This window comes from Ferruginibacter sp. SUN106 (genome assembly GCF_050611765.1).
Classification (GTDB): domain Bacteria; phylum Bacteroidota; class Bacteroidia; order Chitinophagales; family Chitinophagaceae; genus Ferruginibacter.
The window spans coordinates 230,687-692,059 of record NZ_JBODJC010000003.1; the positions used below are offsets into that span (position 1 = coordinate 230,687).

Here is a 461,373-nt window from a genome sequence, read left to right on the forward strand (position 1 = left end):
ATTTGCAACCTGCAAACCTGCAATCCCTGAATGCTGTTTTTCCCAGCGCTGCCATACCTAGGTTGGAGCCGGTAAATGTGCAATCACTAAAATTCTGTCCGCTTAAATTAATGCCGGAAAAATCACAGTTAATAAAGCTACAGTTTTCATAATCACCTTTGGCAAGAGCAGTAACTGAAAAATTAATTCCTTCAAATTTTTTGTCTTCAATAAAAACTTTTTCCATCTTTGAACTGTGCATTTTTTTAATTTACCGGTAGCAATTTAGCTGAAATAATAATAGCATTAACCGGTATTGTAATAATAAATGAGATGGGCTTTACACTTAAAATACCAATTCTGTATTGTCAAGCAATAAAGTGTTGCCTAAAAAATATCGTTTGCCGGTTGCTCCATAACTGTATCCGCCATAGCTTACAATTTTTACCTGCTTAATTCTTCTCCTTGTAAACTTATTAAAAGCATAGCATTGCCCTGCATTCAGAATATCTCCTACCAGATAGTTGTATCGCTCCATTAGCCCGGCTTCAATAAATATATCACTGACTCTGGTAGTAAGTGAGTCTGCATGCATCCTTTTTAGCTGGACAGTATAGAGTAAAGCAAAAGAAGTATCTTGTTTAATACGGGATTTTATTTTGTGCAATAAATAAGCGGAGGTTGTTAAAACTGTAATGCTGTCTGTGTCAATCAGAATTACCAGCTTTTGCCGTTGTATTGCAGAAGAGTCAAGCAGATTTTTTCTGACGACATTCGTTATATTCTGAGCATTGCCTTGTAAGCAGCAATATAATAATATACAATTGAAAAACAATTTCATTTGGTCAGCCAGGTTAGTTGTAATTAAGATGCATTACACATGGTATTTCACAATAGCGCAATAACATCATTACACCCGGGCTAATTATAATCCTTCACCTCCATAAAAATATAGGGGTTGATAGAAAATTCATTTTCACTTGGTGCTTCGCCGTCCCAGAAATCCAGGTCGATAAAAGCTACAGTATCTGTAACTTCCCAAAGTGCCAATTCATTGTCGGTGCTGTTGTTAAAACATTCCGGCAACATTTGTGGTGCCAGGCCATTCCAGCAGGCATCAATTAATTTTTCTTTTTGGGTAAAACGTTTATCTGCTTCAGATTCATTTCTTTTTACCCAATGTTGGGAGAAAAAACCGGCATTGGTTACCAGTAAAATTTCCTTTTGATGAGTAGAGGTGTTCATATAATTTGCTTTGTAAGTTAGACGGTGGGTGAGAAGGGAATTCATATCTCATCCTTGTAAAGTAAAGTTAAATGTAGCCCCCTGGCAGACTTGTAGTAGGCAGATTTTAAACCTTGTAGGAATATTACGATTTTTACTATTTAGCATATGGAATTGTAAGCTACAGGGCCCTTTGTAATTAAAAGTTATCTTCGCCGGATAATTGTGCATTATGTTATTTACCGATTTAAATTTAAATACGCCGCTACAGAACGTTTTAAACGACCTGGGATTCACTATTCCCACTACAATACAACACCGTGTGTTTCCTGTTGTTATGTCGGGCAGAGATGTATGCGGCATTGCGCAAACCGGAACCGGTAAAACATTTGCTTACCTGTTGCCTTTATTGCGATTATGGAAATTCAGTAAAGAAAAAGTACCTACTATTTTAGTGCTGGTACCCACAAGAGAATTAGTGGCACAGGTAGTGCAGGCGGTAAAAGACCTTACGCCTTATATGAGTGTGGATGCAGTGGGTGTGTACGGCGGTGTAAACATTAAAACACAAATTGCAGAATTAGCCAATGGAGCAGATGTAGTAGTGGCAACTCCCGGCAGGTTATACGACCTGATGCTGAATGGCGCTTTTAAAACAAGAGCAGTAAAAAAATTAGTGATTGATGAAGTAGATGAAATGCTGAACCTTGGCTTTAGAACACAATTAAAAAATATATTGGACCTGCTGCCACCAAAAAGGCAAAACCTTTTATTTTCTGCCACCATTACAGAAGAAGTGGAAACATTGATCGATACTTATTTTAATGATCCCGTAAGAGTAGAAGCTGCACCCACCGGAACCCCATTGGAAAATATTGTACAAACGGGATATGAAGTGCCTAATTTTTATACCAAGGTAAACCTGCTGCATTTATTATTAACAGAAGATGAAAGCATGACCAAAGTGTTGGTATTTGCGGCCACTAAAAAATTAGCGGATGATCTGTATGAACAATTAGAAGCAAAATTTCCTGGCACTGCGGGGGTGATACATAGCAATAAAGAACAGAACCATCGCTTTAATACTGTTGAGCAATTTAAAAATGGTACATACCGCTTTATTATTGCTACTGATATTGTTGCCCGTGGTATTGATATTGCCGAAGTAACACACGTAATAAATTTTGATACACCCGAAGTGCCGGAAAATTATATACACCGCATTGGCCGTACCGGCAGGGCCGATAAAAAAGGTATTGCTATTACTTTTATTACCGAAAAAGAAAAACCACTTTTAGCAGCAATAGAAACTTTAATGAATTACAAGGTGTCTGTTACGGTACTGCCCGGCAATTTAGAAATCTCTGATGTATTAACTGAAGACGAGAAACCTAAAGTGTACATGAAAACGATCCAGTTGAAAGTTCCATCACGTGAAGGAAGGGGTGCTGCGTTTCACGAAAAATCTGCCAAGAACAGCAAGGTGAATTTTATTGTAAGAAAAAAAGACCGGATGATGGCAAAGTATGGTAAGCCAAAAACGAGAGGGCAGAAGAAGAAATAATGTTTCCGGCAATAATTAAAAACTATTCTTTTTTCAAAAACAACTTTGCTTTTTCAAGCTCTGGTCTTTTTGCTGTTGCTGAATTTGAAACTACTGTTAATTGCTGGTAATAGTATTTTGCTTTCTCCGCATTATTTATTTTCTCGCTGGCCAATCCTGCTCCATATAAACCATTAAACCGGTTAGGGTGTATTTTTAAATTGTCTTCATAAGCAGCTAACGCTTCTGCAGGTTTATTTAGTTCCATCAGCATATCAGCTAACAATTCTTTTGCCGGAATTACTTCACCCGGTGTTACAGGGCTTTTTTCTGTTTTATCTTCCATAGCTGCAGCCTGCTGCATCAGCTGTAAAGCTTCACTTGTTTTTCGTTCTGCAAGAGATATCCATGCTTCACCGGTCCTGATTTGTATCAGCACCTGGTTGGCTTTATACATATCTTTTTGTGCAGTTAAAGTATCATAACTGTTGTTCAGATTTTTTAATTCGGCCTTTGCCAGGTTAATATTGCCGGTATGTGCAGCCCCTAATAATTTTGCAAAATGCAGTATAGCTTTTTGCCAGGGAAATTTTTGCCAATCAAAATTAGCGGACGACATTTCAAGATTGGCTGCTGCTGCCCACATTTTATTTTCTAAATAATATCTTGCGGGAATAGCCGCAAATGCATACGCCACTTTAAAATTTGCCGGTTGAACAACTGTAATGGTTTTAAGATAATCATATTGTTTTTTTGCAAGATCATTTTCCCCTTTTTGCAGGTAAGCATATACAAGATAATCCATGCCATGCAGTTCCTCATCCCAATGCCCTTTAATGCCGGCATTTTCTGCATAACATTTTGCAGAAGCTGTGGAAACAAGGTTAGACTGAATACATTCATCCCATAATCCCAGCCTTGTAAAAATATGCGAAGGCATGTGTTGTGCATGCGCCGAGGCCGGAGCTATTGAAGCATATTTTCTTGCCGCAGGCAGTGCCAATGCAGCAAGCTCCGGATAATCGTAGCTGTGAATAATATAATGTACAATGCCGGGATGGTCAGGCTCCCCGGGATATAAGCTGGTTAAAATAGCACCAGCTTTTTTTTGATTGCGGTAAGATTTGTCGGCAGGGTCTGCAGTACCATCAAGCGTTAATGCATAAAATATTGCCGCTTCTTTATCATCAGGATATTGCTGGTAAAGTTTTTCCATAGCGCTTTCAAATTTAAGCGAACGGGTGCGGTGGTCGATTGTTTTCCAGTCCTTATAAAAAGCAGCAATTGCATTGATATAGTCAGTTTCCCTTTGCGATTTTTGTTTAATGGATTGTGCTATGGCAATAGCTTTATTTCCTTTGTCCAGATCGGATGGAGAAGGCGGCGAGGGCCATACCTGGTGGTAGTTGCACATGGCCACGCCCCAGTAAGCCATTGCGCATGCAGGATAACTATCAATAACTTTTGCAAAAACCTTCTCAGCTTCGTCGTATTCAAATGAATGTAGTAAAGCTATAGCAAGGTCAAAATCTTTTTTTGCATTTTCTCCACAGGACGTTTCAAATGCCACTGTGCCAAATTGTTTACCCGGCGGCTGCACAATACCACCTGGCCCCGTTTTAAATTCATGGCATTGATAAGATCAATTTGAGGTGCCGCATTTTTTCTTTTGCAGGTAATAAAAACCACCACCAGTAAAATGCCTGAAATAAAAACAATCGCAGCTATTATTTTTTTCATTGTACCGGTATGAATTTTACAAGAAATAGTATTGTTGCAGTTACAGCAAATTGCAGTTAAGAAAGATAAAAAAAAATAATGACAGCGCAAAGTACCAAACCCTGAATACTTATGCACCTTATCCACGACACGGTTTATATGCTGAAAAAAATATTATAAAGTTTACTAAGTAAATTGTATTTTTTACTTACAAAACCTTCAACTATGCTGCGTAATTTAATCCTGATAGCCATTTTAGCATTTGCTACTGCGTTTATTGCTTCTAAAATAATAAAAGCAGGAAGCAATGATAATGGTGCAACTATTCTTCTACACAACAAAACAAAAAAACTTACCGCCATATCATGTGGCCCCGATTGGGCAGCGATCAATACTCTTACAGAAGAAGCCGAAATACCCATTATTCCAGGCACAGGAAAATACAGCTGGAAAATTTCTACACAAAATGACAGCGCCCAGGTTTATTTTAACCAGGGTATCAATATGTATTACAGCTTTCATATTATTGAAGCTATGGCTTCATTTAAAAAAGCGGCAAAATTTGATTCGGGTTGTGCCATATTATATTGGGCGCAGGCATTAACTTATGGGCCCAACATCAACGATCTTGGTTATGTTGCTTCGCCTGCGGCTTTGCAAGCTACAGCAATGGCCGAAAAATTATCAGGCAAAGGAAGTGCACTGGAAAAGGCGTTGATCAATGCGATGTCAGTAAGATATACAGCCGATTCTGCTGATGCCACCCGTGCAAAATTAAATGTGCAATACACTGCTATGATGAAAAAAGTGTATGATGATTTTTCACGTAATGCGGATGCACAGGCTTTATATGCCGATGCGATGATGCTGGAACATCCCTGGGACCTGTGGAATATTGATGGCACGCCAAAACCTTGGACACCATTAATTGAAACCGTACTGGAAAAATTACTGGCAACAACTCCTGATCATCCGGGTGCCAATCATTATTATATTCATGTAATGGAGCCATCGCCTTTTGCCGCAAAAGCCTTGCCCAGCGCAAACCGTATGGGACGGCTTACACCCGGGCTATCGCATACGGTGCATATGCCTTCGCATATTTACCTGCGTACGGGCCAGTATAACACAGGTGCCACAGTAAATGAAAATGCATTGAAGGATTATAAAAAAGTGTTTGCGTTATACAATCCTGTTGCAGCCAGCGATTTTTTATACGTGATACATAATATTCACATGCAGACTACCGTGGGCATGCTGGCAGGGCGCAGAACCTACAGTATGCAATCTGCACAGGAAACTGCTGCCAGTGTTCCCGAAACCTATTCGCTTGCACCGGCTCCTTTTGGCTCAGGCGCCCAATATGTGCTGATGATACCAACGTTAGTGAATATACGCTTTGGTAACTGGAATGAATTACTTACGGGTAAACAACCCAACCCTAAAATGATCTATGCCACAATACTGTATCATTTTGGCCGGGGTATGGCACTGGCGCATGAATCAAAAATTGCTGATGCCAATAATGAGTTACTGCAAATGCGGATCGCTATGAAAGATTCCGGATTGTATTTGCCATTTGGTGTTTTTTCTCCGGCTATTGATGGAGCAACTGTTGCTGAAAATATTTTGTTGGGTAGTATTGCCATGGAAGAAAAAAACTATGCAGCTGCTATTACAGCATTTGAAACAGCCGCCACTACTGAAGAGCATATGGTATACCAAGAACCAAGAGACTGGTTATTGAATCCCAAGCATTACCTGGGTAATGCTTACCTAAAAGCTGGCCGCCCTGCAGATGCAGAAAAAGTTTTTAGAAAAGACCTGTTGAATAATAATGAAAATGGCTGGGCTTTATTTGGTGTTTACCAGGCCTTGCAGGCACAACATAAAAATGCGGCAGCAGCGGTGATGCTGGTAAGGTATAAAAAAGCTTTTGCCATGGCAGATGTAAAATTGGATGCAGCTGTATTTTGATGATTGCAAATGCTGGCAGCAAAACTAATTGCTGTCTTTTTCTTTTACTTCATTTCTTATGTCATTGTCATAAGGTTCATGAGGTTTATATCTCCTGATGTTTACAATGTATTTGTAAGGCTTTTCTTTTGGGCCCATCACCATTAAGGAGTAGCTGTATATTTTATTTTCTAAAAATATCTGGCGGATAGAGCCATCGCTTTTATCAAGTAATATTTTGTTACCGGCACTTTTTTTAATGGCCTCAAATAATGTATTAAAATGTGTTGCATTGCTGAATTGGTAATTTACCAATGTATCATACGACGAACTTGTTCTTGAGACTACTTCAAATACTTCAGCGGTTTCTTTTTTCCAGGTGATATTTCCGCCCGGCTCAATACTTTCTTTATTAAAATCCGTCAGCATTTTTTTTACTTTGACCGGATTTGCCGTAACTATTTTTTCCAGCACTTTTAATGATACCTGGCTAAATAAGGTATTTGAAAAAATAAAACCTGCAAATAAAAAAATAACTCGTTTCATGATACATTATAATAAAGTAAAACGAATATAGATAAATTTTTACAGACGATTCCGCAATTTCCTGAAACTCACGGAAGATGAGTAGCTGTAGTGTTTTTATTATTCCGGCAATTATTTTTATTGTAATTGTTAAAGCCGCAAGTAGAATTTCTACTACTAAAAAAACCTGATTTCATTTTGTATTTTCCTTAACGAATTATGGCTTGGTATATGCAAATGTGAATCCAATTATGAAAAACCGTTACGTTGAACATTGCTTCTTAACAATATAAAAACTTTACAGTTTTTAATCCGGGAAATACATATTTCCATCGCAATAATCTTCCAGCCGGTAACACCATTTCAATACACTCCAACTGTAATAATTCTTTTTTCGGGAAACTGATCTTAGGAATCTATTATTTATTAATTAAAAAACAAACACACACCTATGAAAAGTGTAACATTAAAAAAAAGAGTGGCTATTTTTGCCCTTGCAGTTACCAGTTTTACTGCATGTAAAAAAGGCGACGTGATTCAGCCTGATGCAGCAGCAGCTACTGATTCTGCTATTACCGATCGCAGGATCAGAACAGGCGGAACAGGAACCGGCGCAGCCAATACTTTTTACATCAGTACTTCCGGTAATGATGCAACTGGTACCGGTGCTATTGGTGCCCCATGGAAAACCTTATACAAAGCCACTTCTACCGTATCCGCAAGTGGTGCTATCATTCATGTGAATGCAGGTACTTATGTAGAAACACAACAATCTGCTTTAAAACCCGGTGTAAGTATTGAAGGGGATGGAGTTACTTCAATATTAAAATCTACACTTACTGCAGATTGGACAGAACTTTTATCATTGCGTTCTCCCGAAGGTACAAATGGTAATCAGCATGTATCAAATTTAAAATTCGACGGACAGAATTTATCCACCTTCTGGGGAATTTATGTAGGAGGCAGAAGCAATGTAAGTATTCATGATATTACATTGGTGGATTTTAAAGACCGTGGTGTTTTATTTGGTGGCAGAAACGATGGCAATGGTGCACCACCATCTGTTTATGCAACAGGAAATACTTTTTATAACAACACTGTAAGCAACTCCGCTGCGTATAATTTGTCTACGGGTACTTATGGCCGTGGTTGTTTAAATATTGGCGGCCAGGATGGTATGCTGATCTACAACAATACCATTTCTCAAACCAGCAGGCCGGAGGGATACAATGGCTGGCCCATTAAAGGCTGGAACGAAGGGTATCTTAAAGGTTGTAAAATTTATAACAACACCCTTAATAAAATTCCAATGGGTAACTCTACCGGAAATACAGGATGGAATTTTGCTATTGAATTGTTTAACGAATCAGGATTGGAAATTTATGGTAACACCATCATTGGTGGTTCTATCGACCTGAATTATCAGACAAAGGGTTCCTATACGTATAGCGTGTATATACATGATAACGTGATAAAACAAACTAATTTAAACAGCTGGATAGAAAGCGGTATTGTTTTGGAGTACAATACTGATGGTGCTATTATTGAAAACAATACGATTGATAAAAAGGCACACGGTATTGAGTTTAACCCCCGTTCAGGTAATGCAGTGCAAAATATAACCATTCAAAAAAACCTGATCACCAATATTACAATGGCACAGAATACCGGTGGCTTGATTGGCATCTTTAATAATGATGCAAATTTTAGTGTCAATAATTTTAATGTTTTTAACAACACACTGGTAGCTTCAGCTACTGATGCACCATGGTGGGGTATTAATTTAGGAGGATTGAATACAGGCTTTGCTAAAAACATCAATATTAAAAACAACATCATCGGTAATATTAAAAGCGGCTGGCTGGTGCAGGGCGGTACAGTTGGTATGGATATGTTGTCTATTCAAAACAACGATATTTATAACAATGGTAATGGTAACAATCCAAAGTATAACGGGTTAACACCAACCAACTACAGCTATACCGGTAATTTAAATGTACTACCCACTTTTGGTACCAACTATGCTTTAACAAGCGGTAGTCCGCTTATTGATGCAGGTATTAATGTAGGCTTGCCTTTCTTAGGTACTAAACCGGATATTGGGTATAAAGAATTTTAATTTAGTAAACGGATCGTAACAGTGTAGTTTGATAAAACAATTGTCACATCAATTGCTATTGCAAAGAGCCCCTCACCGGGTCTCTTTGTTTTTCATCACCAGGTTTACCAATGATCTTAATCATGCCGGTGGCTGCGAATGATTAGTGAATTCCGGAGTACAGGCTGTTTAAAAAATCGTATCTTGAAAATAAAAATTATGCCTCAATCTAAAAACCGACATCCGCACAAGCATATACAGCATCACGACACTCCTGCAACTGCTCATCCAAAGCATAAAAAAACAAATCAATCTATAATAATCGGTGTTTTATTTTTCGCATTGATTGGTTTGGGTATTAGTTATTTTACAGGAGCCTCCAGTGTAACCGGATTATTGACAGGATTATTGATAGGTGGTATTGTGGGATATATTTTTGCCTGGCAGGTGAATAAGAGTTTGACGAAGAAGTAATTTTAATAAAATGGCCGGTAACAGACCGGCCATAAAATATTTAAGCATTTCTATTTAAGCTACTCAGTTAATTCTTTAATGAAATTGGATAAACATCCATGGTTATCTGGTGTTAATTTACGTTCGTAATAACCGTATACAATTGGATCAGGATTACCATCAGCTTTAAAATACCAAAACATATATCCCTGGTGCATCATAAAAACAATATCATCTTCAGCTAAAAAAATATCAACGTTATCCTCGGTTAAAAGTTCATAAGCAAATTTATTTAAATCAGGATTTGTATTCAGAAGGTCTGTACCGATTAATTTCTGCGGAATAGAAGATGAACAATTCTCAAAGAATCTTTTATAAATTACTGGGAACTTAATTCCTTTTTGTATTTCAATTACTGATAAACTGGTTTTCATTATTTGCCTTCTTATCCAATTTAATAAAATGTTCTCACTGCAATAAAGACGCCTCACAACATCTAAATAATAATTTAGATGTATTACTTCACATATTTTCCTCCATGCTTCACATATTTCTCCAGCCACTGGTGTTGTTCCCACAACATGTGTAAAATATTTTCTTTAGCGGCATAGCCATGGGCTTCAAATGGCAGTTGTACAAAACGTACGGTACCGCCGTGGCCTTTAATAGCATTGTACAGGCGTTCGCTTTGTATAGGGAAAGTGCCAGGGTTATTATCGGCTTCGCCATGTATCATCAGCAAAGGCGTTTTAATTTTATCTGCAAAAGCAAATGGGCTCATGTTAAAATATACTTCAGGTGCCTGCCAGTAAGTGCGTTCTTCATTTTGAAAACCGAAAGGAGTGAGGGTGCGGTTGTAAGCACCACTGCGTGCAATGCCTGCCTTAAACAGGTTCGTGTGTGCAAGCAAGTTAGCCGTCATAAATGCGCCGTAACTGTGGCCGCCTACTGCAACACGGCTGCTGTCGCCAACACCCATTTCTGCAATTTTGTTGATAGCGGCTTCTGCACTCCAGGTAAGCTGGTCTACAAAATTGTCATTGGGTTGTTTATCGCCTTCACCTACAATGGGGAATTCTGTATTGTCCATAATGGCATAACCCTGTGTTGCCCAAAAAACAATGGAGCCATAACCAACACGTGTGAAAGTATATTTGCTGCCACGCAATTGTGCCGCATCTGCAGCGCTTTTAAATTCACGGGGATAAGCCCACATCATCACCGGCAAAGGGCCGTCTTTTGCTTTATCATAACCTTTAGGTAAATACAGGTCTGCTGCAAGATCGACACCATCTTTACGTTTGTAAGTAATTTTTTGTTTAGTAATACCACGTAATCCCGGCTGCGGATCGGCAAATGCAGTGATAGCTTTAGCTGTACCGGTACTTAAATTACGTACATAATAATTAGGCGGCTCGGTTTGACTTTGCTTATTGGTAATAATGATAAGTTTATCAAAATCCAATACATCAGTGAGGGTTTCGTAATAAGGTTCTTCACAACGCCATAGTTGTTTGGTTTCTTTGGTATTGATGTTGAAGCTATTTAAAAAAGGCAAATCACCTTTTGATGATGCACCAATGCCTCTCATAAATAATTGGGTGCCGTTTACCAGTTTTATTGTATTTCTACCGTATTTATTTTTTTCTGTCAGTGGAGTTCCGGGATCGTTGTACGCATCGTCTGTACTGCGGTCTATCAGTACTTCCATTTTACCATCAGCAGTAAGCTTGCTCATTTTCTGGCGGTGCTTTGCTCTTGAACCTTCAGTTACAAAAAACAGATCAGTGGTAACATCGGTAACATTGTACATACGCTGTGCCGTTTTTACCAGTTCTTTTGGTGTACCGGTAAATGGCGCCGCCAATATATAAGCAGCATCATGAAAATCCATTTTCTTTTTAATGAGGCCGCTGTCCAATGGTTCAATCCATTGCACAGTGGCAGGGGAGTTGTCTAACCAATTATAGCCACGTGGTGCATTCAATACATTATCATTTCCTGTTGGTGCCAGTTCGCTGCTGGGTAATTTAGCTAATTGTTTTAGAGTGTTTCCATTCATATCAGTGATCAGCATGGTAGAATTGAAACCACCGGCAGTTACCAGGTAAGAAAATGGTTTATCAATTCTTTCCACCAGTAAATACTTTTTATCAGGAGAAGTGTTCACGCTGCTGTAAATAGCAGGTATGCCAATTTTTGTTTCGGTACCATTGTTATTTTTTATTAATTGTGTGGTAGCATAAAATTCAAACTGGCTTTCATCAAAAGGATTTTTTATCAAGTCCTGGTAAGTTACACTGGCAGCAACCTTGCCAAGATTTTCCTGTACCGTAGGGCCTTTAGGAGCCAAAGGTTTTTTAGGTGCCATGGATAAAGGTTTGTTTACCGCAGTGTACAATAAACTGTTGTTATCTATCCAGTCGAACGCAGCGCCTAAAACCAGGTTTACAGCAGCTTTATTTACTTTGGTGGCTTTATGTGTTTTAATATCGATCACATAAATATCAACTGTAGTGTTGGTAGTATTGGTAAAGGCGGCTTTATCTTCATTGGGGCTCCATTGCAGATTGCCGGCTTTTAAATTGGCGGGTAAACCTGTAACGGCAAATTCTTTTCCGCTGTTTACTTCTTTAATTGTTATGCTGGTAAAATAGGCAGTTCTGCTGGGTGAAAAATTATTGGGGTTGATGCGTAACCCTGCAATGCGTAGTTCAGGCTGCGCCAGATCTTCTACAGACGGCATACTGCTGCGATCGAGTACCAGCATGTATTGTCCCTTACTGTTGAAATTTACACCCGGTGTGGGTTTCGCCATAACAAGATCATAAATTTCTTTAGGTGGGGTTTGGTATTCAATGGCATCCTGTGCAGATAATTTGCAGGTTGCAAAAAACAGTGCAACAAAGAAGATCTTTTTCATAACAGTTTAATTAGTGATGTAAATTAAGAAAACTCCGTTGTTTTGGGAATTAAAAATATAGGTCCGTGGTAACCCTGCCGTTTGAGTTTTATGATTTAAGGCATATAAGACATTTAAGTTTGACCCAGCGGCTTTACCTTTTCTCATATACTTTAAATGGTGAGATAATATAACGTGTTTGTTAATGAAGTTTTTAACCGCCCCTTTTAGTAGTATCTTTTTTACCGGTTTTTATTTTATAATCATCATCGTTAATACCTTTTACCCCTTTGGGTTTGTTTATTGGCGGAAGGGTAAGGGAATCCAGGGAAGGAGGTGCTATTTTATTTTTTAATAACGGTTGTGATGAATCAGGTTGTGCCTGGGGAATTGCCTGGTGTGCAAGTGAATCGAAAATAATTCTATTGCCGGGATTAAATGGATTTGCCGTAGTATCTTTTATGTTACTGCTTTGAGGTATAGCGGTACTGTTTTTTTGAACAGGATCTTTTATAGACTGACTGCTATCTGCTACCGGAACTACTGTTTCAGTTTTGGGGATTACCGGTAATATGTTGTTCTTATTTTTTGTTTTTTTATTTTCTTTATAAATAATGACCAATGCAATAATGATGGCAGAAAGAATAGAAAAATAAAATCCTTTACCCATACCAGGTTTTACAGAACCTGGATTATCTGACGGTTTGTTATCATCAATATCCAGGTCGGCATCTAACTGCATTTCAATATTGGCCCAGATGCTGTCGGCCATGTCAGGCACAGGAATCTGATCCAGCTTTGCTGCAATTAAATTTTCGTATGGTGTGGGTGTGTTCACTAAGTTTTTATCGATGTTAATTTTTGTTGTAAAATTTTTCTTGCTTCACTCAAATGCCATTTGCTGGTGCCCTCACTGATATTTAATTGCGCTGCAATTTCTTTGTGGGCAAATCCATCAATGGCAAACAAAACAAAAACGGCATGAGTGGCTGGTGGCAATTGTTTGATGAGCTGCATAATTTCGGCTGCATCTGTTTTTTCAATCACGGCATTATTGATCGCAGGTTCGTCGGTGGTATCTATTTCCTGTGTGGTGAAGCGGCTGCGTTGTTTGATGTGGTCTAATGATTCGTTGATGACAATTCTTTTGAGCCAGCCATGAAAGTTGCCTTTGGTTTCATCGAAAGTGCTGATACTGCGGAACATTTTTACAAAAGCATGACTCATAATATCTGCTGCTTCTTGTTCATCAATGGCATAGCGCATAGCAATGGCCATGGCGAAGCCATACAGCTGCCGGTACAATTGTTCCTGCGCTTTCCTGTTGCCATTGCGGCATTCATTGATGATATTATGTAGGTGCTGTTCCAGTAAAATTAAAGTCTGCTGTGTAGCAACTAACCTCGTCAGCGGTTAGTTGTTACCATTTAGTATCATTCACTTTTCTTGCAAAGATGGCTGTTGAAATTCCGGCTACCAGTAATTTATCAGCATCACTCAACTCGTTGTAAAACCAGATATTTCTGTCAATAGCATCTATTACTGCAATCACACCATCTCTTGTACTCAGTTCGTAACCGGATAACATTTTTACCAGCAATCTTCCCTGTTTGCCATTGGCAGATTCTGTGTTTTTTAAACTGATAGGTTTTATGAAAATGCTATCCTTGCCATTCGTGGCCATGCCATCATCGTCGGGCCTTATTACAGTGAATAAACTTTTTGAAGTATCTTTTTTTCTGTCGTACACATTACTCATGATCAGTTCCCAGGTTTTTTCATTTTGTGCCGCATCCGTTTGTATCACTGCAGAAAAAATGTACTGATGATCCTGCACCCGTTCGAAACTGTTTAATATGCCCGGAGCACCTAAAAGCTTATACTCCAGGCTTCTCGTCAATTCTCTTTCCTTGCCAAAAATATCCACGTTATTTTTTCCATCGCTTAATGAATAACGGAATTGCGCTTTTTCTTTTTGTACATGCTCCGATTTTTGCAGGCCGATATTATTGAGCAACAAATTCTCCAGGAAAAAACCGCGGCCCCAACCGGGATAGGTTAAATGCATGCCTCTTTTTATTTTGGAACTTTTATAATTTCCAAAAGACATTTTATTACCTCTTGCACCACTTACATGCAACATGGTAGCCTGCTCTTTAAAAACGGTGGGCACCGCTAACTTAATAGAATTACCGCAGGATGCCAGTAGTATTATACACAATAAGATGAAGGTATTTTTCATGGCTATACTTTTATACTTACGCATTGCAATTTATTTATTTTCCTTTGTATGAAGAATCGTATTGTACTACTGTTACCCTCACTGGTCGCAGCAGGCTGTCATTTACGGATGTGGCAATAATATTGGCAAATTTGTAGCCGCCTGTATTATTATCCTTTGCAGCAAACACTATTAATGAATCATTATTGGTGCCCGCCATTTTATTTACCGTCATCCAATCGGGTGCCGGAGCTTCTATACTCAGCTTCCAGCCGGTATTGGATTGCACCTGCACTGCACCTCTTGCACCTTTTGTGTTCTTTAGTGCTAAAGTGGCATTGCTGAATTTTAAATAATTTCCGTTGCTGCCTGCAACAGGATCTTTAAAGCAACTGGTGGTAACTATTGTAGTTGCTGCCAGTAAAATTGCAATTGTTTTTTTACTTGTCATGGTTATACTGTTTTAATTGTTGATAATATGGTTTGAAAGCTGCTGATTGCTGTATCAGCTGTCGTTCTTTAGCAATACCCCTGCTTTTTGGTAAAGGTTGGGTAAAAGAAAAAAAAATATTTTTTTGCCTGTACCCAACCTCCGGTAAACTTTTAAGGTATTACCATCAAACAAAAAGTATAACCATTAAAAACAAAAATGTATGAACACAGTAAAAATGAAATGGGCTTTAACAGCCATTGTATGTAGCACCCTGTTTTTCTCTTGCAAAAAAGATCCTGTTACGCCACCGGTACCGGACTGCAGTATTAACATGACAAATCTTTCCGGTGCTTACAAACTAACCGCATTACAGTACAAGCGTGATGCCGCTGCACCAGTTGTAAATTACCTGGATTTTATGGACGCTTGTGAAAAGGATGATATTGTTACTTTAAAAAGTAATGGCACCTATCATTACAATGATGCAGGTACGGTGTGTACTCCAAACGGAAGCAATGACGGCACTTGGTCTGTAAACGGCAATACTATCAACAGCGATGGTACCGTTAATGGTACCATAAGCAGCTATGATTGCAAAACATTAGTGTATTATGCAGAAAATGTTAACCTGCCGGGAGATAAGTTCACTTTTACAATGGTGAAACAATAATTACCGGCAGTAAAAAAACAGGGCGCAGTGTCTGCCTGCGCCCTGTTTTTTATTTAAACCAATCAATTTGAAATACCTACTCTCTTTTTTACATATTCATTCTTCTCCAACTCGTTTAGCATGAACAGAGCCAGATCGCCTGAGTTGATAATGTTATTGTTAGGCTCGGGTAAATAATCAGCATTGGTAGTAAATGCACCGGTTGCTTCATGATCTTTAATAGCAGGCGGACAAACAAATGTAAAATCCACACCACTTTCTTTTAAATATTGATAAGCCTGCTGGTGTTCTTTACCAACAGGGATCATTTCTTTAGGATAATTTTCTGTATCCAGAATTAAAGTGTCTTCATCGGCATTTAACACACCCATACCGCCGATAGCCACAATTCTTTGCACACCATTTTTTTTCATTTGCGCAATGATATTTTTAATACCCAATGTCCTGGTTTTATCATTGCCATCAAAGCCACCGCCTAAAGCAGATAAAACTGCATCACAACCTTTGATAGCGTCCTGCACTTCGCCCTCATCAAACAAGGCCCCTTTAATTAGTTCCAGGTTTTTGGTGTCAGTATCAAATTCGCTGAATACATTTCTGCCAAATGCTTTTACGCTATACCCCTTAAATAAAGCCTGTTGTACCAATTGTTTGCCCACCATTCCGGTTGCACCAAATACAATAATAGTCATGGTTGAATTTTTATTTAAAGGTACGTGGTAAAAAAATTTGCCCAATTAAAATTTTGCCCTCATATTTGCACTGTAAATGAAAAATATCAACACAAATAACAATAGCTGGTGGTGGAGCATAGTCAACTGATTGTGCCTTTTTTGCTATTGATATCTGTATAAAATAGTTTAAGCCCGGCACAAGTGCCGGGCTTTTTAATTGCATATTATGAAGAAGATCGAGATCAGAACGGAATTCAAAAAACTCCTGGCCGATGTATACACACCGGTGGGTATTTACCTGCGTTTGCGTGACAGGTTCCGGGATACCATTTTACTGGAAAGTACCGACTTTCATGCAGGAGAAAACAGTTACTCATTTATTGGTATCAATGCCATTGCCGGAATTGAAATCAGCAACACGGCATTTATTGAGTATAAATTGCCGGGGCATAAAGCAGAAAAGATTGCCATTGCAAAACCTACTGATGTTCCCGGGCATTTGTGGGATTTTATGAACCGTTTTGATATTCAACCTACAGCACAAAAGCAGGTGAATATAGCGCAAGGTTTATTTGGTTACACTACTTATGATGCTGTACAATTCTTTGATTCTGTTAAACTCACGTCTCATAACTCACCCATCACGCCTGGCATTCCGCTGATGCGTTATCGCCTGTATCAATACATTATCGTCATCAATCATTTTAAAGATGAATTGTTCATCTGCGAAAATGTAATTAAAGGAATGGATAGCGAAGTAGCTGTGGTGGAAAGTTTAATCAAGAGTAAAGACGTTCCTACATTTCCTTTTAAAACCGCTAGTGAAGAAACTTCTAATCTTACCAATGAAGCATATATTGACATTGTAAAAAAAGGAATTGCCAGTTGCCACAGGGGCGATGTGTTCCAGATAGTATTGAGCAGAAAATTTGAACAACAGTTTACCGGCGATGAATTTAATGTGTACAGGGCATTACGCAGTATCAACCCTTCTCCGTACTTATTTTATTTTGATTACGGCGATTATAAACTGATTGGCTCATCACCCGAAAGCCAGTTGATCGTTCAGAATGGAAAAGCAATTGTACATCCCATTGCAGGAACTTTTAAAAGAACCGGTGATGATGAAACAGATAAGGCATTAGCCGTTGCATTGGAAGCTGATGAAAAAGAAAATGCAGAACACGTAATGCTGGTTGACCTTGCAAGAAATGATCTCAGCCGCATGTGCAATAAAGTAGAAGTTACGCAATACAAAAAGATCAATTACTATAGTCATGTGATTCACTTGGTAAGTGAAGTAATGGGGGCTGTTGGCCCGGAAGCCAATCCGTTTAAATTGATCGCCACCACTTTTCCTGCAGGTACATTGAGTGGCGCTCCTAAGTTTAAAGCGATGCAACTCATCAATGAATTTGAACCCACACCAAGAAGTTATTATGGTGGTGCCATTGGTATCGTTGGTTTTAACGGAACGATCAATCATGCTATAATGATCAGGACATTTTTAAGCCGTAATAACACACTGGTGTACCAGGCTGGTGCAGGTGTGGTAGCTGCAAGTAAACCAGAAAGTGAATTGCAGGAAGTAAATAATAAATTAAACGCATTGAAACAAGCTATCGTTTTAGCACAAAATATTTAAGATGAAAATTCTGGTGTTTGACAATTACGATTCTTTTACTTACAACCTTGTTCATTTGGTGGAAAAGATCACTAATGAAAAAGTAGATGTATATCGTAATGATGAAATTAGTCTGGAAGAAGTGAATGCTTATGATAAAATTATTTTATCACCCGGCCCCGGCATTCCATCCGAAGCAGGATTGTTATTGCCGTTGATAAAACAATATGCAGCAACAAAATCTATTTTAGGTGTTTGTCTGGGGCACCAGGCAATAGGCGAAGCATTTGGCGGAACACTTACAAACCTTAGTAAAGTGTATCATGGAGTAGCTACACCGATAAAAATTCTAAATACAAAATCTGAAATTCTAAAAGGATTAGGAGATTCAATTGAAGTGGGGAGATACCACAGCTGGATCATCAGTAACGAAAACTTTCCAAAAGAATTAGAAGTAACAGCAATAGATGACAACGGTTATATTATGGCATTGCAGCATAAAACTTATGATGTGCAAGGCGTACAGTTTCACCCGGAGAGTGTGTTAACGCCTGATGGGGAAAAAATACTCAAAAATTGGCTGGCGCTATAAAACAATTAGTGTAATTAGTAATAATTCGTGAAATAAAAATGAAAAAGATTCTTAATTATTTATTCGAACATAAAACGCTTTCCCGGGAACAAGCTAAAGAAGTGTTGCTCAACATTTCTAAAAACATGTACAACGAAAGTGAGATCGCCTCATTCATTACCGTGTTTTTAATGCGGAGTATTACCATTGATGAATTGCAGGGTTTTAGAGATGCGTTGCTGGAACTTTGTGTAAGAGTAGATCTGAATGGCCATGATGTAATTGATATTGTGGGTACAGGTGGTGATGGAAAAAATACCTTCAATATTTCAACACTCAGTTGTTTTATTGTGGCGGGTACAGGAAATAAAGTAGCCAAGCATGGTAACTATGGTGCAACATCAATAAGTGGCAGTAGTAATGTAATGGAGCAGTTAGGGTATATATTTAAAAATGACGCAGGTGCTTTGCAAAAAGAAATTGAAACAGCGAATATTTGTTTCCTGCATGCACCTATGTTTCACCCGGCATTAAAAGCTGTTGGACCAATAAGAAAAAATTTAGGCGTCCGCACATTTTTTAATATGCTGGGCCCAATGGTAAATCCTGCATTTCCAAAGTATCAGTTAGTGGGTGTTTACAATTTAGAAATGGCCAGGATCTACAATTATTTATTACAACAGGGTGGAGGCAAGTTTACGATCATACATTCATTAGATGGCTACGATGAAATTTCTTTAACAGGAGATACGAAAGTGATCACCAATGAAGGAGAAAAAATTGTAACAGCCGAAGTATTAGGCAAACGAATGGTGAACCCCGAAGATATTTATGGCGGTAATACCGTAGAAGAAGCAGCAAAAATATTTTTGAAAATTTTAAAAGGCGAAGGCACCTGGGCACAAAATGCAGTGGTGTTTGCTAATTCAGCAATGGCATTGCAAAGCACCGGCCAGTATGCTACCTATGAAGATGCTTATCATGCCGCAGTGGAAAGTTTGGAAAGCGGGAAGGCTTACGAATCTTTACAAAAAATAATCAGTTTGCAATAATGAATATTTTAGACACAATAATAGCACATAAAGAGATTGAGGTAGCAGCAGCTAAAGAAAAGGCAAGTATTGCTGACTTGCAACAAAATGAATTGTATTCAAGAAAAACTTTTTCTTTAAAACAATTCTTATTGGATGAAAACAAAACCGGCATCATCGCAGAATTCAAAAGAAAATCTCCTTCAAAAGGAATTATCAATGATACCGCAGATGTGGTAGAAGTAACTAAGGCTTATGCTACTAATGGTGCCAGCTGTTTATCGGTATTAACGGATGAACATTTTTTTGGCGGTACAGCTGCTGACCTGCAAAAAGCAAGGGTGCATGATATTCCTATTTTGAGAAAAGATTTTATTATTGATGAATACCAGGTTGTGGAAGCCAGGGCAATGGGGGCAGATGTGATCTTATTGATTGCCGCCTGCTTATCTCCTGCAAGAGTAAAGGAACTGGCTGAATTTGCAAACCGCCTGCAACTGGAAGTGCTGCTGGAAATACATACCGAAGAAGAACTGCAGCACATCTGCGATGCCACGGCCATTATAGGCATCAACAACCGTGACTTAAAAACATTTACCGTAGATATTAACAGATCTATAGAATTGGGGAAAAAAATACCTGCAGATAAGATAAAAATCGCTGAAAGTGGCATCAACAATATTGAGACAATTTGTACCTTCAAAGATGCAGGTTTCAAAGGCTTTTTAATTGGTGAAAACTTTATGAAGCAGCCTGATCCAACGATTGCTTTTGCTGAATTTGTACAACAACTAAAAGCAAAAGATAAATGAGAGTAAAAGTTTGTGGTATTACACAGGAAGAGCAGTTGTTGCAATTGCCCGATGCCGGTGTATCCTTTGCTGGTTTTATTTTTTATCCTAAATCGCCAAGGTATGTGTTAAGGCACATGACCACCAGCCAGATAAAGAAAGAAAATAAACTGAACAAAGTGGGTGTTTTTGTAAATGCATCAGTGGATGAAGTATTACAGATGGTGGATGAATGCCGCTTACACATGGTACAATTGCATGGCGATGAAACACCGAAGTTCTGTGAAAAAATTGCGGATTATATTTCTGTGGTAAAAGCATTCCGCTTTAGCGAAACAGATAATATTGGTTACCGGGTACAGGAATACATGGACTATTGCGATATGTTTATGATTGATACCGAAGGTGTGGGTTATGGTGGTACTGGCAAAAAAATCAATCTTGAAAAATTACATGGTGTACAAGTAGGCAAACCTTATTTTTTAAGTGGTATGATTGAGCCCGGTGATGCAAAACAATTAAATGAATTTGCACAATTACCTGAAGCAAAAGCATTATTTGCCATTGACATCAGCACTAAATTTGAAGTATTGCCGGGGATAAAAGATATTAACCTCATTAAAAACTTTACGCAACAGTTAAAGTAGCCACGGATTACACAGATTTACACGGATAAATACAATTTGTCTTTTTCCTAATCCGTGTTAATTCGTGTAATCCGTGGCAGAAAATTTTTTACGCAGTAAAAAGAAAAAACAATATATAGATTATGAACATTAAAGTTTGTGGCATTACACAGTTAAAACAATTGCAGCAGTTAGACGGGTTAAACATTGAATTTGCCGGGTTAATTTTTGTAAAAGATTCTCCAAGATACGTGGGAGATAAATTGGATAAGGAAGCAGTAAAAAATGCAGACTTTGATCTGAAAAAAGTAGGCGTATTTAAAAACCCGGAAATGATCGATGTGCTGGATGCTATTGATGAATACGGTTTGGATGTGGTACAGCTGCATGGAGAAGAGAGTCCGGAAATGTGCGAAGACCTGAGCGATGAAGTGGAAGTGATAAAAGTATTTAACATTGACGAGACCACAACAGACATTGATGCCCTGGTGGCAGATTATGATGCGGTTTGCGATTATTATTTGTTTGACACCAAAGCTGATGGCGAGACCGGTGGTACAGGAAAACAATTTGACTGGAAGATATTATCTAAAGCCAAAATTGAAAAACCATTTTTCTTAAGCGGGGGTATTAGTGTGGATGATATCGCTAAAATAAAAAAGTTTAAACATCCTGATTACTTTGGTGTTGATATTAACAGCCGTTTTGAAAAAGAACCAGGTGTGAAAGATATGGGACAGGTTTTATTGTTTAAGAAAAGTCTTTAATTGTACGGTTATGTATTTCGATAAAGATGATTACGTGCTGATCACTTTTAAAAGGATGATAGAAGCCAAAGGCTTTGTGGTAGATGATATTGACGAAGCGGAACTGATCTATCTCTCCAAAGGCGATTATGAAGTAAGAGTGAGCCTGGATAATTTAAGAAAGGATTACGAACAAACACCGGAGGATATCATTATTGAAGAATTTGTAGAAGCAGTGGCCAGTGCTGAGGAAGAAATGCCCGATTGGGAAACTGCTAAAACAGGTATCTATCCTTCGCTTTGCCCTTCTGATTTTGAATTTGGAGAATATATCAATTACCCGATCACTGACGATTTTAATATGGTGATCGTATACGACAGTGGTAATAAAAAAGTGTGGATCAATGAAGACCAGTTAGACGTTTGGAAAATAGATAATCAAACCATTTTACAAACAGCTTATAAAAACCTGGATATTGTTTTAGATAATGCAGTGCTGGAAGTGGAAGATTTTGAAGGAAAGAAACTGGCTTACTTTACACTCGATGATGAAACCATGAAATCGGTATTGGTATTATCTAAGAATTTAAGAAAGAAAGTAGAACCGCAATTGGGCTGGCCGATAGTAACTGTAATTCCGGTAAGGGATTTCAGTTATTTATTTGCCGAAAAAGAGTTTGAATTTTTTGCAGAGAAACTGGCAGATCTCATAATGGATGAATATAAAAATTCAGGTTATCCTATTACGACAGAAATATTGCTGGTGGATGAAGCGGTGAAAGCAATTGCGAAATATGAGGCCGATGAGTAATCCCCTCCCCACTGAAGGGAGAAATGGAGAAGATTGTTTGGTAGAACGACAAGGAGGTTATGATTTATAATAGCTCCGGAGGAGCGCAAGGTGGGTAGAAAAAATAAGACAAATGTTTTTAAGTCCCGTAGGGATAGCAGGTGCTTTTGCAAAACATAAGTGACAGGTGAAATAATATATAATATTGAAAAAGAATTTTTTCATATCAATGCTTCTTTTTGTTTGTTGCAATTTATTTGCACAACTAAAAGTAGAAACAATAAAGACAGATAAAGATGCCCTGGCTTTTTTAAATCAATATTATTTTAAGGTAAATCAACTGAAGCTTTCAGTTGATTATTACAGCAATACGGATATTCGTAATAAGTTCTCAGATGAGATGACCTCAAAATATTTTGATAAGCATAATGTATATCATTGGGTAAAGGCAGACCTTAATAATGATGGCAAATCAGATTTAATATGGAATGGTTGTATTAATAAAACTGCAGCGTTACTGGCATTTATTTCTGATAAAAAAAAAAGATATCTGGTTACGATTTTGTCTGACTCGGCAGAAGACCAGACTTTACATCTGATAAAACCTTATAAGGAAGATGCTTTTATATTAATCAGAATAGATCCTGAAAAAAATTATGGAGATACGTCTTATCATTTTGAAAATAGATTTATGTATGATACCATTGCCTATTGTAAAAATGTTTTTGTTGAGTTCAATTCATTGAATAAACATTATCAAATTGACACAATAAGGTTTTGGAACCGGGGTGTTTTTAGTTCCATTAATGAAGAAACAATAACAATCTGCAGGAATGGCAAAGTTTTAAATTCAGTTGACTTATACCTTGATACAATAACAAGAAGGCTAGTGATGTCAAAGGAGCTTTCAAAAGATTCTATTGAATATCTTTTTTCAATTGCGGAGAACTTGCCATTTTATTGTATAAAAGAATATTATCGATATGTGTTAAATAATTCTCGAGATTTAAGCACTCGCCATTTAGAATTTATGTTTAGCAACGGCACTAAAAAAAAATTATCAGCTTATCATAATTCTGCTCCTTTTGGAGTTAAATTTTTAATTGATTGGCTAAGAAAATTAAATAAGAATGATAATTGGATTTTGGAATCAGATGTTATTGCCAGTCAACAGGTGCAAAACAAAATAAAAGTTCAGTAAAGAAATCCAGTTAAAGAGTGCGACGCCAATGCAGCTGAACAAAGAAATTCAGCTCGTCTCAAAAACAAAATTCCGCAAGGCGGGATAAAAAAATAAACATGAACTACACAGTAAATGAACACGGTTATTACGGCAATTTCGGCGGGGCCTTTATTCCCGAAATGCTTTTTCCTAATGTGCAGACCTTGCAGGAAAATTATTTAAAAATAATTTATGCCGAACAATTTCAAAAAGATTTCTGGGATCTGCTGAGAGATTATGTCGGCAGGCCAACGCCATTATTTTTAGCAGAACGATTGAGTGCAAAGTATGGTGCAACAATTTATTTAAAGCGTGAAGACCTGTGCCATACCGGTGCCCATAAAATTAATAATACTATCGGGCAGATTTTACTAGCCGAACGTTTAGGTAAAAAAAGAATCATTGCAGAAACAGGTGCCGGTCAGCATGGTGTGGCAACAGCAACCGTGTGTGCATTGAAAGGTTTGGAATGTATTGTGTACATGGGCGAAGTGGATATAGCACGCCAGGCACCGAATGTGGCCCGTATGAAAATGTTAGGCGCAACAGTTGTGCCTGCAACAAGCGGCAGCAAAACTTTAAAAGATGCTACTAACGAAGCGATACGTGACTGGATCAATAATCCTGTAGATACACATTATATCATTGGTAGTGTGGTGGGGCCGCATCCTTACCCCGATATGGTGGCAAGATTTCAAAGTGTGATCAGTGAAGAAATAAAAAAACAATTATTGGAAAAAACGGGCAACGCAAATCCTGGTTATGTAGTGGCCTGTGTAGGAGGTGGCAGTAATGCTGCAGGAGCGTTCTATCATTTTTTAGATGATGCCGAAGTAAAATTAATTGCGGTGGAAGCAGCAGGTTGTGGTATTGATAGCGGTATGAGTGCTGCAACAACCCAACTGGGTAAGCCGGGTATTTTGCACGGCAGTAAAAGTTTGCTGATGCAAACTGCAGATGGCCAGGTGGTAGAGCCACACAGCATTTCAGCAGGATTGGATTACCCGGGCATTGGCCCCTTACATGCACATTTGTATGAGAGCGGTCGTGGTACTTTTATAAGTGCAACAGATGAAGAAGCGTTATCATCCGCTTTTGAATTGAGCAAACTGGAAGGTATTATTCCGGCGCTGGAAAGTGCTCATGCATTGTTTGCATTGAATAAGATGACATTTAAAAAAGATGATGTGGTGGTGGTATGTTTAAGTGGAAGAGGGGATAAGGACTTGGATACTTATATGAAGCATTTGTGACCTCACCCCCAACCCCTCTCCTTGAGGAGAGGGGAGCCTGACTCTGATACTTTGAAGAATTTTTGTTTTTGTAATTGTTACGATTTTTATTTTTAAAACTCTTTTATACTTTTAAGTATGACTGATTATAACGATAAGCTTCATGGAAACTCAAGGCCAGCAACTTATGAAAATGCAAGAGATTTGCGTAAGGTACAAACAAGAGCAGAAGAAAGACTTTGGCAGGCATTAAGAAATGAAAAAGTTTGTAATTTAAAATTCAGGAGGCAACATGCATTTGACGATTATATTTTAGATTTCTATTGCCATAAAATGAAACTTGCGGTAGAAGTAGATGGGGAAGTGCATAATGAACCGGAAGTTGCAGCTTATGATAAAATAAGAACAAACAACCTGAATGAAAATGGTATTACTGTTTTAAGATTTACCAATGAAGAAGTTTTAAAAAATATAAATAAAGTAATTAAAACAATTGAGGAGTGGTATAAAAAAAATAATGTGCAAAATACATAAGCCCATTCTTCAATAAACAAAAACATGAAATACTTTCTAATTTTAAGTACCATCCTCCTTTCTTCCTGTGGCCCCGATACCTTTATCAACCACGAAATGAAAGCAGAAAAAATCGGCGCTTGCACCAGTGACGCCGTGCCTGTAAAAATGACCGGCAACATTAATGGCGAACGTTACGAATTTCAGTATTGTCTTGATGAAGGCTTTGATGGAAAAAATTATACTATTGAAAGAAGCGGCGATAGTTTGCTGGTGAAATTTCCGGCTGGTACAAAAAAGACAGTGCTATATAAATTGACATTAGATGTGGATGCAAAACCAGCATACCACCATATTAAACTAGGCGAACAAACATTGGAGATTGCACCTACAGATAAATTTTAAATTGCTGTTTACAAATGGGAACCTGGAACACTTCTATAATGGGCAATGACACTTCTGCAGAAGTGAGCAAATATTTTAGCCGTATGTACAATTACCAGGAAGGCGGCGAATTTAAATGGTCGCTGGAGCAAATTGCTGATTCTTTGTACACCTATTACTACAACACAATGGAGGACCTGCCTTCTGAAAAATGTAATGTTCTTTTTGCTTTGGCTCAATGCATGTGGCAAAAAGATAAGTTATCGGGACAGTTGAAAAAAGCAGTAACACAATTAGTGCATCAAAAAATTGATTACAATGCCTGGAAAGAATTGGAGGCTGATGAAAAAACATTGAAGAGCAGGTGGCTGGCCACAACAAAATTTATTGAACAGCTGGATACTAAGTATGATAAGGTAAAAACAAGATCATTGCAACCTAAAAAAATTTCTGCATATACAGTGGGTGATTGTTTGGCTTTTAAATACAATGAATATTTTTATGGTATTATAGTGCTCAATGATGGCAGAAATGTAGATGATGGCAGTAATGAATTGGCATTTGTAGATATTAAAAGTAAATCCTTGCCCAAACTAAAAGATTTCAGGCAAAGTAATATTATACTCAATGAGGATCTGATCAATCATTTTTCTGGTAATACAACTACCATTGATCCGTCAAATGTTCTGTATGTAATTAAGCTTGGAAAGGGCGCATTTAAAGGTTTTCATAAATATTCGGAATTAATCGGCAGGCTTCCGCTTACGAGAACGTTCTTTGATTCTTCCGGGATACGCTTTGATAGTTATGCTGTATCTCATAAGTCGGCAGACCTGGTGATAGTTGATGCTTTATCCTTCTGGGGACAACGAACATGGAAAGTTGCAGATTATAAACCGGAATATGATTGTACAATACCACACAATGCTACAATTATAAAAAATGGCGTGTTGCAATTCGGTGACCATAAATACAAATTAAAAGATTTGGAAGTAAAGGTCATTAACAGCCTCTGGCATGTCAATATTTATTTCCGTATTGCAAATAAAACAGCTGCCGACATAAAAAAACACTGGACATATTTTGCTGCATTATTTGAACAGCTTACCAAAAGGGAAATAAACCTGTTTTCCTATGCCAGCGAAGCTACAGAAGGCTTACAACCATTTTCAACAATAGATTTTACAACATTTAAATTGAAGCATGTCAACGATTCAGCAATTATTTGAACATAAGAAAAAGGATGTTTTGAATGTGTATTGTACTGCAGGATATCCCTACTTGCATTCTACTACAGAAGTAATGAAAGCATTGCAGGATAATGGCGCCGATATCATTGAACTCGGCATGCCTTACAGCGATCCCTTAGCAGATGGCGAAGTGATTCAGGCCAGCAGCAGCATCGCTTTACAGAATGGCATGACCATCGAAACTTTATTTGAACAACTAAAAGATATTCGTACAACGATTCATATACCCATAATATTAATGGGTTACATGAACCCTGTATTACAATTCGGTATGGAAAAATTTTGTACCGCAGCCCATGCAGTTGGTGTAGATGGCATTATCTTACCCGATCTGCCGATGTACGAATATGAAACGATGTACAAACCTTTGTTTGATAAAAACGATCTGAAATTTATTTTTCTTGTTACACCCGAAACCAGTGAAGAACGCATTAAAAAGATTGATGCGTTGTGCAGCGGATTTATTTACGCCGTTTCTTCATCATCCACTACCGGAAAAAATAAAGCTATAGAAGGGCAGGAGGAGTATTTTAAAAAATTGCAGCAACTGAATTTAAACAATCCTATTTTGGTGGGTTTTGGTATTAAAGACAAAGCCACATTTACTTCTGCCTGCAAATATACCAATGGCGCCATCATTGGCACCGCTTATATTAAAGCATTGGAAAACAGCGCTAATATCAGCCAAACCACTAAAGAATTCCTAAATACAATTTTGGGGTAATCCAATCTGCAAAAAACCAAGTAAATTACGGGTTCAAATAACAATTATGAAGCGGATCTTTCTTTTAATAGTAATGTTACCAGTGCTGGCTTTTGCACAAACAACACAAAAGGCAAAAGCAAAACCTAAGCCTGTTGGCAAAACAAAAGTTGCTGTAAGGCCAACTATGGATAATACCACTGATGGTTTTACTATCAATGGCGAAATGAAGGGCCTTGAAGATGGTACCCCTGTATCTTTATGCAACGGGCAAACCGGCGCTATAGAATCGGAGACCACAGTAAAAAAAGAAAAATTTACTTTAAAAGGAAAACTGGCGGCGCCCGATTTTAAACTGTTATTATTTTACAAACAACCCAGTGTCACCAATCCTTACACTACTATCTTTTTAGACAACAGCGTGGTTAAAGTTACCGGTAACAAACAAGCGTTGGATAAGATATACATAACCGGTTCAGCATCTCACCAGGATTTTTTGGAGTTCAATAATTTAATGGCGCCTTACCAGGCTGTATTTGCCGAGAATGCCCCGTATGATTCTGCAGCATCTGCAAAAGCCGCTGCTTTATGTTATGATTTTGCAAGCAAACATGCTACATCCTATATTAATCCGCTGGCTATTTTCAGGTATAACCAGGTATCAGAAGATATTGTAAAGACTGAAGCTTTATACAACCAGTTATCAGAACCTATTAAAACAACACAAATGGGTAAGGCTTTGGCAGGATTTATTAATGATGCCAAACTCAACGCCATCGGTACTCTGCTGCCTGATTTTACACAAACAGATACAGCTGGTAAACCAATCAGCCTTTCATCTTTGCGTGGCAAATTTGTATTGATAGATTTCTGGGCCAGCTGGTGCAGGCCATGCCGCCAGGAAAATCCTAATGTAGTGGCTGCATATAATAAATACAAGGATAAAAATTTTACAGTGCTGGGTGTATCATTAGACCAGGCCAAACCATCATGGCTTGATGCTATTGCAATGGACGGCTTAACCTGGACACATGTAAGCGATCTTAAAGGATGGCAGAACGAAGTGGCTAAACAAAACCAGATCTTCAGTATACCACAGAATTATTTAATTGACCCCGAAGGAAAAATTGTAGGTAAGAATTTAAGGGGTGCTGCGTTGGAGAGAAAGCTGGAGAAGATATTGAGGTAGGCTGGTGTCAAGACGGTTATAACCGTCAGACACCTTTACCAAAAAGCTGCAATAATTTTACTGCCTGTTTAATCAATAATATATTTTGAAGGTCATGAATTGATTTCCGCCAACAATCTCGGCAGACATTAAATAGCTACCTTCAAGTTTTTCAAGTATCTGGTACCGGTATTTATCACCGGGGTTACTAAGTTTTTGTCTCATACTGTTGTTGCTGCTTATAAATTCAATTTCAAATTCACAGTTATTCAACTGGCGGAATTTCAATGTAGAAAATGTACTGTCTTTAAAGTGATCGGTCCATAAACCATTTTCTATTGATAGGTTAACCGTGTCGCCATTGGCTTCCAGGTAAAAATATTTTTTAATTTTCAGAAATTCAATACAGTTTTTTTTCTCCATTCTGGATACTGGTTTCTTATCTACCATTTGCCAGTCACTTTGCTTAGGAGTTAACCGAAAAATCAGGTCCGCAAAATCCTTGCATTGCCTTTGGGCTCTTATAAAAATGGCATCTGAAATTTCCTCGGCTTTAGTATTGTCAAACTGTTGTAAATACGGATTTAAATGTTGTGTTACTACTAATTTTATTTTTTCAGTATCAACCGTCGCTTTATTTGCAGCTAAGGTTTTACACATTACAGCTATCAGCGAATCATTTGCTGCTGTTGACTGCCCAAAAACTTTTAAGCTCAGTAACGAAAAAAAGAAAAGCATTTTTATTGACATAGGTAACAGTTTTATTAGCAGTTATATTTTTTGCAAACACCTCTTATACAACTGCACCGTATTTTCCAATCCCAAATAAATTGCATCACATATCAATGCGTGCCCAATAGAAACTTCCAGTAAACCAGGAATGTGATCAGAAAAATATTTTAAGTTGTTGAGGTCTAAATCATGCCCGGCATTTATACCCAAACCTAATTCCTGCGCTTTGTGTGCAGCAGTAATATAAGGTGCAATGGCTTTTTCTTTATTGCCGCTGGCATATGCGCTGGCATACCCTTCGGTGTACAATTCAATACGGTTGGTGCCCGTGGCTTTAGCGCCTTCTACCATTTCTACTACAGGGTCAACAAAAATAGAAACCCGTATACCTGCCAGTTGAAAAGTAGTGATCATATCAGCCAGGTAATCTTTATGCTCAATGGTATTCCAGCCATGATTGCTTGTTAATTGATTGTGGCTATCAGGTACCAGCGTAACCTGCGCAGGTCTGTTGGCTAAAACAAGGTCAACAAAACTCTGTTCAGTACAATTGCCTTCAATATTAAATTCTGTAGTCACTATTTTTTTAAGGTCATACACATCAGCATAGCGGATATGTCTTTCATCTGGCCTCGGGTGTACGGTAATGCCATCCGCACCAAAGCGTTCAATATCTTTTGCAGATTGAATCAGGTCAGGATTATTGCCACCACGTGAATTGCGTAGTGTGGCTAATTTATTAATGTTTACTGATAATTTCGTCATGCTAGTTCGCTGTAATTTTTATCAAAGTTACGCCGTGTGCCGGAACCCTTGTTGAAAACATACCATCAAAATTACCAAGGTCTTTTTGCCGCCACAGGTCCCTCACTTTTTGTTTGGGTAATAAGTACAGTTCATTCCAGTGAAACCTTACCACTTCACTTTTATCAGAAGTATTAAAAATGCCAATGGCCTGGCTGCCACCTTCCAGTTCTTTTACCCATACCTGGTAATCTCCTTCGCTTGGATTGCTTCTGATAAGAATTTGTTTGGCTTGTCTGCCCAATACATCCTGGTTTACAGCAATCACTTCATCATTGGTTAATAAATTCAAAGTAAAATTATCCAGCTTGCTTAAATCGCAACCAATTAATAACGGAGCGCTTAATAAACTCCACAAGCTCACATGCGTATATTGTTCATCAGGTGTAAGCCTAGTATTGTGCAGGTGATCGCCCCAGCCAACCTGCCCAACGATCATCATATCCGGATCATTCCATCTGCCAGGTTTTGCATATGGGTATTGTTTGGTTTGGCTAAACCCAATACTGCTAAGGCTTTGCCAGGTATCTGTTATATCACCTGTTGTTCTCCAGCAATTTCCATTCACGCTTTCACCCCATTGCCACACATCTTTCATCCCATACTGGCAAAGACTGTATACAATATCACGGTTTTGTTTTTGTAAAGCGGTCTGCATTACTTCGTAGGGTTTTTTATACGACTCCAGGGAATTATCATTCTTATCATGAATGTCTCCGTAACTGCACCAGTCGTATTTTAAATAGTCGATACCCCAGCTGGCATAGGTAGCAGCATCCTGCATTTCGTGTTGGTAGCTGCCTAAATAATCGCCGCAGGTAGTAGTGCCGGGAGAGGAGTAGATACCAAATTTTAATCCGTTGCCATGCAGCCAGTCACCCAGCTTTTTCATATCCGGGAATTTTTTATTGGCCACAATTTCTCCATTGGTATTTCTTGTTGCAGCTTCCCAGCCATCATCAATATTCATATAAGCCCAGCCATGGTCTATCAAACCCTTATCCATCATGGCTTTGGCTGAAGCTTTCAATTTTTCGTCACTAACACTCAATCCCCAGCAGTTCCAGCTGTTCCAGCCCATCGGAGGTGTCAATGCCAACACATCGCCACATTTTATGGTAAACTCTTTTTTTGCAATGCCTGTTTTGTTTTTTACAATTAAATTAATTTTATAATCACCGCTGCGGCTTAGCTTTCCCGTTATTACGCCGTTAAGCTGATTTACTGTAAAGCCTTCCGGCAAATTGTCCACGCTGTATTGCAAAGGCTTTTTACCTGTTGCCGGAATTTTAAAAATGAATGGAGAGTTAGGACGAACGCCATACACTTTAGGGCCATTGATCTGTGGAGCGTCGCCTGTTTTTGGGGTGAGAATATAAGGAAGGTATTGTTTTTCAGCTACTGACTTTTTTGTGGTGTTTTCAATAAATGTAAAAGCATAACTGCCATGGCTGTTATTTTTTACAGCAGGGATATCGAATTGCTTAACCTGGCCTTTTGCTAACGATACTTCAGTAGTGCTGGTACTGATCACTGATTGATCTTCTTCATCAATACTTTCAATAATGCACTTGCCATTGATAGTAGTGGCAAATGTATTACTGAATACCACTTTTCTTTTATTGGCTCCAATGGGATCGGGGCTGATCTTGATGCCATCAATAAGATCCATTACATTAATATAGGGCATGGGGCCAAACAATCCGCCGAGGCCATTACCATCATACACTCTTACGCTGATCACATTATCGGCATCCCATTTAATTAAAGGGTTGGTGGATTCCAGGTGAAATTCCAGGGGCTTATCCCATGTAGTTACGTATCCTCCTTTATCAGTAGGAAAGGCGCCGGACTTACCGATCAATGTTCCGTTAAAGTATACTTCGCAGGCATCATCAGCCCTGCCTAAATAAAGGCGGACAGGATTGCCGGTATTAAAAAAATGCGGCATCACTACATGAAAGCGGTACCAGCCATAACCATCGTAAGTGCCAAAGCCCTGGCTGTCCCAATTGGTATTGGTTTTTAATTCCACCCATTTGCTGTCATCAAATGAAGGTGTGCTGTAGGCACTGTTGTCATTATTAATAAATTTCGCAGTGGGTAATTCAACTTTTTGCGCTGTTGCAACTAATACAAAACAACAGCAAATGCTGGTTAGTAAATATTTCATAAGCTTAGTTTGAACAAATTTAATGATTTGTACAGTAAATTATTTCTTGTAAATGTATCGTTCTAAAGTTCCTGCCACAATACTTTTTGAAATGCGGTCGGTAAAAAACATGGCAATAAAAATAATAGGGTAGATAATCCATGATTTAAAATTTGTCCAATCTTTTTGTGTTAACCAAACTGTTACCATGCCAGCGATAGAAAGAATAGCGATAAGAAGAAAAAGGAGATTAGGTTTTGTGATAGCAACTATTTTTGTATTTTGTCCTTCAGTTGTTAATGTGGTTTTTACCTCCGTTCTGAAAGGTTTTATTTGTGGTACATTGGTAAAGAAAGCAGCAGGGACATAAAATTCAAATGCTGCTGGTACATCAGATAACTGCCTGCCACAAATAGAAGAACGTTCTTTAAAATCTCTTGCTGTGATACTGGCAAACCTCTGTACTATCTCCTCAAGTGGATGTTTTAGTAAATATATTTTTGTAGAGGTTAAAAAAGGCGTCATCTCGTAAAATTAATATGAAAAGGCATTATTCAGGTTATAGGTTTTAACTAAAAGCAAGGCGTATCCCTGTATGGCGAAAAATTATCTCCCGCCATTGATTCAATAATGGTGAATGAAGTTTTTTTACGGGTCTTATTATCGGTGTAAGTTAACTGTAATTCGTAGGCTCCGGCATTGGTAAAGGTATAAGTGCCGGTAATTTTTTTACCTGTTTTTACAACGTAGGTTTCTGTCCAGAAAAATGATGGAGAACCGCCACCTTCGCCGGTTTGTTGTGTGGTGGAATAAATTAACGGAATAGCTTTTTTAAGCCCTTTGTATTTTACAAAAACCGCTTTCTTCTTTTTAAAATAAACAGACAGTTGTATTTTTTTATTGGCTTCGCTTTTAAAACAAGCGTATTTATCCTGTGCAAATAGCCGGGGCATTACTACCAATAAAAGTATACAAATTAAGAGGGTTGATTTTTTCATTTCCGGATTTTAGGTAAATGGTTTTGTAAATGTAACTACTATTGCTTTAACTCAAATTCTTTTAAAACCTTTCATCGCTTATTTTAATTACTGATTGTAATTATCTTTTTCCACCAGTATCCAGTTCTTTCCTAATCTTTTTCCTTTTGAAAATTTATCTACCCATTTAAATAAGGCTGTGTCTTTAATAGTTAAGTCATCAGGCAGGTAGTATAAAATATTTTCGTTACTGGTATTATAAAAAGCAAAGCGTATAAAATTACCTTTAGCAGGTGTGTAATTGCAATACCCAAAACTGAATTTGCTTTCATTTTGATTAACAGATTTTAATATAGTAAATGGATTGGCCTTGGGAAAAACAGCGCTGATTAAAACAGGTGTATCCAATAAATTTTTACTACCGCTAATACGTCCATTAGGGTAAATGCTGGTAACAGTATTCATGTAAGCAGAAATCCTGTAAAACCTTACAGCAGGCATATGCCTGGCGGCTGCAGTGTCAGATCCGGCATATACTGTATCGAACCTGGTATATGAAGTATCAATATTAAAGTTTACCTGGTAATCACGTAAGAAATTTCTGATATCATAAATTTCAATATTCACCGTATCTCCAATGGGTTCATATAAAACAGAATATTCAAGGCTATCCACCGCATTTACTTTTGTCCAGGTAACATAATGAGGCGGCCTGATGGTATAATTCCATTCTTTCAGAAAATTGAGTGTAGCGCTATCGGTGTTCTTTATTAATTGTATGGCTTTGCTTTCTACATCGTCAGCAGTTGATTTTTTAATGGCACAACCAGGTAAAACAACAATGCCAAAAAGTATTATGAGTATATTTTTATTCATAGAAAAAGTTGTTTTAAAGATAGTGCTTAAGTTTTAAAACAGATGGATTACCTCAGCTGCCGGGTAATGTGTAATTTCCCAAATTTCATTGAAAAAGGATCATCTGACCATATGCCGCTACTGCTGGACTGCTTTAATATTTTACCGTTGTGTGCAGCAATCACAAAGTCCTTATTAATATACGTGTGATCTTTGTTGTAAAGTGATTTGGAAAAACTCCAGGTAAAGCCATCACTTTCCCTGTCATATTCAAATTCAATAGTAGTATGTTCATCATAATAATCGTTGGCTTTAGCTACCTCAATAGCTTTTTGCATAGATAGCAAATTACCTTTCGTGCTGTCTGCTGCAATATCAGGTAATTCAATATCTTCAATGATGTTGCCGTTGCTATCCAATACCATTTGCAAAGTGTAGCGTGCAATACCAAGTGTGGTATCAGAAAAAGAAAAGCATAGGTAATAAGTTTGTGGAGTCCATTGATACTCTCTTTTATAATGTTCAATTTTCTGCAGCCGGTTAAGATTAACGATCTGCCCGCCTGATAAACGAAGCCTTGAATAAAATGCTGTGCCTGCTTTATTGATGAGGTGTGCGCTAACGATTTGCTGAATAGGAACGGGCAGGTCATTCAAACTTGCTGGTTCTTTAGGTTCATATTCTCCAAAAGATATTGTTGAGCAACCTTTGTAGATCATATCTTTTATTTCAGGATAATAATTTTTACTTTTTGTGAGTAAGATAATGCAGGTATCTTCCTGTTTAACACCTGCTGTTACAGTAACGGGATTGTATTCATCATAATCTATTAAAACCTGGTAGGTCGATTTTCTTTTAAATTCTTTCTTTTCTATTTTACCCACAAAATTTCCGGCGCTGTCCGATTTACTGATATCAATCCATTTGTCATGATCCTTAAGAATGTAAAAATATATTTCAGGCAACGGTTGATGGGTAATACTGTCGAGTATTTTTCCTTTTATGTAGTGTTGCCCAAAAGCAAAAGGCATAGTAAAAACAGCAGTAATAAATAGTAAGGCTTTCATTGAACCAGGTATTAAGCAGCAGCAATACTGCCGTGATACAATTTAATTTACAATAAAAAAGGAGTAGAGTTAGTGTAAATACCTGTTTGTTTTTTGTAAGGTTTTATAAAAATAATCTTTACCTGCTGAATGGTAAAACTAATTTAATAATTGTTCCAGTTTTATAATTGTTGCTATATTTTTTTGTTCTATGGTAGTTAAACAATCACCTACCTCTTTTTTAAAGGGCTTGTACCATTCTTTCTTTCTGAAATATTTTTCCATTTCACCGCCGGCCTGGAATAGCAATCCGTATTTGGCAAGAATGGTATTACGCATGATCTTTAATTGTTGTTTTGTTTTGCCGGCAAAATAAGTGTCGGGCTGTACGGCTAACGATAGCTGGTAATATTCTTTATTATCAAAAAAAGTAGCGGCAGGGGAAGAATAGAAACCAAGTTCGGCACTATCTTTTCCATATGTTCTTTCACCAATAGGATCGCAGAAAAGTAATACTGTGTTAGCAGATGTTTTTTCCTCTTTATATTCGGCAAACTGCCCGCTGTATTTGCCAAAGGAAAATTTGTTGCCATTAACAGTTACCGTATTAAAAGTAGTGCAGGAATGTAACCAGGCTTCTTTTTTAGTATAATGGTCTTTGCCCCAGCTGCCACTCCATAATTGTATAATTAAACTATCATTATTGGAAAGCACCACTAAATCCCATTCGCCTTCTGATTCACCAAAATGATATACGCCTGATCTCTGTTTAAGAGTTTTTGTTGTACTGGTAAAATTTTTGAAAGAAAATTCTTCTCCGCTATTTTCATTGAATATATGTTTTGGTATTTGTGCAAAAGCAAGGGAAGTGCAGTTGATCAAAACAACTGTTATAAGATATCGAAGGACAAACATGACTCCATGATTTTAGTTGCGATTATAAATAGTAGTTTTTATTTTCTGAAAAATTTAAGCTGTTCAAGCCTGATCAATGCCTGTTCATAAGTGTGGTCATTTTTCTGTAGAAATTCTTCCGGCTGATAATTGATAAACTGTGAATTTTTAATACCAGGACCATAGGATATGAGATTAAATTCACGACAATTGCCGCATCTGCCAATGGCCCAACTTTGTGTTGAATTAACTGCATCTTTTTTAAGTATCCGCAATTCAAAAGCTGCCTTGCAACCAGTACAATTATATTTAAAAGTTTCCAATACCCGTTCAGGCTTAATGAATCGTATAATGTTAAGCATAATCATTAATGGAGTTCCATAAAGCCAGTTGTTCAGGCTTCTTTTGAAATCTACTTCTGTAATTATGGCCAATTCATGAAAGAGATCGCAAATAAATTCCTTTTCTTCGGTATCGTAATGCCATTTGTTAAAAGTTGCTAATCTCTGTTTTAACACCGACTTTAACTTTGACACTGGAGCACCTGCTTCCACTGATTCTATAAGATTGTTGGCAGTATAATAAAAAAGAGTCTTTAGCTTTTTGCAAATATCTTCGTCTGATGGATTCAACCCTCTGTTGTTCCATGCCTCCGTGGAGAATTTATCTCTATCCCGGAATGCAATCAGCTGATCTATTTTTTCCTGAACTGTTGACATTGATTTCTTATTTGAAACTGGAAAAGCAAATAAAAATAATATTTATTGGACAAATCTAAAAACCCCTTTTGCAATAGCTATTATCCATTATCTCCTGTAGTAATACTCAAAAGCCAGCGTGTCTTTCGCCCAATCTGCCGGCAAAATACTAAGGGCATAACTATATTCTCTTTTATCTGTTTTAAGATGTATTATTATTTCCTTGTCTTTATAATTTATAAGGGTATCTATTTTGTACGGGAAGCTTACCGTTTTATTCCATTCAAATAAAGTAAATCTATCCATCGGGCCTCCGTTAATTATTTTAATGGTATCATATTTTATTTCAACTGCTAAAGCTGTGATAACAGTAAAGTTGCCATCATTACAAACTTTTATGATTTCCTTTGTTCCGGGCATAAAGAAAATGCATTTGGCTTTTTTATTTCTGTCTAAATAACCATTCGGCATAAAGCAGGATGGGCCAATCAATAACAACGCAAAAGCAAAATAAAATAACTTTACCGGATTATATTTAAAACTGCCCATCTGTGAATTTACGCCACAACAAGTAAATAATAAAAAATTATGCCTGCAGCACTCTTGTAAATAGTAAAATTTACTTGCTTTAATTTTAAGTATTTGATCTACTCTTATTATCTTTCAAGTATTATGACTGTAAGCGCCGGCAAAATATTACTGAGTACACCAGCATTAGATGATCCTGATTTTGATAAAGTGGTGATCTTTATAGCGGAGTATAATGCCAATGGTGCTTTGGGCTTTGTGATCAACAAAATATTCCCCCGTGCTTTTAATGAATTAATTGAATTTAAACAATCGATGCCCATGCCATTGTATGAAGGCGGGCCTGTGGAACAGGAGCATCTTTTTTTTCTGCACCGCCGGCCCGATCTCATTGAAGATGGCATTCGTGTCATCGATTCTATTTACCTGGGGGGTGATTTTAAAAAGGCTGTGCAATGCATTAATGATAAATTGATTGCTGCAAATGACATTAAATTATTCATTGGCTATAGTGGCTGGGAAGATAACCAGTTGGAAGATGAAATAGCGGAAGGAAGCTGGTTGGTAACTGATACAAATGTGTCAACTATTTTCTCCGACAGTATAGCATCACTTTGGGAAGAATTTTATACAGCAAGAGGATAAAGTAAGAGTATATAGGCTCCTGCCTTAATGAAAATAAAAGACAGGAGCCGATACCATTTTTTTAGTGAAGGGAATAAATTTTATGCAATGACAGGAAAGAAAAAAAGATGCCGATCAAAAGCACCAAAGAGCGTACCCAATTCATCATCTGCCATTCCGATATTGTTCTTTTCAATAACTCAATATCGGTGAGTTGGGCTGTCCGGAACATAATGTCATTTCTTGGATAGAAAAACCCAAAGGTTAATGCTTCTGCAACAAGGTACATCACTAAAGCGGCGCCTAAGTATAATCTTACGGAAGGAGCATATTTCCAGAATACTATCAGCGCCAGTAAACCCAATACCTGGTTTATTGGAGAAAATATCCTGAAAAAATTTCCGGGATTTACCACTTTAAAATATTCCCTTGCAGTGGCAATAGAATTCGGAACATCGCTTCCCCACGATCTGGCATCAATTAAAGAAGTGTACACATTTACCAACAGTACGCCGCTGGCAATACTGATGGAAAGAAATAAAATAATTGTCTTCATGATTTTTTTCTGCAAAGATGATCACAGCATCATGCGCAAAATTGTATTTAACGGACATCTTTATAGAGATGACCTTTTACACTACTTTTATTTCGTTTGTATTCTCCTGGTGTTATTTTACTATAAGTTTTAAAAGATCTTATAAAATGTGATTGATCAGAGAACTGGCTTTGGTATGCAATTGCAGTCATTGATAAATTGGTGTGATGAATAAGATGTACTGCATGCAGGTATTTTTTATACAATAAAATTTCTTCGGTGTTCATTCCTGTGGCTTCAACTATTTTTCTTGCTAAATGACGGGGCGAATAACACATGGCGTTGGCTAATTGTTGTACCGATAATTCATGTTGGTTATCTGCGTATAAGAATTTATTGATCAGTTGTTCCTGCGGCAACCAGTCAATACATTTATCATTGATCCAGTTAAGAAAAACAACAACTCTTTTATCAAAATTATCCTGCGCTGCTAATTGATGCCAGAGAGATTGTAAAGAAGCATCGATGAGGGTGAGGTCAACAGTTGTATCAGCAAACTCACCGGCATGGCAACCAAATATTTTTTTTATAGCCAGTGGCTGAAAGACCACACCAAAAAATACCTGTTGCCCGGGTAATTGTATCTCTATAGGTGTTGTATTGAACCCATTGATAAAACAATGTGGTAAATGGTGTACCGTATTTTGTAATTGCGCCACTATTGGTGCACCATCGCTAAAGTTGAAAATAATTTCCACTACACCCTTGGGTAAGATATATTCTTTGTTAAAATTGCTGCGATGATCTATCTGCCACATAGAATGTATCACAGTTTTAAAACAGTCTTCTTTTGGTGTATAAAAATTGCTGTTCAAATTGCAGGTTATTTACAGTTACCCGGCAAAATAGAAAATCATTTATTTGAAAATAGGATGGTAAAGAATGAATTGTGAAAAATCAGCAATGAAATGTAGTTCTTAAATTAATAGTTATGTGTTGAAAGAATGAAGCAAAGCCCAGGCAGTTATTTATTTTGCGATAATAGCCATTTGGTCAATTCTACCGGGTCGGCAATGCTCCACGAGTGCGGATGTTTTCGATTGTCCGGTTTTCTATAACCTTTATCAGTTGTTGTAATTAAAACAGCTTTTTTATTGCCCAGTCTTTGCAATTCATTGATCATTGCTGCCTGGTCGGTAGCATTCAGGTAGGAATAATCATAACCTCTCATGCCTAACCACCATTGAATATCCGGTTCTGTGATCAGCATCAGGGGAGTGGTGAGTAAATTTTTTATAGCTTTTTGTGTGGTATCAGAATAAGAGTAGGGCGAAGTGGCATAATAATTTTCTATTGCAGTTTGTGGTGTGCCATTCATTTCTTTTTCAATTCTGTTGATCATGTAAGTTACTTCGCTGTTCACTTGTTTTGGATCAGATAATCGTACCACCCGTTTGGCTGCGTTATAAAAACGTTCCCAGTCAAGCGGAGGATCAACTGCAAACACGGCTGCAGGTTTTACAGCATAATTATTTTGCACCGCCAGTTCGGCATATTTTACTACGCAGCTACCACCAATAGAAAATCCACCCATGTAAAAATCTTTGCCTTGTAAATGATATTTTGCCACAACACTTTCTACCTGGTCTTTCAATGATTGCTGTGAGGCACCGTCAACACCAAAATATAAGGAGCCGGTTTTTAATACCGGAACAATGGTTAAGATTCCCTGTGCAGCTGCGTAATCAGGAAGTGTGGTTTGTACTAATACATCTCTGGGCGATGCACCAAATCCGTCTAATAAAAACAGGAAAGCTTTTATAGGTTTATTTTCGGGTACAACAGCAATATACATATTGATGGTGCTGTCTTTTGAATCGAGATAAACAGTTTCCTGTTTTTGTGCAAATGAAATTATTGAAACAAGACTGCTTATTATAAGAAAAATTATTTTTTGCATATATTTTCAGATTTACAAAGGATCGTATTTATTAAACCGTTTCTGCTACAATTTTTAAAGATTGTTCACGGCTCTGCTTTTTTTAATACTCTTCTCACACCCCATGCAGTATGCCACACATTTACAATGCTGCCGCTTTTATCAGTTTCAAACTCAATCTGCTGATCGGTTCCATTGGCAAAAAAGAATTTGCTTGCGGTCTCAGTTTTCAACCTGATGTCGGGCCCGAACGGGGATTGAATGTATAAAGTATCATTTTTATTAACAAAAGTTACGGGAAATACGGCCATATAGGGTGGCCTTGTTAGTGGCATCATATATTTGCCGGTATATTTTTCTATATCAACACTTTGTTTTGTTTCCTGGTGTAAATAAGGCGATACTATTTCCTTGTTTAAAGTAATGGCTGATAAACCATCCGCAATAAATTCAGACTGAGATTCATTATTAGATAAAACAATTACGGTAATATCGTCATCAGTATAGCGAAGGTGCATGCATTTATAACCAGGGTAGTAACCATTGTGAAAAATAAAATTACCCAACTCATTTTTTCCCACTCTCATGCCATAACCAAAAGCAACTTTCGGGAAAACTTTTTCAGCTTGTTTTGTAAGCATTTGCTGTTGCGTTGTTGCTGTAAGCAGGTTGTTGTTTTTGATTGCACGGTCCCATAATAACAGGTCGCCTGTTGTGGTAATGATCATGCCTTCGCCGGTAATACCTGCTAAAAAAGTTGTCCAGCCAGAGAGCTGACTATCAGCACGGATAAATTTTTTCAAACTATCTGAATATATAAATCCATAAGCAAAACCCGGAATTTGCTCAATTGACCTGGGTCCATTAGCCACCTGGGTATGAGTCATGCCTAACGGTTTAAAAACTTTTTCCATCATATAAGTTTTATACGATTGCCCTGAAATTTTTTCTATAATGGATGCCAGCAAATTAAAACCGGTTCCCGAATACATGAGGTTTTCGCCGGGCTTGAATAAAAGAGCTGGCTTTTCTGTTGCCAGTAAATGTATAAGATCATCGTTGGTGGCTATTTTACTATGGTCAAAGTATTTTTCTACTAAGTCAAATCCATCTGCCATGCCGGATGTATGCGTAAGTAATTGCTGTACCGTAATATTTGTGTAGGGAAGTTCGGGGAAGAATTTCCGCAACGTATCTGAATAACTGATAAGGCCTTTGTCTTTAAGTAATAATATGCCCATGGCAGTAAATTCCTTTGCAATGGAGCCACAATCAAAAATGCTGTTATCGCTTAGTGATTTTTTTGTTTCGTAATCGCTATAGCCAAATGACTGCTTATAGATTACTTTACCTTTTTTTGCAACCAGTACATTACCATTAAAGGCATACAACTTTGCCTGGGCTTTCATGTAAGCATCTATAGCTGTTGTATTAATTTGTGTCCATGCAACAGAGGGTAAAAAAAACAGCAGCCATATTATTTTCATACATGAAATTTAGTTGTGTTAGTGATAAGGTATATTTAATGTTCCCAATGTTAAAATAATGAACCAGAAAGATTTCTAAATGGAATAGCTATTGCATGCTGTATGCTTTATATCCAATAAAAATACTCTTTAACCGGCAGATTTGACAAAGAATTATCAGCCTCTGTTGATAAGGCTTCAGACGTATAATACAATGGCGGAGTAATTAAGGTAAGCGAATACAAGTAGCAGAGATAGTTGTAAAATAGCGATATTAATTAATCCAGGGGAATGAGGGGCTTTGCATTTTTCTGAATAAACCAAAAATCACCGATGCCCCAGATTTCATTATTGTACTCATCTTTGTGATAGTATTTATTGATCGTATTGATTGAGTCGCATGGATTATTAACCACCATCACAGGAGTTTTTGCATTCCAGTTGGTACTGAAAATATATAAAGGCTTAATGGGATTTATACAACCGGCGTAAATGTAAACAGATGAAATATCCAGTTTTGACAATTGTAAAGAAATAACATGAGGAAAATCAGAAGCTTTTACGCCGCCGCTCTTGGATGACTTGTACAATGAATCTATAGCAGGGTTATTGTTCAGTTCATACACCAGTTGTTCAAATTTTTTCCTGTTAGCAATGAATTTAACGGTAATTTCTTCACCTGTATTTAAATTGCTTTTACAACCTGTAAAAAGTAACAGCAGTAAATAAACTAACTGATTTTTCATTATAATAAATATTCTCTTGTTCTTACAACAGCAAATTTTTTAGAACAGTTGTAATAGGGCTAAATAAAAATACTCCTTTCATCACAAAAAAAAATAGAAAAAACCGGCTTTAATTTTTATTTTGTAATTCTAAAACAGAAACTATATGAATCCAAACAAAGCATTGTGGGAAAAAGGTGACTTTACGAGAATTGCCGTTAATATGAGGGAAAGTGGTGCGGCATTGGTGGCTAAATTAGGTATTGCCAAAGGGCTAAATGTTCTCGATCTTGGGTGTGGCGATGGTACCACAGCAATACCTGCAGCAAAACTAGGTGCCACTGTTTTAGGTGTTGATATTGCAAGTAACCTGGTGAAAGCCGGTAATAGCCGTGCAAAAGCAGAAGGGCTTACCAATTGTACTTTTCAGGAAGGAGATGCAACTGATCTGCATGATTTAAAAGACCAGTCATTCGATCTGTTAATTACTTTTTTCGGTGCCATGTTTGCCCCAAAGCCAATGGATGTGGCTAAAGAAATGGTTCGTGTTACAAAACCAGGTGGTAGAATAGTGATGGGCAACTGGATACCGGGAGATCCGACATTGGTTGCGCAGGTATTAAAGGTCAGCTCAGCTTATACTCCGCCGCCACCGGAAGGTTTTGTAAGCCCGATGTTGTGGGGAATAGAACAACATGTTACCGAACGTTTTGTAAATGCCGGTGTAGCGGCAGAAAATATTTCTTTTGCTAAAGAAACTTTTACATTCAACGCTCCTTATTCTCCGACGGAATTGGTGAGTATTTTTAGAAATTATTATGGCCCCACAATGAATGCTTTTGATGTCGCTGAAAAAAATGGCAAAGCAATGGAGCTACAACAGGAACTTGAAGTTTTGTTCAATAGCCAGAATAAAAGCATTACTGCTGATACCAGTTCAATACCAGCTACTTTTTTATGGGTTACGGTTAAGCGCTGAAGATTGTAAAGGGGCTGCCATTGACAATTAATTTTTCTTTCATTTATAAACAGGTATTCCTGATGCATGCAAATGAATGATAAGCCATCTGTTGTTTTTTTTCTGTAGTACAATTGTTCTTCTGCCAAACATATCCGGGTCTTTCAGGTGAAATGTAACAATGGCAATATTTCCTGTTAATTGTAGTTTCAGGTCCTCAGGCACAATATCAAGATAAGGAGGTGTTATTTTTTGCCCTTTTGCATTTTCAAATACTTTTTTAAAAATAATGCCGATTGCTGTTTTATTATCGGCACGTGCAGGCGTTTTTGCTGAAGGTGGGAAAAAAGCAGTAGCATCATCATCAAAGAAAGTCATGAATTTTTCCCATTCTAAATAATTGAAAACATGCACAAATTCACTCATGGTTTTTGTAACCGCTGAGGAATCTGCTGTAAACTTTGCTGTTTGCGCTATTGTTGAATGTACATGGCAAAACAAAAAGCAAAATACTAATGACAGGCAGGAAATTTTTTTAGCTACATAGCTGAATGGTTTTGTAAGCGTCATAATTTATTTTTTCTGAGATTTATTTAAAACATAAATATTTTCCAGGTGGCAGAATTATATTTTCAACTTTGTTTATATCGTTTAATGTAAAATAATCCACCTGCCATTGCCTCCGGTGCAAAAATAAAAATGGCTGGCAATGGCTTCCTGTGATTACCAGTTACTTTATTCAATTAAAAATACGAACAATAACCTGATTAAAGAAAGGTAGTAAAATAGAATGCTATCCATAATCAAATAAAAATCTCCCCAGATAAATGGAGAGATCTTTATCGTTTTAGTTTATAAAAATTATTGAACCAAGAGCCGCGACAGCCCTAATCGCTTGCCATCTTTATCAGTCAGTTCAACCCAATAAAGCCCTTTGCCATGGCTTCTTACATCAATATCTAGTCTTTCGTATGAAATGGTTTGGGTGAAAGATCTTGTGATTGTTCTTTGGCCGGTATTATCATATACAGTCAATGTTCTTGGTGATGCTGTATTGGGTGTATTGTAATATCTTACCTGGAACCGTCCACTGCTGGGGTTAGGGAAAACAAACATTTTACCTAGTGCCGAATCCCTGATGCTCATCGTATCAGAAACATTCGTACATCCATTAATATCGATTACCCGTAACTGGTATAACCCGATATTATTGAAATCCACTAGCAGCGTATCTGCTGTGGCACCGGGCACCACTAAACCATCGTGAAACCAGGTATACGCAGCAGCTGCATTTGGTGTTACTATAGATGCCAAAGTTGTAGTTAATCCCGGCAATAGTTTGTGATAGGGATGTGTATAGATTACAATAACAGGTAGCGGGTTAACGGTAAGCGTTGCTGCATTTGATACAACTGTGGCGCATGCCACACTGCCGTTAATGATAACCCTGTACCGGTAACCGCTCATGCTTATTGGCGGTGCAGTAATAGTTAGTGTTGCTGTAGTGGCACCACTATAAACTCCTCCGTCAGTAATATTTAAAAAAGTGACGCCACCATTAGTTGTTACCTGCCATTGATAGGTTAACCCGGTACCGCCTGCAACCACAGTAAAGCTGGCAACTTTGTCGGTACATACGCTTTGGTTCACCGGTTGTGTAACGATCGTAGTAGGTAAACCAACGGTAACAACAACTGATCTTGGAAGAGAAGTACAAGGAGGTGATCCTAAATCGAAATTAATGGTATAACCACCGGCAATGGTTCCCTGGTCTGCAGTGCCGTCATCATCCAATACAAACAATTTCCAGGTGCCGTTCAAATTGCCTGTAAAAGTATTTATTGCGGGTGCTGTTTGAGTAATAGATCCCGGCCCGGGTGCAGGAAAATTATCAGGCGTACCATTATTAGTGGGTTTATAAGTGCCTGTTGCGTTAGGTGCAGTGATGCTCATGGCAGGACCGGAATCCATAAAAGTATAAGTAGCGTTCGCAGTAGCGCCGCTGCCAACGTCCGACATTAATATCATATTCTGCCCCGTTGGGGATTGCAAAACAATATCAACATCTTCTGATTTGGTATGGTTAAAATTGTTAAGTACAATTGATCTGATACTTACACCTGTTGCCGGCAAGCCGCTTACTGGCAAACTGGCCGGATATGCTGTTGCAGCACCTCCCACAGGAATGGAAATTGCTGTTGGGTTTGTAAATGCAACGGAAGGTGTGGGTAAAGCCTGGGTTACTACCTGGTAAGTATACACGCCGGAAGGCGAAGGCCATGTCCAGACAGAGTCTATAGCTAATCCTGTATATGGTAAGGTAGCTGCGTAATCATAAAATAATCCCGCCATTGGTGACCATACAGCTTGTGTGGTAGCTACGCCTGTACCACAGCTGTAGGTAAAACTTATGCACCATGAAGTTAGTGTTCCTGTCTCCCCGGTAGCAGCATCGTAAAAACCTAAAGTCCAGTTCCCGTTTGGAACACTAAGTAACTGAGCGAAGTTTGTAGCAGATGGCACCATACCTGCTGGACCGGGCAGGCCTAATCCGCCTGCAGCTGCTGTCTGGGCATCAGGCCGGAAAACACCTGTATAAGGACTGGTACCCGTGCTTAGAGCTACAATTCCGTTTGAACTAAAGGTAGTGTTAGTAAAACCAGAACTGGCAGCAGTATTTCCTGTAGCGCTAAGGCGATAATCGAGACTAAGTACCTGGCTATTAGGCGCCTTTAGTACAAATATCATGTCCCCGATTCGTGTATGCGACATATTTATATTTACTGAAACCCCTGTTATAAAACATGAGGGATTAGTAGTAACAGCAATACTACTTGAAGCACCTGCCACAGTATTATCTGGTACCGGAATATTAACCGGCCCTGAACAGAACTGATTTGTTCCTGTTGGTGGTACTACTTTAATTTTTACCGGTGCGCCGCCCTGGCACATAAAAACGGCAGCAGGCGATACCACAGGAGCAGGAGGAGTGTAGTTTACAAATGCAGTAGCTGTATTTGTACAGCCTGTAGCTGCCGTAATTCCTGTAACCGAATAAGTGGTATACGCAGCTGGTGCTGCATAAACAGTAGCTACATTTCCTCCGGTATAAGGAATGGTAAAAGCACAATTGGTATATAACCCCGTAACTGGTGACCAGGTATAACTATCGGCACCACTTGCTGTGATAGGGTTACAAGGCCCGGGGCCACCCGCCACAGTGCCGCAACTTGCAATTGGGGTAACTGCAACTACCGGCGAGGGATTAACAGTGATAGTAAAACTGATTGGCGTGCCGGTACAGGCTCCGGTAACCGGCGTTACAGTAATGGTGGCTACTACTGGAGTTGCAGTAGCATTTAACGCTGTGAAAGCAACAATATCACCCGTTCCGCTGGCACCAAGGCCGATAGAAGTGGTGGTATTAACCCAGTTATAACTGGTAGCTGTACCCGTAAAAATAATGGCTGTAGTTAATGCCTTATTACAAGCAGCCTGGTTGGTAACAGCATTTACAGTAGGGGCTGGTATACACTGAGCTGCGGCACGTGTACCCGAATGCAGTAGTAAAAAGAGTAATAAACCGAAGCTTAAAAATTGCTTTTTAAAATTGTTGTTTGCATTATGTAGGTGTAGGTAGAGTTTATCCATGCAGTATGGGGTTGGTGATGAGATAGTTTGTTAGTAACAATGTACAAATTATTTGTCAAAAAATGACAAATAATCATAATAAGGTTTTTGCACATTGGGTTTATAACAAAGACAGGTTTACAAAAACTGTGATGAAGTCAACAAGCTTATTCTTTCACCAGGTGTTTATCAAATCCTAATTGTACCAAACGTTCAAAAGCATCCCATACAGCAACAGGTATATCCTGGTATACCTGGAAACCTTTTGCAGGATATAGTTTAATGCGTTGCAGATCCCCGGTCATGATATTGATCACTCTTTCTAATGGAATATCAGCAGTGGGGTATTGATCAAAGGGAATTTGCGGAGATGTGACCAACAGGTTTTTATCGGGCCAGTGTCTTTTAAAAGTGGCAAAAGACCTTCTTTCCATATATGGTTTCTGTACCACAATAAAGTTTTTCGGGTCAAGTTGCCGTTGTTGTAGTAACTGTTGTGTAAATAAAATATTCTCGCCGGTATTGGCCGATTTATTTTCTACAAGAATAGCATTGGCGGGTACGCCTTTTTGTCTTGCGATCGCAGCAAATTTATCGGCCTCAGTTTCTGTCCACATATCCTGCGTAAAGTTTCCTAACCCTCCCGACATAATAAGCAATGGAGCCCACCCTTCAAGGTATAATTCAGCAGCCCTTTCAGCCACTCTCAAATCATGGCTACCCAATGCTAATATGCAATCTGATTTTGCCGGAACATGATTCATGTGATGATAGTCCCACAATCGTTGTGCCAGTGATATTACTTCAGGAGTAATCATATAGTCCCTTTGTTTTAAATAAGTGCGTAATACAATTAATAAACAAAGATAGCAACAGGTGCATGACAACGATTCAAAAAAGTCGTCAACGAAATACGTTTTCTATAAGAAATATGGGCAGGCCAATTGCAAAATTCATATGGTATTGCAATTGTACAAAGCAACTTATGAAAGTTAGAAAAACAAATATGGCTGTTACAATGCCCATGTTTACAAATAATCTGTTTAAATACGTAAGCTTTTGCACAGTGATAGATTTTAAATATGAAATAATGGGTTGAAATTGAAGGAATGAAAATCTATGCAGCTTTCGGGCTTAGTTATCCAGTTCGCCCAGCAATAGTTCAGCATTCCTGGCGTTGCACTGGTACCAGCGGTATCCCCATACAGAAAGTACAACGAAGATCAATACTATAGCCGGAACGATCCAAAACCAGTTCGGGTTATTCATTTCAAAAATATCTTTATTATCGATAAGCTTTATTGCAACAGGTACCACTGCCAGCATTAAAAAAAAGTTGAGGAAGACAGACAGCCGCTGAACAAACAAAAGCCATTGTTTAGCTTTTGCAAAAGCCAGTAAAGTTTCTTTATAATTTTTATTACTGATGCTGATATTTTTTATCCTGTTAAGAGATGACAGCACCAGTGGCGGTAATAGTAAAAGATGTGCTGCCGTAAAAATGCCACAGGCCAGCAGGTACCAGGTATTTAGCCTGCCCAGGTTAATCAGCACCAGGATAGCCATTATTGCTGCTACAAAGCTGGCAATAATTTCGTAATGCTTTATTTTTTGAAACCTGTTTTTATATCGTTCTTTTGTCATGGTTACAATAAGTTGATCAGTTAAAGTATTTTGTTTGTCCACTTTGGCCGATAATTCGTTCCACAGTGTTTGCATTTCTTCCAGTTCCATAATAGTTATTGTTTTATTTGTGATCTTAATTTTTCTTTGATCCTTCCCAGGCGTGTACCAATATTAGTTTTGGTAAATCCCGTTATTGCAGCTATTTCTTCGTGGCTGTTGCCATCCAGGAAAAGCAGTACGATACCTTTTTCCACTACGCTGAGTTTTTTTATAGCAGCGTATAAAATAGTCAGCCGTTCTTCGGTTTCCTTATCCGCTTCACCGGCGGTATTTAACAATTCAAAACCGATGGGGACTTTATTACCCAGTTTTTTTTCTTTGTTGATATGTGCAATAGATGTGTTTAAAGCAATGCGATAGATCCAGGTGCTGATTTTTGCATCTCCTCTGTAGGAATCCTGCGCTTTCCAAAGCTGGTATACAATTTCCTGGTACAGGTCTTTCTGATCTTCTGCATTGTTGGAATAAACAGCCGTGATCTTATAAATGATACCTTCATTCGCTTTTATGAGCTGTACAAAATCGTCTTTTTTATCCATCAAAAATTTATTACCCTTTATTAGTGTGTGAATTACAAAATAAATCACAAAAAAAGGAAGATATTTTTTGAACAAGGGAAATGCATGACAATAAGCGACACCAGTAAGGAAATATTGCTCCTTATTAAAACCTTGTAGTTGGGGATACTTTATTGCTGCATTTATTTAAAACGCTACTATTATCTTACACTTCAACCTAATACAAGTTTGTCTTAATCAACCCTGCACAAAGTCTATTTTACACCCGGTTATTACAAATTAAACGATGTAATTTTAATATGAAATTTATAAGAACAAAAAACATAAACAATGAACACCGACCAGATTATTATTAAAATGTTATCAGACAGATGGCATGGGGCAATAAAAAATTTTGATACTGCCATGGACGCTATTACAGATGAACAGTTGCAAAAAGAAATTGCACCGGGCAAGAACAGGGGCATATACCTGTTAGGACACCTTATAGCAGTACATGATGATATGCTGATACTACTGGGCCTGGGCGATAAAATGTACCCGGAGTTAAATGAACCTTTTATTAAGTCGCCGGATAAAGCTATTGATGAAATTCCTTCAGCACAGGTATTGAGAAACTGCTGGAATAAACAGAAAGAATTCTTAACGCAACAATTTAATAGTTTACAACCCGTGGATTGGTTTCAAAAGCATACCGCTGTTACTGCTGAAGATTTTATAAAGGAACCACACCGTAACAAATTAAACATATTACTTACAAGAACCACCCATCTTACATACCATACCGGCCAATTAGTATTGCTTAAGTAATGAAATTATAATACTCAAAAAAAGAAAATGATAATACCAGATTTTACTACTGCAATCGTGGTAAGCCAAAACCCCGAACAAGTATTTGAGGCCATCAATAATGTAAGGGGATGGTGGTCGGAAGAAATTGAAGGCAGTACCCATAAACTCAATGATGTATTTAATTATCATTATGAAGATGTGCATCGTTGCAAAATGAAATTGATAGAAATGGTTCCTGGTAAAAAAGTTGTATGGTTAGTGGAAGAAAACTATTTTAAGTTTACTGCAGACAAAACAGAGTGGACCGGGACAACAATAATTTTTGAAATAACAGAAAACGATAACAAAACTGCACTTCGTTTTACACACCAGGGCCTGGTACCCGAATACGAATGCTACGAAATTTGTAAAGGGGCGTGGACAACCTACATACAAAAAAGTTTGTACAACCTTATCACAACCGGTAAAGGCCAGCCGAATGGCAAAGGCAAACCACAAACTGAGGATGAAAAAAAGATGGGTGCAGGGGATAAGTAATAGCCTTTAAATTATTTTTAAAAAATACACCAGCAGGAAAAGGAATATAAGAATATCTGTTACCAACGCAAATTGTTCATTCGCTCCTGCTGGTTTTTTAATGACATGCTGCAGCCCTGCAATGCCATAATATAAGCCGCTTGCAAAGGCACTCACTATTCTCCACTGAGGCATAAAGAGAGAAATAATGCCGGTTAATCCAAAACAAAGGTTCGCAAAACCTAATTCCCGAACAATGGGAGAACTTTCAGGTGTATCAATATGAAAAATTTCTTTTGCTGTAAATGCAGGATCAGTAGTTTGTTTGATACCTGCTACAAAAAGCCGGAGCCCTACAGCTGAAAAAATAAACCATTTGCCCAATATATCAAATGAAAAAGCGGAATCTTTTTTGGTAAATACTTCTGTAACGGTACAAATGAACGGCAATAAAAATGTAAATACAGTTACTACAATAATGTATTTTTTGTTTACAGAAGAGGGGTTGTTATTTGCCATCAGAGTGATTTAATAAATGACAATGAAAGTAATATTTTGCGTACAAAATAAAAAATATCCAGGTGTTTTTATATTATTTCACAACCTGGCGGCAGTTGCTTTTTTAAAGTATCAACATCATATTTCTTTTTATCAATTATTAATTTCCTTAGTTTTTTTAAGGGCGACAGGTCAGGCAGTTGCATAATGTTATTGTCGTTAAAAATCAATACCTCTAATTCCTGCAATTTTAAAATGCCCGTGGGAAAATCAGTTAATTTACAAAAAGAGAAATCCAGGGTTTTTAAATGTTGTAACTGCTGTATCTTGTTTGATATTTTTGTTATAGCGCACCCTTTCAGCAATAACAGTTCCAGGTTATAAAGTTTGTAAACATTTTCGGGTAACACCTTTAATTTGCTATATCCCACATTCAATACTTTAAGCGATTGTAAATTATCTATTTCAGCTGGAAGTTTTTCTAAAGCACCTGCCGCAACTTCCAGGTTGGTCAGGCTTTTTAATTGTGTTATTGATGCTGGCAGGTATTTTATTTTAGTGCCTGATAAAATTATTTTCCTCAATTTTTTCAGTTCTCCTATTGAGGCAGGAATTTCTTCCAGTTCTTTTGAAATAATACTAAGTAATTCGAGGTTTTTAAATTCTTTAATAGAATCAGTCAGTTTATGAGTTGTTATGTCATAGCCCTGTTCCCATAACTTAAAGTCAAAAACATGTAAGCGGTTGGCTAATTGTTTTTCAATGTCCTTATTCAGGCTGGTTACATCTTTTAGTGGTGATACCCCCAGGTCATTTTGAGCAATGGTTTTAAAGCTCATTGTAATCAACGCTGTAAACAAAACTGCTGTTTGATATTTTCTCATTAGATTAAATGCTATAATTGTTTACAACCGCTTCATAAAATAAAAATTCATTGGGCGGCAAATGGTAAATCCCAGCCTTTTATAAAGTGCTATAGCCCTGTCATTATCTTCCCTTACATGTAAAAACGGGTGCTGGCCTTGTTGCAGGATAAGTTGCAGCTGATGTTGTAATAGCGTATAGGCATAACCTTTACCTAAGTGATCGGGGTGTGTACATACTGCACTGATCTCCGTATAATTTTGTACATGCAACCGCTGCCCGGTCATGGCTACCAGTTTATCATTATTAAATATGCCATGGTAGCTGCCAAATTTAATAGTGCCTGTTCCAAATGGGCCGGGTTTGGTAAGTGCTGCCAGTTGAACCATCTCCGGGATATGTTTTTCTTTTAAAGGCTGTACATCAGCGAATTCGTTTTTGATATCTTTTACGCCTTCATAAACAAATTGCAATCCTTTTATATCATGCTGCACCTGCCAGCCTGGTGGTGGTGGAACAGGAGATGGAATAGCGTATAAAATTTTACGGCCAGCAGGCAGTAAGTCATGTAAGTCGTCAAAACCATTGGTATAGTTTTCATCAAAGCCAACAAAAGGAGATACAGCCTCATCAAAATATTTTACATTATCAGTACCAAAGCAGAGCGCCTCATCGCCTGAGCGTAACGCATTATAAACAGGATTATGTAGCAGATAACTCACTTAAATGATTCTTTACCCGGTTCAGGGGCACCAATGTATGCCCAGTTTACATTTTTTGCGTACATATTAAAAACACGCCGCAGTTCTTCGGCATCTACAGTTGTCATTCTGGTGGCAAGATTTTCTGCAAGCTTCCAGTCACCCATTATTTCCGCCTTACCTAACTGGTCTGCGATCTCCGACATTATTTCCTGTCGTTTTGCATAAGAATGCAAATGAGATTTTCGTACATTCTCTATTATTTTTTCAGAATAATTTCTGCCTTTCATATACGATAATATCAAACGCATAGCTTTTACTGTTTCTTCGGGTTGTGCGGTGCTGGCATACAATGTAACATACGAAATCCTGCCTTCTGATATGGATGCTGAAGGAGCATATGAAAGCTGTTTGTTTAAGCGGATATAATCGAACATAGCGCTATTTAAAAGTGTAACCGCCAAACGAAAAGCCGGATAGTTGGGGTCGTTTAAACAAGGCGCATTAATGATACCTGCAATATAATTGGTGGCAAGGCTCCGGCTTTCTATCTTATAAAGTTCTTGTGTAAAAGCTGCATTTTCGATGCTTGCAGGTGTATATGTTTTGGCAGGAATTGTGGTAAAAGCTTCCAGTATTTTCTTCTCCAGGTCTTCCCTGGAAATATTACCGGCAACTACCAGGAACATGCGGTTTTTATTGAGTAATGTATTGTAGTAATAATCTTTTACCGCATCCCTGTTTAGCAATTGCAAACCTGCCACAGTACCCGATGGATTTATGGCATAGGAGGTACCAAAAAATGCAAACTCCTGTGCAAAAGATTTTAAACGGGCATCAGGATTTGATTGCTCACCCTTCAGGTCATTAATTTTTTGTTCTTTTAAAAGATTGAATTTTTGTGTTTCAAACGCCGGCGATGAAATAGCGGAAGAAAATAATTTCCAGGCTTCATCAGTATATTTCGAAATGCAACTCAATTTCACCACACCATAGTCATTATCGGCAATGCCAGCCAGGTGCAGGCCATATTCGTCTGTTTGATCATTAAAATCATTGGCAGGATATTTAGTAGTGCCACATTCTACCAAACCAGATAAAGCCAACGATTCAATGCCTGCATTCGCAGGTGAATAATTTGATGTACCTCCCCTGAAATACATATTCATTACAAGTGTTTCCTTTTGGGTTTGCCGTAATATAACTTTAAGCCCGCCGGCTGTAAATTCAACGGTATTGTTTTGTGCATAACCCGTTGTCGTAATTAATAGCAGTAGTATGCTGCAGTATTTTAGAATAATAGTTTTCATTATAAATTATTTAGAGAAATAAAAATTGGGATCGGTTGGCAGGTTTGACCCTTTTGGTATAATAAGGCCGGTACAGGAAAACCTGCCCTTTATATACTTTCTTACATAATTTTTTATGTCGGCAGGAGTTACTTTGCTCATGTTTTCACGGTAAAAAGTATAATAGTCTGTAGATGCACAGGCCCACCAGAATGAGATCAGGTGTACATACCGTTCCACTTCTTCCCGTTCTTCTACCTGGGTGATGTACAGTATTCTTTTAGCCCTTTCTAATTGTTTATCAGAAATATAATTATCATCATCCCATTGTGCTATTTCCTTCTGCATGGCCTGGTAACATTCTTTAATTTTAGCTGGATTGGGAGAAACAGAAAATGTAATGGGGCCAACATATTTTTGAGAATAGTAGTTGATCTGGATGTCGTTTGCCAAACCGGTTTCCTGCAATGCCTGTGTTAACCTGGACATACGCTGGTTAAGGATATAAGAAAAAACATCTGCAGTATAGGTTCCCTGTATATCGTTCCGCATATCAGGACCGTGCCAACGCATGATGAGCAAGGGTGATTCGGTAAGTGGTGATTCTATTACCACATAGCTGTTCTTTTTTAAAGGCTCTATCTCCGGTACGGGGTATTCTTTTGCAGGATCAAATGTTGAACTTTTCCATGAACCATAAATATTGTCAACTTTAGAAAAAATTTCGGAATGTTCCACATCACCTGCAACGATGAGCAGGCAGTTATTGGGATAGTAGAATTTGTTTTTAATGATTTCCATTTTTTCAGGCGTGGCTGAAAGGATGACATCATGATTGCCGATGATGTTTTTACGGCTATAGTTATTGCCCCATAGCAGGTGATTCAGGGTATCTATCAAAACAAAATAAGGGCTTGATTCCTGCCGTTGAAATTCTGCATTTACTATCGGGTTTTCCTCCAGCATATCAGATTTCTTAAACTTCGGATAACGGATAGCAGCGTTCATAAACTCAAGGCCTTTTACGGTATTCTCTTTAGGAAGTGTGAAGTAATAGGTAACACTCTCTTCCAGTGTTTGCCCGTTGTAAGCCATATCCAGCTTATCTGTTGCTTTTAAAAAATCTTCCTGGCTTTTATATTCTTTGTTGGCTTTAAAAAACATGTGTTCGTACAAATGACTTAGCCCGTTATATTCATTGTCCTCTGTAAAGGAACCGTTTTTACAGGCTATTTCAATAGTAGAAAAAGGAATAGTATGATCTTCCAGCACCATTACTTCTAATCCATTATCCAGTTTCTGGTAAAAAACATGCTCCGGAACTTTGGGTTGTGCAAAAGAGCTAAAAAAAAATAAGCAGGCAAATAAGGGCAGCAGTATTAGTTTGTAGTACATAAGGATTAATAAAGATTATCAGTGTAATAAAATTAAATATAGTTAAATAAATTAAATATCAAAACCTATTTTAAGATGTTAATACTAAAGATTATTAAATGAGATGGGAGTATACACTAGTCATTAAGTAAGAGGTCTGTAACCTGGCCCGCCTGGAAATGATTATCAGGAAATCCAGCTAAATTTAAAGGCCTGAAAGTGTATATGCCGGCATCTACTTCAATGTCTGTGTAATGATATACTGGAATACCTCCAAAGATGGAACCTTCTTTAACTATAATACATTGCGTGGTATCATTATGGCGTGCAAAAATAAACTGGCCACGATTGTGATGCTTAACAATTTTTATAATTTCAAACTTTTGAACCATAGGTTAAATACTATGGTAAATATAAAATTTCGTTTTGGTTTAGCAGCGTCAGCAAGTGGAAACAATTATCACTTGCCATTTTCAAACGCCCCCAGGTCCGGCGCTTTACCCTTAAAGGGAAAACCAATAACTTTTCCTTTATCAATAAACTGGCTGCCAGGTTGCAATTGCATAAAACCGTTATCGGGTAAGCTGCCATCAGCTTTGCGTGGTGCAATCAATAAACTTTCATCAAGGCTTACAAAATCTGTTTCAGTTGCCTGGAGGTTCAAATCAAAATAATTATCAGCGAGTGTGCATTTAGCTACATCAATCTGTTGTATTTCTTTTCCGCCTTTATAGCCAAGGTTGTTGTACATGATATGGTCAAATCCCGGAACGTCCTGTGCAGTATCTGTAAGTCGGTTGAGCATATTAAAATTACTGCCATTCCGGTAGGCCGAATTATTATACCAGTTGCTGCCGCCGGTATGATGATTAGAATAAAAACCATTGGCCTTATTGCGAACAGCAAGGCAAAACTGAATGGTGTTACGGGGAACAGGATTCGGTATTTCTGTACCTGTTTTTTTTAATCCGTAACCGCCGCTTTTAAAACCATTACCATCACCTTCGCTTACAAAATCTTTATTAAAGCCATTATAAAAAGCCCAGCAATGATCAAACGTGGTGGCTTCAGAAGCATTGATGAGGTCGAAGCCATCATCGCTATTGAACCAGGCCCGGCAACCCCTGAAAATATTATTTACACTGCCCGCCCTGGGGTGGCAACCAAAGCCATCGGTATTGCCACCTCTGCCATTCTCCGAAAAATAATCCCAGTTGCGGTAGGCATCACAGTTCAGGACCAGGTTATCAGAGCCTGCCAGCAAATAAAAACCAATGGCCATGCCATCGTGTAGGCGCAACTGTTCGTAAATATTATTGCTGCCGTGGTTTTCAAAACACTCCGACTGGGTATGGGTTTTAATAGTTACCTGCACACCGGTTACCTCAAAACCTTTTAAATGAATAAAAGAACCTGTTACATAAAAGGCCGCCACACGCAGGCCTTCAGGTTTTACAGCAGTATAATCAAACACCGGTGTTTCGCCGGGGTAATTGATATAGCTGATATACTTGCCTGCAGCACCACTTTTATCCAGGTAGGTTACACAGGCATAACCTCTTTCTTTTTTAGCTATCTGTGCTTCGGTAAGGTTGTAAGTGCCGCCGCGTAAATACACCGTATCTCCAGGTTGCACAACGGCCTGCGCTTTCTGAATAGTGGCAAAAGGCAGGCTTTTTGTGCCGGAATTGTTGTCGTTGCCATCCACAGCAACATAATAAATGTTTGCAAATGATAATTGTGTAATAAATACCAGCAGGAGGAATAATATTTTTTTCATACAGCTACAATAAGAATAGACTGCTAAAATAGCTGATAGTTAAAATGCACCATCCTGTTGTATGGGGTAGGGCAACACAGTTCCTCATTTTAATGAACCCCTAATTCCTTCAGCATTTTAATATGTGATGAAAATGCACTGCCAAAGCTGGGCTTTAAATTATAGGGAAACCCATATTCCAACGCTGTTTTTTGTACAATGGGCGCAATCTTATTATAATGAATATGGCAGATGTTGGGAAACAAATGATGCTCTATCTGAAAGTTGAGGCCACCTACATACCAACCCAGTAATTTATTGTGCCTGGCAAAGTCTGATGTGGTTCTGAGTTGATGAACATGCCAGTTAGAATAGTTTTCGCTTTCTTCAAAAGGTTGTTCTGCACCTTCTACAACATGGGCTAACTGGAATACAAAACTAAGTATCATACTGGCCACCCAATGCATCACAATAAATCCAACCAGTACCTGGTACCACTTAAAATCGGTGAGCCACAGCGGCAGGCCGAATATAACGGCAAGGTATACCAGTTTTCTAAGCGCCATTTTAATAAATTCCGACCTCAGGTCTCCATGCTGTTCCCTTACCAGGCCTTTCTTATTATATTTAAACAAATTCAGAAAATCATTGATCAGTTTTGCAATGGTCATCATGCCATAAAAAACAAAGGCAAATATAAATTGAAACTTATGGTGCTTTTTAACCGGGGTTTCCATAGCTAACCTGATGGGGCCTTTTGCAGCAATATCTTCATCCAGCCCGGCAATATTGGTATAGGTATGGTGCAGTACATTGTGCTGTATCTTCCAGTTTAAAACATTACTGCCCAGCAGGTATAAACTGCCGCCCAATATATCGTTCACCCAGTGCTTCCTGGAGTAGGCGCCATGACAGGCATCATGCATTACACTCATGCCCACACCTGCAATACCAATACCCATCACTATACACAGCCCTAGTGCTGCCAGTGCTGGCATTGGTACAGTTAGCAACAGTACAAATGGTAAAATGTATACCAACACCATTACAACAGTTTTAAAAACCATGGCGGCATTGGCCTTTGTGGAGATATGATTGGTTTTAAAATAGTCACTTACATTTTTTCGTAACGTGTTTACAAATTCTCTTTCCGTTTTCTGCTCCGATTTAAATTGTACTTTGCTCATTGTTGATTTTATATTTTAAAAATCGGAAAGTATCTTAAAATTACGGGGCCCTTACTGACGAATATCATAAAAAGCAATGATGATGGTTATTATGATGCAATGGCTGTGCTTCTGGCTAACAGCAGTGGCAGAAAATACATGAGTAATCAGGGTAGTGGTATTATTCAAACCCATCTTTCACCATATCCCAAAACGCATCCAGTGCTATGATACGGGGCTTTAAAAAACTAATGATAGCCGGCCAGTCGGCTTGGTTCAATATGTTTACATTATCCAGTTGCTGCGTTATGCTGCTGATGGTTTTATGACCGGTGTGCACTGTTTCATTCCACTGCCAATGGAATGATGTTGCCAGTAATTTTTTCAGTGCAACAAATTGATGGTAGTACTGCAACCTTTCTGCCGGGTTGGAATGAGAAATCTCAATAGCAATGATAGCTTTGGTATTACTCACCTCCATTTTAAAATAAATATAGCGAATGCCTGTTTTATAATTGATCCAGTTAACAGGCTCACCAGAAGCACCGGCTACCGGTTTCATGTATTGCCCCAGGCTGGTCCAGAATTGACTGGTTAATTTTGCTGTTTGTTCTTTGGAATACATTGCTGCAAGATAAAAGAATATCAGCCTGCAGGAATTACAATATTTATTTCAGTACCTTTTTTTCCTGATGTGATGGAGAGTTTTCCGTTTATTTGTTGTGCCCTGCCCGCTATGGACTGCAACCCCACGCCTTTTTTTATAAGGGCGGTATCAAATCCTTTTCCGTTATCAGTAATATCTAAAACAACGCCGGAAATATCTTCGTAAATAACTATTTCAATCAATGTGGCGTTAGCATGTTTAAGAATATTAGATAATGCTTCCCGTATAATGTACAGGATTTCTATTTTTGTGTCAAGCGACAGCAGTTGTAATGCGTGATCGTCTATAGAAATATTTTTTTTATACTTATCATCCGGAAGTCCGTTGTCAATTAATAATTCAATCCTTTTCTTAACCGAAGAGTCAGACTCTTCAATCCGGGCATTATACCAGGTATGGCTTTTATGCCTTACTTTTTCGTAAATATCACCTGTATAGGCGCTGATCTCCTGTAAACTGTCGGTAGCTTCCTTATCTTTCCGGTTCATGATTTCCAACTCAATCTTCGATTTCAAAAAAACAATATCCCCGGCCAGCTCATCATGCAATTCCCTGCCCAGCCTCTTCTGTTCTTCCTGTTTGGCAATGCTGTTTTTATCTTCCAGTTCAGAAATCTGTAATTGACTGGTAATATTCAACCGGTCTATTTTATTCTGCGCCTCCTGTGCTGCTATTTTCTTGGTTAGTGTTACATTTTTATAGCGGTTATACAATACCGTACCAATGGTAATAAAAGAAAGGAGGGAGATGATGGTTATAAATAAAGCCAGGTTTTTTTCTTTTATTTTAACGGCATTATCTTTTTCCAGCTCATTAACTGTAACTTCTTTTTTTGCAAAATTGTATTTCTGGTTGGCTTCAAATATTTTACCCTGGTTAGATATAAAATCCAGTGTATCCCTTACCAATTTGTAGATGGACAGGTAATAATAGGCTTTTTCCCAGTTGTGGTTGGTTTTATAAAAATCCTGTAACAGCCCCGAAGTTTTGTATAAAAAAGGGAGTCTTAACCTGGTAACCCCTTCATCTTTTCCGGGGTTATCCATTATTTCCTGTAAAGGTTTTTCCAGCAGCAGAACGCCTTCTTTCAGGTGGCCCATTTCATACAGGCTGAGTGCTTTGTATTTTGTTACTACCAGTGCAATGTAATCGTTGATAGATAATTTTGTCTGGTTGCTTTTAATAAGAAAGGTATCGCAACGTGCTATTGCGGTGTCAAATTCTTTCCTGCTAAACGCCTCAATTACCGGGTATACTACAAAAAAAGGCCGGTTGATATTTTTACTTTTTCCAAATGCTATAATATCCCGTAACTTTTGCAGGTAAGCCGTATCGTTAGTTTCTTCAAAAAGATTAAAGGTTTGCAAAAACTTCATCGCTACAGATTCAGCGTAGGCTTTTGTTAACTCCGAAGATTTTGTTTTAACAAGGTCGTAATAGTAAAAACTGCTGTCAATATATTGTACGGCAGTTGCCGACAGGTTTATGGAGGAATAGGTGTTAGCTTCTGCATATAAAAGCAACCCTATGCCAAAAGTATCTTTCCGGGCCCTGGCTTCGTCAAGGCATGTATTAATAAAATTAATGGCCTCCTCCTGTCTCCTCAGTTTTGATAAAAGTGCCCCTTTCAATCGCTGGTGCCCCACTTTTATTATTTTAATTTTAGCGGTGTCGTATTTATCAGCCAGTTCCAGCACCTGGTCGGTGTATAAAAGGCTTTTTTCATAATCACCAATAAGATTATAAAAAGAAGTGAGGCGATATCCGATCTCTATCTTTTCATAAGGATTTTTTTCTTCCTTAAAATCAAGGCAAAGGGAAGTAGTGATAGAATCATATACGGGAATAAATTCTTTGGGTATAGTAAAACTGGTACGAAAATTACCGATCACCGATATTTTTTCTTTTACCGTTAATGTTTTTTTGCCGGCGAGCGGCAGCCCAGTTTTTTCAGGCAATGATGCTATAAACTTATTACTTAACTGGGCGGTAACTTTTGTACAGCAGGCCATTACAAACAAGATTGCGATCAGCTTGTTCATGATATCGGGTGTAAGTGTAGTGATAAAATAAGTAAAAATTCCAAGAAATCAAAATTTTCAAACAGCGGCATCACTTTTTATTGATACTGTTGTTTTTAAAAAAATCAGCATTGCTTTGTTGCAAATGCAATTTCATTTTCCGGGCAGTATTTTTTAAAAACGGTGTTGAATGCCTGGTAAAATTATATCGTTCTCTCCCCGGTTTTATGCTCCTGTCTTTCTTGCAGATAACAAAATAGCTAATGCAATCAGCACCGAAGCCGTCATCACTACTGCCATAGCAGTTATTGCATCCAGCGGCAACATACCTGCGCCTGCAGAGATCAATCCGCCCAGGCCAATTTGTATAAAACCCAGCAATGCTGATGCCGTGCCTGCATTTTTGGCAAAGGGTGCCATGCATAATGCTGCTGCATTTGGATAGCTGATGCCACAGCAGCAAAGTAATACAAACAATAATACAAGTACTCCCGTTAACCCATACCAGCCGTTTACAGCGCCCGCTAAAAATATAAACGCCACCAGGGCCTGCACCAGCAATGCCGATTGTAAGATCTGCCGGTTGCTGAATCTTTTTGTAAGGATATGGTTAAGCTGGCTGCCACCAATAAAGCCTACTGACAGTAACGCAAAAACGCCGCCGTATAACTTTTCGGTTAACCCGAAATGCCCCATAAAGATGGCAGGGGAGTGGGCCACATATACAAACAAACCGGCAAAAGAAAAAGAACCTGCCAGCGCAAATACATAAAACTTAGGATCTGTCAGCACCACTTTAAAACCATGGATGATAGGCAGCGGTTTTAACGACATTGTTTTATCTGGCACATGCCCTTCGGGCAAAAAGAAAAATACCAGTAGTACGATCAAAGAAGTAATAGCAGCCAGCACAATAAACACGGCATGCCAACCCCAGTTGACAATGATAAAACTGCCTGCTGTTGGTGCCAGCAGGGGCGAAACACCCAATATGAGTACCAGCAATGAAATGATGCCGGCACTTTTTTCCGGTGGAAAAAAATCCCTTACCATTGCCATGGCCGCAACAGAAGCTACACAGCCACCAATGGCCTGTATAAACCTGATCACCCACAAGGCTTCAATGGTTGTTGTGGTAAAACAGCCAATGGTTGCCAGGATGTATAATGCAAGGCCGGCATACAAAGGTGGCTTTCTTCCAAACCTGTCCAGCAAGGGGCCGTAAAGAATCTGCCCTAATGCATACCCTAAAAAATAAGTAGATACAGATAATGCCACTTTATCAATCTGGGTATTAAAATCCCTGGCGATCTGCGGAAAGCCCGGCAGGTACATATCAATAGAGAATGGGGTAATGGTATTGAGCGCTCCCAGTATAAGAATCAATATAAAATTTTGCTGTTTGCCACCAACCGTTGCACTCATAAATTTTCTGTCATTATTTGAGGGGCAAATGTAAAACAATGCAGGCCAAAGCGACGAAGATTGTTATACTAATTTGCACAAAAAGGCCAACGCAAAAAAAAGAAAAGGAGTGAAGACAGTTGCGAAAGAACAACAAAGGCAGGGAATTTATAAAAGATTTTTTTTAATCAGCATCAATTAATCCAGTTTGCGGTAACCGTCAGATTTTTTATTGGCTAGCATAGACCTGGGAATATCGTTGTAGGCTTTATTGGCTTTTTTATTGTCGCCCAGCGCACGGTAACAAACATAGGCGCTGTAATAATAATGTGCTTTTTCAATATTGGGGTAATAACCGTAACAATATTTGCCATACAATTCATACACCTGTGCAAGCTCACTGATAAGTGCTGTGTTGTTGCTGTTTAAAATATCCCGGAGGCCTTTTCTAACGCTATACCCATCTCCGCTTTCGTAGCCTGCATCCAGCATTTGGTAAAGCAGGGGCACATGCCAGAAACTATGGTTATCGATCTTAATGGATCTCATCTCGGCCAGGTAATCGTCCAATGCGATCCGGAGCAGGTCAAATTTTTGAGCAAATGTAAAGCCGCTGTCCTTCGACAGATAATTATAGAGATAATCGTAGCGAAGGGAGGTCTTTCCAAAATCATCCATATTTTTTATGGGTTCCATATTGGTTCTTGCAACCAAAACGGGATTAATAAGTACATCCAGCGCCTTTGCAAAGGTCATGTTACCAAAATCACTGCTAATACTCGCCAGGGAGAAACTGTTATTGTTGGTGCAGATGAATTTATAGGCCGCCAGGTAGCTGGTGTCATCTGCCAGTCCCTTATTTAACCGGCGTATCAGTATATCGGCAGCAGTGCTGTGCAGCAGGCTACCGGTAGTTAGTAAACCTTTAAAACCTGCTTTACTAAAAATGGCTACGGCCACATCATCTCTCTTAAAATGGGCAATGATGTTGCAGCTGATGCCGATAAATTCTGTGCAAAGATCTTTGTAAGCGCTTTCGTAAATAATAAGCCTTTTTTGCTCTCCCGATAAATCGCAGCTTATAAAATTGTCTTTCCGGTTTAGCTTTTGATAATTGATATTGCTGTACAAATTGTCGTAGATGTATTTCATCTCCTTCCAGGCCATATCAAATTTGCTTTGCTTGCCGGCAGCGGCTAAATAATGATTGGCGGTTTGCAGGGCAAATACCTGCAGCAGTAATTTAATATCGTAATCAGTTTCTGTAGCAGCAGCTTTAATAGCATAATCCCTGAACTTATTATAGGCTGTGGTAAACTGGTCAAAATCCTTTTGCGTGGGGCTGACGATAGCTTCATATACACTGAGGGATTGTAAAAGTTCGCCATTCCTGTCCCTTAGGTCGGCACAGCTTACCTGCGCTTTTGCCGGGGAGAATAATGCCATCATTAAGAAGGGAAAAAAATAGTTTTTCAATGCTGCCATATTTTAAGCATAAAAATATCGGTTATTGTATGGAAAAAACTACGTGGTGGCGGGTATTCTATAATCCCCGGCATTATAAGTACGGCAGCGCTATCGATTATTATACTAATGAACATGGATTGCTAATAGTTGAGCATTGGTAATCCTGATTCCCCGATACAATCGGGGCAGAATAGATAGACACCCTTGCCCGCTGCGCAAGAAGACTGGTGCCGGAAATAGTAAAATAATTATAGTATGCCTCATTTAAGGCTGGGTAACGAATTAATTGATTTGTTCTCTACGCCGTTGTTGGTATGCAGCAAAGGAAAGAAGCGTTGGCGTACCAACAACATTGTGCAAACATGAAGCGTAACAATTAGAAAAGATTACTGTTGCATTAATCTGCACGAACTAGCATTTTAAAATCATCTACGCTGGTGCAATAAAAATTGGCGGATGAATAATAATACTCCTCTGCCAAAATACATAACCCGGCCTTAACCGGATTCTGATGAATATACACCAGTTTTTGATCGAATACTTTAGACGAACGTAATTCAACTGACAAAGCGTTGCGTTCCCAAAATTGATACAGCCTGTCTTTTGCATTTACTTTAAACTGCGATAAAAAATCTGCATTATTATGTTGCAAATACCATTTCATTTCCTGTGCGGTATGTTTTAAAAAACTGTGCTGAATGCTTTGTAATGTTTGTGGTGGTAAAGGTTGCCATATCAGGTGTAAATGATTATTCATTATTACAAATGCATGCAGCTGTATTCTTTTTTGATGTACTAAATATTGAAGGCTTTTAACAATGATGTTTTTAATTTCATTTTGTTGCAGCAATGTTTTCCATTCTAAAATGGTGGCAGTAAAAAATTGCGGCCAGTATTCGGGGTAAAGTGCAGGCATGGCAGTAGTATATCTACTTACAGATGGAATTATAAGAGCATTGGTTGTATGGGAAAGTGTAATTGATATTGGCGACGGTGGGCTTCGTGCTGTGTTGTTGGTACGCTTGGCATATGGGCTGGCGCTGCATACCAACAACGGAGGTGCTTCAAGCTACCAATAGCGGCTAAATGGTGTAACACCGGGAATATAGAAATCAACGGCGGCGCTTCAAGCTACCCACAGCGGCTAAAAGATATTTTGAGTGAAGTACGATTAGATAGCACTTCGGCTTTGCTCAGTGCTGTGGAGTTGGTATGCAGCAAAGGAACGAGGTGTTGGCGAGGGTGGGCTTCATGCTAGGGGATCTTACATTTTAAACTCGATTCGCAAAGTGTAAATAAAGTCATAAGGATTATCTTCAGGGCGTTCTATGGCATTAGCCCAGCCTTTCGCATTATCATTTCTTACAATAAATTTAATTTTATTTTCCTCAAGATTTAGTAAGTCCCCGATATTGATCGCTATTGGATTCGGTAAGTTAATGCCAGAATTTTCGTCACCAGCATCTTTATCATTTACCTTTATTTTTATAAAATCATCAACAAGGCAATACAGGTTTGCAGAAACTATCTCTTTAATTCCTCTCAAATTAAAAATTCGTTCAAATGAATAAATACCACCATAAATAGCTTCATCCATACTAACCTCTTGTGCATGGGATATCCAATAAGAGTTTTCAAATACTTTATGATTGGCTGAGGCTTCAATTTTCTCTTTTTGATATCTAATAACCCCATATGATCGAGGTAATTGAGAATAAGAATCAGACCCTTCAAAGGTTGTTTGCTCATCGCTATTAATTTCAAGCGTTCCAGGAATGTATACCGTTGGTAGGTAATTATTTTTCTTATACTTTTTTAAAAAATATTGCAAAACCAACACATCTATTGAACTTTCTTGCATTGAAAGACGCCGCTCGAATTCGTCCATTGACCAATATTCTTTTACAAGCAAATCGAGGTTAAATAATTCTGCAGAACCTGAAGAGAAAAAAGGCTTGATAAGCCAGGGTTTAAAAAAAGTTGATTGATTATTGAGGCTATAACCTTGAATTTGAGAATTAGCATCAGCGATTTCAATACTGAATACTTCAGGATTCAATTTAATTATGTAATTATAAATCTTATGGGATTTTTCGCTAAAAAAGTTGCTATTTTTTTTGATATAGTCTTTTAAATTAGACACTAAAATATTAGCGCATATTTTTTTTAAATAATCAAATGCACTCACATCTTTCACGTTACTATCATTGTTAAGTTCAATAATCTGTGCCAATGCTTCACATTCCGCAAAAGGACTTTGATAGTCACCATTGAATAATTGTTGAAACACACTTAGAAAATCATTTCTTAATTTGTCTTGTAAATTCTCATAATTTTCAATAAAACTTTTAATTACAAATGGGATATAATTGGATTTATTTTTCAGATTACATATATACAACAACCCTTTATTCAGATTGAAGAATTCGGTAGGGTTTGTAAACCCATTAACCCTCAAGATTTTGTTAGCAATTTCATCAACATTACCCCTTTCGAATTGAGTATCAATCAAATCCTTAAAAATATTAAAAGATAATTCTTTGTATTTTTCAAAATCACTAATGGGTATTTCCCCATATAGGTCATCAGAAAAATATCTTATTGAATTACCAGTAATTCTTATAGATTTAACTGGATCGAAGTTTTCTTTTCTGTTAAATAAATGCTCCATTACTTCAATTGAGTTACTATTAAAAGGGGAAGCCTCATTTCCTTCGACAATTAGAGAATAAGTACCAATATCGAATTTGATGCAACTTTCGTTATCAAAAGCAAGGTTTGGAATTTTCAAATATTCATTTTTGGTGTACGCAATTAAAGACAATCTAACTTCTTCATAAATCGATCTAAATTTTAGTTTTAGAATCTCAAGAAGCATAAAATCAATATAGTCGATTTCATTTTCTTTTTTCTGATAAATATGGTTGAAAGAATTTGTAAACCGTATAGCATCTCTTAAATTAATTATGTTTTGTTTAATAATACTGGTTTTATTTATATATTGAAATGCTTGTTTAATTATTTCTTTTTGTACTTCGGTCTTTTCATCACATAACATATCTCTTAATTCATTCTGAACAATAAACAATGGAAAGCCAGGCAAATCAATGTCAAGTTGAAATATTTTTTCAAGAAATTTATTTGGATTTTCAATTGAGTCCTTCAGAGTATCAATAATATATTTTTCGTCATATGCAATTAAGAAATAGGTATTCGGGAAATTAAAACTATTTCTAATCAGTTTAAGTACAGCTAATATCTCCTCTGAATTTAATCTATCCAAGTCATCAATAAAAACAACTATTTTAATATTAGTCTCGTTTAACTTTTCGACAATATCGTTTTGCTGCTCTTCAAGACTTAAAGCTTCACTTCTTTTAAAAAATCCAAGGGAAGTCAACATTTTACCCCCGTAATTTTCATCAATATCCTTTAAGCTGGTATAATATCTTTTAAGCAATTTTGACAATCCACTGTCAAGTTGTGCAGTCTCATTAATTAGTACTTTGAAAAAATCTGATACTATTTTATCACTACTTTCACATAACCAAGGGTTAAACTTTATCTTAATCCCAGCAGTTATTTTGCATTCTATTTGAGATAGAAAAACTGATTTCCCTGAACCCCAACTTCCTTTTATACCAATAGCAAAAGATTTTGACTTTGAATTTTGATTAAGGATTAGAGTTGCGATATATTCCGCATATCCATTTCTTTTAAAAACATCTTTATTACTCCTAGAAGCTAAATTATCTTCAATTAATTGAGGTACAATAATGTGAGATTTATTGGATTCTACTTTCGATGTTGGTACAAAAGAATAACGGAGCAGTAAAAGAAAAATAGGATCAAAGTATCTTAATAAGTGAATGCTTTTAAATGGAGTAAACGAAATTTCTGTATTTCCAATTAACCCTGACCGGTGTAAACAATATAATACACATAAGATTAAAGGAGGGAAAAAATCAAGAAGTTTAAGGTTGTATAAACTCCATTTTTGAAGTAATATAATATATAGGAATAACGGATAGATTGAAATAATAAAGAATATTATATCCGCAGTATTGGAACTTTGTATTGTAAAATAAGTTGCTGTCTTTTGGATAATTGTGTTTTCAATAAGCGAAGGGTATAATTGGCTATAAAGAAATAATCCAAAAAAAATAAGTATATACTTTTGGTATTTACTCTGAATGTTACCCAGCTTCACATTTAAATCCCGTAAAATATTTTTTTTGTTGCGTGTAGATTCAGTCATCCGAAAATTGTAGCCATTTTTACTATGACAATTATTGAATTTATGATTAATATTTAGTTCTGTCAACAAGTTTTTTTTCTTTGAAAGGTTCATTAGCCCAAATAAACTAAATAAAGCTGAATAAAGATTTGCTATACAAGTATGCCCCGATTGCTTTTGGAGTAAACTCTGCCAATGCAAGTCTAATAGAATTCCAAATGCCCGTCTCAAAATGATTAAAAAAAGTGGAACACTTGTACGCCTTTGACAGGCTCCCCGAAATAATAGGGAGAGGCAGGGTGCCAACGCTCCGGTGGTTGGTGAGGACACACAACCACGGTGAACTGACAAATAAACGCAGAGAAAAAGAGAAAATGAGTTTACGCAGAGACTCAGCGTTTTCTCTGCTTCTCTTTTTCTTTGCGCTGAAAATGTGCAGGGCTGGTGATAGCAGTGGGGCGGCGATAGAAAGGTTTATACCGGAAGCAGCTTTTTTATGCAGGGTTCAGGCCGCTGCAGCGCCCCGACCCGGCATAAAAAAGCCCCGGTCAAGAATGAGCCAGGGCTATGTATTTATTCACCTTTAAAAAGAGATTATTAATATCTGTACGCTTCAGGCTTAAATGGTCCTTCCTTAGGTATGCCTAAGTATGCAGACTGTGCCGGTGTAAGCTCGTCCAAAACTACACCAATTTTTGCTAAATGCAAACGGGCAACTTTTTCATCTAAAACTTTTGGTAATACGTACACTTCATTTTTATACTGCTCGCCTTTGGTCCACAATTCAATTTGTGCCAAAGTCTGGTTGCTGAAACTGTTGCTCATTACAAAACTCGGGTGGCCTGTAGCACAACCTAAGTTTACCAAACGGCCTTCTGCCAATACGATAACATCTTTACCGTCGATGGTGTACATATCAACCTGTGGTTTGATAGTGTTTTTAGTAGAACCATAGTTAGCGTTTAACCATGCCATATCAATTTCAATATCAAAGTGGCCGATATTACAAACGATGGCTTTATCTTTCATTACACGGAAGTGAGCTTCAGTGATCAGGTCACGGCAACCTGAAGCAGTAACGATGATATCAGCTTCTTTAACTGCATCGATCATGCGTTTAACTTCAAAACCGTCCATTGCTGCCTGTAAAGCACAGATAGGGTCAATTTCGGTAACGATCACACGACAACCTGCACCTTTTAAAGAAGCAGCAGAACCTTTACCTACATCACCATAAGAACCTACTACAGCAACTTTACCAGCCATCATTACATCAGTAGCACGACGGATCGCATCTACCAATGATTCTTTACAACCGTACTTGTTATCAAATTTACTTTTGGTAACGCTATCATTTACATTGAAAGCAGGAACAGGTAAGGTACCTTTTTCCATTCTTTCGTATAAGCGGTGAACACCGGTTGTAGTTTCTTCTGATAAACCTTTCACATGCTGAATCAATTCAGGGTAAGTATCAAAAACCATATTGGTTAAGTCACCACCATCATCAAGGATCATATTTAAAGGACGATCTGCACCACCAAACCATAAAGTTTGTTCGATACACCAGTCCGCTTCAGCTTGTGATTGACCTTTCCATGCAAATACACCAATACCTGCAGCGGCAATAGCAGCAGCAGCCTGGTCTTGTGTAGAGAAGATATTACAAGAGCTCCATTTTACTTCTGCACCTAATGCTACTAAAGTTTCAATCAACACTGCAGTTTGAATGGTCATGTGCAGGCAACCTGCAATCCTTGCGCCTTTCAATGGCTGGCTTGGTCCGTATTCTTCACGGATAGCCATTAAGCCCGGCATTTCTGCTTCGGCTAATTTAATTTCTTTACGGCCCCATTCAGCGAGGCTCATATCTGCAACCTTATTTTTAAGGCTGAAGTCGATGGAGGTTTTTGTTATTGTAGACATGTTTTATTTTTTAGAACACAAAAGTACCATTTCAGCATAATATTCTACAGATTTGTGTAAATTTGGTGGATTATTATTTTATTACCTTTTAAAAAGGACAAAACCCTTTTTACCTATGGCAAAAGTGAATCAAACAGAAAAAACAGCTACAGCGCATATTACGCTGGATCAAAAAGACCTCACCATACTAAGCCTGCTGCAGCAAAATGCCCGGATGACGGTGAAGGAAATTGCGGATAAAATTCACCTGAGCACCACACCTGTGCATGAGCGTATCAAGCGTATGGAAGCCAGCGGCGTGATAAAACAATATGCTACTTTGGTTGATCATACCAAGGTGAAAAAAAGCCTGATCGCTATTTGTTATGTCTCTTTAAAAGAGCATAGTAAAACAGCGGGTACCAAATTTGTAAAATCCATTATGCAAATGCCGGATGTGGTAGAATGCTACACCATCAGTGGTGAATTTGATTTTATGCTTAAAGTGATGACGGAGGATATGAATGCCTATCATGATTTTCATGTAAACAAATTAAGCAATATTGAAAATATGGGGCATGTGCAGAGTGTGTTTGTGATGGGGGTTATAAAGGATACGCATCAGCTGGTTTATGGGTGATATTCAATTTTTGTGTTTGTAGGTTCATTTGTTACTTTCAACTGCTTTTAGATTTATTACCTTTTTCTTTTTTTCTTGATAAAAAAAGAAACAAAAAAATCAAGGATAAAAGAATGCCTCCGGCCTTTTATCCGGCCAGCCCTGCGTGAACACCCTGCATAAAATTTGATCAGCCCCCAATTTGTAACTTAGTTTGAAACCTCGTTCTGATTTTTTGTGCAATCTTTAATTGTAAGGTTGGCAGTCTGCCCTGATGGGAAAACCCAAAAAATAATTTGTTACGAGGATAGGAGAGTATTTGATTATTCGAAAAGTGGCATGTGTTTTATACGGCCTCTTTTACCTACTCAGCAGAATGCTTTGAAGTATGGGCCTCGGAAAAAATTGCGTTAAGAAAATTGGGCGGCGAGATGTAAAAATGAAATTAATGTTACCGAGGCCAGGATTTATTCTTAGCTCGTAAGTCGCACATAGTTGGGTATTGCACAGAAGTTTGAGCTAATTTCATTTTACACTCGACGAACAATTTTTAGCTTTTTTTTCCGCAGCCCTTGATTTTTGCTTCTTTTTATCAAGAAAAAGAAGAAGTGCTACTGATTAAAGTATATAAAAGAAAGAAGAAGAGCATTAAACAGAAAGCTCCATAATATAATCCTTCATAAAATAGCCATTACCAATATCAAAATCAGCAGTAGCAATAATAGTAAAACCAAGTTTGCTATAAAAATCTTGCGCAGGATTATCACGCTTTACCTGTAACTGCAAAGCTTTGGCATGTTGTAGTTTTATCTCCTCCACAATATAATGAATGATGAATTTGCCCGTGCCTTTGCCCTGTTGCGAAGCCAGCACATAAATTTTATGCAGCTTCCATACCTGTGGTTTTACTTCGCTGTAAGAAGCGAATGCTACAGGTTCATCGTTGTCGTAAATAATAATGAAAGTACAATTGTCAGTTTCTATTTGTTTTTGTAATGCAGCCGGGCTGTAAATCAGCTCCAGCATATAATCGATCTGGTCCTGTGTTAAAAGGCTGCTGTAGGTTTGTGGCCAGATGGCAAAAGTGAGTTGCCTGATGAGTGGAATATCTTTGACGCTTGCTTTTTTAACTACCGGCATTATTTCACCATTAACTTAAGATTAGGGGCAAACATTAATTTGCCTTGTGCATCTTTTACCACCACATCAAAGAAAAATATTTCTTCGCCGGTTTTTAATTGTTCGGAAATAGTTTTTTTCCATATCTCAGAAAGGGGAGTGGTTTTAAATGTACTTGCCACCACGCTGTTGATAGGAGTTACTTTGCCACTTTCTTCATCTTCTGTAACGGCTTTTCTTCTGTACAGGCATTGATAAGTAACGATGGTATAAGTATTTTTTTTGTCGTCAGTAATGGTGAGCGGAAGGGTAATGAGGTTTAAGGCTTCATCTACAGAAACACCTACAGAATCGGACCTGCTGCCTAAAGCAGTTTTTAATTTGGGCAACTTAGTTTTTACAGTGGTAGTTACAGGTTTACCAGGCTTTGGTTTTTGCGCCATGGCTGCAGTAGTAACTGTTAACAGGCAACATAAAACAATTATATTTTTAAATACCGGCATTGTAGTTTTTTTGTAACAACGAATTTACGTTGTAAAAAGTATTTGTATGGGTAATTTAACAAACTCTTTGAGGGCGTGAGACGTGAATGGTGAATCGTCAATTGTCAATAGTGAATGGTCAATTGTGAATAATTCGCCATTTTGACGATTCACTATTGACCATTCACTATTCTCGTTATAACGCTGCCAGACTTTCCTCAATCGCTTTTATCCTGCTTAGTGCATCGGCTTTTTTCTTTTGTTCTAATGCTAATACTTCTGGTTTGGCATTGGCAACAAATTTTTCGTTGCTTAATTTTTTATCTACCGAAAGTAAAAAGCCTTTCTGGTGTTCCAGGTCTTTTAGTAAATCATCTTTCTGGTTGCCGATATTCATCGGTTGTTCTGATTCCACATAAAATTTGTCGTTACCAATTACCGCGGAAATAGCATTGCTTACTTTATCATCAACAAACAAAATTGCTTTTGCATTCAATTGCTTTGCAAGAATAGTTTCAATTGATTGGTAAGTTGCGGCAATGGATGTTTGAATATGTAACTGAATCTGTTCTTTCGGTTTGATCTGGTTTTTATTTCTTACATCACGAATACCTGTGATCACATCTTTCAACAGGTTTCCCTGTGTAAGAATTTGCTTATCAACATTTGCAAACGCAGTTAATTGTTTTACACACAGGTCATCATTTCTTTCTTCCAGCAAATGATAAATCTCTTCGGTTACAAAAGGCATGTAAGGATGTAACAACTGCATCAGTTCACTAAAAAAATAAATTGTTTTTTCATAAATGGCTTTTTCAACCGGTTGTTCAAAACCAGGCTTTACCCATTCTAAATACCAACTACAAAAGTCATCCCATATTAAACTGTAAATCGTTTTCAGTGCTTCACTTAAACGGAATTGTTTGATCAGGCTGTCTACTTCGGCTTTTACTTCGTTCAAACGGCTTTCGAACCACTGCAACGCAAAGTCGTGAGTGGTGAGTAGTGAGTCGTGAGTGCTCACGCTTTGACGTGCCTCCCACATCTTTACCAGTTTCAGTGCATTCCACAATTTGTTATTAAAATTTCTTCCCTGCTCTAAAGACGATTCATCAAATAACAGGTCATTACCTGCAGGAGAAGCGATCATGATTCCAAAACGTGTGGCATCGGCGCCATACTGATCTATCAATCCCAACAGGTCAGGAGAGTTGCCCAATTGCTTACTCATTTTTCTACCTTGTTTATCTCTTACCATTCCGGTAAAATAAACGTCTTTAAAAGGTATTTCCTGTTTGTATTCATAACCCGCCATGATCATTCGTGCTACCCAAAAGAAAATGATATCCTGTCCTGTAACTAACGTTGTTGTGGGATAATAATAATCAATTTCGTTATTGCCCGGATTGCTGATGCCTTTAAAAACTTCCATCGGCCACAGCCAGGAGGAGAACCAGGTATCTAATACATCTTCATCCTGAGAAAGCTTCAAGCTGCAAGCTTCAAGCTGAGCAATAGTCGGCTGGCTAATTCCTGCCCCTTGAAGCTTAAGGCTTGCAGCTTCTAAAGCTGTTGCTGCAACAAAAACATTTCCCTCTTCATCATACCATGCAGGAATTTGTTGTCCCCACCAAAGCTGACGGCTGATACACCAATCTTTTATATTGCCCAACCAATGGCTATATGTATTTTTTAATTTAGCAGGATGAAACTGAATGGTATCATTCAGTACTGAACTTAATGCTTCAGGATTTTTATCCATGAATTTTTTCATGTCGATAAACCATTGCATAGACAACCTGCTTTCAATAACAGCGCCGGTTCTTTCGCTTGTGCCAACCTGGCCTTTATAATCTTCTATCTTTTCAATTTGTCCTAATCCGGTAATGTCTTCTACTATTTTTTTACGCAATGCAAAACGGTCAACACCATTGTACGATAACACCAGTTCAGATGGATTATCTTCCATTAATTCTACCGCAGTAAATTTTCCTGTTGCATCTAATGTGTCAATCGCTTTAAGGTTATGCTTTAAGCCCAGCATATTATCATTCTTATCATGTGCCGGTGTAATTTTTAGTGCACCGGTACCAAAGTCTGCCGTTACATATTCATCTGCAATTACAGGAATTTTCCTGTTGATGATGGGCACGATTACTTCTTTACCAATTAAACTGGTATATCTTTCATCAGTAGGATTTACACAAATGGCCACATCGCCTAAAATAGTTTCGGGCCTTGTGGTGGCAACAGTAATGCTGCCGCTACCGTCAACTAATTTATAACTAACGTAAAACAATTTTGAATCTACATCTTTAAAAATTACTTCTTCATCACTTAATGCAGTCTGGCTAACGGGATCCCAGTTTACCATTCTTTTGCCACGATAAATTAATCCCTTGCCATACAGATCGATAAAAACTTTTATTACTGCCTTATAATATGCTTCATCCATAGTGAATGAAGTTCTGCTCCAATCTAAACTGCAACCTAATTTTTTCAATTGCTGTAAAATGATACCGCCATACTTTTCTTTCCACTCCCAGGCATAGCTTAAAAATTCTTCTCTTGTTAAAGAAGATTTGGTAATGCCTCTTTCACGTAGCATGGCCACAACCTTCGCTTCGGTAGCAATAGAAGCATGGTCGGTGCCGGGCACCCAGCAGGCGTTCTTGCCTTGCATACGGGCACGGCGCACTAAAATATCCTGTATGGTATTATTTAAACAATGGCCCATGTGTAATACGCCGGTTACATTGGGCGGAGGAATTACCACGGTATACGCTTCCCTTGCATCGGGGGTGCTGTTAAAATAACCTTTATCCAAACAATGCTGGTACCATTTTGCATCAATAGCTGTAGGTTCAAAATTTTTAGTCAGTTCCATTTTCGTCATTCAATTTTTTCAGGACTGCAAAAGTACGAAAAAGGAGGGTAGGGGAAAAGGGGTTTGTTTATTAAGTAATTGGCACGCAGGGAGGCAGAGGGCGCTGAGTAATTTAGCTTATTATTCTTTTTAATTATTGTCAATCAAAAACCCAGGCTCCAAAGCCAGGAAAAACATATTTAAAAACAAGAAAACCGGTTACCCCAATTGCAAATAAAACAAGGGCTGTTTTATTGAATACAAAACTGTTTTTATAAAAACTGAGAAGAATTATTGTTACTGTTATCCAACCGAAGAAAGCAATAATCGACATCATAAATAAAATACTATGCAACAATTCAAGCCCACCGATATGTAAGGTATCAGGGTCAACAGGATTGCCATATTGAGGAATGTAGCCAAGTTTAAAAGTGCCAATTGCAAGTATGCTGAGAAAAGATAAAAACCATACTAATGGAATTATACCTAAGAAGCTGTGAATATGTATTGCTTTTAAAGTTCTCATTGTAAAGCTTTAAGTAACTATTTATAATTCTGGTCAATATCACCCAATCCATAACGGGTGCCGATTTTTAAAAATGCAAAAGCTGCTTTTTTGTCTTCGCCATCGGCTTTGTAACTTACTATTAAAACATGCCAGGTGCCTTCTGATTCTTTTTCAGTAATGTATTTGGTGATACGGTAATTATCGTCCTGGCCGGCGGTTCTGTTTACCCGTTTGCCAATAGCATCTGTCTCTGTTTTTTCATCTGCATTGCTGTAGTTCACAAAATCTTTCCAGGCTCTTTTTTTATCGGCGCCACGATAAACAATATAAGCTGCCGCTTTATAAAACCTGCCCTGTATTTTTATTTGCGGATCGGCAGTATTATTTTCTTTACAGGCAGCAAGTACTGATTTAAATACAGCAACTATAGCAGAGGAATCTGCTTTTTTATTTTGTGCTTCAACAAAAGTTAACAAAACAAATGAAGCGATAAACAGTATCCAACGTTTTGAGCACATAACTTACATTTTCTCAAATCTACAAAAAATGAAAATAGAACGGTATACCTTTGTATTCTAAACGATTAGTTTTTATGAAGGAAGTATATATCATCTCTGCAGTCCGTACGCCAATGGGCAGTTTCGGAGGAAGTTTAAAAGATTTTTCTGCCACCAGATTAGGCGCTGTTGCCATAAAAGGCGCTATTGAAAAAGCAGGCGTAAAACCCGAATTAGTAAATGATGTGCTGATGGGCTCTGTAATACAAGCCAATCTGGGACAGGCACCCGCAAGACAAGCTGCAAAATTTGCCGGTTTACCCAACGAAGTAAATTGCACCACTGTTAATAAAGTTTGTGCCAGTGGTATGAAAGCCATTGCACAGGCGGCACAAAGTATTTTATTAGGTGATGCGGATATTGTAGTTGCCGGTGGTATGGAAAGCATGAGCAATGTGCCTTTCTATTCAGAAAATTTACGCTGGGGAAATAAATATGGCAATGTGGCTTTTATTGATGGCCTTGCTAAAGATGGTTTAACTGATGTGTATGATGGCAAAGCCATGGGCAATGCAGCGGAACTTTGTGCCACTACCTGTGGTGTTAGCCGTGAGGAGCAGGATGCTTTTGCAATTGAAAGTTACCAACGCAGCCAGGCTGCAGTTAATGCCGGCAAATTTGAAAATGAAATTGTGCCGGTGGCTATTCCGCAGCGTAAAGGCGATCCCATTTTATTCAGTAAAGATGAAGAACCGTTTAATGTAAAATTTGATAAGATACCTGAATTGAAAGGAGCTTTTGTAAAGGATGGTACTGTTACTGCAGCAAATGCTTCTACCATGAATGATGGCGCTGCTGCTTTGGTTTTAATGAGCAAAGCAAAAGCGGATGAACTGGGGTTAAAACCTATTGCAAAAATTTTATCTTATGCAGATGCGGAGCAGGCACCGGAATGGTTTACCACCACACCTTCCATTGCAGTACCAAAAGCGGTTGCTAAAGCAGGTTTAAAAATGGAAGATATCAGTTACTGGGAATTGAATGAAGCATTTGCAGTAGTAGGTATTGAAAACAGCAAGCGCATGAAATTAGATCCTGCAACAGTAAATGTAAATGGTGGTGCGGTTAGTTTAGGCCACCCGTTAGGTTGCAGCGGTGCAAGAATAATTGTTACACTCATCAATGTATTAAAACAGAATAATGCTAAATACGGTGCTGCCGGTATATGCAACGGCGGTGGTGGTGCCAGCGCAATGGTGATTGAAAATGTATAGTTTTATTACACTGATTTTTACGAATTACACGAATTGTTTCATTTAATGTGCTTGTATTTAATTCGTGTAATCCGTAAAAATTAGCGTAATGCTTTTATAAACTCAATGGTGGGCCAACCACTTTCAAATCACAGTCTGCGTGAATTTTATTGATCTCTGCTGTAGTTGGCGGATGCGTTAAATTATTCATGGTCCTGAAAAATTCTTCCATCTTTCCCGCCGGCTGCACAAAATAGATGAGCTTTCCTTTATCACTTAGTTGTATCCAGGTGTGCGGTACATTGCGGGGCAAAAAAATAGTATCGCCTGCAGTGAGTATTTGCGTTTCATCACCTGCTACAAAGCGATATTCACCTTCTGAAACATAAAAAATCTCATCCTGCTTCAGATGAATATGTAGTGCCGGACCAATTTTTTCGTAACCAATATATTCAAATACTGCCAGCTGATTATTCGTATCTTTTTTTGAGATCTTAATATCATTCGGGTTTTTTCCTTTGAATAAAAAAGATTCGTTAAACCTGCCTTTGCCGGCTTTTACAGTAAAAGTTTTTTTAGGATTTTCACCAGTAAAAATGGTTTTTGAAAAACCCAAAACAGGAATAGCGGCTAATGTAGTGGCGAGAAATTGTTTGCGTTGCATAAATTTATTTTTAGAACACAAACCTACTTGTTGCTTAACTGCATGAAGTGGTACAAAACAGACTTTTATTAATTAGGTTTCTGCAATGCCTAACAAACGCTCCGGAGCCATGGTATCTATTTTAAAAAATTCCGGCGGCGTGTGCCCGGTAAATAGCTGGTAGGCTTTGGAGAGATGAGCATAGTCGTAGTAGCCGCAATGTAAGGCAATACTCAGCCAGTCTTTTTCGGGAAAGCGGTTTTTCATTCTGTAAGCTTTATCAAAGCGAATGATCTTTAAAAAGTCTTTAGGATTTACACCCGTGCTGTCATAAAATTTTCTGTCAAACTGCCGGTGGCTTAAATAAGCCTGTTTTACAAACCAGTCTAAAGACCTGTCTTCTTCTTTAAGCATCAATTTACAGATGGCATTGACGGGATGATTGTCTTTTTTTATTTTACTAAATTCTTCCAGCAAAAATGATCCGATGAGCTGAATCATTTCGTCATAGGTTTTTGCGTAACATAATTTTTCGTTTATCAAAGCAATTTTATTTCCTAAAATATCTTCTGCATCTACCAGCATATTGGTGAGTTGTACAGATGGTATACCCAGCCAGCGATGTAATGCGCCTGGTTGAAAAATAACCTGAACCGACAAAAAATTGTTCTCCATTTGCCGGTTATTAATTACGTTGTGCTGGCCGGAAAAGATGGCATTTTTTGTAGTGATGATTTTATCTGAACCGGTATAAGTAATCCTGTTTTTACCGGCGGGAAAAAATTGCAGGCAATGCTCCGGCCTGGGCGTGTAAGCCTTGGCGGGTATATTGGTAGTTTCGGGAAATACAAAATGAATGACCCTGAATAACCTTACATATTCAGCTATTGATGGATGTGGTATGATCTCGTTCAGTAGCATGTTGTCAGCATCAAATATGCAGGCTTTTTTTTATTTTAAGTAGTATGAAACAGACATTTTAAAATACGTGTAAGCACTTAATGAGTACCTGTGAATAAGCTGCTTCTTTTACTATTTAATAAATTTACATAATCGGTTCTGTTTAATCTTATAATAACATTAATTTTAGGGCTTAAACTTATTCAATGAGAAAAATATTATTCGCAGGTTTTGTTTTAGTAAGTGGGGCAGCAGCAGCGCAAACTGATTCTGCCTTTACCATTAACGGAAAATTCAGTACAGTAAAAACAGGTACCATCTACCTTACTGTTTACGGCGCATCAGCCGCAAAAAAAGACAGCACTTCTATTGAGGATGGAAAATTCAGTTTTAAAGGATTTGCAGCCAGGCCTTCTACTGCCGTATTAACTATTAAAGGCCGAAAAGAAGATTACCTGCGGTTTTATGCAGAAGCCAGCCAGATGAAAATCAGTGGTACCGGCGAAAAGCTACAAGAACTAACCATCAGCGGCAGCAAGCTGAATGAAGAGGATAAAAAATATACTGCCGCAATGAAACCGGCCAATGATGCCGAAAAGAATTTTTACGACCTGTATGATAAAGCTGCAAAAGATAAAAACACCGCAGTTACCGATAGCCTGGATGAAGCGGAAGAATCCATCACGGTTTTAAAAAGAAAGTATGCCAGTGATTTTATAAAGGCTAACAGATCTTCTATAAGAAGTGCTATGGCCATCAGCGAAAATTTTGGCTATTATGCCGAAGCAAGTGATGTAGCACCTTTATACAATGTGTTAGATGAAAAAGTGAAAAAATCGGAAAGTGGTGTAGCGGTGAAGAAAATGCTGGATGCTTACCAGAGTGTTGCTGTCGGGCAGCTGATTCCGGATATTAAGCAAAAAGATACTTTGGATAATGAACTGAGTTTATCTTCCCTGAAAGGAAAATATGTGCTGGTAGATTTTTGGGCCAGCTGGTGCGGCCCCTGCCGTAAGGAAAACCCGAATATTGTAAAAGCTTATACTGCTTACAAGGATAAGGGTTTTGAAATATTCGGCGTATCCTACGACAGCGAAAAAGGAAAAGAAAAATGGAAAGCTGCTATTGTAAAAGATGGCCTGGTATGGAAACAGGTGAGTGAACTGAAAAGCTGGCAGAATACTACTTCAGATCAATTTTATATCAAGGCTATCCCTGCCAATATGTTGCTGGATAAAGAAGGCCGTATCATTGCTAAAAACCTGTTTGGTAAAAAGCTGCAGGATAAACTGGCGGAGATAATGCCGTAAGTGCTTACCATTAATGATATAAATTAATCCTGATCGTTTCAATTGAATTGTAAGATCATTTATATACTCAGCATCTGTTGCACAAATATATGCTATGCTCAAAGCAGCAGGGCATGGGTTAGTTTGTATGATGCGGAGAAAGAGCTAACAGGTTATAAAGATCTTAAAGGAAATATTAAGATACCAGCAAAATTTAATAGCCCTACACAGGCTGATACATTTTATAATATTATAGCGGTTAATGAATTGCTGGCTGACAGTAGTTTTGATCTCTATTATCTTTTAAAAGACGGACGTAAGGTAGGCAGGGACAGTATGTACATGTTTGATTTTACTTTTGATTGCGAACAGGAAGGAAAAATATTATTCCAGGATAAAAAGAAAAACAGGGTAGGCTTTTTTGATAAGAATGGCAATGTGGCCATTCCGGCGATGTATAATTATGCATTGCCATTTCATAACGGATTAACTATTGCACGCCGCAATGCAAAGCGTAAGTGCCTGGAAGGAAAAGATACCTTGCACTGCGAACATGTTGGCTGGGATGGGGGAGAAACGATACTGATAAATGAAAGCAATGAAGTACTGGCGGATAGCGTTGATACCGACCTTAATTCAATAAACTGGTATTCATTTAAAATAAATGATACTAATATTGATACCAGCACCAGTGTTATCATTAAAGGCAATAATGGCAATACTTATTCTTTTACCGATTATGAAAAAGAATTTACACAATGGTTTTATTCCGGTTTTTTGCCCGCTATCAATTCCTCCGACAACAACAAATTAAAACAATTGCTTTTTCAAAAGGTCACCTACATGGAGAGAGGTAAGAGCAGGACAAGCATAAGCAGGAATATGTTCCTCCAGTCTTTTCCTGCGGTTATCACTAGAGAAAGATTCCGGCTGAATGAAACAAAGGAATTATATATCAGCCGTGATGACCTCAGCGGATTAATAGTTGAGCAAAAGGAATACAGGCAATTTTTTAATAGCTGCGGAGGCCATAATGCAGCAGTATATCCTGTGTTTTCGGTATTGCTGGAGTATTATAAAAAGAGGGCAAAACCTTTGGCGCCTGAATCACCTGTAAGTGCCGGCGCTGTGGATATCAGCAAATATGAAACCGATCACCAGGAAAGTTTTGATTTTATCAGAACAGAACAAGGCTATAAACTTTTGAGTATATCCTTATAACATATAGCCTGCTAGTTTCATAATAATACTATTTGTTCATCTGCTTCCGATGAAATAAATTTGCAAACTTTAAGAGAACAGGCAACTATTAAACAAATTAACCAAATAACCAATTTAACATGCGTCAAATAGCATTAAGAGAAGCCCTGAGAGAAGCCATGCAGGAAGAAATGAGAAGGGATGAAAGAGTGTTTTTAATGGGAGAGGAAGTAGCAGAATACAATGGTGCGTATAAAGTAAGCCAGGGTATGCTGGAAGAATTTGGTGAAAAAAGAGTTATTGATACACCGATCGCTGAACTTGGTTTTTCTGCAATTGCAGTGGGTGCGGCTCAAAATGGCCTTCGTCCGATTGTGGAATTTATGACCTGGAACTTTGCTGTTTTACCTTTAGATCAAATATTAAATACCGCTTCTAAAATGCTGGCAATGAGCGGCGGACAAGTTGGTTGCCCTATCGTTTTCAGGGGTGCTAATGGTAGTGCCGGGCAGTTAGGCGCACAGCACTCTACAGCTTTTGAAGCGATGTATGCCAACATACCGGGTTTAAAAGTGATCAGTACTTCTACACCGTATGAAGCTAAAGGACTTTTAAAAGCTGCGATCCGTGATGATGATCCGGTTATGTTTATGGAAAGTGAAGTGGCATATGGAGATAAAGGAGAAGTACCCGAAGAAGAATACATTTTACCAATCGGTAAAGCATTTATAAAAAGAACTGGTAAAGATGTGACCATCGTTTCTTTTAATAAGATGATGAAAGTGGCGATGGCTGCGGCTGAAGAATTGGCTAAAGAAGGTATTGAAGCTGAAGTAATAGACCTGGCTACCATTCGTCCTTTAGACTGGTTCACTATTTTGGAAAGCGTTAAAAAAACCAATCGTTTGGTAATTGTAGAAGAACAATGGCCATTTGCCTCTGTATCTTCTGAGATCAGTTACCGTATACAAAAGGAAGGATTTGATTATTTAGATGCACCTATCCGCAGGATCACTTCTGCAGATGCACCAATGCACTACGCACCCAACCTGGTGGCTGCTTATTTACCGGATGTACCCCGTACAGTGAAGCTGGTAAAGGAAGTAATGTATCTGAAAAAATAAACACCACATTTTTTTGGTATGATATTAGCAGGGTAAACAAAAAACGTTTACCCTCATTTTTTTATATGCAGAAAAGGATCTTATTTATAGTGCTGTTATTTGCGGCCATTAATGCAGAGGCGCAAAAAATACATCTTACATTGTTTGGTGGGTTTAGTAATTACCAGGGCGACCTCCAGGATAAAAGGTTTACACTCGACCAGGCACATCCTGCATTTGGTGCAGGAGGCTTGTATGAGATATCGGACAGGTTTGCAGCAAGGGCAAATGTTACTTTTGGAAAAGTGAGCGGTGATGATAAAAACAACTCTAAAAACTCTCTGCGTAACCTGAGTTTTTCTTCTCCCATTACAGATATTCACCTGGGGCTGGAATATAATTTACTCAACCCTTACGAACATTCATTATCGCCTTATCTTTTTGCCGGTATCAGCTATTTTAGTTTTAAACCATCTACAAAAGATTCCACCGGCAATAAAACGTATTTACAACCATTAAGCACCGAAGGACAAGGTTTTTATCAAGGTAGAAAAGTATATAAACTACACCAGTTCTCCATTCCTTTTGGTGGTGGTGTAAAACTTTCTATCAGCGACAATATACGTGTGGGCTTTGAAATTGGCTTGCGTAAAACCAATACCGATTATATTGATGATGTGAGTACCACTTATGTTGACCAGAATATATTATTGGCTAACCGTGGCCAGAAAGCAGTAGACCTGGCTTATCGTGGAGATGAATTAAAAACAGGCCTGGGCTACCCGGCTGATGGTACACAACGTGGCGGTTCAAAAAATAAAGACTGGTATTATTTTTCAGGCTTCAATGTAAGTTTCAGGTTGCACGGTAACAGCGCCGGTGGCAGCAGCAGATCTGGGGGCAGATCAAAAACAGGCTGTCCGACTAATATTTACTGATCCTGTTTCTCTACTACATTTTAAGTATATGCAGCCATGTATCGAAATGATACATTTGGTACATGCCTTACACTTCCCTGATCAAAACCTGCATGTACAGTTTTGTTGCATGTCTTTTGTTATCCTGTATTGGTTTAAAAACTTCGCAGTTAACTGCTGTTGAAAAATACACCATTGTTACTAAAGGTATTTCTGTTGTTCCGCCAGATGTTTACAACAGGGTGTACCAGTTGCGTTCGCAAACGCAAACGCTGCAATTAAGCGGCGTGGTGGCCACCAACGAATCTGCCAAAGAAAGTATTGATGCGCTGCAGGCAGACCTTAGTGATAAACTGAAGTTTTTAGACATGGTGGATTCCTTTGCTTACGCCTATCGCATTGTAGGTAAATATGCCGACCTGGTGCATTGCCTCATCAGCGAATCTTACCTGAAAGATTTTACAAAAAATAAAAAACAATGGCAATCTTCGTTTGATGGGTTGGTGACCACTTACAATGCAGCTTGTGCAAAACGTATTCCCCAGTCTACTAGAATACCGCCATCAGTAGGTAGCATTGCAGCCAATATTATTAATGAGCTGGGTTCTGCAAAAATAAAATCGCTGCAAAAGAAATATTTAAAAAATGCAGTGAGTACTGCACGCAAACCATTTGAAGGTATCTGCGATGATTTTTTAAATACCGATATTCCAAAAATTCAAAAAGAGCTGGAAGCATTACCCCAGTTTGTAAATGAAAATTATAAAGACTTTCTGAATAACGTAAAGGCATACGAGACCAAACAAGGCAATAATCCTTACAATTATTACAAATGGTATTTGCCCATTTATTTAAACTGGCAGGTACAGTTACGGGAACTGAGTACCCTGGTGAATCAATTACATATTTGTATTTTGAGTTTACGCAATTCCTACGGTGTGCTGGATAATTATATCAGTGCTGATAAACCCGGCAAGGAGGTGCCTGCAGAAATAATACAATTAGAAGCTGATTACCTGGCTTTGCTGGATACTGTTGCCAAATTTTCAGAAGCAAGAGAACGTTTGTTTAAAATAACCTACTAAAATAAAATCAACTACCATGATGCAGGATTTTTTTAAACGTTTATACAGGCCGGTTCAAATATTTGCTGTATCTGTTTTGGTACTTCAGTCCTGTAATAATAACAGTGGGGAACAAACAGCAAAGAATGCAGATGACAGCATCACTTATACCGATAATAACAATCATCTGAAACCGGAAGATGTTGGTTCGTTTAATAATCTGCCCAAATCGAATGAGGAAACAGAAAAAGCCGAACGGCAGAAAATGATCCTGATGCAAATTGATTCTACTTACACCGCTATTGCATTACTGGATGATGCAAAAAATGAAATGACGGCCACATCGCCTGCGGAATTAACCGTAGCAGAGCGCAACAAAAAATCAAAAGCCATTTTCAATATTAATATCCTGCAAAATGAATTGACAAGAGCATTGGATGCATCCATTCTTGCCAACCTGCGCCTTAAGACAGATGAGCTTGCAGGCATTACTGCAGAACTGGCAAAGAATGTTGGCCACCTGCAAACCGTTACCGAAAAATTAAATAAAGCCACCTTATGCATTGGCAGGCTTACCAATTTATTAGCATTAGGGCTCAGCAAAGGATTCATCAAACCTCTTACTCCCAGGGGTGCTTCTGCAGATGCAATAAAAGCAGCGGCAACTAACTAATGCCCTTTTGATTTTAGCTCGTTAAGCCGTTTTATCATGGCTGAAATTCCGGGGTGTGTTTCTAATCTTTTATCAATAGCATCCAGTACATATTTCGAAATCACCCAGTTCATCGCATAGCTCATGGGATCATTTTTTATGTAGAGTGAGATCCGGTTGTAATGCAGGTTATCATTATATAAATTTGTGAGGTAGTTTTTTAACCGCAGATCATTTACTGATGTCTGCATGTCATAGGCTCCCAATAAAGTTTTAAATGGTGCTGCCAGGTCATTCATTAATGGGTTAACTGCTTTAAGTGGAACATCGTCGAAATTTTCGTTGGTCACATGTATGATCTCAAACTCCAGTTTATTTTTATTCTTAATAGTAGTATCAGCTGCAATGATCTTTTGCAGGTTGACGATCATTTCAAAAACAACACCGGCACCGGAATTATCGAAATAACCACCATCCACAAAGTAGTTGGGTTCGGTGGCGCAGGTATCACATTTTTTATAATCAATTCTGCCAGCCGGGCTTAAATAGGGGAAGCTGGCACCCAATACAACACCGGTACTCAGTTTCATATCCTCATCTTTTTTCAACATGCCCAATACATCTATGCGGCCGCCAAAAACAGAATCTGAAATTTTAATATTGCTGATCACTGCCGGGTTACCGTCCTGCATCCTGGTAGTGTTGATGCAGATGATGGGCAGATCATAAGTAATATTTTTTTGAGTGATAATGGCAGACATTGGAACTGCCAGGCTATCGTATAAAAAATTCTTTTCTCCGGCAGCTTTTTCTATCGAAAGCGAAAGTGCAGAGGCCCGGTCATTAACATTGTAGAGCGTTACCAGGTTCCTGAACACATCGGGGCCCAAAGTACGTGCAAGCGTATACGTTAAAAAATCTGATTTTAAATAACCTGAAGAAGCCTGCCAGCAGGCATTGGCTGCAGGATTTAATTTTTGTAAACTTTCTTTACTGCGCAATACCGAAAAAAAAGTGGCATTGCCCACACTGCCGCCCGATGCACCACTCATGCAAAATAAATGTTTAGAAAATTCCCCTTTTGTTTCATCTTCCATTTTAGATAATGCAGATGCCGTCCAGTAACCCGAACGTGAAGCACCGCCATTGGCCATTACAAAAAATATGGGGATCTTTTTTACGCTGCTGTCGTTAAGCATTTGCTGCCTGGTGGGATTATTTACCCATTGATAAAAATATTCTTTTAAGTTTTGCCTGTTGTTGAATGTGATACCGGTTTCATTTTTTACCAATCGTGTATAATGCGGCTCTACAAAATAACCAATGATAAATGATAAGGTTAACAACACCAGGTGAAAATTAAAACGGATGATGATGGATATAATGGTGATAATATTGCCAATACCCAGCAATACACCAAAAGCAAGAAAAATAAAAGGAAAACTTCCCATCCAGGTAGAGAACTGTACAGATAACACGGTAGTAATATATACAGCTGTGGCTACAATGCCGATAGTTGCAAATGCCTGGAAATATCGTTTATCTTCATTATCAGTAACCAGCCGCCACAATTTTTTCCATACACTCACTTCTTTATTGGTGAATTGGTATTTGTCTTTATCGCCGGAAGAATAATGCCCTTTGGCATCAATGATATTTCTTCTTATTAAAACAAATACAATAAAACCTACCTGGTAAAATAATAAGAGAATGATAAGGCCCCAGACCCATCGGTTTAAAATAACCAACAACGTAAATACAGCTAACAAACCGTAGTTAATAAATCTTACCCTGTGCCAATAACGCAACTGATCTTTTTTTGCCAGGTTGGGTTTTGCCAATGCTCTGTTCCAGAATTGGTATATTAAAAAATACCAACTGAAACTTAAGAACAGCAGCAGGTAGCAAACTTTGCGGGAAAGCTGCGGTGTATCCGGATAGGGAAGTTGAAAAAAAGCCAGTATGATGATGGAGATACAACTGAAAGCCAATATTCTTGGCCCTTGTATGCGCAAGAGTTGCCACATGGGATGTTCATCGCTATCCTGCAACTCTTTTGCCTTTGCCACCAGCCGGGAGGAATACCATGTGGTAACCACCCAGAAAATAAGTGCCAGTAAAAACAGTCCGAATACTTTCCTGTTTTCCAGTGTAATGATCATCAGGTCTTTTCCCTGGTTCAGCATCCAGAAGGCCATGTAAGTAAAGACAATGAAAATTATAGCCGGAAAAAAAAGCCATGCTGCCCTTACAAAATACCGCCAGAAATCACCAACAAAAAGATCCTTGTACCGTAGTACTTTTTTACTTTTATCACGGGTAATCATAATTTCAGGTTTAAAATTTTTACTGGTTACTCATGAGAGGAATCTATATTATTGGTTGATTTTACAGGTTCTTTTGCGGCTGTATTTATTACAACAGCATCGTTTATATGTTTAGTTTCGGGATACTTAATTTTTTTAGGATCAGCATTCTTTACAAAAATAGTATTCAGGTTGCCACGGTTTTTAAAGAAAAGGAATATACCGCCGGCGGCTACCAGAAAACCAAGGTATTTAATAATATTACCCATGCCACCACCGCTTACGGGTGCGGTGTAAGTTAATATGGCTTTGCCAAAAGCATCGGTTTCTATTTTAGCTCCTGTTGCAGATGTTGGTAAAATAATTTTTGATGTTTGTGCACTGCCTTCATCCACCAATAAAAACTGGTTGTCGCTTATTTTAGTGATGTTAGGATTTTTAGAATCCAGTTCTGCCATCCATTTGCCGTTAGCATCTGCTTTTAATGAACCGAGAATTTTAAATTTTATCTTACTGGTAGTTTCCATTTCATCATTGGAAATATCAAACTCGGTGAGTTTATATTTTGGAAACTGCCTGATGATCCTGTTTCTTAAAACAGATTTATCTGTGGCATGTCTTTGTTTGGCAATATCCCAGGTTTGTGCATTGTATTTAATGGAAGATGTAACAGTGATATCTCCTTTTTCATCAGCCGTCATTTCTAAAGTTTCTTTATAACCTTTGTCTTGTGCTATTGCATTCGCCGACAGGCAAATGGCAGTAAATACAATTATGTAGCGTTTTATACTTAAAAATGTCATGATAGTAAGTTTAATGATGGTTCTTAAAAAACGGTTACTGAATAGTATTAAGAATTTTGAGTAATGTTTGCTGGTGTGTAGTGCCGGTATTAGCATTAGCACCTGCTGCAATTCCTGATACGCCATTTCCATTTGCTTTAAATGCGGCTACCCAGTTAAGTGTAACCTGGTTATTGGTGCCTGTTTGTCCGCTGAAAAAAGTATAGCCCTTTGCCTGCCCGGTTACCTGGTATTGCAAACCATAACCGTATTGCGCCATCGATTGATTGATGGCCTGTAACGCCTGCTCGGGCCTGTTATACCCGGGAAAGCTATACACCTGCACGTTGGCAGTTTGCGATCCGTTAGAAATAATGTATTTGCATTGCGGCATATACCCTTTGGTAGAGATCATTTTCCAGGAAGAAGGATAGGCGAATGTAACCACACCTTCAAATAAGTTGTAGCCGCTGGGTACATTTCCTCCACCGCCGTTTCCTCCACCTCCGCCATTGCCGCCGTTATCGTCGTTACCTCCGCCACCATCATTACCTCCGCCGCCTCCAACACCCTGGTTGGTTTGTACATTGTTGCGTATCTGGTTAGACTCATCACCAAACATCCTCGCTATCTCATCAATTTTCTGGCGTAAAAAATTATCATCTTTTAATTCCATGGCTACGGCGCCTTCTTTAATAGCCGTTCTTATATCTACCACATTATAGCCATCTTCTCCGCCTGTAAATTTGGGCCAGTCTCTTTCTAATTCCTTCATGCCACTTTCATATGCCTGTTGCGGCGAGCTGATACCTCCGATACCTTCGCCACCTATAGCTGTACTCTCCAAAGCATAGTAACGGCCGTTCATTCTAAAGCCGGGGTAGGCGTGGCCGGGAATCAGGTAAACCACCGGATCCATACCAGCATTTACTAAAATACTTGCATACAGTAAAGAAAGTTCAATACACAAACCCGTTTTACCGGTAATAACTTCACGGGGCAGACGAATATTTTGTACAATAGAACTCACATCACTTATCTTATCAGGTACACCACTGGTGCCACTGTACACCATGTGGGCTTTAACGGTAGCTAAATAAATGCCTTGTAAAACCCTTACGCCTTCATCTTCTTTATTGGTAACAGAAGCCGTTTCGCCTTTTAAAACTTTTTCCTGTATCTGTTGCGTCAGGTATTTTATAATAGGGTCTTCCGGCGTAACCAGGCAACTCAGCAAAGGCATATTGTCGAAATATTCTGTAGAGGTCCTTATCTGGTCGCTGGGTAAAAAGGTGTACATGAATTCATTTCTTCCCCTGATGGCAATAGAGAAATCGTTGTCCTGTGTTTTTATATTACTACCCTTTACTGTCGTCTTCACGGTTTCTTTTGATCCTGTCATCTTCTCCACAATCTTCTCCGGAAAATGCGGATAGCAATTCACCACTACGGTTTGCCCGGGTTGTATCAAAGGAATTTTTTCGGCTACAGTATTTTCTATATAATTGGTAACACTGTACGAAACCTCCACATTTTTAGCGGCAATATCACTGTTATTGGTGATGACCATTTGAAAGAGGCTGTATTTACCATTTAGTGCATCGCTGTTTTCATACACTTTATAAATGGACGGCATTACAGCGGGTGGGGGAGCTATGGTGATAGTGAGATCGGCCGGGGAAATAAGCCCCATTATGGGTTTGTTAAATGCCATGAGTAAACCTGCCACAACCAGGATCACCGGTAGGAATTTTTTCATTGAAAGAAGTTTAGGTTATTAGTAAAGTAATTATTGGTGAATATAAAATGAAGCTGCAGCATATAAAATACATAATATTGAGTATGCCGGGTTTAAGCATTAATACACAACTTTACTGAGGATTACTACACCTGATCCCTGATTAAATACACCTACAACGTAAAACCTGGAAACATGAAACCTTACTTACACTTTATGGTATGCCTGCTTTTTATTACAGCAGGTTGTAATAATGCCAGTGACACTACTACCACTAATGCCGGTAATGGCGAGATCACAGAATCCACATTGCCTAAGGGAAAACTGGTAGTGGATGATGATGACACACAAAATACTGCTGATCCTAAATCCGGAAGTTTTAATGATTATAATGCAGGTACTGATAGCAACACTACAAAACAAACTGACAACGCCCCTGCACCAATTGAAGTGTTGAAGCGCAGGTATAAAAACCTGCTGGTTTTTCATGCCGATGATACCATGAAAATAAAGAAGGCGTACATTGCCACCCTCATTCTTGCGAAAGACCAGGTGCTGGCTACAATAAAAGATGAAGCACTGGAAAGCTCTAATGCCAACAAACAGGATTTTAAACATGACACTACTGTAGATATAGGAAATAAAATGAGGGCCAGGCTGATTGATATGAGCGGTGCCCTTAATAAAGGTTTTGATATAGAACTGATAGGTGGGGAAGAGGCTGCCACGCAAAGCATTACAGAAAAACGTAAGAAAGCTATCTGGAACTGGAAGCTTACACCACAAACTCCCGGCCAGCAGGAGTTGAAATTGTCTATCAACATTATTGAAAAAGATGGTGAATCGGTTACATTGCCCACCAAGAATATTCCTGTAATGATCTTTGCAGAAAAAGAAAGTTTCTGGGAATCGGTAGGCGGATTTTTTAAAAATGACAGTACAAAGTGGATCATGACGGCCATATTGATCCCCATATTTGTTGCCTGGATAACTTCGAAAGTTAAATACAGAACCGAAAACAAAATACGTGATCCACAGGTAAAAAATAATCCGCCAAATGATACGGCCGCTGTTCAGCCCAATGCAGCGCCAACGCAGCCTGGCAATCCGGCACCGCCTGGTAATGCTTAATAACAGGATAGAACAATTTTACTCCAAATCTGTTTTACCTTTGCGTAAATACATCAGATGAGTTATCGATCGCTGGAGCAATGTTTACTGGATTTGGAAAAGAACGGACAACTGATCCGCATAAAAGAAACTGTTGACCCTTATCTTGAAATGGCTGCCATTCATTTACGGGTGCATGAAGCAGGAGGGCCGGCTTTATTATTTGAAAATGTAAAAGGAAGTACATTCCGTGCGGCATCTAATATTTTTGGTACGCTGGAGAGAAGTAAATTTATTTTCAGGGATACGCTGCAAATTGTGCAGCAGCTCATCGAATTAAAAAATGATCCCGTAACGGCGATCAAACACCCGATAAAAAATTTCAGTGCAGGATTGGCCGCTCTTAAAGCGTTGCCTTTAAAGAATCCTGCCAGCAAACCGGTTTTATTCCAGGAAATAAAAATATCAGACATTCCCCAGGTACAGCATTGGAAAATGGATGGTGGTGCTTTTGTTACTTTACCACAGGTATATACAGAAGATATTGATAAGCCCGGTATCATGAATGCCAACCTCGGTATGTACCGCATACAACTTTCGGGTAATGATTATGCAATGGATAAGGAAATTGGTTTGCATTATCAATTGCACCGTGGTATTGGTGTGCATCAAACCAAGGCCAATAAAAAAGGACTGCCTTTAAAAGTAAGTGTGTTTGCAGGCGGGCCACCAAGTCATAGTGTTGCAGCAGTGATGCCATTGCCCGAAGGCATTAGTGAAATGACTTTTGCTGGTGTGTTAGGCAACCGCAGGTTTCGCTATACGTATAAAGATGATTTTTGCATTAGCACTGATGCTGATTTTGTAATTACGGGAGAAGTATATCCTGGTGCAACTAAACCCGAAGGGCCATTTGGTGATCATTTAGGTTACTATAGTTTACAACACGATTTTCCTTTAATGAAGGTGCATAAAGTATATGCCCGCCAAAATGCCATCTGGCCGTTTACTGTGGTGGGCCGTCCGCCGCAGGAAGATACCAGCTTTGGGCAACTGATACATGAAATGACCGGCAGTGCCTTACAGGAAGAAATACCGGGTTTGAAAGAAGTACATGCGGTGGATGCAGCTGGTGTGCATCCTTTATTACTGGCTATCGGCAGCGAAAGGTATACGCCTTATGCACCTGCCAAACAACCGGCTGAAATTTTAACCATTGCCAATCATATTTTAGGAACAGGACAATTAAGCCTGGCTAAATTTTTATTTATTACTGCAGATGATGAAAATAAAATAAGCACCCATCATATTGAAAACTATCTGCGCTTTATTTTAGAACGCATCAATTTAAAAAGAGACATTCATTTTTATACCAACACCACCATTGATACTTTAGATTATAGTGGCACCGGGTTAAACAGTGGTAGTAAAGTGGTACTGGCTGCTTATGGAGAAAGGGTAAGAGAATTATCTACCACAATACCCGACTGCCTGAATAATTTGCAAGGCTTTGAAAATGCACAACTCGTTATGCCTGGGGTGGTGGCTTTACAGACCCGGAAATTTAGTGATTACGCAACAGCTCAAAATGAAATGCAAATGTTCAATGATCAATGCTCAATGTTCAATGATCAACTAGGCAGCATTCCTATAATTGTAGTCTGCGATGATGCCGGGTTTGTAAGTGCCAAACTGAATAATTTTTTATGGGTAACTTTTACCCGCTGCAATCCATCGCATGATATGTATGGCATTGATAGTTGTACAGCTAATAAACATTGGGGCTGCAATGGCCCACTAGTATTTGATGCCAGGATAAAACCGCACCATGCCCCACCGGTAGAAAAAGATGCCGCTGTTGAAAAAAGTATCGACAGGATTTTTGAGCAGGGTGGGAGTTTGTATGGGCTGGGGTGATGGTTGTTCATAAACTCTGGCGCAAGTGTTCTGCCGTTAGGCAGTTCACTTGTGCCTATTGATCTTAGCGGTTTGCAACCGCGGCATTTACTATCCTATGCAAAAGTTATATCCTTTCGCCGACAACCTCATAGTGAATAATTTTTTATTGTCGCTATAGTCTGATTTTAATATGGACCTTACTTGCAACGCAAACTCTGGCGCAAGTGTTCTGCCGTTAGGCAGTTCACTTGTGTCTACTGATCTTAGCGGTTTGCAACCGCGGCATTCACTATCCCATGCAAAAGTTATATCCTTTCGCCGACAACCTCATAATGAATAATTTTTTACTGCCCCTATATCCTGATTTTAATATGGACCTTACTTGCAACGCTGTAAAATAATAATCGGTCTTTATTTACTAAAGTAAAAGCATGTCTGGTAAATATAAAGTAGGCGAAAATGAAATCCCACATTTTGTAACCTTTTCAGTTGTTGGCTGGATTGATGTATTCAGTAGGGAACAGTATAAAGAAATAATGGTTGAAAGTTTACAATATTGCCAGCAACAAAAAGGATTGGTGTTACATGCCTGGGTAATAATGACTAATCATGTACACCTGATCATTAGCAGTAATACTAATAAGCTTGAAAATATTGTCAGAGACCTGAAAAAATATACGAGCAAACAAATAATAAAAGCGATACAGGAAAATAACAGTGAAAGCAGAAAAGAATGGATGTTAAATATATTCAGTTATACCGGACAAGGAAATAGCAACAATAAAGACTATCAATTTTGGAAACAGGATTATCATCCGATAGAATTAAATACTACAGAAAAAATACAACAGCGGTTAAATTATTTGCATGAGAACCCAGTAAGAAGTGGGTTGGTTTGGGAACCATGGCATTATAAATACAGTAGTGCAATTGATTATTATAGTAATGAACACGGATTATTAAAAATAGAATACTTATAGTATTATCTTTGGCATAGAGTGTATTGACAGTAAAGAGTGTGAGTAAATTGAAATAGCTGCTCTTTTATTTTAAGCAAGGTTGTGCCGCGGTTGCAAACCGCTGAGACTAATAGGCACAAGTGAACTTCCTACGGAAGAACACTTGCGCCAGTGAGAAGTGGGTTGGTTTGGGAGCCATGGCATTATAAATACAGTAGTGCAATTGATTATTATAGTAATGAACACGGATTATTAAAAATAGAATACTTATAGTATTATCTTTGGCATAGAGTGTATTGACAGTAAAGAATGTGAGCTAATTGAAATAGTTGCTTTTTTATTTTAAGCAAGGTTGTGCCGCGGTTGCAAACCGCTAAGACTAATAGACACAAGTGAACTTCCTACGGAAGAACACTTGCGCCAGTGAGTGGATTGTGGACCATATGTGATTAATAAAAAATAACCTTTTACAATTTCTTTATCACCACCTTCTCCGCATACTCTGCCAACACATCATTGAAGAATTTTTTTGCGGCTAAAAATTTGGCAGCAGGAATTTTATATTCATCCAGTTCCAGTCTTGCTGTGGTAATGATGCGTTTTTTAGTTTCATCAAACTGGTACGTAGTTTTAAAATTACCATATTCAAAACTGAGTACTTTGGGTTTGGGTAATGTTTCCACACCAAAGCCATCGGGTAATATATAAATAGTGGTATCGGTTTTTATAAAAGGGTGAGAAAAATAATAATCCTGCGTACGGTTTTCTGCTTTGGGTAAAGCGTAGCGCCATATTTTGTAGATACGGGGATTTAAAAATTGTTTATTGCCGGCACTGAAATCCGGAACTTTTTCCATGGCCATCTGTAATTGCACCGGCGCCTGTTTATCATCTTTATTATAGGTCACTTCAAAATCATCGGGCTGTAAAAATTCAATATAATTCACCAGGTATCTTTTCTGGTCATCTTTTTTCTGGTCAAAAATATAATTCTTTATATCATCTTTAAACTCACCGGTGGTTTGTAATTCCACTTTCGCAGTACCGGAGCCGTCATCTTTTAAATCAATAATGGTATTGCTGGTGTACAAATTATTAGCCGCTTTACTTTTGGGCGTGTTGATGAGGTGCCCGCCGGTTTCAGTCAATAAAAGGGCAGAACGGTTTTCAGTAAAATTGCCCAGCACACCAAACTCTGCTGTATTGCTGGTACATTCCAGCCACACGGTATCGCCATTTAAAGGGGCGCAAAGTATCTGGTGGTTAAAAGGATCGTAAGGAAAATCAGGATCAATGATATTGGGATTGGTACTGCCTTTTATCCAGGCAGAATAACTTTTGATGTTCACCGCATTAAGGCAGGCCTGCATGTAATTGCTTAATGCTTTACAATCGCCGTATTTATTTTTATGTACAAAATCGGCAGAGAAAGGTTTAAAACCACCAATGCCTAATTGTATACTTACATACCGGTAATTTTTTTGCAGGTATTCATAGATCAGTTTTACTTTTTCTTTATCGGTAGCAGCTTTTTCAGTCAGTTTTTTTATTTCATCAGCATATTTTGCATCCAGCACATTATCTGTTTTTACCAAGGTATTATACCAGATACCCATATTTTGCCAGCTATTCATTTCACCGGGATAACCATCCAGCTCAAATTTATTGGGCGCTATCAATATCCAGGGATAACTGTTTTCGATATAACCACTGCCGGCTTCATATTTTTTTGCAGGTAATGCGCTGATATTCCAGTTATAGGTTTTAGTATCCTTATCCGTTTCATCAATCTGTGGTGCCAATACTGCATTCATGGGCTTAAACCTGATATCCATTTCTTTAGGTACCCTTACGGTAAAGGAGGAACGCTCTATAGATTCCTCGGGCCCCTGGATATGAAAATTAGGATAGCTGTACAAACCATGATACACAATGGTGTAATCAAACTCTACTGTTATAGGGTATTGATTAACGGGCACTTCATAATAATTTACTTTACCTTCAGGGACGAGGCCCGAGCCGGTGCTCTGGCTGCTAAGGTCTTTCTTTTTATATTTATTGGTGAGCTTCCCCGATTCGTCGTACACTTTTATCTCCACATCTTCAAGGGAACGGAATTTATCGGTAAACTGGTTAAACACCAGCTCGTCTTTTGCAGATGCATCTAATATAGTTGTTACCTGTTGTACCCTATAGTGTGCTTTATCAATATTATTGATCTCAAATAAAATATTTTCAAACCGCTTAACTGTATGGGCATCTTTTTTCAAGGCATCGGGAATGGAGGCTACATCATAAGAAGCTGGTTGCGCTACTACCGCATTACAAAAAAATACCAGAGAAAATAAAATATACTTCATGGGGACTATTTCTTTTTAATTACAATTTGCTCATTCAGTTTGGCAAATAGTTTTTTATAAAATTCTTTAAACTCAGGGTAATTGGCTGCAGTATAAAAACTACGTTTAAACTCCACCGATATTTTTACATTCAGCAAATTATCATCTGCCTGCATAGACCGGGTGAAGATAATGCTGGTGTCGGGCATTATCATGGAAATGTTTTCAGGTAAACCATCAAAAACATAATCCTGTGGTATGGAGTAATTACCAAATACCGTATAATCCTGCTGAAACCCAAAATCAATATCGGCCATGCGCTCATCAGCAAGAAAAGGATTTTTATCCAGGTCGGAAAAAAGATTGACCGTAAAATATTTATAATTACCAGAGCTGTTAAGTACTGAAGTAAATTTTACTTTTTGCTCCAGGGGCAATGAATCTGCATCGGCATTGTTAACTGCAAGGTCGTCAATTTTTAAAGCGGTATAAGGTTTGGTAAAATATTCATCTTTAAATTGCTCTTTATTTTTCAGCCAGGCTTCGCAGCGTTGCTTTCTTGCATAACCATTACAGTTTACCAGGCCATCGCCTTTCATTACACCTGCATCATCAATTTCGCCATGAATGGCAGCCATCACTTTGTATTTATTTTTCTGGTCTACCAGTTCAATCCATTTTCCATCGTCGCCATCTACAATAAAGCCCTGCGTATTTACTATGCTTTCCGGTATCAGTTTGCAGCCGGATACTTTGTCGGTGCCATCCAGTATAAAATACTTATCGTTCAGTTTTACATAAGCCATCACCGTATTAAACTGTTTAATAAAAGGGTAAAACTTATTGACCAATCCATTTTCCCTGGTGCTTAATAAAATGGGGCTTGCTTTTACACCAGCTTTATTTAACAGGCCAACCAGTAATAAGTTGATATCTCCGCTACTTCCTGTTTTAGTTGAAAATGCGTTACTTACTCCATTTAAAGAATAGATACTTTCATCGCCATCCCAGCTGATATTTTTTCTTACATAATTGTAAATGAATTTCATTTTACTTTCTGTATCTGGTAGCTGTTTTGCCTGGCCGATGATTGTGGCAGTTGCATCAGATTCCCATTCCAGTTGTTTCCCAAAATCACCATCCTTCATCAGGTCTTTAATAACATCAGCCCAGCTGGTGCGTAATTTTACAACATTAGTACTGCTGTATTCAATTTCTGATAATTGAAATTCCAGGCGTTGCTGGTAATCCCTTACTGAACCCATAAATGGTTCGCTCCGGATGCCAACCAGGTTACGCATGATAAAATTTTTCTTCAGCACCTGGGTGTTCAATACGCCTTCGCTGGTACTGATCAGGTCATCTTTAACATCTTCCTTTACTTCAATATTATCCACTACCGTTGGCTGTACCGAAAAATGGTACAACTGGGGAATATTGATCTGGTACTCGCTGTACCGTACCGGAATCTTGTCCTGGAAAAACCAGTCTTTAAGATTCTGGTCGGTCCTTCTTTCCATTTTGTATTTAAATTCAATTACACTGCCTACCTTAACTTCGGGAAAAGCAATGATCATTTTGCTGTAGAATTTATTGATTCTTTTAGAATAGATAGAACTTTTACTTACTTCAGTTACTTTGATATTTCCGCTTTCGTCCAGGTTATAGGTGTACGCATCTATTTTAAGGATCCTTTCTTCATTATTATTATCGTAATAGGGTATGGAGGCATTGGCATATGTCAACCCGCTTTCCTTTAATATCTTAATCCTGGTTCTTCTTTCATAAATGGTATTCATAAACGAAATTTCACTGATACCACGGTCGTAGTACAAATTACCCCAATCAATAAGCGTGAGCGCATCGGCGCCTTTATCAAAATCGCAATCCTTCATCTCCAGGTCGGCTTTATCAATTTTGCCAATACCCGGAAGATTTTTTTGCGCCGTTGCCGCAACAACAAAAAACAACACTGCTACCAGGATAAAATTTCTTTTCATAAATACAATACTAAGAGAATAAACTATTTCTTTTTAAATACAAATTGCTCATTTAAAAAATCGAACAACTTTTTATAAAACTCCTGGAAATACCCGTAATCCTGGTTTAGATAATATGGCTTTCTGAATTCGAGTGTGATTTGTACATACAGCATACCATCAGAAATATTTGATGACCTGGAGAATACAATGCTGGTATCGGGCATAATCATTTTAATATTTTTGGGTAAGGTTTCAAACTGGTAATTTTGAGGAATGAAAAAATTACCCGTGATCACATATTTTTGATTAGCACCAAAAAAGATATCCGAAAAACGTTCGTCTGCAATAAATGGATTTTTATCGAGGCCTGAAAAAAGATTGGCAGAAAAATAATTGTAATCTCCCGAAGAACTGATCTTTTTTTCAAATTTTAAGGTTTGCTTAAGCGGTATGGAATCTATATTCTCATTTACAAATTCAAGGCTATCTATTTTGATATCCTGTTTGTTCTGGTTAAGCCAGGCTTCCGTAAATTTCTCTTTTCCTTCTTTTAATTTGTCCAGGCGTATATAACGGCTGTAATCTTTTGAAACGATCTCCGCTTCACCTTTCATAGTGCCCTTATCATCTATTACTGCATTTATAAAAGTGGTATTATCAAAAAGTTGTTTTTCATTCCATAACATTTTCCATCCCAATGGCGAAGCATTATCCTGCTGTCCCAGCACCTGGCTGAGAAATTCCCCTGTACCTCCTTCGCCTGATTTGCCTATTACAAGGCCATATGTATTGGCTACATCATAAGGAATAAGATTAGCCGGAGTATATTTATCAGTAGCATCAAGTACATACACATTGTTGTTGATGGTTACATAGGCCATCACTTTATTAAACTGATCGTATCCTGCCACGGTGGTATTAACCCTGCCGTTATCTTTTGTACTCACCAAAACCGGTTGGGCATTCAGGTCAGCATCTTTTAAAAGGTTGATCAAGATAAGATTGATCTCACCTGCAGTTCCTTTTTTATCTTTCCAGGCTGCTTTTACACCGTCTAATGCCCAGATGCCATAGGTTTCATTCCACTGCATATTCTTTCTTACATAATTGTGTATGGTCACCATTTTTGTATACGGGTCTTTTACCTGGGCCAGCAAAGCATCAAGGTCGGTGGTACGGGGGATATTTTTTTTCAGCTGTAGTCCGAAATCTTCATCTTCCTGTAATTCCTTAATTATCCCGGGCCATGATCGTATAAGGCTGCGGCGTGGCACTCCGGGAAAATCCAGAGCAATCATTCTAGGTGTAACCTGCTGCAGGTAATCTTCGTCGCAACTAATATAGGGCTCGTCTCTTAAGGCGGGCACATTGTTCATGGTAAAGGTTTTAATGTTGTGTAAACCTTTTGAACTTTCAGTCATCGTAACATCCAGTATGCCTGTTGGTGTTGCAGATACAATCAATTCCTGGGGAAAGTTGAGAGAGTACTCACTATATACCACCGGTATGGATTTTTGAAAATACCAGTTCTTTAAAGCGTAGAAATCAGTAGCGTCGTCTTTATATTTATATTCAATGATGCTGCCTGGTTTTACTTCGGGAAAAGTAAAGATCACTTCAGAATATCTTTTGTTTATTTTTTTGCGGTAGATAGCATCTTTTTCTACTTTAATAAATACCGGGTTGCCGCCGGCGTCGGTATTGATGGTCTGGGCAGAAATACCTTTAATATCTTCCAGGCCGGCCCCGTTTAAATAACGGATATGAATATTGGCGGCATCACTACCTTTCTGGTTCAGTATCTTTATCCTTACATGCCTGTCCAGCTGCGTACGTAAAGGATTGTAGGGATTGGTAGTGTTAAGATCGCAATAGACTTCAGCCACATCAAACAGCACTACGGCTTCGGCAGCTTTATCAAAATCGCAATCTTTCATTACAAGTTCTGCTTTATCTATTTTTCCAAAACCGGGAATTTCTTTTTGGGCAGAGGATACAAGACATGATAATACAAGGGTAAAAAGTAACAATGTTGGTTTCATAATGGCAGTTATATCCTGTAAAATAATTATTTTTAAACAAACTGATACTATCTTATTGTAATTTTATTTTAAATAAAAGCGGATGAAAATTTTAAAGCTGGTTATTGCAGTGTTTTTGCTGGGTTCCTGTAATGCGCAAAACAACAATATTACATTAAAGACAAACAATACTGATAATACGCTGCTGTGGGAAATAAGTGGTAAACAACTAAGCAAGCCGAGTTATTTATTCGGCACTTTTCACCTGATATGTAAAGATGATATTCCTTTTGGGCCGCAGTTGAAAACGGCAGTAAAATCAGTAAATGAAGTGTATATGGAACTGGATATGGATGATCCGGGGAGATTGACCGGAGCATTACAACTGATGAATATGAAGGGTGACACCACTTTAAAAAGTTTGTACAGTACAGAAGAGTATAAAAAATTGCAACTCTTTTTCAGTGATTCATTGCAGATGCCCCTGGCAATGTTTCAAAGTATGAAACCCGTTTTTTTAGAAGCGATGCTGTATCCAAAGATGTTGCCCTGCAAAACCATGAGTGGGGTAGAGGAAGAGTTGTTGTTACTGGCAAAGGAAAATAAGAAACCGATCCAGGGTTTAGAAACCATGGCTTTCCAGGCTTCGGTATTCGATAGTATACCTTATACAGGCCAGGCAAAGGAATTATTAAAAGCAATCGACAGCCTGCAGGCTTACAAAAAATATTTTGAAGTAATGGTTAAAGCTTATAAAAGCCAGCAACTAAAAAAAATGCAGGAATTGTTAAGTAATAAAGATTTTGGTATGGAAGACAACCAGGATATTTTATTAGATAAAAGAAATAAAAACTGGGTTACGCAACTGAACACCATCATGAAAAAAGAAAGTGTATTTATTGCCGTTGGTGCAGGCCACCTGGTAGGAGATATGGGGCTGATCAGTTTGTTACGAAAGGAAGGGTATAAGGTGAGGCCGGTTGAGAATTGAGTAAGTATAAAAAAGTAGATAAGGTTGGAAAAGTAAATAAGGAAGGAAATGCAAGCGTGTACTTTTTTTACACATTACTTTTTATACTTTATTTACTTATTTGCTACTTCACCACCACATCCCTCACCACTTTTTCTCCCAGCGCTTCATTAACACGTTCTATAATTTTTTCTTTCTGGTATAACAGTTCGTTCTTTAATGGCGCAACTGCAGAAGTGATGTATAAAGTGTGATTGATGATCTGGATCTTATCCGTGTATTTGGCGATTGTTTTTCCCATTACCTGTTCCCATATCTCCTCGATACGCACTGCCTGGATACCGCTTTTTAAACGGCTCTTCTGTAAAAACTGCTGAATGGCATCCTGTAATGAAATTTCTCCCATGATTATTTAATATACAATTTATAAGATCCGGTAATTTCGTTGGCAACAGTTTTTTTGTCCCACACACGAAAGAATACATTTACGTAATTCTTTTTATCTCTTATTTCGGTGATCACTGCTTTTAAAGAAATGTATTTAGCATCCTGGGGATTAACCCCTGTAGAGTCGTACGCAGTAAACAAATCTTCCGAATTAAGAATAGTATCACCGTTACTTAATACAATTCTTTCAGTACCCCCCGGAAAAACTTTTCCTTCAACTTCTTTAAACCCTTTAGTCAATACAATTCTTAAAGTAACCCGCTGGCTCAGGTCCACTTTATTATCTGCAGGCACTTTTGATTCATCATCAAAAACCAGGAAAGCTTCTTTTATCTCAAGACCCTTTATCTTTAATTTAATACCGTTGGGGTATACTTTTGCATTGGAAGAGCTGGTGGCTGCTGATGGAACAGTCTTTGCCGCAATTTTAACCGGTGCAGCAGATGAAGCCGTGGTAGTTTTTTTTACAACAGGCTTTTGTGCTATCAGATTACCGGCAGCAAAAAACAAAGCTGCCATCATTATTGCCAATCTATAAGAATACGATTTCATTTTTTATATTTTACAATTGTAAAAGTAATTATTATATCGGTTAGTAAAATTACAATTCAATTACCTGGTATTTCACATTCAGTAATTTAAATGCAGCTTCAAGCCTTTCTTTATGTGTGTCTGTAATAAAAACCTGGCCGGTATTTTCTTTACATACCCAATATAATAAACGCTGCATGCGGTTATCATCTAATTTTTCAAATACATCATCTAAAAAAAGCAACGGCGCAAAGCCTTTATTCATTTTCAGCAACTCAAATTCTGCCAGCTTTAGCGCAAATAACAAACTTTTGCGTTGCCCCTGCGATGCCGTGTTTTTAAAAGATTGCCCGTTTAATTGTATGCTGATATCATCTTTATGAATACCACCATTGGAGCGTTGCAACATAAAATCTTTTTGCCGGTTATCATTCAGCACCGATTCAAAATTGCCATTATTTAGCTGGCTGTCGTATTGCAATGTAACCGTTTCCTTATTTTCGGCAATCTGGTTATAGAATTGTTGCACCAATGGTATTAATGATGTTGTAAAATCTCTGCGTTTGGTGTAAATGAATTTACCGGGTTGCATCAGTTGTTCGTCCAGCACTTCCAATAGCGGCCAATCAGTTTTACCCTGCTCTGCAAAACGTTTTAATAAGCTATTGCGTTGTTGCAGTACTTTATTATATTGAATTAATTGCGACAAATATTCCGCATCCATCTGGCTGATGACAGTATCCACAAAACGCCTTCTTTCTTCGCTGCCACCGGTGATCAGTTCAATATCATCCGGTGCCACCATTACTGCCGGAAACCTGCCGATATGCTGGCTCATTTTTTCATACGGGGCATCATTCAGCAGTAATTCTTTTTTACCCACGCCCCGGTGAATGCACACCAATTTCAACGCTTCTGCCTGGTTTTCAAACTGTCCCTCTAACCTAAAGCCATCTTTATCAAACTGTACATTTAAACCATCGGTTTTGCTGAAATAACTTTTGGTGAAACAGCAATAATACACGGCATCCAGCAAATTGGTCTTGCCCTTGCCGTTTAATCCGCAAATACCAATCACCCTTTCAGTAAAATCGAAAGCGTCGAAATTGTAATTTTTATATTGGGTGATGGTTATTTTTTTTACCTGGAGCATTGAGGGTGCAAGATAATTTAAAGATTGTTGCTGGCTTTAATAAATCATTATTCTGGCAGGAACAGGGGACTGATTTTCAACATCCGCCACCAAATTGTGGATATACTGCCTATATGCTAAAAAATCAATCTGTAAACTGTAAACCGAAAACCTAAAACCCCTATCTTTGCCGCCTAAAATTTAAACACCTTGGCAACAAAGTTTTCTAAAGAAACTTATTTATACTGGTACGAACTGATGCTGCTTTTGCGCAGGTTCGAAGAAAAAACCGGTCAATTGTATGGAATGCAGAAAATCAGGGGCTTTTGTCACCTGTATATCGGCCAGGAAGCAGTAGCTGCCGGCTGTATGACTGCTACTAATCCCGATGATAAATTCATTACTGCTTACAGATGCCACGCTTTGGCAATAGCAAAAGGCGTTACTCCTAAAGCAAGTATGGCCGAATTGTACGGTAAAGCTACCGGTTGCAGTAAAGGAAAGGGCGGCAGTATGCACCTTTTTGGTGTGGATGTGGGCTTTTTCGGTGGCCATGGTATTGTAGGTGCACAAATTGGAACCGGTGCAGGCCTGGCTTTTGCGGAAAGGTACAAAGGCACTAATAACGTAGCGCTTTGTTTTTTTGGCGACGGTGCTGCCCGCCAGGGTATGTTGCATGAAACTTTCAACATGGCTATGTTGTGGGATCTGCCGGTGGTATTCATTTGCGAAAACAACCATTACGCCATGGGTACTTCTGTAGCAAGAACAAGTAAAACATTAGATATTTATAAACTGGCCGATGCTTATGATATGCCTGCTGATTCTGTAGATGGTATGAGCCCTGAGGCTGTACACAATGCAGTTTTAAGAGCAGCTAACAGGGCAAGGGAAAAAGGCGGACCAACTTTCCTGGAAATTAAAACTTACCGTTACAAAGGGCATAGCATGAGTGATCCTCAGAAATACCGCAGTAAGGATGAAGTAGAAGAATACAAAGAAAAAGATCCTATCGATCATGTGTTGAATGTATTAAAAACGCAATACAGTGTGGCTGATGCAGATATTGAAGTGATTAATGAGAGGGTGAAAAAAGAAGTGGAAGAAGCTGTGCAGTTTGCCGAAGAAAGTCCATGGCCTTCTGATGATGAATTGCTGAAGGATGTATATGTACAGGAGGATTATCCTTTTATTGTAGACTAGTTCAGGTTAAAAGTATAAAGGGTATAAAAAGTAAATAAGGTTAAAAACGATTACTTATTCTAAATTATAAAAGACAACAATGGCAGAGAAAGCAAAAGTAGTAGAAACTGTGGAAGTAAATGAAACGTTGGAAAGAGCCAAAGGTTTTTGGGCTAAATTCAGCAAACCGATTATTTATGTGGGCAGTGCAATTATATTATTAGTTGGCGGTTGGTATGCTTATGGATATTTTGTTAAAGCTCCCAATGAATTAAAAGCAAGTGAACTTATTTTTCCTGCAGAAAAACTGTTTGGTAAAATGGCAGGTGTTTCCAGCTTTACAAAAGATTCGGTTGGCCTGGTTTTAAATGGCGGTGTAGTAGAAGGTGAAAAACTAACTGGTATGTTGACCATTATTAAAAACTATGAAGGTACTCCGGCAGGAAACCGTGCTCAATACATTACTGGTGCCTGTTACCTGCATTTAGGTGAATTTGATAAAGCCATTAAATACCTGAAAGAATTTGACGGCAACGGTGCAGAACAAATTCAAAGTGCGGCTTACAGAATGATCGGCGATGCTTATGCCGAATTAAAGAAGAATGACGAAGCGCTTAACTATTATTCAAAAGCAGTGGATGCAGCTTCTTCTAAAGATGAATCCACTATGTTCCTGGCTTTATCAAGAGCAGCATTATTTTGTGATGCTACCGGTAAAACCAAAGAGGCTATTGGATATTTTCAGCAGATCAAAGACGAAATAACACCTGGTTTTTTCAGAAATAACAGGATTGATTTTGACGCAGATAAATACCTTGCAAAATTAGGGGTGGTTAAATAGTTGATTGGTTAATTAGTTAATTTGGAAGTGCTTTAGTTACGATTGATCATTCACAATTCACGACTCACAACATGTCCATACACTCTTCAAACTTATATAACACAACAGGCATCCAGCTACCAAAGGATGCCTGTGTTGTAATTGTACGTACCGAATGGAATGCGGAAACCATTGATAAACTGGAAGCAGGCTGCATCAAGATCCTGGATGAAAATAAATCCAATCACAGAACTATTGTTGTGCCGGGTGCATTCGAAATTCCCTTTGCCATAAAAAGTTATTGGGAAGCCCATAAATATAAAGATGATAAGCCACATGTGTTTATCGCTTTAGGTTGTGTGCTGAGAGGCGATACACCACATTTTGACTACGTATGCAAAGCTGTAACCGACGGTGTGGTGCAATTGAATTTATTATTACCGGTACCTACCATTTTTGGAGTGCTTACAGTAGATAACCAGCAACAGATTGATGAAAGAACCGGCGGCAAACACGGCCATAAAGGTGAAGAAGCGGCTGTAACTGCTTTGAAGATGATGGCACTTAAAAATTCTTTTAAATAAAATGTATGAATAGCAGGCACATTACCCATTTATTTTTGGTTATCCTTATTACTGCCGGCACTTCATGCAATAACAATGATAAAAGCAATGCTGGTGTAACCGATTCATTAAAAACTGATTCTCTCAATACCACACAGCAATCCATTATAGTGCCGATTGCAAAAGAAAACGATATTATCGATACCTTAAATTCATTGCCTTTTGTAAAAGAAAGCAGCCAATACATTGATTCGATAACCAACCACAAACATACCATCGCCTATATCATCGATACTACCGATAAAGAATACACCGTTACTGCAGGTTATAATGGTGCCGACCGTTTTGAGACCTACTATAATTTTACGATTAATAAAAAGACCAGGGAGATAAAAGTACAGGATGTTATTTCGGGAGATATGGTAACACCGGCAGCATTTGAAAAACTCCGGAAGGCAGACAAATAATAATACAAACAGAAATGAAGGTTCAATTATTTATACCGTGTTTTGTTGATCAGCTGTATCCGCAAACCGCTTTTAATATGGTAAAAGTGTTGGAAAAAGCTACTTGTGAAGTAGTGTATAATACCAATCAAACCTGTTGCGGCCAGCCGGCTTTTAATGCGGGCTTTTGGGATGAAGCCAGAACTGTATGCAGTAAATTTTTAAAAGATTTTGAAGGTGCAGATTATATCGTTGCACCAAGCGCCAGTTGTGTTGGTTTTGTAAGAAATTATTATGCTAAACTGTTTGAAAATTCTTCTCAGCATAACCAGGTAAAGGATATGAGCAAACGCATTTATGAATTCACTGAATTTTTAACAGACGTATTGCATATTGAAAATTACGGTGCCGAATTGAATATGAAAGCTACCTACCATGATAGTTGTGCCGCATTAAGAGAATGTAAAATAAAAGATGCACCACGCAGGTTATTATCGCATGTAAAAGGCCTGGAATTGACCGAGATGAATGATGTAGAAACCTGTTGCGGTTTTGGTGGCAGTTTTGCAGTAAAGTTTGAAGCCATCTCTATTGGTATGGCTGACCAGAAAGTTAGAAACGCTAATGATACCGGGGCCGAAGTAATCATCTCTACCGACCTCAGTTGTTTAATGCACCTTGATGGTTACATTAAAGGGAAAGGTCTGCATTTAAAGACCATGCATATTGCTGATGTATTGGCAAGTGGATGGGAATAGGGGTCAGGACGGCTCTAAGCCGTCAGACCCCTAAAAGAAAATTCTCTCCGCCGTCCAGTAAGCAGCAATCACTGCAATAAGTATTGATAAAGGAATTACAATTCTCTTCCTGTAATAAGGTTTATCACCAAAGGTTCTTCCCAATAAAAAGTAAGCTGTTAAAATAACAGTGATCTGTCCTAACTCTACTCCCAGGTTAAACATAATTAAAGAACTGAAATACGCATTCTGTGGAAGACCTAATTGTGTTAAAGCACTTGCAAAACCCATACCGTGTATCAGCCCAAATAAAAATACAATACCAATGCGGCTGGCTTTTAATCGTGGAGAAAAAATATTTTCCAAAGCCACATACATGATAGATAAAGCAATAACCGGTTCGACAATATTAGTTGGCGGTTTAATTATTTTATACATCGCAAGCCCCAGTGTGATAGTATGTGCCACCGTAAAAGCAGTGGCCTGCCAGAGTATAGGTTTTAGTTTCGGGTTCAATAAAAATAAACTCAGCACAAATAAAATATGATCTAACCCTAAAGGCAAAATATGTGTAAAACCTAATTGCAGGTAAATACCTGCTACTTCTGTTTTACTCAGTTTAGATAAACCTTCCACATCATGTGCCATTGCCGCATTGCATACTAAAAAGGAGAGGAGCATAAAGCCCAGCACCCTGCAATTGTATTTAAAACTGTTATTCATGTTGTGTAAAGGTTAATCCATTCAATTTACGAATTGTACTGAATATTGGTTTGTAAAATATATTTAAGAAAGTGACGGCGTTTTATCACCGCCACTTTTTTTCTGAAAAAACTCACTACTACATAAAACGATTTTAATTTTTTGGGTGAGCCACCTTTAAGAGGTGACCCACCCAAAAAATTAAAAGAACACCGCCAGTTTTACCTTCGCAAATAAAGGCGTGCCCGGTGTAAAATTTAATTCTGTTATAGCATTGGGCTCATTTTGTAATCTGCTTTCAGTTGCAAACTGTGCTTCATTCCATTTTATATTAAACAGGTTTTCTACTGATAAACCAATTTCATATTTTGGTTGGGTGTAGTTGATAGATGCGTCCAATAAAAAATATCCTTTAGCCACTACAGAATTGTCTTCATTAGCAGGCCGGCTTTTTATATAGCGGTATTTTATGCCGCCATTAAAACCGGTTTGCTTTTTATAAAACAAACCACCAGTGCTGGTTGCAGTGGGTGCCAGCGGAATATAATCCTGTCCCTTTGCTTCATCTCTTGCCCTTGGTTTGGTGAAATTAATATTAGCATTGGCAAATAGATATTTGGTAAACTGGTAGCGGGCAATAATATCAAGGCCTTGCCTTTTTGTTCTGCCGCTGGGTTCTACATTTCCATCATCACCCACATACACAAACTCCTGGTCGAGATATAAATTCCATGCCGCAATGTTTAACAAAAGATCTTTGGCTGGTTTCAGTATCACGCCAAAATCAGTTCCATAAGCTGCAGGTAAAATTTGTTTACCATCGTTAGCAATCACCACCCTGGTATCATTACTATGAAAACCTTTGCCGGCTTTTACATATACATGCACAGTTTTGCTGATATTGTATTGTATATTTAATTTAGGGCTCACAATAGATTTAGCCTGTGAGGGCATCTGTTGTACATTCAACCGGTCGTAATAGTTAAAATGAAAATAATCAAAACGAACACCGGCATCAATCACCCAATTGCCAACAGTGGCTTGTTGTTGTGTAAAAGCATACACATTGGTTTCTTTAATGTCACCCAGTTTGATATAATTTAAGAACTGTCGTTTTACCACATGCGCTAATTTACTTTCATCAGTGGCATCATGTCTTACACCAATACCGTCTGTTGAGGTCAATGTCCATTTACCAAAAAAGTATTTTTGTTTTATTTTAGATGAGTAACCAAAAATATTCCTGGTTTCTGCCTGGTTGATCTCATCTCCGTTTACTGGGTCATTTAAAAAGAAAGAGAAATTGGAATACAGGTTGAATGCATAGCGATTTAAAAATACCTGGTTATCCAATGTGGCACCGTTTTTAAACTGGTGTGTTACGGTAAGATTAGCATTATATCTTTCTGTATTACCACCTTCGCTCGGGTCAATGCTGCCGAAGCGGTCAATCAAGCCGCTTTCAATAGCTCTTTCCGGTACTTGTCCGCTGGCATCCCATTTACTTTTAAATGCAGATGCAGAAAAACTAAGGTTGGTATTTGCCGTTATTGCAGCATTGTATTTGGTGAATACATTAATGCGGTTGAAATTTTGTTTGTTTTGTGTAGGGCCATCGGTATAATTAAATTCGCCGGCTATATAAGCGCTCTGTTTGTCTTTATTTTTTTTCAACAGATCGATCATGGCCAAAGTACGGAAGCTGTTAAAATTTCCACCTTCTATCTGTACCAGACTTTTTGGTATATTTTTAAAAGTAGAAAATGCTACATAACCTGCGGTATTTAAATTGCCATGTTGTGTATAGTAAGGCCCTGCACCAAAATCAATATTGTTAATGGTTTCAGGAATGATAAAATGCGAATCAGCATAACCTTGTCCGTGTGCATGGCTCACCATATTCACAGGCATGCCATCTACGCTCACCTGTACATCAGTACCATGATCGCAATCGAAGCCACGTAAAAATATTTGTTCTGCTTTGCCGCCGCCGGCATGCTGTGCTATAAATAAACCGGGCACAAGGCGTAATAATTCCTGGGTATTTTTTACCGGGCTTAAGGCCAGATCAATTTTTGCCAGCGAACTGAATTTAGAAGTACCTGTTGCCTGTAGTTTTACGTCTTCTAATTTAATAGCATCAGGTTGTAATTCAATAATTAAAAGATTGCCGGTAGTGGTTGCTGTATAAGTTTTGTAACCAATATGCGATACTGCAATATTGGTATGTTGACTTTTTGTCTTCAATAAAAAATTTCCGTATTCGTCTGTCAATGCTTTATCATTATCATTACTGATAACACTAACAGAAGCTGCTTCCAGCGGTTGCCTGCTTTGTGCATCCACCACTTTGCCTTTAAGCATCGTTTGTGCAGGAGCCACTATTGCAGTAAAGAACACGAAAATCAGTATCAAAAAACAAGAGTAGTGTTTTGATCGTTTCATAAACAATTTTAGATAGATGAAGAAATGAACGCATAGCACATGCTGTCGCCTTTGCAGGAAGAGCCATGTGAATGCAATAAAAAGATCTATCTATGAACGGGGAGGAGGATAATTATCTTGTACTATGCTGCTTAGCAGAGAAGGAGTGGTTGCTAAAGCATAGTCTGCATCATTTATAATAGCTGTAAAAGCAGGTTGTTGTTTTATTGCTGTTAATATATGTTCGTTGGCTGAATTATCTTTTTTAGAAGAAGAGGAAGGGGATTTATCGGAAGTATCTTCCTTAGCTTCTTTGGCAGCTTCGTAATGCACATGGTACTTGCCATTCTCATAATGCATGGTAGCCATATGATGAGCATAAAAGAAAGTATGGCTTACAAAATCACTTACATAAGGCAGCACCGGTTTAAGCACCATCATGGTGTAACTCAACAGGAGAATATGTAAAAATAATTTTTTCATTTTAAAACCAGTGTGCCTTATTGTAAATGTACAACTAAAATTATATAGGCGTCAGACGGTTCAAAACCGTCATGACGCCTGCTATTTATTATTTTGCATTGATCGCAACCGCCCTTTGTAATAATTCAGGATTTTTGCTGTTGGTACTTAATGCTGTCTTTATATAGTCTTTTGCTTTTACAAAATCACTTTGACTGTAAGCGATCCATGCCAGTTCATTATTCACATCAATATTTTTAGGACGGATATTAAATTCCATCATCGCATATTTTTTTGCACTGTCCCATTGATTGGTTTTTTCAAAAGCCTTGGCCAATTCTAAAGAAACAGAATGATGGCCGGAGTTAGCATCAGTGATCAATAATTTTTGTACTGCACTGTAAGCGTCCATTGCTTTTTGTGTGTTACCCATAGCTAAGTATACGTCTGCTTTTTGTTCTTCAAAAGAAGATTGCGGCATAATAGCATTGGCAGAATCCAGTAAAGCTAAAGCCCTTGCATAATTCTTCATTTTGGTTTCTACTTTTGCAAGGCCTGCCATACTTGGTGCATAGCTGGGGCGCAGGTATAAGTTTTCTTCAAAAGTACTTTTAGCGGCTTCCAGTTTACCGGTGTTTAAATACAGGTCACCTAATACATTCCTGCTCCAGCTTTGTGGTTCGCTGCCGGGTAAACCAGCTTGTACTGCTAATTTCATCGCAGCAATAGCACCTGGGTAATCGCCATATATTTCACGTAAGTAACTTGCTCTTGAATAAGATTCCAATGATGGTTTTAAAGCCTGCATTTTATCCGACATCGCAATAGCTTCTTCATAATTACCCAACTCTACATTGGCATCTACTAAAATGCCATACACATAAGCATTATTCGGATTGATACTTTTAGCTTCTTCAGCAATTTTTTTAGCATCGGCAAACTGGTGCTGGCTCATCCTTAAAGATGCTTTGTAAACATTGGCTTCAAAATTTTTAGGATCGATACTCAACACGCCATTCAATATTTTTTCAATAGCAGGATAGTAGAAATGATGTTCTCCGGTAATTCTTTGTTCGGTAATAAAAATAGTCGCTAATTGTAAACGTGTTTTTACATCTTCAGGTTTAGCGGCCAGTTTGGCTTTTAATTCATCAACTTTTTGTTTGGTCTTTTCCCATTCGGCTGCGGTAGCCAGTTCGCCTTTTCTTTCTAAAAGATTGGGAATATCCATGGGATTCTGATCGCTGATATAAGCTTTTAATTTTGCTTCGCTGTTATTACAACTGCTTATAGCTGTAGTAAGGGTAAGCAGGCAAAAAGCAGCAGCAAAAAATGGCAGGAGGGTTAAAGTCTTTTTCATTTTTAGTTGTTTTTATTCATGTACGACAAAAGGAGAACCATGGTTCTCCTTTTGTTATAAATTTTGTAAAAGAGAAGTCAAGTTTTTGAAACCTGACTTCTCTGAATGCTGGATTAATTTGTTTTAATAATACCTACAGTAGTGGATTTTAAGCCATCTACATACATCCTGGCATAATATGCACCTGCAGCTAAATTTGTTTTGCTCCATTGTACATAATAATCACCTTTGGTACGGCTGCCTTCATTAATAGTGGCAATCTTTCTTCCGGCTGCATCGGTAATGTCGATCATTACACTGCTGGCATCCTGGCTCACTTTATAATGGAAGGTGGTAGCTGTTTTAAACGGACTAGGGAAAGCTGAAAGAGCAATGGGCTCAGCTGCAATGCCTAAATTAAATACATTGCTTTTTGGCCCGGTATAAGATGCTCCAACAAAGCCTCTCCATGGTGTTTGCACAAAAGGAAATACCGCTTTAAAAGTCGTATCGTTTTTAGTAACACCGGCGTTAAAGCTGATGGTATTTACCAGTTGTGTGGTAACAGGACTTCCTGTACCAGGATAATCATCATACCACAAACCAATAGCAGCAAGTGCAACACCACCTACAGCTTGTAATTCGATAGTAGTTACATCATCTTCCAGTCTTCTTCCGTTAGGAAAACCATCCATGTTAGGAATGAATTGCAGGTTAAGATTTGCATTAAACCTTGCATCAGTTAAACCTAATACTGCAGCCTGTACAATTCCTAATGAACTGAAATCAGCACTGTTTCTTGGAGTAACAGGCACCGCCATATTCAATCTTAAATAATCACCTAAGGTGGGTAAAAAGTTATTGATAAATGGTTTACCTGCAGCTAATGGGTTACCATTTTTGCCGGTAGCCAATTGATAAGGACGTAAGTTAGGAACGCCGGTATAAAATATCGGTAAGATATCCACCGCTCTCGGGCTGGCATTATCAGGCAATAAAATGTTACCGAATATAGCATCATCCAATGCAGTACCTGCAACAGCAGGAGAACCTTTTAAAGGATATAAACCTGGTTTACCATTCCTGAAATCAAAAGCACCTAAAGATTTACTTTGAATTCTTAATTTAGCAAGTCCTGGTACAGCACCGCCAAACTGAGAATCATCCATGTATAAAGCCAGTTCAGGATTTTTAAAATAAGGAACAAATTGTCCGTCAGCAGAAGGAGCAACGGAATTCCATTTATCTTTCATGCCGATAGGAATAACTGCTTCGTTTGTCAATGGCATACCTAATCTTGAAACCTGTGTCCATGCACCGGAAGTGGCAGGCTTATCACCTGTAGTACTTAAAGTAGTAATTGCAGGACGACTTGCATTTGCATATACACCAATTACAAATTCAGGATCTAAAATGCTGGTAGCCTGTGCCGTTGTTTTACCTGTTTTTTGCAAAGTAGAGATAGGTACTTCAATAGCAATAGAATGACAATTGAATTTAGCCAGGCCATCTCTTGCACCAGCAGTTCTGAAACCACCTGCATCAAATGCACCACCCAGGTCAACAAAGAAAGGATCATCCACAGGGCCGCAGAAAACTTTTTCACCGCTGGTAGCTGTTGCAATAGCAGCCGTCATCAATGAGTTATAATCTGTTGCACCTAAACCCACACCGCCTTCAATAGAACGAGGGCCGATGTTTGGAGGAGGTACCACACCATTGGTAACAATAGCTGTAAATGTTGTACCGCCATTGATACTTCTTTCGCAGGTGTACGTTGTTTTTACGTTTTGCTTACCCAAACGGATATTGAAGAATGTTGAACCATCTTCATTTGTTTGTGTGAAAGTGAAACGATAGATGATATCATCACCGGTTGTAGCGGTGTTGTTATCAACATGAATTTCGTAACGGATGTTTTCACCAAACGTATACCAGTTGGGGCCGCCAGCCGGATGCTCGAAAGGAATATAGTTGGCAATTAAAATGATCTTGCTGCTATCTGCCGGGCTTCGGAAAGCATACAGATCAGTATTATCGGCCAATGGATCGTTACTGATCAATGGCGCTTCCCTGTGGCTGGATGCAGCCGCCGGCATTACGAATGCCGTGGTGCAGATAAGCAGGGCCGTAAGTATTTTAAAATATTGTTTCATACTGTTAATTATTTATAATGATGTAATTGTTATAAGTTAGAATCTTGGTTGAATAGTGTAATCATATCCTCTCCATGGTGCCTGCACATAAGGAAAAGCGGGTTTAAAAGTGGTATCATTTTTAGTTGGCCCTGCAGAAAAACTCAGTACATTCACCAGGTTGGTGGTTACCGGGCTGCTGCCATCTAATTTATAATCATCATACCACAAACCGATAGCTGCTAATGCCACACCACTTACTGCCTGCAGTTCGATAGTAGTTACATCATCTTCCAGTCTTCTGCCATTAGGAAAACCATCCATGTTAGGAATAAACTGAATGGCAGTGCTGCCATTGTATGCAGGATCAGTTAATCCTAACACTGCTGCATTTACAATACCCAGGCTGCTGAATTTTGCATCATTACGTGGAGTAGGGGGAACGGCCATGTTTAAACGAAGCATATCACCCAATGTTGGTAAAAAGTTATTGATAAAAGGTTTACCTGCAGAAAGTGGTCCGCCGGTTTTACCTGTTGCTAATTGATAAGGCGCAAGGTTAGGAACACCGGTATAAAATATCGGTAAGATATCCACTGCTCTAGGGCTTTTATTATCCGGTAATAAGATAGAACCAAAAACAGCTTCATCCAATGCTGTGCCTTTTACTGCAGCAGATCCTTTTAAAGAATACAAACCTGCTTTACCATTTCTGAAATCATAAGCACCTAAAGAATGATTCTGAATTCTTAATGCATTCAATGAAGGAACGGCACCACCAAATTGTGAATCGTCCATGTACAATGCCAACTCAGGATTCATAAAGTAAGAAGCAAATTGCAGATCGTTTGCAGGATTAGTAGCATTCCATTTGTCTTTCATTCCTACAGGAATAACTGCTTCATTTGTCAACGGCATACCTAAACGGGAAACCTGTATCCAGTTACCAGAATAAGCAACTGTACCTGTACCCGGGGTAATCGTTTTAATTTGCTGCCTGCTGGCACTTGCCCATACACCAATTACAAAATCACCATCTAAAATGCTGGTGGCTTGTGATACTGGCTTACCATCTTTCTGTAACAGGTTAATAGGGATTTTTAAAGCGATACTGTGTACATTATATCTTGATAAACCATCTTTGGTAGCATTAGTTGGGTTGCCTTGCGGACGGAAATTACCGGCATCAAATGCACCGGCCAAATCAACAAAGAAAGGATCATCAACAGGACCACAAAAAACTTTTTCACCACTGGTTGCTGTTGCAATGGCACCTGTAATTAAGGCGTCGTAATTAGCAACACCTAAACCAACCGGTGTACTTTGTATAGAACGTGGGCCAATATTAGCAGGAGGTACCACACCGTTTGTAACCACAGTAGTAAAAGCACCACCATTCACACTTTTTTCGCAGATGTAAGTGGTCTTAATATTCTGTGCACCTAAACGAATATTGAAGAATGTGGTTGGATCCTGGTTTACCTGTGAAAAAGTAAAACGGTACAAAATATCATCTGCTGCAGATGTGGTTTTGTTTTTAATATGAATTTCGTAACGGATGTTACTGCCAAAAGTATAATAGTTTGGCCCGCCTTCCGGTAACTCAAAAGGAATATAGTTAGCAATTATCGTAACTGTATTTGGATCATCCGGGCTGCGGAATGCATATACGTCGGTATTATCACACAAGGGGTCGTTACTGATCAACGGCGCTTCCCTGTGGCTTGATGCATTGGTTACTATACTGCCCGTAAGTAAAGCCAGCATCAGCACCAATTGCTTTGTTTTAAAAAATGTTCTTTTCATCTTTGTAAATTTTAGTTTTAATTATTTAGTTGAAGGAGCGTTAAAATCAAATAACAGGGAAAGGCGGATAGTATTTTTTAAAGCGTTGTTGTTGGTATTATTACCTGTTGGTACCAGGTAAGAAAAATTTAATCCTGCTACTTTATACATTACACCTGCGCCTACTGTAAAATAATTTCTGTTGCCTTTTAATTTGTTCTCGGTAAAATACCCTGCACGTACACTAAACTGATCGTGGTAAGTATATTCTGTACCAAGGCCCAATTGAAATTCTTTGATCTCTTCGCTAAAGCCACCCGGTGCATCACCAAATGAACTGAACCAGCTACCCACAACACCTTTATTTTCATAAGCCATTACTTTGGCAGGATCAGAAGGATCGGGAGGAGTAGGTACCATTAATTTGTTCAGGTCAAGGGCAAAAGAAATTTTATTATCATCATCAATTTTTTTGTTGTAAGCTGCACCCAGTGCAAGGTTGGCAGGGATATAACTATCGGTGCCGCCATAATTTATTTTGCTGCCCAGGTTAGTTAATGCTGCACCAAAATTCCAGCCTTTTTTATTCATGTAAAAAGCAGAAAGATCAGCTGCCACTGCGCTGCCCGATTTGTAATTACTGTTTACAGAACTGTTGGCCAGTTTACTGTTGATGTACCTTACAGAAAGGCCTACACCTAATTTATCCGACAGTTTTCTTGAATAACCTGCTTCTAATGCAAGGTCTTGCGGTTTGTAGGTACTTACTTCCTGGCCGATATTATCGGTTAAAGTAAAAGTGCCTAAACTGAAATTGCGAAAGCCAAAGCTGATGGCTTCTTTTTCATTCAGTTTATAAAAACTGGATAAAGAGATCTGGTACAGATTTTTCACATCCAGCTCACTCAGCCATGGCGTGTAATTGAGGCCTATACCGTATTTGGCATCATTAAAAACAGTTTTACTGCCATTGTAAAACATTGAATTAACGTCGGGGCTTGTAGCCACGCCAACATCACCCATGCCGCCGGTACGGGCATCAGCTGCCAGTCTTAAAAAAGGTACCGCAGTGGTAATGGGATTTTCTTTCCCGGATTGTGCAAGGGATGTTTCTCCAAACATCATAAGCAGTAAAACCGGAAGAATGATTTTAGTGAATTTTGAAATCATGTGTCGTAGTGTTTTTATTTTTTCGGAAAATGAAACAGGTTGTCTCATGAGTTACTTACGGGGAATGTTGTTAAATGGTTTTAACTTTTTTATAAACCACCTGTTTAAATAATTATACCAGAATGAAAACACTATCATTATTATCTATAATTTTGAACTCATTATTAATTATTCATTATCAAATTATCCATTAATATGGCCTATTGGTTAGTAAAATCAGAACCTTCCGTTTACAGCTGGGACCAGTTTGTAACTGACAAGCAAACTTTCTGGAGCGGTGTACGCAATTATGCAGCCCGTATTAATTTAAGAGCCATGAAAAAAGGCGATGAGGTATTATACTATCACAGTAATGAAGGCGTAGAAATTGTAGGCATTGCAAAAGTGATCAAAGAAGCCTACCAGGATCCAACAACAGATGATGACAGGTGGGTGGCTGTGGATCTGAAGCCTGTAAAAAAATTAAAGAAACCTGTTCTGCTCGAAATAATAAAAAAAGATAAACTACTTGCCAATATGGACCTGGTAAGACTAGGTCGATTGAGTGTACAAACCGTTAAGCCGGAAGAGTGGGAGATCGTAATGAAGCTGGCCGGCGAAAAATAAAAAATCACTTTAACAATTTACAAGGGTTACTTATTAATTGATTGCAGCATTATGGAATGGATGCATCCTGTATTCTATTCTTAATTCAAAAATCAATTTTTATGTTTATTACAATCAAACCTTTTTACAAGGGTGTAATCCTATTGCTTGTACTGGCCTCATGTAACCAGGCTTATCAACGATCTGAATCTGCTCAATTAGATCAGTTAAGTAGAAAAACGGATACCATGTCTGATTCGGCAGGTGTTGCTCCAATGACTAAAGTAAATGATGAAGAACAATTCAACACCGAACAATACGGCAATATTGTAGAGAACAGTTTTTTAGCTGCCAATCAAAATCCGCTTTCCACATTTTCCATTGATGTAGATGAAGCTGCCTACAGTAATGTGCGGCGTTTTATTCAAAATGGTACCATCCCTCCCAAAGGCGCTGTGCGATTGGAAGAGATGATCAACTATTTTGATTATGATTATGCGCCGCCGCAAAATGACGATCCCTTTGCAGTGCATACAGAAATAGCGGCCTGTCCCTGGAATGAAAAACACCGGTTGGTGCATATTGGTTTAAAAGGAAAAGAAATAGCTGCTGAAAAATTACCTCCTGCAAATCTTGTTTTTTTAGTGGATGTTTCCGGTTCAATGGATCAACCTGATAAATTGCCTTTAGTACAATCGTCAATGAAATTATTAACCGACCAGTTGAGAGAAAACGATAAAGTAGCGATTGTTGTTTATGCTGGTGCAGCAGGTTTGGTATTACCCTCTACATCAGGAAATAATAAAACAAAAATTAAAGCCGCTATTGACAATTTAGAAGCCGGTGGTTCCACCGCAGGCGCAGCAGGTATTCAACTGGCCTATACAATTGCAAAAGAAAATTTTTCTGAAAATGGAAACAACAGGGTAATATTGGCTACAGACGGAGATTTTAATGTTGGTACCAGCAGCGATGATGAACTGGTGCGTTTAATTGAAGAAGAAAGAAAGAGCAATATCTTTTTAACGGTGCTGGGTTTTGGTACCGGCAATTACCAGGATAATAAAATGCAGCAACTGGCTGATAAAGGAAATGGTAATCATGCTTATATCGATAACCTGGATGAGGCTAAAAAAGTTTTGGTGAAAGAATTCGGCAGCACTTTATTTACCATTGCAAAAGATGTTAAGATACAGGTGGAATTTAATCCGGCAAAAGTACAATCCTATCGCCTGATAGGTTATGAAAACAGGGTGTTGCAAAAAGAAGATTTTAATGATGATAAAAAAGATGCCGGTGAACTGGGTGCCGGGCATACAGTGACTGCATTGTATGAAATTATTCCGGTGGGAGTGCATGATGAATTTACCGGCAAAGTGGATGCACTGAAATACCAAACTACCCCGGTGATCAACAATGATCTTACCAATGAAATGCTCACCATTAAACTGCGGTATAAAAAACCAACCGGTGATGAAAGTAAATTGATCGTTCATCCGGTATCGGATGAAAATATAAGTATTGAAAACACATCTGATAATTTTCGCTTTTCGGCAGCCGTAGCTTCATTTGGAATGTTATTGCGCAATTCGGCCTATAAACAAAACACCAGTTACGAGGAGGTGATTGCATTGGCAACAAATGCCAAAGGAAAAGACATAAATGGCTATCGTACTGAATTTATTAGTCTTGTGGAAACGGCTTCAGCATTACCCGTAGCAAAAAAATAAACCCAACGATTGCCTGCCATTTCTTTTATGTAATTTTTATTAATCAGCATCTCATAACCCAAAACTCATCGGTATGAAAACAAAACTAATTATTGCTGCAGCAGTATGCTTTTCAATTTTTATTTCCTGTAACCACAGCGCCAAGCAAAGCTTGAAAAATGAAACGGTTGCCAATGTTGAGCTTTCCAATGTTACGGAACTTAAAAAAACAAGTTTTGAATCAAATCGCAATACACAGGAACCACAACAAATTCCGGTGGGCACACAGCAGCAGGTAAAGGCTGATTCAGCTGCACCGCCTCCAGCTGTTACATCCAATAAGCCTGCTGCTAATCCTGATTGGGATAAAAAAATAATTAAGACCGCCACACTTAAATTAGAAGTAAAAGATTTTAAAGGCTATAATGATAATGTACACAAAACGGTAAAACAATTCGGCGGCTATATTGCACAGGAAGAACAAAATCTTACTGATGAAAAATCTGAAACTGTTATCTCCATAAAAGTTCCCGTAGACCAGTTTGAAACAATGATGAATCAACTACCCGGAGCTGATATAAAAGTATTGGAAAGAAAGATCAATACAGAAGATGTTACCGGGCAAGTAGTGGATACAAGATCGAGGCTGGAAGCAAAAAAACAAATGCGGCTAAAATACCTGGAGTTTTTAAAACAATCTAAAAACATGGAAGAAGTACTGCAGGTACAAAACGAGATCAACAGTATACAGGAAGAAATTGAATCAGCTGCCGGCAGGGTAGAATTTCTTTCGCATCAATCGGCTTACAGCACTATCAACCTTACTTTCTTTCAACCATTAGCTGGTTACAAACCAACTGATGATACGCCAACATTTTTTACAAGGATAAGCCATGCTTTTAAAACCGGTGCCAGTTGGTTCGCTGACCTGTTTGTAGGATTGATTTCGATATGGCCATTGCTGTTAGCAGGTATCGGAATTTATATAGGGGTGAAGAAAATTAAATTCGCTAAAAAACCTGTGATCAATGCCTGATACAATTTAAATTTGTGGAAATTGTATCAATGGCTGCTGAAAATAAAAAACATATCGTTGTACTTTCCGGCGCTGGCATCAGCGCCGAAAGTGGTTTAAAAACTTTTAGAGACAGCGATGGCTTATGGATGGGCTACAATGTGGAAGATGTGGCCACTCCAAGGGCTTTTAAAAAAGATCCGCAACTGGTACTTAATTTTTATAACGAAAGAAGGAGGGATGTGGCAGCAGCAGAACCCAATGCTGCACATAAGGGGCTTGCAGATTTAGAAAAAGATTTCAACGTTACCATCATCACACAAAATATTGATGACCTGCACGAACGTGGTGGCAGTACCAATGTATTGCACCTGCACGGGCAAATTTTTCAAATGCGGAGTGTAGCGAATATCAGTACCATTTATGAAATACGGGGAGACATAAATGTTGGCGACCTTGCACCGGATGGTTTTCAGCTTCGCCCCAATATTGTTTGGTTTGAAGAAGCTGTACCTATGATGGAAGAAGCTGCAGCATTATTGCATGACTGCGATTATTTTGTGGTTGTCGGCACATCATTACAGGTTTATCCGGCAGCCTCTTTATTACATTATGCGCCGCCGTTTTTACCCAAATTTATTATCGATAAAAAAATACCTTCAGTTAGTAATTATCCTAATCTTCATTTAATAGAAAAACCTGCCACAGAAGGGGTGGAGGAATTGAGGAAATTATTATCCGGTAAGTATTAAATAACCTTTTCAGTAAATTTAATATCCATCAGTTCCAGTTCTTTCAATACCGGGTCATAAATTTCTTTTGCCGTAGGTATTTGTAAACCTGTAAGTGTTATTGTACCGTTTAAGATCAGTTTTGCAGCTATGCCCAATGGCAAACCAACCGTTTTAGCCATTGCAGTTCTCAAACTATCTGTGCCCTCTACACGCAACCAGCTTTCAACTTTCAACTTTGAACTTTCAATTGTATACTCTATCTCATGCAACATTACAATCATATCTTTATCATCTGGCTGCATGGCCAATTTGCTTTCTGCCACAAACTGTAAAATATCTGCAGAGCATTGTGCTGCTTTAGGTAATTTATTATTGGAGTTGAGGCCTAAAAAATTAAACTGGCTTAAAATTTCCTGGTGAAAATCTTCATGCACATACAGGTCAACATATTCTTCCAGGCTCATTTCGCTGTCTTCTACTAAATATAATTTTCTCTCTAACCAATCAGCATAGGTTTCGCAATCCATTATATTATCGTGGTCTTCGGTATCGGTTAGCCCAAGGTTTACAATATAATCCCAGCCACGGCAGAAGGCCGGATAACGTAAAGTGGTCCTGATAAATGTTTCTGCATTTTCCAGGTTGTAAGTAGGCATATAACTTATAGAATCCCTGTTGGGGTACCAGGCCAGTTGCCCTAAACCAGGAAATGAGATCAATTCGCAATTTTCAAAAACAGTTTGATATTCTTCCTCAATTATTTCCCTGTTCTCTTTGTACACCGCACCGGCACTTCCTGCTAAAATAATATTGCGTGGGTTCCAGCTGATCTTGTAATGCCAGGGATTATTATCGCTTGCAGGTGCAATTAAACCACCACAATGACTTTTAAAAGAAGTTATCGTTCCGCCTTTGGCTTTTATCTCATTTATCATCTTCATTGCACTCATGTGGTCGATACCAGGATCTAAACCCATTTCGCATAGGAAGAGAATGTTTCGGTTTTCGATTTCAGATTTCAGATTGCGGATTTGGTCGTCCACATAAGAGGCTGTTAAAAGGTTTTTACCATAGGTTACGCAATCCTGCGCCACTAAAAAATGCAGGGCAGGGGGCATCATCGAAATTACAATGTCTGCTTTTTGTATCAGCTCCGCTCTTTGCTCGCCTTTGGTAATATCAATCTGCACCGCTTCTGCTAAAGGCGAATTATTTGTTTTGGCTAATACCTGGTTTTTATCTGCATCGGCAATAATAATTTTCCAGTCATTCGATTGCGCTTGCTGCAGTAAGTAGTCGATTAAAACAGTGGCTGATTTGCCGGCACCAAAGAGTAGTAGAGTTTTCAAGGGTTAAATTTATTTTAGCATAGCATCCGCTATTGCAGAGTCAATAATAAACGCATTCTTTTTAAATAAAGTGTTTGTCACCACGTCATTTTTTAATTTGTAAAATTATAACGGGATTTTTTGCCTGAACGTTCACAAAATTACATAATTCGGGTTAATAAAGTACTATCCGGAATCTTGTCCACAGGCCCGCAATAAATGTGTAAAACTAACCCGATAAAACAGCGTTTTTAAGCGGAAAAACGCCTGAAAATCGTTACTTTCGCCAACTAAGAAATCGGACAAAAATTATATGGAAAATAACGAAGAATTAAAAGACGGAAACCTTAACAACCGGGGCAAAATTATACCGGTAAATATTGAGGAGCAAATGAAGACTTCTTACATCGATTACAGCATGAGTGTAATTGTTGGCCGGGCCCTGCCGGATGTAAGAGATGGATTTAAACCCGTTCACCGCCGTGTTTTATATGGCATGAGTGAGTTGGGCAATTACAGCAACAAACCGTATAAAAAATCTGCCCGTATTGTGGGTGAGGTAATGGGTAAATATCACCCCCACGGTGATGCTTCCATATATGATACGATGGTACGTATGGCGCAGGAATGGAATATGCGGTATACACTGGTTGACGGACAGGGAAACTTTGGTAGCCAGGATGGAGATCCGCCGGCTGCTATGCGTTATACCGAGGTGCGTATGCAAAAGCTGGCCGAAGCTATGCTGGATGATATTGAAAAAGAAACTGTGGATTTTCAACTGAACTTTGATGATTCGTTGAAAGAACCGACCGTACTGCCTACAAGAATTCCGCAGTTGCTGGTAAATGGCGCCAGCGGTATAGCCGTAGGTATGGCTACTAACATGATGCCGCATAATTTAAGTGAGGTAATTGATGCTTGTGTGGCTTATATCGACGATAAAGAAATTTCTATTGATGATCTTACCAAACACGTAAAAGGCCCCGATTTTCCAACCGGAGGTATCATTTATGGTTTTGAAGGCGTAAAAGCAGCCTTACATACCGGCCGTGGCAGGGTGGTACTGAGAGGAAGGGTAAATGTTGAAACCGGCAAAAACGGCAGGGAAAAGATCGTTATTTACGAAACCCCTTACCAGGTAAACAGGGATCAGCTTACTTCCAAGATCGGCGAACTGATCAACGAAAAATTAATTGAAGGCATCAGCGATGTTAATAACGAAAGTAATAAAGAAGGTACAAGGGTAGTAGTAGAGCTGAAAAAAGATGTGGTGGCACAGGTAGTAATCAACCAGCTGTATAAACAAACCGACCTGCAGACTTCTTACGGTATCAACAATGTGGCCATTGTAAAAGGAAGGCCAAAGATCCTGAACCTTAAAGACCTGATCAGGGAGTTTATTGAGTTCAGGCATGAAGTGGTTATCCGCAGAACAAGATACGAATTACGTAAGGCTGAAGAAAGAGCACATATCTTAGAAGGTTATATTATTGCTCTGGATAACCTTGATGCAGTGATCAAACTCATCAGGGAATCATCTACACCCAATATTGCACAGGAAGGGTTGATCAGCAATTTTGGTATGACAGAGATACAGGCTAAAGCTGTACTGGAACTGCGTTTACAACGCCTTACCGGTATGGAGATAGATAAGATACGTGAAGAGCATGCTGAAATTATGAAACTGATTGAAAGGTTGAAAGAAATTTTAGCCACTGAAAGTTTACGTTTCCAGATCATTAAAGATGAACTGGCAGAGATAAAAGAAAAATTTGGAGACGAACGCCGCACAGAGATCACTTACCTGGATGATGAGATCAGCATGCTGGATCTTATTGAAGAAGAAGATGTGGTGGTTACCATTTCTCATTTAGGTTATATCAAAAGAACTTCGGCTACCGAATATCGTCAGCAGCGCCGTGGCGGCCGCGGTGCCAAAGGCAGCAGCACAAGGCAGGAAGATTATATTGAACATCTTTTTGTTGCCAGTACGCACCACACTTTATTATTCTTTACCGAAAAAGGAAAATGCTTCTGGTTGCCGGTATACCAGATACCCGAAGGTGATAAAACCAGCAAGGGAAGGGCTATACAGAACCTGGTACAGATTCCGCCGGATGATAAGGTAAGGGCCATCATCGATGTAAAGGATTTTAAAGACGAAGAATACCTGAAGAGCCACTATATTGTTTTGTGTACGAAAAAGGGTATCATCAAAAAAACTGACCTGGAAGATTTTAGTCGTCCACGCCAGAGCGGTATTAACGCTATTAATATTTTAGAAGGCGATCAGTTACTGGCAGCAAGGTTAACCGATGGTAATTGCGAAATCATGATGGCAGTTAAAAGCGGCCGTGCCATTCGTTTCCCCGAAGAGAAAGTACGTAGCACAGGCCGCGGTGGTATTGGTGTAGCGGGTATTGAAGTAGATGATGAAAACGACGAAGTGGTTGGGCTGGTTTGTGTAAACCGTGAAGATAAGAGCAAAACCATTTTGGTAGTGAGCGAAAAAGGTTATGGCAAACGTACTTCGCTAGACGATGCTGAAACCGGCGAAGCCAATTACAGGATCACTAACCGTGGCGGTAAAGGGGTTAAAACCATCAATGTAACGCCAAAAACAGGTGGATTGGTTGGGTTGCTGGACGTAACAGAAAAAGAAGACCTGATGATCACCTGCGTAAGCGGCGTTACCATACGTATGAGTGTGGCCAGCGTTAGCGAGCAGGGCAGGGCAACACAGGGTGTAAAACTGATAAGGGTGGATGAAGATGATGCTATTGCAGCAATCACACAGCTGGATGAAAAAGAAGAAGAAGTAGAAGGAGTAATTGAAGGCGATGTTAATGATATTGCGGCAGAAGGAATAGCTCCTGATACAGCTTCAGATATCTCTGAAACACCAGAGGATAATACAACTGAATCAACTGATAATCAGTAAATGAACAAATTTACCGGATATAAAAAGTCAATACTAACCAGTATTGGCTTTTTGTTTTTTATACTTGCCGGCAGGGCCCAGGAGCCGGCTTATGCCCGGCAGCTCTTCGGGCAAAAAAGCCTGGTGCAGGCAAAAGAATCTGTGGATAGTTTTTTGTTGCAGAACAGTACCAGTGCCGAAGCCTGGTTACTGAAAGCACAGATCTACGCTGCTATTACCAACGATATTTTTCTGAAAGACCTGCTGGCAGATGGCCGCATGGATGCTTTCCAGGCTTTGCAAAAAGCAATGCAGTTGAATACACTGTACACAGAAAAGGAGTTGAGTTCCGATAATTATAAAGTGGCTTTTGACTTGTACAATGGCTACAGCGATGAAGGGGTAGCCTATTTTAATGCCGGTGCCGAACGAAATGATAAGGGCAGTTACGCATTAGCCTTAACCAGGTTTAAAAAAGCCGCTGGCATAAAGGAATTTATAGCAGCACATATTTGGGTAGAGAGCCCTGATGTGCGCAATCTTTTATATTCTGCCAAAGCTGCCATAGCTGCCGGCAATGAAGATGAAGCCATGTATTTTGCCAAAAAAATGGCTGACCGGAATATTTCCGGTTATCCTTACGGTGATGGTGAGCCGGTGTATAAATGGCTGCTGTATCATTTACGCTTAAAAAAGGATGATGAAGGAATGAATAAATATTATGGTACGATGCAATTGTTATACCCGTCTTCCGATTATTATATGCTCAATCTTATTGATTATTACCGCGATCAAAATGATATTGTAGCAATGATAGTACAATACTATAAGCTGTTTAGTACCAATGCACACTACAATAAACCCGTAAACCGGCTTGCTTTAATTAAAGACCTGTACCATTACCTATATACAAATCCTGAAAAGAACCCGGCTTACATTGATGCCAAAGATCATAATTGGGGAATTGTAACTGTAAAAAGGCTAAAGGATACGCTGTATAGTGAACTGGTAAGGTTTAATGCAACAGACGATACATCTGCAGAAGGCAAACTTTTATTGGGTAAATTTTTTATTAACCAGGCAGTAGATAATAAAAAAGCAGGTAAAAAATCAGCAGCAATTAATTGTTTAAAGCAATCTAATGTTTATTTAAAAGAAGTTGCAGACCATCCACACGTAACTGATAAAAGAAATTATAAGGAGGCACTGGCTTTGCTGCTATCTAATTACAAAATACTCGGGATGGAAAAGGAGATAAAGAAGTATACCGCAATACAAAAGTCGGGCGGCAGATAAAATGTCAATAGTTAATTTACAGCACCCGTTCTTTTAAAGCATGGGCAGGGTGAATGATATCGTGATATTTGGCAATTTCGCACACGTCTCGTTCTGTTTTTAAATTACACTTTGCCAAAAGCCGGTAATTGCCATTTGCCCAGTCATCAATTTCCAGGTGAGTGATCACCGACTCTGATTTATGAGATATGGTTTTACCGATAAGCTTATCAGTATAATACGCCAGCAGGTAGCTGGCATCTGCAAAATTGTAAAATTCCATGGTTTAAGGCTTGAACTTGAGGGATAGTTTAAAAATAAGTATAAAATTTAAATTGCCGGCTCTTTTTTGGCTGAAACTGAAATTTTGTAAAGTGATGCAATAAAAGCCTGAATAGGGTCAGGCTTTTTTATATGAAACTGATACTTTAATAATTTCACTAAACCTGAAACCCAATAGTGAAAATAGAGGGGGAAGGGATGAAGATCCGGCCCCCGGTAACTTTGTTTATTCCAAATTTCCCATGAAGAAAACCAGTACAAAACTAATACCCTGAAAATGAAAATTGTTGTGATTTGAAACCGATTATTTACATAATTCACACTTACGCCCCAAAATAAAGGGCAACCTTTGCAGGTTGCCCACTAAACTAATAGGAGAAAAACTACCCCATATAAAAATACAGATAGCAGAACAACAAGGTATGATTTTAAATGAATAGCTAAAAGCAGTTAACTATTAGATAACTAATGTAAACAGCGGAAAGTTTGTTGCATAAAAATAGGGCTGGCAAAATGCCAACCCCACGAGCCTTATCTCAGACGTTGTCTGCGGATACCCGCTGACAAAATCAAATATATAGTTTTTAGATATGAAAACCTGAGGAATGGATCATTCACTCACTTTTATTTCCCTTGGGAAGAAATTCATAAAGATCCCGAGGTATTGATGGTTTGAAAAGGGAAGCTGTGTTTCATACACCGAAAAGATCAGCCAATTATAAACTCTTCTTGTTTGAAGCGCCTGGCCTTCACCTAAATACTCCTTAAATGCTTTTGGCCCGGGGTTAGTTACAATTAAAACCAGGATTATAATGGCAATGATTATCCAGAACTTTTTTACTAAAGACATAAGGATGTTTAAGTTTATCGGTTTCAAATATAGTTAATAAGCTATAATTAGAAAGGCAGGTAAAACAAAATGAATTGCGAAGCGGCGGAGCCTTGGTACACAATTTTTCAACCTTGCGTAGCATGGACGAAAAAATGGGGGACAAAGAGCAATATAACATGGAGAGAGGGGTTGCCGTAGGCGAACCTTTTTAAATAGAAAAAGGGTGTATCAGCACCCTTTTTGTAAACTTGGTAGATGTTACCTACTTTATGCTAAGATACGGTGAAATTTATAAAGAATCTTTGCCGATTTTTTTCGGTTCCTTACCATCCACTTGATGCGTATCTATTACCTTTTCTATATGCTGTAAACTTTGCTCTATTGATTTTTCTGTGCTACTTGCATTATAGTAACTTAAGCAGGTAACGAGGGTGTATATTATACTTGATATAATATAACAATTGCGTATGTTAAACCTCTTTGTGTTCTACTATACTTATCCTGCTTTTCATAAAAATCACTGGTTAGCTTATTAAGTGCTTGTATAGATGTATTAGTATCAATTACTGATTGTGTACTTTTTAATCCTAATTGCTCAATAGCTTCTTTTAATTCTAAAACTCTTTTTTCTTTTTCAACTAATCCTTTGTAACCACCTGATGCTTTAAAAATGAAAGTGTCCCCACTGACTTTATATAAACTGTTATCCATAGCATAGGGAACAAGATATTTATCGGTAGTTAACTTGTGTAAGGCGGCTAATACAAAAGCACCTTCTGGGTCTGAGTTTTTATATCCTAAGGCATTATTAATGCTGCTATGGGAAAATCCAGCAGGAACTTGGGGTGTGAATAGTTCTAATATTTTATCACACGTTGGTAAAGGTTCGATGTAATCCATGCCTCAATATACAATCATGTTATCATATTTCATAATGCACTTGCCTGCAATGCCGACGGCGTTGCTTAAAAAAATATCGAAGCGACCTTTAATTCCTATTCTATTTAATTATAGTCATGTTGTCGGAGACAATCTGCTTGCCTTTAAGTACAGAATCCAGTGATACAGACTGTGTATAATTGATGCCCCTCGGCTTTAAATTGTCGGGATTATACATTTTATCATCTCTAAAAAAATGGCACATAGAAACGAAGTATAAGCTATCTCCATATTCTTTATTAGATATATTGTCGTTGTACTTCATTGTAACCTTATAAAATATATAATTTTTATTGGCATAGCTATACCCAGCAGTTGGGTACACAAATTCAACTGATGGAACCATTGAGTTTGCGAAAGTTTCATTTTCTGTATGAACTACATTGTCGAAAGTACCTGCCGAGTCCATGCCTATAATAGAAACAACCCTTTCAAAGTTATAGGCTGGTCTTGTGCCGTAATTTTGAAATGAAAATACCGCTTGATACATTTGTAATAAACTATCGTAGGAATATTTACTGGAGCGGATAGTTACGATAGGTCTGCTAGAATTATTTGTGTTTTTTATTCCCTGATTATATTGGTAGGATGCAAACCAAACACCAAATAAGGCGATGGCTAAAGTGAGTAGTCGTAGGGCTACATCAAAACGATCTCTTTTAGGTTTGGGGGGCGTAGTGGCTTTTGTACTCATTACAATCAATAATTATATTGTAATGATAATGCTTTTTTTTCAGGAGTTTGATTTTATCCAAATAACCATAGCAACAAGGAATAATGGGAATAGGCAATAACCAATAAATGTGATTTTTTCCAAAATTGAATAAGAGGAAAATTCTTCCTTAAAACTCAATCTAACAACACAATCTTCGCTCTGTAGTGGGAGGGCTTTTTTATTTTTTTGTTTCCCTACCTGTGCTTTGGATGTGCGGCTATTTAACATAATATTAATTATAGGAAAGAATAATCAGTTTTAATATTCAGCTGTAGCTGATTATTAAGCTATTAGCTCCAGATGCTGCTAAAGGCTTTTAAGTGCAGTGATATGCTCATTACAATTTGCTTTGACAAAATACGGCGCTGAAAAGAAAATGCTTTGGCGCTTTCAATTTTGCCAGGCCCGGAATATTTGTAGCCCCGGCGTGCGAAGGTTAAAAAAAATACAGCAAAACCATACACTGCCGGTATCCACATTTCATGGCCATAAAAACGAACTGGCAGAGAAAATTACTTATTGTTTTTGAGGTATTCTTTAAGTACGTATTGGTATACGGACCTGCTTTTTTTGGCTTTGACTATATAGGCCTGGCGCAATTCGGGAGTATTATTAACATGCGTGGCATGTGCAACAGCCCGGGCAAACCGGCTGCGCTGCAATTGTTGTGCAGCTGTGGGTTGTATATTGCTCATATCGGGCGCTTTGGTAACCACTACTTTTTTACCGTAATGTTTTACCACTATCCCGCCTATTTTGCCGCGGATACCTCTTAAAAGTAAACTATCTGTTTTCAAAAAAATATGGCTTTATAAGGGTAAGATGAAAGCCATTGCTAAAGCGTTGCACACGGCCGCCTGCTTGTTATGTCGCCTTACCTGGTATTTATAAGCTGGTATTTTTGATGAAGGATTGAGCTGGCTTTTACGGACAGGTGTTATAGGTGTATAGGATGTTTACTATAGCAGCCTGCACTTTTAAGCGAAGGATGGTGGAATTAAGAGCGAAGGATAGCGAAGGATGAATACCGGCTTTTACGGGCTGCAGGCTGCGGTGGATCTGTGATGACTGAGTGCATACCTGTAAGACGTACAGGCCGTTGACCGGGTTGCCATTACCGGTGTAATTTTTAGCCAGTTGAATTTGACGAGTAAGTTTTACTATACCTGCTCCCGGGAATAGTAAAGCATTTATGTGTATTTTATTAAGATCGTGTAGCTGTATTTTGCCGTACCAGGACCACTCTTTTATATAAATAAAAAAATTAGGTAAACTTCATAAGTAAATGATTAAGAATTATAAAATATATTACATGATACAACCACAAAATGACCGGTGCATTGTAACACGCCGGTCATTTTATAATTCAACAGAGATAAATTTTAGCGTTGATTCTCGGCCGCAGCTATCCAGTTACTATATTTTGTTTCGCTCAAATACACTGCCGATTCGGGCGCTAAAGTATCTGTGTTGAGCGGCGCACCGGAATATAAAGCACCGGCATCGGTGATAATTTCAAAATTTTTATGTGTAGCCTGTGCATACGCTTTTATCCAGGCTGACATATTGAATTTTTCGGGGCCGCCAATTTCAAGGATTGTCCCGGCAGGCTTTGCCAATGCTGTTTTGGCCATAAATGCTGCCACATCTTTACTCGCTATGGGCTGTATATTAGCATCTGGCAAAACCACTTTTCCGTCAACCATACTCATTTGCAGAATACCGCCGGCAAATTCAAAAAACTGGGTGGCATGTACAATAGTGTAAGGAATGCCCGATGCTTTAATCATATCTTCCTGAACTTGCTTGGCCCTGAAATAACCGCTGGCCTGTAATTTTTGGGTGCCCACAACCGATAAGGCAATATGGTGCTGTACCCCGGCTGTTTTTTCTGCCGTAAGCAGGTTTTCGTTAGATGTTTTAAAGAAATTCATTACTGCCGTGGTTTCAAAGGATGGTGAGTTAGATACATCCACCACTACATTTGCGCCTTGCAGCACTTCTGCCAAACCTTGGCCGGTAAGTGTATTTACACCGGTATTGGGAGAAGCTGCAATTACTTCGTTGCCGGTTTGTTGTAACTGTGCAACTAACTGGCTACCAATAAGGCCGGTACCGCCGATAACTACTATTTTCATCTTTTTTAATTTTTAAGTGATCTGATACTGCAAAGATGAAAAGTGTGTAACCGGTAAAACTTAAGCTGGTTTAAGAAACGTATGCCGCCTTGATCTTTTGTAAAGTTTCGGGAGATACATCCATGTAGGCCGCAAAAACAGCATCAGGAATTCTTGGCATTAACGCAGGATATGTATTGCTGAAATGTTTGTAAAAATCTTCTTTGGATACTGTAGCAAATGTTTTTTGTTTAAACAGCGCTGCACCATAAGCCCGTTCGTGAATTTTATTGAAATAAAGGGCCATTAAAGGGAATTGCAATAACAGGTTGTCATATTTTTCCCTGCTCATGAAGGTTATTACCGAGTCTTCCATAGCTGTAATGGCAAACCCGGCGGGCCTGCCTTCACTAAAGGTTTTATAGTCAGTTATCCACCAGTTTTCCAGGGCAAAATGTACCACGTGTTTTTTATTGTTGTGGTTATAAAACATGTAAAGGCATCCTTTATTTACAAAGAAAATATCGTGACAGGGTTCGTTTTCGTTGAGCAGGATCTCACCTTTTTTTACAGTTTTTGTTGTAAAGAAAGTTGTCATTTCATCTACCGGCATAGTATGCCCTGCCAATATTTTTTGAATATGATGCTGTAATGCTTCCGTCATGATAATTTTTTTTCAACTCTTTTTTTACGCAATTCGCTCAGGTATTCGGGTGTAAACCCTAAAAATGAAGCCAGTATTTTTTGGGGAATTCGCTGCAGAAAATCGGGATATTTTCCTTCAAACAATTCATAAAACTCGTTCTTTGGCATTCTTGATATCATCTGTACACGAAGTAATGAAGCCGCATAGGCACGCTCGTATACCAGGCGAAAATATTTTTCCATCACCGGCAGTTTCTGCAGCAGTAAATTATAGTTTTCAGCATCTATTACCAGCACTTCGGCCGGTTCCAGGGCCTGGATACTATACACCGATTGCCGCCCTGTGCGGAAAGCATCCAGATCCGTCATCCACCAGTTTTCTAGGGCAAACTGTAGCGTTTGTTCTGTACCGCTATCATCGGTAAAATACAGCCGAAGGCAACCTTTTACTACAAAAAAATAATGTACGCAAAGTTTCTCCTCTTGCTGCAATATGTCTTTTTTCTTAAATAAACGGGTATCAAAAAAAGGTAAAACAGCCTCTTCCCCTATTTCCTGGTCGGCGGTAATTTTCCGGATATGCTGTACCAGCGGATGCAAATTTGCAGACATACGCTAAAATAGTACAAAACAGGCAAGATGTTTATGGCAGGAATGAATATATGCAGTTTGAGATACAAAACCTACATTTGCGCAAATGCAAACAGATACAACAGAACTTAAAAGGATGCTTGCCAATTTGAATATTGACGAGCTTAACGAAATGCAGCTGGCATCGCTGGCGGCCAAAGAAAACGAAGATGTTATTTTATTGTCGATAACCGGATCGGGAAAAACCCTGGCGTTTTTATTGCCGCTGGTGCAGTTATTACAAAAAGACAGTAAAGGCGTTCAGGCCATGATCATCGTACCCAGCCGTGAGCTGGCGATACAGATTGATGATGTGTTCCGTAAAATGCAGACGGGCTATAAAGTAACGCTTTGTTATGGCGGCCACAAACGTGAAATTGAAGAAACCAACCTGGTACAGGCACCTGCAGTTATTATAGGCACGCCGGGGCGTATTGCCGATCATTTACGCAGAAATAATTTTTCTACTGAACTGGTTACCACATTAATATTGGATGAGTTTGATAAATCACTTGAATTAGGTTTCCAGGAAGAAATGGAGTTCATCATCAGCTCACTAAAAAATATTAACAAACGCATATTAACTTCTGCAACCCAATCGGTTATTGTGCCTAATTTTATCGGTTTAAAAGAACCTTTAAAGCTGGATTACCTTGACCTGGTTATTGAAAATGCCATTGGTTTGGAGATAAAAATGGTATTTTCTGAAGATAAAGACAAAGCTGATATACTATTTAAGCTGATCTGCTTTTTGGGCAACCGTTCTACTATTATCTTTTGCAACCACCGTACATCGGTGGAAAGAACCAGCAATATCCTGAGCGACAGAGGCATTGTATCAGTATTTTACCACGGCGGTATGGAGCAACAGGAACGTGACGCTGCTTTATGTAAATTTAGAAATGGCACTTCCAGTATATTAGTAACCACTGATTTAGCTTCACGTGGTTTGGATATTCCAAATATCAGGAATATCGTTCATTATCACCTGCCAACATCGGAAGACATCTTTACGCACCGCAACGGCCGTACAGCCCGTATGGAAGCCAGCGGTACTACTTATGTTATTTATTCAGAGGAAGAAATTCTACCTGAATATATTACAAAAAATGCTACTGCACAGGAATTGAATGGTGACTATGAGCTGCCGGAAAAACCAAAATGGAGCACCCTTTTTATTGCTGCAGGTAAAAAGGATAAAGTGAATAAGATCGATATCGTGGGCTTTTTATCTCATAAAGGGCAACTGAAAAAGGAAGATATCGGTTTAATTGAAGTGAAGGACTTCTTCTCTTTTGTGGCTATCAAAAAAATTAAAGTGAGCGATACCCTGCGCCTGATCAAAGACGAAAAGATAAAAAACAAGAAGGTGAAGATTGATGTGGCGAAATAGATGGCTACGCCACAGCCACACGGTCCATATCACTGTAAGGATAAAATCCTTTCTCTTTTAATAATTTAAAAAGTTCAGCACTGCCCTGTTGCCTGGCAAATTCCATTTCGCTTTTAAATACCTCCAGGCATAGGAGTAAATGGTGTTGTCTTTCGCCAATCTTAAATTCGGCATTCCCGGGATTATAGTGATCAAACACCAGGCAGATGTTTTTGCCTTCTTCTGGTGGAACAGGAACTTCACAGGTTTCATTGGGATTCAAAACTGCCTCGAAAGAATAATTGCCAATAGTGGTGAAAATGCTGCAAATACGGCTTTGAACAAGGTTGAACGCCGTTTGTTCGTCTTCACCTGAGTTATACGCTTCTTTTGTAAAAGCTACCAGTTCATAAGTACCCAGGCGGTTGGGTTTGGGGCCATTGCCAGCGGGGTCCAGCAATTCCATAGTGGCAAAGCCGGTGCCTGCAATACCGTTGGGAAAATAGTACATATCTGTAGCACCGCCAATGGCAAAAGGAATTATGGCATGGCCAACCATATCATGCATCTTGCCTAAAACCTGTTCTAATCCCTGTTGCTTCAATTCATAATCCTTTTCGTATTCTTCCTCCGAAAATTGATTTCCAGGTACAGCTTCTTCTTCTTTCTTTTTTCCGCCAAATAATTTCTTTAAAAAACTCATAGCCTTATAATTTTCATTACATATTTATCAACCTGAAATAAATATATGAAAGTTCTTAAAACCTTAGGTATTAGTGGCATAAAAAAAGAAGGAAAGACTGCAATAGTAAATTACTACCGCCATCTCCCCTTCTTATTTTTGTTACATTAAATATTAAGCAGTATAAAAATGCGGGTGCATTTTATTGAACATTGTAGGTTGAACATTGAGCATTGAATATTTTTTCTGTTCTACACCAGAAAATTCTTTCTACTTAAACGGATTCGAAAACTTCTCCTCCGTTATAATTGTATTATCGGTAAGTGTATTTAAAAATGCCATCAGTGGTTGTACATCCTGCGGCGCTACACTATGTGCAGGTATGGGTGCTGTGCCTGTGCCCGGAGCGCCGGCGGTAAACATAGCCAGTACATTTGCCACTGTTCCTTTGTGAAATAAGGAAGTACGGGTAGCCACATTGCGTAAGGAACCGGCTTTAAAGCGGTTTTGGCCGTTAATGCCAATATCTGTTGCAGGAAATGCAAACGGCGGCGTCTGGCTGTTTAAAAACATGGGTGCTGTATGGCAGGTATTGCAGGTGTTGGGTGCGCCAACCGTTAAATAGATCTGTTCGCCCTGTGCCTCTAATGGAGTGAAGGTTTCCAGCCCTTGTTTTACACGATCGTATTTTGATTGGTAGGTAACAATGCTGCGTTCAAATTGAGCAATGGCTTTTGCTATTAACACCGAATCGATTGTTGTGCTGCCAAATGCTTTTTGAAATAAGGCGGGGTAATAACTTAAAGCTTTTACCTTGGTTTCTAATTCGGCCAGGGTTAAGCCCATTTCGGTATGGTTTTGTATGGGCTGCAGGGCTTGTTTTTCAACAGAAGCGGCTCTTTCATCCCAAAACATTTTCCCGCTTTTGTAAAAGCGAACATTTAAAATTGACATGGAATTGCGATCGGTTGAACCGCCTTCAAATCCTTTGCTTAAACTGGAAGAATCATCAAAAGCTAATTTCTGCTGGTGACAACTGCCGCAGCTTACGGTATTGTTTTTACTTAATTGCTTATCGTAAAATAAAACACGGCCTAAGGTAGCGCCGTCGTTGGTGATGGCATTATCGGCAGGGGTGTTGTCGTTAGCCAGTAATGCAGCCTGGATATGGGCAGGATACGTCATTACATAATTCAATGTAGTGCCGGGCAATGTGGGTTGCGCCGGCGTGGTAGTGCCCGTACCGGTGGTGGTACCGCTATCTTTTTTAGAGCAATATTGAAAAAGTACAATGGTTACTACAAGGCAGGCGCTGAGGCATACACGTTTCATAATGGTTTGATTTTGGGTAAATATTTAAACAGCAGGTAAATTTTCTTCATATTGCTTAACGAAATGGTTGGTATATAATTGCTGGTGTTTTTATTTAGATGCCGGATTCAGGGGAAACCTTCGGTGGGTTGAAAATATTTTTGCCGGGGTGATGGAGCGAAAAGATATTTTTGCCGGACTAATGGAGCGGAAAAGTATTTACGGTGTATAAGTGAAGCGAAAAAATATTTTCACTGTACTACCGTACCACTGTACTACTGTCCTTCATTTTTTAATACAGCAATATCTTTGGCCAGTTGTTGTGTTTCCAGTTCTAAAGTACCGTTGTAAATGCCCCGTATCTTTTTATGCTGATCAATTAAAAGTATATGCTCGGTATGCAGGAACTGAGAACTGTCTTTACTGAAACCAAAATCTTCTTCGGCAAAATATGATGTACGGGCCAGCTTGTAAATATCGGCTTTATTGCCTGTAAGCAAATGCCAGTTGGTTAAACTGATATCATTGTGCTCTGCATAGTTTTTAAGTCTGGCAACTGAATCTCTCCAGGGTGTTACCGAGTAAGATAAAAAAACAATACCGGTATCCAACTTAAATGCTTCGTACGTGGTTTTAAGGTTAGTCATCATCTTAGGGCAAATGCTGCCGCAGGCTGTAAAGAAAAAATTAGCTACGTGAATTTTGCCTTCAATATTTTTTTGTGTGATAGTTGCGCCGGATTGATCGGTGCAGGAAAAACCGGCAATGGTATGCGGTATTTCTTTTGTGGCTGCATCAGCGCTTATAAAATGCGGTGTAAAATCCGGCGTATTGTAATAGGGCAGCATGGCAATTTTTTGTTTACTGCTGCAATGCACTAAAATAATTACACTACTAATTAAAAATACTATCCGATACATTGATACAGTTTTTGGTGCCGAGTAATCCGTAACGCCTGCCATTAACAACCATAAAATTGGAATGTATTTTTCCGTTGTTGTAAAATATTTTTTGCAAGCCATCTTCGTAACCGGCTTTATAATTGGCCTCTTTGGTCAGTTGCCCGCTTTCATTCCATTCGTAACAAGTGCCTTCGTACTCGCCATCTTTAAATTCGTACTGTAATTTCTTTTTTCCATTGGGCCACCAGGCCAGGTACTCTCCCACTTTTTTACCGTCTTTAAAGTTTCTTATTTCTTCGGGAGTTTTATCGGCGTAATTTTTTTTCCAAACACCATCTTCTTTACCATTACTGAAGTTCATAATGGTTGCGGTATCTGTAGTGTTTGGGTAGAGCGCATAGACCGTGCCGGTGTACAGGCTGTCTTTTAAATATACCACACCATTCACCATTTTTAAACCTGGTGCAATTGCATTGGTGATCTTGTACTCAACGGCATGTTTACCGGTTTGTTTACAACCGATAAACAGCATGAGCAGCAATATTGATATACCGCTATTTAGAAACCGTGCCTGGTGTTCCATAAAATCCACTTCCGTTTATATAAGGATCAGTGTTTGTAATATGATAATGATAAATGCCATTGGGATAATCTGCTGTTACGGCTGTATGTCCATGATAGGCATCCAGCATGGCATTGGTTACGGTAGCATTATTCTCTTCCGGTCCGTATACGGGGAAACCATCTAATAAAAAACCCAGTAAAGCAGATTTGGAGGCTTTAACTGTGGTAAGGTATAATGGTTCTACATGATAATGATATTCGCTGGTGGGTGATGGATGGCCCCAGTATTTATCAAAGCTTACTACTTCGTTGGTAAGTGGCTGGTTAGGGCCGGCATACTGGTTAAAGAATGCCACACCATTCAGCGACACGCCAATTGGCCCCAGTGGTGTTGCGCTATGTGCTGCATTAACCTGCGGGTTAAGCGGAATTTTAAAAGTATAATTCTGTGTAGCAATAGAGTTGGGATTTTTTGAAAATGTATTGCCACCAAATGTAGTACCACTGAAAGCTTCGTACAAAGCATTGGCAGTTGGGTAATACACACTTTTATGATCGGGTGCGCCACTGGTTTTAATGGTGATGTAAGTACCATCTGAAGTAATACTGGTAGCGCCGTATATTTTTTTATACACGTCGGGTACGGTGGCTGTTCCACCGCCACCACCTGTTGAAGTATCACCAGATGATTTTTTACAGGAAATGCCTGCGACAATTACGGCTAAGGCCATAAGTTTTACGGGTATCATTTTCATACTTATTAATTCTGTTTTATAAAGGTGATTTTATGAAGGAGTTGTTTTAGCATTATTTATTTTCCGGAGGTGGTGGTGGCATTCCTTCTCCACCCGGCCCTGGCCCTTCGCCTGGCGGCGGAGGCATGCCACCTCGGATACCCGGTGGTGGCGGCCCCTGCGGCCGTTTTGCTGGTGCCATGCGGCGCAATACGTCCTGTATAATGTCGTCGAATTTTTTTTGTTGTGTGGCAGTACAAATGGCTCTGAGTTTTTGAAAATGCCTGAACGTAAACAATTCCAGTTGCTGTTCTGCTGCAGCTACTTTGCTGCTTTGTTGTTGCACTAAAGCTTCAACAGGTGCAGGTTGTTTCAGTAATTCAAAAAATTCATCTTTTGCTTTCCTGATACTGTCTTGTAAAGGCCTTTGTCCCGCCTGGTGTTCTTCTCTTAATTTTTTATAGCTTAGTTGTTGTGCTGAGTCTAATTGTAATTCTTTGGTAACAAATTCAAATACCTGGCCTGTGGGTGGCGGAGGTTGTATATTACCTCCGGCATTATTTTTATGCGTCCATAAATAACCCAGTGTGGCAATATTTGCGGTAAGTAACAATAATGTTATTACAGAAAGCAGGCGGTTATTTGTAAAGAAATTCATATTGAAAAATTTTATTCGTAAACAGATGCCGTGTTCATGTTATAGGCTTCTGCAAAGGATTCCAGCGTGGCTGGCTTGCCGGACTGTACTGTTGCTTTTTGTTGCGGTGCTTTATTAAACTGCATTATCGAAAACACATTTATCATCAATACCACCAATAAAGCGCTGGTAACAAATGCAGGGCGGAGCAACAGAAAAGTTTTTCTTTTTGGCTCCCATTCTTTTTGCATCCTGCCCATTAAACGGGTGTAAAAAAAATCAGGCGCTGCTGCTTTTTCCAAACCGGTTAAACTGTTTAATATGCGTTCTTCTTTATTATTCATTATTAATGCTACTTATTCATTTATTATTTAGATGTCTCTTTTTATAAAAACCTTCGCTGCTATGGGGGTAATTCGTTAATTTTTTTTCTGAGGTTCTGTTTTGCTCTTTGCAACAGCGAATCCACGGCAGGTTCGGAAGTGTTTAATATGGCTGCGATCTCCCGGTAACTCAGCTCTTCTATTTTATTCAGTATAAAAGCGGTGCGTTGGTTTTCGGGTAACTGGTCTACTAATTTTAAAAGTAATGCGGCATCTTCTTTTTGATCCAGTTGCACACCAGGGTGGTTAAATTCTCCCGGTTCGTGCAATGGTGTATTATCGGCACCAAATAAACTGCTGATGAACCCAAAACGTTTTTTTCTTTTTTTGCTCCGCAGCTGATCGAGGCATTTGGTAGTGGTGATCCTGTATATCCATGTAGACAAAAGGGACTCTTCTTTAAACTGGTGTATTGAACGATAGACCTGAATGAATACTTCCTGTGCAATATCCTCGGCATCGGTACTATGTTGCAATAAGCCCAAAGCAGTATTGAATACCCTGTCCTGAAAACGGAGTACCAGTTCCTTAAAAGCTACTTCATCTCCGTTGCGGAGCCCATAAACCAGTTCCTGTTCTGTCAAAAAGGGTTGGGTGTTTTTAGTTAGACGAGTGTAATTGGTTAAACCTTCGCTGCAACTTAAATTTATTTTTTACAAGAAGCAATAAACTTTTTCACCAGTTTTTTACACAACTATAGTGCAACCAAAATGCCGTTCCGCCGGGCAATGTCCTTAAAAGAAAATATTCAATGCTCAATGTTCAACACTCAATACTCAATAAAATACAAGAGTATTTGATTGTAGCTTCTTTTACGAAAACGGTTAAAAACAGCATAAACTGCATTTCTATTGAAAATTGAACATTGAGCATTGGTTATTGAGCATTTCTTTAAGCTCCTTAACTTAATGACATTGACCCCTCCGGCGAATACATTTACTTTTTGAAAGCAGCGATAAAGTCAACAACTAATTTGTTGAAGGCCTCACCTTCGTTGAATAAAAAAGAATGTTCAATAGGTAATACATACACCGGAAAATCTTTCAGGTCTTCTTCAAACTTCACTAAGCGCACGGCATCTTTTTCTGTAGTAAGAATAATTTTATCCTGTTGCTGAATTTTGGCAAACTGTTTTTTGATATCCGCCAGGTCGTCGCTGTTAAAAATATGATGGTCGGGGTAACGCAGCATATCATAACTATTAAAATTGGTTACCAAAAAATCTTTTAATGGCCGTGGATTGGCAATACCACAGATGAGCAGGATATTTGTATTTCTGTCAATGACTGCTTCTGCTTTAGTAAAAAGATGGTAAGGTTTGGAATAGGTGATCTCAGTAAAAAAAACAGCCTGCTTTGGTAAAGGTTTTAATTCTTTTACAATAGATTTTTTTTCATCAGCTGATAAACCTGTTTTGCATTTAGTGACTACAATAATACCGGCTCTCTTCATACTCGCTTTCACATCTCTCAGATCTCCGGAAGGCATCATCAGGTCTCTTGTAAAAAGATTATTGTAAGCCGTCAGCACAATATTCAATCCTGCTTTTACCGGGCGGTGCTGAAAAGCATCATCGAGAATGATGACATTGGTACCGGGTTTATCGTGCAGTATCTGTGGTATAGCCACCAATCTTTCTTCGCCAACTGCTACTGTTACATGGGGGAATTTATTATGAAATTGCATGGGCTCGTCGCCAATTTCCAAAGCAGTGGTGGTATTATCGGCTATAGCAAAACCTTTGGTCTTTCTTTTATAACCGCGGCTTAATGTAGCCGTATTAAAATCGTTTTGCAGTAATCGTATTAAGTATTCCACCATTGGTGTTTTACCAGTACCTCCAACGGCAATATTACCCACGCAAATAATCGGAAAATTAAATTGCGCTGCCTTTAAAATATTCTTATCAAACAACCAGTTTCTCAGCCATACCACTGCACCATATACAAGTGAAACGGGAAACAATAAATATCTGAAACTTCTAAGCATTCTTTTTTGATTGGTTAATTAGAGACCGGAATGATCTTTACATTATTCACCTTGTGAATTAATCTTGCCACGAATGGCACGAATTTACACGAATAATAAGTCGCCATTCGTGGACATTCGTGCTATTTGTGGCAAGAAAAACTACAAAGTAGTTTCTATGTTCTGTTTTGTACTCCTTGTTATTTAAAAATAATCCGTAGTCAAATTAATTTATAAAGATCGAAAAAATGGTAGTACCATAATTTCTTTCTGTTTTATAATGTTCAAACTTTTTATAATCATTTCTTGGTGTATGCTCCAGTATAAACCAGCCTTTAGGTTTCAATAATTTCTTTTCAAAAATTTTTATGGGTAAATCATCAATGGTGGCTAATGCGTAAGGGGGGCCTGCAAAAATAAAATCATATTGTTCTGTTGCAGTATCAATAAATTTAAACACCTCTCCTTTCATCACTTTAAAATTGTCCAGTTCCAGTTCGGCTGCCGTTTTTTTAATGAACTCATACATCTGCGTATCTTTTTCCACAATGGTAATATCGGGTGCTCCCCTGCTGCTTAATTCGTAACTGATGCAACCGGTGCCGCCAAAAAGATCGAGTACTTTCAGTTCTTCAATTTCTAAATTATTTTGCAGCACATTGAATAATCCTTCTTTGGCAATATCTGTGGTGGGCCTTGTGTAAGGCATGTTATTGGGTGGCGTGATTCTTCTGCCACCATGTGTTCCGCTTATAATACGCATAAGGCTGTGGCAAATAAATGACTGAAATAATGTGCAGGTTGTTCCTGAATCTCATCTGCATAATTGAAATTACCTGGTAATGTTGCAAACTCAATGTTTAAAAAATACTTGTGCAGTTCATTGTATAAATTAGAATCGGCATCAATCATACCACTCAGCAGTACGGTAGTTTGTATAGCGGTTTCAAAACTGCGGCATACATTTAATAAATGATAGGCTACATCTTCAGGTGCATTAAATTCAAAATTCTGTATCACCTGCAAATGACTGTTTTTCCTCAGCATCACAGTAAGTGAAGTAGGATAAAAATTACAATACAATAAGTTTGTATGTACTTTTTCGATATTGATGAGTAAAGAGCTCTGGTGGTTTTGAATGCTGAAGGGCAGCCAATGCGTAAATACATTTTTTATTACAACCGGTATCCTGTACACTGTATGCAGGTTATGCGCCAGCACCAGTTCGTGCTGGATGGCAGCCTGTGCTGCATCGCCGTATACCAGTTGCAGCATATCGCTGGTATGGCCCTGGTCAAAATATTCGAATGGCACTAAAATATTTTCATCAAAACACCAGGTAACAAATATTTTTTTAAAATGCTGCTGGTGCAATTCTTCAACACTTAAAAGGTTGTTGATCTCTTCTGCAATTGCAGCATCGGATAATTGTTTTGCAAAATGATATACCTGTACTGATGTAAAAGTATTGCTGTCGCTATCTAATTGCGCAAACGAAATGCCCTGTTTACCTGCCTGTACCAATAAAACCGGTTTACCGGCAGGTATGGCTGTACTTTTTATATTAAATGATGGATTCACTGTATGATTTTCGGCAGGCAAAATAAGATAATTTTGCTGACTTTATGGAAAGTATAGCAACAAACGACGATTTAAAAGTAAAAGTCACCAATAAACAAATCCTGTCTATTGCGATGCCGATTACGTTGGCTATCCTCATTCCCCAGGTAAATATGCTTACCAACAGCATTTTCCTGGGCAAATCGGATGATGCCAATGCATTGGGCAATGCCGGTATTACGGGTGTTTATTACCTGATATTTGCTGTTGCAGGGCATGGATTGAATAATGCTATGCAATCGGTATTCAGCCGTCATGCAGGCAGTGGCAATACCGGTGCTTTTAAAACCATATTATCGCAGGGCATCCGTATTTGTTTGCAACTTTCGCTGATAGGCATATTATTTACCTGGTTTATTGCGCCGTTTATTTTGCAACCTGTTGCCGATGCTAATGCTTACCAGCAGGAGATCAGTTTTTTGCGTATCCGCATTTTCGGGTTGCCTTTTTTGTACCTGTTCCAGATGGGCAATGCTTTTTTGGTGGCGTCACTCAACAGCCGGTATTTAATGATCGGTTTTATTTTTGAAGCCTTACTGAATATAGTTTTGGATTACGTATTTATTTATGGCCACTTTGGATTTCCTAAAATGGGATTTAATGGTGCAGCCCTTGCATCGGTAATTGCGGAAGGGGTTGGTTTTTTAGTGGTATTGATCGTGTTGTATAAAACAGGATTAAAAAAGAAATATAACCTGCTGAAAGATCTTGCTTATGATAAAGTGATCAGCAAAGCTATTATCAAAGTATCGGCACCATTGGTAGCGCAATACGTGATCAGTGTAACCACCTGGCTGATATTTTTCTTTTTAATTGAGGCCCGCGGCAATGCCTTGGATAAAGCCATCAGCAATGTAATGCGGAATGTATTTGGATTAGCGGGTGTATTTGTATGGGCTTTTGCCAGTACGAGCAATGTGGTGGTAAGTAATTTAATGGGACAAAAAAGAGAAGACAAGGTTATCCTGGCCATTAATAAAACCATGTTACTGAGTATTAGTTTTTGTGCGGTAATGGTGCTGCTGCTGAATATTTTTCCTGAAATGTTTTTCAGGTTATTCAGTAAAGGTGATGCTTTTGTTGCGGCGGGTATTCCGGTGGCCAGAACGGTTAGCCTGGGCATGTTGTTCATGAGTGTGGCTAATATCTGGCTGAATGGTGTAACAGGAACAGGTAAAACCAAGGTGAACCTGATGATTGAAATTGTAGCTATTACAGTGTATTTAATTTACAGCTGGATATTTATGAAAGTACATTTTATTTCTTTAGCGATGGCATGGAGTAATGAAGTAGTGTACTGGAGTACGATCTTTATAATGGCGTTTGTGTTTTTAAAGAGCGGAAAGTGGAAGACGAAGCAGGCGTGAGACGTGAGACGTGAATGGGGAACGGTCAATGGGGAGTGTTCGGTACAATACGCCCAATACAATGAGGATGAAAAAACTGGTGTAGATGAGCTTATTGTATTTCGCCAGCCAGTTGGGTAAATAAATATCAAAATTATCTTTGGCAGAATTGGAATATTTACGGGCAAGAATAGTTAGCGGGCACATCTTTTTAAAACACAGCAGCACTATTCCTTCTGCTATGATAAGAACAATACCAATCCACACTAACCTGTCAATCTTGTTTACGATAACTGCATAAGCCATATAGAATAATACCAGGTTGAAAAAAAGCCAGATGATGGTATGAATGATCTTGATGCGAACTAAGGGTGTCATTATTGTTTTGACGAAGATATTTTTATTGCAGCTGATTTAAAATAACCTTCAACATAATAAAAGATGATTCCTGTCAGAACGGGGTTTGAGTTGGTGCAATACAAAAAAGATTCGTCATACCACGAATCTTTTGAAAGTTTAAATTGTACGAATGCTGATCCTATAATTTGAATGTTAAACCGATCTTGCCATCAGAGAAAGCATCTCCGCCGCCAAACTCTAAGTTTAAGCCAACTTTATTATTGAAGTAATACCTGCCACCGATTTGTGCGCCGAGGCCAATGCCGGAGCTGTGATCGCCGGGATAACCATCTGGTGAAGACCAAGAATAAAAGCCCAGGTTAAGCCCTGCATAAAAATCAAATTCTTTGGGAATATTAAGTACCGTATTAAAATGGTAATTGCCATTGGCAGCAATGCCGATAATACTATGACGATAATGGTTATTTTTCCAGTTTTCCCTGTAAGAACGAACGGAAAATTCGCCACCGAGGGTAATGTTTTGATGTACGCCAACATCTATACCTGCATACACGGGTACGCCCCAACCCGAAAAGCCCACACCAACATTGAATTGTGCTTTGCCTACCGGTAAAGGATTCTGGCTATGTGCCATGAAGAACAAGCATAAAAGCGTAAGTGCAATAGATATTTTTTTCATTACAGGAGTTATTTTGGTGATTAAAATACGGGTTGTTCATTTTCTTTCAGCTCTTCTTTTGCCGCCGGTTTAAAATTATCTGCACGCTTGGCAACAAAGCTGGCCACACTAAATTCAACAATAGCACCCAGTATCTTTTTTATAGGATTATGCGTGCCACCAATCAATAATTTTTTAGATAAATAACCGGTTGCCAAACCAATAGCATTATTCACAAGGCCACTTTTTACTTCGGGTGAAGAAGTAGCATCACGGAATGTGTTTTTTATTAGGTTGATGGGTTTCAAGCTTTCATAGGTAATATGAAACTGTTCTTTTAGTGAATCTAATTCCTGTGCCTGTTTGCGCTGCAGGGATAAGATGGCATTTTGCAATACGCTACTTTCATTTCTTTTTTTCATATTTCTTTTTGTTGCAGCATTTTAATGATCATTGTATTGCTTACCGGTTCTTTTATCCATTGGTTACGAAATGCATATACCAATAAAGCAATCAGTGCCCATGCACCGGCAATAACAAAAAAGCCGTAATAAGTTTTGCCCAGCAACTCTCCTATCCACAATGCCAGCCCTATATTGGCACTTACAATAAATAATGCAACAACAATAGTAATCACCAACCTGGTTGCCAAAGATGAAACCACTTCAGCAGTTTTATCTATTGCCTGAAGTTTGTATAATTCAATACTGGTTTTACCGTACTCACTGGCTTTTTCAAAAAGCGTTTCTATTGCTGTTGCATTGTTATTCATTGTTTACCTTTTAATTGGACTACATTTTAAAGCGTTGCTTTCTTAACTTCATTCTTAGCGTCTTCAAATTTCATTTTGCCATCGGCAACTAAATCTTCTGCGCCGTGCCTGATGCTTTTGTATTTATCGTTGATAGCATCTATAGCTTCATTGAATTTTTCTTTTACATCATCAACATACCCTTCGCCTTTACGCATAATTTTTTTACGGGTATTGCTACCTTTATCGGGTGCCAGTAAAATACCTAATATAGCTCCGGCGGCTACACCTGCTAATAATCCCAATACTACTTTTCCTGTTTTCATACTTTTTAATTTATAGTTTACAATATAAGTATCAGTAACAACACAATAATAATTGCAGCACCTACCGAAAGATAAATACCCCTGTTGTTACTTCTGATCTCTTTTTTTAATGACTTTACTTCTTTACGTAATTCTCTTTTTTCTGCACCACTTAAGTCAGATTTATCCATGTCCTTAATTTCATTCAACCTGGTGATGGATTTACTTACATCAACCGGCTCTGTTGGAACCACTACTGAAGAAGGTGCAACAATAGCTGTGGCATTAGATTGCATTGGAGTAAATGCTAATGACAAACCTAGTGCCATTAAACATAAAGCAGTTTTTTTCATTGTATTTGTTTTAAGTTGTTTAAATTGTTCTATCGCCCCTGATGATCCTGAAGAGCACTGCAATTACTGCAATTACCAACAACAGGTGAATGATACTACCGGCGTGAAAACCTAAGAAACCGATTGCCCACAGAATAACCAGAATTACTGCAACGGTATAAAGCAAATTTCCCATGATGATTGATTGTTTTTAAATGATTAATGAAATATTGAGTGCGACAGTAATACCTGATAATTCCTGCCAACTGTTTTACTGTTACCGATTAACCATTGCAATGGTGCTTTGATTTGAATTACCAATACTGTGCCACAACAAAAAACTCCTGTGTAATCTTCTGCTGTAAAAAGAACTGTAAAAAAAAGTGATCAATAGATAAGTCAAGAGATTTTATTTTTAGTGATTACCAATTTTTTTCTGCTACTATAATACTTTGCTGCCACTGTTTTTATTGGCTCTTGCTCTTTGTATATATCCCTGCCTGTTATTGCTGAAAATACTGATTTAGCTTTTTATTGCCTGTGATGTTTTGCTTTAACGAATGCAGGTATGGGGTTTTTCATTGGTTTAAACTTTATTTGTGCTGCTGCTATTTTCTATTGTAAAGTTGCAAACTCCTGAAATGATAAGTGTTACATAATAGTTGAAAAAGCTTATATAATTCCCACATACATTTTTATAAGTATGAGGTGGCGATTTTGCCAATATTATTTGACAGCGATATTTGAGTGATTTGTCTGTAACAATGCGGAATAAATCAGAAAGTGTAAATGATGCAATTATTTTTGCCTATTGTGTAAATAATTACATAAAAAGACTATGAACTTTATAGTCTGCTGTTTAATAAACACATCTTTCTCACATGCGTTTTAGTTTAAGCCCCTTTTTTGTTCAGGGACTTTTTTTATCAATTACACACAATGTTACTCGTAACCACTTTTAATAATGGTTAGTATCATTTTGAAACGGCCATTGGGCTTTACCAGGTTGGAAGCATGAGCAGGTATAACAATGGACTGACCTGTTTGTAAAAGATGAGATACCGTACTGATCACTATTTCAGCTTTACCTTCAATAATTTGTACAAAAGTATCAAAAGGAGTTGTTTTTTCTGTAAGCCCTTCGCCGCTATCAAAAGACATCACGCTGATGTTGCCGGTTGATTTTTTGAGGATCGTTTTAATCACTACTGAATTAGGCACATATTCGATGATCTCTACAGTAATAAGAGCTTTTGATTTTTCAATTTCGCCTGCATCCATGATCGTTATTTTAGTAGTGAGTAATAAATAAGTGTAGTAGAACCGAAGGAAGGAAAGCACGGCTATATTCTAAAGGTAAGCTGATTTAAACTAACAAGCAGGAAACAATTTTTTAAATGAGTGGATTATCATATAAAAAAGATCGCCGCCCTGGATACACTTTGTAATAAAGACGTTCAATTGAACGTCTTTATTACAAAAAATTACGGTTAGGTATTACTGTAAGCCCTATTGCTTTGTACTGTCTTTGGGATTTACAGGATTAATTATTACATCGGTTTTCTTTTTTAGTGCGGCCTGTTTTTTAGCTTCAGCTCTTTTCTTTTTATTAAAGTAACCTCTAAGTAAAATATTATGTTTTACAGCTTCCATATTTTCATTGAGGCCTTTTGTGGCGCCTTGTATGTTAGACATGGTTGAATCTAAAGCTTTGCCCAATTTGCCATCATTCATTTTACTACTGAATTTTGAAAATTCTTTTGAGCTGGTTTGCAGGTTATTTAATGTTCCCTCTAAACTGCTGGAGAATTTTTCGTCAGAGATCAGTTTAGATAAAGCACCATTGCCATTATTCATTTTATAGGTAAACTGTGCCAGTTGTGCTGTTATAACACCGGCATTGTCCACACTGTTTTTTACACTGCTCATAATATCATCCATTTCAATAGCACTTTTTGTAGCAATGAGAGCGTCATCTTTTACATAAGTGGTACTGTTGCTGCCAGGCGAAATCGTAAGTACCTTATCTCCCATTAATCCATCAGATCCTATGCTTGCTTTTGCATCGGTTTTAATAAATTGCTGCACATTTTTTTTTATAACCAGGTCAACCATTACCGAAGTATCTGTTATCAAAGTAATGTCATCAACAGTTCCGATATTAATACCTGAGAAACGAACGTTGTTGCCCACTTTTAAACCACTTACCGTTTTAAACTGTGCTTTTAAACGAAAAGTTGAGCCGAATAAATTTTTCTGTTTGCCTACAAAATAAATGGTGAATATAAAGGTCACCAATGCAATCACCACAAACATGCCCAGTTTCCATGTAAAGCCGGATTCTTTTTTCATATTGTTACTTTTTTTATCAGACGAAGAATGAGCGTACCCATTCATCATCACTTTTTTCTAATGCATCATAACTGCCTTCGGCATGAATGATACCATCTTTTAAAATTATGATCCTGTCGCCGGTGAGTTTTGCACAAGCCATATCATGTGTAATTATAACTGATGCCGTTTTATATTTTTTCTGCATGGCTAATATCAGTTCACTGATCTCCCGTGATGTGATCGTATCCAGACCGGTTGTTGGTTCATCATACAAAATGATCTCTGGTTTTAAGATCAATGTACGTGCCAGTCCTACCCTTTTACGCATACCACCCGATAATTCGGAAGGCATTTTATCAATAGCTTCTACCAGTCCTACATTTTCTAATGCTTCAGTTACAGTTGTATTCACTTCCGCTGCAGTCAATTTTTTAAAATGCCTTTTTAAAGGGAACTCTAAATTTTGTCTTACCGTCATTGAATCATATAATGCGGCATTTTGAAAAAGAAATCCTATTCTTACTCTTATTGCATTCAATTCGGTGTTGGTTATATTACTGATGTTGGTACCAAATACTTTTATTTCTCCTTTATCGGCAGCAACCAAACCTACCATGCATTTTATAGTTACCGATTTTCCCGAACCGGACTTACCCAGTATCACCAGGTTCTCAGCTTTATCAACATACAGATCAACCCCTTTCAGTATATCGTTATCTTTACCAAAGGATTTGCACAGGCCCTTAATACTGATCACGGGACCTTCGGTATCTGCAATACTATTTTCTTTTATATCGGTTTCTTCCTGCAGCATATTTTTATTTTAAAAGAAAAGATCGGTTACCTGTACGGCCAGCATATCAATAATAAATATGGTAAGCGATGCCGCCACTACAGCAGAGTTAGCTGCTTTACCAACGCTTTCGGTACCACTGGCTGCATTAAATCCTTTATAACAACCAATCATACCAATAAAAAATCCGAAGAAAAAAGTTTTTATTGTAGCCGGAAAAATATCTAAAAAAGAAAGTGATTCCAGCACCTGGGCAAAATAGCGGAAGAGGTTTACATCGCTGTGAATATTGATACCGGCGTAGCCTCCTAAAATTCCCACCCCATCTGCAAACACTACTAAAAGCGGTACCATTAAAGTGGTGGCTAGTATTCTTGTCACCACAAGATATTTGTAAGGATTAACAGCAGATACTTCCATAGCATCTATCTGTTCGGTTACTTTCATCGATCCTAATTCTGCTCCAATACCTGAAGCAATTTTGCCGGCACATATTAATGCGGTTATTACAGGCGCTATCTCTCTTATCAACGACAGGGCTACCATTCCCGGCAACCAGGACTCTGCACCAAACTCTGCCAATGTTGGCCTTGATTGTAAAGTAAGTACCAGGCCCATGATGAATCCTGTAATGGCTACCAGTGGTAAAGATTTGTAACCAATAAGAAAACATTGCCTGAAGAATTCTTTTATTTCAAAAGGAGGTTTTAAAACTTCTTTAAAAAAACGGCTTGTAAAAAGGGTAACATCGCCTGCATCATTAAATAAATTTTTTAAGTAAGTAGCCAAAGTTTCATAATTTTTTGGGTAGATGATCATCATGTATTTCAGCTTGCCCTGGCTGTTATATACAATGTAAGCGGCATTATTTTTTGCTTCCCTGTATATTCATAGTAAGGTTGGTGTACAGGAAGCCGGACTTTTTCTTTTCTGCATAATACAAATTACCGGCATTACTGCTGTCTATCGGGTGTTGTGCTTTTGCCGGATAAATAAAAGAGTGTATTGTTTTATCCACTGAATTTATTTTTTCGCCGAACTTTACCGGCGAGGAGGAATAACTAAAAATAAAAATTATTGTTGCTATTTGGAAAGCAATTCCTGAACTTTCCATTGTGATCCTTTTCATTTTTTTGTTTTGTTAATTAGTAATACCGCCATCCACAAAGGTGGGCAGATTAACCCTGTATAGCATTACAAAACTTTTATTTTATTTTACATCATTCACACATTTGCTAATTGCTTTTTTGTAAAAGTGGTACGCAACCAATAAAAAAGGGCTGTTGAAAACAACAGCCCTTCTATTAACCAAAACCGACCTGAGAATATTTTATCAGTAAGAAGTCTTTAATTCCACCCTTCTGTTTTTAGCCCGTCCAAGTGCAGTTTTATTATCAGCAATAGGTTGGCTTTCTCCAAAACCTGTAGCGCTTATCCTGGATTCCATGATACCTTTTCCCATTAAATAAGTTTTAACTGATTCTGTACGCTTTTGTGATAAGGCGATATTGAATTCATCGCTGCCCTGGCTATCGGTATGTCCGCCGATAGATAAATTTGCATTTTCATATTTTTTAAGAATGGCAGCTAATTCATCCAATTGTGCCAGTGATGTGGCTTTTAATTTAGCGCTATTGGTTTCAAAGAAAATTTTACTGGCTATTTCAGTTATTCTCTTTTCTTCTTCTTTAGTAATTTCAGGGCAGCCTTTATTGGCGATAGTGCCTTTCATATCGGGACAATGATCATCTATATCAGCTATACCGTCGCCGTCTTTATCGGGGCAACCTTTTAAACCTGCCGGACCTGCTGCATCCGGGCAACGATCCTCTTCATTAACAATACCATCTTTATCATTATCCATCGGGCAACCGCTTGCATCTACTTTATAACCAGCCTTTGTTCCCGGGCATCTGTCATCTATATCTGCAACACCATCACCATCAGTATCAGGGCAACCTTTCATTGCTACAGTTCCTGCTACATCCGGGCACCTGTCTTCGGCATCTGTTATACCGTCGCCATCTTTATCCGGACATCCTTTTAAAGATTCAATACCGGCAATATCGGGGCAGGCATCCATATAATCAGCGATGCCATCTTTATCCCTGTCCAGCGGACATCCGTTTTTATCAACTGCAACTCCTGCAGGTGTGTTAGGACATTTGTCAAGACGATCTGCCACGCCATCTTTGTCGGCATCTTTTTTCTTTCCAAAATTAAATGTAAGTCCGGCACTGTGAAAAAGATATGCATCATTTGAACCAGATACCACACCATCCCTGTTGTCTTTATTGGAATACATGAATGTTTCCTGAAGGTTAAGCATAACGTATGGGCTTAGCCTGAAATTTATACCACCACCAAATGAAGGGGCAGCATAATCAACAGTTTTTGATGAGATCGCTAGGTTCTTATCAAAAAGAATTGCCCCGCCACCCGCCAGCAAATAAGGCCGTACAGGAGAATTTGGCCCCAGGATGTTAAATCTCATATTAATAGTGGCAGTTGTAATGTCGGTGCTGTATCTTCCTGCTGCGCTGTTAAAACCAACTTTTCCTTTAGTAGCTAAAAAACTTACATCGAAGTGACTGCTGATATATCTTGATACAGATAAACCACCAAAACCATAAAAGGGCATTTTTGTGTTATAAAAGTCATTTGAATAATCGCCATTAAACTGTGTTGCACCGCCATGTAAACCGATATTCCACTTTTTATCCTGTGTTTGTGCATTCATAAGCATTGTAACTGCTAAACAGATACAAAGTAGTATTGATTTTTTCATTTTTTTGTTTTATTTATTGAATTGCAAAGTTGAGGCGATAAGCACCAATAACACTTATATAACTATCAATAAATGTTGTATCATTCACACATCTTCGTATACATGTTGCTGTTGATATGGCATTATGCCATTACAGGTAGGGGCACAAAAAAGCGGCCAGGTAACTGCCGCTTTTTGAGTATGGTTCTTCAATAATTTCTACTTTTTTAAATCAGAAAAGTACCATTTAGCCAGGTTGCTCCGGCTAAACGGTAGCTTTTCATAAAGAGCAGGGCATTAAAGCCCTGCAAGTATTTTGTGTAATTCTTCCTTTGTTTTGCCAAGTTTTACCTGGAGTTTGCCCAGCATTTCTTCTTTCTTTCCTTCTGCAAACATCAGGTCATTATCTGTTAATGTTGCAAATTTTTGTTTCAGCTTTCCTTTTTGTTCATTCCAGCTGCCTTTTATTTCTGTAGTGTTCATTTTTTTTAATTTATGTATGAGTAAATTTTTTATAGTACAAAGCTGTTTCTTTTAGCGTGAGATGATATTACACCATTACTGATTGTCTTTATATCATTCACCTGTAGTATTTAAAAAACTACGTTTTCGTTTACAACACTTGTTACCTCCATCAGCAGGTCTTTCTTTCCTGCATTGATCAATTCCAGTTCGCATGTAATGGTGATCTCGTCTCCTACCACTAAACCTCCTGCTTCCATAGTAGTGTTCCAGGTAAGTTCCCAGTCGCTTCTCTTGATTTTTCCGGTAACTGTAAAGCCTGCTTTTTCATTGCCCCAGGGATCTTTTACAATGCCTCCAAATTCCACAGTCAGTTTCACATTTTTGGTAATGCCTTTCATGGTTAATTCTCCCCACAATTCCTGCTGACCTTTTTCATCAGGCTGTTGCATAGTACTTGCTGTAAATGTTATCTGTTTATGATGCTCTACATCAAAGAAATCGGCACTTTTTAAATGTTCGTCCCGTTTTTCATCACCGGTAGTTAATGAGGCGGTGTCTATCCAAAGATCTATTTGTGCTGTGGTAAAATCTTTTTCTGTAGTATAGATATTAGCATCAAATATTTTGAAACTTCCTTTTACATGGGCTATCATTAAATGCCTTACTTTAAAAGCGATTTCGCTATGCCCGGTATCCACCGACCATTTTGTTTCGTTTATCATTGTAATAAATTTATTTTTTTAGAAATTATTTCAGATCATGAATTAGTTTAAATACCTTCTCAATATCCATGCAATGGTTTCGTGTTGCTCCATTAACCCGGTTAAAAAATCTGCAGTACCGGCATCTTTAATTTTTTCAGCACAATCGTCAATATCTTTACGCAATTGAATGATCACGGCTTCATGATCTGATAACAATTCTTTGATCGTATCTTTTGTGGAAGTATATTTTCCCGGGTATTCTTTTATTGATGCCAGTTCCAGGAATTCACTCATGGTGCCTATTGTTTTCTGGCCTAATTTTCCAATACGTTCGGCAACTTCATCAATGGCTTCTTCCAGTTGCTTGTATTGTGCTTCATATAATTTATGCAGCTCCATAAAACTTTCGCCCGTTACATTCCAGTGTGCTTTTCTCGTTTTGGTATATAAAGTGGCCTCATTTGCCAAAACTGTTGATAGTAAGGTGGCAATAGTTTTTAAATTCTTTTCAGAAATTCCGATGTTGATTTTCATTCTGTTTATTTTATTTATTGTTAGTATAATTAACCAGGAAATGTGTGAGTATCTTTCCTTATATAAAGGTGTGCTATTTATGGGTTACAGGCATTATAGAATTCGTGGAATAAGTTGTATTATTCACACATTAAAATGTGTAAGTTGTCGTTGAAATATAGTGATAGTTAATTGGCCGTAGTATCTTTTGCCGGTATCATTTTTTCTGCCTTTGCTTCTGCTTTTGCTTTTTTTCTGAAAAAACCTTTTAATAAAAAATTATGCTGCAGTGCTTCCAGGTCTTCATCCAGTTTTTTACTGGCGGTTTGCATATTCTGTAAAGTGAGTTTTACTGAATTGCCCGCAGCAGGGTCGTTCAGCAACATACCCACGGCATTATCTTTTTGATTTAATTTTTCGCTGGTAGTTTTTAAATTAACGGTAAACTGCGATACTGTAGCTGCTGCATTTTGCAACTGCTGCAAAGTGGTTCGGATATTCTTATACAGCACAGTATCTGCAGCCAGGTCGTTCACCGAATTGCCCGGCGTATTTAATTTGCCCGTTAAATTCTGCAGGTTGGATAAAACATTTTTACTGTTTGCAGAAACTGTTTTAAAATTTGCAACGGTGGCTTTAAGGTCCTCCATAGTACTATCGAGTTTTTGTGACAAAGCCGGATCATTTACCAATGTAGACAGCAGGCCTGCGCCACTGTCTATTTTTTTACTGATACTTTTAAAATCACTCGTTATTGCCAGCAGGTTTTTATTATTGGCCTGTAATGTTGCCATCATATCATCAGTGCCGGGGCCTTTTTCCATGGTTAAAAAATCATCTTTCTCCACTTGCGGCACAGTGGTATCTCCTCCATAGATAATTACAATTTTATTGCCTATCAAACCATCAGAACCAATTTTTGCCATAGCATTTTTACGGATATGTGATTGCAATTCCTTTTCAATACTCATGGTTACTTCTACCTGCGAATTGTTGACAAAGCTGATACTTTTTACTGTGCCTACCTTAACACCCGAGAACCAGATATTACTTCCTTTTATAAGGCCGCCTACATCATTAAATATGGCATGAATAGTAAATGTTTTTACAAATGTTTTTTTCTGCCCTCCTAAAGTGAATATAGTGACTACTAATATTGCCAGGCCCAGCAATATAAATATGCCCACTATTACCGGTCTTTTATTTTTCATGATTGTAATTTGTCGTTTATAAAATTGTAGTCGTAAAATGACTTTAGATCAGCATTGTCCGAAGTAAAAATTTCTTCAAAACTTGCGGGTGTCAAAAATTTTCCATCCAGTATCATAGTGAGTTTGTTGGCTGTTGTTTTAGCACAGGTAAGATCATGAGTAATTATTATTGAGCTGGTATTATATTCCTGTTGTACTTTAACAATAAGATTATTGATCTCGATACAGGTTATCGGGTCAAGCCCTGCAGTAGGTTCGTCATACAACATAATTTCCGGTTTCAAAATTAAAGTACGTGCAATGCCGATACGTTTTCTTTGTCCGCCGGAAAGCTCAGATGGCATCTGGTTAATAGTTTGCAATAAACCCACATCATTAAGAACCGATTCAATAGCGTCATCAACTTCTTTACTGCTCAGGTTACGTTTGTTTCTCACCAGCGGAAAGGCAAGGTTACCTTTTACACTCATACTATCATACAATGCACTGTTTTGAAAAGAGAAACCAATTTTTGTTCTCAGTTGCTGTAATTCCTTTTCATTTAGCTGGTCTACTTCCTGTCCTAATACTTTAACTGTTCCGCTATCCTGTTTCAACAAGCCCGAAATTATTTTTATTAAAACCGATTTGCCGGATCCTGAGCGGCCCAGCACAGCTATATTCTCTCCTTTTAAAATATCAATATCAATGCCATTAAGTACAGTAAGGTTATCAAAAGATTTTTTTAATCCTCTGATGGAGATCACTGTTTCTTTGTTGTTACCTGGTATTGAAGTATTATCCATTTATCGGTTATAGTAATTATCTTATTGCATTTACAAATTGAACGATGACCATTTCTTCTACAAAAATCATAAACATAGAAAGTACCACTGCTGTATTTGCAGATCTGCCCACGCCCTGCGTACCATTTTTTGCATAGTATCCCTGGTAACAACCGGCAATGCCAATTGTAAAACCATAACAGGCGGCTTTAAAAACAGAAGAAATAATATCCAGAAAAGAAATTGTTTTAAATGCGCTGGTAAAAAAAGCAGTGAAGCTGGTGAGTTCGTTTTGATGAATGTTTAAGTAAGCACCTAACATTCCTATCAGCCCTGTGTATATTACCAGTATGGGCAACATCAGCGTGATGGCCAGTACACGGGTTACTACTAAAAATTTAAAGGGATTGGTGCCCGATACCTCCATAGCATCTATCTGTTCGGTTACTTTCATGGAACCCAACTCTGCCCCCATATTAGAACCAACTTTACCAGCGGCAATTAAAGCTGTAACCAATGGCGCCAGTGCCCTGATGACAGCGATAGAAATTAATGATGGCAGCCATGAAGTAGCGCCAAATTCTGCCAATGAAGGACGGGACTGTTTTGTAAAAACAAGCCCGGTAATAAAACCGGTTAAAGAAACCAATGGCAGTGACCTGTAGCCAACATCATAGCATTGATTGATGATCTCCTTAAATTCAAACGGAGGTGAAAATACCTGCCTGAAAAATCGTTTGATAAAGATGTACACATTATAAATGCCTGAAAAAAAGGAATCAACATTTTTTGAAATGAAGGATTTTTTTGAGGTAATGGCTTCTGTATTATCTGACCGGGGCTTCATTTGTAATTTTTATTTAGATAGAACAGGCCCATACTTTTAACCAGGTTATTTTATTGATGGATTTATTAAATAAAGTACTCAACTAAATTCACTTTCTTTAAGCAATTAAGCGTTACATGATTTTTGAAATAACTTACATCATTCCCACTTTTATTAAAAAAAGGCGGTTGTTGCCTTCATTTTATTTTTAGTAAGGTTTATTTAATTCTTTAAAGCTTATAAAGATGAGTTATAGCGGCCGCTTAAGTATTACGGAATAGAGGAAATGAATTGCATTATTCACCTATTTGCCTGAGCAAATAGTGTAGTATTTTATCATTGTTTCTCCCCGCCTCTTTCTTTTTTCAATGCTTCAATCAATTCTTCATGTTCCTTTGTTAATTCAATTATTTCATCTTCCGTTTTTCGCTCTGCTCCAATTACTGCATTACTGGCAGGCTCATGCGATGCTACCAGTTCATTTACTTTTAAGTGCAGTGAACCGGAAAAGCGGTTGAAAGATTTTTGAATAATAAATAAACTTAAAAAGGTAACGCTGAGAATAATATCGCCGATACAGGCATGAAGATCTTGCTTATGAAATTCTTTTTCTGTAAGCCAGAATATTACTGCGCCCAGGGCGAGGATAAAAGTTATTGAATTACCCAGTATAGTAGTAGCTACTGAAGTAAGTTTATCAAACCTTGACTCGAGATGATGGTATATATTTTTTGCCATGATAGCTTAACTATAGAAATAAGATCAGGCTTCCTTTTTTGTTGGAATTATAAAAAGCGGAGTGGTAGTGTGATGCAATACTTTTTCCGTAACACTACCCATTACAATAGACTCTAACCATTTACGGCTGTGCGATCCAATAACGATCACATCAGCGCTTTGTTCTTTGGCAGCAGCTATTATACAATCCGGGATGTCGCCCTCTTTAACTAATGTTTCAATAGCACTGTCATCCAAATGTTCTTTTGACCTGTTCAGGAAATCCTCTGATGCTTTTTTTAAATTATCAATAATATCCGGTTCCATAAAATTCAGATCTACATAACCGCCAAAACCCATAACAGGGGCATATGCTGTAGAAGAATAATAAGCCGGTTCTGCAATTACATGCAGCAAAATAATTTTAGCGTCCAGTGCTTTTGCTAATGCGGCTCCGGCTTCTGCTACTTTTTCTGCTGTTGGATCGTAGTCTAACGCAATTAATACAGTTTTCATCTTTTCAGTTTTTGAAGTTTCACATCATATTCATTCTCCCTTGTCTTCATCTAGATCATTATGGTTATCGCCTCCCAGGCTGTAATGGTTATTTTCTTCATCTTCATTGCCAATTGCTTCTTCCTCGTCATCTAATTCGGCACCGGGTATATCCAGGTCATCACCAAAAGGATCTTCCTTAAAGTCTTTTTCATTTCCTGCATCTGCATCCGTTGCATTAGGTGCTTTCACGGCTGAGATATCTTCAGGGTCAATATCCTGCTCTTCCTTCGATCTATTGTAAATATCTTCGCTTGCAGGATAAACGGGAATGCCTTCAAAAGCAAGCTGCTCATCTGTTTTAGCTGTACTTCCCGGTACTTTTATATTATCAGTTTTCTTTTCCATTGTTGTATTTTTAAATTACAATTAATTGGTAGAAAAATATTCTCTTACAAATGCATGCTGCTGGTTCTCCGACATTTTATCGGCTTGTTTGATCTCAATTTTTATTTTATCAAAATGATGGTCTTTTTTTAAAACATTGAACAATTCTGTTTTGGCATCAGTTGGGCCAAATAAAACTACGTCCTCGTAATTTTTTATTACTTCTCCTAATTGCTTATACCAGGATGCCTGCTGTTGTTGTTCTTTATGGTGCATTGTTTTTTCACCATGTTCCATGCTATTTTCCGTTACATCATATTTTAACGATGGTGCTATTGTCTTTGAACCTTCTGCCGCATTTTCAAATTCCATTAAATGTGCATTGGAATGATCCATCCATATACCTAATTTCTTTGTTGTTGTCATAATCTTTGTTGGTTAAATATGCTGATGAGTTGTATGGTAAGTATTTGATTAAGATTTTTTGTTTTTACTCACTACAAGTACTATAATTCCTGCTGCAATTAATGCCCCGCCTGCAATTGGGGGCCATTGAACAGCATGGTCTTTTTCTTTGGTGATATGTATTGGCCCGGCATCCACTACTTTTTCTGTAGTAGTAAAATTAAAACCGGTAAAGGCTATCAAATTATTCCAATTACGATGAGTGCAAATCCTGTTATTTTAAACATTAGTTAATTTTAAACTTACAAATTAGTATTGCCGTGGCTCAGGCTGTATTTATGTACCAGGGAGGTTAAAGAATCATGATATTCCTGAAGTTTTTTTATGTTTATTTCAGGGTTATCAGTATCGGGAATAGTAACCGGCATTTCGGTGATGTACTTATTTAATTCAGGAAATTTTTCCTGTATCGTCACAGTAAGTTTTACTATAGCATCATTCAACTCAGCTTCAGTTTTCATCAATAAAGTATTTTTAGTGAGTGATATTTTAAATAATTGATCAGGTATGCATATTTTGCAAAGAACTTAAAAGCCCGAATACTTTTAACAGCCATACCACCACTACAATTACTACTACCACGTTCAGGATGTTTTTGATCTTACGATCCATGGGTATATAAGTATTCACTAACCAGAGTAATACACCAACAACAATTAAAATAATTATAATGTTAAGAATGGGCATAAAAAAAATGTATTTATTGTGAATAGTAAAGATGAGCTGCTTAAGCAGAATATCTGTTACACAATTGCCCGATAAAGTTGCAACATTCCCACTTTTGTATTGAAGAATTCTGTAGTATAAAACTACATTCTTTCCATATACCAGTTCAGTTCTTTCTCCATTTTTTTATAACTGAAAATAGTGGTGATAATTTTTTGCAGGCGCATGAAAGCAGTTTCGCTTTTTACTACATAATCCACTGCCCTGTGGTGCATACAGTTGATGGCCACATCAATTTTATCCTGGGAAGATAGCATGATAACGGGAATATCAGGATTGATGGCTTTGATCTTATCCAATGTTTCAATGCCATTCATTACATCTTTAATTACCCCGTCCAGGTGATAATCTAAAATAATCACATCAGGGTTGGTAGAAAGCTGGCCGAGGCATAGCTCGCCTGTTGCAAAAGTTTCTACTTTAAAATCTGCGTGTGCCAAAAATTCAATTTCCAGTAATTTTAAAAACACGGCATCATCATCTACCAGGAAAATGTTTATTTTTTCATTTTTCATGAGTTTGTTTTTTTAATAGTATTCAGCTCTTCTTCCAGCTCTCTGCAAGACTGTATACAAATATTTTCAAGCTGTAAGATCATTTCAGTTATTCCTTCAGTTTGTTTTTGCGTACTGGCAAATTCCTGTACCTTTTTTGCCATCACTTCAAAATCGGCACTGATCCCCATTATAGAAAATGAGGGAATCATTTTATGCACAGCAGCGTATAATGTATTCCAATCCTTATCCTGCATCCCCTGCTTCATGGCAGATATTAATGGCGGCGTTTGTTCCAGGTATAGAGAGATCATTTCCATCATTAATGAAGGATTGGATTTTGTGCGATGCAACAAATAATCCAGGTCGATACATTTTATCTTTTTTATGGAAGGATTTTCAATTTCTTCTGCCGCTACTTTTACAAAAGGAGGTTTCTTCACTAATCCAACTATTTTACTGTACAATAGCCTTTCATCAACGGGTTTGGCAATATAATCATTCATGCCTACTGCTTTACATTTTGCAAGGTCAACAGTAGTTACATCTGCTGTTAATGCAATAATGGGAATTTTAGAATGCATGGTATTGCGTATATATTCTGTGGCTTCAAAACCGTTCATCTCCGGCATTTGCAAGTCCATTAATATAACATCGTAGTCTTTGCTTTGCAATTTTTCAATAGCAATTTTTCCATTGGCAGCAATATCTCTTTCAAATCCAAAATCATCTAACAGGGTTTTCATCAGCAGCTGGTTCAATGCAATATCTTCCACTACCAGCACCTTAATATTTTTTATTTCTTCATTCAGCTGAGCCAGTAAAATTTCCGGCTCGGCTATCTCAGTTGTTTTTTGAAAATTTAATACAAAACTAAAAACAGAACCTTCATCCGGTGTACTTTGTACAGTAATAGTACCGCCTTGTGCTTCCACCAATTGCTTTACAATAGCAAGTCCTAAACCAGTTCCGCCATACAATCTTGATGTTCCGCTGGATGCCTGCTGAAAATTTTCAAATATCTTTTCTATTTTATTGTCAGAAATGCCAATACCGGTATCAGCAACAGAAAATTCAATAGTTACTTTATGCTCATCTTCACTTAACATTTTTATGTTAACCACAATTTTTCCTTTGGAAGTAAATTTAACCGCATTACTCACCAGGTTTAAAATGATCTGGTGTAATCGTACAGGGTCGCCTACCAATACTTCAGGAATAGTATGGTCATACTCTTTCACCAATTCTAAATTCTTTTCCTGGATCTTGGTTTCAAATAAATGCAGCATGGCCGAAATAGATAAAGCCATTTTAAAAGGAGTGGCTTCAAATACCATTTTACCGGCATCCACTTTTGCCAGGTCAAGTATATCATTAATGAGAACGATCAATGCATCGCCGCTCATTTTAATCGCTGTTAAATATTCTTTTTGTTTGGCTGTAAGATCAGTTTTCAACACCACTTTGGTAAACCCGATGATAGCATTCATTGGTGTTCTTATTTCGTGGCTCATGTTAGATAAGAACTGTTGCTTTGCTTTTACTGCATCTACCGCAATTTTTGTAGAACTTTCTGCCTTGCTTTTTGCATCTTCTGCAATAATGGTAGCCAGCTCTGCAAATATCTTTGCTTCTATTAATTCATTCTCAATTACTTTTTGTTCGGTAATATCTCTTGCCACCACTACAGCACCAATTACATGCCCCTCTTCATCTTTGTATACCGATCCGTTAAATAATACATCTGTCAGTTTATGATCAGTTACAGTTAGCGGATAATCGCTTACAAATCCTTTTTCAAAAACCTGCAGGTAACCTTCCTTTGCTTTTTCAGGCTCTGTAAAATAATTAATGAAATCGGTTCCTGTTAACTGTTCCCGTGCAATACCGGTTATATTTACTGATGCTTCATTAGCGTCTGTAATTTTTCCTTCGGGGCTGATGGTGAATAAAGGATCACGGCTGGCTTCAATTAAACTACGTGAATATTTAGATAATAATTTTGAAGCATCGTGCAATTTTCTTTCCTGGGTTATGTCCAGTAAGGTATTAATAGCCCCGGTTAAATTACCATTATTATCAAATATGGCCTGGGGATTACTGATCACGTTGGAACGGGTGCCATCAGGGCGTTCTATGATAATTTCAACGGCAGGTATACTACGTTTTTCCTTTATGGTTATTGCCATCGGGCAGCAGTCTAAAGGAATAGATTCTCCCTCAGTAGAAAAGCCTTTCCAGGTACCGCACCATTGATCTTTACCGGTGTCGGGCTTGCGGCCCCATAATTTTTCGGCAACTTTATTGTATACTTCTATAAAACCGTTTTCATCACAGGTGTATACGGCAACGGGCAGGTTTTCAATAAGGCTACGTAAACTGATCTCGCTTTCTATGATTTTTGCGTTAGCAATTTTTCTTTTTTCTTTTTCCTGGCTTTGAAATATGAGTTCTATGTTAGCAATACCTAACTCTGCTGCACGCTTTTCCTTTTCCTTATCCTGGAAGGCTAATTCAATATTTGCAATATCTAATTCAGTAGCCCTTTTTTCTTTTTCGCCATCCTGAAATTCCAGTTCTTTGTTGGCAATGCCTAATTCCGCAGCCCGCTTTCCCTTTTCTACTTTTTGAAATGCCAATTCATTACGCACAATAACCAGCTCTGCAGCCAGTTTATTTTTTTCTTCTTTTTCTAAGAAGAGTTCTTTACGAATAAGCAATAATGCTTCATCCTGTGGACCTGTTTTTTCAGCCATATACCTCGCTATAAATTTAATGTATGCTAATTCAAAATTTCTTCAACCGGAGCTTCCCGTTTATTTCTTAATTGCTTAAAATGTGAAGGTGAAAGGCCGGTAACTTTTTTAAACTGGTTAGATAAATGCGCCACACTGCTGTAATTCATCTTCCACGCAATTTCAGTAATGTTCAGTTCTCCGTATATCAACAGCTCTTTTATCCGTTCCACCTTATGCCCGATCACAAATTGTTCAATAGTGGTACCCTGCACTTCCGAAAAAAGACTGGCCAGTGAATTATAATCCTGTTGCAATTTATCCGTGAGGTAAACAGAAAAATTTATTTTTATCAATTCATCCGATTGATATACCATTTCGATAACCGCCTGTTTTATTTTATCAATTAAAACAGCTTTCCTGTCGTCCATTAATTCAAGCCCGGATTTCAATAGCATATTTCTTAATTCATCCAGTTGAATCGGAGTAAGTGTTTCCATTATATCCACCTCACCCAGGTCTACAATAATAAAATGCAGGCCGAGTTCTTTCAACGCTTCCTTTACTACCGCTTTGCAGCGGTTGCTCATCATGTATTTAATGTGGAGTTTCAAACGGGTGTTTTTTATTAAGCATGATGTACAAAGATGAACTTCATTGCATTGCCATAGTTACACAATTACCTGTAACAGTTACACAATTCACACATTACTTGTTTTTGCGCTTTTTAAGTTGTCTGAAATAAGTGGGTGATAAACCGGTAATTTTTTTAAACTGGCTGGATAGGTGTGATACACTGCTGTATTGAAGCATATTGCTTATCTCGATAAGGCTCAGCTCATCATATAATAGTAATTCCTTTACTTTTTCCACTTTATGATTGATGATATATTGTTCAATCGTAATGCCGGTGGCTTCAGAAAAAATAGTGGAGAGTTTAGTATAATTATAGTTGAGTTTTTTACTGATGTATTCCGATTTCTTCATATCCGGCAGTTCGTCGGCATAATGTATCATTTCAATGATCACCGCTTTTAACTTTTCTACCAGCATGGCATTTTTATCGTACATCAGCTCCAGTCCTGACAGTAATAAAACTTTTTTTAACTCATCGTATTGCGCCGGGCTAATATCCCCATCAATCTCCACTTCTCCCAGGTCTATAGCACCATAGTGTAAACCCAGCTTATCCAGCTCGGCTTTAACCACCATTTTGCAGCGGATACTGACCATATATTTAATGTAGAGTTTCAAATTTTTCAGGATATTATTCAGATTGATTTTGTGTATGCTATACTTTACCTGCAAGCTTTGCAGCTTATATAAAATAATCACACAACTTTTAGTGAAATAAAATGGTATTACTAATCTTCGTAGCCGCTTTTAATAACAGTGGATAACATTTTAAATTGCTCTTTGGCATTGAAGCAATACCTGGAGTGGGCAGGAATCACTATTCCTTCGCCTAATTTAAGGTTGAATTTCTTTTCATTGATCACTACTTCGGCAGTGCCGTCAATGATCTGGATATAATTATCGAACGGGGAAGTTTTTTCAGCTAACTCCTCTCCTTCGTCAAAAGAAGAAACCGTTACGTTTCCTGTTGATTTTTTGATAATGGTTTTTATCAACACGCTTTTGGGTACATATTCAATTATCTCAACAATAATATGCGCTTTCCCTTTTTCCAATTCACCATTTATTGTCATACTATTTTTTATTTACAACAAACCGGTTGTACCGCAAAGATGGTTGTAATTTAAAAGATCCGATTACAGAATAGTGGAAATAACTTGCATCATTCACACATTTGCAATGGCATTCTGTCGTTTATCTCTTAGTTTTTTAAAGAAAGAAGGTGTAAGGCCGGTTATTTTTTTAAACTGGTTAGATAAGTGGGCCACGCTGCTGTAGTTGAGTTGGTAGGCTATTTCGGTAAGGTTGTGGCGGCTGTATAATAGCATTTCCTTTACCCGTTCAATTTTATGGAGGATAATAAAATGTTCAATAGTGGTGCCCGTAGCTTCTGAAAAAAGGGCAGCCAAAGAACTGTATTCGTGTTGAAGTTTTTCACTGATGTATACCGAATTTTTTATATCGGGTAATTCATCTGTATAATGTACCATTTCCACCACCAGGCTCTTAACCTTTTCAATCAGCAATGCATTTTTATCGTACATCAGCTCCAGTCCTGATTTAGCTAATGCTGTTTTTAATTCATCATATTGTTCAGCGCTCATCAATTCCTTTACCTCCACTTCACCTAAATCCACCGAGCCGAAATGCAATCCCATTTTATCCAGCTCAGCCTTTACTACCATTTTGCAACGGATGCTTACCATGTATTTGATAAAGAGTTTCAATTTTATTTGTGTTGTGCTGCTAATCTTCGTAACCGCTTTTAATAATAGTGGATATCATTTTAAATTGCTGGTTGGCGTTAAAGCAATGGCTGCAATGTGCCGGGATAATGATACCTTCTCCTAAGTTAAGCTGGTATACTTTTTTATCCATGATCAGTTCAGCAGCCCCATCAATGATCTGTATATAATTATCAAAGGGCGAAGTTTTTTCCGGTAGTTCCTCGCCTGCATCAAATGCAGAAGCAGTAATATTTCCCGTGGTTCTCTTAATGATGGTTTTGCTTAATACTGCATTAGGAATGTATTCAATGATCTCTACAATAATGTGGGCTTTTGCTTTTTCAATTTCGTTAGTATCCATGTATTTGATTTATAGTTTTATTACGAGATCATTTCATTCACGCCTACAAATTTTCCAATGCACTTCTTTTTTTATGCTTCAGCGATTTAAAATAAGAAGGCGTTAAGCCTGTTATTTTTTTAAACTGGTGCGATAAATGTGCTACGCTACTGTAATGCATCTTTCGTGCAATTTCAGTCAGGTTCAGTTCATCGTAAATGATCAGTTCTTTTACCCTTTCTATTTTATGCAGAATGATAAAATGTTCAATAGTAGTGGCTTCTGTTTCGGAAAAGAGATTGGCCAGGTAGGTATAATCGTAATTGAGTTTTTCACTAAGGAAATCGGAGAAATTTGTTTTGGGCAGATCATCCGAATAATGGATCATTTCTATGATCACTCCTTTTACTTTTTCAATAAGAATTGCTTTTTTATCGTCGAGTAATTGCAAGCCGGATTGTAATAACGAGGTTTGAATTTGCAGTCTTTGTTCGGGTGTAATATTTTCCATTATCTCTACTTCACCCAGGTTGATTGTGGTGTAATGTAGCCCGAGTTTTTTCAATTCCTCCTTCACCAGCATTTTACAGCGGATGCTTACCATGTATTTAATGTAAAGCTTCAATTTAATTCGGGTTGTGGTATGTAAAGATCTGATACAGTAATTCAATAACCAGTATTTTGTATAGTTTGCTACAGGCATCAATACACAAACTGGCCAGGTAAAACTACGCAACTTTACCTGTGCAAACTAATATCTGTTATGATTAAAACAATAATATGCTGTTTTAATGCGTAGTTATGCACTATAAAAATTTGTTATACTGCATATCACTCTTAAATTATGCAGCCTATTGATTGTTATCAGCAATAACATATCGATTTTGTGCAGGGTAACACGGGAGAGGTTCTGAATTTTTATTGCAGCATCGCTTTAAGCTTAGGAAAAAACTCTTCAAATACTGCTTTCCTCGCCTCCTCCTTATTGGTTGAAGCTGTTAGTTTTAAATAAGTAATAATTCCTTTGTCATCAAGTATGATACTTGCAGGAAATCCATTATTCTGATTCAGGCGGTAACAATCCTCAAAGCTGATGGAGACGATTTTATACTGCATCCGGTGCTCCTTTGCCACTTCATCTATTTTGGCCTGCTTCTCATAAGTAAAGGAGATGAATTCAAAACGGTTATTGTGCTTTAATGAATCATACAGTTCATTCAAAGCATCCATCTCTGCTATACAAGGAGCGCAACTGGCAAACCAGAAATTGATAAATACAATTTTTCCGTCTAAATTTTTATTGGTAAAATTTTCGTTTTGCCAGGTAGCGGTAAATGAAGGAAACGGTTTTCCTATTGAGCGGAGGGCACGTTGCTTTAATGCCATTGAAAACGACGAATCCTGTTTAAGGGTAGTTTGTTGTGCAGACAAACTACTACTTAAACCAATAAGTACAGCAATAAGCAACGATTTCATGTACTATCTTTTTAGCTGGATAGTTAGTTTGCCTTCCAAACATTGTTGGCAAAATTCATATCCGGGAAAACTTTTGCCGCATCAATTTCTACTGTTTTTAATTCTTCTGTTGTAGGCAGTTTTACTTTCCATATCGCCGTGTTGTTCCATATCTCTACCGGTAATTTCAATGTACCTTTTGTACCACTCTTTGTTTCGTAACTGATATTTACAGGCATTGCCATTTCATCAAGATTAGCAATGGTAACAATGGCACCGTTTGCAGCAATGTCTTTTTCGTATTTAACAGAAACAATAGATTGATCTAACCTGTAATTTTCCAGGAACCATGCTTTCCAGAACCAGGCAAGGTCCTCTCCTGCCGCATTCTCCATTGTTCTGAAAAAATCCCATGGTGTGGGGTGTTTAAAAGCCCACCGGTTAATATACGTTCTGAAAGCATAATCAAAACGATCCGGCCCGAGGATTTCATTGCGCAATAATTCCAGGCCATAACCCGGTTTAAAATACAATGCAATACCAATGTTACCTTCTTTCATTGCATCGGGTGTTAAAAAAACCGGTTCAGTGCGTTCGTTAAACATATATCCTGCTGTGCCTTCCATATTGGTAGGATCGCCTTTGTATTCTCCTTTATTAAAATCCTGGTTGGCCAAAGAATTAATAAAGGTGTTGAAACCTTCATCCATCCAGCCATACCGGCGTTCGTTACTGCCCACTATCATCGGAAACCAGGTATGCCCGAATTCATGATCAGTTACTCCAAATAATCCTGCATCAGTGGCTTTGTTACCACAAAAAACAATACCGGGATATTCCATTCCCCCTACATTACTGGCCACATTGGTTGCCACAGGGTAAGGAAATTCGTACCAGCGTTTGCTGTAATTTTCAATACTTCCTTTGGTATATTCTGTTGCCCTGCCCCATGCTTTTTTACCATTGCTTTCTGCCGGGTACACACTCATGGCCAGGCAGCTTTTACCACTGGGTAAATTTATTTTAGCCGCATCCCATATAAAGCTTTTTGATGAAGCCCATGCGGCATCTCTTGCATTAGTGATCTTGTATTTCCAGGTGAGTGTGGTTCCCGCTGGTCTTGATGCAGGATCAGTAACTTCTTTTTCTGTTCTGATCATTACCGTTTTATCACTTTTCTTTGCCTCTTCTAATCTTGCAACTTGTGTTGCAGTTAATACTTCAGCTGCATTTTGTAATTCGCCACTGCAAACAACAATGTGGCTTGCAGGTGCAGTAATGGCTACATCAAAATCTCCATACTCTAAATAAAATTCACTTGGCCCCAGGTAAGGATCGGTATTCCATCCACGAACATCATCAAACACACACATTTTAGGATACCATTGTGCTACCGTGAAAATATCCCCGTTCTTAGTTTTTAAGATGCCACAGCGGTCGGCACCATATTCCGGTAACGTAAAAGAGAAATCAATTTTTAGTTTTATCACATCTCCGCCGGGTTTAACGGGAGTGCGTAAACGAACCTGCATCCTGGTATCGGTAATAATATAATTTACCGGGGTGCCATCTTCGTATTTAACGCCGGTGATTTTATCGCCGCCGCTAAAAGCACTTTTGCTATCGCCATAACGGCTGCGGCTGTCGATGGGCATACGTGCCTGTCCACGACTGTCTTTATTAAATAAATTCTGCTCTAATTGCAACCATAAAAAAGGCAATACATGCGGACTGTTATTTTTATACGTAATGATTACGCTGCCACTTATTTCGTGTGTTACATCATTAAGTGAAGCGGTTATCTGGTAGTCGGCTTTGTTTTGCCAGTATCCAATATTAGGCTCGCCGGTAGCGGCCCTGCTGATAGTACCACCTACAGGATAAAACGTTGGAGAGAACAATGCATGTGGATCATATTTGGTATCAACAGCTGGTTCAGATTGGGCGAGTGTTGCCGTACTACAAATAACCAGAAAAACAAGAGAGAGCAATAATTTTTGCATGAGCTTTATTTTATACAATGAAGATAGATAAAACAAGCTTATTGTTGTAACCGTATATATAAATTAAAAAATCACCGGCAATGATCTATTGCCAGTCTTCCAGGTATTTTTTACCCGTTTCTTTAATAGTAGGATCGTCTTCGGTATGGTTAGGGATCAGCATCATTTCTTTAAGTAATGCAATTGCTTTATCATCCTGGTTGTTGCGGTGGTAGGCTTTTGCCAATTCCAAATAATTTAAGATAAAACCTGAAGTAAGTGCTTTTGATTTTTCAAAAGCGGCAATGCTTTCTTTTAATGATGAAGGAGGAAAGCCCCCGTAAAAAACTTTTACTGCCGCTCTTTCCACCATATTCAAATTACTGATCTCGTAATGCCAGCGCCCTAAAACATGCCAGGCCAAAAAATTAGAAGGATTGCTTTTAATGGCCGCTTCCACATATTTCTTAAGGTCTTTTGCCGAAGCCACTTTTTCTTTCCCCGATTTGGTTAATGTGCTTCTGCCTAACATGATTGCCATTGAGGTATTGGCTTCCGAATTAGTAGAATCAAGCGTTAGTGCTGTTTGTGCATATATTCTTGCAGCGGTATAATAATCATCTCTTAGTTTGGTATTGGTTTGGCGTTGGCCAATGCGGCTGCATAGTTCGCTGCTTTTGCTTAATGCATGTAAATGCGTGGGACGGATTTTCAGCGCTTCTTTAAATTTTGCCAATGCCGCTTTTTCATCCGGTACGGCTTCCAGCCTGTCGGCTTCTTTAATAACAGCATCAACATCCTGCGATGCAGCGCTTAAAAAAGTAAGGATTGAAATAAGAAATACATAAAGCAATTTCATGCTAAAAAATCTTTTTTATAACTCACTCCAACTGAACCTGTAAAATTGGGAATTGGAGGATGTTCTTTTTTTATATTGATATTGATTGATGTAATACGGTTGTCAGAAGCATAAATCTTTTCTGCCAAATCCTGTGCCACTGTTTCTAAAAGAGCAGTTGGTATATGCATCTGCTGCTTAATAACAGCATAAATTTTTACGTAGTTGATGGTTTGATGAAGGGCTGTAATATTTTCGGTGGTATTAAAAGTTATATCGGCATTCACTTCATAGTCGTTACCTAAAATACCTTCTTCTTCATGTACACCATGAAAAGAGAAGAACCGTAAATGATGAAGATGAATAGTAAACATTAATGGATAACGAAATAATGAATAATGAAATAATGAATAATTTTTTCAATTTGAAACAGCTTTGAATAATTGAATGGAGTAACTGTTTAAAAACATTATCCATTATCCATTATCCAATTATGCATTAATTAATGAAGCCCTTTTTCACTAAGATATCTTTCCGCATCCAGTGCTGCCATACAACCACTGCCTGCTGCAGTTACTGCCTGGCGGTAAATTTTATCCTGTACATCACCACTTGCAAATACACCTTCAATATTGGTTTTAGAAGTACCCGGAATGGTTTTGATATAACCTGCATCATCCATATCGATCCAGCCTTTAAAAATATCGCTGTTAGGCTGGTGTCCTATTGCCACAAAAAATGCACTCACCGGAATTTCTGTTGTTGCCCCGGTTTGATTATTCTTAATGCGTACCGCTTCTACTTTTTTATCGCCTAAAATTTCATCGGTTTCACTGTGCCAGTTCACCTTTATGTTGGCAGTTTTTAAAACTCTTTCCTGCATTACTTTGCTGGCCCTCATTTCTCCCTTACGAACGATCATGTGTACTACCGAGCAAATTTTAGAAAGGTATAAAGCTTCTTCGGCGGCAGTATCTCCTGCGCCAATAATTGCTACTTCTTTTCCTTTAAAGAAAAATCCATCGCATACTGCGCAGGCACTTACGCCATAGCCATTCAGCCGTTGTTCGCTGGGTAAACCCAACCATTTGGCGCTTGCACCGGTAGATATAATTACCGAGTCGGCCTCAATCCATTTCTCTTCATCAATTTCCACTTTTAAAGGTCTTGACGAAAAATCAACTTTAGTGGCCAATCCATAACGGATATCAGCACCCATACGTTTAGCCTGGTTCTCAAAATGTACCATCATATCCGGCCCCTGTATGCCTTCGGGATAGCCGGGATAATTTTCTACTTCAGTTGTAATAGTTAATTGCCCCCCTGGCTGAATACCCTGGTACAAAACCGGGTTCAACCCTGCTCTTGATGCATAAATTGCTGCTGTATAACCTGCCGGACCTGATCCTATTATTAAACAATGTACTTTTTCGTTATCCATAATTTTTTCTATAAGGATCACAAATTTACAGGATAATTGGTAATTATTATGTCGGCCTTTTTACAGGCCAATAAAAAAGGTTCCAACGCTTTTGCATTGGAACCTCTCTTTAAATATAAAAAGGTAAAAACTTATTCTTTAACCAGTTTCACACTTTCCCCATTAGCCAATCTTAACACATAAACACCTTTTTGGTAAGTGCTGATGTCTAAAGTTGTAACGGTTTGAGTAATATTTACAGTTTGTAAAAGTTTGCCGCTGATATCACTTAATGAAGCTGTTGTACGCAACAGGCTCTTATCCGTAATATTTACAATAACCTTGTCCTGTGCCGGATTTGGATATACTGTAATGGTAATGCCTTTACCATTCTTAACCAATACAATATCGCTATAAGTAAAACTTCCGTTGATATCTACCATTTTTAAACGGTAATAATATATTGGTGGAAGGTTGTTTGCAGAAAGATTATCAGCATATTGATAATTTTTTACACTGCTGCTGTTGCCATTGCTGTATATTTTTGAAACGGAAGTAAAGCTGCTACCATCTTCACTTCTCAGGAGTTCAAAATATTTACTATTCAGTTCTGATGCTGTTGACCATTGCAACAGATTAGCACCTGTTGTTTTGCTTACGCTAAAGCTCAGCAGGTTAACGGGTAAAACTGCAAGTGCAGTAATAGTATTAGAAAAAGCACCCTGACCTGCAAGTGATGTTTTATCTGCTGAAACCCTGTAATAATAATTAGTAGATGCAGTTAATCCTGTAACGGCCAAAGAATTGGTTCCAAATGCAACAGTAAAAGGTGAGCCTGCTACGGGGGCGGAAAAATCTAAAGTGGAAGAAACATCCACAAAATAGTTATTTACCGTTCCTAATACAGGTGTATTCCAATTTGCAGTAAAACCGGTAAATCCACCTGTAATATTTGTAGCCGCTGTTGCTGTTGGTACTACCATGCCATAACTTTCAATCCAGTTGCTGGTAGCGCCTGTAAGTGCAAAGTTATTTAATGTACCAGTAAAAGCATTGCTACTGTTGTCGGTTAAACTGGTTAAGCCGGTATTTGTGCCCCCTGCTGTACCAATGTCAAAATTATAATAAGCCCTTAAGCTGGCAGGTACAGATATTGCAGTGCTGATCATATCGGCCTGGATATTGGCCTGTGTAAGCGCTACATTATAAACCCTTAATTCATCCATAGAGCCTTTCCAGGAATAGGTTTCCACTCCTAATCCTCCTCCACCTAATCCGGTGTCGTCAAAACCGCCAATAAGATTTTGTCCGCTTGCCGAAGCAGGTGCAGTATTAGTAGCAGCTAAAACCCCGTTTCTGTACAATTTCATTGTGTTTGTTGCTGCGTCATAAGTTACTGCCACATGTTCCCAATGGTTAGTAGTAAAAGGAACGGCATCAACAATATCATAATTTGTTCCATCAAAATTATTAGCTATATGAATTTTGCCTGCTTCTACCCAAAATCCGTCTTTGGAAGACAGGATATTTTCCACATCAATATTATTGGCACCTGAATATAATACCCATGCTTCCTTAGTATAGCTGGAGCCTGCAGTGTAAAATCCCAAAGCGGGGCCGGCACTAATATAATCGTTGGCGCCATCAAAATTCAAAGCATTTACAGGTTGTGCGTTACTGATAGTAACAATACTGATGCAGGTAAAAAAAAGGCATAGGGATCTTGATAAAAATAGTGTAAGACTTTTTTTCATAGTCAACAAGTTTAAAGTGTAAGGTTTCTTTTATAAAATTACATTTTTTATTTAAAAAAGCGTATTAAATATTTGCTATTAACCATCGCTTAAAATTATTTAACGCTCATTAGTTTTGTTTAACGCTGCCTCCCGATGGTGAATGAAGTGTATTTCTCTATAGAACTTCAATATTTATGCCATAGTTCACTTAACAGAAAGCGCAAATGGAGTATATACTGCATAGTAATTTTACTATGCTTCTTGATTTAAATTTTTGTAGAAAAAAAGCCCCGGTATTTTTGTACCAGGGCTTTTAAAAAATTTAAGCTTTATAAAAAAGAAACTTATTCTTTTACAAATTTTATGCTTTCGCCATTAGCCAGCCTTAAAACATACACCCCTTTTTCGTAACTGCTGATGTTGATTGAAGTTGCAGTTTGAGTAATGTTTACAGTCTGTAATAATTTGCCACTGATATCACTCAGGGAAGCAGTTGTACGCAGCAGATTTTTATCCGTAATATTTACAATAACTTTTTCCTGTGCCGGATTAGGATAAATTGTGATGGTACCTGCTTTAGTGTTTTTAATTAAAACTATATCGCTGTAAATATAAGAGCCGTTGATATCCACCATTTTTAAACGGTAGTAATAAATTGGTGCAAGGGTTGCAGGAAGAACATCAGCATACTGGTAATTTTTTACGCTGCTGCTGTTTCCATTGCTGTTAACTTTTGCAATAGTGGTAAAAGTTCTGCCATCTTCACTTCTCAGCAACTCAAAATATTTGCTGTTTACTTCTGTAGCGGTTGACCATAACAATTGGTTGCTGCCGTTAGCTTTACTTACGTTAAAGCTAAGCAGGTTAACAGGCAACACTGCTAAAGTGGTAACAGTAATTACATTGGAAAAAGCACCCTGGTTAGAGAAGCCGGCTTTGTCTGCAGACACTTTGTAATAGTAAGTATGATTAGGAAGTAATCCTGACACGGTAAAAGAATTAGTACCGAAAGGAATATAAAATGGCGCCGCAATCAGTGAACTGAAATCGCTTACATCAGAAACCTCCATACGGAACTGGTCAACAAATCCTGATCCGAATACCGGGTTAGACCAATTGGCCTGGAAACTGTTTGTAAGTACTGTTGTAGCGGCATTACCCACTGGTACAATCATTGCATAACTGCCTACCCAATTACTGGTAGCACCTGTGTTTGCAAAATTTACCATTGCTCCATTATTTCCGTTGCCACTCATGTCCGTTAATGTATTTAAACCAGTATTGTTACCTTCGGCAACACCATTATTAAAATTATAATGCGCCAGAAGACTAGCAGGAACAGCCGGCGTTGGGCTTACCATGTCAGCTTGTATCTGGGCCTGTGTTAGCGCAATATTGTAAATACGGATCTCATCCATAGCTCCTGTAAAAAAATAATCTACATGGCCTGCATCAGTATCAAAAAAGCAACCGATATAATTTTGCCCACTTGCAGAAGTATAGGGGGCAGCAGTATTAACGTCTACTAAAACGCCATTATGGTACATTTTCATGGTAGATACACCATCAAAAGTTACAGCCATATGTACCCAGTGATTGTTTTCCAGTTTTTCCGGATTGATAACATCGTAATGCTCCTGGTTAGGTATGATATAATCGTTAGATGCATTTACATGCTGATCGTATTCAATAAAGAACGGGTCTTTAGAAGAAACAATATTTTCAGCAGTAAACCAGTTGCCTTTTAATATCCAGGCTTCTTTTGTATAAGCACCACCAGCTGCATATAATCCTGCAGACGGGCCAATAATTACGTGATCATTTATACCGTCAAAATTCAAGGCATTACCCTGCGCATTGGTTTTTGAAGAAAGAGAAAAGAAAAGAGCGATTGTAAGAATAATTTTAAGGTTTGCAAGCAAGCTTGTAGACTTTTGTTTCATGTAAGAATGGTTTATAAGGTTTAATGTAAAAACTGTTTTATTTTTTAAAAATATAAATTAATTACCAAATGATACCAGTCTTATAGTAAGGGAAATTATTATTAGATGGTACAGATTTAGTAAGCGTAATTGCTATAAAGTTTTATCGGGAGTACCACAAATATATATATATTATGTAAAGAATTAAATTTTGAAGAGGTTTTTTTGCGGCTCTAATTATAATTAATTGATTATTAATCTATTAAAATTAATTTATTGTGCAATTACCGTGCGATACCAGGCCGCATAACCGCTAAAAACGCCGAGTGCCCCGTTGTTGATATTACCCAGCACTTTATTAGGTTGAGAGAATGGATTGCCAATACTTTGTTGCGCAAATTCCCAGGTGCTCCAGAATGTGTAAGTTGCTTTATCGATATTGCATAGTTTTACCGTAACTGTATCCCCTTTTCTAAAAAAATTACTATCTGCAGAAATACGGTTGTTCCTGTCTATTCCCGGATCAACCTGTATCTCGTAAGTAGAACCGTCAATTACAGCATCATCAAAAACAGAATTTTCTCCGGGTAAAAAACTGCCTTTGTTCTTTTTAGTAAAATAGCGGATATAATTGCCCAACCCCGGCGGGTCTGTTGTTTTGCTCATTAATACCCTTTTGTTGGTATCCGGATTTAGAGGCGCCCTTTTAAACCATAAAGAATCGGGGTATTTTGCAAGAACGGGGATATTGGTTTTAGCAGTGTATTCTTTTCCTTCGGCTTTGATGTTTAAAGTATATTGTTTATTAAACTCCCCTACAAAAGCTGTGGTAAGATTGGCTGAATCCAAAGTGTAATAGTAGGCTGTATAACCACCACCTAATGGCAGGGGATACTCTCTTAATTTATGAGTTAATGTTCCGTTAGAAATGGTAACATCTGCATTGTGCACAAAAGAATTAGCAAGCAGCTGGGCACTGATACTACTGAAATAATCAAAGCTTTTGGTGAGTACTACGGTTGGAGGCTGGCCGTTCTCAATCTGAGCATCTACAACCAACAGGTCATCGGCATTCTTTAAATTAAAATCAATATTCTTTTCACAGGAAGAAAGAAACAGTATGGTAGAAAATAAAATAAGGATTGTTTTCATTGCGTAGCAAAATTAATGGCTGCCGCACAGACTTTAATATTTTGTTTAATAAATCTTTTTCAAACAAAAGAAAGAATATGAATGTGCCAAATAAAAAATATTCAATGTTCAATAAAATGCACCTGGCTTTTAATTGAACATCGTACATTGATTGTTGAGCATTGATCATTTTGTCTTTTAAAAAAAAAGTCCTCCTGCTTTTGGCAGAAGGACCTAAGAGGAATAACCCATCAAAATATTATTAACCTAAATAGGCTTTTAAAGCACCGCTGTAACGGGCTTTTTGCAGGCGTTTAATAGCTCTTTCCTTAATCTGGCGGATACGCTCTTTGGTTAAATCATACTTCTGACCAATCTGCTCAATGGTAACACCATTTTCTCCATCCAGACCAAAGTATGCATTAACGATCTCTGCTTCCCGTGGACTTAATGATTTTAAAACCCTGCGGATCTCATTTTTCAATGAATCATGCATTACATCTTCATCAGTTTCGTCACCACCTTTCAGTAAATCACCCATGGCTACATCTTCTGCTTCATGCACGGGTGCATCAAGGGAAGTATGACGGGTGTTGCTTTGAAAAATGTTGTTGATCTCTGTTTCACTCATCTCCAGTAATTCTGCTAATTCTTCTGTTGATGGCTCTCTCTCATGTTCCTGTTCAAAAGCCATGTAAGCTTTGTTAGCTTTGTTGTAGGTGCCAATTTTGTTTTGAGGCAAGCGGACTAATCTGCCCTGCTCTGCCAACGCCTGCAGTATAGATTGGCGAATCCACCACACAGCGTAAGAAATGAATTTGAAACCTTTTGTTTCGTCAAAGCGTTGTGCCGCTTTGATCAAGCCGAGGTTACCCTCGTTAATTAAATCGCTAAGAGAAAGGCCCTGGTGCTGGTACTGCTTAGCCACAGATACCACAAAACGAAGGTTGGCCTGCACCAATTTGTCCAATGCTCTCTGATCCCCCATCTTGATCTTTTGGGCCAGGATGGTTTCCTCTTCAGGAGTAATCATAGAGATTTTCGAAATTTCCTGCAAATATTTCTCAACTGCTTGTGAATCACGGTTGGTAATCTGCGTTGCGATCTTAAGTTGCCTCATTGTAATGTATTAATTCAGAATAGATAACACTATATAGACATATTTATTGGGGAAAATGTTGCAAATGAATGGTTAATGCTTCAAATCCTTGAAAATAGTTTGCAAAATTACATTAAAACAGCCGTATTTCATAGTGTTTGTGTAAAAAAGGTATGAATGGTGGAAAAGAAGGAGCTGCAAGGGGCTAGCTTCAAGGGACAAGCCTGATGATTGTAAAGCCTTACTAGAATAAAAGCGCTTTAAATTTAAGTATTACCCCTTGCAGCTTGAAGCTTAAAGCCTGATTATCGGATAGGAAGGAGCCACAAGGGAGTAGCTTCAAGGGATAAGCCTGCTGATTTAAAAGCCTTTGTTGAAATAAAAGTCCCTAAAATTTAAGTATTGCCCCCTTGCAGCTTGCCACTTGAGGCTTATAAATTAAAAGCTTTTGTTCAAATAAAAGACCCCTGAATTTAAATATATCCCCCTTGCAGCTTGCCACTTGAAGCTTATAAATTAAAAGCTTTTGTTCAAATAAAAGACCTCTGAATTTTAATATATCCCCCTTGTAGCTTGCCACTTGAAGCTTATATTTGATGCATGATAACCGACTTACGTTCCGATACATTTACCAAGCCCTCTCCTGCAATGCTGGAAGCCATGTTTAAAGCCAATGTTGGCGATGATGTTTTTGGCGAGGATCCTTCTGTTAACCAGTTAGAAGCAATAACCGCCGACATGTTTGGCATGGAAGCGGCGCTGTTTTGCCCCAGTGGTACCATGACCAACCAGATTGGCATCAAATGCCATACTCAACCCGGCGATGAAGTGATCTGCGACAAGGTAAGCCATGTATACATTTACGAAGGTGGTGGTATTGCGTTTAACAGCAGTTGCCAGGTAAAAGCACTGGATGGAGATCGTGGCAGGATCAGTGCAGACCAGGTTGCTGAAGCCATTAACCCTGACGATGTGCATAAAGCCAGAACAAGCCTTGTAAGCCTTGAAAATACGGCCAACAGAGGTGGTGGAAGTTGTTATGAATTTAATGATTTTGAATTGATTAAGGAGGTTTGTTTAAAAAACAGATTAAGTCTTCACCTGGATGGTGCAAGGCTTTGGAATGCCTTAGTTGCAAAGGGTGAAACACCTAAGCAATATGGAGCAATATTCGACAGTATTTCGGTTTGTTTAAGCAAAGGCATGGGCACCCCGGTTGGCAGCCTGTTGTTGGGTAAATTTGATTTTATTAAGAAAGCCAGGCGGGTAAGAAAGGTTTTTGGAGGCGGTATGCGACAGGCCGGCTATTTAGCTGCTGCCTGCATTTATGCCCTGGAGAACAATATTGAACGCCTGGCAGAAGACCACCTGCATGCACACAAGATTGCTGAGTCTTTAGCTAAAAAGGATTTTATTGGCAAGATAATGCCGGTGGAAACTAATATCATCATTTTTGAAGTAACTGGCTCTTATACTGCCAAAGAGTTTTGTGAGCGCCTGAAACTGGATGATATTCTATGCCTGTCCATTTCTCCCACACAGGTGAGGATGGTTACGCATTTGGATGTTACAACTGCAATGGTGGCAAAACTGATGGGTGTGATTGAAGCAATGTGATTTTACTTTAAAAATTGTAATTTTAAATAAAAATAATTTATGGGATTTGTGTATGCTGATGTTGAGCTTGTAAATGCAGATGATTTGGCTCTTGCTAAAAAGTATATAATTGGCGAAGATGAAATTAAACGAATGCCAATCAGGATACTGGTAGATACCGGAGCATATAATTTATGTATCAATGAAACGATACAAGCGCAATTGGACTTACCTTTTTTAGAAAAACGCAAAGGTATTTCTGCAAATGGACATATTGAGGAGTTTGATATTGTAGGTCCTGTTCAGGTACTGTTTAAAAACCGTAAAACAGTATGTTATGCAATGGTTTTGCATGGTGATAATGAACCACATTTAGGTGCAATTCCGTTAGAAGATATGGATGTTTTAATCCATCCTTTAAGAGAAGAATTGATTGTAAACCCCGACCATCCGTATTATGCCCAGATGAAATTGAAATAATCCGTACAAAATCGGTTTCGATTAACATTTTTTAATAGTGCAGAAGTTTGTGAATGTGACAGAAGCTATGTAATAAACTAATTACTACAAACTATCGATAATGAAAACTGCATTTCTTCTATTATTTTTCCAATTTGTTTTTTACACTGCATTTACACAGCAAGTAGCAATTGGAGCAGATAAAAACAATGTGTTTTATGCAGGTATTGATAATCCATTAACTATAACAGCAGAAAATTGTCCCTGTAAAAGTTTAGTGGTAAAGGTTGACAATGGCAAAATTAATGGATCAGGCTGTAAGCTTGCTTACAATGGAAATACTCCGGGTATCGCTACTATTACCGTTTACCAAAGAACAGCTGATAAATTAAAGAAGCTAGGCTCCAACAACTTCATGGTAAAACTAATACCACCTCCATCTTTTAAAATTGGGCCTTATGGATCCAGCAGAAGGGCGCAAAAAGCTTTGATAGCTGGACAATCGGCAGTAAGGGCAAACCTGAACGGTTTTTTTGGATATGATGTAATGTTTACCATTGACAGTTTTAGGGTATCCATTTTGCTTAAGGACTCATGCAAAACAAAAACTTATTTTAATAAAACTAATACAATCAATGATGAATTAAGAGCAGCTTTTTCAGTTTTAGCAGCAGGCGATATCATTATATTCGATAAAATATTTGCCAGGGGGCCAGGCGGCTCAATAGAATTAGATCCACTTGTATTGATGATTGAAAACTAATATACTCAACTATTATCCAACCCTCCACTACCATAATCATTTTAAGAGAAAGGCAACTCCTGTTAAGAGTGCTTAAATTATACGTGCTGGTGAATGATATGCATTTGTACCAGTTAAAAGAACAGGAGCCGCTGGTTTTAGATGAACATGATCTGCCATTAAAATTAGTTGCCAAGAATGGCTTTCATTTTTCTAAGGCAAAACATATTACCAAACAGACAGCAGATGCAGTTTTGATAGGTATTGGTTGCGAAGCTGATAATGGCAGGTTATGGGGCGGCATTATCTTCAGCGCTATTTTTTTTACTATATTTTTTGTAACGAGGTTTTACCCATTGTTACTGTTTGCCAACCTGCCTTTGGCATATTTATTTTATAAATTTTTTCTTAAGCCCAATGAGTTTTTAACCATTGAAGTGTTGAAGAAATAACAAGTGCGCCGATTTTTGGATAACTTTATGGCAAATAAAATTATACAACTGTGAGCTTCCCTAAAATCAACCCCACTTCCACCCCATCGTGGCATGCTTTACAAAATCATTTCAGCCAGATGAAAACGGTGCACATGAAAGAACTGTTTAAAGCAGATGCTGAAAGATTTAATAGATTTTCTTTACAATTCAACGATATTTTATTCGATTACTCCAAGAATATTATTACTGCTGAAACCATGCAGTTATTAGTTGGCCTAGCCAGCGAATGCCAGCTTGGTGATGCCATTGAAGCCATGTTTACCGGCGAAAAAATTAACGGTACCGAAGGAAGGGCTGTTTTGCATACAGCGCTCAGGAATTTTTCGGGTACGCCTGTTTTAGCCGATGGTGTTGATGTAATGCCTGATGTAAAAAAAGTGCTGGAGCAGATGAAAAATTTCTGTGCCAGGGTACATAGCGGTGAATGGAAAGGTTATAGCGGAAAGAAAATAAAATACATTGTAAATATTGGTATTGGCGGAAGCGACCTTGGCCCGGTGATGGTTACAGAAGCATTAAAACCTTACTGGGTGGATGGCATACAAACCTATTTTGTAAGCAATGTAGATGGTACACATATTGCTGAAACTTTAAAGAAAGTGACTCCTGATGAAACATTGTTCTTAATAGCCAGCAAAACATTTACTACGCAGGAAACCATGACCAATGCACATAGTGCAAGAAACTGGTTTTTACAATCTGCAAAAGATGAAGCCTTGGTAGCAAAACATTTTGTGGCATTATCTACCAATGAAACCGAGGTAACAAAGTTTGGTATTGCTACCGAAAACATGTTTGGTTTTTGGGATTGGGTGGGTGGCCGCTATAGTTTGTGGAGTGCTATTGGTTTATCAATTGCTCTTACCATCGGCTACAATAATTTTGAAGAATTACTGAAAGGTGCTCACGAATCGGATAAACATTTCCGCACTACTGCTTTTGAAAAAAATATTCCTGTTTTAATGGCATTGATTGGTTTGTGGTATGGTAATTTTTATGGTACTACCACTGAAGCCATTTTACCTTATGACCAATACATGCATCGCTTTTCCGCTTACTTTCAACAAGGCAACATGGAGAGTAACGGAAAATATATAGACAGGAATGGGGAAAGAGTCATTTATTCTACCGGACCGGTAATCTGGGGCGAACCGGGCACTAACGGGCAGCATGCTTTTTACCAGTTAATACACCAGGGTACACAAATTATCCCTTGTGATTTTATTGCGCCGGCTATAAGCCATAATGTAATATCAGATCATCATCAAAAGCTATTGAGCAATTTCTTTGCACAAACAGAAGCTTTAATGAATGGTACAACTCATGATAATGTGTACAGGGTTTTTGAAGGCAACCGCCCTACCAATTCTTTTTTAGTAAAAGAAATCACTCCCTTTAGTTTGGGAGAATTAATTGCTTTGTATGAACATAAAATTTTTGTACAGGGTGTTATCTGGAATATTTACAGCTTTGATCAATGGGGTGTTGAGCTGGGTAAGGTTTTGGCGAATAAAATTTTGCCGGAGCTGTTAAATGGAGATACCGTTTCATCGCATGATTCATCCACCAACGGGTTGATAAATGCGTACAAGAAAATGAAATAATTTTATAGAAATAGGTTAACTTTAATAAAACGTTTTTTATGAAAGCAATTTGCATAGCGGTTGTTGTTGTTCTCATAGTACAATCAGCAACAGCACAGGTACAGCCATCAAACCCGGAAAGTTTATTGCAGCCAAACAAGGTTTCCGAACTGTTGACAACCAGCAATGCTCCTAAAGCAATGCTTATTGGTGAAACTACTTCTGGTAAAATTTATGCCATGCCGCAGGATCATATGCCTTGCCTGGTTCCCAACATGAGCCTGCAGAATTCGATGCCGGTCTACGCAACTCCATTCGTTGATACAGCCATGCCTAATCCTATTCCAAAGCAGGATTATTTTACGGCTCCTTCCAATAAAAATCTTTTTTTTAAGCCTGTAAAAATTACGCCGGAGCCTTCTAAAAATTTAATGCTGGATCTGATCAGGAAAAAATAAAGATGCTATTATATGCATTGATCAATACCTGTCCGGAGCTGCTAATTCTGTTTCGGTAGTAATAGTATAACTGAATTTTGTTTTATCCAGTTTTCCTTTGATGATAATTTTTTTAACCGCATCGTGTTTTAATGTATGGCCATCGGCCTGTGCTACATCAATTCTCCAGAAATGATTGCCTTTTTTTGGAGCTAAGCTAATTGTGGTGCCGGTATTTTTCTTTACACCAACCATTTTAGCAGCTTCTTCTTTATCGGCAATTGTTGCAGAGAATAAAATGTTATTATACCAGACTGTGTCTATTTTGGGTTTTCCATTAAACCTGGTTTCCAGGAAAATAAATCTTTCTATAATTGGTTCCGGGTCTATTTTATTATCGTTGGCATCCACTCTTTGCATGCCCGGCATTGATGAAGTAAAAAAAGCCTTTGCGCTTTGCACTTTGTATTGAGCATTGCAAGAGCATACTGCAGAAAAAAACAATATTGAGCCTAACCATTTTTTCATGTACAATTTTAAACAAATGTAGCACTTTAGTTATTGTAGTAAATTAAAAACCCTCTCAAAAATGAGAGGGTTCCAGCAATTAGTTTTGGCGTTGGTCTACCACTTGTCTACTTCCTCAGTGCTGCCATTATCAACTGGTGTTGATGCGGCAGGAGATGCAGCTTTTTCTTCTGCAATTACTTCCGGTGTTGCTACTGGTGCAGCAGCCTCTGTATTTTGTGTTGCCTGTCCACCTTCTCCCTCGTAAGGAGTATCGTGGTTGAAAGCATCAAAATCAAAGTTTGGCATCAGTTCTGTTTTTACGTAATCAACAGCTTCTCCCAACCCCTTTAAAAATTTATTAAAATCTTCTTTGTATAAAAATATTTTATGCCTTTCATAACCGTCACTATCAAACTTTTTACGGCTTTCAGTAATAGTTAAATAAAAGTCGTTGCCACGGGTTTCTCTTACATCAAAAAAGTAAGTCCTTCTTTTTCCGGCACGGATGCGTTGGCTATAAACGCTTTCCATTTTTTTGTCGTTGTTTTCGTACGCCACTGTTATTGTTGTTTTAGTTTTTTAACGATTCCCCTTTTTAGGGCAGAGCAAAGATAAAATTGTTTTTGAATCCACAAAATATATATGAAAGTATTTCCGCAGGGATGCATTATAGTTGATAGTTTGGGAAGAATAATGCGATTTTAAGCTATGAACCCTGAACTAATTTCTTTCAGCCTGCTGCCGGTTGTACATTTCCGTATAAATACCATTCTTTACCAAAAGTTCTTCATGGGTTCCTTCTTCGGCAATAGCTCCTTCATCCAGTACAATGATCTTATCAAATTTAAACAAAGAGAAGATACGATGCGTTATGATAAGTGCTGTTTTGTTCTCCAGGTAGTTGTAGAGGTTTTCGATGATCTCCTTCTCCGTCCGGGCATCTACAGCGCTGAGGCAGTCATCAAAAATTACTATCTGCGGATCTTTAATAAGAGCCCTGGCAATTGAAATGCGCTGCTTCTGGCCACCGCTGAGTGTAACTCCCCTTTCGCCAATCATAGTTTTATACTGTTGCTGAAATTTTTCAATCTCATTGTGTACACTGGCTTGCCTGGCCGCTTTTACAATACTTTGTTGCGAGGCGTTCTCTACTCCAAAACCAATATTGTTACTTACAGTTTCGCTGAATAAGAATACATCCTGCGGCACGTAGCTGATCTGCTCCCGTAAAGAATTGATATCAATTTTATTAATGGGAATGCCATCATAAGTAATCATTCCTTTTTGCGGATTGTACATATGTAACAGCAATTGCGCAATGGTTGATTTCCCGGTTCCGGTTCTACCAATAATAGCAATCTTCTGCCCTTTAGTAATCTGTAAAGAAAAATTCTTTATTGCATTGATGCCTGTATGCGGATACGTGAAATCTACATTGGCAAAGTTAATATTGCCCTGCAGCAAAGGTTTCAATTCGTTGCCGGTATTTTTTATTTCCGGTTCGGTATGCAAAAACTCGTTGATCCTTTTTTGTGATGCGGCTGCTCTTTGTGTCATACTCGCCGTCCAGCCAATAGCACTTACAGGAAAAGTGAGCATTTGTATATATAATACGAATTCGGCAATAGTTCCGGCAGTTATTACTTTGCCTGTAGTGCCATTTATATTATGATGCACAATATCGAGGCAACCAACCGTAATGGTAATAATGGTACTTAATCCAATCAGCAAAGCCATGCTGGGAAAATAAATGGCTTCAATTTTTGCAAGGCTCAATGCATTGCTGCGGTAGGCTTCGCTATTGTTTTTAAAGAAAAGCAACATGGCTTTTTCCTGTACATAAGACTTGATCACCCTGATGCCCGAGTAAGATTCCTGTGCATTAGTGGTAAGATCGCTAAGCAATGCCTGTATCTTTTCGCTTTTTTTATTAATAATGGTATTGACAAAATAAATGGTGATGGCCAGCAAGGGTAAAGGCGCTAATGCTACAATGGTAAGTTTTGCACTGGCCTGCAGCATAAAGTAAACGCTGAACCCGATAACCGCAGCAAGGTTGATAAAATACATTAATGCAGGGCCGGTGTACATTCTTACACGGCTTACATCTTCCGCAATACGGTTCATCAGGTCGCCGGTGCTATGTGTTTTATAAAAATTGGTATCTAATTTCTGGTAGTGAGAAAAGATCTCGTTCTTCTGGTCGTATTCAATATGCCGGCTCATTACAATAATGGTCTGCCGCATCAGGAACATGAATAAACCACTGATGATGGCAATTATAAAAAGTGTAACGCCTGCCAATAAAATTTTATGATCCGGGTTTGCTTCAAAATAATCAATTACTGTTTTTACCAGTCGGTCGTAGTTTTTTCCCTCGGTTATGGTTGGAGCCAGTTTGCCACTATCTTTTTTAATGGTATGTACCACTGTATTTACCACGTACCCTGTTATCTGCGGTGCCAGTATCCTGAAGTAATTGGTTAATACCACAAAGAAGATACCCAGCAAAAAAAGCCAGCGGTATTTCCAGAAATATTTACGGAGCGATTTGAGATGCTTCATCGGGTGCAAAGGTACTTGAGATAATGGATAATTGCCTAATGGATAATGAATAAAGTTTTCACTCTAAAGCAGTGTTATTTTTTCAATGCTACTCTATTATCCGTTATTTAATTATTACTATGGGTTCCTAAAGGCAGGTTATCCATTTTTACTAAGAATGAATATAATTCTGCAAATGCTCGATCGTTTCTTTTTGTGTGAGGATGGTCTCTTTAATAACGTCGTTAATAGATATGATACCACATAACTGGTCGTTTTCAAAAACGGGTAGATAGCGGATATTGTTTTCGCTCATTATCTGCATACAGGTTTCTAAAGAATTATCCGGTGTAATACGGGGTAAGCCCGTACTCATAATTTCATTTACTAAAGTGGTAGTGGATGATTTGCCTTTCAATATTACTTTACGGGCATAGTCTCTTTCAGTTAATACGCCAACATAGTGCCCGTTTTCCAGCACTACAATAGAGCCTATATTTTTTTCGGCCATTTGCTTTAACGCATCTAATACGGTAATATCCGGTGTAATGGTAACCACATTACTGCCCTTTCTGCCAAGGATCTGCGATACTTTTTTCATATTAATATTGTTTAGCGTTAAATAAAGATGCTTATCCGGCTAAGCATATAACAATGCAATTGCTTTTGTAAGTTATTATTTTTTTACTGAGTTATAAAAAAAAAGTTAGAACCGGTTTAAATATGATGTTCGTCTTTTGCTATTGTGATTTTCATCCGGTACTAAAATGATTTTCATCAGGTTGGATAAAAAAATGCTGCAATTGAATTTTTGTATTCAATTTTAGCAGTAACTTCATTTCTTATAAAAAACGATTTTAATTATGGGTGCATCTTCCATGATTATCCTTATTCTTGCTGCTTTAGCCTTTTCAATAATCGCTGTTTTAGTTTCTAAAATTGTTACTAAAACTACCAGTAATAAAGCCAAGCTGGAACCTTACGAATGTGGTATACCCACAACCGGACAAACCTGGGTGCAGCTAAATGTAGGCTACTATTTATTTGCACTGATATTTTTGATCTTTGATGTGGAGTTGGTATTCCTGTATCCATGGGCTGTAGTGGCAAAAAAAGTTGGCTGGATGGCTTTAGTGGAAATTATCATTTTCTTTTTTATTTTATTCATGGGTTTTTTATATGCCCATAAAAAAGGTGCATTGAAGTGGTTGTAATAAATATTGATTGTTGAATACTTACTATAATGAGCGAACAAGAAAAAATAAAAAGCGATTTCCCCGGCCAGGTGCATGATTTGCCCGGCGGTGGTATTGTGCTCAGCAAATTAGATGATGTGATCAACTGGGCAAGGTCAAACTCTTTATGGCCTTTAACCTTTGCTACCAGTTGTTGTGGTATTGAATATATGGCGGTAGCAGGTGCTAAATATGATTTTTCGAGATTTGGTTTTGAAGTGGCCAGGGCCTCTCCAAGACAGGCAGACGTGATCATTATTGCAGGAACCATTGTAAATAAAATGGCACCGGTATTAAAAAGATTATACGACCAGATGGGTGATCCCAAATATGTAATTGCAATGGGTGCCTGTGCTATAAGCGGCGGACCGTTTTTTTACAATACTTATTCGGTAGTAAAAGGAGCAGATCATGTGATACCTGTAGATGTATACGTTGCAGGTTGCCCCCCAAGGCCCGAAGCATTATTACATGCATTGATAAGTTTACAACAAAAAATAAAAAGCGGCATGACCCGTGAACAAATTAAAACGGGAAAAGAATAGTTATGCAGACTGAAGAATTGAAAATAAAGATTGGTGAATTGCTGCCCACAGCTGTTTTTGAAGAAGGCGGACAATGGCTTACTATCAATATCGAACCAAATGAATGGCCGGGTTTGGCAAAACAATTGCGTAACGATACTGCTTTACAATTCGATTTTCTTTTTTGCTTAACCTGCATCGACTGGAAGACACATCTTACGATGGTGTATCATCTTGACTCGACAAAATACCGGCATAATATTGTTATCAAATCAAAACTCAGTGTTGATAAACCTGCAATAGAATCGGTATGCAATACCTGGAGAACTGCAGAATTTCACGAAAGAGAAGTGTACGAAATGTTTGGCGTGGATTTTATCCATCATCCCGATTTAAGATTATTGATATTACCCGATGGCTGGGAAGGAAAAAATCCGTTGAGAAAAGATTTTGAAGACCCGATAAATATGATAAGGCTGTAGTGAGAGTTGTGAGTTGTGAGTCGTGAATGATGAGTGATCAATGGTCAATAGTAATGATGCATTAGCTATATGTACAGCAATAGTAGAAATTTATGTTTGAAGAAATAGGAACAACAGCAGAAGGTGATCTACAAATAAATGTGGGGCCGCAACATCCGGCAACGCATGGTGTACTGCATTTGGTGATTACATTAAACGGTGAAACGATAAAAAAAGTTGAACCGCATCTCGGCTACATTCATCGCTCTATAGAAAAAATGTGTGAGAGCCTTACCTACCGGCAGTTCAGTTATGTAACCAGCCGTATGGATTATTTATCTTCTCATATTAATAACAATGCTTGTGCTTTAGTTGTAGAAAAAGGTTTGCAGGTAGAAGTACCGGAAAGAGCAAAAGTGATAAGAGTATTGGTAGATGAACTAACAAGAATTGCATCGCATGAATTATGGTGGGGAGCGATGGCAATGGACCTGGGGGCCTTCACTCCTTTCTTTCACGCCTTCAGAGAAAGAGAAAGTATCAATGATATCATGGAAGAAACCTGTGGCGCAAGGCTGACGATGAATTACATTGTTCCCGGCGGATTGATGCAGGACATTCATCCTAATTTTCAAAAACGTGTAAAACATTTCCTTCAATTATATAAATCAAAAGTGGATGAGTATAATGAAATGGTAACCGGCAATATTATTTTCCAGAACAGGATGAAGGGTGTTGGTATTTTATCCAAAGAAGATGCGATCTCCTATGGCTGTACCGGGCCTGCCGCAAGAGGAAGCGGTGTAAACTGCGATGTAAGAAAATTATATCCTTACGAAGTGTATGATAAAATTCAGTTTGATGAAATTACAGAAACCGGTTGTGATTCATTTGCAAGGTATATGGTAAGGATAAGAGAGATGAACGAATCTGTAAAGATCATTGAGCAGTTGATTGATAATATTCCTGAAGGAGATTTTCAGGCCAAAACAAAAGCGGTGTTGAAATTACCGAAAGGAGAATTTTATCAAAGAGTGGAAACAGCAAGAGGAGAACTGGGTGTGTACATTGTTAGTGAAGGTGGTACAACGCCGTACAGAATTAAATTCCGTTCACCGGGATTTTCAAATCTCTCTGCTTTAGATCATATGGCAAGAGGCAGTAAGCTAGGAGATTTAGTGGCAATGATGGGAACATTAGACCTGGTGATACCGGATATTGACCGTTAGTAAGTTGATAAAGTATAAAAGTAAATAAAGTTAGAGGGGTTATAAATTATTCATTAATTAATTATTCATTACTAAGTGTGGAGTTTATCTAACATAGCGAACGAAATTGACAAATGGTTGCATCAGACATTCAGTGCCACATGGGCATTGGTATTTGAAATGGTGATCATTGGTGTTTGTGTGATCAGCCTGTTTGCTGTTTTAGGATTGGTACTGGTATTAATGGAAAGAAGGGTTGCTGCGTGGATGCAGATCCGTTTAGGGCCAAACCGTGTAGGGCCACAGGGTTTATTACAATCATTGGCTGATACTGTAAAACTATTGGTGAAAGAAGGCATGACACCAGGTGGTGCAGATAAATTTTTATTTAACCTGGCTCCTTTTATTGCAATGATTGTTGCGATGTTACTAATGGCACCGATAGTATTTGCAAAGGGTTTGCAGATATGGGATATGAATATCGGCGTGTTATATGTATCTGCCATTTCTTCTCTTTCTGTTATCGGAATTTTAATGGCCGGCTGGGCAAGCAATAATAAATATTCATTGATGGGTGCTATGCGTAGTGGTGCACAAATTGTAAGTTATGAATTGTCTGCTGGCTTATCAGTATTATCTATTGTGGTATTAAGTGGCAGTTTAAATTTAAATGTTATTGTTAATTCACAACAGGATGGCTGGTGGATTTTTAAAGGACATATCCCTGTATTGATATCGTTTGTAATTTTCATTATTGCAGTTACAGCAGAAACTAACAGGGCTCCTTTTGATTTAGCAGAAGCAGAAAGTGAATTGACCGCAGGCTTTCATACAGAATATTCAGGAATGAAATTCGCTTTGTTCTTTTTAGCGGAATACATCAACGTATTTATTGTGTGTGCCATTGGCGCTACCATATTTTTTGGCGGCTGGATGCCTTTTCATATTGGCAGCTGGCAAAGCTTTAATCATGTGATGGATTATATTCCGTCGAGCATCTGGTTCTTTGGAAAAACGTTCTTTTTGATTTTTGTGATCATGTGGTTCCGGTGGACTTTTCCAAGATTGCGTATTGATCAGTTATTAAATTTAGAATGGAAATATTTATTGCCCATCAGCATGTTTAATATTTTGCTGGTAACGGCGATGGCAATATTACGCTGGCATTTTTGATTTGAGATTTTAGATTGGCGATTTCAGATTTAAAAACCTGAAACCTTAAACTGCTTAGTGAAAAAGAAAGCTATAGCGAATTAAAAAAAATCTAAAATCGGCAATCTAAAATCTAAAATTGGTATTCATGTTTATAACAAATTATATCAAAGAAGTCTACGGTGCAGTGAAATCTCTGCTGGTGGGTATGCGGCGTACCGGCTATTATTTTACGCATCATAAAGAGATCATCACCGAACAATATCCTGATAACAGGGATACATTAGTGATGGCAGAAAGATTTAAAGGCGAAGTAGTGATGCCGCATGATGAAAAAAATGAACACCGTTGTACAGGTTGCCAGGCTTGTGAACTGGCTTGCCCTAATGGAACCATTAAAGTAGTTTTTAAAACCGATATAACCCCCGAAGGGAAAAAGAAAAAAGCCATTGACAAATTAGTGTATCACCTGGAATTGTGTACGATGTGTAATTTATGCGTAGTAGCTTGTCCTTCTGATGCTATCAAGATGGCACAAACTTTTGAGCATAGTGTGTTTGACAGAAGTGAATTGACGAAAGTACTGAATAAGCCGGGGAGCAAGATCATGGATGGAGTTGAATAAGGATAACAGGGGAATAGCCACAAGGGATAAGCATATTGTTTTGAACTTCCTGCTTCTCCCTTGTAACCTGAAGCTTAAAACCAATATTGTTTAAATAGATATGGAGGGATCAACAATTATATTTTATTTGCTTGCAGCACTAACCCTGGGTAGCGGTTTACTGGCAGTTACCAGTCGTCAGCTGTTTCGTTCTGCTATTTATTTATTATTTTCTCTTATCGGTATTGCAGGGCTTTACTTCTGGATGCAGTATGAATTTATTGCCGCTGTACAAATTGTAGTGTATGTGGGAGGTATTGTGGTGCTCATCATCTTCTCCATTTTTTTAACCCATAAAACGGGTGAAAAACTACCGGAACAAAAACTGGGAAGACAATTGTTTGCTGCATTAGCCGCATTCTGTGGCCTTGCTTTAATATTATTACAGTTATACAAATACACATTTACTGCAACTTCGGCAACGCCTGTTGAACCAAACGTTGTTAATATCGGTAACCAGATGCTGGGCACTGATGTAGGTGGCTATGCTTTGCCTTTTGAAGTAGTGAGTATGCTATTGTTAGCTGCATTAATTGGCTGTATTGTTATTGCATTGAGAACTAAACCCGAAACCAACTGATGCATCCCGGATTAAATGAAATATTATTTATCAGTACAGCACTTTTCTTTATTGGGGTATACGGTTTTTTTACCCGGAGAAACCTGATCACCATGCTGATGAGTGTTGAACTAATTTTAAATAGCGTAAACCTGAACTTTATTGCATTTAATAAATATTTATGGCCGCATAAATTAGATGGTTTGTTCTTTACCATTTTTGTAATTGCCATTGCTGCAGCAGAAGCTGCTGTTGCTATTGCTATCATTATAAATTTATACAGAAGTCATCATTCTATTGATGTTGAAAACGCTGAAGAATTAAAATACTAATGCCAAACAATTTTTACATAATACTCATCCCCTTATTGCCGCTGGCAGGATTTTTAATGCTGGGATTATTCGGGCGACAATATTTCAGGAATACTTCCGGAATTATAGCCACAGTTTTATTGCTGGCCTCAACCCTACTGGCAATTTATACAGCTTACGGTTACTTTTTTGATTACGGTAAAGTAGACGGTAGTTATCAAAAAATAATTCCACTTACCTATCACTGGTTAGAGTTTTCAAAAACATTATCAATTGATATTGGTGTAATACTCGATCCCATTTCTGCAATGATGCTGGTGGTGGTAACCTTTGTTTCGCTGATGGTGCATATTTATAGCCTGGCTTACATGAAAGGTGATGAACGATTTGCTACTTACTATGCATTTTTAGGATTGTTTACTTTCTCTATGTTAGGCCTTGTAGTGGCGTCCAATATTTTCCAGATGTATATTTTCTGGGAGCTGGTTGGGGTATCGTCCTTTTTATTGATCGGTTATTATTATGAGAAGCCATCTGCTGTTGCGGCCTGTAAAAAAGCGTTTATTGTAACACGCTTTGCCGACCTTGGTTTTTTGATCGGTATATTAATATTGTCTTACTATTCCGGCACATTGGATTTTAAAACTTTAATTGCCACATTAACTTCTCCTGAATCCAACGAATTAAAGAGTGCATTAAGTGCATCTTTCCTTGGTGCCTCTGCATTAACCTGGGGGTTAATATTAGTGTTTATTGGTGGCGCAGGAAAAAGTGCCATGTTCCCATTGCATATCTGGCTGCCAGATGCGATGGAAGGCCCCACTCCTGTTTCAGCTTTAATACATGCTGCAACAATGGTAGTTGCCGGTGTTTTTTTAGTGGCAAGATTATTTCCTGTGTTTGCTATTTCTGCTCCCGCAGCATTAAATATTGTAGCCGTAGTGGGTGCTACCTCTGCATTATTTGCAGCAGTAATAGCCTGTACACAAACGGATATAAAAAGAGTATTGGCTTATTCCACCATGAGCCAGATTGGTTACATGATGTTTGCATTAGGCGTTTCAAAATACGGTGGCGAAGATGGATTGGGTTATACCGCTTCTATGTTCCATTTGTTTACACATGCTATGTTTAAAGCATTGTTATTCTTAGGAGCAGGTGCAGTAATACATTATGTACACAGCAACGAAATGAAAGACATGGGAGGCTTAAGAAAATATTTACCCATTACGCATATCACTTTCTTAATTGCCTGTTTAGCCATTGCCGGTGTGCCACCATTCGCAGGTTTCTTTAGTAAGGAAGAAATTTTGCTGGCTGCATCACAACACAGCAGCGCTATTTATTATGTTGCATTGATCACTTCCGGGCTTACTGCATTTTACATGTTCCGTTTATACTTTACTATTTTCTGGAACAAAGAAGCGCATCTGCATGGTGAACATTCCGCCACAGCGGACAAGAAAGGGGAAGGCGGTTTTGCAATGATGCTTCCTTTACTCTTATTAGCGGTTGGTGCAGCAGGCGCAGGCTTTATTCCTTTCGGGCATTATGTAAGTACCGATGGCAACGCATTGGAATCTGTGTTCCATTTATCATTTTCTATCGCTCCTGTGGCATTGGGATTAATTGGCATTTTTACTGCCATGTGGTTATACTTAAAACAGAATGATAAGCCGGATAGAATTGCAGCTTCATTAAATGGTTTATATAAAGCGGCCTATCATAAATTTTACATTGATGAGATCTATATATTCATTACTAAAAAAATATTATTCAATTTAATAGGAAGGCCTGCGGCATGGTTTGATAAGAATGTAGTAGATGGATTGGTGAATGCAACGGGCAATACAACAACATTAATATCAGAAAAAATAAAAGGATTACAATCGGGTAAGGTACAGCAATATGCCATTTACTTTTTAGCAAGTGTAATTGGTTTGGCAGTATTGTTTATTTACCTGTGGAAATAAACAAGAGAAGTCAAGTTTTTAAAACTTGACTTCTCTAACCAACATAAAACAACATGGGAAATTAAAGTTTTGAAAACCAGATTTCCCTTATTAAACTGAACGATGAATTTATTATTACTCATACTGCTTCCCTTGCTCACAGCTTTAGCTGTTTTGTTTATGCAGCATAAACAGCAAATAAGATGGGCTGCATTTATTGGCGCAGGCTTACAATTAGTCCTGGCTATCGGACTATATTCAGCTTACAGAACTGCCAGGCTTGGCGGACAAACGGCAGCATTTATTTTTGAGAAAAAATACAATTGGTTTCCCGACTGGAATATCAGCTTACATTTTGGAGTAGATGGTATTGCTGTTGCTATGATTTTACTCACATCTTTTGTTGTAGTGGCCGGCGTATTAGTATCATGGAATGTAGAAAAGATGACCAAGGAATTTTACTTCCTGCTGATCTTATTAAGCTTTGGTGCGTATGGATTTTTTATTTCATTAGACCTTTTTATTCTTTTCTTCTTTTTAGAAATTGCAGTAATACCAAAATATCTACTGATTGGTGTTTGGGGAAGTGGTAAAAAAGAATACGCTGCTAATAAACTGGCACTGATGTTAATGGGAGGTTCTGCATTAGTATTGATTGGTTTGTTAGGCATGTATTACGGGGGTGCCGGAAAAACTTTTGACCTGCTGCAATTATCAAATGTTCATATTCCTTTAGCAACGCAAAAAATTTGTTTCCCATTATTGTTTGTTGGCTTTGGTGTGTTTACTGCATTATTTCCTTTTCATACCTGGGTACCGGATGGTCACTCCTCTGCTCCTACAGCAGGGTCAATGTTTTTGGCAGGTATCTCCATGAAATTAGGCGGCTATGGTTGTTTACGAGTGGCCACATACATTATGCCCGAAGGCGCAAAAGAATATGCAAACATAATAATCGTACTTTCTTCCATTGCTATTTTATATGGTGCCTTTGCTACTATGATGCAGAAGGATCTGAAATACATTAACGCTTATTCATCAGTAAGCCATTGCGGATTTGTTTTATTAGGTATTGGTATGTTGACTAAAACTGCTATCACCGGATCGGTAATGCAAATGGTAAGTCATGGTTTGATGACAGCACTTTTCTTCGCAGTCATTGGCATGATCTACGAACGCACACATACAAGACAAGTGAATGAAATGGGAGGTTTATTAAAAGTAATGCCCTTTATTTCAACGGTATTATTTATTGTGGGATTGTGCTCATTAGGCTTACCCGGATTGAGTGGATTTGTTGCAGAGATGACCGTGTTTGTTGGCTCATGGGAAAATGCAGATGCATTCCATCGCATTGCTACTATTGCTGCCTGTATGAGTATTGTGGTAACGGCAGTGTATATTTTACGGGCAGTGGGGCAAACAGCGATGGGGCCTTTGAAAGCAGGCTATGCTAATTTAACAGATGCTAAATGGAATGAAAAACTGGCGGCAATTATTTTGATCGTAGGTATACTGGCCATTGGTATTGCGCCATTCTGGTTAAATGATCTGATTAAACCCGGAGCGGAAATAATTATGCAAAAGATACAGGCTGTACGCTGAAATTATATTTCGGCTTAATGCAAGTCGAAAAAAAATTTCGACATACTTAAAAACCGGAATACCATTCCGGTGTACGCTGTACTAAAACAAAAAGGAATGAGTGAATTTATTACGATAATGAAAAGTGAACTGATACTGGCTGGTATCATCTTCCTGTTGCTTTTCATTAAATTGAGCAAGGGTATAAAAAATGAAACCTTGCTGGGTATCATCCAGCTGCTGTTGCTGGTAAATTTTATTGCTGGATTTTTTATGAATTTTGAAGCCGGCATGTTTGATAATATGTACCAGACAAGCCCCATGATCGCTTTTCAAAAAAGTATTTTAAACCTCGGTGTTTATTTAATTTCATTATTGTTTGCAGACTGGTTTAATAAAACAGAACACCTGGCGGAATTTTTTATATTGATGTTATCTGCATTGCTCGGTATGTTCCTGTTATTATCCAGTGGTAATTTTTTAATGTTCTATTTATCTCTGGAATTAGCTACAATTCCGGTAGCTGCCCTCGCTAATTTCGACTTACAGAAGAAAATATCTTCGGAGGCGGCTATGAAAATGATATTGTCTTCAGCCTTTTCTTCGGGAATTTTATTGTTTGGCATTTCTATCTTATATGGCGTTACCGGAACAATAAGTTTTGCAGAACTACCTGCATTGCTTAATGGCAGTACTATACAAATATTAGCTTTAGTATTTTTATTCAGCGCATTTGCCTTCAAGCTTTCTATTGTTCCCTTTCATTTATGGACGGCTGATGTGTATGAAGGCTCGCCATTTGCAGTGACGTCATTTCTTTCGGTAATTTCCAAAGGTGCTATTGCATTTGTGTTTATATCCACTTTGTATAAAGTATTTCAACCCATGCATGCGGTGTGGTACAATATGCTGATGGTATTATCCATTATCACCATGATCATCGGTAACCTGTTTGCATTACGGCAACAGAATATCAAACGCTTCCTGGCATTTTCGTCTATTGCACAAGTGGGTTTTATTTTAGTGGGTATCAGCAGTAATGCTGCAGAAGGTACTTCTTCCGTAGTATATTTTGTATTGATCTATGTATTTTCTAACCTTGCAGCGTTTGGTGTTGCGGCAACTATTGCATCACATTCAGGCAAAGAAAGAATTGAGGACTATAAAGGTTTATATCAAACCAATCCGTTTTTAAGCTGGGTATTAGCATTGGCATTATTTTCATTGGCAGGTATTCCGCCCACTGCAGGTTTTTTTGGCAAACTGTTCTTATTAACTGCAGGTGCATCACAGGCCAATTATGCTTTTATTACTATTGCTGCTTTAAACATGATCGTCTCTTTATATTATTATCTTAGGGTGATAAGATCTGTGTTCATGGATAAAAATGAAAACCCGGTTTCTAAAGCAACTATTAATCCTTACACAAAATTTGGTTTGATCATTTGCGGAGCAGGTATTGTGTTAACCGGTTTGCTGAGCTGGGTGTATGATTATATTGTATCGTTGCTATAAAAATAATTTTTTCGAAATAATAATTTCAAAGTACAAAATGGCCATCAATAAAAATCATGAGTTTGAAGAATTAGACGGTGTTAAATGCGGCATCGTTGAAAAGAATGTTGCACAGGCAAGGGTACAGTTCCTGAAAAATTTATTAGAGTATAATGGCTTCACTGTAATGGTTGTTGCTTCTCCCCCAGCTAAAGCTGCAGCAGCGCCTGTACCTAAAGCAGAAGAGGGATCAGCAACCGCGGTGCCTGTTGTACTACCGCCTGCACCTGAAACATTTACTGTTGGCGTTACCGATTATACTTTCAATCCTGTGAATGCTATTTTTGGAAGATCGTTAAAAACAAAAGACGGCCATGTGGTTACATTGGCTTACTGGCATCAGAAAGAAGCTGTATCTCAGGATGAGATACCTTATTATGAAGATAGCAACAGTTAATTAATTATATTTAAACAGTAAAACACTGTTCAAAATATACCCGGATGAAAAAAAGTCTTTCTGTAGTAATTTTTTTTCTTTTCACATTTGTAGTTGTTCATGCACAGGACTATCCTGATTTTGGAACACCTTCCAAAGAAGACCTGGAACTTAAAGACTGTCCTTTTGATAAAGGCACTGCATCAGTTGTTTTAATTCATGAAGCATTTTCTTATTCAGAAGATGGCATGCAACTGATCACCACACATCACATAAGAATAAAAATTTTAAAACAAGCTGGCGTTACGGCAGCCAATATCTCTATACCATTTTACCGGGAAGATTATTTTGAAAGGATCATTAACCTGGAAGCAATGACGATCAACACTGCTACCGACGGAACGCTAACCAGGCAAAAGGTTGAGAAAAAATCTATTTATACAACAAAAATAAACGACCAGTTTGGAGAGATCACTTTTGCCTTTCCATCAGTAAAGGAAGGCAGTATTATAGAGTACCAGTATGAAAGTATCATGAAGAATTACAGGGGCTTGAGGGATTGGTATTTCCAGGATGAGATGCCTGTAATGATCAGCAGGTATCACCTTAAAATGTTAAACGATAAACAATTCTCCTACCGGCTCAGAAAAAAATCTAACCTGGAAGCTACTGTATTGGAAGAACCCGGGAAGGTATTTTTTGAAATGATGAATGTACCTGCTTTGAAGGATGAACCATTTATGGATGCAAGAATTGACAACATACAACGGGTAAGTTTTCAAATCAATAACTTTTATTCCCGCTGGGGATCCACCAGCAATTCCGCCCCGCTTTTATCCTGGAACAAATTGTATGAGTACTTGTTGAACAAACAAAGTTTCTGGCAGCAACTAAAAGACACTATTTCCGGCACTACTGATTTTATTGCTCAAACCAGGTTGCTTTCTTCGCCTGAACAAAGAATGATTGCTGTTTATGATTACGTGAGAAAAAATATGCACTGGAACAATTATAACAGTAAAACATCAGTAACAGGCGTAAACCAGGCCTGGCAAAATCATGAAGGTACAAGCGGTGATATCAATCTTCTTCTTATTAATCTTTTAAAAAAAGTTGATGTAAGTGCATATCCAATTCTTGTTAGTGAACGATCGCACGGTAAAGTGGATACAGCTTATCCTTATCTTGATCAGTTTAATTCGGTATTTGCAATTGTGCTTATAGCTAGAAAGAAATATTTTTTAAATGCTGCCGATAAATATACACCGGCATATATCACCCCGGTAAGTATCTTGAATACCCTTGCATTTATGGAAACGGATAATGCCGGCGGATTAATAAATGTTACCAACGACTCAATACAATATAAGGAAGGGATTTACCTGGATATGAAAATTACTGAAGGCGGCCAGTTAAAGGGTAATGCGTTAATTAAAAGCCAGGGCTATGCAAGAATTGAAAAAAAACGGGCCTATGAAAAAGACAAAGAAGAGTTTAAAGTTCCTTTACAGCAATATAAAGGTGTTCCCGTTACGCTGGATAATTTTGAAGTAAAAAATATTGACAATGATTCTTTAAGCCTGGAACAAAGATTTAATTTTTCTATTGCTTTAACGGCAACGGGCAATTATACATTTATTCCCTTAAACCTTTTTTCGGCATGGGATAAAAATCCGTTTGTAAGCGATATCCGTTTTTCAAATATTAATTTAGGGTATAACAAAACTATTATTCTGAATACTTCTATTGAATTGCCTCCTGATTATTCCCTTGATGAAATGCCTGTACAGGTAGGTTCGGCTTTATCTGAAAAAGATATTATTTTCTCCAGGCAGATTTCGTACAATAAGGAAAACAATACTATTTATACCAACATTAAGATAGAATTTAATAAAAGCTATTACGAAGCAGATTTTTATCCAATACTAAAAGAGTCGTTTAAAAAACTATTTAGTTTTTTAAATGAACAATTGGTGATCAGGAAAAAATAAGGCATACAAATTATTGTAGTAAATAATTCTGTACCAGGAATACCGCAATACCCACTGCAAACGCAATCAATGCCAGCCAGCTTATTTTTTTCAGGTACCACATAAAATTGATCTGCTCAATACCCATTACTGCAACACCTGCTGCGGAGCCAATGATGATAGCACTTCCACCACTGCCGGTTGTAAATGCTAAAAATTGCCAGAAATGATGATCTGCAGGATAAGCAGACAAATCGTACATCCCTTGCGAAGCGGCCACTAAAGGCACATTATCTACAACAGAAGAAAGCAAACCCAATACAGTACCAATAATATAATCGTTTTTAAAAGTAGTATTCAATGTAGTTGCCAGTGAGCTTAGTATCCCGGTTGATTGCAGCGCAGCAACAGCTAATAAAATTCCAAGAAAAAATAAAATGCTCGGCGAGTCTATTTTTTGTAATGCGCTGCTTACCATAAATTTTTGTGTGTCGGCTGTTTTATTTTTATGAATAAAAGTAGTGATCACCCACATTAAACCCAAAGCCAGCAGCATGCCCATGAAAGGAGGTAAATGAGTAATTGTTTTAAACAAAGGAACAAAAAGCAAAAAACCAATTCCAGAGATCAAAATTATTTTGCCTTCTTTTTTTTCAATGGCGGAACTTTCTGCAATGGCTGAATATTCCATCTTTTCTCCCTTAAATTTTTTTGCTACAATCAGTACCGGAATGATGCTTGCTAATATACACGGCAATAGCAGCATAGTGATAATCTTTAGTGCTGTAATTTGTCCGCCAATCCATAACATGGTGGTGGTTACATCACCCAATGGTGACCAGGCACCACCTAAGTTTGAAGTGATGATGATGATTCCTGCAAACCAAAGCCGGTCTTCTTTATCATTTAATAATTTAGCACAAAGCGATACCATTACAATGGCGGTGGTTAAATTGTCCAACAAAGAGGAAAGAAAAAAAGTAATGGCAGCAATGATGAATAATAATTTGCTTTTACTTTTTGCATTGATCTTCCTGGTGATAACATCAAAGCCATTATGAGAATCGATAAGTTCCACGATGGTCATAGCACCTAAAAGAAAAAATAAAATGGAAGCGATCTCTCCAAAACTATGCACTAACCCTTCACTGACTGTGTGTACATCATTACTCTGAAGAATATACACCGTCCAGCAAAGTACGCCGGTGATCAATGCAGATGCAGCTTTATTAACTTTTAAAACATGTTCAAAAGCGATGGCAATATATCCTGTAATAAAAATGAAAATAATTAATGCGGTAGTCATACTAATAACTAAGTTATGACTTAAATTTTACTCCTGGGGGTAAGCAGTAAAATGTCTTTACTGTTGCAAAAAAATAGGGGGTGCTGCTGGCACCCCCTCCGCTGTTTAAAACCAACAATGAAAACCGCCCTTTATAAGAAGACTCTTTATTTAATGCTGTATTCTCTCTTCTCTTTTGTTAATGTACTGTCCAGGTAATTTTGTATTCCCGTAAGTTGTTTCTTTGTCTGCAATTGCAACATATGCAAAGAATCATTTTTCAGTATCAGTAACTCTTTCGTTCTAATTAAATTTTTATTAAACTGCACAGTGAACAATAATGAAATGCCCAGGAAAAGTACAGTGACTAACAAACCCGAATAGATTAAGAACCTTCTCATAATCTAATTTCTATAAAGATAGAATGCCGGTATTAAAACCCCATTAAAACGGCGTTAAAATACATTAATTGGCAGCTGATATATTGGGAAGGGAAACAGTAAAGACAGTACCTGTTTGAGCGCCCGATTCTACCTGTATAGTGCCTTTATGCAACGAAAGTATTCCTTTAGTTAAAGTAAGCCCCAGGCCAAAGCCAGGTTTGCCCTGCGCCGAACCGGCACGGAAGAAAGGCTGGAAAATATTTTGCAGATCAGCTTCTGCGATAATATCACCGTGGTTAATTACTTTTATTATTATCTCGTTGCTATTAAATGCAGCAAAGACTTCTGTATTATTTTCTGCTGCGTATTTGCATCCGTTCTCAATAAGATTTTTGAGTGCGCTGTATAAGAGGTTGGCGTTACCAAAAACAGTCAGCAATTTTTCCTCTTCGGAATATACAGGAAAATTAAGCACTGCCTTGTATTCCTTGTTTTGTTTTTGAATATCAGAAACTACTTTAAACAATATTTCATCTACACGAACTTCTGCCAGGTCAATAGAACCATGCGATCCTGCTTTAGCAATATCCAGTAAGGTTTGTGTAAGCAATTGCAGTTCCCTGATATCATCATACACACTGGCTATTACTTCCTGGTATTCTTCCTGCGTCCTGGTTTTTTGCATGGCCACTTCCAGCTGGCTGGAAACTGAAGTTAATGGTGTTGATAGTTCATGCGATGCATTAGAAATAAACCTGCGCTGAATGGCAAAAGAATCCTGTAAACGATCCAGCAGGTTATTAAAAGTTTCGGCAAGTGTGGTAAGTTCATCTTTTTCTTTATCCAGCTTAATACGCTGCGAAAGATTTTTAGATGTAATAAGATTTACTTCCCCGGTAATTCTCTTTATAGGAGATATAAGCCTTTTTGCAAAAATAATTCCGGCAAGAAATGATAATACCACAGCAAGTAAAAGTGCGATCAGTAATATTCTTTTTAATTCAAAAAGATATTCCTTTCCATCTTTGTCGTATGCGGCAAATGCTACAATAAAGTTGCTGTTATTATCTGTATGGTGTATGGCAACAGCTTTTTTATTTTTATACTCGAAAAAATATTGCCCGTTAATTTTTGTTCTTTCTAAAACCTGTTTATCAAGAAATATGGAGTCCCCTGTACTATCAGCATACATATAAGCATACTTATCATTATAGGCGGTTATTGAAACGCTTTTATCATAAAAAGCACTCACACCCCCGGCATCCAGTCTGCGCAATACAGAAAATGCTGAATCACTTTTATCTGCAAAAATTCCGGCAGTATACAAGGCTCTTTTTTTAAGGCGGCTGTCAAAAAGATCCTGCCGTTCCTGTACTGTAAAAAAATACACAGCAATACTTACCAACGCCAATATAAGTGTAACCAGTACGGAAAATAAAAAAGCTATCTTGTATCTAATACTCATGCAGGTTATTTCTCTTTCATAATATAGCCCATACCAACTTGTGTATGAATAAGCTTTGGCTCAAAATCCTTATCTATTTTTTTTCTTAAAAAATTTACATACACATCTATTACGTTTGTACGGGTATCAAAATCAAGATCCCATACTTTTTCAGCAATATCAACCCTTGATACCAACCTGTTTCGGTTACGCATAAAATATTCCAGCAACTGAAATTCTTTTGCTGTAAGATTGATGTGGATACCATCACGGGTTACTTCTTTGCTATCAACATTTAATTCAAGGTCGGCCACCTTTAATACATTGCCTGCCGGCAATTGCTGGTTCATGGTGCGTTTTAATAAGGCCCTGATACGCACCAGCAATTCTTTAAATTCAAAAGGCTTTACAAGATAGTCATCGGCACCGGCATCAAAGCCTTCAATTTTATCATCAGTAGTGCTTAGGGCTGTCAGCATCATTATAGGAATGTGCTGGTTACGGTTACGGATCATTTTTGCCAGGTCGTATCCGTTGATGCCCGGCAGGTTGATATCTGTTATTACAAGGTTGAAGCTGCTGGCTTCAAAAAGCCGCAAACCTATATTACCATCATAGGCTTTTTCCACATGATAATCTAACTCACTTAATCCTTTAGAAAGTGTATCAGCAATCTTTTTTTCATCCTCAATCAGTAATATCTTTATGTCTTCCATTACATAAAGTTATTTTATTCCCTGCTTACAGCAGGATTAAAATGAGATTAAAAAGGATATAAGGCTATTTAGCCCATTCTACAGCAGCTTTTTGCAGTTGCATGGCATTACTACCGATCATAATCTGGAAATCTCCCGCTTCCCAATCGTATTTCAGCTCATTATTGTAAAATTTCAGGTCGTTGGTACTTATTATAAATTTCACTTCTTTACTGGCACCTTTTTGTAAAAATATTTTTTGAAAGCCTTTTAATTCTTTCACGGGCCTTACTACCGAACCAAACATATCACGAATGTATAATTGCACCACTTCTTCTCCATCATAATTCCCTGCATTGGTTACTATTACTGAAGCCTCCAGTTTATCAGTTGCGGTAAGTTTTGTTTTGCTCAGTTTTATTGTACTATAATCAAATTTTGTAAAGCTTAATCCATAACCAAATGCAAATCTGGGGCTGTTGACTAAATCGGTATATGCCGAAACATAATTTACATCACTATCATTTTTTGCGGGGCGCCCGGTGTTGTAATGATTGTAATAAACGGGCACCTGCCCTTCTGTTCTTGGAAAACTGATCGGCAATCTTCCGGAAGGATTATAATCACCAAACAATACATCTGCAATAGCATTGCCAGCTTGCGTGCCCAGCCACCAGGTATATACAATTGCAGGCACATTATCTGCCGTCCAGTTAAATACCAATGGCCTTCCTGCACTGATCAATACAACAACTGGTTTTCCTGTTGCCATAATCGCTTTGATGAGATCTTCCTGCACACCTGGCAAATGTAAATTGCTCCTGCTCTTTGCTTCGCCTGTCATATCAGGTGCCTCACCAACACTTAGCACTACTACATCTGCTTGTTTTGCAACAGCAATGGCTTCATCAAATCCATCTTTATTATTATCGTTGATATTACAGCCTTTTGCATAAAGCAAATTGGAAGTATTGTTTAATTTATTTTGTACCCCATTCCAAAGGGTAACAATTCTTGCAGTATCATCAGGCCAGCTATAGCTCCAAAAGCCAAGGTTATCTCTCACAGCTTTTACTAAAGGCCCGATCATTGCAATATTTTTGGTTTGTTTTGATAAGGGCAATAACTGATGTTCGTTCTTTAAAAGAACAATACTTTTCTTAGCTATTTCCCTGGAGAAACTGATATTATCTGCATTATTCCATTGTTGTTTTTCTCTTTCTTCATTACAGAATTTATAGGGGTCACTGAATAAACCCATTTCAAATTTCTTTTTTAAAATTCTTTTTACGGCCTCATCAATCACTGCGGTTTTTACTTTGCCTTCTTTAACGAGTGTATTTAAATTTTTAATGTAGCTCCTGCTTTCCATATCCATATCGCTGCCGGCGTTTGCGGCAAGCATGGCAGCTTCATAATTATTTTTTGCATAACCATGATTAATCATCTCTCCCACACTTCCCCAATCACTTACTACGAAACCTTTAAAATTCCACTGGCCTTTTAAAATATCCCGTTGCAATAATTTATTTGCTGTTGCAGGAATACCGTTAAGGTCATTGAAAGAATTCATGAACGTTGCTGCACCAGCATCGGCTGCTGCTTTAAAAGGAGGCAGGTACACTTCATATAATTGTCTCAAACTCATATCCACTGAATTATAGTCTCTGCCACCAACGGCAGCCCCATAAGCTGCAAAATGTTTGGCACAAGCCATTACTGCATCAGTATTCCCTAATCCTTTTCCCTGGAAACCTTTTACTCTTGCCGTAGCAATTAAACTACCCAGGTATGTATCTTCACCTGCGCCTTCCATCACTCTGCCCCAGCGTGGGTCACGGGCTATATCCACCATGGGCGCAAACGTCCAGTGAACACCTGCAGCAGCAGCTTCTGTTGCGGCGATCCTTGCGCTTTTTTCAATAGCCTGTAAGTCCCAACTTGCCGCTTCGGCTAATGGTAATGGAAAGGTAGTTCTGTAGCCGTGAATAACATCCTGGCCAAATAATAATGGGATTTTTAATCTTGATTGCATGGCAATTTCCTGTAAGGTTCTTGTATGATCAACCCCTGTCACATTCAGCATCGAACCAATTTTTCCTTCCCTGATCTGTGTTTGCTTATCGCCATCTTTTGTGATAGGGCCTGTTGCCTGCCAATCGCCATTGTATTGATTCATCTGGCCGATCTTTTCATCCAGTGTCATCAGTTTTAAAACAGAATCTACTTTTTGATCGATTGATTTTGTTTGCGCCGTACAAAAAATAACCTGTGCCGTAATAAAAAATAACAGGCACAGGTTTTTAAAAAAATATCTTTTCATAATTATTATTTATTCCAGTTGATAGCTGCCGTTTTTACATCACGTGAATTGCCACCGATCATAATGTCAAATGTACCCGCTTCCCAATCATATTTTAGATCGGCATTGTAAAATTTCAGGTCTTCAGTAGTGATATTGAAAGTTATAGTTTTTGTTTCACCAGCTTTCAATTCAATTTTCTCAAAACCTTTTAATTCTTTTACCGGCCTGGTAATGCTGCCTACAACATCACGAATGTATAATTGTACGGTTTCTTTACCATCATACTTTCCATTATTGGTAACCATAACGCTTGCTGTTAATGTTTGATTGCCTTTTAATGAACTGCTGCTCAATTTTACATCGCTGTAATTAAAACTGCTATAACTCAAACCGTAACCAAAAGGATAAACAGGATCATTGCTTACATCTAAATAATTACTCCTGAATTTTTGAAACCACTGCCCTTCTAACGGACGGCCGGTGTTTTTATGATTATAATAAATTGGTACCTGCCCAACATTTTGCGGAAAGGTAGTACTCAGTTTTCCTGAAGGATTTACATCACCAAATAATACATCAGCAATAGCATAACCGGCTTCGCTACCACCAAACCACACATTTAAAATGGCAGGTACATTTTCATTTTCCCATTTTAATGCCAATGGCCTTCCGGTAAATAATACCAGTACTACCGGTTTACCGGTTTTCAACAATGCTTTCAGCAGATCTTTTTGTGCTTCAGGAATTTCTATATTGCTGCGGCTGCTGCACTCACCACTCATTTCTGCAGATTCGCCTAATGCTGCAACAATCACGTCGGATTGATTGGCAATGTTAACTGCTTCCTGTATAATATCCGCAGCAGGACGATTATCTCTTCCCAATGTTTTGCCAAACATGCCGGCACGTTCTTCAAATGCTGCATCATAATCAAGATTAGAGCCTTTGGCATATACTATCTTTGCTTTATCACCCACTACTTCTTTCAACCCTGTTAATACAGAAGTAGCTTTTGAAAAATTAGCGGCTACGCTCCAGGTGCCCGGCATATTTTCTTTGTTATCTGCCAATGGGCCAATCAATGCAATGGTTCCGCTTTTCTTTAATGGCAAAACATTATTGGCATTTTTCAGTAACACAAAACTTTGTGCTGCAATGGCCCTTGCTTCTTTACGGCTTGCGGTGGTAAAAATTTCTGTCTTTGCTCTTTGTGCATCGCAATAACGGTAAGGGTCTTCAAACAATCCTAACTTATATTTTGCCTCTAAAATTCTTCTGCAGGCAGCATCAATTTGCGCTAATGTTACCTTGCCTTCTTTTAAAGATTTTTGCGTGGTGTTTAATAAAGCTTCAGAAACCATATCCATATCAATGCCCGCCATTAATGATCTTGCGGCAACAGTTTGTGTATCGCCAATGCCATGCAACACCATTTCTGTAATGCCTGTATAATCCGTTACCACAAAACCTTTAAAGCCCCATTGTTTTCTCAATACATCAGTCATTAAAAATTTACTGGCTGTTGCTGGTACACCATCCACTTCGTTGAATGATGCCATGATACTTCCTGCACCAGCATCTACAGCAGCTTTGTACGGCGGTAGGTATTCATTGTACATTCTTAGTTTGCTCATATCTGTGGTATTGTAATCCCTGCCGGCTTCTGCTGCACCATACATGGCGTAATGTTTTACACAACTCATGATGGTATTATTTTTCGACAGGTCATTACCCTGGTAACCTTTTACCATTGCTTTGGCAATTTGTCCGCCGAGATAGGCATCTTCACCATTACCTTCTGCAATGCGTCCCCAGCGTGGGTCACGGGCAATATCCACCATGGGAGAAAATGTCCAGTTGATACCATCTGCACTGGCTTCCTGTGCTGCAATTTGTGCACTGCGTTCTATGGCTTTCATATCCCATGTGCATGACAAACCTAACGGTATGGGAAACACTGTTTCATAACCGTGTATCACATCCATACCAAAGATCATCGGGATTTTTAAGCGGCTTTCTTCTACTGCAACTTTTTGTACTGCACGGATCTTTTCCACCGATTTGATATTGAACAGGCCGCCTACTTTTCCTTCTTTAATTTTTTTACCAATGTCAGAATTGCCTGCCTGCCCGGTAACAATATCTCCTGAACCGGGTAAATTTAATTGCCCGATTTTTTCTCCTAAAGTCATTTTCTTCATCAGGGCATCAATGAAGGTTTTCATTTTTACATCATTGGATGTTTGTGCGCCTGCACTTAATACTATCACTACCAATAATGCTGTAAGTAACTGTTTCATGTAAGAATCGTTTTTATTTCTTTAAATATGGTTCGAGTATTTTTTGCCAGATGGCATAGCCTTTGGCATTCATGTGTAATCTGTCTTCTATAAAAATATCAGCGATCGGTTTGCCTTCTGCATCCAGCATGGCTTTCCACACGCTCACAAAACGGGTATTCTTTTTTTTCTTCAAATATTTTTTGATGCGCTTGTTGGCATCCATCATCCGGTCTTTCATCTGCCAGCGTGATGGGCAGGGCTTTAATGAAATAAATACAATTGAAGTGGTGGGAAATTGCTGCCGTATATCAGTGTATAATTTCTTAAACCTTTCCAGAACAATTTTTCCGGAGACTGTATCGGATGAAGCCACATCATTCTCCCCGCAATAAATTACAATTTGTTTGGGCTGGTAAGGAAAGATGATATCTTTTTCATAACGTATCACATCGTTTAACACAGAACCGCCAAAACCCCTGTTTATAATTGGGTAACCAGGGAAATAATTTTGTACATCTTTCCATTTGGTGAAAGAAGAACTGCCTACAAAAAGTATGGCATTTTTTGGAGGGAATGCAATAGAATCTTGTTTTTTAAATGCGGCGATATCATTGGCAAATGGCTGGGCATTGGCGCTGTTAGCCAACTGTAATAAAAAAAATACAGCCAGTGAAATTTTTAAAATTTTCTTCCCCATTATAGCTTTCATTTATAAATTTTAATCCTCGTTTTAATAGCCCTGAAAGGGCATCATCTCTCAACATGGGGCGGCGTCCCATGTTTGAATCATCCCGGAAAAAGCCAGCCCTGAAAGGGCAACATACCTAACCATGGGGCAAAGCCCTATGACTTTATTAATTTATCAATCCCACACATACCGTTCATCATACTCTACATTATACTTTTTTAAGAAGCCCCTGAATTCATCCTGGAAAGTTTTTTTCTGATGATGGGCATGTTGATTTTCAATATACCTTATCACTACTTCTAACTCCGATGAATTAACTGAAAATGCACCGTAACCATTTTGCCAGTAAAAATTTTCATATGCCTCACCTTTTGTCTTTATCCATTTTGAAGAACGCTTTTTTACTTCTTCCAGCAGATCCATCAAAGCTACTTTTTTAGACAGGAAGCAAAGTATATGCACGTGATCGGTATAACCTCCTACTTTAATTGACTGACATTCCATTGCATTACATACAGCTCCAAGGTAAGCATGTAATTCTGCTTCTATAGCCGGATCTATTAGCGGCTGCCTGTACTTTGTACTAAAAGTGATATGTGTACTTAATCTTACTAATGACTGACCCATGTTAAGGTATTAGGCCCTTTCAGGGCTGATTATGTTTTTTCTTTCTCTCAGCGCTTCGCACTGAGTTGAAAGATGGCGCCCTTTCAGGGCTGTTTATTCTGCTTTCACAGTTTTTAATTTTTCACTTACCCCATTCTCATTGATCGCTTCTATGGTAAAATAATAAGGTTTTTCCAGGTCCATTCCTTTAAACCAGTATTCATTATTATCCATCACCATAATGCAACTATACAATTTATCCGGCGCAGTGCCATAATAAATATTGTAGGCAAAAGCATTTTGCACCGGGCTCCATTTTATCCAGGCACTGCGTTTATCTTTTTCGGTACGTAATACAATAAATTGCTTTGGTGCATCGGGCTTTGTGCCGTTGCCATTACCAAATACACGCAAACCACTGATGGCAAATTTACCAGTGGGCATATGAACATTTTCCATTTTTATAAACCTTGCCTGTATCGGATTTTGCAATTCCACGTAATCGTGTGGTACATCAGTTTTATTGGCGCTTTTATCAATCAGCACAGTCCATTTTTTCCCGTCAACAGAATAGTACATCTTATATTGATGATAAATATTGCTTTGTTTACCCAGGAATTCAGCATCCTGGTCGGCATAATTAATTTGTACCGCATTTACGGTGGATACATTACCCAGGTCCGTTTGAATAAATTCTCCTGCATTCCCACTTGCAGCACTCCAGTAGGTTTTCAGGTCTTCGTCGTTGGCATTGTTGGCATGAAAGCCTCCTAAAGTAGAAGAAACAGTAATTGGTTTTTTATAATTGAGTAAATACCAATTGGCAAATCCGCTACCATATTCATTTTTTACAGCAGAGGGTATATAATGCGGATAATCGCCAAAGGCAGTGTTGCACCACATCACATCATCTTTATCAAAACCGGCCGGCCATATACCTAACCTTCTTTCAAAATTATTTTTTACAGATAACATGATAGTACTGATGTGCCAGTAATTATTATTGTTATCAGTAAAAGTGCTGCCATGCCCGGCGCCTCTTGCAAAACCACCCAGCTTCATACTCAACGGATCTGATTGGTTGTCGAAAAACCCTAATGGTTCTTTACTTACAGCAACACCATCTGCATAACCGCTGAATTCTGTTCCCGGTGCGCCATATTGCAGGTAATATTTTCCATTGTGTTTTGTCATCCATGATCCTTCAATAAACGGATCTAAAAAAGTATTGTCCATGTGTTCACCAAAGCGTTGCCAGCCAAAGCGCCAGTCTTGCAATTTTATCATTTCTTTTCTTGTACCAATGGGCTTAAATGTTTTTCTGTTCAGCTCAATACCATACAAAGGATATTGGTTACTGCTGCCGTTGTACATGTATAATTTACCATCATCATCAGTAAAAAATGCAGGATCCCATCCTCCTATCTCAAATGAATCCACCAATGGTTTCCATTCATTGGCTTTAGGATTGGTACTCATCCATAAAGTAAACTTGCTGGTGTACGTAGAACCAAATACCAGCATCGTATCCCCAATTATTCCAACAGCAGGAGCACATAATTCATCATAGCCCTGGTTCCACGGCCGTAAAAATCTTTTGGAAATAAAATTCCAGTTCAGCATGTCCTTACTCCACCAATACCCCCATTGATTGGTGCTGAACAAATAATATTCGTTTTTGTAATTCACAATTACTGGGTCGGCTGTGGCCCGGTGTTTTCCCCATTCAGAAAAATTGGGAATGGGCGTATAACCATAGTCGATATTGATTGGATTGCAATAGGTTTTTTGTTGTGCATTGCCCGATAAAGCACTTGCAATAATGACAATTGTAAAAAATAGTGTCTTCATTTTTATAAATTTCCTTTTTTCATTTCTTCTATTGCATGATTCACTGCCCGTGCAGTAAAAGCCATATACAAAATTGACGGGCTTTGACTGCCGGTACTGGTCATACAGGCACCGTCTGTTACAAATACATTTTTACAATGATGCAGTTGATTGAATTCGTTTAGTAAAGATGTTGAGGGATCCTTTCCCATGCGTGCGCCACCCATTTCATGAATGTCTAAACCAGGAGGTTGTTTACTGTCGTTGGTAGAAATATCCTTTACACCTGCTGCTTCCATCATTGCCTGGCCCTGTTCTAAAAAATCCTTCACCATTTTATCATCGTTATCATCGTAACCCACTGCAGTGATCAATAAAGGAATGCCCCATTGATCTTTTTCAGTAGTGCTTAACCGCACATGATTGGTTGCTTTGGCGATTGTTTCGCCCTGCATGTACATGTATACGCCCCATTTGCCGGGTTCACTGATGGCTTCTTTATATTCAGCTCCTAATGGAGTTGTAATATTATCTTCGCTCAGGAATTGCCTGCCTGCCCCCGAATAAATTACATAGCCGCCGTAAAAATCGGTATCCCTTTTTTCTACGTTTCGATAATTGGCAACAATACATTCTGCAGGTTTAGCTACTTTGTAATACATTTCATTAAAACCGTCTATATTTCCGTACATGCTTCCGCGGTAATTATGAAAGCAAATGTATTTACCCAATAAACCACTATCATTTCCTAAACCATTGGGGAAACGATTGGATGTAGAGTTAAGTAAAATTAAATTGCTGTTTAAAGTAGAAGCATTTACAAAAATAATCTTTGCAAAAAAATCAGTTTCCTGTTTAGTGATGGTATCAATCACTTTTACGCCAATAGCTTTTTGTTTTTGTTCATCATAAATAATAGAATGTACAACGGAGTGTGGCCGTATAGTTAGATTGCCCGTTTTTTTTGCCCACGGCAATGTACTGCTTACCGAGCTGAAATACCCACCCAGCGGACATCCCCTCATACACAGGTTCCTGTTCATGCATTGCGTACGTCCCTGGTCAATATGAATTTGTTTGGGTTCTGTAATATGTGCCCACCTTCCTGATACATAATGGCGGTTGAATTTTTCTTTTATTATTCTCTGCATATACAGTTCCACCACATTCAATTCATAAGCCGGCAAAAATTCTCCGTCAGGCATTGAGGGTATGCCTTCCTTATTACCACATACGCCAATAAATTTTTCTACATAGCTATACCAGTCTTTTATATCATGATAACCTATCGGAAAAGATTGCCCGTAACCATCACGTTCCGGTGCAGTAAAATCAAATTCACTCCACCTGGCACATGCCCTGCCCCAGGTTAATGATTTACCGCCAACCTGGTAACCACGTATCCAGTCAAAAGGTTTTTCCTGTACATAAGGATGATCAGCATCCTTTATAAAAAAATGCTGCGTATCTTCTCCATAACCTGCTGCTTTACTTATCAGCGGATTTTTTTGTTTTGTTTCATTGGTAATTTGCCCACGGTGTGGTAATTCCCATCTTGATAAATTTGCTGTGGGATAATCTTTGATGTGCTGAATATCCCGCCCTCTTTCCAGCACTAAAGTCTTCAATCCTTTTTCGCACAACTCTTTTGCAGCCCAGCCACCACTGATACCGCTGCCAATTACAATAGCATCGTAAGTGTTTTGCGTGGTGGCTTTGTTGTTAATATTTACCTGTAAACTATCCGGCATATTGTTTGTGAAAATTAATTTTTTATAGCGGCGCTTTTAAAACCTAATTTCTTTAACCCGTTTTGTATATCAGGAATCTTCATAAATAAATTCCATAATAATCCTGTTCTGTAATTTTCAATCATGGTTACAATCGGGCCTTCATCGATAGCTAAATGAGATTTTGCATACCAGTTGTGGTGAATGCTGAACCCATCAGCAAACCCGTACTTACTCCATAACTTATCGCCGAGTTGATAATAGAAATAACGCAATGCCTGCATACTTTCCTTTGGCGTGTATGGCATTGATGAAATAGCAGCAGTGGGTTGTATTACGCCACGGTCATTTTCCGGACTGTGTGCAACATAACCTTTATAACTATCGCCAGCAGTGAGCCCCCAGCATTTTTCGCTATATCCTTTAAAGTGATTTGGATTTTCAATACAATAAGCTCTGTTGATGAGTGTATGATTCCTTCCTTGTAAAAAATAATCATTGCCTAAGGAGTCGGTTAACCCATTTGGGTTTATACCCTGGAAAGTGTATTGTTCAAAAAATAAAGGGCCGCCTTTATCTTTATCATAATTGCCAAGTGGCAATATATAACCATAATATTCTTTTCCGTTTGTAAATCCTGTACTTCCTGCCCACGTGCCATCATACACAGCTTTTGAAATGGAATGATATGGTGATGAAGCAGACATGATATAAGTGATCAAACATTCGTTATAACCCCATACAGGAAAGTTCATATCGAAACCGTTATTGGGGCTCCAGTGCCAGAATAATTTATTTTGCCCGTTCGTGTGCCAGTTCCAGTTAGCGGCTCCCCACATCTGGCTGATGCGTTTACGCAGGTATACTTCTCTTGGTGTATTGCTGTTAAAAAATTCCCGTGCACATAAAAAGCCCATCAGCAAATAAGAGGTCTCTACTAAATCGGCTCCATCATCCAGCCTGTCGAATTTGATTGTTTTTCCTGTTCTGCCATTCATAAAGTGGGGATAAATGCCGTGGTAACAATCTGCATTGATTAAAAAATCGGCGATCTTTATTAAACGACGAACGGCGGTATCTCTCCCTATCCATCCACGTGATACTGCTACAACGGTACTCATAATACCAAAGCCTGTACCTCCTATTGCACCTGCATCAGGCCCAAATTCAGTATGGCTGAAATTGGGTTCGTCCCAGGCTTCATTAATGTAATCCCAGTAATGTTCTGCTAAAACAGTATTGTCTCTTTCCAATGCCAGGCCACTTGCCGGGTGTGCACCATGCCAGAAAAAACGAAAGGTTTGCTTTTGTACTACTTCCAGTAACTGATCATCTGTTAATCCTTTTATAATACCAACAGGTGCAATACTATCCGGCCCGTCACCATATTTTCCTTTGGTTAAGGCAGATGATTTTAGTTGTGCATTGCAAATGAATACAACAGCAAGAAAATATATACAGCAGATCGTTGTTTTCTTCTTCATTTATAAAATTTACAACTCAGTTGTATAATTTTAGTTTAACCACGGGCTTTCAAAACTTAATTTCTTTAAACCATTTTTTATTTCGGGACAGCTCATGAATAATTTCCACAGCAAACCGCTGCGGTAATTCTCAATCATGGCAACTATTGGCCCCTGGTCAATAGCAAGATGTGAACCGGCATACCAGTTTTTTGTTTCGTTAAAGGCATCCACAAAACCATATTCACTCCATATTTTATCGCCAAGGTCATAATAAAAATGTTTTAAGGCTTTCATACTGTATTCCGGTGCATAGGGAAAAGCACTTAATGCAGCAGTGGGTGCAATGGTGCCCCCATCATTAGTTGGAGAATAGGCATCATAACCATTGTAGGTATCACATGCCGTGAGCCCCCAGCAATTTTCTCCATACCCTTTAAATTTTTTGGGATTGTCCAGGCAATAAGCATGATTGATCAGCGTATGATTTTTATTCTGCTCCCAGTAATCGGCGTAGCGGTCTTTTAATCCTCTCGGGTCTAATGCCAAAAAAGAATATTGAGAGAAGAATAACGGCCCGCCGTAATCAAAACCTAACGGTAATTTATAGCCGTAAAATTCTTTTCCATTTTTAAAGAAATTACTTTCTGTCCACCCACGATGATATACTGCAGAAGGTACCTGGTATTTTTCGTTGGGAGAAGAAGCTGCAAGAATATACATGATCAAACATTCATTAAAACCATGTACCGGAAAATTCATTGCCCAATCATTATTAGGACTCCAGTGCCAGTATAATACTTCCTGCCCGCCTTTAGTAAACCAATTCCATTCTATATCGGGCCACATCCACGAAATTTTATTGCGCAATTCCCTTTCAATTTTATTATCGCTGTTAAAGTATTGCCTTGCACATAATAATCCCTGGAATAAATAAGAAGTCTCAACAAGGTCTGCACCATCATCTTTTCTGCTGAAAGGAATTGTTTTACCGGTACCGCCATCCATCCAATGCGGAAAAGCGCCATGGTAAGAATTAGCTTTCAATAAAAAATTCACCATCTTCAGCATGAACTTTGCTGCAGTATCCCGGGTTATCCATTTTCTTTCTGTGGCAACAATCACACTCATTATACCGAAACCCGTACCACCTGTGGTTACAATTTCGTTACCATAACCAAAACTCTCATTGCTTCTTTCCCTTGCCATACCACTTACAGGATGGGCAAAATCCCAGAAGTATTTAAATGTTTGTTTTTGTACAATGTCCAGTAATGCAGAATCTGAAAGATCCTTTGGTCTTGCTTTTGCATCGAAGGCAGCAGGTTTTACAAGCGTTTTTTGTGCCGTAAGTTGTAAGCAAGTAAAGCAAAGCAAAACAAAAAGCAACCGTCTCATCTTTTTTAATTTTTATTTTACAAGTAAGGAGCAGTAAAGCCCAATACATTCTTCATACCATTCTTTACTTCAGGGCAACTGGTTAATAAATTCCAGATCAACTGGCTCCTGTAATTTTCAAGCATTATAATTATCGGCCCCTGGTCAATAGCAAGGAATGAACCGGCATACCAAAGATCTTTTAAAGAGAAGGCATCCACAAAACCATATTCTTTAAAGATCTTATCTCCTAATTTGTAATAGAAGAATTTTAATGCATTCATACTTTCAGCAGGTGTGTATGCAAAAGAAGATAATGCTGCTGTTGGAGAAATTACACCGATATCATTGTTAGGGGAACTGGCATTGTAGCCATTGGGAACATCGCTTGCGGTTAAACCCCAGCATAAATTACTGTAGCCAAAAAATCCATTGGGGTTCGCCTTACAATATTCATAATTAATTTTAGTATGATTGGTTACCTGCGTTTGGTAATTAGCATAGGTATCATTCAAGCCATTGGGATTAATGCCTAAAAAAGAATAATGCGCAAAAAACAGCGGCCCGCCATTGGCAGATCCCAGCGGTAGCTGGTAACCGTAATAGGTAGCACCATTTACCATTGCTCCGCTTCTTGCAAAACCTTCTTTATACACTGCCTGCGGAATACCAAATGTGGTGGATGATGCTGCCAAAATGTAAGTAATCAAACATTCATTCCATCCTTGAATTTTTACATTCATATCCCAATTGTAATTGGGGCTCCAATGCCAGTACAAAACATTATTAGTGCCTTGCCTGAACCAGCTCCATTCTACAGCATTCCACAAAGTATTAATGTCTGCTCTTAAGGTGGTTTCATCTGCGGCAGGACCATTAAAATATTGCCTTGCAGTTAATAAGCCTGCCATTAAATAAGATGTCTCTACCAGGTCAGCGCCGTCATCTTTTGTACTGAATGGTATTACTGTACCTGTTGTTCCATTTAACCAATGCGGAAAAGCGCCATGAAATTTTTGTGCTGTATTTTTCAAGAAGCTAACGATCTTCTGCATTCTCACTACTGCTTCAGCCCTGGTAATAAAATTTCTGCTTACTGCAACAGGAATTGCCATGATACCAAATCCTGTTCCGCCAGAAGTTACTGTTTCCGGCGTTGCATTACTTCTTTCTCTTGCTAATCCACTTACGGGGTGGCCGTAATCCCAAAAGTATTTAAATGTTCTTTTTTGAATAGTATCCAGTAAAGCATTATCGCTGATCAAAGGAAATTTATCAGTTGAATCTATTTGTGTAATGAATTGAAAATTAAGATCGGTATTCAGTTTTCCTTTTTTTACAGATTGCAAAACTGTAGAAGCATACACATTGTACCGGGTTAAATTTTTCAATGCTGCAGAAGCAGTAATAACTAATGTACTGTCATTATTTTCGTAAGTAAAATTTACAGGTACAGTTACAGTACCGTTTTCAGTAAGTGAAACTGCTGCGGTAACCGTGGCTTTATCTAATGCATTATTAAAAGAAAGCCTGATGGTGGCAGTAGTTTTAATATTGTAAGTAAGGCTGGAAGCAGCTACACTGTTGTTATCAAGTTTAACCACAGTGTTGCTTAGCGGTACAGGTGTGGGATCTACAGGAGGAGTAACCACAGTATCTTTTTTGCCACAAGCTGTTACAAAAAAGATGACTGATAACAAAAGCAATACATGATTTCCGTTTACTTTTTTCATTTTTGGTAGTTAAAAAACTAATGTAGAAATTGAATGTGGTAATGCAATTGCTTCTGCTGCTTTACCGTTGATCCATAAATAAAATTTTGTTTTAGCATTACCGTCATTCATTACAATTACCGCAATGGTGCCATCAGGGTTTCTGAAGGCTGTAGTTTGTAACTGGCTGCGGCTTGCTGCACTCACAATTCTTTTTGCACCTGGTTGAATGAATTTTGAAAAATGACCAATGTAGTAATATTCATTCGTGTAAATTAATTCACCTGTTTTTGTATTACCAATGATTGGTGCAAAACAAAAATTACCTACGTGATTTGGCCCGCCGGTTTCATCTAATAAAACATTCCAGTCGGTAAATCCAACAGAACCATTATTAAAATCATGGATCATATTCGCTCCATACTTCTCTCCCAGTTTCCAGTCATTAACTTTTGTAAGATCAAATGCTTCTTTACAACCTTCAGTAAACAATAAATTTTTACCGGGAAAAGCATCATTGACTAATTTAAGGTTATCGTACATTGGTTCTCCGCCGCTCCATGGCTCGTACCAATGAAAACCAATACCCCATAAATATTTAGCCGCTTCAGGGTCATTCAATAATGTGCTTGCCCGCTGGTACAACAGATCTCTGTTATGATCCCAGCCAATGATTTTTTTATCACCAAGGCCGGCTGCCTTCATCGTTGGCCCCAAATTATTTTTTAAGAAATCACGTTCCTCTTCCCCTGTAAAAATGCAGCTCTCCCATTTTTGTGTAGCCATAGGTTCATTCTGGATAGAGATACCCCAGATTGGAATGCCTTCTGCTTCATACGCCTTTATAAATTTGGTATAATAGTTTGCCCAGGGTTGATAAAATTCTTTTTTTAATTTACCACCGTGTAAAATATCATTGTTGGTTTTCATAAATGCAGGCGGGCTCCATGGGCTTGCAAATAAAGTAAGTTTACCACCGGCTGCTGCAATTGCCTGCTTGATAAAAGGGATACGAAATTGCTTATCGTGCTGTACATTAAAAGTTTTTAGTGCAGCATCGCCTTCAGTGATATAGGTGTAAGTATCACTCGAAAAATCGCAACTGTGAATATTTGTCCTGGCAAAATTATAACCAATACCTTTCGTCTTACTGAAATAAGCCTGCATAAATTCTTCCTGCTTCTCTTTTGACAATTTTGCAAAAGTTTCTGCAGATGCATCTGTAAGTGCACCGCCGATACCTAAAAATGTTTGAAAAGATTTATTAGGATCAACAAAAATGCAAACCTGTGTTTCCAAAGGCTGTGGCATGGCACTGAATGTTGATGTACCTGTTACCGATAAACGTAAATTACTGCTATCGGCAGTGGTGTATACGGTTACTGTTTTTCCGGTAGCAGAAAAAGGCGCTGTTGCCCTTTTAGTTTGTGCATTTAAATCATTGTTATAAGACGACAACAATATTGCAATTGAAATACCAATACCTGTTTTTTTCATGTGATTATTTTAAAAATTCTTAATTACCAAACATAAGTTGCCGCTGCACCGGCAGGCAATGCAGATACTATTGAGCGGGTATTTGATTTAATAGTTACCACTTGTGGTGTTGACGTATCATTTAAAACCAATACTACTGTTTTACCGGCAGGAGTTTTAAAAGCTACATTAGATAAACCGCTGGTGGTGCTGCTTGCAATACGCACCGAACCTGCGGGAACAAATTTAGATGCTTGCGCAATGATGTAATACCCCACATTTCTGTTGATAGTACCATCTAATGTGATAGCACCTTTACATTGTGTGCAACCACCTGGTGTGTGCGGATTGAAACCACCATCATTAGCAAGGTTCCATTCCAATGCATTTTTACTCCAGTTGATCATAGAACCGATCACCACATTTTTTACATGCCATAAAAAATCGCCGTTAAATGTTCCGGTAGATCCTGTCCATTGTTCAGTGAAATATAAATTTTTGTCCGGGTGTGCACTGTGCACAGCACTTAATGCACTGATATCACCTGCATACAAATGAAAGGCAGAACCATTAATGAATGGTTTTGCTGCTGCATCATTTAATACGGTGATGGGATAAGTGGGATTATCGCAATTATGATCCCATACAATAATTTTTGTGCTTAAACCTGCTGCCTGCAATTTTGGGCCCAAAGCAGTTTTTACAAAAGCTGCTTCTTCTAATGCAGACATTACCATACTTGGATTGTTACCGCCATGCTGTGGTTCGTTTTGAATGGTAACTGCATCAATGGTGATTCCTTTTGCCTGCATAGCCTGGATGTATTTCACAAAATATTGAGCATACACATTATAGTATTGCGTTTGTAATCCTCCACCCATCGAATTGCCATTGTCTTTCATCCAAACCGGTGCACTCCATGGGCTGGCCAGTATTTTTATATTAGGGTTGATGACAAGGATTTGTTTTAAGATAGGAATTACATCAACTGTGTCTTTCGATAAACTGAAGTTGGTGAGATTAATATCTGTTTGTCCCGTTGGCATGTCATCATAACTGAAAACACTGGCACTTAAATCCGATGCACCCAGGCTTACCCTTAAGTAACTTACACCGATGGAATTAGCAGCTGATCCAAATAATTCGTTGAGCAGGTTATTTTTTTCTGTTGCTGATAATGCATTGATCAAAGATGCACTGCCACCGGTTAATGTATAACCAAAGCCATCAACGGTTTGAAAAATCTGTGTACTATCAAGGGTAATGGTTGCCGGCGAACCAGACCCGCTGCTCAATGCCAGTAAGCTGGCTTGCTTTTGCAATAAGATAGATTGGTCAGCCTTGGTAACCCACATGGCTACGTCGCTGTTATCAGGTGTGGGTGTTCCACCACCGCCGCCGGTTCCTCCACCTGAACTGGTGGTTGATTTTTTTGTACAATTACATTGCACCGATATCAATCCGGCAAGTATTAACACGATACCAGCTGTTTTAAAATATTTTTTCATAGTAGTAATTTTTATTGTCAATGTTTAATAAGTTTATTGAGCTTGTAAAAAAATCAGTTTTTTATTATTGCGTGCCACAACGAGTAGTTTTTTGCCACCTGCAGCATTGATCCATTTTATATCTCTTATTTCTCCGTTAATTGCGGGTAGTTTAGTTTGTTCAGTAAAACCAGCCGTTTTAGTATCGAATGAAAATAACGTAGGAAATAAAGCATCGTATCTTCCTTCATAAGGAATAACACCATAAAAATTTCCTCCCGCTATATAGGAATTACTTTTACTTGCATCGGATTTTGCGAATGACATCAGCGGAGCCATTTGTAACTCATCGGGTAAATTAGTTGCTTTAAAATTTCCTTTGCCATCATTAATAAAACAGGTAGATGAAAGTGTTTCTGCTTTTAATTCTTTATAATCTTTAAACAGGTCGAAGAACATATACTGCACCGTTTTTCCTGCTACTTCGCTGTAAGTAAGATAGGCTTTCTTTAAAACGGGCAGTGGCCTTTCCAATTCATCTTTGGCAAGAAATGGATATTCTTTTCCATCAATAGTATACGCCATCACCTGTTCTACCGAACCGTTTTTATCAAAATCTTTTACATACAATTTTAACGGGCCATTCTTACCGGCAAATAATTTTGAATTGTGTCCCCAGTTACCGGCAAGAATATCTGCAAAGCCATCGCCATTTACATCTGTGGTATAAACTGTTTGCCAAAGGCCCGTTGAATTAGTAATATCTGTTTCAGAAAAAATGCCTTTATTATTCAGGTAGATTTTTATTGGCATCCATTCCCCTGTAACAACAAGGTCCTGCCAGCCATCATTATTAATATCAGCAAATGAAGCGCTGGTTACTATCCCGATATTATCTGCTTTTATTACAGCCATTGTGGCTGCTTTAAAATTTCCTTTACCATCATTGATGAGTAAATAAGATGTTTGGGGCTCACCGTATGCTTTGGAATTGGCAAGGCCGCCAACAAAAATATCATTGTCGCCATCCTTATCTATATCAGCAACAGTTACGCATGATTTATTGGTGAGTATTTTTGGTAATGCTGTTGCGCTTAGAGAAAAATGCCCTTTGCCATCATTGATATACAGTCTGTCGGCTAACATATTGCTGCCATCAAAATACTGGTTACCTCCACTCACTACATACAGATCAGGATAGGTATCGTTATTGGCATCAAAGAAAACAGCATCTACATCTTCTGCATCAGCGTTTTTACTAAATACGGCTGTGTCAATAGCGGTAAAAGAACCATTAGCATTTTGTAATAATAAAGTTCCTGCCTGTCCGTAAGCGCCGCAGGCATACATGTCATCAAGGCCATCTTTATTAATATCTGCAACAGCAATTTTTGGCCCACGGGTTGACTCTGCATGCGGAATTAAATACTGCACATTAAAATCCACAAATTCATTTTCTTTATGCTGCCAGTTGATGTTGACCTGGTCAGTAACATCATTTAAAACAGGCATTGCAGGTGTAAAGAAATTAGCATAATTAAAAATACCTGCAGCATCTTTTTTATTTACAGAGATCTGTTTGTTGGCTACAATATTTTTAATGGCTTGAAATTTTTGATCAGGCCAAACGACCAACATACTATCAATAGTAGAATCTGCTCCTAATCCAAAATGTAAGCGGGTATCAGAAGATGATTGAAAACCACGGGTAAGCATGAGTTCTTCAAATTGCATTTTTCCTTTTTGAAATATCCATGCCTTGCATCCGATACCAAAAGTATTGCTGCTATCGCCTTTAAAAGAAAGCGAAATATAATTTTTAACTACGGAATTATTTTTCAGCACTACAGCAGGAGCGTTAAGGCTATTGATAACAAGATCGAGATCACCATCATTATCTAAATCGGCGTACGCAGCTCCATTGTAGTAGCCTTTCATAGCACCGGTTCCCCAGTTATCACTTACATCTGTAAAATTAATTTTGCCTTCTCCTTTAAATAAAAAAGGATGAGCACTGCCATCAGGCATTTTTTCAATCGCTATATCATCATATGCGTCTGTCTGGTTCATTCCTTTCTTTGCTTCTAGGTCGCTTACAAAACGCACATAATCCAGGTCAACAGGGCGCTTTACAATACCACTTGAAATAAAAAGATCTTTATTACCATCATTATCAAAATCTGCAAACAAAGGGCACCAGCTCCAGTCCGTTGCTGATACGCCACTTTGTAAAGAAGTTTCACTAAAACTTATACCGTTACCATTATTTTGCTGCAAACAGTTTTTAGAGTATTGATTCTGAAAACCATTTTTCTCTAATTTAAATTTATAGATGTCGGCATTTTCATCACTGCCGTAGGTCTTTAAAGTTTTTTCATCCGGAGGTAACATATCCACTGTAACCAGGTCCAATTGCCCGTCGTTATTATAATCAGCAATATCATTACCCATACTAAACCTGCTGTAGTGGCCAAAATGTTTGGCTCCTTCTTCTTTAAAGACGCCATTTTTCTGGTTCACGTAATAATAATCGTTCTCATGAAAATCGTTGCCGATGTAAATATCATCCCAGCCATCATTATTAATATCTGCAACAGCTAATCCAAGGCCATACCCCAACTTACTTTGGTAGATGCCTGCGTCTTTGGAAACATCAGTAAATTTTCCTGTGGTTTTTAGATCGTTTCTGTAGAGCCTGTCACCCGAAGAAGAATCGTAAACCATTCTTCTGCTGGTATCAACAATGGTGGCATGTGGATTATGCGATTGGTTAAGAATAAAACAATCCATGTCACCATCATGATCATAATCAAAAAAAGCAGTTTGTGTGGTAAAGCAGGAAGTATTTAATGCATAGGCTTCACTTTTTTCTGTGAAGGTGCCGTTACCATTATTAATATATAATTCATTATGGCCGGTTAATCCGTATTTGCCACTTACCGATGAAACATAGATATCCAGAAAGCCATCACTGTTCACATCTGCCATGGTAGATCCGGTGCACCAATCTGAAATGCCCTTCACTCCTGCCTTATCAGTAATATCTTCAAATTGCATATTGCCTTTGTTCAAATACAATTTGTTGTTACCCCTGCTGTTGGCAGTGAAATAAATATCGGGTAAGCCATCATTATTAATATCGCCGGTAGAAACGCCGCCGCCATTGTAATAATAGAGGTAATATAATATGCTGAATAATTTTTTCTTTTCCAGGTTGTTGGTAAAACTGATATGTGTATCTAAAGAAGAGAGGCTGGTGAATAAGGTATCTTTTTTCTCTTTGCATGCACTTATAAACAGGCTCAGTAAAACCAATAAACAAGCAATATTTTTTTTGCAATGCTGCATTTAGTGAGTTGATTTTTCTTTAAGTAATGCTAATATCTTTTGCGTTTCTTCAGGGTAATTTTTAATCAGGTGTGTATGCATTAATGCTGCGGCAGGCGTATTTTTTCCTTGTAACAAAACTGCAATAGCCATAGAAGGTTGTTCGGGCATATGGCATGCGGTACAATGTGTACTGATAGTTTTACTACCCAAGTCATTGGTCATTTTGCAGGTCACAGCGTCTTTATGGCTATCGTTATGGCAACTCATGCAACGTTGCGAAAATAATGAGTCATTGCCTTTTTCGTTTTTATGAGGATCGTGACAAGTATTACAGGTAAGTGTGGTACTCATCTTAAAACATTTACTTGCTGCCAGCAATCCAAACTGGTTGCCATGCACATCAATGCTGTTGATATCTCTGCCCACGGTATCAATGGCAAAATAATCCGGTAATTTATCTCCTGCTTTAAACTGAAATGAAGGTTTTGTTTTTTGTAATCTTCCCCCATGGCATAAAGCACACATATCTAGATTTTGCTGCCTTGAAAATGATGCCGGGTTAATAATGAATTTTGCAATTTTTTCATTGGGGTTTTGCGTTTGATATTTTACGTGTTCGGCAGCGGGACCATGACATTTTTCACAATCCACTCCCAATACAATACGGCGTTGATCAAATTCTTCCGGTTCTTTTTCAGGTGCCGAAATTTTTTCTGCGTAAGTGGCGTGGCATTCCAGGCAACGGGATGTTACCGGCCGGTTAAAAGCAATTTTATTGGGATATCCGGGACTGTTACTCCACTCCCCTGCACTGGTGAAATACGTGATGGGAAGCTGTACAAGTTTGTTGCCCACCCATGATGCGTAGGATTGCCCTTTTGTTCCTGATCCAATAGTAATGTCAAAACGCTCTCTCTTTTTTTCTGCACCATTTACGTAAGCAACCTGGTAAAAACCACTGTCGGCTTTTTCCATGGCTATCATTTCCATGGTATTGTAAGCAAAAGTATTTTTGCCTGTATCAAAACTGCCTTTAATATTTTTAGCTGAGGCTAATTCAGAAGTGTGAAAATGTGCCGTATTTGCATGCGACTCAGCAATGGCTTTGTGGCAGGATGCACATGATGCAGAGCCGGCATAATCGCTATAGGCAGTTACTGTAGCAGTAGCTGATTTGTTCTTTTCGTTATTGATGCATTTTGTAAAGAACAACATGCATGATACAATAAAAAGAAGTGTAATTAATGATGACTGGTATTTAAGAATGCCTTTCATATTTTGAGCTGATTACCCAACTGCATTTCAATTTCGGAAAGTGTACAATTTAAAAAAGGGCTGAACAAAAAACTTTTGTCAGCCCTTTGTGGATTTGCTGCCTGCTATATGAAAAAAACTTACAATTTACTTGCGTATAAGGCGCTTACTTCAGCTGCTGTTAAAGCAGTACCATATAACCTGAACTGATCAATTGATCCATCCCAGTTATTCATCCAGGTATTTTTGCTGTGCGTATAATCGCTAAGTCCGCCAATTACAAAATCATCATAATCGCCAAAACCATCTTTTAATGGAGAAGGTGTGCTAAGAGTATTTGTTCTGAACATAGTACCATCAATGTAAGCTACTAAGGTAGAGTTAGTACCATTGTAAGTAAATGCCAGGTGGTGCCAGTTGCCATTCAATACATTCGGCATACCATTACCATTGATATATTCTGTCCATTGATCCATGATGTACAATTTGCAATTACCTACACTTGTTGTACTCCAGTCTTCAAACTCCAGGAATAATTTAGTGTTTGTCCAGCTGTAATCTTTTTTATCCATTGAAAAAGCAAAGTTGGTGCCTTTGCCTGATGCCTGCGGCGTTTTCTTGATCCAGAAAGCAATAGTAAAACTTGTAGATTTTCCAAAGTCGTTTACACCTGCATATTTAGCAATAGCAGTTTCACTTCCTTTGTAAGATTTACCTGATATACCATCAGCTACAGCACCGGTATTGGTAGCAGGGAAATTAGCACGGGTGCTATCCACAGCATTCATTAAAGGGTTGGTACTGGTACCATCAAACGCTACATAAAATTTCAGAGGCCCGCCCGGAGGGTTAGCATCTTTTGGATAATCACCTAAAGCAGGCTGTGTTGTTTTTTTACAACCAGATGCTGCAATAAAAAATACCAAAATAAAAGAGGCATTCTTAAGTATTTTACTAAAAGTGTTCATAATTTATTTTTTTATAAATGATTATTATAAAATCCCTGCCCGTTAAATAACAGGCAGGGAATATTTTTTACCACTCAGGATTTTGTTTTAACACACCTCCTGACAGGTCGATTGCTTTTTGAGGTATAGGATAGAACCTGCAACGGTTAGTGTAACCTAAAGGCCCTAATTCAGTAATAGCATCACCCCAACGAACCAAATCGTAAAAACGATAGCCTTCCATCGCAAACTCCCATCTTCTTTCGTCTTTAATAGCCTGGCGCATTTGAGCCTGGTTTACAAATGCTATATAAGGTACAATCGTACGGCCTATAGCTTGATTACCACTTGCTCTATACCTTATCTTTTCAAGATTTGCTGCTGCAGTTACACCATCACCCGATTCGTTAGCAGCTTCTGCCAGCATTAAAATAACATCTGCATAGCGAAGGATCCTGTGATTGATCCAGTCTGCCCCACCACTTCCGAATATCTGCCCGGTAAACTGGCGCATGGAAGGATCGGAATACACTTTTTTATTCCAATAAGGCTGATCCAGGCCCGGACCCGGAGCATAAGCAGGTAACGTTGCACCATACCCGCCAGCAGCTTGTCCGCCATCAAACTGTCCTGAGTACAGGATGGTTTGTGTTTTACGTGGATCGGTAGCCGGCCATGCTGTTTCTAATTTTTGTGTAGGTGTATTCCATCCCCAACCCAAATTCCAAACATTGGTAGCACCACCCTGTCTAACATTTTGACAGGTACCCCATTGTACGCCGTTGTTTGCAGTACCATTTGCACCTACATTACAATTCATTTCAAATATCGATTCAGGCCCGTTTTTACCGGCACCACTTAAACCATCTTTCCATATTTCAGGAAAGGTTGTGGCCAAAGAGTATTGATTAGTTGTTATCACCTCATTACAAAGCTGTATTACTTTAGCCCAGTTCTGCCTGAATAAATAGGTTTGGGCCCATAGCGTTTTTGCAGCGCCACTCGTTAGTCTTCCCGGATAAATATTGGTTCCACCAACCACCCAGTTCACTGGTAAATACTGCGCTGCCAAAGTTAGATCAGCATCAATTTGAGCATAAATTGCAGTGGCTGGTGATTTTGGCTTGATACCATCAGCAGCATTAGTAAAATAGAAATTAATTAACGGCACATCTCCATATGTCTTAACTAATTCAAAGAAACAGTAAGCTCTGAAGAACCGAGCCTCGCCAACATTTCTTAAAGATGCAGGATCTGTTGCTTTAAGCGAATCAGCAAAATATATTTCCTTGTTACATAAATTAATCATGTAATAGTGATCATTCCAGTAAGTATTAGGAGCCCAATCGTCTTTACTGTATTGAAAGGTTTCAAATTCAGTATTGATCTCAGCACCGTCAGTTGTACTACTACCTTTTTGAGCATCATCATCACGGATGCTATGGAAATCTATCCATGGTAAGGTGGAAAATCCTGCATAACGTAAAGTGCTATATAATCCAAAACTCTGGGCTTCTAATGTTCCCTGGTTCAAATCATCTAATGTTGCCGTCAATGGTTTTCTGTCGAGAAATTTTTTACAACCAGTAACTGCAACCAGTACCGGCAATGTGAGGAGTAAACTCCAAAATATAATCTTATTTTTTTTCATATTTGTGAATTTAATCGTTTAAAATGTTACGTTTAATCCGATAGTGCTTACAACTGGTATTGCACCGCCGGCGTTATCATATCCAAATGCTGTAGCATCACCACCAAATTCTGTTGTGTACCCCAAGTTATTTTTCCAGGTTTTGAGATTTTGTACATTTAAATAAGCTCTGATATTTTTAATTTTTGCTCTTGAAATTAAACGTTGAGCAAAAGTATATGCCAGTTGAACATTTCTTAACCTGAAATAGCTTCCATCCTCGATATTGTATGTGGAGCCGTTGTAATTAAACCTATCTCCTTGACTTAGAATAGGTACCCAGTTGGAGGTTCCTGCACCGTGCCATCTATTTAATTTTTCAGCAGAATAGTTTACTCTCTGGAAAGGAGACTCCAATGAACCCCATGTTCTGAAAACCTGGTTACCATAGACACCACCCATATCAATGATAAGCGCAACATTTTTGTAATTTAAATTTACTGATGTTCCGTAAGTAAATTTGGGTGTAGGATTGCCAATTACAGTTCTGTCATCTACTGTAATTTTCCCATCTCCGTTGAGGTCCTTGAACTTAAAATCACCAGGCCTGTAAGCTCCAATTGCGGAAGCTACCGGGGATTTTAATATATCAGCATAACTTTGATAAAGTCCCTCAACAACATAACCATAAAAAGAGCCTATAGGAAGTCCAGGTTGTGTTCTGCTTTCCGCACTTCCGTTATTTTGAAATGCACGAGAAAAGTAGCCGGCAACTGTTCCTTCAGCAATACTTATTACTTTATTTTTTAAGAAAGTAATATTACCACCCACATTTACAGAAAAATCTTTATTAATAGCTTGATTCCAGGAAGCAGTAAATTCCTCACCCCAGTTTCTTATACTACCGCCATTTGTTAATTCATTCGGCACACCTAAAGACGACTTCTCTAAATATGACATTAAATTTTTAGTAGTCTTATTAAAATAATTAGCTTCAAAGTGCAACCTGTTATTGAACGCATTTGATTCAATCCCCACTTCCTGAGCTTCCACGATTTCCCATTTCAAATCTTTACTAGGATTGTAGGCTGGAGTAGCAGCTCCATAAGTATTAACTCCAAACACGGCTGCAACACCCGTATTTAAATTCGGGTATGCAGGATAAGAGATTACATCTCCATTTGCATTTACTGCAGATTGGTTACCTAAAACACCGAAAGAAGTTTTTAATTTTAAGTAATTGATTTGGCTAATGTCTTGCAGGAAAGATTCTTTTGAAATTTCCCATGCAGCACCAACAGCCCAAAATTTCTGATTACGGTTCTTTCCAACTAGCAAGGACGATGCATCGTTACGTAGAGATGCATTTAAAAAATATTTTCCCTTGTAATTGTATAATATTCTTGCTAAGCCAGAAACAGTTGACTGTTCCCTTTGAGAAGACGTTGCAATGGTAGCAACCGGGTCATTAAATTGAGATGTGATATACCAAAACCTTTTATCATCAGGTATTGGTAATGCATTACCTGATGTATATGGTTTTGCGACTGCCGCACGACCAAAATACCCGAAATAATAAGTAGTAAATCCGGCAGTTGCTGTTAGACTATGATCTCCAAAGGTCTTTTTATAAGTTAATATGTGATCCTGCTGGAACTTTTTATAGCTATCGTCGTTTTCAGCCACCTGTGTTTTTGCACCATATAAATACGGAGTATTATTGATAGGATTATATGCATAATAAAGCGGATCGTATCTTCTATTATTTACAGTACTCATATCGGCATAAAAAGTAGACCTGAAATTAAAATTCTTTAAAAAATTAATTTCAGCATAAACACTACCAACATTCCTGAATTCTATGTTTGACCTTTTATTCCAGGTATTCTCCACAGATAGAAGAGGGTTAACCACACCAGAATTTTGGAAAGAAGTGGCAAGTCCTGAATAAATAGCGGTAGTAATACTATCCCCGCCATATGGATTCGCTACTTTGAAGTTTTTTGTATCTGCAGAAATACCAGGCATTACCTTCCTTGCATCGTCCAAAACACTTCCTGCACCAAAAGGATTATTTTGCCTTGAAGAGTTAAGGTTAATACCTATTTTAATCGCCTTGTTGATTTTGAATTCGTCAGAAAATGATAGCTGCATTTTTTCCAGTTTTTCATGCCTGATGATACCTTCATCATATATATAACCCAAGCCCAAGCTAAACCTGTTCTTTTCTGTACTCCCTGAAATGCTCAGGTTGTTGTTGCTGAATTTACCTGTACGGGTAACAGCATCAATCCAATCTGTATTAGCAGTTAGTGCAGAATAATCCGGAGTAGTTACGCCGTTATTAGCATTTTCTTCATCAAATAACATTTTAAATCCGGCTGCATCAACTAGTTTAATTTTATCTACCAGTTTTTTAGTACCATAATTGGTATTAAAATTAATAATTGTCTGTCCGGCTTTTGCTTTTTTAGTAGTGATAGCAATAACACCTGTTGCACCCTTAACACCAAAAATGGCCAGTGAAGAAGGATCTTTCAATACTTCAATTGACTCGATATCGTTAGGATTTAAGTAATCGATATTATCATTAAAAATACCATCTACAACATATAAAGGATGCACCTGGCCGATACTAACGGTACCCCTTATCCTGATATCCGGTGCAGCACCAGGAGTACCATTGTTTACAACAGAAAGGCCAGCCACCCTGCCCTGCAATGATGCGATAGGGTTAGTGTTAGGTTTGTCTGCGATATCTTTTCCTAATACTTTTACAATAGAACCGGTAAGGTCTCTTTTATTAGCACTACCATAACCAATTACCACTACAGCGTCAATAGATTTTGTAGAAGTAGCTAAGGTTACATTTATTTCAGTACGGTTGTTTACCGCTATTTCAACTTCTTCGTAACCGATAGAAGTAAATACCAGCCTCGCGCCGTCGGGTACAGAAATAGAATAGAAACCTGCAGCATTAGTAGACGTACCTACTGCAGATCCTTTTATTTTAATACTCACACCAGGCACCGGTTCTCCACCGGCATTGGTAACACGGCCCGTGACTTTTACATCAGCCTGTGCTACAAAATTCTTCTGGGTAATAACCACCAGGTTATTTTCCAGAATACGATAGGTTAAAGCTGTATTGCTGAAAAGATTGTCTAAAACATCGGTAACCAATGTATTATTGGCATCAATATTTATCTTTTGATCGGCAGATAAAACATCATTATTATACAGGAAACGAAAAATGCTTTTCTTCTCAATTTGTTTTAAAGCGGTCTTTAATTCTGTTGATTGAAGTTTAAGTGTAATTCTTTGCTGAGAATATGTTTTTGCTGATAGCTGTAATCCCGTTATCAGTATGAAAGCAATTGTTAATTTCATATGCAGTAAAAATTTAATACAGCTTTGACGATTCAAAGCAAACAATTGTTTGTTTTTTTCCATATTTTTATGTTTTGGTAAATTAAAAAGAGGATAAACCCAAGTCTCTTTCCACGGAGCGATTGAAGTTTTCCTTATTTTGCCTGTTCGGGAAATGCGTCAACATTTCCCGTTTTTTATTTTTACGAAGTGTTAGTGGAGGTTATTTTTTTCATTAGCAGCGTTTGGTTTTTATTTTGAAATAGTAATTACGTCCTTATTGATCTTATAATTGAATGCAGTAGTAAGTTGCAATGCGTTTAAAGCCTGGCTAAATGTTTCTTTTTCAAAAGAACCGGTCAGTAATTCTTTCTTTAATTTTTCATTGGTAATTACAATAGTAACACCATACCAGCGTTCCATTTTCTTCGCAATATCTTCTAACCTCTCGTCACTGAATATCAAACGTCCGTCTACCCATCCTTTTTCTACAACAATGGAACTGTCTTTGGGATATAAAGTAAGATGCCCTAATTCAATGATTGGTTTCACTTTTTCAACTTCATTTGCCTGTTTTGTTGAAGAAAGCAATTTTTTAACCGGCCTTACATCCTCATTGTTCAGTATCAGCTTTTCATTCGGCTTCATAATGATCTTTTCCTGCCTGTCTTTTAAGGTTACTTCCACGCTGCCCCGTATCAAACTGGTTTCGGTAGTTTTTTCGCCGGGATAACATTTTACATTAAAAGCAGTACCCAATACCTTAATGTCCATTTTTGCGGTATGAATAACAAAAGGTTTGTTAGGATTTTTTACCACATCAAAATAAGCTTCCCCTGTTAAGGATACTTCTCTGATGCCGGTGCCAAAATGTTCATTATCGTAAACTAATTTGCTACTGCTGTTAAGCCATACTGAAGTACCATCTGGTAATTGGATCTTGGTACGGGAGCCGTTTTTTGTGCTTACTTCACTTTGCGCAACTTTTTCTTGTGAATAGGTATTTTTAGCACCAGGGAAAAGTGTAAAAACGAGAATAGCAGCGGTGATTACCACTGCTGCGCTAGCCCATAACAATCGTTTTTTGCTTTTGCTTTCCACGGGCATATCCAGGTTCAAAGAGCCTGTTTCATGTTTATTTATTTCCAGGTCAAATCCCTTTTCTTTTAATCTTTCGCTATGTAAATGAAAAGTGGCTTCTAAAAATTCTTCATCACTTTCAGCCGGTATCGACCAGAACTCATGAATATATTGAACAGGAATATCTGTATCAGGGTGAATTTTAACCAAATCATCCAATTCGATTAATTCAGCCTGAGTAGCTTCTCCCGATAATTTCCGGGACATTAAAGTCCAGATTCTGTCTCTATTCATATATCTCTGTTATTAAAGAGGCAAAAAAAGAACAAATCCCCTATAAGACGGGAAAAAATATTGTAATTAGTTGGAAGAAGGCCTTTTAACAGAGGTGTTAAGTACGGCGGCTATTTTTTTTAACGCCGTTGATAACTGGTTATCAATAGTTTTTACACTAATATTCAATAATTGAGCAATCTCTTTGTATTTAAGGTTATCCTGCTTGGCCAGTTTAAAAATGATCTTACATTGCTGGGGAAGCGATTCTATAGCACTATCAATTTTCTGCGCCAGCTCATTGGTTATCAGGTAAGTTTCGGCATTCGGATCGGCACTTGCAAATTCAACCTCCAGGTCCTCTAAAGAAAGCATGGTTGTTTTTTGTAGTTGCTGTAAACGGCGCAGTGAAGCGTTTCTCACACTTATATAGAGGTACATTTTTAAATTCTCAATTTCCATCAGTTGCCTTCTCTTCGACCATATCTCTATCAGCACATCAGAAACCACTTCTTCTGCAATTTCTTTTGACTTTAGTATGGAAAATGAAAAACTTTTGAGGGGGAGAAAAAAGTGAAAGAAAAGCTTCTTGTAGGCTGCGGCATCCTCGTAATCAGCAATACTTTGCTGAATTTCCAACAAATCATTCGGAGATATGATCCTTCTCTTATCCATATACAATAGCAATCAATATCAAATGTAGAATTTTTTAGAGAAACAATACAACAAAAAGTTAAAATAATATTATTGTGCTATAAAACAATAGCTGAAAGAGCATCATTATTAATCAGTTGATAATAGTTCCATTAGCCGGTAATTAATGTAATAAGTTGTTCTTCCTATTTTTTGAGGTCTTAAAATATCTGCCTCTTTAAGTTTTTTAAGCCAAACAGATGCTGTTTGCCGATGAGCGATATTCTTATTTTCCAGCAATTCAATTTTTAAATATGGTAAGGTAAACATAAGCTGTAACAGTTCGTAACTAAAAGAAGCGCCTAATGTTTGCTTCATTTGTTTCTCATACTCATCTTTTAAAGAAAGCATACTTCTTATTTTTTGGGTTGTAAGCTGTGCTGTTTCTATTATGGCGGTGAGTATGTACATTACCCAGTCGTGCCAGTTATTTTTTTCTGTTACTGCTCTTAACAATTGATAATATTCAGTTTTATATTTTACTATGTATGAACTTAGGTATAGTACCGGTTGTAATAGCAATTGTTGTTGCACTAAGTATAAGGCATTTACGATTCTGCCGGTGCGCCCATTGCCATCAGCAAACGGATGGATAGCTTCAAACTGGTAATGTATAAAAGCCATTTTAACTAATGGATCCAGTAAAGAATTATCGGCGTCATTAATAAATTGCTCCAATGCAGTTAGTTTTTCTCTTAAGATATCTTCGCAACATGGAGGCGTATATATTATCTCTCCGTTTATAGCATTTTTTAAAGCTGTGCCTGGTGATGTTCGGATACCGGATTTATTTTGTTTGATAGTTTGAACGATCTCTATCATCGTATTTGTCATTAATAAATTCTTTTGTGTTGTCATTTTTTCCAGGCCAACATACAAGGCTTCCCGGTAACTTAATACTTCTTTAGCTGCATGACTGGCTGTTCCCTCTTCACTGGCGGCTTTATAAAGCTCATCCTGTGTGGTTACAATATTTTCAATTGCAGAGCTGTCCTTACTTTCTTGTAGCACTATGGTATTAATCAATAATTGCGGGTCGGGTAAGGATGCACATAATCCATTTAATTCTCCTAAATGCCTCGCTGCTTTTGCCAAATGCCTTAATATCTCGGGAGATTCAATAAAATCTATTGGAGGCAGGTTGGGGAGATCATTAAACGGGGAGTTTTTACTATAAGCCATTTGTGTTGATTTTTGAAGTGATTTTCGTCTTTTGCCTCAAAATTTGATATGCCATTCGACATCAAACTTTTGTGATGACGAAAATAACTGTAAAATTCGATATAAACATTGCTTAACGCTTATTTATTCAACATTAAAAACCTGTCATGACGAAAATCTCCGCTAAAAAAATGCAAGCAGGTAATATACTGCACTAAAGATGTTTGAGATCCGGAAAGCAATTAAAAGTAGCAATCTCTTTGTTTCAGAAACAGGTAAATAATAAAAAACGCTGTAAATCATCGATTTTACAGCGTTTTAAAGTTTTTTGTATTTCTACCTGCGGAGAGTTAGGGATTCGAACCCCAGGACCTGTTACAGTCAACAGTTTTCAAGACTGCCGCAATCGACCGCTCTGCCAACTCTCCGCTGCAAAAGTACGTTTTGAAATAGTTCAACCCAAAAATTTTACTCAACTATTTGAGTTTGTTCTTTGTCTTTTACCACCACAAGGTCCTTTAAGTCAACAGTGATGGGCATTACACCCACCTGGAGGATTGCTTTTTTTCCTTTAATTTCTTTTACAATTCCTACCTGGCGGTTCTGTTTCATCTTCACTTTTGCTCCAATTACAATATCGCCGCCTATTTCTTCAAACTTTTCATTCATTTTTTTCTGTTGTTTCTCAACAGTGAATTTCTCTTTCTGATTAAATAACAAAGCACTGATCATCTGTACTACTTTGCTTTTATCTTCTGCCTTTCGCCATTCAATGATCATCGATTTAAGGCGGCGCTCCATATCTTTTAAATACAGCAGCTTATCTTCTGATACTTTATTTTGCAATTTCAGTTTTTCTACTTCCTGCACATGCTTTTCTTTATTCAGTACCTGGTTCATTTCTTTTTTCAGGCGCTCATTTTCTTTCAGCAGTTTTTGCAATTCAATTTTTTCCTTATCAATCTTTTGCAGGTCCTGTTCGGTACGGTTCAGTAATTTATCTAATGTAAAATGATCCTCATCTACCAGCGTTCTTGCTTTTTCTATCAATCTTTTCTCTAACCCTATTCTTTCAGCAATAGAAAAAGTATAGGAACTACCCGGCTTGCCCACAATCAATTTGTACATGGGCAATAAATTTCTTTCATCAAACTGCATGGCGCCATTAATAATACCCGGTACTTTATTGGCCATTACTTTTAAATTAAGGTAATGTGTGGTTACAATGCCAAAACTATGTTTGTGTGCCAGCTCTTCCATTATCACTTCAGCAAAAGCACCGCCCAGGTTAGGGTCGCTGCCGCTACCCAGTTCATCAATAAAAAATAATGTTTTACCATTGGCATTTTCCATAAAATGCTTCATGTTCTTTAAATGAGAAGAATAGGTACTCAACTCAAATTCTAAACTCTGTGTATCACCAATGTGTATCATCAGTTGCTTAAAGATGCCCATTTCACTATCAGGATGCACAGGAACCAATAAGCCGCTTTGCATCATCAATTGTAATAAACCAACTGTTTTCAATGTTACAGTTTTGCCGCCGGCATTAGGCCCGCTGATCACTAAAATTCTTTGCCTGTCATTTAGTGTAAGGTTAACAGGTATGGTGGGTTTATTGTTTTTTACATTGTATAAAAAAAGTAACGGGTGATAAGCATTCACTATCTGCACATGCGCCTTATCACTCACCATGGGATAATTACCATTGTACTCTGCTGCAAATTTTGCTTTGGCTCTTATAAAATCGTACTCTCCTGCAACATCATGATACGTTTTTAACAATGGCGCATATACACTCAGCTTTTGTGTAAGGGTACGTAATATGCGGTACACTTCCCTGCTCTCATCATGCTCTAAAGAAAAAATTTCGTTGTTGAGTTCTGTGGTTTCTTCCGGTTCAATAAAAGTGGTTTTACGGCTATCGCTTTCGCCATGCAACACGCCTTTTATCATACGTTTCTGTTCTGCAAAAACGGCCAGCACTCTCCTGCCGTTCATAAAACTCTCTTCTATATCTGCTAAGTAGCCTTGTTTGTTTAACTTACTTACTATCTTATCAAAAAGCCTGCGTAATTCATTCCGCTTTTTGTACAGGTTCATTCTTATCCTGTCCAGCTCTTCGCTTGCGGTATCTTTTACATAACCGGTTTCATCCAGTATCTCATCAATTAATTCGATGATCGTTCTTTCGTAGTACGTATTTTCAATAACCCTTGATAAAGCCTGGTAGGCAATTCTTTTTTCATTATCAAACCAGCGAAAAATATTAGCGGTATTCTCTGCCAGTTTTTTAATATGCAAAAAATGTTCGCCGGTTAACACCGCCCCGGGAATACCTAAAAGCTTTAACTCTTTCTGCAGGTTTAATACAAAATCGTTGGGGAAATACAAGCCGGTTTGCAAAATACCTTTGTACTCATTGCTCTGCTGCAATTCGGTTTGTATAAATTCCTTTTTGGTGTGAATACGGAGTGTGTTTGCCTTTGCCCTGGCATATTCTGTACGGCAATGCAATGCCAGGTAGGTTTTTACCTTCTCAAATTCTAACTGCACTAAGGCGGATTCCGGAAAAAATTTCATTTGATGATCTGTTGTATCTTTTAAGCCTGCAAAGGTACAAAAAACCATTGCGTATTAATTATCACAACATTTGTACTACGCTTTTGTTTGCACACTCCGCAACAAAGGCTTGCTGAAACCTCCTTTGTGGCTTCTGTGGCTCTGTGGTATTATTACTAAATATTTAGTGAAGCAAAGCCCAAAAAGACACAAAAGCACGAAGAACTTATGCAATTATTCTGTGGCTTTAATTTATTAAAGGTTGCCAACCCTGTAGCAATAATTTTTCTTTTAAAAGTATTTACAAGGGTTGGCAACCTTCTTTACCTTTCTTTTAGCAGTTTATTGCCTACAGCACAATCAAGGCACCTTTTTTTATTACAATATTCATTTTTCAATTGTATCAAAGCCTGCGAATCAAAAGCGTTCGCATTTTCTATCCCCAATGCAACAAAGCCCTTCGTGATGGCATTTTTTTCGGCCGCAATTTCTGTAAGCCATTGCAAGGCTTTTTCTTTATAACTATTTTCCTTATGGTACAATCCATAGGCAAATAAAACCGGCACTACTGTATTGATAAGAATATTATCTATCATTTGTATGCCCAGGTTTTTCTTTTTAAATGCCGAGGCTTCATCCGGCATATAATGGTAGTGCCAGTAATCATTAGCGGTAACATCCAGCAAAGCTTTTACCTGCTTAATAGTTTTACTGTCCTTAATGGAAGAAAATAAATGCAGGCTGGAATGTATTAACATGGCAAGCTGTGCCAGCCGCACCGAAGGAAAATTAGCAGGCCGCATACGAAGAAAAAAAAGTGGTGCTTCAACTTTTTGCAGCTGATATTTATTTTTAAGAAAGTGGTATTCTTTTTGCAATAATTGCGGATAATCTTCAGTAAAATTATGGTTGAGTAAACCAGCCTGACCTAATAATAAAGCCTCTAATTGATGGACCTGGTTTTTATGTTTGGCTAAAATATTGATGGGAATAGATTGTGCTATTTTTTCAAAGGCATCACTGTTAACTTTTATACCAAAATTCTTTGCCAGCAGCCACCAGAAAGTTTCTTCCCAATGGTTATTATTTTTTTTGAGAAATTCCAATACGAGGAGCGACTTGCTTTGCAATCGTTCGACCAATAACCTTTCTTTCCAGGAGATCCAGCTTAGTTGATTTACCTGGTGAATCATCTTTTCGCAGGCAATAAAACTATTGGCGTTCATTAATCCATTGTACTTTACCAATAAAAATTTCGATACTTTATCTTCTAAAACCAATGTAGAAAATGGTAATTGTAAATCAATATCATGCTGCCACACTACATGCAGTATTACATTTTTATAATTGTTATCGCCGGTATGTTTATGATTTTTCCAGTCAGAAGAATTAATGTGCAGTTCGATACTGCCTGCCCAGGTAGTAGTACCGGTTTTTATTTTAGCATCAATAAAATCCGGCCCCTGGTTGGTATTGTAAGTACCGGGATGGATGATCTGTAACGGCTCTTCTTCAATAGTAAGCAGTTTGCTATTAGTAAAATACTGGAACTGCCAGATGTATTGCAACAACCTTTCTGTCATAACATAGTTAATTTATGGGTTAACCAGTTCATTCAACAGATAAGGTGAAACTAAAACGAATACTAATATACTAATAAACCAATAAACAAATTAACTATTTAACGTACTAACAGCCTGCACTACCCTGCTTACGGGCAGGCCCATTACATTATAAAAATCACCACGGATAGATTTAATACCCACCACACCGATCCATTCCTGTATGGCATAGGCGCCGGCTTTATCGTACGGTTTATATTTATCTACATAAAATTCAATTTGTGCTTTGGTGAGCGGATGAAATTCCACATCGGTAACATCTGCAAAACTGATCTCTTCTGCACCATTTAAAATTACCACACCCGTAATTACTTTATGGTGATTGCCGGCAAGGCGGGATAAAATATTGATGGCATCTTCCCTGTCTTTTGGTTTGCCGATGATCTCGTTTTGCAAAACCACAATAGTATCAGCAGCAAGAATGGGAATAGTGATATTGTTGGATTGCTGAATGGCAAGGGCTTTATTTTTTGCAATATACACAGCAACAGCTTCGGGCAATAAATGACCAGGAAAAGATTCGTCTGTATCAGCCACAATAATTTCAAAAGGTATTTCGGCCCATTCCAGTAATTGTTTGCGCCTTGGTGATTGTGAGGCTAATATTATTTTTTGCATATCCGTTTCAGGAGTAAATTTTAAAAAAGACCATGGACAGGATTCCTGCAAGCATTACAAGCTTAACCGCAGTGCTTAACTGGTGATAATCTTTAGCAACCTGTGCGGTATATAATTTCCGCAGTATCCATAATAAAGGAATGATAATGGTTACTACTGAATAAATCACACTCCACCACCAATGTAAATGCAAAGCATAGAATTGCAAAATAATCACCGCCCCAGTTAAAACGATCAGCCAGACCGCTGTAAAAACTTTTGATGCCGGAATACCCCAAACAATCGGCATTGTTTTGCAGCCGTATTTTTCATCACCTTCCATATCTTCCATATCTTTTATCACTTCCCTTATCAACGAAATAATGAATGCAAAACCGGAGTAAACAAAAGACAATTTAATAAGCCTGTTTATGTAACTATAAAGATTTTGATAATCGCCAAATTGATGATAATAACTGTTAAAATAATAGCAAAGGAAAACTACTATTATCACCCATGCTGTTAACAAAGAAATCAGCACGTTGCCAACTAAAAATTTCTTTTTCAGCGAAGCAGAGTAACCAAATAAAAGGAGTACGCATAAAAGATTGGCAAATCCAACCCAAAGCGTACGTTCTTTTAAATCTACATAAACACTTAATAAAACGCCGGTAACTGATAACAGGATGTGCCACACAATAGCCCATCTTCTTTTGATGATCTTTTCAACAACTAATTTTTCAGGTTTATTTACCCGGTCAATATTCAGATCAAAATAATCGTTTATGATATAGCCTGCAGCTGCAATTAAAACAGAAGATAAAATAAGACAAACCAGGCTTCTGTTATCGAAAAAGAAAACACCACCGATCCTGTTAAATGGAAGTATGATGCAATAATAAAACAAACACTGTGTAACCACAATAAACACCAGGTTAGGCCACCGGATAAGGCGAAGAAATGCGGTTACTAATTTCATTAATTAATTTGTGCGCCGAAGTTAGTAATAGAAAATTTAAAAGTAAAATTGATTAGCAAATGCTCAGGTAGAAGTGAGTGAAGTATCTACATCCCAGTGGCCATTCAGCTTCAGCACTTTTTCAATAACATCCCTGCCGCAACCGTAGCCGCCTTTGTAAGGAGAAATGTATTTGCAGATCTGTTTTATTTCGGGTACTGCATCCACAGGGCAACAAGGCAAGGCTGTTAATTTCATGGCCATATAATCAGGAATATCATCACCCATATACAGCATTTCGCTTAAATCCAGGTTTTGTTCGGCTGCGTAGGCTTTTAGTTTTTCCTCTTTATTGTGCACACTTAAGAAAACTTCTTTAACGCCCAGCTTCACCAACCTTTGTTTTACCGCTGCTGAATTGCCGCCGGTAATGATCACCACATGATAGCCTTTTTTAATAGCCAGTTGTAATGCATAACCATCTTTGCTGTTCATGCTGCGGATCAGTTCTCCATCCGGCATCACAATCATGGTATCAATAGCCAGTACGCCATCAATATCAAAAACAAAAGTCTTTATATTCTTAAAGAGTCCGAGCATAGTGGGAAATTTATGATGTATGATTTATGATTTTGGATTGTAACGAACGAATTCAATCATAAATCCGCAATCATAAATCTAAAATCCGAAATCACTTCTGATTATCTCTCCACTCATACACCCAGGTGCTTTGGATCATTTCCAGGTGGCCTTCATTGCTTTCTTCGGCTTTGCCGGTAAAGTTAGGTATCTCTAAGACCCATTTCAACAGATCGGTAAAACGAATGCGGTAAATTTTGCTTTCATTAAAATCATCACCAAAACGTTCGTACAGTTTCATGGCAATATCCTCGTAATCGTTCCAGTGTATGGGCAGTTCAAAACTCATGATGGTTAATTGGTTTATTTGTTAATTGGTTAATCAGTTGATTGGCCATATTAGTAAACTAATAAACCAGTTAACCAATAAACTTGTTTTATTCGCCTAAAAATTGCGTTTGATCCGGCAGTGTTACCACCAGGTTGCCATCGCCTTCCAGCAACACACACTGGCAACTCAGCCTCGAATTCAATCTCGGATTAATGGCCCGGTCGATAAAATCTTCTTCTTTATCACTCAGCTCTTCCACCAGGTCTTCCCCCTGCTCCAGGTATAAATGACAAGTACTGCAGGCGCAAACCCCGCCACAGTTATGGTGTAGGTCAATGTCGTTTTTTAAAGCTACTTCTAATATCGATTGGTCAGGTTCTATATTATTAAGTGTGATTGGCTCCAGCCCCTTCTGCTCAAATTTAAATGTTATCGTGTACATACTGCAAATTTCGGATTGCAAACCTACTTTAAATTACCAATACAGGAAAATATTACGAAAACATATTGTAAACTTGTTTGTAAACTCAAAAAGGTTTCACTAATTTCCGCACTTATTTAAATATTTTCGAAAATGAAATACACCCTCATTGCAACAACCACACTCCTTTTTTTAGCTTCCTGTAATAACAACGACAAAAACGGGGGGAAAAATGCAGCTGATACTTTAAAGCCGGTGCGGACGAATACTGTACCCGCCGAAAAAAAGAAGGATGAACCGGTGGTTGCTGAAAAACCCGGCATCATTAATATACTGGATACCGTTGCCCCCAAAAGAATGGTATTGTACATGAAGGACAGCGCAAAAACTTTCGACCGCATAAGTGTAAAACTGGGCATGATATACGGCGTAAAACTGGCCGAAGTACTTAAAAAGAACGGCCTTAAAATGGCCGGCGCCCCAATGGCCTGGTACAAAACCCAAAAAGCACCTTACTTTTTTGAAGCCGGTGTAGCCATAGCTAAAAAACCGGCTAAGCTTCCTGCCGGTGTTTTTATAAGAGAAATGGGTGCAGACAGTGTGGTGATGGCGCATTTTTATGGCCCCTATTCCCTGTTAAGCCAGGGCTACGATGCCATTAAAGAGAAAATGAAAGATGAAAAGAAGGCTATTGGCGGAACACCCTATGAAATTTATGTAGGCGACCCTGTGGATGCAAAAGGAAAAGCTATCGATCCTTATAAAGTGAGAACGGACATTGTTTTTCCCCGGCATTAAGAAATATGGAGGTTAAAATGGAGATGCAGTGTATGCTGATTTTTGGTTTTTGCTGAGGTTGTAGCAGGATTAACTTCCAGATTTGTAAAGAAATGTTCAATATTCAATGCTCAACGATCAGGTTTCAATGGAAATGCAGCGTATGCTGATTCCCATTTCTTTTTAAAGTTGTAAAAAATAAGGCGCTTGCCTTTTATTGAGTATTGAACATTGAATGTTGAGCATTGAACATTTTTCTTCGCTTCAAATTATTGTTGCAAAATAAACGCACCTGCCCTTTATGAAATATTTTCCTGATCACGGGTTCATGATACTATCCGTAAGCTTCAGATACAAATATTTCAATTTAGGATGCGTAGCAAGGATGCGCAGGTGCTTATCTAACGTAAACACATCATTGCGGATGGCAGGCCCGGTTTGCAGGTTTTTGGGCGATATATCGCTGATACGTTGTGCAGTAGATTGTATCAGGGGCAGCAGCAGTTTAAAATCCAGCTTCTCCTTATCACAAAAATTTTCTGCCAGCGCATATAAATGATTGGTGAAATTATTGACCACCACGCCTGCCACATGCAGTTTTAATCGTTCTTCATCAGTGGTACGTTTTACTATCGGCGATAATGTTTTTGCAAAATCTTCAATCAGTGTTGCAGCTTCTTCTGTATTACCATCTACTAATAACGGTATTTCGGGTATACTTATCATTTCTTTACGCAGGCTTTGAAAGGGATACAGGATGCCATAGTTATGTGATATCTCCTGCAACACATCTTTAGAAACTGACCCTGCAGTATGTACAATTAATTTATTGCCGAGTTTAAAAGATTTATTCAGGTCGAACAACACGCCATCTGTAATAGCTACGATATAAATATCAGCCGTCATATCGGTAATGCCATCATAATTAGTATAACTGCTTCCTAATTCATCAGCCAGTATTTTTGCATGCTCTTTGTGCCTGCTCATCACCTGGATTACCTGGTGATTATTTTTTTTACATAAGCGCCCCAGTACAGTAGCCACATTACCCGAGCCTATAATTACAATTCGCATAAAGCTATTCGTGTTTGTATTTATGGATAACGACAAATAAAACTATTTAATTGCTTAAAAAAACGAGTAGAAATACTTAATCTCAAGCTGTTGCCATTTGCTTAACGTTATCTTTGATGTTATGAAAATAACACAAAAACTAGGAATCGCTTATATACAAACGAAATTTAAACTCCTCAGCATTGTGTCTAAAAGACAAGCGGCGGAAAAAGCTTTTGAATTATTCGGTACGCCTTTTTTAAAATCTAAACGCAAAGTAGAACCGAAGCATGCAGAGTCATTACAATTCACTATTGACGGCCGCAATATAAAAGGCCATCGCTGGAATCATCCGCAACAAAAAAAAGCATTACTGCTGCATGGTTTTGGATCGGCGGCCTATAAATTTGAAAGTTATGTGGCGCCCCTGGTAGCAAAAGGTTACGAAGTACTGGCCTTTGATGCGCCTGCACATGGCGACAGCGATGGCAAGGTTACCAATGCCATTGAATACAGCGCTATGATAAAAAAGGTAATTGAACTGTACGGCCCCATCCATTGTTTTATTGGCCATTCCTTTGGTGGCATTGCTTTAAGCCTTGCTTTGGAAGAAGTACCACATAGTGCCGATTGCAAAATTGTATTTATTGCACCGGCAACAGAAACCACTTCTGCAGTAGATGGTGCTTTTGCCATGCTTAAAATAAATGATGCTGCAGTGCGAAAGGAATTTGAAAAGATCATTTTTGAAAAGAGCGGCAAAGAAACGGCCTGGTTTTCTATACGCCGTGCCGTACATAATATACAGGCACAAATATTATGGATACATGACGAAGATGATGACATTACCCCATTGCATGATGCTTTAAAAGTGAAAGATGACAATCACAACAATATAAATTTTATGATCACCAAAGGGCTTGGCCACCGCAAAATTTACCACGATAAAGCAGTGAAAAAAGCCATCGAAAACTTTGTATAAAGCCAGTTAATTGTTTTTCTGTTTTGGATAAAAAATTTTGATTTTTCAATTTTAAACTAATATTGCAGTTGGAATAACCGCCGTTGGCGGCTGAAAACAGGAACACGGATGACACGGATTAAACGGATTTTTATGATTTTTTTTCAGTGCAAATCCGTTTAATTCTGAAAATCCGTGTTCAGCAAATCTGCCACAGGCGGATAAAAAAAAGGAATTCAAAGTATGGCAAAAAACTTATTGATAGTAGAAAGTCCTGCAAAGGCAAAAACCATTGAAGGTATCTTAGGAAAAGACTTTGAAGTAAAAAGTTGTTTCGGGCACATCCGTGACCTGGAGAAAAATGATATGGGTATTGATATCAACAATAATTTTCAACCCAAGTATATTATATCTCCCGATAAAACCAAGGTGGTTAACGACTTAAAAGCTTTAGCTAAAAAAAGTGATGAAGTATGGCTGGCATCGGATGAGGACCGTGAAGGAGAAAGCATCAGCTGGCACCTGGCTGAAGTGTTGAAACTGGATCCCAGGACCACCAAGCGTATCGTATTCCACGAAATTACCAAGCCGGCGATACAGAAAGCTGTAGCCAATCCACGTACTATTAATATGGACCTGGTAAATGCACAGCAGGCCCGCCGTGTGCTGGACAGGATCGTGGGTTTTGAATTAAGCCCCGTATTGTGGCGTAAGATCGGGATGAAAGGCGGCTTAAGTGCAGGCCGTGTACAAAGTGTAGCGGTAAAATTAATTGTAGAAAAAGAAAGAGAGATCAACCAGTTTGTACCCGTAAGCAGTTTTAAAATTGAAGCATCGCTTGCGGCAACTGATATTAATAGCCGCTCGGTAAATTTTAAAGCCGAAGGCAGCAAGTTTAGCCAGGCCGATGATGCAGAAAAGTTTTTACAAAGTTGCGTAGGGGCAAAATACACCGTTAAAGATATACAGGTAAGGCCGGGCAAACGTACACCAGCAGCGCCTTTTACCACATCCACCTTACAACAGGAAGCCAGCCGTAAATTAGGCTATGGTGTAAGCAAAACCATGTTGCTGGCGCAAAAGTTGTACGAAAGTGGTAAGATCACGTATATGCGTACGGATAGTGTGAACCTGGGCGAGACGGCAATGGATGCCATCAAAAAAGAAATAGGAAAAAGTTTCGGCGATAAATATTTACAGGTACGCAAATACAAAAACAAGAACGAGAGTGCACAGGAAGCGCATGAAGCCATCCGACCTACCTATATGGAAAATAAATCGGTGGACGATTACGACCTCAACCGTTTGTATGAACTGATATGGAAGCGTACCATTGCTTCGCAGATGGCAGATGCGGAATTAGAGAATACAACAGCTAAAATAAATATCAGCACCAACGGCGAAGACTTAACTGCCAGCGGACAGGTAATAAAATTTGATGGCTTTTTAAAAGTGTATTTAGAAAGCAGTGATGATGAGGATAATGAAGATAATGGTGATGAAAGCCGCCTGCCGAATTTAGCAATAGGACAAAAATTAGATTTCAACCAGATGCTGGCTACCGAAAGATTTACCAGGCCAGGCGCAAGATATACCGAAGCATCTCTTGTAAAAAAACTGGAAGAGCTGGGCATTGGCAGGCCGAGTACCTACGCTCCCACTATCTCTACCATCATTAAAAGAACTTATGTAGAGAAAAAAGAAAAAGAAGGTGTGAAGAGAGATTTCAGGATCATGAAACTGAAAGACGACAAGATCGTTAAAGTAACCGAACAGGAAAATACCGGTGCAGAAAAAAATAAATTATTCCCTACCGATCTGGGTTTGGTGGTAACGGATTTTTTAAGCCAGCATTTTACGCAGGTAATGGATTATAATTTTACTGCCGAGATAGAAAAAGAGTTTGATGAAATTGCCGATGGCAAGATCGTGTGGAATACAATGGTAAGTGATTTTTATACGCCTTTTCATGAAGGTGTTGAACATACTTTAGAAAATGCAGAACGTGCCGTAGGTGAAAGAGCATTGGGTATTGACCCGGAAAGCGGCAAACCCGTTATTGCACGTATGGGGCGTTATGGCCCGATGGTACAGATAGGGGTTACCGAAGGCGAGGAAAAAGCAAAGTTTGCCAAACTAAAAGCCACGCAGAGCATCGAGACCATTTCGATTGAAGATGCCCTGGAATTATTTAAACTCGGCGCTCCGCTGGGTGAATACGAAGGACAGGAAATAACGGTGAACATTGGCCGCTTTGGCCCTTATGTAAAATTCGGCGACCAGTTCATCTCTATTCCCCGTGGCGAAGAACCGGGTACGGTTGACCTGGACAGAGCCATTGCACTCATCAACGAAAAGCAAAAAGCTGATATGCCGGTGGCGATGTATGAAGACAAGCCGGTAACCAAAGGCAAAGGCCGCTTTGGCCCCTTCATTAAATGGAACGATATGTTCATCAACATTCCCGTTCGGTATAATTATGATAACCTTTCGCAGAATGACATTAATGAACTGATACAGGCTAAGATTGTAAAGGAAGCCAACCGTGTTATCAAGGCTTTTCCTGAAGATAAGATCACTATTGAAAATGAACGCTGGGGCGCCATTATTAAAATGGGCAAAAAGAAATACAAACTCACCGGCGGTGGTGCTAAAGGCAAATACACGCCTGAAGAATTGCAGGCGCTGGAAATTGATGACGTAAAGAAAATGATCCTCATCCAGGAACCAAAAGCTTTTGATAAAAAAGCTCCGGCTAAGAAAGCAGCATCTAAAGGGCCGAAGAAAACTGCGGTGAAAAAGGCGGCGCCGAAGAAGAAGTAACGAATCTCCTCCACCCATGGTCGGTGTCTTCACCGACCATAAAAAAATAGTTGTAACCTGGTCGGTCTCTCACCGACCGGAGTAAAATAATCCTCAAAATAGTCCGGCAGCATGCTGGACTATTTTTTACTCTACATTTTAAAATCTTTAGTACAAATAGCTATATTTGTTTTCCTATACTAACGTGTAGTATCTTTCCTCAGCATAAGCACTAATGCGCCTTACCTGCTTCCTCAGATGAGTCTACCAGACCAACTGAATGAAAAATCCAATAAAAATTAAAAATCATTTCAACATGGAAAAGAAAGACGCCATAAAAATATTCGACAATAAAAAAGTAAGAACGCTTTGGGATGAAGAGCAGGAAAAATGGTACATATCTATTGTAGATGTGGTTGCTGTTTTAACCGACAGCCCTAATGCAAGAAAGTATTGGAGTGTTTTAAAAACACGGCTAAAAGCTGAGGGAAGTCAGTTGACTACAAATTGTAGTCAACTGAAAATGCAATCTGCCGACGGCAAATTTTATCTAACTGATGTTGCCGATACCGAACAACTCTTCCGCCTCATCCAATCCATCCCCTCTCCCAAAGCAGAACCATTTAAACTCTGGCTGGCAAAAATTGCAGCTGAAAGATTAGACGAAATGCAGGACCCTGAACTTACTATTGACAGAGCCATGGAACAATACCTGCAATTAGGTTACTCTGAAAGCTGGATCAACCAGCGCCTGAAAAGCATAGAGATACGCAAAGAGTTAACCGATGAATGGAGAAAAAGAGGATTAAAAGAAGGGCCCCAGTTTGCAACACTTACCGATATTATTACCAAAGAATGGTCGGAGAAAACAACCAAAGAATATAAAATACTAAAAGGCTTAAAAAAGGAAAACCTGAGAGATAACATGACCAATACCGAATTGATCTTAAATATGCTGGCAGAAGCATCTACCAGGGATATTTCGGCAGCAGTAAATCCTGAAGGTTTTGAAGAAAGTAAAGATGTTGCAAAGCAAGGAGGCAATGTTGCTAAAGTAGCAAGAAAAGAACTGGAAGCAAGAACAGGTAAAAAAGTAGTGTCTGCTTTAAATGCAAAAACAGCGTTGCAATTGAAAAACAAAACAAACGATAAGGATTAATATTGCATGTGCGGAATCACTAAAAATATCGAACCATGACAATACCTGAATTTATAGCAACCCAGCCTGCAGAGCGACAGGAATTATTAGCGCAACTGCATGAAATTATCATACAGAAAGACAAAACCGTAACACCCGTAATTGCCCCCATGATGGGTAAAGACATGATCATTTATAATGCACCGGGAACTTTTAAGTATGGGCTTGCCAGCGTAAAAAATTATATGTCCTTGCACGTACTGCCAATGTATGGTGCTCCTGTGATATACGAAAAATATAAAGCCTTATTGAAAGACGCCAGCTTCCAAAAAGGCTGCATTAATTTTAATAACGCCACTGAAATGCCACTTAAAATTGTAAAGGAGCTGATTACTGATTGCTCAAAAATTGATCTGCGTGCTTTAAGGGAAGAACAGTTGAAAGCCAGGGCGAAGAAAACAGCGGTGAAAAAGGCTGTGGCTAAGAAGAAGTAACATTTTGTTGGAATAGATTGGAGGACGCTACTTGGGAATGGGTGGCGTTTTTTATAGTTATATATTCATATTAAAAATTATGGTAAATTGCATTGATGCTATTATTAATACAAATGTTGTATGGTAGTTTAAGCGAACATCAGGATTCTAAAGGGAGTATGTAAATAAAATCTTATGGTACTATTAAAATCAATTTCAATTCAAAATTTCAAATGTTATAGAAGGGAGCAAAAATTTGATTTATTACAGGCTAATTTTTTTGTAGGTGCAAATAATGCCGGAAAATCTGCTGTGCTAAAAGCTATTCATTGCTTTTTTGACGACAATCAGTATTTCTCAGAGTTCATAAACAAAACTGAACTGCGATCTAAAGGGGCTGGATACAACAGGTCAGTAATCAGCGTCACCTTTGATTTTAATTTGGTAACTACAAAAACTCTTCAACAAAAATTGTTTACTCGTTTTGGAGAAACATTAATTCTTTATAAAAATTTCACTTATAGAGAAAAAGCAGAAACCATTTTTATTGACTATACCATGGAAGGTAAGGATTTACCTTATGATGAACTACCTATTGAGTTAACTGAGTTCCTAGATAAAATATCAGTATCGTATATCCATCCGCAAGAAGCAAAAGAGTTGCTAGAAAAAGCTCAGGAAAAATTAAAAAGCAGATTGCTATCTAATTGGGGAAGAAATGTAAATATAAAAGATAGCCTTACTTTGCTACAAGACCAATGGACGGAATTACGTAAAAAAGCAAATCTATATCTTTCAAATGGATTGACGCAAAGCTTACAAAACATTTGGCCAGGATGCGACACAAAAGTTGATTTGCCAGAAAAAATAGAGGATGTTATAGGAGTTTCAGAAATAATATTTAAAGCATCGGCAGATTTACCAGATGTTTCATTAAAGTCTCAAGGTACAGGAGCTCAATCAACTATTTTATACCAAACTCACTTTCTATTGGATAGTGATAGAACACTACACAGAGGATTTTATTATCCAATATGGCTAATTGAAGAGCCAGAATCATTTCTACATGCAGATATAATTTTCAAATTAGGTTATTTACTTTGTTCGGACACATGGCTAGACAACATTCAAATGCTCATTTCGACCCATTCGCCCTTGCTTTTGGCGACTTCAAAACAAAATGCCGACAGAATCATGTGGTTTTCTGTAGACAAACATGCTTTACTTAGAAGTAAAAAAGTTTCAGAATGGTCAGAAGATGAAATTAAAGAAATAGGAATACTCATGGGAGACCCAAATTTTGATATCTATTTTAAAACCTCTGAAAGTAAAACATTAATAATTATTGAAGACTCCAAGGAAGTCACAGAAAAAAAACTAAGGGAAGCTAAAATTAATGTCACCCAAAGATTAAATGGGGTATCAGATTTAAAACGCTATTTTGATGTGCTCAGGTCGGTAGATATTAGCATGGGACGAAACGTATATTTTCTTGTTGACAATGATGATGGGATAAAGGAATTTAGAAATACAATTGAAAAGGGAGATGAAATAAAAAAAACGGCAACTGGTTTTATAAAATATAAGTTTGCAAATAATGTTTTTCTAATCGTCTTCCCAGAGAACTTTGCTATTGAGGAATTATTTAAAGAGCATGATTCTGTCCTTGAGAGCTGCGCAAACCAGATTTTCAATGATGGCTATACCAATGCGGCAATAGATAAAAATATTCCTGCAAATTTAACCCGAGCTCATGCTAGTATTCGAAATAAATCAGTCAAAAATCTTGACGATGCAAAAAAAATAATAAGGAATGCGCAAGATGTAAAGGATATCTTCTGGAATTTAGTGGAAGAAAAACATTGGACTATTGATAAACTTTTATCAAAAGAAATTTTAAGCTTAATTGAGTAACCCAAACTGGCGCCCTCCACTGGCGCAAGTGTTCTTCCGAAGGAAGTTCACTCGTGCCTACTGATTTTAGCGGTTTTTAACCGCAGCATAAACTTACAAGAGATAATAAAACAACAACACATCCCGAAGCCCACGTTCCCACAACAGCAATTACATTAAAATAGTGAGATATTAATTTCGACAAAGCATTTGTGTTAAAATAATGTTGATATGCAAACGCTGTATTGGCTTAACTGCATACTAACAATCCGGGAATCTGATCAAGGCAAAGCTTTATCAGCTACTGAAAAATATTTTATTTCTGACCCGAAGATTTAAGTATCATACGTTTTGGAACCTTTAAATCTTTCTTCAGTGTTGAATATTCTTCGGGTCGAACTTCCTTTTTAGACGAAGTAATATTATTAGTAGAATGTGATATTTTTTTTACTTTTTCCTTTTTTATTGAAAAACTAATTTTTTTAATCCCGCTTTTTTGGGATTTCAATTTCTTTGCCAGCCTTGTCAAGGATTTTTCAATTTTATCAAGTAATGAATCCATTTTATTCCCAATATTCTCTCCTGTTTTTTCAAGACGCTTTGCTAAAAGGCTTTTCTCGAAACCTTTCTTTAAACTACCAACAACTAATCCCCCGGAAAATCCTCCAATAATAAAAAGACCACCAATAATTAATGAACCTTCTCTGATATTCTTTATTTGTAGATAATGATTTTGAACACGATTACTTATAAGGGGTTTAAGATTAATTTGAATTCTTAAATATGTTTCAATCTCATACTCTATTTGGTTTATTATGAGGGTTAATTCCTTTAGAGTAACGCATCCGTCATAATCTATTTTAATATCAAATTGTTTTTTCATAAAATTTATAGTTTACAAACAAGATAGTAATATTTCAAATATAAAACAACGCTATTAAGTTAGCTACCCTGGTCAGTGGACTTCCGAAGGAAGGGCACTTGTGCCCATTAATCTTAGCGGTTTTTAACCGCAGCATGAACTTGCAGGAGATAATAAATCCACAACACAGCCCGAAGCCCACTCCCACCACCACAACAAAGCCCAGCCATTGCTACTTCACCAGTTATCCGGTAGTAATATACTAACACTACGTGCATCCTTCGTTCATTCTTCGTTTTCTCTTTGTTGATCTTTCTATTAGCTTTCGTTAAATTTTCTTGTGCTGTCGCCTGAAGTGATAAGAAAATATACAGTCCCCTCCCCCACTCCACCTACTGGCACAAGTGTTCTTCCGAAGGAAGGTCACTTGTGCCAGTAGGTAACCACTATTCTATCTACAACGCCCCTTACATCTTTGCTCTTTGGTGCAGTCAGTGGCATAGCTGTCTGGAATTTTGTTATTATCTTCATTTGTATATTTTCAACCTGCCGTTAGCAGTTATAGTCACAAGTATTCCATGAAGTCGAATTTACAAAAATCAAGTTGGCACTGTTTCATAAGCGTGGCCATCCTGTTTGGTTTACACTCATGCAGTGAGAGTAAGTATTTTCTTTTGGGTAAAAAGTATTCCTATTACAAAGACTATTCAGACACGGAGAAAGAAAATTATTATGTAAAAAATAAAACTATTTTAGACTCCGTAACAGAACTGGCATCAGGTAAAATCTTCAGCAATTTTATCTCGTTCAAACCCAATGGAGACAGTTCCTTAAATTCTTCCCCCGGAAGTATCAGCTTTAGGTTTTTGGATACCGTCACTATCCACAAAAATGCTCTTTGGCTTGAATATATAAACAAGCATAAGGAAGATTCCATTGAACTAAGCCAGGTATTTTTTAAAATGGACCAGCTTTTTAAAAGGCTTCATCCCCTGTTCCGCAATCAATTTAAAGAAAGAAGTATTTTAATTTCTTATGGCTCAATATATATTCCCCTTAAAAAAATTATTCATGACAACTACTTAGGCGATGACACATACAGCTATCTTATTGTGTTAGCTCCGGGCAAAGTCAATATTGACAAGCTAAAGGCATCATACAATGAGTACCCGGCAGTAAGAATTCTAACAGACCATCTTTTGACGAATGAAAATGTAAAAAGATAGCCTGAAGTTCATTCTCACAACAACACCAATCAAATTTATTTATCCCTTCGTTAAGAAGCAGGTCGCTTTTCAATTCATCTCCCGTTTCATTCAATACAGTACCAATAAAAAACAGCTCATTACTGGTTGTAATAACCGACAAGTGATAGTGATTAGTTTTGCCCCGTCACTGTAAAAAATGCTAACATCAAACTAAAATAAGGTTTACCATGCGTTCTGTATTCATCCTCATTTTCATGGCTTCGTATTGTATTGCTGCTGCACAAAATGCTGCAACAGCAAGTTTTAAAAACGATAGTGTATTGGTGATAAAAGCAAATCCGGGAAAAGGATTTTACAACGATTACATTTTATTTATTCCCCAAAAAACACCGCTGGATAAAAAAATATTCCTGCTGGTAGAACCTAATAACACAGGCAAAATAACAGACAGCATGGAAGTGCATCAGCAATACGCCATTGACCTGGCTTCGGTAAGTTCGGTGGGCAATAATATTTCTACCGAGCTTAAAATACCTTTGCTGGTGCCCATTTTTCCAAGGCCGGCATCGCAACCACTTATGTATACGCATGCTTTAGACAGGGATGTAATGCTGGAAAGATCACCCCGGCTAAAACGATTGGATCTGCAACTACTGCAAATGATAACTGATGCCCGGGCTGTATTAACTGCTATGCATATCGAGGTTGATCCGAAAATTTTTATGAATGGTTTTTCGGCTTCTGCTACGTTTACCAACCGTTTTTCGTTCCTGCATCCCGAAAAAATAAAAGCATTAGCCATGGGAGGATTTAACGGAGAACTGATGTTGCCTCAAAACAAACTCAACGGCATTACACTCAACTACCCTATTGGCACAAACGACTTTTCTAAAATATCCGGTAAAACCTTTGACAGTGTTACTTACAGATCTATTCCGCAGTTCATCTATATGGGAAAGCTGGATGATAACGATGCCGTTCAGTTTGATGATGCGTATAACAAAAAAGAACGGAAAATTATTAATGCAAACATTGGCAGCAATGTACAGGAAAGATATCTTGCTTGTCAGAAAATTTACCTCGGGCATAACATTACCACCATCTTCAAAACATTTGAAAATGTCGGGCACTGGACAACCTCTGCTGTAAATTTAGAAGTGATTTTGTACTTCTTCAATCAAATGAAGGGAAAATAAAAGTTATTGTTGTATTTGGGGAACAGCACCGGTTTGAATTTTAAGATTAATTGCTGTACGCATTATATCCAGTTCTTCAAGGCGTTGTTGTTTTTTCTTTATATCCAGTTGGTAACGGGTTATTTTATTTTCCTGGCCACTTAGTTTCCCTTTTGCCGATTTAGAATCTTTGGCTTCACCGTATGCCTTATTAGCTTTTCGTTTAGCTTTTTTGGCATCCTTAACGGTTCCGTTGGTTGCTTTAGAAGCCTGGTCACTACTGGCAGATGCTGCAGTAGCGGCATCATCATTGGCATCTTTAGCCTTGGCCTGGTAGCCGGGCAGGTCGTTTTGTGCAATGGTTAGTTTAGCGTTTAGTTCCGCTATATCATTGAGCACTTTTACATACTCTTTATTAAGCTTAGCTGTGTCTTCAACTGTTTTATACTTTTGAGAAAATACTGGTAGTGCAACGCATAGTAAGATTGCTAAACAGAAGTAGCGGAGATTTGTCTTCATAAGTTTTTTTTTAGTTAATTGAAATCTGGTGTGAGCATCCGGTTCAATGCAAGTTATATTGAAAGGTTACGGCAGCTGGTGAATGAAATCTCTTGAAGGTAGGCTTATTACAGCTGGATTGCTTTTTATTACTGTTAAAGCTTCGCTTTTTTAAAATTGTTGCGGTATGCATTGTATTTACCAAAAGCTACCAGAATTTCACAAAACAATTTTATCAAGTGCTGATCAAACAATATATTTACCGTACAACAACATCATCGCCATGCCTGATACTGGTAAATGCCCCCTCTGTAACCGTGAATTAGCTGAACCTATTGTGCGCCATCACCTGATACCACCCAGCAAAGGCGGCAGGGATACCCCAACAGTACCCATGCACAAAATCTGCCAGGCCAAAGTGCATGCGGTGTTCACAGAAACGGAACTCAAAAATTATTATAATACTGTAGAGCGTATTAAGGAGCATGAAGACATCACCAAATTCATTAAATGGGTAAGTAAAAAGGAACTGGAGTTTTTTGATACTACCATTAAAAAGAAATAGCCGGTAAGAAGTTATACCTTTTTACGCTCTACCGGCAAAAACCTTCTCCTTCAATTACCGCAGCAACATCACCGTCCCCTTCAGTATCAATTTATCACCACCGGCTATTGCATTAATGATATAGTATACCTACCTCATTTATTGGTGTAACAGTTACAACCTGCAATAGTAAAGATTAAGATATTGATCGTTAGTACAAGTTTATTTAGCTTTATAGTGTACAACAGTATCAATTTAATTGTTGTATAGTTTAACATGCGAATCTTCTATATCACATTACTTATTTGCGTAGCGTCTTGTGCTGAAAAAACAAAAGCCCCTGCTCATACGGATAACTTAATCAGTAAAACCGATACCGCAAAGACTACTGTATCTATTCCGGAAACAGACAGGGATAACAGTTGGGTACCGTTTCAGACCAAATATTCTTTCGGTAAATTGTCCGCCAGGTTATATACCGGAAAGCTTGCCAAGCCCGATTTTAAAAGTGTTGACTTTGGAAATGAAAAAGGTTTTAAAGAATTTTTGACAGAGCGGTTAAAAGGTATGCCCATAAACTTTGGAGGAAAATACACTGTCGTAGAAAAATCCTGCGGCACCATGTGCGTTGCTATTTATATGGTTGACAGAATAACCGGTAAGATATTTGTTTTTCCTGTTGAAGGCGATGGCAAATGGGGATACCGTTACCAGCAGGGCAGCAATTTATTAGTTGGTAATTCGGAGTTGCTGAACGATAGTATGAATCTGTACCTGGACCAATGGCAAGTAAAGCCGGAGTTTTACAAATGGACCGGAACAAAATTTGAATCTTTACGATAAACAGCGTGTATACATACAAATGTTAACCGTCGTTACATGAAACTAATCAAAACGATCTTTCAAATATTTAAAAAGCCACAACCGCCTCCATTGCCGGATATTCTTTTTCCGGGACTGGTATCGTCCAAACAATTTGCTGCTTTAAAACCTGGCCAGCGAATGCAGGCTGTAATGATTGTCGGGGACACCGGGGATGTGAAATTTTACAAATTTATGCAATGGTGTATCCTCCGGGATCCTGATCCGGGAGTTCAATTTGCTGCATTGAAAAGGTTGCATCATTTTTCGGGGCAGGCAGACCTGGTTTCTTTTTTACAACAATTAGACACATCAGCCAATAAATCAAATTTAGAGCCCTACCTGTCAATGGCCTTGCACAGGCTCGGGGTTATTACTAACGATGAATTGAAATCCCGGCTGAACGGTGTTTAACACGGTTGTGCATTATTAACTTCAATATGTTATCGCTACTGGTTTTAGTACCGTTATACCAACTTTGCCGGGCAGCATTTTTAAACACCAATTTTTAAGTATAAATTTAACTTCGGTTACAGGTATGTTGTTGTGCACTTCCACTCTGCCCGTTGTATGCAGCCCGGTCGCTTGCCTGGCGCAATCGTTTTGATTATTTAAAATTTGCATCATGAAAAAAATATTCAGTATTCTCCTCCTGCAGTTCCTTGTATTTTCTTATAGCTTTTGTCAAACTGCCACAACTTCCAAAACTAAAAATGAATTGATCAATGGCCACCCGGCATGGATATCGCAGGGGAATATTTATGAGGTAAATGTAAGGCAGTATACACCGGAAGGCACTCTAAATGCATTCGCAAAACATCTTGACCGTTTGAAAAAAATGGGCGTACAAACCATTTGGTTTATGCCCATTAATCCCATTAGCAAGGTAGACCGAAAAGGTTCCCTGGGAAGTTATTATGCTGTGTCAGATTATACCGCACTCAATCCTGAATTTGGTACCATCGCCGATTTTAAACAGGTGGTACTATCCATACACAACAAGGGAATGAAAGTGATTATTGATTGGGTGCCCAATCATACCGGCGCCGACAACAGGTGGCTTACAGAACAACCCGATTTTTTTGTAAAGGACAGCAGCGGCAAAGCAGCAACTGCGTTTGACTGGGCAGATACCAAACAACTGAATTATAAAAACCCGGTACTGCAGGATAGTATGATTACCGCTATGAAATTCTGGATTTCAAACACCGGTATAGATGGATTCAGATGCGATGTAGCCTGGAACGTTCCTGCTGCTTTCTGGCGTAAATGTATTCCTCAATTAAAAAGTATGAAAAATATTTTCATGCTTGCCGAAGGTGACAGTGCCTACCTGCCCGAAAGTGGTTTTGATGCTGTTTACCCATGGCATATGTTTAAAATGATGGAGCAGATAGCAAAGGGAGAAAGGCCCGCCTTTGGAATAGATAGCATCAAACATGAAAGCGACAAGATGTATCCTGCCAATACTATTCAGATGTACTTTACCAGCAACCATGATGAAAATAGCTGGAACCATGCAGATTACGGAACTTTTCCCGGTGCTGTTCACGAGCCCTTTGCAGTATTTACACAAACAATGGCTAATAGCGTTCCCTTAATTTATGGCGGCCAGGAAGAACCGGTACTGAGGGCATTAAAATTTTTTGATAAAGACCCGATGACTTTTGATCAGCTTAAGAGAGCTGCATTTTATAAAACCCTGCTCAATCTTCGTAAAAGAAATATGGCGCTTGCCGCCGGGGCCTCTTTTAAAAAACTGAATGTGGGAGACGACAGGGCCGTATATGCATTTGTAAGAGAGAAAGGAAAACAAAAGGTATTGGTGATACTCAATCTCTCCAATACCCCACAACCAATAACTATAAAAGAAAAAACTTTATGGGGTAAACCCTACAATGTTTTTATGGGTACAAAAGAGCCCTTAACCGGCAGCGAATGGAATATAGAGCCGTGGGGTTATGTGGTGTATGAATACAATTGAGATAAAGCTAAAAGGCAAGTTTAGTTTTAGTAAATCACCAATAAAATGCAGATGGATATTTTAAAACAAAATTACCTGGTACATAACAAAATATAATTTTTATGATCACTAAAATCAGTTTCCTCTCGTTCATCTTCGCCATTACAGGTTTGCTAAGTTGCAAAACCAGTCAGTTAAAAAACTCCCCTGCCCGGGAAACAGGGATGTTTAAGGTAACAATATTGTATCCGAATGGAGAAGATAAAACTTTTGACATGGACTATTATGAAAAAAAACACATGCCCATGGTGGCAGGTTTTTTAGGTAAAAATTTAAAATTCTATGAAATTGATAAAGGCATAGCCGGCAGAACACCAACTGATAAAGTGCCTTTTGTAGCCATAGGTTATTTTTACATTACTGATGTTGCTGAATATAATAAAGCGATAGCGCAAAACAGGGAGGCCGTTATCAGCGACTTTAAAAATTACACCAATATTCAGCCTGTTGTGCAGATAAGTGAAATTAAAAAGCTGGAATACAATAACAAAAAATAAAGAATAGCAAGCGGTATTGACTTATTGGAAGGCTCGAAAGAAAGTGTTGAATAAAAATAACAATAAACAGAATTTATTCTGTTCCGGTACAGTAACATTTTTATTGCGGCCTGTCAACATCATTAATTTTATGGACACTCCCCGATTTTGCATCTTATTTTAAAACTATGATAAGACTTCTTTTAGTTGCAGTGGTACTTGCTTCTGCATTTTTTAGCTGTACCAACAATCCGGAAATAAATAAAGACCTGGTTTATTCAACGCTCAACGACATTATACAGCAAGACACAATTTTTGCAAGGATTATCTGTGGAAAATTTGACCAGGTAAAAATTCCGGATGAGATATTAAATGCCTACTTCAGTAATGACAAAAGTTTTATTGAGGAGCAAATACAGAAATCTTCAAACCTTTCGGTTGATACAGGACGTTTATATTTCTACTGGCCGGCTAAGGGCCTGCTTGAAAAATCATTTATAGACACCACTTGCTCAAAAAATATTTTTTACCACGTTACGTATCCTGTTTTTTCACGTGACTTGCAGACCGTAGTGATCGGGATTACTGAAGATTGCAATTGTATGTTAGGTGGTTGGGGGTATAAGGCTGTTTACAAACGAACCGGCAAACAGTGGAAGTTTATAAAAAAATTTGACAGTTGGATCAGCTGACAACAAAACTGCATGTAACATGGAGTAGTTGCGAAAGTTGGTTTTAGTATCGTTATTTTATTGCCCTTATTCATATTTTAATTTTAGTAAATTGCATTTACCCCGGCATAAATATAAAAGGTATCACATCAATGGATTGATTGCCAATACAAGCGTGCTGGGATTTACTGGTGTGTAAATACAAATGTTATCACTCATGCTACAGCAACACCTAAAGACCGGCACAGCTTTTTATTTTTAGTGTAAGAGAAAATGCTTTGTCGCAATTCACCTTAAAGTTGTCGTAGTTACAATATATAATCTGCTGAAATGAATTCCATCTTTGCATTGGCAATAAAATTTTAATAAAAAAATGTTTTATGAAAAGAGTATATAAAAATTTCAAGGCGCTGAATTTTGCAGGCATATTTGTAGTGCTTTTTTTTACTGCCCTTCAGTCCATCGGGCAAAAAGTTAAACCTGTAAAAACTGGCTACGCTCCTGTTACCGGCACTAAAATTTATTATGAAGTATATGGTAAAGGTAAACCTATCGTTTTATTGCATGGTGCTTTTTACACCATTGAAATGAACTGGGCACAATTAATACCTGAATTATCAAAAACAAGAAAAGTAATTGCTATTGAAATGCAAGGGCATGGGCACTCGCCATATTCAGAAAGAAAATTAGACATTGTTACTTTGGCAAAAGATGTGGAAGAAGTAATGAATTACTTAAAAATTGACAGTGCTGATATTGCAGGATATAGTATGGGTGGCTCTGTAGCATACCAGTTTGCTGTGCAAAGTCCTAAACGCTTAAGAAAATTAGTGATCATTTCTTCTACCTACAAAACCGGTGGCTGGCTGCCGGAAATAAACAATGCTTTCAACGAATTTAAACCTGAATTATTTGATAACACACCATTAAAAACAGGATACGATGCAGTGGCACCTGATAAAACAAAATGGAGGAAGTACTTAAAACAGATGTTTGATTTTGCCCAGGAACCATTCAACTGCGGAGACTCCAATATTGCGAAAATTACTGCACCTGTACTAATCATCTCCGGCGACAATGATGGATTGGATAAAGTGGAGTTGATGAAAACCTATCAGTTACTGGGTGGTGGTGTTGCTGCTGATTTAAGCCCGATGCCAAAATCGCATCTGGCAATTGTTCCTTCTCAAGGGCATGTGAGCCTGATGATGGATACAAAAACAATATTGAAATATATGAGTGATTTTTTAAAGTAAACATAAACATTTCAAGTAAAACACAAGCTTCGCCGTTGTTGTTATGCAGCGATAGCAATGCGCCTGTTGGGTAACAGTTCTATTGCCTCCTTTTTATATTTTAATTTTAGTAAATTGCATTGGCGCTGCTATAAATACAAATGTTAGCAGCAACTCTAATGAACATCTTCTCCATATTCAAAAAAAGTAAGGCAAAGTCTTCTGACTTAACACCTGCTGCAATTCTTAGGCTGAGACAAGAGCAGGTTCCGGAGTTTTATAAGGACAGTGAGAAATTTAAAGAAAGCAAAGAGTTTTTAAAACATAACGAATGGGGGCTTGCTCTTGACACTCTTATTGAAATGGCTGACGAAAGCGGTGATTATTTTTCAGAAGATTTTTGGTTTGACCTTGCAACTTGTGCCGACAAAATGCAAATGACACAACAAGCAGACTATTGCAGACAGCAAATAATAAGAAATGAAAAGTAAATTGCATTGACCAATTATACATACAACATTAACGGAGTGTTTGCCAATACAAACCTGCAAAACTTAATAGCATAAATACAAACGTTAGTTTCAACTCTATGACAACAATTCACAGGCATAGCACATTTATTATCATGGGACTGTTATCAGGACTTCTTGCCTTGTTTGGCTGTAACACAAAGGCTAAACAAACTTCAAAAACAATAACAACTGACACAACAACTGCAGGTATTTATCCCACCAATCATAAATTGACAAGTGAAGAACGAAAAAACTTTACCAATAAATTCCTTAAACAAAAAGGGGTTCCCACATTAGACCATTTACCATTTGTAGAAGATTATAAAGCGGCTCGTTTTAGAGATGCAAATGAAGTTGCTCGTAAAGCCGTGGTTTTGTATGGACTAATATTTGTTGCTAACAAAGAAAAAACTTCCGATGAAATAATTGCGTATTTTAAAAAGTACGACTTATGGAAAAATGTTTCGCCTGACGAACAAAAATATTTAGAGAAAAAAATTAAGACAGATAATGACAATAATCCGGTTACCTGGCGACTTGAAAATTTAAATGTTTTGCTTTGGGCTTTAGGGCACTTTGATAAACTCTCATTTCCAACAACAATTTGCGACTTTAGTAACTATCAAAATTTACCCAATTTGGACACCGACCCCAATGGGTGGATTAATAAAGCAAAACTTAGAAGTACAGAAGACATTTTAAATGAAACAGATTTAATTTATAGAATACATTGGGCAACAGAGGATGCAAGAATAAATAACAAAAAAATTCCTGCTAATTTAAATCCAGATATCATAATGGAAAGGCATTTTGCTTTAAACTGGTTGACAATGTATGCCAATGAATGGGACGATATCACAACCGACACTTAGAAGAGTATGCAGCTAAAATGAACAATGTAAAGAACTATCCACCCATGTTTAGGTAAGATTTCATATTGCCGCTAGTTCAAATTAGTAATTTTAGTAAATTGCATTGATGCGTTGGTCGTAAGTTTATTCGACATCCCGTTTATAATGAAAATTTTGACAATTACTTTTTTATTATCTCTTTCACTTTGTTTGACTGCTCAAGACAAAATCATCGGACGCTACCGGGATTATTTTGGCAACCGAATTCAAATTAATTCAGACAATACTTTTAAATACACATGGAACTTTGACATGTCTGCAAGCTGGACAAAGGGAACTTGGACTTTAAAAAACGACACCGTTTTTTTTCGCATAGTTCCAACCTATGACACATTAAGCCATGTAAATGTTGACGGCGTTACAGTTGACACACTCATTTTATCCGACGATGAAATATCTGAAAGAATAACGCCAATACAAAGTGCAAGCATCGCACTTTCATCATGGGGACAAAATCGAATGACATACCCAGACAAGTTGTTATTTAAGAAAGGACGGCTTTATAAAATTCAAAATGGAAGTTTGGTTGTAAAAAAACAGAAAGGTTTTTGGACAAGTAAAAAATGGAACCCATGGTATTTTAGGAGTGACGACTAAAAATCTACGCCCAACTTCGCCGTTGTCGGTATGCAGCGTTAGCATTGCGCCAGGCGTACCAACAACATAGCCATAAGCTCACTCTTCCACAAGACCAAACATATTAAAGCCATGATACATTAATTTTGCTACTTTGCAATTCTTAGAACCTCTGCTCCAAAGGAGCCCCATGGCCCCGCCAAACTAAAACAGCATTTCAGCCCCCGAATACCATATCTTTCTTATCTTTAAAAACTTGCTGTTTACAAACCCGTTTACAAAAAATATCAGCCGGCAGTAATATGAATGCATTACTCATTGTAGCTATAGGAATTGCCGTGGTGCTGTTTGCTATCATCGTATTAAAACTTCACGTGGTTATTGCGCTGCTGTTTGCCGCATTGCTTACGGGTATATTATGTTCGCAGGCGCAGCTGTACCAATATGCGGTACACAGCGGCATGGCCGATGCGGAGGCCGCAAAATTTTCTTTACAAACAATCGGGGTACGCTTGTCCAATGCCTTTGGTAATACCGCAGCCAAAATCGGGCTGGTGGTAATTTTCGCTTCTATCATTGGTTCGGCATTAATAAAAAGTGGTGCGGCAGAGCGCATTATCCGCAGCTTACTGAAAGGCGTAGGCGAAAAAAATGCAGCGCTGGCATTTCTCTCGGGTAGCTTTGCGTTGGCCATTCCCATATTTATCGATATGGTGTATTTTTTAATGATACCATTGGTGAAATCCATGGGTATTCATAACCCACGTAAGTTCAGTTTATACCTCAGTTGCGGTGTGGGTGGTGGTGTAATGGCACATGCGATGATACCGCCAACACCCGGCCCTTCCTTTGTGGCTAACGAACTGGGCGTAAACCATGGTATCATGATGATGATGGGTGCTATTGTGGGCATCATCACCATTATCTGCGGTTATATCTATGCCAGGTGGGCCAATAAAAAATGGGAGCTGCCCATGCGTGACACGCCGGATATTTCCATTGCCGAATTAAAAGAAAAAGCGGCGCAGGAACAGGGCACTTTACCAGGCCTTGGTATTTCTTTACTGCCCGTGGTGCTGCCCATTGTTTTAATTGCAGGCAATACCATCGTCAATTTATTTATCAATGAAAAGACGGTAAGCCCTGGTTCTTTTCAATCGATGCTATTAGCTTTTTTTAAAGTAGCCGGCGATAGTAATATTGCTTTATTTATTGCCGCTGCTATTGCATTACTGTTGCTGCACAGGCGCACCAATAATAATGCTGCCTTTCAAAAAATAATTGCCGAGGCGGTAAAGAGTGCCGGCACCATTGTACTCATTATTGCTGCAGGTGGCACATTCGGGCAAATGCTGCAGCAAACAGGTATTGGTGTACAAATAGCAGCCATGGCTTCAGTGAATAAAAGCTTTATTCTACCTTTAGCATTCCTGATAACAGCCGTGGTACGCACAGCACAGGGTTCGGCAACAGTGGCCATGGTAACTACCATTGGTGTAATGAAGGGTTTCAGCAGTGCGGCGGTATTGGGCTTTCACCCGGTTTACCTGGCACTGGTGATAGGTTGCGGCTCTAAAGTATTTTCGTGGATGAACGACAGTGCATTCTGGATCATCACCGAAATGTCGGGTATGAAAGAAAAAGAAACGGTACGCTTTTTCTCTGTGATGCTCACCGTAATGGGTATTGCAGGTTTGATTGCCGTAATGATCTTATCAAAAGTTTTTCCACTTATCTAAACAAAGCATGAGTACTATTTCAACTGCCGCTATTATAAAAACCACCGCACTGGATAATGTGGGCATTGTGCCTAACCCGTCGGGGTTAACAAAAGGCACTATGGTTTCGGCAGGCATTGTATTAACCGAAGATATTCCCATGGGGCATAAAGTGGCATTGCAGGATATGCCTGCGGGCAGTGCGGTAATCCGTTACGGACAAATAATCGGCCATACCAATAAAGATGTAGCACAAGGCAGCTGGATAAATGAAACCAATTTAGAAATGCCCCTGCCTCCATTATTACAAGATATTGTGTACAATAAAGCAGCAGTTCCTGCTCTTACACCATTAGCAGGTTATACTTTCATGGGTTATAAAAATGCTGACGGCAGCGTGGGTACAAAAAATATATTAGCCATTACCGAGAGTGTGCAATGTGTGGCGGGTATTGCCAATTTTGTTACTGATAAAATAAGAAAAGAACTCTTGCCCTTATATCCCAATGTGGATGATGTGGTGGCCTTCAGCCATAGTTATGGTTGCGGTATTGCCATTGATGCACCTGCGGCCATGATACCAATACGTACCATTAAACATATTGCTCAAAACCCGAATTTTGGTGATGAGACGATGATCATTGGTTTGGGTTGCGAAAAATTAAGGCCCGAAAAATTATTACGGGATGGTGATGAAAATGCAAAAGATTCCATATTGTATTTGCAGGACGAATCATTTTCCGGCTTTGTACAAATAGTTCAGGGTATTATGGAAATGGCAGAACGGCATTTAAAAAAACTCAATCAGCGCCAGCGGGTAAGTTGCCCTGCAGCCGATTTAGTAGTGGGTATGCAATGCGGCGGCAGTGATGCTTTTTCCGGTTTAACAGCCAACCCGGCAGCCGGTTTTGCAGCCGATCTTATTGTTCGTGCTGGCGGCACCGTTATGTTCTCCGAAGTTACAGAGGTAAGAGATGCGGTTCATTTACTTGTTCCCCGTGCTGCCAACGAAAAAGTGGCGCAGGCATTAAAAGATGAAATGGCCTGGTATGATAATTATTTACAAAAAGGACAGGCAGACCGCAGTGCCAACACCACCCCTGGTAATAAAAAAGGTGGCCTCAGCAATATCGTGGAAAAAGCATTGGGCTCTGTGGTAAAATCGGGCAGCACGCCCATTGTAGATGTGGTGGCACCCGGCGAAAAGATACGCACCAAAGGATTGAATTTTGTGGCTACACCGGCCAGCGATTTTGTTTGTGGCACGCTGCAATTGGCTGCAGGCATGAATGTGCATGTGTTTATGACGGGCAGGGGTACACCTTATGGTTTATCCATGGTGCCTGTAATAAAAGTAAGTTCTAATTCCACTTTAAGCAACCGCTGGTTCGACCTGATTGATTTTGACGCCGGCCCCATTGCCTACGGTACAAAAACTGTAGAAGAAATGGGATGGGAATTATTTCAATACATTCTTGATGTAGCCAGCGGTACCAAAAAAGTAGCCACTGATAAATTAGGTTTGTACAACGATTTAGTTTTATTTAACCCCGGGCCCTTAACCTGATTCACTATTGACAATTCACTATTCACTATTGACCATTCACCAATCTAAAATCGCAAATCTAAAATCTAAAATTACAACTCGAATGTTACCACTAACTACCATCAAAGCTTCTCTCGAAAACGGTTTATTATCTTTTCCTGTTACAGATTTTGACAGTAAGGGACAATTCGATCCCAACACTTACGCAGCAAGGCTAGACTGGTTTGTAACCCACGATGTATCTTCTGTTTTTGTTGCCGGCGGCACAGGCGAATTTTTTTCCTTATCAGAAGAGGAATACCGGCAGATAGTAACCGTTACTGCAGCAACAGTAAAAGAAAGAATACCCATGATCTCCAGTGTGGGGAGAAGCATTCCTGATGCGATTGCTTATGCAAAAATTGCAGAGCAAGCAGGCATGAATGCATTGCTGCTGATGCCACCCTACCTTACCGAATGCCCGGAGGAAGGCACTTATCATTATGCTAAAACAATTATGGATAATACCAGCCTGCCGGTTATTTATTACAACCGTGGCAATGGAGTGTTATCAAGTGCATGGATACAAAAGTTAGCTGATGCCTGCCCCAACATGATTGCATTGAAAGATGGCACAGGCAATATCCAGGAATTGAATGATACTATTAAATCTGTAGGTAACCGTCTCTCCTACATTGGAGGTGTACCTACTGCCGAAATTATTGCAGAAGCGTATTTGTCTATTGGTGTAAATACTTATTCTTCGGCTGTATTTAATTTTGTGCCGGAGTTAGCCAACCTGTTTTATAAAAGTTTAAGGGCAGGCAATAAGGAAACTGTTGCAGCCATCATCAAAAATTTCTTTGTTCCTTTTGTAAGACTGCGTAGTAAAAAGAATGGCTATGCAGTAAGTTTAATAAAAGCAGGTGCCACCATCATCAACCGCAGCGCCGGTGATGTAAGGGCGCCATTGCTGATGCCGTCGGCAGAAGAAGTGGCTTTGCTGAAGCAATTGATAGAACAGTCTGATTCGCTTATAGGCTAATTTTCATACCATTACTATGTTAGACTTTCAAATAACTGAGTTTTGGAATTGGTTTGCAAAAAATTCAAATGGATTTGATCCTTCCAATTTTGACAAAGGTCTGATGAAGGAACTCGATCATAAAATAGTGAACTGGGAACTTTCATGGGAAATCGGACCGGGGTTCACAAAGGAATACTCATTGACACTTTCTCCCAATGGAAATATAAACCTCTTGGCTCAAACAAATAATATTATTGACCAGGCACCAATGCTTGACGCTTGGGAGTTTTATTCTTCAAAACAACCTAAACAAAATTGGCAAAGAGCTAAACTAATTGACAAGGGACTTGAATTCGAGGCTACTGATTGGACCTATATTCTTTTGCAATACCCTGATGACAAAGTTGAGATCTTAGTAAAAGCTGATAACCTGAAGTCATTGGATAAAAACTCCAAAGAAATTGCTGTTGACCTCATATTAACAAACCTTCTCGGCGAACAAATAAAGATGACACAATTGGATTTTATTGATATTGTCAATGACTTTGAAAATGAAAACGAGATAACTGAAATACAGTTTTTACCGAAACACTTAAAGGAGATAAAAAAAGGCTCATAACATTTTTTCCCCTTGGTCGGTGTCTTCACCGAACAAAATGATGCCTTATAATCCTGTTGGTGTTGGTCGGTGATGACACCGACCAGGGAATAGGTGATAACATGGGCCAGGGAATAAAACGTCTTTTCGATTTACCGGCAAAAAATCCCTCTTTTTTTCCTTGGTCGGTGTCATCACCGAACAAAATGCCGCATTATAATGCTATTGGTGTTGGTAGGTGAAGACACCGACCAAGAAGTGAAATAAATTAATTATGGCAGAACAAAATTGCCCAAACTGTAAAGAAAACAGTTTCACATGGCATATCGACGAAGAAGAGTCTCCTCTTACAATATGGTATTGCAGGAATTGTAAGTATGTAGCTTACGAAGATGAAGCAACGATAAGAGAATGTTCTCATTGTGATACAAGAACTGAGTCTGAATTAAAAGATGATCTAAAGAAATATTGGTGGTGTAGCAGATGTGATAAGATTATACCAATAGTATAGGCATAGCTATCCGCTACCACAAAACCAATCTTTCTATTGCAACAGGATTTTCACATTATCCATCCATTCCTTCCCCTTGATCGGTGTCTTCACCGAACAAAATGATGCCTTCGGGCCAGGGAATAAAACGTCTTTTCGATTTACCGGCAAAAAATCCCTTTTTTACAGGATTGAAAACCGGGCTTTACCATTGCATTTTTACAGCATCAAAAAATGTTGTAATGAAAAAAGCCCTGATCATAAGCGTTTGTATCTTATATGCCTGCAGCAGTGCATTGGCACAAATTCAAAAAATTGAAAAGCCCGAACGGGAAGTGATAAAAAAAGTGATCCCACCGCCTCCTTCTACACTACCGGCCGGAAAAGATCTCAGCATCAGCATTAAAAGTTTTCAGTACGATCCCGCCAATGGTGGTGCCATTCATGTTACCTATGTGGTAAAGAATAACGGTGCCGATGCAGTGGACCTGAATAATGTAAGTATACAGGGTTATATTGATGATCCTGTAACCAGGCCAACAACTACAATGCCTACATATCTTGTAAATGGCAAATACTACTATGCAGGTGGCGGGCATGCCATCGCCAGTGTTTCAACTATGCTTAATGGCGGACAGGAAAAAGAAAATACCCTGCATTGTTTTAACCTGGCAAAGGAACATTACTTTAACAGTAGCAGCAACTATAACTATATTTTGTTTGTCGATAAAGCCAATATCATCAATGAAACAAATGAAAACAACAATTCAGTAAACTGGTCATTCAGGGGTTACGAGGGGCAGTACAATCCTTCACTGAATCCGGCACAGTATTATCTTACCGATGCATTCATCACCATAAAAACCGGCGCCGATAATAAAGAAAAAGAATCTGAAGTAAGCATCCGTGTTATTCCCAGTTTAATAAAAAATCTCAGCAATGACGATCATAATGAATTCATAAAAAAAGTGGCTAAGAATGACCTGGAGTTTTATAGTAATTCGCCACGCACTTTACAACTGGGTTTATTCATGGCCAGCACATACACAACTGTTAACCCGCCCACCAGTCTTGCGTCTTTCAGTCTTAACGGGTTGGGTACGGTAATAGAATATAAAGCCAACATCTTTACCGATGCATGGAAAATTGAACAGGTAGAGCTGGTACTGCATTTTAAAGATGCCAATGGTATTTATCATCCCACACAAGGTGTAAAAACCATACAGTTTAATATGCCGGCCAATACTTTTTTAGATGGCTTTGCCAAACATTACCTGGTATGCAAGGCTGATGCAGCGCTTAATCCTGTTTCTGTAAAAGTGATAGATAAGTTGTCGGCTTACTGACCGGTTTACTGTCCTCAATTGTTGATGTAAATTATTGTAGCCCGGAGGCTGATATGGCTGTTACAAAAAAGCCGGAAAGGATTTTCAGCGTACTTATCTGTACTACATTTGCTGTTATGAGCAACAATAAACAATGGTTTCAAATTGCTGATGCCACAACAATTGATTCCCCTGCCCTGCTGGTTTTTACAGAAAGGGTACAACAGAATATACAGACAGCAATAGAAATGACCGGGGATAGCAATCGGCTACGCCCCCACGTTAAAACACATAAGTGTGCCGAAATTACCAGAATGATGATAGCGGCCGGCATTAGCAAATTTAAATGCGCCACTATTGCCGAAGCAGAAATGCTGGGCATGGCAAATGCTGCAGATGTTTTGCTGGCTTATCAACCGGTTGGCCCCAAACTGCAACGTTTTATTCAATTAATAAAAAAATATCCCGGCACAGTATACTCCTGCTTAACAGATAATGTAGATAGTGCGACAATGCAAAGCAAAGCCTTTGCTGAAGCCGGGTTAACTGTTCCTGTTTATATCGATTTGAATGTGGGCATGAACAGAACCGGTATTTTACCTGAAGAAGGCGCATTGGAATTATACCGCTTCTGTGCAAAAGCACCCGGCATTTTAATAAAAGGTTTACATGCCTACGACGGACATATCACTAACAGCAATTTTAAAGAACGAGAAAAAGAAGCCAATGCAGTTTTTTTAAAAGTAGAACTGCTTGTTGAAAAGATTAAAGCCGCACAGTTACCCGTACCAGCTATTATTTTAGGAGGGTCTCCTACTTTCTCCATTCATTGCAAAAGGCCGGAAGTTGAGTGCAGCCCCGGTACATTTATTTACTGGGATAAAAGTTACCTGGTCAATTGCCCGGAACAAAAGTTTTTGCCGGCAGCTATCCTGATTACAAGGGTAGTTTCTTTACCAGGCACCGGATTAGTCTGTACCGATCTTGGGCATAAATCTGTTGCCGCCGAGAACGAAAGATCAAAAAGAGTTTTCTTCCCGGAGCATGAGCATTTAACTGTATTGTCGCAAAGCGAAGAACACCTGTTGTTAAAAAATCAATCGTCTGATATTTTTAAACCTGGTGATTTACTGTATGCTATTCCCTGGCATGTTTGCCCTACCGTGGCTTTATACGATACTATCATTATTGTTGAAAAAGGCAAAGTGGTAACCACATGGAAAAATATTGCGAGGGATAGGAAGATATCGGTGTAGGTGTGAGACGTGAGTGGTGAGTCGTGAGTGAGTGCATGCAAGCGGAACTTTCTTTCCCTTGGTCGGCGTCTTTTCCCATGGTCGGTGAAGACACCGACCATGGTCTTATTGCCCTTGGCCGGTGTCTTCACCGACCAAGATGCTGCTTAAAAATGCTATTGCCCTTTGTATTAGCCGGTAAAAACGCCGGCCATAGACAGCAATTCTTTCCCATGGCCGGTGTCTCCACCGACCATGGTCTTAATGGCACGTGCTATTGTACCATAACCCTTCCCGTTACTAACTCCCCTTTTGCCCCGCTTATCTTTATCATATAAAAACCGGCTGATAGTTTATTGCCTGGTGCAGTTATTTGTAATGCTACTGCTACACCGGAAATAATCCGGGCAATATTTTCCTGGCTCACTACACGTCCGTTAATATCTGTTACAGTAAGGGTTGCGTTGCTAATGTTGCTGCTGCTTTTAAACCTGACAATATTATTGGTAACAATAGTTGGATAAAACAACGCTTCTTTATTACCCAATACTGTTTCTATACGTGCTGCCAGGGTTTTAGAGTAATAAATACTACCGCTGATATCTGTAATTTTTAACCGGTAATACCAGGTGCCGGGTGTAACTGTTTTATCTGTTGCGGTATACTGCAGGCCTGCAGTGGCTGCTGTTGTAATAACGGTAGAAAAATTAATGCCATTGCTGCTTCTTTCTATTTGAAATTGCTTTGGCGTACTGCCGGCACCAACAGACCAGTTCAATTCTACTTCATTGTTCTTTGGTGCGGCATCAAATGTGGTAAGATCAACCGGTAATATAGTAAGTGCCTGGGCAGTAATGGATATCCGGTTATCGCCGCCGTTTTCATAATATTCCAGTACCAGGTTATACGTTCCGTTTAATGTAATTACCGGAGACATAGTGGTGTTGTACGACTGCAAATTCCATTGGTTGACCAGCCAGGTGGCACCACCATCAATACTTAAGCGGTAGCCATCATCGCCACCTACTGTAAATACATAATTTCCGTACGCAAAAGTTTTTGTAAGGCGGTAGCGGGCACTGAAGGTTTCTGTTTGCACATTGCAACTGCTGGTTGCATATAATACATTACTACCACCAAAACTTTCATCAAAGTTCAGGCTGCCTGCTGTGCCTTCATTAACCATACCGGTATACAAATCGAAATTAATACCATCGTAGATATAGCCATTCCATATATTATTGGTGCCGTAAATGGATGTATTTTCTGTACCAATACAAGCTGGTGTAACATCAAAACTTACCCTGTTACCACCACCATTTTCGTAGTATTCCAATACCATATTGTAAGTGCCATTTAGCGAAGCTGCATAAGTATTAGTAGTATAACTGTGATCGCCCCAGTTATCAATTACCCAGGTTGTACCACCATCAAGGCTCAGGCGAAAACCATCATCCCCGCCTGCGGTAAAAATGTAAAAACCGTTGGAAAAAGTTTTGGTAAGCTTGTAACGCATACTAAACGTACTGGTGAAAATAGCACAGCCATTAGTAGTATAGTTTACATCATCTCCACCAAAGCTTTCATCAAAACTGGCACTGCCGGCAGTACCTTCATTTACATAGCCTTTGTAGTTTGTAAAATCTATATTGTCGTAAGCGTACCCGATCCACACATTGTTAGTGCCATAACTTGTCTCATCTCCCTGCGGCGTGCATGGCTGAGCATATATTGAACCGGAAAAAAATAGCAGGCAAAGTAAAAAGATGATACGGTTTCTCATATTAAAGGATTTTATGCAGTAACAGTTAAAACGTAGTTTTACGATAGTTTATTGCTTTTTTTCTACACAAAAAGTAGAAAAATAACTACAGCGATACGAATATCGTCTACATTTTATGCCTGTCTTACCCTTTTTACAGTCAGCAGACAGTACTAAAAACAGCCTTTTAATAAGGAAGCAATAATCACCCGGCTAAAAGATGGAGAAAGAATATGTTGCAAGGAGCCATGCATAATTTTTGCAGCAGTGGCTTATCGGGTTTCTTGTTAGACAAGCTGTTAAGTGTACTATAAAGATGGTTATTTTATTTTCTCCAGCGTTAAAGTTCCATCGGCTTTTACGCCATTTATATTTTTCCAGGTACCGCTTAATTTGCCCTGCTTATCCCATGTTGTGCTGCTTGTTTGTAAAAGTCCGATAGAACCTTCCGAGCCGTAAATGCAGGTATAGGTACAAGTTAGTGTGGTGCCGGTTAACTTCCAGTTACCGGTACTGATATGTTGTTGCGTACCTGCTTTGGAATCAACGATCAGTTTTCCGCCTGGTTTTATTACAAAACTATAATCGCTTGAAGTGGAGGAACCGTTGACAAGATATTTTCCTGTCCACAACCCCAGTATACGATTGGAAGGTAGTGCGGCTGATGCAGCATTTTTTTCACGAAAGGCACATAAGTATAAAAACAAAACTGTAACTATCAATGAGAAAATAATTCTTCCCCTTTTCATATTTGCTGATTTAAGTGAGTTAAAAAACACCAAAAAATAGGTCCTTCATTTTCGAACCTGCTGACCAGGGCACTATTAATTCAATTTAATTTTTTGAAAAATAGTAGCTTCTTTTTTTTGCCGAAGTTCGATGATGTAAGGCAGAATAAGCATTTTATCAAACCATAAACAAGCAGCTGCTTCAATTCCCGATCCCTTATCCACACTTCCACGATCCACTACAATGCTATTCAGAATTATTTCCAGCTTATCTAAATCTATCTTTCCCAAAATTGTTGCATACTTAGCGGCTCCTGCAATATCTGTATATAATACGTACAGGAAGTGGTCGTTTATAGTATAGCCTGCAAATTTCTGATCAGGTTTGAAAGCTTCATAATAACGGCCAAAAAAAAGGTCTTTTAAAAACTTTAAATTCTTGTCATATACCGATACTATAATTTGGGAACTACTAAATCTTACAGAGCTGTTTTGAGTGGGTGGCAAGGTTATTGTCTGTGTTTCCTTGCATACAATAATCTTATCGCCGTAAAATTGAACCGATGAAACTTTGAGATCATCAAGATTGCTTATTTTTAATTCCTTTTTATGTGCTTTTGTAAATTGTTCATCTTGCTGATACGTTTTTCCTTCAGTAAAATTAAAAAGAACAGCTAAAATGGAGTTATCATATTTTGGGTTTCTATAACTAAAAGCAACTGCCAGTAAATTACCACTTTCATCAATATTTAGTTGTCCATGCTTATAATCATTTTCCCCAAACTTATATGTGTCAACTTTTGCATCATAAGCAGTAGATAATTTAGCAGATGATATTGTACCATTTACCGGGTATTTTTCGGCAAATAAGAGATTATCGGAACATCCCACAAGAAAGATTTCTCCTCGTTTATTCATTGCGCTACCCATAAATTCTGCTTCATCACTTAAACCACTGGTAAGCGTCCGGCTTTGTATAGCTAATTCTGAATCAATTGAAATAAGATCCAGCTTATTGGTGTACCTTTTTCTGATGTCGCTTTTTAATGACCAGTGCTTTTTTTTGTCTGCCGTATAACGGATCAGTATGCCCTGGAAATCATTATTATCATCAGCAAAAAAATCAGGATCAATATGAATGTGTGCATTATTTTCAAAAATTGATTTTTCCGCCAGCACTTTTCCTGTTGAAGGGTCCAGCAGGGCCGCATTCATTTTTTTCAGGAACTTGTCGTTAGATTTCTTCCAATCAGGAGTTGAAATAACCAGTATTTTATTTTTCAGCCGGGAAATGAAAAGTACTTTATCTTTTATTGGAGTTTGCCACAATATATTCATAGAAGCATTCATCTTAACTACCGACTCATCGTCTTTTTTGGAGGAAGACATCGTAAAAATAACTTCTTCACCACCGGTATAAAGTATACTTTTTTTAAAAGAGCGGCTGTCATTTGAACGAAACATATCAAATTTACCGGAATAAGGCGTACCTGGAAATTCCGGGGAAGTAGCTGTTAATTGCTGTGAGAAAGAAGGTAAGATGAAAAAAAGCGTAACCAGGGCCAATAAAATTTTGTTCATAAAAGGGGTCGGTGTTTTTGATCATCTAAAATTATGCTTTATGCCTCGATTGCAAAAAAAAATCTGGTAAATGTTTCCGTGGTTGGTTACGCTTTGCAGATCAGCTACTCCGGCTGTACATCCAGTTCATTTATCTGGTCTTTATAATCAGCAGGCAACAAAATATTTTTTAACAGCCAGTCCATTTTCATCAGCCTGCTTATCTTATACAGCGGTACTACAGGAGTAAGAAAAGAAAAATCACTAAACTGCAACAACTCTTTTACTCTATCCGGCACCACCAGCTTCTGTCCTTCTATTAATACTTTAAACCGCATAGCACCCAGGTGTTTTTTATATTGCTTAAAAAGATCTTCGGTGTATTTACTTTTTTGCAGGTCTTGCAGTAAATGCTCTTTTTGTACCGGCAGCCATTCGGTATAAGTAAGCGGCAATGCCTTCAATCCCATCCTTGCACCCACACGATAAAAAACATTGAATACTTCTTCTTTTTCTTCATCGCTTAATTTCTTTTCCAGTAATTCGTACGATGCAATGGAATAATGGATGAGCATAAACAATACATCACGGTAAGCCCAGTCGGGTATGGTAGCACCGCGGTTTTGTTCTACAGCAGTATGTATCTGCCGCATAGTATCAATGGCTTTATTGGCTTCTTCCATCGGTGAAAAAACAATTCTTCTTGCATAACGCACAGTGGAGAATAATCTGCCTAAAGGATCGGCGGGTAGTTTGCCGGTAAAGTACAACCAGTCTACAGCTTTATTAAGTGCAAATTCTGCAGCGGCACCTGCAAAAATAAAAAGTATGGTATCGCTCTTGCCCCATATCTTTCTTACGATAGAGCTTTTTTCAACAAAGTATTGCATAAGGTAAAATTAGTTGCTCTAAGTTAAGCATCATTAGCACTTTATTCATCTGATCAATGCTTTTTAACTTTATAAAATAATTAAAGTGCTTGCTGTAATAAAAATAATTTTCTTGCTGCTGACATAGGGCTGTCATTCCTCCCTTTCATCTTTGTTGTATCAAAAAACAAATAACAATTATGACAACACAGGAAGTAGCCAACCGATATTGCGAATTGGCAAAGCAAAACAAATGGCCGGAGATATTAGATGAACTCTGCAGCCCTGATTTAATAAACGAGGAGCCGGAACATGTTATGGCAAGAGGCATAGCAGTAACTACCAAAGGCTTGGATGCAATTAAGGCCAAAGGCGTGGCCAACAGGGAAAAGATTGAAGCAATTCATAGTCAATATTGCAGCGCACCACTGGTAGCCGGCAATTTTTTTACGGTGGTATTAGGAAGGGATATTACTTTTAAAGGTATGCCCCGTATGAATAAAGAAGAAGTAGCCGTTTTTGAATTGAAAGATGGTAAAATTATTGCAGAGCAATTTTTTTATTGATCGTTCAGTAGTTTACCTCGTACATTTTAGCGCAGGCAGTTGATTACTGGCTGCGCTGCTGTTTTACAGTTAATTTTATTGTACTTTTAATTGGCATGACGCAATCTTTCGATATCATAAAATTAACACCTGAACTGGCCAGGCAATATGCTGGTATGCCGTCCAAACCTCACCGGCACAATTACGAAGAAATAATAATTGTTGCTAAAGGAAATCCGCAGCACTTTATAGATTTTAATAAAGAAACTATTACACCTCCATTGGTTATTTATGTGGCACAGGGAAAGATCCACCAGTTTTTACCCGATGTTAATACCGAAGGCTGGGCCATCCGGTATAAGAATGAATTTATTCCGCAAAGCCGCTTTCATTTCTATTCTAATTTTTCTGACAACATTAATTATACTTTTGAAACAGATAATTGCCTGGAGAAATTAAATGGCCTGTGCAATATGATGCTGGATGAATTTAAACAAGCGCAGATCAACTACACCATGATCAAACATTTGTTACTGGCATTATTATCTAAACTGGAAGAAGAAGGTAAACATCGTTTCCGGCAGGAAAGTACTTCCAATAATACCCAACTCATTTCTTTCAATAATTTTTTAAAAATACTGGAAGAAAATTTTAAACGTACTGAAGGAGTGGAATTTTATGCGGATAAAATGAACATGTCCGTACGTAACCTCAATCTTATATGCCAATCCATTTTTAATAAAAGTGTTTCTGAAATTGTAGAAACCAGGAAGCTGATAGAAGCCCGTCAGTTATTACTCAATACCGATCTTTCCATTTCGGAGATCGGCTACGAGTTGGGCTATAATGAAAAAGCTTATTTCACCCGTGTGTTCACGAAAAAAACGGGTCTCACTCCTACCGACTTCCGCAACCAGATGTCGGCCATGCTTTCCTAAAAGTACAACAGGTTTACCTAAAAGTGTAACCATAGCGGCAGTTAATGGCTGCACCTTTGTGTTATCAATTTAAACAATCAAATAAAAAATTATTACATGAAACAGACAGCAACATTTGCAGCCCTTTTTATTACCGCAGCAATATTTACCTTCACCAGCTGTACAAATAATAATAAAGCTGTAAGCCAATCAGAAATTGATTCTCTGAAAAATCAGATCGTAACATTAACTGCAGGCAATGAAAGTATTGCAAAGAATCTCGTTACGTTCGACACACTGGATTTTACCGTTTTTACTAACCAGCAATGGACAAGGTTGCATGAAAGTCATGCAAAGGATATTAAAGTGAACTGGCCCGACGGGCATTTTACTACTGGTATTGATAAACATATTGAAGACCTTAAGGCCATGTTTGTATATGCACCTGATACCAGGGTCAAAGAACATCCTATTCGTTTTGGATCGGGAAATTATACTGCAGTAACAGGTGTAATGGAAGGCACTTTTACTAAACCTATGCCAATAGGAAATGGTAAATTTATTCCACCAACAGGCAAATCATTTAAATTGCCTATGGCTACCATCGGCATCTGGAAAGATGGCATCATGGTTGAAGAATCATTATTCTGGGACAACCAGACCTACATGAATCAATTAGGATTAAGCAAATAATGTAATGAACAATGAACAGAAAATCTTTTATACAATCCTTAGCACTTACAGGTATGGCAGGCGCAACAATGCAATTAAATAAACTGAGTACACTTACGGATCCTTTAAACAGCACAGAGCAAATGCCGGTGTTGTTTATGGGGCATGGCAGCCCGATGAATGCCATTGAAGAAAATGAATTTGTACAAGGTTTCAGGGATATAGGAAAAACGATTCCAAAACCAGCTGCCATCCTCTGTATATCGGCACATTGGGAAACCAAAGGCACTTTTGTAACGGCTATGGCAAAGCCACAAACCATTCATGATTTTGGTGGTTTTCCCCAGGCTTTATTTGATGTGCAATATCCTGCACCCGGTAATCCCGAACTGGCAAAGGAAACAAAAACGATCATCACAAAAACTGAAGTTGGGTTAGATGAAAAATGGGGCCTGGATCATGGCGCATGGAGTGTGATAAAACATTTATACCCCAATGCCGATGTGCCCGTAATACAAATGAGCCTGGATTATATGCAAACACCGCAATATCATTATGAGCTGGCAAAAGAATTAGCCGGCCTGCGTAAAAAAGGTGTGTTAATAATCGGCAGTGGTAATATGGTACATAACCTGCGCATGATTGCGTGGGACAAATTAAATACTTCGGGTTATGGCTACGATTGGGCAATTGAAGCCAATGATAAAATGAAACAATGGATCTTAGGTGGTGATCATCAATCATTGATCAATTATAAAGCACAGGGCAAAGCTTTTGAACTGGCCATTCCATCGCCGGATCATTATCTGCCTTTGTTATACACCATGGCATTAAAAGAAGAAAATGAAAAAGTAAGTTTATTTAATGATAAAGCCATTGCAGGTTCGTTAACGATGACATCAGTAAAAATTGAAAAGGCATAATTAACCGGCACCAGGTTATTATGGCTGATATAAAAAGCACCCATTTTTTTATTGGGTGCTTTTATATTACTATCAGTTTTCCCTGCGATGAAAATATAAGATTACCATGGGCTGGTTATAATTATCCCATTCCTGCTGCCTGTTAAATACACTAAACCCGGCTGCAATCAATGCTTCTTTCAATGATGACTCCGTAATGCCCAAAGCAGTTTGCGGCACTTTGATACAACCATTGATCTCTTTAGCATCTGCAATCACTTCTGATACAGGAATTTTTTCCTGCAACCCGGGTAAATGCATTGTTCCTTTTTTTATTACCACACCCATGAAATGCTGAATGTATTCATCCAGCTCAGCCTCAGCGTGGCGGTTCATATCTTCCTGCATCATTTTAAAATTTTTGTAGTGTGCAGGATAATTGAAAACTGTAAAAGGCTCCTCTTCATAATTATTACTGCCACCTGCTGCCTTGCCGAGTGCATAGCGGAAACTTTGCGGTTGTATCCACACACCGGTGTTGCTGATGGTGAATGCCGGGGCACAATATCCTGAAGCATCTGTTGCCCGAATAGTAAAATTATCAGCCGGATAAGAGTGATAATAGGCTTTACCAAAATTTATTACAAATGGAGCAGCTACAGGCTTTCCTTCAGGTAAAATTTTTTTGCCGGTAACTGTATCACAAGTGGCAATAAATGATGGCGGAAGGTTAAGTGCAGCAGTACCTGAATCCAACACTACATCCAGCGATCCGAATAATCTTTCTTCCACTTCCTCCGGGTATCTTGTGGCAAAGAGTTTTCTGAAAATGTTTACTGTTGCTTGCCTGTTGGTACTATCGGTAGCTAAAACTTTTGCTTCAGCAGAAAAAAACGGCAGCACTGCCTTTGCAAGTACAGCAGAAAAATGGCGCTTGAAAAAAATACGTCCATGATCCGTTTTTTTATATTGTTCAAGGGCCTGTTCCATCGCTTCTTTTTCATTGTCTTCATCAAGCCTTCCGGCATTAACCGTAACACCATAATTTTTTTTCAGCAAATGATACAGCAACAGGCTATCGCCGGAAACAGTTTCCAGTACCTGCTGGTAATTCATGTAATCATCGCCCCGTTCATATACCGCAATAGCACGTTCCAATACCTGTGCCAGTGTAACAGGTTGCAATAATTCTGTTTCGTTGTCATAATCCCGGTACCACTCTTTTACTGTGGTAAGTTGCGTATGCTCAATACTAAGGAGTGAGCGGTTAACACCATGCATACAAGGTGTCAGGTCAAGGTACATACCCTCCTTGTCGATCCACAACTTTTGATCTCTAACTGCAATAATGGGTGTTGGCGAACAATAATTGCAGCGCACAAATGTATATTTATAAGCAGTATCAAGATTAAAGCGCCTCATCACTGCATTAATAGATTTGAATGGCATAAACGATTCCGATGGATTAAAGAATGAAGGCCCCGGTATCTCCGGCATCGGGTTGTTGCAAAAACAATTGGGATAGGCCGGCGCAGTAACCTGTTCTATCCCTTTTATAAAATATGTTTTAGATGCTATGCTGCCATCAGCATTATAGGTTATCCATTCACCCTCCTTGTATCCGTCAGTCATTACTCCTTCCATTTGCACCTGTCCATCGGGATACCACCGGTACTGCTTGCCATGTGCATAATTGCCCGGCTTAAACCCTGCATCCCACTGGCGGCTTCCATTTTCATAAAAGCCTTTACTCGTGTATCCGCCGGCGGTATCATACAGGCGGATGGTTTTTACATTGCCATTGTCGTAATAGTCATACATATCTACCGCTTTGCTGCCGGTGTGCTTTGCATTCATATAACTGAGCTTACCGTTGCTGTAATGATAAAAACGCAATACCTTTTCTACCGGGTCATATTTTGATGATATCAAAACAGTTCCCTGTTCGTCATATTTTTCCAGTTCATCATAATAATTGCCGGAAGTATATTGTTGCACCGACAACAGCAAGCCCTTAGCAGAAAACATCCGCCATGTACCCGTACGTTGATTATTTAAATAGTTGCCCACAGCAAATGTATCTGTTCCATTGTCATTCATACTAAGATAAGCCCCATGCAAACGGCCTTCTTTAAAATGCGCTTTGGTATTGATTCTGCCTACGGTATCATAAAACAATGCCTGGCCGGATAATAAACCATTTTTATAAAACACGTTGTATATAATGCGCCCTTTATCATCATAAGCTATCCATTTCCCTTTACGCATTTTATCAAACTTACCTTTATAAAGATTATTATTTTGCTGCCCGTTACGCCACTCGAATGAGCGGGAGTAATTGCCGATCCTCACCGTTTCATAGGTAAGGTGCCCGCTTTCATCATAACCACTGTTGATACAATTTTCCTGTGTTTTAATCATGCCATTTTCGTAAAAACTAAGAGCGGGTGTGCTGCTGGCATTGTTCCTGCAATCGGCATAGTATTGCAAATGCCTATTGCTGTACCACAACCGGGTAATGCCGTCTGCAATGCCTGCTTTAAATTTTTTTTCCGATTGTAACCTTCCGTTCTCATGCCATGTCCGCTGCCTGCCATCAGGATAATTGGCTTTAAAATTTTCGTCAGACTTCAGGTGCCCGTTATTCCACCACTCCAACCTACGCCCTACTTTATCATAGGAATAACCTGATTTACCTTTATCCATATATGCCCCCGTATCTATTTTTCCCGATGCCTTGTACCAGGTGGTTTTAAATATAGTATTGCTTCCGGGGTGATACTGCCGTAACAGGTAGATACTGCCATTTGGATAAAACGTTTGGTATAGCCACGGGGTATAACTTTCCTGCTGGTACATATAAGCTATTGGTGTTCCCCGAAAATTGGGCAGAAAAAAGTAGATACTATTTTTACCGCTATCCTTTCTTGCAAAAGATTTCGTCTTTATTCTTCCGTTGGTATAATACTCAGTGTAGCGTTGTGCTGTATCTTTTATTGCCGCACGGAGTATATCCTTTATTTTTCCTGAAGGCATATAATTGATCAGCCAGCCTTTCCTGGCTATATATTCCTGTACTTTTTTTCCGGTTGAATCTAAAATAACAACATTTGATTGCGGCACATACCCTGTTGTTAACGCTATTACCAGGTCACACATCGGCTGGCCGTTAGCATGCCAGCATTTTATATTTGCTGTATTACCTTTTGTTTGTGTAATGGTTTGAATACGCTGGTATTTTACCCACCAGGTGGTATCTGTTTTCTGACCATAACACATCATGGTACAGTAACTGAATACGAATAAAAAAAGCAGTTTCATTTTGTAAAGATGCTGAATCGTTGGAATATGCATATAAAGCAGGTGCAAACGTGGTAACACCGCTGCAATTAATTGTAACTTTAATGCGGGCACCGCTTGCATTTTACAAAATTGAAAGAATGATGGATAGTTACAAAGAAACATTTGAAACCTGGAACAAAGTAGCATCGCTATACCAGGATAAGTTTATGCACCTGGACCTGTATAATGAAACCTATGATTTTATTTGTGATTCAATTGCTGTTGAAAATGCTGCCATATTAGAGATTGGTTGCGGCCCCGGAAACATCACTACATATCTTTTACACAAACGTGCCGGTTTTAATATCCTTGGTATTGATATTGCGCCCAATATGATTGCATTGGCAAAAAAGAATAATCCTGCTGCAAACTTTGCTGTAATGGACAGCAGGGCAATTGATCAGTTAACCACAACATTTGATGGTATTATTATTGGTTTTTGTTTGCCTTATTTAGCACCTGCTGATAGTGAAAAATTAATTGCAGATGCCCATACATTATTAAATGAAGACGGTTTTATTTATTTAAGTTTTGTAGAAGGTGATCCGGATAAATCCGGCTATCAGACTGCGAGTACCGGCGACAGGACTTATTTCTATTATTATGAGCTGGATAAATTAAAAGAACAGTTTATTGCTAATGGATTTGAAATACTACGATTATTTAATGTGGAGTATGAAAGATCAGCTACGGAGAAAGAGATACATACCATATTAACTGCAAAGAAAAAAACTGTATAGCCAATTTTAATTACGGATAGTTTTCATTTTGTAAGTAGTTTTACAAAAAATATAAAATGTCTAAAACAAAAATTACGGTTAACAATAACGGATCGTTGAAAATAGAAGGCGATTTTGAAGTAGTGGATAGAAATGGCGGCGTGTATAATTTACAAGGCAGGGAAGTAGTTTCTTTTTGCCGCTGTGGCCTTTCTAAAAATAAACCGTTTTGCGATGGTTCTCACAACGGGCATTTTGAACATGAGGCGGTTGCTTTTGATCTGCCACCAAAAAAATCCTGAGTTTAGTTTACACACTTTTAAAATAAAGTAAACATAATGAAGACCAAAACACCTGCACAATTAAAAGATGGTGACCAGTGTAAGGTTACAGGAGGAACGCATGCCGGAAAATCCGGTACGGTCAGAGACATCAATACCAGCAAAACAGGCCACATTACAATAACTGTTGAACAAAAAAATGGTATCCGTTTTAAGACATTAGGTAAGAATGTAGAGGTTTTGCAATAAAAAAACAACCCCAATACTGAAGAACATATTGAGGCTGTTGTGCTTATACTTACGAAACCTGATCAATTCTTTTTTAATGCCAGAACTGGCTTTTGGTATTGTGCCTTCTGAATTTTTGCACGGCATCAAAATTTGTTTGCAATAATTTGTTGCTGCCCTGCGGTTGCGCCTGTTGCCAGGCCGAGGCTGATTTAAATGCCATCACCATATCGTAATCCATGGCTACCTGTCCCGAATCGAAAGGTACCGTACCATAATTATCCCTGAACCATAAATTCCAGGTAGCACTTCCGGGTGTATAGACAAAAAATGCGGTATCTGTTTGTTTAGGGAATGGTGCCGGTAACAGAAATGAGTTAAATGTATACTGCGAAGGAAGATGACAACTCATACAGGAAGATAAGGCCAGCTTATTATATTTTTTACCGGTGCTTACATCCACTGCCTGCTGTGCAACAGCACCATCATTAGGGCCACTCAACCTACCACCCCATCCTAAAGTTTCTGTGCTATAGGCTGGCGCTTTGGGATTAATCACTGTCTCTTTTAATTTAGGATAAGGCGGAGCAACAGGGCTGATCACATCAGGGTCGTTACCCCATATCGCACCTAATGGTACCATCTTATCCCACAACGAACCGTTCACATTCATATCATAAACAAAAGTAGAATACACCCAACCTGTTTTAGGCGCAGTTTTACTATCCTTTACAATCACATCCATTTGAAAAAAGCTTACCGTACGAACTTTATAAACAGTATCACTTGGAAAATTCCGTATGGTGCCAATGGTATCATAAATGCTGAATGTTGCGGCATCTTTCATTACCGGCCAGTCGGGATAATTAATGTTTGAAAAAGCAAATTTCACAATCACACTGCCTTCTTTAAATTGTGCGGCATCATTTACCAGGTTAATTTTCTGGCCGGTTGTACCCCATATTTGTCCTACAGTATATGCTGCAGTTGAATCATATAACACCAGGGCATACCCTGCCTCATCCTGTTTGAGTGTTTTAAAACTGTTGGCCGGGTTGCCGTTACCTAAATAAGTGCCCAGTATGGCTTCTCTTTGCGATCCCATCCATGGTTCCTGGAACCAACCATATTTAGCTGCAGTCCAGTTTTTGTTATCATTAAAAAACGGCAATACGTTTGGTGCAACATACATTTTTAGCGCATCCATATAAGCAAATACATTGGCTTCGGAAATGGGTTGGCCCTTTAAAGCTTGTTGCCAGCTGGGGTTAACCACTGTTTTGGGTGTTGTTGGATAATTATGACTGAGTACGAAAAGCGGGCCGCTGTATTGCTGCTGCGTTGGTGCTGAATCCCTGTAGTTTTGAAAAGCACCATTTGGTATGGCGGCCATTGCTAATGGCGCTGGTTTCTTTTCTCCATCTGCAGATTTGTCGTTGCCATTATTATTACAACTGTATGTAACAACTACTATCACAACCAACATAACTATAACAGTTGAAAGAAGAAATATTTTTTTCATTTGGTGTAAGTTTTGGGATGATGAATTGTGTACGTATTTTCATAAATGTATTTCGATAAAATTACTTTTGCAATACTTCCATCAAAAACACGTATTTATACTGGTAGAAAAAATTCTATACAAGCATTGTTACAAAAGTGTATTTGCTTATTTAATTTTGACTGCATGTTGTAAGCTTTACGAATGAATTGTATACTTCAATAAATTATTTGTCGCAGGTTAATTGTATGCTGCAGGAATATTTTACAGATGGTTAAAATGAATTGTTTCTTCTTATATTCGTACTCAAGTAAATACAGCGGTTTAAATGAAAACTAAAACTTCACGTAATATAATTAGCAGCATTTTTTTATTCCCGCTGTTCTTCCCTGTTTTTTTAAAAGCCCAATATAAATACCTGATACCTTTTTGCGACCATGGTACTTATGGATATTGCGATACCAACGGTGTAATTAAAATAAAACCTCAGTTTTACAATGCAGAGCAGTTCACACTGGGATATGCTTTTGTTGATGCAGGAGGCGGAAAAAATATAATTGACACCACCGGCAAATTATTATTGCCGGTAAATTATGCCAGGCTGAATTTCGTTGGCCTTTCTTTTAAAAGTGAAATAGTAATTGGTGAAGATTATGAACGTAAAGGTTATGTTTATGACCTGCAAAATCAGCAATTATTGAACCAGGGAACTAACGTGATATTTGGAGTAAAGAACCTGTATGTAGAGAATAGCAGGTATTTTACTATAAATGGAGAACAGGTAAGCAATCGTGGTATTTATGATGTTGTTGTAAAAAAGTTTATTTATAAAACCCAATTCTCTTATATTAAAGTGGAAGAAGATAATGAAGTAGTAAAGAAAGTGAAAGGCCGGAGTTATTTCGTTATTAGCGAAGGCAATGGTAATAGTTTTTTTAGTCCTCAGAAAATGAGCTTTGCTTACCTGCAAAACGGCTCAGTTACAGTTTATACCAAGCCTCCTCAAAAACAAGCAACAACTAAACCGGAAATGCTGAAGGAAGGAATGTCTGTATCTAAATCTAATTCTATGGATGCGATGATACCTGCAACAGACATGCCTAAAATAATTCCCTTTTATACAGGTTCAAAAATGGGAATCATCGTTAATGAAATTAAAAATAAGATTTTTATAAAAGCGGATACCCTGAAACCTGTTTTTGATTCTATTATATTCCCTTGTGGCACTAAAGATGCATGGAGCTGTTGTTTTGTAAAATTGCATCATCAATGGGGTGTATGGAATTGGGAGCATGACGTACTCACTGCAGTTGTATACGATACCATAAAGGCGGGTAATGAATTTTGTAACTATTTTATTACAATGAAAAATAAAAAATCAGGATTACTATATGATACCAGTTTATTGCTTATGCCTGAATATGATAAAATTGAACCTTTGAATGATGGTGGTTATTCGCTGCAACAAAATAATAAATACGGCTATTTCAACAAATATTTTTACGAAGATGATTCACTTGCAGACAGAAGTTTATTAACTCCTTGTATTTTTGATGTAAGGTTGGCTGCCGCTATCACTATTTACCCGGTAAATGGAAAAATGGTGATGAAAAAAAGTGATAGTTTTTTAGCATCTATTGAAGGTACACCTTACCGCATTTTATTACAAAGCTCACCCGGGTATAGTGCTAACTATATGCATAAATATGTTTCGGCCACAGGAAAAAAATTTTATAAGTAAGAGCCTTTCCTGCCCTGCTTCAACATTACTGCAATAGTATTGTCGCCTGCAAACCAGTGGCAGATCACAATTTCACTGATCGCCCTTTTTTCTTTATCTTCAGCAGTAAATTAGCAACTGCAATATTTTTAATACACAACACTATGAAAATAATACTGCTTATAGGTAGTTGTTCTATCTGGTTATTATGCAACAGTTGTTTGGTGGAAAAGACAAAATACGGCACCGTTATTTCTAAGAGAAAAAATGAACAGTTTACTTCCGAAGGTTATAGCATTACAAAAAATGGACAATTCAAACTGAAAAATAAATTTCAATTAACTGATACCCTCCTGCTTTCTCCATCAAAAGTATACCAGTCCTATTGCTACGAAACATACGAATACTTTAAATTTTATGATAACGGCAGGGTTTTAAATTGGGCTATTAATACTGACCCAAAGCATATGACAACTGCCCCCAAATATTTGTGCGGTTATTATGTTTTAAAAAATGACGAATTAAAAATAGAACTGAGTTCTATAGCAACATTTACATTCGGGGATTCTTATGATATATTAGTGATAAAGGGAAAAGCCTTTGGTGATAGTATAAAATTTTATAAGGATCAGTGGGGAGGAACGGGCAGGAATATTGGTCACTATGGTGGAAGAAAAAATGAAAAAGGTGAAGACATCTCATTTGTGCGGACGAATAAAAATTTTATCGGCCCCCAACCCGGCTGGTAAATATTTACGGCTTTCTCCTTTATGGTAATCTTAATAATTTAATTACTAACCTGATTTTTTATAAACCAGCTAAATGAAAACAGCTATTATACTACTCTGCCTTTTCTTTCTTTGTTATATTTCCTCAGCACAAACTGACAGTGTGCATAAAGTAAATGCAGATACTGCAAAAGTAAAAAAGGATAAAAAAGCCGGCCGCAATATGGTTGTCACCCTTGCCTATCATACCGGTACTACAAGATCTTACGAATTGTCGTTATCGAAAGGACATACAGTAGAAACCGGTGGTTATCCCGGTTATTTCAGCCAGTATGGTTTTGGTGCAGAATTATTTTATAAAGCAAAAACTTATTTTGCAGCTCCAAAAATTTCGTACGAGCTGGATCCTTATCTTCCTCCCATGTGCTTATCAAGAATGAATTTGCTGTACGTTACAGATTTTAAAAACAAAGGAAGTTTAAAATACAGGCATGAAATTGGTTTTAGCTTTGGTGGCCGGTTTAATATTAACTACGGTTATACCATTAATATAACTAACAAAGATTTTTGCAACACTTCGCATTCGTTAAACCTGCAGTGCAATTTTTTTATTGGCGGAAGGAAGGTTGAATTTATACGTGAATAATTTAGGTTTCTTCCAACTGTCTCATGTGATCGCTGTTTGTAAATGTGCCCGCATTATGGTTTCACTTACACGAATAAGCCTTGCGGAACTACACCTCCTGTAGAAAAATTTCCAAAAATTTCTATTTTCACCAGAAAAGCAATAACCCATAATCGCTCCCGTTTTCTTACCCTGTATTTTAATTTATAAAACCATATCCCTTAAAAAATCAGCAACATGAAGATTACATCTTTACAAAATTCTCCCCTTATTTTATTCTCCAATTCACTTAAGTACTTTCTGCATTTGCCTCAAAAAATTTATTTTTCAGGCTTGCTGGTATTAAGCTTTTTCTGTGTTACTAATGTAAATGCGCAGGTAAACAGCTACAGCTTTAGCACCACTACCGGTAATGTTTTAGAAACCGGAGGCTTTACCAATTTACTGGGTTCAAATCTTGATGATGATTTTTCTGCAATGGCTAATATTGGATTTACTTTTAATTTTGGCGGCGCTAATTATACCAATTTCAGTGTTACCTCCAATGGATTACTGGCATTTGGTATTTCAGCTACAACAGAATATGATAATAATATTTCCAGTATAACAGGTCCTTACCTTGCCCCTTACTGGGATGATAATATTACCGATGTGAATGGAAATGTGCAATATAAATTAATGGGAGTAGCCGGCAGTAGAAAACTGGTGGTGGAATATAATCTTTCTGCTTACGGAAGCGGAGGTGGCGCAGACAAACATTTTCAGGTATGGTTATTTGAAACTTCCAACAAGATCATGTTTGTGTATGGCAATGGCAATAACACCAATAGTGGTTTTTCAGTTGCTGTTTTAACTGATGGCAACACAGATTTTATGAGTATCAATACAGCTACCAATACTGTTAGTACAATAACACAGGAAGATAATAATACTACATGGCCTGGTGCAGGCACGTCTTATATTATCAACGGAGCTATTCTGTTGCCGGTTAGCATTGTAAATTTCAGTGGTTATAAAGATGGTAACCGCAACCAGTTGCAATGGACAACTGCCACTGAGAATAATAATCTTGGTTTTGAACTGCAACGTTCTGCTGACGGTATAACTTATACAGCAATCGGTTTTGTAAATTCACTGGCACAAGGTGGTAACAGTTCACGTGAATTGAATTATACTTTCACTGATAATAATCCAATTGGCAGCAGGCAATATTATCGTTTTAGCCAGGTGGATATTAATAACCATAGTAAACTCAGTAATGTTGTACGAATTGATGGAGATAAACCATTAGTAATAAAAGTAGATGGCGTTTTTCCTAACCCTGCCATTACAACGGTTAACATACAGGTAAATGCACCAGCTAAGAGTAAGCTTACTGTATACCTTGTGGATAACACCGGAAGAGTAGCCATGCAGCAGGATATCAATGTAGAAACAGGCAAAAATATTGTGCCAATAGATATCAGTAAACTAGCAAACGCCAACTATACATTAAAAGTTAGCAGCGGCCTTGGTAATGCAGCAGCATTTAAGGTGATGGTGATAAAATAGGCAAGTCCGGAAATGGTGAGACAGAAATCTCTCCTTTATTCTTAATAAAATACTACAATGAGGTTGGTGAATTGCACAGGATAAGTGCTTCACCAACCTCATTTTTATTGGTATAACAAACTTTCCTTTCTGCCATTTACTCCAGGATATGCCTCAACAATTATTTGGATACGAAAAAATTTGGGTTAAGCAGAGATATCAGTATTTTTGAATCTTGTACCATTATTATACTGTATGTTTTACTTGTCTCCCTACTTTTATTATATCACCGTTGGTCTCCAGGTTATTTGTGCTATCCATTGTATACGAAAAGACAACCAGGCGAAATGGTTGTGGCTGATCATATTTTTGCCTGTTGTAGGTAGCCTGATCTATATTTTTACTGAAATGTTCAGCGGCAACGATGTGCAAAAAGTACAATCGGGTGTGGGAGCTGTTTTTAATCCATCAGGTAAAATAAAAAAGCTGGAAGACAATTTACGCTTTGCAGATACTTTTGCTAATAAAGTAGCGCTGGCTGATGCATATCTTGAAGCAAAGCAAACGCAAAGAGCCATCACCTTGTATGAATCCTGCCTTTCAGGAAATTTTACCACGCATGAATACGTAAACATTCAATTGATAAATGCTTATGCAGACCTGAAGCAGTATGATAATATTATTCCGCTGGCAAAACAAATTTATACCCTTCCGCAATTTGCCCGTTCCCGTGCACATATGCTTTATGCCATTGCGCTATCACATACCGGTAATGCAGATGAAGCTGAAAAAGAATTTAAATTATTAAAAGGCAGGTTCTCCAATTATGAAAGCCGTTATTGGTATGGTAGTTTTTTATTGCGTATGAACAGAAATGAAGATGCTAAAAAAATATATGAAGAAATGCTGGGTGAATTAGCGCACCTGGACGGCAAAGAAAAAAGAAATAACAGAATTTGGTTTAATTATGCCAGGGAAGACCTGAAAAAAATAAATAATGCTGCATAACATATTTATCAACCCAAAAACAATTCATTATACGCATTGCCATTTAAGGATATTAAAAAGCATATCGCTTACAGGTATTTTATTTCTCTTCCTGGCAGGACAAATAGCTGCACAACAAAAAACAAGCTGCTTTATTAAAACAACATTAGGTACTATCACGATAGAACTTTATCCATCAAAAGCTCCAATTACTGTTGCCAATTTTTTAAAGTATGTAGATGCCCATTTATACGACAGCAGTTCTTTCTTTCGTTCGGTTACCTTACAAAATCAACCCAAAGATTCCATTAAGATTGAAGTGATACAAGGCGGCAATATCGATTCAACAAAAGACTTTGCTCCTATCCTGCTTGAAACAACAAAGCATACAGGCATCCTGCATAAAAACGGTACTATCTCCATGGCAAGGTCTGGCCCCAACACAGCAACGTCCAGTTTTTTTATTTGCATTAACGATCAGCCTGCATTGGATTATGGTGGCAAAAGAAATAAAGACGGACAAGGTTTTGCCGCTTTTGGAAAAGTAATTAAAGGTATGGATGTGGTAAAAAAGATCCAGCAACTCTACCCAAAACAAGGACAATATTTTAAACCGCCGGTACTTATTTTGTCTGTTATCCGGAAATAAGCATATGGAAAATTACCAGCCAGCTTGCTGTGTTATCCTGAATAATTGCTGCCTGTTATATGCAAAAATTCTAAAGCAATAACCAGTACTGCTTTAGAATTAATTTATAAATAATTTTTTAACTCAATTATTTTGCTACCGTAACATCGTTACTGATACCATTCTTTTGTAAATAAGTCAGCAACTCACTATCACTAAGCATACTTACTTTTTTCACATTTATCTGCCCGGTAAGTTCTTTATAACTCTTAGTACGATTGGTAACAAAAGGGCCACCTAATGTGGTTTCGTTTGTATTTGCAGCAAGGTCAAGCACATTTAACTGCGATACATTATCAGGGCGAACCGGGTAGTTATTATCAATTAATTCGGCATCCTGGATGATGATCTTGCCATCTTTAGCTACATGCACTTTAATTTTTTTGATTCCGTAATAGTTTTTATCGTTGATAGAAAACCAACTGTGTGAATAGCCGGCGTATTTGCCGTTCACTTTAGTGATCAACACTTCATACGGTAAAGATTTTTTAGTGGAATCGTTGTACATAGTGCCTTTCCAAAGGCCGGTAATATCCTGGCAAAATGCAAAGACTGGGAAGCATAGCGCTACCAGTGTGGGTATAAAATATTTCATACAGACGGATTTTAGGGTTACTGCTCCTTAAACGTATATATTGCTATTTTATTTGAAAAAAAGGTAATTTTTTATTTTTTTAAGGAGAGAAACCGGAGCTGACTTTTTTTATATTGAAAATCAATCCACTAAGGCCTTGGGTTTAAGGCAATAAAAATGGAATTAGTTTTATCTTTATTACCTATGGGCAATCCTGCATTTCGTTTTGTAAAAACAATTTTTCTGTTATTTTTATACGGCTTAACTCTCCTTTCCTGCAACCGTATTAAAAGAAAAGGACATGCTATTATTGATTCTGCTACTGTTGTTGTAAAAGAGAAAAAAAACCTGGTAGTAGAAAAAATATTCCCTCATTTTGATGCAGATACACCCGATACAAAATATAACCAGCAAAGATTCCTGGAATTTTTTGAATTCGCCCCTACTACGGACGTAAAGAAATTATATTGCTATGCCGACAGGATGGGCATTGATGCTTCTTACTGGTTTAGTTTTATATGTGCCGATAGTACTGTTGAAAAAATAAAAAATAAACTTCAATTGAAATGGGACCAGCAATTTTCTGTAGTAAGAAACATGGAGGGGAAGATAATTGACACAATGTATTACAAGAGTAATTATTTACAGGGTGGGTTAAACTCCTCACCCACCCGCTGGTGGGATACCGCATTTATCAATAACCACACTGCTTATGGAAAAGTACAAGGCCATATTAATTCCTATTTGTGGCATGACAGCAAAAAGAAAAAAGTGTATTTTTTCTCTTTTGATCTGTAATGGCAATTTAAAATTTAATGGAAATAATATCATTACTGCATCTTAATAATAAACTCTAATGCTTAAATTATTTTTTTACTGTTTTACCATTGCCTTGTTTAGCTGCCAGGGTAACAGTGATGAGCATACCCCTGCTGTGCAACAAAAATCACCGGCAATTGATACCATTGTAAAACCTTACGAGTTTGATTGTTTCAAATCGGCTGATACTGTCCGGCAAATGAATGCCAGGGCTTGTGCAGATTATTTTTACAAGATCATCGACAGTCAATATGTATTGGTTTTACACCTGGCTGCAACTGTACAATATGACAGCTGTTTTAAAATTCATATTGACACAGCAACCGGCAGCACAGCAGAATTAATCATATATCAACCCGGCAAGGCTACTTTGTTTGAATATTGCAATGATTATGGCAATGGAATTGTGCCCATAAAAAATATCAGGGGGGCTGTTGGTGATATTTATGTAAAATTCTATCATCCCACCGAATACAGGGGAACGGATAAGCCAACAGCGTCTATTTTTGTGCGCAATATCATCTTTACTGACACAACTAATAATTCAACCATTAAATTTCAGAACGAATTGTATTGGAAGGTAGCGCAATGGGGGCCTGCAGGTTAAGTGATGCGTCAACCCTGTATAATACTATCGCTATGCTTACCTGCCCGATTACCATCACTTAAAAATTCTTATCTTTAAATAACTATGATCTCACTACGTTATGCGCTTACCAATGAAGACTTTGCAAATTTCTCTGTGTATGTACAAATTGATGCTCCAGGCAAAAAGAGATTGATCTATAAAAGCCTGCGGCCATTGATCATTATTTTTTCCATTGTTTGTATCTACAATATTTCATTGGCTGTTCAGTCCGGCAATATCAGCCCGGTTGATTTTATTGGTGTGCCAATCATTTTATTCCTCTTTTTTTTTCCTGTACTTTCTGCCAGGCCAAGATTAAGAAAGCAGGCATTAAAATATGCTGCCAACAGTGAAAATGCTGCCGTGTTTAATATGACGGATTATATTTTTTCTGAAACCGGTGTGGTGGTTAAAGATAGCGTTAAAGAAACAAAATTTCAATGGGCTGCTTTTATAAAAAAACAAGAAACCCCGGAATATATTTACCTGTTTTTGCATTCCACCAGTGCACTCATCATTCCTAAAAAAATGATACGGTCAGAGGTGGAAAAAGAGCAGCTGTCAAAATTATTATCACAGTATATAAGTTTTGATGCAGAAGTGGGTCACCTGGTAAATACATAAAATGTACGCTATTCAATAAAAACAATTTCACTTTTATAATTGTTGTATAAAAAACGCAACATGGACCTGTTCAGTAACGAACTACCTGAAAATATAAATTTATTACCTGGGGAAGGAACGGTTAATTATTATGGCAGGTTAATGCCAGTGCATCAAGCCAATCATTACCTTGATGTTTTGCTACATACAATTGATTGGAAAAATGATGAAGCGTTTATCATGGGTAAACACATCATCACCAAAAGAAAAGTGGCCTGGTATGGTGATACTGATTTTGACTACACTTATTCTAACACTACAAAAAAAGCATTGCTGTGGACACCGGAACTATTAGAATTGAAAGCAATGGCAGAAACAAAAACAGGAGAACAATTTAATTCCTGTTTATTGAATTTATATCACAATGGCAGTGAAGGTATGGCCTGGCATAGCGATGCTGAAAAAGCATTGAAAAAGAATGGCGCAATTGCTTCATTGAGTTTTGGCGCCGAACGGAAATTTTCTTTTAAACATAAAGTAAGCAAAACAACTGTTTCTATAGTATTGCAACATGGCAGTTTACTGGTAATGAAAGATGCCACACAAACCAACTGGCTGCACCGCTTGCCTCCTACCACGCAGGTATCAAAGCCAAGAGTGAACCTCACTTTTCGGACGATTGTTTTGTGAAACGATTTAATGCCGTGTATAAATTATCTTTTCAGAAAAATAACAATTGCTCCCGCTAATGTTAATACCAGTATTATTTTCCGGTAACCCTCATCTTTTATTGTAGCTACAATTTTTAAACCGGCAAAAAAACCGATCAGCAATGCAGGCAATAAAAAGAGATCAGTTTGCAATGAAGCAATATTAATATTTTTCCAGTAGATGACCTGGAAGGGTAATTTAAACCAGTTAATAACCAGGAATACCCAGGCTGCAGTACCAATAAAATCATTCTTAGGCATGCGCATGGCCAGGAAATAAATATTGGAAAATGCTCCGGCAAGGTTACCCAGCATAGTAGTAAAGCCCGATGCCAGCCCAAGCCCTGATGCAAAGAGTTTATTATCGGGCACCACCGGTGTTTTCCTCATCTCCAGCCAAAACATAATGATCACGGTGAGCACAATGATCACTGCCATGATCTTTCTGAACAACGCTTCATTCATATCCTTTCCTACATAAACACCTACTAAAATGCCTGCTACCATCCAGGGCAGCAGCTTCCAGAAATGCGGCCATTGGGCATGACGGTGATAATACAGTACTGCCATTACATCGGCCACACATAAGAGCGGTAATACAATGCCTGTAGATGCTTTGCCTCCAAATACAATAGCCATCAGGGTTACATTCATCATATCAATACCTTTAAGCCCTGCTTTGGAAAGCCCGATAATAAATGCGCCCAGTAAGATCAATAACCAATTAAGGTTGGAATATGCAGTTAGTATTTCCATAATGTTGTTAAGGTTGTCAACTATTTTAAAGCTTACCACCCTATTTAGCTGTCTTTAAAACAAAATATGCTCAGATGAATATTTTCTTATAAATTGTTGCTGCAATTTAAAAGTTAAATCATCATGAAATCCTTTTCAACCAAATTCCTTTTATTATCAGCTGTGTTTTTTTTATTTGCATCTTTTGTTTTTGCTGGTAAAAAACCTAAAAGAGAAATGTACCAGCTTACAGTATATCAGTATGCCACTGCGGCACAGGAAACTGTTTTGACTGGTTATTTAAAAGATGCTCTATTGCCGGCCCTGCATAAAATGGGCTATAAAAATATCGGTGTGTTTAAATCCTTAGCCAACGATACTTCCGCTATAAAAACACTGTACGTTTATATGCCCATCAAAAGCCTGGAAGACCAGGTGGCAATGGCAGAAAAATTAAGTAACGATGCCAATTATCAAACTGCAGGAGCCAGCTATATCAACGCCGTTTACACTGCACCGCCTTATACAAGAATGGAAGTGATACTGCTGAAAGCATTTCCATTAGCACCGCAAATGCAATTGCCCAATCTTACGGCACCTAAAAATGAAAGGGTGTACGAACTCCGTAGTTACGAAGGTGCTACTGAAAAAATATTTGCTAATAAGGTACAAATGTTTAACCAGGGCAACGAGATCGATATCTTTAAACGAATAAATGCCAATGCCGTTTTTTATTCGGAAGTAATTGCCGGCAGCCATATGCCCAACCTTATGTACATGACCTGCTACAACAACAAAGCAGATCGTGATGCACACTGGAAAGCTTTCAGCAGCGACCCTGCATGGAAAACATTATCGGCCTTGCCGGAATACCAGCATAATGTATCGCATATTGATATTATGTTTATACAACCGCTGGAATTTTCTGATTTTTAACGAAGTTGAAAATCTATTTTTTATCTAATTGCTGAATGATATCTGCGACAATGTCAGCAGGTTGTTTTTCAATATCTATTGTAAAAGCATCAACAGGTATTTCTAAACTGTCGAACTGAGATTGTAAAAGAGAGGAAGGCATATAATGTCCTGTACGGTTTTTGAGGCGCCTGTAGATGGTTTCGTAATCACCTCTTAAAAATACCCATAAAATATTTTCAATACCATTGCTTAATGTTTGCCGGTATTCTTCTTTAAGTGCAGAGCAGGCAATGATGGCTCCGTTATTTTGAATTTGTTCATTGGTTAGTGTATGTATCTTTTGCAACCAGTCTTTACGGTCTTCATCAGTTAATGGATGCCCCGACCTCATCTTTTCTTTATTAGCCTGCGAATGAAAATCATCTGCATCAAAAAAAGGGAGGCCGGTCTTTTGGGCAAGCAGCTCTCCTATTGTTGTTTTTCCCGAACCTGAAACACCCATGATATAAATGATCCGTTTATCCATCACTATGTACAATTTACACAACAAATGTATTATTTTAATAAACATTTTTGAAGGCCAATTGTTTCATGATAACTTTGTTCTTCATTTTTTAAAATATTTACATGAGCATAACAACAAAAATTGCATTAATAACCGGTGGTAGCCGTGGCCTGGGAAAAGATATGGCACTCAGCATTGCAAAAAAAGGTATCGATGTTATCATTACCTATCGTACTAAAGAAGCAGAGGCACAGGAGGTAGTAAAAGAAATAGAAGCAATGGGGCAAAAGGCAATTGCATTACATTTAGACATGAGCCTCTTTGCCTCTCTTAATGATTTTGTAAGAACAGTAAAAGAAACGCTGAAGATAAAATGGGATACCGGCTCATTTGATTTTTTAATTAATAATGCCGGCATGGGTGCTACAGTTCCTTTTATGGATGTTACGGAAGAATTATTCACCGATTTTTTAAATGTACATTTTAAAGGCATTTATTTTTTAACACAGCAATGTGTACCCATCTTAAATCCGGGAGGAAGAATCATTAACATTTCAACAGGCACCACCCGTTTTTCTAACCCGGGTTATTCTGTGTATGCATCTATGAAAGGCGCTATTGAGGTGTTTACAAAATACCTTGCTAAAGAATTGGGCGCTAAAGGTATTGGTGCTAATGTTGTGGCACCCGGACCAGTTGAAACTGATTTTAATAATGCTTTTATCAGGAGCAATCCGCAGGCTAAAGCCATGATGAGCAGCCTGTCTCCTCTCGGCCGTGTAGGTGCGGCTAATGATATTGGCAGCGTGGTGGCTTTTTTATGTACCGATGATGCCAGGTGGATCAATGGCCAGCGGATAGAAGTCAGCGGTGGCCTCAATACATAATTGTCTTTTTTTGCATTGAAATTAAAATTGATGATACCGGTAAAAGGAAAAACTATAGATGAGCATACAAGATGTGAGCATTACCATTCTCCATTGGATATCATTGCCATTAAAATGAAATGCTGCGATGCTTATTACCCCTGCATTTATTGCCACCAGCAGGATGCAGGGCATGATGCAATAGTATGGCCCGCAGATGAATTTGATACAAAAGCGATATTGTGTGGGGCTTGTGGTACAGAAATGACCATCAATCAATATTTACAAAGTAATTACAGTTGCCCGTTTTGCAAAGCTGCGTTTAACCCTAGCTGTAATAACCACAATCATTTTTATTTTGAAGTATAATTTTGTTGCGGGTGAGTCACCCCTTAAAGGGTGGCTTACCCTGTTGTAGCAGCAGTTATTTTAACCGGAGTGAGCCACCTTTACTGAGGTGACCCACTCCTGCTGATTGCCCTTTTGCAAAGCTGTGTACAATCCTGGCTGTAGTACCTATTTTGATTTTGAAGTATGAATTTGGCACGGGTGAGTCACCCCTTAAAGGGTGGCTTACCCTGTTGTAGCAGCGGTTATTTTAACCGGAGTGAGCCACCTTTGCTGAGGTGCCCACTCTCTTATCTTAATAAAATGCTTGTTCCTCTCCTGGTATACATCACCCCATCCACACCTAAAGCTTCAAGTACCCATACCACGGTTTGCATTTCCTGCTTTACATTTTTAAAGGTACCATCCCAGCCTTGCTTCATGGTTTGGGTTTGATAAAACAATTGTCCCCAGCGATTATATACCCTGAAATATTTTAATTGCTTAATGCCATAGAATACCGGTTTCAGGTCGTCATTAAATCCATCACCATTAGGCGTAAACGCATTAGGTACAAATATTTCGATGCTCTTTACTATTTTAACCATTTGAGTATCGGTAGTAACACAGCCTGTTTTTGTTTTTATATCAATGGTATACAATTGTTCTGTGGTTCCTTTAAATACAGGATTATAACTGGTAGCATTATCAAGATTAACAGCAGGGTTCCATAAAACAGTTTCACCAAATGACCTGGCATGCAGATCGAGTGGCAGGTTGATCACGGCCCATTCTAAGGGATAGCTAGTGGCTGGCTTAGGCCTGTCAATTACAACTGTGTGTGTGGTGGTGTGCACAGGAAAAGGGCATTGTGCAGAGCTTACCGCAAGGCTGATATTATAACTTCCTGCGGCAGTATAAATTTGTGGCGGTGGATTTTTTAAAACAGAAGTTTGTCCATTACCAAAAGACCAGGAATAACTCAATGGTGATCCTACTGTATCCTGGGTATTATTAATTACCGTAACCGGCAGCTTAAAACAAGTAGGTTCTACTGCAAAAGCTGCTACAGCATTTTGATAAATGACGATATCAAAACTGGTACTATCTGCGCAGACACTAATACTGCTCACTACCAATTTAATGGTGTACTTTCCTGCTTTTTTATAACTATAAGTAACATCTCTTGTGTTGGCTTCATTGCCATCGCCAAATGTCCATTTGTAAACCATACCACCAACAGCATTGGTACTGTTGTTCTTTAAAATATACTGGTTGCCAAAAAGACACTGATTGGGTTTATTTACAGAAAAAGCAGATACGGGCACGGATGCAATATTGATCTGTTTGGCTACAGTAGTTAATGAACAACCATTGCCGCCAAATAATATAGCATAATATAAACCTGTTTGTGTAACCCTGTAAATAGTGGAGGTGGCGCCGGGTATTGCCACGTTATCTCTAAACCACTGAATACTATCTGCCGGCTGTACTATTAAGACGGCACTATCGCCGCTGCCAATACAAAAATCAGCTTTACCCAGCAATTGAATACTGTTATCTACCAATGCCGCTTTTACAATTACGGTATCAGTGTGCAGGCATCCTCCGCCATTACTCCTTGCCGTTAGTACATAGGTTGTAGTGATATCAGGCAATGCTAATGGGTTGGCAATATCGGGGTTGGAAAGTCCTGCTGCGGGAGTCCATTGATACCTTATGCCTAACTTGGGCGGAGAACCTATGGGCACAGGGTTATGGTTACAGGAAACTGTGTCTGGCCCTGCATTGGCTTCTACAACTAAATTGTCTGTGATATCGGTATACAGAGTATCTACGCAACCGTAACCATCGTAAGGAGTAAGCACCACAGCCACCGACATACTGGTAGCAGGTGGTGGAGTAAATGTAAGTGTTTGCTGAGTACCCAATACCTGTGTAAAAGTGCTGTTGTACCAGGTATACCCCTGGTAACCGTAAGGTGCTACAACATTCACTGTTGAATCATCGGGGCAGAACGAAGCGCCTTCAAACCTGCCGCTGCATTCTGAGTTTACATCTATATATGCATAACCAAAATGCCTTCTGAAAGTGCAATCAGCAGTTTTAAAAAATAAGCGTATCCGCTTTCCTGCATTATTATCTAAATTAATAGATACAGCTGACCATTTTTTAAACCATACCGGGGTACTGCCGCCGGGATTTTCAGACATTTCAAAACCTGGTAATGGGGTACCGTAAGGAAAGAATGCAAAAGAAGAGCAAGTGATGACCTTATTATCTGTTACGTTAGTGATCTCAATCTCCATCCGGGGTTGTTCATATTGCTGGTGGTTAGGATCCTGGAAAACCACTGCATAATGATAAATAAGATTGTATTCATTTACACCGGCGGGAATAACAAATTCGTAAGACACACCTTCTGCCTCTGCCCCGCCTGATGTATTGCCCAATTTAATAGAATGTCCGCTTCCATTAGGACAGTTAACAGGAAAATTGCCATAAGGATCCATGCCGTCGCCCGGAAAAGCAGACATTATTGTATGCCTCCCTGCAATGGGGCCAGATGCTGTTAATGTAATTACATTCTGCCCGCCAACGGCAGCCACACCTCCGGTATAACAGGTCCATCCGTTAAACGTACCTTCTTCAAAATCTATATTTGGGGGGCAATCCTGTGCATTGGAAGAAATACAAAAAGTAAGCAACACAAGAGCAGATAGTATTTGCTTTGAAAAACTATAAAACCGGTTACAGATAAAGGTTTTAAAATTCAGCACATGATAAAATTGTATTACTAAAGATAAAGTTTTAATACCAGAAAACAGCAGTCAATCTTAAACCTTATATACGTACAAGAGTATGCTTAGGATGCCTGCGGGTAAAGATATTTTTTTTAAAAGATGCCTGGAAAACCGGTTTGGATGGGTACAGATAAAAATATTCTATACCAGTAAGATACGCATATCTCCACAGTTTTCAAATTTCTTATAAGAAGAATATTGTTTTAAAAAGGAGCGTTTACCAGGCGGGTATTGCCAAAGCTGATAGTGGAATCTTTATAACGTGGTGGCAGGGTTTTATTGAACCTGAAGTAGATGGTATATTTATTACCATCCCTGCGGTAATAAATAATATTGTCTTTGCTGAAGCGCTGTAATGGAGGCCGCCCTCTTTTCTTTTCTACCTTTTTTTCTTTATCCATATTTCTAAAGGCAATGCGGAAACTGTCTGTACGTATAAAACTTGCGGTGCGGCTTAATGCTTCATCAGTAAGGTATACATTGCTGGCATCACCGTTGATGCGTTCCACTACTTCATACACATGTAAAATGCTGTCTTTTTCAATGCTGTAATTCCAGGTATCGCTGTGTTTGGTAATAGTATTTTCAAATACAATAACATTATCACCTGTAACTTTTTTCCCAAAACGAAAAGTACTGAAGTCATACGCATTCAGATATTCTCTTTTGAGATACTTTATTTTTTTTGCATAGTAGGTTTGATATTTATCTGGTATGGTGGCAATATAAACCGACCTGTTTTGCAGTTCCGACAATAACAGGTATTCAATCTCAATTAATTTATTGCCGGTACCGGCATTGTTATTATTGATGAGTACCATTTTGTCCCCGGCGTCGCTGGTATCTAAAAACACTTCCCTGATATAAAGATGATAACTGCTGTCTATTACTAATTGCTGCATCCCATCCGGTATTCCTTTTCTAAATGTGGAAGTGATGCTGAACTTCCTGGCACAGGAAAAAAATATCAGTATACAAAATAACAGGGTACTTATTCTTTTCATTTTAAACCAATGGTTGTTTGTGATAAATAATAAGTGCCACTGAATGACAGGTGTTCTTTATACGGAACAATATGATAGGAATTATAAATAGACCAATGGATCAGGTGCTGCACATCCCATTTTGTTTTGTTATATAATTTTACATTTACGCCACAGCCTTTTACCGGGTTGGCAACAGTAAGTGTAAATAAACTTTTATTGTAAAAACGTTGTGCTGTTTTTTTGTAATTCACGTAGGCAAAATCAAACTGGTTGCTGGCTTCAAAAGCATTTTGGGTGTAACCTGTAAATTTATGATAACTTAATTCCACCAGGTTTATTGCTGTGTAAGGCCGGCCATGATAGCTGAGTAATACGCTACCTGTATAATAGCGGTCTTTCCTGTCTCCTAAGTAAATATTTGATACAGGTACTCCCCCATCATTAGAATATGATAATTGAAAACGGTTGAAATGAAAATTCACAAAACCGGTTCGTTGAAACTGTTTATCCGGGTCGTTATTAAAAATAAAATTTGTACCTATAGAGAAAGAATATGCAAATGGATTTTTTAAAGCCGGTAAACCAAAATCAGCAAAATAATAGAGCGGCACATTACGATTGATAAAAAGTTGCTGACGGCTTAGTTGCAAAAAATCTTTTATTCCTGCAGTTAAAGTAAGTGCTGTAACAAGATCAATATTTACCCCGGGCTTTTTTTTACCGGGTTTGCTGCTACCAAGCCCGTTATTATACAATTGCAATTCAGTATTAAGTGTGGGATAAATATTATTATCAATAAAAGAAGAACCGATACCTCCTGTTACAGCCACTCTTATATGCGGCGGCTGTGTCTGTTTTACCGTACTGAATTCTAATTGTGCTTTTACTGCCAGGCCATATTGTATCCCGTTATTACTTCTCTTCAAATCCAGTTTTGCCTGTGCACACACAAACATTGCTGCAAAGCAAAGCGCCAATGTATACAAAGTCCTTTGTAGCATGAGGGGTTTTATGCCTCAATATTACTGAATAGGTGGTGTATATGCAATACTACTAATGGGGAATTTCGTAAGCCGTCAATCGTCAAACGTCAGTCGTGAGACGTGAGTAGCTGCGTTCATGTGAAGTAGTTTTAAAATTCTAAAGGGTATTTCACTACTGACGATTCACCACTCACCATTGCCGATCAAAATACCAACGAAGCCAGCTTAGGATTACCACTTGCTTTTAATACAGCAATTAATCCTTCTTTTACAAAGCTCCAGGTTTCTTTTAATGATGTAGCGTTGCTTACACCTACAAATATTTTAGCTACATATTTATCTACCACAAAAGTATAAGTGTACTGGTTTTGTTGTACTCCCATGCCTGCCATCATCTTTTTCATAGCGTCGCTGGCTTCATATACGTTCCATGCGGCAACACCAGCAGGTTTTGTCACCTGGTCCGTAATTTCTTTACCACCTTCACTTAACATAGCGATATTATCCTGGTACCATTGCAGTGCTTCTTCTTTTGATGTAGCCTGCCAGCGGATATCATTCACTCTTTGCAATTTAGCATCAGCAGAAAAATTGTTGTATACTTTCATCACGGCATCACCTTTTGCCTCGGTTACTTTAAAAGTGCTGCATACAGTGGCAGGAATAAAAAAGGCCCGTGCATTGGCGGCTGTAATGGCAGGCAATTCTGTATTGTTACTTTGCTGGGCAAGGCCTGTTATTTGCAACAACAGTAAAACCGGTAAAAGCTTCCATAATTTTTTCATGTATAATTTTTGTATAAATGTATCGGGTGAAAAGGCTGTGTTGTATACCCTGTTACGGGTATTTTCTAGCTGGTACCCGGGTATAAAAGAATAAATGAGGATGTGACTAAATAAATATTACTAAGAATTAGTTATTCTAAATAATTTTCTATTACTTTTATAAGCCCATCTATCTTCCTGAAAAATCCTTCTCTGCGCCACTTTTATTAATATCAACAACTAAACCTGATTTTTATGAGATCTAAATTTTACATCTTATGCACCATTGTGTTGGTACTTTTTTTCTCATTATTCAACACAGCTATTGCACAGGAAAGCCCTAAATTAAGGCATGATATTGAATTGCTATTAGGAGAAAAGAGTTCCCGTACACCGGCACAACAAAAAATTGATTCCCGTTTATTGCAGGCAGTCAGAGAAAGCCGGGGGCAGAAAATGGTTGATGGTGTAGACCTTGAACCTGCCAACGTAAATGCAGATGCTACCGGTAAACTTACTATTGATATCAGTGCCACTGTAACAGAAGATCTGCTAGCAAAGATTGAAGCACTGGGTGGTCATGTGATATATCCATCATGGCAATACCACACTATCAGGGCCGAAATGAATCTTTCTGCAATTGAAACACTGGCTGCACATACTGATGTAACTTTTATACAACCTGCTGTAACCGCAATGACGGTTGGTTCCGATAATACTCATTTACCCAAACCTCCGGTTGTTGGTTTACCTGCGCAATTGCATACGAATACCATTATACAAAAGGCATTTCGTTTTACACCACAAAGAGCACGTATCCCTTTTGCACAACGTGCCGAAAAAGTACGTTCACAACTGGCCGGTTATTTAAAAAAGTTTAATACTGCTGAAGGTACTTTAACAGGCGTGGTAAATTCTCAGGGCGATCATGCCCACCGTGCAGATGATGTGAGAAATACTTACGGTTACGAAGGCCAGGGTATTAAGATCGGTGTATTATCAGACAGTTACAATGCACTTGGCGTTGCTGCAACAGATGTTGCCAATGGTGAATTACCAGGTGTAGGCAATCCCATGGGGAATACCACACCGGTAACAGTACTGGTGGATTTTGCTACCGGCAGTGATGAGGGAAGAGCTATGTTGCAGATTGTACATGATGTGGCACCTAAAGCACAATTATATTTTGCTTCCGCATTTATAAGCGAAGCTTCATTTGCCAGCAACATTACCGCTTTGCGTAATGCACCCAACAACTGCGATATTATCATCGATGATATTTTTTATTTTGATGAACCTGTTTTCCAGGACGGTATAGTTGCACAGGCAGTAAACACAGTTACTGCGGCGGGTGCATTATACTTTTCCTCTGCCGGAAACGAAGGTTCACTTGGCAAAGGAACATCGGGTTATTTTGAAGGCGATTTTAATGACGCAGGGTCCCCGGTTTTTACTCACCCGGGAGGAAAAACCGGTACCATTCACAATTTCGGTACATTAGCTACGCCAGTTAACGGCGATATTATTTTGACGAAAAATACAGTGTATAATCTAAACTGGGCCGACCCATCAGGCGCTTCAGCAAACGATTATGATTTATTCCTGGTAAGCTCCGGTGGAGCAATAAAGGGATCTTCCACTAATATACAATCAGGTACACAAAATCCTTATGAACAGGTTTCGGCATCACCTGCGCTTGTAGCAGGAGACCGTTTAGTTGTATACAAAACAACAGCCTCGGCCGTAAGAGCATTTGCTATTAATACCATCAGGGGAACGCTTACAAAAGCTACAAACGGGCAAATACATGGACATACCGCAGCAGTAAATGCGTTTAGTGTGGCTGCAACACCTGCGGTTTCGCCTGGCCCTTTCCCGGGGGTATTTGTAGCTGCTAACCAGGTAGAAACCTTCAGCTCTGATGGTTTGCGCCGTGTTTTTTACGATCCCACCGGCACAGCAATTACACCAGGTAATTTTTTATTTGGTACTAATGGTGGCACTGTTCGCAATAAACCTGATATCACTGCAGCTGATGGTGTTTCAACAACACTTGCATTAAACGGCGGCCTGAATCCGTTTTATGGAACATCTGCTGCAGCACCACATGCCGGTGCTATTGCGGCATTATTAAAATCATCTAACCCTGCATTAACTGCTGCTCAAATAAAAACGGCTTTAATATCAACAGCGTTGGATATTGAAGGTGCCGGTTATGATAATTTAAGTGGCAATGGTATTGTTCAGGCGTTCCAGGCTATGCAGTCTTTAAGCCCTACTCCTGTTTCCAATATCAATGTAGGCACCGTAACAATGTCTGAAGGCGCAACGGGTACTAATGGTAATACCTATGTGGAGCCCGGTGAAAATGGAACCATGCTGGTTCAGTTAACTGACCCTTCACTGGTAAACGCTACAGGAGTTACTGCAGTGCTTACCTCTTCCACGGCAGGAGTAACGATTACACAGGCCAATGCATCCTATGGCACTATTACTGCATCGGGTGGTAATGCTACTAATACCGGCACGCCCTATGCATTTACAGTAAGTAATGCATTAGCCTGCGGTGCGGTAGTTAATTTTACACTCACTGTTACTTTTGGTGGTGGGGGTGCAAGCCCTAAAGCATTCCTTATAAGAAAAGCACTTGGTTTTCAACCTGGGCTTAATATTAACTCTTCATTGGGTGCTGCACCTCCAACAGGCGCAGGGTTTACCTCCACTTCTGGGCAACAAACGGGAAGGATCAGCCGAAGTGGTGTAAGTTCCACCTGTGCAGTGCCAAAAACAAATCCGGGTTTAACCACGGCAGTTGGTTTAAGGCAATACGATGCTTATACGTTTACCAATACCAATGGCACCAGTCAGTGTGTTACCGTAACCGTTACTGCCGCCAACGGAGTTAACCTTTATACCGCAGCATTTAATAATGTTGGTTTTGTTCCTGCAACCCCAAGCACCAACTACCTGGCAGATCCTGGCTCGTCCAGTGCCTCTATGCAGTATAGTTTTACAGCACCGGCCGGTCAGCCATTTACCGTAGTGGTACATGATATAAATATTTTACCAACTTCCGGCTCATCTTATAATCTTAGTGTATCCCTTGCTAATTGTGCTGCTGCAGGCCCATTACCTGTAACCTGGCTTGATTTTACTGCTACATTAAAACCCAACAAACAGGTTGCATTAAACTGGAAAGTGGAAAATGAAATTAATGTGAGCCGTTACGAAGTGGAATATAGTGTAGATGGCACTAAATTTTCGCCATTATTTACTGTGCCGGCGTCTGCTGCTAATACAGCGCAAAAAGCATATTCTCAAAATCACCCTTTCCCTGTAGATGGACTTAACTATTACCGCATTAAACAGGTAGATGTGGATGGCCGTTACAGTTACAGCAAAACTGTGGCAATAAAAATTGATCATCCTAATGTGATCAGCATTACCCCTAACCCTGCTGCTGCATTTGTACTGGTACAATCCAAATCGGTAATGAACCGTATTCAGTTATTCAGCAGTACAGGCCAATTGGTTGCTGATGTTATACCTTCGGGAAACAGTTATCGTTTACCGCTTGATAATGTAACCGCAGGACAATATTTTATTCGCATTGAAACTAAGGATGGCGTGATCAATAAAAAGATCAGTAAGGAATAAAGAAATGTAATCACAACAAAATAAAAATCCCCGGTTGTAAAAGCCGGGGATTTTACTATATAGTCTAAAACGTAAACCCCTGTAGAAACAGGGGTTTAACCAAAAACTAACTGCATATGAGAAGAAGTTATTCTTGTGTAAGTAAGGTAATGTAAAGGTGTAAATATTTTTCATCAGTATAGTTACACAACATTGTAAACTATTTACATAATTCACATATTTAAAACAGGCCTTAGCCAAAGATTGTGAGAAAAAAAAATGACTGTTGTATTGATGTAGCCTAACTTTGTATCGTATTATCAAAAGCAAAAAATCAGCCCGATGGAATTTATAGATTATTACAAAATTTTAGGTGTTGATAAGAAAGCTTCAGAGGAAGACATCAAAAAAGCATACCGCAAATTAGCAAGGAAGCTGCATCCGGATCTTAACCCGAATGATAAAGATGCCCATCAGAAATTTCAACAGATAAATGAAGCCAACGAAGTATTAAGCGACGCTGAAAAAAGAAAAAAGTATGACCAGTATGGAAAAGACTGGCAACATGCAGATCAGTTTGAGCAACAAGCCAAAACCAGTTCCCGCTATGCAGGAGATAATCATTTTTCAGGAGATGACGACAGCGATTTTTCCAGTTTTTTTGAATCGATGTTTGGGGGTTCCGGCAGAAAAAGTAAGGCTAAATTTCGTGGACAGGATTATAATGCCGAACTGAAACTGAATTTAACTGATGCAATGAAAACGCACCAGCAAACACTTACTGTAAATGGAAAAAATATCCGCATCACCATTCCTGCTGGTATTGAAAACGGACAGATCATAAAACTGAAAGGTTATGGCGCACCCGGTGTAAACGGCGGCCCGTCAGGAGATCTGTATATTACTTTCTCTATCGCTTCGCACCCACGTTTTAAACGCTCCGGCAACGATTTGTTTACTACTGAAAACATCGACTTGTATACAGCATTATTGGGCGGAGAAACCACTATAGAAACATTAGACGGAAAAGTAAAACTGAAAGTAAATCCTGAAACGCAAAGCGGCACAAAAATCAGATTGAAAGGAAAAGGATTTCCGGTATATAAAAAAGAAGGAGAAGCAGGTGATCTGTATGTTACTTACGAAGTAAAGTTGCCTGTCAATCTTACCGAAGAACAAAAAGCATTATTCACTCAATTATCAAAACTTAAATAAAAACTTTTGTATGCAAACAGAAGAAATGATACCTGCAGATGAATTTTGTATGCACCATAATATTGAGCTGTCTTTTATTTATGCTTTGCAACAAAGCGGCCTGGTAGAGATCATTCATGCAGAAGAAAAAATATTTGTGCCGGTGAACGAATTAAACCGGCTGGAAAAACTGGTTCGTTTATATTATGAAATGGATATTAACCTGGAAGGTATTGAAACCATCACTTACCTGCTGCAGCGCATACATGACCTGCAGCAACAAATTGTACAGCTTAATAGCCGGTTAGGCATGTACGAAACAGAATAAGCTATTATTTTAAAAAATTACCTGCAATTATAATGGCGAAGCTGATCAGTTTCCTCTTCTGTTACCACCATTTCCTCCCCCATTGCCCCGCTGCATCCTGTTATTACCACCTGCACCTTGCGGTGGCCTTCCGCCAAATCGGTTTAAATTATAGGTAAAGGTGAGTAAGAAATAACGTTTTAAGACCACGGTTCTGCTATCGTAATAATAATTTTCTCCCTGCATACGGGTAATGCTTTGATTTTGATTAAGCAGGTCATTTACAGAAAACTTAAGCTCCCCGTTTTTCTTTTTAAAGAGTTGTTTGGCCAGGTTAGCATTCCACAAAGGAATATTCCTGTTGTACCCGGCAGACTGGCCAGTATAACGGATATAATCAAAATCAGTAGAAATGATCAACGATTTGCTGATGTAATAATTCATATCCGTTGAATAGGTCTGCGTATAATAATCGGTATTATTTTTACCCTGTGCAATACTATAACGTGCCTGCGAATACGCAACCCTGGCTCTTAATCCAAAATTGAATTTGTTCTTGATATCAAGATTTACACCTGCTGATTGCGAAAGTGTAAATGTATTGGTAACATTCAATTGCTTGTACAACATACTTAAACTGTGATTGTAATTAACTACATTGGTAAAGTTTACGCTGCTGCCTTTCATTTTTTTAAATGGTATACCTACAGTAATATTAGATGACATATTATAAGCTCCATTTAAATTCAATGGCTTGATGATCTGTACACCCGGGCGCAACAAAGAATCAGGTAAGCCAAGGTTTTTTAAAGTAGTTAATGTTAAACTATCGGTACTGTTAACGATACGGTTGCTGGTTTGTGAACCATTAAGTGTAATGTTCAGATATTTATACGTTACTGCATTTAAAGTTTTAAAACTGATATCTACATTATGCCCGAACTCCTGTCTTAAACCGGGGTTGCCAATATTGATACGCAGAATATTGGTAAGGTCGGGCACATCCTGCAACTGGTTAACTGTAGGTTGATTGGTACGGCCGCGGTAATGAATAGCGAGATTGGTTTTCCTGGAAAAATTATACGTAAAATTGGCTGTAGGAAAAAGGTTGGTATAATCCTGTTTGGTTCTGATCACTGAGTCTTTTCCATTAACCTGGTAAATGCCACGGATACTTTTATTATCTAATTGAGAAGTTTGTACAGATGTACCAACCTGGAAACTATATTTAGGCATCTGGAAACGGAAATTTCCGCCATAGCGATGTGCAATAAAATCATTTTCAAAATAGTTGGTTTGCTGACGATTGATAATATCGAATTGTTTGGAAGAGGAATTATAATCGTAAGCATCTTTATCCGACGTACTGTGCCTGTTGGTATAGGCATAATTCATCTCCAGTATTATATTCTTACCAAACATCTCAGTAAATGAACTGGTGATCACATTGTTGGTGCTCCTGGTTTTTTGAGCACTTTCAAAATTCTGGTCAATAGTAGTAGCTACAGAACCATCTGCATTATAAAAAACAATAGGAGAAATATTGGTACCACTACCGGTACTTTTATCAATACCATTGGAATACCCTAATGTAAATGTTCTGCCAACTTTTTTAAACCTGCGGCGGTATAACAATTCGTTATTGATACTGGAACCATCTCTTTCGCTATTATAAACGGCATTGCGGCTATTGGATAAATATTTAACAGAAGGCTTGATAGCCATTGTAGATGAATTGACTTCGGTATAACTATCAGAATGCTGAAAAGAAATATTCGGCGTATACAGAATTGAATTCAGTGAATCAATATAAAATTCCAACCTTAAATTAACCTGGTGGTTGCGGCTGGTATTAAGAGATATATTACTACTGTTTTCTGTTGCAGAGGAATCATTGAAAAATGTAGCTTCACGGTAACTTGTTTGTTCCCTCCTGTTCCGGGTTTCAAAATAATTATAGCTTCCTGTAACATCTATTTTCTTTCCTATTTTATCAATATAATTAACGCCTATTGAAGAAGAAGTGGTAAGGCCATTGCCTGCAACAGCGCCACCACCTGCTCCACGACCGCCGGCACCGCTTGTTGTTACGGTGCGTACATTGCCCCCACCGCTGTAGCCTCCCATGCGGCTTACAATATCATTAGACCCAAAGCCCTGCTTATTAATATTATTGGAAGAAGCCACCAAAGAAACCCGCCTGGTTTCATTAAAACGGTTAGCCGTAAGCGAAGTTTGATAACGTTCATTATCCCCCACGCCGGCAACCGCTTTCCCAAAATATCCCTTCCGGCGGTTTTTCTTTAATACAATATTGATCGTTTTACTTCTACTGCCATCATCAATACGGGTAAACTTTGCCTGGTCGCTCATATCATCATATACCTGTACACTTTGTATCATATCAGCAGTAATATTTTTGGTAGCCATTTTTGGATCTTTACCAAAGAACTCTTTGCCATCCACATATATCTTTGTTACATCTTCGCCCTGCGCTTTTACATTACCATCAACATCCACTTCCACACCAGGTAATTTTTTCAGCAGGTCTTCGGCAGTGGCATTGGGTACGGTTTTAAAAGCGGTGGCGTTAAACTGTGTGGTATCGCCTTTTATCTGGATAGGCACATCGCTGGTTACCACAAATGTATCCAGTGTATGCAGGTCGGGTTTCATTACTATTTTGCCCAGGTCAATTATTTGCTTTGTATCACTTATCGAAAATGTTTTCTGGTAGGGTTCAAAGCCTTTGAAAGTAATATGCACTTTATAAATATCATTAGCAAGATCTTTAATTTCAAAAATGCCTTCCTTATCGCTCATTGCAAAAGTAGCCATGGAAGAATCTTTAGTAAATATCACCGATACGGTAGCGCCTGCCAATGGTTGCTTGCCAGTAGTATCCATAATAACACCTTTGATCGATCCGGATGTTTTTTGTGCCTGTGTGGCAATGCATAATAAAATTGTCAGGGGAAAAAGCAGGCAAAATTTCCTCATACAGGTTAGTTATTTTACATTAGACGCTGCAATAAAAAATAACTGGCGGCCAATAGTAAGAATAAACAGCTGTTTCAGGACAGTACAGGTAAGTTCGTCGTGAGACGTGAGTCGTCAGTCGAGAGTTTGCACTCTGCAATCAAAAGTTACATTCTGTAATGAAGTCTCAGTACTAACGACTGACGATTCACGTCTCACGCTCAGTATTTAAACACTTTTCCTCCGGCCATTACTTCCTGTGTGGTGGTATTAAAAGTAGCTTTTTGCCCGGTGCGTACTGCTGCGTTTACCATGATGCAGGCAATAGAATGCATGTAGCCAGCTTCTACAGGGGCATTGGGTTGTTTGCGGCTGCGGATACATTCCATCCAGTTGCGTACATGATTAGAGGTTAAAATATCAGCACCTGTGTTTGCAGAAGCCACGGCTTTAACTGCAATATCAGAAAGGTTAAGTTCAGGCAATAAGTTAGCTTGCATATTCATTGCTTCCGCCATCTTTTGTGTTAAGCCACCTTTGGGTGAAACTTTATTGGTGATAAGGTTTAATTCACCGCCGTTGGAATAATAAATTTCCGAAGGATTTTCATCGCCATTATGCATACGGGAAGTGAACACTACCTGGAAACCATTGGTGGCATCATTTTCAGGGCCATAGTCAAATACCGCTGTAGTAGTGTCCCAGTTTTTTCTGCCATCTTTCCATTGGTAAATACCACCATTAGCTACCACACTTCTTGGATGCCCCATACCAGTAAACCAATGCACGGTATCAATCTGGTGGCTCATCCATTGCCCGGGCATGCCGGATGAATAAGGCCAGAACAAACGATATTCTAAATATTTCCTGGGATCAAATTTTTCGTAAGGCCGGTTCATTAAATATCTTTTCCAATCAAGATCTTCTTCTTTGCATTGTGCCACTAAATCGGGCCGGCGCCAACGGCCGGGCTGGTTTACATTCCACGATAATTCCACCATTGTAACCGGACCAAATTTTCCATCCTGTATAAATTTTGCTGCAGCATGATAATTAGCACCGCTCCTGCGTTGCGAGCCAATCTGCACAATTTGTTGTGAGGCTTTCACTGCTTTTAATGCAGCTTTTGCATCTTCCATCGTTTCTGCAAATGGTTTTTCTACATAAGCATCTTTTTTATTTTTAACCGCTTCAATAGCATGCAATGCATGTTGAAAATCGGCTGTGCTGATGAAGACAGCATCCAGGTCTTTCAATGCATATAACTCGTCATTGTTTTTGCAGGCAGTAACATCATGGCCCATTTTGCTTTTTAAAAAATCTGCTCCCAGTTCTCTTCTTAGTTTCCAGATATCAGATACTGCCACAATATCAAAATTCAATTCCTGCTGATGATTCATAAAAGAAGGGAAATGAGAATTTCTGAAACGATCGGAAAAACCCACCACGCCTACCCTTACACGATCGTTGGCGCCTAAAATGTTGGCATAGGATTTTGCACTTATCCCGGCAATACCTGCATACAAAGCAATACCTGCTTTGGTGGATTGTTTTAAAAATCTGCGACGGTTTAATGGCATAACAAAAGTTTTAATAGTTAAATATTATTGCAGTTCTTTTATTTTGATACTTCTGAACATTACGTGATTACCATGATCCTGTAATAAAAGATGCCCTTTTTCGGCCATGCCAAAGTTGGGCCATTTTTCATACTTGCTTCTTGCCACCAATGCATAAAAATATGGTGTGCCACGCTGGTACTCCAGTACTTTAATGCCATTCAGCCAGTGTTCAATATGATTATCAGGATAAACAACCACCATGCCTTTATTCCATTCGCCAATATTTCTTTTGGCGTTAGGATGTTTGATGGAAGGAATGAGATCGTATAAGGAAGCCTGCGTTCTGTTACCAATAGAACCGAGTTTAGCATCAGGATGTTTTTCATCATCCAGTATCTGGTATTCTAATCCGATTGCGGAGCCGCTGGTCTTATCTTTTTCTGTAACAAAATATTTTACACCGCTGTTGGCACTGTCGGTTATTTTAAAATCAAATTGTAAAATAAAGGCGCCGTATTCGCCGTCAGTTACAATATCGCCGCCATTTTGAGACTCAGCACCTGCAGACGACAGTACATGCAATTCACCATCTTTTATTTGCCAGCCTTTTTCAGGAAATTTTTCTTTGTTCGCTCCTCTCCACCCATTGGTGGTTTTGCCATCCCACAATAATTTATAACCTTGTTTTGCTTCGGTAGCAGAAATAGTATTGGGAATAAAATTAGCCACACGTAATTCCGGGTTATCGGGTGTTGTTTTTAAGTTAGTAGTTTGAATACGTATATTTCTCCAGTGAATGGCTCTTCCGGCTTCGGCTTCACTTGCTACCGAATGTACCTGCAACGCAAAAAAACCTTTTGCAGTAGCATCGTCAATTACTTGTGCCATCAGCTTGCCATTAATAAATGTTTTCAGATTATTACCCACACATTCAATCCTGTATTTATACCATTGGCCTGTTTTAAAATCCATCTTATTTTTCTCATTCAATTCCATGGGGTATAACCACCCTCTTCTCGATTCATCATAAATACCGCCGCTCCATTTACGAACCGAAGGATCTATCTCCATCTGGTACCCATGCACTCTCCCGTTTTGATAGCTGGCAATGCTTTCACTTCTGAATTGAATGCCGGAGTTTACGGCTGCATCTAGTTTTACTTCTGTTTCAAAAATAAAATCGCCATAATCTTTTTCTGTTGTTAAAAATGAATTGGGGGTATTGGCAACAGAGATACCCATAATTTCGCCATTGCTTACTTTGTATTGGGCGGCGCCACCAATTTGTTTCCAGCCGCTAAGGTCTTTACCATTAAAAAGGGATTGCCATTGTTGCGCTGTGGCAGTAGAAAAAATAAATACAGAAAGGACAAGGAAGATTTGTTTCATACAAGATCGTTAAAGTAGTAAGCAATTTAAGGAAAAGAATTGTTTAAACACAGAGATTTTTAATGCACTGTTTTAAACCATTGAGGCATTTAAGGCATATAAGGAAAGCGCATAAGGGCTTTACCTGATTTTGCTGATCCGGTAAAAAGATATTTAAAATGAATGTTCCTTTTTGTACAAAGAGATCTTTTATTAATTACACTGCATTTTGCAGTTTTTTGCCTTGTTCAAAATCGCTGAGGTTTTGCAATGTTACCAATGCAATCTGGGTGAGAGCTTCGTCAGTTAAAAACCCCTGGTGGGATGTAATGAGTACATTGGGGAAACTAAGCAGGCGCATGATGATATCATCTTCAATAATATTTTCACTAAGGTCGTGAAAGAATAATTTTTCTTCCTGTTCGTACACATCAATACCTAAATAACCCAGCCTTCCCCTTTTCAATGCTTCAATAGCATCTCTCGTATCAATCAACGCACCACGGCTGGTATTAATAAGCATGGTACCATCTTTCATCATATCTAATGTAGTGCTGTTGATGAGATGTTTGGTTTGTTCCGTTAATGGGCAATGAAGGGAAATGATATTGCTTTGCTGCAATATATCCATCAGGGGTAAATATGCTACGCCTGCTGCTTCCAGGTCTTTATTAGCAATAATATCAAAGGCTAAAACTTTGCAACCAAGGCCAAGCATAATATGTGCAAAGCATTGCCCGATCTTACCGGTGCCAATTACGCCAACAGTTTTACCATACAGATCAAAACCGGTTAAACGATCGAGAGAAAAATTACCTTCTCGCACACGGTTGTAGGCTTTATGCGTTTTGCGGTTGAGCGTCATGATCAATGCCAGTGCATGTTCTGCCACTGCATGCGGTGAGTATGCCGGTACACGTACCACTGCAATGTTGTTTTCTCTGGCCGCACCCACATCAACATTATTAAAACCTGCGCAACGTTGTGCAATAATTTTAACGCCGGTTTCAGCTAATGCCTTAATCACTTCTGCATTCAACCTGTCGTTTACAAAAGCACAGATGGCATCGTTGCCTTTGGCAAGATTCACTGTTTGTTCATTCAACTGTGCTTCGAAAAATGTGATTTGGTGCTGCTGGTTATAGCGCTTAAAATATTCTTTGTCGTAAGGTTGTGTGGAGAAGAATGCAATTTTCATGCGGTGAATTTACACTACTATCCTTTACAACAAAATGATTTAGGTTATCCTTTTAAAAACAATTTGCAGGAAGCGCTTTAAAATCCCCGGTTGCCAACCGGGCTTCAATTATCGTATGATCATATTCAGCTGAAGCCCGGTATCTGTAAACAGTTTTTCAATTATGCAAAATGCCTTCTTTGTGTACTTCTTTTCTGGCGTTGGATATTCCACAAGTCAGCAGCTGTAAAATGTTTTTCCTGGTTAATAACTCCAAAGGCTAAAGTTTCTTTAACGATGGTAGTTAATTCTTTTGTTTCGCTTTTGCTTATTGATGTGAATAAGCTTTTGTTTTGTGTGTTCATTGTTTGAAGTTTTTATGGTTTATACTTTTTGTTTTTTGGTAAACCTTTTGTTTGATTACCTTGATAACACAAAGATAAGGCGAATTTTAGTACTATGCAAAACAAAGTAGTATAGATTAAGGTAGTATTGTTGAAAATTACAGCCCTCTATACTTACATAAATAAATGATTATCAATTATTTATTATTTTATTGCCCAAGATAAACAGCTTTTTTGTTGATTTTACGAACGGTAAATGGGCAGGTTAACTGGTAAAAATTAATAATACTACCTGCCGGAATGGGGTAAAAAAACTACCCAACCTGTTGCTTTAGCTTCAATTATCCGCCGGTTTACCAGTCAATTTTTTGGCCAGGTTCCGCCTTGTTGATCCATTTACCCTACTACATAAAAGTTCCATGGTTATCAGAACCAAAATCATCATTTCCACTTTTCCCCGTCATATTTTTTGTGGTTACACAGCTATACTTTGTAAGCACAATTTATTTTTTCATCTAAAAATTATTTTATGAAAAAGATATTCCTGCTGCTATTCTTCTTTCCTATACTAAATAACTATGCACAGAAATGGGAAAAGAATTACGACTTTGTAGATAACTGTGTATGCGGCCTTTCTAAAGTTAAAAAAAATGATAAGGTTGGCTATGTAAATAAAGAGGGTGTTGAAATTATAAAACCACAGTACGACGAAGGCCTGACTTTTAAAGAAGGCTATGCTGCAGTAAGACTGGATACAAAATGGTTGTACCTGGACAGTACCGGCAAAGCTATTACGGAAGCCATATTTGATGATGCCGTAAGCTTTAGTAATGGCCTGGCTGCAGTTTCAAAAAGTAACCTCTTTGGTTATATTAATACTAAAGGAGAAACAGCCATACCGTTTGAATTTGCAAGTGCCCGCAGTTTTGCAGAAGGCCTTGCTCCTGCTTCCAATGTAAAAGGCTATTGGGGTTATATAGATCCTAAGGGAAACTGGTTGATAAAACCTTCCTATGATTTTTCGGATTGTTTTGAAAACGGTGAGGCAAGGGTGATCAAAGGAGGAAAAGTATTTTACATCAACAAAGAAAATAAGATGGTACATGAATAGTTTCTCCTGGCTATTGTGCTTAATAAAAAACCGCTTTATGTAAAAATGAAGCGGTTATTTTTATCGTTATGTGTTGGTTATTGTAGTATCGAGAACTACATTGGTACGTCCTGAAAAACATGACTGGCCAAATTTCGAAACGAAAAATGTTCAGCCACAATATTGCCAAACCGTCTGAGGAAGTACAGAACTATTGATACAATCTGTAAATGATTAGTATACCGTAGCAATTATTTAACGGTTGCATAATTTTATTCTGTTTCTATAGCATGTTTTTTTATTAGTTCACTTAAAATCATTTGATAAGACTGTACTTGATTAGAAACGTTTCCTTCAACCACTATTTCCGCATTTAAATAATTAGATCTTTTAGGGTCGCATCTATAATTTACTTTGTCTCCAAAACCTAGCTTATTTACAAAAACAAAATTTTGTCCATCCTTGGTTAAAGTGAAAATTTCTAACTCATTTTCGCTCATTTTTACAATTTTGTACTCAGCAAAGTCTCGTTTTACACATTCCAAGAAATTGATAAATACTTGGTCAAGCCCACCCTGCAAAATTACATTTTTTCTTAGCTGACTTTTGTCACTACTGTATTTTGAAAAAAAGAATACTACTGCTATTGCAATAACAATTAAAATCCACATAGAAATTTGCTTATTAATTTATTTGGTTTCAAATACAGACATTTGCTTTATATAAAGATTACACAATAATAAGTAGGCTTGAGAATTAAGTTTGGTGTCTTTAGTGATGTATAAGTCTTTATCTTTTATAAATGTTTCTAACAACTCTAAGCATTCTAAATTATTATCTGCGTCATGTGCCCAGGTATAAACATCAGGGAAACAGGCAATGAAACAAGTGCTATAATGAGGAGAAAGTAATCCTAGGTATTTCTCTGTCAAAACCTTATTAATAGATGTAGTTCCGTAATTTGGCACACGATAGTCAAGAAATGAATAATTAGTAACTATATCAAAATTTTCCAGGCATTTATTTATGTCTAAGTCCCATGGAATGCTAAGTTTTTTTACTATTTCAACCATTTCAAGTCCTTCAGGGCTGAGTTCATTTCGTTTTTGGATTTCATACAATTCTTTTAAGTAATCGTTCCACTCATTCATGAATATTCGTTTTTTGTAAACTGAAATAAATTGAAGATAATCTTTCATATTTAACTATAACAAATAGTTTTGTTTACTTAGTAAAAAAATAGGTGTAAAAAGAGGCCTTCAAAATGTAAATTTTGAAGGCCTCTTTTACGATTATGAAACACAACTATTTTACCGGTGTAATACTAATTGCACAACCTCCTCCCCGTGCCAGTTTCAGGCTCAGTATCATTTTACTGTCTACCACTTGTTTACTGATCTTATAGGCAGCAGGGTTCTTTTCAAAATCTGCATCATCTGCATCCGCATAAATAGTAGCAGTGTATTTTTTTCCGGCATCTAAAAAAGAAAGGTCAACAGTTGCTGTTCTTGCATTTTCATTGGTGATGGCTCCTACAAACCAGTTGTTAGTGCCTTTTGCTTTCCTGGCTTCGGTAATATATTCGCCAGGTTCTGCTTCTAAATATTTACTATCATCCCAATCAAGAGCCACATCTTTTATAAACTGGAAGGCATCCATTTTCTTTTCATACACTTCAGGCAGATCGGCTGCCATTTGCAAAGGACTGCAAATAGTTACATACAAAGCCAGCTGTTTTGCCAATGTGGTGTGAATAGTTTCTTTTTTATTCTTGTCCCAGTAATTTAATTCCAATTGAAAAATACCCGGTGTATAATCCATTGGTCCACCCATAAACCTGGTGAAAGGAAAAATAGTTTCGTGCCGTGGTTTATTACCTTCACTCCATGCATTAAACTCCATACCACGTGCAGCTTCGCATGCCAGCCAGTTAGGATAAGTACGGCTTAAGCCTGTAGGACGAACGGGTTCATGTGCATCCAGCATAATTTTATAGCTGGCTGTTTTTTGCGCCACCCTCACATAATGATTTACCATCCATTGTCCGTCGTGATGTTCGCCACGGGGAATGATATGGCCTACATAGCCCGTCTTTACTGCATCATAGCCATTGGCCTTCATAAAACGGTAAGCCGTATCCATTTGCCTTTCGTAATTGGTAGCCGATCCGGATGTTTCGTGGTGCATGATTAGTTTTACTTTTTTGGACGCTGCATACCGATGCAATTCCTTTACATCAAAATCGGGATAAGGCGTAACAAAATCAAATACATTCTCTTTGTATTGGCCAAACCAATCTTCCCAACCCACATTCCAGCCTTCAACTAAAACTCCATCAAGGCCATTCTTTGATGCAAAGTCGATATAACGTTTTACATTAGCCGTAGTTGCACCGTGTTTACCCGAAGCTTTTAAATTCTTTGTATCAAAATTGGTGGCATTCTGGCTCCCTGCATAATCCCAGGTTGATTTGCCTACATGCATTTCCCACCATACGCCTACGTACTTGGTAGGTTTTATCCAGCTGGGATCTTTAATTACTGAAGGTTCGTTTAAATTTAAAATGGTGTGTGAAGCCAGGATATCTGTTGCTTTATCAGAAACGATGATCGTTCTCCATGGCGTTTTTGCCGGTGTTTGTAAATACGCTTTATTACCCAATGCATCAGGCACCAGTTTTGAAGTTAAATTGAAAGATGCTTTATCAACATGTAAATTCATAGCGGGATAATTTACCAATGCGGCTTCATGAATGTTGATGTATAAACCATCAGCCGATTTAAGCATTAATGGTGTTTGTACCGCATCTTTATCAAAGAACTGGTGGGCAAAAATGCTGGCAGCATATTTTGGGTCTTCGCCATTAACCTCACTCAGGCTGGTTACATTCGGACTAAATTCGTTACTATCATAATCGCCGGGTATCCAGAATGCTTTATGGTTGCCGGTAAGATGGAATTCTGTTTTTTCATCTGCTACAATAAAATGTTTCAGGTTTTTCTGTTCAGCAAATTCATAACGAAAACCAACGCCATCGTCAAAAACTTTAAACACAATCGTAAACTCAATAGCCTCGGCAGTTTTCTGGCTAAGCTTTACACTCAGCTGTGTATAATTATCACGTATTTCTTTTACATCGCCCCAAACCGGCTTCCAGGTAGTGTTTGAACTTATTTGCATGGAAGCAACCTCCGTTAAATTATTAGTTAAAGAAGGTAAAACTTTATCCGTCATGGTTTCTTTTAGCTCTAATCCAAGACCAGATGGCAGCATGATCGATTTGTTTTTGTACAACACTTCATACATCGGCGCTCCATTATCACCAAGCCAGAAATTAAGTGTAATGTTTTTGTTGGGAGAAGTAACAGTGGTTTTGGTTTGGGCTAAAGCAGCAGCACCAATTACCACTGCAAACACAGCAGCAAGCAATCTTTTATATAGCATCGTTTTTAATTTAGGCTGTAAATTTATTGATTATTGTGTAAAAAATACACAATTTATCTTTTTAATTTTGGTATTAAATAAAATGTATAAAAACAAATCGTTACCTGCTGTGGCTGTCTTTTCAAATACCTTATTTTTGTTGCGAAACCTAAACATTCGATGAATGATCAATACATGCAAAAACTGCGGTAATCACAATAAGGGTAATTTCTGCGGTGAATGTGGCCAAAAATTTTCTGTTACCAGTTTTACTTTCAGGCATATTTTTCATGAAGCCTTTCATGCATTTACACATGCGGATAAGGGCATTTTAGTATTGATGAAGCAGCTTATCCTGAACCCGGGAAATGTAGCTTATGAATATATAGCTGAAGGCAAACGGAAAAAATATTTTAACCTGTTTACTTTTTTTGTTTTTATTACTGCTATCGCTGCCTTTGTAGAAAGTAAGGAGCTGGCTATTAAAGAATCCATATTTCATGATAATAATGAATACGGCCATGCTTTTAATATTTACAGCAAAATTTTATTGCTGATCATCATACCGCTGGTAGGTTTTGTGATCTGGTTGTTACATGATAAAAAGAATGGCTTCCGCTATAGTGAGTATACTGTATTTGCAATGGTGCTGGTATCTATAAAAAGCATGTTTGATATTGTTGCTAATACCATCAATTATTTTTTAACTGCAGTTTTTAAGGTATACGGATCGGTACATGAAAATTTATTTTACGCAATTTTCTTAATTGCATTTATTGCCTATGCTAATTATGGTTTTCATAAAAAAATAAAAAAGAGCAGCTGGTGGCAAAGTACTTTAACTGGTATAGGTTTTGTTTTGGTGCAGATTGCCATTGCCATGTTTATAGTGTGGGCAGTATTCAGGGATTTTAATGGCCTGGGTATTTTCAGTATGTATGGCATACGATTCAGCTGAAACTGATGTTTATATGTTACTAAACTGCCGCCAGGTTTTTAATCGCTGGCGGCAGTTTTATAATAAACAAGTATTAAAATTATTTTTTCCCTGTAGCTGCCCAGAATATTCCGGCATACAAATGATTTAAAAATGCAGGATCATTATACACCGTTGGTAAATGCCCAAGCGCTGTATAAAAAGCACGACCGCCATCAAAATTGTGGTACCAGCTGATAGGATGCATTTTTCCCATACCCTCTCCTTTTTTGGGGCCCCAGTCTGCTTTCGGGTTATAAGAAGATTCGTCAACAGCAAGAATATATTTTAAGTCGGTAACTTTTTCAGGGCCAAATTGGTACCATTCATCTGTCCATAATTTATTATTGGCAAAGCCCTGCAGGCCGGGAAATTTATCATCCACGATATTCAGCTGTGCAGTTTGAATTACAGGATGAATATAAAACATGCGACCTACCAGTTTATTATACCAATCCCAATCGTATTCGGTATCAGAGGCACTGTGAATGCCTACATAGCCTTTACCGGATTGTATAAAACGTTCCATCACTTTTTGTTGTGCCGAATCAAAAATATCCCCTGTAGTATTTAAAAAGATGATCACCTGGAATTGTTCTACATATTTATCTGTAAATCCCTTGGGGTCTTCCCAAAGCACTACATCAAAAAAATTCTTTACCCCTAAATCTTTAAGGGCAATAAACCCATTGTGTATAGATTCGTGATGCCATCCCCTGGTGGTGGTTACTACTAATGCTTTAAATTGTTTTTGCTGGGCTGGTGTTGCGTTAATCATACTGAGTTCAATCAATAAAAAAATGAGGAGAAATTTTATTCCTTTCATACAAGCAATTTTACATTTAGGTTATGAAGGTAATTTAATATTTGCAATATACGCTCCTCTACGCCACCAAAAGTAAAATGCTCAGCTGTACACCATTACCTGTATTTCATCTTGTGCAATGCTATGCAATAGGGTAATGTGTGAATAATGTAACTTCTTAATAAAGTTATGTAACAGTTATCGTGTGAGATATGCTGACCTTTAAGTACGTGGAAACGTTCCCTTTAAATATTAAAAAAGACAAAGGCAGTTCATTCATCAATCTTCCATTCCGGTACTATTAAATTATAATTATGCCATTTATTAATTCGGTTCAAAATAATGAAAAGCCTGTAAGAATTTATTACGAAGATCTTGGCAAAGGGAAGCCAGTGGTTTTCATTCACGGCTGGCCCTTGAGCGGTTCGATGTGGGAATACCAGGTAACACAATTACCACAACATGGCTTACGCTGTATTATTTACGACCGGAGAGGTTTTGGACAGTCTGACCGGCCGTTTACAGGCTATGATTATAATACACTGGCCAGCGACCTTAAAGCTTTATTGGATGAATTAAATCTTAATGGTGTAACATTAGTTGGCTTTTCAATGGGTGGAGGAGAAATTGCAAAATATTTTTCACTCTATGGTGATGCCAGAGTTTCAAAAGTTGTTTTGATAAGTGCGGTAGTTCCCTTTTTATTGAAAACAGATGATAACCCGGATGGTGTACCAAAGGAACATTTTGCCGCCAATCAAAAAGCAATGATGGACGACCGGCCAACATTCCTGGAAGGTTTCAATAAAGATTTTTACAGTTTAGGTATATTAAATCAGCCGGTTAGCGAAGCCTATTTAACCAGTGCCTTAAACAAAGCAATGGATGCATCACCTGTTGCCACCATTGAATGTGCCAAATCATTTTCTTCTACTGATTTCAGAAAAGACCTGTTGAAAATAAATGTGCCTACACTTATCATACATGGGGATAAAGACAAAACGGTGCCGATAAAATTAACAGCAGAAAAATCGGTGACACTTATAGAGGGAGCGGTACTTAAGGTTTATGAAGGTGCACCACATGGACTGTGGTTTACAGATAAAGAAAAATTAAACCAGGACCTTATCGATTTTATCTAATATTCCAACATATGGCCAAGCCAATCAAAAAAGAAGAAGAAATACAGCAAAATCCTGATGCCAAAATTGACCAGGATTACCCGGGCTTTCCGCATCTTCCATCCGATAAAAAAAGTATTACACCACAAAATAAAACCGAAAAGAAACTTGCCGGAGCTGTAAGTAAAAAACAACCGAAAAAATCCTATGGTGGATAGTGTTTTTATAATACCTGATCGGTTATAATTAAATGTCGTATAAAAAAAGTATAAAAAAAGCAGGTAAAATATTATTGTACATACTTGGAAGTGTGGTGCTATTGTTATGTCTTTTTTTATTGTTTATTAATCTTCCTGTTGGAAAGCGAATAGTAAGAAACAAGGTACAGAATTACCTTGAGGCAAAGCTAAAAACCAAAGTTAGTATTGGCGCTATTGATTACAGTTTACCAAAATGGATTGAAATCAAATCTGTTTATATCGAAGATCAAAAAAAAGACACTTTAGTTTTTGGAGAAAAGATTGCTGTGGATATCAATATGATTCAATTGATAATGGGTAATACCAGTATCCAAAAATTATTGCTTAAAAATATTCTCATCAATATTAACCGGGCTGAAGAAGATTCAACTTTCAATTACCAGTTTGTTATTGATGCATTTGCCGGAACAAAGCCTGCCACACCGGTTGTAAAAGATACAGCAGCATTAAAAATAACTTTAGACAGGCTGTTGCTTGATCATGTTTCTTTACGGTTTAAAGATAAAAAAGATGGGAGAGATTTTGCTGCAGGCATACAACAACTTGATGCTACTTTAAATACATTTCAACCCGATAGAATAAATTTTGGTATACAAACTTTTAATGCTTCCGGGCTTGATTTCTTTATGAATACTTATAAAGAAACAGTAAAAGATTCCCTCCATTCAAATACCAGTACCGCAGCAAGCGAACCTTCTTACGGATTACATGTATCGGCAGCCGGTTTCGATATCAGGGATGTAAATGTAATTGTGGCTGACAAGACATCAGGATTATATTATGCTAACACCATTACCCATTTGGCATTACAAAATGTATTGTTTGACCAGGGACATACTTTGGTTACCACCGATGCACTTCGGTTAGATAGCTCCATTGTTCAGTTCATCAGCCCAAAGATCATCAATAAAAAAAATTCCGGTAATGCTCCCGGCAATAATATGCCCTGGGTGATCAATGCAAAAGAAATTTTGTTGAGTAATAATCATATCAGCTACGACGACAACAATCTTGCTAAGGCAGGAGGATTTGATTTCGGACATTTTAATATTAAAGGTCTTGGTGCCAAAATTACTGCATTCAGTTATGCTAAAAGCAAAACCGCTGCATTAGTAAACCAATTGAGTTTTAAAGATACCAGCGGATTTATACTGGATACAGTACATGCCAATTTTTTAATGACCGATTCTATTCTTTCGGCCAAAGAATTATATGTAAAATCGCCGCAGACACTTTTACAAAACCTTTTTGAAATTAAATATGATAGTCTAAATGGCATTGCTACTAATCCAAAGAACAGTTTGTTAACTGCAGTGCTCAAAAATTCCACCATTGCTTTTAACGATTTGTACTTGTTGGTTCCGGAATTAAAAACATCATTCCCTCCACAACAGTTTGCCAATAATTCGGTTCATTTTAATACTGAGTTAAGGGGTAATCTTGCACAGGTATATTTGCCCTACCTGCAACTGATTGGGTTTTCCGGCACCAGTTTAAATGCACATGGCACTTTATATAATCTTACTGATGTTACAAAATTTTCCTATGACCTGTATATAGATAAAAGTAATTTTTTAAAATCCGACCTTCTAAAATTTGTACCAAAAGAAAATCAATCCCTGCTTGTACAATTGCCTGATGTATTTAATTTAACCGGGCATATTACAGGCAATAAAGAAAACCTGGTGGCTGATATTCAAACCAATGGAAAAGGTATTGCATTTAATGGCATTTTTACACTAAGGAATATTTCCAATCCTGCAAAACTAAAATACGATTTCGCCATTAGAAGCGGTACAATCGATAAAAACATTATTCTTGGATTTATACCACCGGGATCATTGCCTCCTGGAATAAATCTTCCGGATAAAGTGAGCATCAGTGGCCTGCTGAAAGGCGATATAAAAAACCTGGTTGCCGATGTTAAAATCAATGACAGTTACGGACAAGCTACTGTAAAAGGTTTTATTAAGAATATGACCGATCCTGCGACAGCAGTTTACGATTTGTTTATTACCACCAACAACTATGAAATTGGCAAACTCATCCGGCAGGACACGATAATTGGAAAAGTTACCGGTGCATTTACAGCAAAAGGTAAAGGCTTTGATTATAAGACCATGCAAAGTACCATTACAGCGTCTGTACAACAATTACAGTATAATAAATACAATTACCAGCATGCCGAAGTATTTACAGTTTTTAATGCAGGAATAATTGATAGCAGGGGATCGATCAATGACAGCAGTGTAAAATTGCATTACGATATAAAAGCGAATGTTCAGCAAGAATATCCTTCAATTACTGGTATTGTAAAAGTAGATACGGCGCAATTACAAAAATTACATTTATATAAAGACACCCTAAATTTTTCTTTAGCAGCGAATATCCATGCAGATAATTTACAACCACGTAACCTCAGTATCAATACCGTAATTGATTCTATAAAAATGCAGGTTGGTAAGAATTTATATTCACTGGATAGTGTTTCATTGGTGGCTACATCTGCCGCAGGAAAAGACGATATTAATTTTAATACTTCTTTTGCCAACCTGCATGCAAACGGTGCATTTGATTATGATAAAGTTGGCGATGCCATTGTACAATACGTAAATCATTATTATAAGATATCCGATTCGGTAAATATAAAAAATATCCCCGGCCAGCAACTCAGCTTTGAAGGCAATATAAAAAAACATCCGTTTCTGATTGGTATTATACCCGGACTTAAAGATTATAATGACATTAATTTTAAAGGCAGTTTTGCATCAGCCAATACAGACAGTGCATTAAACCTGAGTATGACACTCCCCTATCTTGCCTACGAGGATAAGGCTTTAAGAAATGGCGTAATTAACTTCGGATCAAAAAGTGAGCGCATTAATTATGCCATAACTTTCGACACTTTAAATTATAAAGCCAATACTTTTTATGGCACTGCCCTAAAAGGAAGTGCAGCAAGGGATAGTATTTTATTAAGTGCTTTTACACAGGACAATAAAAGAAAAGACTGGTTTGGATTGAAAGCGTCTCTTTCTGAAAGCAACAGTATTTATTCCTTCAGGTTAAAAGATAGTTTACTGCTGAATTATGAAAAGTGGAATGTAACCACAGATAACTATATCAATTATTCTCCCGCCGGTTTAATCATTCATAATTTTTTAATAACCAGTGATACTTCTACTATTTCCATTAAAAGCAGGGCTGAAATTGTGAATAGCCCTATAGATATTGCCATTGACAATTTTAATTTCAAAAGTATCAGCGCTATTATAAGTAATGATACTTTATTTGCTTCCGGCATCATGGATGCTAAAATGGAAGTGAATGATCTGTATAAAAATATTCCTGCCTTTACCGGAAACCTTACTATCACTGATTTACAGGTAATGCAGCAACCGATGGGGAATTTAACCGGTTCAGCTAAAAAACAATCGGAAAATAATATTACTGCTACCCTTTCGCTTTTGGGAAACGGAAATGATATTACTGCGAATGGAAATTATTACCTGAATAACGAACAGCAGGAATTTGACTTTTTCACCGACATCAAAAAATTAAATATTGCAACGCTGCAAGGTTTTTCGAGTGGAAAACTAAAGAATGCAACAGGCAATATTCATGGAGACTTTACCGCCAATGGAAAATTTGCTGACCCGAGATGGAAAGGTGCATTGAACTTTGACACTACCCAATTTACTGTAACCGACCTTGGCACTGCTTTTAAAGCAGACAATCAAAAAATAACTTTTGACTACCCGGTAATAAAACTGGATAATTTTACGATCAGGGATTCATTAAATCACCAGATGAAAATTGATGGCGTTGTTACTGTTGAGCCGAAAAGTGTGTTTGATCTGAAGCTGGATATCAATGCAACAGATTTTATTGTACTCAATGCCCCAAGATCATTTACTAATGAGTTGTATGGATTTGCAGCTATTGATGCCAATATTTCCCTTACAGGCAATTCTGTTTCTCCGGATATAGAAGGTGATATTTATGTAAAAGATAAAAGCAATGTAACTATTGTTATTCCTGAAAAAAGTTATGGCAAAGACGAAGGAAGAACAATAGTGCGGTTTATTGATCGTGACACTTTTGAAATCAATCCTCCTGTAACACCATTTGTTCAGGAAAGAGATGTGCAATCAAATTTTGCACAGTTTTTAAATTACAACCTGAATATTGAAATTCAAAAGAAAGCAGCGTTAACCATAATCATTGACCCGGCAACAGGCGATGAAATAAAAGTGCAGGGAGATGCCAGGTTAAATGCAGGTGTAGATCCCGGTGGCAATATCATTCTTGCAGGAAATTATAACCTGGATAATGGTTACTATCTTTTCAATTACCAGTTCCTGCAAAGAAAATTTATTCTTCAAAAAGGCAGCAGCATTGTGTTTGGTGGTGAACCTATGAAAGCCAAATTAGATGTTGTAGCTGCATATACAGTTAATACCGCAGCAAAAGACCTTTTAGGAAATGAAGTAGGAAGTGTTGACCCTTTACTTTCCAATTCTTTCAATCAAAAAGTTCCGTTTAAGGTTGTGTTGTATTTAACAGGCGAACTAAGTAAACCCACTATAAAATTTGATATCCAGTTAACAGAAGAAAATGCGGTGATCAGCAGCGACCTGAGAACAACGATTGAAAATAAACTCACTCAAATAAGGGGTGATGAATCAGCTACCAATAAACAGGTTTTTTCTTTATTATTATTAGGAAGGTTTACCGGAGAACAAAGTAGTGACTTTTTTAAAGGCAATGGTAACGATTTTAATGATATTGCCCGCCAGAGCGTAAGCCAGTTTTTATCCGGCGCATTAAATGAAATTGCAGGTAACCTGTTGAAAGGAGTTGATATAGACCTTAACCTTAACAGCTACCGTGATTATAGTAATGGCGGCAATGCACAACGTACCGATTTGAATGTGGCATTAAGCAAAACTTTTTTAGATGATAAGATTACTGTGAGTGTAGGCAAAAACTTTGGTGTGCAGGGACAAGATGCAGCTGCAAAAGCCAATAACAGTTTTATACCCGATGTTACCATTGCTTATAAATTAACCAAAGATGGCAAATATTTATTAAGAGCATATCGTAAAAATCAATTTGAAGTAGTACTGGATGGTTATGTAGTGGAAACAGGATTAGGTTTTTTAGTAACCATGGATTATGACAAATTCAATGAATTGTTCAAAAGAAAAAAGAAGAAATAATTTATTACAAACATTCATGAAGGGATATTTTTTTACAGGATTGATTGTATTACTCATTGCATCGTCATGCAGTGTAAGGCGTTATTTGCCTGCAGGGGAAAAATTATATAATGGCGCTACCATTAAAGTTGAAAAGAATGACGCTGTAAAAACCAGCAGCAAACAATTAAAAAAACAATTGAAGCTGGCTGTTACGCCACGCCGGAATAAATTTTTACTAGGACAACCTTATAAAGTATGGTGGTGGTATAAAATCGGCGAGCCGCATGCCAGTAAAAAAGAAAAAGGATTACGTGCATTTTTAAGAAAAAAATTAGGAGAGCCACCTGTGCTCAGCAGCAGGGTAAATGCAGCCGTTACAGCAGAAAACATGCAGGCCTTTATGGAAAACACGGGTTACTTTCATTCAACAGTGCAAGGCGATACCACAAGCAAGGGCTATTTTGTAAAAGCAATTTATAAGGCAATGGTGCAGCCGCAGTACCATATTAAAAGTATCACCTGGGTTAGCGACAGTTCTGCATTGTTAAAGTTATTAGAACAAAGACAAAAAAGAGGTATCCTTAAAACCGGGCAGCCTTACAGGTTGAGTGATATCAGTGCAGAAAGAGATGAATTGGATATTTTTCTTAAAACAAAAGGCTATTTCTATTTCAATCCCGATTACCTGATGGCTTATGCGGATACCACTATTGGTAACAGGGAATTAGCCTTGTACCTGAACGTAAAAAAATCAACGCCGGAGAAAGCAAAATATCCTTACACTATTAATAAGATCATAGTATTTGCTGATTACTCATTGGTTGCTGCAAAACTTGATACCAGCATGCTGGGTGCCCTGCCATACGAAGGATTAATTATTAAAGACACTGCGAAAAAATTTAATCCTCGCCTGTTTGCACAAACAATTACATACCGGCCCGGCAGTGTATATAGCAGCCGTGCACAGAACACTACACTAAACCGTTTCATAAGCCTGGGCGCCTTTAAATTTGTAAAGAACCGTTTTGAATCGGTAAAGGATTCTAATAATCACAAACTAAATGTGTATTATTATTTAACGCCTGCAAAAAAGAAATCTTTCCAGGGAGAAATAGATGGTTTCTCAAAAGATAATAATTCTTTAGGCACACAGGTAAGTGTGAATTGGAAAAACAGGAATCTTTTTCATGGTGCAGAGTTGCTTACTGTAAAAGCTTACACCGGAGTTGAAGCATCGTTTGCAGATTCAACACGTAATAACAATAGTTTTCGTATTGGTGGCGAAGTAGGTATTAAATTCCCCCGCTATGCTATCCCCTTCTTTCATATCAGGGAAAACAATTATTACACTCCTAATACTAATTTATTGATCGGGTATGAATTATACAGGAAGCAATTGTTTTACACCAAAAATTTATTCCGCCTGCAATACGATTTTACCTGGAAACAAAATATAAGGAATGAATTTACACTGGCACCGATAGCATTAAGTTACCTGAATGCCAGTAATGTAACGGATAGTTTTTATAAACAGGCGTTGATCAATCCTGCTATTTTATTAAATGTATATTCCGAAGCTGTATTGGGCACTTATTTTTCTTACACCTACAACAGCACACAACGCAACCGGAAAGACAAATGGTATTTTAATGCCAGTATTGATCTCTCCGGCAACATAACCGGGTTAATAACAGGCGCTAAAAGAGTAAGAGAAAAAAAAGTCTTCAACACACCATTTGCACAATATGTAAAAACAGATTTTGATGTACACTATACCCATCGCTTTACCAATAAATGGGATTGGGCAAATCGTTTCCAGGTTGGTATTGGTATACCTTATAATAATTCAGCCATGTTACCCTTTGCCAAACAATACATTATTGGAGGATCGAGTTCTGTCCGTGGATTCCGTGTCCGCAGTTTAGGGCCGGGCACTCACCAGCCTTCAGCCGCAGACCAACAATATTTCCAGATCATTGGGGGTGATTATAAATTTCTATTCAATTCTGAAATAAGAATTCCAATTACCTCAATCGTTAGTGGTGCCATATTTTTTGATGCAGGCAATATCTGGACAAAAGATACTGTGGCATTTGGCCCTGCTGCAAAACTGAGTAAAGACTGGTATAAAGAATTAGCAGTAGCATCCGGTATTGGTTTACGTTTTGATGCTACTGTTTTAGTGATAAGGGCAGATCTTGGTATCCCACTGAGAAAACCATTTTTACCATCCTCACAAAGATGGGTGTTAAACCAGATTGATTTTGGAAGCAGTGCCTGGAGGAAAGAAAATCTTGTTCTGAATATTGCATTAGGTATGCCTTTTTAAATGAACCGTATTTTGAAAAAATTTATAAAAATAGCTTTTGTTGTTGTTTCAATAGCATTATTGGCTGGTTGGTTTTACTGGCAGCAACACAAAAAAGGTATCATCAAAGATGCTATTGAAAATGCTTTGCACAAAGGAACCAACAATTTATACTACGTTCATTACGATAGTTCTGCTATTGATGAGGAAAATGGCAACGCATCCTTTTATAATGTGGTACTGCAATCAGATTCATTACAACAACAGTTGCTGCAATTTGATACCGCTTCTGCAAATACCATTTACAATGTACGTATTGATAAAGTGGCGGTAAAAAATGCCAATATCAGGGCATTGCTGCATAATACTGCTGTAGATGCCGGATCTATAGAAATTATTCATCCGGTTGTTTATATTATCCGTTCAGGAAAAATTGAAGAAAAAATATTGAACAGTAAGGACAGCCTTGCTATTTACGAAAAGCTGCTGGGTAAATACAATAGCATTCATGCAGGAGAGATAATAATTGACAATGGTTTTTTAAATTTTGCTGATAAAACCGGTGATCCGCACACGGCTTTAAAGAATATTTCGATTCATTTAAAAAATTTCAGCATCGACAGCACAAAAGACTATCAGAATATTATCAGCTATTTTATTAATGATGTGGTGGTAAAAGTAAAAGAGATTGCCGTAAAAGGAGAAAAACATAAGGCAACTTTTAGTGACCTGGAATACAATGCCCCCGGTAAATTTATGAGGGTTAAAAATTTTCAGCAAAAAAATAATGAACAACAACTTGTATTTGACGTTAATAATACAGCAATCAATAAAATAGCTACGGATTCTTTTATACTGAAGCAATTGCTAAAGGCCGATGAACTAACCAGCGATGGCGGCTTGCTGACTTTCTATCGTAAGAAAAATAAAAAAACCACTGCTGATACATCATCCGATGAAATAGATATCGACAATAATTATTTTGACGAAGCGGTATTAAACAAAATTAGTATTGGCAATACCAAAATACTGATCTACAATACAACAAAACCGGCAGACCCTCCCCTTTCTGTTGCCAATGTAAAATTTACAGCCACGGATATTCAGAAATTATATTCCGGTACCAGTATAAGAAATCTTATTGGCAGAAGTAAATGGATACTTTCCGGCGATGGATTTTCATTCGTCTCTGCAAATAAACGATACAAAATTAACGTGGGGGCTTTTGCACTCAATAGTGCCAATGCAACATTGCACATAAATAATTTTTCGATGATCCCGCAATTATCAGAAGCTACATTTTCTAAAAATTCAAAATACCAGGAGGATTTGTATACACTGAATTTTAAAAATATTGAGCTGAACGGAATCAATAATAATGCATTCTTAAAAGATAAAAAGCTGGAGGCTGAAACAATGATATTTGAACCAGATATCAGGATTTTTGATGACAGGACTATTGCTCCAAACCTTTCAAGTAAAGTCGGATCTTATCCTCACCAGGTATTGCGGAAAATTGATTTTCCCATCAACATAAAAAACGTGATCGTTAAAAACGGCTATGTGGCGTATAAAGAAAAAGCAGAGATTTCTAAACAAACTGCCACCGTATTTTTTAAAAACGTTAACGCAACTATATCCAATGTAACTAATATAGAGGACCTCATCAGTAAAAATAATTTACTGTTATTAAATGCCAATGCCGTGTTTATGGGAGTAAGCAATATGCAAACCTCCTGGAAGCTTCCCCTGGACACAAGGAATGGAGCTTTTGATGTTTCGGGTAATGCAGGAGGGTTCAACGCAACCGTATTAAACCCTATTACAATTCCATTGGGAATGGTTTCAATAAGAACAGGCAGGGTTAATAAAGTAACTTTTGAACTTACCGGGAATGACAATATGGCGAAAGGAACCTCCACATTTTTGTATGAAAATTTAAAAATAGATATTTTAAAAAATGATTCTGCTGAGAATAAAAAGAAAGGGGTGGTAAGTTTTGTGGCTAACTTATTTGCAAAAGATAATAATCCGCAAAATGGCGTATTGAGAAAAAATGAGATCAACCAGGAAAGGGATGTCACCAAATCTTTTTTTTACCTGTTATGGAAAAGTGTTTTTGCAGCAGCAAAAAAAACAGTTGCTGGTAAGAATACAGATGGATTGTAGTTTAGTTGCAGCTGCTATTGATAAAGCGTAATTTTAATAAAAATATATTATTATGGAACCTAAAAAACGCTTGGAAGAATTAAACAAGGAAGCGCTTGAAAAAATGGACGAGTACATGAAAGCTAAGGGTGAAGCCGGTACTGAACACCATGAAAAAATAAGCGCAGCAAAAGATAAATGGCAGCAAGCCTGGAATGAATTTTTAGAAACGTTGCTGGTATTGGAGAAACTGGAGATATAATCCAATCCGTTTTCCTTTAAAATGGATGGATTTTTTAAATCCCCAGCACTACTTTTAATTTACTGTAACCTGCCTTACTCACGGGCAGCTGAGCCCCGGTGGTGAGTAGGGCCAGGTGACTTTCTTTTTCGTAAGGTGTTATACGTGTGATCAGTTGAGCATTTACAATGTAGGAACGATGTATGCGGATAAATTCCTGTTGTGGCAAACTGTCTTCAAAATACTGCATCGTTTTCTTTTTTAGAAAATTACCTTCTGCAGTAAATATTTTCACATAGTCATCAGCAGCTTCAATGTACTGCACCTGTGGTAACGGAATGATCTTTATTTTACCATTATCTTTTACCACTATGCGGTTACTTGCTGTGGGAGTTTGTAAAGCTGTAGCAGCAACAGCTTGTGCCATATTGGTTTTATGCAATAACATTTTTTGAATGGCTTTATCAAAACGGTCTTTACTGAAGGGCTTTAATAAATAGTCGGCAGCATGTGCATCAAATGCCTTGATAGCGTATTCTTCAAAAGCAGTGGTGAATATAACTAAAGGTGGATTATCTACCAGTTCCAGCATTTCAAAACCATTGATCTTGGGCATTTGAATATCTAAAAAAATAAGATCGGGCTGATGTTGTTGTATAGCTTTTAATCCCTCAAAGCCATCGCTGCATTCTTCTGCCAAAACAATAGCAGTATAGGGTTGCAGGTATTCTTTTATTATTGACCTAGCCAATGGTTCGTCGTCTATTATAATTGCTTTCATCATTTATTTTTTTGTCGCCACGAATTACACTAATTAACACGAATGAAAAACGTGACTAAAAGTTTGTACAGTAAATTATTTTTATCCCGCTACTTTATTATCATTTATAATTTGCGGAATGCTGATCACTACTATAAATTGGTTGGCCTCTTTTTTTAACTGTAACAGATCCTGCCGGCCAAATAACAGGAACAATCTTCGCCTGATAGATGCAAGGCCAAATCCGGTTCCTTTCATTGGCATTGCTGTAGATTCATCGTAGGGATTTTGTACAGTTACCTGCAACATGCCACCGTTTTTTTTAGCTGCAATTAATATTTCCACTTCGCCAATGGTATCGTACAAACCAAACTTAATGGCATTTTCTACCAAAGGTTGCAGTAACATGGAAGGCAGCGTCATTTGCAAGGCCGCTTCTTCACAATCTGTTTTAGATTGCAGCCTGTAACCAAAACGTACTTTTTCTATATCCAGGTACAGCTGCAAATATTCCATCTCATCTTTCAGGCTTACCCATTGCTGCCCTTCGTTACGCAATGTGCCACGTAAAAAGTCCGACAGTTGCTGGATCATGTGCCTTGCTTTTTCGGGTTGTAGCCCTGTTAATGCACTTATGGAATTAAGGCTGTTGAATAAAAAATGAGGCTGCAATTGCTGGCGTAATTTATTCAGTTCAGCATCACGGGCTAATTTTTCAGTAGCAGTTCTTCTGTCCGTTTCTTCCTGTTGTTCTTTCTGCGTATACCAGATCAGGCTTAAAAGAATATTACAGGCAATCATTAAAAAAGCAACCACATAGCGAATCACCAATGTACGTTGCAATAATTGCAGGTACATATCATCGTGCTTATAAATGGCCTTCAAAATAAAATTCAGCAACGCCAGCCATAAAGCAGTTATGGCAAAAGACATTACAATAACATAGAGGTATTTTTCTTTTTTGGGAAGATAATACCGCATATTATTGATGATAAAAAGACAAGATCCGCCAAGCAACAGGTAGCTGATTGTAGCATCTGCCAACGCTTTATTATAAGTAACGCCAAAGTATTGCAGTATCCATACATGAATACTGCCGCATATCAGCCACCATACAGTAAACACCACGCCGATGTTTGCTTTTCTGCTGCCACGGATATTATTTTTTTTGGCCAATACTATTTCTATTTAAATGATATCAAATTCATGCATGCCTTGCTCCAGCAACCTGCTGGCCTTTTGTTGCGTATTGCGAATATACAGTTCTGCATCTGAATCCTCATTCATAAACGACCAGAGTTCAGCTCCGTCTGATAAATTATCTACCGGTAAAATTTCTGTTACATCAATAAACCGCCATTGTATCGAGATGTCGTTATTTACAATATCTAATGTTTCTCTTTCCCCGATAAGCCTGGCTTTATAAAAAGCATGCAGCGCATCTTCTGCAACAATCAGCCGGAGTTGTTCATTAAACTGCGGCGTATGTTTTCCGCTGCCGCAGATAAATTGATACACCAACTTTGCCATATACCAGTTCATTGCAGATAGTTTTTAGTTAATAGTGATGCTGTTTAATTTTCTTTCCGCTTCGCCTGTTGTAAGAAAATGATCAATACCCAACGCTCAATTTTCAATGTTCAGGGAAAATGCACTTGTGTTTTATATTGAGTATTGAGTATTGAGCATTGAAAATTGAACATTTGTATATGCCTAATTATTACCGCTGGTAATTTGCAAAGGCTCGTATTAATTTAGTAGCTCTTGATCTCCACCCCGCCAAACACCACCGAGCCTTTAAGTATTAAAACTTTTTCGGCAGCGGCATCAACTGCAGCATTGTACCTGCGTTTATCTTCCACGCCATGAAACACACCGTCAATCTGATTATATATAACCCAGTTTGGAGGCACAATTAATTTTACACCACCAAACACCACTTCAAACCGGATCTCTTTTTTGCCTTGTATGTCTGCTTGCGTAAGATCAATATCGGCGCCACCAAAAACACAGCTTATCCTGCCGCCCTGGAAATTCTTTGATACCATACTTCTTTCTATACCACTGAACACAGAAGATACTTTTAAAAAATCAGTACTGTCAGTTTCATAATTATTGCTTTCTGTTTTTTGCCATGTACTACCTGCTATGGTATCCGGGTCATTTTTTTTTTCATCATTATGGTTATGCAGCCATCTGTTTCTATCAGGGCGAAGTATAAAAAGTACGCCTGCTGCAATAATGATCACCGGCCAGAAATAAGGTGCCAGTTTCATGTCAGGGATAAACCTGTCGACAAGAAAAAAACCACCAATACCAATCATAATGATCCAGGTATTATTTTTGAAGTTGTGTTTAAAGCCACTGTAAATGCCTACCAGTATCAATATTACAGGCCAGCTGAAAAGCCAGTTGGGAAATGGAAAACCGGAATTACGCATCAGTAATGCTGCACCAACGCCCACTAAAATTATCCCGGCAAATATCCTGCCTTCCTGTCTCTTGTCGCTTTTAAAATTATTTTCCATTGCTTGTTGTTTTTGTAATACAAATGTATATCGCCGTTGCCCTATGAAAAAACGGCATTAGGCAATTGCAATCAAAACGTCGGTAAACCACAATATTTTGCAGGTGAAATTTTCCGGGGAATTATAAATAGAGGTAAACGCTATATTATTCAGAGGCGGTATTTACCTTATCATCACTGATATCAATAAAAGATACCACCACAGCATAAGGATTAAATTCTCCTTCTCTCATTATTGCCTGGCTGCTGATCAATATCGAGAAAGATTTTCCATCGGGTTTTTCAATACGCACTTCAACATCCTTTTGCGGAAAACCGGTTTGCAGGCTTACCACCGCCGGCAATTCGCAATCCGGAAATGGCTTTCCGTTGGCCCGAAATACTTTCCACCTGCCGCCACTTACGGGAATCTGCCCTATCAGATTTTCCTGTGCCACACCAAGAATTTCCGATGCTTTTTTATTGGCCGCCATTATCATTCCATTTGCCTGAATTAGCAGTACTCCCTGGTCAAGTGCATCAATCACCATTTTATACATGGCCTCTGTTTCAACCAGCTTTTGTGCCGCAATTATTTGTTGATTGATATTGTGATTGACAATCATAATTGAAGAAGGCTTTCCCTCAGCATCCATAATATAATGTGCAGATGAACGAAAATAAATATCCATTCCATCTTTCCGGTTAAAATGAATATTACCATTCCATATACCATCGTTACGGAATTGCTGCTTCATGATTTCAATGGATTCAGCAGAAAAATTAATATTATCTAACTCGAAAATATTTTTTGCTTTCACTTCAGAAAGCGCACAGATCTTTTCTGCGGCATCATTCCAGCCTGTAATAATAAAGTCCAGGTCTGTCTGGAAGATCACATCCGGAAGCTGCAGCAGTTCATTATACAACGCATCCGTTTTGTTGGCGTCGTTGTCTCTTGTAAAAGAATATTGATCCACTTGTGGGAAATTGGGAGGGGACTGGTTTTTCATGGTTGGTTTAAGGTTACGATTGTAAGATATAAACAGAATCTTACATTTTAAAATGTTAAGACAAATTTATTATTTACGCTATTTCTTTATACCAATATACTCTTATACTATTGCCTTTAAATGAGTAAAATTACGACGTATTGCTACCTGATATTTTCTAAAAAGGAACCGGGATATCAAACCATTATATTAATGGTTTGATATCCCGGTGAAAAAAGAAAATGATTTCAGTTTTTTATTGTACTATCAACTTCTGACTTGTTGACTCACCCTCGCTGCTTACAATACGAATTATATAAAATCCTTTTGCCCATCGACTGGTATTGATATCTTTTTTATTATCAGTAAACTGTAATTCTGTAAATAAATTTCCATTTGCAAAATACACATGAATCATTTTATTACCGGGTACATTTGCAGAGACGGTAAACTGATTGTTTTTAACCGGGTTGGGATATACTGATATTATATTGTTTGTATTGCGGAGGGTTACTAATTTTATATCAGACAAATATTGAGTACTGTTTATTTCTATAGCTTTAATTCTATAGTATAATTTTTCGCTAATTATATTTTTATCAGTAAATGAATATACAGATTGAGATGATGCCCCAATAATATTACCAACACTGATAAAATCACGGCCATTTACAGAACGAAGAATTTCAAAAGACCGCAAGTTATCTGCCTGGCCTGTTTTCCATTGCAGGAGTACATTTTTATCCTGGCGACTTGCTGAAAAATATTCAAAGCTTACGGGCAGTACACCAGTTATTGAAGACACAATAATATCAGAGCTGAATTTCTTAAAATTATTCTGCACAAGATCTTTGGCCGCAATACCATCTCCATAATATACTTTATCTCCGTTATCACTTATAAACTGTAGTTTATTCAGCGATAGCACACCACCCTCATTTACCTGCAAAACACCTTCCAGGTTAAGGCCGGTAACATCAAAAGAAGAAAGAAGAACAGGAGCATCTGCTGAAATACCGGTCCACCTGTATACGGCTGGCACAGCTGTTTCATCATAACTGCCTGCAACAAGTATATAAAATCCGTTACTTAAACGAATAATATCACGAATACCTCTTCCACCTAAATCAAGTTCTATTGGTGCGCCAATAGTTGGATTACCAGCCGGAGCACCATTATTAAACCAGCTCTCAAAATTTTGAAGCGGAGCAATAACAGCTTTTGTACGGTTAGCCGTTGGCACTAACGGTGCCCTGAACCCGATAAATAAGCTGGTATTATCAGGCCCAAAAACCATGCCTTCAACATTAAAGCCATCAATTAATTTAGGATCATGCCCATCAGCTGCACTGGCAGTAAAATTATAGCCATTATTATCACCCCAGGTTATTAACTGCTGTCTTAAACCTGCATAATAGCCGGCGTTTACAAAAGTAGTGGCAACGCCGGTTCCGGTTGTAGTAATAGCGAATAAACGATCACGGTTGGGCTTTACATTAAAACTGCTGCTATTGCTCATAGAGCCCAGCCAGTAACTTTTTCCAGTCACAGTAGTACTTACTGCACTGGCTTCCACATCCACTTCTTTCCAGTTACCTGCACTGCCATCAGTTAAGCCAAGGTAATTGGTAAGTCCCTGGTTAAAATCAAAAGTTTTTACTGCCAGCCCTGATTGGTTTCTGTCAAAAACATACAATAAATTCTTTTCATCATCACAAGTGATCATATAATTATCATCTATTGCAATGGCTGAGGATGCATCCGAATCTCCTGTATGCCAGTGTGTACCTGCCGATGATGACGCTGAAGAGGAAGCTGCATAATGAATTACGAGTGTTTTAGTATCAACACCCTTTGTGAGTGTAAGTGTAATATCGGCATACCCCACTGCTGCAGGCGTAATTTTTATAGTTGCCTGTCCGTCGGCTGTTGTTATGCTCACATTTGCAACCGGTACTACTGTGGTATTAGTACTTGATGCTGTGAGGGTATAGTTTGCCGACGGTATATTAATCCCGTTTTCTTTTATATCAGTAATAATGCCCGTTTGTTTAGCAGGGTCTGCAAGATCATTTATCGTTCCGCTTATGTACGGAGGATTGAGCACTATTGTTGTTGAAGCACTGAAAGTAAGTGATAGTGCATTATCTCCAGTGCCACTTACTGCAACATTTGCCGATGCAATAAGTATGCCTCCCGTTATGCTTACGTTACCTGATTGCAAACCAGATGCCTGAGGAGAAAAACGAACCTGGAAATTACCCACTGATGCCCCACTTGCACTATACGCAACTGTAGTACTGCTACTCCATGTAGTGCCGTCATTTGAAACCTGGAAATTAGTATTAGGTGCTGTAATAGTTAATAAACCTGATGCAGGAGATAAATTTGAAGCAGAGAGTGTAATTGTTTGTGGCGCAGACAATGCTCCTGTTAATGTATTTGGAAAATTAAGATTTACCGGGTTAGGTATAATTGACGGCGCTACAGAAGCTATCGGGGCAAATGCAACTCCTTTTGCGATTTTACCGGTTGGTGCACTGTATAATGTTATGTTATTTCCAGTTGTAATTGCAATTGTTGCATTATAACCTGCAACATCTGTTAACTTAATAATGCTGTTAGCCGTTAAAGCTCCCATCCCCGTAGAAACATATAAAAATGCTCCGCCGCCGCCCATTTGTGCAGCAATACCAAAACCACCAAAAGTAGTGGTATAACTTCCATTTGCTGTCCAGGTACCACTAACAAGAGAATACTTACTTATTGTTCCTGCTGTATTTGATGTGGCAGACAAAACATATAACACATCATATGCAGCGCCGTTAGATCCGGATGATACCAGGTAAAAATCCTGCAGGTTGGCATTATTGGTAAGCCCGGGTAAGCCGGTAAGTGTGCCGCCGGAAATGGCTGACACCGTATTAACCTGTATCACCGTAGCACTTGCAGAAGATATATAAATAGTACCTCCGAAAAATTTTCCTGCACGAATATTAGCTGATGGGCTTGCAGTACTGGTGCCATTTGTATATAAGCCACCCTGGTCTATAATATACCATGAAGCATTATCAGAAGTTGATGCGCCCCTGGTTTGGTTGCCTGATGTACCTGTATACGTAGTAGCCAGGTTAAAATTTTGTGCTGCATTTAATGTGCCTATACCTCTTGGGTTAAGAGTATTTACATTGGCTGCAGTATTAATATTGTTCGCCCCGGTAAAGCAGAGCAAAGTACCATCATTACTGGTAGCAAGATAGCCAGTAGAAGTAGCACTGCCTGAAAACCTTAACGCATTTGTTCCTGCACCGTTAATTGCAACTGTAGTAATTGCAGACTGAGCGGCAGTTGTAGTGTTAATTTCCACTACGCTGCAGGTTGTATTGTTTGCAGAGGCATCTGCCTGTAAAACTGTAAGATTACCTGGTGTAAATTGTGAAAATCCGTTAATAGAAAAGAATAAAAAAAGAAAAATGTAAATAAGTTTTCTCATCGTTGTTAGTTTCGGCAAAGGTTCCGCTAACGGATGATACTAATGTTACTGAATTATTAAATTAATGTTACCTCTGTAATAACGCATTTTACAGGGATAACTGCATAAATACAATTATTGTAATGCAATTTTTTTTAAGTAACTTAATTAAAAGCGGGCCGGGTATTTAAAATCTATGTCAGTTTCTTTATAATTTTTCCCAACATCATCAAACCATAGTCAGCATCGTCACTCCATGGTTTACCAAAACTCAAACGTATATAATTAGAGTAATCAATACTGGCAGAAAATATTTTTCCCGGTACAATAGAAATTTTATGTTTCATAGCTTCTGTACGCAACTTAAAAGAATCTACTTTTTTATTTAGTTCGATCCAGAAAGTAAAGCCACCGGTGGGCCGGGAAATTTTTGTATCTGCAGGAAAATATTCAATTAAAGCCTGCATATACCGCAGGCTTTGTGTGTGCAATGCCTTGCGTAAATTCTTTAAATGATATTCGTACCGGCCATTTTTTAAATAGTGCGCCATTGCTGCCTGTGTTAATGAAGGGCTACTGATATTCTGAATCCGTTTGATCTGTTTCACCTGTTCGAAAAATTTACCGGGCAATGCCCAGCCAATACGGTAGCCCGGTGCTAATGATTTTGACAGGGAAGCACAATACATCACCAGCCCTTTTGTATCGTACACTTTGCAGGCTTTGGGGCGGTTCTTGCCAAAATGCAATTCGCCATAAGTATCATCTTCAATTAACGGGATATTGTTTTTAGTAATGATCTCCACTAATTTCTTTTTGTTCTCATCACTCATGCAGGTACCTAGTGGATTATTGAAATTGGGAACCGCTACACAAGCTTTGATAGGGAATTTTTTTATTGCTTTTTGCAAAGCATCAAGATCTAAACCATCTACAGGATCAGCCTGTATTTCCACTACTTTTAATCCCAGGTTTTCTATAGATTGATAAATACCAAAATAAGTAGGACATTCTACTGCCACAGTATCGCCATGATTGGTCACTGCTTTTAAACACATCATTACCGCTTCCAGGCAACCACTGGTGATGATCACTTCTTCCGGTTTAATTTTACCACCCCAGTTAAATGAAAGCTTTGCCACTTGCTGGCGCAATTCCAGGTTTCCCTGCGTGTGTTCGTAACCGATACAATGGTCTTTTGAATTTCTTAAAGCATACACAACCGATTTATTAATTTTTGCTGCCGGCAATAATGAAGGATCTGGAACCCCCAATGCAAAATTGATCACATCTTTTGCTGCAATATCTGCATAAATAGAAGCGATCATTTCCTTTACACTCACATCATGCGATAAAGCGTCCGGTTTTACCTGGTCGGGTAATTGCGGAAAGCGCTGGTGATTGAAACGGACGTAGTAACCCGACTTAGGCCTTGATTCGATAAGCCCCCTCCCTTCTAAATGGTAATAAGCCTGGAATGCAGTACCCATGCTGATTCCGTACTCTTCGCTAAGTACACGTACAGAGGGTAATTTATCACCGATACGCAATACTTCACCCGCAATCATTTTCTCTAACCCATCAGCCACCTGCAGGTATAAATGATCTTCTGAATTGAATTGATTTTTTTTCATAACAAATCTGATATAGTCAAAAATAACAAATCTGCATCTGTTTTAAACAAAATAAAAGTACAAAATTTGTATTGTAAATGTGAAAAAGAAAAAAGATAGCTATGAACAATATCACCATTGTACCATACGAAGCAAAGTACCAGCCTTACTTTGAAAAATTTAACAGGCAATGGATTGAAGACTGGTTTACGATGGAACCGGTGGATGAATATGTACTTACTAATCCTGAAGAAGCCATATTAAAAGATGGCGGGGCGATATTGATGGCTTTGTATGAAGGTGTTGCTGCTGGCACTGTTGGATTAAGAAAAGTAGATGCACAGACTTATGAGTTTACCAAAATGGCGGTGGGTGAAGATTTCAGGCGCAAAGGAATTGCAGCAGCTTTAAGCTATGCCAGTTTTGAAAAAGCAAAAGCATTGGGTGCCACTAAAGTGATTCTCTACTCCAATACTAAAAATGCTAATGCCATTAAGTTGTATGAGAAAATTGGATTTAAACATTTGCCGGTAGAACCTGGTGTGTATGAAAGAGCGAATGTAAAAATGGAGATTGTGATAGATGATTTGTGATGTATGATATAAGATTTATGATTTAGAATAAAAATTAAACCAACATTAATATGGAACTGACAATGGACATCTCCGTACGTAAAACTCTTCATTCAAAATTAAATGAAGTAGATTTTAAAACCCTTGAATTTGGAAAATATGTTGCTGACCACATGTTGCTATGCGACTATGCCAATGGCGAATGGCAAATACCACAGGTAGTTCCATTTGCAAATCTTTCTTTAAGCCCTACTACATTGGCATTGCATTATGGCCAGACTGTGTTTGAAGGCATGAAGGCGTTTAAGATGAGAGATGGCCGCATTAATATTTTCAGGATGGATAAACATTACGACCGTTTTTTAAAATCGTTAGACAGGATGTGCATGGCACCGATACCTAAAGATATTTTTACTGAAGGATTAATGCGCTTAATTGAAGTGGATAAAGGTTGGGTACCAACTGAAAGTGGTAGTGCTTTATACATACGCCCCTTCATGTATGCCAGCGAAGCAAAATTTGGTGTAAAGATCGCCGACGAATATCGCTTTATAATTTTCACCGGGCCGGTGCCTTCTTTATTTGCAAATCCTATAAAAGTAAAAGTGGAGAACATTTATATACGTGCTGCCAAAGGTGGCACCGGATCTGCAAAATGCGGGGGTAATTATGGCGGTGCATTTTACCCCACCCAATTAGCCAAACAACAAGGCTACGACCAGGTATTGTGGACAGGTGGAAAAGACAACCAGTTCATTGAGGAATCAGGCATGATGAATGCGATGTTTGTGATTAATAATACCCTGGTTACTCCCCCGCTATCAGATTCTATTTTAGATGGCGTAACAAGAGATTCACTATTAACATTGGCTAATGACCTTGGTTATGCAACAGAAGAAAGGCCTGTAAGCATTACTGAATTAGAAAATGCATTTACTGCAAAAAAAATCAGTGCTGCATTTGGTGCAGGTACTGCTGCGGTTGTTGCACCAATTGCTGTAATAAATATTAATGGTATAGATCACTCCTTACCTGCATACAATGAAAATAGTTTGCACAATAAATTAAAAGATCAATTGGAATTAATACGCACCGGGCAAATTACCGATGTACATGAGTGGAATTATATCGTTTGATGAGCAACCATTTTTTTTAGTTAGTTTATGCAATGTAAAGTGCCGGTTTTAATGCTGGCATTTTTTATATCTTTATAGGAGAAGTACAAATCATTAAACTATCCGCTTATTATTTTTTGTATGAAAACTGCATTACAAAATTTACTACTTGTATTTATTATTATGCTTTCATTTTGCAAAACTTTTAGTCAGTCTAAAACTGATGGGGTACAGATTGCTGATTACAAACCAGAAGCTGCTAAAAGTGGAAAAGATGGCGATCACAGATGGGTTTTAATAAAATTATTCCGCATGGCTAATAGTGGCAAAGATGGCAGCGATGGAAAAGCAGGTGCCTCGGTACGCATCAATATTGCAGCAATACCTGCTGAAGGCAATAATGTAGTTTTACAAATAGTTAGTACTACCAATACAAAATCATCAAAAGATACTTTTTTTGTAGATCCGCAAAAGGGACAAATTAAATTTATTGCAGACGGTGGTAATGGAGGAAGTGGTGGTGCAGGTGGAACAGGTTTATCGAAGGATGGTAAGAAAAGCGCTACGTCCGGCGGATCAGGTGGTGATGGTGGTAAAGGTGGCAAGGGCGGAAACATTGAAGTGTATTTTGATTCCACTGCTTTTGCATTTATCAATTGCCCTTGTCTTATTTATTCTAATGAAGGTGGCCGTGGTGGTTATAAAGGCCAGGGAGGAGCAGCAGCAGCTGATTATACATACGAGCCAGGCAAAGGCACAGATGGAAAAAATGGTGCTGCCGGCGACAGAGGATTACCTGTGTACATCAGGAAAGTTGGTTCTGATAAAATTTTCTTAATGAAGTAATTAAAAAATTAGTGAAGAACCGGGATCATTACCCGGGGCGCACCAATTTATTTTACGGGTTTTCAGCAATACCTGGCAGGCAGACTAAGCAATACTTTCAATGATATACTGATTACCATTTACTTCGGCCTTATCCCCTGTTTTTAAACCCATTAGCCGCATCCCCAACGGCGATTGCGGGGAAAGTGCCATTACTGTACAGCCATCTATTACAGCTTTGCCTGCTGCAATGCTTACAAAAAGAAATCCACGGTTGGTTTTAACCAGGCTTCCATTTACAATTATACCGGCGACAATATTTGGATTAATTTTTTCAATCGCAGCTTTTTGCAACACCAGTTTTTCCAATTGTTCCCTGTTATTAGCCTGTTCAATCTGCAGCATGGCCAATGCGGTTTCATGTTTATCACCGGCAGTACTTTTAGTTTCATTGGCACCACTCTCTTTCAGGTCGGCCAAAACCTTTTGTAACAACTGTACTTTATCATTGATCACTTGTAGATAATGATCATGTATTTTTTGTTTGAGCGTCATTAGTACAAAAATAAACTTTCCGGCATTAAAATTTTTTATTCAATTCATGTTATAAAAAAAAGAAAGTCCACACAGCGGCATGAACTTTCTTTGTATAATTAAGGCAAGCTTATTTTTTTAATCGCTGATAAATTTCTATCGCTTTAGTACCGTCGGTATCAGTAATGGTTTGTTTAAATTCATCCGACCCATTCATTTCAATATCGATATCGAAACTTTTTCCTCTTATCTGGGAGTATGTTGAAGCAGTAACATTTTCTTTAACTTTATTGGTACCGTTCATTGCGAAAGTACCATATCCCATACCTGTGTGCACCTTTTTTACAGAATCTGTGTAGGTATGTCCAAACATAAAATAACCTCCATAATAAGTTTTATATTGAATAGTGGTATTAGGTACAGTGTCTTTTCCTTTTATATTATATCCCTTAATTTGCTTCCAGGCACCATCTAACGCAGCTGTTGTTGCGGAACCAGAAGTTTCATATTCTTCAGTGAGTTTTAATTTCTGATCTCCCATTTTTATTTCTGGTATTACCTGTTTGTAGCCTTTGGCTGTTTTTTCTATCAGCAAAGTAAAACTTGCGGCGGTACTGTTTGCGCTGGTATCAGAAGCGTTGTATACTACGTTTTCTGTAACAGTATCTCCACTGGCAGTATAAGTACCAATACCAAATGAGGATACAGAATCGGCAGGATTTACATTAGCATACATCATGTGATCTGCGGTGTAGATTTTTAACTGTTTAAGGTTGGTGTAAGTGGTATCTTTTTTACCATCATTTACCGATTGAGACAGCATGGTATATACACCCGTCATACCGGCGCTTTCTTTTTTGTCAGAATTGTTGCAACTAACAATTGCTAACAACCCGATAGCAAGAATCGATTTCATTGTTGTTTGGTTTTAATTAATTAATAAAAGGCAATCGTAAAAGAGAGCGAATTAAAACCAGTTTTAGTAAGGTGCAGGCCAAAACATTACCGACTTAATAAAGAGAAGTGATTGGTAAGATAGCGTTTTTAAATAATTATTGTCTATTTATTTTTCTGCACTTCAGGGTTATGGTTAGGTAAGTACAATTTATCCCAACTAAAAAGCGGCCATTTATAATAATTTGCCGCTTCTTAACAATTTCATTTTCCGTTAGTGGACATACACTACACATGATGCCTTTTATTACATCATTGCCAGATATTATACGTAACCCCATTTATTTTTTGCAGCGTATTACCGGTTTTCATAGCACCCTGTAATTCTTTGCGGTCAAAATCATTATACCAGGCATAATTATATGAACCGATACTTTTAATTTTTCCTTTATTGAATTTGTCATCAAATATGGAATAATAGGTAAGCAACGTATTACCAACAGCTTTTAATTTTCCTTTAAAAGATTCATTATCGAATGAAGCATAATAAGTAATAGCAACATTCCCGGCAGATTTTAATTTACCTGCAAAGCTTTCATTATCATAAGTCATATAATAATCTAACAAAACAGTACCAATAGTTCTTACTTTTCCCTTTTGTGATTCGGGTTGAGAGGAAGTGTAATAAGTGATAGTACAGGTACCAATACTTTTTACTTTGCCACGAAATGCCTCGTCAGCTTCCTGTCCGTAATATTCCACCCTGCCCATATAAGGCTGCAATTTGCCCTGGTAATAACCAAGCCTTCCAGGTTCCAGTTCGGTTCCCCATTCCATCATTTTCCCATCGGGAGAAATCCTGATGATGGCCTGCTGGTCGGTAATGAATGAAAACGATGTAAGTGTAATACCATTAGATAAAGCAATATGGCTAAGTGTTTGTGCAAAACCCATACATGTTAACTGAATAAACAATGCCACTAAAAAAAGTCTTTTCATATTGTGAGATTATACTGTGAAATTATAAAATTTCCGGCTAATTATGCAATGCATTTAAGTAAATCGAAACAAGATCATTTATCACGTGAATATTCTTTCCTTAACTCCCTTGTTGTCTGCCTGCTGCCATCATGGCTGTAACCAGGTGGCCCAAACAGGTATTTCAATTTTTGTTTGACTGTAACAGGCTGGCGGGTATCATTTATTATCTGCTTTATTTCATAGGTAACCACGTCAGCAAAATTTTTATACGGTGTTGCTTTTCTTATACCGAATTCAACAGGCTCTTCCTGTTCTTCTTGTTGAAAAGTGCCAAATAATTTATCCCATAAAATGATCGTCATGCCAAAATTTTTGTCCAGGTATTTTATATTTTTTGCATGATGAACCCTGTGGTGTGATGGTGTAATTAAAAAATATTCCAGGAAACCCATTTTTTTTATGAGCCTTGTATGTGCCAATGTACCATAAGTTTGAGAAATGATATAAATGAGTAAAATATCTATAGGCCTGTAACCCACTATTGCTAAAGGGATGAAGAAAAAGAATTTTTCTACCGGCTCAAAAATAGCGGCCCTTACGCCTACTGAAAAATTAAACTGATCGGAAGAATGATGTGTGATATGCCCGGCCCACAATACCCGTACATGATGATCGAGGTAATGCATGGAATAATAAATAAAATCTTCTGCAAAATAAAGGCTTAACCAATATATATAAAGATTTACTGGCGCTGTTTTAAAACCATGTGCATACACGGCCATCAGCATCAACAGGCAGGCTCCACCTAAAAGTGCCTCTACACCTGCAAACAAAAGTCCCAGTAAAATATTGTCCCTGGTATCAGTATAAGAATAATATTTTTTTTGTTGCCTGTAACCGATATACAACTCAATACAAATAAGTAAAAAAGTGAGCGGTATACTTATTATAACAACCAACTTACTGTTTACAAAACCAATCATAATTTTTGATTTAGACCCGGAAAAATTTCCCGCCCTGTTAAATCAAAAATATATTTTTTGGCCTGAAGCACACGATATCAACAGTACGTTAACTACCGTTTTACATAGGCACAAATGGTTACTTGTTTAATTGCAGCCATTGCGCCCTGGTGATAGTATAGATATAATCAAGCTTAGCAGCCTCTCCGTAATAAGCCATTTCTTTTTCGCCTGTTTTTATGGCGCCAAATCTTTCCAAAGAAGTTTGAGAACGTTTATTCACTGCACCAATATAAAAATTTACAGTATCAACAAATTGAAAGATATACTGCAGCATCAATTTCTTAAGTGCATAATTGTGCCCGGTGCCCCAATGACTGCGTATAAAAAAAGTATAGCCGATAGCAACAGTATTTGTTGCAGCATCATAATCACTAAAACGGGAACTGCCAATCACTTCATTGGTAACAGCATCTTTCACTATAAATGCACCGCCGGATTCTATAGCCCCTTTAAAATAATTTTCAAATTCTGCACGCTGGTACCTGTTTTTATTAGGATGCTGCTCCCAGATCAAAGGATCTGATGCGGCATTGTATAATACTTCAAAATCGTTAGTTTGAAGTGGCATTGCAATAACAAGAGCATCTTTTAAAAATGGTTGAAAATTAATAGTTGTAGCCATAAATATTTCCAGTGTTAATAATTTACTACAAAGCTAAGGCAGATACAATAAAAAAGCCCCGAACTACCGGGGCTTCAGGTTATTCAGCAAAAGTATTAATTAGCTTCCGTATACTTTTTAAAATTATCGAGGATCGCCTGCCATCCGCCCTGTTGCATTTCTAAAGGATTCTGACTCTCTGCTTCAAAGTTGCTTACTATTCTGGTTGTATCTCCTGCAGGAGTGAAATTGATTTTTACTTTTCTGCCATCACCCAATGTGTATTCAATATACTCATTAGTGGTTACCACATCATAAACGCCTCCAAAATCAAAACCAAAACTACCATCTTTGGCTTCCATCCTGCTGCTGAAACTACCACCCACACGCAGGTCATTTTCTGCCTTGGTGGTATGCCAATCATCAGAGGCGGCATTCCATTGGATAATATCTTTTGGTGTTGTCCAGTAAGCCCATACTTTTTGTACCGGTGCATTAATGGTAGCTGCTATTGTAAGCACGGCTTTGTTTTGTGTTTCCATCTTTTTAATTTTTATTGTTACTGATGTATTTTTTTAACAACACAAATATCCAACAACAATTTTATAATACTGCTGGGTAAAAACGAAATTAAAAGGGGTAATCACGACAAAGCCGTTTTCAGATCATTACCCACTTGCCTTCTGCCGAACTTTTAAAAACCGCATCAATCACCACCATATTATTTACCGCATCCTGCAGATCAGTGGGCACTGCAGTGTTTTCCAGAATTGCTTTTGAAAAAGCATCACCTTGTAAAGTATATTGATCAACTGCTTCAAACAATATTTCTTCAGTACCGGTTTTTGTATGCAGCCCAATACGTGTTGCAGTTAATGGTGGTGCATTAAATGGAATCTCAATTTCTATTCGACCTGTAGTGCCCGAAATATTTACCCGCTGATAAGGCATCAATTGTGTGGAGCAGGTAAATGTGGAATCACCTTTACTGAATTTTAAAATACCGGAAGCCATACGGTCAGTTTGCATAACAGGATCAAATTCCACATTGCCAAAAACAGCTGTTGGTTCTTCATTAAAAATAAAACGGGCAAGCGAAACACAATAGCAACCAATGTCCATAAGGCCGCCACCTCCTGCTTCTTTTTTATTGCGGATATTATTGGTATCGGTATTATAATAAGAAAAAAAGGACTGAATATTTTTTAACTCCCCTATTGCACCATCTTTTACTATTTGCTTTGCCTTTATCCATTGAGGGTGTAAGCGGTACATAAACGCTTCCATCAGTTTTAAATGTGGTTGTTGCTGTGCAGCCAATTGCAATGCTTTTGCTTCTTCCGGCGAAAGTGCTATTGGCTTTTCGCAAAGTACATGCTTGTTGGCTTCTAATGCTTTTATTGCCCAGGGAACATGCAGGTGATTGGGTAAAGGAATATATACCGCATCAATATCTGCATCATTTAATAAAGCTTCATAACTGTTGTAGGCTTTAGGTATGCCCAATGCATCAGCCGTTGCCTGGGCAAGTTGTATATCTCTCGATGCAATAGCATCAATACGGCAATAACTACCTGCCTGCATAGCCGGTATCACTTTTTCTCTGCCAATTTTTGCCGTACTTAATATGCCCCAGCGAATTTTATCCATAAGAATGATTTTGTATTTTTTTTTTGACACTGTAATTTATCACTATATTTTTTGTCTGGCATCAAATAAAAAAGCTGCTATTAAAAAAACTAAATTCCCTACATTCGTAGCCATAGTAATTAATCATGGATATGCCAGCATTACAAAAACGACAAGGCTATATTAGTTGGGATGAATATTTTATGGGAGTAGCGCTATTGAGTGCCTGCAGAAGTAAAGACCCGAATACGCAGGTAGGCGCCTGTATTGTAAACGACAAAAATAAAATTGTGGGAGCTGGTTACAATGGCCTGCCCACCGGTTGCAGTGATGATGAATTTCCATGGGAAAAACAAGGAGATTTTTTGGAAACAAAATATCCTTATATCTGCCATGCAGAATTGAATGCTATTTTGAATAATATTGGTATGGATCTGCATGGTTGCAAAATTTACACCGCCCTCTTCCCTTGTAATGAATGTGCCAAAGCCATTATACAATCAGGCATTGCAGAAGTTGTTTACCTGTCGGATAAATATGCCGGTACAGATACAGCAAAAGCCTCAAAGCTGATGCTGGATAAAGCAGGCGTTACTTATCGGAAAGTGAATGCAACAATCAGTAACCTGGTGTTATCATTTAACGAAGATGATGTGTAAGCAGAAAAGCTAAACATTATTGACAAAAATTGTTTTTTTTACATTAGTTGCTGATAAACAACCAGTTAGGCATTCTTGCGCTGCCACTCGTACACCTTATTTACCTTCCACCAAACCTTAACATACCATTCATCAGGCGTACTTTACCACTTGTGAAACCGCAAGTCCCGTTTGTACCGTATTCGCTATAGCAGCTTCTGCCGCCAATATATCTTTACGTTTCCAAATCAAAAAGGAGTATTACTCCAACTATTATGACACATGCATTTCTGGCCAAAAGATTTACTCTCGTAAGATTGAGAGAAAATCCACCCGGGAATATCTCCAGCCTGTAAATTTTTCCAAACAGTAAAGATTTAAACGTAACGATTTTACTTCCGCTTACAAGCAGTGGTAAATCTTTTTCAACCTTAACAAACAGCATTCAGAAAATGAAGCTATTTAAACTGGTGGTAACCGGTACCGTTATACTTATGTGTATACTGATGGTGATCATCAAAAAAACAAGGGTATTTGCACAATCGTTGCAGCATGCTGTAACCATTGTGCCGCAGGACAATGCTGAACCTGATAGTATTACTGACTATCCGTTCAACATCACAGCGCCCCTGCGCTACTGATAGTTTTTCATTAAGCAAATGCAAGGCAAAAAAAATATGGCGAAAGCTATACAGGCCATGCTATGCCCAAACAAAAATAAAACCTGAGTAATTAACTATTAAAAACAACAACACTATGGCAAGTTTTGGAAAAAAAATTCTTTCAGCCTTCGTGGACATAACAGAAGAAAAAAAATCTGTTACGGTGCCGGAAGAAACGCAACAACATTCCACACCGGCATCTATGGCAAGAGCAGTACCGGCTAACAACAACGAAAAATTTAAACAGTATTTCGACAAGTTGTTTAACGATGCTAACCTGCCCGGCCCCGACTACTTTGAATTTGCAAAGATGACCCAGGCAATGTCTGGTATTGCAGATGAAAAGTTAAGGTATAGTTCTGCATTCGCAGGATTGAATGTGCAGGGCCTTGATAAGAACAAGCTGCTTGAAACAGCCAATGCTTATTTAAAGATACTGGAAACGGATGCAGCCAACTTCAGTTCTACTGTTGATGCGGCACTGGCAGAAAAAGTACAGGCTAAACAACAGGACATCGTAAACAAGCAGCAACGTATGGAACAATTGCAAAGAGAGATTGCTGATCTGCAAAACCAGGTTCAGTTGCTGCACGCCGAAGTAAAAGAAAACGAGGAAAAGATCGAAAGCAATACCGGTGGGTATAAAACTGCTTCTGAAAATATGAAGCAGCAGATAACACTGGACATTGAAAAAATAAAACAACATATCGCTTAACAAAAATTTTAAACAAGTATTAATCACCATCAAAAACAACAACAATGATGAACACCATTCTTAAACAAACTAAAAAACCGGGCTGGTTCAGCGAACCTAAAAATATCGCCACCACCATTATCGGCTTGTCGCTATTTGCAGGATTAACTTATGCGTTTCTAACTTTTGTGTTACCCTGGCTGGTAACCGTAACCTGGAACCTGGTAAACCTGGTCATCGGCGGATCTATCCTTGGCGTATTGCTGATGATAGTAACCAATAAAAAATTCTGGAGGGCTATCCGTTATTTTTCTGAGTTCATTGCCAACTACACATTGGGACTGGCTATCGAATTAAATCCTTTCAACATCCTGCAATTAAAAATTGAACAGGGTTATAAAGACAGGAATACTTTGTTTCAGCAATCTTCAAAACTAAAAGGCAAACAAAGTGAACTGATGGATAAACTAAAGGATAAAGAAAAAGAGTTGATGCTGAATGTGCAGAAAGTAAAAATTCTGCAACAGGAAAAAGAAAAATCAAAACAGGTTGACCTGTATGCCAATAATGTATTGCGTTGCCGTGAATACATCGACAATGTAACACCCATAGTAGGCGACCTGAACAAGCTCATCAAATTCTCAGATACAGCTTATGAAGAGAGTGGTATCATGCTGGAAGATGCAAAGCTTGACCTGGAAGCAAAGAAGGACCTGTACTATTCTGTAACAACAGGTTTATCAGCCGTAACCACCGCTATGAAAGCATTTAAGGGTGATGATGAACTGAACCAGGATGCAGAAAAAGCTTTGGCGGTTTTGAAACAACAGATCGGTGAAAAGATCGGCCACATTAAATCTGCGATAGATGTTACGTCGAGATTTATGGATGATAAGGTACTGGAAGATAAAGCAAAATCTGCACAGGCTATTGAACTCATCAACAACTTCGATCTGAACAAAGATTTTAACTATACCAATAATGCGTTGGACAACAATAGCAACACCGGTAAGTTGAAAGATGTAAACATAACAGATAAGTATAGAGGATTACTTGATTAGGCTTCAGCAAAGTTTTCACGCAAAGAGGCAAAGAAAACATAGGCGCAAAGTAATTCGTGTAATTAATAACAATTCGTGTAATCAATTAAACAAACAAAATAAAAACATACAACTATGTCAGTTAAATTAAAACCCGCAGGTAAATTATTCATTATAGCAGCCGTAGTAGCTGCCGCAATATTCAGTGTAAGATGGTATCAAAGCCGTCCTAAAGAAGTAAGCCAGTCAGTTGACCTTGGCGAAGTAACCCTACCCGATGCGCCCGATGCATCATTGAGTGGTAACGCAGTATTACTGCCTTTACCATCCAGCGATAATGCAGTGAACGGAGGTACGAAGATCATCTGGCAGCGTATGGCATGGAACAGTCAGTTCAGTGGCATGTACGCTAACGGTGGTGTGCAAACGACTAAAAATTCTTTATTCGACAAAGCGCATCTTGATGTTACTTATGTACGCCAGGACGACTGTAACAGGCAGATGGCAGACCTGGTAAAGTTTGCCAATGAATACAAAAGTAATCCTAACACCCCAGCTGTATTGATCACTTTTATGGGTGACGGTATGCCGGCCTTTATGACTTCCTTATCGAAAGAACTGGAACCATTAGGACCAGAATACCAACCTATCATTATACCGGTAACACACGGTAAAAGTTATGGTGAAGACCAGGTGATGGCTCCTGCATCATGGAAACAGGATCCGAAGAATGCTTTAGGTAAATGTGTGGCCGGTGTATTGCGTGACGGTGATATCAACATACTGTTGAAATGGGCTGGTGACAACGGTTTAAAAGTAAACCCTGATGAAACCACTTATGATGCAGATGCGATCAACATCATCGCTGCGAATGATTTCCTTGATGCACCTAACAAGTACATCACAGGTTACAGTGAAAAAAGAAAGATCGTAAGGAATGGTAAAACAACCGGTAGCGATACTACTGTCAATGTTGATGGTGTGGCCACATGGACACCCGGCGACGTAAACATCGCCACAAAAAAAGGCGGACTGGTAACTATTGCCAATACCAAACAGTATGCATCGCAAATGCCTAACCAAACCATCGCCATTAAAAAATGGGCTTATGACCACAGAACAGATGTGGAAAATATGATCATTGCTTTGGCACAGGCTGGTGACCAGGTACGTTCTTTCAATGAAGCCAAAGCCTTTGCTGCTAAAGTAAGTGCACAGGTGTACCAGGAAAAAGATGCTGATTACTGGTTGAAGTATTATAATGGTATCGTGGAAAAAGATATCCAGGGTCAGCAGGTAAACCTTGGCGGTAGTATGGTGTTCAATCTTAGCGATATGGCTAACACTTATGGTTTAGGTGAAGATAAAGTGGATCGTTACAAAGCTGTGTACAACACTTTCGGTAACCTGATGGTGAAAATGTACCCTTCGCTGATACCAACATTCATGCCTTACGAAAAGGCTGTCGACAAAAGTTTCTTGTTCAGTGTGATCTCCAATCATCCTGACCTGATGCAGGGTAAAGCGATTGAAACAAAGTATGCAGACCAGATCACCGCAACTGTGTCATCTAAAAGTTACAGCATAGAATTTGAAACAGGTTCTGCTAACATCAAGCCTGCTTCTTACAGATTGCTGGATGAAATTTTTGAATCGGCTGTGGTTGCTGAAGGTTTAAAGATTGGTGTGTATGGCCATACTGACAATAGCGGTAATGATGTAACCAACATACCATTGTCTGAAAAAAGAGCGAATGCTGTAAAAGCATATTTGCAGAAGAAGGGTTTACCTGTAAACCGTGTGGAAGCAAAAGGTTTTGGTAGCGCTAAACCGATTGCTGATAACAGCACAGAAACTGGTAGAAGCAAAAACCGTCGTGTGGAAATTGTACTCGGTGAGTAATCGAGTTGAAAATTGAGAGTTAAAAGTTGAAAGTTGAGAGCGGTCTGCGCTGTTTGAAATAATAAAATGGGAAACCGGTTTCAACTTTCATTTTTAATTACAATGAGATAAGATTTTTTAACAGTTCATAGCCATGAACTATGAACCATTAACTATTAACTACAATGAAAAATATATTTAAACCATTTGGAGTCATCAGCAGGCAAACACTTGCCATTATGATAGTATTGCAGGTAGTGGCAACATTACTGCTCTGGCAAACTGCTTCATCCGGATTGATTCCTAAGCCGGGCAATGTAGCAACAGCTTTCGGTACACTCATTACTTCTAAATTATTTTTAGATAATATGGTAGTTAGTTTGGTACTCACCTTAAAAGCCATGTGCTACTCTATCGTTATTACTTTGTTCTTTGCTTATGCCTCAGTTATTCCGTTTTTTAAAAGCATAGCACAGTTTATTGTAAAGTGCAGGTATTTAACCTTAACTGGTTTGATCTTCATCTTTACATTATTAACCAAAGATGGTAGTGAATTAAAACTATCGTTGTTAGTGTTTGGTATCGTGCCATTTTTTACCACTTCCTTCTTAGCAGTCATCATTAATATCGACAAGCAGGAATATGAATTGTGCAAAACACTGGGCTATAACAACTGGCAAACATTATACGAAGTAATTATTATTGGTAAGGCCGACCAGGTATTTGAAATACTGCGTCAGAACTTTGCCATTTCCTGGTTAATGATCACTATGGTGGAAGGCTTGAGTATGAGTGAAGGCGGTATTGGTTCTCTATTGATCAAATACAACAAGTACAACGATCTTACCAATGTAATCGCCCTGCAATTAGTGATATTTATTATCGGCTTGTGCTTCGACTTTTTATTAGGCACCACAAGGCATTGGTTATTTCCTCACAGCAAATTAAAACAAGTAACATCATGACAGACTGTATAAAAACAAGTGTATTATTAGAAGCGAAAAATATTCAGCTTTCTTATGACGATAAAATTATTTTGCGTAACATTAATTTTTGTATCAAAGACATAGTGCGCCCCGGTATGCAACAGGGGCAAGTAGTTTCACTGATCGGCAGAAGCGGTATTGGTAAAACGCAATTGTTTAAAATATTATCCGGTTTACAAAAACCAAGTGCAGGATCAATCACTATCAATGATAACAAAACTGTACAGGCTGGTGATATGGGCGTTATTTTTCAAAACTATTATTTATTTGAATGGAGAACAGTGTATCAATCTTTATCATTAGCAGTAAAGCAAAATGCTCTGTTGAAAGGCAAAGAAAAAGAAATGATAGAAAAATACGCTGCCGATTTTCAGCTGAATGGTGAACTGCAAAAATATCCGCAGCAATTATCCGGCGGGCAAAGGCAACGGGTAAGCATCATTCAGCAATTATTAAAGGGCTCTGATTTTTTATTATTAGATGAACCGTTTTCAGGTCTGGATATTTGTGTACTGGATAAAGTAACGGATTTACTGCTGCAGGTTTCTGTATCTGATGAAAAGAAAACGCTGATTATTGTATCGCATGATATCAACACATCTGTTGCTATCTCCGATACCGTACTTATTTTGGGTGAAGAACCTGGTAAGGCCGGCGCTACTATAAAAAAAGAAATTGACCTTATTGCAAGAGATCTTGCCTGGAAAAAAGACATCAAAAAAGAAAGGGCCTTTATTGAAACTGTAGAAGAAATTAAAAATTGTTTATAAATAGTCCGATTATATATTCTTATAAAATAGTAATTTTAGTATTCATCAAATAAAAAGGAGGTATTCATGCAATCTACAGATCAGTCATGGGCACCTTCGGTAACAGTAAGTTAACCGAATGCTCAACAAATAATCTGTCCCGCTTAATGCGGGAAGCCATCAACCGTGAAGTTGGTGGCTTTTTATTCCCCAGGCAAAGTATTAAAGATCACTTTCACTTCGCATCCCTTTCCTGGTGATGAAATAATAGTCACTTCTCCGTTAAATAATGAAGCCCTGGTTTTTATATTCATCAGCCCAACACCGCCTGGTTTTTTGCTGGTATCAAACCCTATCCCATCATCTTTAACACTTAATATTGTTTTTTCATTTTCCTGTGTTAAATGCACCATAATCTTTTCTGCATGCGCATGCTTCAGAATATTTGTAAACTGTTCCTGTATGATTCGGTAGATATTCAGTTTCATTTTATCGCATACAATACTTTCATCAAAACCGGCAGCCTGAAGGCAGATCATGATGCCACTGCTTTTTTCTGTTGCCTGTATAATATTACTGAGTGCTTCTAAAAATTCTGATTGTGTTAATGATGGTGGAATTAAAGAATGCGACAACTTTCTTATTTCATCAATCGCAGAGCTTACCAGTATTTCTGTTTCGTTAAGGTAAGCATTTGCATCTTTACATTCTTTTTTTGCAAGGCCGAGATACAATAAAGAACCTGCCAGTATCTGGTTAATATTATCATGCAGTTCGCTGCCCAGTTCCTGCCGCTCCTGTTCCTGTGCTGTAATTACTGCAGTTGTAATTTCCTTTTGTTTCGCAAGCTTTTCCTGTTCAAGCAATTTTTCAAGCAATATTTTATCGGTGATATTTGTTGCCAGCGCCAGGATTACAGGCCGCCCTTTAAACTGAATACGGTGAGAATCGATATGCATATGCATCTCTTCACCTGATTTAGCAATATGTTTGCAAGTGATCTCCTGCTTAAAATCCTCCCTGTACAAGGCGGTCATGCAAAATTGTTCTATATTTTTATAATCGTCAATCAAACTTATGTCTTTAACAGTCTTTGTTAAAAATTCCTTCCTGTTATAACCATATAAATCAACGGCATTATCATTTACTTCAAGAATCTGAAGGCTATGGATATCCCATATAAAAATACTGGCAGGATTATTATTGAACAGGTAACGGTACCGTTCTTCGGATGATTTTAAAATCTTTTCAGCTTGTTTTTCTTTTGTAATATCAGTTTGAATAGCGAAAAAATAATTGAGTTTTCCTGATTCATCAAACTGTGGCTGACATTGAATTCTTACCCAATAACTCTTGCCAGATTTTTTATAATTAATAATATCGCATTCAAAGGCTTTTACTTTTTTCAACTCTCTTCTCATAAAATTAACTACACGGGAGTCTGTTTCTGCACCGTGCAAAAAATCTCCCGGCTTTTTACCCATAGCTTCATTAAATTCAAATTCGGTTATCCGTGTAAAAGCTTCATTTACCCAAATTATTTTGCCGTCAATATCTGTCATTACCACACCATTCATTGTTTCCCGTGCAATTATCGACAGCTTATTAATTTTCTCGTCTGCTATCTTTCTTTCAGTCACATCTCTCGAATTAAAAACATACCCCTGCACTCCTGGATTATCGCATTGGTTAGAAACCTTACTTTCAAGCCACCTCCATTCTCCCAGCGTATTTTTAAAGCGAAAGGGAACAAAATCCACACAATCTCCCTTTTCTTTTTTTGCCAGATGGGCTTTAATTGTAATCACATCTTCAGGATGAATAAAGGAAAAAGCATTTTTTCCAAAAATGAATTCTGGTTCATACCCTAAAATATTTTTAATAGCGGGGCTGCTGTACAGGTAATTCCCTTTGTCATCTAAAATACTGGTAAGATCAGAACCATTTTGTATCAGCGACCTGAAGCGTAATTCACTTTTAGCTACTTTAAGTTCTGCTTCTTTTCTGCTGGTAATATCTTGTGTGGCACCTATCAACCTGGTGGCTCTACCATCAGCATCACGTACTATATATGCCCTGTCGTGTACATAAGCGTAGGTACCATCATCCCTTCGTACCCGGCACTCCACTTCAAAAAAGTTTTGTTCTGCTTCTTGTATGGCATCGGTTATCCGTTGTACTTTTTCCAGGTCTTCGGGGTGAATACGTTCCTCCCATGCTCCGGTTAAACCATTTTCAATTTCATTGGGTGCAGTACGGAATATCTTTCTCCAGCCTTCTTTATTACGGTATACTTTTCCTGTTGCAAGATCCCAATCCCACACCATATCATTGGTAGCTTTACTAATTAAATTATATCGTCGATTACTTTCTTTAAGCAATACTTCGGCCCGCTTTTTTTCTGAGATATCTATTAATATGCCATCAAAAAAAGCTTCGCCTGTTAATTCATCTTTACGCAAAGAAATATTTTCTATAAAATGTAATGAGCTGCCGTCTTTACATTTTAAAGTGCTTTCGTAGTTGTGTATTTTTTTCTGTGTAATTACAGTATTTACAAAATCATTTCGTTCTGCAGGAGAGAAATACAATTCACTTGCGTTCTTTAAAAGCAACTCTTTTGGAGAATCGTATTTCAGCATTTTTGCAAAAGCATCATTACAATTTAAAATAACCCCATCAACGGTGGTTTGATAAACACCAGCTACGTTTTGTTCAAATAAAGTGCGGTACTTAGCCTCACTTTCTATTACTAACTGGGCGGCCTGCTTACGTTCTGTTACATCTTTAAAATAAACTGATAATCCCGAAGCTGAAGGGTAAGCACTTATTTCAAACCATCTGTTTAATGCTGCATAGTAATCTTCAAAAACAATATGTTGGTTAGTAGTAAGTGCCCGGTGATATTGCTTATAGGATTCTGAATCAATACTACCTGAAAATACTTCCCATAAGTGCCGGCCCACAATAGTATGTTTGGGTGTGTGCAACATTTTTTCTGCTTCCTTATTCCAATAAGTTACCATCCAGTTTTTATCTACTGCAAAAAAAGCATCGGCAATACTTTCCAGTATGGTATCTTTTTCAATATAAGCAGCCTGCAATTCTTTTTCTGCCTGTTTTCTTGCGGTAATATCACGGGCAAATCCCACAACCCGGCCATCATCAAGCAATTTTACATTTATTTCTAATTCTATACCTGTGCCGTCTTTTCTTTTAAACCTTCGTTCATTACTCACCACTTTTCCTGTTTGCAATGCATCCGTTTTAAAAGGACTGGTAATAAGGTCTTCTGCATAAAACAAATCAGCAAGAGAAAGTTTTAAAAATTCTTCTTTGCCATAACCCAGCAACTGGCAGCCGCTGGGATTGATATCAATAATATGCATAGCAGCATCTGTAATGCAAATAGCATCTGTGGCCTGTTCAATTAATGAACGGTATCTTAATTCGCTATCAGAAATTTTTTGTGCTGCAATTTTCCGTTCTGTAATATCCTGGCAAGTGCCTACAGCTCTTACAGGCATACCCTCTTCATTACGGAAAATACGCCAACGCTCTTCCACAATTTTTATTTCGCTGCTGGTGGTGCAGATACGATGCTCAATAATATTAACGGCATCACTTTGTAATGAATCAATAAAAGCTTTATCTACCATTCCCCTGTCATCCGGATGTACGAAGGTTAAAAAACCCGGATGTGAGGTGGCAAAACTATCCGGCTCAATTCCAAAAATGCGATAGGTTTGTAAAGACCAGGTTACTGCTAAAGTAGACAGGTCTGTTTCCCAACTACCTACTTTGGCTACTTCCTGTGCTTCTATCAACCTTGCTTCACTATGTTTAACCTGCTCTTCTGCTGATTTTCTGCCGGTGATATCTACTGCTGATATCAACGAAACTTTTTTCCCGTTGTGATCAAAGGTTTGTGAAGTGACTTCCACATCTTTATGGCTCCCGTTTTTACAGCTATGCCGCAATACACCGTTAAATGCTACTGTCATTTCTGATTCTTCAATGGCAATGGTAATTGTTCCTTCTTTTTTCTCATGATGTATTGAGGAAAGTAAAATATCAATTGGTTTGCCTACCAGTTCTTTTTTTGTATAACCAAATAGCGTACAGAAACCGGTATTCACTTCTATAAAATCATTATTATCATCTGCAATAGCTATTGCCATTAAGTTAGAATTGAAAATCGCATGCAGTACAGGATTTTCCGTGGTAGCTGTTGCCAGCCCCGAATATATTTTACTATCCGCCGTGGAATTGAAAATTTTAAAAAGCAGGTGCTTTGTACTGGTTGTGGTTTTTCGGGCTCCGGAACGCATAAATGATAGTGGATTAATGAGTGCTTATTCATTTTCTTTTACAATACCGTAAAAGCTACCAGTCAAATGAATGTGCTCCTTATCATGGAATACATAATACTACAACAGGCAACGGTTATCCAGGTATTACAAAATAACAATACACAAATTTGCACTTTATAAAATGGTATGCACTAGTGCAAAATGGGTTAATGTTGTAAGCATCCTACTACAACAGAGAGGCGTAGGTACTGCGGGAGTTGATAAATTAATACAACATACCTACTCGGCATGCGGCAATAAATGCAGGTTTTTACTGCATTATAAACAGATGTTTGGTAAGAATTTTTTAACTAAAGAACATGGTAAAAAACATACTCACCAATACGAAGAATAAAATGAATAAGATCAGGCTTGCTAAGATCAAAAAGGAAATAGCTCTCATAGAATTGGATTTGCTGTTATTTTCCAAAAATTATACCAAGCATACCTGTAATGGAAAAAATATTGCAACTAAATATACCTCGTAAAATAACAACTGTATTTTATAGCTGGCAGCACTGTAAAATATATTGTTGAGCACTTTTTTATCCTGCAGACCAGCATCGGAAATGGTGATAACACGGCGTAAAAAAAATCAATCGCTATACACCTGCTGGTAGTCTTACGCATACCCTATGTGAGGGCTACTAAAAATTGCAGGGTGAGTTTACGAATCAGTACCAATTTTGAAAAAAGGCAGCATATTTTAAGCTTGCTGTATGCGTTGCAGATGTTTAGCCCAAACATCATGCATTTCAGCTGAATTTTCTTCAGTTTTTGTTTGCCAGAAATCAGCCAGCAATGCAATCGTATTTTTAAGATCAGGATCACTATTTACTATTTGCTGCAGCTCCTGCAATGCCTCTGCCGAAGCCTCACCGGTAAGATAGCCGGCAATCAATTGCCAGACATGATCCTGTTGCTGCATACAAAAAAATTAAGGAAATAATTAGCGGACTGCAATTGACATAACTGCAGTTGTTTTCAAAAATTAGAAACTAAAACACTATTATACGTAAGGGAAACTAAGAAGTTACATCAGTAGCAATATTTTTACCAGGCAAAGCCATTACTTTACTTTAATCATCATTTTTATTTTCAGACCTGCTTTCAACAGTATTTTCTTTTTCATCATTTACATCTTTCACTTCATCTTTTGCAGCTCTTTTTTCTTCTTCATTATTTTTTATTTCGGCCTGTTTTAGTTTTTCTTCTGCTTGTTTTAATTTTTGTTCGTTTTGTTGTTCCCTCAGTTCAGCTTTTTGTTTTTGAATATCAACCTGCTTCAACTGTTTCTTTTCCGCTTCAAGTTTCAGTTGCTGTGCCTTATTAAACGTAGCAGCCTTTTGTAATTGTAACAAATTGGCTTTATTGTATTCAAGGGCTTTTGCCTTTGCATCTTCAAGTGATAATTGTAATTGACCAACACTCAGTTTATCCTGCGACAATTGTAACATCAATTGTTCTGCTTTAAGTTTATCGGCACTTTGCAATTGCAGGCTTTGCATATCTTCATTCAGCATATTCTTTTGTGCCTGCAATTGTAATTCTTCCATCTTCTTTTTATCTGTACTATGTAATTGCAGTTTTTGCATGTCTGCATTCAGATTATTTTTTTGCGCCAGCAATTGTAATGATTCCAGTTGTTTTTTGTCAGCTCCCTTTAGTTGAAGCTTTTGCATATCAGCATTCAGATTATTCTTTTGTGCCAGCAATTGCAATTCTTCCAGTTTTTGTTTATCCCCGCTTTGTAATTGCAGCATTTGCAGCTCTGCATTCAATTTATCCTGTTGGCCCAGTAATGCCAGTTCTTCGGCTTTTAATTTTTCGGTCAGCTCTTTATTATCATTACCTGAAGTAAGGTCGCTTTTGTGACCGGCCCTTAATTCATCAACCAGTTTTTTATACTTTCCCCAGTCTGATTGCGGAATAATTTTGCCATCAATTTTAAGGCTCGTGATATCGCCATACACTTCATACAATTTTCCGTTTCTTTTATATATAACCAGGGTATGTGTAACACCTTTTATTTTCTCTGAATAACTGGTGGCAGAACCTTCGGCAAAATCAGCCGGATCATAATGCTTGTCAGCAATAGAAATAGTAGTGTCGATATTCAGTTGAATGGTATCTGCGCCACTGGTTTGTGCAGTTGTTGGTGTTGTAAAAAATACTGCCAGCGAAGTAGTAGCAACAAAGCATACTGCTAAAAATGTTTTTTCCATGGTGTTAAGCGTTTTATTGTTATTGTAAAGCATACGTTTTACTCTCTGTAATAATTGATTTTTATCACTGCCCAGTGCAGTGGCATATTGCATGGTATGCAAATGGTATTCCTGGAAAGATACCAGCGCATTAATGTAATTTCTTTTACTGCCCGCCTGTGCCACAGCAATATCATCACAACAATTTTCTCTCTCTGATTTTATCAATGCTGAAACCCATAAAACAGCCGGGTTAAAAAAGAATACGATCTCTGTGCAATGCTGCAGCAGGTTCACTAAATAATCTTTGCGGCGGATATGTGCCAGCTCGTGCAATAACACTGCTTCTACTTCTGCTGCAGGCAATGCGGTTAATAAACCTAAAGGAAAAAGTATCACCGGTTTAAAATGTCCCACCACCATGGGCATTTTAGCAATGCCTGATTGTACCAGTTGAACCTTACTCCTGATATTTAAAGCGGCAGCAAGGCAGGTAATGCGCTCACGCCAGTATTCATTTACCGGTGTAAGCTGTGTGGTTTTAATTTGTTTTATTTTATACAAGCCCCCGGCAAATTGTATACAACGGAATACGATAATTATAAGCCAGCAGCATACTACCCATGCAGCATGCTCATTAAAAAAATTAATTACATTACCTGTAAATCCATTAGTATTGTTACTAAAAGCATAAATAGTTTCAGTACTATCTGCAGGAACAATAGCAGTAGTTACAGTACCACTATTGTTGAAAACCAACTCACTTGCAGTTAGCTGCATGATAAAAATTACTGTAATTGCAAGGGTAAACAAAAGTAAAGCAGTGGAAAGCAGGTTGTAACGCAATGCTGCAGTTTGTTTTTTAGTAGTTAATATAATTGTACCGGTTACAATAGTTAAAGCAAGCCCCAGCCATAAGGAATGCAGCAGCATCCAACATAAAGCCTGCACCAGTTTGCCCGAAAAAATATTATTTACAATAAGTAACTGCATAAAATAATGGTATGATTATTTACTGCCTTTGTCAAACCTGGCAAGAATATCTTTTATAGCCTGCAATTCTTTTTTAGATGTTTTTTTATTACCCAGCAATTGCAACATCAGGCTGCTGGCCGAACCTTCGTACATAGAATCCACAAATTTTTCCAGTAAGGCGCCCTTGGTTTTTTGCTCTTCAATGGCGGCATGGTAAATGTGTTTCATACTGCTTTCATCACGGGTGAGCATTTGCTTTTCGGCCATTATCTGCATCAGTTTTAATGTGGAGGTATACTGCACGGCACGTTTCATTTCATTCAAGGTATCATTCACAAAACGCACTGTAGACGGGCCATGCTTCCACAACACCTGCAATATTTCCAGTTCCGACCGGGTAGGCTCATTTAATTTATTACTGTTTTCCTGTTTCATAACCTAAAGGTAGGAAACATTTCGTACGAACAAATATTTAGGTTAGTTTTTTTGTAAAAGTTTTGTGAAAGCAGGGAAATTATGGCAACACCATTAACTTCGCCACAAATTTTAAAAAACTAACAACCTGATGATCACGAATTTTGAAGCCGTATTACAAACCCTTTCCATTCACCAGACCGGCAACAAATTACTGGACGAAAAATATAAACTTTCTGAACAGCCATTTGAAATACAAGATGATATCTTAAATAAATTGTTGCAACAATACTTCCTCTCTCCTTTTGAAAAAATAAATGAGATCTACCGGTTGTGGCATAGCAGCGATGACCTTAATTTGAATGAAGTATTTCATTTTGCCGAAACCATATTCAACAATCCGGAAACATTTCACGAAAACAGTCAGCAATTAGCTAAACATTTATACGATGCTTCCAATCATCCAAAAATAAAATCGGGAGAATTGTATGTGGCTTATTTTACCAACCTTCAGATTGAAGGCGAATTACATGATGCCATTGGTATGTTTAAATCTGAAACCAAAGAACCCTACCTTACTGTACAAAATAACAATAACAATTTTGAAATGGGTTACCAGCAGGAAGCTATCAACATAAAAAAACTGGATAAAGGATGTATCATTTTTAATACCGAAAAAGAAGCCGGTTACAAAGTAGCTATTGTTGATGTTACCAACCGCAGTACCGATGCTGCATATTGGGTAGATGATTTTTTAAAACTTAAGATCAGGAATGATGATTACAATCAAACTACTAATACCTTAAGTGTATATAAAGATTTTGTGACCAAAGAACTGGAAAACTCTTTTGATCTTACTAAAACAGATAAGATCGACCTGCTGAACCGCTCCATGAAATATTTTAAAGAGAATGAAACTTTTAATATGGATGAGTTTGCTTTTGAAGTGATCAATAACGAAGAAGGCATACAATCTTTTAAGACCTATAAAGCCAATTACGAACAGGAATACAATACACCCATACCGGATTCTTTCGCCATCTCCAATGCAGCGGTAAAAAAACAAGCCCGTACTTTTAAAAGTGTTTTAAAACTGGATAAGAATTTTCACATTTATATCCATGGCGATAAGGAATTAATTGAAAAAGGATTTGATGAAGAAATGAACCTGAATTTTTACAAAGTGTATTTCAGGGTGGAGAATTAAAGCCAATAATTTCTTTTGTAAATAATTATCTTTGGTATACCTGAACCTAATACTTTACACGATGAGAAGTTGCCTGCTTATAGTATTGCTTTGTTTCTGTTTATATTCCGTTGCACAACTACAACCTATTGGCTCCGGCGTGTATCACTGGAATGAGTTGGCTGTAAAAAAAGACAGCCTTCGTGAGAGCAGAAAGATCCTGCAAGGCACTACAGCCGACCTTGAATACTTAAGCATACATGCCACTACACAGTTTAAAGGCGCTGCGGCAAAGCCTGCCCATATACAAAAGGATATTGAAGAACTGATCATTATTAAAGAGGGTACAATGAAATGTACGGTTGGCAGTAAAACCGCTGTATTGGGCAAAGGAAGTGTTATTTTAATTCCACCGCTGGAAGCACAACAACTGGAAAATATTGGAAAAGGCCCGCTCACTTATTATGTATTACAGTTCCGCAGTAAAAAAATGAACATGGAAAGAAGCACATTGGCCGGCGGTGCATTGCTACTGAATTATGATTCGCTGAAGTATACCGAAGCCAATAATAAAGGCAACCGTAAATTTTTTGACCGGCCAACAGCCATGTGCGATAATTACGAAATGCATATCACTTATCTTAAACAAAAAGGGCCCAGCCATGCACCACACCAGCATGTGGATACAGAGATAATTGTAGTGATTGAAGGTGATGCCGAAATGACCATTGATGGAAAAAACTATACGGGTGCTGCAGGTGATCTGTTCATTGCAGAAAGTGGTAAGCTGCATGGTGTGGGCAATGCCACTGAAAAACCCTGCAGTTATTATGCCTTTAAATGGAGATAAGAAAAGCTATCAAAACTATGCCTAAGCTATTTTTTCTGTGTTTATGTTTTTCCCTATTGCTTACCAGCTGTGGTAGTATGTTTGATGTAACCGGCAGAGGTGCTAAAGACAAAAAAGTTTTTTATGATGTAAAAAGCAATGCTGTTACCTGCACTTACAAAAAACCCATGAGCAGCGTATATATCCGGCAAAGAAAAAATGATTCCACTTTAACCTATGTAGAAATACGGTTGGATACACCAGTTAATTTTATCACATTGCCGCTACCCAAAGATTCCATTGCCTTATACAATTCCTATATCTGGATACACTTACAGGATGATCATTGGCGGTCCATCTTTCATATTGATATTACAAAAGAACTGCTGCAGAAGAAACAGAAGATCTGGTCCAGGTTTACCGATCATTAATAACCTGGCATTGTAAGATCTTCCGTTTGCAACAGCACTTCTCTGTGAAATAATATGCCCTAATTATTGCTTCACCACTTTAAAAGTATTACTATCGGTGGTTGTTTTTACAGTAACCAGGTAAGTGCCCTGCGGCAAATGCTGTACATTGATTTTTTGTATCAAAGTGCCATTGCCATTTACATCATACACCTGCCGGCCATTGATATCAGCTACCGCTATACGAAGTATTTTTCCCGGGCCGGAAATATTCAGTACATCAGTTACCGGGTTAGGATATGCCTGCAGCTGTATGCTATTATCTTTCAGCAATAAAAGAATACTATTACTATAAGTAAAGCTGCCGTCACGGTCTTCCATTTTTAAGCGGTAGTAGCTGCGTTGCAGCAAAGGCCCCGGTACACCAAATATATAATCAGCGGCTCCCGTGGCCCTTACTGAGTCTATCGCTGTAAAAGAGCGGCCATCAGTACTTGTTTCAATTATATACTGAAACAGGTCGTTCTCGCCTTTATTGCGCCACTCCAGTACATTGCAGCTGGCTGTAGTAGTGCCACTGAAACTAAGCTGGTTTACAGCAAGCACGCCTAATGTAAATACCGGATTGGAACCCGGGAAAAAAGTACCGCCAATATTCAGATCATAAGTTGTGGTAAGCGTTGTGGTATACGTCCAGTTGGCACGTTTGGCAATAGCAGCCAATAAGTTTGCTTTAATACCCGTTCTGGTACCACTGTAAACAAAATTATTAGCAAAATAACCGGCGGCATTGTTGGTAAATGCAACGGCTGTTGCTGCAACAGAACCATCTAATGCAGCATTGTTGGTGAGCCCAGGTGGCAGGTCGCTATCCCTTGCAGAGGTAGAACCTATCTGCCAGTTACCGGCTGCTGTTATGGTGCTGTTGCTGGTATTAAATCCATATACAAAATTAGAAGGGTTGGTATCACTGCCCTGGTAAATGATCACCTGGTCGCCTACATTGGCATTGGCGCCGGGTATTGACGTACTCGTCCAGCCAACAGTAATTGCGGGTGTGCCATAAGTTGACGGCGTAATAGTTAAAGACGGTGTGGTACCTGCGGTAACCGTTATTTTAAAAACAGTGCCGGCAGGAATTGTGGCAGTAGTGGTCCAGCTCATCACACCATCACCGGTATTGGTGGTGATCATTGCACTGCCGTTCCATCCCCTGTCGGTAATTTTTATAACAGCGCCTGATGGTATGCTGGCTAATGCCAGGATGGCAAATTCATCGGGGCCAATGGGCGCTGTGGTATTAATATTAAAAGAAGTGTTGAAGCCAATTACGGCAAAATCTCCTGTATTAAGTGTTTGCGCTTTTGTGGTATTTGCGCTCACAAAAAGCAACGCAAAAAAAATACTGCCAACAGAAAATACATGTATAAACTTATGCCGGAGCATAACGGTTTTAGGTAAAAGGGGATGCATAAATATTGGATTTGAAATCAAAAATATAATAAAGAATGTATTTGTTTAACACAATAAATGTTTTTACAAGTACAACTATATTGTTTTAGAATTTATTCTACTGTTGCTGTAGTGGCGTTGTTTGTATCCGGATTGACGATTTAATATTTTATACCCCTGTTTTATTTTTTATTCTCCTCTCACTTCAAAAAACTGTTCTCCATACAATACCTCATCTTTTGCCACCCCTTGTACCACAATCCTGAATTTACCCGTTATATCACTGGTATAAAAAATTAATTCCGCCTCGCCGTTAGCGTTAGTAAGTAAAGAATAGTTCCAATATAAAGTTGATAAATATTGCGGATCAGTGGCATCTGCTTTAGTAAGGTCAGTAACATAAAATTCTTTTTTGTTGTAAATACCCTGCATTAAAAACCTGTATTCATTGTTGGCTAACTGTGTAAGTGCGGTGCAGCCATAATACACCATCTGAACTATGTTATTACCTCCAAACCTATTGCCATAACTTTTGCCTACTTCAGGCTGAAACTGGTCGTTGGGATGATTGGTACAATTTAAAATACCATTAAGGCAAACATAATCCCCGCAGGCATTTACACCCGGTTTACGGGCAGTAAAAAAGCTATTGTCTTTTTTTGCAGCTACCACAACAGTTTTTAATGTTTTGGCAACTTCGCCTGGTTTTAAAACAAAAGCCTGGCTGCTTTGTGCAAAACTCCGCGGACTATAATCAGGAAATATTAATGATGCCGCCAGTTTTTTATTCATCGCCTGGTAAGGATCGTTAACTGCCACGGCGTATTCCAGTTGCCTGTCGTTACGCACCGTAATTTCAAACCTGGTTTCTGGTTCGCTTATGATCTTTTCGGGCAGTAATTCAAAATTACCTGAGCTGTCGCTGTTTATAAATGCCAGTTCAGTAAATTTTGGTGTGATAAAATTTTAAGGTTCAGCAAAACCGGTTTTTTCAATGGCTTTTTATTCATGGTTATTTTGCCTTTAAATTGCAGGGACGTGTAAACCGGAGTATCTTTTGCTTTTGCCATGGCCACATCCTGCCAGGTATATTTGCGCCAGCCTTTTATCAGCAACACTTGCTCCAGCCAGGTTTTATTATCTGCATCATTGCCCATCATGTTACGCTTGTACGTAAAAGCTTCCAACGCACTGGTTATATACGCATAGCTTTCTATGTTCATCGTTTTCACCAGGTCTAACCTATTGTTTTGTACGCATGCAATAGAAACCAAACCGGTTACCGGACGATGATCAGCATCTGTAATTTTTAAATGCAGCGTAACTTTTTGCCGCATGGTATAAGATGCACTGTCGGTACTGATATTCACCAATGCCCTTTTATCAAAATGAGCAAAGAACACTCTTTCTGCCACCGGCCTGCCCAAACTGTCCAGCAAGGTAAATGTGGCCAATCCTTTGGGCACTTCCTGCAAAGGAATTTTTAACAGCATGGCTTTGCCCCTGGTGCTTACCTCCGAACTGATAAAACTATTTTGATAATCATGTACCTGCAATAAAAGTTTTGCCGGCATTCCCTGGTCGTTAACGTTTACAAAAAGTGTATCTGCACTCAAGGCATTCGTTACCGTTATTACCGGACCACCGGACAAGGTTTTTGGTAATCTATACAAACTATCAATGCCCTGTAATTTTACATAATAACGGCTACCTTTTGCCGGAGACAATGAAAAGGTACCCATGCCATACACATTGGTGGTAATGGTTTGCAACACCTGGTCACCCTGGTACAATATCCCTGTTACAGGCAAAGGCTCCCCTTCATTATTGGTGGCCTCCCAGCCAATAGTATTTACAGCACCTTCAATTAAATGTCCGCCTTCGGGATAAAATTTAACGAGGGTTTGTTTTTTATACACCGGCAATTTAATACTGAAATTTTTTATGCTGGTACCATTATTGATCTCTGCCTGCAATACATTGTTGGCAGCAGTAATTTCTTTTAAGGGAATAGGTATTTGTGCTTCGCCGAAATTATCTGTCTTTAAAATACCGCTGTGTAAAGGGTGTAGCCTGTCGCCGATAAAATATTTTACTTCCGCTTTTTTTACCAGCGTATAATCTTTCATCATGGCTTTTAATAAAACCATCGTACTGTCTTTACCCGCCGTGATACTGTCCATTACACTAAGTGTGGCATTAAAACCCCTAGCCTCCCCCGATTTAATAGTGATGGGTTGCACAAATAATGCCGGTGGAAAACCGTTTACCAATAAATTGGTATAACACAACAAACTATAATCACCGGTGGGCAAACTATCAGGCAACACCATATTGCCCATGGCCAGGCCTTTATCCATCACATATTTGCCTTCGGCCATTACCGAGCGGTCGTCATTACGTACCAGCGCTACGGCAAGTGTATGGTGTACGCCGGTGGTATTGCTTTTAATAATGTACCCGGTAAACCATACTTTCTCATTGTTGCTGTATATCGTTTTATCAAAATGTACAAAAAGTAAGGCGGTTGGTTTTTGTGCGCCTGCTAATTCTATCTGATTGACAATGGAATCGGTTAGTGTTGCTGGCGTTTGTGCCATTATAGTACCGCTGCAGAAAAACAATAGCAAAAAAATATAAAGGCGGCACTGCATGCAGGTAGAAAGGTTAAGGATTGAAGATAAGTAAAAAAGGGATTTAGTACAGGCGGTATGCCATACGGATAGGATCTGACTGCTATTTACTATAGCCTCTTACCGTCTTTGGTACGGAGTAACCATGACGTTGCTACGGCGTTGCTACAAGGTTGCTATGGAGTTGACTACCACTTTTATGCCGGCAATGTATGCCGTTGGTTAAAACCCAGACGGCGGAGTAAAATGATTATGCGTATCATCTTAAAAGTTTATTTTCAGCATTGTAAACCGATGGCGTATCGCTGCCGTTTAAACCAATAAAAATATTTATTGTGCTACCGATAGTTTTTTAATGGTTTCGTCGAGATAAGGTACGATCGCCGTATTTTTTAAATAGCATAAACGATACCCACTATTCTTTACCGCTACTTCCCAGGTGGAATCGGGGCCGATCTTTTCAAAATTCGTTTTTACAGCATTAAGCGCAGGGATAAACTCTTTTTTATTGTTTTCATTGATATACCGGATAGCCGTTAATTTAGTTAACAAGTCCCTGTTTTTTTCCTCCAGCAATTCCTGTACAAGCCTGTTACACTCCTGCTCCCCTTTCACTTTTTTTACAAACAATAAATTATCATAAGAGTCATCTTTGTCTGCTTCAAACACAAAAGCAAAGCTGCCTTTAGTATATAAGTTGATATAGCTCTGAAATACTAAATAGCCAATACTCATTAGCAAACTGATGGTTAAAATAATTTTCAGGTATTTCATTGTAAGTAATGTTTTAAGGGATTACTTATCCTGTTATAAAGATATTTATTTTTCAGCTGTTGTGGTTACTTCGGGGTTGTGGGTTACTTAAATGGGCGGAGTCTAAAGATAGTAGTCAATTTTTCCTTCTTTAGTTTTGGCAAAATTAATGTCAAATTTAGTTTCATAATTTACAGCACATGCTTGTGAACAAAACCAACCAAAGTTGGGCACAGGTACATTGCCGTTTTTGTAACATTCTTCTGCTGATGGCACCATTATGTCGTTCTTAATTTCAGCGATTTTCTTGTCACAAAATCGGCACTTGCAAAAGTTGTCATCTTCTACACTTGTAACAACAATCTTTGTTTGGCGCATGGCTGGTTATTTATTGTTTTTTAAGGATGAATCGATAGTTACCCACGGCGGCGAGCGGCACTGCATGCAGGTTGAAAAGTTAGGGATTGAAGATAAGTAAAAAAGGGATTTAGTACGGGCGGTATGCAATACGGATAGGATCTGACTGCTATTTACTATAGCCTCTTACCGTCTTTGGTACGGAGTAACCATGACGTTGCTCCGAGGTTGCTGCGGAGTTGACTACCACTTTTATGCCGGCAATGTATGCCGTTGGTTAAAACCAAACGGCTGTGAAGATTTAAGCGATGGTTACCCACGGCGACGAAATTTATTTATTTTTTACACAGTTCATGTTGTGTGCAGGCTATCGGTTATGACAGTAATTATCAATTGTACTTCAGATATTTGGTTCCCTTATAAGTTTTTGTTGTTGGTATTTCGGTAACCAGTACAAGTTTTACGGTATCGTCTTTTTGTATCTCAAAAGTCGCTTTGGGAAAGCCCTTTCCACCTTCAAAGGTATTATTGCCAATATATTTCAAACTTGCCCAAAGCTGTCCATTTTGTTTCATAAACAGCAGGTCATCGTTCTTGATAAATTCAAAAAAATTGTTATCGCCAACATCATAAAGTCCGGTAAGCTTGTCATAAACTTTTTTGTCAAGAGGAATTTCCTTACTCATAGTTACATTGAAAACTATTTCACTTTCGCCGGAATTATTTTTACTAATAGTAAGGATCCTGTTTACAGATTGTGGGGCTGAAGCCCATGGGTCAGTGTCAACATACTTACCGTTTTTAAAATAGATTTGAGTTATTAGGTCTTGTTGATCAGGTACAGAAACTCTCATGTGTATATGAGCAGGTCGCCAGGTTAAATCGTTATCGGGAATCGCTTTATAAGGCACTGGCAAAATAGATTTGAACTCATACTTTCCATCTGCTTTTGTTCTTTGTCCGCCACGATATTTGTATTCGTCGGATGTGTTATCATACACTTCATTTTCATCGCAATGCCAGATTTCTACGAAAGCATTATTTATGGGAGTTTTTCCATCGGCTCTGAAAATCTTTCCTTTTAAAACTATCGGTGTTCCATTTGAATTGACAAGCCTGAGATTAGTTCGCAACGGCGCTCCCGGTCTGTAAAAGGGACCAAGTATATCAGTTGTAGTTGGCGTGTTACCTTCAAAATTTTTTCCATTCCAGTTTAAAGCTCCAAAAGCGCTAACGCTAATAGCTGTCAGCGTTGAGTTTTTGATAAATGTCCTGCGTTGCATAATTATTGGTTTTGGTTGCCTGAGAATGAATGTTCAGCTTTAGCTTGCGTTCGAGGCTTTGTACAGTTAGGGAATTGACCAACTGTCGGCCCTGAACTGAAGCTAAATTTATAACTAAAAACTGAAGTTACTAACTACCGCCTGTCAGAAATACGTCTGCCGGAACTTTTTATAGCAACACTATACAGGCTGTAATTAATACGACCTGATGGCACGTACAATTAATGCATAATTTTTATTGAGTATCGCAGGGTTATTGGCTCCATCAAACCTTAGTGTCCAGGCGTCGAAATAACTAGCTGAACTTTCGCTAGAACTCCAGTAATGGTAAGGAAAAAAAGCACCGATACGGGCCTGGTTGATATAAAGTTTGATCAGTTCATCCTTACTGGGCAAATACCAATCGCTGTAGCCATTTAAAACAAGATCGTAACATAACCTGGCGGCATAATTTCCGGCACCTTCTGTTGCAATAATTTTTGTGGTGTTGGCATCGCCTGTGCCTATTGCTGTACCGGTAGCACCGGTGGAGTGCCTGAGACCATTATCCCATGATATAGTATTACCCTGGTCAGTGGGTGCCACAATCAATCCATGTTGTACCTGCGGATCGTAACCCGGGTCGGCAGGCATTAAAATATAAGCCAGTATACCGCCCTGGAAAGTAGTGCCTATATCTACAGAAGTTTTAAAACTTATTGCTGTACCATAAGTTGTGCCAGTGGCATTAGTAGCATAGGCCCTTACATAATATACCGTGTTTACAGTAAGGCCTGCAATAGTACTGGTAAATGTACCAATAGCCGTGCCTTCGTTTGTTTTATTATCAGCAATGGTTGGGTTGGTTGCTGTGCTCCAGCAAATACCCTTTGCCGTTATAGCGGCACCACCATCTGCAGTTACATTGCCACCGCTTATTGCTGTGGTTGCAGTAATACCGGTTACTCCTGTGGTTGCAGCAACTACAGGTGCCGTAACAACAGGTGCAGGTGGTGGATTGGGAGTACCCGAATCGGATTTACTGCAACTATAAAAAAAGGATAATCCTATAAAAATGCGGAGGATGATATTAATTTTCATACTGTGTTTAGATTAAATGCGGCCTGTAAATGTAAAACAGACCTTATATTTCAAAAATAGTACATTTTATTCATTGTGTTACGCCTTAATAAAATACTGGGGCAGGTATCAGTTTTCAACAGCAACGATTAAAGTGTAATGTAGTACTACGCACAACAGCAAAAACAATCTTCCTTTGGCGATTGGTTGCAGCGGGCTTGGGAATATTTGCTGGTACGCATGCACACATAGCTATGCGGCTTATGACGATGAAGACGGGGAAAAGAATGCACTGCATTTAATTGAACCTTGAGCGTTGAAAATTGATTATTGAACATTTGTATTCACACTACCCGTTCCCTACCCTCTCCATCTCATCTCCTGCACCGCCTCCACTCCGCTTAGTAGCTTTATAGGCTTTACCAAACCGGTAAGTAAAAGAAAGGTTGATCACACGGCTGTCGCGGTGGAGAATAAAATATTCCGTGGCTTTGGGGAATTGTGTAAGCCCTTCCATAACGTTGGTAAAAAAGATATCCCGGAGGCTGAGTTTAAGCGTGCCTTTCTTTTTTAAAACAGGGCGGCTAACGCCAAGGGATAACTGGCCGGTGGGATAGAGTTCTTCCTGCAGGTCGTTACGGGCACGGGTGGTATAAAAGCCGCTGAGCTCGCCATTGTATATTTTAGCAAAGCTGAACTGGTTGCTCATGTTCAGGTTCAGTTGGTTGATATCACTTTTAAAATTGGCATCGCCATTAAAGCCTTTTAATTCTTTATGGTTGTACAATGCCTGCAGGGTAAAGCTCCACCATTTTGTGGGTGCTACAGAAAGCATGGTGCTCAATCCCAAATTATGTGTACGGCCCACATTGCCCTGCGAATAATAGAGCAGGCCGGTAATGGTATCATTTAAAAATATCTGGGAAAAATAATTTTTTATAATGCTGTAGGCAATAGTGGTGGTAAGTAATTGTTTGTATTGATGGCTCAGCTCCAGGTTGGTGCTGTATTGTGGTACAATAAAAGGATTACCATTCTGAAAGGTATATTTATTGATGATGGAGGTAAATGGATTAAGCGTTTGAAAAGCGGGGCGGTCAATTCTTCGGCCAGCCGTAAACGTAAAACTGTTGGATGAGTCTGCCTGGTAACTGATATAACCACCGGGGAACAGCCCATCATAATTACGGCTAAAGGCCGAATCCTTTACCTGTATATTGCCCAGCTGGCGGGCATCGTAGCCTGTGGCTTCGTAACGCAGGCCAGCCTGCATGCTAAAGCGTTTGTATTTGGTTTCAATACTGGTGTACAGCGCATTTATATTTTCTTCGTAAATAAAATGGTTGCTCTTGCCATAATCTTCCTGCCAGTTGCTGCCATCAAAGTTTTGGTAAGCAGCAGTATTGTCGGTACGGATATGAGAAGTTTTAAAACCGGATAAGAGCGTACTGTTTTTTGCAAAGCGCAATGTATAGTCGGCTTTGGCAGAAAGTATTGTAATGGTTGTAGGAATATTACCTCTTGCCGCCTGGTTGTAGCCGCCTGCAGTAAGCAGATGATTATTGAATTGCTGCTGGTTGGTAATATGATAACTTAACCAATCGAGATCGATGGCAAGGTCTTGTTGTTTGTTGATAGCGAGGCGCAGGTTGGTATTAAGTGAATTGCTTTTGTAATGACTTACATTAACCACATTGGTAGCAACAGATGAATCCACAGCGCCTGCTGCATTAAGCCAGGTGGCGGTAGCATCGCCGGTGCCATTACGTTTTACTCTTGTGCCGCCGAGGACAAGGCCAATCGTTGTGTTGGGTGTTACATAATAATCGATGCCTGTTTTTATGGTATGGTTTACTACAGTACCCGAAAAATAAGTGGGTTGATCTAGTATGGCGGTAACATTGCCCTGGTCGTAATATTTACGCAGCGCATAAATTTCGGTAAAGTATTTAGTGATGTTAGCACTATAATTAAAAAAGGTATTGAATTTTCCGGTGCGGTAATTTAAGAGGAGGCTGTTATTATTTTTTGGATATACACCCTGGGAACCGGCTAGTGTAACCGTTCCGTTAAAACCCTTTACTTTATTTTTTTTGGTTTTGATATTGATGATACCGGCATTGCCACTGGCATCATATTTTGCCGGCGGGTTGGGCATCAGTTCTATCTGGTCAACCTGTGTGGAACTCATGCTGCTGAGTAAATTATTCAGGTCGGCACCGGATAAATAGGTGGGTTTATCATCAATCATCACCAATACGCCTGCCTTGCCCTGCAAGCTGAGGCCGCCATTTTTATCTACCATTACGCCGGGTGATTTTTCCAGCACTTCCAATATGGTGGTGCCTGTATTGGTTACGGCTGCTTCTACATTGATAATAGTCTTGCCTTCTTTTTGTTGTATCAATGGCTTTTTGGAAGTAATATTTACGGTCTGTAAAGTGGTGGTTTCTTTGGGCAGTACCACCACAATTTTGTTGGTGGCCGTAGGTACGTTGTAAACTTGTGTGGTTATGGTTTGGTAACCGGTATGGGAAAGTTTGAATGTATAAGCGCCTTTACTGATATTAATGAAAGTGGTATTTCCGCTGGCATCACTAGTCATTGTACTTATTATTTTATCTCCGGAAATCAATGTTATAGTAACACCCTCAATAGCTTGTGTATTTTTATCTACTACTGTAATATTAAAACTGGTAGCTGGTATTGAGGTAGATTTTTGTGCAAAGCCGCTGATTGATAATAAGACTGATACGATTAATGGTAGTGCTTTTTTCATTGGTGGCGAAGATAGCTTAACAATGCTTTTCGGTTCCGGTGTTTTTGTTCAGTGGTTGTATGGGTTTGGGTAAAGGCGGTTGGGGAGGATGTGATTGGCGGTTTTTTACATGAGTAATGAATACAAATGTTCAATTTTCAATGCTCAAGAATCAATGTTCATTGAAATACAGGGCTTTTTGGATAATAATTCTTTTTCGCTTTTTTTGACTTTTATGCCGGTTATTGTATTTTCTTTTCCATTTTCACAAGCTCTTTAAGATTGTTACTTTCGCCTCCACAGCCGGCGGGCTGCGTACCTGCGCCGGCGCTACTTTTTCCCCTTTGAAAAAATTATCGCTGAAGCGAATTTTTTCAATCCCGCCTTCGGCTGTACCGGAGAAAAAGAGGCGCCTTACGCAGGTACTGGTGGAAATTAAATGCAGTGGCATACTTATGGTGCTACTACATCCTATTCAGCAAAGCGTTTTGAAGTATAGGCCTCGGAAAAATTGCGTTAAGAAAATTGGTTGGCGAGATTTAAAAATGAAATTGATGTTACTGAAGCTTGGATTTATTCTTTGTTAGTAAGTCGCACATAGCCGGCAACTGTACCTAAGTTCGAGCTAATTTCATTTTACACCCGACAGACAATTTTTAGTTTTTTTTTCGCAGCCCTTTTTTATCAAGAAAAAGTAGAAAAGAAAATTGCACAAGAGCTTATATCAACAACAGAAAGGTTATTGCTCCTCCTCTATCCACAAAACAGAATTACCGGTATTATGCTCATTCTGTTCCCATAATTTATTGGCAGGGTCGAGTATCCATTTGCCGTCAACAACAAATTTATAACGGTGCTTGCCCTTATTCAGGTGCGCCGGAAAAATCCATTCATCACCTACTCTTTTCATGCGGAAAGAAGTGGGATTCCAGTTATTAAGATCCCCGGAAACACAAACGGTTTTAGCATTATCAAAACCTTTTAAACGGAAGGTGAAATTAGGAGCGATCACTAATGCCAAATTGCCTTTGGTAACTTCATCAGCAGTAAGGTTACCGTCTATACTTAACCGGTATTCATAATTACCAGGACCGAGAGTGTAAGGCAGTTGCCATCCGGTGGCGGTTTTGGTCATCAGCAACTCATTATCCCTCCACTCGTTGAATGAACCCAAGAGGACGACTTGTTTAGCGTTTAAAAAGCCATCCAGTTTAAATATATAAGGATTACCTATCCGCAGCACCGAATTATAATCGTTGAATTCGTTCGGTAATTTATCAGGATTAGCAGGATCGATAAACCAGTTACCATCGGCAATAAAACGATAGGTATGCGTTCCTTCGGATAAGTACACGGGCAGGTTCCAGCCGGTAGCGGTACGTTGCATCAATAAATCCTTCTCCTGCCAGTTATTAAAGCTACCTGCCAGGTAAACTTTCCTGGCATTGGCATAACCATTTAGTGTAAACGTATAATTGGTTTTAAAATACACGGAGTTGTCGTTACCCCTGCCGTCGTTTTCTACAAGGTTATTATCTTTATCAATCCTCCAGGTGTTGTCAACAATAAATTTATACAGGTGTTTGCCTGCAGCCAGTTTTACATACGCTATCCAGCCACTATCTGTTTTGCTCATAGGCAATGCACCGTTTTGCCAATTGGTAAAACTGCCTGCTAATTTTACGGTAGCAGCATTCGTTTGTCCACGTAAGAAAAAAGTAACAACAGAATCTGCCACTGCAAAAGCTGGTCTGTTTTTAAATTTATTGGCACCAAAATGTACCTGGTTGGCCGGCACCACCAAATCGCCACCTTCATTTGGTGTAAAAATGATCTTGTCTAATGGATTGCTGATATCAGCTGCACTGAATAATGGTTTGCTGATGACAACAACTTCCTTGTTGTTAACATCAACTGTCCAGCCCAGTTTGTGCAATGAATCGGGAATGCTGTTCTTTATAAAATGTTGCAGGTCCAGGTCGGCCAATTCATATTTTTTAATAAAACTATCCAGGGCAATCGGAGGGATATCTTTCCCTACCGTAATAAACATTTTACCATTTTTAATGCTGTAGGACCTAACGGGTACCTGTGCATGGGCCTGCTGTGCAAAGAGCAACAGCAATAGTATGCTGCTAACTTTTAACCAATGGGATAGTATCGTATTACAACGCCTCATTTCCAGATGTACATTTTATTATTTACAAAGTTAAACCCAATTTTATGTAAAGACAGGAAATCAAATCCTAAAATACCGTCAATACAACTATTATCTGCCAGGCAGGTTTTTTCAAGATTGGTAATGAGTACCGGAAGGCTGCCGGTGTTCTGGTCGCCGATAGTAAGGTTGTTTAAATTACCATACAGGGCATCTACTTTTTTGTCGCCGGTTCCCAATAATTGTACACGCCTTAATACTTCCACATTCTCAAAAATCTTGTTGGGCAGGCGGCTGTCCAGCACATTGGATTCGGCACCGGAATCAATGATCAAACGTAATTTTTTTCCTGCCATCACAGTACGTACCACCATTTTATTATTCCATATTTCAATGGGCACCACGCTGTATTTAGAAGTATCTTCCAGCATGGGATTTTTATAAATGGCAGCTATTTTTTTTGCATAACGGTGCAGGTACAGTAAATTATTTTCGTAATCGATGATCATTTCAAACTGTTTGAATAAAGAGAGGCCGATAAGCCCCAGTATCTTTACCCCTTTGGTATTTTCCAGGTGGCCAAGGCTAAGCAGGTCGGCCTGTTCCAAACCGGTTTTTATACAACCGAAGGTAAGCTCTCCCACCTGTGTTTTTTTTACACCGGAAGCGCTGCCGGTAATGCCACTTTGTTCCTCGTTAATATCTGTAGTGCTGGTGTAGTCACGGAAATAAGTAATATTGAGTACCAGACCCGGAGCACCGGTATCTAAAATAAAATTCCCTTCAGTAGTATCGGCCTTTGCTCTTAATAAGATGAGGTTGCCTGCCCGGCTGAAAGGAATGGTGCAGGTAACAGAATCGGTTGCCAATGCCTCCTGTAAAGATTGCAATACGATGGTTATTTTTTTAGGCGGTACAGAATCAGTACAGTGGTGTGCCGCAATTGTACTGCTGCTCATTACCAACAGAGCAATGAATAAAATACGGGTATAGTGATTAATGCTTTTAATAAATAGCGGCAATTGATATACTAATGTAGTTTAAAGCAGTTTAATTAAAAAGAAAATAATTACCGGTTATTTTACTGATTTAAAAAATGCCCAGGCAAATACATATACATCAATATCGTTAGGATAATCGTGATGGCCGCCTACTACTTTTAACAACGTAACCGGGGGTTTGTTTTTCTGGCGGTAATCATACTCTTCAATAGTTTTCTGATCATTGGGATCGGCATCAGGTAACAAAGTTTTTACCGGTTCGCCATTATAGCCCGCTAATGATGCCCAGTAATGAAATGTATTTTCGGTACTGCGTACCACACCAAAGCTGGCATTGTTCACAAACATTTCGCCACCATTATAAGGATTGGTTTCATCTTTTGTACCGTTGACAATAAGTACGGGCTTAGCTTTACCCGCCAATACACAATCGCAGGAAGCGCTATCCGGCATATTTGCCACCACAGCTGCAATAGCTTTTATTTTATCAGGCATTGTTGCGGCCAGTTTATAAGCCATATGCCCCCCGCCGGAAAAACCTGCAGCAAATATTTTCTTTTCGCTGATATTATATTTAGTATGAAAATAGCTGATCATCGCTTCAAAAAAAGCCGGTTCATTAATATTTTCTTTATTAGCAACAGCGGTGGAATATTTACGGCATTCATTCCAGTAATGCAGGTAACCGTTGGGGTAAACCACCAGCAATTTTTGGCTGGCAGATAAAGATTCCAGTTTAGCAGTGCGTTTTATCATATCGCTGCTGCTGCCGCCGGAGCCATGCATCAGAAACATGAGGCTGCCGTTCTTAATATTAACAGAGGGGATATTGTAACTGAAAGTGCGGTAATGCTGTTCTATCAAAACAGAATCGGTGACCAACTGGCTTTTTGCAGTAAAAGAAATGAGTAAAAGTAAAAAGGGAAATATTTTTTTCATGGCAACATCTTTGCCGGTAAAGATATTAATTTAATAAACGCTCAATACATAAAACTAAGGAAGGGATTTGAACCATAGAGGCATTAAGTGCATATAAGGTAACCCATAGCTAAGCAGGAATAATTTCAATTTTTGATATAAATATGGCCATAGGTGTGATAGCAAAAAGTCTTCTCATGATTTTCTATATGCCCTTTATGCCTGAATGGTAAATTAATTTAATCGGCAATGGGCAATGGTTCTTGCTCTGGTATAGCCTGCCATAATATCCATGCTGCGCTGAGGATGATGATATTTTTCATAATGTACTGCCCTACTAATGTAAACCCATAAGGCAAAAACTTAAAAGACAACCCGGGAAAGAATAATAATGGTGTAAAAGTACACAGCATATGCAGTACCATCAGCACTAACACTTTTTTTGTTTGTAAGCCCAGCAGTAATAAAGTACCCACCAGGGTTTCCCAGGAGGCTAACAAAATAAGGCTGGTTTGCGCAGGTATCAATCCTGCTGTTAATTTATGTATGGTGTTAACAGCCAGGTCTTCGGCAGGGCTATAGCCATGAAAGAATTTCAGCATTCCAAACCAGGTATAAATGAGGCCAATGCTGCAGCGCAAAACTGTAAGTGAACGACTGCTGATGCTGAACGTTTTTTTCATAGCAAACAATTTTATTGCCCAAAATAAAAAGTATCTTCTGCTCCCGCTGCTGATTTTTATCATAGTGCATTATGACAAGGATCATTACTGCAATAAAAAAAGGGCAGGCAAAATGCCCACCCTGCTATTTAAATAAGTACCTGATTATTTATTTTTATTTGCCGAACAAATAAAATACGCCTAACTGGAAACCCCTGTTGGTGGATTGAACGGAAATATTTTTCCTGATATCGCTTAACCCCAGGTTATATCTTGCATCAATACCAAATCCGGTTGGTACAAACAGATAACCGGCGCCAACACCTACTGCAAAATCAACTGATTTAAAATCATTCTTAACATCAGCTGTAGGACCATTGCTTGCATCAGCTTTAGCACTTGCTAAAAAGCCTACCTGCGGACCTGCCTGCAATCTCAACCCATTATCAAACATATATTGAAACATTACCGGTACATTGATGTAATCCAATTTAAGTGTAGATTCAACATTAGCGATGGTGTATTTTGCTCCTTGCTGAGAATAAACAATTTCTGGTTGTATTGCGAATTCTTTAGAAAGGTGGAAATGCCCGATAAGGCCAACATGCACGCCAGTTTTTGTATCATATTTAACGTCATTGTCGTTATGGATATTTGACACATTCAATCCTGCTTTGATACCAATATTGGCTTTTTGGGCTGTGGCTGTTGCCGTGATTAAAATTGCGGCGATCGCCACTGTAACATACTTTTTCATTGTTGATTGTTTTAATAGTTAATTGATTAGCAGCAATTGTTGCTTTATAAAACCGGCGAACCTGCATCCTGAAAAAAATAGCCCCTGAAAAGATCAAGGGCCACATTCCAAAACCTGGTGCCTGTATGCTCAATTTTTTAAAGTACTAATTGCTGATGCAAAGATGGCGTGCATTAGAAGTTTTTTTGTTACACAATTCAATACTTGCGTTACATTATTCACACATTTTACAGAACAGTAAAGTTGAAGTAAATAAGAAGTCTGAAAATAATTATATTTTGCTTAATGATGCAATACATTTTTACCCGGCGCAAATTGCTGCTGCCATTGTGGATATTTCTGCAAGACCTTCTGAGGTTCGTAAGTGTACCAGGCATACCCATCTCTTCTTTCTCTTTCCACTTCAGCGAGCGAATACACTACTTTACTATCCCGGTTACAGAATAAAGGCCGGTGTGTCTTTAATTCGTAATAGCGTGTCCATATTGCTGGCGCAGTAGAATCATTCACCACACGTTTATCGGTTTTAGAAATACGGAATGGCGTAACCATTTCAGGTGCAGCAAAAGTTTCTACTTTTATACCGTTGATCTTTGATTCATTAAACCATACTACTGCATTTTGTACCGCATCAATAACCGCTGCTGAGGGCCTTTTAATGCTCATCAACAGCAACACTACTTCCACACTCTCACCATTACATATACTTGGTGGTTCAAATTTTCTTGCCCATGCTGGTTGCAAAGTGGTTTCATCATATTGCTGGCACCAGGCAGTGGGTTTACCGGCATCGTTGATCTGCGTTTTTAAAATGCAGTCCAATCCTTTATCATAAGCTTTTTGTAATTGTACCCGTAATACAGCATCAATAAAACGGTATTCCTGTTTATCCTCTGCAATATCTTTCAGTAACAACATAATGCCTCCAAAGGCATCGTCGTTGTAAGTGATATGCCGGCTATAACCTTCTTCTAAGGGATAATACTGCGGCCAGCCACCATTGTTATACTGCGCTTTTAATATATATTCTAACCCTTTTACTGCAGCAGTTTTATATTTTTCTTCTGTGGTATAGCTATACGTTTTTGAAAGATAACTGATATGCGAATACGTGGTACGGTTATCGAAGGTGGTATTTAAAACAGCTTTTGCTTTTACCAGGCTATCCTGTTGTTCGGGGGTAAGTATGGCCTGCATATCATAATTCTTTGGCCAGCCGCCATTATCTTTCTGGTATAATAAAATATTATCTGCAATAGCTGTTATTTCATCTGCTTTATAGCGGGGATGCCCGGGCCTTGGCATAATCACCGTTCCTTTATCGGGTATGGCATACCAATGATTGGAGGCATCATTAAAAATAGAAAGATCAAATACAGTTTTTTTATTATCCCCCTGGCCTTTAGAAACTGCCGACACGGCAAGCAATGCCAATAAAAAAAAGATATAGCGCATTTTACGTTGATTAGGTAACGTAAATATAAGCCTGGCTGCCGATATTGAGAATGTAGCGGCAGCAGTTAACATTTCATTTATATACCAGCGGTATTTATTTTGGATAAGATGAAATTACAGTAAGCAGTATCACATCTTTATATCCCTCGTTATAATAATAATTCAGTTCAATAGTGGTGGATTTGTTGAGCTTTATCTGGAAATAATTCTCATTGTTATATTGATAGATCACGGCGGCATCAGGATAAATACTGCTGATCTCATCACACAATGCCTTATATCTTTCTTTCAGCCTGCCTTTTAATTGTGCCGGTTCTTCTTCATCAATAAAACTTTTCCAGTAGTAATAATTGGCCGCATTATTATCTAAAAAATCAGTCACAAAACTTTCAATAGCCCCGGGTAATTCAACACTGGCATGGTATATTTTACCGCTATGCCTCCTGCTCGTCATTTTTTTACCCCGCATTTCGCTGAAATGTTTTGCAGGATCGTTGGCACTGGCAACCACCTGGCGTAAAACTTTATCCAGGTTACGTATCACTTCATCAGGTTCAGTAGCTGCGGCAGTTGCAATAGCAACTGAAACTTCCATCTGAAAGCCGGCATTATTGGTACGTAGCGCAAAATCAATAGCATGTTTCAGCAATTTTTTATTACTAAGGTCTTGTGCTATTGCTTTTCTGTAAAATGCAATAGCTGCGGTATTATCTTTAACCGAATCAAAGTAAGTGGCTGCAGTTGCGTACACAACTCCCTTTTTGCCCCAGGAAGGATTTTGCTGTATCAATCTATCCAGTGTATCGGCAAAATCATGCATGCCGGCATATTCGTTTTCACGTATCAGGCGCTGGTACATGGTATCTACCCTGCTGCACATTTGCAATGCCATCATTGTAAACTGCAGGTATTGTTCATCTCTTTTATTCTGGTAGCGCCTGTTCTCCCAAAGTTTATTGGCAGCAATATACCTGAACCAGGGCGTGGTATAAGGAAAACTGATCACCTGCTGCATAAAGCCTACAGCTTCATCATATTTTTTTGTATTGGTACATATCTCTCCCATGCCGGTATAATATTCAGCGGCCGTGGGTGCAAAATTCGAATATTTTATCACGTAATCTTTACCGGTATACTTATAACGTAATGGAAAATTAGCAGAGTCGCTGTAATACCTGATGTCGGTTTCTATTTTTTTAAGTACATCGTAGCCTTTAAAATTCTCTCCTTTCATACCATATACAAAACCCAGTTCGTACTGCAACATCGTAACAAAATAACGGGCAGTTTTCTGCTGCTCTGCAGTGCCGCCGGATAAGGCACCCGAAAATAATGGCGTTGCTTCTGCGATATAGTTTTTAAGACGTGTAATATTGGAATCCTTTGTTGTGGCATTAGTCAGTTTGCCCTCATAAGCCCTCATCTCATTGTACAGTCTTACACCTTTTTCTATATTGTCGTCGATGGTTTGGGCTTTTGTTACTGAGGAAAAAATGCTTGCTAAAAGGCAACATAAAAATATCCTGTACATATCATTTTGTTTTAAGACAAAATAATCAAACGCCGGTTTTTATAAATACCCACCCCACGGTATTTATAAGGCCGGTAAATTATCAAAAAACAGTAGCTGATGTATTTTAAAGTATTATTATGCAATATATTTGGGTTTCAAATTGCTGTGAGATGTTTAAACCAAGTTTATGCCTGCTGTTACTAACAGTATCGTTACAATCCTTTGCCCAGAATAAAGCGGGTACATTAACTGTAGCCAAAATAATGAGAGATCCCAAATGGATCGGTACTTCCCCTTCTGACCTCCAATGGAGTAATGACGGCAATACACTTTACTTTAGCTGGAACCCCGAAAAAGCTGCGGCTGATTCGCTCTACTATATTTCTACCAGTAATAAAATTCCTGTAAAGGCAAAGCCGCAGGATATTCAATCCCTCAATAATACAAGTAATTATGTGTATACCTTAAGCAAACTGGCTTATGTATACAGCAAGGATGGGGATATTTTTTATGTGGATACTAAAACAGGAAAGACCAAACGCATTACCCAAACCACAGATGCAGAAAATAATCCGCAATTTTCTTTTAATGAAACCAGGATTGTGTACAACCGTAACCAGAATTTATATGCCTGGGATATTGCAAGCGGTGAAACAATACAGTTAACCAATTTGAAGTCGGGTGATGTTGCAACATCGGCGGCAGGTGGATTTGGCAACCGTGGTGGTAACACTTCTGCAAGAGCAAACAGGGATGGTGGCCCGCAAGGCAATGCACAGGAAGAGTGGTTAAAAAATGACCAGCTGCAATATTTTGAAGTGTTGCGTACAAGAAAAGAAGACAGGGAAAGCGGCGAAGCTTATAACCGTTCTTTACCTAAAACAAAAGAGATCAGGAGTATTAATATAGAAGATAAAATTTTACAGGGACTCAGCATTAGTCCTGATGGCCGGTTTATCAGCTACCGGTTATTTAAAGGCGTTGCCAATCCTAAAACTACCATTGTACCCAGCTATATAACAGAATCAGGTTTTACTACTGATATTAATGGCCGTACAAAAGTTGGTGCATTACAAGCCATGTCTGAATTTTATATTTATGACAGGAACAGGGATACTGTAATTGCGATAAAAACAGATTCTATACCGGGTATAAAAGACCTGCCGGATTATGTAAAGGATTATCCCAAAGACCTGGAACGCCGTACCAAAAACCCTTTAAACAGGGCTGTTACCTTTAATGCTTTAGTATGGTCGCCTAAAGGAAATACTGCACTGGTGGATATAAGAGCCCGGGATAATAAAGACCGCTGGCTGATGTTGTGGGATACAGCTAACGGCGGCCGGTTACAATTGCTGGACAGGCAAAGAGATGAAGCATGGATCGGTGGCCCCGGCATTGGCTTCAGCCGCAATTTTGGGTGGACGGATGATAATACGGTATGGTTTCAATCGGAAGCTACAGGTTATTCTCATTTATACACCATTAATGTAAATACCAAACAAAGAAGGGCATTAACTGCAGGTAAATACGAAGTTGAGCAAGCGCAATTAAGCAGGGATAAAAAATATTTTTACATTGTTACCAATGAAGTGCACCCTGGTGAGCAGCAATTTTATCGCTTAACCATTGCTGATAGTAAGAAGGAACGTATCACCACTATGACCGGTGCCTACCAGGTAACTGTTTCGCCTGACGAAAAATATATCGGCCTTTTATATTCTTATTCCACCAAGCCATGGGAATTATTCTTACAGGAAAATAAACCCGGCGCAAAAGCGGAACAGATCACCAATAAAGCACAAAGCGAAGAATTTAAATCGTATGCATGGCGTGACCCGGAAGTGCTCTCTTTTACTGCCAGTGACGGCGCTGTGGTATATGCCAGAGTTTACAAGCCCACCACACCCCATGCCAATAAACCTGCTGTATTGTTTGTACATGGCGCAGGCTACTTACAAAACGCACATAAATGGTGGAGCAGTTATTACAGGGAATTTATGTTTAATAACCTGCTTGCCGACGAGGGATATTATGTAATGGATATTGATTACCGGGGGAGTGCAGGCTATGGCCGTGACTGGCGCACCGCTATTTACCGCCATATGGGTGGTAAGGACCTGGATGATAATGTAGATGCAGTGAATTACCTGGTAAAAACCTACGGTGTAAATCCACAGCATGTTGGTTTGTATGGTGGTTCATACGGAGGTTTTCTTTCGCTGATGGGTATGTTTAACAAACCTGATGTGTTTGCTGCCGGTGCTGCTTTAAGGCCGGTTACTAACTGGGCCAATTATAACCATGGTTACACCGCTAATATTTTAAATGAACCTTATAACGACAGCCTTGCTTACCGCAGAAGCTCCCCGCTTTATTTTGCCGAAGGATTAAAAGGCCACCTGCTGATATGCCATGGTATGATGGATGTGAATGTGCATTTCCAGGATGCGGTAGAACTATCACAACGTTTGATTGAATTGGGTAAAGATAACTGGCAACTGGCACCTTTCCCTATGGAGGACCATGATTTTGCCGAACCCAGCAGCTGGACGGATGAATACAAAAGGATATTTAAGCTGTTTGAAGACGTGCTGAAAAAATAATCCTGCTATCGTATAATTACTTCGCCAAAATACACTTCTTATACAGGGGTTAGTACGGTTTATTCCGGCATTTACCGTAAAAACCTCCTGATTTTGTACTATTTTCCAGATTCTGGAAAAATAGCTTCCTTCTGTTTTTTTTAAATCATTCATAATAAAGCATTTATGCTATTGGCACGGCTGTGGCATGTAGATGAAAAAATAATTATGAAAATGAAACTTTACATCACACTCACCGCAACAATGATCTTCACCTTACTATTCCAGGTTTCAGCGCAAACCACATTGCCTGATTCTATTTACATAAAAGAAACTTTTGGCACCGGCACCACTAAAGTTGCTTTATCTGCCGGAAGGACTACTTACGCTTTTAATAACAGCAGCAGCCTTAATGATGGCGACTATATGTTGTATAAACAAACCAATGGCCGTCCTGAATGGCATAACAGCAATGACCATACCGGCAATACCAATGGTCGTTGTATGGTGATCAATGCCGGCATGACAGCTGCAGAATTTTACAGGGATACTGTGTATAGCATTACAAGTGGCGTTACCTACAGCATGTATTTATATGTGATGAATACAAATACCTTAGGTACCTGCGGCTCATCGGCACTGTTACCTAAACTACAGTTTATTGTAGAGTCTTATAACCAAACTACAGGGGCATTTGCACAGATCACTACTTTTACAACAGGATTTATTCCTCAATCAGCTTCACCTACATGGGTGGTTGTGGGTAGCAGCTTCTCTGTACCTGCAGGTGTAACCAGCTTACGTTACAGAATTATCAACAACTCATCTGGTGGTTGTGGTAATGATCTTGCTATTGATGACATTACTTTTGCAAGAGCAGCAAGCATTCCTGGTCCTTTACCAGTAACAGGTCTGGAAGCTTCGGTTCAACGTTCAGGTGATAATGTATCTGTACAATGGCAGACTTTATCAGAAAGCAATACCCGCAATTTTATTGTAGAAAAAAGTGCTGATGCAACTAACTGGGTAGCGATGGATTCTGCTACAGCAGCAGGTTACAGCCAGAGCCTGCGTTTATACCACAGCACTGATACTAAACCCGGCAGCATCAATTATTACCGCATTAAACAGGTTGATAATAACGGACGTATCACTTATTCTAATACAGTGCGTATGGTAATGGCTGCTAACAGCATCAACGCAAATACTTTTCCTAATCCTTTTGTAAACCAGGTTCAGGTTGACCTGAACAGTACAGCCAATCAAAAAGTAACGATCACTTTCAGTGATGCAAGTGGCAGAAAATTATTACAGCAAAACTGGACAGTAGTAAAAGGTAATAACAGCACTGTTTTAACCCAGGTACAGCAATTGCCGGTGGGTATGTATATTATCAGCATCAATAATGCAGATGGTGCAAGCCTGTATAAAACAAAACTAATTAAAAATTAAATTTCTTGTGGTGGTGGATGGTTAAAGTCAGGCTGCCTGTTTACAGGCAGTTTTTTTATTTTGTATTATTTGTGTTGAAATGTATGCTATTGTAATAAACCATCAATAATACCCGTAATTTTTTTTGATGAAGGCAGCGGTGCATTCATATCTACCATTTTAAAATCTTTACCGATCAATAAGGTCCTGGGAATGCCCACAATATTGTACGCATTCAGTTTATTGCGGTTGACGAGCCATTGATAGCCTGTGGCTTTTCTGCCACTCACACTACCCTTCCATAAAGTTTCATTATCTTCAATAGATAAAGAAATAAAAACAATGTTCGGGTTACTGGCGTACTTTTCTTTCAAGGTTTCATAGTGTGGCATTTCCTGCATGCAGGGGCCGCACCAGGTAGCCCATAAATCTATATAAATTACTTTGCCTTTAAGGCTGCTGAGTGCAATCGTTTTGCCATTAGTATCTGTAGCCGTAAAATCTGCGGCCGTATCTCCTTTACCAAATTGCAGCAAAGCAGAGAATGATTGATTAACTGCATTGCGGTAAGGAGCCGTTTTTATCGTTTTAATTTCAGGTTTAAAATTTTCCAGCAATTGTTTATCACTAACCAGTTTTAATTTTTCAATTATGGCAGTAGCCTGCAGCCAATCTTTTATTTGTTGCAGGTCTTTTACTTTTCCATGTTGTGTTGATAGAGTATCTGCAAGATCTCTGTAAACCACCAGTTTTAAAAAGGATGCTTCAGTAAAATCTTTCAAATACTTATCTACATAAGGTTTTATTAATGCTGCATACTCATCTCCATATTGTTTCAGTTTTACCGAATCTTTTTGAATTGCTCTTGGCCTGTAAAAAGATATCTGCCCGTCAAGCAGGCTGTTAATAATATCTGCCTGTATCCTTCCTTTTTCCAATCGTTTAAATTCAGCCGTTACTGTTTTCAAACTATCTAATTGTCTGGTGCGTAATGCAGCGGCACTCAAAATATAATCAATGGTTTGTTGCGGAGTGGGTTGTGCTTTGGTACCGGCTTCCATATATGATCCTCCTTTTGGAAAAGGGGTAAACCGTAAAAAATGATTGGCTTCGCTGCCCCTGCCCTCAAATATTGCCACTGTTGGATTGTTATAATCAATAAATACTTTCAGGTTATCACCCGGAGACAGGTATAAAGCATTTCTTCCTATACGGAAATAGTTGGGCGCAGTAATTTTAAATTTGATATAGAATTGTCCATTGGCTGCATCGGGCACAACTAAACGCTCTATTGTTTTGGGCAGCAGGTATTGTAACTCCGACATATCTTCCACTTCCACTTCATTGCTGAAATGCGCCAGTGTTCCCCTTATCTCTACAAGGTTTTTATTGGTTTGTGCTATTGTTAAACTACTATTGAAACAACAAAAGCAAATAAGTACCAGTATATTTTTTTTCATAAAAGAAGATTAAACCAAATATACAATGATATATAATTACGATGGAGAGAGTCCGCCGAATCTTTTATCAGCATTGCCAGGTTTTAAAATACCCACCAGCACTTATTATAACCATTTGTATTCTAAAGATATTTGTCCATATATCATCCGCTTAAAATGATAATCGCAAAATGAAAAAATTACCCGTTGTTTTTACTATTGCATTGCTTACATTTTTATATACCAATTCCTTTGCACAGGCAGGCATAGGTGCCCGTATAGGAACCGATTCAATAGCAACCGGCAGATGGCCCTATATTATTGAGATACTGGAAAATTCCCCGGCAGCAGAAAGCAACCTGCTGGGATTTGCCTGGATCACTGCAGTGGATGGTGCTTCTACACAAAACCTGAATGTAGGTGATGTGGTAAAAATGATCGGCGGAGCAGAAGGCACAACAGTAATCATACGTATGAAAGACAACGGTGTGGAAACTGATGTACCTGTTGTACGCCGGAAGTATGTGCTTAAAGATGCATTGACTTTAATTACGCCTTCATTAATTCCTTACCGGTATGGTAAGGTTTGGGGTTATGCCAACCAGCAAAAGAAAATAATTATCCCTACCATTTACCAGGACGCCACACCTTTTTCTGAAGGGGTTGCCGCTGTTAACCTTAATGGTAAATGGGGCATTATTGATTCACTGGGCAATACGGTACTTGCACCCACTTACGGTTCAATACAAAAAGCACAGGAAGGCAGAATGACTTATAGCAGTGGTGGTGTATATGGTTTTTTAGATACCAAAGGCAAAGTGATCGTTGCTGCAAAATATAAGTATGTTTATCCTTTTGTAAATGGCTTTGCAAAAGTAAAAGCAGTTAACGGTTACTATGGTTTTATTGATAAAACAGGTAAAGAAATTACCGAGATGAAGTACGATGACGCTGATGATTTTAATTATGGTCTTGCCGCTGTGGCACTTAATAAACACTATGCTTTTATTAATGGATACGGAAGAGAAGTAACGCCCTTTAAATATGAGTTCTCTATTTATTTTCCAAAATTTTCTAATGGATTATGCAAAGTATATGATGGCAAACGCTACGGGTATATAGACCAGTATGGCAAAGAAATGCTGAATTGCAAATACAAAAATGCCGAGAATTTTAAAAATGGCGTTGCTGCTATTGTAGAAGATGATATTGCCGGCAACCCTACAGGCAGGTGGACGCTGATAAACAAGAAAGGGGAAACATTGAGTGCAGAAAGATTCGGACAGGTAAATGGTGGTTATTCCAATGGCATGATAGCAGTAAGCAAAGGAAGTAATTTTACCGATAACTATGGCTACAGCAATAAAAGAGGCAAGATGGATATTGATGTTCAATTCAATTACGCCGGTGAATTTATAAATGGCTATGCTACAGTTGCCGATGATGATTATAATTATTATCCTATCAATGGTGCAGGTGAAAGAGTAACAGCAGATGACTACGAAAAAATAACCACTTTCAACAACGGGATAGTGATACTGGAAAGAAAGGACAATAAAAAAGCTTTTGCCACGCAGGCAGGAAAATATAAACCCTTTACAGATTTTAAATATGATTATGCTTATGAATTTAATAACGGTATTGCCTGGGTGAATTTTAATGGCGGTGCCGACCTAGGTTATTATATTGATGCAAAGGGCAATGAGTATTATGATGCTGCGGCTGCTGCAATAGCAATAAAAAAATCGGAAGATGATAAATATGTGAACAAGCCAAATGAATTAAATCAACACCCATCAGATGGCGGTACGGAAATAAAAAAAGATGATGTATATGTTGGTTATTTGTCAACCGGCGATCAGAAAGCAGCCATATCTTCTGACAAGCAGGAACGCTATATTGATAATTATCCAATTACCGTTAAAGCCGGCGATCGTTTAAAATTGAATATCAGCTCCATGGAGTTTACCATTGCTGCTATACTGCAATCTCCTTCCGGTAAACAAGCCATTATGATCGGCGATGCCAATCAATTTCAAAGCTCAGCTAAATTAGATACGGTATTACAGGAAGAAGGCATGTATACTTTTTACATCACGTCTTCTGAACCGGGAAAGACGGGCCGTTACTCTGCTGGTAAAAAATTAGCTTCCCCTGCAGCAATGACGTTAAACTCCAATGCAGATTTTTGTACCAGGTTGAATTATATAGAAAAACATGCGGATGCTTATTTTGAATTTGCATCAGGAGATGTTGTAAAAGTGGAGAAAGGAATTTTTACAGCAACCTTTTATGCTACAACTGCTGAACTGGTAAAAGGCAAGACTGCTACAATTGAAAAAGGGTTCCGCACATTATACAGCAGTACTATATTTTCTGCAACCAATAAAAAAGATGTGGAGAAGAAATTCAATGAGTACGAAAAACTCATCCGTTCCTGCTTAGTTGATGACTGGGAATTTAAGATCAGTGATGACCCCACTGATAAAGATGGTAAGATACACACTTTAACTGCCACCACCGGTTATGTAAGAAGCCTGAACATGAGTATTGTGATGGATAAGGCGGGTAATTATTCTTTGACAGTAGAAATAAAATAATTGCTTTTTGAAGATGCGCTGCAGTTTTAAAAAACTGCAGCGCATCTTTTATTTTTTACCTCCGCATGTAAAAATTGCTGCTGCAATCTTTTCCCTGAACTCCATATCTTTTTGCAATTGTACCAGCCTTATGGTTTCCTGTTGTTCAAACAACTGGTAGTTAACATCTTTTTTAAGTGCTTCACTTTTGCTAAGCGAATAGGTGCTTAACGATTTACGCAATGCTACATCTGTAACAGGGAATACGCTTAAAATATAATCTTTCGCCTGTACATTTTCTTGTTTGAAAAAATAAGCCTGCGTTCCTTTATAGGCTACTACTACAGCTTCGTACTTAAACAGCCCGTTAAGTTGTTCTTTAAACACGTTGCCTTCTTTTGCTACTCTTTGAAAGCTGGTGAGGCTATCAGGAATTAAATAGACCAGCACCCGATCGAACTGTGCGGCATTTTCAATTGTAAAAGAAACACCGGTATAAGTAATTGTTGCAGTTTTTCCACTGAGCCCATCTTTGTAAGTCATACTCTGGCGTTTTACTGTAGCATCATAAACATATGCATCTAAATTCTTCCAGCCGGTACTGCTGATGGTAGTATTGTAATATTGTGTGGAGGAAGGCGGCCTTAAATTATTGTTGCAATCATGGGCCTGACCGATCTGCCTGTAAGCATCAGTAACATTCGCACAAAACTCTTCCCTGAAATTGTTATTTGTTCTTGTAAAATCATCAATCAATTGTCCACGTCTTTTTACATCTGCAATTGTACTTAAACTATCTAATGTATGCTGGTATTTAGTCCATGTTTTTGCAGCGGCATCTTTATAGGCTTTATATTTCTGTTGAAAATAATTGCTGAGTTTTTGCTGCATACCATTTGCAATTATCACACCACCATCTTTTCTCTGTTCAAACTCAATAAATTTATACCTTACAGCTGCACTCATGTTACTTTCCATATTATTAAAACTACTAGCACAAAGCTCATCTACCTTGTACAAAGGTTTATCCAGGTTATTAAGGTATAATTCCAGGAAGAAAGAAGTACATAAAGTATGCATATACTGTAGTCTTTCTTCAAATTCTTTTGTAGCAAGAAAAGTATTGTTGAATTTTTTGTTCCAGAAAGCTCTTATTATAGAAGGGTCTACCTGGTAAGGCGAGAAATCAGTTGAGATATCAAATGCGATCTTTGATTTTGCTAATGAATCCAATATTTTTTTCAACTTCCCGGTATCTGCAGAAAGATAATCATTTCCTTCTTTTTGAATTTGCACAGCAGAATCGCCTCTGACTTCCTCCCTAACACTTGGTTGATTTGGGTAACCACTGAAAGAATAATACAAACTATCGGTATACTTTTTATTCTGATATGCTTTACCCAATGCTTTTAGTGCAGGAATATATTTAGGCGGATAAAAATCCAGTGTGGTAATATCATAAGTGCGTAATTTTTTCTCTACCGGTTTAGGGTTAACCCAATTAATATTTCCGCTGCTGTCCTCTACCCCATCAAATAATTGCATTTCAGGATTGACAGTATCAGCCGGCACACTTACACTGATATCTTTTGCCAGCGGCACTGCTTTGCCATCTACAAAGCCATTGATATAAAACATACCGGCAGTTTGCAATAAAGCCTCATTGCTTGTTGTGGAAAGCCCGTTATTGATGATATCGTAGGCATTTAAAGCGGTCTTAATTTCCAACTGCACTGTTTTTCCGTCTGTATTGAATGCATTAGCAGGTATACCGAATACAACGCCGTCTTTGGTTTCAATAATAGTATCTGCTGCATTATTGATCTCAAATTTCTCCACTGCTTTATTTTGCTCCTGCTTAATTTTTTCTTCTGCAGCTTTATTATTTCTCAAAGAGAAAAATAAAACTGCAGCAATAGCAACTACGCCGATAACAGAGCCCCATTGCAACAATTGTTTTGTAATAATTTTTTTACGGATGGCTTTTGTAAATTCAGCTTTTAATCCGGCTGTAGTAGCCGCTTTTATAATTTGCTGTTGCAAATGCATTTCCTGCTGTAGTACTTTATCAGTTGCTAATTGATCTTCAAAAGCCAATCTTTCCTCAGCACTCATTTCATTTTGCAGGTAGCGGTCTATTAATATGCTGTTATTATTCATGAGTGCCGTTTTTAGAAAGGGTTAAGTAATTGTCTTTTGCTTTTTGCATACACCTGTACTTCTGGTTCTTTGCAACCCTTTCATCGCTGAATGATAGCGCTGCAGCAATTTCTTTAAAGCTTTGTTTTTTAAAATAGAAGAGAATGAGCAGCTCTTTGCATTTTTCTCCCAGTAAATTAAATGCTGCATTGGCAAATGCAAAGCCGGACTCTTCATCAGTTGTTGCAGCAGCAATATCACCAGGAGCTTCGCCGGGTGGTAGTTTTTTTCGTTGCCGTAATTCCTGCAGCCAGCAATTTTTCACCACGGCCAGCAGGTAAGTTTTCAAGGGTACGGTTAAAATAAAATTACCGGCATGTATTTTTTTATACAATATCACCAAAGCATCCTGGAAGATATCCTGTGCATCATCAGGCGTGCCGCTATTGGCTTTAACGTATTGCTTTACGGTGGGCAAAATATTGTACAGGCCTTTTATAGCCAGCGAATATTTATTGTTTTGTAAATGGTCTATAATTTCTTTATCAGTCATTGAAGGGCGCTTATATTACTTAATGCCAGTTTTGGCAAAAGGTCATCAAATAAAATAAAATATTTTTCAGAAAGAAGTTGGCCCAGGTACAGTTACCGTGTATTTACTTATGGCCTGCCACAGTAGTTGGGTATTGGGATCTGGTATAACATCGATAACTTTCTCATTAACAGAAAAGGCCTTTACCGTTTTTCTTTTTTGAACCGGTATTGATTTTAACAGCTTCCCTTTTTCTGTTATTAATAAAAATTCCATGGGGAAACTAAATAAACCGGCCTGTTGCTGTCCGATCGTTATCAGCACCTTCTTTTTAACCGGGTCATATTTCCAATCTGTTGAAACTACCGGGATACCCGGCTTATACAACCATTGCTTAAAGAATACCTGTAAATGCTGGTGCGAAAGTTTTTCTGCTGTAGCAATAAAATTTTCGGATGATGCATTACTGCCGGCATATTTGCGGTACTGTTCACGGATGATATTTTTAAACACACTGTCACCCACTTTATTTCTCAACATGTGTAATACCCAGGCTCCTTTTTGATACGAATTGGCATTGAGTAATTTTTTATAATTGGAAGTGGTATCAATAACCGGGGACAAAGTGCGTTTGGTAAAGTCGATCACTTTATCTCTTTCACCACCTAAGCGATGCAACATACTATCCCTTCCATATTTTGATTCTAAATAGATATCCGTTAAGTAAGTGGCAAAACCTTCACTTAGCCAGAGGTGTTTGAAATTGCTTTCTGTAACCATATCACCAAACCACTGGTGTGCAATTTCATGTGCCAGCAGGTCTTCTACCTTGCCTTTGCCGGTTACTGATCTTTCAAAATAAAAAATAGCCCCGGCATTTTCCATACCGCCAAAAATAGTTTTCGATTGTACATTCGCCAGTTTTTTATACCCATAAGGGCCAATGTAATTAATAAAGTATTGCAGAATATCTTTTGCCTTTGCATAATCATAAAAACCTTGTTCTTTATCATCCTGGTACACCCAGCTGGTTACCGGTATATCACCTGCATAGCCTGCATCGCTTACTGCAAAATCAGCTGCACCTATCACCATTACTTTTGTTGGCAAGGGCACATCTTCTTTCCAGTGGGTGAGCTTTACAGAATCATTTAGCCTATGTTCATCTGTCATTACACCATTACTTACGATGCTGTAATGCGATGGTGCAGTAACGATAAACGCAACGCTTGCTTTATCTGAAGGAATATCATTACAAGGCAACCAATAGCGGGCACGGTCTGGCCAGTTATCACCAAAAAAAGTACGTTTATTGAAAAGGTTTTTACTAATAATAAGCCCGTCGGCAGGTATCCCTTTGTATTTTACAATTACAGTCTGGCTATCACCGGCTTTTGCCATTGCGTGTAACCGTATCAGTAACTTATCATTATTGTGTTCAAAGGTGGCCAACTTTAAATCTGTCATTGTACTTATCACCTGCATGCCTTTTCCACTGCTGTTAATATTGCCAAGATCGAGTTGTATTGACGAGGTATTCTTTAAAAATTTTATGTGCATAATGGCGGTGCCATTTATTGTATCGGTATTATCGGAAAGAATAAGATCAAACGTATAATGCTGCACATCAATGGAGGTGTTATTTTGTGCATGGGCTATACCACTGAAAACAAAAAAGCAAAAGTTAATTAAGGAAAGGAATTTAAAGCGCATTGATAAATTTTACAGATTTCAGAAATAGTAGTTGTTGCTATAGAAAAATAACAATTGAAAAAAGACATGACCGTAACATAGCGATCTTTTTGATGATTAAATATAATACAAAAACAAAGATGCTGTATCACTTGCGTAATACAGCATCTCTATAAAATACCGATACAATTAAATTACTGGCCTTAGTCAGTTTTTATTTTATATTCTTTTGGTGTTTCTGCACCTTGCAGGTTCTTTACAAAATAGTCCCAGCGGCGGCGCATCATATAATAGCTATCGGCACCATAACCGTGGTGTGCATTAGGGAAGATCACCAGGTCGAAATCTTTATTGGCTTTTTCCAATGCTTCTACTACCAGGTAAGTATTGTAAGGCGGAACATTATCGTCCATATTACCGTGCGCCAGCATTAATTTCCCCTTTAAACCTGTAGCAAAATTCTGGTTGGCCTGACCATCATAATTTGATTTACCGCCGGTTTCTCTTGTCATCAGGCCAATATATCTTTCGCCCCAATCATCCTCATAATTTCTGTTCTCATGATTACCTGATTCGGAAATACCAACTTTATAAAAATCAGGATAACGGAACATCGCTGCTGCGGTGGCGAAGCCGCCGCCGGAATGCCCCCATACACCTACACGGTCAAGGTCCATATAAGGGCGTGTTGCAGCCAGTTGTTTTATTCCACCTATCTGGTCTTCTAAAGTATTATCGGCCATATTGCCATAGCATACATTATGAAAAGATTTGGAGCGGCCGGGGTTACAGGTACCATCAATTACTACTACAACAAAGCCTAATTCAGCCAGCGCCTGGTTATCACCACGGGAAGGGCTAAACGAACGTCCGCCTACGCCACCTCCCTGCGGCCCGGGATAGATATAATTGATGATGGGGTATTTTTTTGATTTATCAAGATTGGTGGGAGAAAACATCAAACCATATAAATCCCATTTGCCATCACGTGATTTTACTGTGATGGGCTCGGGTGCTTTCCAACCGGAAGCTACCAGTTTTGTAATATCAGCCTTTTCTAATGTGGCTATTAATTTCCCTTTTACATCTCTTAAAACTGAAACAGGAGGTACATCCGGTTTTGAATAGTTATCAACAATGTATTTATTATCGGGAGACAAAGTAATATTATGATTACCATCTTCAGGTGTAAGCAGCATTAAATTTTTACCACTGAAATCTACCCGGTAAAAATGGCTGAAATAAGGATCTTGTCCTTTTTCACGGCCATTGGCTTCAAAATATAAAACACGGCTTTTTTCATCTACTTTTATTAATCGTGTAACTACAAAATTACCTTTGGTAATTTGAGCATTGAGTTTACCGGTGTTAGCGTCATACATATACAAGTGCCCCCAGTCATCTCTTTCAGAATACCAGATAATTTCATTGGTGCCAGCTAAAAAATGCCAGTTCACACTCCCCTGCCCGCTTTCATATTGTGTAGCTACTTTTTCTTCAAATATTTCTTTTACATCGCCGGTTGCAGCATCTGCTATCCGCATCTTTTCTTCTTTATGATCCCTTGAAGTAGAAACAAAAGCTAATTTAGACCCATCGGTACTCCATTCATTATCATCAAAAGAACCCGAGCAGGCAATATCATCACATAGTGTTCCTCTTCTTGGATCGGAAGGAATTTTTAAACGGATCACTTTAGGTTGATCCACTTCAATAATTACTCTTTCAATACGGATTATATCTTTATCTACCGGCAATGGATATTTCCAGGCTTCTAATTTAGGGGTGCCTACATTGGTTGACACCAGGTACATATCACTTACATTGCGTTGGTCCTGCTGAAAAGTGGCGATCTTTTTTGAATCGGGTGACCATAATAAAATGGCACGGTCGCTATGTTTCCATCCTGCATTATCGGTAGCATAACCATAATCTTTTATGCCATCGGTGGTTAATTGTGTTTCCTGTTTACTGGCCACATCACGTACCCATAAATTCCAGTTACGTATAAAGGCTGCTTTTTTGCCATCAGGAGAAAGTACTTCCGGCGAACCTCCAGCACGCCGGCCTCCCATTGCCGGTGCTTTATCATTACCGCCTTCGGGCAATATTGATTTAAGATCAGTACCTGTTTTACGACTGCCATCAGCAGGGTTAATGAGCACAAATTGTTTTCCGGCGGCAGTGTTTACCGAATACCAGAATTTACCATCCGGCAGCCAAACGGGGCTAACATTACTGTTGTACACTAATTTGCTGGTGTTGAAACTCAGAAACTTTGTTGCCTGGTCGTAATCGGCGGTGGTTTTTTTGTCTTGTTGTGCAAATGAAGCCCCGGCAATAAGCAAGCTTACTGCCGATGTAATAAAGATTTTTTTCATACTCAATTTTGTTTCAGTTTGATTATTTGTTCATGCTCTTTTAAGAAGGCTGTAAAGGCCAATTACCTGCAATCAAATTTATAGATAAAAAATGAAGAAACGTATGCCCTTAAAGGGATTGTGATGAGCGGAGTTGATATAAGTAAGGCAACTGAAACAGTTGCCTTACTTTAAAAAATTAATTGATAGCGTAACTGTTACAACGCTTTACCTTTTGATAAAGTTTCTACAGCATTACTGATAATTTTCTTCACTTCTTCATTGGGTGCCTGTGCCAATGCAGCTTTACCATATTCCAATGCTTTTTTCAAATCACCGGCTGCAGAGTAACCTCTCATTAATCCTGCATTGGTAGGCCATATGCCTTTGAATTTTTTATAGTTCAGTTCAAATACTTCAATAGCTTCTTTTACTTTATTTTCTGTAAGTAATTGCCTGCCATAATTATGTAATTCTGTAACACTGGCATTATCCATTGCGGCCTGCATCATTTTTGCCGCTTCTTCTTTTTTATTCAGTTTGTTCAACAAACCGGCTTTGGTAGATAATGCCCTGAAAGAACTTACACCACCTAAAGCAGGGTCAACAGCAGAATTGATCCATACCAATGCCTCATCTGTATTTACATTATTCTGTAAGCACCAGGTGGCAGCAGACTCCAGGCTTGGAGGATCGAAACCTGCGGCGCCACTCATTTGCGCACGGATATAAGCCAGCGTGGTTTTTACCAGGTCAATTTCTACAGTGAATGGTATGCGCCAACGCTCCCACTCTAAACTTAGCTCAACCGATTTATTGGTTTGCTTTGAAAAAGTATAGTCTAATCTTTCCTTACTTTCCTTCATATCTTTTTGCTGGTGTGTGGTAACACGTAACACATCCATATCGCTTTTATAAAAATAGCTGCCCCAGCCAGCGGTATTTTTATTAAAGATGAGTGTGCAGGAATCCGGATACAGCGCAATAAAAAAGCCATACTTACCTGCGGCCAGCGGCACTCCATTTATTGTAACATCAGTTGAAAAAGAAATGGTGGTACTTTCATCAGCACCGGCTCTCCATGGCGATTGCACATAAGAACCAAAACCCAACACAGAGAATCCGTAATAAGCTACATCAGTGCCCCATATTTTTCCTTCACGCCCTTTTACGCCGGGGGCATTCCAGTTAACGGCAATTTCGGTAGCACCAAGCTGCCGGGCAGTTTTGCATTTATAATTTACATTTCCATCAGGCATCCGCATCATTTGCGCTGTGGCGGAATTGTACATCAACAAAAATGAAAGAGAATAAAGAACGGTTGTAATGGCGATACATTTTTTCATAAACAGCGATTTAATTTGAATGAATAAGCGGTTATAAAAATAACCTGAAACCGGCAGACTTTATTTCCGTTCATATAAAATCAACCTGGTTGCAAGAAGTAGTTTGTTGCAACCAATTACACAGGTTTTCACTAATAGGGCTTTCTTATTCGTGTTAATTCGGATAATTAGTGGCAACAAATTTTCAGGTGCAAGAATCTATTTATTCTTTTCTCAGTGGCTTTTTAAAAAAGAAAAAACCTTCATTGCTGAAGGTCTTTCACAGAAATTGGCAGGATACGATGGCCAATTATGGCGCACCGGGATTCATAGGATCGGTTTCAGTTTTTCATAGGGTTCGATTTGGCTTTCACAGGATCGGTTTGGTTTCAGAGATATGGATATTGGGATGCTTTAACAACACAAAGATGCGGCTTTAATAAAAAAGTTATTGTAATATACGGCAGGTAAGTTTTGTAGTTGTATTACGAGAGAAGGATAATAAGATAGCTAAGGAAGAAACGCAGAAAATAAACCCGGTTCAATAAAAAACGCAGGTATGCTAAATGCACACCTGCGTTTAATGATAAAATAAAGAATAGGTTCTCTTAAAAGCTTTTACCTACTGAATCATAATCTTTCTTATTTCAACTGCATCACCGGTAAATATTTTTACCATATACATACCTTTTGCCAACGCAGCAGGCAGACTGATTATAAAACTGCCGGTGCTATTATTTTTATTGCTCCATACCACTTGGCCGGCAATTGTAGTCAATTCCATTTTACGGGCAGTAATATTTTGCAGGTTCACTTTTATGTTTTCTCCTTGTTTAATAGGGCTTGGGTAAATTGTAATTTCCTGTGTGTTGCTGCCTGTTTTCACAAATATGATATCACTGTAAGTTAGCTTACCATTTTTATCAGTCACCTGCAACCTGTAATAATACTTGCCGGTTGTTATACCTAACGGATCGTTATAGTTAAACAATGTTTTAGACAGGTCTCCCTGTTGTGTATTGATCGTTACAAAATTGCTGCCTGTTGTACTGCGTTGCAATTCAAAATGGCTGCCTTCTTCAGGTTGTGCAATTTCCCATTTTACAATTGCCGTATTATTATTCAGCTGTGCAGTAAATGAAATTAATTTTATGGGTAAAACAAATGGCCTGGTTTGTATAATAAAACCACTGAAACCAGCCACATCCACACTTACTTCCCACCTGCTGAAACCTGCGTTCCAAACAATATTAGCATCCGGAGGATCCAGCACAACAGCACCAGAAGAATACGATGCAGGCAATCCTGTACCATTACCACTGCTGCCAGTGTATTTACCTATGCGTAAATTGGCTTTGCCTGCTGCATCTGCAGGGCCGGTTGGCAGGTTAAGTGCACTACCGGCATTGGCATTAAAATTATCAAACTCTGCCTGCGAAAAATAAAGTGTTACTGTTCCGGTAGCTGTTGCCGCACCGGTAGCAGGTGTAACCTGGTAATGCCTTTGCACAAATGGTAAGCCGCCCACTGTAGGCACTGCACCTTCTACCCATACCTGACTGGTAACATTACCCGAAACCGGTAATGCACCCGATGGCGCTACTTTACATACTGCGGCACAGGATGCAGCGTAATAGTTATTATTGGAAGTATTTACCGCCTGCGTTACGGTATTATTAGCAGATAACGATGGTGTAGTAGCTGTAAGTAATGCACCCGTACTGTTAGTGCTGCCGCAACCGCTACCGTTTGATGCCACCAGCCTGTAATACCTGCCATTTACTGTGCTGTTATCAGAAATGGTTAAGGTATTGGAAGTAACCCCGCTATAGATGCCTGTGTTGGTAAGTGTTACCGGCGACGAAAAACCTGCGGTAGTACTTTCCTGCCACACCACGGAAGTCTGGTTGGTGGCCGACGCAGTAAACGATACTGCAAGGCCTGCGCAGGAAGTTCCTGCCGATGGATTGCCGCTGATAGAAGGCGCTAAAACCACTGTAAGCGATGCTTTTGCAGTAGCATCATTATTAGGTACATTATCTACTACAGCATTTGCACTGCCTGCGCCACCTGTTACACCAGCAGTGTACGTAACTGTAGCTGTTCCACTTGCCTGTATAGTAGCCTGTGCACCGGAAAGCGAGCCCAATACTGCATTTGTAAAACTGATAGGCTGGCCGATTATAGCGCCCAGGTTAGCAACAGAAATGGCTTCTGATGCTGAATTAGATAAAAAACTACCGGTAAATGTAGTGCCGGAGCCGGTACAAAGATTAGCTGCCGCTGACGAAGCTTTTAACTGCAGCCACTTGGTAGCAGTAATTGTTCCGGCAGGAGTACCATTTACAACACTAACATCATTTGCACCAGGACCTGTATTTACACCCCACCAGTTATTGTCTGCAATAATTGCTTGTGGCTGTGATGCGCTGCCACCTGTTTCATAAATAGTATTTCCACTAGCGGCGTTGGCTGCAGTATTGTTAAAAAAGCGGTTATAGCTAACCGTTGATGTACCAAACGAATTGCAGATTGCACCACCGCCCACACCAAAAGTATTAGCCATTGTCTGGTTGGTAATAAAAGTGCATTGTGTTATTGAATAAGTACCTGCAGTTCCGTTGCCGGTAGTATATATTGCACCACCGGGTCCGCCGGTATTAGTACCTGCTGCCCCGCTGATGGGCCCTGTTTTATTACTAGTGAATTTGCAACCTGTAATAGTGCAGGTTCCCTGTCCGTTATAACTGATAGCTCCCCCACCGCCACCGGTATAGTTATTGGTAAAGTCGCTGTTAGTAAGTGTAAAAGTATGTACACCTGCGGCACTTACTAATAGAGCTCCCCCGTTTCCTACCTGTATATTAAAATTGTTTACTGCTATATTAGAGAATGTAGTTACAGATCCTACACCACCCGCCTGTACAGCACCTCCGCCCCCGCTAATAGTTCCCACCGGGCCGGCGTAGTTCAATGTAAGGTTATTCATCACAAAAGTAACAGCATTTAACCCCGTACTGAATATACGGTTAGCTGTGGTTTGATTAATAGTAAGTACGGCTTTACCGGGGCCGTTTAAAGTGATATTATTACCCACGGCTGAGTTACCTACTGTTATCTGGCCTAATGAAAGATTAATAGTGGTAATGCTTGCCGGAATGGTGATAATATGCGTTCCTGCCCTTTGTGTTGATGCTTCCATAGCTGATCGCAAAGTGATTTGATTTGAAGCATCCAATGCATTTACAGTTGGGCTTGTTGCATGTGTATCTGCATTGGATGTTAAAGTGTAATCCTGCGCAGTAATGCTGTTGGAAAAAACTATTGCAATAAAAAAAAGCAATGCCTGTTGTTTGATATTACCCGTAACCCGGGAAATAACCTGGAGCGTAAAGTGTAAATGTTTCATAATTATAAGGCTTAAATTGATCTGGAAAATATTTTGTTTTGGACTATCCAAATAATTCATGCTGGTAAATGGTAATACAAAAATTACGTTGGTTGTAATTCAATTACAACCAACGTAATAAAAAACAATTAAGGCCTTTGCGGAAAAACACCTTGTAATGCAATACAATAATTCATAGCCACATAAGGCGACATATTATTATGCGGTGCACTGATTCCCGTGTTAGCTAGTTGCTGAAAGTTCATGGCAACCGGTGCTGTTACGGTGGCACTATACAACACATTGGCCCTGCTATCGGTACCTGACGCAGCGAGTACATTACCTGATGTACCGGGATCAGTACCTGCATCATTAAAACAATTAACGGGATGGGTATGCGCAGGCATTTCACTGCTTAACAATGATACGTTGGCCGAACCTACTGTTTCTCCGATTACATAATCGGTTAAACCACTGCCCTGCCCTTGCCCTATTGCCGTCTGCCCCTGCAGGTTAGGTAATGCAAAATTGGAAGTTCCGTTACCGCCATAGGTGGTGCCTATTAAAGAAAACAAAGCCGTGTTAGAAGCAATAGCGAGCAATTGCCCGTTACATTGTGCCCAGTTCTTTGGTGCAAAATTGCATCCGAAGACTCTTATTTCTGCTATAAATGCATCCATAAAAAATATTTTTTGTTGTTGATGTATAATTAGTTTCTTGAAGGAAAAATACCCGATAGTGCAATGCAATAATTTAAAACGAGGTAGGGCTGAATATTAGCATGTCCCTTGCCCCCTGTATTTAAACCAATAAAGTTGGCAGCCATTGGTGTATTATTCTGGGCATTACTGAATAATTGTGCGGTACCGTTTTGTGCCAGCAGGTTACCGTTAGCGGTAGTTTGGTCTGCATTGGCAGAACTGGCCATCATTGTGTGGGTATGCGGCCCCATTTCAGGTACCGAAAGCGTATGATTTTCTTCTCCGGCTACCTGCCCTTGTACATAGGTGCCACCACCGGGTGCCTGCCCCATGCCTATGGTAGTGCGCCCCCTGAGATCGGGTAGTTTAAAAGTACTAATGCCATCACCACCATACGTGGTTCCTAAAAGGGAAAACAATGCCTGGTTCTGGCTGATTGCTAAAGTTTGCCCGTTGCATTGTGCCCAGTTTTTTGGAGCATATGGAAAAGCGAAAATCTGTATTTCTGATATAAATTGTTCTGTAGCCATAGTATAATTTTTTTAGAATGATCAATTAACTCTGTGGTGGATAAATTCCCTGTAATGCAATAATGTAATTGATTGCCAGGGAAGGCATAATATTGGAGTGTGGCAACCCTCCGCCTGTTGAATTAGCAATTGCAACCGGGCTCATTACGGAATTTGCGGATGCGCCGGGAATATACTCCGATAAAGTGCTTTGAGCCGCAAGAAAATTGGCGTTGGGCACATTGGTTCCCGCAGTGGCCGAATTACTCAATACGGTATGAGAGTGTGGCGGAACCTGCCCGGGCAGTAAGGTAACACTTTCTGTTCCTGCCATCTGCCCGATAACATAGGTTGAGAGCCCGGCGCCCTGGCCCTGGTGAATTGGCATTCTGCCCCTCAGATCGGGCAAACCAAAAGTAACCTGGCCATCGCCGCCATACGTTGTGCCAATCAGGCTAAACAAGGCATCGTTCTCCGAAATGGGTAGCAGGGAGCCATCACAAAATGCCCAGCCAACGGGTGCAAATGTGCCCCCGAATAAAATTACATTTCCAATAAAAGGATCTTGCATAAAAAAAGGGTTTATAAATGATGAATTTGAAACGTGTTTAAATAAAGCCACGAAAAACAAAATTTATCTATTCAAAAAACTATCAGAAAAATCCCCTTTGGTAAGCTGGTAAATCTAATAATTTAATATTAATAAATAAACATCTATTTTTAAAAGTGCATATCTTCTGGCTATGCCGCACCTAACCTGGCACCAGGCATGATCCCAAAATCTTTTAAACGGCCAGCCATTAAAAATCCTTCATCCATATATATCATCCTTACTACCATCGCCTGTCCCGCTGCTGTAGCCACTTTCATCCCTTTCTCGTCAATAGAGATTATGGTACCCGGTGCTTCGTCAGTTAAAGGCAGTAAAGCATCATAGTCGCCATCCAGTAAGCGTATTATGTTTTGGTTAAGATGGGTTACCGCACCTTTATTCCAGGGATTGCAGGCGTTTATCAATGCAATTATTCCGGCAGCATCCATCGTCAACCAGTTGATTGTAATGTCATCGGCAGATTGCTTTTTATAAAATTTTGCCCTGGCATGATCTTGCCGGCGTGCAGGAACACTATTACCAAACCCGGCCATTTTCAATAGTGTTGTAACCATTCCCGAGGCCAGTTCGCCCAGTTTTTTAGACAGCATGCCGTAGGTATCAGTAACGGCTAAGTGCATTTTATCAATCATTACTATCGGCCCCGTATCAAAGCCCTCATCCAGTTTATGTATACTGATGGCAGCGTAAGGTTCCTTATTTTTTATCTGCTGAAATATGGGATCGGGCCCCTGGTAAGCAGGTAGCGGCCCCGGATGAATATTAAAAAACCCCTTGGGTGGCAAGGTATAAACAGCAGCAGGTATTTTATAGCTGAACGTAAATACCAATCCTAATGCGGGTGTGTGTTTTTCTATCACCAGCTGTAATTCGCCAACAAAATTCTTTTTGTTCACCACCACTACCGGAACGCCACTATCTTTTAAAAGCAATTGTACCTGCGCTGCAAAAGCAGTGCAGTGCTGCGGAATAACCACGGCAGCAATTTGCTGATGAAACATCATATCCCGTACCACCGGAATGGCTATGCTGCTACCACAAATTAGTATCGCTTTTATTTCACTCATAAATTAATAACATAAATAAGTATTCGTCCAGCCGGTAACAGCTCCTTCTGTTGGCATAGTTGTAAAAGCCTTCCATTCATTATCTACATTGTGTATCCATTCTATTTGCGCAGCATCAGCTCCGGCTTTTAAACTATATTTTGCTACCGGGGCAATATAAAATTGCGTTTCACTATCAAGTTTTAATATTCCCCTGGGACTGCTTATAGTTTTTGTTTTTAAATGATCCACTACTGCATCTACATTGGTAACTGTACCTTGTTGCCATATTGTTTCAAGAATCATCCCCGTTTCCCAACCCAATAAAGAAAAAATAGTGGCAGGTCTTGTACAGCTTTTTACAAACAATAAGCTGGTTTCATTTTCCATATCTGTGTACCATGGTAAATAACCAGTGATGGTGCAGGATGATTTTTTTATTGTACTGTTCAATAGTTTTGATGACAACATCATGGGAGACACAAAAAGATGCAATGCTGATGCCGCCGCATATTGATCGAGTGATGAAAAGAATAATGATGCAGGCTTTTCATCAAATACGCAAAGCAGGTTTTTACAATTGGCATTTACTGATAAAAAATCGGTGAGTTGCTTAATCTCAAATCCATCATCATAGGCCTGGTTGTTGATATAATTATGCCGGATAGTGCCGCCTTGCTCCATAAAATTTTTAACCATTGCTGCGGTATGCAGGTACCCGCAATCGTAATAACTGGTAGCCAGTACTGCATGGCCATTTGTACTTGCAGCAGCCAAAGCCCCGGTGAGCCAGCAAAGGAAGGCATGCTGCAAGTTCAGGTGAATTACATTTGGCTGTGTGATCCAGTTAACGGGATAATTGGCTCCCGGGTTTATTACCAGCATTAGTTTACCGGTAGCTTGTATTAAAGGGTAAAGAACGGGCAATACTTTTTCATCTACATAAGCAATCAATATATCCACCTCATCGCTGATCAGTAATTTTTCTGCTTTCTGGTACACTTCTTTTTCTACACCCCCAAAAGCAACACCTTCTTTTATAAAACTAATACTATCTGAAACCCCTTGTTGTTTAAGGAAAGTTTGCAACCCATCCATAAAGTCTGCCCCAATACCAGGGTGTGCAGTAGACAATGGAAAGAGTATTCCTGCTTTCATATAAAGTTGCTATCTGATTAGTATTAAAAAGTAAATGTAGAATCTTGTAGGAATATTATTACCCGTAGAAATACCTGTTTACAGACGTTACAGGCATATTTTTATTGCGGGCAAAATACTAAAGACACCTAAGGGGTATTCTTTTTCAATTTTCATAAGGCCTATTAAAAAGGGATTAGCGGCAAATGCCGGATATGGGAATATATTATTTTTGTGTTTAGACAAAACTAATTGCACAAACATGACTGGCACCAGACAAAATAAAACAGCCTTTGCTGTTGCTATTTTCACATTACTGTTTATAAAATTATTTACTCCTGCGGCTAATGCCCAGCAATTAAACAATACCATCAGCAAAACCGAGGAAGCAAAGCTGGAAAAACAAATGATCGATTACCTTGAAGCTATGCGTTTGCGCTTAGACAATCCGAATAACTCTTTTGCAGCCGAAGCTAAAATTAAATACTACGATTCACTGTTACCTGTAACCAAAGAACCTACAGCAAACCTGAACCTGGTTTTTAAAAAAGCACAGGCTTTACTGGAAGCAGGCCGTGAGCAGGAAGCGGTTATTTTATTTGACCGCATTGCAACATTTGTAAAAGATGTACCGCAGTCACGCAAGTTTGCAATTCCATCACTGGCACTTGCATATATGCGCCTGGCCGAAAGAAACAATTGTATCAACAATCATTCTGCAGATGCCTGTATTATGCCCATACAAGGCATGGGTATTCACAAGGATAAATTACCGGCAGAAAAAGCCATTGCGCTTTTTGAAATGTCTTTAAAAGAAGATCCCACTAACCTCGACTCCCGCTGGCTGCTGAATATTGCATATATGCTTACGGGTGGATATCCTGCCAAAGTTCCCAAAGCTTTTCTTATCCCGGGATTAGATGCTAAATCAAAAGTTGCCGTTACGCCTTTTAAAGATATTGCTGCCGATCTAAACCTTGATATTAAGAACCGTTCCGGCGGCATGATCATTGATAATTTTAATAATGACGGTAACCTGGATATGGTATCATCGGCATGGGGACTTGATGACCCGATGCATTATTTTAAAAATAATGGCGACGGGACATTTACAGATGTATCCGAAATATCCGGGATCAGTAAATTTAAAGGCGGATTAAACATTTGCCAGACAGATTATAACAACGATGGCTTCCTGGATATTTTTATTTTACGTGGTGGATGGCAGGGACAAAACTTTGGATTAGAGCAACCTAATTCATTAATAAGAAATAATGGCGATGGTACTTTTACAGATGTTACTTACGAAGCAGGAATATTTTCTGAACATCCCACACAAACCGCCACATGGAATGATTTTAATAATGATGGGTGGCTGGATCTGTTTATAGGCAATGAAACAATGGCTGCCGATCATCCCCACCCCTGCGAATTATTTATCAATAACAAAAACGGTACGTTTACCAATATGGCTCCCGCAATCGGGCTGCAGGTTATTGGTTATGCAAAAGGTGTTACTTCCGGCGACTATGATAATGATGGCTGGGCAGATATTTTTGTATCCACACTGGGCGGGCAAAAAATTTTATTACACAATGAAGGTGCAAAAGGTAATGGCCTTGCATTTAAAATGGTATCCAATGAATCAGGGTTTGCCAATTCTGATTACAGGACTTTTCCAACCTGGTTCTTTGATTACAATAATGATGGCTTCCTGGATATTTTTATGTGCAACTATGAATTTGACAGGGCACTTTCTTTTTACGCTGCTAAAGAAGCATTAAATCCTTCCTCCGATCCGGCAGGTAAAGTGATGCTGTTCCTTAATAATAAAAACGGCACATTTACCAATGCCACTTCTACTATGGATGTGAACCAGACCTCATTTGCCATGGGTGCTAATTTTGGAGATATCGATAATGATGGCTATATCGATTTTTATTTAGGTACAGGTAACCCTAGTTATCAGTCTATTATTCCCAACCGGTTATATAAAAATATTGAAGGCAAAAATTTTGTTGACGTAACCACTACTGCAAGAGTGGGCCAATTGCAAAAAGGCCACGGTGTATCATTTGCCGATATTGATAATAACGGCACACAGGATATTGCTATTGATATGGGGGGCGCTTATGTTGGCGATGCTTATAATACGGCATTGTATTTTAATCCCGGCCAGGGCAATAATAACTGGATCAGTTTAAAAGTAGAAGGCACTAAATCCAACAAGCAAAGTATCGGTGCAAAAATTACCGTTTCCATTACAGAAAACGGCAAACAAAGAATGATGTACCGGGAAGTGAATTCCGGCGGTAGTTTTGGTTGCTCTCCATTGCGCCAGACTATTGGTATTGGCACCGCAACAATTATTGATGAAATAAAGATCAACTGGCCGGCATCTGGTATTACTCAAGTGTATAAAAATGTTACGCCCAATCAATACTTAAAAATTACTGAAGGCAAACAGGAAGCAGAACCTTTTATGCTTAAACCAATTGTATTCAAAACAGCTCCGGCCGGGATGAATCATAGCATGCATAACATGATGAATATGCAGTAAGGTAATGTTATTGACGTGCTTTAAATTTTAAAGTTTTAAAAGCTTGCAAAAGTAATTTTTCATGATTACTATCAAGGTTATTAGCATTAAGTTGAAACCTGATTTTATACTTACTGTTACTTAACCATAAGGAATCAAAATAAATACCTGTTACACCAAATCCGGGATGAATAGGGATAAGGATTTTAGCTGGCCGACCATCAATAGTATCCCATTCAACCCGGCATTTTTTTATTTTTTTAACCCAGGATGAATAATCTTCATCAGGTGATGGAATATTGCCAGCCTTTACATCATCATACATGGTGTCTTTTAAATTTACCCTAACAAAATCGCTGAGATTGCTTGAATACAATCCCAGATCGAAATTGGCTATATACACAGAATCAATCAATATTCCGCCTACATACGAGTCTACTCCCCGGGAATGAAATATTTGCCAGTCCTTTGGTGTCTCTATCGTAAAACTTTCAAAATCGAGTATTTTGTTACCAGTAACCGGACTACTTTTTTTATTAGTGCAACTGCACATCCATACTAGAAAAATTAAGTGTAAGACAGTTTTCAATATGGGGAATTTTTGAGCCAATCGTTTACGTTTTGGTTTTTTATACTAAACTTAATTTCTCTTCTGCAATTGCTTTTAAATGATTGAAGGTCTCTGCTCCAATCTCAAGTTCAGAAATGCAGGTGGCGCTATAAATATTATCTGCCGGTATCAGGAAAATTGATCTCTTGTATAAAGCGTAAAATCCAAATACCTTCCACTCTATTTCATATTGATCTTTGCTGGTGCTGAAAAATAATTTCTCCTTATCAAAAGCCATTTGATGTTCAGTGTTATCGGCTAATTCGCATTTAATGGATTTCCTTTTCCATTGTTTACGTTTATAATATTTCCATACTATAGGAACTGCAATTAATACACCTGCGGGCACAACTATAAAAGTCAGGGAAATTCCAACAACTTTTAAGGTAATAAAGCTTTCGCTACCAGTAAAGAATATCAGCCCCAAAATTAGTAGTACCCAAATAAGCAGGTATAAAGGCAAGCGACGTATAGGTGAATAGGTGATTCTAAACTCCAATCGAATCAGAAAATCTAATTGTTTGGAATACTCTTCAATTTTTTTATTTACAGTTATAAGTTCCAATACGATCTAAATAAAGTCTGGAGTTTGGTGCAATTAGTCCTGTTTTTGCTCTTTAAATATACTTTCTAACGTTTCTTTATTTTTAGTGTATTTATAAAATATCCTGTCTTTTAAGATTGAGCCTAGTAATAAATCTTTAATGTCTTTATCTTTTGGATTTTCTTTATTAAGACAGATCAGATGAGATAAAAGCAGGTCGTAAAACTTATCAATATAATAGCTCTTGTAACTTTGTTTTCCCTGGTCTTCCACTATCAGCATTTCAAAATCAGGAAAATTAAGGTCGGTAAACTGGTAGTAATTAAGTCCGTTGAATTTTGGAAATTTCAGAATGTAATCGTAAGCCTTTTTTGTATTGGCGGGCTTTACAATATTCATATATCCCCAGATTTCACTGCCGCAATACCGCATACATTGCAAAAAGAATATCCCTTTTTCTGTGTCATTAGCAAGATTGTAACTATTAAGTTTGAAATCAATTTTTGAAAAATTAAAAGGCTTGATCTTATTGCCTGCTGCAGCAAATAGCATCGAATAATAATTATCTACCAGTTCGTTTTGAGGAATACCGGCTTGTTTTAAACTATCTGCCAGTGTATAATTATCTGTCGGCATTTCTTTCCTTACATTGGAGTTAATGGCCTCTGCGATATAAATAAATTTTAACGTCGCATTATCGGGAAGTGTAAGATATTTTTCTTTTAAAAGATCATTATCTGTGGAAATTGTCTGTACAATAAAATCAGAGGCCGGCTTTAAATTCTCCGGAACATTATTTTGCAGATCAGTTACAAATCCTTTGGGTGGTTCATTACGAAACATAAAATTTTTGTACGCTTTGCCCAGTTCAATTAATTTTTGATTTTCAGTTGACTGTCCGAAGCTGAAGCTGGCAATAAAAGTTGCTAATATTGCCAGGAATGTTTTGTTCATAGTTACAGTTTTTTTTAATTTTTAATTCAGGTAACAATTAAACAGGTTTGATAAATTGCGGCTGCAAACATGATGTTGTATCCATATCATTGTTTACCATTATGCAAAACCAGTTTGCAATTGTGATTCAATTCTTTAAAGGTTATCCTCAATCCTTTACTCCAAATAAATATTTTGTATCTGGCCTGTAATAAGGTTTGTTGAAAAATCTTTCTACAGTAGCATTAAACAATTCGGGGTCTGTCTCCGGCATCATGTGTGTACCACCGGGAAAAATGCAGAGCCAGGCTTTTTGCAGGTTCTGGTAAATCTGTAATGTATGGGCTTCTTTAATTACATCTTTATCGCCGCCTAATACCAATGTTGGCGCCTTAATAGTATGCACCTGTGCTAAGGAAATATGCGGTTGTTTACCCAGCAAGTCGTTTAGCTTTTTGTATTTGGCAAAATTGTAAGTTGTATCTTTTTTAGCGATCACGCTATCCAGGTAATGATTACTCTGGTCTACCATTTTAATGGCCCATTCATATACGGCGCTGCTATCCGGTTGCAGGTTAGCCCCCATTAATGCCATCATCCTCACTTTATTAGGGTGACGGATAGCCATCAGTAAACTTTCAATACCACCATCGCTCCAGCCAATAATGTACGCAGAATCAATATGCAGTTGATCCAGCAATGCCGACCAGTCATCGGTGATCTGTTCGTAAGTTAATGCGCCTTTACCCTCTTCAGATTTACCTTGTGCCCTGCTATCAGCAACAATCACTTTGTATTTGGTTTTAAAATATTCAATCTGGTTAGCCATCGATTTTACACTGCCCCCATTACCATGTATCAATACCATCGGCATGCCTTCGCCATAGGTTTCATAATACATTTTGATGCCATTTACTGTAGCATATTTTCCTACTGCAGGGTTATTGCCGTAAGGCGTGGAAAATGTTTTTTGTACCTGGGCAAAATTGGTTTGTGCTGCCAGGCAAATGCAAATGAATACAACTATTTTTTTCATGAAAAAGGTTTTAGCAGCATGTTATTTTTAGCCGCATTTAAAATTAGGAATGATGATCTATAAAGAATGGGTGATCTTTTATGAATTGTTTATTATGAGTCATGAAATGTAAACACGACAACAATAATCCTTCCTACCTGCCATTTGCTGTACTTAAATACCGATCTTCTCATTTACTATTTGCAATACTTCTGTTTCCGCTGCAATAATACTGTCTTCAATTGCTTTTCCTTTGGCAATAATATCAGTAACATAATTTTTATCATTATAACCACTTGCATTAATGCGCACATTCATAAATGCGCCCATTACCGCACTACGTATACATAAAGCACCCACACCTGCATCACTAACAGAATTTGGATTACCAATTGCAGCCATTGCTTTTACCAGCTCCATGCTGGCGGCTGCAGTCTGCATTACTTTAAAAGGTATTTCAATGGCGAATTTTGTAGCGGCCTGTATTGCTTCGGTACGTTTTGTTTTTTCATCTGCTGTAGTTTTTGGTAAAGCAAATGCTTCCATAATTTTGTTGAATGCCGCAGTATCTGCATCCACTAATTTCACCAGCTCGTTTTTGTATTGCTGGCCTTTAGCCGCCCAATCACTAAACTCTTCCCAACGTTCATCCCAACCTTTTTTGTGAGAAGACAGGTTAGCCACCATTGTTGCCAACGATGCTCCTAATGCGCCAATATAAGCGGCAATAGAACCACCACCCGGTGCAGGACTTTCGCTGGCCGTTTCATCAGCAAAATCGTTCAGTTGCATGTTTACCAATTTGCTATCGGCTTTATTGGCTAATAAATATTCAATGATCCTTTCTTCGGGTTTAAAAGCCCCGAGTTCATCCAGCCCCATCGATTTAATGGCGATCCTGATCAATTCTTTTTCACTCACACCAACGCTGCGTTGTTGTTTTTGTAAAAAATATTTACCGGCATCCAGCATTGCTTTTAAAGGAATCAATCCTACCAGTTCACTTCCGGTAACTCTTATACCTCTTGCTGTAGCTTTGTTGCACACTTCATCAAAGGCAATATGTACGGGGGTAATATTTATATTGGTAAGGTTCATGGAAATTTGCGCCACACCATATTCTTCAATAAACCAACCAATAGCTTTCACGCTTTTTAGAGTACCCGGCTGATTTATTTTAACACCGTTTTTTTCAATATTTCGTCCTGCTTCACGTACATCAAATGCAATGGCATTGGCACGTCGTGTGGAAGTAGTATTTAAATTGATATTATACGCTACTAAAAAATCTCTTGCCCCAATAACAGTTGCACCCCGTTTGGCATCAAATTCTGCAGGGCCAAAATCAGGTGCCCATTCTGGTAATTTTATTTTTTTAAAGAAGCCTTCATATTCGCCTGCACGGATCACCGATAAATTGCTGCGGTTTTTATTTGGTTGTGCAGCTTCGTAGAGATAGACGGGGAGCTGGAGCTCCCCGATACGCTTTGCTAATTCTTGTGCATAGGCTGCAGTTTCTTCCATGGTAATGTTAGCAATGGGTATCAGCGGACAAACATCTGTTGCTCCCATACGAGGATGCTCGCCTTTATGTTTGCTCATATCAATTAACTCACCGGCTTTTTTAATGGCCAGGAAAGCAGCTTCAATAACATTAGCCGGTTCGCCAACAAAAGTGACTACTGTTCTGTTAGTTGCTTTACCGGGATCTACGTTCAGCAGGCGTACTCCTTCTGTTTTTTCAATTTCATCAGTTATTTGTCTGATGATATTGAGATCGTTGCCTTCAGAAAAATTGGGAACACATTCAATAAGTTGCATAAGTTAGTTGTTAGATGTCGTTCGTGAAACGTGAATAGTGAATCGTAAATCACCGCTGTTTGCTATCCGTAAAAATAGTTTTTCTTTATGTTGCGGCAAAGAAACCAGCGGCGATATTATTTTAATCATATCCCGGCATGACAAAACTCTGTTTTTTAGATTTTGAAATGCCGCATTTTTGCGGTAATAAATGTAAAACAATATGATTCATCCCTACAATTACGTTTCTGCACAAGAAGCACTATCCATTATCCAGAGCGGCATGCGTGTGTTTATGCATGGCGGCGTATGTACACCCCTGCACCTGCTGCATGAATTAGCTAAAGAAAGCCATCGTTTAAAAGATGTTGAACTGGTTTCCATTACTGTAAAAGGCGATATAGAAATAGATAAGCCGCAATACCAGGATGCTTTTCATATTAATTCTTTGTTTGTTTCAGCTGCAGTTCGTGATGCTGTTGCAGAAGGCAGAGCAGATTTTGTACCCGTATTTTTAAGTGATATTCCTGACCTGTTTAAGAATAAGATACTGGAACTGGATGTTGCTATCGTGCAGGTTTCTCCTCCAGATATTCATGGTTATTGTTCATTAGGATTAAGTGTAGATATTGCCCGTGCCGCAGTGGACAGTGCCAAACAGATTATTGCACAGGTAAATCCACTGATGCCCCGTACACATGGTGATGGCATGATACATACCGACCGTTTTACAAAAATGGTTTTTCATAAAGCTGACTTGCCCGAAGAAAGTTATGGCAGTAAAGTGGGTGAAAATGAAATGATCATTGGTAAAAACATCACTAATTTAATTGATGATGGCAGCACTTTGCAAATGGGCATTGGCACCATACCTGATGCAGTGTTACGGTATTTAACCAATCACAAAGACCTTGGCGTGCATACCGAAATGCTAAGTGATGGCATTATTGACCTGGTAGAAAAAGATGTGATCAACAATAAAAAGAAAGCTATTCATCCTAATAAAAATGTAACCTCATTTGCACTGGGCAGCAGAAAATTATATGATTACCTTAATGATAATCCGTCCTTTGCATTTTTAGATATTGATTATGTAAATGATCCGCATGTAATACGCCGTAATCCTAAAGTGATTGCCATTAACAGTGCCATTGAGGTGGATCTTACCGGGCAGGTTTGTTCTGACAGTATTGGTAAATTACAGTTCAGTGGTATTGGCGGGCAAATGGATTTTATGCGTGGCGCAGCATTAAGCAAAGGTGGTAAACCTATCATTGCATTAAACAGCCGTACCAACAAAGGTATTCCACGTATTGTGCCGTATTTAAAAGAAGGTGCAGGTGTAGTTACTACAAGAGGCCATGTGCATTATGTGGTTACTGAATATGGTGTAGCGTATTTATTTGGTAAGAATTTAAGGCAGCGGGCAAAAGCATTAATTGATATTGCACACCCTGATGACAGGGAAATGCTAACGCAACATTGTTTCGACCGCTTTAAAATATTCCTGAAAGACTAGTTTTCCAACGCAGAGAAAATGAGAAGCAGAAAATTCGCAGAGGTGAATAATAAATCGTTGCGTCAACTCATTTTCTCTTTCTCTCTGCGTTAAATAATAAAGGCCTAAAGAGCTGTAGTCGGTGCAGATATTTTTTTTGTGATGATTAAAGAAATTGTCCTTTGATCATTACTTTATCAATCAGGTTATTGCCAAAAGCATACGGTAGATAGGCCAATGAAGGTATAGGTTTTGTAAAAATAAGATTAGCTTTTTTACCTATGCTAATACTACCCACTTCATGTTGTAATTCCATTGCATAAGCACCATTGATAGTAGCTGCATTGATGGCTTCTTCGGGCAACATTTTCATTTGTATACAACTTAAGGCTACCACAAAATTCATATTGCCACTGGGTGATGAACCAGGATTGTAATCGGATGCTAAAGCAATGGCACAATTATTATCAATTAATATTCTTGCTGGTTGATAATTCATTCGAAGAAAAAATGCAGCAGTGGGTAACAAGGTACCGATAAGGCCGGGTGGGTCACTCCTTAAGAGTGGCTCACCCTGGCCTGATGAGCGGGGTAACTCACCCATTTGGGGTGAGCCACCCTGCCTCAATAATGTAATATCAGTTTCAGTCATTGTTTCTAAATGATCAACAGAAATAGCATTTAATTTTATTGCCGCTTCAATACCGCCAATAGAATTCAACTGATTGACATGAAGTTTTGGTTTTAATCCATAACTCATTCCTGCTTTGCAGATCGTTTCCATTTCGTGGGGAGAAAAGAAACCCGTTTCACAAAAAACATCAATATAATCAGCCAATTTTTCTTTAGCAATCACAGGCAGCATTTCATTTATTATGAGATCAATATAACCCTGGTGATCTTCTTTATATGCCTGCGGATAAGTATGAGCACCCAAAAATGTTGCTTTGATAGAAAGATCAGATTGTGCTTTCAGTTTTTTAATTACCCTAAGCATTTTTAATTCGCCTTCTACCGTTAAGCCATAACCACTTTTTATTTCAATCGCTCCTGTACCCAACTGGCTTACTTCTTCCAATCTTTTCCAGGCATGTAAAAACAAAGCTTCTTCGCTGATTTCATTTAATTTATTGGCAGAGTTTAAAATGCCGCCGCCTTTGGCAGCAATATCGGCATAACTCATGCCTTTTATCTTATCAATAAATTCTTCTTCCCTGCTTTTTGCAAAAACTATATGCGTATGGCTATCGCACCAGCAAGGCAATACTAATTGTCCTGCTGCATCAATTATAGCTTTGGGTAATTGAGGCACTTTTAATTCCAGCTCGTACATGGCACCATATTCTGCAATGATGCCGTCTTCAATTAAAACAAAAGCATTTTCTATTGAAGGAAGGTTGGCTAATGCAGCACCACGAAGAAGTGTATGCTCTTCTCTTGTGCCAATAAGTTGTTGTATGTTGGTGATTAAGGTTGTCATTGTTATCGTGCCTGTTTTCAACATGGTCAGAAGAGGGCGTCAGACCATGTTGAAAACAGATTTGCTAAATGTTTCTAATGAAGGATCCCTGGCACCCATCAATAATAAAACGGCATTACCTGCCAAATGTGGCCTTACAGTTTCCACAAAATTATTTCTGTCTTCAACAAAAAATGCCTGTTTACCCAATGCTTTAATATCAGTAATTAAATCATTAGCTGAAATATCTTTTACTGCTGTTCCGCCGGCATAAAAAATTTCACTCATCCATATTTCATCCTGCGGCCTTAGTACATGAGCTAGTTCTTTTACAAAATCCTGTCGTAAAAATCTTGTGGGGCCATAACCATGCGGTTGAAACCAGGCAACTACTTTATCGGCCAATGGCTGACAAGATGCAATGGCGGCAGCACATTTAACAGGGTTATGTGCATAATCATCAATTACCCAAACCCCGTTTTTATTGCCGAGGATCTGATTGCGGCGATAGATGCCTTCGTATTTTTTTAATGCTTCGGCACAAGTACTTAAACCAACACCTAATTGATTAGCTACTGCCGTTGCAGCTAAAGCATTTTCCATGTTATGTTTTCCGATGGCGTGAATAGTAAATGGGGAGTCATGAATGGTGAATGCTATCTGAAATCCCTCTTGTTTAAAATTACGGGTTACATAACCTGCACCACTTTTTTCATCCGATGAAAAATCATGTTGTATATTCTGTGATAATTGTTTTGCCAAAGCATTAGACTGGTTGACAATAAAAATATCTTTAGTATTCTTTTTAAATGTGCCGAATATCTGCATCAGTTCATCGATCTCCTGGTGGTCTTTATCAATATTTAATAACAGGCCCACTTCGGGATAGTATTGTACAATGCTGCCATCGCTTTCATCAGCTTCAATTACCAGCCACTCTCCTGCACCTACTTTTGCGTTACCAATTTTACCCTCTTTAATAATACTGGTTAATCCTGCGCCACTGATAATGCTGGGTTGCATGCCGGCATGTTGCAAAATATCAAACAGCATAGCACTCGTAGTACTCTTACCGCTGGTACCGCCCACAGCAATTGTTTTTTTACTTTTTGCAATCAAAGAAAGCACTTCACTTCTCCTTAAAATAGGAATATTCAACTGCTTTGCCTTTACCACTTCTGCCACGGTATCTTCTATAGCAGTTGATACTACTACCAGGTCAGTTTCCTTAGTGATACCATCTCCGTTTTGTACAAAACATTTTATTCCTTCCGCTTCTAATTTTTCTTTTGTTTCATTGTATTCGCCATCTTTAAAATAACGGTCGCTGCCACCCACATTTTTTTCTATGCCGGCAAGGTATTGTGCAATAGCGCTCATACCTACACCAGCTACGCCAATAAAAAAAATGTTGTTGAAATTTTTTATATCGTTGCTCATACTGGTTGAATTGTTTTTCCCGGGTGTAATGTTTTAAAAGCAACGACAGCTGCTGCTGTCATTAATATGCACCCCAAAAAGAAAGGGGCACCTGGTAAATAAATTGGCGCACCCTTCTTTGTAAAAAAAGAAAACAGTCCATTCATTATAAAGGGTCCGACGATAGACGCTAAGCTCATTACACTCGTAAGCGCTCCTTGTAATTCTCCTTGTTCGTTTGGAGGAACTTTACCCGCCATAGTGGCTTGCAGTGCCGGTTGTGCAAGCCCACCTAAGCAGTACGGCACTAAAAATACAAACATCATCCAGCTTTGATTAGCTAACCCAAATAATATCATTCCCAGTGCATACAGCGTTAGTCCAAGATAAATACTTTTTTCATTACCAAGTTTAGGATTAATAATACGTGTAAGGCCTGCCTGAACTAAACCAACCAATACACCTACTACAGTTAATGAAATGCCTACCATTAATTCTGTCCATTTAAAACGTTCAATAGTAAAATAACTCCAGTTACTCATTACTGCATGGGCAGCAATATATAAAAGTAACATACTAATGATGAGCCCGCCTATTGAAGGAAATTTTTTGAGCTTTTTCAGCGAGCTTACCGGATTGGCTTTCTTCCAGTTGAATTCCCGGCGGTTTTCTTTGGATAAAGATTCTGGTAAAACGAAATAACCATAAGCCCAATTTAATAATGCTAAACTTGCAGCAGCATAAAAAGGCATTCGCTCACCAAAATGGCTGATGACACCGCCAAGCAAGGGGCCTATAATAAATCCCAGGCCAAATGCGGCACCAATCATACCAAAATTCTTTGCCCGGTTTTCAGGAGTGCTTACATCGGCAATATATGCTGAGGCTGTTGTAAAACTTGCACCCGTAATACCAGCAATGATTCTTCCAATAAATAGCCAGCTATAAGAGGGCGCCAACGCTAAAAAAAGATAATCTATACCAAAACCAAATAATGAAAATAAAAGAACCGGCCTGCGACCATACTTATCGCTCAAATTACCGATTATCGGAGAAAAAATTAATTGCATGAATGAATAAGCAACGGTAAGCCACATGCCATATGTAGCCGCAGCACTCACACTTACTCCCTTTAATTTAGATATGAGCCCCGGCATTACCGGAATGATAATCCCAAAACCTATAACATCAATTAAAAGTGTAATAAAAATAAATCCAATAGCTGCCTTTCCTTTTGTTGCCATAAAATAGGTTGATTATTATTTCGCTAATTTAAAACTAAGTTACAATACTATAATTTGTTTATTTCACGCAGGTAATCATATTGCAGGTCTTCGTGCAAAGTAGCAATTGATTTGGTTATTTTTTTAAGCTGGTTGTTGTAGATGTTTGATAGTACCGTATTATTGCTGATGTAAATATTCGCTCCCTTCATCCTGGTACAGAAATAAATCAGTAATTCAATTTCAACAGCTGCAAGCCCGCTGTACCGTATATACTTACTGGTAGTGCGTAATATTTTACGCAATGTCTTTTTTACAAAATACACATTGCTCTTATTCATCTCTGCAAACTGTGCATCTATTTCAGCCTTTACACTTTCAATATAAGCAGCAGTATCGTGGGCTTCAAAAAGTAAATAGGTCAGCAGTTCTTTATTCTCTTTTTTAAAACGGGCAAGCCTTACACAAAGTTCTATTACCCTGGCCGGTGGTGTTTCCGATAATTCCTGTTTTAATTCATTGATTGTTGCTGCTTTCATCCTGCTAAAATACAGCGTTTAATTTTTTCTGCTTTGGTTTTGTAGAAGTTAAGCAGAAAAATGTAAATAAGGTTTGCAGTTTATCGCACAACAGTTTTACAAAAAAAATGGCATAAAATGAACACTGCTGAAAGAAAGAATTTACGAAAGGGTTTTATTAACCTTGCCGATCAATACACCATTATGATATACCTGCATAATGTAATTTCCCTTGAGGTATTTATCTGCAGTTAAAGAAAAATTAAGTTGTTTGGCCTCTCCTTTGGCAGTTTCGCAACGTAGTTTACAGGAGTATATTTTTTTATTTCCTTCAGCTGTTTCAAAACTACCCGATTCCCAGGCCGATTTTTGCAAAACCTGCCCATCGGGTTGCACTACTACTATCACAATATCACATTTGCTGCTCATGTTACTTTTAACAGTAAATGACCCTACCAGTTTTTCTGTTTGCCTGGCTTCATTAGTTTCCTGCTGATCATTATTTGCCAATGCCGAAAGATTAAGGTTGGCAGCACTTAATGACATGGCATTAACTTTTGCAGTAAGTGTTTTATTCTCTTTCTCCATCAGCCTGGAGTTATCTTCTATATTTTGCGTTTCTTTCGACATCTGCTCCAGCAATGCTTTTAATTTAGCATTTTCATTCTCCACATCAGTATTGCGGTAACGCAACTGTGTTACTTTTTGCTGCAGTTCGCCAATTTTTTTTCTTGCCATATCAAGGTCCCCAGCGTTGGGTGCCTTGGCTTGTAAAAGTGTAGCTATTTCGTCCCTTAACCTGTAAAATTCTTTTAAGTTTATATCCAGGTTTCCTTTTAAAGAATCTGCATAATACCATGCAGTATCCAGGCGATTATCTAATCCATTCAATGTTACCTGGTAAATTTTAAGCAGCGAATCCCTGGTGCTATCGGGTATCGTTGGTGCGGCATTTTTTGCAACCTGCGTTTTAGTATTATCATCCTGTATCTGATGATAATACTGGTAGCCCCATGTGCACAATAATATAATGGACAGAAGAAACAGAACCGACGATAACAATAAAAGTGATAATGATTTGGTATCTCTCATGAATTCCTGAATGTATTAAGGATGAAGGCTGATAGAAACATACTGTGTACCCAGTTGTACAAAAAACAACTGTTATTGTTTCACAATATGCTGATCCACATATGCAGAGATCCAACCAACCTGGCCGTTTTTTACAAGGAAGAATTGTTTCTTTTCATAGATCCCTTCAAACTGCCTCATAATTTTAAGTAAAAGACCAGTACCTGCCATTAAAGATTTTTGATCAAACACCTGGTTCACTCTTTTTACTTCTTTACTGATGGCCAGCTTATCCAGTGTTTTATCTGTAATAGATTTTGTAATGGCCTCATCGGATATTGAAGGATAATTTTTATATAAACGTTCGCTGAATTTAAGTACATCGTCATAAGTAACCGGCACTACTGAATTACTGTTCAATTCCGGGTACAATAAAGTTGCCACCGACCATGCAATACCACCACTAAAAGCAATATAATCACTCATAGGATAAGCTCCGCTTTCGTTAACCATGTAAGTGATCTCAGAGTTTTCTGCTCCTGTAAGCACCCTTGTTAATTGCTTATTGAAATTATCAATGGTCTTATCGTCCTCACATCTTTTTTCTGTTGCATTAGCGGTACTTTTTGTTCCCCAGCTCAATTGAAAAAGCTTGAGCATTTTAGTGTCTCCATTTGGAAAAAAACCACCTTTTGTATTACCACTTCCTATGTCAATTAAAAAAGTAGTGTACCTCCTTGATTCCGGCACAATACCCAGGTGGGATAATTTCGCTTCCTGTAATACATCTACCACTTCTACGTCACGCTGTGGTTCATTCACTTTTGTTTTAAATGAATCGATAAGATTTTTAATAAAATCATTTTTATTATCTTTTTCAGCCTGGCTTTTTACACCACTGCTTACTACTGTAAAAATGCTTTCGCTGGAAATATTATAGTCTTTTTTTGCAATAGCGTATAAATTAGAAAACGCATTAAGTGTGGCCTGGAAACTTGATGGCGAAAAAGTGATAAAATCAGAATTGATTGAAGTGTCTTTAAGTACATTAAAAGCACCTGTTTTCTGTGCATTTTTTCCAATCTCCAGCACACTCATTTTTACGCCTTTGGCGCCCACTTCAATTCCTGCATATACAGCAGAATTATCGTATTTAAGTTTGAAACTATTTTGTGAAACTGCAACAGAACTGCCAGCCAGTAAAATAAAAGCTGTAAAGGATAAACGTTTAATGTTGATAGGGAACATTTGGGTAAAATATTTTTTTAAAATTACTATAATATGTTAACCTGTTATAGCTCAAAGCCTTATTGTGAAAAAAATGTGACTAAACTTTTAGGGGGGCGTGCAATAAGTTTTTAGTGGTTTTAAAGCATGAATTTGCATTTTAAAGCAAGTTTTTGCGTTTTTTTGAACGTTTAAATGCGGTTGGCTATAATTAAAGAAATTTTGTAAAACTCAATACCAGCAAGGGTTTAAAGATTTTTTTAACTATTTTGGAGTAATAAAAACTATGTAAAATGGGTTTAAAGAGTTTAAAAACCCGCAGTATGTTTGCATCAGAATTAATCAGTGCTCTTATAAATAATACAGCAAAATAAGAATTTAAAAAAATGCTGTTGTCACTGTTTCTTACTTTATAAAAAGTTGCGTTAAGCACTTTATCCGTTGCCTGCCATATCGAAAAAATCTAACCATTCAGCCTGCTACATGAATAAGAAAGTAAACCCGTTGACTGTATACAGTTAACACAATTATAAAACAGAGTAACCTTTAAAAACGGTATTAATTAGTAACCTTTAAATTAAAACAAAATGAAAAATTTGAAAAACATCACCACGGCTTTTATCGCAGTTGTATTATTTGCTACTTCTGCTTCAGCCCAAACTGCTACAGCAAAAACTGCAAAAGCAGACGAACCATTTACCGTAAAATACATTGGTAATGAAGATGATTATCTTTATTTCCAGGTAGAGATCAACACCGGTAGCAGCAACTATTCTTTGCTGAAAATTAACGACAAATCTGAAGGCGAGCTATATTCTCAAAGCTGGAAATCAAACTTAAAACTGCAAACGTTTAAGATTGAGAAAAAAGATGGCCAGGAATTAAACTTTAAATTGTTATCAGGCAGCAAAGTGTACAGCAAAACTTTCTCTGCTACAACAAGCCTTAAAGAAACAACTACTGTAAACGAAAATGATATGGTGGTTCTCTAAATTGTAAAGCAATTTATCGATACTGTATTTCCCTGGAAAAGCTAAACTAAAACTAAGCTTGTAAGTACTTTAAATAAAGTATTTGCAAGTTTTTTTTATTTACAGTATATCGTTTGGCAGGGGAATTACATTAAATAAACAATACAATAACACCAGCTTTGGGTTACCTTTTAAAAAAATAAGTATTAACCACTAAGAAACTAATATCTGAATTATTTTGCAGCTATTACTTACGCTGCAGCGGTTTTTGATAAGATATTCGCTGAACGAAGCGCCTTTTCCGCCTGCTATAATAAAAATTTTATGCTTTTTTGTAAGTGTCACTTATTGGCACATACAAACAAATATTTTTAACTAAAAAGAAAACAAATGATCCAGAAGACGTATTTTAAAACCAAGGATTACTGCAAGGTAAAATTTGTGTTTACCGCTGAAAATGCCGAAACAGTAGAAGTACTTGGCTTAAACAGCGATTGGAAAAATTCAGTTATAATGAGTAAAAAGAAAGATGGCAGTTTTACCTGCGATGTTTCTTTACCTAAAAACTCTCAGCACCAGTTTAAATACAGGGTTAACGAAACTACCTGGGTTAACGAACCTGAAGCAGATAGCGAAGTGCCTAATGAATTTGGTGGCAGTAACAGCCTGATTAATTTATAATAGTGTTTTTTTATAGTTAGTGATTGTTAATGAACAAGGCCGGTTATTTAAACCGGCCTGTTTTATTTTAGTGTTGCTTTGAAAAATGATCAGAGCAGGATTACTTTTTCCATTATATCACCGCCTCTTATATCATCAATCACATCTACACCGTCAATTATTTTACCAAAGCAGGTATGTACACCATCAAGATGTTTAGTATTACTGCGGTTATGGCAAATAAAGAATTGAGAGCCCCCGGTATTCAATCCCCTATGTGCCATCGACATCACTCCCCTGTCGTGAATTTGTTTTGCACCTTTGGTTTCACACTTGATTGTATAGCCTGGCCCGCCTGCACCGCTACCATTAGGGCAGCCTCCCTGAATCATAAAATCGGGAATAACCCTGTGAAAGGTTAAACCGTTGTAAAAGCCTTCTGTAATCAATTTTTTAAAATTAGCCACGGCAATCGGCGCATCATCATCATATAGTTCAAATTTTAAAACACCTTTTGCTGTGTGTATTTCGCCTTGTGTAAGTGCAACTTCGCTCATAATTATTATTCTTTTTTTGCTGTACGCACCAATGCAGTGCCGTATTTCAGCTTCGTTAATACCAATTAAATTTGTTGGAACAGTTAAGTAAGCAGATCGCCTTAATAACGGTTTCTGTCACGGTTAAAATTACCCCTGTCATTACCACCACTGTTTCCGCCACCCCGGTAACCACCGCCGCTACTTCCACCACCATTATAACCACCTCCACCGCGGTTGCCGGAAGGAGGCCCGCTGCGCTCTTCAGCCTCTTTAATTACCAGTGGTTTTTTTCCCAGTGATATTTCATTAAGACTATCCATCGCATCCTTTGCTTCAGTGCGGTCAGGCATATCAACAAAACCAAAGCCACGGCTTTTCCCGGTTTCTTTATCAATAGCAACTTTGGCAGATGCAACTTTGCCAAATTTCTCAAATATTTCTTCCAGTTCGGCATCATCTAGATCATACGGTAAGCCAGCAACAAAAAGTTTCATATAGATATTTTTTGTAAAAGTAAGTAACTTATAGCTTCTTTCTTTTAATTACTGTTATTTTAAAAATATTTAAAAATACAGGGCTGTTTCTGAAATTTTGATTTAAATTAAATTCTCAAACAGGTATTCACTCAAACGCTCGTTAATATGAAAAAGAAAAAAAATGCTGCGACAGAAAACAATTCACGCAGAAGCTTCCTTAAAAACAGTATTGCACTGGCAACCGGTTTTTACATTATTCCACGGCATGTGTTGGGTGGACGAGGATTCATCGCTCCCAGCGACAGGTTGATTGTTGCAGGTATTGGTGCAGGTGGTAAAGGCGAAAGCGACCTGAATGAATTTTTTAAAAGTGGTAAAGCGGATATTGCTTTTCTATGTGATGTTGACGACAGGCAGGCTGCTACCAGCAGAGGCCGTTTTCCTAAAGCAAAATACTATAAAGATTTCAGGGAGATGCTGGATAAAGAAAGCAAAAACTTTGATGCGGTTTCCGTTTCCACGCCAGATCATAACCATGCTATACAAGCCATGGCTGCAATGCAGCTGGGCAAACATGTGTACGTGCAAAAACCACTTACCCATGATATTTATGAGGCCAGGATGCTTACACAAGCGGCATTAAAATATAAAGTAGTTACACAAATGGGTAACCAGGGTTCGTCAGGAGATGGTGTAAGACAATTGATGGAATGGTATAATGCAGATGTTATCGGTCATGTACATGATGTATACGTGTGGACGGACAGGCCGGTGTGGCCACAAGGCATAGCATGGCCAGGCAAACCTTCTCCGGTTCCTGATGAATTAGATTGGAACCTTTGGTTAGGCACTGCTCCTAAAAAAGATTATGTAGAAAATATAGCTCCTTTTAACTGGCGTGGCTGGTGGGATTATGGTACCGGCGCATTAGGCGATATGGGATGTCACTTAATAGAAGCTCCATTTCGGGTATTAGGACTTGGCTACCCTACCGAGGCCACCTGTAGCGTTAGTTCTTATTACACCGGGCCATTCAGGCGTGGGTATTTTCCTGAAAGTGCACCAGCTGCATCGCATGTTACGCTAAAATTTGAAAATAAAAAAAGTAAAGAACATACCATTTTACATTGGATGGATGGTGGTATTCAACCCGAACGCCCGGATGAATTAGGAGCCAATGAAATAATGGGTGATGGTGGCAACGGTGTAATATTTGTTGGCACAAAAGGAAAAATGATGTGTGATACTTATGGCGCTAATGCAAGGTTGCTGCCGTTATCACGCAATAAAGAAGTAAACACACCTGTAACTATTGCACGAGTGCCGGGCGGCGCTGGCGGCCACTACAAACAATGGGTAGAAGCCTGTATTGCCGGCGTCAATAGTAAAGAAGCAAAAAATCTAAGTTCTCCATTCAGTATTGCCGGGCCACTTACAGAAACAGTATTAATGGGTAACCTGGCCATAAGAAGTTATGATGTAAGAAAAGAAAGAGCAACCGAACCCGGTAAGTTTGATTACCCGGGACGTGGCATAAAATTATTGTGGGATGGTGACAATATGAAGATCACCAATTTTGAAGAAGCTAATCAATTTGTAAAAAGAAGTTACAGAGAAGGCTGGAGCCTGGGCATATAGCTACGCTGCTATTCTCTGCAGTATCACTTTGCAGGGAATAGCAGAGGTTACTGTTACAACATGAGGTTTATATAAAGGAATATTAAGGGTATCCCCTGCCGTTAATTGATGTGTTTCATCGCTAATAACAATATCACAAGACCCTTCAACCACAAGAAATTTTTCAAACTCATCATGATGAATTTCCTGAGGAGCCATTTTCTTTATCCATACAATGGCAGTTGTCATCGTTGGCGTGTACCCGATAATCCTGGCATGCAGATCGGGTAAAACTTCCGGTGCCTGCATATCCTCACGGCTTAACCATGCATTAAATTCTGCGATCGTGGAGTTTTCATTTATTACGGGTGGAAAAGATTCTGCCTCGCCATTTTTAATTCTTTCAGAATAATCAATTGTAGCCAGCAAAAAAGGCTTAATGGTTTCTTCAGGCATTACCGGGTTAGAAACGGAATACTCCTGTAAAGCCCTTTCTATACTTTCAATCTCATCTCCTATCTCAGGGTGCATCACAGCCATGCGCTCAATTTCTTTTGCTTCAGTGGCACTGGCATTACCTAATACATACATTTCCAGTATCCCCGATGCTATAAAATCTTTTAGTGGCTGCATTTTTATTTTATCAACTTGCTGATTATGCTGCAAAATTATAGTCTTTATGCTTAGTTATTTTAAAATGTTTTTAGTTTGATAAATTTCAACAAAAATGCATAAAACTTAGTGCAGTAAAGGGTTTCGTTATAAAAAAAATGCAAAAAAATTTGCGAAACCGGAATATAGTTATACTTTTGCACTAACGATTCAATGCCTGTTATCAACCACCTCCCTCAATAGTAAAATCTTTTCACAATTTATTCCGTATTCCGTATCTGCTGAAAACCAGGTTTTTAGACCTATTTTTTAATCATTAAAACCGTAAGAAATGAAAAAGATTTACGCTCCTGTTGTGGCAGACACATTTGCTGCGATCGGAATTATTGCCGCATTTTATGGATTTTTAGCTTTAGTTGCGTTTGTAGCATACTAAATGTTATCTTGCTATTAACTTATTATGGGTTCTGCAATGCGGAACCCTTTTTTTATGCTTACTTAAAGCCTTTCAATGTTCAGTATTGTTACCGGCCTTACAAATGATTGACCATTTGCCGGCTGGCTTTGAATCTCTCTTACTATCGTCATACCACTTACAACTCTGCCGAAAGCCGCAAATCCCAACCCATCCGGGTTAGCAGTTTTACTGCTGTCAAAATCCAGGTGGTCTCCAATACAAATAAAGAATTCTGTATTAGCAGATCCTGCAACATTTCTTGCCAGCGAAAGTGTGCCTGAAGTATGGGATAAACCCGTTTGCCGTGGAGATTCGTGCGCAATACCGGGAATGCTAACGGCTTTTTTATTATCGCTTTGCCAGATACCTCCTTGTATAAGGCCGGTATTATTATTTGAGGCCATCGATTCTTCTAATAAAACCCTGTAAAAAGAGCTTTTTTTATACATGCCTGCATCTACATAAGATAAAAAAGCGGCAACAGTTCCGGGTGCTTTATCTGCAAAAAGCTCAGCTTCAATATTACCATAGTTAGTGGTGATCTGTATATGCGGATTTTTATTGCTGTTACAGGAAAATAACAGTACTATGCCGGCTATAATAGCAAATTTATTCATACTGGCAAATTACCTATTTATTTGGTTTTATAATGTATGCAATAAATAAAAAAACTGCATTTATAAGACTGCCTGTTAAAAATATCGGGATGTTTTTTTACACATCATTATATTTTTTTACGCTAAACAAACCATTTATAGTAAACCTGTATTTAGTCGTAGCAATGTTGATGGTTTTTTGCAATTACAGCTTTTCCTATCACATTTTTCAACCTGTAGTTCCCTGCAGTTTTTTAATTGCAGGCGTTGATATAGTAGTGAAATTACTACAGCATTAATAGCTACAGAATGACCGTTATCGGTAAAATAAAAACCGGTAATTCTTGTTTATATAGTTACTTTTTTTAAACCATTTTACTATGAAAACACTTTACACAAAAGCATTTTTGATCTTCGTATTTACAACCATTATTTATTTCTCTGCAACGGCTCAATATTGTAGCCCGGTAATAAACAACTCAGGTATTTACATTTTACAATTGAATTTTGGAGGCTTCGGAGATATCGCCGGAGGACAAACTTATTTCACCGCAAGTAATGGCTATACACAAACATTAGGCTCAAGTGCAGGAACCGTAAAACCTTATTTTGGCGGTGGTTTTTTTTACAGTATTTCAAACCCAACCGGTTCGTCAAAAAATTATGATTTCAGAGGCTTTGCCGATTGGAATGATGATGGCGATTTTGCTGATGCCGGAGAGCAACTTTTTACAGTTTCGGGCACAGTACCTGCCATCAGCAGCACCACTACAGGCAACAGCATAATTCCACCTTTATCAGCTGTACCTGGTGATCATCGCATACGAATAACCTTAAGCCAAAGCGGTACAGCTACAGCTTGCGGAACCTATACCGGGGAGGTTGAAGACTACAAAATAACAATACCAATAAATACAGCACCTGTTTTAAATACCGGCGCAACTACTTATGTAAATACATTACTAAGCTCTGTTACCAATTCGGATGGTATTGCTATTGCTGAACTGGTAAATGGTGCTAAGCCTGCTGCAACTTTAATAAGTGATGCCAACGACAGGGGGCCTGAATGGTATAATATGGTGCCCAGGGGTATTGCCATATATGGACAATCTGCACCGAATGGCACATGGCAATATAAAGTTGGCGCAGGCAGTTGGACCAACTTTGGTGCCGTAAGCAGCAGCAATGCGTTACAGTTAATGGCTGACCCGAGCTATACCACTTATCAAACAGCTACAAGAATTCGCTTTACACCTACCAGTACGGGTACACCTTCTTTTACTTACAGGGCGTGGGATGGTACTACAGGCAGCAACGGAAGTTATGCCAATATTGTTTCTACAGGTGGCACCACTGCATTTAGTACGGCCAACCTTACAACAACGCTTCCGGTAATTGCATCAACCGGCTATAATGATAATATTTACCTCTCTACTTTAAATAATATTATCTACACTGCTCCACTGAATAAAACAACCTTTACCCTCGGTAACGCCGAACCGTTATTAAGCAACGCTCCTGATTATTATGCGGCTAATATTACACTGGATGCCAATACCAATAGATTATTCTGGATCTCGGGGCAAAATGCAGATAAGATAGCCTCAGCCAATACTAACGGTACAGGACAGCAACTATCGCTGATATCCGGCATAACTTATTTAACTGGTTTGGCAACAGGCAACGGAAAATTATTTTACTGGAACTGGGCGTCTGACTATTCTTCCGCCGACCTGTACAGAGCAAATACAGATGGCACCGGGATACTTAAAATATCAGGTGGGGCCGGGCAATTTAACGGCACGGGTACATCAGACACAAAAGATATTGAATACTATAACAATAAAATATACTTCCAATATTCTGATGGTACCAATTTTAAAATTGCATCTGCCAATACAGACGGTACTGGTTTCACCGATCTTTATTCCACCACCAATTATTTTGGAGGCATGACTGTAGCTGCCGGTAATATTTACTGGACAGAAACTGACGCTACTGTAAATAAAATGGCTATCAGTGGCGGAGCAGTTACTGTACTTTCCATCGAAACAGGAACTACATTAAACGACATCATTACTGATGGCGCTGGTACAACTGTTTACTTTTTGGAAACCGATGCAACAAACCCTACTTACTCCATGATAAGAAAAGTACCTGCAGCAGGCGGCAGTACTACAACTGAGCTTACAATAAGCGGTGTCGCTACTTCTATTAGTTTCAATACTTCAGCAGTAGTTCTTGCAGTATCACTACTTGATTTTACAGGTGAGTACGACAACAATAAACATGCATCATTACTAAAATGGAAAACATCCGGCGAAACAAATTTTGCTTATTTTACGTTAGAAAGAAGTGTTGACGCAATAAATTTTATACCTGTTACAAACGTTACTGCTAGCGGCTCTACCAGCCAGGGAGGCGTTTATAATTTTACAGATATAGTAAAAGACATTACTACTGATAAATTGTATTACAGGCTTAAAGAAGTAGACCAGGATGGCCATTATAAATATTCAGCTACAGTTTTGCTAAGGATTGCAGCAGATATTACAGTGAGCAGGCTGTACCCTAACCCCGGCAATGGTGTTTACACAATTCAATTGAATGAAGTACCTGCGGCAATGGTTTCTCTAAAAGTGTATAACAAAATTGGCCAGCTGGTAACCATTGGTGAATTCAATACAAAGAAATATCAGTTAAACCTTGGCGGGCAGGCTTCAGGGATTTATTACCTGCAGCTTACTTATACCGACGGCACAAGTAAACAATTTACAGTAGTAAAAGAATAAGTTGATAAGAGGCATAATTATTAATATGCCTTTAACCAGGCAAAGCGTTTCTACAATAAAGAAGGCTGTCTTAAAAAAAGACAGCCTTCTTTATTGTATTTTTCAACAGTGTTTTAACGAATATAATCAAACCGGAGTTTTTTGTTTCCTTTAAATGTACAAGATACCTGCTGCCAATCATTCATTCTGTGCATGTAGCGAATGAGATTATTAAAAATAGCTACAGTTCCATATCTGCTATTGAGTATTTAGACAGAGACGCCATGGGCAATCAACCCGTATGCTTTTAAAGGTATCTGTATATGTACATTTGAAGAAAGGATATAACTACCGAACGGCAGCAAGCGTAAATAAGGGAAAACATCCGTTTACAAGGTAATGGATTGCATACATTGCTTACTGAGACAAGTCTGTTATAAACAAAAATAACAAACGTTCAAATCAGGTCAAATCAGTATGAATGGATATTCCGGTAGTAGTCTTACCAAAGATTAAAACAGAAGCAGGAATTTACCAGCACAAAAAAAGCCTGTTGAAACCTACGTATTGGTTGAGGGATAAAGTAATAAAAAAAGCTGTCTTTTCGAGACAGCTTTTTTAAATTAGTTTTTAGAAACGTATCGCTGATTATTGTAGATATCTGCGGTAGCTAATAAATTCTTTGGAAATACTGCTGCTTTCTTTTTATTGGTAAAGAAATTAAAGGCTTCATTATTGTCCCTTATTAAAGCTTTCATCAGCTCTGGGGTATAAGCAGTTATCTGGCCATCATCACCTGATTGCAGATAAAATTTTTCGGTGGTGTTATGACCATTGTAATACTTCAGGGAAAAGACATTAAGTTTTCCTTTGGCTACTCTCACTGCAAAGCCTGGTAAGGCTTCTACCGCTACATAACTTGGTTTAGACGCACTGAATTCTTTCTGAGAAATGGCATAATGCTCTTTACTCTGGTAAGCTTTAATATCATCTGCTGTAATTATTATACCTCCATCAGCAACAAGATGAGGTGTTTTAAAAACTCCGGTAACCAGTTTTAAACTGGTATAATTTTTAAGGCTTCCGTCTTTCATTTGTACAAAACAGGTGCTTTCTTCTTTAGCACTTTCCATTTCTGCTTTGTGTTGATCGATGGAGTTTTTACTTGATGTACAGGAGTTTAGCAAGACAAAAAGGCATAATGCGCCTTTAAAAAAGGGTAAATTTGTTTTCATTTTATCAGGATTTTGCTAATAACGTATCACCAAAACTTTTATTGTATCAAAACCTTTAAATGATTCCACATGCAATAAAGGTCAACTATTAATTGTATTTATTTTTGTTATGAAACTACATTCTTTTTTTGTACTATTATATTCTAAACCAATCTATATGCTTACAAAAAGAACTAATTTCTCTTTGGGTATTCTGTTGGGCTGTTTTGTTATCAGCTCGTTTTGTGCCTGTACTAACAGCGAAACCAAGGCTGCCGATGCCACAGCTCCAGACAGCTCAAAAATGAAGACTGCCCCTCCTGCTGCAACTAATACAATGGCAAAAGATTCCGGGCAAAATGAATTAGACACAACCAGTCGTTCAAGGCCACTTTTACCCGGCCATTAAAATAAATGTTAGTTAACTAACCAGCATCAATTCGCAAAAAAAAGGCGGGTTGATGCTGCTATTAAGATTGTATGAATCAAAGATTTCTTTTTATTTTCATTCTAAGTCTCTTAAACTTCAAATTCCCGTCACGATTATTAGTTTTCCTGATAGTAAGTTTCTCTATCAGCCAGTGTTCTATCCTGTGATGGGTAGGTATCAGTAGTGATGCAATGATCACAAATATCAAAAGCTCTAAAAGTGGTGTGTGATGGGTAATTTCCACTACTACGGGGTGCAGTAATAAGGTTAAGTATTCAAAAAGTATCAGCAGTGAAATGATGCCGAGAAATTTTATTACTCTTATATGAATTTTCCTCTTGCTCAGCAGCAATGTCATCAGGAAAAGAGCCGGAATGAATATTCCTATTAACAGCAGTTGTAATTGCTGAGACCTTTCCTCTTTTGCCTTTTTTGTATTTTCAGCAATTTCTTCCTGCCTCAATTGTTCATTAGTTGAAATGATCTGGGATTCTCTTATCCTGTCTTTACTGTTAACAGAATCTTTTAAAACCTGCACCTGTTCTAAATAAGCAAATGCACTATCCGTTTTCTTCATTTTTTTATATTGCTCCGTTAAAAAATTAGCGGCCTCTAATTGCCTTGACCGGAACCCGTCTTTTTGGGCAAGGGCAAATGAATAGCGGGCATAAAATAGTGAGGAATCGCTTTGCCCCGTTAGATCATACAATTTTGCTAATCCGATAGTGGCTTCACAAATAAGATCTTCTGCAGTGGCGCTTTCCAGGTAAGGTAATGCGCCTTTATAATTCAATAATGCAATATCATACTGCGCTGTCTTTAAATATACATGTGCCAGGCCGGTCATAGAAATCCCTGTTAAATATCCATCCTTTAATTCCTTTGCAATCTCCAGCGATTTTGAAAAATAGGCAAACGAAGAGTCTGCTATATTCTGCCTGTCATACACATCACCGATATTGAGGGCAATGTTATATTTAAGATCTTTTACGTTGTTATTTGTAATTATTGAATCAGCTTCACGAAAATATACCAATGCCTTTTCATATTCTTCCTGGTAAACATACACAATACCAATATTCATTGTTACACTGGCAAGGTTGTGAGGATTATTTTTCTTTTCTTCCAATTTTAATTTCATAATATAATATTCCAGTGCACGTGGGTAATTGCCTATGCTTAAAAAAGCATTGGCTATTTCGCCCAATGATCTTGACTCACCTTCTGTATACTTAATATTCCGGGAAAGAAACAATGCCCGCTGAGCCAGTATTATGGCAGAATCGGGATTGTAGATGTAAACCGCACCTGCCATTTGCCACATGTAGGTTACCCTGTTAGTATCAATTTTTTCTTTTGCCAGTAAAGAGGCAAGGCTATCGGCATACTGTTTTTGTGCATGAGTAATTATAAAGCAAAAAAGAAATAGAAGTAAGAGGCAGTTCTTTTTCATAAAAAAGTTTTTGGGGCTGATAATTAACTACAGGGGCTACACTTTCAATATCTAAATTAACAGGTAAAATTTTCTTTGAATAAATTATTTTAAAAATTAAACCGGCAAAAGCTTGATATTCCCATTTTTAAAAAGTAGATTTAAAGTAATAAATTCCCCATCAGGCACTGACAATAATGAGAGCAAAAATAACCTTAACCATCCTCCTTGTTTTTGCGATAGGTTGTACAGCCTACTCCCAGTCGGTTTACTATTTAAATTACCGCTTTACCAATATACAGGATACCACATTGTATCATGTTTTTTTAGTACGCTACGACGACGGAACTGGTTTTTACCGGGTGCGGTTTTATGACGATGTTAGTAAAGAAGATGTGCTGGTTGACCTGAATATGGAAGAAATGTATGCTGTTGATAAAAAAGGCAACATAGATCAAACCAAGTTATATTTTAAAGGTTCTGATCCGGAGATCATTGCAGGAGATAAAAGCATTAAATATTATCCCGAACGTTTCTGGTTTAAAATGGATACCAGAACGGGTGTGTATGAGCCATGGGGCGTTACTTCACCGGATGAAAAAGGCACAGCGCAGGGTAAATTTGTTGATCCCCCGGAACTTATCGACCAACAAGACCTTACCAAAGATTTTGTTTCGATCTTCTTTTTAGAAAATGAAGATTTTTATGAAAATCTTTTTACTACTACTTCAAGAGCGCTTACTCCTGATCAGAAAAAGACTCAATTGCATATTATTATAGTTGCCAATACCGAAGATGAAAGTATTGGTAATACCTGTGTGCTGGATAAAGACAGAACTTTAAAGACCTTTAAAGACCTTGCTGAATATCTAGGGATTGGCTTTGATCCTAAAGTTATTTTTGGCAGCGATTACAATAAACAGAATGTTCAAAATGCCATTCAATCATTAAATCCTGGTGCAAAAGATATTGTAGTATTTTATTACAGCGGTCATGGTTTTAGTAATCAGAATGATACCAGGCAGTTTCCCAACATGGCATTGTCTAATAAAAGTTATGAAGATGCATTGGCAAGTTCTATGAATATTGAAGACGTTTTTAGCACAATAAAAAAGAAGGGCGCCAGGTTTAATCTGGTGTTCAGCGATTGCTGCAATAATAATCCTGATGATAAAGCCAGTGTAAGTTGCGACATCCCCCGTACCAGGAGTTCTTCTCTGGGCTGGAGCCTGGATAATTGCAAAACCTTATTTATGAACGAAAAGCCAATGTCGATATTAATGACCGCTGCAACCAAAGGGGAATTATCTAATGGTAATGCCTCTTATGGTGGATTCTTCACTAACCAGTTTCGCACCGAGCTTGTCAATTATTTTGGGCCATTTCACCAAAACGTAACCTGGGATGCCATTTTAGAAGAAGCTAAAAAGCAAACTACAGAAAAAGCTGAAAAAACCAGGTGCAGTGATAGTGGCCAGCCGGTAAAAACCTATAAGCAACATCCTGTTTACAAAATACTATAAGCCAGGCTATTTTTATTCGCAGCCTTTCTTTCTCCTTGTATCAATCAGGTATTGTATTTTCCATTCACCATTTATCTTTACTAATTGAAAGGAATCAATACCACAATGACTGAAAACTCCTTTGTAATAAAATTTATAAGGTGCCCACACAATAGCTAAAGGGCCATCAATTTTTATTATATCGTACACAATTCTTTCATCTGCATCTCCCTTTGGCATTTTACTTACAATAGTTGCAAAGCTTTCAACGCTGTCGTTTTCAATTATCGTTTTACCGTCTTTATTACTGCTGATGGTTTGTAAAATAGCGCTATCTGCAAATGCTGTTTTTAATAATACAGCATCACTATTCTTCATACCATCAAATAATTTACTGATCACTGTTTTTATAGAATCCTCTGCTGATTGGGCTTTTATAGTAACAAACAGCATAATAAAAGTTAAAAAAAGTAAAAACTGTTTCATAAAAAATTCATTTATTCTTTTTTGGTAAAATAATTGCTAGGTAAATGTATAACCCAAGTTTCATGAAAAAATACAAATTACACCAATGGTTACCGTTATTATTTACGTTGGTGATTTTTTCGGCCTGTAACAAAAAAGATTATCCTGAAAACAATGTTGAAAGACAGGATAAATTTGAAAATGTAAAGACAGCTGACGATGATTATACCCCTCCGCCTGTGATCAGTATTGCAGATGATTTAGCAAAAAGCAATAAAGATGGAGAAATGTTTTACGACAATGAATATGGCTACCGCTACTGGAAATTTTGTGATGGCAAGTACTATTTAGATGCTAAATACGAATCGGGGGCAAAGCCAGATAAGAGAGTCGCTAAAAGAAACATCAAAAAGCACCGCAAGAGAAATACGGAAACTGATTATGCACATGAATAACACATAATAATTTCCTCAACCCTACGTTAAATATATAAGCGGGCAAAAAAACCGCTTCTGTAAAATAGCCCACCTGCAGGAAATAGTCTTGTGGGCTTATTTTTTTTAATACCCCAGTATCTTCAGCATACTTTGCGCCGTTTGTTCCTTGGCATATACCCAATCCACCAGTTTTCCGTTCTTATCATGCCCTACAATAATATGCTTTGGCGATGGGATAAGGCAATGCTTAATACCTCCATACCCGCTGATCTGATCCTGGTAGGCACCGGTATGAAAGAAACCAACATATAAAGGTTCCCCATCACCCACCTTTGGCAAGAAAACTTCGTTGATATGCTCTTCGCTATCGTAGTAATCATGGCTGTCGCAGGTAATACCGCCCAGCACCACACGATGGTATTCATTATCCCATTTATTGATAGGCAACATTAAAAATTTCTCACCAATACCCCAGGTATCCGGTAAAGTGGTAATAAAAGAAGAGTCGATCATGTACCAGGTTTCTTTATCATTCTGGTTCTTCTGGCCTATTACACTGTAAATATGTGCCATACTCTCGCCCACGGTATAGCTGCCGAATTCTGTAAAAATATTAGGCATCGGTACTTTACTCTTCTTGCAAGCCACTTTAATATTCCTTACAATTTCGTTGATCATAAACTGGTAATCATACTCAAAGCCCAACGAATGCTTGATAGGAAAACCACCGCCAATATTTATTGAATCCAGTTCGGGGCAGATCTTTTTTAACTGGCAATACAAATTGATCACTTTGTTCAATTCACTCCAGTAATAAATATCATCCTTAATCCCTTTGTTTAAAAAGATATGCAGCATTTTTAATTGAAAACGGTGTTCGTTGCCTTCAATCTTATCTACATAAAATTCTAAAATATCTTTTGCCCTGATGCCTAAACGGGAAGTGTAAAATGGAAAGTTAGGTTCTTCATCTGCAGCTACCCGTATACCCAGGTTAAAAGGAACTTTTACGGATTTAATATAAGCCCGTAATTCTTCTACATTATCCAATACAGGAATTACATTTTTAAATCCGCTGTTTAATAAACCGGCAATACGGCTGGTGTAAGGTTTTTGCTTAAACCCATTGCAGATGATGAAAGTATCTTTATTGATTTTTTTCTTGGCGTATAATTTTTTTATGATATCGATATCATAAGCATAAGAAGTTTCCAGGTGAATATCATTCTTCAGCGCTTCTTCTACAATAAAAGAAAAGTGAGAACTTTTAGTGCAGTAACAGTAATTGTATTTTCCTTCGTACTTATGCCTTTTAAATGCATTGGCAAACATGGTTTTCGCCTTATTGATCTGTTTACCAATTTTTGGCAGGTAAGTTAATTTAAGCGGCGTACCATATTTATCTATCAGCGCTTTTATATCAAGATCGTTGTATTGTAAGTACTCATTCTTTACTTTAAAATCTTCCTGGGGAAAGTTAAAGGTTTGATGAACGAGGTCGTTGTACGTATTATCCATTTACTGAACTGCTTAATTGGGTTAGTGAATTTTTTTACAAATGTAATTGATTGAAAAATATTTATCCATAAAAAAACCGTCACGCTTATGCCATGACGGTTTTACTACATTATTGCGCCAGTAATTACTTTACTGAATCAACTAATTTTTTGAATGTTTCCGGTTCGTTCATAGCTAGGTCAGCCAGAACTTTACGGTTCAAATCAATATTTTTAGCAGCTAATTTGTGGATGAATTCGCTGTAAGTAATACCTTCTGCTCTTACGGCTGCATTAATACGTGCAATCCATAAACCGCGGTATTCTCTTTTCTTAAGTTTACGGCCTACATAAGCGTAGGTCTGTCCTTTTTCTAAAACGTTTTTAGCTACTGTATATACATTTTTACGCTTACCGTAAAAACCTTTGGCAGCTTTTAATATTCTTTTGCGGCGGGCCCTGCTGGCTACTGCATTTACTGAACGTGGCATATTCTAATTTTTTTAAAGTTAATAGTTGATTCTTTCCTTTCGGAGGATTATTTCATTCCCAATAGTCTTTTTACAAAGTGCATGTTGGCATCTGCAACTACACCATCCATACGCATGTTACGTTTGCGTTTGGTAGATTTTTTTGTAAGAATGTGACGTTTGAAAGCTTTCTGGAAAGTGATTTTACCGGAACCGGTAACTTTAAAGCGCTTTTTAGCGCTGCTGTTGGTTTTAACCTTTGGCATTATATAACTTATTTTTGAGTTACTCCCTGCTGGTGCTCCTGTACGTACAGGAAACTTTTTGAACCTTGTGGGAAATGTTTAAAAAAGAGAACTTTTCTTTTTCGGGCGGCAAAGATAGGGATAAATTGTTAGATATGAACGATTGAAGCAAGTTTTTTCTAACGTAGACTACACAGCTATAGGCAATTACAAATCAATAACTTAGTATTACAAATCGACACATAAGCAAACCAATGTTAATAAAGGATCAAATTAAACGTTTCTATTCATTACTGAAATCCGCCAATTTATTGGATTGGAGAAACGAACTGCAAATAAGAAAAGAAAAAAAAGCTATTGGTCATGCATTTCCATCGTCTTTAAGACAGGATGTTGAATGTGTGATCAATATCCTCCCCTTTAACCGTCATATTAAACATCAAGACGGGAACGAAATTAAAGTCAATAGCCTGATTCACCAGGGCAAACTAGTTGTTTCCCTGAATAAAGAAATTTTAAAAATTCCAGAGCGAATATACTTTAATATACCACCGGAGGATAAAGAAAAAGAATTGACCGATTTACAGAAAGATATCCTTAATTGCCTGTACCTAAAGCATCATAATGGTTTCGTAAGGCAAAAAAGGCTTAAACTATTATCAGGAAAAAATGACGACTTTGTGGTTGCTTTTAAATTTGATTTACTGGGCGACTATGTAATTGAAATTGTAGAAGATTTACAAAAACATATAACAAGAGATAGTATTGACAGTTTTGTAAAATTTGCAACCGAAAATGAAAAATATTTTTCCAGAACAGAAAGCAGGATGACTAGTTTTTGGAGCGCTCATTACAGATGGAAATTTGAAAAATTAAAATACTATATTGGCAAACAAAATATTGACGAAATAAAAAAGCGCATTGCAGAACTTCACAAACAAAAACAGGACGCTATCTCTAACGCCCTGTAACAAATATGCTGGTTCAATTATTTTTACATACCTAATGAATTCACTTCGGGTAAGGGTACAAAAAGTGAAGCTACGATCCATATCATTATTGCAATCAATGCGATGGTTTCACCTTTGGTCAGCTCGATAGCAAAATACTTTTTCATAATTAATTTTTTATCGGTTTAATAATTTTTTTAGTTGCTTTCTTTGTAATAATAGACGGTGCACTACGCCACAGGTTTAATAATTCGGTTTTTTTGTTTGTTAAAATTTTGTTTATGCCATTTGTATAACGCCTCACTTCTTTTACAACCTAAATTCTTACTTTTAATTTTTATTGTAATACTGCAGAACGATGGAACAAATAATTGTACGAAAAGCAACGCTGGATGATATGGATACCTTACTCCTTTTTGAACAAGGCGTAATAGCTGCAGAACGTCCCTTCGACATTACTTTAAAAAACGATCCCATCCGCTATTATGATATTGAGAAAATGATAACAGCCGCTCATGTAGAATTACTTGTTGCAACATTGAATAGTACTATTATTGGCAGTGGTTATGCCCGGATTGAAAATGCAAAACCGTTTTTGAGATATGAGCAATATGCCTACCTTGGTTTTATGTACGTATTACCCGAATACAGAGGTAAAGGTGTGAATAAACTGATCATTGATGCGTTGGCCGGATGGTCAGCATCAAAAAATATAACTGAATTAAGACTGGAAGTGTATCAGAATAATGAGCCTGCTATCAAAGCCTACGAAAAAACAGGCTTCACCAAACTTTTGGTGGAAATGCGGATGGAAATAAAAAGTAACCAATAAAAATAATATCGCCATGATAAAAAAAAAATTACAAAAAAACTATTTGCAGTTTTATTAATTACACTGTCACTACACATTTCAACAAATGCACAGGAAAAGAAAGTAGCACAAACGCCGCAGGAATTGTACAACGAAATTGCACATATGGACAGTGTGATATTCAGCTATTTTAATACCCAACAATTTGAACCTTTTAAAGCATTGTTCACAAAAGACCTGGAATGGTTCCAGGATAATGATGGCTTAGTGCCTTACACTACAGTGTTCAAAAATTTTAAAACTACTTTTAATAAGCCGTTTAAATTAACGAGGCAATTGGTAAGTGGTAGTTTAGAGGTACATCCTATTAAAAACTACGGCGCTATAGAAATTGGTGTACACCAGTTTAAGCACATTGAAAATGGCAAAGAGGAAACGGGGACTTTTAAATTTGTAATGATCTGGCAGAAAAAAGAGGGCAATGGAAAATATCCAGGGTGATCAGTTATGATCACTAATAAGGAATGGATCCAAATCTAATTCCGATGTGCTATTCATCCATACCTTCATTACCATCTGCGGTCTTACTGCTGTTAGCTACCATATTGTTGATCACAGTAATTTCAGCAGGAGTAAAATAGCGCCATTTACCGGTTTGCAACCCGGATAAAGTAATATTCATTATCCTTATGCGTACCAATGCTTCCACATTGTAGCCTAATGCTTCGCACATGCGGCGTATCTGCCTGTTTAACCCTTGTGTAAGAATTATTTTAAAACGGTTGGGGCCTTCCTGTTTTACAAAACATTTTTGTGTTACCGTACCTAATATCTTTACTCCATTCCGCATCTTATTAATAAAATCTACGGTAATGGGTTTATCAACTGTAACAATATATTCTTTCTCATGCTTATTACCGGCACGTAAAATTTTATTTACAATATCGCCGTCATTAGTTAAAAAGATCAACCCTTCACTCCTCTTATCCAATCGGCCAATTGGAAAAATGCGGGTTTTAAAATTCACGTACTCAATTATATTAGTTTTATCTTTTAAATCAGTAGTGCAGGTAATACCTTTGGGTTTATTCAATACAATATAAACAGGACCGGCATTATTTTTACCAGTACTGTTTTTTTTCCTGATCGGTTCTCCGTCTACGAGTACCACATCTTTTTCGCCTACACGGTTGCCCTTGTGGGCCTCTTTTCCGTTAATAGTTACACGGCATTGCTCAATATATTTATCGGCTTCCCTGCGGCTGCAAAAACCTGTTTCGCTGATGTATTTATTTAAACTTGTGTCCATTGAAACATTTCAGATTTCAGATTTGCGATTTTAGATTTCAAATAAACTCACAATACCCATTTTTACAATAAAATAGGGAAGCTGGAGCTTCCCTATACAGTACTATTTTATTAGCATAGAAATTAAATTAATTGCCCGATATCTACTAACCTGCATTATCCGGTGCCGGTGCTTCTGCAGCTGGTGCAGGAGCAGTCTTATCTTCTTTGTGCAACTTTCCTAATTCCGATCCTGATTTTTTCTTTTGTGCTTTTGGTGCAAACATAACCAGCATCCTTTTACCTTCCATTTTTGGTAACCCTTCCAATGCACCAACATCTTTTAAGCTATCTGCAAATTTCAACAGCAATAACTCCCCACGTTCTTTAAACATGATGGCACGTCCCTTAAATTGTACGTGGGCTTTTACTTTATTACCATCAGATAAAAACTTTTCGGCGTGTTTTACCTTAAATTCAAAATCATGATCATCGGTATTAGGCGTAAAGCGAATTTCCTTAACCTCACTGGTTTTGGATTTTGCTTTCATCTCTTTCTTCTTCTTCTTTTCTTCGTACAAAAATTTATTGTAATCGATGATCTTACAAACCGGAGGGTTAGCGCCTGGCGAAATTTCAACAAGGTCCAAAACTTGTTCTCTTGCAATTTTTACAGCTTCAGCTGTAGGATAAATACCAGGTTCTACATTATCACCAACTAAACGTACCTCAGGTACTTTAATCATGTGATTGGTTCTGTGTTCCTGTTGTTGTTCTTTTTTAAAGCGGGGATTAAACGCTCCCCTGGGCGGCCGTGGAGGAAATGCCATTTACAATTTTTAATTTACAATGTTGTTTGTTTGTATAGCGAAATTATTATTTCGCTTATTTATAAAACCTATTTAAAAACGAAAAAATATTTTCGTTGCACTACAAAGAACGCTCTTTTATTTCTGCCGAAATTTCTGTGATAAATTCACCCAGGTCTTTCGCACCTAAATCTCCTTTACCTTGTCTTCTGATTGATGCTTTGCCTTCATTCATTTCTTTCTCACCAATCACCAGCATGTAAGGTACTCTTGCCAACTCTGTGTCCCTGATCTTCTTGCCCACTTTCTCATTCCGGTCATCAATCTCTGCACGAATATCAGCATTTTTTAGCTTTTGCAAAATAGTATTTGCATAATCCATGAATTTATCGCTGATGGGTAAAATTCTAACCTGTAATGGTGCCAGCCAGGTAGGGAATTTTCCGGCAAAATGCTCCAGTAAAAATCCGATGAAACGTTCATGAGTTCCCAGCGGAGCCCGGTGAATGATCAATGGCACTTCGGGTTGGTTATCCTTATTGGTAAAAGACAATTTAAATTTCAGCCCCGAATTAAAGTCCACCTGGTTGGTGGCTAATGTAAATTCCTTGCCTATCGCACTCCATATCTGCACATCAATCTTAGGGCCGTAAAAAGCGGCTTCATCCTGTACCTCAACAAAAGGAGTGTTTGTATCTATCAGCACCTTGCGTACCATATCTTCGGTTTCTTTCCAAAGCTCAGGCTCATTTACATATTTCTGTCCCAGTTTAGCAGGGTCGTGCAATGAAAGGCGCATTACATATTTATCTACACCAAATATCTTGAAGTACTTGATATACATTTCATTAACGGCCTTAAATTCCTGTGCAAACTGCTCCCTGTTGCAATAAATATGAGCATCGTTCATGTGCAGGCAACGCACCCTCATTAAACCAAATAATTCACCACTTTGTTCGTACCGGTAGCAAGTACCGTATTCTGCAATACGGTAAGGAAGGTCCTTATAACTCTTCTGGTCAGCATCAAATATTTTATGATGATGAGGACAGTTCATTGGTTTAAGATAATATTTTTCCCCATCCATTTCCATTGGAGGAAACATACTATCAGCATAATATGGCAAATGGCCGCTTGTTAAGTAAATACTTTCTTTTGCCAGATGTGGTGTAACTACTCTTTTATATCCTGCTGCTGTTTCGGTTTCTTTGGCCAGTTTTTCTAATTCCTCAATAATCACAGTTCCATTCGGCAGCCATAAAATAAGGCCGGGTCCTATTTCATCATCCATTTTATATATGCTCAGTTCTTTACCGAGTTTACGATGGTCTCTTTTCTTAGCTTCTTCCAGCAAAGCAAGGTATTCGTCCAGTTCTTTCTGGTTTGGAAATGTTACGCCATATATCCTGGTAAGTTGTTTATTCTTTTCATCGCCTTTCCAGTAAGCACCGGCAATGCTCATCAATTTAATTGCTTTAATAGCACCGGTTGCAGGAATATGTGGCCCACGGCACAGATCGGTAAAGCTGCCCTGTGTGTAAAAAGTAATACTGCCATCCTGCAGGTTTTGCAGCAGGTCAAGCTTATACTCATCTCCTTTTTCGGTAAAATAAGCAACTGCTTCAGCCTTTGATTTTTCAGTACGCAGGTAGGTATTATTTTGTTTAGCCAACTCTGCCATCTTCTTTTCCAGTTCCAGCAGGTCTTCTTCATTCAATTTGCGGTCGCCTAAATCAATATCGTAGTAAAATCCCTTTTGCAAACCATTATCAATAGGCGGGCCTACCCAGAACTTAGCGCCGGGGAATTTATCTTCTACTGCCTCAGCCATTAAATGTGCTGAAGAGTGCCAGAATGTTGATTTCGCATCTTTATCATCCCACGTGAGCAATTTTAATGAAGCGTCACTATTTATCGGGCGTGTGGCATCCCACACTTCTCCGTTAACACTTGCGGCCAATACTTTTCTTGCCAAACCTTCGCTGATGGATTTGGCCACATCCAAAGCTGATGAACCCTGTTCATATTCCTTTACAGCCCCATCCGGTAATGTAATCTTTATCATATCTTTATATGCCTGCCTTAAAGCAATGCAGACTGCAAATTTAACGAACTATTAGCTAAGGAAAAATTAATCTAAAATATCTTTGTAAATAATGTGATCATCTTATGCTTGAAACAACTTTTAACAGAATACCGATTGAGAGCGTATACAAAATTTATTATGAATAAATTGAAAAGTGAAAATGAAAAAAATTATACCATTAGTAACCCTTGTTTTTTTTAGTTGCATTGCATTTGCCCAGGAGTTTAAAGGCCAGTGGAAAGGGCAGTTTATAGATAACAGCAGCACATTTATGGGCTGGGGTGGCGAACGTTGTGATTATGTGCTGGAACTTGAAACAAATGGCAACGATGTTACAGGTTATTCCTATACCTATTTTAATGACGGAGGCAAACGATTTTATACTATTTGCAGGCTGAAGGGCAAAATAAATAAGAGAGAAAAATATATTGAAGTAACAGAAATAGAACGCACCAAAACCAATGTACCTAATCACATCCGCAATTGTTTCCAGGTACATAAACTCACTTATTTTAAAAAAGATGATGTGCAAACGCTGGAAGGAAGCTGGTCGCCGGCACCCAACCAGGAAGGTGATTGCGGCTATGGCACTACTGTTTTATCGAGAAGGATACTAAAAAGAGAAACGCCTCTTTTTAACAATGCTACCGCAAGAAATATAAAACCGGAGAAAAAGCCTGATAACAAATCTATTAATACGGACAAAAATAAACCTGTTGCACCCCCGCTGGCAAACAATATCACTAAACCTCCGGTTGCTCCTCCTCCGCCGGTTGTTAAAACAAACCCTCCGGCAAAACCTGAAATCAAAATACCTACCGATCCGGTAGTAAAAAATGACCCGGATATCAGGCAACGTCCAGATGCGAATTTTGAAAGACGCAACAGTAATTTCATTAAAACCATTGAACTGGATAATGAAACATTTAAAGTTGACCTTTACGATAATGGAGATATTGATGGCGATAGTATTTCACTTTTTTTTAATGGGAAATTATTGCTTTCTCACAAGCGCCTTTCCGACAAAGCTATCAGCCTTACCCTGAATACCGAAGATAACAGGGATGTAAATGAGCTGGTAATGTATGCTGAAAATTTGGGTGAGATTCCACCCAATACTGCATTAATGGTTGTTACTGACGGTACTCATCGTTATGAAGTACGAATTACCTCCGACCTGGAAAAAAGTGGTGCCATTCGTTTTATACATAAACCAAAACCTGCACAATAAAATAGCAATAGCGGCGTTAGTACTTAAACCAATATTGTTTAGTGATGAAAAACCTCATTACCACTTCCGTACTTTTTGTGGGTATTGTAACCAGCTGCTTTATTTCTTCATGTGCCAAGAAAGACACCAGTACCAGTAAACCTAAAGAAGAGCAGGTTATAGGCACCTGGTCAATCAACAGGATACAGCTTAAGTTGTATTATAGCGGGTCTTTTTACAAAGACACCATTATTCCTCAAAAAGCACTTCCCAAAAATTTTGTTCAATTTGATGCCGGAGCCAGTTTTATGTATTGCTTTAACAGCGCTGCTGTTAACAGTGGTACTTACCAATGGAAAGGTGCCGACTCTTTAATTTCTACTACCCCATCAACTATATACCGCTGGAAAATGTTAACACTTACTGATGTTTTATTCACCGTAATGAATACATCAACTAATAACCCCGCTTTTCCGGGAGCAAAAGTGGAAACTTACCAAACGTTTGTACGTTAATAAAAATAGTTCTTAATCCGAACTCTCACAGTAAACTGCATCCCTACATTGGGATGCTTTTTTTTGGTGTCTGACGGCTTGAAACCGTGCTGACACCTGCCTAAAATTTAAAGTTCCAGGTAACTGCAGGAATGATAGGGAAAAGAGAGACCTGCTTGGCCTGTATGGTCAGGCTTCCATTGTAAGCACTTCCACTCTGATCAAAGTAAATGAAATAAGGATTTTGGCGGCTGTAAGCATTATAAACACTGAAAACCCATTCACTTTTCCATTTCCTTTTTATGTTTTTCTTTGGCGTAAGTATGGCGGAAAGATCGAGACGATGGTAAGCAGGTAAACGATATTCATTAATACGGCTATACTCCTGCGTTAGTACACCACCAACAATATAAAAACGCTGTGGTAAGGTTGCAGCATTGCCACTTCCGTAAACAAAGGCTGCAGATAACTTCCATTTTTTATTCAGCTCATACATTGCTACTACACTCAAGTCATTTCTCCTGTCGTATTTGGCAGGATATTTTTCACCAAAGTTTAAAGCGGCAAATTTCCTCCATGTCCAGCTTAAGGTATAGCCTATCCACCCTGTTAGTTTTCCTTTGGTCTTATTAATAAACAATTCGCTGCCATAGCTCCACCCTTTTCCAAATGCAAAAAAATTCTCTGTATCTTCTAAAGTATTTGGGGTATAGCCTTCTTTATATTCTATCTGGTTCTCCATTTGTTTATAATACAATTCCAAAGAAGTCTCGTACATGTTATCCTTAAAATTCTTAAACAAACCGGCAGCATATAAATAACTTATTTGCGGTTTTACTTTATAGGTACTCGGCACCCAGATATCTGTTGGTAATGTTGTTCCGGCATTACTTACCAAATGAATGTATTGCAGGTTTCTTGTCACCGATGCTTTTAAAGAAGTCTCGTCATTTAATGCATAGCGAAGTGTAACCCTGGGCTCAAGTCCACCATAAGTTTTTACAGCCTGTCCACCTTTATAAACAGTACTATCTAAACGATTGCCGTTGTCGTCAGTTTTATAAATCTTGTAAGCACCTATCTGTTGAAACATGCTATACCTTAAGCCTGCGTTAATTTTTACTTTATCGCTTATCTCCCAGTCATCCTGTATATAAACTGCGGCTTCATTGGCAAATTTTGTTTGTGCATTATTGGGCTTAAATACAACCGAATCCTGTTTACCACTAACTACAGAAGGAGTGAATTTATGATAGGTAAAAATACCCCCGAATTTTATCTTGTGTCCTGTAAAAGGATACAGGTCAAAATCCTGTTTTAAACTAACATCTCTTATGCCTGATGCTAATTTTATTTCAAAATTGTTTTGTGCGGCTTTAAATGCAAAATTATAGTCGTTGTAAACTGCAGTTGTATTACCAAATAGCTTGTTGTTGAACACATGGTTCCAGCGCAAAGTTCCTGTAGCATTTCCCCAGGGAATATTTACGTTTAAACTTTGTCTTCCATTTACAAAATCAAAAACATCTCTGCCGAAATAGCCGCTTAGGTATAACCTGTCTTTTTCTGAAAACCGGTAATTCACTTTGGCATTCAGATCGTAGAAATAATATCCTGAACCGTAGAACTGGCTGGTTTTAGAAATAAAAGGTTTTGTCAATGCGTCAATGTAAGTTCTTCTTGCAGAAACAATAAAAGATGCTTTGTCTTTTTTTATAGGGCCTTGTATAGAAAGCCGTGAAGCAATTAAACCAAGGCCACCTTCAACCTGGAATTTCTGGTTGTTTCCTTCCTTCATTGCAATATCCAATACGCTGGATAAACGTCCGCCATATTGAGCGGGCATTCCTCCTTTAATGAGTGTAACGTTTTTTATAGCGTCTGAATTAAAAATAGAAAAGAAACCAAACAGATGCCCTGTATTATAAACAGGCGCATCATCTAATAAAATTAAATTCTGGTCGGGGCCGCCGCCACGTACATACAGGCCTGCACTGCCCTCGCCTGCGTTACGTATGCCCGGTAGCAATTGAATGGTTTTCAACAGGTCTACTTCGCCTAAAAAAGCAGGGATAGATTTGATCTGTTCAATTGGCAAAGTAAATTTTCCCATCTGGGCATTCTTTACATTGGCATCACGTTTCTTTGATGATACAACCACTTCCTGCGATAAAGCAATCTTAGGCAGCACATTAAAATTTAATTGTTTATCGCCATCAAGTTTTACAGCAATTATTTTTGGCTGATAACCAATATAAGAGCAGATAAAGAAGTACTCCCCTGCTTCCAGTGTGATAGAATAAAAACCGTACTGATTACTGCTGATGCCTTTTGTTATTCCTTGTACGGCTATACTGGCACCAATCAGGGTTTCCCCGTTTAATGAATCTCTGATATAACCACTGATGGTATATTTTGAAGATACTCTCTTTTCCTGTGCAGCAACACAAAGAGGAAGTAAGAGTACAAGAAAAATTAAAAATCTCATTTTCATAAGTTCAGTAAGAGAAAAGAGCGGTTTTACCTGGCAATGATAGAATCTTTATCTTCTCCGCAATGCAACATGTCACTTCCGTGGTCAGGGTCTTTTTTACCCAGGTAAGGATTAGTTCTTGCATCACCGGTTTTGGTATCCAGCCAATAAGCTTCTTTATTACCGTCAAATGCCATCGGGCAATTTTGCCAGTATATTTTTTCGCCTTTATAATTAATAGCTTTCAGCAAAGAATACATTTGCTGGTTTACCTGGTTAAAATCCAGGCGCATCTCCTTAAGTACAGATTGTGAAAGCAAACTAACTGCATTAGATTTTACATCACTTATTAATCCTTCAACAGTACTTACAGGTGCTGTAGTATCTTTTTTCAATTCATCCAGCTTAATACCTTCAATCACTTTTACCATAGCGCTACAGGCTGATTTAGCGGCAGCAGTATCGGCCTCCACAAATGCCTCTTTCATACTGAAGTAAGAAACCAGCATCGCTTTTACAGATGAGTCAAATACAGGTGTAGCCGATTTTATTTCCAGTTTTTGAGCCTGTTCTCCTTCAAAACCGCCGCCTTTATTGGTGGCAAATTTATACCACACATATCCTGCAATAGCTAAAATAAGGATGAGTAAGCTTAAGAATATCTTTTTTATCATGTCACAAAAATTTCAACAAATTTACGATATAACATCGTTTACTTTAAAATGTTTGTTGATTAGCGTACTTTTGCAGCCGTTTCGTGAGTTGTAAGTTGTTAGTGGTGAGTAAAAAGCGCCACGCAGTCCTTACCAATCACGAATCACAACTCACAATTCACTATTATGCTTTTAGGATTACAGAATGTAACATTTGAATTTGGCGCAAGAACCATTGTTGAAGATGCTACCTGGCATATTCAACCTAATGAACGTATAGGTTTGATTGGATACAACGGTACTGGTAAATCTACTTTACTTAAAGTGCTTACCGGCCAGTACAGTCCTGCCAAGGGTACTGTAGAAAAAGGCAGGGAGACCACCATAGGTTTTTTACACCAGGATCTGCTGGGTTTTGATACGGATGATTCTATTTTAGAAGTAGCCATGGGTGCTTTTGAAAGAGTAAAACAATTAGAAAAAGAACTGGAATTACTGGGTCTTGAACTGGAGAAAACCGGCGATGAAAGCTTAGCCAATAAATATGCGGATCTTTTGCATGAGATGGATGTATTGGATGGCTACAGTATTCACCACAGAACAGAAGAAATTTTACAAGGCCTTGGTTTTGCCAATGCTGATCTTGGAAAACAATATAAAAACTTTAGTGGGGGTTGGCGTATGAGGGTTTTGCTGGCCAAAATGATATTAATGAATCCTGATGTGTTGCTGATGGATGAACCTACGAATCACCTGGATCTGCCGAGTATTGAATGGCTGGAGAAATACCTGATCCATTATCCCGGCGCTGTGGTAATTGTATCGCATGACCGTTTCTTTTTAGACAGGATGGTGAATAAGATTGTAGAATTGTACCAGAGAGAACTGCATTTTTATACCGGTAACTATACTTACTACGAACAGGAAAAAGCGTTGCGTATTGATATGCAGCAAAAGGCTTACGAAAATCAACAGGATTACATCAGGCAGAATGAAAGATTTGTGGAACGCTTTAAGGCCAAAGCTAGTAAAGCTGCAGCGGCACAAAGTATTGTAAAAAGACTGGAGAAATTAGACCGCATAGAAAATGTGGAACTGGAACGTCCTAATATGCGTATCAATTTTGCCATAGATAAAACGCCAGGCCGTACAATTGCTACTTTAAAACATGTCAGCAAAAGTTTTGGAGAAACAAAAATTTTAGAAGATACAGGTGCAGAGATAGAACGTGGTGATAAGATTGCTTTGATTGGTGCTAATGGTAAAGGAAAATCTACTTTATTAAGAATTATTGCCGACGTGGAATCTTTTAATGGCGACAGGGTTTGGGGCCATAATGTGGAAGAATCTTTTTATGCACAACACCAGTTAGAAGCATTGAATCAAAACAACGATGTACTGGAAGAATTGAAAGATGCCAGAAGTGGAAAAAATGATTTAGAATTAAGGAGTTTGCTGGGTGCCTTTTTATTTAGCGGCGAAGCAGTGGAAAAGAAAATTAAAGTATTAAGCGGTGGTGAAAAAGCAAGGGTGGCATTGGCAAAAACAATTGCCAGTAAAGCCAATTTTTTAATGCTGGATGAACCTACGAATCACCTGGATATTCATTCTGTTGATTTGTTGGTAGAAGCATTGAATAAATACGAAGGGACTATAGTTTTAGTAAGTCACGACCGTTATTTTATCAGTCGTATTGCCAATAAGATATGGGATATAGAAAACTATAAAATAAGAGAATTTAAAGGCACTTACGCAGAATATGAAGACTGGAAAGAAAGAAAAGAAAAAGCAGATGCTGCTTTATTAAAAGCTGAAAGCAGTAACAACAAACAACAGGCAACCGGCAGCGGGCAACAAGCAGCAGGTAATAAACAAGCAAAAGAAAAAAATACCAACACCGCTAATCAGCCCGTTGTAACTAATCAAAACACAGGCATTGATAAAGAATTAAAAAAAGAATTACAAAAGCAGAAAAACCGTTTTCAGCAATTAGAAGAAAAGATTGCACAACTGAATAAGAAGAAGACGGAACTGGAAGCTGCCCTTGCCACACCGGAAATTTATAATGATAAAACTAAGTTTACACAAACAGAAACAGATTATAAAAGCGCCTCGACCGAATTAAAACAATTGAATGCAGAGTATGAAATTGTTTTTGACAAAGTGATGGAACTGGAAGAGAAAATAGGTTAATCGCTCAAACATAATTATAACAAAAAGCCCTTTGAATATTCAAAGGGCTTTTGTTATTTAAAGCAGTTCTGATTAATAATTTCTGGCTTTCATTTCCACTCTTCTGTTTTTAGCACGACCTGCTGCTGTTTTGTTATCGGCAGTAGGATTGTCGGAGCCATGGCCTGCTGATGTCATTTTACTTTCATCAACACCTTTTGTTGACAAATAAGCTTTAACTGCTGCTGCTCTTGCTTCAGATAAAGTTTGATTTTTTGCAGCATCACCAGTGTTATCGGTGTAGCCATCAATATCAAGTTTCAAAGAAGCGTCATCAGTCATGATCTTAGCTACTTCGTTCAAAGATTTGAAAGATTTAGGCAACAATTTAGAGCTACCTGTTGCAAAGAAGATATTCTTAGCAGCAAAATTGATCCTGTCCACAACTGCCTGTGCAATTACAGGGCATCCAAAGTTTGATGCAGGACCAGCTTCTGTAGGACATTTATCTTCTTCATCGTTTACACCATCCTTATCAGTATCTGGTATAGGGCAACCCTGGTAACGGGCAACACCCGGAACTGTTGGACATTTATCATTTTCGTCGTTCACACCATCTTTATCAGTATCAGGAATAGGGCAACCTTGGTATTTGGCCAAACCTTTTACATCGGGACATTTATCATCAGCATCAGTAATGCCATCACCGTCTTTATCTGGGCAACCTTGCAAAGCAGCAAGACCTGGTACATCAGGACATTTATCATTAGCATCAATAACGCCATCACCATCTCTGTCTTTAGGAACTTCTACCACAGGTGGTGGCGGAGGAGGAGGAACTACAGCAGTTTTTTTACCAATATTTTCAGCAAAACCAAAAGAATAGAATAAATGGTCATCCAGAACCTTATCAGTTAAAGTAAACCTGTATTGTGCCTGTAAGAACAAGTAGGTAAGGCCACTAAAATTGAACTGAAGACCTACACCAGCCGGAACATAAGCTCCGAATTTACCGGTATAATAGCCACCACCAACACCCGCTGTTAAGAAAGGGGCAATTTTGGAATTGTCTTTTATCGGGCGAATGTTAAGGGTAGGTTCTAATTCCAGGCCTATTTCTGTTTTATCAGATAACCCGTATTTTTCCAAACGGTAGTTATGGAACATTGCATTTAACCTGGTAGAGAAATCGATCTTTGAAGTAAGCCCTTTCCAATATGAAAAAGATAAGCCTTTGCTCATATTTCTTACTGAACTGTACACTTTACCGGTAAGCGGATCTTTGATACCCGAAGGTGCATTAAAATCTGCCAGGTTGAAGTGGATACCCACCAGGGAGCCCTTTTTTGGAGAGGCCCAGTTTTGTTGTGCCATGGCACTAGTGCAAAACAATGCAGCTGCCAGAAGTAACGTTAGTTTGTGTTTCATGTGTAGTGTAGTTTATTTTAAAAAGTTTGAGCCAGTCCAAACGAATACAAAAGATTATCTCCTGCAACTTTTTTAGTTAAAGTAAATCTGTATTGTGCCTGAACAAACAGGTAAGTAGTACTATTGCAATTTAACTGAAGACCAACGCCAGCAGGAATATAAGCACCGAAATCTCCGGTATAATAGCCACCACCAACACCGGTTGTTAAGAATGGAGCTAATTTAGCTTTATCAGAAAAAGGCCTGATGTTGATTGTAGGTTCTAATTCCAAACCAATTTCAGTTTTATCTGATTGGCCGGAAGAAGCCAGTTTATAATTATTAAATATTGCATTTATTTTGGTAGAAAAATCAATAGTTGAAGTAAGGCCTTTCCAGTAAGTTAATGACAATCCTTTGCTCATACTTCTAAAAGAACTGTACCCTTTTGTGGTACCCGGGTTTTTAATAGTGCTTGGGCTGTTGTAATCAACAAGAATAAAATTAACTCCGATCAGCTGCGGTTTTTTACCATCAGCAGATTTTTTGGTTTTTTGCGCAAAAACGCTTGTACATAAAATAATCAGTGAAAAAAAGAGTGTTAGTTTTAGTTTCATAACCTTAGTTTTGGTTTATAGTTTACATTTCTCAATAAGCAAATATAATGTTAAATTCATGTAAAGGCAAAAATAGGCTATAAATTTTATGCCTTTATTTGAACACATAAACTTACACTTTAATGGATTTCCATTTACCTCTTTTAAAAATTATAATACTCACCGCCGCAAGTATTGATTCTGCTATACAAATGGCCATATAAACTCCCTCCTGGCCAAACTTAAGGTACTTTACAAAAAGGTAGGCAATGGGTATCTGGATCAGCCAAAATACAAACAAATTAATATAAGTAGGTGTTTTGGTATCACCGGCGCCATTAAACGATTGCGTTATTATCATACCATATGCAAAAAAGATATACCCGATAGCCAGGATATGCAGGCATAATGTTCCCGATTCTATGGCCACTTTATCAGCAGTAAAAAAACGCATCAGTGTTGCTCCGAAAAAGAAAAATATAAGCGCTACCAATGCAAAAAAACACAAGGCCATAAAAGCAGTTCTCCATACAGATTTCTCTGCTCTTTCCGGTTGCCCTGCACCAAGGTTTTGGCCTACTAATGTAGCTGCCGCATTAGCCAGCCCCCAGGCAGGCAGAATGGTGAATATACATATGCGGATAGCTGTACCATAACCTGCGGTAACTGCTGTACCAAATCCGGCAATCAATTTTGCGAGGAAGATCCAGCTGCAGCTACCAATGATAAACTGGAACATGCCTCCTAATGATGTATCCAGAATTTGTTTCATTATTGTAATGCTGATGGTAAATTGTTTTTTCACCAGCTTTACCAATGCTTTACCATTAAAAAGAAAATACAATTGATATACCACGCCGCATGCCCGGCCGATAGTGGTAGCCACGGCAGCGCCATGCAACCCCAATTCAGGAAACGGGCCAATCCCCTTTATCAATAAAGGATCCAGAATGATATTGATGGCATTGGCAATAAGCAATGATTTCATTGCAAGGTTGGCATTACCAATGCCTCTGAAAATTCCATTATTTACAAAAAGTAACATGATAACAATATTACCTGTTAGCATTATTTGTGTAAACAAAAAGTTTTCTTTCACTACATCTTTTGAGGCTCCCATAAAACCAAGGATCTCCTTAGGAAAAATAAAGCCGGTTATACTGATGATAATGGAAAAAAATGTGGCCAGTAGTATTGCCTGGGCAGCAATATCGCCAGCGGCTGCAAAGTTCTTTTCACCTGCACGCCTTGCCACCATTGCAGTCACCCCCATGGCCAGCCCCCATGCAACAGAGTATAAAATAGTAAGGGAGGCTTCTGTTAAAATAACCGTAGAAACAGCAGCAGTACCCACCTGGTTTACAAAGTAAATATCCACTATTGCAAATAGCGATTCCAGTACCATTTCGAGTATCATTGGCACCGCCAGTAAAAAAATAGCCTTATTGATACTGCCTGTTGTAAAATCGGTAATATCGCCCCGAACGGCTTGTTGAAATAATTTAAATACAGATAGTTTTTTAGCTGGTATAATTGTTTCTGTCATGATAATAAATTGAAAATAAAAAGATAAACCTCTTTTGAAAATTATAGCTGCAAACACTTAAGGAAAAGGAAGGAAATACTAGCGCATGCCATTAATAATAACAACATGTCATCCTTAAGTGTAATTAAAACTTCATAGTTCAATAAATTGTAGGCAACAAATATAGAAAAATTTTCTTTCAGATAATATGGAGTTTTTATTGCTCATTTTTTTTTAATTGCCTTATATTTGCAGCCCAATTGAGGTCCGGTAGCTCAGCTGGATAGAGCATCAGCCTTCTAAGCTGAGGGTCATTGGTTCGAATCCAATCCGGATCACAAAACAAATTTCACTACATTTCATTGCCCCTGTAAGTTCAATATTTACAGGGGTTTGTGTTTCAGACCTCCTCGGATTATTTCATTTTTTTTCGGTTTTGGGTTCCCAAATGTTTCACTAACAGAAATACCTTGTTTCACCTAAAATCATTCAAATGAAATTGTCCATTTTGTTCTTTCCAAACACCCAAAAAGCAGTAGCAAAAACAGGTAAAGTACCCATGTACGTGCGGGTAACCCTCAACAGAAAAAAGGCTGAGATGCGCCTTAACATTGAACTAGAAAAAAATACCACCAGATATTTTTGTATCTGAATAATAGTTTATTATTTACAAGCAACATAACCTTATTTGCCGCATATATGCTTTAGCCAGTTTATTACAATAATCAGCTTAGGAGACATCCATTACTTCCTTAAATGTTGCATGTAAGAATAAACTTCACGGGATCAATACTGGTATCATTGGATATCAATCAATCACAAGTTCATACTCTTTACATACTTCAGGTGCAGTAACAAATATTTAACCCTGGCTACCTAATGCACAACTTTACAACTCAGATCCTGGCTGGTAAAGAGCTTTATCTTTAATTCTGCATACTGGCTCTATTTTCACTCACAATGAAGTTGCAAATTTATTGAACTATAGTTTTACAAAGGCTTCATAAATACAACACAAGATAAATTTAATACCCAATTGCTTTTAAAAATTCACTTTTCTTCCTTTTAGAAATTTCCAGAGAAGTACCGTTAGAAAGCACTACTTGTCCGCCTTCTCCGCGTATATATTTTTCTGCAAAATTTTTATTAATTACATAGGAATTATGGATCCGGAGAAATATTTCAGCAGGTAGTATATCTTCAAAATCTTTTAAAGTACGGCTTACAATGTATTTCTTTTTATCATTGCTGAAAATATGCGTATAATTACCACTTGCTTCCAAATAGATTATATCTTGCAGTTTCATAAAACGTAATCCTTCCATAGTTGGAATAGCAATGCGATTAAAGGTATTTTTTTTACTTAAGATCTGCTCTACCAATAATTCAATTTGCGGATTTGGATAAGAAAAATTCCGTCTCCCTTCTGCTCTGTTTACCGCAGTCTTTAAATCTTCGATCTCAATGGGTTTTACCAGGTAATCTAACGCACTGTAACGGATAGCTTTTATAGCATAGTGATCGTATGCAGTAGTAAATATCAATTCAAAATTTTTATAGGTAAGTTGTTGCAGCATAACAAAGCCATTCATTACCGGCATTTCTATATCCAGGAAAACAATATCCGGATGCAGGCTATCAATAGCTTCAATGCCTTTTGCAGCATTATCGCAACAAGCTATTATTTTTATTTGTGCACAATGTGCTAATAATTTTTCTTTCAACGAGCTGAGGCTGTTTGCTTCGTCATCTATCAATATTGCTTTGATCATTACATTAATTTATATTTTTTATACCATTTTTACCCATATCTCCACCCTTGTTCCTGAAGGTTCGCCATTTTCAAAAATATCCGTGATGATCACATTGTTGTTCGCCCCGTTTTGATTGTATAACTGAATACGTTCTTTGGTGATATCTATTCCGTAGGAAATATGTTCGGGTTTATTAATTTCCTTCAGTTGCTGGGCTTTAGCACGACCTACTCCATTGTCTTCAACAGTATACTTAATGTAATCAGTTTCCAGGGTCGCAGTAATTGTAAGTCTTCTGCCTCCATTCTGTTTATTTAATAATCCATGATGAATGGCATTTTCCACAAAAGGTTGCGCAATCAGTGGCGGTACTTTATAGTCGCTGTGTAACAACTCTTCTTCTGCAACTAATTCATAACTAAATTTATCACTACAGCGAAACTGTTCCATTTGGAGGTATAATTCCAATGTTTCGTAATCCTTCTGAAAAGCTACCACATCCTTCTTAGAACTGTCGAGCACATTACGGATGAGTTTTGCAAAACGTGCAAGGTAAGTAGTAGCTTTATCTTTCTGGTTGGTTTGTATTAAATTGTCTATCGCATTTAAAGAATTGAAAATAAAGTGCGGATTCATCTGGCTGCGCAATGCTTCCAGCTTTGCTTTTAAAAGCTGTTCATTCATGCTGTACATTTCTATATTGGATTGCTGCAACGATTGCTCTGCTTCAATCGATCTTATTTTATTACCCATTAGTGTTGCAATGGTATTCAATACCTGCAGGTGCTGCTGGGTGAAAAAATTCTTCTCATTATGTTCGCTGTCTATTACGCCTATTAACTCATTGTTATAAATTACGGGAACAGTTATCTCACTCCATCTTGTCATTTCATCTGGCCTGTAACGGGTATCTTTAGAAGTATCAGGAATTACGACTGATTCCTTAGATTGGATAACAAAACCAACTACCCCCTGCCCCGGCAATACATCAAATGGCTGTTTATTAATTTGCTCCACCGAACCCTTAGGGCCAAAACCTGCTTTCTGTATCATTGCCGTTTTATCAGCATTCCATAAATACAAAATACAATCGTCAAATCCTAACTGGCCAATAAGATTTTTTGCCACATCCCATAAAACATCGTCTACTGTGTTCTTATCAATTAATGAAGAGGAAAAATAATTGATGATCTGCTCCATCTCTAATTTACTTTTATATTGCTCCGCATTTAATTGCTGTACTTTTAGTTTTTCAGCCGCTATTTCCTTTATATTCTTTTCACGCCATTTTACTAATACAAGGGTTAATAAAAAAACAATTACAAATAAAATAGAGATAAACCACCATGTTTTCCAGAAGGGGGGTGTTATAATTATCCTGAAAGAAGTCACCTCCCCTTTATTGCTTCCATTTTCGGCTCTTACTTCAAAAAGATATTCACCCGGATGCAGGTCTGTATAATTGGCAAAATGTTTTGTTCCGCCATTTACCCAGTTTTTA

General features: G+C 38.3%; 429 protein-coding genes and 2 tRNA genes (2 of these 431 only partly in view). 159 read left to right on the forward strand and 272 right to left on the reverse strand.

The genetic code is table 11. The features are described from left to right. The 3 genes from ACQ334_RS12375 to ACQ334_RS12385 form a co-directional block, all read right to left on the reverse strand. Positions 1-226, reverse strand: the 5' portion of a protein-coding gene (locus ACQ334_RS12375) for a pentapeptide repeat-containing protein (protein WP_430988535.1). It extends 347 nt beyond the left edge of the window; only the first 226 of its 573 coding nucleotides appear in the window; its start codon is at positions 224-226; its stop codon lies off the left edge, out of view. Between the two features lie 99 nt (positions 227-325). Beyond that, positions 326-574, reverse strand: coding sequence for a hypothetical protein (locus ACQ334_RS12380; protein WP_430988536.1), 249 nt, complete (start codon positions 572-574; stop codon positions 326-328). 326 nt (positions 575-900) lie between these two features. Then, positions 901-1,224, reverse strand: a complete 324-nt coding sequence (locus tag ACQ334_RS12385; RefSeq protein ID WP_430988537.1) for a hypothetical protein — start codon at positions 1,222-1,224, stop codon at positions 901-903. 211 nt (positions 1,225-1,435) lie between these two features. Here ACQ334_RS12385 and ACQ334_RS12390 point away from each other — a divergent pair, with 211 nt between their 5' ends. Next, entirely contained in the window at positions 1,436-2,767 is a 1,332-nt protein-coding gene (locus tag ACQ334_RS12390; RefSeq protein WP_430988538.1) for a DEAD/DEAH box helicase, read from the forward strand. Positions 2,768-2,789: 22 nt separating this feature from the next. Here the strand turns inward: ACQ334_RS12390 and ACQ334_RS12395 are convergent, their stop codons facing one another. After that, the gene (locus ACQ334_RS12395) at positions 2,790-4,316 is read right to left on the reverse strand and encodes a hypothetical protein (protein WP_430988539.1); all 1,527 of its coding nucleotides are present in this window, start codon (positions 4,314-4,316) and stop codon (positions 2,790-2,792) included. Continuing rightward, positions 4,259-4,486 (reverse strand): hypothetical protein, encoded by a 228-nt coding sequence (locus tag ACQ334_RS12400; protein WP_430988540.1) that lies wholly within the window; start codon positions 4,484-4,486, stop codon positions 4,259-4,261. The genes ACQ334_RS12395 and ACQ334_RS12400 overlap by 58 nt, the downstream gene beginning before the upstream one ends. A 204-nt stretch (positions 4,487-4,690) precedes the next feature. Here ACQ334_RS12400 and ACQ334_RS12405 point away from each other — a divergent pair, with 204 nt between their 5' ends. Next, positions 4,691-6,442, forward strand: a complete 1,752-nt coding sequence (locus tag ACQ334_RS12405; protein ID WP_430988541.1) for a tetratricopeptide repeat protein — start codon at positions 4,691-4,693, stop codon at positions 6,440-6,442. Positions 6,443-6,466: 24 nt separating this feature from the next. Here ACQ334_RS12405 and ACQ334_RS12410 read toward each other — a convergent pair whose 3' ends face one another. Then, the gene (locus ACQ334_RS12410; RefSeq protein WP_430988542.1) at positions 6,467-6,967 is read right to left on the reverse strand and encodes a hypothetical protein; all 501 of its coding nucleotides are present in this window, start codon (positions 6,965-6,967) and stop codon (positions 6,467-6,469) included. Positions 6,968-7,397: 430 nt separating this feature from the next. Here ACQ334_RS12410 and ACQ334_RS12415 point away from each other — a divergent pair, with 430 nt between their 5' ends. Together ACQ334_RS12415 and ACQ334_RS12420 are read left to right on the forward strand one after the other, a co-directional pair. Next, the gene (locus tag ACQ334_RS12415) at positions 7,398-9,065 is read left to right on the forward strand and encodes a right-handed parallel beta-helix repeat-containing protein (RefSeq protein WP_430988543.1); all 1,668 of its coding nucleotides are present in this window, start codon (positions 7,398-7,400) and stop codon (positions 9,063-9,065) included. Positions 9,066-9,263: 198 nt separating this feature from the next. Next, complete coding sequence (locus tag ACQ334_RS12420; protein ID WP_430988544.1) at positions 9,264-9,518, forward strand: hypothetical protein; 255 nt, start codon at positions 9,264-9,266, stop codon at positions 9,516-9,518. Between the two features lie 59 nt (positions 9,519-9,577). Here ACQ334_RS12420 and ACQ334_RS12425 read toward each other — a convergent pair whose 3' ends face one another. From ACQ334_RS12425 to ACQ334_RS12450, 6 genes are all read right to left on the reverse strand, one after another. After that, positions 9,578-10,075, reverse strand: a complete 498-nt coding sequence (locus ACQ334_RS12425; protein WP_430989287.1) for a hypothetical protein — start codon at positions 10,073-10,075, stop codon at positions 9,578-9,580. Next, positions 10,015-12,420, reverse strand: a complete 2,406-nt coding sequence (locus ACQ334_RS12430) for a prolyl oligopeptidase family serine peptidase (protein WP_430988545.1) — start codon at positions 12,418-12,420, stop codon at positions 10,015-10,017. The genes ACQ334_RS12425 and ACQ334_RS12430 overlap by 61 nt, the downstream gene beginning before the upstream one ends. Before the next feature lie 193 nt (positions 12,421-12,613). Beyond that, positions 12,614-13,237 carry a hypothetical protein gene (locus ACQ334_RS12435; RefSeq protein ID WP_430988546.1) on the reverse strand — a complete coding sequence of 208 codons (624 nt, stop codon included), beginning with the start codon at positions 13,235-13,237 and terminating at the stop codon, positions 12,614-12,616. After that, a complete protein-coding gene (locus ACQ334_RS12440) occupies positions 13,237-13,704 on the reverse strand; it encodes an RNA polymerase sigma factor (protein ID WP_430988547.1) in 468 nt (155 codons plus the stop codon). The genes ACQ334_RS12435 and ACQ334_RS12440 overlap by 1 nt, the downstream gene beginning before the upstream one ends. A gap of 115 nt (positions 13,705-13,819) precedes the next feature. After that, positions 13,820-14,665 (reverse strand): hypothetical protein, encoded by an 846-nt coding sequence (locus ACQ334_RS12445; RefSeq protein ID WP_430988548.1) that lies wholly within the window; start codon positions 14,663-14,665, stop codon positions 13,820-13,822. 10 nt (positions 14,666-14,675) lie between these two features. Then, on the reverse strand, positions 14,676-15,071 hold the full coding sequence (locus tag ACQ334_RS12450) for a hypothetical protein (protein WP_430988549.1): 396 nt from the start codon (positions 15,069-15,071) through the stop codon (positions 14,676-14,678). Between the two features lie 202 nt (positions 15,072-15,273). Between ACQ334_RS12450 and ACQ334_RS12455 the strand changes: the two genes are divergently transcribed. After that, the gene (locus ACQ334_RS12455; RefSeq protein ID WP_430988550.1) at positions 15,274-15,723 is read left to right on the forward strand and encodes a lipocalin family protein; all 450 of its coding nucleotides are present in this window, start codon (positions 15,274-15,276) and stop codon (positions 15,721-15,723) included. Positions 15,724-15,785: 62 nt separating this feature from the next. Here ACQ334_RS12455 and ACQ334_RS12460 read toward each other — a convergent pair whose 3' ends face one another. Further along, positions 15,786-16,415, reverse strand: coding sequence for an NAD(P)-dependent oxidoreductase (locus ACQ334_RS12460; RefSeq protein WP_430988551.1), 630 nt, complete (start codon positions 16,413-16,415; stop codon positions 15,786-15,788). A 208-nt stretch (positions 16,416-16,623) separates the two neighbouring features. Between ACQ334_RS12460 and ACQ334_RS12465 the strand changes: the two genes are divergently transcribed. From ACQ334_RS12465 to ACQ334_RS12530, 14 genes are all read left to right on the forward strand, one after another. Continuing rightward, positions 16,624-18,042, forward strand: coding sequence for an anthranilate synthase component I family protein (locus ACQ334_RS12465; RefSeq protein ID WP_430988552.1), 1,419 nt, complete (start codon positions 16,624-16,626; stop codon positions 18,040-18,042). A gap of 1 nt (position 18,043) precedes the next feature. Continuing rightward, positions 18,044-18,613: an anthranilate synthase component II gene (locus ACQ334_RS12470; RefSeq protein WP_430988553.1), complete on the forward strand. Its 570-nt coding sequence runs from the start codon at positions 18,044-18,046 to the stop codon at positions 18,611-18,613. Between the two features lie 38 nt (positions 18,614-18,651). Beyond that, entirely contained in the window at positions 18,652-19,644 is a 993-nt protein-coding gene (gene trpD / locus ACQ334_RS12475) for an anthranilate phosphoribosyltransferase (protein WP_430988554.1), read from the forward strand. Then, positions 19,644-20,435, forward strand: a complete 792-nt coding sequence (gene trpC / locus ACQ334_RS12480; RefSeq protein ID WP_430988555.1) for an indole-3-glycerol phosphate synthase TrpC — start codon at positions 19,644-19,646, stop codon at positions 20,433-20,435. Before trpD ends, trpC begins: the two co-directional genes overlap by 1 nt. Next, positions 20,432-21,061 (forward strand): phosphoribosylanthranilate isomerase, encoded by a 630-nt coding sequence (locus tag ACQ334_RS12485; RefSeq protein WP_430988556.1) that lies wholly within the window; start codon positions 20,432-20,434, stop codon positions 21,059-21,061. Before trpC ends, ACQ334_RS12485 begins: the two co-directional genes overlap by 4 nt. A gap of 122 nt (positions 21,062-21,183) precedes the next feature. Next, a complete protein-coding gene (locus tag ACQ334_RS12490) occupies positions 21,184-21,807 on the forward strand; it encodes a phosphoribosylanthranilate isomerase (protein WP_430988557.1) in 624 nt (207 codons plus the stop codon). A 10-nt stretch (positions 21,808-21,817) separates the two neighbouring features. Beyond that, positions 21,818-22,597 carry a hypothetical protein gene (locus ACQ334_RS12495; protein ID WP_430988558.1) on the forward strand — a complete coding sequence of 260 codons (780 nt, stop codon included), beginning with the start codon at positions 21,818-21,820 and terminating at the stop codon, positions 22,595-22,597. Between the two features lie 184 nt (positions 22,598-22,781). Beyond that, on the forward strand, positions 22,782-23,777 hold the full coding sequence (locus ACQ334_RS12500) for a hypothetical protein (protein WP_430988559.1): 996 nt from the start codon (positions 22,782-22,784) through the stop codon (positions 23,775-23,777). A gap of 98 nt (positions 23,778-23,875) precedes the next feature. Further along, positions 23,876-25,051: a tryptophan synthase subunit beta gene (gene trpB, locus ACQ334_RS12505; protein ID WP_430988560.1), complete on the forward strand. Its 1,176-nt coding sequence runs from the start codon at positions 23,876-23,878 to the stop codon at positions 25,049-25,051. Positions 25,052-25,168: 117 nt separating this feature from the next. Continuing rightward, on the forward strand, positions 25,169-25,564 hold the full coding sequence (locus ACQ334_RS12510) for an endonuclease domain-containing protein (protein ID WP_430988561.1): 396 nt from the start codon (positions 25,169-25,171) through the stop codon (positions 25,562-25,564). Positions 25,565-25,588: 24 nt separating this feature from the next. Further along, entirely contained in the window at positions 25,589-25,948 is a 360-nt protein-coding gene (locus ACQ334_RS12515) for a hypothetical protein (protein WP_430988562.1), read from the forward strand. Positions 25,949-25,962: 14 nt separating this feature from the next. Then, on the forward strand, positions 25,963-27,156 hold the full coding sequence (locus ACQ334_RS12520; protein ID WP_430988563.1) for a hypothetical protein: 1,194 nt from the start codon (positions 25,963-25,965) through the stop codon (positions 27,154-27,156). Continuing rightward, positions 27,131-27,901, forward strand: a complete 771-nt coding sequence (gene trpA / locus ACQ334_RS12525) for a tryptophan synthase subunit alpha (protein WP_430988564.1) — start codon at positions 27,131-27,133, stop codon at positions 27,899-27,901. Before ACQ334_RS12520 ends, trpA begins: the two co-directional genes overlap by 26 nt. Positions 27,902-27,947: 46 nt before the next feature. Beyond that, on the forward strand, positions 27,948-29,069 hold the full coding sequence (locus tag ACQ334_RS12530; protein ID WP_430988565.1) for a redoxin domain-containing protein: 1,122 nt from the start codon (positions 27,948-27,950) through the stop codon (positions 29,067-29,069). Between the two features lie 72 nt (positions 29,070-29,141). Here the strand turns inward: ACQ334_RS12530 and ACQ334_RS12535 are convergent, their stop codons facing one another. The 10 genes from ACQ334_RS12535 to ACQ334_RS12580 all read right to left on the reverse strand — a co-directional run bounded on the left by ACQ334_RS12535 (position 29,142) and on the right by ACQ334_RS12580 (position 37,755). Beyond that, complete coding sequence (locus tag ACQ334_RS12535) at positions 29,142-29,798, reverse strand: hypothetical protein (RefSeq protein ID WP_430988566.1); 657 nt, start codon at positions 29,796-29,798, stop codon at positions 29,142-29,144. A 21-nt stretch (positions 29,799-29,819) separates the two neighbouring features. Beyond that, positions 29,820-30,545: a pyridoxine 5'-phosphate synthase gene (locus ACQ334_RS12540; protein WP_430988567.1), complete on the reverse strand. Its 726-nt coding sequence runs from the start codon at positions 30,543-30,545 to the stop codon at positions 29,820-29,822. A 1-nt stretch (position 30,546) separates the two neighbouring features. Further along, positions 30,547-32,757, reverse strand: coding sequence for a putative Ig domain-containing protein (locus tag ACQ334_RS12545; RefSeq protein ID WP_430988568.1), 2,211 nt, complete (start codon positions 32,755-32,757; stop codon positions 30,547-30,549). A 39-nt stretch (positions 32,758-32,796) separates the two neighbouring features. Continuing rightward, positions 32,797-33,261 carry a hypothetical protein gene (locus ACQ334_RS12550; RefSeq protein WP_430988569.1) on the reverse strand — a complete coding sequence of 155 codons (465 nt, stop codon included), beginning with the start codon at positions 33,259-33,261 and terminating at the stop codon, positions 32,797-32,799. 47 nt (positions 33,262-33,308) lie between these two features. Beyond that, entirely contained in the window at positions 33,309-33,734 is a 426-nt protein-coding gene (locus tag ACQ334_RS12555; protein ID WP_430988570.1) for a hypothetical protein, read from the reverse strand. 87 nt (positions 33,735-33,821) lie between these two features. Further along, the gene (locus tag ACQ334_RS12560; protein WP_430988571.1) at positions 33,822-34,589 is read right to left on the reverse strand and encodes a hypothetical protein; all 768 of its coding nucleotides are present in this window, start codon (positions 34,587-34,589) and stop codon (positions 33,822-33,824) included. Positions 34,590-34,636: 47 nt separating this feature from the next. After that, entirely contained in the window at positions 34,637-35,635 is a 999-nt protein-coding gene (locus tag ACQ334_RS12565) for a hypothetical protein (RefSeq protein WP_430988572.1), read from the reverse strand. A 138-nt stretch (positions 35,636-35,773) separates the two neighbouring features. Beyond that, positions 35,774-36,529, reverse strand: a complete 756-nt coding sequence (locus ACQ334_RS12570) for a YARHG domain-containing protein (RefSeq protein WP_430988573.1) — start codon at positions 36,527-36,529, stop codon at positions 35,774-35,776. Positions 36,530-36,567: 38 nt separating this feature from the next. Further along, a complete protein-coding gene (locus tag ACQ334_RS12575) occupies positions 36,568-37,227 on the reverse strand; it encodes a hypothetical protein (protein WP_430988574.1) in 660 nt (219 codons plus the stop codon). Between the two features lie 87 nt (positions 37,228-37,314). Then, positions 37,315-37,755 (reverse strand): hypothetical protein, encoded by a 441-nt coding sequence (locus ACQ334_RS12580; protein ID WP_430988575.1) that lies wholly within the window; start codon positions 37,753-37,755, stop codon positions 37,315-37,317. Between the two features lie 123 nt (positions 37,756-37,878). Here ACQ334_RS12580 and ACQ334_RS12585 point away from each other — a divergent pair, with 123 nt between their 5' ends. After that, the gene (locus ACQ334_RS12585; protein ID WP_430988576.1) at positions 37,879-38,379 is read left to right on the forward strand and encodes a YqgE/AlgH family protein; all 501 of its coding nucleotides are present in this window, start codon (positions 37,879-37,881) and stop codon (positions 38,377-38,379) included. Between the two features lie 61 nt (positions 38,380-38,440). Here ACQ334_RS12585 and ACQ334_RS12590 read toward each other — a convergent pair whose 3' ends face one another. From ACQ334_RS12590 to ACQ334_RS12610, 5 genes are all read right to left on the reverse strand, one after another. After that, positions 38,441-38,914 carry a DUF1772 domain-containing protein gene (locus tag ACQ334_RS12590; RefSeq protein ID WP_430988577.1) on the reverse strand — a complete coding sequence of 158 codons (474 nt, stop codon included), beginning with the start codon at positions 38,912-38,914 and terminating at the stop codon, positions 38,441-38,443. A 47-nt stretch (positions 38,915-38,961) separates the two neighbouring features. Further along, positions 38,962-39,723, reverse strand: coding sequence for a helix-turn-helix domain-containing protein (locus tag ACQ334_RS12595; RefSeq protein ID WP_430989285.1), 762 nt, complete (start codon positions 39,721-39,723; stop codon positions 38,962-38,964). Between the two features lie 194 nt (positions 39,724-39,917). Then, positions 39,918-40,853 carry a hypothetical protein gene (locus ACQ334_RS12600; protein WP_430988578.1) on the reverse strand — a complete coding sequence of 312 codons (936 nt, stop codon included), beginning with the start codon at positions 40,851-40,853 and terminating at the stop codon, positions 39,918-39,920. Between the two features lie 65 nt (positions 40,854-40,918). Next, positions 40,919-42,319 (reverse strand): serine hydrolase domain-containing protein, encoded by a 1,401-nt coding sequence (locus ACQ334_RS12605; protein ID WP_430988579.1) that lies wholly within the window; start codon positions 42,317-42,319, stop codon positions 40,919-40,921. Between the two features lie 257 nt (positions 42,320-42,576). Continuing rightward, on the reverse strand, positions 42,577-43,044 hold the full coding sequence (locus ACQ334_RS12610) for a hypothetical protein (RefSeq protein WP_430988580.1): 468 nt from the start codon (positions 43,042-43,044) through the stop codon (positions 42,577-42,579). A 145-nt stretch (positions 43,045-43,189) separates the two neighbouring features. Between ACQ334_RS12610 and ACQ334_RS12615 the strand changes: the two genes are divergently transcribed. After that, the gene (locus tag ACQ334_RS12615; protein WP_430988581.1) at positions 43,190-44,002 is read left to right on the forward strand and encodes a class I SAM-dependent methyltransferase; all 813 of its coding nucleotides are present in this window, start codon (positions 43,190-43,192) and stop codon (positions 44,000-44,002) included. A gap of 39 nt (positions 44,003-44,041) precedes the next feature. Here the strand turns inward: ACQ334_RS12615 and ACQ334_RS12620 are convergent, their stop codons facing one another. From ACQ334_RS12620 to ACQ334_RS12640, 5 genes are all read right to left on the reverse strand, one after another. Further along, positions 44,042-44,551, reverse strand: coding sequence for a YybH family protein (locus ACQ334_RS12620; protein WP_430988582.1), 510 nt, complete (start codon positions 44,549-44,551; stop codon positions 44,042-44,044). Between the two features lie 291 nt (positions 44,552-44,842). After that, entirely contained in the window at positions 44,843-47,632 is a 2,790-nt protein-coding gene (locus ACQ334_RS12625; RefSeq protein WP_430988583.1) for a T9SS type A sorting domain-containing protein, read from the reverse strand. A gap of 146 nt (positions 47,633-47,778) precedes the next feature. Beyond that, positions 47,779-48,429, reverse strand: coding sequence for a YdcF family protein (locus ACQ334_RS12630; protein ID WP_430988584.1), 651 nt, complete (start codon positions 48,427-48,429; stop codon positions 47,779-47,781). 316 nt (positions 48,430-48,745) lie between these two features. After that, positions 48,746-49,345, reverse strand: a complete 600-nt coding sequence (locus tag ACQ334_RS12635; protein ID WP_430988585.1) for a hypothetical protein — start codon at positions 49,343-49,345, stop codon at positions 48,746-48,748. A 5-nt stretch (positions 49,346-49,350) separates the two neighbouring features. Beyond that, positions 49,351-49,836 (reverse strand): RNA polymerase sigma factor, encoded by a 486-nt coding sequence (locus tag ACQ334_RS12640; protein ID WP_430988586.1) that lies wholly within the window; start codon positions 49,834-49,836, stop codon positions 49,351-49,353. Positions 49,837-50,145: 309 nt separating this feature from the next. On the opposite strand from ACQ334_RS12640, the gene ACQ334_RS12645 reads away from it, so the two are divergent. Together ACQ334_RS12645 and ACQ334_RS12650 are read left to right on the forward strand one after the other, a co-directional pair. After that, complete coding sequence (locus ACQ334_RS12645; protein WP_430988587.1) at positions 50,146-50,625, forward strand: DinB family protein; 480 nt, start codon at positions 50,146-50,148, stop codon at positions 50,623-50,625. A 27-nt stretch (positions 50,626-50,652) separates the two neighbouring features. Next, complete coding sequence (locus ACQ334_RS12650) at positions 50,653-51,144, forward strand: SRPBCC family protein (protein ID WP_430988588.1); 492 nt, start codon at positions 50,653-50,655, stop codon at positions 51,142-51,144. A 6-nt stretch (positions 51,145-51,150) separates the two neighbouring features. Here the strand turns inward: ACQ334_RS12650 and ACQ334_RS12655 are convergent, their stop codons facing one another. The 13 genes from ACQ334_RS12655 to ACQ334_RS12715 form a co-directional block, all read right to left on the reverse strand. After that, positions 51,151-51,642: a DUF6790 family protein gene (locus ACQ334_RS12655; protein WP_430988589.1), complete on the reverse strand. Its 492-nt coding sequence runs from the start codon at positions 51,640-51,642 to the stop codon at positions 51,151-51,153. A 68-nt stretch (positions 51,643-51,710) separates the two neighbouring features. Beyond that, positions 51,711-52,505 carry a leucine-rich repeat domain-containing protein gene (locus ACQ334_RS12660; RefSeq protein ID WP_430988590.1) on the reverse strand — a complete coding sequence of 265 codons (795 nt, stop codon included), beginning with the start codon at positions 52,503-52,505 and terminating at the stop codon, positions 51,711-51,713. A gap of 21 nt (positions 52,506-52,526) precedes the next feature. Continuing rightward, positions 52,527-53,207 (reverse strand): GNAT family N-acetyltransferase, encoded by a 681-nt coding sequence (locus ACQ334_RS12665; RefSeq protein ID WP_430988591.1) that lies wholly within the window; start codon positions 53,205-53,207, stop codon positions 52,527-52,529. Continuing rightward, on the reverse strand, positions 53,204-54,496 hold the full coding sequence (locus ACQ334_RS12670) for a M16 family metallopeptidase (RefSeq protein WP_430988592.1): 1,293 nt from the start codon (positions 54,494-54,496) through the stop codon (positions 53,204-53,206). Before ACQ334_RS12670 ends, ACQ334_RS12665 begins: the two co-directional genes overlap by 4 nt. A gap of 6 nt (positions 54,497-54,502) precedes the next feature. After that, complete coding sequence (locus ACQ334_RS12675; RefSeq protein WP_430988593.1) at positions 54,503-55,870, reverse strand: M16 family metallopeptidase; 1,368 nt, start codon at positions 55,868-55,870, stop codon at positions 54,503-54,505. A gap of 116 nt (positions 55,871-55,986) precedes the next feature. Next, positions 55,987-56,241, reverse strand: coding sequence for a hypothetical protein (locus tag ACQ334_RS12680; RefSeq protein ID WP_430988594.1), 255 nt, complete (start codon positions 56,239-56,241; stop codon positions 55,987-55,989). A gap of 68 nt (positions 56,242-56,309) precedes the next feature. Next, positions 56,310-57,629, reverse strand: a complete 1,320-nt coding sequence (locus ACQ334_RS12685; protein ID WP_430988595.1) for a right-handed parallel beta-helix repeat-containing protein — start codon at positions 57,627-57,629, stop codon at positions 56,310-56,312. Positions 57,630-57,718: 89 nt separating this feature from the next. Beyond that, the gene (locus ACQ334_RS12690; RefSeq protein ID WP_430988596.1) at positions 57,719-58,795 is read right to left on the reverse strand and encodes a fatty acid desaturase family protein; all 1,077 of its coding nucleotides are present in this window, start codon (positions 58,793-58,795) and stop codon (positions 57,719-57,721) included. A 160-nt stretch (positions 58,796-58,955) separates the two neighbouring features. Next, the gene (locus tag ACQ334_RS12695) at positions 58,956-59,399 is read right to left on the reverse strand and encodes a DUF4268 domain-containing protein (RefSeq protein ID WP_430988597.1); all 444 of its coding nucleotides are present in this window, start codon (positions 59,397-59,399) and stop codon (positions 58,956-58,958) included. A gap of 20 nt (positions 59,400-59,419) precedes the next feature. Next, the gene (locus ACQ334_RS12700) at positions 59,420-61,483 is read right to left on the reverse strand and encodes a sensor histidine kinase (protein WP_430988598.1); all 2,064 of its coding nucleotides are present in this window, start codon (positions 61,481-61,483) and stop codon (positions 59,420-59,422) included. Between the two features lie 204 nt (positions 61,484-61,687). Beyond that, positions 61,688-62,887, reverse strand: coding sequence for a multidrug effflux MFS transporter (locus ACQ334_RS12705; protein ID WP_430988599.1), 1,200 nt, complete (start codon positions 62,885-62,887; stop codon positions 61,688-61,690). A gap of 177 nt (positions 62,888-63,064) precedes the next feature. Then, positions 63,065-64,351 carry a hypothetical protein gene (locus ACQ334_RS12710; protein WP_430988600.1) on the reverse strand — a complete coding sequence of 429 codons (1,287 nt, stop codon included), beginning with the start codon at positions 64,349-64,351 and terminating at the stop codon, positions 63,065-63,067. 379 nt (positions 64,352-64,730) lie between these two features. Next, a complete protein-coding gene (locus tag ACQ334_RS12715; RefSeq protein WP_430988601.1) occupies positions 64,731-65,249 on the reverse strand; it encodes a transposase in 519 nt (172 codons plus the stop codon). On the opposite strand from ACQ334_RS12715, the gene ACQ334_RS12720 reads away from it, so the two are divergent. Continuing rightward, entirely contained in the window at positions 65,248-65,412 is a 165-nt protein-coding gene (locus tag ACQ334_RS12720; protein ID WP_430988602.1) for a hypothetical protein, read from the forward strand. The two genes, ACQ334_RS12715 and ACQ334_RS12720, sit on opposite strands and share 2 nt — an antisense overlap. Before the next feature lie 185 nt (positions 65,413-65,597). On the opposite strand, the gene ACQ334_RS12725 is transcribed toward ACQ334_RS12720, so the two are convergent. Beyond that, entirely contained in the window at positions 65,598-68,591 is a 2,994-nt protein-coding gene (locus ACQ334_RS12725) for a KAP family P-loop NTPase fold protein (protein ID WP_430988603.1), read from the reverse strand. Positions 68,592-68,944: 353 nt separating this feature from the next. On the opposite strand from ACQ334_RS12725, the gene ACQ334_RS12730 reads away from it, so the two are divergent. Next, positions 68,945-69,157 (forward strand): hypothetical protein, encoded by a 213-nt coding sequence (locus ACQ334_RS12730; protein ID WP_430988604.1) that lies wholly within the window; start codon positions 68,945-68,947, stop codon positions 69,155-69,157. Positions 69,158-69,167: 10 nt separating this feature from the next. Here ACQ334_RS12730 and ahcY read toward each other — a convergent pair whose 3' ends face one another. Beyond that, complete coding sequence (gene ahcY / locus ACQ334_RS12735) at positions 69,168-70,496, reverse strand: adenosylhomocysteinase (protein ID WP_430988605.1); 1,329 nt, start codon at positions 70,494-70,496, stop codon at positions 69,168-69,170. A gap of 115 nt (positions 70,497-70,611) precedes the next feature. Between ahcY and ACQ334_RS12740 the strand changes: the two genes are divergently transcribed. Next, complete coding sequence (locus ACQ334_RS12740) at positions 70,612-71,115, forward strand: Lrp/AsnC family transcriptional regulator (protein WP_430988606.1); 504 nt, start codon at positions 70,612-70,614, stop codon at positions 71,113-71,115. Between the two features lie 627 nt (positions 71,116-71,742). Here the strand turns inward: ACQ334_RS12740 and ACQ334_RS12745 are convergent. The 5 genes from ACQ334_RS12745 to ACQ334_RS12765 all read right to left on the reverse strand — a co-directional run bounded on the left by ACQ334_RS12745 (position 71,743) and on the right by ACQ334_RS12765 (position 76,587). Next, entirely contained in the window at positions 71,743-72,234 is a 492-nt protein-coding gene (locus ACQ334_RS12745; RefSeq protein ID WP_430988607.1) for a GNAT family N-acetyltransferase, read from the reverse strand. After that, the gene (locus ACQ334_RS12750) at positions 72,234-72,716 is read right to left on the reverse strand and encodes a hypothetical protein (protein ID WP_430988608.1); all 483 of its coding nucleotides are present in this window, start codon (positions 72,714-72,716) and stop codon (positions 72,234-72,236) included. Before ACQ334_RS12750 ends, ACQ334_RS12745 begins: the two co-directional genes overlap by 1 nt. A 175-nt stretch (positions 72,717-72,891) precedes the next feature. Then, the gene (locus ACQ334_RS12755) at positions 72,892-75,582 is read right to left on the reverse strand and encodes a valine--tRNA ligase (protein WP_430988609.1); all 2,691 of its coding nucleotides are present in this window, start codon (positions 75,580-75,582) and stop codon (positions 72,892-72,894) included. Between the two features lie 139 nt (positions 75,583-75,721). Next, positions 75,722-76,087, reverse strand: a complete 366-nt coding sequence (locus ACQ334_RS12760; protein ID WP_430988610.1) for a hypothetical protein — start codon at positions 76,085-76,087, stop codon at positions 75,722-75,724. Positions 76,088-76,104: 17 nt separating this feature from the next. Further along, a complete protein-coding gene (locus ACQ334_RS12765) occupies positions 76,105-76,587 on the reverse strand; it encodes a hypothetical protein (protein WP_430988611.1) in 483 nt (160 codons plus the stop codon). Positions 76,588-76,661: 74 nt separating this feature from the next. On the opposite strand from ACQ334_RS12765, the gene ACQ334_RS12770 reads away from it, so the two are divergent. Next, positions 76,662-77,840 carry an acetyl-CoA C-acyltransferase gene (locus ACQ334_RS12770; RefSeq protein WP_430988612.1) on the forward strand — a complete coding sequence of 393 codons (1,179 nt, stop codon included), beginning with the start codon at positions 76,662-76,664 and terminating at the stop codon, positions 77,838-77,840. Between the two features lie 94 nt (positions 77,841-77,934). Here ACQ334_RS12770 and ACQ334_RS12775 read toward each other — a convergent pair whose 3' ends face one another. Both ACQ334_RS12775 and ACQ334_RS12780 read right to left on the reverse strand, forming a co-directional pair. Beyond that, positions 77,935-78,483, reverse strand: a complete 549-nt coding sequence (locus ACQ334_RS12775) for a cupin domain-containing protein (protein WP_430988613.1) — start codon at positions 78,481-78,483, stop codon at positions 77,935-77,937. A 72-nt stretch (positions 78,484-78,555) separates the two neighbouring features. Continuing rightward, on the reverse strand, positions 78,556-79,383 hold the full coding sequence (locus ACQ334_RS12780) for a helix-turn-helix domain-containing protein (protein ID WP_430988614.1): 828 nt from the start codon (positions 79,381-79,383) through the stop codon (positions 78,556-78,558). A gap of 185 nt (positions 79,384-79,568) precedes the next feature. Here ACQ334_RS12780 and ACQ334_RS12785 point away from each other — a divergent pair, with 185 nt between their 5' ends. The 6 genes from ACQ334_RS12785 to ACQ334_RS12810 all read left to right on the forward strand — a co-directional run bounded on the left by ACQ334_RS12785 (position 79,569) and on the right by ACQ334_RS12810 (position 85,608). Next, a complete protein-coding gene (locus ACQ334_RS12785; protein ID WP_430988615.1) occupies positions 79,569-80,672 on the forward strand; it encodes a redoxin domain-containing protein in 1,104 nt (367 codons plus the stop codon). Between the two features lie 42 nt (positions 80,673-80,714). After that, on the forward strand, positions 80,715-81,872 hold the full coding sequence (locus tag ACQ334_RS12790) for a WG repeat-containing protein (protein WP_430988616.1): 1,158 nt from the start codon (positions 80,715-80,717) through the stop codon (positions 81,870-81,872). 119 nt (positions 81,873-81,991) lie between these two features. Further along, entirely contained in the window at positions 81,992-82,975 is a 984-nt protein-coding gene (locus tag ACQ334_RS12795; protein WP_430988617.1) for a pyruvate dehydrogenase complex E1 component subunit beta, read from the forward strand. 65 nt (positions 82,976-83,040) lie between these two features. Then, positions 83,041-83,892, forward strand: coding sequence for a DUF6089 family protein (locus tag ACQ334_RS12800; protein ID WP_430988618.1), 852 nt, complete (start codon positions 83,041-83,043; stop codon positions 83,890-83,892). Between the two features lie 62 nt (positions 83,893-83,954). Next, on the forward strand, positions 83,955-84,956 hold the full coding sequence (locus ACQ334_RS12805; RefSeq protein ID WP_430988619.1) for a hypothetical protein: 1,002 nt from the start codon (positions 83,955-83,957) through the stop codon (positions 84,954-84,956). Between the two features lie 16 nt (positions 84,957-84,972). Further along, positions 84,973-85,608 (forward strand): hypothetical protein, encoded by a 636-nt coding sequence (locus tag ACQ334_RS12810; protein ID WP_430988620.1) that lies wholly within the window; start codon positions 84,973-84,975, stop codon positions 85,606-85,608. Here ACQ334_RS12810 and ACQ334_RS12815 read toward each other — a convergent pair. Genes ACQ334_RS12815 through ACQ334_RS12825 form a run of 3 tightly spaced genes read right to left on the reverse strand, consistent with a single transcriptional unit; the run spans position 85,605 to position 90,434 of the window. After that, on the reverse strand, positions 85,605-87,914 hold the full coding sequence (locus ACQ334_RS12815; RefSeq protein WP_430988621.1) for a hypothetical protein: 2,310 nt from the start codon (positions 87,912-87,914) through the stop codon (positions 85,605-85,607). The two genes, ACQ334_RS12810 and ACQ334_RS12815, sit on opposite strands and share 4 nt — an antisense overlap. A gap of 26 nt (positions 87,915-87,940) precedes the next feature. After that, the gene (locus ACQ334_RS12820) at positions 87,941-88,696 is read right to left on the reverse strand and encodes a hypothetical protein (protein WP_430988622.1); all 756 of its coding nucleotides are present in this window, start codon (positions 88,694-88,696) and stop codon (positions 87,941-87,943) included. Positions 88,697-88,730: 34 nt separating this feature from the next. After that, positions 88,731-90,434, reverse strand: coding sequence for a hypothetical protein (locus ACQ334_RS12825; RefSeq protein WP_430988623.1), 1,704 nt, complete (start codon positions 90,432-90,434; stop codon positions 88,731-88,733). A 174-nt stretch (positions 90,435-90,608) separates the two neighbouring features. Between ACQ334_RS12825 and ACQ334_RS12830 the strand changes: the two genes are divergently transcribed. The 3 genes from ACQ334_RS12830 to ACQ334_RS12840 all read left to right on the forward strand — a co-directional run bounded on the left by ACQ334_RS12830 (position 90,609) and on the right by ACQ334_RS12840 (position 94,402). Beyond that, positions 90,609-91,544: a hypothetical protein gene (locus ACQ334_RS12830; protein ID WP_430988624.1), complete on the forward strand. Its 936-nt coding sequence runs from the start codon at positions 90,609-90,611 to the stop codon at positions 91,542-91,544. Between the two features lie 57 nt (positions 91,545-91,601). Beyond that, the gene (locus ACQ334_RS12835) at positions 91,602-93,440 is read left to right on the forward strand and encodes a UbiD family decarboxylase (RefSeq protein WP_430988625.1); all 1,839 of its coding nucleotides are present in this window, start codon (positions 91,602-91,604) and stop codon (positions 93,438-93,440) included. A 413-nt stretch (positions 93,441-93,853) separates the two neighbouring features. Then, on the forward strand, positions 93,854-94,402 hold the full coding sequence (locus ACQ334_RS12840; protein ID WP_430988626.1) for an REP-associated tyrosine transposase: 549 nt from the start codon (positions 93,854-93,856) through the stop codon (positions 94,400-94,402). Between the two features lie 446 nt (positions 94,403-94,848). Here ACQ334_RS12840 and ACQ334_RS12845 read toward each other — a convergent pair whose 3' ends face one another. Genes ACQ334_RS12845 through ACQ334_RS12855 form a run of 3 tightly spaced genes read right to left on the reverse strand, consistent with a single transcriptional unit; the run spans position 94,849 to position 100,744 of the window. Then, a complete protein-coding gene (locus tag ACQ334_RS12845; protein WP_430988627.1) occupies positions 94,849-96,741 on the reverse strand; it encodes a DUF3857 domain-containing protein in 1,893 nt (630 codons plus the stop codon). A gap of 5 nt (positions 96,742-96,746) precedes the next feature. Continuing rightward, the gene (locus ACQ334_RS12850; RefSeq protein ID WP_430988628.1) at positions 96,747-98,720 is read right to left on the reverse strand and encodes a DUF3857 and transglutaminase domain-containing protein; all 1,974 of its coding nucleotides are present in this window, start codon (positions 98,718-98,720) and stop codon (positions 96,747-96,749) included. A 23-nt stretch (positions 98,721-98,743) separates the two neighbouring features. Beyond that, complete coding sequence (locus ACQ334_RS12855; RefSeq protein WP_430988629.1) at positions 98,744-100,744, reverse strand: DUF3857 domain-containing protein; 2,001 nt, start codon at positions 100,742-100,744, stop codon at positions 98,744-98,746. Positions 100,745-100,826: 82 nt separating this feature from the next. Here ACQ334_RS12855 and ACQ334_RS12860 point away from each other — a divergent pair, with 82 nt between their 5' ends. Continuing rightward, positions 100,827-101,714, forward strand: a complete 888-nt coding sequence (locus tag ACQ334_RS12860) for a TraB/GumN family protein (protein WP_430988630.1) — start codon at positions 100,827-100,829, stop codon at positions 101,712-101,714. Positions 101,715-101,817: 103 nt separating this feature from the next. On the opposite strand, the gene ACQ334_RS12865 is transcribed toward ACQ334_RS12860, so the two are convergent. From ACQ334_RS12865 to recF, 3 genes are read right to left on the reverse strand one after another with little or no spacing between them, the layout of a single operon-like run. Continuing rightward, complete coding sequence (locus ACQ334_RS12865) at positions 101,818-102,099, reverse strand: DUF721 domain-containing protein (RefSeq protein ID WP_430988631.1); 282 nt, start codon at positions 102,097-102,099, stop codon at positions 101,818-101,820. Between the two features lie 2 nt (positions 102,100-102,101). After that, the gene (locus tag ACQ334_RS12870) at positions 102,102-102,692 is read right to left on the reverse strand and encodes a hypothetical protein (RefSeq protein WP_430988632.1); all 591 of its coding nucleotides are present in this window, start codon (positions 102,690-102,692) and stop codon (positions 102,102-102,104) included. A 49-nt stretch (positions 102,693-102,741) separates the two neighbouring features. Continuing rightward, positions 102,742-103,824: a DNA replication/repair protein RecF gene (gene recF, locus ACQ334_RS12875; protein WP_430988633.1), complete on the reverse strand. Its 1,083-nt coding sequence runs from the start codon at positions 103,822-103,824 to the stop codon at positions 102,742-102,744. Between the two features lie 189 nt (positions 103,825-104,013). Between recF and pdhA the strand changes: the two genes are divergently transcribed. The 5 genes from pdhA to ACQ334_RS12900 all read left to right on the forward strand — a co-directional run bounded on the left by pdhA (position 104,014) and on the right by ACQ334_RS12900 (position 107,572). Beyond that, the gene (pdhA, locus tag ACQ334_RS12880; protein ID WP_430988634.1) at positions 104,014-105,006 is read left to right on the forward strand and encodes a pyruvate dehydrogenase (acetyl-transferring) E1 component subunit alpha; all 993 of its coding nucleotides are present in this window, start codon (positions 104,014-104,016) and stop codon (positions 105,004-105,006) included. Positions 105,007-105,085: 79 nt separating this feature from the next. After that, entirely contained in the window at positions 105,086-105,826 is a 741-nt protein-coding gene (locus ACQ334_RS12885) for a tetratricopeptide repeat protein (protein WP_430988635.1), read from the forward strand. 71 nt (positions 105,827-105,897) lie between these two features. After that, a complete protein-coding gene (gene ribH, locus ACQ334_RS12890; protein WP_430988636.1) occupies positions 105,898-106,389 on the forward strand; it encodes a 6,7-dimethyl-8-ribityllumazine synthase in 492 nt (163 codons plus the stop codon). A 5-nt stretch (positions 106,390-106,394) separates the two neighbouring features. Next, positions 106,395-106,835: a hypothetical protein gene (locus ACQ334_RS12895; RefSeq protein ID WP_430988637.1), complete on the forward strand. Its 441-nt coding sequence runs from the start codon at positions 106,395-106,397 to the stop codon at positions 106,833-106,835. A gap of 14 nt (positions 106,836-106,849) precedes the next feature. Beyond that, complete coding sequence (locus ACQ334_RS12900; protein ID WP_430988638.1) at positions 106,850-107,572, forward strand: (Fe-S)-binding protein; 723 nt, start codon at positions 106,850-106,852, stop codon at positions 107,570-107,572. Positions 107,573-107,602: 30 nt separating this feature from the next. Here the strand turns inward: ACQ334_RS12900 and ACQ334_RS12905 are convergent, their stop codons facing one another. The 7 genes from ACQ334_RS12905 to porV all read right to left on the reverse strand — a co-directional run bounded on the left by ACQ334_RS12905 (position 107,603) and on the right by porV (position 117,568). Beyond that, on the reverse strand, positions 107,603-108,274 hold the full coding sequence (locus ACQ334_RS12905; protein ID WP_430988639.1) for a HupE/UreJ family protein: 672 nt from the start codon (positions 108,272-108,274) through the stop codon (positions 107,603-107,605). 180 nt (positions 108,275-108,454) lie between these two features. Then, the gene (locus ACQ334_RS12910) at positions 108,455-110,668 is read right to left on the reverse strand and encodes a TonB-dependent receptor (RefSeq protein WP_430988640.1); all 2,214 of its coding nucleotides are present in this window, start codon (positions 110,666-110,668) and stop codon (positions 108,455-108,457) included. A 120-nt stretch (positions 110,669-110,788) separates the two neighbouring features. Further along, the gene (locus ACQ334_RS12915; RefSeq protein ID WP_430988641.1) at positions 110,789-111,160 is read right to left on the reverse strand and encodes a hypothetical protein; all 372 of its coding nucleotides are present in this window, start codon (positions 111,158-111,160) and stop codon (positions 110,789-110,791) included. Positions 111,161-111,248: 88 nt separating this feature from the next. Next, positions 111,249-112,499: a tetratricopeptide repeat protein gene (locus ACQ334_RS12920; protein WP_430988642.1), complete on the reverse strand. Its 1,251-nt coding sequence runs from the start codon at positions 112,497-112,499 to the stop codon at positions 111,249-111,251. 113 nt (positions 112,500-112,612) lie between these two features. Continuing rightward, complete coding sequence (locus tag ACQ334_RS12925; protein ID WP_430988643.1) at positions 112,613-114,634, reverse strand: DUF4331 family protein; 2,022 nt, start codon at positions 114,632-114,634, stop codon at positions 112,613-112,615. A gap of 36 nt (positions 114,635-114,670) precedes the next feature. Then, positions 114,671-116,419, reverse strand: coding sequence for a DUF4331 domain-containing protein (locus tag ACQ334_RS12930; RefSeq protein ID WP_430988644.1), 1,749 nt, complete (start codon positions 116,417-116,419; stop codon positions 114,671-114,673). Positions 116,420-116,440: 21 nt separating this feature from the next. Then, positions 116,441-117,568 (reverse strand): type IX secretion system outer membrane channel protein PorV, encoded by a 1,128-nt coding sequence (gene porV, locus ACQ334_RS12935; protein ID WP_430988645.1) that lies wholly within the window; start codon positions 117,566-117,568, stop codon positions 116,441-116,443. A 195-nt stretch (positions 117,569-117,763) separates the two neighbouring features. Here porV and ACQ334_RS12940 point away from each other — a divergent pair, with 195 nt between their 5' ends. From ACQ334_RS12940 to ACQ334_RS12955, 4 genes are all read left to right on the forward strand, one after another. Next, positions 117,764-118,174 (forward strand): EVE domain-containing protein, encoded by a 411-nt coding sequence (locus tag ACQ334_RS12940; protein ID WP_430988646.1) that lies wholly within the window; start codon positions 117,764-117,766, stop codon positions 118,172-118,174. A 227-nt stretch (positions 118,175-118,401) separates the two neighbouring features. After that, positions 118,402-119,883, forward strand: coding sequence for a vWA domain-containing protein (locus ACQ334_RS12945; RefSeq protein ID WP_430988647.1), 1,482 nt, complete (start codon positions 118,402-118,404; stop codon positions 119,881-119,883). A gap of 73 nt (positions 119,884-119,956) precedes the next feature. Beyond that, the gene (locus tag ACQ334_RS12950) at positions 119,957-120,898 is read left to right on the forward strand and encodes a DUF4349 domain-containing protein (RefSeq protein ID WP_430988648.1); all 942 of its coding nucleotides are present in this window, start codon (positions 119,957-119,959) and stop codon (positions 120,896-120,898) included. Between the two features lie 14 nt (positions 120,899-120,912). Further along, positions 120,913-121,629 carry an SIR2 family NAD-dependent protein deacylase gene (locus ACQ334_RS12955; RefSeq protein ID WP_430988649.1) on the forward strand — a complete coding sequence of 239 codons (717 nt, stop codon included), beginning with the start codon at positions 120,913-120,915 and terminating at the stop codon, positions 121,627-121,629. Here ACQ334_RS12955 and ACQ334_RS12960 read toward each other — a convergent pair. Further along, positions 121,626-122,960 carry a saccharopine dehydrogenase C-terminal domain-containing protein gene (locus ACQ334_RS12960; RefSeq protein ID WP_430988650.1) on the reverse strand — a complete coding sequence of 445 codons (1,335 nt, stop codon included), beginning with the start codon at positions 122,958-122,960 and terminating at the stop codon, positions 121,626-121,628. The genes ACQ334_RS12955 and ACQ334_RS12960 overlap by 4 nt on opposite strands. Before the next feature lie 292 nt (positions 122,961-123,252). On the opposite strand from ACQ334_RS12960, the gene gyrA reads away from it, so the two are divergent. Together gyrA and ACQ334_RS12970 are read left to right on the forward strand one after the other, a co-directional pair. Continuing rightward, on the forward strand, positions 123,253-125,883 hold the full coding sequence (gene gyrA / locus ACQ334_RS12965) for a DNA gyrase subunit A (RefSeq protein ID WP_430988651.1): 2,631 nt from the start codon (positions 123,253-123,255) through the stop codon (positions 125,881-125,883). After that, positions 125,884-127,158, forward strand: coding sequence for a hypothetical protein (locus ACQ334_RS12970; RefSeq protein WP_430988652.1), 1,275 nt, complete (start codon positions 125,884-125,886; stop codon positions 127,156-127,158). Positions 127,159-127,174: 16 nt separating this feature from the next. Here the strand turns inward: ACQ334_RS12970 and ACQ334_RS12975 are convergent, their stop codons facing one another. The 8 genes from ACQ334_RS12975 to ACQ334_RS13010 all read right to left on the reverse strand — a co-directional run bounded on the left by ACQ334_RS12975 (position 127,175) and on the right by ACQ334_RS13010 (position 133,279). Continuing rightward, positions 127,175-127,420, reverse strand: coding sequence for a hypothetical protein (locus ACQ334_RS12975; RefSeq protein WP_430988653.1), 246 nt, complete (start codon positions 127,418-127,420; stop codon positions 127,175-127,177). A gap of 609 nt (positions 127,421-128,029) precedes the next feature. Continuing rightward, positions 128,030-128,269, reverse strand: coding sequence for a hypothetical protein (locus tag ACQ334_RS12980; RefSeq protein ID WP_430988654.1), 240 nt, complete (start codon positions 128,267-128,269; stop codon positions 128,030-128,032). Positions 128,270-128,689: 420 nt separating this feature from the next. Further along, the gene (locus ACQ334_RS12985; protein WP_430988655.1) at positions 128,690-129,151 is read right to left on the reverse strand and encodes a hypothetical protein; all 462 of its coding nucleotides are present in this window, start codon (positions 129,149-129,151) and stop codon (positions 128,690-128,692) included. 100 nt (positions 129,152-129,251) lie between these two features. Further along, the gene (locus ACQ334_RS12990; RefSeq protein ID WP_430988656.1) at positions 129,252-129,884 is read right to left on the reverse strand and encodes a hypothetical protein; all 633 of its coding nucleotides are present in this window, start codon (positions 129,882-129,884) and stop codon (positions 129,252-129,254) included. 533 nt (positions 129,885-130,417) lie between these two features. Further along, positions 130,418-130,702 (reverse strand): hypothetical protein, encoded by a 285-nt coding sequence (locus ACQ334_RS12995; RefSeq protein WP_430988657.1) that lies wholly within the window; start codon positions 130,700-130,702, stop codon positions 130,418-130,420. Between the two features lie 585 nt (positions 130,703-131,287). Further along, the gene (locus ACQ334_RS13000) at positions 131,288-132,043 is read right to left on the reverse strand and encodes an SDR family oxidoreductase (RefSeq protein ID WP_430988658.1); all 756 of its coding nucleotides are present in this window, start codon (positions 132,041-132,043) and stop codon (positions 131,288-131,290) included. Positions 132,044-132,113: 70 nt separating this feature from the next. Next, positions 132,114-132,686, reverse strand: coding sequence for a Crp/Fnr family transcriptional regulator (locus tag ACQ334_RS13005; RefSeq protein ID WP_430988659.1), 573 nt, complete (start codon positions 132,684-132,686; stop codon positions 132,114-132,116). After that, positions 132,683-133,279 carry a Crp/Fnr family transcriptional regulator gene (locus ACQ334_RS13010; RefSeq protein ID WP_430988660.1) on the reverse strand — a complete coding sequence of 199 codons (597 nt, stop codon included), beginning with the start codon at positions 133,277-133,279 and terminating at the stop codon, positions 132,683-132,685. Before ACQ334_RS13010 ends, ACQ334_RS13005 begins: the two co-directional genes overlap by 4 nt. 85 nt (positions 133,280-133,364) lie before the next feature. Here ACQ334_RS13010 and ACQ334_RS13015 point away from each other — a divergent pair, with 85 nt between their 5' ends. Continuing rightward, complete coding sequence (locus ACQ334_RS13015; RefSeq protein ID WP_430988661.1) at positions 133,365-134,690, forward strand: DEAD/DEAH box helicase; 1,326 nt, start codon at positions 133,365-133,367, stop codon at positions 134,688-134,690. Between the two features lie 4 nt (positions 134,691-134,694). Here ACQ334_RS13015 and ACQ334_RS13020 read toward each other — a convergent pair whose 3' ends face one another. From ACQ334_RS13020 to ACQ334_RS13070, 11 genes are all read right to left on the reverse strand, one after another. Next, complete coding sequence (locus ACQ334_RS13020) at positions 134,695-135,372, reverse strand: suppressor of fused domain protein (protein ID WP_430988662.1); 678 nt, start codon at positions 135,370-135,372, stop codon at positions 134,695-134,697. A gap of 249 nt (positions 135,373-135,621) precedes the next feature. Next, positions 135,622-136,683: a cytochrome-c peroxidase gene (locus ACQ334_RS13025; protein ID WP_430988663.1), complete on the reverse strand. Its 1,062-nt coding sequence runs from the start codon at positions 136,681-136,683 to the stop codon at positions 135,622-135,624. 254 nt (positions 136,684-136,937) lie between these two features. Next, positions 136,938-137,582: an SCO family protein gene (locus ACQ334_RS13030; protein ID WP_430988664.1), complete on the reverse strand. Its 645-nt coding sequence runs from the start codon at positions 137,580-137,582 to the stop codon at positions 136,938-136,940. Next, entirely contained in the window at positions 137,557-138,096 is a 540-nt protein-coding gene (locus ACQ334_RS13035) for a toxin-antitoxin system YwqK family antitoxin (RefSeq protein ID WP_430988665.1), read from the reverse strand. Before ACQ334_RS13035 ends, ACQ334_RS13030 begins: the two co-directional genes overlap by 26 nt. 22 nt (positions 138,097-138,118) lie before the next feature. Then, the gene (locus ACQ334_RS13040) at positions 138,119-138,883 is read right to left on the reverse strand and encodes a YHYH protein (RefSeq protein WP_430988666.1); all 765 of its coding nucleotides are present in this window, start codon (positions 138,881-138,883) and stop codon (positions 138,119-138,121) included. Between the two features lie 52 nt (positions 138,884-138,935). Then, positions 138,936-139,520, reverse strand: a complete 585-nt coding sequence (locus ACQ334_RS13045; RefSeq protein WP_430988667.1) for a Spy/CpxP family protein refolding chaperone — start codon at positions 139,518-139,520, stop codon at positions 138,936-138,938. Positions 139,521-139,531: 11 nt separating this feature from the next. Further along, on the reverse strand, positions 139,532-139,843 hold the full coding sequence (locus ACQ334_RS13050) for a hypothetical protein (RefSeq protein ID WP_430988668.1): 312 nt from the start codon (positions 139,841-139,843) through the stop codon (positions 139,532-139,534). 59 nt (positions 139,844-139,902) lie between these two features. Next, positions 139,903-140,466: an RNA polymerase sigma factor gene (locus tag ACQ334_RS13055; protein WP_430988669.1), complete on the reverse strand. Its 564-nt coding sequence runs from the start codon at positions 140,464-140,466 to the stop codon at positions 139,903-139,905. A 352-nt stretch (positions 140,467-140,818) separates the two neighbouring features. Further along, positions 140,819-141,871, reverse strand: a complete 1,053-nt coding sequence (lpxK, locus tag ACQ334_RS13060; RefSeq protein WP_430988670.1) for a tetraacyldisaccharide 4'-kinase — start codon at positions 141,869-141,871, stop codon at positions 140,819-140,821. 205 nt (positions 141,872-142,076) lie between these two features. Continuing rightward, positions 142,077-142,613 (reverse strand): RsmD family RNA methyltransferase, encoded by a 537-nt coding sequence (locus ACQ334_RS13065; protein ID WP_430988671.1) that lies wholly within the window; start codon positions 142,611-142,613, stop codon positions 142,077-142,079. Further along, positions 142,601-143,452, reverse strand: a complete 852-nt coding sequence (locus ACQ334_RS13070; RefSeq protein ID WP_430988672.1) for a DUF3822 family protein — start codon at positions 143,450-143,452, stop codon at positions 142,601-142,603. Before ACQ334_RS13070 ends, ACQ334_RS13065 begins: the two co-directional genes overlap by 13 nt. Positions 143,453-143,475: 23 nt before the next feature. Here ACQ334_RS13070 and ACQ334_RS13075 point away from each other — a divergent pair, with 23 nt between their 5' ends. Continuing rightward, positions 143,476-144,837, forward strand: coding sequence for an MATE family efflux transporter (locus ACQ334_RS13075; protein WP_430988673.1), 1,362 nt, complete (start codon positions 143,476-143,478; stop codon positions 144,835-144,837). On the opposite strand, the gene ACQ334_RS13080 is transcribed toward ACQ334_RS13075, so the two are convergent. The 43 genes from ACQ334_RS13080 to ACQ334_RS13290 all read right to left on the reverse strand — a co-directional run bounded on the left by ACQ334_RS13080 (position 144,802) and on the right by ACQ334_RS13290 (position 177,925). Further along, a complete protein-coding gene (locus ACQ334_RS13080) occupies positions 144,802-145,194 on the reverse strand; it encodes a hypothetical protein (protein WP_430988674.1) in 393 nt (130 codons plus the stop codon). The genes ACQ334_RS13075 and ACQ334_RS13080 overlap by 36 nt on opposite strands. A 160-nt stretch (positions 145,195-145,354) precedes the next feature. Further along, positions 145,355-145,855, reverse strand: coding sequence for a hypothetical protein (locus ACQ334_RS13085; protein ID WP_430988675.1), 501 nt, complete (start codon positions 145,853-145,855; stop codon positions 145,355-145,357). Between the two features lie 20 nt (positions 145,856-145,875). Beyond that, a complete protein-coding gene (locus ACQ334_RS13090) occupies positions 145,876-146,256 on the reverse strand; it encodes a hypothetical protein (RefSeq protein WP_430988676.1) in 381 nt (126 codons plus the stop codon). Beyond that, entirely contained in the window at positions 146,253-146,606 is a 354-nt protein-coding gene (locus tag ACQ334_RS13095; RefSeq protein ID WP_430988677.1) for a hypothetical protein, read from the reverse strand. The genes ACQ334_RS13090 and ACQ334_RS13095 overlap by 4 nt, the downstream gene beginning before the upstream one ends. A 26-nt stretch (positions 146,607-146,632) precedes the next feature. Beyond that, positions 146,633-146,911: a YtxH domain-containing protein gene (locus ACQ334_RS13100; RefSeq protein ID WP_430988678.1), complete on the reverse strand. Its 279-nt coding sequence runs from the start codon at positions 146,909-146,911 to the stop codon at positions 146,633-146,635. Between the two features lie 17 nt (positions 146,912-146,928). Then, the gene (locus tag ACQ334_RS13105; RefSeq protein WP_430988679.1) at positions 146,929-147,243 is read right to left on the reverse strand and encodes a hypothetical protein; all 315 of its coding nucleotides are present in this window, start codon (positions 147,241-147,243) and stop codon (positions 146,929-146,931) included. A gap of 19 nt (positions 147,244-147,262) precedes the next feature. Continuing rightward, on the reverse strand, positions 147,263-147,418 hold the full coding sequence (locus ACQ334_RS13110) for a lmo0937 family membrane protein (protein ID WP_430988680.1): 156 nt from the start codon (positions 147,416-147,418) through the stop codon (positions 147,263-147,265). A gap of 746 nt (positions 147,419-148,164) precedes the next feature. Then, positions 148,165-148,503, reverse strand: a complete 339-nt coding sequence (locus ACQ334_RS13115) for a cupin domain-containing protein (protein ID WP_430988681.1) — start codon at positions 148,501-148,503, stop codon at positions 148,165-148,167. A 228-nt stretch (positions 148,504-148,731) separates the two neighbouring features. After that, positions 148,732-149,574 carry an MlaD family protein gene (locus ACQ334_RS13120; protein ID WP_430988682.1) on the reverse strand — a complete coding sequence of 281 codons (843 nt, stop codon included), beginning with the start codon at positions 149,572-149,574 and terminating at the stop codon, positions 148,732-148,734. Between the two features lie 16 nt (positions 149,575-149,590). Beyond that, on the reverse strand, positions 149,591-150,370 hold the full coding sequence (locus tag ACQ334_RS13125) for an ABC transporter ATP-binding protein (RefSeq protein WP_430988683.1): 780 nt from the start codon (positions 150,368-150,370) through the stop codon (positions 149,591-149,593). A gap of 9 nt (positions 150,371-150,379) precedes the next feature. Then, positions 150,380-151,171 carry an MlaE family ABC transporter permease gene (locus ACQ334_RS13130; RefSeq protein WP_430988684.1) on the reverse strand — a complete coding sequence of 264 codons (792 nt, stop codon included), beginning with the start codon at positions 151,169-151,171 and terminating at the stop codon, positions 150,380-150,382. Positions 151,172-151,214: 43 nt separating this feature from the next. Then, complete coding sequence (locus tag ACQ334_RS13135) at positions 151,215-151,478, reverse strand: hypothetical protein (RefSeq protein WP_430988685.1); 264 nt, start codon at positions 151,476-151,478, stop codon at positions 151,215-151,217. A 204-nt stretch (positions 151,479-151,682) separates the two neighbouring features. Further along, on the reverse strand, positions 151,683-153,137 hold the full coding sequence (locus tag ACQ334_RS13140) for an OmpA family protein (protein WP_430988686.1): 1,455 nt from the start codon (positions 153,135-153,137) through the stop codon (positions 151,683-151,685). Positions 153,138-153,413: 276 nt separating this feature from the next. Next, positions 153,414-153,599, reverse strand: a complete 186-nt coding sequence (locus ACQ334_RS13145) for a CsbD family protein (protein ID WP_430988687.1) — start codon at positions 153,597-153,599, stop codon at positions 153,414-153,416. A gap of 110 nt (positions 153,600-153,709) precedes the next feature. Next, positions 153,710-154,303, reverse strand: coding sequence for a YceI family protein (locus ACQ334_RS13150; RefSeq protein ID WP_430988688.1), 594 nt, complete (start codon positions 154,301-154,303; stop codon positions 153,710-153,712). A 42-nt stretch (positions 154,304-154,345) separates the two neighbouring features. Continuing rightward, a complete protein-coding gene (locus ACQ334_RS13155; RefSeq protein WP_430988689.1) occupies positions 154,346-154,819 on the reverse strand; it encodes a Dps family protein in 474 nt (157 codons plus the stop codon). A 167-nt stretch (positions 154,820-154,986) separates the two neighbouring features. Continuing rightward, positions 154,987-156,009 carry an MlaD family protein gene (locus ACQ334_RS13160; protein ID WP_430988690.1) on the reverse strand — a complete coding sequence of 341 codons (1,023 nt, stop codon included), beginning with the start codon at positions 156,007-156,009 and terminating at the stop codon, positions 154,987-154,989. Next, complete coding sequence (locus tag ACQ334_RS13165; protein WP_430988691.1) at positions 156,006-156,794, reverse strand: ABC transporter ATP-binding protein; 789 nt, start codon at positions 156,792-156,794, stop codon at positions 156,006-156,008. Before ACQ334_RS13165 ends, ACQ334_RS13160 begins: the two co-directional genes overlap by 4 nt. 16 nt (positions 156,795-156,810) lie before the next feature. Beyond that, on the reverse strand, positions 156,811-157,620 hold the full coding sequence (locus ACQ334_RS13170; protein WP_430988692.1) for an MlaE family ABC transporter permease: 810 nt from the start codon (positions 157,618-157,620) through the stop codon (positions 156,811-156,813). Between the two features lie 315 nt (positions 157,621-157,935). Continuing rightward, the gene (locus ACQ334_RS13175; RefSeq protein ID WP_430988693.1) at positions 157,936-158,337 is read right to left on the reverse strand and encodes a low affinity iron permease family protein; all 402 of its coding nucleotides are present in this window, start codon (positions 158,335-158,337) and stop codon (positions 157,936-157,938) included. 24 nt (positions 158,338-158,361) lie between these two features. Beyond that, positions 158,362-158,832, reverse strand: coding sequence for a universal stress protein (locus ACQ334_RS13180; protein WP_430988694.1), 471 nt, complete (start codon positions 158,830-158,832; stop codon positions 158,362-158,364). Positions 158,833-158,862: 30 nt separating this feature from the next. Next, on the reverse strand, positions 158,863-159,219 hold the full coding sequence (locus ACQ334_RS13185) for a hypothetical protein (protein WP_430988695.1): 357 nt from the start codon (positions 159,217-159,219) through the stop codon (positions 158,863-158,865). A 21-nt stretch (positions 159,220-159,240) separates the two neighbouring features. Continuing rightward, positions 159,241-159,624: a hypothetical protein gene (locus ACQ334_RS13190; protein ID WP_430988696.1), complete on the reverse strand. Its 384-nt coding sequence runs from the start codon at positions 159,622-159,624 to the stop codon at positions 159,241-159,243. 48 nt (positions 159,625-159,672) lie between these two features. Next, the gene (locus tag ACQ334_RS13195; RefSeq protein WP_430988697.1) at positions 159,673-159,846 is read right to left on the reverse strand and encodes a hypothetical protein; all 174 of its coding nucleotides are present in this window, start codon (positions 159,844-159,846) and stop codon (positions 159,673-159,675) included. Positions 159,847-159,905: 59 nt separating this feature from the next. Next, a complete protein-coding gene (locus ACQ334_RS13200; protein WP_430988698.1) occupies positions 159,906-160,124 on the reverse strand; it encodes a hypothetical protein in 219 nt (72 codons plus the stop codon). A 40-nt stretch (positions 160,125-160,164) separates the two neighbouring features. Next, a complete protein-coding gene (locus ACQ334_RS13205; protein WP_430988699.1) occupies positions 160,165-160,350 on the reverse strand; it encodes a Thivi_2564 family membrane protein in 186 nt (61 codons plus the stop codon). A 122-nt stretch (positions 160,351-160,472) separates the two neighbouring features. Continuing rightward, the gene (locus tag ACQ334_RS13210; RefSeq protein ID WP_430988700.1) at positions 160,473-160,904 is read right to left on the reverse strand and encodes a response regulator; all 432 of its coding nucleotides are present in this window, start codon (positions 160,902-160,904) and stop codon (positions 160,473-160,475) included. Then, a complete protein-coding gene (locus tag ACQ334_RS13215; protein WP_430988701.1) occupies positions 160,901-163,639 on the reverse strand; it encodes an ATP-binding protein in 2,739 nt (912 codons plus the stop codon). Before ACQ334_RS13215 ends, ACQ334_RS13210 begins: the two co-directional genes overlap by 4 nt. Positions 163,640-163,665: 26 nt before the next feature. Further along, positions 163,666-164,232, reverse strand: a complete 567-nt coding sequence (locus ACQ334_RS13220; protein WP_430988702.1) for a helix-turn-helix domain-containing protein — start codon at positions 164,230-164,232, stop codon at positions 163,666-163,668. A 94-nt stretch (positions 164,233-164,326) separates the two neighbouring features. Next, positions 164,327-164,851, reverse strand: a complete 525-nt coding sequence (locus ACQ334_RS13225) for a helix-turn-helix domain-containing protein (protein WP_430988703.1) — start codon at positions 164,849-164,851, stop codon at positions 164,327-164,329. Between the two features lie 131 nt (positions 164,852-164,982). Beyond that, positions 164,983-165,327 carry a cupin domain-containing protein gene (locus ACQ334_RS13230; RefSeq protein ID WP_430988704.1) on the reverse strand — a complete coding sequence of 115 codons (345 nt, stop codon included), beginning with the start codon at positions 165,325-165,327 and terminating at the stop codon, positions 164,983-164,985. Between the two features lie 93 nt (positions 165,328-165,420). Beyond that, positions 165,421-165,981: a helix-turn-helix domain-containing protein gene (locus ACQ334_RS13235; RefSeq protein WP_430988705.1), complete on the reverse strand. Its 561-nt coding sequence runs from the start codon at positions 165,979-165,981 to the stop codon at positions 165,421-165,423. Positions 165,982-166,000: 19 nt separating this feature from the next. After that, positions 166,001-166,342: a cupin domain-containing protein gene (locus ACQ334_RS13240; RefSeq protein WP_430988706.1), complete on the reverse strand. Its 342-nt coding sequence runs from the start codon at positions 166,340-166,342 to the stop codon at positions 166,001-166,003. Between the two features lie 43 nt (positions 166,343-166,385). Beyond that, complete coding sequence (locus ACQ334_RS13245) at positions 166,386-166,946, reverse strand: helix-turn-helix domain-containing protein (RefSeq protein WP_430988707.1); 561 nt, start codon at positions 166,944-166,946, stop codon at positions 166,386-166,388. A gap of 293 nt (positions 166,947-167,239) precedes the next feature. Then, a complete protein-coding gene (locus tag ACQ334_RS13250; RefSeq protein WP_430988708.1) occupies positions 167,240-167,797 on the reverse strand; it encodes a TlpA family protein disulfide reductase in 558 nt (185 codons plus the stop codon). Positions 167,798-167,820: 23 nt separating this feature from the next. Then, entirely contained in the window at positions 167,821-169,779 is a 1,959-nt protein-coding gene (locus tag ACQ334_RS13255; protein ID WP_430988709.1) for a M1 family metallopeptidase, read from the reverse strand. An 85-nt stretch (positions 169,780-169,864) separates the two neighbouring features. Next, the gene (locus ACQ334_RS13260) at positions 169,865-170,617 is read right to left on the reverse strand and encodes a hypothetical protein (RefSeq protein ID WP_430988710.1); all 753 of its coding nucleotides are present in this window, start codon (positions 170,615-170,617) and stop codon (positions 169,865-169,867) included. Next, positions 170,614-170,970, reverse strand: coding sequence for a dihydroneopterin aldolase (locus ACQ334_RS13265; RefSeq protein WP_430988711.1), 357 nt, complete (start codon positions 170,968-170,970; stop codon positions 170,614-170,616). The genes ACQ334_RS13260 and ACQ334_RS13265 overlap by 4 nt, the downstream gene beginning before the upstream one ends. Positions 170,971-171,098: 128 nt before the next feature. Further along, a complete protein-coding gene (gene trxB, locus ACQ334_RS13270) occupies positions 171,099-172,037 on the reverse strand; it encodes a thioredoxin-disulfide reductase (RefSeq protein WP_430988712.1) in 939 nt (312 codons plus the stop codon). Positions 172,038-172,168: 131 nt separating this feature from the next. Further along, entirely contained in the window at positions 172,169-173,770 is a 1,602-nt protein-coding gene (locus ACQ334_RS13275) for a LamG-like jellyroll fold domain-containing protein (RefSeq protein ID WP_430988713.1), read from the reverse strand. A 326-nt stretch (positions 173,771-174,096) separates the two neighbouring features. Next, a complete protein-coding gene (locus tag ACQ334_RS13280; RefSeq protein ID WP_430988714.1) occupies positions 174,097-175,695 on the reverse strand; it encodes a LamG-like jellyroll fold domain-containing protein in 1,599 nt (532 codons plus the stop codon). A 252-nt stretch (positions 175,696-175,947) separates the two neighbouring features. Next, entirely contained in the window at positions 175,948-176,826 is an 879-nt protein-coding gene (locus ACQ334_RS13285; RefSeq protein WP_430988715.1) for a DUF4249 domain-containing protein, read from the reverse strand. 241 nt (positions 176,827-177,067) lie between these two features. Then, on the reverse strand, positions 177,068-177,925 hold the full coding sequence (locus ACQ334_RS13290; RefSeq protein ID WP_255155881.1) for a sigma-70 family RNA polymerase sigma factor: 858 nt from the start codon (positions 177,923-177,925) through the stop codon (positions 177,068-177,070). A gap of 579 nt (positions 177,926-178,504) precedes the next feature. Between ACQ334_RS13290 and ACQ334_RS13295 the strand changes: the two genes are divergently transcribed. From ACQ334_RS13295 to ACQ334_RS13320, 6 genes are all read left to right on the forward strand, one after another. Beyond that, positions 178,505-179,521 (forward strand): threonine aldolase family protein, encoded by a 1,017-nt coding sequence (locus ACQ334_RS13295; RefSeq protein WP_430988716.1) that lies wholly within the window; start codon positions 178,505-178,507, stop codon positions 179,519-179,521. Positions 179,522-179,560: 39 nt separating this feature from the next. Next, positions 179,561-179,980, forward strand: coding sequence for a hypothetical protein (locus ACQ334_RS13300; RefSeq protein ID WP_430988717.1), 420 nt, complete (start codon positions 179,561-179,563; stop codon positions 179,978-179,980). Between the two features lie 100 nt (positions 179,981-180,080). Further along, positions 180,081-180,722 (forward strand): GldM family protein, encoded by a 642-nt coding sequence (locus tag ACQ334_RS13305; RefSeq protein WP_430988718.1) that lies wholly within the window; start codon positions 180,081-180,083, stop codon positions 180,720-180,722. A 68-nt stretch (positions 180,723-180,790) separates the two neighbouring features. Beyond that, on the forward strand, positions 180,791-181,153 hold the full coding sequence (locus ACQ334_RS13310) for a hypothetical protein (RefSeq protein ID WP_430988719.1): 363 nt from the start codon (positions 180,791-180,793) through the stop codon (positions 181,151-181,153). 50 nt (positions 181,154-181,203) lie between these two features. After that, positions 181,204-182,799: a glucose-6-phosphate isomerase gene (pgi, locus tag ACQ334_RS13315; protein ID WP_430988720.1), complete on the forward strand. Its 1,596-nt coding sequence runs from the start codon at positions 181,204-181,206 to the stop codon at positions 182,797-182,799. A gap of 38 nt (positions 182,800-182,837) precedes the next feature. Beyond that, positions 182,838-183,236, forward strand: coding sequence for a hypothetical protein (locus ACQ334_RS13320; protein ID WP_430988721.1), 399 nt, complete (start codon positions 182,838-182,840; stop codon positions 183,234-183,236). Positions 183,237-183,257: 21 nt separating this feature from the next. On the opposite strand, the gene ACQ334_RS13325 is transcribed toward ACQ334_RS13320, so the two are convergent. The 4 genes from ACQ334_RS13325 to ACQ334_RS13340 form a co-directional block, all read right to left on the reverse strand. Beyond that, positions 183,258-183,743: a hypothetical protein gene (locus ACQ334_RS13325; protein WP_430988722.1), complete on the reverse strand. Its 486-nt coding sequence runs from the start codon at positions 183,741-183,743 to the stop codon at positions 183,258-183,260. Positions 183,744-183,839: 96 nt separating this feature from the next. After that, entirely contained in the window at positions 183,840-184,283 is a 444-nt protein-coding gene (locus ACQ334_RS13330) for a DUF3276 family protein (protein ID WP_430988723.1), read from the reverse strand. A 162-nt stretch (positions 184,284-184,445) separates the two neighbouring features. Then, positions 184,446-186,290 carry an ABC transporter ATP-binding protein gene (locus ACQ334_RS13335; protein WP_430988724.1) on the reverse strand — a complete coding sequence of 615 codons (1,845 nt, stop codon included), beginning with the start codon at positions 186,288-186,290 and terminating at the stop codon, positions 184,446-184,448. Positions 186,291-186,441: 151 nt separating this feature from the next. Next, positions 186,442-186,870 (reverse strand): CBS domain-containing protein, encoded by a 429-nt coding sequence (locus ACQ334_RS13340; protein WP_430988725.1) that lies wholly within the window; start codon positions 186,868-186,870, stop codon positions 186,442-186,444. Positions 186,871-187,132: 262 nt separating this feature from the next. Between ACQ334_RS13340 and ACQ334_RS13345 the strand changes: the two genes are divergently transcribed. From ACQ334_RS13345 to ACQ334_RS13405, 13 genes are all read left to right on the forward strand, one after another. After that, a complete protein-coding gene (locus ACQ334_RS13345) occupies positions 187,133-187,483 on the forward strand; it encodes an NADH-quinone oxidoreductase subunit A (protein ID WP_430988726.1) in 351 nt (116 codons plus the stop codon). A 29-nt stretch (positions 187,484-187,512) separates the two neighbouring features. Then, positions 187,513-188,049 (forward strand): NADH-quinone oxidoreductase subunit B, encoded by a 537-nt coding sequence (locus tag ACQ334_RS13350; protein WP_430988727.1) that lies wholly within the window; start codon positions 187,513-187,515, stop codon positions 188,047-188,049. 2 nt (positions 188,050-188,051) lie between these two features. Further along, complete coding sequence (locus ACQ334_RS13355; protein ID WP_430988728.1) at positions 188,052-188,510, forward strand: NADH-quinone oxidoreductase subunit C; 459 nt, start codon at positions 188,052-188,054, stop codon at positions 188,508-188,510. Positions 188,511-188,602: 92 nt separating this feature from the next. Then, positions 188,603-189,718, forward strand: a complete 1,116-nt coding sequence (locus ACQ334_RS13360) for an NADH-quinone oxidoreductase subunit D (protein WP_430988729.1) — start codon at positions 188,603-188,605, stop codon at positions 189,716-189,718. Between the two features lie 75 nt (positions 189,719-189,793). Further along, positions 189,794-190,870, forward strand: coding sequence for an NADH-quinone oxidoreductase subunit NuoH (nuoH, locus tag ACQ334_RS13365; protein ID WP_430988730.1), 1,077 nt, complete (start codon positions 189,794-189,796; stop codon positions 190,868-190,870). Between the two features lie 127 nt (positions 190,871-190,997). After that, positions 190,998-191,474 (forward strand): 4Fe-4S binding protein, encoded by a 477-nt coding sequence (locus tag ACQ334_RS13370; protein ID WP_430988731.1) that lies wholly within the window; start codon positions 190,998-191,000, stop codon positions 191,472-191,474. A gap of 100 nt (positions 191,475-191,574) precedes the next feature. Then, a complete protein-coding gene (locus ACQ334_RS13375; RefSeq protein ID WP_430988732.1) occupies positions 191,575-192,093 on the forward strand; it encodes an NADH-quinone oxidoreductase subunit J family protein in 519 nt (172 codons plus the stop codon). Then, on the forward strand, positions 192,093-192,404 hold the full coding sequence (gene nuoK, locus ACQ334_RS13380; protein ID WP_430988733.1) for an NADH-quinone oxidoreductase subunit NuoK: 312 nt from the start codon (positions 192,093-192,095) through the stop codon (positions 192,402-192,404). The genes ACQ334_RS13375 and nuoK overlap by 1 nt, the downstream gene beginning before the upstream one ends. Beyond that, positions 192,404-194,356, forward strand: a complete 1,953-nt coding sequence (gene nuoL, locus ACQ334_RS13385) for an NADH-quinone oxidoreductase subunit L (RefSeq protein WP_430988734.1) — start codon at positions 192,404-192,406, stop codon at positions 194,354-194,356. Before nuoK ends, nuoL begins: the two co-directional genes overlap by 1 nt. Positions 194,357-194,458: 102 nt before the next feature. Next, positions 194,459-195,940, forward strand: a complete 1,482-nt coding sequence (locus tag ACQ334_RS13390) for a complex I subunit 4 family protein (RefSeq protein ID WP_430988735.1) — start codon at positions 194,459-194,461, stop codon at positions 195,938-195,940. 96 nt (positions 195,941-196,036) lie between these two features. Then, positions 196,037-197,434 carry an NADH-quinone oxidoreductase subunit N gene (locus ACQ334_RS13395; protein WP_430988736.1) on the forward strand — a complete coding sequence of 466 codons (1,398 nt, stop codon included), beginning with the start codon at positions 196,037-196,039 and terminating at the stop codon, positions 197,432-197,434. A gap of 37 nt (positions 197,435-197,471) precedes the next feature. Beyond that, positions 197,472-197,870: a hypothetical protein gene (locus ACQ334_RS13400; protein WP_430988737.1), complete on the forward strand. Its 399-nt coding sequence runs from the start codon at positions 197,472-197,474 to the stop codon at positions 197,868-197,870. Positions 197,871-197,914: 44 nt separating this feature from the next. Beyond that, entirely contained in the window at positions 197,915-199,840 is a 1,926-nt protein-coding gene (locus tag ACQ334_RS13405; protein ID WP_430988738.1) for a DUF3857 domain-containing protein, read from the forward strand. A gap of 10 nt (positions 199,841-199,850) precedes the next feature. On the opposite strand, the gene nhaD is transcribed toward ACQ334_RS13405, so the two are convergent. The 31 genes from nhaD to ACQ334_RS13560 all read right to left on the reverse strand — a co-directional run bounded on the left by nhaD (position 199,851) and on the right by ACQ334_RS13560 (position 241,410). After that, positions 199,851-201,125, reverse strand: a complete 1,275-nt coding sequence (gene nhaD, locus ACQ334_RS13410; protein WP_430988739.1) for a sodium:proton antiporter NhaD — start codon at positions 201,123-201,125, stop codon at positions 199,851-199,853. 146 nt (positions 201,126-201,271) lie between these two features. Continuing rightward, positions 201,272-201,505 (reverse strand): hypothetical protein, encoded by a 234-nt coding sequence (locus ACQ334_RS13415; protein WP_430988740.1) that lies wholly within the window; start codon positions 201,503-201,505, stop codon positions 201,272-201,274. Between the two features lie 64 nt (positions 201,506-201,569). Beyond that, on the reverse strand, positions 201,570-202,952 hold the full coding sequence (locus ACQ334_RS13420; RefSeq protein ID WP_430988741.1) for a HAMP domain-containing sensor histidine kinase: 1,383 nt from the start codon (positions 202,950-202,952) through the stop codon (positions 201,570-201,572). Between the two features lie 5 nt (positions 202,953-202,957). Continuing rightward, entirely contained in the window at positions 202,958-203,647 is a 690-nt protein-coding gene (locus tag ACQ334_RS13425) for a response regulator transcription factor (RefSeq protein WP_430988742.1), read from the reverse strand. A 64-nt stretch (positions 203,648-203,711) separates the two neighbouring features. Further along, positions 203,712-205,949, reverse strand: coding sequence for a beta-glucosidase BglX (gene bglX, locus ACQ334_RS13430; RefSeq protein ID WP_430988743.1), 2,238 nt, complete (start codon positions 205,947-205,949; stop codon positions 203,712-203,714). A gap of 5 nt (positions 205,950-205,954) precedes the next feature. Next, positions 205,955-208,231: a beta-glucosidase BglX gene (gene bglX / locus ACQ334_RS13435; protein ID WP_430988744.1), complete on the reverse strand. Its 2,277-nt coding sequence runs from the start codon at positions 208,229-208,231 to the stop codon at positions 205,955-205,957. 13 nt (positions 208,232-208,244) lie between these two features. Then, positions 208,245-208,922, reverse strand: coding sequence for a GDSL-type esterase/lipase family protein (locus ACQ334_RS13440; protein ID WP_430988745.1), 678 nt, complete (start codon positions 208,920-208,922; stop codon positions 208,245-208,247). Positions 208,923-209,075: 153 nt separating this feature from the next. Next, positions 209,076-209,528 (reverse strand): IS200/IS605 family transposase, encoded by a 453-nt coding sequence (gene tnpA, locus ACQ334_RS13445; RefSeq protein WP_430988746.1) that lies wholly within the window; start codon positions 209,526-209,528, stop codon positions 209,076-209,078. A gap of 93 nt (positions 209,529-209,621) precedes the next feature. Next, the gene (locus ACQ334_RS13450; RefSeq protein ID WP_430988747.1) at positions 209,622-211,358 is read right to left on the reverse strand and encodes a family 43 glycosylhydrolase; all 1,737 of its coding nucleotides are present in this window, start codon (positions 211,356-211,358) and stop codon (positions 209,622-209,624) included. Positions 211,359-211,360: 2 nt separating this feature from the next. After that, positions 211,361-213,088, reverse strand: coding sequence for a GMC oxidoreductase (locus ACQ334_RS13455; protein WP_430988748.1), 1,728 nt, complete (start codon positions 213,086-213,088; stop codon positions 211,361-211,363). A 14-nt stretch (positions 213,089-213,102) separates the two neighbouring features. Further along, positions 213,103-214,551 (reverse strand): glucoamylase family protein, encoded by a 1,449-nt coding sequence (locus ACQ334_RS13460; protein WP_430988749.1) that lies wholly within the window; start codon positions 214,549-214,551, stop codon positions 213,103-213,105. A gap of 30 nt (positions 214,552-214,581) precedes the next feature. Beyond that, positions 214,582-215,928, reverse strand: a complete 1,347-nt coding sequence (locus tag ACQ334_RS13465; RefSeq protein ID WP_430988750.1) for a glucoamylase family protein — start codon at positions 215,926-215,928, stop codon at positions 214,582-214,584. 17 nt (positions 215,929-215,945) lie between these two features. Beyond that, positions 215,946-217,640 carry a glucoamylase family protein gene (locus ACQ334_RS13470; RefSeq protein WP_430988751.1) on the reverse strand — a complete coding sequence of 565 codons (1,695 nt, stop codon included), beginning with the start codon at positions 217,638-217,640 and terminating at the stop codon, positions 215,946-215,948. A gap of 9 nt (positions 217,641-217,649) precedes the next feature. After that, positions 217,650-219,116 (reverse strand): glycoside hydrolase family 30 protein, encoded by a 1,467-nt coding sequence (locus tag ACQ334_RS13475; RefSeq protein WP_430988752.1) that lies wholly within the window; start codon positions 219,114-219,116, stop codon positions 217,650-217,652. Between the two features lie 23 nt (positions 219,117-219,139). Further along, on the reverse strand, positions 219,140-220,603 hold the full coding sequence (locus ACQ334_RS13480) for a glycoside hydrolase family 30 protein (protein ID WP_430988753.1): 1,464 nt from the start codon (positions 220,601-220,603) through the stop codon (positions 219,140-219,142). 33 nt (positions 220,604-220,636) lie between these two features. Then, positions 220,637-223,930, reverse strand: coding sequence for a VCBS repeat-containing protein (locus tag ACQ334_RS13485; protein ID WP_430988754.1), 3,294 nt, complete (start codon positions 223,928-223,930; stop codon positions 220,637-220,639). Further along, positions 223,931-225,187: a multiheme c-type cytochrome gene (locus ACQ334_RS13490; RefSeq protein WP_430988755.1), complete on the reverse strand. Its 1,257-nt coding sequence runs from the start codon at positions 225,185-225,187 to the stop codon at positions 223,931-223,933. Positions 225,188-225,306: 119 nt separating this feature from the next. Beyond that, positions 225,307-226,134 (reverse strand): LamG domain-containing protein, encoded by an 828-nt coding sequence (locus tag ACQ334_RS13495; protein WP_430988756.1) that lies wholly within the window; start codon positions 226,132-226,134, stop codon positions 225,307-225,309. A 67-nt stretch (positions 226,135-226,201) separates the two neighbouring features. Then, on the reverse strand, positions 226,202-227,764 hold the full coding sequence (locus ACQ334_RS13500) for a RagB/SusD family nutrient uptake outer membrane protein (RefSeq protein WP_430988757.1): 1,563 nt from the start codon (positions 227,762-227,764) through the stop codon (positions 226,202-226,204). An 18-nt stretch (positions 227,765-227,782) separates the two neighbouring features. Further along, entirely contained in the window at positions 227,783-231,133 is a 3,351-nt protein-coding gene (locus ACQ334_RS13505; protein WP_430988758.1) for a TonB-dependent receptor, read from the reverse strand. Positions 231,134-231,364: 231 nt separating this feature from the next. Next, positions 231,365-232,486, reverse strand: coding sequence for a FecR family protein (locus ACQ334_RS13510; RefSeq protein WP_430988759.1), 1,122 nt, complete (start codon positions 232,484-232,486; stop codon positions 231,365-231,367). 66 nt (positions 232,487-232,552) lie between these two features. Next, the gene (locus tag ACQ334_RS13515; RefSeq protein ID WP_430988760.1) at positions 232,553-233,140 is read right to left on the reverse strand and encodes an RNA polymerase sigma-70 factor; all 588 of its coding nucleotides are present in this window, start codon (positions 233,138-233,140) and stop codon (positions 232,553-232,555) included. Positions 233,141-233,248: 108 nt separating this feature from the next. After that, positions 233,249-234,340: a Fic family protein gene (locus tag ACQ334_RS13520; RefSeq protein ID WP_430988761.1), complete on the reverse strand. Its 1,092-nt coding sequence runs from the start codon at positions 234,338-234,340 to the stop codon at positions 233,249-233,251. A 322-nt stretch (positions 234,341-234,662) separates the two neighbouring features. Then, positions 234,663-234,747 (reverse strand) — tRNA-Ser (locus ACQ334_RS13525). A 40-nt stretch (positions 234,748-234,787) separates the two neighbouring features. After that, positions 234,788-236,902, reverse strand: coding sequence for an endonuclease MutS2 (locus ACQ334_RS13530; protein WP_430988762.1), 2,115 nt, complete (start codon positions 236,900-236,902; stop codon positions 234,788-234,790). A gap of 302 nt (positions 236,903-237,204) precedes the next feature. Next, on the reverse strand, positions 237,205-238,464 hold the full coding sequence (locus tag ACQ334_RS13535) for a DUF2851 family protein (protein ID WP_430988763.1): 1,260 nt from the start codon (positions 238,462-238,464) through the stop codon (positions 237,205-237,207). 90 nt (positions 238,465-238,554) lie between these two features. Next, positions 238,555-239,121 carry a Maf family protein gene (locus tag ACQ334_RS13540; protein WP_430988764.1) on the reverse strand — a complete coding sequence of 189 codons (567 nt, stop codon included), beginning with the start codon at positions 239,119-239,121 and terminating at the stop codon, positions 238,555-238,557. A 7-nt stretch (positions 239,122-239,128) separates the two neighbouring features. Further along, positions 239,129-240,079, reverse strand: a complete 951-nt coding sequence (locus tag ACQ334_RS13545) for a geranylgeranylglycerol-phosphate geranylgeranyltransferase (RefSeq protein WP_430988765.1) — start codon at positions 240,077-240,079, stop codon at positions 239,129-239,131. A 63-nt stretch (positions 240,080-240,142) separates the two neighbouring features. Continuing rightward, complete coding sequence (locus ACQ334_RS13550; RefSeq protein ID WP_430988766.1) at positions 240,143-240,658, reverse strand: KdsC family phosphatase; 516 nt, start codon at positions 240,656-240,658, stop codon at positions 240,143-240,145. Positions 240,659-240,749: 91 nt separating this feature from the next. Next, positions 240,750-240,986, reverse strand: coding sequence for a Fe-S cluster assembly protein IscX (gene iscX / locus ACQ334_RS13555; RefSeq protein WP_430988767.1), 237 nt, complete (start codon positions 240,984-240,986; stop codon positions 240,750-240,752). Between the two features lie 88 nt (positions 240,987-241,074). Next, a complete protein-coding gene (locus tag ACQ334_RS13560) occupies positions 241,075-241,410 on the reverse strand; it encodes a 2Fe-2S iron-sulfur cluster-binding protein (RefSeq protein ID WP_430988768.1) in 336 nt (111 codons plus the stop codon). A gap of 132 nt (positions 241,411-241,542) precedes the next feature. Here ACQ334_RS13560 and ACQ334_RS13565 point away from each other — a divergent pair, with 132 nt between their 5' ends. Further along, a complete protein-coding gene (locus tag ACQ334_RS13565; RefSeq protein WP_430988769.1) occupies positions 241,543-242,187 on the forward strand; it encodes a hypothetical protein in 645 nt (214 codons plus the stop codon). A 297-nt stretch (positions 242,188-242,484) separates the two neighbouring features. On the opposite strand, the gene ACQ334_RS13570 is transcribed toward ACQ334_RS13565, so the two are convergent. Further along, the gene (locus ACQ334_RS13570; RefSeq protein ID WP_430988770.1) at positions 242,485-243,240 is read right to left on the reverse strand and encodes a Rossmann-like and DUF2520 domain-containing protein; all 756 of its coding nucleotides are present in this window, start codon (positions 243,238-243,240) and stop codon (positions 242,485-242,487) included. 121 nt (positions 243,241-243,361) lie between these two features. On the opposite strand from ACQ334_RS13570, the gene ACQ334_RS13575 reads away from it, so the two are divergent. The 5 genes from ACQ334_RS13575 (at position 243,362) to ACQ334_RS13595 (ending at position 250,507) form a co-directional block, all read left to right on the forward strand. Then, positions 243,362-244,201, forward strand: a complete 840-nt coding sequence (locus ACQ334_RS13575) for an alpha/beta hydrolase (protein WP_430988771.1) — start codon at positions 243,362-243,364, stop codon at positions 244,199-244,201. A 222-nt stretch (positions 244,202-244,423) separates the two neighbouring features. Continuing rightward, positions 244,424-247,003: a type I DNA topoisomerase gene (topA, locus tag ACQ334_RS13580; RefSeq protein WP_430988772.1), complete on the forward strand. Its 2,580-nt coding sequence runs from the start codon at positions 244,424-244,426 to the stop codon at positions 247,001-247,003. A gap of 295 nt (positions 247,004-247,298) precedes the next feature. Beyond that, positions 247,299-248,141 carry a BRO-N domain-containing protein gene (locus ACQ334_RS13585; protein ID WP_430988773.1) on the forward strand — a complete coding sequence of 281 codons (843 nt, stop codon included), beginning with the start codon at positions 247,299-247,301 and terminating at the stop codon, positions 248,139-248,141. 35 nt (positions 248,142-248,176) lie between these two features. Beyond that, positions 248,177-248,614: a DUF1801 domain-containing protein gene (locus ACQ334_RS13590; protein WP_430988774.1), complete on the forward strand. Its 438-nt coding sequence runs from the start codon at positions 248,177-248,179 to the stop codon at positions 248,612-248,614. A 174-nt stretch (positions 248,615-248,788) separates the two neighbouring features. Then, a complete protein-coding gene (locus ACQ334_RS13595; RefSeq protein WP_430988775.1) occupies positions 248,789-250,507 on the forward strand; it encodes an ATP-dependent nuclease in 1,719 nt (572 codons plus the stop codon). A gap of 295 nt (positions 250,508-250,802) precedes the next feature. Here ACQ334_RS13595 and ACQ334_RS13600 read toward each other — a convergent pair whose 3' ends face one another. After that, positions 250,803-251,369 carry a hypothetical protein gene (locus tag ACQ334_RS13600; RefSeq protein ID WP_430988776.1) on the reverse strand — a complete coding sequence of 189 codons (567 nt, stop codon included), beginning with the start codon at positions 251,367-251,369 and terminating at the stop codon, positions 250,803-250,805. 557 nt (positions 251,370-251,926) lie between these two features. Here ACQ334_RS13600 and ACQ334_RS13605 point away from each other — a divergent pair. After that, complete coding sequence (locus tag ACQ334_RS13605; protein WP_430988777.1) at positions 251,927-252,574, forward strand: hypothetical protein; 648 nt, start codon at positions 251,927-251,929, stop codon at positions 252,572-252,574. A gap of 209 nt (positions 252,575-252,783) precedes the next feature. Then, positions 252,784-253,752 (forward strand): hypothetical protein, encoded by a 969-nt coding sequence (locus tag ACQ334_RS13610; RefSeq protein ID WP_430988778.1) that lies wholly within the window; start codon positions 252,784-252,786, stop codon positions 253,750-253,752. A gap of 3 nt (positions 253,753-253,755) precedes the next feature. Here the strand turns inward: ACQ334_RS13610 and ACQ334_RS13615 are convergent, their stop codons facing one another. Further along, the gene (locus ACQ334_RS13615; RefSeq protein WP_430988779.1) at positions 253,756-254,250 is read right to left on the reverse strand and encodes a hypothetical protein; all 495 of its coding nucleotides are present in this window, start codon (positions 254,248-254,250) and stop codon (positions 253,756-253,758) included. Between the two features lie 262 nt (positions 254,251-254,512). On the opposite strand from ACQ334_RS13615, the gene ACQ334_RS13620 reads away from it, so the two are divergent. From ACQ334_RS13620 to ACQ334_RS13695, 16 genes are all read left to right on the forward strand, one after another. After that, positions 254,513-254,794 carry an HNH endonuclease gene (locus tag ACQ334_RS13620; RefSeq protein ID WP_430988780.1) on the forward strand — a complete coding sequence of 94 codons (282 nt, stop codon included), beginning with the start codon at positions 254,513-254,515 and terminating at the stop codon, positions 254,792-254,794. A 255-nt stretch (positions 254,795-255,049) separates the two neighbouring features. After that, entirely contained in the window at positions 255,050-255,616 is a 567-nt protein-coding gene (locus tag ACQ334_RS13625; protein WP_430988781.1) for a hypothetical protein, read from the forward strand. Between the two features lie 36 nt (positions 255,617-255,652). Beyond that, complete coding sequence (locus tag ACQ334_RS13630) at positions 255,653-256,048, forward strand: hypothetical protein (RefSeq protein WP_430988782.1); 396 nt, start codon at positions 255,653-255,655, stop codon at positions 256,046-256,048. A gap of 211 nt (positions 256,049-256,259) precedes the next feature. After that, entirely contained in the window at positions 256,260-257,618 is a 1,359-nt protein-coding gene (locus tag ACQ334_RS13635) for an alpha-amylase family glycosyl hydrolase (protein ID WP_430988783.1), read from the forward strand. A 101-nt stretch (positions 257,619-257,719) separates the two neighbouring features. Then, positions 257,720-258,154, forward strand: a complete 435-nt coding sequence (locus tag ACQ334_RS13640) for an EthD family reductase (RefSeq protein ID WP_430988784.1) — start codon at positions 257,720-257,722, stop codon at positions 258,152-258,154. Positions 258,155-258,321: 167 nt separating this feature from the next. Then, positions 258,322-258,825 carry a hypothetical protein gene (locus ACQ334_RS13645; protein WP_430988785.1) on the forward strand — a complete coding sequence of 168 codons (504 nt, stop codon included), beginning with the start codon at positions 258,322-258,324 and terminating at the stop codon, positions 258,823-258,825. A gap of 359 nt (positions 258,826-259,184) precedes the next feature. Then, positions 259,185-260,060 (forward strand): alpha/beta fold hydrolase, encoded by an 876-nt coding sequence (locus ACQ334_RS13650; protein WP_430988786.1) that lies wholly within the window; start codon positions 259,185-259,187, stop codon positions 260,058-260,060. 140 nt (positions 260,061-260,200) lie between these two features. Continuing rightward, positions 260,201-260,530, forward strand: coding sequence for a hypothetical protein (locus tag ACQ334_RS13655; RefSeq protein ID WP_430988787.1), 330 nt, complete (start codon positions 260,201-260,203; stop codon positions 260,528-260,530). Positions 260,531-260,664: 134 nt separating this feature from the next. Next, on the forward strand, positions 260,665-261,423 hold the full coding sequence (locus ACQ334_RS13660; protein WP_430988788.1) for a DUF4272 domain-containing protein: 759 nt from the start codon (positions 260,665-260,667) through the stop codon (positions 261,421-261,423). Between the two features lie 144 nt (positions 261,424-261,567). Then, entirely contained in the window at positions 261,568-262,059 is a 492-nt protein-coding gene (locus ACQ334_RS13665; RefSeq protein WP_430988789.1) for a hypothetical protein, read from the forward strand. A gap of 281 nt (positions 262,060-262,340) precedes the next feature. Beyond that, entirely contained in the window at positions 262,341-263,777 is a 1,437-nt protein-coding gene (locus ACQ334_RS13670) for a GntP family permease (RefSeq protein ID WP_430988790.1), read from the forward strand. A 7-nt stretch (positions 263,778-263,784) separates the two neighbouring features. Further along, complete coding sequence (gene garD, locus ACQ334_RS13675; protein ID WP_430988791.1) at positions 263,785-265,323, forward strand: galactarate dehydratase; 1,539 nt, start codon at positions 263,785-263,787, stop codon at positions 265,321-265,323. A gap of 82 nt (positions 265,324-265,405) precedes the next feature. Further along, a complete protein-coding gene (locus ACQ334_RS13680; protein WP_430988792.1) occupies positions 265,406-266,326 on the forward strand; it encodes a 5-dehydro-4-deoxyglucarate dehydratase in 921 nt (306 codons plus the stop codon). Between the two features lie 16 nt (positions 266,327-266,342). After that, positions 266,343-266,927: a hypothetical protein gene (locus ACQ334_RS13685; RefSeq protein WP_430988793.1), complete on the forward strand. Its 585-nt coding sequence runs from the start codon at positions 266,343-266,345 to the stop codon at positions 266,925-266,927. Between the two features lie 711 nt (positions 266,928-267,638). Then, positions 267,639-268,742: a CARDB domain-containing protein gene (locus ACQ334_RS13690; RefSeq protein WP_430988794.1), complete on the forward strand. Its 1,104-nt coding sequence runs from the start codon at positions 267,639-267,641 to the stop codon at positions 268,740-268,742. Positions 268,743-268,858: 116 nt separating this feature from the next. Then, positions 268,859-269,977: a D-TA family PLP-dependent enzyme gene (locus tag ACQ334_RS13695; RefSeq protein ID WP_430988795.1), complete on the forward strand. Its 1,119-nt coding sequence runs from the start codon at positions 268,859-268,861 to the stop codon at positions 269,975-269,977. A 253-nt stretch (positions 269,978-270,230) separates the two neighbouring features. On the opposite strand, the gene ACQ334_RS13700 is transcribed toward ACQ334_RS13695, so the two are convergent. The 4 genes from ACQ334_RS13700 to ACQ334_RS13715 form a co-directional block, all read right to left on the reverse strand. Then, positions 270,231-271,739, reverse strand: a complete 1,509-nt coding sequence (locus tag ACQ334_RS13700) for a PA14 domain-containing protein (RefSeq protein ID WP_430988796.1) — start codon at positions 271,737-271,739, stop codon at positions 270,231-270,233. Positions 271,740-272,038: 299 nt separating this feature from the next. Next, entirely contained in the window at positions 272,039-272,467 is a 429-nt protein-coding gene (locus ACQ334_RS13705; RefSeq protein WP_430988797.1) for a hypothetical protein, read from the reverse strand. 75 nt (positions 272,468-272,542) lie between these two features. After that, positions 272,543-274,027, reverse strand: coding sequence for a hypothetical protein (locus ACQ334_RS13710; protein ID WP_430988798.1), 1,485 nt, complete (start codon positions 274,025-274,027; stop codon positions 272,543-272,545). A gap of 104 nt (positions 274,028-274,131) precedes the next feature. Beyond that, on the reverse strand, positions 274,132-274,896 hold the full coding sequence (locus tag ACQ334_RS13715) for an oxygenase MpaB family protein (protein ID WP_430988799.1): 765 nt from the start codon (positions 274,894-274,896) through the stop codon (positions 274,132-274,134). 179 nt (positions 274,897-275,075) lie between these two features. On the opposite strand from ACQ334_RS13715, the gene ACQ334_RS13720 reads away from it, so the two are divergent. The 4 genes from ACQ334_RS13720 (at position 275,076) to ygiD (ending at position 277,932) form a co-directional block, all read left to right on the forward strand. Beyond that, positions 275,076-275,441: a SnoaL-like domain-containing protein gene (locus ACQ334_RS13720; RefSeq protein ID WP_430988800.1), complete on the forward strand. Its 366-nt coding sequence runs from the start codon at positions 275,076-275,078 to the stop codon at positions 275,439-275,441. 95 nt (positions 275,442-275,536) lie between these two features. Next, positions 275,537-276,358 carry a helix-turn-helix domain-containing protein gene (locus ACQ334_RS13725; protein WP_430988801.1) on the forward strand — a complete coding sequence of 274 codons (822 nt, stop codon included), beginning with the start codon at positions 275,537-275,539 and terminating at the stop codon, positions 276,356-276,358. Positions 276,359-276,454: 96 nt separating this feature from the next. Next, positions 276,455-277,030 (forward strand): ester cyclase, encoded by a 576-nt coding sequence (locus ACQ334_RS13730; RefSeq protein ID WP_430988802.1) that lies wholly within the window; start codon positions 276,455-276,457, stop codon positions 277,028-277,030. 11 nt (positions 277,031-277,041) lie between these two features. Further along, on the forward strand, positions 277,042-277,932 hold the full coding sequence (gene ygiD / locus ACQ334_RS13735; protein WP_430988803.1) for a 4,5-DOPA dioxygenase extradiol: 891 nt from the start codon (positions 277,042-277,044) through the stop codon (positions 277,930-277,932). A gap of 72 nt (positions 277,933-278,004) precedes the next feature. On the opposite strand, the gene ACQ334_RS13740 is transcribed toward ygiD, so the two are convergent. After that, a complete protein-coding gene (locus ACQ334_RS13740) occupies positions 278,005-281,232 on the reverse strand; it encodes a toxin-antitoxin system YwqK family antitoxin (protein WP_430988804.1) in 3,228 nt (1,075 codons plus the stop codon). 20 nt (positions 281,233-281,252) lie between these two features. Here ACQ334_RS13740 and ACQ334_RS13745 point away from each other — a divergent pair, with 20 nt between their 5' ends. The 3 genes from ACQ334_RS13745 to ACQ334_RS13755 are packed head-to-tail and all read left to right on the forward strand — an operon-like array spanning position 281,253 to position 282,502. Further along, positions 281,253-281,993: a class I SAM-dependent methyltransferase gene (locus tag ACQ334_RS13745; protein ID WP_430988805.1), complete on the forward strand. Its 741-nt coding sequence runs from the start codon at positions 281,253-281,255 to the stop codon at positions 281,991-281,993. A 56-nt stretch (positions 281,994-282,049) separates the two neighbouring features. After that, the gene (locus ACQ334_RS13750; RefSeq protein WP_430988806.1) at positions 282,050-282,274 is read left to right on the forward strand and encodes a CDGSH iron-sulfur domain-containing protein; all 225 of its coding nucleotides are present in this window, start codon (positions 282,050-282,052) and stop codon (positions 282,272-282,274) included. 36 nt (positions 282,275-282,310) lie between these two features. Further along, complete coding sequence (locus ACQ334_RS13755; protein ID WP_430988807.1) at positions 282,311-282,502, forward strand: KOW motif-containing protein; 192 nt, start codon at positions 282,311-282,313, stop codon at positions 282,500-282,502. Between the two features lie 73 nt (positions 282,503-282,575). On the opposite strand, the gene ACQ334_RS13760 is transcribed toward ACQ334_RS13755, so the two are convergent. Continuing rightward, positions 282,576-284,003: a hypothetical protein gene (locus tag ACQ334_RS13760; RefSeq protein WP_430988808.1), complete on the reverse strand. Its 1,428-nt coding sequence runs from the start codon at positions 284,001-284,003 to the stop codon at positions 282,576-282,578. 307 nt (positions 284,004-284,310) lie between these two features. Between ACQ334_RS13760 and ACQ334_RS13765 the strand changes: the two genes are divergently transcribed. The 6 genes from ACQ334_RS13765 (at position 284,311) to ACQ334_RS13790 (ending at position 290,221) form a co-directional block, all read left to right on the forward strand. Further along, positions 284,311-285,723: a WG repeat-containing protein gene (locus ACQ334_RS13765; RefSeq protein ID WP_430988809.1), complete on the forward strand. Its 1,413-nt coding sequence runs from the start codon at positions 284,311-284,313 to the stop codon at positions 285,721-285,723. 143 nt (positions 285,724-285,866) lie between these two features. After that, complete coding sequence (locus ACQ334_RS13770; protein ID WP_430988810.1) at positions 285,867-286,451, forward strand: hypothetical protein; 585 nt, start codon at positions 285,867-285,869, stop codon at positions 286,449-286,451. A 73-nt stretch (positions 286,452-286,524) separates the two neighbouring features. After that, a complete protein-coding gene (locus ACQ334_RS13775; RefSeq protein ID WP_430988811.1) occupies positions 286,525-287,076 on the forward strand; it encodes a hypothetical protein in 552 nt (183 codons plus the stop codon). Between the two features lie 216 nt (positions 287,077-287,292). Then, a complete protein-coding gene (locus ACQ334_RS13780; protein ID WP_430988812.1) occupies positions 287,293-288,606 on the forward strand; it encodes a T9SS type A sorting domain-containing protein in 1,314 nt (437 codons plus the stop codon). Positions 288,607-288,840: 234 nt separating this feature from the next. Further along, positions 288,841-289,593 (forward strand): PLDc N-terminal domain-containing protein, encoded by a 753-nt coding sequence (locus ACQ334_RS13785; RefSeq protein WP_430988813.1) that lies wholly within the window; start codon positions 288,841-288,843, stop codon positions 289,591-289,593. After that, the gene (locus tag ACQ334_RS13790; RefSeq protein ID WP_430988814.1) at positions 289,583-290,221 is read left to right on the forward strand and encodes a peptidylprolyl isomerase; all 639 of its coding nucleotides are present in this window, start codon (positions 289,583-289,585) and stop codon (positions 290,219-290,221) included. The genes ACQ334_RS13785 and ACQ334_RS13790 overlap by 11 nt, the downstream gene beginning before the upstream one ends. A 127-nt stretch (positions 290,222-290,348) precedes the next feature. On the opposite strand, the gene ACQ334_RS13795 is transcribed toward ACQ334_RS13790, so the two are convergent. Further along, positions 290,349-290,855, reverse strand: coding sequence for a hypothetical protein (locus tag ACQ334_RS13795; protein WP_430988815.1), 507 nt, complete (start codon positions 290,853-290,855; stop codon positions 290,349-290,351). Positions 290,856-291,011: 156 nt separating this feature from the next. On the opposite strand from ACQ334_RS13795, the gene ACQ334_RS13800 reads away from it, so the two are divergent. The 4 genes from ACQ334_RS13800 (at position 291,012) to ACQ334_RS13815 (ending at position 293,574) form a co-directional block, all read left to right on the forward strand. After that, entirely contained in the window at positions 291,012-291,632 is a 621-nt protein-coding gene (locus tag ACQ334_RS13800; RefSeq protein ID WP_430988816.1) for a hypothetical protein, read from the forward strand. A gap of 58 nt (positions 291,633-291,690) precedes the next feature. Next, positions 291,691-292,260, forward strand: coding sequence for a hypothetical protein (locus tag ACQ334_RS13805; protein WP_430988817.1), 570 nt, complete (start codon positions 291,691-291,693; stop codon positions 292,258-292,260). A gap of 84 nt (positions 292,261-292,344) precedes the next feature. Next, a complete protein-coding gene (locus ACQ334_RS13810; protein ID WP_430988818.1) occupies positions 292,345-292,905 on the forward strand; it encodes a YcxB family protein in 561 nt (186 codons plus the stop codon). A 60-nt stretch (positions 292,906-292,965) separates the two neighbouring features. After that, positions 292,966-293,574: an alpha-ketoglutarate-dependent dioxygenase AlkB family protein gene (locus ACQ334_RS13815; protein ID WP_430988819.1), complete on the forward strand. Its 609-nt coding sequence runs from the start codon at positions 292,966-292,968 to the stop codon at positions 293,572-293,574. A gap of 23 nt (positions 293,575-293,597) precedes the next feature. On the opposite strand, the gene ACQ334_RS13820 is transcribed toward ACQ334_RS13815, so the two are convergent. Beyond that, positions 293,598-294,350, reverse strand: coding sequence for a sulfite exporter TauE/SafE family protein (locus ACQ334_RS13820; RefSeq protein ID WP_430988820.1), 753 nt, complete (start codon positions 294,348-294,350; stop codon positions 293,598-293,600). A gap of 123 nt (positions 294,351-294,473) precedes the next feature. On the opposite strand from ACQ334_RS13820, the gene ACQ334_RS13825 reads away from it, so the two are divergent. Next, positions 294,474-295,265 (forward strand): NIPSNAP family protein, encoded by a 792-nt coding sequence (locus ACQ334_RS13825; RefSeq protein WP_430988821.1) that lies wholly within the window; start codon positions 294,474-294,476, stop codon positions 295,263-295,265. 13 nt (positions 295,266-295,278) lie between these two features. Here ACQ334_RS13825 and ACQ334_RS13830 read toward each other — a convergent pair whose 3' ends face one another. Beyond that, positions 295,279-295,773 (reverse strand): gluconokinase, encoded by a 495-nt coding sequence (locus tag ACQ334_RS13830; RefSeq protein ID WP_430988822.1) that lies wholly within the window; start codon positions 295,771-295,773, stop codon positions 295,279-295,281. A gap of 101 nt (positions 295,774-295,874) precedes the next feature. On the opposite strand from ACQ334_RS13830, the gene ACQ334_RS13835 reads away from it, so the two are divergent. Beyond that, positions 295,875-296,639, forward strand: coding sequence for an SDR family NAD(P)-dependent oxidoreductase (locus ACQ334_RS13835; protein WP_430988823.1), 765 nt, complete (start codon positions 295,875-295,877; stop codon positions 296,637-296,639). A gap of 30 nt (positions 296,640-296,669) precedes the next feature. Beyond that, the gene (locus tag ACQ334_RS13840) at positions 296,670-296,987 is read left to right on the forward strand and encodes a CHY zinc finger protein (RefSeq protein ID WP_430988824.1); all 318 of its coding nucleotides are present in this window, start codon (positions 296,670-296,672) and stop codon (positions 296,985-296,987) included. A 269-nt stretch (positions 296,988-297,256) separates the two neighbouring features. Here ACQ334_RS13840 and ACQ334_RS13845 read toward each other — a convergent pair whose 3' ends face one another. The 4 genes from ACQ334_RS13845 to ACQ334_RS13860 all read right to left on the reverse strand — a co-directional run bounded on the left by ACQ334_RS13845 (position 297,257) and on the right by ACQ334_RS13860 (position 302,503). Further along, complete coding sequence (locus tag ACQ334_RS13845; RefSeq protein WP_430988825.1) at positions 297,257-299,656, reverse strand: PKD domain-containing protein; 2,400 nt, start codon at positions 299,654-299,656, stop codon at positions 297,257-297,259. A 296-nt stretch (positions 299,657-299,952) separates the two neighbouring features. Further along, positions 299,953-300,753 carry a hypothetical protein gene (locus tag ACQ334_RS13850; RefSeq protein ID WP_430988826.1) on the reverse strand — a complete coding sequence of 267 codons (801 nt, stop codon included), beginning with the start codon at positions 300,751-300,753 and terminating at the stop codon, positions 299,953-299,955. After that, positions 300,750-301,736 (reverse strand): polymorphic toxin type 23 domain-containing protein, encoded by a 987-nt coding sequence (locus ACQ334_RS13855; protein WP_430988827.1) that lies wholly within the window; start codon positions 301,734-301,736, stop codon positions 300,750-300,752. The genes ACQ334_RS13850 and ACQ334_RS13855 overlap by 4 nt, the downstream gene beginning before the upstream one ends. A gap of 185 nt (positions 301,737-301,921) precedes the next feature. Next, positions 301,922-302,503, reverse strand: a complete 582-nt coding sequence (locus ACQ334_RS13860) for a hypothetical protein (RefSeq protein ID WP_430988828.1) — start codon at positions 302,501-302,503, stop codon at positions 301,922-301,924. A gap of 234 nt (positions 302,504-302,737) precedes the next feature. On the opposite strand from ACQ334_RS13860, the gene ACQ334_RS13865 reads away from it, so the two are divergent. The 3 genes from ACQ334_RS13865 to ACQ334_RS13875 all read left to right on the forward strand — a co-directional run bounded on the left by ACQ334_RS13865 (position 302,738) and on the right by ACQ334_RS13875 (position 307,640). Then, positions 302,738-306,139, forward strand: coding sequence for a S8 family serine peptidase (locus ACQ334_RS13865; RefSeq protein ID WP_430988829.1), 3,402 nt, complete (start codon positions 302,738-302,740; stop codon positions 306,137-306,139). A 321-nt stretch (positions 306,140-306,460) separates the two neighbouring features. Further along, entirely contained in the window at positions 306,461-307,333 is an 873-nt protein-coding gene (locus tag ACQ334_RS13870) for a DnaJ C-terminal domain-containing protein (RefSeq protein WP_430988830.1), read from the forward strand. Between the two features lie 10 nt (positions 307,334-307,343). Continuing rightward, positions 307,344-307,640, forward strand: a complete 297-nt coding sequence (locus ACQ334_RS13875) for a chaperone modulator CbpM (protein ID WP_430988831.1) — start codon at positions 307,344-307,346, stop codon at positions 307,638-307,640. A gap of 45 nt (positions 307,641-307,685) precedes the next feature. Here the strand turns inward: ACQ334_RS13875 and ACQ334_RS13880 are convergent, their stop codons facing one another. The 5 genes from ACQ334_RS13880 to ACQ334_RS13900 all read right to left on the reverse strand — a co-directional run bounded on the left by ACQ334_RS13880 (position 307,686) and on the right by ACQ334_RS13900 (position 315,070). Continuing rightward, entirely contained in the window at positions 307,686-310,619 is a 2,934-nt protein-coding gene (locus ACQ334_RS13880) for an outer membrane beta-barrel protein (RefSeq protein ID WP_430988832.1), read from the reverse strand. A gap of 200 nt (positions 310,620-310,819) precedes the next feature. Next, positions 310,820-312,178, reverse strand: coding sequence for a Gfo/Idh/MocA family protein (locus tag ACQ334_RS13885; RefSeq protein ID WP_430988833.1), 1,359 nt, complete (start codon positions 312,176-312,178; stop codon positions 310,820-310,822). Positions 312,179-312,202: 24 nt separating this feature from the next. Then, the gene (locus ACQ334_RS13890; RefSeq protein ID WP_430988834.1) at positions 312,203-313,549 is read right to left on the reverse strand and encodes a 3-keto-disaccharide hydrolase; all 1,347 of its coding nucleotides are present in this window, start codon (positions 313,547-313,549) and stop codon (positions 312,203-312,205) included. A gap of 196 nt (positions 313,550-313,745) precedes the next feature. After that, complete coding sequence (locus ACQ334_RS13895) at positions 313,746-314,726, reverse strand: 2-hydroxyacid dehydrogenase (protein ID WP_430988835.1); 981 nt, start codon at positions 314,724-314,726, stop codon at positions 313,746-313,748. Between the two features lie 161 nt (positions 314,727-314,887). Next, positions 314,888-315,070, reverse strand: coding sequence for a hypothetical protein (locus tag ACQ334_RS13900; protein ID WP_430988836.1), 183 nt, complete (start codon positions 315,068-315,070; stop codon positions 314,888-314,890). Between the two features lie 508 nt (positions 315,071-315,578). On the opposite strand from ACQ334_RS13900, the gene ACQ334_RS13905 reads away from it, so the two are divergent. Further along, complete coding sequence (locus tag ACQ334_RS13905; RefSeq protein WP_430988837.1) at positions 315,579-316,160, forward strand: WG repeat-containing protein; 582 nt, start codon at positions 315,579-315,581, stop codon at positions 316,158-316,160. A gap of 251 nt (positions 316,161-316,411) precedes the next feature. Here the strand turns inward: ACQ334_RS13905 and ACQ334_RS13910 are convergent, their stop codons facing one another. The 3 genes from ACQ334_RS13910 to ACQ334_RS13920 form a co-directional block, all read right to left on the reverse strand. Beyond that, positions 316,412-316,810, reverse strand: a complete 399-nt coding sequence (locus ACQ334_RS13910; protein ID WP_430988838.1) for a hypothetical protein — start codon at positions 316,808-316,810, stop codon at positions 316,412-316,414. A gap of 18 nt (positions 316,811-316,828) precedes the next feature. After that, the gene (locus ACQ334_RS13915; RefSeq protein ID WP_430988839.1) at positions 316,829-317,290 is read right to left on the reverse strand and encodes a hypothetical protein; all 462 of its coding nucleotides are present in this window, start codon (positions 317,288-317,290) and stop codon (positions 316,829-316,831) included. Positions 317,291-317,444: 154 nt separating this feature from the next. After that, on the reverse strand, positions 317,445-319,583 hold the full coding sequence (locus tag ACQ334_RS13920) for a glycoside hydrolase family 97 protein (RefSeq protein ID WP_430988840.1): 2,139 nt from the start codon (positions 319,581-319,583) through the stop codon (positions 317,445-317,447). Between the two features lie 163 nt (positions 319,584-319,746). Here ACQ334_RS13920 and ACQ334_RS13925 point away from each other — a divergent pair, with 163 nt between their 5' ends. Further along, positions 319,747-320,520: a DUF3667 domain-containing protein gene (locus tag ACQ334_RS13925; protein ID WP_430988841.1), complete on the forward strand. Its 774-nt coding sequence runs from the start codon at positions 319,747-319,749 to the stop codon at positions 320,518-320,520. Between the two features lie 79 nt (positions 320,521-320,599). Here the strand turns inward: ACQ334_RS13925 and ACQ334_RS13930 are convergent, their stop codons facing one another. Then, positions 320,600-321,364, reverse strand: coding sequence for a ThuA domain-containing protein (locus tag ACQ334_RS13930; protein ID WP_430988842.1), 765 nt, complete (start codon positions 321,362-321,364; stop codon positions 320,600-320,602). A 293-nt stretch (positions 321,365-321,657) separates the two neighbouring features. Between ACQ334_RS13930 and ACQ334_RS13935 the strand changes: the two genes are divergently transcribed. From ACQ334_RS13935 to ACQ334_RS13960, 6 genes are read left to right on the forward strand one after another with little or no spacing between them, the layout of a single operon-like run. Next, complete coding sequence (locus ACQ334_RS13935; RefSeq protein WP_430988843.1) at positions 321,658-322,485, forward strand: alpha/beta fold hydrolase; 828 nt, start codon at positions 321,658-321,660, stop codon at positions 322,483-322,485. 11 nt (positions 322,486-322,496) lie between these two features. Further along, positions 322,497-322,682 (forward strand): hypothetical protein, encoded by a 186-nt coding sequence (locus tag ACQ334_RS13940; RefSeq protein ID WP_430988844.1) that lies wholly within the window; start codon positions 322,497-322,499, stop codon positions 322,680-322,682. A gap of 32 nt (positions 322,683-322,714) precedes the next feature. After that, the gene (locus tag ACQ334_RS13945; RefSeq protein WP_430988845.1) at positions 322,715-327,946 is read left to right on the forward strand and encodes a translocation/assembly module TamB domain-containing protein; all 5,232 of its coding nucleotides are present in this window, start codon (positions 322,715-322,717) and stop codon (positions 327,944-327,946) included. Next, the gene (locus ACQ334_RS13950; RefSeq protein ID WP_430988846.1) at positions 327,903-330,257 is read left to right on the forward strand and encodes a BamA/TamA family outer membrane protein; all 2,355 of its coding nucleotides are present in this window, start codon (positions 327,903-327,905) and stop codon (positions 330,255-330,257) included. Before ACQ334_RS13945 ends, ACQ334_RS13950 begins: the two co-directional genes overlap by 44 nt. Positions 330,258-330,269: 12 nt before the next feature. Beyond that, positions 330,270-332,405 carry a hypothetical protein gene (locus tag ACQ334_RS13955; protein WP_430988847.1) on the forward strand — a complete coding sequence of 712 codons (2,136 nt, stop codon included), beginning with the start codon at positions 330,270-330,272 and terminating at the stop codon, positions 332,403-332,405. Between the two features lie 52 nt (positions 332,406-332,457). After that, the gene (locus ACQ334_RS13960; RefSeq protein WP_430988848.1) at positions 332,458-332,646 is read left to right on the forward strand and encodes a hypothetical protein; all 189 of its coding nucleotides are present in this window, start codon (positions 332,458-332,460) and stop codon (positions 332,644-332,646) included. Positions 332,647-332,680: 34 nt separating this feature from the next. On the opposite strand, the gene ACQ334_RS13965 is transcribed toward ACQ334_RS13960, so the two are convergent. From ACQ334_RS13965 to ACQ334_RS13995, 7 genes are all read right to left on the reverse strand, one after another. Further along, positions 332,681-333,409 (reverse strand): LytR/AlgR family response regulator transcription factor, encoded by a 729-nt coding sequence (locus tag ACQ334_RS13965; RefSeq protein ID WP_430988849.1) that lies wholly within the window; start codon positions 333,407-333,409, stop codon positions 332,681-332,683. A 78-nt stretch (positions 333,410-333,487) separates the two neighbouring features. Next, complete coding sequence (locus tag ACQ334_RS13970) at positions 333,488-334,561, reverse strand: sensor histidine kinase (protein WP_430988850.1); 1,074 nt, start codon at positions 334,559-334,561, stop codon at positions 333,488-333,490. 12 nt (positions 334,562-334,573) lie between these two features. Beyond that, positions 334,574-334,927 (reverse strand): DUF4288 domain-containing protein, encoded by a 354-nt coding sequence (locus ACQ334_RS13975; RefSeq protein WP_430988851.1) that lies wholly within the window; start codon positions 334,925-334,927, stop codon positions 334,574-334,576. Between the two features lie 212 nt (positions 334,928-335,139). Continuing rightward, a complete protein-coding gene (locus ACQ334_RS13980; protein ID WP_430988852.1) occupies positions 335,140-335,913 on the reverse strand; it encodes a LiaF transmembrane domain-containing protein in 774 nt (257 codons plus the stop codon). 145 nt (positions 335,914-336,058) lie between these two features. Beyond that, positions 336,059-336,904: a PAS domain-containing protein gene (locus tag ACQ334_RS13985; protein ID WP_430988853.1), complete on the reverse strand. Its 846-nt coding sequence runs from the start codon at positions 336,902-336,904 to the stop codon at positions 336,059-336,061. A gap of 235 nt (positions 336,905-337,139) precedes the next feature. After that, a complete protein-coding gene (locus ACQ334_RS13990; protein WP_430988854.1) occupies positions 337,140-340,376 on the reverse strand; it encodes a T9SS type A sorting domain-containing protein in 3,237 nt (1,078 codons plus the stop codon). A gap of 173 nt (positions 340,377-340,549) precedes the next feature. Then, positions 340,550-341,989 (reverse strand): PLP-dependent aminotransferase family protein, encoded by a 1,440-nt coding sequence (locus ACQ334_RS13995; RefSeq protein ID WP_430988855.1) that lies wholly within the window; start codon positions 341,987-341,989, stop codon positions 340,550-340,552. 101 nt (positions 341,990-342,090) lie between these two features. Here ACQ334_RS13995 and ACQ334_RS14000 point away from each other — a divergent pair, with 101 nt between their 5' ends. The 3 genes from ACQ334_RS14000 (at position 342,091) to ACQ334_RS14010 (ending at position 344,501) form a co-directional block, all read left to right on the forward strand. Next, positions 342,091-342,561 carry a GNAT family N-acetyltransferase gene (locus ACQ334_RS14000; protein ID WP_430988856.1) on the forward strand — a complete coding sequence of 157 codons (471 nt, stop codon included), beginning with the start codon at positions 342,091-342,093 and terminating at the stop codon, positions 342,559-342,561. Positions 342,562-342,611: 50 nt separating this feature from the next. Next, positions 342,612-343,676, forward strand: coding sequence for a branched-chain amino acid aminotransferase (locus ACQ334_RS14005; protein WP_430988857.1), 1,065 nt, complete (start codon positions 342,612-342,614; stop codon positions 343,674-343,676). 120 nt (positions 343,677-343,796) lie between these two features. Then, positions 343,797-344,501, forward strand: coding sequence for a hypothetical protein (locus ACQ334_RS14010; protein WP_430988858.1), 705 nt, complete (start codon positions 343,797-343,799; stop codon positions 344,499-344,501). Positions 344,502-344,585: 84 nt separating this feature from the next. On the opposite strand, the gene ACQ334_RS14015 is transcribed toward ACQ334_RS14010, so the two are convergent. From ACQ334_RS14015 to ACQ334_RS14045, 7 genes are all read right to left on the reverse strand, one after another. Continuing rightward, positions 344,586-345,035, reverse strand: coding sequence for a hypothetical protein (locus tag ACQ334_RS14015; RefSeq protein WP_430988859.1), 450 nt, complete (start codon positions 345,033-345,035; stop codon positions 344,586-344,588). Positions 345,036-345,144: 109 nt separating this feature from the next. Further along, positions 345,145-345,930, reverse strand: coding sequence for a hypothetical protein (locus tag ACQ334_RS14020; protein WP_430988860.1), 786 nt, complete (start codon positions 345,928-345,930; stop codon positions 345,145-345,147). 290 nt (positions 345,931-346,220) lie between these two features. After that, positions 346,221-346,907: a hypothetical protein gene (locus ACQ334_RS14025; protein ID WP_430988861.1), complete on the reverse strand. Its 687-nt coding sequence runs from the start codon at positions 346,905-346,907 to the stop codon at positions 346,221-346,223. A 74-nt stretch (positions 346,908-346,981) separates the two neighbouring features. Further along, positions 346,982-347,872: a sterol desaturase family protein gene (locus ACQ334_RS14030; protein WP_430988862.1), complete on the reverse strand. Its 891-nt coding sequence runs from the start codon at positions 347,870-347,872 to the stop codon at positions 346,982-346,984. A gap of 118 nt (positions 347,873-347,990) precedes the next feature. Then, the gene (locus ACQ334_RS14035; RefSeq protein ID WP_430988863.1) at positions 347,991-348,536 is read right to left on the reverse strand and encodes a GNAT family N-acetyltransferase; all 546 of its coding nucleotides are present in this window, start codon (positions 348,534-348,536) and stop codon (positions 347,991-347,993) included. Between the two features lie 95 nt (positions 348,537-348,631). Next, positions 348,632-349,057, reverse strand: coding sequence for an SRPBCC family protein (locus ACQ334_RS14040; RefSeq protein WP_430988864.1), 426 nt, complete (start codon positions 349,055-349,057; stop codon positions 348,632-348,634). A gap of 118 nt (positions 349,058-349,175) precedes the next feature. Beyond that, positions 349,176-350,165 carry a Gfo/Idh/MocA family protein gene (locus ACQ334_RS14045; protein ID WP_430988865.1) on the reverse strand — a complete coding sequence of 330 codons (990 nt, stop codon included), beginning with the start codon at positions 350,163-350,165 and terminating at the stop codon, positions 349,176-349,178. Positions 350,166-350,296: 131 nt separating this feature from the next. Between ACQ334_RS14045 and ACQ334_RS14050 the strand changes: the two genes are divergently transcribed. The 7 genes from ACQ334_RS14050 (at position 350,297) to ACQ334_RS14080 (ending at position 356,815) form a co-directional block, all read left to right on the forward strand. Next, a complete protein-coding gene (locus ACQ334_RS14050) occupies positions 350,297-350,803 on the forward strand; it encodes a deoxycytidylate deaminase (RefSeq protein WP_430988866.1) in 507 nt (168 codons plus the stop codon). A 431-nt stretch (positions 350,804-351,234) separates the two neighbouring features. After that, a complete protein-coding gene (locus tag ACQ334_RS14055) occupies positions 351,235-351,423 on the forward strand; it encodes a hypothetical protein (protein ID WP_430988867.1) in 189 nt (62 codons plus the stop codon). 115 nt (positions 351,424-351,538) lie between these two features. Continuing rightward, positions 351,539-352,159 carry a hypothetical protein gene (locus ACQ334_RS14060; protein ID WP_430988868.1) on the forward strand — a complete coding sequence of 207 codons (621 nt, stop codon included), beginning with the start codon at positions 351,539-351,541 and terminating at the stop codon, positions 352,157-352,159. A gap of 44 nt (positions 352,160-352,203) precedes the next feature. Further along, positions 352,204-353,199 (forward strand): hypothetical protein, encoded by a 996-nt coding sequence (locus ACQ334_RS14065; protein ID WP_430988869.1) that lies wholly within the window; start codon positions 352,204-352,206, stop codon positions 353,197-353,199. A 114-nt stretch (positions 353,200-353,313) separates the two neighbouring features. Next, entirely contained in the window at positions 353,314-355,080 is a 1,767-nt protein-coding gene (locus ACQ334_RS14070; protein ID WP_430988870.1) for an OmpA family protein, read from the forward strand. A 164-nt stretch (positions 355,081-355,244) separates the two neighbouring features. Beyond that, positions 355,245-356,024, forward strand: a complete 780-nt coding sequence (locus tag ACQ334_RS14075; RefSeq protein WP_430988871.1) for an ABC transporter permease — start codon at positions 355,245-355,247, stop codon at positions 356,022-356,024. Then, positions 356,021-356,815: an ABC transporter ATP-binding protein gene (locus ACQ334_RS14080; protein WP_430988872.1), complete on the forward strand. Its 795-nt coding sequence runs from the start codon at positions 356,021-356,023 to the stop codon at positions 356,813-356,815. Before ACQ334_RS14075 ends, ACQ334_RS14080 begins: the two co-directional genes overlap by 4 nt. Positions 356,816-356,997: 182 nt before the next feature. On the opposite strand, the gene ACQ334_RS14085 is transcribed toward ACQ334_RS14080, so the two are convergent. Further along, positions 356,998-361,125 carry a PAS domain S-box protein gene (locus ACQ334_RS14085; RefSeq protein ID WP_430988873.1) on the reverse strand — a complete coding sequence of 1,376 codons (4,128 nt, stop codon included), beginning with the start codon at positions 361,123-361,125 and terminating at the stop codon, positions 356,998-357,000. Between the two features lie 341 nt (positions 361,126-361,466). On the opposite strand from ACQ334_RS14085, the gene ACQ334_RS14090 reads away from it, so the two are divergent. After that, a complete protein-coding gene (locus ACQ334_RS14090; RefSeq protein WP_430988874.1) occupies positions 361,467-361,634 on the forward strand; it encodes a hypothetical protein in 168 nt (55 codons plus the stop codon). Between the two features lie 218 nt (positions 361,635-361,852). On the opposite strand, the gene ACQ334_RS14095 is transcribed toward ACQ334_RS14090, so the two are convergent. The 3 genes from ACQ334_RS14095 to ACQ334_RS14105 all read right to left on the reverse strand — a co-directional run bounded on the left by ACQ334_RS14095 (position 361,853) and on the right by ACQ334_RS14105 (position 364,760). Continuing rightward, positions 361,853-362,074, reverse strand: a complete 222-nt coding sequence (locus tag ACQ334_RS14095; protein ID WP_430988875.1) for a hypothetical protein — start codon at positions 362,072-362,074, stop codon at positions 361,853-361,855. Between the two features lie 151 nt (positions 362,075-362,225). Next, positions 362,226-364,343, reverse strand: coding sequence for a M56 family metallopeptidase (locus ACQ334_RS14100; protein ID WP_430988876.1), 2,118 nt, complete (start codon positions 364,341-364,343; stop codon positions 362,226-362,228). Between the two features lie 15 nt (positions 364,344-364,358). Beyond that, positions 364,359-364,760: a BlaI/MecI/CopY family transcriptional regulator gene (locus tag ACQ334_RS14105; RefSeq protein ID WP_430988877.1), complete on the reverse strand. Its 402-nt coding sequence runs from the start codon at positions 364,758-364,760 to the stop codon at positions 364,359-364,361. 130 nt (positions 364,761-364,890) lie between these two features. Between ACQ334_RS14105 and ACQ334_RS14110 the strand changes: the two genes are divergently transcribed. The 3 genes from ACQ334_RS14110 to ACQ334_RS14120 all read left to right on the forward strand — a co-directional run bounded on the left by ACQ334_RS14110 (position 364,891) and on the right by ACQ334_RS14120 (position 367,185). Continuing rightward, complete coding sequence (locus ACQ334_RS14110) at positions 364,891-365,946, forward strand: nucleoid-associated protein (RefSeq protein WP_430988878.1); 1,056 nt, start codon at positions 364,891-364,893, stop codon at positions 365,944-365,946. A gap of 61 nt (positions 365,947-366,007) precedes the next feature. Further along, a complete protein-coding gene (locus tag ACQ334_RS14115; RefSeq protein ID WP_430988879.1) occupies positions 366,008-366,775 on the forward strand; it encodes a cupin domain-containing protein in 768 nt (255 codons plus the stop codon). 17 nt (positions 366,776-366,792) lie between these two features. Beyond that, positions 366,793-367,185: a hypothetical protein gene (locus tag ACQ334_RS14120; RefSeq protein ID WP_430988880.1), complete on the forward strand. Its 393-nt coding sequence runs from the start codon at positions 366,793-366,795 to the stop codon at positions 367,183-367,185. A gap of 63 nt (positions 367,186-367,248) precedes the next feature. On the opposite strand, the gene ACQ334_RS14125 is transcribed toward ACQ334_RS14120, so the two are convergent. The 16 genes from ACQ334_RS14125 to ACQ334_RS14200 all read right to left on the reverse strand — a co-directional run bounded on the left by ACQ334_RS14125 (position 367,249) and on the right by ACQ334_RS14200 (position 385,941). After that, complete coding sequence (locus ACQ334_RS14125; protein ID WP_430988881.1) at positions 367,249-368,637, reverse strand: T9SS type A sorting domain-containing protein; 1,389 nt, start codon at positions 368,635-368,637, stop codon at positions 367,249-367,251. Between the two features lie 168 nt (positions 368,638-368,805). Next, positions 368,806-369,465, reverse strand: a complete 660-nt coding sequence (locus ACQ334_RS14130; protein WP_430988882.1) for a hypothetical protein — start codon at positions 369,463-369,465, stop codon at positions 368,806-368,808. 77 nt (positions 369,466-369,542) lie between these two features. Then, a complete protein-coding gene (locus tag ACQ334_RS14135; RefSeq protein ID WP_430988883.1) occupies positions 369,543-371,216 on the reverse strand; it encodes a hypothetical protein in 1,674 nt (557 codons plus the stop codon). A gap of 363 nt (positions 371,217-371,579) precedes the next feature. Then, a complete protein-coding gene (locus ACQ334_RS14140) occupies positions 371,580-372,023 on the reverse strand; it encodes a hypothetical protein (protein ID WP_430988884.1) in 444 nt (147 codons plus the stop codon). Positions 372,024-372,125: 102 nt separating this feature from the next. Continuing rightward, the gene (locus ACQ334_RS14145; protein WP_430988885.1) at positions 372,126-372,380 is read right to left on the reverse strand and encodes a hypothetical protein; all 255 of its coding nucleotides are present in this window, start codon (positions 372,378-372,380) and stop codon (positions 372,126-372,128) included. 368 nt (positions 372,381-372,748) lie between these two features. Next, positions 372,749-373,642 (reverse strand): hypothetical protein, encoded by an 894-nt coding sequence (locus ACQ334_RS14150; protein ID WP_430988886.1) that lies wholly within the window; start codon positions 373,640-373,642, stop codon positions 372,749-372,751. Between the two features lie 195 nt (positions 373,643-373,837). Continuing rightward, positions 373,838-374,722, reverse strand: coding sequence for a hypothetical protein (locus ACQ334_RS14155; protein ID WP_430988887.1), 885 nt, complete (start codon positions 374,720-374,722; stop codon positions 373,838-373,840). Between the two features lie 328 nt (positions 374,723-375,050). After that, positions 375,051-377,480, reverse strand: a complete 2,430-nt coding sequence (locus tag ACQ334_RS14160; protein ID WP_430988888.1) for an outer membrane beta-barrel protein — start codon at positions 377,478-377,480, stop codon at positions 375,051-375,053. A 244-nt stretch (positions 377,481-377,724) separates the two neighbouring features. After that, positions 377,725-377,910 (reverse strand): hypothetical protein, encoded by a 186-nt coding sequence (locus tag ACQ334_RS14165; RefSeq protein ID WP_430988889.1) that lies wholly within the window; start codon positions 377,908-377,910, stop codon positions 377,725-377,727. Between the two features lie 288 nt (positions 377,911-378,198). Next, positions 378,199-379,638 carry a hypothetical protein gene (locus ACQ334_RS14170; RefSeq protein WP_430988890.1) on the reverse strand — a complete coding sequence of 480 codons (1,440 nt, stop codon included), beginning with the start codon at positions 379,636-379,638 and terminating at the stop codon, positions 378,199-378,201. Further along, the gene (locus tag ACQ334_RS14175) at positions 379,635-380,576 is read right to left on the reverse strand and encodes an aspartyl protease family protein (protein ID WP_430988891.1); all 942 of its coding nucleotides are present in this window, start codon (positions 380,574-380,576) and stop codon (positions 379,635-379,637) included. The genes ACQ334_RS14170 and ACQ334_RS14175 overlap by 4 nt, the downstream gene beginning before the upstream one ends. Before the next feature lie 117 nt (positions 380,577-380,693). Further along, complete coding sequence (locus tag ACQ334_RS14180; protein ID WP_430988892.1) at positions 380,694-381,557, reverse strand: alpha/beta hydrolase family esterase; 864 nt, start codon at positions 381,555-381,557, stop codon at positions 380,694-380,696. A 218-nt stretch (positions 381,558-381,775) separates the two neighbouring features. Further along, positions 381,776-382,219, reverse strand: a complete 444-nt coding sequence (locus ACQ334_RS14185) for a DoxX family membrane protein (protein ID WP_430988893.1) — start codon at positions 382,217-382,219, stop codon at positions 381,776-381,778. 154 nt (positions 382,220-382,373) lie between these two features. Then, positions 382,374-382,955: a porin family protein gene (locus ACQ334_RS14190; RefSeq protein ID WP_430988894.1), complete on the reverse strand. Its 582-nt coding sequence runs from the start codon at positions 382,953-382,955 to the stop codon at positions 382,374-382,376. A gap of 282 nt (positions 382,956-383,237) precedes the next feature. After that, complete coding sequence (gene pelA / locus ACQ334_RS14195) at positions 383,238-384,410, reverse strand: pectate lyase (RefSeq protein ID WP_430988895.1); 1,173 nt, start codon at positions 384,408-384,410, stop codon at positions 383,238-383,240. 94 nt (positions 384,411-384,504) lie between these two features. Then, entirely contained in the window at positions 384,505-385,941 is a 1,437-nt protein-coding gene (locus ACQ334_RS14200; protein WP_430988896.1) for a tetratricopeptide repeat protein, read from the reverse strand. 152 nt (positions 385,942-386,093) lie between these two features. On the opposite strand from ACQ334_RS14200, the gene ACQ334_RS14205 reads away from it, so the two are divergent. After that, a complete protein-coding gene (locus tag ACQ334_RS14205; RefSeq protein WP_430988897.1) occupies positions 386,094-388,529 on the forward strand; it encodes a prolyl oligopeptidase family serine peptidase in 2,436 nt (811 codons plus the stop codon). A gap of 213 nt (positions 388,530-388,742) precedes the next feature. Beyond that, positions 388,743-389,960: a T9SS type A sorting domain-containing protein gene (locus ACQ334_RS14210; protein WP_430988898.1), complete on the forward strand. Its 1,218-nt coding sequence runs from the start codon at positions 388,743-388,745 to the stop codon at positions 389,958-389,960. Between the two features lie 86 nt (positions 389,961-390,046). Here the strand turns inward: ACQ334_RS14210 and ACQ334_RS14215 are convergent, their stop codons facing one another. Next, entirely contained in the window at positions 390,047-391,399 is a 1,353-nt protein-coding gene (locus ACQ334_RS14215) for a TlpA family protein disulfide reductase (RefSeq protein WP_430988899.1), read from the reverse strand. A gap of 25 nt (positions 391,400-391,424) precedes the next feature. Here ACQ334_RS14215 and ACQ334_RS14220 point away from each other — a divergent pair, with 25 nt between their 5' ends. Next, entirely contained in the window at positions 391,425-391,559 is a 135-nt protein-coding gene (locus ACQ334_RS14220) for a hypothetical protein (protein ID WP_430988900.1), read from the forward strand. Positions 391,560-391,569: 10 nt separating this feature from the next. Continuing rightward, the gene (locus ACQ334_RS14225; RefSeq protein WP_430988901.1) at positions 391,570-393,978 is read left to right on the forward strand and encodes a WG repeat-containing protein; all 2,409 of its coding nucleotides are present in this window, start codon (positions 391,570-391,572) and stop codon (positions 393,976-393,978) included. 48 nt (positions 393,979-394,026) lie between these two features. Here ACQ334_RS14225 and ACQ334_RS14230 read toward each other — a convergent pair whose 3' ends face one another. From ACQ334_RS14230 to ACQ334_RS14280, 11 genes are all read right to left on the reverse strand, one after another. Then, positions 394,027-396,117, reverse strand: a complete 2,091-nt coding sequence (locus ACQ334_RS14230) for an anti-sigma factor family protein (RefSeq protein ID WP_430988902.1) — start codon at positions 396,115-396,117, stop codon at positions 394,027-394,029. Beyond that, positions 396,110-396,649, reverse strand: coding sequence for an RNA polymerase sigma factor (locus ACQ334_RS14235; RefSeq protein WP_430988903.1), 540 nt, complete (start codon positions 396,647-396,649; stop codon positions 396,110-396,112). Before ACQ334_RS14235 ends, ACQ334_RS14230 begins: the two co-directional genes overlap by 8 nt. 66 nt (positions 396,650-396,715) lie before the next feature. Continuing rightward, on the reverse strand, positions 396,716-398,341 hold the full coding sequence (locus ACQ334_RS14240; RefSeq protein WP_430988904.1) for a M1 family metallopeptidase: 1,626 nt from the start codon (positions 398,339-398,341) through the stop codon (positions 396,716-396,718). 182 nt (positions 398,342-398,523) lie between these two features. Next, a complete protein-coding gene (locus ACQ334_RS14245; protein ID WP_430988905.1) occupies positions 398,524-400,701 on the reverse strand; it encodes a DPP IV N-terminal domain-containing protein in 2,178 nt (725 codons plus the stop codon). A 197-nt stretch (positions 400,702-400,898) separates the two neighbouring features. Next, positions 400,899-402,026, reverse strand: coding sequence for a DUF2911 domain-containing protein (locus ACQ334_RS14250; protein WP_430988906.1), 1,128 nt, complete (start codon positions 402,024-402,026; stop codon positions 400,899-400,901). A gap of 601 nt (positions 402,027-402,627) precedes the next feature. After that, positions 402,628-405,414: a T9SS type A sorting domain-containing protein gene (locus tag ACQ334_RS14255; RefSeq protein WP_430988907.1), complete on the reverse strand. Its 2,787-nt coding sequence runs from the start codon at positions 405,412-405,414 to the stop codon at positions 402,628-402,630. Between the two features lie 128 nt (positions 405,415-405,542). Continuing rightward, positions 405,543-406,073 carry a phage tail protein gene (locus tag ACQ334_RS14260; RefSeq protein WP_430988908.1) on the reverse strand — a complete coding sequence of 177 codons (531 nt, stop codon included), beginning with the start codon at positions 406,071-406,073 and terminating at the stop codon, positions 405,543-405,545. A gap of 29 nt (positions 406,074-406,102) precedes the next feature. After that, positions 406,103-406,624 carry a phage tail protein gene (locus ACQ334_RS14265; protein ID WP_430988909.1) on the reverse strand — a complete coding sequence of 174 codons (522 nt, stop codon included), beginning with the start codon at positions 406,622-406,624 and terminating at the stop codon, positions 406,103-406,105. A 25-nt stretch (positions 406,625-406,649) separates the two neighbouring features. Next, positions 406,650-407,174 carry a phage tail protein gene (locus ACQ334_RS14270; RefSeq protein WP_430988910.1) on the reverse strand — a complete coding sequence of 175 codons (525 nt, stop codon included), beginning with the start codon at positions 407,172-407,174 and terminating at the stop codon, positions 406,650-406,652. Positions 407,175-407,344: 170 nt separating this feature from the next. Further along, the gene (locus tag ACQ334_RS14275; protein WP_430988911.1) at positions 407,345-408,283 is read right to left on the reverse strand and encodes a methionyl-tRNA formyltransferase; all 939 of its coding nucleotides are present in this window, start codon (positions 408,281-408,283) and stop codon (positions 407,345-407,347) included. 3 nt (positions 408,284-408,286) lie between these two features. Continuing rightward, positions 408,287-409,420: an ABC transporter substrate-binding protein gene (locus ACQ334_RS14280; RefSeq protein ID WP_430988912.1), complete on the reverse strand. Its 1,134-nt coding sequence runs from the start codon at positions 409,418-409,420 to the stop codon at positions 408,287-408,289. A gap of 241 nt (positions 409,421-409,661) precedes the next feature. On the opposite strand from ACQ334_RS14280, the gene ACQ334_RS14285 reads away from it, so the two are divergent. Then, positions 409,662-411,959 carry an FG-GAP-like repeat-containing protein gene (locus ACQ334_RS14285; RefSeq protein WP_430988913.1) on the forward strand — a complete coding sequence of 766 codons (2,298 nt, stop codon included), beginning with the start codon at positions 409,662-409,664 and terminating at the stop codon, positions 411,957-411,959. Between the two features lie 7 nt (positions 411,960-411,966). Here ACQ334_RS14285 and ACQ334_RS14290 read toward each other — a convergent pair whose 3' ends face one another. The 5 genes from ACQ334_RS14290 to ftcD form a co-directional block, all read right to left on the reverse strand. Then, complete coding sequence (locus ACQ334_RS14290; protein WP_430988914.1) at positions 411,967-412,527, reverse strand: hypothetical protein; 561 nt, start codon at positions 412,525-412,527, stop codon at positions 411,967-411,969. A 40-nt stretch (positions 412,528-412,567) separates the two neighbouring features. Beyond that, a complete protein-coding gene (locus tag ACQ334_RS14295) occupies positions 412,568-413,113 on the reverse strand; it encodes a hypothetical protein (RefSeq protein ID WP_430988915.1) in 546 nt (181 codons plus the stop codon). A gap of 33 nt (positions 413,114-413,146) precedes the next feature. Continuing rightward, positions 413,147-414,046 carry a hypothetical protein gene (locus ACQ334_RS14300; RefSeq protein ID WP_430988916.1) on the reverse strand — a complete coding sequence of 300 codons (900 nt, stop codon included), beginning with the start codon at positions 414,044-414,046 and terminating at the stop codon, positions 413,147-413,149. A 148-nt stretch (positions 414,047-414,194) separates the two neighbouring features. Then, on the reverse strand, positions 414,195-415,061 hold the full coding sequence (locus tag ACQ334_RS14305; RefSeq protein WP_430988917.1) for an alpha/beta fold hydrolase: 867 nt from the start codon (positions 415,059-415,061) through the stop codon (positions 414,195-414,197). Between the two features lie 153 nt (positions 415,062-415,214). After that, positions 415,215-416,861 (reverse strand): glutamate formimidoyltransferase, encoded by a 1,647-nt coding sequence (gene ftcD, locus ACQ334_RS14310; protein WP_430988918.1) that lies wholly within the window; start codon positions 416,859-416,861, stop codon positions 415,215-415,217. A 202-nt stretch (positions 416,862-417,063) separates the two neighbouring features. On the opposite strand from ftcD, the gene ACQ334_RS14315 reads away from it, so the two are divergent. Further along, positions 417,064-418,359 (forward strand): acetyl-CoA hydrolase/transferase family protein, encoded by a 1,296-nt coding sequence (locus ACQ334_RS14315; RefSeq protein ID WP_430988919.1) that lies wholly within the window; start codon positions 417,064-417,066, stop codon positions 418,357-418,359. 145 nt (positions 418,360-418,504) lie between these two features. Here the strand turns inward: ACQ334_RS14315 and ACQ334_RS14320 are convergent, their stop codons facing one another. The 6 genes from ACQ334_RS14320 to ACQ334_RS14345 all read right to left on the reverse strand — a co-directional run bounded on the left by ACQ334_RS14320 (position 418,505) and on the right by ACQ334_RS14345 (position 425,276). After that, positions 418,505-419,818: an amidohydrolase family protein gene (locus ACQ334_RS14320; protein ID WP_430988920.1), complete on the reverse strand. Its 1,314-nt coding sequence runs from the start codon at positions 419,816-419,818 to the stop codon at positions 418,505-418,507. A 39-nt stretch (positions 419,819-419,857) separates the two neighbouring features. Then, complete coding sequence (locus ACQ334_RS14325; protein ID WP_430988921.1) at positions 419,858-421,237, reverse strand: UDP-N-acetylmuramate--L-alanine ligase; 1,380 nt, start codon at positions 421,235-421,237, stop codon at positions 419,858-419,860. After that, positions 421,234-422,460, reverse strand: coding sequence for a TCR/Tet family MFS transporter (locus ACQ334_RS14330; protein WP_430988922.1), 1,227 nt, complete (start codon positions 422,458-422,460; stop codon positions 421,234-421,236). Before ACQ334_RS14330 ends, ACQ334_RS14325 begins: the two co-directional genes overlap by 4 nt. 47 nt (positions 422,461-422,507) lie before the next feature. Continuing rightward, positions 422,508-422,978, reverse strand: coding sequence for a hypothetical protein (locus ACQ334_RS14335; RefSeq protein ID WP_430988923.1), 471 nt, complete (start codon positions 422,976-422,978; stop codon positions 422,508-422,510). A gap of 141 nt (positions 422,979-423,119) precedes the next feature. After that, positions 423,120-424,049: a hypothetical protein gene (locus ACQ334_RS14340; RefSeq protein WP_430988924.1), complete on the reverse strand. Its 930-nt coding sequence runs from the start codon at positions 424,047-424,049 to the stop codon at positions 423,120-423,122. Positions 424,050-424,121: 72 nt separating this feature from the next. Then, positions 424,122-425,276 (reverse strand): hypothetical protein, encoded by a 1,155-nt coding sequence (locus ACQ334_RS14345; RefSeq protein WP_430988925.1) that lies wholly within the window; start codon positions 425,274-425,276, stop codon positions 424,122-424,124. Positions 425,277-425,842: 566 nt separating this feature from the next. On the opposite strand from ACQ334_RS14345, the gene ACQ334_RS14350 reads away from it, so the two are divergent. Beyond that, positions 425,843-426,247, forward strand: a complete 405-nt coding sequence (locus ACQ334_RS14350) for a hypothetical protein (protein ID WP_430988926.1) — start codon at positions 425,843-425,845, stop codon at positions 426,245-426,247. 369 nt (positions 426,248-426,616) lie between these two features. Continuing rightward, positions 426,617-426,907 carry an isoamylase early set domain-containing protein gene (locus tag ACQ334_RS14355; protein WP_430988927.1) on the forward strand — a complete coding sequence of 97 codons (291 nt, stop codon included), beginning with the start codon at positions 426,617-426,619 and terminating at the stop codon, positions 426,905-426,907. Positions 426,908-426,996: 89 nt separating this feature from the next. Here ACQ334_RS14355 and ACQ334_RS14360 read toward each other — a convergent pair whose 3' ends face one another. Next, positions 426,997-427,443, reverse strand: a complete 447-nt coding sequence (locus ACQ334_RS14360; RefSeq protein WP_430988928.1) for a peptidylprolyl isomerase — start codon at positions 427,441-427,443, stop codon at positions 426,997-426,999. A gap of 101 nt (positions 427,444-427,544) precedes the next feature. After that, positions 427,545-427,919 (reverse strand): RNA recognition motif domain-containing protein, encoded by a 375-nt coding sequence (locus ACQ334_RS14365; RefSeq protein WP_430988929.1) that lies wholly within the window; start codon positions 427,917-427,919, stop codon positions 427,545-427,547. Between the two features lie 147 nt (positions 427,920-428,066). On the opposite strand from ACQ334_RS14365, the gene ACQ334_RS14370 reads away from it, so the two are divergent. Next, on the forward strand, positions 428,067-429,539 hold the full coding sequence (locus ACQ334_RS14370; protein WP_430988930.1) for a Gfo/Idh/MocA family protein: 1,473 nt from the start codon (positions 428,067-428,069) through the stop codon (positions 429,537-429,539). On the opposite strand, the gene ACQ334_RS14375 is transcribed toward ACQ334_RS14370, so the two are convergent. Together ACQ334_RS14375 and ACQ334_RS14380 are read right to left on the reverse strand one after the other, a co-directional pair. After that, the gene (locus ACQ334_RS14375) at positions 429,540-430,151 is read right to left on the reverse strand and encodes a cupin domain-containing protein (protein WP_430988931.1); all 612 of its coding nucleotides are present in this window, start codon (positions 430,149-430,151) and stop codon (positions 429,540-429,542) included. Between the two features lie 477 nt (positions 430,152-430,628). Next, the gene (locus ACQ334_RS14380; protein ID WP_430988932.1) at positions 430,629-431,204 is read right to left on the reverse strand and encodes a peptidylprolyl isomerase; all 576 of its coding nucleotides are present in this window, start codon (positions 431,202-431,204) and stop codon (positions 430,629-430,631) included. Between the two features lie 359 nt (positions 431,205-431,563). Between ACQ334_RS14380 and ACQ334_RS14385 the strand changes: the two genes are divergently transcribed. Further along, positions 431,564-433,975, forward strand: coding sequence for a GEVED domain-containing protein (locus tag ACQ334_RS14385; RefSeq protein ID WP_430988933.1), 2,412 nt, complete (start codon positions 431,564-431,566; stop codon positions 433,973-433,975). A 602-nt stretch (positions 433,976-434,577) separates the two neighbouring features. Here the strand turns inward: ACQ334_RS14385 and ACQ334_RS14390 are convergent. Further along, the gene (locus tag ACQ334_RS14390; protein ID WP_430988934.1) at positions 434,578-435,189 is read right to left on the reverse strand and encodes a hypothetical protein; all 612 of its coding nucleotides are present in this window, start codon (positions 435,187-435,189) and stop codon (positions 434,578-434,580) included. 157 nt (positions 435,190-435,346) lie between these two features. Between ACQ334_RS14390 and ACQ334_RS14395 the strand changes: the two genes are divergently transcribed. Continuing rightward, positions 435,347-435,577 (forward strand): hypothetical protein, encoded by a 231-nt coding sequence (locus ACQ334_RS14395; protein WP_430988935.1) that lies wholly within the window; start codon positions 435,347-435,349, stop codon positions 435,575-435,577. A gap of 76 nt (positions 435,578-435,653) precedes the next feature. Here the strand turns inward: ACQ334_RS14395 and ACQ334_RS14400 are convergent, their stop codons facing one another. Next, complete coding sequence (locus ACQ334_RS14400; protein WP_430988936.1) at positions 435,654-437,051, reverse strand: tetratricopeptide repeat protein; 1,398 nt, start codon at positions 437,049-437,051, stop codon at positions 435,654-435,656. A 176-nt stretch (positions 437,052-437,227) separates the two neighbouring features. On the opposite strand from ACQ334_RS14400, the gene ACQ334_RS14405 reads away from it, so the two are divergent. Beyond that, positions 437,228-438,553: a caspase family protein gene (locus tag ACQ334_RS14405; protein WP_430988937.1), complete on the forward strand. Its 1,326-nt coding sequence runs from the start codon at positions 437,228-437,230 to the stop codon at positions 438,551-438,553. A 12-nt stretch (positions 438,554-438,565) separates the two neighbouring features. Here the strand turns inward: ACQ334_RS14405 and ACQ334_RS14410 are convergent, their stop codons facing one another. Further along, entirely contained in the window at positions 438,566-439,018 is a 453-nt protein-coding gene (locus tag ACQ334_RS14410) for a nuclear transport factor 2 family protein (RefSeq protein WP_430988938.1), read from the reverse strand. A gap of 62 nt (positions 439,019-439,080) precedes the next feature. On the opposite strand from ACQ334_RS14410, the gene ACQ334_RS14415 reads away from it, so the two are divergent. Beyond that, complete coding sequence (locus tag ACQ334_RS14415) at positions 439,081-439,452, forward strand: hypothetical protein (protein WP_430988939.1); 372 nt, start codon at positions 439,081-439,083, stop codon at positions 439,450-439,452. Between the two features lie 105 nt (positions 439,453-439,557). Here ACQ334_RS14415 and ACQ334_RS14420 read toward each other — a convergent pair whose 3' ends face one another. The 3 genes from ACQ334_RS14420 to rpmI form a co-directional block, all read right to left on the reverse strand. After that, positions 439,558-440,952: an arginine decarboxylase gene (locus ACQ334_RS14420; RefSeq protein ID WP_430988940.1), complete on the reverse strand. Its 1,395-nt coding sequence runs from the start codon at positions 440,950-440,952 to the stop codon at positions 439,558-439,560. 124 nt (positions 440,953-441,076) lie between these two features. Next, positions 441,077-441,421, reverse strand: a complete 345-nt coding sequence (rplT, locus tag ACQ334_RS14425) for a 50S ribosomal protein L20 (protein ID WP_430988941.1) — start codon at positions 441,419-441,421, stop codon at positions 441,077-441,079. Between the two features lie 47 nt (positions 441,422-441,468). Further along, positions 441,469-441,666 (reverse strand): 50S ribosomal protein L35, encoded by a 198-nt coding sequence (rpmI, locus tag ACQ334_RS14430; RefSeq protein ID WP_430988942.1) that lies wholly within the window; start codon positions 441,664-441,666, stop codon positions 441,469-441,471. A 233-nt stretch (positions 441,667-441,899) separates the two neighbouring features. Here rpmI and ACQ334_RS14435 point away from each other — a divergent pair, with 233 nt between their 5' ends. Continuing rightward, entirely contained in the window at positions 441,900-442,616 is a 717-nt protein-coding gene (locus tag ACQ334_RS14435; RefSeq protein WP_430988943.1) for a hypothetical protein, read from the forward strand. A gap of 23 nt (positions 442,617-442,639) precedes the next feature. Here ACQ334_RS14435 and ACQ334_RS14440 read toward each other — a convergent pair whose 3' ends face one another. Further along, a complete protein-coding gene (locus ACQ334_RS14440) occupies positions 442,640-442,762 on the reverse strand; it encodes a hypothetical protein (protein WP_430988944.1) in 123 nt (40 codons plus the stop codon). Positions 442,763-442,953: 191 nt separating this feature from the next. Between ACQ334_RS14440 and ACQ334_RS14445 the strand changes: the two genes are divergently transcribed. Next, complete coding sequence (locus ACQ334_RS14445; RefSeq protein ID WP_430988945.1) at positions 442,954-443,427, forward strand: GNAT family N-acetyltransferase; 474 nt, start codon at positions 442,954-442,956, stop codon at positions 443,425-443,427. Positions 443,428-443,550: 123 nt separating this feature from the next. Beyond that, complete coding sequence (locus tag ACQ334_RS14450; RefSeq protein WP_430988946.1) at positions 443,551-443,907, forward strand: nuclear transport factor 2 family protein; 357 nt, start codon at positions 443,551-443,553, stop codon at positions 443,905-443,907. 49 nt (positions 443,908-443,956) lie between these two features. Here the strand turns inward: ACQ334_RS14450 and rluF are convergent, their stop codons facing one another. The 3 genes from rluF to thrS all read right to left on the reverse strand — a co-directional run bounded on the left by rluF (position 443,957) and on the right by thrS (position 447,567). Next, on the reverse strand, positions 443,957-444,715 hold the full coding sequence (rluF, locus tag ACQ334_RS14455; protein ID WP_430988947.1) for a 23S rRNA pseudouridine(2604) synthase RluF: 759 nt from the start codon (positions 444,713-444,715) through the stop codon (positions 443,957-443,959). Positions 444,716-444,860: 145 nt separating this feature from the next. Further along, positions 444,861-445,523 (reverse strand): translation initiation factor IF-3, encoded by a 663-nt coding sequence (gene infC / locus ACQ334_RS14460; protein WP_430988948.1) that lies wholly within the window; start codon positions 445,521-445,523, stop codon positions 444,861-444,863. A 100-nt stretch (positions 445,524-445,623) separates the two neighbouring features. After that, positions 445,624-447,567: a threonine--tRNA ligase gene (gene thrS, locus ACQ334_RS14465; RefSeq protein WP_430988949.1), complete on the reverse strand. Its 1,944-nt coding sequence runs from the start codon at positions 447,565-447,567 to the stop codon at positions 445,624-445,626. A gap of 181 nt (positions 447,568-447,748) precedes the next feature. On the opposite strand from thrS, the gene ACQ334_RS14470 reads away from it, so the two are divergent. Both ACQ334_RS14470 and ACQ334_RS14475 read left to right on the forward strand, forming a co-directional pair. Then, on the forward strand, positions 447,749-448,819 hold the full coding sequence (locus ACQ334_RS14470; RefSeq protein WP_430988950.1) for a hypothetical protein: 1,071 nt from the start codon (positions 447,749-447,751) through the stop codon (positions 448,817-448,819). A 44-nt stretch (positions 448,820-448,863) separates the two neighbouring features. Beyond that, the gene (locus ACQ334_RS14475; protein ID WP_430988951.1) at positions 448,864-449,313 is read left to right on the forward strand and encodes a hypothetical protein; all 450 of its coding nucleotides are present in this window, start codon (positions 448,864-448,866) and stop codon (positions 449,311-449,313) included. Between the two features lie 100 nt (positions 449,314-449,413). On the opposite strand, the gene ACQ334_RS14480 is transcribed toward ACQ334_RS14475, so the two are convergent. Both ACQ334_RS14480 and ACQ334_RS14485 read right to left on the reverse strand, forming a co-directional pair. Continuing rightward, complete coding sequence (locus ACQ334_RS14480) at positions 449,414-451,780, reverse strand: TonB-dependent receptor (protein ID WP_430988952.1); 2,367 nt, start codon at positions 451,778-451,780, stop codon at positions 449,414-449,416. Between the two features lie 32 nt (positions 451,781-451,812). Then, complete coding sequence (locus ACQ334_RS14485; protein ID WP_430988953.1) at positions 451,813-452,439, reverse strand: DUF3347 domain-containing protein; 627 nt, start codon at positions 452,437-452,439, stop codon at positions 451,813-451,815. Positions 452,440-452,604: 165 nt separating this feature from the next. Here ACQ334_RS14485 and ACQ334_RS14490 point away from each other — a divergent pair, with 165 nt between their 5' ends. Continuing rightward, positions 452,605-454,611 (forward strand): ABC-F family ATP-binding cassette domain-containing protein, encoded by a 2,007-nt coding sequence (locus ACQ334_RS14490; protein ID WP_430988954.1) that lies wholly within the window; start codon positions 452,605-452,607, stop codon positions 454,609-454,611. Between the two features lie 72 nt (positions 454,612-454,683). Here ACQ334_RS14490 and ACQ334_RS14495 read toward each other — a convergent pair whose 3' ends face one another. The 3 genes from ACQ334_RS14495 to ACQ334_RS14505 form a co-directional block, all read right to left on the reverse strand. Then, complete coding sequence (locus ACQ334_RS14495; RefSeq protein ID WP_430988955.1) at positions 454,684-456,018, reverse strand: OmpA family protein; 1,335 nt, start codon at positions 456,016-456,018, stop codon at positions 454,684-454,686. 17 nt (positions 456,019-456,035) lie between these two features. After that, positions 456,036-456,614: a hypothetical protein gene (locus ACQ334_RS14500; RefSeq protein WP_430988956.1), complete on the reverse strand. Its 579-nt coding sequence runs from the start codon at positions 456,612-456,614 to the stop codon at positions 456,036-456,038. Positions 456,615-456,726: 112 nt separating this feature from the next. Continuing rightward, positions 456,727-458,139 (reverse strand): MATE family efflux transporter, encoded by a 1,413-nt coding sequence (locus ACQ334_RS14505; protein ID WP_430988957.1) that lies wholly within the window; start codon positions 458,137-458,139, stop codon positions 456,727-456,729. 243 nt (positions 458,140-458,382) lie between these two features. Here ACQ334_RS14505 and ACQ334_RS14510 point away from each other — a divergent pair. Both ACQ334_RS14510 and ACQ334_RS14515 read left to right on the forward strand, forming a co-directional pair. Then, positions 458,383-458,456: transfer RNA gene (locus ACQ334_RS14510), tRNA-Arg, on the forward strand. Between the two features lie 155 nt (positions 458,457-458,611). Next, the gene (locus ACQ334_RS14515; RefSeq protein ID WP_430988958.1) at positions 458,612-458,770 is read left to right on the forward strand and encodes a hypothetical protein; all 159 of its coding nucleotides are present in this window, start codon (positions 458,612-458,614) and stop codon (positions 458,768-458,770) included. A 373-nt stretch (positions 458,771-459,143) separates the two neighbouring features. Here the strand turns inward: ACQ334_RS14515 and ACQ334_RS14520 are convergent, their stop codons facing one another. After that, positions 459,144-459,890, reverse strand: a complete 747-nt coding sequence (locus ACQ334_RS14520) for a LytR/AlgR family response regulator transcription factor (RefSeq protein ID WP_430988959.1) — start codon at positions 459,888-459,890, stop codon at positions 459,144-459,146. Between the two features lie 18 nt (positions 459,891-459,908). After that, on the reverse strand, positions 459,909-461,373 hold the 3' end of the coding sequence (locus tag ACQ334_RS14525; protein WP_430988960.1) for a two-component regulator propeller domain-containing protein. The gene runs 2,231 nt beyond the window's last position; 1,465 of the gene's 3,696 nt are visible here — the last part of the coding sequence; its start codon lies off the right edge, out of view; the stop codon is at positions 459,909-459,911.

Bases quoted from the DNA above. Each gene is read 5' to 3' on its own strand.
- ahcY (WP_430988605.1), bottom strand. From the start codon at position 70,496: ATGTCTACAATAACAAAAACCTCCATCGACTTCAGCCTTAAAAATAAG.
- ACQ334_RS14235 (WP_430988903.1), bottom strand. From the start codon at position 396,649: ATGACTGATAAAGAAATTATAGACCATTTACAAAACAATAAATATTCG.
- ACQ334_RS14300 (WP_430988916.1), bottom strand. From the start codon at position 414,046: ATGAACAAAACATTCCTGGCAATATTAGCAACTTTTATTGCCAGCTTC.
- ACQ334_RS13665 (WP_430988789.1), top strand. From the start codon at position 261,568: ATGAAAATTTTGACAATTACTTTTTTATTATCTCTTTCACTTTGTTTG.
- nuoK (WP_430988733.1), top strand. From the start codon at position 192,093: ATGCATCCCGGATTAAATGAAATATTATTTATCAGTACAGCACTTTTC.
- ACQ334_RS12640 (WP_430988586.1), bottom strand. From the start codon at position 49,836: ATGGATAAAAAAGACGATTTTGTACAGCTCATAAAAGCGAATGAAGGT.
- ACQ334_RS13120 (WP_430988682.1), bottom strand. From the start codon at position 149,574: ATGAAAAAAGAATCCGGCTTTACATGGAAACTGGGCATGTTTGTGGTG.
- ACQ334_RS12630 (WP_430988584.1), bottom strand. From the start codon at position 48,429: ATGATTACTCCTGAAGTAATATCACTGGCACAACGATTGTGGGACTAT.
- ACQ334_RS13110 (WP_430988680.1), bottom strand. From the start codon at position 147,418: ATGGGAAATTTGCTTTATACCGTTGCAGTAATTCTGGTTATTCTGTGG.
- ACQ334_RS13570 (WP_430988770.1), bottom strand. From the start codon at position 243,240: ATGCGAATTGTAATTATAGGCTCGGGTAATGTGGCTACTGTACTGGGG.
- ACQ334_RS14115 (WP_430988879.1), top strand. From the start codon at position 366,008: ATGAGAAGTTGCCTGCTTATAGTATTGCTTTGTTTCTGTTTATATTCC.
- ACQ334_RS13710 (WP_430988798.1), bottom strand. From the start codon at position 274,027: ATGAACAAAATTTTATTGGCCCTGGTTACGCTTTTTTTCATCTTACCT.
- tnpA (WP_430988746.1), bottom strand. From the start codon at position 209,528: ATGGGTCAGTCATTAGTAAGATTAAGTACACATATCACTTTTAGTACA.
- ACQ334_RS13065 (WP_430988671.1), bottom strand. From the start codon at position 142,613: ATGCGTATTATAAGCGGAACACATGGTGGCAGAAGAATCACGCCACCC.
- ACQ334_RS13290 (WP_255155881.1), bottom strand. From the start codon at position 177,925: ATGAGGCAACTTAAGATCGCAACGCAGATTACCAACCGTGATTCACAA.
- ACQ334_RS13295 (WP_430988716.1), top strand. From the start codon at position 178,505: ATGATAACCGACTTACGTTCCGATACATTTACCAAGCCCTCTCCTGCA.
- ACQ334_RS12675 (WP_430988593.1), bottom strand. From the start codon at position 55,870: ATGTACTACAAACTAATACTGCTGCCCTTATTTGCCTGCTTATTTTTT.
- ACQ334_RS12650 (WP_430988588.1), top strand. From the start codon at position 50,653: ATGATAATACCAGATTTTACTACTGCAATCGTGGTAAGCCAAAACCCC.
- ACQ334_RS12720 (WP_430988602.1), top strand. From the start codon at position 65,248: ATGGCAGTAGTATATCTACTTACAGATGGAATTATAAGAGCATTGGTT.
- ACQ334_RS13390 (WP_430988735.1), top strand. From the start codon at position 194,459: ATGAATTTATTATTACTCATACTGCTTCCCTTGCTCACAGCTTTAGCT.
- ACQ334_RS13145 (WP_430988687.1), bottom strand. From the start codon at position 153,599: ATGAACACTACAGAAATAAAAGGCAGCTGGAATGAACAAAAAGGAAAG.
- ACQ334_RS13190 (WP_430988696.1), bottom strand. From the start codon at position 159,624: ATGACAACAACAAAGAAATTAGGTATATGGATGGATCATTCCAATGCA.
- ACQ334_RS13885 (WP_430988833.1), bottom strand. From the start codon at position 312,178: ATGCCATTAAACCGTCGCAGATTTTTAAAACAATCCACCAAAGCAGGT.
- ACQ334_RS13805 (WP_430988817.1), top strand. From the start codon at position 291,691: ATGCTTAAATTATTTTTTTACTGTTTTACCATTGCCTTGTTTAGCTGC.
- ACQ334_RS14250 (WP_430988906.1), bottom strand. From the start codon at position 402,026: ATGAAAAAATGTATCGCCATTACAACCGTTCTTTATTCTCTTTCATTT.
- ACQ334_RS14275 (WP_430988911.1), bottom strand. From the start codon at position 408,283: ATGAGTGAAATAAAAGCGATACTAATTTGTGGTAGCAGCATAGCCATT.
- ACQ334_RS12760 (WP_430988610.1), bottom strand. From the start codon at position 76,087: ATGAGAACTTTAAAAGCAATACATATTCACAGCTTCTTAGGTATAATT.
- ACQ334_RS12645 (WP_430988587.1), top strand. From the start codon at position 50,146: ATGAACACCGACCAGATTATTATTAAAATGTTATCAGACAGATGGCAT.
- ACQ334_RS13510 (WP_430988759.1), bottom strand. From the start codon at position 232,486: ATGAATAGAGACAGAATCTGGACTTTAATGTCCCGGAAATTATCGGGA.
- ACQ334_RS13700 (WP_430988796.1), bottom strand. From the start codon at position 271,739: ATGAGAAACCGTATCATCTTTTTACTTTGCCTGCTATTTTTTTCCGGT.
- ACQ334_RS12470 (WP_430988553.1), top strand. From the start codon at position 18,044: ATGAAAATTCTGGTGTTTGACAATTACGATTCTTTTACTTACAACCTT.
- trpD (WP_430988554.1), top strand. From the start codon at position 18,652: ATGAAAAAGATTCTTAATTATTTATTCGAACATAAAACGCTTTCCCGG.
- ACQ334_RS13720 (WP_430988800.1), top strand. From the start codon at position 275,076: ATGACAACACAGGAAGTAGCCAACCGATATTGCGAATTGGCAAAGCAA.
- ACQ334_RS13100 (WP_430988678.1), bottom strand. From the start codon at position 146,911: ATGAAAACAGGAAAAGTAGTATTGGGATTATTAGCAGGTGTAGCCGCC.
- ACQ334_RS14520 (WP_430988959.1), bottom strand. From the start codon at position 459,890: ATGATCAAAGCAATATTGATAGATGACGAAGCAAACAGCCTCAGCTCG.
- ACQ334_RS13550 (WP_430988766.1), bottom strand. From the start codon at position 240,658: ATGCTCGGACTCTTTAAGAATATAAAGACTTTTGTTTTTGATATTGAT.
- ACQ334_RS14145 (WP_430988885.1), bottom strand. From the start codon at position 372,380: ATGCGCCAAACAAAGATTGTTGTTACAAGTGTAGAAGATGACAACTTT.
- ACQ334_RS14185 (WP_430988893.1), bottom strand. From the start codon at position 382,219: ATGAAAAAAACGTTCAGCATCAGCAGTCGTTCACTTACAGTTTTGCGC.
- ACQ334_RS14330 (WP_430988922.1), bottom strand. From the start codon at position 422,460: ATGGCAACAAAAGGAAAGGCAGCTATTGGATTTATTTTTATTACACTT.
- ACQ334_RS13740 (WP_430988804.1), bottom strand. From the start codon at position 281,232: ATGAAACTGCTTTTTTTATTCGTATTCAGTTACTGTACCATGATGTGT.
- ACQ334_RS13465 (WP_430988750.1), bottom strand. From the start codon at position 215,928: ATGAGACGGTTGCTTTTTGTTTTGCTTTGCTTTACTTGCTTACAACTT.
- ACQ334_RS13425 (WP_430988742.1), bottom strand. From the start codon at position 203,647: ATGGAAGACATAAAGATATTACTGATTGAGGATGAAAAAAAGATTGCT.
- ACQ334_RS14475 (WP_430988951.1), top strand. From the start codon at position 448,864: ATGAAAAACCTCATTACCACTTCCGTACTTTTTGTGGGTATTGTAACC.
- ACQ334_RS13855 (WP_430988827.1), bottom strand. From the start codon at position 301,736: ATGCTACAAAGGACTTTGTATACATTGGCGCTTTGCTTTGCAGCAATG.
- ACQ334_RS13045 (WP_430988667.1), bottom strand. From the start codon at position 139,520: ATGAATTTCTTTACAAATAACCGCCTGCTTTCTGTAATAACATTATTG.
- ACQ334_RS12535 (WP_430988566.1), bottom strand. From the start codon at position 29,798: ATGTCAATAAAAATGCTTTTCTTTTTTTCGTTACTGAGCTTAAAAGTT.
- ACQ334_RS13605 (WP_430988777.1), top strand. From the start codon at position 251,927: ATGAAGTCGAATTTACAAAAATCAAGTTGGCACTGTTTCATAAGCGTG.
- ACQ334_RS12970 (WP_430988652.1), top strand. From the start codon at position 125,884: ATGAACAAATTTACCGGATATAAAAAGTCAATACTAACCAGTATTGGC.
- ACQ334_RS12415 (WP_430988543.1), top strand. From the start codon at position 7,398: ATGAAAAGTGTAACATTAAAAAAAAGAGTGGCTATTTTTGCCCTTGCA.
- ACQ334_RS13795 (WP_430988815.1), bottom strand. From the start codon at position 290,855: ATGAAATATTTTATACCCACACTGGTAGCGCTATGCTTCCCAGTCTTT.
- ACQ334_RS12710 (WP_430988600.1), bottom strand. From the start codon at position 64,351: ATGGCAGCATTGAAAAACTATTTTTTTCCCTTCTTAATGATGGCATTA.
- ACQ334_RS12385 (WP_430988537.1), bottom strand. From the start codon at position 1,224: ATGAACACCTCTACTCATCAAAAGGAAATTTTACTGGTAACCAATGCC.
- ACQ334_RS14170 (WP_430988890.1), bottom strand. From the start codon at position 379,638: ATGAGGCGTTGTAATACGATACTATCCCATTGGTTAAAAGTTAGCAGC.
- ACQ334_RS13200 (WP_430988698.1), bottom strand. From the start codon at position 160,124: ATGAAAACTGAAGCTGAGTTGAATGATGCTATAGTAAAACTTACTGTG.
- ACQ334_RS14365 (WP_430988929.1), bottom strand. From the start codon at position 427,919: ATGAAACTTTTTGTTGCTGGCTTACCGTATGATCTAGATGATGCCGAA.
- ACQ334_RS14265 (WP_430988909.1), bottom strand. From the start codon at position 406,624: ATGGCTACAGAACAATTTATATCAGAAATACAGATTTTCGCTTTTCCA.
- ACQ334_RS13540 (WP_430988764.1), bottom strand. From the start codon at position 239,121: ATGCAAAAAATAATATTAGCCTCACAATCACCAAGGCGCAAACAATTA.
- ACQ334_RS13175 (WP_430988693.1), bottom strand. From the start codon at position 158,337: ATGGCAAAAAATATATACCATCATCTCGAGTCAAGGTTTGATAAACTT.
- ACQ334_RS14435 (WP_430988943.1), top strand. From the start codon at position 441,900: ATGTTAATAAAGGATCAAATTAAACGTTTCTATTCATTACTGAAATCC.
- ACQ334_RS14015 (WP_430988859.1), bottom strand. From the start codon at position 345,035: ATGACGCTCAAACAAAAAATACATGATCATTATCTACAAGTGATCAAT.
- ACQ334_RS12655 (WP_430988589.1), bottom strand. From the start codon at position 51,642: ATGGCAAATAACAACCCCTCTTCTGTAAACAAAAAATACATTATTGTA.
- ACQ334_RS13960 (WP_430988848.1), top strand. From the start codon at position 332,458: ATGGAACCTAAAAAACGCTTGGAAGAATTAAACAAGGAAGCGCTTGAA.
- ACQ334_RS12985 (WP_430988655.1), bottom strand. From the start codon at position 129,151: ATGGATTACATCGAACCTTTACCAACGTGTGATAAAATATTAGAACTA.
- ACQ334_RS13415 (WP_430988740.1), bottom strand. From the start codon at position 201,505: ATGAGAAGGTTCTTAATCTATTCGGGTTTGTTAGTCACTGTACTTTTC.
- ACQ334_RS14090 (WP_430988874.1), top strand. From the start codon at position 361,467: ATGGTAAAAAACATACTCACCAATACGAAGAATAAAATGAATAAGATC.
- ACQ334_RS13355 (WP_430988728.1), top strand. From the start codon at position 188,052: ATGCAGACTGAAGAATTGAAAATAAAGATTGGTGAATTGCTGCCCACA.
- ACQ334_RS13265 (WP_430988711.1), bottom strand. From the start codon at position 170,970: ATGTTTACTATTCATCTTCATCATTTACGGTTCTTCTCTTTTCATGGT.
- ACQ334_RS13285 (WP_430988715.1), bottom strand. From the start codon at position 176,826: ATGAAAACAATCCTTATTTTATTTTCTACCATACTGTTTCTTTCTTCC.
- ACQ334_RS13485 (WP_430988754.1), bottom strand. From the start codon at position 223,930: ATGCAGCATTGCAAAAAAAATATTGCTTGTTTATTGGTTTTACTGAGC.
- ACQ334_RS13615 (WP_430988779.1), bottom strand. From the start codon at position 254,250: ATGAAGACAAATCTCCGCTACTTCTGTTTAGCAATCTTACTATGCGTT.
- ACQ334_RS13650 (WP_430988786.1), top strand. From the start codon at position 259,185: ATGAAAAGAGTATATAAAAATTTCAAGGCGCTGAATTTTGCAGGCATA.
- ACQ334_RS13935 (WP_430988843.1), top strand. From the start codon at position 321,658: ATGCCATTTATTAATTCGGTTCAAAATAATGAAAAGCCTGTAAGAATT.
- ACQ334_RS12725 (WP_430988603.1), bottom strand. From the start codon at position 68,591: ATGACTGAATCTACACGCAACAAAAAAAATATTTTACGGGATTTAAAT.
- ACQ334_RS13280 (WP_430988714.1), bottom strand. From the start codon at position 175,695: ATGAAACAAAAGTCTACAAGCTTGCTTGCAAACCTTAAAATTATTCTT.
- ACQ334_RS14140 (WP_430988884.1), bottom strand. From the start codon at position 372,023: ATGAAATACCTGAAAATTATTTTAACCATCAGTTTGCTAATGAGTATT.
- pelA (WP_430988895.1), bottom strand. From the start codon at position 384,410: ATGCGCTATATCTTTTTTTTATTGGCATTGCTTGCCGTGTCGGCAGTT.
- ACQ334_RS12980 (WP_430988654.1), bottom strand. From the start codon at position 128,269: ATGTCTTTAGTAAAAAAGTTCTGGATAATCATTGCCATTATAATCCTG.
- ACQ334_RS13305 (WP_430988718.1), top strand. From the start codon at position 180,081: ATGAAAACTGCATTTCTTCTATTATTTTTCCAATTTGTTTTTTACACT.
- ACQ334_RS13930 (WP_430988842.1), bottom strand. From the start codon at position 321,364: ATGAAAGGAATAAAATTTCTCCTCATTTTTTTATTGATTGAACTCAGT.
- ACQ334_RS13440 (WP_430988745.1), bottom strand. From the start codon at position 208,922: ATGAAAGCTATAATGGGGAAGAAAATTTTAAAAATTTCACTGGCTGTA.
- ACQ334_RS14000 (WP_430988856.1), top strand. From the start codon at position 342,091: ATGAACAATATCACCATTGTACCATACGAAGCAAAGTACCAGCCTTAC.
- ACQ334_RS13155 (WP_430988689.1), bottom strand. From the start codon at position 154,819: ATGAAAATCAACATCGGAATTTCTGAAAAGAATTTAAAAACTATTGCC.
- ACQ334_RS14160 (WP_430988888.1), bottom strand. From the start codon at position 377,480: ATGAAAAAAGCACTACCATTAATCGTATCAGTCTTATTATCAATCAGC.
- ACQ334_RS13750 (WP_430988806.1), top strand. From the start codon at position 282,050: ATGTCTAAAACAAAAATTACGGTTAACAATAACGGATCGTTGAAAATA.
- ACQ334_RS14010 (WP_430988858.1), top strand. From the start codon at position 343,797: ATGAAAACTGCATTACAAAATTTACTACTTGTATTTATTATTATGCTT.
- ACQ334_RS13360 (WP_430988729.1), top strand. From the start codon at position 188,603: ATGTTTGAAGAAATAGGAACAACAGCAGAAGGTGATCTACAAATAAAT.
- ACQ334_RS12510 (WP_430988561.1), top strand. From the start codon at position 25,169: ATGACTGATTATAACGATAAGCTTCATGGAAACTCAAGGCCAGCAACT.
- bglX (WP_430988743.1), bottom strand. From the start codon at position 205,949: ATGAAAAGATATTTTTTTAAAAACCTGTGCCTGTTATTTTTTATTACG.
- ACQ334_RS14515 (WP_430988958.1), top strand. From the start codon at position 458,612: ATGAAATTGTCCATTTTGTTCTTTCCAAACACCCAAAAAGCAGTAGCA.
- topA (WP_430988772.1), top strand. From the start codon at position 244,424: ATGGCAAAAAACTTATTGATAGTAGAAAGTCCTGCAAAGGCAAAAACC.
- ACQ334_RS13660 (WP_430988788.1), top strand. From the start codon at position 260,665: ATGGGACTGTTATCAGGACTTCTTGCCTTGTTTGGCTGTAACACAAAG.
- ACQ334_RS13600 (WP_430988776.1), bottom strand. From the start codon at position 251,369: ATGAAAAAACAATTTGATATTAAAATAGATTATGACGGATGCGTTACT.
- ACQ334_RS12925 (WP_430988643.1), bottom strand. From the start codon at position 114,634: ATGAAACAATATTTTAAAATACTTACGGCCCTGCTTATCTGCACCACG.
- ACQ334_RS14100 (WP_430988876.1), bottom strand. From the start codon at position 364,343: ATGCAGTTACTTATTGTAAATAATATTTTTTCGGGCAAACTGGTGCAG.
- ACQ334_RS13075 (WP_430988673.1), top strand. From the start codon at position 143,476: ATGGAAAGTATAGCAACAAACGACGATTTAAAAGTAAAAGTCACCAAT.
- ACQ334_RS13050 (WP_430988668.1), bottom strand. From the start codon at position 139,843: ATGAATAATAAAGAAGAACGCATATTAAACAGTTTAACCGGTTTGGAA.
- ACQ334_RS12580 (WP_430988575.1), bottom strand. From the start codon at position 37,755: ATGGGCAGTTTTAAATATAATCCGGTAAAGTTATTTTATTTTGCTTTT.
- ACQ334_RS13405 (WP_430988738.1), top strand. From the start codon at position 197,915: ATGAAAAAAAGTCTTTCTGTAGTAATTTTTTTTCTTTTCACATTTGTA.
- ACQ334_RS13915 (WP_430988839.1), bottom strand. From the start codon at position 317,290: ATGAATGAGTGGAACGATTACTTAAAAGAATTGTATGAAATCCAAAAA.
- ACQ334_RS12810 (WP_430988620.1), top strand. From the start codon at position 84,973: ATGATGCAGGATTTTTTTAAACGTTTATACAGGCCGGTTCAAATATTT.
- ACQ334_RS12920 (WP_430988642.1), bottom strand. From the start codon at position 112,499: ATGAAAAAGACTTTAACCCTCCTGCCATTTTTTGCTGCTGCTTTTTGC.
- ACQ334_RS12610 (WP_430988580.1), bottom strand. From the start codon at position 43,044: ATGAAAAATCAGTTAGTTTATTTACTGCTGTTACTTTTTACAGGTTGT.
- ACQ334_RS14240 (WP_430988904.1), bottom strand. From the start codon at position 398,341: ATGCGCTTTAAATTCCTTTCCTTAATTAACTTTTGCTTTTTTGTTTTC.
- ACQ334_RS14225 (WP_430988901.1), top strand. From the start codon at position 391,570: ATGAAAAAATTACCCGTTGTTTTTACTATTGCATTGCTTACATTTTTA.
- ACQ334_RS14255 (WP_430988907.1), bottom strand. From the start codon at position 405,414: ATGAAACATTTACACTTTACGCTCCAGGTTATTTCCCGGGTTACGGGT.
- ACQ334_RS12690 (WP_430988596.1), bottom strand. From the start codon at position 58,795: ATGAGCAAAGTACAATTTAAATCGGAGCAGAAAACGGAAAGAGAATTT.
- ACQ334_RS12430 (WP_430988545.1), bottom strand. From the start codon at position 12,420: ATGAAAAAGATCTTCTTTGTTGCACTGTTTTTTGCAACCTGCAAATTA.
- ACQ334_RS13780 (WP_430988812.1), top strand. From the start codon at position 287,293: ATGAAGATTACATCTTTACAAAATTCTCCCCTTATTTTATTCTCCAAT.
- ACQ334_RS13765 (WP_430988809.1), top strand. From the start codon at position 284,311: ATGAAAACTAAAACTTCACGTAATATAATTAGCAGCATTTTTTTATTC.
- ACQ334_RS12555 (WP_430988570.1), bottom strand. From the start codon at position 33,734: ATGAAAAAATCAACCCTCTTAATTTGTATACTTTTATTGGTAGTAATG.
- ACQ334_RS13800 (WP_430988816.1), top strand. From the start codon at position 291,012: ATGGAATTAGTTTTATCTTTATTACCTATGGGCAATCCTGCATTTCGT.
- ACQ334_RS12695 (WP_430988597.1), bottom strand. From the start codon at position 59,399: ATGTATTCCAAAGAACAAACAGCAAAATTAACCAGTCAATTCTGGACC.
- ACQ334_RS13135 (WP_430988685.1), bottom strand. From the start codon at position 151,478: ATGAAAAGGATCACAATGGAAAGTTCAGGAATTGCTTTCCAAATAGCA.
- ACQ334_RS13095 (WP_430988677.1), bottom strand. From the start codon at position 146,606: ATGAATAACAATGCAACAGCAATAGAAACGCTTTTTGAAAAAGCCAGT.
- ACQ334_RS14385 (WP_430988933.1), top strand. From the start codon at position 431,564: ATGAAAACACTTTACACAAAAGCATTTTTGATCTTCGTATTTACAACC.
- ACQ334_RS14315 (WP_430988919.1), top strand. From the start codon at position 417,064: ATGATTCATCCCTACAATTACGTTTCTGCACAAGAAGCACTATCCATT.
- ACQ334_RS13645 (WP_430988785.1), top strand. From the start codon at position 258,322: ATGATAAGACTTCTTTTAGTTGCAGTGGTACTTGCTTCTGCATTTTTT.
- ACQ334_RS14375 (WP_430988931.1), bottom strand. From the start codon at position 430,151: ATGCAGCCACTAAAAGATTTTATAGCATCGGGGATACTGGAAATGTAT.
- ACQ334_RS12815 (WP_430988621.1), bottom strand. From the start codon at position 87,914: ATGATTACCCGTGATAAAAGTAAAAAAGTACTACGGTACAAGGATCTT.
- ACQ334_RS12410 (WP_430988542.1), bottom strand. From the start codon at position 6,967: ATGAAACGAGTTATTTTTTTATTTGCAGGTTTTATTTTTTCAAATACC.
- ACQ334_RS12740 (WP_430988606.1), top strand. From the start codon at position 70,612: ATGGCAAAAGTGAATCAAACAGAAAAAACAGCTACAGCGCATATTACG.
- ACQ334_RS14505 (WP_430988957.1), bottom strand. From the start codon at position 458,139: ATGACAGAAACAATTATACCAGCTAAAAAACTATCTGTATTTAAATTA.
- bglX (WP_430988744.1), bottom strand. From the start codon at position 208,231: ATGAAACAGTTACTTACAGCATTATTGGTAGTGATAGTATTAAGTGCA.
- ACQ334_RS14070 (WP_430988870.1), top strand. From the start codon at position 353,314: ATGTCAGTTAAATTAAAACCCGCAGGTAAATTATTCATTATAGCAGCC.
- ftcD (WP_430988918.1), bottom strand. From the start codon at position 416,861: ATGCAACTTATTGAATGTGTTCCCAATTTTTCTGAAGGCAACGATCTC.
- ACQ334_RS14175 (WP_430988891.1), bottom strand. From the start codon at position 380,576: ATGAGCAGCAGTACAATTGCGGCACACCACTGTACTGATTCTGTACCG.
- ACQ334_RS13775 (WP_430988811.1), top strand. From the start codon at position 286,525: ATGAAAACAGCTATTATACTACTCTGCCTTTTCTTTCTTTGTTATATT.
- ACQ334_RS14025 (WP_430988861.1), bottom strand. From the start codon at position 346,907: ATGAAAAGACTTTTTTTAGTGGCATTGTTTATTCAGTTAACATGTATG.
- ACQ334_RS14390 (WP_430988934.1), bottom strand. From the start codon at position 435,189: ATGAAAACAAATTTACCCTTTTTTAAAGGCGCATTATGCCTTTTTGTC.
- ACQ334_RS13980 (WP_430988852.1), bottom strand. From the start codon at position 335,913: ATGGAAAATAATTTTAAAAGCGACAAGAGACAGGAAGGCAGGATATTT.
- ACQ334_RS13470 (WP_430988751.1), bottom strand. From the start codon at position 217,640: ATGAAAAAAGTAAACGGAAATCATGTATTGCTTTTGTTATCAGTCATC.
- ACQ334_RS13205 (WP_430988699.1), bottom strand. From the start codon at position 160,350: ATGCCCATTCTTAACATTATAATTATTTTAATTGTTGTTGGTGTATTA.
- ACQ334_RS13250 (WP_430988708.1), bottom strand. From the start codon at position 167,797: ATGAAATCGTTGCTTATTGCTGTACTTATTGGTTTAAGTAGTAGTTTG.
- ACQ334_RS13495 (WP_430988756.1), bottom strand. From the start codon at position 226,134: ATGAACACTTTTAGTAAAATACTTAAGAATGCCTCTTTTATTTTGGTA.
- ACQ334_RS12750 (WP_430988608.1), bottom strand. From the start codon at position 72,716: ATGCCGGTATTTAAAAATATAATTGTTTTATGTTGCCTGTTAACAGTT.
- ACQ334_RS13230 (WP_430988704.1), bottom strand. From the start codon at position 165,327: ATGACAATAAATGGTGAATTGGAAAAAGGGAAAGCGCATATTATTGTT.
- ACQ334_RS12895 (WP_430988637.1), top strand. From the start codon at position 106,395: ATGAATAGCAGGCACATTACCCATTTATTTTTGGTTATCCTTATTACT.
- nhaD (WP_430988739.1), bottom strand. From the start codon at position 201,125: ATGACTACCGCATTAATTATTTTCATTTTTATTACAGGATATATTGCC.
- ACQ334_RS13490 (WP_430988755.1), bottom strand. From the start codon at position 225,187: ATGAAAGGCATTCTTAAATACCAGTCATCATTAATTACACTTCTTTTT.
- ACQ334_RS14380 (WP_430988932.1), bottom strand. From the start codon at position 431,204: ATGAATAAATTTGCTATTATAGCCGGCATAGTACTGTTATTTTCCTGT.
- ACQ334_RS12705 (WP_430988599.1), bottom strand. From the start codon at position 62,887: ATGAGTGCAACGGTTGGTGGCAAACAGCAAAATTTTATATTGATTCTT.
- ACQ334_RS12485 (WP_430988556.1), top strand. From the start codon at position 20,432: ATGAGAGTAAAAGTTTGTGGTATTACACAGGAAGAGCAGTTGTTGCAA.
- ACQ334_RS14495 (WP_430988955.1), bottom strand. From the start codon at position 456,018: ATGAAACACAAACTAACGTTACTTCTGGCAGCTGCATTGTTTTGCACT.
- ACQ334_RS12795 (WP_430988617.1), top strand. From the start codon at position 81,992: ATGCGTCAAATAGCATTAAGAGAAGCCCTGAGAGAAGCCATGCAGGAA.
- rplT (WP_430988941.1), bottom strand. From the start codon at position 441,421: ATGCCACGTTCAGTAAATGCAGTAGCCAGCAGGGCCCGCCGCAAAAGA.
- ACQ334_RS13545 (WP_430988765.1), bottom strand. From the start codon at position 240,079: ATGAAATTAGTAACCGCATTTCTTCGCCTTATCCGGTGGCCTAACCTG.
- ACQ334_RS13620 (WP_430988780.1), top strand. From the start codon at position 254,513: ATGCCTGATACTGGTAAATGCCCCCTCTGTAACCGTGAATTAGCTGAA.
- ACQ334_RS12830 (WP_430988624.1), top strand. From the start codon at position 90,609: ATGAAACCTTACTTACACTTTATGGTATGCCTGCTTTTTATTACAGCA.
- ACQ334_RS13300 (WP_430988717.1), top strand. From the start codon at position 179,561: ATGGGATTTGTGTATGCTGATGTTGAGCTTGTAAATGCAGATGATTTG.
- ACQ334_RS13420 (WP_430988741.1), bottom strand. From the start codon at position 202,952: ATGAGTATTAGATACAAGATAGCTTTTTTATTTTCCGTACTGGTTACA.
- ACQ334_RS13350 (WP_430988727.1), top strand. From the start codon at position 187,513: ATGAGCGAACAAGAAAAAATAAAAAGCGATTTCCCCGGCCAGGTGCAT.
- ACQ334_RS12770 (WP_430988612.1), top strand. From the start codon at position 76,662: ATGAAGGAAGTATATATCATCTCTGCAGTCCGTACGCCAATGGGCAGT.
- ACQ334_RS13925 (WP_430988841.1), top strand. From the start codon at position 319,747: ATGATCAATACATGCAAAAACTGCGGTAATCACAATAAGGGTAATTTC.
- ACQ334_RS14035 (WP_430988863.1), bottom strand. From the start codon at position 348,536: ATGGCTACAACTATTAATTTTCAACCATTTTTAAAAGATGCTCTTGTT.
- ACQ334_RS12785 (WP_430988615.1), top strand. From the start codon at position 79,569: ATGAGAAAAATATTATTCGCAGGTTTTGTTTTAGTAAGTGGGGCAGCA.
- ACQ334_RS13950 (WP_430988846.1), top strand. From the start codon at position 327,903: ATGACAAATTCAATGAATTGTTCAAAAGAAAAAAGAAGAAATAATTTA.
- ACQ334_RS12635 (WP_430988585.1), bottom strand. From the start codon at position 49,345: ATGGAACTGGAAGAAATGCAAACACTGTGGAACGAATTATCGGCCAAA.
- ACQ334_RS12775 (WP_430988613.1), bottom strand. From the start codon at position 78,483: ATGCAACGCAAACAATTTCTCGCCACTACATTAGCCGCTATTCCTGTT.
- ACQ334_RS14325 (WP_430988921.1), bottom strand. From the start codon at position 421,237: ATGAGCAACGATATAAAAAATTTCAACAACATTTTTTTTATTGGCGTA.
- ACQ334_RS14060 (WP_430988868.1), top strand. From the start codon at position 351,539: ATGGCAAGTTTTGGAAAAAAAATTCTTTCAGCCTTCGTGGACATAACA.
- ACQ334_RS14360 (WP_430988928.1), bottom strand. From the start codon at position 427,443: ATGAGCGAAGTTGCACTTACACAAGGCGAAATACACACAGCAAAAGGT.
- ACQ334_RS13340 (WP_430988725.1), bottom strand. From the start codon at position 186,870: ATGAAAAAAGTATCGCAGATCCTTGGCAGAAAGGGCAGTAATGTGGTT.
- ACQ334_RS12620 (WP_430988582.1), bottom strand. From the start codon at position 44,551: ATGACGCTTACAAAACCATTCAGCTATGTAGCTAAAAAAATTTCCTGC.
- ACQ334_RS13585 (WP_430988773.1), top strand. From the start codon at position 247,299: ATGGAAAAGAAAGACGCCATAAAAATATTCGACAATAAAAAAGTAAGA.
- ACQ334_RS14345 (WP_430988925.1), bottom strand. From the start codon at position 425,276: ATGTTCCCTATCAACATTAAACGTTTATCCTTTACAGCTTTTATTTTA.
- rpmI (WP_430988942.1), bottom strand. From the start codon at position 441,666: ATGCCAAAGGTTAAAACCAACAGCAGCGCTAAAAAGCGCTTTAAAGTT.
- ACQ334_RS13255 (WP_430988709.1), bottom strand. From the start codon at position 169,779: ATGCAAAAATTATTGCTCTCTCTTGTTTTTCTGGTTATTTGTAGTACG.
- ACQ334_RS13595 (WP_430988775.1), top strand. From the start codon at position 248,789: ATGGTACTATTAAAATCAATTTCAATTCAAAATTTCAAATGTTATAGA.
- ACQ334_RS13015 (WP_430988661.1), top strand. From the start codon at position 133,365: ATGCAAACAGATACAACAGAACTTAAAAGGATGCTTGCCAATTTGAAT.
- ACQ334_RS14305 (WP_430988917.1), bottom strand. From the start codon at position 415,061: ATGAAAAAAATAGTTGTATTCATTTGCATTTGCCTGGCAGCACAAACC.
- ACQ334_RS13455 (WP_430988748.1), bottom strand. From the start codon at position 213,088: ATGCCGGATAGTTTACAGGTAAATATTAACAACAAAGCCACCACGCAA.
- ACQ334_RS13565 (WP_430988769.1), top strand. From the start codon at position 241,543: ATGAAATACACCCTCATTGCAACAACCACACTCCTTTTTTTAGCTTCC.
- ACQ334_RS12850 (WP_430988628.1), bottom strand. From the start codon at position 98,720: ATGAAAAGAAATTTTATCCTGGTAGCAGTGTTGTTTTTTGTTGTTGCG.
- ACQ334_RS12870 (WP_430988632.1), bottom strand. From the start codon at position 102,692: ATGAAATCGTATTCTTATAGATTGGCAATAATGATGGCAGCTTTGTTT.
- ACQ334_RS13370 (WP_430988731.1), top strand. From the start codon at position 190,998: ATGTTTATAACAAATTATATCAAAGAAGTCTACGGTGCAGTGAAATCT.
- ACQ334_RS13685 (WP_430988793.1), top strand. From the start codon at position 266,343: ATGTTAGACTTTCAAATAACTGAGTTTTGGAATTGGTTTGCAAAAAAT.
- ACQ334_RS12940 (WP_430988646.1), top strand. From the start codon at position 117,764: ATGGCCTATTGGTTAGTAAAATCAGAACCTTCCGTTTACAGCTGGGAC.
- ACQ334_RS12755 (WP_430988609.1), bottom strand. From the start codon at position 75,582: ATGGAACTGACTAAAAATTTTGAACCTACAGCTATTGATGCAAAATGG.
- ACQ334_RS14405 (WP_430988937.1), top strand. From the start codon at position 437,228: ATGAGAGCAAAAATAACCTTAACCATCCTCCTTGTTTTTGCGATAGGT.
- ACQ334_RS13715 (WP_430988799.1), bottom strand. From the start codon at position 274,896: ATGCAATACTTTGTTGAAAAAAGCTCTATCGTAAGAAAGATATGGGGC.
- ACQ334_RS13080 (WP_430988674.1), bottom strand. From the start codon at position 145,194: ATGACACCCTTAGTTCGCATCAAGATCATTCATACCATCATCTGGCTT.
- ACQ334_RS14050 (WP_430988866.1), top strand. From the start codon at position 350,297: ATGCCAGCATTACAAAAACGACAAGGCTATATTAGTTGGGATGAATAT.
- ACQ334_RS13690 (WP_430988794.1), top strand. From the start codon at position 267,639: ATGAAAAAAGCCCTGATCATAAGCGTTTGTATCTTATATGCCTGCAGC.
- ACQ334_RS13865 (WP_430988829.1), top strand. From the start codon at position 302,738: ATGAGATCTAAATTTTACATCTTATGCACCATTGTGTTGGTACTTTTT.
- ACQ334_RS13835 (WP_430988823.1), top strand. From the start codon at position 295,875: ATGAGCATAACAACAAAAATTGCATTAATAACCGGTGGTAGCCGTGGC.
- ACQ334_RS12590 (WP_430988577.1), bottom strand. From the start codon at position 38,914: ATGAAGACAATTATTTTATTTCTTTCCATCAGTATTGCCAGCGGCGTA.
- ACQ334_RS14410 (WP_430988938.1), bottom strand. From the start codon at position 439,018: ATGAAACAGTTTTTACTTTTTTTAACTTTTATTATGCTGTTTGTTACT.
- ACQ334_RS13995 (WP_430988855.1), bottom strand. From the start codon at position 341,989: ATGAAAAAAAATCAATTCAATTCAGAAGATCATTTATACCTGCAGGTG.
- ACQ334_RS12405 (WP_430988541.1), top strand. From the start codon at position 4,691: ATGCTGCGTAATTTAATCCTGATAGCCATTTTAGCATTTGCTACTGCG.
- ACQ334_RS14285 (WP_430988913.1), top strand. From the start codon at position 409,662: ATGACTGGCACCAGACAAAATAAAACAGCCTTTGCTGTTGCTATTTTC.
- ACQ334_RS14260 (WP_430988908.1), bottom strand. From the start codon at position 406,073: ATGGATGCATTTATAGCAGAAATAAGAGTCTTCGGATGCAATTTTGCA.
- ACQ334_RS12420 (WP_430988544.1), top strand. From the start codon at position 9,264: ATGCCTCAATCTAAAAACCGACATCCGCACAAGCATATACAGCATCAC.
- ACQ334_RS12780 (WP_430988614.1), bottom strand. From the start codon at position 79,383: ATGCTACTGAACGAGATCATACCACATCCATCAATAGCTGAATATGTA.
- ACQ334_RS13000 (WP_430988658.1), bottom strand. From the start codon at position 132,043: ATGAAAATAGTAGTTATCGGCGGTACCGGCCTTATTGGTAGCCAGTTA.
- ACQ334_RS13325 (WP_430988722.1), bottom strand. From the start codon at position 183,743: ATGAAAAAATGGTTAGGCTCAATATTGTTTTTTTCTGCAGTATGCTCT.
- ACQ334_RS12945 (WP_430988647.1), top strand. From the start codon at position 118,402: ATGTCTGATTCGGCAGGTGTTGCTCCAATGACTAAAGTAAATGATGAA.
- ACQ334_RS12520 (WP_430988563.1), top strand. From the start codon at position 25,963: ATGGGAACCTGGAACACTTCTATAATGGGCAATGACACTTCTGCAGAA.
- ACQ334_RS12915 (WP_430988641.1), bottom strand. From the start codon at position 111,160: ATGAAAAAATTATTTTTACATATTCTCCTGTTGAGTTACACCATGATG.
- ACQ334_RS13535 (WP_430988763.1), bottom strand. From the start codon at position 238,464: ATGACAGAAAGGTTGTTGCAATACATCTGGCAGTTCCAGTATTTTACT.
- ACQ334_RS14165 (WP_430988889.1), bottom strand. From the start codon at position 377,910: ATGCCACTGCATTTAATTTCCACCAGTACCTGCGTAAGGCGCCTCTTT.
- ACQ334_RS12570 (WP_430988573.1), bottom strand. From the start codon at position 36,529: ATGTTTGTCCTTCGATATCTTATAACAGTTGTTTTGATCAACTGCACT.
- ACQ334_RS14105 (WP_430988877.1), bottom strand. From the start codon at position 364,760: ATGAAACAGGAAAACAGTAATAAATTAAATGAGCCTACCCGGTCGGAA.
- ACQ334_RS12585 (WP_430988576.1), top strand. From the start codon at position 37,879: ATGACTGTAAGCGCCGGCAAAATATTACTGAGTACACCAGCATTAGAT.
- ACQ334_RS12625 (WP_430988583.1), bottom strand. From the start codon at position 47,632: ATGGATAAACTCTACCTACACCTACATAATGCAAACAACAATTTTAAA.
- ACQ334_RS13125 (WP_430988683.1), bottom strand. From the start codon at position 150,370: ATGCTGCAGGAAGAAACCGATATAAAAGAAAATAGTATTGCAGATACC.
- porV (WP_430988645.1), bottom strand. From the start codon at position 117,568: ATGATTTCAAAATTCACTAAAATCATTCTTCCGGTTTTACTGCTTATG.
- ACQ334_RS13090 (WP_430988676.1), bottom strand. From the start codon at position 146,256: ATGAAAAAAAGAAATGAAAGTAGCGTATTGCAAAATGCCATCTTATCC.
- ACQ334_RS14400 (WP_430988936.1), bottom strand. From the start codon at position 437,051: ATGAAAAAGAACTGCCTCTTACTTCTATTTCTTTTTTGCTTTATAATT.
- ACQ334_RS12460 (WP_430988551.1), bottom strand. From the start codon at position 16,415: ATGACTATTATTGTATTTGGTGCAACCGGAATGGTGGGCAAACAATTG.
- ACQ334_RS14500 (WP_430988956.1), bottom strand. From the start codon at position 456,614: ATGAAACTAAAACTAACACTCTTTTTTTCACTGATTATTTTATGTACA.
- ACQ334_RS14335 (WP_430988923.1), bottom strand. From the start codon at position 422,978: ATGAAAGCAGCAACAATCAATGAATTAAAACAGGAATTATCGGAAACA.
- lpxK (WP_430988670.1), bottom strand. From the start codon at position 141,871: ATGCTTAGAAGTTTCAGATATTTATTGTTTCCCGTTTCACTTGTATAT.
- ACQ334_RS14220 (WP_430988900.1), top strand. From the start codon at position 391,425: ATGATATATAATTACGATGGAGAGAGTCCGCCGAATCTTTTATCAGCA.
- ACQ334_RS13030 (WP_430988664.1), bottom strand. From the start codon at position 137,582: ATGTATCGGATAGTATTTTTAATTAGTAGTGTAATTATTTTAGTGCAT.
- ACQ334_RS13335 (WP_430988724.1), bottom strand. From the start codon at position 186,290: ATGAAGCATCTCAAATCGCTCCGTAAATATTTCTGGAAATACCGCTGG.
- ACQ334_RS12685 (WP_430988595.1), bottom strand. From the start codon at position 57,629: ATGAAAAAAATATTATTCCTCCTGCTGGTATTTATTACACAATTATCA.
- rluF (WP_430988947.1), bottom strand. From the start codon at position 444,715: ATGGACACAAGTTTAAATAAATACATCAGCGAAACAGGTTTTTGCAGC.
- ACQ334_RS13575 (WP_430988771.1), top strand. From the start codon at position 243,362: ATGAAAATAACACAAAAACTAGGAATCGCTTATATACAAACGAAATTT.
- ACQ334_RS13505 (WP_430988758.1), bottom strand. From the start codon at position 231,133: ATGAAATTAACAATTGCTTTCATACTGATAACGGGATTACAGCTATCA.
- ACQ334_RS13320 (WP_430988721.1), top strand. From the start codon at position 182,838: ATGAAAGCAATTTGCATAGCGGTTGTTGTTGTTCTCATAGTACAATCA.
- ACQ334_RS12805 (WP_430988619.1), top strand. From the start codon at position 83,955: ATGCCTTACACTTCCCTGATCAAAACCTGCATGTACAGTTTTGTTGCA.
- ACQ334_RS14095 (WP_430988875.1), bottom strand. From the start codon at position 362,074: ATGCAGCAACAGGATCATGTCTGGCAATTGATTGCCGGCTATCTTACC.
- ACQ334_RS12800 (WP_430988618.1), top strand. From the start codon at position 83,041: ATGCAGAAAAGGATCTTATTTATAGTGCTGTTATTTGCGGCCATTAAT.
- trpA (WP_430988564.1), top strand. From the start codon at position 27,131: ATGTCAACGATTCAGCAATTATTTGAACATAAGAAAAAGGATGTTTTG.
- ACQ334_RS13240 (WP_430988706.1), bottom strand. From the start codon at position 166,342: ATGGATACTAACGAAATTGAAAAAGCAAAAGCCCACATTATTGTAGAG.
- ACQ334_RS12930 (WP_430988644.1), bottom strand. From the start codon at position 116,419: ATGAAAAGAACATTTTTTAAAACAAAGCAATTGGTGCTGATGCTGGCT.
- ACQ334_RS13520 (WP_430988761.1), bottom strand. From the start codon at position 234,340: ATGGCTTATAGTAAAAACTCCCCGTTTAATGATCTCCCCAACCTGCCT.
- ACQ334_RS12530 (WP_430988565.1), top strand. From the start codon at position 27,948: ATGAAGCGGATCTTTCTTTTAATAGTAATGTTACCAGTGCTGGCTTTT.
- ACQ334_RS13115 (WP_430988681.1), bottom strand. From the start codon at position 148,503: ATGGATGCAGGCGAAATTGAAAAATCAAAAGCTCTTATTACTGTAGAG.
- ACQ334_RS14020 (WP_430988860.1), bottom strand. From the start codon at position 345,930: ATGAAATCGATTCTTGCTATCGGGTTGTTAGCAATTGTTAGTTGCAAC.
- ACQ334_RS12990 (WP_430988656.1), bottom strand. From the start codon at position 129,884: ATGAGTACAAAAGCCACTACGCCCCCCAAACCTAAAAGAGATCGTTTT.
- ACQ334_RS14005 (WP_430988857.1), top strand. From the start codon at position 342,612: ATGGAACTGACAATGGACATCTCCGTACGTAAAACTCTTCATTCAAAA.
- ACQ334_RS14200 (WP_430988896.1), bottom strand. From the start codon at position 385,941: ATGTACAGGATATTTTTATGTTGCCTTTTAGCAAGCATTTTTTCCTCA.
- ACQ334_RS12860 (WP_430988630.1), top strand. From the start codon at position 100,827: ATGAAAATTTTAAAGCTGGTTATTGCAGTGTTTTTGCTGGGTTCCTGT.
- ACQ334_RS14355 (WP_430988927.1), top strand. From the start codon at position 426,617: ATGATCCAGAAGACGTATTTTAAAACCAAGGATTACTGCAAGGTAAAA.
- ACQ334_RS13815 (WP_430988819.1), top strand. From the start codon at position 292,966: ATGGACCTGTTCAGTAACGAACTACCTGAAAATATAAATTTATTACCT.
- ACQ334_RS14210 (WP_430988898.1), top strand. From the start codon at position 388,743: ATGAAACTTTACATCACACTCACCGCAACAATGATCTTCACCTTACTA.
- ACQ334_RS12390 (WP_430988538.1), top strand. From the start codon at position 1,436: ATGTTATTTACCGATTTAAATTTAAATACGCCGCTACAGAACGTTTTA.
- ACQ334_RS14180 (WP_430988892.1), bottom strand. From the start codon at position 381,557: ATGAAAAAAATATTTCCCTTTTTACTTTTACTCATTTCTTTTACTGCA.
- ACQ334_RS13005 (WP_430988659.1), bottom strand. From the start codon at position 132,686: ATGACGGAAGCATTACAGCATCATATTCAAAAAATATTGGCAGGGCAT.
- ACQ334_RS13890 (WP_430988834.1), bottom strand. From the start codon at position 313,549: ATGAAACAAATCTTCCTTGTCCTTTCTGTATTTATTTTTTCTACTGCC.
- ACQ334_RS14030 (WP_430988862.1), bottom strand. From the start codon at position 347,872: ATGATTGGTTTTGTAAACAGTAAGTTGGTTGTTATAATAAGTATACCG.
- ACQ334_RS12905 (WP_430988639.1), bottom strand. From the start codon at position 108,274: ATGAATAACAGTTTTAAATACAATTGCAGGGTGCTGGGCTTTATGCTC.
- ACQ334_RS13475 (WP_430988752.1), bottom strand. From the start codon at position 219,116: ATGAAAAAAACAGGTATTGGTATTTCAATTGCAATATTGTTGTCGTCT.
- ACQ334_RS13825 (WP_430988821.1), top strand. From the start codon at position 294,474: ATGAAATCCTTTTCAACCAAATTCCTTTTATTATCAGCTGTGTTTTTT.
- ribH (WP_430988636.1), top strand. From the start codon at position 105,898: ATGTCCATACACTCTTCAAACTTATATAACACAACAGGCATCCAGCTA.
- ACQ334_RS13140 (WP_430988686.1), bottom strand. From the start codon at position 153,137: ATGAAAAAATCAATACTACTTTGTATCTGTTTAGCAGTTACAATGCTT.
- ACQ334_RS12825 (WP_430988623.1), bottom strand. From the start codon at position 90,434: ATGAAAAAATTCCTACCGGTGATCCTGGTTGTGGCAGGTTTACTCATG.
- ACQ334_RS13755 (WP_430988807.1), top strand. From the start codon at position 282,311: ATGAAGACCAAAACACCTGCACAATTAAAAGATGGTGACCAGTGTAAG.
- ACQ334_RS14110 (WP_430988878.1), top strand. From the start codon at position 364,891: ATGATCACGAATTTTGAAGCCGTATTACAAACCCTTTCCATTCACCAG.
- ACQ334_RS13905 (WP_430988837.1), top strand. From the start codon at position 315,579: ATGAAAAAGATATTCCTGCTGCTATTCTTCTTTCCTATACTAAATAAC.
- ACQ334_RS12715 (WP_430988601.1), bottom strand. From the start codon at position 65,249: ATGCCTGCACTTTACCCCGAATACTGGCCGCAATTTTTTACTGCCACC.
- ACQ334_RS13705 (WP_430988797.1), bottom strand. From the start codon at position 272,467: ATGAAAAGGGGAAGAATTATTTTCTCATTGATAGTTACAGTTTTGTTT.
- ACQ334_RS13880 (WP_430988832.1), bottom strand. From the start codon at position 310,619: ATGAGGAAATTTTGCCTGCTTTTTCCCCTGACAATTTTATTATGCATT.
- ACQ334_RS13985 (WP_430988853.1), bottom strand. From the start codon at position 336,904: ATGAAAAACCAGTCCCCTCCCAATTTCCCACAAGTGGATCAATATTCT.
- ACQ334_RS13785 (WP_430988813.1), top strand. From the start codon at position 288,841: ATGTTTTACTTGTCTCCCTACTTTTATTATATCACCGTTGGTCTCCAG.
- ACQ334_RS13025 (WP_430988663.1), bottom strand. From the start codon at position 136,683: ATGAAACGTGTATGCCTCAGCGCCTGCCTTGTAGTAACCATTGTACTT.
- ACQ334_RS13020 (WP_430988662.1), bottom strand. From the start codon at position 135,372: ATGAGTTTTTTAAAGAAATTATTTGGCGGAAAAAAGAAAGAAGAAGAA.
- ACQ334_RS12465 (WP_430988552.1), top strand. From the start codon at position 16,624: ATGAAGAAGATCGAGATCAGAACGGAATTCAAAAAACTCCTGGCCGAT.
- ACQ334_RS12835 (WP_430988625.1), top strand. From the start codon at position 91,602: ATGAGTTATCGATCGCTGGAGCAATGTTTACTGGATTTGGAAAAGAAC.
- ACQ334_RS13215 (WP_430988701.1), bottom strand. From the start codon at position 163,639: ATGGCTGAAAAAACAGGTCCACAGGATGAAGCATTATTGCTTATTCGT.
- ACQ334_RS13990 (WP_430988854.1), bottom strand. From the start codon at position 340,376: ATGAGAAAACTTATTTACATTTTTCTTTTTTTATTCTTTTCTATTAAC.
- ACQ334_RS12490 (WP_430988557.1), top strand. From the start codon at position 21,184: ATGAACATTAAAGTTTGTGGCATTACACAGTTAAAACAATTGCAGCAG.
- ACQ334_RS14490 (WP_430988954.1), top strand. From the start codon at position 452,605: ATGCTTTTAGGATTACAGAATGTAACATTTGAATTTGGCGCAAGAACC.
- ygiD (WP_430988803.1), top strand. From the start codon at position 277,042: ATGAACAGAAAATCTTTTATACAATCCTTAGCACTTACAGGTATGGCA.
- ACQ334_RS14045 (WP_430988865.1), bottom strand. From the start codon at position 350,165: ATGGATAAAATTCGCTGGGGCATATTAAGTACGGCAAAAATTGGCAGA.
- ACQ334_RS13895 (WP_430988835.1), bottom strand. From the start codon at position 314,726: ATGAAAATTGCATTCTTCTCCACACAACCTTACGACAAAGAATATTTT.
- ACQ334_RS14080 (WP_430988872.1), top strand. From the start codon at position 356,021: ATGACAGACTGTATAAAAACAAGTGTATTATTAGAAGCGAAAAATATT.
- ACQ334_RS13840 (WP_430988824.1), top strand. From the start codon at position 296,670: ATGATACCGGTAAAAGGAAAAACTATAGATGAGCATACAAGATGTGAG.
- ACQ334_RS13105 (WP_430988679.1), bottom strand. From the start codon at position 147,243: ATGAAAAAAACTGCTTTATGTTTAATGGCACTAGGTTTGTCATTAGCA.
- ACQ334_RS12450 (WP_430988549.1), bottom strand. From the start codon at position 15,071: ATGACAAGTAAAAAAACAATTGCAATTTTACTGGCAGCAACTACAATA.
- ACQ334_RS13810 (WP_430988818.1), top strand. From the start codon at position 292,345: ATGATCTCACTACGTTATGCGCTTACCAATGAAGACTTTGCAAATTTC.
- ACQ334_RS14480 (WP_430988952.1), bottom strand. From the start codon at position 451,780: ATGAGATTTTTAATTTTTCTTGTACTCTTACTTCCTCTTTGTGTTGCT.
- garD (WP_430988791.1), top strand. From the start codon at position 263,785: ATGAGTACTATTTCAACTGCCGCTATTATAAAAACCACCGCACTGGAT.
- ACQ334_RS12745 (WP_430988607.1), bottom strand. From the start codon at position 72,234: ATGCCGGTAGTTAAAAAAGCAAGCGTCAAAGATATTCCACTCATCAGG.
- ACQ334_RS12660 (WP_430988590.1), bottom strand. From the start codon at position 52,505: ATGAGAAAATATCAAACAGCAGTTTTGTTTACAGCGTTGATTACAATG.
- trpC (WP_430988555.1), top strand. From the start codon at position 19,644: ATGAATATTTTAGACACAATAATAGCACATAAAGAGATTGAGGTAGCA.
- ACQ334_RS13260 (WP_430988710.1), bottom strand. From the start codon at position 170,617: ATGAAATTGCTTTATGTATTTCTTATTTCAATCCTTACTTTTTTAAGC.
- ACQ334_RS13695 (WP_430988795.1), top strand. From the start codon at position 268,859: ATGAGCAACAATAAACAATGGTTTCAAATTGCTGATGCCACAACAATT.
- ACQ334_RS12605 (WP_430988579.1), bottom strand. From the start codon at position 42,319: ATGAAAATAATATGGCTGCTGTTTTTTTTACCCTCTGTTGCATGGACA.
- ACQ334_RS13910 (WP_430988838.1), bottom strand. From the start codon at position 316,810: ATGTGGATTTTAATTGTTATTGCAATAGCAGTAGTATTCTTTTTTTCA.
- ACQ334_RS13400 (WP_430988737.1), top strand. From the start codon at position 197,472: ATGGCCATCAATAAAAATCATGAGTTTGAAGAATTAGACGGTGTTAAA.
- ACQ334_RS12495 (WP_430988558.1), top strand. From the start codon at position 21,818: ATGTATTTCGATAAAGATGATTACGTGCTGATCACTTTTAAAAGGATG.
- ACQ334_RS14230 (WP_430988902.1), bottom strand. From the start codon at position 396,117: ATGAATAATAACAGCATATTAATAGACCGCTACCTGCAAAATGAAATG.
- ACQ334_RS13225 (WP_430988703.1), bottom strand. From the start codon at position 164,851: ATGGTCAGTATCCGCTGCAAAATGGTGGTTAAAGCCGAGCTGGATAAG.
- ACQ334_RS13515 (WP_430988760.1), bottom strand. From the start codon at position 233,140: ATGGATAAGAGAAGGATCATATCTCCGAATGATTTGTTGGAAATTCAG.
- ACQ334_RS14155 (WP_430988887.1), bottom strand. From the start codon at position 374,722: ATGAAAATTAATATCATCCTCCGCATTTTTATAGGATTATCCTTTTTT.
- ACQ334_RS12700 (WP_430988598.1), bottom strand. From the start codon at position 61,483: ATGAACAAGCTGATCGCAATCTTGTTTGTAATGGCCTGCTGTACAAAA.
- ACQ334_RS14125 (WP_430988881.1), bottom strand. From the start codon at position 368,637: ATGCATCCCCTTTTACCTAAAACCGTTATGCTCCGGCATAAGTTTATA.
- ACQ334_RS13680 (WP_430988792.1), top strand. From the start codon at position 265,406: ATGTTACCACTAACTACCATCAAAGCTTCTCTCGAAAACGGTTTATTA.
- ACQ334_RS12865 (WP_430988631.1), bottom strand. From the start codon at position 102,099: ATGGGAGAAATTTCATTACAGGATGCCATTCAGCAGTTTTTACAGAAG.
- ACQ334_RS13040 (WP_430988666.1), bottom strand. From the start codon at position 138,883: ATGAAAATGATACCCGTAAAACTTATGGCCTTAGCCGTAATTGTCGCA.
- ACQ334_RS14085 (WP_430988873.1), bottom strand. From the start codon at position 361,125: ATGCGTTCCGGAGCCCGAAAAACCACAACCAGTACAAAGCACCTGCTT.
- ACQ334_RS14350 (WP_430988926.1), top strand. From the start codon at position 425,843: ATGAAAAATTTGAAAAACATCACCACGGCTTTTATCGCAGTTGTATTA.
- ACQ334_RS14120 (WP_430988880.1), top strand. From the start codon at position 366,793: ATGCCTAAGCTATTTTTTCTGTGTTTATGTTTTTCCCTATTGCTTACC.
- ACQ334_RS13945 (WP_430988845.1), top strand. From the start codon at position 322,715: ATGTCGTATAAAAAAAGTATAAAAAAAGCAGGTAAAATATTATTGTAC.
- ACQ334_RS13630 (WP_430988782.1), top strand. From the start codon at position 255,653: ATGAAACTAATCAAAACGATCTTTCAAATATTTAAAAAGCCACAACCG.
- ACQ334_RS13965 (WP_430988849.1), bottom strand. From the start codon at position 333,409: ATGATGAAAGCAATTATAATAGACGACGAACCATTGGCTAGGTCAATA.
- ACQ334_RS14470 (WP_430988950.1), top strand. From the start codon at position 447,749: ATGAAAAAAATTATACCATTAGTAACCCTTGTTTTTTTTAGTTGCATT.
- recF (WP_430988633.1), bottom strand. From the start codon at position 103,824: ATGCTCCAGGTAAAAAAAATAACCATCACCCAATATAAAAATTACAAT.
- ACQ334_RS13130 (WP_430988684.1), bottom strand. From the start codon at position 151,171: ATGATGATCATCTACCCAAAAAATTATGAAACTTTGGCTACTTACTTA.
- ACQ334_RS12600 (WP_430988578.1), bottom strand. From the start codon at position 40,853: ATGCAAAAAATAATTTTTCTTATAATAAGCAGTCTTGTTTCAATAATT.
- ACQ334_RS13760 (WP_430988808.1), bottom strand. From the start codon at position 284,003: ATGAAAAAAATATTTCTTCTTTCAACTGTTATAGTTATGTTGGTTGTG.
- trxB (WP_430988712.1), bottom strand. From the start codon at position 172,037: ATGGATAACGAAAAAGTACATTGTTTAATAATAGGATCAGGTCCGGCA.
- ACQ334_RS12400 (WP_430988540.1), bottom strand. From the start codon at position 4,486: ATGAAAAAAATAATAGCTGCGATTGTTTTTATTTCAGGCATTTTACTG.
- ACQ334_RS12615 (WP_430988581.1), top strand. From the start codon at position 43,190: ATGAATCCAAACAAAGCATTGTGGGAAAAAGGTGACTTTACGAGAATT.
- ACQ334_RS12540 (WP_430988567.1), bottom strand. From the start codon at position 30,545: ATGACGAAATTATCAGTAAACATTAATAAATTAGCCACACTACGCAAT.
- ACQ334_RS14270 (WP_430988910.1), bottom strand. From the start codon at position 407,174: ATGCAAGATCCTTTTATTGGAAATGTAATTTTATTCGGGGGCACATTT.
- ACQ334_RS13820 (WP_430988820.1), bottom strand. From the start codon at position 294,350: ATGGAAATACTAACTGCATATTCCAACCTTAATTGGTTATTGATCTTA.
- ACQ334_RS14075 (WP_430988871.1), top strand. From the start codon at position 355,245: ATGAAAAATATATTTAAACCATTTGGAGTCATCAGCAGGCAAACACTT.
- ACQ334_RS12765 (WP_430988611.1), bottom strand. From the start codon at position 76,587: ATGTGCTCAAAACGTTGGATACTGTTTATCGCTTCATTTGTTTTGTTA.
- ACQ334_RS14320 (WP_430988920.1), bottom strand. From the start codon at position 419,818: ATGACAACCTTAATCACCAACATACAACAACTTATTGGCACAAGAGAA.
- ACQ334_RS13730 (WP_430988802.1), top strand. From the start codon at position 276,455: ATGAAACAGACAGCAACATTTGCAGCCCTTTTTATTACCGCAGCAATA.
- ACQ334_RS13975 (WP_430988851.1), bottom strand. From the start codon at position 334,927: ATGAACTGGTATATGGCAAAGTTGGTGTATCAATTTATCTGCGGCAGC.
- ACQ334_RS13725 (WP_430988801.1), top strand. From the start codon at position 275,537: ATGACGCAATCTTTCGATATCATAAAATTAACACCTGAACTGGCCAGG.
- ACQ334_RS13640 (WP_430988784.1), top strand. From the start codon at position 257,720: ATGATCACTAAAATCAGTTTCCTCTCGTTCATCTTCGCCATTACAGGT.
- ACQ334_RS14150 (WP_430988886.1), bottom strand. From the start codon at position 373,642: ATGCAACGCAGGACATTTATCAAAAACTCAACGCTGACAGCTATTAGC.
- ACQ334_RS13670 (WP_430988790.1), top strand. From the start codon at position 262,341: ATGAATGCATTACTCATTGTAGCTATAGGAATTGCCGTGGTGCTGTTT.
- ACQ334_RS14440 (WP_430988944.1), bottom strand. From the start codon at position 442,762: ATGAAAAAGTATTTTGCTATCGAGCTGACCAAAGGTGAAACCATCGCA.
- ACQ334_RS14485 (WP_430988953.1), bottom strand. From the start codon at position 452,439: ATGATAAAAAAGATATTCTTAAGCTTACTCATCCTTATTTTAGCTATT.
- ACQ334_RS12680 (WP_430988594.1), bottom strand. From the start codon at position 56,241: ATGGTTCAAAAGTTTGAAATTATAAAAATTGTTAAGCATCACAATCGT.
- ACQ334_RS12845 (WP_430988627.1), bottom strand. From the start codon at position 96,741: ATGAAGTATATTTTATTTTCTCTGGTATTTTTTTGTAATGCGGTAGTA.
- ACQ334_RS13940 (WP_430988844.1), top strand. From the start codon at position 322,497: ATGGCCAAGCCAATCAAAAAAGAAGAAGAAATACAGCAAAATCCTGAT.
- ACQ334_RS13790 (WP_430988814.1), top strand. From the start codon at position 289,583: ATGCTGCATAACATATTTATCAACCCAAAAACAATTCATTATACGCAT.
- ACQ334_RS12515 (WP_430988562.1), top strand. From the start codon at position 25,589: ATGAAATACTTTCTAATTTTAAGTACCATCCTCCTTTCTTCCTGTGGC.
- ACQ334_RS13500 (WP_430988757.1), bottom strand. From the start codon at position 227,764: ATGAAAAAAAATAAGATTATATTTTGGAGTTTACTCCTCACATTGCCG.
- ACQ334_RS13460 (WP_430988749.1), bottom strand. From the start codon at position 214,551: ATGAAGAAGAAAACAACGATCTGCTGTATATATTTTCTTGCTGTTGTA.
- ACQ334_RS13770 (WP_430988810.1), top strand. From the start codon at position 285,867: ATGAAAATAATACTGCTTATAGGTAGTTGTTCTATCTGGTTATTATGC.
- ACQ334_RS14245 (WP_430988905.1), bottom strand. From the start codon at position 400,701: ATGAAAAAAATCTTTATTACATCGGCAGTAAGCTTGCTTATTGCCGGG.
- gyrA (WP_430988651.1), top strand. From the start codon at position 123,253: ATGGAAAATAACGAAGAATTAAAAGACGGAAACCTTAACAACCGGGGC.
- ACQ334_RS12575 (WP_430988574.1), bottom strand. From the start codon at position 37,227: ATGTCAACAGTTCAGGAAAAAATAGATCAGCTGATTGCATTCCGGGAT.
- ACQ334_RS12855 (WP_430988629.1), bottom strand. From the start codon at position 100,744: ATGAAACCAACATTGTTACTTTTTACCCTTGTATTATCATGTCTTGTA.
- ACQ334_RS14340 (WP_430988924.1), bottom strand. From the start codon at position 424,049: ATGAGAGATACCAAATCATTATCACTTTTATTGTTATCGTCGGTTCTG.
- ACQ334_RS14190 (WP_430988894.1), bottom strand. From the start codon at position 382,955: ATGAAAAAGTATGTTACAGTGGCGATCGCCGCAATTTTAATCACGGCA.
- ACQ334_RS13150 (WP_430988688.1), bottom strand. From the start codon at position 154,303: ATGATAAACGAAACAAAATGGTCGGTGGATACCGGGCATAGCGAAATC.
- ACQ334_RS12975 (WP_430988653.1), bottom strand. From the start codon at position 127,420: ATGGAATTTTACAATTTTGCAGATGCCAGCTACCTGCTGGCGTATTAT.
- ACQ334_RS12840 (WP_430988626.1), top strand. From the start codon at position 93,854: ATGTCTGGTAAATATAAAGTAGGCGAAAATGAAATCCCACATTTTGTA.
- ACQ334_RS14415 (WP_430988939.1), top strand. From the start codon at position 439,081: ATGAAAAAATACAAATTACACCAATGGTTACCGTTATTATTTACGTTG.
- trpB (WP_430988560.1), top strand. From the start codon at position 23,876: ATGAACTACACAGTAAATGAACACGGTTATTACGGCAATTTCGGCGGG.
- nuoL (WP_430988734.1), top strand. From the start codon at position 192,404: ATGCCAAACAATTTTTACATAATACTCATCCCCTTATTGCCGCTGGCA.
- ACQ334_RS13590 (WP_430988774.1), top strand. From the start codon at position 248,177: ATGACAATACCTGAATTTATAGCAACCCAGCCTGCAGAGCGACAGGAA.
- ACQ334_RS13395 (WP_430988736.1), top strand. From the start codon at position 196,037: ATGAGTGAATTTATTACGATAATGAAAAGTGAACTGATACTGGCTGGT.
- ACQ334_RS13875 (WP_430988831.1), top strand. From the start codon at position 307,344: ATGCAAACAGAAGAAATGATACCTGCAGATGAATTTTGTATGCACCAT.
- ACQ334_RS12820 (WP_430988622.1), bottom strand. From the start codon at position 88,696: ATGACATTTTTAAGTATAAAACGCTACATAATTGTATTTACTGCCATT.
- ACQ334_RS12565 (WP_430988572.1), bottom strand. From the start codon at position 35,635: ATGAAAGCCTTACTATTTATTACTGCTGTTTTTACTATGCCTTTTGCT.
- ACQ334_RS12445 (WP_430988548.1), bottom strand. From the start codon at position 14,665: ATGCGTAAGTATAAAAGTATAGCCATGAAAAATACCTTCATCTTATTG.
- ACQ334_RS14395 (WP_430988935.1), top strand. From the start codon at position 435,347: ATGCTTACAAAAAGAACTAATTTCTCTTTGGGTATTCTGTTGGGCTGT.
- ACQ334_RS12455 (WP_430988550.1), top strand. From the start codon at position 15,274: ATGAACACAGTAAAAATGAAATGGGCTTTAACAGCCATTGTATGTAGC.
- ACQ334_RS13635 (WP_430988783.1), top strand. From the start codon at position 256,260: ATGAAAAAAATATTCAGTATTCTCCTCCTGCAGTTCCTTGTATTTTCT.
- ACQ334_RS12900 (WP_430988638.1), top strand. From the start codon at position 106,850: ATGAAGGTTCAATTATTTATACCGTGTTTTGTTGATCAGCTGTATCCG.
- ACQ334_RS13830 (WP_430988822.1), bottom strand. From the start codon at position 295,773: ATGGATAAACGGATCATTTATATCATGGGTGTTTCAGGTTCGGGAAAA.
- ACQ334_RS13860 (WP_430988828.1), bottom strand. From the start codon at position 302,503: ATGAAAAAATTATGGAAGCTTTTACCGGTTTTACTGTTGTTGCAAATA.
- infC (WP_430988948.1), bottom strand. From the start codon at position 445,523: ATGGCATTTCCTCCACGGCCGCCCAGGGGAGCGTTTAATCCCCGCTTT.
- ACQ334_RS14445 (WP_430988945.1), top strand. From the start codon at position 442,954: ATGGAACAAATAATTGTACGAAAAGCAACGCTGGATGATATGGATACC.
- ACQ334_RS14205 (WP_430988897.1), top strand. From the start codon at position 386,094: ATGTTTAAACCAAGTTTATGCCTGCTGTTACTAACAGTATCGTTACAA.
- ACQ334_RS13185 (WP_430988695.1), bottom strand. From the start codon at position 159,219: ATGGAAAAGAAAACTGATAATATAAAAGTACCGGGAAGTACAGCTAAA.
- ACQ334_RS14280 (WP_430988912.1), bottom strand. From the start codon at position 409,420: ATGAAAGCAGGAATACTCTTTCCATTGTCTACTGCACACCCTGGTATT.
- ACQ334_RS13165 (WP_430988691.1), bottom strand. From the start codon at position 156,794: ATGGATAATACTTCAATACCAGGTAACAACAAAGAAACAGTGATCTCC.
- ACQ334_RS13870 (WP_430988830.1), top strand. From the start codon at position 306,461: ATGGAATTTATAGATTATTACAAAATTTTAGGTGTTGATAAGAAAGCT.
- ACQ334_RS12730 (WP_430988604.1), top strand. From the start codon at position 68,945: ATGAGTTTACGCAGAGACTCAGCGTTTTCTCTGCTTCTCTTTTTCTTT.
- thrS (WP_430988949.1), bottom strand. From the start codon at position 447,567: ATGATAAAGATTACATTACCGGATGGGGCTGTAAAGGAATATGAACAG.
- ACQ334_RS13560 (WP_430988768.1), bottom strand. From the start codon at position 241,410: ATGTACACGATAACATTTAAATTTGAGCAGAAGGGGCTGGAGCCAATC.
- ACQ334_RS12670 (WP_430988592.1), bottom strand. From the start codon at position 54,496: ATGAAAACTATTATTCTAAAATACTGCAGCATACTACTGCTATTAATT.
- ACQ334_RS13160 (WP_430988690.1), bottom strand. From the start codon at position 156,009: ATGAAAAATAAAAGACCGGTAATAGTGGGCATATTTATATTGCTGGGC.
- ACQ334_RS14135 (WP_430988883.1), bottom strand. From the start codon at position 371,216: ATGGCACAAACGCCAGCAACACTAACCGATTCCATTGTCAATCAGATA.
- ACQ334_RS13375 (WP_430988732.1), top strand. From the start codon at position 191,575: ATGGAGGGATCAACAATTATATTTTATTTGCTTGCAGCACTAACCCTG.
- ACQ334_RS14065 (WP_430988869.1), top strand. From the start codon at position 352,204: ATGATGAACACCATTCTTAAACAAACTAAAAAACCGGGCTGGTTCAGC.
- ACQ334_RS12560 (WP_430988571.1), bottom strand. From the start codon at position 34,589: ATGAATAAAAATATACTCATAATACTTTTTGGCATTGTTGTTTTACCT.
- ACQ334_RS13610 (WP_430988778.1), top strand. From the start codon at position 252,784: ATGCGTTCTGTATTCATCCTCATTTTCATGGCTTCGTATTGTATTGCT.
- ACQ334_RS14370 (WP_430988930.1), top strand. From the start codon at position 428,067: ATGAAAAAGAAAAAAAATGCTGCGACAGAAAACAATTCACGCAGAAGC.
- ACQ334_RS13920 (WP_430988840.1), bottom strand. From the start codon at position 319,583: ATGCTATATAAAAGATTGCTTGCTGCTGTGTTTGCAGTGGTAATTGGT.
- ACQ334_RS13530 (WP_430988762.1), bottom strand. From the start codon at position 236,902: ATGAAATTTTTTCCGGAATCCGCCTTAGTGCAGTTAGAATTTGAGAAG.
- ACQ334_RS13170 (WP_430988692.1), bottom strand. From the start codon at position 157,620: ATGAAGCCCCGGTCAGATAATACAGAAGCCATTACCTCAAAAAAATCC.
- ACQ334_RS13900 (WP_430988836.1), bottom strand. From the start codon at position 315,070: ATGAACACACAAAACAAAAGCTTATTCACATCAATAAGCAAAAGCGAA.
- ACQ334_RS13010 (WP_430988660.1), bottom strand. From the start codon at position 133,279: ATGTCTGCAAATTTGCATCCGCTGGTACAGCATATCCGGAAAATTACC.
- ACQ334_RS13450 (WP_430988747.1), bottom strand. From the start codon at position 211,358: ATGAAGACACTATTTTTTACAATTGTCATTATTGCAAGTGCTTTATCG.
- ACQ334_RS14420 (WP_430988940.1), bottom strand. From the start codon at position 440,952: ATGGATAATACGTACAACGACCTCGTTCATCAAACCTTTAACTTTCCC.
- ACQ334_RS13275 (WP_430988713.1), bottom strand. From the start codon at position 173,770: ATGAAAAAAAGTCTTACACTATTTTTATCAAGATCCCTATGCCTTTTT.
- ACQ334_RS14055 (WP_430988867.1), top strand. From the start codon at position 351,235: ATGAAGCTATTTAAACTGGTGGTAACCGGTACCGTTATACTTATGTGT.
- ACQ334_RS14040 (WP_430988864.1), bottom strand. From the start codon at position 349,057: ATGGAAACACAAAACAAAGCCGTGCTTACAATAGCAGCTACCATTAAT.
- ACQ334_RS14215 (WP_430988899.1), bottom strand. From the start codon at position 391,399: ATGAAAAAAAATATACTGGTACTTATTTGCTTTTGTTGTTTCAATAGT.
- ACQ334_RS13180 (WP_430988694.1), bottom strand. From the start codon at position 158,832: ATGAAAACTGTATTAATTGCGTTAGACTACGATCCAACAGCAGAAAAA.
- ACQ334_RS13210 (WP_430988700.1), bottom strand. From the start codon at position 160,904: ATGAAAAATGAAAAAATAAACATTTTCCTGGTAGATGATGATGCCGTG.
- ACQ334_RS13655 (WP_430988787.1), top strand. From the start codon at position 260,201: ATGTTAGCAGCAACTCTAATGAACATCTTCTCCATATTCAAAAAAAGT.
- ACQ334_RS12545 (WP_430988568.1), bottom strand. From the start codon at position 32,757: ATGAAATATTTACTAACCAGCATTTGCTGTTGTTTTGTATTAGTTGCA.
- ACQ334_RS13850 (WP_430988826.1), bottom strand. From the start codon at position 300,753: ATGAAAAGAATAAGTACCCTGTTATTTTGTATACTGATATTTTTTTCC.
- ACQ334_RS12550 (WP_430988569.1), bottom strand. From the start codon at position 33,261: ATGACGCCTTTTTTAACCTCTACAAAAATATATTTACTAAAACATCCA.
- ACQ334_RS13345 (WP_430988726.1), top strand. From the start codon at position 187,133: ATGGGTGCATCTTCCATGATTATCCTTATTCTTGCTGCTTTAGCCTTT.
- ACQ334_RS13035 (WP_430988665.1), bottom strand. From the start codon at position 138,096: ATGCTGTTTATCGGTTGTAAACAAACCGGTAAACATGCCGTTGAGTAC.
- ACQ334_RS13625 (WP_430988781.1), top strand. From the start codon at position 255,050: ATGCGAATCTTCTATATCACATTACTTATTTGCGTAGCGTCTTGTGCT.
- ACQ334_RS12950 (WP_430988648.1), top strand. From the start codon at position 119,957: ATGAAAACAAAACTAATTATTGCTGCAGCAGTATGCTTTTCAATTTTT.
- iscX (WP_430988767.1), bottom strand. From the start codon at position 240,986: ATGAGTTTTGAACTGCCCATACACTGGAACGATTACGAGGATATTGCC.
- ACQ334_RS12885 (WP_430988635.1), top strand. From the start codon at position 105,086: ATGGCAGAGAAAGCAAAAGTAGTAGAAACTGTGGAAGTAAATGAAACG.
- ACQ334_RS13480 (WP_430988753.1), bottom strand. From the start codon at position 220,603: ATGAAAAAATATTTTAAAACAGCTGGTATCGTGTTAATACTTGCCGGA.
- ACQ334_RS12380 (WP_430988536.1), bottom strand. From the start codon at position 574: ATGCATGCAGACTCACTTACTACCAGAGTCAGTGATATATTTATTGAA.
- ACQ334_RS13085 (WP_430988675.1), bottom strand. From the start codon at position 145,855: ATGAAAAAAATATCTATTGCACTTACGCTTTTATGCTTGTTCTTCATG.